This window comes from Azospirillum oleiclasticum (genome assembly GCF_013423485.1).
In the GTDB taxonomy this organism is placed as follows: Bacteria; Pseudomonadota; Alphaproteobacteria; order Azospirillales; family Azospirillaceae; genus Azospirillum; species Azospirillum oleiclasticum.
The window spans coordinates 1-377,514 of record NZ_JABFFR010000007.1 but is presented as its reverse complement, the minus strand read 5'-3'; the positions used below and the strand labels follow the sequence as shown (position 1 = coordinate 377,514).

The following is a 377,514-nucleotide window of genomic DNA, read 5'->3' as shown; positions in this document are numbered from 1 at the left end:
CCCCCGGCGGGAGAGGGAGGGACCCGCGAAGCGGGAGGGTGAGGGCCTTGGATTTTCCGAAGTCCCAGCCCTCACCCTTCCCACGCTTCGCGCGGGCCCCTTCCCTCTCCCGCCGGAGGCGGGCGAGGGAGGCCCACCGGAGGATCACACGATGCTGACCACCACATCCCGGAGCATCCCCGCGGCCTTGATCGAGGAGGTCGGGCAGGAGCTGATGCGCCGTGCCGCCATCGACATCCCGCAGGACTACCGCGACGGCATCCGCGTGATGCTGCAGGCGGAGGAGAACGAGCTGTCGCGCTTCGTGCTCCAGGCCATGCTGGAGAACTGGGAGGTGGCGGAGCAGGACCGCCGCGCCATGTGCGCCGACACCGGCCTGCCGCGCTATTACGTGAAGTGCGGCAACGAGGCGTCGGTCGAGGGCGGCTTCGTGGCGCTGGAGCGCGCGCTGCGCCGCGCCACCGCCAAGGCCACCCACGACATCCCGCTGCGCCCCAACCGCGTGCACCCGCTGACCCGCGTCGACCACAACAACAACGTCGGCATCCTGGCCCCGGAGATCGAGTACAGCTTCGAGCCCGGCGGTGACTGGATCGACATCACCACCGTGCACAAGGGCGGGCTGTTCGGCACCGATTACCGGATGCTGTTCCCCGGCGACGGGATCGACGGCATCAAGCGCTTCTTCCTGGACGCCATGATGCAGTTCGGCAAGCGCGGGCTGGCCTGCCAACCGGCCATCGTCGGCATCGGGCTGGGCGGGTCGAAGGACACCTGCATGGTGATCGGCAAGCAGGCGGCCTGCCTGCGCACCGTCGGCGACCGCAACCCCGACCCCAAGATCGCCGCGCTGGAGCTGGAGCTGAAGGACCTCGGCAACAACATCGGCATGGGGCCGATGGGCTTCGTCGGCAAGTCGATGGTGGTGGACTGCCACATCGAGGTGGCCTACGCCCACACCGGCGGCATGCCGGTGAGCGTCCACACCTTCTGCCTGTCGTCGCGGCGCGCCTGCGCCCGCCTGCATCCCGACGGCAAGGTGGAGTTCCGCACCGACCCCACCTGGTTCACCCCCCACCATCGCCGGGAGACCGTGGAATGAGCACGCTGAAGGAAGTGCGGCTGACGGTTCCCGTGCAGCCGGAGGATCTGGAAAAGCTGGAGCTGGGCACCGTCGTCTATCTGGACGGGGTGATCTACACGGGCCGCGAGGGCCTTTACAAACGCATCCTGGACGAGGGGCACGCCCCGCCGGTGGACCTCGCCTCCGTCTCCAACGTCAACTTCCACTGCTCGCCCGCCGCAAGCGTGAACGAGGACGGGACCTTCAACGTCGGCGCGGTGACGGCGACCGCCAGCTTCCGCTTCTCCCGCTGGCTCCCCCGCTGGTTCCCGCTGTCCGGCTGCAAGATCATCATCGGCAAGGGGGGCATGACGGAGGAGGATTACCGCACCCACTTCGTGCCGAACGGGGCCGTCTACCTGACCACCGTCGGCTACGGCACCGGCGCCCTGCTCGGCCGCGGCATCCGCCGCGTCGCCGCCTGCCACTGGCTGGAGGAGCTGGGCATCGCCCAGGCCATGTGGGTGTTCGAGGTGGAAAAGCTCGGCCCCTTCCTGGTGGAGAGCGACCTGAAGGGCAACGGCCTGTTCGACCAGTCCACCCGCGAGATCAACGAGCGGGTGGAGGGTCTCTACGCGGGGCTGAAACCACCGGCGCTGCGGCGTTACGGCGAGACGACCTCGCGGACGGACGACGTGATCTGATGTGAGGGGGGAATCCCCCCCTCCCTCACTCCCGCAGGTGATCCCCCCGCCCCAGCCGGAACCAGCGGTAGCCGTAGGGTTCCAGGGTCACATGGTGGCGTCCCGCCTCGTCCGGATCGCTGTGGTTGTCGGAGAGGACGTTGACGAGCTGGTCGGTGCAGTCCTTCTCGCCCGGTTCCAGGACCGCCTTCTTCTCCTCGCCGGCGAAGTTGTGGACGACCACCAGCGCGTTGTCGCGCCAGTCGTAGCGCAGCGCCAGCAGCGCCGGATCGCCGGTGTCGAGCAGGCGGTGGGTGCCGAGCCCGATCTCGGGGCATTCCTTGCGCATGCGCATGATGCGCTCCATCCAGTTCAGCAAGGATTCGGGATCGCGGCGCTGGCGGGCGACGTTGATCCGGCGGAAGCCGAAATCCCCGTCGTCGATGACCGGGTGCACCGGTTTCTCCGTTGTGGTGAAGCCGCCCTGCGGATCGCCCGACCACTGCATCGGCGTGCGACAGGCATCCCGTTCGGGCAGGTTTAGATCCTCGCCCATGCCGATCTCGTCGCCGTAATACAGCACCGGCGTGCCGGGCAGCGTGAACAGCAGGCTGTAGGCCAGCTCCAGCCGCCGCCGGTCGCCACCCAGCATGGGGGCAAGGCGACGGCGGATGCCGCGGCCGTAAAGCCGCATGGACGGGTCGGGGGCGAAGGCCTCGAACACCCGGTTGCGCTGCTCCTCCGACAGCCGGCCCAGATCCAGCTCGTCATGGTTGCGCAGGAAGATGCCCCATTGGGCGGTGTCGGGCACCACGTCGCGGGTGGCCTTCAGCATCGTCGCCACCGGACGCGCATCACCGGTGGCGAAGCCGTAGAACAGGCGCTGGTTGACCGCGAAGTTGAACATCATGTGCATGCGGTCACCGTCCCGGCCAAAGAACTCGGCCGATTCCTCCGGCGGGACATTGGCCTCCGCCAGCAGCACCACGTCGCCGCGCCGCCACTGGGCGAAGGCGCGGAAGTCGCGGAGCATGCCGAACTGCAGCTCCTGACCCGTCACGTTCGCGCCTTCCCGCATGATGATGAAGGGCACCGCGTCCATCCGGAAGCCCGACACGCCGAGCTGGATCCAGAAGCCCATGATCTTCAGGATCTCCTCCTGCACCGCCGGGTTCGCGGTGTTGAGGTCGGGCTGGAACTTGTAGAAGCGGTGGAAGTAGTAGGCCTGCGCCTGGTCGTCCCAGGTCCAGGTCGTTTCCTGCACGCCGGGGAAGACCATGCCCTCGTCGGCGTTCGCCGGCTTCTCCTTGGACCACAGGTACCAGTCGCGGTGGGAGCTGTCGGGCGAACTGCGGGCGCTCTGGAACCAGGGATGCTGGTCGGAGGTGTGGTTGATCACCAGGTCGATGATGATCCGCAATCCCCGCACCGCGGCGGCGTGCGTGAAGGCGACGAAGTCGCCCAGCGTGCCGTAGCAGCGGTCGATGCTGTAGTGGTCGACGATGTCGTAGCCATGGTCGCGCCGTGGCGAGCGCTGGAACGGCATCAGCCAGATGGTGGTGACGCCGAGCCCCTGGAGATAATCGAGCCGTTCCTCCAGCCCGTGGAAATCCCCGACCCCGTCGCCGTTGGAATCGAGGAACGAGCCAACGGAAAGGCTGTAGACGATCGCGTTCTTGTACCAGATGTCGCTGAACATGCGTGCCCTCCCCTGTCCCGACGGAGAACAGGCGAAGCGGCATTCCGCTCCGTCACGGCTGCGTTTCAGTCCGTGCTCTTGGCGCGCCCGAAGGTGGTGAGCAGCGCACTCTTGCCGCGGCGGCCGCGGCGGCGTGCCTTGGCCTTGGTGTAGGCGCGGTCGGCGATGTCCTCGCGCACGTCGCCTTCCAGCCGGTTGAACACCGCGCCCGCCTGCTTCAGGTCGGCGGCGCTGCGCGAGGAGATGGCCCGGTCCAGCGCGCCGCCGATGGTGCGGAATTCGAGGACACCCGGAACGGCTCCCTCACGCACGGCTTCGGCGAGGATGGTCGCCGCTTCGACCGTGAGGTCGTCCAAACCGCCGCTGTCGTCGCCGGATGGCTGAGCCATTCGCTTCCTTCCCCCACAATTTGGCCATCATACGGCCATTCCCGGCCGGGCGGAACCCGGGCATGGACCATGAGGCGCTCACGCTCCACGCGGCCCCCACAGGATCAGGGCCACGCCCGACAAACACAGGGTCGCCCCCACAAGGTCCCAGCGGTCGGGACGCATGCCCTCCACCGCCCACAGCCACAACAGGCTGGCGGCGATGTAGACGCCGCCATAGGCGGCAAAGGCGCGGCCCGCGAAATCCACATCCACCCGCGTCAGCAGCAGGGCGAACAGCGTCAGGCTGGCGATGCCGGGCAGCGCCCACCAGGGCGACGCCCCCAGCCTCAACCATGCCCAGAAGGCGAAACAGCCGGCTATCTCGCCGAGGGCGGCCAGCGCGTAGACCGCGATGGTCGTCGTCATGCGTGAACATCCTTTCTGCCATGCATCCTATCGGCGCAGAAGGAGGCTTCCGTCGTTGGATTGGCGGATGATAGGGATGAGAAACTGGTGTGATGAGATGACGATCGCTGAAAGGACCGCGCCGCATGAGCATGCCCGACCTTCTGCTGATCGCGGTAGCGGGAATCGTCGCCGGGGGCGTCAACGCCATTGCCGGCGGCGGCATCTTCTTCATCTTCCCCGCCATGCTGGCCGCCGGGCTGCCGCCCATCACCGCCACCGCATCCAGCGCCATCGCGGTGTGGCCGGGCCACGCCGCGGCCCTGCCGGCCTACGCCGACCGGCTGGCGGCGCTGAAGCCGGGGCTCGGCCGACGTCTGGCCGTGGCGATGGCCGGCGGGCTGGCGGGGGCGCTGCTGCTGCTGTGGACGGGGGACCGGGCCTTCGCCCGTCTCATCCCCTGGCTGCTGCTGCTGGCGACGCTGCTCTTCGCCTTCGGCCCGCGGCTGCGCGCGCTGATGCCGGGGGAGCTGGGGCGGACCGGCGCCGCGGCCATCGCTGTGGAGCTGGCCTTCGCGGTCTATGGCGGCTATTTCGGGGCCGGGCTGGGGGTGCTGCTGATGGCCTGCTACGCGCTGCTCGGGCACGACGACGTGCACGACGCCAACGCGCTGAAGAACCTCGTCGCCTCCGTCATCACCGCGGTGTCGATCGCCACCTTCGTGCTGTCCGGGGTGGTGGCGTGGCCGGCGGCCCTGGCCGGGCTGGTGGGGGCGGTGGCTGGCGGCTGGCTGGCCGCCCGCTGGGCGCGGCGCGTGCCGGCCGTCTGGCTGCGCCGCGGGGTGATCGCCACCGGCGCGCTGCTCACCGTCCATTTCTTCCTGCGCTTCTACGGCTGACGACGGGTGTCGGGAAGGCGACAGGACCAAGCGCCATTGTCGCCTATCGCACAGCCCGACACCGGACCGCTCTTCCATAGGAATCAATGCGTTGGCGTGCATGCCCCGGGTGGCACGTCCCGTGCATCGTCGTGTTCGGCGGGCCGTCCGCCATCGACGCTCACGCGGGAGACGGGCATGCTGCAGGACAAGGTGCAGGAAGTCTTCAACGAGCCCGGCTGCGCCAAGAACCAGGCGAAGTCGGAGAAGGAGCGCAAGAAGGGCTGCACCAAGGCGCTGAAGCCGGGGGCCGCCGCCGGCGGCTGCGCCTATGACGGGGCGATGATCGCGCTGCAGCCCATCGCCGACGTCGCCCACCTCGTCCACGGCCCCATCGCCTGCCTGGGCAACAGCTGGGACAACCGCGGCTCCAAGTCGTCGGGCCCGCAGACCTACCGGATGGGCTTCACCACCGACCTGTCGGAGCTGGACGTCATCCACGGCGGCGAGAAGAAGCTGTTCAAGGCGATCAAGGAGATCATCACCCAGTACGACCCGCCGGCCGTCTTCGTCTATCTCACCTGCGTCCCCTCCATGATCGGCGACGATGTGGAGGCGGTGTGCAAGCACGCCTCGCGGAAGTTCGGCAAGCCGGTGATCCCGATCAACGCGCCGGGTTTCGTCGGGTCCAAGAATCTCGGCAACAAGCTGGCCGGCGAGGCGCTGCTGGAGCATGTGATCGGCACCGAGGAGCCCGAAGTCAGCACCGACACCGACGTCTGCATCATCGGCGAATACAACCTCGCGGGCGAGCTGTGGCAGATCAAGCCGCTGTTCGACGAGATCGGCATCCGGCTGCTGTCCTGCATCTCCGGCGACGCCCGCTACCACGAGGTGGCGCGGGCCCACCGCGCCCGGCTGACCATGGTGGTCTGCTCCCAGGCGCTGGTGAATGTCGGCCGCAAGATGGAGGAGCGCTGGGGCATCCCCTATTTCGAGGGCTCCTTCTACGGCGTGTCGGACATGTCGGACACGCTGCGCACCATGACCCGCATGCTGGTGGAGCGCGGCGCGAAGAAGGAGCTGATCGACCGCGCCGAGGGTGTCATCGCGCGGGAGGAGAGCCGCGTCTGGCGCCGGCTCGAGCCCTACAGGGCGCGCTTCGACGGCAAGCGCGTGCTGCTCTTCACCGGCGGCGTCAAATCCTGGTCGATGGTGACCGCATTGGAGACCGCCGGCCTGACCATCGTCGGCACCTCCACCAAGAAGTCCACCAAGGAGGACAAGGAGCGCATCAAGAAGGCGAAGGGGAAGGAGTTCCACATGTGGGACGACCTGAAGCCCCGCGACATCTACAAGATGCTGCGCGACAGCGAAGCCGACATCATGCTGTCGGGCGGCCGGTCGCAGTTCATCTCGCTGAAGGCCAAGGTGCCCTGGCTCGACATCAACCAGGAGCGGCACCACGCCTACGCCGGCTACGACGGCATCGTGGCGCTGTGCGAGGAGATCGACAAGACGCTGTCCAGCCCCATCTGGCGCCAGGTGCGCCTGCCCGCCCCGTGGGAGTGAGCGCCATGAGCCACATCCAGCGTTTCCCCACCACCGCCAAGGCCTGCTCCGTCAACCCGCTGAAGATGAGCCAGCCGCTGGGCGGCGCGCTGGCCTTCCTCGGCATCGACAACTGCCTGCCGCTGTTCCACGGCAGCCAGGGCTGCACCGCCTTCGGCCTCGTTCTTCTGGTCCGCCATTTCCGCGAGGCGATCCCGCTCCAGACCACCGCCATGGATCAGGTGGCCACCATCCTCGGCGGCTACGAGAACCTGGAGGAGGCCATCCGCAACATCGACGAGCGGATGAAGCCCGCCCTGATCGGCGTCTGCACCACCGGGGTGACCGAGACCAAGGGCGAGGACATGGCGGGCGCCTACGCCACCTTCCGCCAGCGCAACCCCAAGCTCGACCCGCTGAACCTCGTCTTCGTCAACACGCCCGACTTCGCCGGCGGGTTCGAGGACGGCTTCGCCGCCGCGGTGACCGGGATCGTCGAGACGCTGGCCCAGCCGGTGCCGCTGACCGTCAAGGGGCAGGTCAACATCCTCGCCGGCTGCCACCTGACGCCGGGCGACGTGGAAGAGCTGCGCGAGATCGTCGAGAGCTTCGGGCTGAACCCGATCATCCTGCCCGACCTGTCCCTGTCCATGTGCGGCCGCCAGCCCACCGATTTCGCCCCCACCTCGCTCGGCGGCACGACCATCGAGCAGATCAAGGCGATGGGCGCGTCGGAGATCACGCTGGCCATCGGCGAGCACATGCGCGTCGCCGCGGCGGCACTGGAGCTGAAGACCGACGTGCCGACCGCCTTCTTCGACCGGCTGACCGGGCTTGAGGCGTCCGACCGCTTCATCCGCACCCTGTCGGAGATCTCCGGACGGCCGGTGCCGGCGCGGCTGCGCCGCCAGCGCGAGAGCCTGGTCGACGGCATGCTGGACGGACACTTCTTCTTCAGCCGCAAGCGCATCGCCGTGGCGCTGGAGCCGGACCTCCTCTACGCCGTCACAGGCTTCCTCAACGACATGGGCGCCGATGTGGTCGCCGCCGTGTCGCCAACCCAGGCCCCGGTGCTGGAGAAGATCCGCGCGCGCACCGTGCTGGTCGGCGACCATTCCGACGTGGAGGCGCTGGCGAGCGGCGCCGACCTCATCGTCTCCAACAGCCACGGGCGCCAGGGTGCGGCGCGGCTGGGGGTGCCGCTGCATCGGATGGGGCTGCCGATGTTCGACCGGCTGGGCGCCGGGCTGACCGTCAATGTCGGCTACCGCGGCACGCGGGAGACGCTGTTCGCCATCGGCAACCGCTTCCTCGCCGCCGAGATGGATCATGACGCGCACGGGCACGACCACACGGACGGCGACGAGCATCACCACCAGGACGGCGGCTGTGGAGGCGGGTCATGCGGATGCAGCGCCGGCTGAGGCTGGTCGACACCGACGACCAGCTGCGCAAAGGAGGCCCGCGCAAAGGAGGAATGATGAAGGTCGCTTTCTGCACCCAGGATCTGAAGACCCTGGACGCCCATTTCGGCTGGGCCAAGAACATCATGATCTACGAGGTCAACACCGACGGCTATGCACTGGTGGAGACCTGCCAGTTCGGCGGATCGATGTTCGAGGACGGCAACGAGGACAAGCTGGTCCCGAAGCTGGAGGCGATCCACGACTGCGCCATCGTCTATCTGTCGGCGATCGGCGCCTCGGCCGCAGCCCGCGTGGTCGCCAAGAAGATCCATCCGGTGAAGGTCGATACCCCCGAGCCCATCACCGCCCTGCTCGACCGTCTGGTCGAGACCATCAAGGGCAACCCGCCGCCCTGGCTGCGCAAGGCGCTGGCGAAGAACGAACCCAAGACCATCGATTTCGACGACGAGGAGTGACGCCCGTGGCCGACGTGACCGTGGCGGAAGATCTGGACCAGATCTTCCTGAAGAACCTGACCCTGCTCTACCGCGCCGAGGACACCTACGGCGCCTGGGAGGGCAAGAGCGACGAGACGGTGCTGGCCCCCTACATCCTCGACAAGGAGGCGCGCGCCGCCCTGCCCATCATCGGCGACCCGGACCCCGACGTGCTGTGGCGGCTGGAGCTGTTCTACAAGGCCGTCGGCATCACCATCGAGAAGCTGACCGGCCTGATGGCCTCCCCGATCATGAAGATGAGCCACGAGGGCTTCGGCCGCATGGTGCTGACCACCGGCCGTCTGGTGGTGGTGTCCAAGCATCTGCGCGACGTGCACCGCTACGGCTACCCGTCCATCGAGAAGCTGTCGTCGGAAGGGGCGAAGGTCGTGCGCGAAGCCGTGGCCCTGATCGAGAAGTTCCCCGAGCCCGCCAATCTCTGAGCACCCTTTTCGAGGACCGCCGCCATGGCCGACGCCGCCGCGATCAAGGACGAGATCAAGAAGCTGAACGCCCGCGCCACCGCGAAGAAGATGGACCTGCACGACCTGTCGGAGGAGCTGCCGCTGAAGTGGGAGTCCATCCTGGAGGTCGCGCAGGAGGCCTACGACGCCCACAAGGCGCTGGCCGAGAAGCGCGCCGAGCTGAAGGCGCTGGAGACGGCGTGACGCACGCCCCCTCCACCCCTCCCCGGTTAAAGCCCTCCCCCGTCGACGATGGGGGAGGGTTTGGGTGGGGGCTCACAACCGACACTTCCCCCACCCACCCGACGACAACCCGAGGAGCACCCCGATGAGCGAGTTCGTGAGCGGCACCACCCGCGGCGGCAAGGCCTGGACGCCCAAATTCGTGGACGACATCGACCAGAAGCAGTGCATCGGCTGCGGCCGCTGCTTCAAGGTCTGCGGGCGCGGCGTGCTGGAGCTGATCGGCATCACCGAGGACGGCGACATCGTCGATGCCTTCGACGACGAGGCCGAGAAGAAGGTCATGAGCGTCAAGGAAGGCGCCAACTGCATCGGCTGCGAGAGCTGCGCCAAGGTCTGCTCCAAGAGCTGCATCACCCACCGGCCTCTGGCCGCCTGATCCACCGGCCTCTGGCCGTTCCCGGCCAGGCCAAGCCGCCGGCGGAGGCGCGCCCATGGACATGCACATGCCCGCCCAGCCGCACGGCCCGGACGCCCTCTACCGCTGGCTGACGTCGCACCAGACCCGGTGCAACGTCGTGGACGCGCACCTGTTCGCCTGCATCCTTGCGCGCCGCTGGCCGGCCGGCCGGGATGCCGGCGAACCCGACCCGTTGGGGCTGGACACCGCGGGGCTGATCGCCCTGATGGGCCGCTATTTCCCGATGGCGCTGTGCGACCGGCGGCACACGCCGGGACCCACCCACCGCTCCCTGCCGGCCCTGCTGGCGGCGGAGGCCGCCGACCTCGCCGACATCCTGCTGGAGCACCGCTCCGTCGGCGTGGAGGAGGAGGCGTGGCTGGCCGCCATGGTCGCCCGCGCCTGCCTGGACGACGGGCCGCTGTGGCGCGACCTGGGCCTCACCGGCCGGCGCCAGCTCACCGCCATGTTCGAACGCCACTTCGAACCGCTGGCCGCGCGCAACCGTTCGGGGACCCGGTGGCGGACCATGCTCTACCGCCTGCTCTGCGCCCGCGACGGCCTTCTCGCCTGCCGCGTGGCCGACTGCGACGGGTGCGCGGCGGGAACGGTGTGCTTCGGCGCGGAGGGGTAGGCGCCGTCACGCCGCCCGCAGGCCACCGAGGAAGCGGGCGACCTCGCCGCTCAGCGCGTCGGCGTGGGTCGAGAGCTGCCGGACATAGGCCAGCACCTCGTTGGCGGCGATCCCGCTGGAGCCGACCGCGGCGCTCACCTCCGCGATGTTGGCGGAGACGCCCTGCGTTCCGGCGGCGGCCTGCTGGACGTTGCGGCTGATCTCCCGCGTCGCCGCCCCCTGCTCCTCCACCGCCGACGCGATCGACGCGGCGACCTCGTTGACGCGACCGATGATGCGCACGACGTCGCGGATTTCGGCCACGGCATCGCCGGTCACGGCCTGCACGTTCGCCACCTGGGCGGCGATGTCCCCAGTGGCCTTGGCCGTCTGGCTGGCCAGCTGCTTGACCTCACCGGCGACCACCGCGAAGCCCTTGCCCGCCTCGCCGGCGCGCGCCGCCTCGATGGTGGCGTTGAGCGCCAGCAGGTTGGTCTGGGACGCGATGGAGTTGATCAGCTCCACCACCGCCCCGATCCGCTCCACGGCGACCGCCAGCCCTTCCACCTTGCCGTTGGCGCGCTCGGCGATGCCGACGGCGTCACGGGCGATCTCCGACGACTGGCCGACCTGCCGGCTGATCTCGGCGATGGAGCTGGAGAGCTGGTCGGCGGCGGACGCCACGGTCTGCACGTTGACCGAGGTCTCCTCGGTGGCGGTCGCGACCGTGGCCGCCAGTTGCCCGGTGCGGTCGGACACCTGGACCATCCGCTGCGCGTGGGCCTCGATGCTGCCGGCCTCCTCGGCGACGACGCGGATGACCCCGCCCACCGTCTGTTCGAAGCTGCGGGCCAGCTCCGCCATGGCGGTGCGCTTGTCCTCCTCGGCCCGGCGGGCGAGCATCGCCTGCCGCTCCTCCAGCCGCGCCTTCTCCACGGCGTTCTCCTTGAACACCATCAGCGCCTTGCCCATGGCGCCCAGCTCGTCGCCGCGGTCCGCTTCCGGCACGGTGACGCCGAGGTCGCCGCCGGCCAGTGCGCGCATGCGCAGGGCGAGCGCGCTGATGGTCCGGCTGATGTTGCGCCCGGCGAGCGCCAGCAGCAGGACGACCGGCAGCGCCACCGCGGCGACCACGCCCACCAGCGTCCAGAGCTGGGTCATGAAGGCGGCGCGGATGTCGTCGATGAAGACGCCGGTGCCGATGAACACGCCCCACGGGTCGAATGCCTTGGCGTAGGCGAGCTTGGGCGCCAGATCGCTGCCGCCGACGGTGCGCGGCCAGTCGTAGACGTAAGTGCCCTCCCCCTGGCTCTTCACCATCGCCACCATCGCCGGGATGATCGGCGTGCCGTTCCCATCCTTGATGCCGTTGACGTCCTTGCCCATCAGCTTGTCGCTGGGATGGGCGAAGCCGATGCCGGTGTAGCTGTGGGCGAACAGATACTCCGCGCCGCTGTAGCGGATGGCGATCAGCGCCTCCTTGAACCGGGCCTGCGCCTCCTCCCGCGTCATCCGCCCCGCCGCCGCTTCGGCCTCGAACCGGACCGCCATGCTGTGCCCCGCCTCGACCATGAAGCGCAGGGCTTCCACGCGGTCATGATGCATGCGGCCGTAGTTCAGATGGAGGGCAGCGCCGGCAATGGCGACGCTTGCCAAGGCGGCGGCAACGACGAAGCCGAGCAGCTTCATGCGGATGGTCAGGGACGAGGGCATGGGGACGTCACTTTCGAAAAACGCTCGTCAATGAGCATACAGTAATATGCTCACCGGCCCCGGCCGGGACAGCGCCGTGTCAACCTGTCGCAGTCTCCCAGACGGGGGTGGAATGCCTCGTCAGACCGTTCGCACGGTGTGAGGCGTTCTCCGCCCTGCCACACAACGTGACGGGCAGGCGCAACTCATCAGGAACGGGCCAATGTCAGGCGGTTGGGGTATTCGGGCGTGATCGCAGCCTTACGCCCCTTCACCCTTCACCCTCCACCCCCCGCGCCATCGCGGCGATCACCCCGTGCCCGACCTGGTCGCCGGGGTCGATCTCGGCCAGCTTGGCGAGGATCGCCAAGGCGTCGGGCAGGCGGTCGCGGCGCAGGGTGATGAAGGCGAGCGCCTTCATGGTGAAGAGGAAGAAGCGTTGCGGTCCCTCCGCCGTCCAGTCGGCGCTGGCGGCGGTCAGTTGGCGCCAGTCGGCGGGGATGCCGATCTGCTGGGCGGCGACGTCGAGGGCGACGAGGGCGACGCGCTCGGCCTCGTCCAGCCGCTTGCGGTTGAAGTAGAACTTGTACAGCGCGTAGAAGACCGGCAGCACGCGGGGCGCCAGCCGGTGCGCCTCCCACAGCAGGGCCTCGCACTCCGCCGCATTCCCGCGGGCCTGCACGGCGGCCTGGAGCCGTTCGTCCACATGCTCCGGGACGTCGCCGAAGGCCATGCGGCCGTTGGAGATGCGCAGTTCGATGGGGCGTTCCATGTCCATCTCCTTCGGCGGGCCGCCGTCATGACCCTACATTTTCCATGGTTATGGCCGGCCCGCGCCAGCCGGCAAGGGGCCGCAGGGGCCTGCGTCGTTCCGCCGCAGATTGGCGGGGATCCACCCGTCCCGGCCTGTCGAGAATCCAACAATGTCGGAAACGCGCCAGTGTGTCGCACCCCGGCAGGATCCGACAATCCCAGCAATTCCAACTTGTTAGGAAACTGGCCCGCGCCTTGCTTATACCTCGGCAATCGTTCGGACCAGTGTGCGAGGAGCGTTGGACATGGTGATCTTGACCGATGCGGCGGTGACCACTCTGGAGCGGGTGCTGGCGAAGTCGGCCGCGGCCAAGGGGCTGCGCATCGCCGTGCTCGATGGCGGCTGCGCCGGCCACAAGTACCAGATGGGCCTGGAATCCGAAGCGGGCGAGGAGGACGCGGTGCTGTCCTTCGGCCCCGTGACCATCTTCGTCGATCCGGCGAGCCAGCCGCTGCTGACCGGCGTCGTCGTTGATTTCGTCGAGGGGATCGAGGGGGCGGGCTTCAAGTTCGACAACCCCAACGCCACCGGCTCCTGCGGCTGCGGCAAGTCCTTCTCGTCGGGGGCATCGCCCGCGGGTTCCTGCTCCAGCACGCCGTCGGCCGGCGGCTGCGGCACGACCCACTGAGCCGCCCCGCCCCCCCTTCCGTCCCACGCCCGGTCAACCCGGAAAGGCAAGCCGTCATGTGGAACTACACCGACAAGGTCAAGGAACACTTCTTCAACCCGAAGAACGCGGGCGTTCTTGAGAACGCCAACGCGGTGGGCGAGGTCGGCTCCATCACCTGCGGCGACGCGCTGAAGCTGATGATGACCGTCAACCCCGACACCGAGGTGATCGAGGACGCGCGCTTCCAGACCTTCGGCTGCGGCTCGGCCATCGCGTCCTCCTCGGCGCTGACCGAGATGATCATCGGCAAGACGGTGGACCAGGCCCTGGCGCTCACCAACCGCGACATCGCCGACTATCTGGGCGGCCTGCCGCCGGAGAAGATGCACTGTTCGGTGATGGGGGCGGAGGCGCTGCGCGCCGCCATCGCCGCCTACAAGGGCGAGGAGTGGGACGACGACCACGAGGAAGGCGAGCTGGTCTGCAAATGCTTCGGCATCGACGCGGCGATGATCGAGCGCGCGGTGACCGTCAACGGCCTGACCACGCTGGAGGAGGTCACCCACTACACCAAGGCCGGCGGCTCCTGCCAGACCTGCCACGAGAAGATCGAGGATGTGCTGGACACCGTGCTCGCCAAGACCGGTGCCTTGAAGCCCGCCAAGAGCCACGCCCCCGGCACAGTGGGGCTGGACGCCATCACGCCCTTGAAGCCGAAGGCGGCAGCCCCGGCCCCGGCATCGAAGATGACCAACGTGCAGCGCATGCAGGCCATCATGATGGCGATCGAGGAGATCCGCCCGCAGGTCCAGAAGGACGGCGGCGACGTGGAGCTGGTCGACATCGACGGCAAGGACATCTACGTGCGGCTGTCCGGCGCCTGCTCCGGCTGTTCGCAGTCGGCCGGCACCATGATGGGCGTGCAGATGAAGCTGGTGGAGAAGCTCGGCGAGTTCGTCCGGGTGAAGCCCGCCTCCCTCATGCCGGCGGGGGTGTGAGGCCATGACCGGGATCTATCTCGACAACAACGCCACCACCCGCGTCGATCCGGACGTGCTGGCGGAGATGCTGCCGCTCTTCACCGAGCATTTCGGCAATCCGTCCTCGATGCACGGCTTCGGGGCCGCGGTCGGCGGCAAGATCGAGTGGGCGCGCAAGCAGGTGCAGGCGCTGCTGGGTGCGGCCCACGACAGCGAGATCGTCTTCACCTCCGGCGGGACGGAGAGCGACAACACCGCCATCCTGTCGGCCATCGAGGCCTACCCGAAGAAGAAGGAGATCGTCACCAGCGTGGTCGAGCACCCGGCCATCCTGGCGCTGTGCGACTATCTGGAGAAGAAGCGCGGCTACACCATCCACCGCATCCCGGTGGACGCCAAGGGCGACCTCGACATGGACGCCTACAGGAAGGCGCTGTCGGAGAACGTCGCCATCGTCTCCATCATGTGGGCCAACAACGAGACCGGCACGATCTTCCCCATCGAGGAGCTGGCGGCGCTGGCCAAGGGCGTGGGCGCCGTGTTCCACACCGACGCGGTGCAGGCGGTCGGCAAGATCCCGATGAAGCTCGCCGACAGCGCGGTCGACATGCTGTCGCTGTCCGGCCACAAGCTGCACGCGCCCAAGGGCATCGGCGCGCTCTACGTCAAGCGTGGCCTGCGCTTCCGCCCGATGCTGCGCGGCGGCCACCAGGAGCGCTCGCGCCGCGCCGGCACCGAGAACGCGCCGGGCATCGTCGGGCTGGGGGCGGCGGCACAGCTCGCCCTCGTCCACATGACCGACGAGAACACGCGGGTGAAGGCGCTGCGCGACAAGCTGGAGACGGCGCTGCTGGCCGCGGTGCCCAACTGCTTCGTCACCGGCAACCCGGACCACCGGCTGCCCAACACCTGCAACATCGCCTTCGAGTACATCGAGGGCGAGGCGATCCTGCTGCTGCTGAACGAAGCCGGCATCGCCGCCTCCTCCGGCTCGGCCTGCACCTCGGGCTCGCTGGAGCCCAGCCATGTGATGCGGGCGATGGGCGTGCCCTACACCGCCGCCCACGGCGCCACCCGCTTCTCCCTGTCGCGCGACACGACGGAGGCGGAGATCGACGCCGTGATCAAGGTGGTGCCCGGCATCATCGACCGGCTGCGGGGCCTGTCGCCCTATTGGGCCAAGGACGCCGCCCGGCCGAAGGAGTTCGCGCCGGTCTATTCGTAAGGTTGCTGCACCCGGCCCCCACCCCGGCCCTCCCCCATCGTCGACGGGGGAGGGGGAAGAAAAGCCCTCCCCCGTGAGAGTGGGGGAGGGTCGGGTGGGGGCCCGATGAGGACACACCCCATGCGCCAGCCCGCCTTCGTCACCATCAACGACACCACGCTGCGCGACGGTGAGCAGACGGCCGGCGTGGCCTTCACCATCGACGAGAAGACCGCCATCGCCCGCGCGCTGGACGAGGCCGGCGTGCCGGAGCTGGAGATCGGCATCCCCGCCATGGGCGAGGAGGAGCGGGACGGCATCCGCGCGGTGGCGGCCCTTGGCCTGAAGGCGCGGTTGATGGTCTGGTGCCGCATGCACGACACCGATCTTGGCGCCGCCCTCGATTGCGGGGTGGATTTCGTCAATTTGTCCATGCCGGTGTCCGACATCCACATCACCCGCAAGCTGCGCCGCTCGCGCGACTGGGTGCTGGCGGAAATCGACCGCCGCATCCGCCAAGCCCGCGACCTCGGGCTCGACGTCAGCCTGGGCGGCGAGGACAGCAGCCGCGCCGACCAGGATTTCCTGATCCGTGCGGCGGAGACGGCGCAGAAGGCCGGCGCCCGCCGCTTCCGCTTCGCCGACACTCTCGGCGTGTTGGACCCATTCCAGACCCGCGCCTGCATCGAGCGGATCGCCGCGGCGACCGATCTGGAGATCGAGATCCACAGCCACGACGACCTCGGCCTTGCCACCGCCAACGCGCTGGCCGCGGTGCTGGGCGGTGCCACCCACGTCAACACCACGGTCAACGGGTTGGGTGAGCGTGCCGGCAACGCGCCGCTGGAGGAGGTGGTGATGGCGTTGAAGATGCTGCACCACCGCGAGACCGGAATCGCGCCGAAGGCGCTGGGCGCCATCTCCGCCCTGGTGGAGCTGGCGAGCAACCGGCCGGTGGCGGTCAACAAGAGCATCGTCGGCGACGCCGTCTTCACCCACGAGGCCGGCATCCATGTGGACGGGCTGCTGCGCGACCGCGCCACCTACCAGGGCTTCGACCCGGCCGAGTTGGGGCGCGAGCACCGCATCGTGCTGGGCAAGCATTCCGGCACCGCGGCGGTGAAGATGGCCTATGACCGACTGGGCGTGTCCGTGGACGACCGCGCCGCCGCCGCCATCCTGCCGCGGGTGCGCGCCCTCGCCACCCGCGCCAAGCGCCCGCCGACGGCGGACGAGCTTCTCGCCTTCCACCGCGACCTGACGGTCGACGCGTGAGGGCCCAACCTCCGGCCGGAGATGCACCGATGGCCCCGATGATGGATGTGGACAGCACCCCGATCCGGGACGCCGGCAAGCCCGGCATCTGGCAGCTCCTGCGCGAGGATGTGCTCTGCGTGTTCGATCGCGATCCGGCCGCGCGCAACACCGTCGATGTGCTGACCTGCTACCCCGGCATCCACGCGCTGATCGTCCACCGCATCGCGCACGAGGCGTGGCTGCGCGGCCTGCGCTGGCCGGCGCGCTTCCTGTCCTACCTCGCCCGCGCCATCACCAACATCGACATCCACCCCGGTGCGCGCATCGGCCGCCGCTTCTTCATCGACCACGGCGCCGGCGTCGTGATCGGCGAGACGGCGGAGGTGGGGGATGACGTCACCATCTATCACGGGGTCACGCTGGGCGGCACCTCCTGGAACAAGGGCAAGCGTCACCCGACGCTGATGGACGGGGTGCTGGTGGGGTCCGGGGCCAAGATCCTGGGGCCGATCACGGTGGGGCGCAACGGTCGGGTCGGCGCCAACTCGGTGGTCACCAAGGACGTGCCGGACGGCATGACGGTCGTGGGCATTCCCGGCCGCATCGTGCGGCGCGACAGCCGGCAGCGGCTGGCCGAGGTGGGCATCGACCTGGACCACCATCTGATGCCGGACCCGGTGGGCAAGGCCATCTCCTGCCTGATGGACCACATCAACCGCATCGAGACGAGGCTGGAGGCCCACACGGCCGAGGAGCGCGCCCGGCTGGAACCGCTCACCGGCGTGGTGTGCGAGACCTGCGGCAACGCCTGCGACAACGACCTGTGCGCTGCCGGAGACGGCCCGCGGCGCGCCAACTGACAGCTTCCCACGGATGAGAAGGACCGGGTCCATGAGCTTCAAGGACGATCTCGACGACCTCGACACCGCCGAGGACTTCCTGCGCTTCCTCGGCGTCGCCTACGAGCAGCGCATCGTGCACGTGAACCGGCTGCACATCCTGCAACGCTTCCACGACTATCTGTCGCGGGACGAGGGCATCGAGGATCTGAGCGACGACGAAGCGCTGGCCGCCCGCTACCGTGCCCATCTCGAACGGGCCTATACCGACTTCGTCGCCTCCAACGCGATCAAGGAGAAGGTCTTCAAGGTCCACCAGGAGGAAGCGCGCAAGATGGAGGACCGTTTCGTGTCGCTGGACAGCCTCGTCGGCTGAAGGTCCTCCGACACCGGGCCGGCGGAGTAAAGGCCCGGCGTCGGCGCGCCGTCACCGCGTCTCCGCCACGCGGCCGTCGTCGGAGATGACGATCTCGACCCGGCGGTTCTGCTGGCGGCCGGCGTCGGTGCTGTTGGACGCGACCGGCTGCGCCTCGCCGAAGCCGCGGGTGGTGACGCGGGTGGGGTTGACGCCCTGGGCCAGCAGCGCGGCGCGCACCGACTCCGCACGGCGTTCCGACAGGCGCAGGTTGGTTTCCGACGAGCCGGTCGCGTCCGTGTAGCCCTCGATCCGCACCGTGCGGCCCGGCTGCCCTTCGAGGAACCGGGCGAGCCGCTGGATGCGGGTCTCGGCTCCGGCCGTCAGGTCGGCGCTGCCGGTGGCGAACAGCACGTCGCCCAGCGTCATCACCAGCCCGCGCTCGGTGCGCCGGGCCTGGAGGTCGCGGAGCTGGCGCTCCAGCTCCTGGTTGCGGACGGCCAGCCGCACCTCGTTGGGGTTCGCGGCCACCGCCTGCGCCCGCTTCACCCCGGCCGTCTCCTCGGCGATCTGGGCGCGGCGGGTGGCGAGGTAGGACAGGTGGTTGACCGTCCGCTCGCTCTCCCCCTCGGCTGCGGCGGCCTGGGCGCGGCGCAGCGCCTCCTCCGCCCGGCGCACCTCGAGCGGCGCGTTGGCGGTGACCGCGGGGTCGGTCGACACGGCCTGGTAGGCGGCGGTGGCCTGCTGCAGGCCGGCGGTCTCGGTGGTGCCGGCGCAGGCGGCCAGCGTGCCGGCGGCGAGCGTCAGGGCACCAATTGTGCGGAGCATCGTCATCGTTTCCTCCCCTCGTTACTGGCCCGTGCCCCAGCCGGTGCCGCCGCGCGTCCCCGGCAGCGTGCTGCCGGCGCTGCCCGTGGCACCCCCGATGGCACCCGTATCGGGCGTGGGGGCGCTGCTGCCGGACAGGGAGCTGCGGATGGAGCTCTCGGCGCGCTGGGCGATGTCCCGCTGCGACCGCACGCCGGCGAACTCGGCGTCCACCCGGGCCTGTTCCGCCAGGATCTGGGCGCGACCCTCGTTGCCGTCCTGCAATTCACGCTCCGCCGCGGCCAGCTTGGTGCGCGCCGATTGCAGCTCCACCGGGGCATGCTCCATGGCCCCGGCGCGCTCGGCGGCGGCGATGGCCTCGCGGGAGGCGCCCAGCTCCGCCGCCGGCTGGACCGTGCCCGCGCAGGCGGCCAGCGCCAGCAGGGCCGCCCCGGCGAACCCTGCCCTGCTCAATGAACCCTGTGCGATCCGTGTCATGGCGAAGGCGTCCTTGAAGTCGATCGTGTTCCGTCGACTGCAAGAACCCGCCGATGGGGGCCGAGGTTCCGCCGCGCGTCAGGCAGGGTCGGGGGCGGGGTCACGCCAGCGCGCGACGCGGACGGCGTAGATCACCACCGGCACGGTGAACAGGATCAGCGAGCCGGGACCGATCCACTCGGCCAGCCACGGCCAGCCGCGCTTGGCCAGATAGCCGCAGCCCGCCAGCACCAGGATCCACAGGGTGGAGCCGATGATCGAATAGACCAGGAACTGCCAGACCCGCATGCCGCAGGCCCCGGCGGGGATGGAGATGAAGGTGCGGACGCCGGGCACCGGCTGGCAGATCATCACCGCCAGCCCGCCGCGCCGGGCGAACCAGTCCGTCGCCTTGCCCACCTGATCCGGGCGCAGCGCGATCCACCGCCCATGGCGGCGCAGGAAGGCGCGGAAGCGATCCGGCCCCAGATGCCGGCTGGGCAGATACCACAGGAACTCGCCGAGGGCGGAACCCACCCCGCCCGCCAGCCCGATCAGGATCAGGTTGAAATCGCCCTGGGCGGCGCCGATGCCGGCGAGCGGGATCACCGTCTCCGCCGGGACGGGCGGGATCACCCGCGCCACCACCAGCAGCAGGAAGATCCCCACATAGCCCAGGTTGTTGACGATCCCGGCGATCCACTCCGTCATGCTGCCCGATCCCGTTCCCGCCCCGCGCCCCCCGCTCTCGATGGTGGGGGCAGAGGGTAGCAACGTGCGGAGCCATGCCGGAGTTCCCGGGGCGGGTGTTCCCGGAGCGGCGTCGGCCGCCCCGGTCGTCCCGACCGTCAGCCGCCCCGGTCGTCCCGACCGTCAGCCGTTGTGCTGACGGATGAAGTCGCGCACGCGCGGCATGATGTGCTCGCGCCAGCGCCGGCCGTTGAAGATGCCGTAGTGACCGACGCCCTCCTGCAGGTGGTGCGTCTTCATCTCCGCCGGCAGGCTGGAGCAGAGCCGGTGCGCCGACACCGTCTGGCCGGGGGCCGAGATGTCGTCGAGCTGGCCTTCCACCGTCATCAGCGCCGTCTTGCGGATGGCCGAGGGTTCCACCGCGTGCCCGCGCGACTTCATGGTGCCGTTGGCGAGCGCGTGCTTCTGGAACACCGTCTCGATGGTCTCCAGGTAGAACTCCGCCGACAGGTCCATCACCGACAGATACTCGTCGTAGAAGCGCCGGTGCGCCTCGGCGGACTCGCCGTCGCCGCGGATCAGGTGGCGGAACAGCCCCAGATGCTCGCCGATGTGGCGGTCCAGATTCATCGACATGAAGCCGGAGAGCTGGATGAAGCCGGGATACACCCGCCGGAAGGCACCGGGGTAATAGACCGGCACGGTGGTGATCACCGTGCGCTCGAACCAGGACAGCGGGCGGGAGGCGCCCAGCTTCACCGGCACGGTCGGGTTCGCCATCGGGTCGATCGGGCCACCCATCAGCGTCATGCTGCGCGGCTGGATCGGGTCGTCCGCGGCCGCCATCAGCGAGGTCGCGGCCAGCACCGGCACCGCCGGCTGGCACACCGCGATGATGTGGGTGTTGGAGCCGAGGTGGTGGACGAAGTTGACGACGTGGTCGATGTACTCGTCCAGCCCGAAACGCCCCTTGGACGACGGAACGTGGCGGATGTCGATCCAGTCCGTCACATAGACGTTGTGGTCATGCACCAGTGCGGCGACCGTGCCGCGCAGCAGCGTGGCGTGGTGGCCGGACATCGGCGCCACCAGCAGCACGGTCGGCTGCTCGGCGTTGGCGTCCTTGTGGAAGTTGAGCAGCCGGCAGAAGGGGGTCTCCATCTCGACCCGCTCGGTGATCGCCACCTCGTCGCCGTTCACCCGCGCGGTCCTGATGCCGAAGGCGGGCTTGTCGAAACGGCGCGTCGTACGCTCCAGAAGCTCGGCGCCCGCCGCCATGGCGCGCCCGATACCGGTGTAGGACGCCGGCAGGAACGGGTTCTGGAAGGTGTGCTGGGCAGCCCCGGCGATCAGACGCACCGGCTGCAGGACGGCGTGTTGGAGGTCATACAGGTGGTACAGCAACGGCCCCTCGTCATGGTCTGGTCGCTCGTGCGCCGGAGCGGCGTGGCAACATTTTGTACGTACTACAAACTGTTCAAGCGGGCATTATCCAAACGGCTTGCTGCAATGCAACGCTGATCTTCGGAATCAACAACGCACCAGCCGCGGTGAAGGGTCCGACTACCCCCCGTCAGCCGTACCGGGCCTGCTACGAAATGCTTATGACGCAAGAGTTTCCGGCCTGCCGCCAGGGCCTGCGGGACGGTCTCCGGCAGCGAGGGGAGTGGCGATCTGTCGCGGCCCACCTGTCATACAAGTGAACGCCCGACGAACATTGGGGGACGGGCATCAGGGAACGGCGATCAGCGCCCGCACCGGAAGATGGTCGGACGCCCGGCGGGTCAGGGTGGTGCGCGCCACCTCGAAAGCGGGGATGCGCAGGCCGCCGCGGACATAGATGCGGTCCAGCCGCAGGGTGGGCATGCGGGCATGGAAGCTGCGCGGGCTTGCCCAGTCCTCGAAGCTGCCGGCCAGGGTGCGCAGGCGCGGGCTGTTGGGCGTCCACTCGTTCAGGTCGCCCATGAACAGGGTCGGCAGCTCGGGCCGCTGCTCGACCAGGGCGAGGATGCGGGCGACCTGCGTCGCGCGCTCCCACGGATCGAGGCCGAGATGGGCGGCGATCGCCCGCACCTCCCGGCCCTCCACCTCGACCACCAGATCGACGGCGCCGCGTGGCTCGCGCAGCCCGACGCTGAGGTCGATCACGGCCATGGAGCGCACCGGCAGCCGGGTGAGGATCGCGTTGCCGTAATGGGCGCGGCGGGTGTGCTTGGTGGGGCCGGCGTGCGCCTGCATGCCGGTCGCCTGGGCGAGGAAGGCGAACTGGTCCAGCCCGGCCTCCCCCCGGTGGTGCCAGCCGACCTCCTGCAGGCCGATCAGATCGACATCCAGGTCGCGGATCACCTCGGCGATGCGGTCGGGGGCGAAGCGGGCGTCCAGCCCGACGCAGGAATGGATGTTCCAGGTGGCGATGGTGAAACCGGCCATCCCCTCGGGCAGCGCGCCGCTGCGCCCATCGGTGCGGCGCGCGGCACGGGCGGCGCGCGCGGCGCGAAGGGCGGCGGCGATCTGCTGGACGCGGTCTCGGCTGAAACGGATCACGGGTCCTCCGGTCCTTCTGTCGTCGTGCTGGCTGCCGTCGTGCTGGCTGCCGTCGTGCTGGCTGCCGTCGTGTCCCCGGCCCGGCGGTGCCGCAGGCGGCCCATCAGCCAGCCGGCTCCCCACCCGAGGGCGATGGCGGCACCGGCCGCTGCCACCAGAAGTGCCACATCCGGCGCGGTCGGGTCCACCAGCGTGCGTTCAAGCTGGTGTCCGATCAGGCTGAAGGCCAGGGTTCCCGGCGCCAGACCCACGGCGGTGCCGGCCAGATAGTCGCCAAAGCGGATGCGCGAGGCGCCGGCCGCCAGATTGACCACGCTGAAGGGCGCCACCGGGACGGCGCGCGCCATCGCCACCGCGAAGGCCCCGCGGCGGGCGATGCCATGGCTGATCCGCCGGACCAGCCGGCCGCCCAGCCGCTCCGCCGGCGCGCGGCCGATGCCGCGGCCGATCCAGAACAGCACCGACGCCGACGCCAGCGCCCCCGCCATGGCCGTGAGGAAGCCTGTCACCGGGCCGAACAGCACGGCCGTCACCCCCACCAGGACCAGCAGCGGAAACATCACCAGCCCCCCGATCACATACAGGCCGATGAGCAGCAGGGGCCCGAGCGGGTGGTCGCGCAGGTGGCGCAGCGCGTCGGCCACCGGCTCCACCGCCGCCCACTCGCCGAGCCCGCCGTAGTGCCACAGGACGAGAATCCCGGCCAGAGCGACCAGCGTCGCCAGCAGCGCCTGCACACCGCGCCGCCGCGGGATCTGCGACGGCACCCCCACGGTGGCCCCCTCACGCCCGCCCGTCCGCTCCGGATCGAACAGGTCGACGTCCATCATCGTTGCGCCAAGGGGCGACGGTTCCGGATCGGTCAGCGGCAGGAGGCGGCGGCCGTCGGGCCGTTCGAGCCGTTCGATGGCCCGGATCATCGAGCCGCCGGTCGCCTCCAGCGTCGCCGCCACCTCCGCCACGCTGCTGCCCAGATGCTCGGCCAGCAGATCGTTGCGCACGCGGGCGATGGCGGCGCGCGCCTCCGGCTCGTGCCCGCCGGCCTCGACCGCCATGTCGCATTCCGTGTCCAGCCCCATGGAGCGGTTGGACAGATTGGCCGAGCCGATGCGCAGGATTCGGTCATCGACGATCATCACCTTGGCGTGGATGGTGATGCAGGCGCCGCCGTCGGTCACCGCGGCCAGGATGCGGAAGCGCCCGTGCCGGTCGGCGGCGCGCAGCGTCTCCGCCAGCCGGTGCCGCGCCGCGGTCATCACCTCGCTCTCCAGCCAGCTCGGCGTGCGGATGGGATTGACGACCACGATCTCCGGCCCGTCCGGCTCCTCCAGCCGCGCCTTCAACGCGTCGGCGATGGCGGCCGAGGTGAAGTACTGGCTTTCCATGTAGATGGTCCGACGCGCCGCGGCGATGGCGTCGCGATGGAGAGCCTCCACCTCGTTCACCGCCGGCCGGCCGTTCCATTCCGGCTCGGTGCGGGCGATGGCGACCGGCCGGTCGCGCAGCAGCGGCGTCAGCCCCGGCGGCCAGGGATCGCGGCGGGCCGGTGGTGGCGGGGCCAGGACCTCGCCGGTGGCGCGGCGCCAGCGTTCGCGGGCAAGCTCGCCGAGCGCGCGGGCGGCGTCGCCGTCCACCGCCATCATCAGGTCGTGGAACGGCTCGTAGGGCTTGCCGTCGGGCTGGCGCCGGTGCGGCTCGTGGGCGCGGTGGGCACGGGTGTCCCAGCGGTTGGCCGTCAGGTCGATGCCGCCGCAGAAGGCCAGGGCGTCGTCGATCACCAGGATCTTCTGGTGGTGGCAGGCGTCGGGCGGGTGGTCGCCGTCCAGCCGGTACTGGAGCCGCCGGCTGGTCAGCAGGTTGCGCAGCCACATCGGCGGCGTCTGGCGCATCACGTCGAACAGCTCGGCGTAGTCCCACTTCAGCACATGGATGCGCAGGCCCGGCCGGCGCGCCGCCAGCCAGGTCAGGAAGCGGTCGAGCTGGTCCGGACGACCGGGGTGGCGGTCCTGCGGGCGCAGCCGGATGCGGCCGTCCATGTCCCAGGCGGTCAGATAGATGCTGTGGCGCGCCCGGCGCATCGCCTCCTTGGCAAGCCGGAAGTAATCGGCGGCGTCGATCACCACCCCGATGCGGTGGGCATGCTCCATCCGCCAGCAGTTGCGGCCGGGCAGCAGAAGTCCGTCGGGCTTGGGGGCGGCGGCAAGGTCGGGCGCAGGGGCCAACAGGGTCATCGTCGGCTCGAAAGCAGCTTCGGTCGCCTGCATAACACCGCAACGGGGCGTCGCGCCCCATCGGAGCCGCCATGCTTCCGGCATCCCCCGATGTGGTCCTCCGACCGGAGTGCCGCAACGATCGCGCGGCCTATGCCCTTGATGGATTCCCATTGCCGCGGCCGGCGGCGCGCGCGTACCGTCCTGGATCGACCGTTTTCGACCGACCTTGCGCATGACCCGCCCCTGTCCGCCCTTCCCTTTCCGGATGTGCCCCTTCCCGCGATGCTGACCGACGCCCTGCGCCGGACGGGGGCCGTGCTTCCCCTCGCCATCATCCTGCTCGCCGCCGGTGCCGCCGTGGGCGTGCTGTCGGGCGGCGACGCGGCGGCCGGGCTGGCGCGGGCCGGTGCCGCCCTGCCGGTGACGCTGGCTCTGGCGCTGGGGGCGCTGTCCGGCGGCATGATGACGGGAACGGCGCTGGGGCTGGCGGCCGCACTCCACCCGCGCTCGCTGGAAGGGGCCGCGGCGGCGGGGCTGGCGGGGCTGGGGCCGGCGCTCCCCGGTTTCGTGCTGGCGGCCCTGCTCGCCACGACCTTCGGGAGCGGGACCGCCGACGCGGCGCTGGCGCTGGCGGCGCTGGCCCTGCCGGTCGCGGCGTCCGCCGCGCGGGAGGCGCGTGGCCGGCTGGCCGCGGCGCTCGCCGGTCCGGTGGTGCTGGCCGCCCGCGGACGCGGTGTGTCCGCCCGCGCGGCGCTGACCCGCCACGCCCTGCCGCCGGTGCTGGCAGCGCTCGTCCGCCAGACCGGCATGCTCGGGGGCGCCGTGCTGTGCGGTGCCGCGGCGGCGGAAGTGCTGTTCGGTCTGCCCGGCGCCGGCGCCCTGCTGGTTCAGGATCTTCGGCGGGGCGAGGCCGCCGGGGCGGCGGCCACACTGGCCACGCTGGCGGTCACCGCGCTGCTGATCGAAACGGCGGGCGCGGTGCTGGCCGACCGGCTGGCCCCGCCGGGGCGGCTGCGATGAGCGTCGCGTCACCCGATGCGCCGGCATCGCTGTCACCCGTGCGCGTGGCATGGCGGCGTTTCTCGTCGGAGCGGCCGGCCGCAGTGGGGCTGCTCGCGGTGCTGGGCCTGCTGGTGGCATCGCTGCTGCTGCCCGACGATCATCACAGCCCCGTGGTGACACCCCTGGTCACAGCGCCGCTGTCACTGGCGGCGGCCTTCGCTGCGGCGCTGATGGGGATCCTCGTGGCCAGCGCCATCGGGGTGCTCGCGGCCGGGGCCGGCGGGTGGTTCGAGCGCGCCGCGACCGGTCTCGCCGGCCGGCTGTCCATCCTGCCCTTGCCGCTGGTGGCGGTGGCCGGGGCCGTCGCCTTCGGCCGCGACCTGCCGGGGCTGCTGATCGCCATCGCCGCGGTGGTCGCCCTGCCGGCCGTGGGGCCGGCGCACGCCGTCATGCGCGGGCTGATGCGGCGCGAGCTGGTGACGGCGGCGCACGCCGCCGGCGTCCCGCCACGACGCATCCTGTGGAGGCACCTGCTGCCCAACGCCGCCGCCCGTCTGGCGGTCGCCGGCTGGCCGGCCCTGCCGCGCGCCCTGGTGATCGAGTGTTTCGCCGGGTTCCTCGGGTTCGGCGCCGTCGGGGGGGCCGGCACGCTGGGCACGGTGATGGGGAACGCCGCGGCGCATGGCGATCCGGTCATGCTGGCGTCGGCGGCGGCTGTCCTGGGCGGGTTGCTGCTGGCGCTGCACAGCATCGGCCGCGGACTGCTGGCGACGGTGGCGGAGGAGGAGCGGCCTTGACGGCGGGGCTGACGGTGACAGGCCTGACGGTCGGTTGCGGCACCCGCGCCCTGGTCGACCGCGTCGGGCTGGAGGTGGCGCCGGGCGAGGTGGTGGCGCTGCTCGGACCCGCGGGGTCGGGCAAGAGTCTGCTGCTGCGCGCGCTCGCCGGACTGCCGCCGCCGGGTGTGTGGGTGGAGGGTGCCGCGGCGCTGGACGGGCGGGCGCTGACCGGTGGTGGCGAAGCGCCGGAGAATCCCGGCCCCGGATTCGTTCTGATACCGGAGCGAGCCTCCGCAGCCCTTGTTCAGCACCGCAGTCTGGCCGATCTGTTCGCGGAAGCCCTGGCGATCGGCGGGCATGGGACAACTATTGTTCCGGTTCTGCAACAGGCTGCGTCGTTGTTGGAGCGGATGGGGATGACGGGGGCGTCGCGGCGGCTGGCCCTGCACCCGTCCGACCTGTCCGACGGCGCCCTCTGGCGCGCGGCGCTGGCGCTGGCGCTCGCCGCCGGCCCGCGTCTGGTCCTCGCCGACGCGCCGGCCGACGGGCTCGACCCCAGCGTGCGCGCCGCGATGCTCGACCGCCTCGCCGTCTGGGCGCGGGAGACAGGGGCGGCGCTCCTCATCGCTGGCCGACCCGATGCGGGGCTCGACGTGGCGGCCTGCCGCGTCCTTCACCTCGAGCATGGACGCCTCGTTCCCGAACCGCAGCCACGACCCCGGCCGGTTGCGGCCGATGCCGCGCCCGCCGGGCCGCCGGTGCTGTCGGTGCGTGACCTCGCCGTTTCCTTTCCGGTCGGCCCCACCCGCATGACGGTGCTGGAGGGGGCGGGGTTCGAGCTGGCGGAGGGCGACACGCTGGCCCTGCTGGGCGAATCCGGCAGCGGCAAGTCGATCTTCGCCCGTGCGCTGCTGCGCCTCGTTCCGGCGTCGGCCGGGCAGGTGACGTGGCGCGGACGCGACCTTCTGTCCTGCGACGACGCCACGATGCGCGGGCTGCGGCGCGAGATGCAGATGCTGTTCCCGGACGCGCGCAGCGCGTTCGACCCGCTGCGGACCATCGGCGACCACATCGCCGAATCACTGGCGGCGCTGCGCCCGGACATTCCGAAAGCGGAACGTTCCACATTCGTAACAAATGTGCTGCGGAAGGTGGGGCTTCCCTCGTCGGTGGCGGATTGCCGGATCGGCGCCCTGACCGCGGCGGAGGCGGCACGCGCCGCCCTTGCCCGCGCCCTGGCCCCGGAGCCGCGGCTGCTCGTCTGCGACGAGCCGCTGTCCCGCCTGGACGGCGATGACCGCGCGGCGTTTCTGGATCGGCTTCTGGAATTGCGTCGGGACGAGCATCTGACCCTGGTCTACGCCACCCAGGACGCGGATCAGGCGCTGCGCGTGGGCCGCCGCGTGCTGGTCATGATGACCGGGCGGCCGGTCGAGCTGGCCCCCGCCGGGACGCTCCCCCGCGACGCCCACCACCCCTACACCCGCGCCATGCTAGCCGCGGCGCGCGCATCCGGGCCGTTCCTGGATGGCGATCCGGTGCCGGCCGTGCTGGTGCGGGGCGGTTGCGGGCTGCGCGCGCGCTGCGCGAAGGCACGCCCCTTCTGCGCCTCCAGTGTCCCGACACTGGAGCCGGTGGGACCCGGCCACCGCGTGTCCTGCCATTACTGGGACCTGCCGGACGGGCACGGCGATCCGGGCTGAGACAAGGGTCCGGAACGACGAAGGGGGCGGCCGGTTTCCCGCGCCGCCCCCTTCGTCGATCTTGCGGACCAGCCCCCCGAAGATGGTCCCGGCGGCGGTCAGGCCGCCTTGCGAACCGACGCCGCCTCGCCAAAGGTCTTCACGACCTGCTCGACGAAGGCCGGAAGGTCGTCCAGCGTACGGGCGGTGACCATGCTGTTCACCTCCGACACCGGCTCATCCACCACGACAGCGCCGGCGGCTTCCAGGTCGGCCTTGAACGCCTCGTCGGCGCTGACTTGGCGTCCCTTCAGCTTGCCGGGAATGGCCAGCAGCGACACGCCATGGTCGATCGCCGCCAGCGGCTTGCCGGCATCCAGGAAATGGCCGACGATGCGGCGGGTGTGGGGCGACTGCTGGAGCTTGGCAACGCTGCGCTCGCCACCCGGCAGGAGCAGCATGTCGAAGTCGGACGCCAGCACGTCGCCGACCTGCTTGTCCACCGGGAAGTAATGGCCCCAGGCCTTGCCGTGCCAGCCGTTGACGAGACCCTGCTCGGGGGAGATGGTGCGCAGGGTGGCACCGGCCTTCAGGAGCGCGCGCTGCGCCTCGGTCATCTCGGTCTCCTCGAAGCCGTTGGCCACGAGGATGGCAATGGTTTTTCCTGCAAGGGGCTGATCCATACTGTCTGGTCCTTTCGCTGTTCGTCCTGATGGTGGCGTCACGCCCGGCGGCACCGGGTCCGCCGACGTTCCACCGCTCCTCTCGCGGGTCTTGGGCAACGCCCCGGCGCGCCGCGGCACCGTGCCCTGGCGCCACGGCAAAACGACTTCGGACGCCAAACCCTCAAGGGGAGCCGGCGGGTGAGCCGATAGGCCCTGTTCGAATCGTTTTGAGCATGGAACAGAAGTGGCCGCATCAAGGTCCCAAGTCAATGGGATATTCCGCGGTGCAGCGAAGGCCAGATCTGTGTTTCTCGCATCATGGGCGATGCATCAAATGGCCGGCCGTCGCGGCGGTTCAACCGGTCCTGCGGCACCGGTCGCTGCATGCCAGCCATGAAATCCGATCGAACCGCTCCCGGCGGCCGCTCATTCGGTGACTGTGACGTAGCCGCGTTCGATCAGCCGTTCCGTCGCGCCATAGGCGGCCTTGAGTTCCTCGAAGGCGCGCCGGCGAAGTTCCAGCTCCTCGATCTGCGCCACGGTCGGGTGCCTCTGTTCGGAGATGTGCAGCCCGCATTCGATGTAATCGGCGCGCAACTCGGCCACGCGCACCACCATGCGCAGGAGATCCTGGCGGTTCACCGCGGGGATCTGCCGGCGGCAGACGTCGCGGTTGGCCTCCAGGATCGCCCCGTCCATCGCCTCCTTGAAGCGCATGACGCGGTGGCGGGCGGCGGAGTCCATCTCCTCCGGGGCGAGCAGCCGGTCCACCTTGTCCTTCTTCAGGCTCCCGATGATCTTCCCGCCGAGCATGGCGACCTCCTCCGGCATCCGACGTATCACCATCAGTTTGCCATCGAAACGTTAGCAAACTCTTTTGTCGCCACCACACCGGGCACAAAAAAACGGCCGGGGAACGATCCCCGGCCGTGCAGTTTTGTCAGCCAAACAGTGGACAACAGCAAAGAAACTCAGATCAGTGGAACTGGTCGGCCTCGGTGGAGTCCTTGTAGGCGGTGGTGGACGACGTGCCGCCGGACACCGCGACCGACACGGCGTCGAAGTAGCCGGTGCCGACCTCGCGCTGATGCTTGGTGGCGGTGTAGCCCATCGCCTCGGCCTCGAACTCGGCCTGCTGGAGCTCGGAGTAGGCGGCCATGCCCCGCTCCTTGTAGCCCTTGGCGAGCATGAAGGAGGAGTAGTTGAGCGAGTGGAAGCCCGCCAGCGTCACGAACTGGAACTTGTAGCCCATGGCGCCGATTTCCTGCTGGAACTTGGCGATCGTGGTCTCGTCCAGGTTGGCCTTCCAGTTGAAGGAGGGCGAGCAGTTGTAGGCGAGCAGCTTGCCAGGGAACTCCTTGTGGATCGCCTCGGCGAAGCGGCGGGCCTCGTCCAGGTTCGGCTTGGAGGTCTCCCACCACAGCGCGTCGGCGTAGGGGGCGTAGGCGAGGCCGCGGGCGATGCAATGCTCCACGCCCGTGCCCTTCTTCAGACGGTAGAAGCCCTCCGAGGTACGGCCGCTGTCGAAGTCGATGAAGGGATGGTCGCGCTCATCGACGTCCGAGGTGATGAGCTGCGCGCTCTCCGCGTCGGTGCGGGCGAACACCAGGGTCGAGGTGCCGCAGGTGTCGGCGGCCAGACGGGCGGCGTTCAGCGTGCGGACGTGCTGCTGGGTGGGGATCAGCACCTTGCCGCCGAGATGGCCGCACTTCTTCTCCGACGCGAGCTGGTCCTCGTAGTGGACGCCCGCCGCACCGGCCCGGATCATCGCCTTCATCAGCTCGAAGGCGTTCAGCGGGCCGCCGAAGCCGGCCTCGGCGTCGGCCACGATCGGCAGGAACCAATCGATGTCGTTCTTGCCCTCGGCGTGGTGGATCTCGTCGCAGCGCTTGAAGGTGTTGTTGATGCGCTCCACCACCTGCGGCACCGAGTTCACCGGGTACAGGCTCTGGTCCGGGTACATCTGGCCGGCGTTGTTGGCGTCGCCCGCCACCTGCCAGCCCGACAGGTAGATGCCCTTCAGACCGGCCTTGGCCGCCTGCATGGCCTGGTTGCCCGTCAGGGCGCCCAGCGTGTTGATGTAGGGTTCGGTGTGCAGCAGCTCCCACAGCTTGCGGGCACCACGCTCGGCCAGCGTGTACTCGATCTTGACGGAGCCGCTCAGGCGCTTGACGTCCGCGTCGGTGTAGTCGCGACGCACGCCTTCCCAGCGCTTGGCGTGGAGGGCGGCCTTGGTGGTATCGTCGTTCGCCATCGGAGTGGTCCCCTTCGTTCGTTCCGTTGTCGCCCCGCGTTTGCCGCGGTGCAGCGCTGATGTGAAGGTAACGACGGGGATGCCCGGTCGGCAATAAGTGCTTGTTTGTAAAGTGGTCTGTTTGTAAAGTCTGACGAGCTGCCGTTTGTAAAGCGGTAAAGTTTGTAAATCCCGGCCGCGGGTGATGCGGATGGACAAGAAGGCGATGCTGGGGGCCAAGGTGCGGCGGCTGCGCCGCGACCATGGGCTGACCCAGGCGCAGATGGCCGACCAGCTCGGCATCTCGCCCAGCTACCTGAACCTGATCGAGCACAACCAGCGCCCGGTCACCGTGCCCCTGCTGCTGAAGCTGGGGCAAGGCTTCGGCGTCGACCTCCAGTCCTTCGCCGAGGACGAGGAGAGCCGGCTGGTCGCCGGGCTGCGCGAGGTCTTCGCCGACCCGCTGTTCGACGGCAACGACATCAAGAACCAGGACTTCAAGGAGCTGGCGGCCGTCGCCCCGACGCTTGGCCAGGCGGTGGTCGCCCTCTACCGCGCCTTCCGCGAACAGCGCGACGAGGTGCAGGCGGCGGCCGAACGCACCGACCGCGAAGGCCCCCACCTCGTCCACAACGCCGCCTTCCCGGTGGACGCGGTGCGCGAGCTGTTCCATGCCGGCAACAACCACTTCCCCGAGCTGGAAGAGGCGGCCGAGGCCTTGTGGGAGGAGGGCAAGCTGGAGCAGGGCGACCTTTACCGCGGCCTGACCGACTGGCTGCGCCACAACGCCGGGGTGCGGGTGCGGCTGCTGCCGTCGGACGTGATGGGCTATGCCGTGCGCCGCTTCGACCGCCACAGCAAGCGCATCCTGCTGTCGGAGATGCTGGCCCCCAGCGGCCGCAACTTCCAGCTCGCCGCCCAGATCGCGCTGGTGCGCCACCGCGACCTGCTGAACCGCGTCGTGGATTCCGCCAGCCTGACCGGCGACGAGGCGCGGCGCCTCGCCCGCATCGGGCTCGCCAACTATTTCGCCGGCGCGGTGATGATGCCGTATGGCCGCTTCCTGGATGCGGCGACCCAGGTCCGTTACGACATCGAGATCCTGCGGCGGCGCTTCGACGCCTCCTTCGAGCAGGTCTGCCACCGGCTGACCACGCTGCAGAGGCCGGGGACGCGCGGCGTGCCCTTCTTCCTGCTGCGGGTGGACAGCGCCGGCAACGTGTCCAAGCGCTTCTCCGGGGCCGGATTCCACTTCGCCCGCTTCGGCGGCGGTTGCCCGCGCTGGGTCGTCTACGAGGCCTTCCGCACGCCGGGCAAGGTGCACACCCAGCTCGCCCAGATGCCGGACGGCACCGCCTATTTCTGCCTCGCCCGCACGGTGGTGAAGGCCGGCGGCGGCTACCGCAGCCCGCCGCAGCTCTTCGCCATCGGGCTGGGCTGCGACGTGGACCACGCGTCCCAGGTCGTCTACGCCGACGGCACCGACCTGTCGGCCACCGACACCGCCACCCCCATCGGCGTCAACTGCCGCCTGTGCCCGCGGCTCGACTGCTCCCAGCGCGCCTTCCCGCCGCTCAGCCACCGGCTGATCGTGGACGAGAACCTGCGCGGCCTGTCGCCCTACCTGTTCGCGCCGCCGGGGTGAGGCGGCGCCGCCGTTCGGCGGGGCACCTCTAACGCCGTCCGCTCTCGCCGTTCTTCGCCGCGATGACGTAGTAGGGCGGCAGCACGAGGCTGGGTCTCAGGTCATCGCGCTCGCGGGTTTCACCGAAGCCTGCCTCCAGCAGCAATGCCGTCGTGTCCGCCTTCGAGTAAAAGATGAACTTCCGCGTGTTCAGGACGGAGTGGCCGATCTTCTTCAGACCGGCGTCGAAATAGCCGGAGACGGATTTCGGGTCGGGCTCGGCGACCAGCAGAATGCCGCCGCCGCGCAACCGCTGCCGCACATTGCGAAGCAGCGTCAGAAGGCTATCGCGTTCCATGTACATCATCACGCCGAAGATCATGGCGAGGTCGAAGTTGCCTTCCTTCGGCGGGATCAGGTGGACGTAATCGTAGTCGGCGCCGACGCCGACCTCTGGATTGGCGATGACGACCCGGCTCTTGGGTGGCAGGGTCGCGCGGCGGCGAAAACCCCGGTCGGTGCCGCCGACGTCCAGGATTCGGGCAGGCTGCCCGGGCCGCAAATACCCGGCGATTATCCGATCAACGCAGGACTTGTGGCTAGACGGCGACGCCCTGTTGAAAATGGCACCGCCCCCGAATCCGTCTCCCATGCGGCTGCCTCCCCGGGTGCCGGCCGTTGGCGATGGCCGGAACGCACCACGCCGTGCGGTTCATGCGACACACGCCTGAGTAAGCTGGCAATTCGGGTTTGACAACATCGCTGCGGCGGATGCGGCAACGGAACGCGCCGTCCGGAATAATCCCGCGGCCCCCGCGTTCATGCCTGTGGACGATGGCACGTTCCAACCTGCCCGTGAGGGACCTGAACGGGGCGTGCGCGGCGGTTCCCCGTGAACCACGCGCCGCCCCTTTCTTTTGCCCCGCGTTGGGGTAGGGTACGCGGCCTCCCTGTTTGCAGCGGATTTTCCGGGACCCATGCGCATTCTGACGATTCTTGCCGTGCTTCTCGTGGCCGGCCTCGCGAACCTTGCCGTGTGGTGGCTTCCCAACCGGCCGGTGCCGCTCGAAGCGCCGCCCGGCGGCAAGCTGACCAGCGTGTCCTTCGCCCCCTTCCGCGACGGGCAGAGCCCGCTGACCAAGAGCTTCCCCACGCCGGCGCAGATCGACGAGGATCTGGCGGCCATCGCGCCGCAGGTGGCGGGTGTCCGCACCTACACCTCCGGCGAGGGGCTGGAGGTGGTGCCGGAGCTTGCGCGCAAGCACGGGCTGAAGGTCACCATGGGCGCCTGGCTGTCCAGCGAGCTGGACCGCAACGAGCTGGAGGTCACCGCTCTCATCGATCTGGCGAACCGCTATCCGGACGTGATCACCCGCGTGATCGTCGGCAACGAGGTTCTGCTGCGGCGCGAGCTGACGGCCGACCAGGTCGCCGGCTACATCGACCGGGTGAAGGCGGCGGTCAAGCAGCCGGTGTCCTACGCCGACGTGTGGGAATGGTGGCTGAAGTACCCGCAGATCGCCGACCATGTCGATTACCTGACCATCCACCTGCTGCCCTATTGGGAGGATGTGCCGGCCAGCGTGGCGGGCGCGCAGGAGCGCATCCGCACATCCTACCGCATCATCGCCCAGCGTTTCCCCGGCAAGCCGATCCTGGTGGGGGAGACGGGGTGGCCAACCGCCGGGCGGTCGCGCGGGGCCGCCGTCACCGGGCTGGTCGAGAAGGCGACCTTCGTCAACGGCTTCGTCCGTTTGGCGCAGCAGGAGGGCTTCGACTACAACGTGATCGAGGCCTTCGACCAGAACTGGAAGCAGAAGCTGGAAGGCACGGTCGGTGGTCACTGGGGTCTCTACTCCGTGGACCGGCAGGCCAAATTCTCGCTGGCCGGGCCCGTCGTGGAAAACCCGCAATGGCCGACGCTGTTCGCCGCCGCCACCGGGCTGGGGCTCGCGCTGTTCGCCGTCGTGGGGCGTGCCGCGGCCGGCCTGTCCACCGGCGGCACCGCCCTTCTGGCGGCGCTGGGGCTGGGGCTCGGCAGCGCCTTCGTGCGCGCCCTCGACCGGGCTCTGCACTGGAACTACTACTGGCAGGACGTGACGCTCGGCTACGCCATGCTGGCGGCGGAGGCGGTGCTGGCGGTGGCGCTGACGGCGGCCGTGCACCGCACGCTCGCCGCGCGGGGGCCGGAGCGCGGCCCGCTGCTGCCGGTCGGCGCCTTCGCCGGGGCCGGCGGGCTTGAGCGGGCAGGCGCCGTGGCGGCGCTGGCGCTGGCCGGGCTGGCCGCGGTGTGGTCGATCCTGATCATCGTCGATGGCCGCTACCGCGACTTCCCCAACCCCGACATGGTGATCCCTGCGGTCGGGCTGCTAGTGCTGGGTGCGGCGCGCGCGGTGCGCCGGCCGGACGGGACGGCACCGGTGGCGGCCTTCGCCGCCGGGTCGCTGTTCACCGCCGCGGTGCCGGCGGGTACGCCCTCCGGACGCCTGCGGGTGGAGGCGGTGCTGGCGGCACTCCTGCTGGCCGGTGCCGCCGGCACCGTGATCGCCGAGGGCTTCGTGCCGCTGGAGTCGCTGATCTACGGGCAGCTTCCCTTCATGGAGGCATTGCATGAGGTGGACTGGAGCCAGCCGAACCTGGAGGCGCTGTCCTGGGCGGCGCTCCAGCTGCTGCTCGCCCTGCCCTTCGCCGCCGCGCTCGCGACCGCGCGCGGGCGGGTGCCGGCCGCGTCCGGGAAACCGGTGCACGCGGTCGGCAAGTAGACGGCCGGATCAGGCCGCGTTGCTGGCGGACCGCGTCGTGTGGTCCGCCGTCCAGCGCCGCGGGTCGGCCAGGAAGGCCTCGATCTCCGCCTGGGCGCGGGCGTCGAGGAAATGGCCGGCCGCCGCCGCGTCCAGTATGTCCCACCAGGTGCACAGCGCGTGCAGCGTGATGCCCAGCTTCGCCAGATGGTCGTGGATCGCGTCGAAGATGCCGTACTGGAACAGCACGAAGGCGTGCGCCACCCGGCAGCCGGCCTGTGTCAGGGGCTCGGCGAAGCGGGCCTTGCGGTGGCCGTCGGTGGCGAGCTGCTCGACCAGCAGCAGGTTCCAGCCGGGCTCGACCGGCCCTTCCAGCCGGTCCTTGTAGGAGCACGGCTCACGCCCTTCCTTGCGCACGAAGACCAGCGGCAGGCCCAGCCGGTCGGCGATCAGTGTGGCGAAGGGCACGCCGGCCCCCTCCGCGGCGGCGACCGCGTCCAGCCGCGCGTCGGTGACCTCCTCCTCGATCATCCGGAGCGCCAGGCGGATCACGCCGCCGCGCGTGCCGGGGTGCGACAGCAGGAGCCGACCCTCCACATGCAGCGGGCTGACCAGCCCCGATCCGTGCCGGCAGGGGTTCTGCGGGTCGTAGCGCACCGCCCCCGTCTCCAGCAGCCATTGCGCCGTCTGCATCGCGTTGCGCCGCGACTCGATGTCCCAAGGTTCGGGTATCATGCGGCGTCTCCTTCGCATGCGCCGTTGCCCGCCGGTCTGCCGGCGCCGGTCCGCGCGACGCGGCCCCATAACACGCCCCGTCCGTGACGACGGCAAGCCCTTCAAGGTTAAAACCGGAGGAACAGTCGGGGTGCCCATTTCGGGATGAGTTCCCGTGGGCGTTGTTGACATTTGTGCTAACGCACCGGACATTCGACCGCGCGCATCGAATGGAGCAGGGCCCCGATGGCCGAGCCCGATCACGGCGACGACGACGAGCTGTTGTTCGCGGAGGAGGAACCGGAACGGATCCCCGCGGCGGACGAGGTTTCGCTGTCGCCATGGAAGATCCTCATCGTCGATGATGATTCGGAAGTCCACGCGATCACGCGGGTCGTCATGGGCGACGTGCTGTTCGAGGGGCGGCCCATGGTCTTCCTCTCCGCCCATTCGGCGTCGGAGGCACGGGCGCTGCTGCGCGCCCACGACGACGTCGCCGCCATCCTGCTCGACGTGGTGATGGAGACCGACGACGCCGGCCTGAAGCTGGTCCGCTTCATCCGGGAGGAGCTGGGCGACCACCAGGTCCGCATCATCCTGCGCACCGGCCAGCCGGGGCAGGCGCCGGAGCGGCAGGTGATCGTCGATTACGACATCAACGACTACAAGGCCAAGAGCGAGCTGACGGCGCAGAAGCTGTTCACCGCCACGGTGGCGGCGCTGCGCTCCTACCAGCACATCTCCACCATCGAGCATGGCCGCCGCGGGCTGGAGCGCATCGTCGACGCCTCGCTCACCCTGTTCGAGCGGCGGACGCGCGACGCCTTCCTGGACGGCGTGATGACGCACGTCGCGGCGCTGTTCCAGCACGCCCAGGGAACGCTGCTGTGCACCGCCGGCCCGGACGGAGCGGGGGTGCCGCTGGCGGTGACCGGATCGGGCGTCTTTGCCGGCCTGGACGGCCGCCCGCTGGCCGACGCGCTGGATGCGGGGGCGCTGGATGCGGACGCGCTGGACGCCGTCGCGCAGGCCTTCGCCGAACGCGGCGGCCGGCACGGGCCGGACTGGTCGGTCCTGCTCTTCCGGGCGCGCAGCGGCGCGCCGGGCGCCCTGTACGTCCAGGGGCACAGGCCGCTGGACGAAACCGACCGCCGGCTGATCGCGCTGTTCTGCACGACGGTCGCCATCGGTTTCGACAACATCCACCTCTACGAGCGGCTCCAGGAGGCCCAGCGGGCGACCGTGCACGCCCTGGGCAAACTGGCGGAGTACAAGGACGAGGTCACCGGCGACCATGTCCGCCGCATCGGCCGCTGGGCCACGCTGGTCGCCCGCGAGTTGCAGGCGCGCGGCAGCTTCCCCGACGCCGCCGACGAGCAGTTCTGCGACCAGATCGGTCTCGCCAGCATGCTGCACGATGTTGGCAAGGTCGGCATTCCCGACAGCATCCTGCGCAAGCCCGGCGCCCTCGATCCGGACGAGTTGCGGGTGATGCGCGAGCACGCCGGCATGGGGGCCCGCATCCTGCGCGAGGCGGCCGGCATGGTGGGGGGACGCAACTACCTCTCGCTTGGCGCCGAGATCGCCGAATCCCATCACGAGAAGTTCGACGGCACCGGCTACCCGCAGGGGCTGAAGGGCGACGCCATCCCGCTGTCGGGCCGCATCGTGGCGGTGGCCGATGTGTACGACGCGCTGCTGCACCGCCGCCCCTACAAGCACGCCTGGGACCGCGGCGCCGTGCTGGATCTGATCCGCCGCGAGGCGGGCCGGCATTTCGACCCGCGGGTGGTCGACGCCTTCCTGGACGTGGTCGCCGCAGAGGAGGCACCGGCCGCCCCGTGAGGCGGCCGGTCCTTGCGGATCGCTTACGACCCCTGGCTCAGCGCCTCCCCCAGCGCCTTGTCGCCGCCACCGGCCATCACGAGCTGCATGTGCGGGTAGGGGATGGAGATGCCGACCTCGTCGAAGCGCTTTTTCATGCGCCGGTTGAACTCGCGCCCGATGCCCCACTGCTTGATCGGCCGTGTCTTGAATCGGGCCATGATGACGATCCCGGAGTCGGCCAGCTTGTCGAGCCCCATGACCTCCAGCGGGGCCAGGAGGTCGCGGGCGAAGGCGGGATCGGCCTGCATGCCGCTGCCGATCTCGCGCAGCACCTCGATCACCCGGTCCGGATCCTCCTTGTAGTCCACCGACACGTTGAAGACGGCGAAGGAGAAGTCCTTCGTCAGGTTCTTCACCGTGGTGACGGCGCTGAAGGGCACGGAATGCACGCTGCCGGCGGTGTCGCGCAGACGGATGGTGCGGATGGAGATGGCCTCCACCACGCCGGAATGCCCGCCGCCGACATCCACCACATCGCCGACGGAGATGGTGTCCTCGAACAGGATGAACAGGCCGGTGATCACGTCCTTGACCAGCGTCTGCGACCCGAAGCCGACGGCCAGACCGACGACGCCGGCACCGGCCAGCAGCGGGGCGATGTTCATGCCCAGCTCCGACAGGGTGATCAGCGCCACCACGGTCACCAGAACCACCAGGAAGGCGTTGCGCAGCAGGGGCAGCAGCGTGCGCACGCGCGCCGACCGCTCGATGCGCACCCCGTGCCGGTCGGTCTCCGACAGGAAGCGCTCGATCAGCGCGCTGACCAGCTCCCAGGCGATGACGGCCAGCACCAGCATCGACGCGATCGTCACGCCGCTGCCGATCACCCGGCGGCCGACCGGCGATTCCAGCCAATCCACCGTGTTGACGCCCCAGACATTGAGGATCGCCAGCAGCGCCACGATCCAGACGACCGCCTTCAGCACCCGGTGCAGCAGCGGCAGGTAGCGGTTGGCCCGCTCCTCCAGCTGCGGGAAAGACTCGCGGTATTCGGCGGAGATGCGGAAGCCGCGCCGCAGAACGCGCCCGATGCCGTTGACCAGCAACCGTGCCGCCGCCGCGATCAGGATCGTCAGCCCGGTGGCACGGGCCAGATACTCGAACCCGCCATACACGTTCAGCATCCACACGCCGAAGGTCACGACCACATAGAGGATGGCGATGACGTGCCAGACGTCGGCCAGCCGCGCACGGGCCGTGCGCAGCACGGCACCGCGCCCCTCCGCTTCCCGTTCCGCCGTGTCGGCCGGGTCGCCGTCGCCCGACAGGGGGGTGCCACGCATCCATTCCGCCACCGACACCCGGTTCTGCAGGATGAGGATGACCAGCATGGTGGCGATCAGCAGCCCCAGCAGCTTCATCATCGCCCCGTAGGCACCGAGCGGCAGACCCAGCACATAGGCGGCTTCCGTCAGGAAGTAGCCGTAGACCGCCGCGAAGGCGAGCCGGCGCGCCCAGACATAGGCGTAGGCCGCCGTCTCGTCCTCCATGCGGATCAGCCGGAGGCCTGGCGCCGACGGCGACAGCACGACGCGGGTGAGCAGGAGGAGCAGCTGCACGATGATCGAGGCGTTGACGACAGCCAGCGTGGCGAGCCGGACGCGCTGCGGCGGGTCGACCACCGACAGGACGCCGTAGCCGACCACCGCGAAGGCCGCGACCGGGGCCAGTTCGAGCACCGCGCGCAGCAGGAGGAACGGCAGCTTGGTGAGGACGGAGCGGAGCTGGCGGGCGCTGAGCGCGTTGCGCGGGCGCGCCAACAACCACCCGACGCCCCGCGCGATGGCCCAGCCGGCGACCAGGATGATGCCGAGCGTCTGCAGGAGTTGCACCCAGCGGTCGCGCGCCGAGGGATCCTTGGCCTGTCGCACCGCCCAGTCCGCGGCCCGCGGCAGGTCCGCGAAGACGTTGGCGACCTGGATGAGCTGGTGGCTCAGCCCCTCCACCCGCGCGGCGGCGTAGCCCAGCAGCCGACCACCCAGCGTGTCGCGCCGGTCGTCGGCGGCGGCACCGGGAGTTGCGGCCGGTGCGGCGGCCTGCTGGGCGGTGATGATCGCCTGGAGCTGCTCGATCAGCTTGGCCCGCGCCGCCTCGTCCTGAAGCGTCCGGACGACGCCCTGGAGCTGTTCGACCGTCGGTCCGGCCGTGGCCGTGGTGGCGGCCGGGGTGGTGGCGGGTGCGGAAGCGGGCGCAGCCGGGACCGTCTGGGCACCGGCGGGCCAGCCGGCCAGCGTGATCAGAAGAAGGAGGACGGCGGCAAACCCGCGTGTCCACCGGTGGCGTGTGCTCGGCATCGATGGGTGATCCGTCGGTCCTTGTCGGAAGGCAAGGACCTTAACCCGCGTTCCAACGGGATGCCAACCGTCACGCCCGTGGTCGTTCCGTGACGCGGCTCCGGTCGTCGAGGGGCCGGCGGTGGCGAGCGCGGATGTCCATCGCGCCGTCGCCGGCAAGCGGGGTGGACGCGGCGCCCTCATCCCTTACCGAAATCGTGACAGGATTTGCGAAGAAATCTACGAAATTCTCTGGGTTTCCACGAGAAGACCTACCACTTTTGTTTTGGGGAATACTGAGTAATCCATCGGTTCTTCATGATCCGAACGGACGCATTAACCGTGATTTAACTACGGTTGCGATAAACGACGAAAGCTGGCGACGGCTGAGGCGGAATCCCCCGCCCGATCCGTCGACACAGCCTGCGGATGGCCGGTTCGATGACGTTGCTGACGCGCCTGTTCCTGCTGGTGTTCCTGGCCGTGCTGCCGGCCATCGCGATCCAGGCGTTCAGCGTCCTCGATCGCCGCGACGAACGCCAGCGCGAGATCGCTGCCCAGGCCGAACGCCTGCTCCGCCTTGTGGAGGGTGAGCAGGTGCGCGTGCTCGACATCGTCCGCCACACCCTCGACACGGTGGCGGAGGCGCCGGCCGTGATGGCACCGGACTCCGGCGAGTGCCGGCCCTACCTGTCCCGTGTGGCGCGGCGCCTGCCCGGCGGGCAGCCGCTGGCGGTGATCGGTGCCGACGGGGCGATCCGGTGCAGCGCCGACCCCGAAGCGGTCGGCCGCAACGTCGGCACCATAGCCCGCGATGCCATGGAGCGCGACGGATTCGTGATCGGTACGGCCACCCGCTGGCCGGGAAGCGACGAGCCGGTGCTTCCCCTGGCGGTTCCGGTGCGTGGCGCCGACGGCCGGCCGACGGGGGCCGTGTCGATGGCCGTCAGCCTGTCCTGGCTGGCCGGGGCGCTCACCGGCCGCGGCCTGCCGGCCAACGCCAGTCTGACCGTCGCCGGTCCCGACGGCGCGGTGCTGGTCGGCGGACCCGCGGCGGGCCTGAGGGTCGGCGAGTCGCTTCCCGCATCCCTGCGGCGCCTGCTGGACTCCGGCTCGCGCAACACCGTCGACCAGATCGATTCGGACGGGGTCGAGCGAATCGTCGCCCACGCCCCCATTCCCAGCGACGGCGCCGGCCTGTTCCTGGCCATCGGCATCGACCGGCAGGCGGCCATGCGCGACGTGGCCCGCGCCACCCGCAACTCCCTGGCCCTCATCCTCGCCGGAATCACCGCGGCGCTGGTGGCGGCGTGGGTCGGCGGCATGATGTTCATCCGCCGGCCGGTGGAGACGCTGATCCGCTCCGCCCAGAGCTGGCGCGACGGCAATTCCGCCACGCGGGCGCGGCTGACCGACACCAATTCGGAGATCGGCCAGCTCGGCGCCGCCTTCGACGCCATGGCGGAGACGCTGGAGGCCCGCAGCGAGGCGCTGGCCCGCAGCGAGCGCCATCTGCGCGCCGTGCTCGATTCGCTGCCCGGCTTCGTCGGCGTGCTGACCCCCGACGGGGTGGTGCAGCGGATCAACCGGGCGGCGCTGGACGTGGCCGGCGGCGACGCGGCCAGCTTGGTGGGCCACCCCTTCGCGGACTGCGCCTGCTGGTCGGAGCCGCCGGGCCTGCGGGCTCGGCTGCGCGCGGCGCTCCGTGCCGCCGCCTTCGGCCAGACCTCGCGCTTCGACCTGCCGACGTCGGTGGATGGACGGGCGGTCGTGCTCGACTTCACCCTGACCCCGATGCTCGACCCGGACGGAGGCATCGCCAACATCGTCGCGTCTGGCATCGACGTGACCGAGCGCAAGCGGACGGAGGATGCGCTGCGCGTGGCCGAGGGACGCTTCCGCACGGCGCTGCGCACCAGCGGCGTGTCGGTGTTCAACCAGTCCCGCGACCTGCGCTACACCTGGGCCCATGATCCGGTGCTGGGCATCCAGCCGGACGAGCTCGTCGGCCGCACCGACGCCGAGTTCTTCGCCAAGCTTCCCGAGACCGTCGAACGGCTGACCAGCATCAAGCGGCGCGTGATCGAGACCGGCGAGGCCGCGCAGGAGGAGGTGCTGATTCCCTGGAACGGCACCGACCACTGGTTCGACCTGATCGTCGACCCGCAGCTCGACCGCGAGGGGCGGATCATCGGCGTGGTCTGCGCCACCATCGACGTCACCGAACGCCGCCGCGGCGAGGATACGATCCGCGCCGCGCGGGAGGAGGCGGAGCGTGCCAACCTCGCCAAGACCAAGTTCCTGGCCGCCGCCAGCCACGACCTGCGCCAGCCCGTGCAGTCACTCTACCTGTTCGCGGCGGCGCTGCGCGACCGGCTGGCCGATCACGCGGCACTGCCGCTGCTCGACACCATGAACCAGTCGCTGGACGCCCTGAAGCAGCTGCTCGACGGGCTTCTCGACATGTCGCGCCTGGAATCGGGGCGCATCGTGGCGGCGCCGGGGCCGGTCAAGCTGGCCGACGTGCTGGGGCGGCTGGCGGCGGAGTACAAGCCACGGGCGCTGGAACGCGGGCTGGAGCTGTCGGTCATGCCGTGCAGCGCCTGGGTGCTGACCGATCCGGCCCTGCTCGACCGCATCCTGCGCAACCTGATCGAGAACGCGCTCCGCTACACCCGCGAGGGCCGCATCCTGATCGGCGCCCGCCGCCGCCGCGGCCAGCTCCGGCTGGAGGTGTGGGACACCGGCATCGGCATCCCGGCCAACCGGCTGGACGAGATCTTCGAGGAGTTCACCCAACTCGACGACAGCGGGCGCGACCGCGGCCTCGGCCTCGGCCTCGCCATCGTGAAGCGCTTGTCCCGCCTGCTGCGCCACCGGGTGACCGTGCGCTCGGCGGTCGGGCGCGGCTCGGTCTTCGCCATCGAGCTGCCGGGGATCCCGGCACCGGTGATGCCGCGCCCCCGCGTCCCCGCCAACGACGGGCAGGCGCGCGGCGTCGTGCTGGTGATCGACGACGAGGCGATCATCCTGCTGGGGCTGAAGGCGATGCTGGAGGGCTGGGGCTACGACGTGCTGACCGCCCGGTCGCGCGAGCAGGCGCTGGACCGGCTGCGCATCGATGGCCGGCGCCCGCAGATCGTGCTGGCCGACTACCAGCTCAAAGGCGGGGAGACCGGGCCGGAAGCGCTGGTGGCGATCCAGGGGCTGCTCGGCAAGGACGTGCCTGGCGTCATCCTGACCGGCGACACCACGCCCGAACGCCTGAAGGAGGCGCAGAAAGGCGGCTTCCGCATCCTGCACAAGCCGGTCTTCCCGTCGGACCTGCGCAAGCTGATGGCCGGAGCGGCGTAACGGCGCGCCTTACGCGATGGTTTCGCGCAGCGCCGCCATCCGGTCGAGGTCGGCGCGGATGCGGGCGAGTTGTTCGGACACGCCGTCGGCGATTGCCGGCGGCAGCTCCTTCGCCAGCGCCTCCTCGTAGAGGCGCACGCATTCGCTCTCGGCGCGCTGCACCTCGGCCAGCAGGGTGGCGCGGTCGTTGCCCAGGACCGCCTCGCGCACACCCAGCAGCATGCGGTGGGCGCCGCCGATCACCGTGCCGCCGATGTCCGGCGCCCCGCCGACCTCCGCGACCGACCGCTGAAGCTCGCGGACGATGGCCCCGCGCTGGGCAGCCAAATCGTTGAACAGCGCCTTCAGGTCGTCGCTCTCCGCACGGCCGGCGGCGTGACGGTACCCCTCGTGGCTGTCCTCCACGGTGTGGATGAGGTCGTTCAACGTATCGACGATCGTGGTCTTGTCCAGTTCCCTGTCGGCCATGTCAGTCCTCCCCACCCGTGGGTGCACCCAGCGTCACCAAGCAACGGGCGGTCCCGCGGCGTGGTTCCGGCATGCGGCGGGGGTGGCCCCTTGGGAGACGCCACGCGACCAACGGCCGCTTTCCCTGTTGAAGGAGGGTACAACCGATTCAATCATGGAGCTGACGGTGACCGACAAGACCGAAGTGTTGAAGGACTGGCTGCGCGACGCCTACGCGATGGAGAGCCAGGCGGTTGAGATGCTGGAGCGCCAGGTCGGCCGCATCGAGAACTACCCCGAGCTTCTCGCCAAGGCGAAGGAGCATGTGGAGGTGTCGAAACGGCAGGCGGACCGGTTGAAGGATTGTTTGGCGCAGCTCGGCACCCAACCGTCCTCGATCAAGACCGGCATCCAGATGCTGATCGGCAACGCCCAGTCCCTGTCCGGCGTGGTGGCGCCCGACGAGATCGTGAAGGCGAGCGTCTTCAATTACGCCTTCGAGCATTTCGAGATCGCCAACTACCGCGCGCTGATCGCCGCGGCCGAATCGGCCGGCAAGCCCGAGATCGCCCGTATCCTGAAGCAAAGCCTGGATGAGGAGCTGGAGATGGCCGGCTGGCTGGAGCAGCGCATCCCGCAGGTGACCCAGACCTACCTGACCCGGCGCGAGACCATGTCGGCGAGCGAAGCCAAACGCTGACATCCGCGAACCGCCCCGCGGCCGGAGACGGCCGCGGGACTTCGCGTCCGCAACATTTCCGTGGCGCCGTCGCGGCACCCGGATACCTTGTCCGAAATTTGTCCCACAGAGAGTCGTACCGTTTTCCAGAACCCGGCAAGCCGTTGATTTTCAGCGGATCTTCGCACCGAAAACCGGATGATCCGCATCGGGTGGCATAGCCCTACGGCATAGACGAATGGCCGAGTTACACCCGACGTGACGTTGGTTCCGCAGCGCGGGATCGGCAATGTTGCTCCATTGACATAGAAGAACGCGAATAGGGGCAACAGCCGATGAACACCCAGCCGCCTGTGGACCGGCCAGGACGGGCACATCTGCGCAACCCGCGGCCGACCTGCTGCCGCTGCGGACGGATGCTGCGGATCGGCGAGCCCCATTGGGCCGGCGACCCGCAGGGCCGCATCTGGCACTACGCGTGCGCCGAGCAGGCGGGCGTCACCACGCCCTGGGTCCGCCCCCGCCGTCGGCACGCCCCCATTTCGGAGCCATCCTGAACTGGCAACACCCTGGATCGCGCTACGCCCCGCCCTGCTACCGGATGCCGCAGGATGGTTGTGACGACGGATGTTCCGCTACCACTGCCGCTGCTACACTATGCGTCCCCGCCGGTACCGTCGCCCACCGACGACGCGGCCGGATCCAACGACAAAGACACCAACGATAAGGATGGAGGACGCATGAAACGTTTTGCCGCCGCCGCTGCCGGCCTGTCGATGATGCTCGCCGCCGGTACCGCCTTCGCCCAGGCACAGTTCGGCTCCGCCGCCGAAGCCAAGGCCATGCTGGAAAAGGCCGTCACCGCCGTGAAGGCGGACAAGGCCGGGGCGCTGGCCGCCTTCGCCAAGGGGGAAGGCGGCTTCAAGGACCGCGACCTCTATCCCTTCTGCGGCGGGCCGGACGGTCTGTTCACCGCCCACCCCACCCTGACCGGCAAGAGCCTGCGCGATCTTCAGGACAAGACCGGCAAGCCGCTGGGGCTGGACATCTACGCCGCCGCGAAGGAAGGCGCCATCAGCGAGGTCAGCTACATGTGGCCGCGCCCCGGCAGCGCCGATCCGGTGCAGAAGATCAGCTACGTCACCAAGATCGGCGACCAGGTCTGCGCCGTCGGCTACTACAAGTGATGCGGTGAAGGGGGTCGGGCGCCGCACCGGCGTTCGCCCCCTGCCCGCAGCCATGGACGGCGCGGCGTCTCGCCGCCCGCTCGCGCATCGATCATAGGCACGACTTATCGGAACGATCGAAACAGCCGTCTTTACCCAATATGGGTCGCTGCATAAACATTGTCGGCAGAAGAAGCACAATCCCCTTGAGGAGGACGTGATGGACACGCTGCCCGACAAGAGCGCCGGAAAATGCCCATTCACCGGCGGAAGCAGCCGCCGCGGCAACCGTGATTGGTGGCCGGAAGCGCTCGACATCGAGATGCTGCACCGGAATTCGTCCCTGTCCGACCCGATGGGCAAGGATTTCGACTACGCCAAGGAGTTCCAGACCCTCGACCTCGACGCCGTGATCAAGGACCTGCACGCCCTGATGACGGATTCGAAGGACTGGTGGCCGGCGGACTTCGGTCATTACGGCGGGCTGATGATCCGCATGGCGTGGCACAGCGCCGGCACCTACCGCATCACCGACGGGCGCGGCGGCGCCGGGGCCGGGCAGCAGCGGTTCGCGCCGCTCAACTCCTGGCCGGACAACGCCAACCTCGACAAGGCGCGCCGCCTGTTGTGGCCGATCAAGCAGAAATACGGGCGCAAGATCTCCTGGGCCGACCTGATGATCCTGGCCGGCAACGTCGCGCTGGAGTCGATGGGCTTCAAGACCTTCGGCTTCGCCGGCGGCCGCGCCGACGTGTGGGAGCCGGAGGAACTGTTCTGGGGTCCGGAAGGCACCTGGCTGGGCGACGAGCGCTACAGCGGCGAGCGCCAGCTTTCCGAACCGCTGGGCGCGGTGCAGATGGGCCTCATCTACGTCAACCCGGAAGGGCCGAACGGCAACCCCGACCCGGTGGCGGCGGCCAAGGACATCCGCGAGACCTTCCGCCGCATGGCGATGAACGACGAGGAGACGGTGGCGCTGATCGCCGGCGGCCACACGCTGGGCAAGACGCACGGCGCCGGCGACCCGTCCTTCATGGGTCCGGAGCCGGAGGCGGGCGCGCTGGAGGACCAGGGACTGGGCTGGAAGAGCAAGCACGGCACCGGCTTCGGCGCCGACGCCATCACCGGCGGCCCGGAGGTGATCTGGTCGCAGACGCCGACGCGCTGGAGCAACCACTTCTTCGACAACCTGTTCGGGTTCGAGTGGGAGCTGACCACCAGCCCGGCCGGCGCCAAGCAGTGGCAGGCCAAGGGCGCGGAGCCGTCGATCCCCGACCCCTTCGACCCGTCGAAGAAGCGCCTGCCGACCATGCTGACGACCGACCTGTCGCTGCGCTTCGACCCGATCTACGAGAAGATCTCGCGCCGCTTCCACGAGAATCCCGACCAGTTCGCCGACGCCTTCGCCCGCGCCTGGTACAAGCTCACCCACCGCGACATGGGGCCGGTCGCCCGCTACCTTGGCCCGCTGGTGCCGAAGGAGACGCTGATCTGGCAGGATCCGGTCCCGCCGCTGGACCACCCGGTGGTCGATGACGCGGATGTGGCCGCGCTGAAGGCGAAAATTCTCACCTCCGGCCTCACGGTCCAGCAGCTCGTGTCGACCGCCTGGTCCTCCGCCTCGACCTTCCGCGGGTCCGACAAGCGCGGCGGCGCCAATGGTGCCCGCATCCGCCTCGCCCCGCAGAAGGATTGGGAGGTGAACGAGCCGGAGCAGCTCCGATCGGTCCTGATGACGCTCGAAGCCATCCAGCAGGCGTTCAACGCATCGGCCACCGGTGGCAAGAAGGTGTCGCTCGCCGACCTGATCGTGCTCGCCGGCGGTGCGGGAATCGAGAAGGCGGCGCAGGATGCCGGGCTGTCCATCCAGGTGCCTTTCACCCCCGGCCGCACCGACGCCTCGCAGGACCAGACGGACGTGGAGTCCTTCGCCGCGCTCGAACCGCGGCAGGACGGCTTCCGGAACTACGTCAACAGCGGCAAGACGCAGTTCATGAAGCCGGAGGAGGCTCTGGTGGACCGGGCGGCGTTGCTGCGGCTGACCGGGCCGGAGATGACGGTGCTGGTCGGCGGCCTGCGCGTGCTGGGCGCCAACACCGGCGGCTCGCCGCACGGCGTCTTCACCGACCGGCCGGGCACGCTGACGAACGACTTTTTCGTCAACCTGCTCGGCATGGACACGGAGTGGCAGGCGCCCGATGGGGCCGGGGTCTACGAGGGCCGCGACCGCGTCACCAAGGCACCGAAATGGACCGCCACGCGCGTCGACCTGATCTTCGGCTCGCACTCCCAGCTCCGCGCCTTCGCCGAGGTCTACGCCTGCGCCGACTCCAAGGAGAAGTTCGCCAAGGACTTCGTGGCCGCCTGGACCAAGGTGATGAACGCCGACCGCTACGATCTGGCGGCGCCGAGGCACTGACGGACGGCGCCGTGCCGGAGGGACCGATGTTCTTCCGGCACGGTGCCGCTTCACCAAACCCTGAAAACACGAAAGCCCGGCCAATGGCCGGGCTTTCGTATCGCTGTTCAGCGGAAGAAGAGTGGCGCGCCCGAGAAGATTCGAACTCCTAACCCTCAGATCCGTAGTCTGATGCTCTATCCAGTTGAGCTACGGGCGCATCCTTTTCGCCGGGGACCGTGACCGGTACCGCCGGTGAGGTCGAGAATCTACTCGATGACCGATGGGGACGCAAGAGGTTTTTTTCATCGAATCGCACCGCCGTGGACGGCCCGCCGGCGCTGGGCTATAAGCGGCGCCACGCAACGTTCCCGTCGCCGTCCGGAGTGTCGACCGTGGCCGAATCCACCCCCTTCAACCGCGCCTTTCCCGTGTCGTGGGAGGAGCTTCACCGCAACGCCAAGGCGCTGACCTGGCGCCTGATCGACAAGGGGCCGTGGAAGGGGATCGTGGCGATCACCCGCGGCGGCCTGGTTCCCGCCGCCATCATCGCGCGCGAGCTGGAGATCCGGTTGATCGACACGGTCTGCGTTTCCACCTACGACCACCAGAACGTCCGCGAATCGGTGGTGCTGAAGGGGGTCGAGGGTGACGGCGACGGCTGGCTGCTGATCGACGATCTGGTCGACACCGGCAAGACCGCGATGATCGTGCGCAAGATGCTGCCCAAGGCGCATTTTGCTACCATCTACGCCAAGCCCGCCGGCCGGCCACTGGTGGACACCTTCATCACCGAAGTCAGCCAGGACACCTGGATCTACTTCCCCTGGGACGTGGAACCACAATTCTCCCAGCCGGTGGCGCAACTCCACCGCAAGGGGTGATCACTCACCCCAGCGGCCCGGTGCGGTGGCGGGGGTCGAGCAGGTCGCGCAGGCCGTCGCCCAGCAGGTTCAGCCCCAGCACGCTGACCGCCACCGCCGCACCGGGAAACACCGCCTGGAGCGGTGCGGTGAACAGGAAGGTCTGGGCGTCGTTCAGCATCTTGCCCCAGGAGGGCGAGGGCGGCTGGATGCCGAGGCCGAGGTAGCTGAGCGCCGCCTCGTTCAGGATGGCGACGGCGTAGAGCACGGTGGCCTGCACCGCCACCACCCCCGCCACGTTGGGCAGCACATGCACCAGCGTCACCGACGCCGGGTCGCGGCCGAGCGCCAGGGCGGCGCGCACGAACTCCCGCCGCCAGACCTGCCGCGCGGCGCCGCGCGTCACCCGCGCCAGCACCGCGATGTTGAAGACGCCGAGCGCCACGATGGCATTGACGGCGCCCGGGCCGGCCAGCGCGGTCAGCAGGATCGCCGTCAGCACGGCGGGAAAGGCGAAGACCAGATCGGCGAAGCGCCCGACAGCCTCGTCCCCCCAACGGCCGACGGCGGCGGCCAGCAGACCCAACGGCACGCCAAGCGCCAGCCCGATCCCGACCGCCGCCGCCCCGACGGCGAGCGAGTTGCGGGCGCCGACCATGATCATCGACAGCACGTCGCGACCGAAATGGTCGGTGCCCAGCCAGTTCACCGGCCCCGGCGGACGCAGCCGGGCGATCACGCGCACCTGCTCCGCCGGAAAGGGCGTCCACAGCAGCGACAGCAGCGCCACCGCCAGCACCAGTCCGGTGAGTGCCGCGCCAAGGATCAGGCTGACCGGCAGAGGACGCCGCGGGGCGGTCATGCCTCCACCTTCGGCCGCGGGTCGATGACCGCGTAGGCCGCATCGACCAAGAAGTTGACCGCCACCACCATCACCGACAGCAGAACCACCACGTCGCGCACCACGATCAGGTCGCGCTGCCCGATGGCCTGATAGACCAGCCGGCCCAGCCCCGGCAGGGTGAAGACGGTCTCGATGACGATGGTGCCCGACACCAGGAAGGCGAACTGCAACCCCAGCACCGTCATCACCGGGATCAGCGCGTTCGGCAGGGCGTGGCGCCACAGCACCGCCGCCCGCCCCACCCCCTTGGCCCGCGCCGTGCGCACATAATCCTCCCGCAGCGTGTCGAGCACGGCGGAGCGGGTGACGCGGGCGAGGATGGCGGCCTCCGGTAGGGCCAGCGCCACGGCCGGCAACAGCAGCGCCTTCAGCCCCGGCCCCACCCCGTCCTGCCAGCCGGGAAAGCCGCCGGCCGAGAACCAGCGAAGCTGCACCGAAAAGGCCAGGATCAGCAGGATGCCGAACCAGAAGCCGGGAATGGCGATGCCGAGCTGGCCGAAGCCCATGACGCCCCAGTCCGCCGCCCGCCCCTGCCGCGCCGCCGCCCACAACCCCAGCGGAACGGCGATGGCGGTGGAAAGCGCCAGCGCCATCAGCGCCAGCGGCCCGGTGACCACCATCCGCTCCGCCACCAGCCCGGCCACCGGCCGGGCGTAGGTCAGGCTGGTGCCGAGCTCGCCGCTCAGCAGCCCGGCCAGGAAGCCGCCGTAGCGGACCAGCACCGGCCGGTCCAGCCCCATCTGGTCGCGCAGCGCCGCCAGCGTGTCCGGCCGCGCCTCCGTCCCCAGCATCAGCAGCGCCGGGTCGCCGGGCAGCACCTCCAGCACCACGAAGACGACGACCGTGGCCAGCCACGCCGTCAGCGCCAGCGACAGCAGCCGGCGGGCGAGAAAGCCGAGCACGGGGCGGGCCGCGACGCCGTTACTTCCAGCTCACGCCCGTCACGTCGGTGGATTGCAGGGGGCGGTTCTTCCACATCCCCTGCACGCCCGCCTTCTGCACGGTGATCTGCGGAATGACGAAGAGGAAGCCGTTCACCGCGTCTTCGGCGATGATGCGCTCCTGCTGGGCGTAGAGCTCGTTGCGCTTGCCCTCCTCCTGCACCGTCTCCAGCTGCTGGTCGATGGCCTTGAAGCGCGGGCTGTCGTAGTTGAAGTAATAGTTGTCGCGGCCGTAGATGCCGATGTCCAGCGGCTCGGTGTGGGCGACGATGGTCAGGTCGTAATCCTTGCCGCGGTAGACCTTCTCCAGCCACTGCGCCCATTCGACATTCTCGATCTTCAGCCGGATGCCGGCCTCGGCCAGCATGGCGGCAACCAGCTCGCCGGAGCGGCGGGCGTAGATCGGGGGCGGCAGGCGCAGCGTCGCCTCGAAGCCGTTGGGGTGGCCGGCCTCGGCCAGCAGCGCCTTGGCCTTCGCCACGTCGTAGGGGTAGAGGCCGGTGAGGTCCACATAGGCCGGGTGGTGCGGCGCGAAATGCGTGCCGATCGGCTTGGCGGTGCCGAACATGGCGCCCTCGATCAGCGTCTTGCGGTCGATGGCGTGCGCCATGGCCCGGCGCACCCGCACGTCGTCGAAGGGCTTGCGGGCGTTGTTGGTCGCCAGGATCGCCTCGCCCTCGCCGGTGCCCTCCATGACGGTGAAGCGCGGGTCGCTGCGGAACTGGCCGAGCTGCTCGTAGACGCCGAACTGCGGGATGGTGTCGACGTCGCCGGACAGCAGCGACGCCACCTGCACCGCCGGGTCGTTGATGAAGCGGAAGGTCACCCGCTCCAGTGCCGGCTTCGGCCCGTCATAGTCGGGGTTGCGCACCAGCACCACCCGGTCGCCGGCGGCCCAGCGGTCCAGCTTGAAGGGGCCGGTGCCGACCGGCTTCTGCTTGTTGGTGGCGGCACTCTCCGGCGCCACGATCACCGAGTCGCCCATGCCCATGTGGAACAGGAACAGGCCGTCCGGCCGCGACAGGGTCACCACCGCGGTGTGCGGGTCCGGCGTCTCCACATTGGCGATCGGCGTGAAGTAGGCCTTCTGGGCGTTGGTCGAATCGGCGGCGCGGGCGCGGTCCAGCGTGAACTTCACGTCGCCGGAATCGAGCGCCGTGCCGTCGTGGAATTTCGCCCCCCGGCGCAGCTCGAAGCGGTAGGTCAGCCCGTCCGGCGAGACGCTCCAGCGTTCGGCCAGCCCCGGCACGACGGCGCCGCTCTGATCGACGCGGACCAGCGGCTCGAACAGGTTGGCGTAGACGATCTCGTCGATGGCCGCGGCGGCGCTGCCCGTGGGATCGAGGTGCGGGGGTTCGAGCTGCATGCCGACGACCAGCTCGTTGCGCGGCTGGGCCGTGGCCGCAACCGGCAGCAGCGCCAGAGCCGCCGTGACCGCGCCCGCAAGGGCGCCCGCGATCCGCCATGTGGTGACCGGCATCGGTGTTCCTTCCCCTGGATCATTTGGCCCGCGCGCATTCCCGCGTTCAAAGGCGGGGGGATGATGCGGTGCAACCGCGTCGCGTTCAAGGGCGTCGGTGGGGTCAGTCCCCACCGCGCGACGCGAGCACCGCCCCGAACCGCTCGCGGTAGGACGGGTAGTTCCCAAGCGATTCGGCCTCGTACACGCCGCGGCCGATGGACCGGGCCACGCAGTCGGCGGCCATGGCGCCCAGCCGGGCGATGGCGGCGGGACGGTCCTGCCCCAGCGGATGGGTGCCGGTGGCGAGCACGAACAGCGTGTCTCCATCGAAGGGTGTGTGCGCCGGGCGCACCGCGCGGGCCAGACCGTCCTGCGCCATGATGGCGACCCGCATCGCCTCCGCCCGAGTCAGGTCGGCGTTGACCGCCACCACCCCGATGGTGGTGTTGGCGCCGGGCGCCTGCCGCGCCGGGGCGGGCGTCACCGGGTCGGGCGTGGCCGGGCCGGTGGGAAGCGGCTGGCCGCCCATCTCGCCGTCCAGCTCGAAGGCCCAGGCCCACAGGGTGGGCTGGCCCGGCATCACCACCGACCCCACCGGGTTGGCGGCGACCAGGGCGCCGACCTGCACCCCGTCATCGTCCACCAGCGAGGCGCTGCCGAGTCCCCCCTTGAGATCGCCGGCCTTGGCTCCCAGCCCGGCCCCGGCGTTGCCCAGCGCGACATCCGCCGACGCCGACTCGAGCGCCCGTTCCGCCAGGACGCGGTAGGGCGGGGTCGCCCCCCAGCCCTTGTCGCCACCGTTGGCAAGGTCGAACAGCACGGCCGCCGGCACGATGGGCACGCGGTGGCCCCGCACCTCGAACCCACGCCCGCGCGCCGCCAGCCAGCCCATGGCGCCCGACGCCGCGTCCAGCCCGAAGGCGGAGCCGCCGGTCAGCACCACCGCGTCAACCGCCTGCACCAGCCCCGTCGGTGACAGCGCGTCGGTTTCCCGCGTGCCCGGCCCGCCGCCGCGCACGTCCACCGCGGCCACCGCCGCCCGGTCGGGGAGGACCACCGTGGTGCCGGACCACGCGCGCGTGTCCTCCGCGTTGCCCACGCGGATGCCGTCGACATCGGTGATCAGGTTGCGCGGCCCCGGACGCGGCACGATGGTCAAGCCGCGGCCAGGACACCCGGAGGCGTCAACTGCCTTCCGCCATGTCGTAGATGACGTCCATGTCGGCGATCAGGATCTTGTTGCCCTCCTGAAGCGAAATCGCGCCGGAGGTCTTGAGCTGGGTGAAGGTCCGGCTGACGGTTTCGGTGGTCAGCCCCAGATAGTCGGCGATGTCGGCGCGGCTCATCGGCACGAAGACGGGGTTGTCCTTGTGGCCGCGGCGGGCGGCGCGCTGCGACAGCATCAGCAGGAAGGAACAGATCTTCTCCTTCGCCGTCTTGCGGCCGAGCAACAGCATCTGGTCCTGCGCCGCCGCCAGTTCGTTCGACGCCATGGAGAACAGGCGCCGCTGCATCTTCGGGAACTCGTCGAGCAGCGTTTCCATCTTGCGGCGCGGGAACCGGCAGAGCGTGGTGGTGGTCACCGTCTCCGCCGTGTAGGCGTAGCTCTCGTTGACGGCGAGGCCGAGGAAATCCCCGGTGACCAGGAAACCTGTGATCTGCCGCCGCCCGTCGGGCAACAACTTGTACAGCTTCACCGTCCCCGCTGTGACGTTGTAGAGCGCATCGGCGGCGTCACCTTCGGAGAACAGGGTCTGGCTGGAGTCGACGCGCATGGTCTGCAGGATGTCCGCAAGCCGCCGCAGTTCGTCCGGCTCCAGCGCGGCGCACACCGTCAGGCTGCGCACGGGACATGCGCCACACGGGTGCGATTCGGTCTGCGCACTCTTCTCGCGAGCGCGCCCCATATCGAACGGGGGCATGGGCGGCATCCAGCCTCTTACGGAACGATGCACCCATCATGGTCACAAATGCGAAATTTCGCAACTGGGCTGTGGAACCAATCGCTTTATTGCCACCGCCGCACCACTTCAACGTGTCGGTTGGATTCAATGTGTCGGTCGACTCCTGTCCGTATCACCCGATCCCGGTGGCGGGTCGTCATCGAACAGGATGCGGTGGGCGGCACCATCGAGGTCGTCAAACTGCCCGGACCTGAGTGCCCACAGGAACGCCACCAGACCCAGGAGCCCCAGGCTGAGGGCGGCCGCGATCAGATAGAGAAGCTCGGTCATGCGGGGGTTCCTTGACGACACGGCCGCGGCCCAGCCGCAGCGCATTGGCGATGACGATCAGCGAGGAGGAGGACATGGCCAGTGCCGCGAGCAGCGGCGTCAGCATGCCACCCATCGCCAGCGGCACCGCGAAGACGTTGTAGACGATGGCGATCCCGATGTTCTGGCGGACCAGCACGCCCGACCGCCGCGCCACCTCGATCGCCTCCAGGATCGGAACGAGGCGGCGGCCCTGGAACACGGCGTCCGCCGCGGTCTGGCTGACATCCACCGCGGTCGAGGGCGACATGGACACGGTGGCGGCGGCGAGCGCCGGGGCGTCGTTGAGCCCGTCGCCGACCATCAGCACCCGGCGGCCCTGCGCCACCAGGGCGGCCAGCGCCTCCACCTTGTCGGCGGGGGTGCGCTCGGCCTGCCAGTCGGTGATGCCCAGACGCTCCGCCATGGCGGTGACCGCCCCCCGGCGATCGCCGGACAGAAGCGCCACCCGGATGCCGCGGGCCGTCAACCCGGCGATCACAGCGGCGGCGTCGGTCCGCGGCGCGTCGTGGAAGGTGATGCGCACCGGGGAGGCGCCCGGACGGGCCAGCCACAGCTCGGGCCCGACGGCCTCCTCGGCGTCGTCCGGCGCGCCGGTGAAGCGGCGGCTGCCCAGCCGCACCGTGCCCTCCGCGGTGTCGAGGAGGAGACCGGCGCCGGCAACCTCACGCACCTCCGTCGCCACCGGCACGCCGGGAACGGCAGCGGCCAGCGCGCGGGCCAGCGGATGACGGCTGGCCCCGGCCATGGACGCCGCGAGCCGGCGGTCCTCCTCCGCCACCCCGTCCAGCAGCGGCTCGGGCCGCCCCTCGGTCAGGGTGCCCGTCTTGTCGAACACCACCGTGTCGATCTCGGCCAGCCGCTCCAGCGCGGTGGCGGATTTCAGCAGCACGCCGGCGCGCATCAGCCGGCCACTGGCGATCACCTGCACCACCGGCACCGCCAGCGCCAGCGCGCAGGGGCAGGTGATGATCAGCACGGCGACGGCGTTCATCAGCCCGTCCTGCCACGCCACCCCCCCCAGGAACACCCAGGCCAGGAAGGTGCCGAGTGCCGCCAGATGCACCACCGGGGCGTAGAGGCGGGACACGCGGTCGGCGAGCGCCACGAAGCGGGCGCGGCCCTGCTCCGCCACCTCCATCAACCGCACGATCTCGGCCAGGAGCGTGCCCTCCCCCACCGCGTCCACGGTGAGCCGCAGCGGGGCGGACAAGTTCAGCATGCCGGCGAAGACCCGGTCGCCGCGTTTGACGGCGTTGGGCACCGTTTCGCCGGTGATGAGCGCGGTGTCGAGATCCGACACGCCGTCGCTGACGGTGCCGTCCACCGGCACCCGCTCGCCGACCGCCACCAGCACCGTGTCGCCGGGCCGCACCTGTTCTGGCCGCACCGCCGCCGTGCGCCCGTCCGCCCCGATCACGGTCACCGCCTGGGCGCCGAGCCCAAGCATGTGCTCGGCCGCGGAGCGCGCACGGCCGCGGGCGCGCTGGTCGAGGTAACGGCCGATCAGCAGGAAGAACAGCAGCATCACCGCGCCATCGAAATAGGCGTGCGGGCCGCTGTCGATGGTCTCGAACAGGCTCATGCCGGTCGCCAGCAGGACGCCGATGGTGATCGGCACATCCATGTTGGTGCGGCGGTTGGCCAGCGCCTGGAGGGCGGAGCGGGCGAAGGGGCGGACGGCGAAGGCGATGGCCGGCAGGCAGATCAGCGCCGACAACCAATGCATGAGATCACGTGTGGCCGGTCCCATGCCCTGGCTGTGGCCCGCCCACACCGACACGCTGAGCAGCATCACGTTGCCGGCGGCGAAACCGGCGACCGCCATGCAGCGCAACAGCTCCGTCTCGCCGCGGCGCTGCACCTGGCCCAGTTTCTCCGGATCGAAGGGCATCGCGCGGTAGCCGAGGCGGGTGAGGGTGCCGACGACCGCGTTGGCATCGGTCTCCTCCGGCCGCCACTCCACGCTCAGGCGCCGCGTCGTCATGTTGAGCCGCGCGTGGACGACGCCATGCTGGCGGCGCAGCGCCGTCTCGATCAGCCACACGCAGGCGCCGCATTGCAGCCCGTCCACCATCAGGTTCAGGGCGTGCGTGCCCTTTCCCGTGGGTCTGGCGTGGGCGGTGCAGTCGATCGTCGCGGCTTCCTCGTCCGGCCGCAGGGGCCGGGCGTTGGGATCGACGCAGCGGCGCTCGTAATAACGCTCCAGCCCCAGCCCGCGGACAAGGTCGTAGGCGGCGGCGCAGCCGGTGCAGCAGAAGCCCTCGCCGACCCGCTCCGCCCCCAGGGGCTGGCCGCAGTGCAGGCAGTCGGCCATGCTACTTCACCCAGACGCGCTGCTGGTTCTGGTAGTCGCCGGTGGAGTGGTCGATGGTCAGCCGCAGGTCCCAGTTGCCGCTGAACGGCAGCTCCACATCGGTGCCGTAGCGGCCGTCGCCCAGATAGGGCAGCTCCAGCGCCACGTCATGGTTGGCGCTGGTCGGTCGGATGAAGGCGGCCTTGACCACGCTGCCGGTCAGCAGGTTGCCGTAGCGGTCACGCAGGGTGACGCTGACGATGCCCTTGCGCGGGGCCTGGGACTGGAAGGCCAGATCCACCTTCCAGCCACGCTCGGTCTGGGCGCGGGCCCCTTCCAGCGCGGCGTTGTAATGGAGACCTTTCAGGTAGTGGTTGTCGGTCTCCAGTCCCGTGTAGGTGGTCATGGCGACATAGACCATGATGCCGTTGGCGGCCACCACCACCCCGAAGAAGGCCACGAACAGCCAGGGAATGAACCAGCCCGGCTGGCGTTTCCGGCGACCGCTTCCCCGCGGCCCGCCGGTGGCGACCGCGGCGTCTGTGGTGATGCTCGTCATCGTCTCGTTCCCTGGTTTCGGGGCGGTGATGGTGGGAAGTGGCGGGGCCGGTCAGTTGGCCGGCCCCATGAAGACCGTCTTGTAGGAGTCGCCGTCGCCGCCGGCGGTGGTGAGCGTCAGCGTGAGCGGCACGGACGCCGCCGTCACCGAGGCGCGCGGCACCGTCACGAAGATGCGGTAGGTCGCCACCTGGTCGGGGGCCGCGCTGAGGCGGAGTCGCGCGGCGCTGTCCGACTGATGCTCGCCCGCCACCGACAGCTCGATGCCGGCCAGACCCGAGGCCGTCAGTGTGTAGTCGCGCGAGTCGCGGGTCATGTTGGAAATCTTGAAGGTGTAGGCGTTGCGAACCGACCCGTCGGCCAGCGCCACGAACAGCGGCGCCCGGTCGCGAAGCACGCTGATGTCCAGGCTGGGCTTCAGGACCAGCCCCGCCGCGATCATGCCGGACACCACGACCATCAGCAGCGAGTAGATGATCGTGCGCGGGCGGACCAGCTTGTAGACCGCCTTCTTGCCGGTGGTCGCCATGGAGACGAGGTTGTTCTGCGTGTCGAAGGCGATCAGCCCCTTGGGCCGGCCGATCTTCGTCATGATCTCGTCGCAGGCGTCGATGCACAGGCCGCAGCCGATGCAGGCGAGCTGGCTGCCCTCGCGGATGTCCACCCCCGTCGGGCAGGCATGGTAACAGGCGTTGCAGTCGATGCAGTCGCCGTGCCCGTCCGCCTTGCGCTCCTCCCAGCTCTGGGTCTTGCGCAGATGCGCCCGCCCCTCGCCGCGGTACTCGCGGTAGGTGACGACCAGGCTGTCCTCGTCGGTCATCGCCGACTGGAAGCGCGGCCACGGGCACATGTAGATGCAGACCTGCTCACGCGCGAATCCGGCCAGCAGGTAGGTGGTGCCGGTGAAGAGCAGGATGAACCACACCGCCGTGCTCGACGCATTCAGCGTCACGAGATCCCACGCCAGCGTCGGCGCGTCGGTGAAGTAGAAGATCCAGGCGCCGCCGGTGGCGAACGCGATCAGGATCCACGCGGCGTTCTTCGCCGCCTTCCGCCAGAGCTTGTTCAGGGTCCATTTGCCCTGGTCCATGCGGATGCGATCCCCGCGTTCGCCTTCGAACAGGCGCTCCACCCAGACATAAAGGTCGGTCCACACCGTCTGCGGGCAGGCGTAGCCGCACCAGACACGCCCGGCCAGCGACGTGGCGAGGAAGAGCCCCACCGAGGCGAGGATGAGCGCCCCGGTGAGGTAGTAGATTTGCTGCGGCCACAGTTCGATGAAGAAGAGATAGAATCGTCGGCCCTCCAGATCGAGCAGAACGGCTTGATCGGGTGCGTTCGGGCCGCGGTCCCAGCGGATCCAGGGCAGGATGTAGTAGATACCGAGCAGGGCGACGAGCACAGCCCATTTCAACCGGCGGAACGGGCCGGTCACCTTCTTGGGGTAGATCTTGGCGTGCTTCGCGTAGAGGGGGGCGGAAGCGCGCTTCGTGACCTCGGGCTGTGTGTCGGTCGCCGAACTCATGGGCTCGATGCCTTCGTCGTGTCGTACCCCTCGCGGGGCGGGGCGTGGTCGGCCGCACTGTGGACCACGCCGGCCCGCGCACTATGGCGGCGGTTTGTCGCAGGATCATTGCGATGGATCAAAAGCCGCGGCGCGCGGGCACAGGACAGGGCCGAAAAAACGAACGGCGCCGGGAAGCGCGAAGCCTCCCGGCGCCGGACGTCGTTCCCGAGGGGCTGCTTACTTGCCGCCGCCCAGATTGTGCACGTAGATCGCCAGCTGCTTGATCGTCACGTCGTCCAGACGCTTGGACCACGCCGGCATCTCGCCGGCCCGGCCGTTGGTGATCGTCTGCACCAGCGTGGCGCGGTCGCCGCCGTAGACCCAGGCCGCGGTGTTGAGCGGCGGAGCTCCGACGCCATCGACCCCGGCCGCGAGGCTGCCCTGGCCCTTGTCGCCATGGCAGGCCACGCAGTTCTCCTCGAACACGGTCTTGCCCTTGTCGGCCTTGGCCTTGTCCGTGGCGCGGTTGGTCAGCGACAGCACATACTCGGTCACCTGGTCGATCTGGGTCTTGTCCAGGATGCCGTCCCGGCCGAAGGCGGTCATGCCCACACCCGGCGCGCCGCGCGTCTCGACCACGTCGCCCTGGCGGACGCCGCCCTTGATCGTCTGGTACAGATCACCGGTGGTGCCGCCCCACAGCCACACGTCGTCGGCCAGCGTCGGGTAGCCCTTGGCCCCCTGGCCGCCGGCGCCGTGGCAGGCCGAGCAGTTCTCGTTGAACATCGTGCGGCCACCGGCCATCGCGAAGGACAGGAGATCCTTGTCCTTCTGGATGTCCTCCACCGACGCCTTGGCGATGCGGTCCAGGTACTTGGCCTGGGCCGCCTTCGCGTCGGCGAGCGACTTGGCGAGATCCTCGCGCTGCGAGTAGCCGAGCACGCCCTTGGTGTAGGTCGAGCCGAGCGGCCAGGCCGGATAGAGCACGTAGTAGACCAGAGACCACGCGATGCAGACGTAGAAGACGTACAACCACCATTTCGGCAGGGGGTTGTTCAGTTCCTTCAGACCGTCGAACGAGTGGCCGGTCGTCTCGACGCCCGACAGGGCGTCCTTTTCGACATTCTTCGCCATGGCCTAAAACTCCTGACCATCATCCTTGAGCGGGATCTGCGCGGCCCGTTCGAACTTGCCCCGGTTGCCCGGCCACATCGCGTAGACGAGGATGCCCGTGAACAACATCATCAGCCAGACCGTCCAGAAGGACCGGAGCATTGCGGCGATCGAATCCAAGTCCATCGACCCCTCCATTCCGCTCACTGCTGCAGCTGCTTGGGCGACTGGTACTTCGTAAAGTCGACCAGCGTGCCGAGCATCTGCAGGTAGGCAACGAGCGCGTCCATTTCGGTGACCTGCTTGTTGCCGGTGAAGTTGGCCACGACGGCCTTCGGGTAGCGCTTCTGGAACGCCGCGACGTCGCCGTCCGGATTCTTCTGCGCCTCGAGGTCGGCCTTGGCGTTGGCGATCTGCTCGTCGGTGTAGGGGCTGCCCAGCACCTTGAGCGTCTTCAGGTGGGTCTGGATGTCGTCGTACTTCAGCGGGCGGTCCTTCATCCAGGCATAGCCCGGCATGATCGACTCCGGCACCACCGCGCGCGGATCGACGAGGTGCGCCACCTGCCAGTCGTTGGAGTACTTGCCGCCAACGCGGGCCAGATCGGGACCCGTGCGCTTGGAGCTCCACTGGAAGGGACGGTCGTACATGCTTTCCGCGGCCAGCGAGTAATGGCCGTAACGCTCCACCTCGTCGCGGAACGGACGGATCTGCTGGCTGTGGCAGTTGTAGCAGCCTTCGCGGACGTAGATGTTGAAGCCGGCCAGTTCGAGGGGCGAATGGGGGCGCACCCCATCCACCTTCTCGATGGTCGATTCGATGGTGAAGAGCGGAACGATCTGCACGAGCCCGCCGATCGACACCGTGATCAGGATCAGAACGACGAGAAGAAGCGTGTTCCTCTCGATCGTATCGTGGCTAAAGCCTTTTTTTTCTTCGGCCATGGGTCAGGTCCTCTCCGGCGGCGTCAGGCGGCGCCGACCGCGGTCTTGTGCGGAGCGGTGGCGTAGGGAGTCTCGCTGCGGATGTCGCCGCGCGCCGTGCGCCACAGGTTGTAGACCATGATCAGGGAGCCGGCGACGAACAGGAGACCGCCAAGCGCACGGATCACGTAGAACGGGTGCATGGCCGCCACCGTCTCAACGAACGAGTACTGCAGGAAGCCGAGGTTGTCGTAGGCACGCCACATCAGGCCCTGCATGATGCCGGACACCCACATGGCGGTGATGTACAGCACGATGCCGATCGTCGCGGTCCAGAAGTGGTAGCTGACCAGGCGCAGGCTGTAGAGCTGCGCCCGCTTCCACAGGACCGGGACGAGGTAGTAGATGGCGCCGAAGGAGACGAAGGCGACCCAGCCCAGCGCGCCGGAGTGCACGTGGCCGACGGTCCAGTCGGTGTAGTGCGACAGCGCGTTGACCGGCTTCACCGACATCAGCGGACCCTCGAAGGTCGACATGCCGTAGAAGGCGACCGAGGTGACCAGGAAGCGCAGCACCGGGTCGGTGCGCAGCTTGTCCCAAGCGCCGGACAAGGTCATGATGCCGTTGATCATGCCGCCCCAGGAGGGCATCCACAGCATCACCGAGAAGGTCATGCCCAGCGTCTGCGCCCAGTCCGGCAGTGCCGTGTAGTGCAGGTGGTGCGGGCCGGCCCAGATGTACAGGAAGATCAGCGTCCAGAAGTGCACGATCGACAGCCGGTACGAGTAGACCGGCCGCTCCGCGCGCTTCGGCACGAAGTAGTACATGATGCCGAGGAAGCCCGCGGTCAGGAAGAAGCCGACGGCGTTGTGGCCATACCACCACTGGACCATCGCGCTCTGCACGCCGGTGACCCAGGTGTAGCTCTTCATGCCGAAGAGTGACACCGGCAGGTTCACGTTGTTGCCCAGGTGCAGGATGGCGACCGTCAGGATGAACGCCATGAAGAACCAGTTGGCAACGTAGATGTGCGACTCCTTGCGGGTCATCACCGTGCCGATGAACACCACCGCGTAGAGGACCCAGATGACCGTCAGGTAGAGGTCGAGGATCCACTCCGGCTCGGCGTATTCCTTGCCCTGCGAGAAGCCGAGCACGTAGCTGAGCGCCGCCAGGACGATGAAGATGTTGTAGTTCCAGAAGATGAACTTGGCGAGGCCTTCACCACCGAACAGGTGCTGGCGGCAGGTGCGCTGCACGCTGTAGAGCGAGGTGGCGAACAGGACGTTGCCGCCGAAGGCGAAGATCACGGCCGAGGTGTGCACCGGCCGCAGGCGGCCGAAGCTGGTCCACTCCAGACCGAGGTTGAGTGCCGGAAAGGCGAGCTGAAGGGCGATGAACACGCCGGCCGTGAAGCCGATGACGCCCCAGAACACCGCCGCGATGACGAACAGTCGGATAACGTCTTCGTAGTAACGCACGTCGTCCGACACCCGCTGGCTGCCCAGGGCGGCCCCTGAGGTCAGAGTCGCTGATGTCATACAATCTCTCCCGTTAGCCCCGGGCGGCTTGGGCCGCTCGCTGTCGAGGTTGCACCACCGCTTGGGATACGCTGTCGCTGAGTGTTTTGTCGCAGGGCGGCGGGGTACGACCGCCGGATGTGCACGGACACCCATCGGACCCGCTGCCGATAGTGACCCCACTATGTTTGGGGCCAGTCCCGGCAACATTGATCTACGTCAACGACCTGTCGAACCGTGGACAGCCATGCTCGGACATTGATCGATTGTGGCTGATGTGTATGGACGACGGTTTCATCGCCAAGCCCCTGGCGAAGCGGCAGATCGACCAGGCCTATCCCCTGGTGCGGGCGGTCGCGCCCGGGCTCGAGGTGGCACAGTGGCGGGCCTTCGCCGGCGCCCTCATCGGCAGGCCGGGGCCATCGGTCGCACCCAGCGGGATCATGACCGCCCAGAACGGTCACGGCTACATCCACGGGCTCTTCTCCTACACCCGCGACCAGCACCTTCACCACGGGCCGATCCTGTCGGTGGAGAATTTCATCGTGCTCGACCTGTTCGACCCCGCCGCCGCCGCCGCGACCCTGCTGCGCGCCATGGACGCGGTCGCCAAGGCGCTGGGCTGCTCGGCGATCCACACCAATCTGGCCGGCCCGCCGGTGGCTCCGCCGCAGCCAGGTGGCGGCATGCTCGACCGCTTCCGCGAGGAGGGCCATGCGCCGGAGGCGCTGCGGCTGTGCAAGCGGCTGGCGCGGGCCAACGACAACAACGCCCTGGACAGCGCGGTCCGGGCCGACTGACGCCCGCTGCCGGCGGTGAGGTGATGCGGCGGTGCCGAGCGCGCGGTTGCGTGGCGCCCGGCAATCGCTAGGATGCGGCATCATGACCGCCCCCCGATACCCCACGATCCGCCTCCACCCCGGCCGTCACAAGCGCCTGCTGCACGGCCATCCCTGGGTCTATTCCAACGAGGTCCAGATGGACGCCGCCGCCAAGGCGGTGCCGGCGGGCAGCCCGGTGCGACTCGTTGACGCCGGTGGCACCGCGCTGGGCGTGGCCACCTTCAGCCCGCACACGCTGATCGCGGCGCGTCTGCTGTCGGCCGACTCGGACACCGCCATCGACGGCGCCTTCCTGGCGGGGCGGCTGCGCCGGGCCGCCGACCTTCGCGCGCGCCTCTACGACCGACCCTACTACCGCGTGGTGCACGCGGAGGCGGACGGGCTGCCCGGCCTGATCGTCGACCGCTACGGTGACGTGGTGACGGTGCAGGCCAACTCCGTCTTCATGGACGCGCGGTTGCCGGACATCCTGGCGGCGCTGGACGAGACGCTGGCCCCCGCGGCCGTCATACTCCGCAACGACGGCTCCCAGCGCGCGCTGGAGGGGCTGGCGGAGGAGACGCGACTCGCCAAGGGCGCCATCGACGGCCCGATCCGGCTGGAGGAGAACGGCGGCGTCTTCTTCGCCGACCCGCTGGGCGGCCAGAAGACCGGCTGGTTCTACGACCAGCGCGACAACCGCGCCTTCATCGCGTCGCTGGCCAAAGGCCGGCGGGCGATCGATTTCTTCAGCTACAACGGCGGCTTCGCCGTGCAGTGCGCGCTGGCCGGTGCGGAGTCGGTGGTGGCGGTCGACCGCTCCCAGCCGGCGCTGGCGAACGCGGCGCGAGCGGCCGAAGCCAACGGAGTCGCCGCCCGCTTCGAAGCGCGCCGCGCCGACGCCTTCGACGAGCTGGAGCGGCTGGCCGCGGCCGGCGAGCGATTCGGCGTGGTTGTCGCCGACCCGCCGGCCTTCGTGAAGTCCAAGAAGGACTTGGCGGTCGGCTGCCGCGCCTATCGCAAGATGACGAAGCTGGCCGCCCGCATCACCGAGCCCGGCGGCTTCCTGCTGGCCGCCTCCTGCAGCCACAATGTGGACCCGCCGACCTTCGCCGAGCAGGTCGCCCGCGGCCTGACCGACGCCGGCCGCACCGGCCGGGTGCTGCGCGTGGCCGGTGCCGGCCCCGACCACCCGCTGCACCCGCATCTGCCGGAAAGCGCCTATCTGAAGGCGATGGTGATTCAGCTCGATTGAGTCAGCGTTCGAAAACCCCCACCAGTTCCACATGCGCCGACCACAGGAACTGGTCCACCGGGTGAACGCGCCGCAACGCGTAGCCACCATCGACCAGCGTGCGGGCGTCGCGGGCGAAGGTGGCTGGGTTGCAGGACACGGCGACCACCAGGGGTACCCGCGACCCGGCCAGCGCCACCGCCTGGGCCGCCGCCCCGGCACGCGGCGGGTCGAAGACGACGGCGTCGAACCGCGCCAGCTCCTTCGCCGTCAGCGGGTTGCCGAACAGGTCGCGGCGCTCCGTTGCGAGTCGCAGTCCGGCGGCGGCTTTGCCCAGGGCGGCCAGGGCCGGTGCATCACCCTCCACCGCCAGCACGGACCGCCCACCCCGCGCCAGCGGCAGAGCGAAGGTGCCGAGCCCGGCGAACAGGTCCGCCAGCTTTCCGGTGGGTCCGACCCCCGATCCATGGGCCGGGTCGATGGCCGACTCGACCGCCGCGACCAGCGCCGCCTCCCCCTGCGGGCTCGCCTGGAGGAAGGCGCCGGACGGCGGGGTGACGGGGATGCCGGCGAACCGGACAACGACGGGCGCGCGGTGCGCGACCGGCTCCGCTGTGGCCCGGTCATCCGGTTGCCAGGACAGCCGGGCGATCCCCGCCGCCTCGGCGAGTCGGACCAGCCCTTCCCGCGCGGCGCGGTCCAGCCGCTTCGGCCCGACCAGCAGCAGGTCGATGCCGCCCTCCAGATCGGCGGCCACGGCGTCACAGGCGCCGCCGTCGGGCAGGGCGTCGGCCAGCGCGGCGCGCAGCGGTGGCAGAAGCGCCTCCAGCCGCGGCGTCAGGATCGGGCAGGTGGCGAGATCGACGAGACGGTGGCTCGCCCGCTCGTTGAAGCCCAGCCACACCCGCCGCCCCCGGCGCAGCGCAGCAAAACGCGCGCGGCGACGGGCGCCTGGCGGTGTCCGGGACAGCGGCTCGAGGACGACGTCGCCCAACCCCACCCGGTCCAGGGCCGTACGGACGGTCCCGACCTTCCAGGCGGCGTACGTGTCGTCATCCATATGTTGGAGCGTACAGCCGCCGCAGACGCCGAAATGCCCGCAGGGTGGTGCGTCCGGCCGGCGTCCGGGACCGGGCTGAAGAAGCTCCAGCAGCTTGCCGCGCAGGCCGTCGCCCTTGGACTCATCCAGACGTACGCGCACGCGGTCGCCCGCCACGGTCAGGGGCACGAAGACCTTCGCGTCATCGTACAGCCCCACACCATCGCCGCGGGCGCCGACCTCGGCGATGGTCAGTTCGGCGATGGACGCTCCGGCGGGGCGGGCGGCGGGCACGGTGCGCCGGCTCACGCGAAGGCGGCGAGGCCGGCGCGCAAGCCCTCCGGCACCGGGGTGGGACGGCCGGTGGCTTTGTCCACCAGGACCATCACCGCCTCCTGGGTGGCAGCGCAGCGGTCGCCGTCGAACACGGCAAGGCCCATGGTCACCGACGTGTTGCCGACGCGCAGGATGCGCACGCCCACCCGGATGTCGGCGGGAAAGTTGATCTGAGCCCGGAAATCGACGACCAGCCGCGCCACCACCACGGTCCAGGGGGTGTCGCTGACGAAGCGGCCGAGCGCCTGCATGATGGCGACGCGCCCGGTCTCGAAATAGACGCCGATGGCGTTGTTGTTGGCGTGGCCCTGCACGTCGAGATCGGCGAAGCGCACCCGCTCCTCCGTCCAGAAACGGTAGGCGGCGGGATCGGTGGCCGCGGGATCGATGGCCGTCGGGGCGGTTGCCGTCTGGGCGGTGTCGGTCATGGGTGTCGCCGGTGGTGGGTCGGTCCCCGAATGTGGCGGGCGAGACGGAAACCGGCAAGCGCGGGCATGGCCGCCATACGGGCGGGGGTGAAAAACCGCGCGCCATGCGCCGGCCGGGGGTGTTATAGGTGGCGACACCACCTCCACAAGCCCCAAGGGCCTAGCCATGAGCAACGACACCAACCAGACCGCCGAAGCGATGTTCGACAAGGCGCTGAGCATCGCCGAGAAGCACCTCGACAAGGCGATCCAGGAGGGCGGCGCCCTCGGCCCCTATGTGGCCGTCGCGATGATCGAGGCCGCGGTGAACGCCGCCGTGGATGAGACCAGCCACGAGGATGTGGTGGACATGCTGCGCGACCTCGCCGCCCAGATCGAGGCGGACGCCGAGACCGAGGACGAGGACTGACCGTCCGTCAGCTGGTGGCGGGGGCGGGTTCCACCGGGGCGGCCAGGTCGCCGGCCCGCTCCGCCGCCACCCGTTTGCGCCGCTCGTCGCGCCGGCGCATCAGTTCGTACGCGATGGCGCCCAGGATCGTGAGCAGGATCAGCACCAGGGACAGCGCGTTCACCGCCGGGGTCAGCCCGGTGCGCACCTTCGAGGCGATGTAGACGGTCAGCGTCGTGTCCAGCCCGCGCACGAACAGCGTGGTGTTGTAGTTCTCGAAGCTCTGCAGGAAGGCGATGAAGGCGGCCGACAGCACCGCCGGCATCAGGTAGGGCAGCGTGATCCGCCGGAACACCTGGAGATGCGTGGCGCCGAGGTCGAGCGCCGCTTCCTCCAGCGTGCGGTCGAAGCGTTCCAGCCGCGCCTGGAACAGCAGCATGGCGTAGGCGGCGATGAAGCTGGTCTGCGCCACCACCGTCAGGAACACGCCCCCCGTCACCCCGAACCACTGGCGCCAGAAGATCAGGGTGGAGATGCCGACGATCACCCCCGGCGTCAGCAGCGGCGACACCATCACCGCATAGACCAGCGTGCGCGCCCGCGCGTGCAGCCGGTCGAGAAGCAGCGCCGCCGCCAGCCCGATCGGCACCGCCAGCGCGATCACACCGGCCGCCACGATCAGGCTGGTGCCCAGCGCGTCCCACATGCGCTGGTCCCGCCACAGCGCCGCGAACCAGTCGAGCGTGAAGCCGGTCCACGGCACCACGGTGGGAAAGCGGCTCTGGTTGAAGGTGGCCGCCGCCATGATCGCCAGCGGAACGAACAGATAGACGAAGAACAGCACGAGATAGCCGTTGACGAGCAGGCGGCGGAAACGCTCGGCGGTCATCCCCGCCCTCCTACTTGGCGATGTCGGCGAGGCCGACCCGGAACAGCCGCATCATCAGCAGGATGAAGCCGACGCACAGGACCAGCAGGATGAAGGCGTAGGCCGCTCCCTGGTTCCAGTTCCCGCCTTCGAAGAACCAGTTGTAGATGACCTCGGTGAACCAACGGCTCTGCGGCCCGCCCAGCAGCGCCGGCACCGCGTAGCTGCCGGCCGCCAGCATGAAGGTCATGATGCAGCCGACCGCGATGCCGGGCTTGGCGTGCGGCACCACGATGCGCCGGTGGATGCGCGCCCAGCCCGCCCCCAGGTCGCGCGCCGCCTCGATCTGGTTGCGGTCCAGCGATTCCATGGCGTTGTACATCGGGAACACCATGAACAGGATGTAGACGTAGACCATCCCGACGATCACTCCGACGTCGCCGCCGAGCAGCCGCTGCGGTTCCGTCCACACCCCCAGCCACACCAGCGCGAGGTTCAGCGGCCCGTTGTAGGCCAGGATGATGTACCACGCGAAGGTGCGCAGCAGCTCGTTGATCCAGAAGGGAACCACCAGCATCAGCACGAGCGTCGGCAACCGCCGCTTCGGCGCCACCTGGGCGAGGTAGTAGGCGACCGGGTAGCAGACCGCCAGCGTCACCAGCGTGACCAAGGCACTCGCCCACACGGTCTTCAGAAAGATCGACAGGTGGATGCGGTTGGTCCACAGGGTGGCGTAGTTGCCGAGCGTGTAGACGTCCTCCGGCCCGCCGGCCTTGGAGGGCGGTAGCATCGGGCGCAGGGAGAAATCGACCATCAGGAGCTGCGGCAGCACCACCAGCAGCACCAGCCACGTCGCCACCAGCAGCAGGATGACGCCGGTCAGAACCGGGCCGTAGCGTCGGACCAGTCCGGTCATGCGACCCGCCGGGCGGCGCGATTCGGATCGCCGGAAAACAGGACGCAGGGCATGTACGGTTCACCGTCCCCAAAGGCGGCTCTCGGCTCGACCCATGGCCGAAACCATGGGACCGCGATCCTATATCACCCTAGGGGAAAGCGCAACCGGATGTGGCCACGTTGCGGCTGACGACCGGCCTCAGGCAGGAAAGCGGGGCAGGACCTCGTCCATGGCCTTCTGGAAGACGCGGCTGCCTTCCGGGCCGATCTCCTCCATGCCGGTGCTGCCGGCTGCGGCGCGGAAATACTGGACGATCACGATGCGGATCGACGCGGTCAGGTTGGCGCCGCCGCGCCGCTGGTCGATGGCCGTGCAGAGCTGGTTGAGGGTCATGTCCTCGCGTTCGCAGATTTCCTTCAGGGAGTCCCACAGCAGGGGCTCCATCCGCAGGCTGGTCCGCCGTCCGCTCACCGTCACGTTGCGGCAGATCAGGACTGGCCGCTCGTTCGTCCCGTCTCTGCCTGCCATTGCCCGCACCAGCCCCCTTCTGCCGGATAGTCCACGCCCGATCGAGTGATAATACATCCACATGTATGAATCAAATGTAAGGTGCGTGTGGGGGTGCGGCAATGCACGACCGGGAGTCGCGCAGCCCCCCCCCCCCACGCCGAACGCGGCGTCCGGCGAAAGCGCTTCCCTTCGGCGGCCCGACACACTACGAGTGGGGCAACCCGAACGGCGAAAACACCCGAATCCGAAACACCCGAATCCGATGCCGGAGCTGCAGGTGACCCGCATGGCGCGACCAGCGGTCGCACGGTGTGCGGCGGCACTGGCCTGTTGTCTGATGATCCTGGGCTTCGGCTCCGTGCGCGCCGAGACCACGGGATCGGCCCTGTCCGCGATGACCGGGCGCATCCGTCAGGCGCTGGAACAGCGTGTTCCGTCCATCTGGCGGATCGAAGAGGTGGCGGTCGAGGAGGCCGGCGGTTCGTCATGGCAAATCACCGCCCGGCTGCGCCTGTCGCGGCCGACCTACGCCATCGACTCGCGGGACGGTCCCGTGACCTTCATCCGGCCGGTCGCCGGAGCCGGTTTGGAAAAGACGCTTCACGCGGTCGCCACCGGTGGGGAAGGTGCCGCAACGCCCGCGTTGGAGCTCGCCAACCCCGAGGTGCTGGACGGGGTGGGCCAGCCGCCGGAGGAGCTGCCCGGCCGCACCGTGGTCAGCGGCAGCGACGAGGCGCGCCGGCTGCGCGCCGGACTGGAGGCGGACGCGCGTCGACGCGTCGAGGAGGACGAGGCGGCGCGCCAGCGGGCGGAACAGCGGCTTGCCCACCAGACGGCGCTGGCACGGGCGGAGGCGCAGCGGGCCGAGGAGGAGCGCCGCGCGGTCGAAGCGCGCACCCGCCGCATCGAGGATCTGCAGCGGCGGCTGACCTCCGGTGCCCGCGCCGACCGCATCGCGGCCTTCGAGGCGGCGCTGGGCGGCAACGACGAGTCGCTGCGCCTGCTGGCCGCCGACGCGGCGCTGGCCAGCGGCGACCCGCTGCTCGCGGCGCTGGCCATCCGCGACTGGGTGGCCCGCCGGCGCAGCATCCCGGTGCAACTCTTCGCCACGCGCGAGGAGCCGGGCAGCGCCGCGGTGCTTCAGGCGATGGGGCCGCTGACCGTCGAGCTGGAGGGATTCAACCGGTTGACCGGCGATCTGGTCGGCCGGATGGGCGCGCCCGGCTATGGCGTCACCCGCCCGTCGGCCGCGGCCGGATCGCTGGCCGGAACCGGGCTGACGGTCAACGCCTTCGGCTGCACGCTGGCTCTGGGATTGACGGAGCACCGCACCATGGACGGGCTCTTCCGCTGCCAGACGCTGCCGGCGCTGATCGCCCGCGTGACGCTCGACTGAGGCCGGGGCGTGCGTCCGCGGCCCCCCTTGCTTTTGCTGGCGCTGACCATGCTCCTGCTGGCCCGGCTGGCGGCGGCCAACGAGGCGCGCTTCACCCCGCAACCACCACCCACAGCCAAACCCATCCACGCCACACCGGCGGCACCGCCGCCGGACGGGCCGCCCCTGCGACCGATGGCCGCGTTCGCGCCGCTGCCCGGTGATGGAACCCCATCCGACCCCGCGCCGGAACCGGTGCGGAGGACCGCGGCAGCGCCGCCCAAGGCCGAGCCACCGACGATCGAATCGCCCAAGGCCGAATCGCCCAAGGCCGAACCGGGACCCGCCCCGCCCCCCGTCACCGCCCCGATAACGGAACCGGTGCCCGCCCCCGTCCCGACTCCGGAACGGGCATCCGATCCGCCGACGGTGCCCGCACACGTCCCGCCACCGCCGCGCAAGCCCCCGGTTCGGTCCATGGCGGCGCGGGTCTGGGCGACGGAGTCGGTCTATGTGCGCGCCGCACCCGATCCCCGCGCGCGCATCGTCGATGGGCTGGTTGCCGGCGATGCGCTGGAGCGGTTGGGGGTGGCGGAGGACGGGTGGGTGCGGGTCGGGCGCGACGGGCGGGAGATCGGCTATGTCGCCGGCCGCTTCGTCGCCGCCACACCGCCGAAGCCCGACAACGGCGACGGCACCTGCGCCCTGCCCGAGGATCTTCCCGATCGGTCAGGGCCCGCGGCACCAGCCGGTACGGTGATGCGCGCGCTGGCCGCCGCCAACCTGCGGGCCGCCCCCGCCTGCGACGCCCGCGTGCTGGACGTGCTGGAGGCCGGTGCCGCCGTCACCGTCACCGGCCACGCCGACGGCTGGTACGAGGTGCGCGGCCCGGAGTTGCCGCGCGCCTTTGTCGGGGCGCGGCTTCTCCGCCGGGCCCAGCCGGGCGGACGGGCCGGCGAAACGACCGATTGACGGTGTCGCGGATCGTCACCTAGACTGACAATGACCGTGTGTCGTTGGGACGCCATGCCCGGTTCGGGCTGCGATCCGTCGGACGTCCCCGCAGGGGACGGTGCGATGGGGCCACATCCGCGACCGCCGGTCGATTCCCGCTTTTGAACGCCACTCTGCGCGCGCCGTTCGCGTGCGCGCGCTCGTCATCGTGTCCCGACACGGCGCCCCTTGCGGCGGCCGTGAACGGGGAGTTGTGGAGGCGCGTCTTGTCCAGAGAACCGGTCGCCGACGCGGAGTGGAACGCCGGGGATCTCGGCTGCGGCGAGCTTGTGCTGGCGCTGCGGGCGAAGCTCAAGGCCATGCCGGGCGGGGTGATGCGGCTGGTGGCGCTCGATCCGGGCGCGCCGGAGGACATCGCCGCCTGGTGCCGCGTCACCAACAACCCGCTGCTGCACCACGACCCGCAGCAGCGCGCCTACTGGATCCGCTCGCGCGACCATTGGGCCTGACACCCAAAACCGAACACCGAAGGGGAGGAGCACCGTATGCCTGGGAAGTTCGTCGTCAGCCTGACCCACGCCAAGAACGACACCGACAAGGCGACCGTCGCCTTCGTCGTCGCCAACGCCGCCGCCGCCTCGGACAAGGAAACCATCGTCTTCCTCTCGATCGAGGGCACGCGCCTGTCGCAGAAGGGCTACGCCGACGACATCCACGAGGAAGGCTTCGCCGCACTCCGCGACCTGATGGCCGGCTTCGTGGAGGCCGGCGGCAAGATCTACGTCTGCTCGCCCTGCTTCAAGAAGCGTGGGCTGGACGAGAACAATCTGGTGCCGGGAGCCATGATCGTCGGCGGCGCCAAGCTGGTGGAGTTCATGGGCGAGGCCTGCCCCAGCGTCAGCTACTGACCACCCCGCTTCCGACGGAGCCGTCCCGTGACACCGCACCGCGTTGCCGCTCTGGCCTTCCTTGCCGGGGCGTTGGGATACCTCGCGCTCAGTTTCGCGCTGTTCGAGATGCCCGCCACCCTCGCCGACGCCGAGCATTGCGGCTTCCTGCCGGAGGAGTTCGCGGCGGCGGCGGGCGGGCTGACCTATGAACGCACCGACGCGTGGTGGGTCAGCTTCCGCCGGATGGAAGAAGGCTTTTCGCTGCTGTCGGTGGCGCTGGCCGTCGGATTCGCCGGCTACGCGCTCGCCGTTGGCCGCGGCGCCGGCGGCGCCGGGGCGGCATTCGGCGGCGGGCTGCTGGCGCTGTCGGCGGTGTGCGTGAGCTGCCTGGCGCCGGTCCTGTCGGTGGTCGGGCTGGGGCTGGCCGGCAGCCTGCTCGCCGGGGTGCCGAAGAGCCTGATCCTCCTCAACACGGTCGTGCTGACCGGTTGGGGCGCCCTCCACCTCTCCCGCAAACGCGCGGCCGGCTGCCCGGTGCCCGGGCGGCGCGCGCAGGCCGCATGAGGAGACGTTCCATGACCCGCAACACCCTGGCGGTCGCGGCGCTGTTCGCCCTCGCCTGTCCCGCTTTCGCCGCCCCCGTCTTTGCCGCCGGTGACGACCGTCTGGTGCCGCTGGCCCCGGGCGTACCCCTGGCCCACCCCATCGCCGCGCAGGATCTGCCGGCCCCGCCCTTCTCCCTGCCGGCCGACCGGCCGGTCAACCCCGCCTATGTGCCGGGCCTGCCCGGCCTGAAGCAGGCGGTGCCGGTGAAGGACGATTTCGGCGCCAACCGGCCGCCGAAGTTCGACAGCGTGCTGATCCGCAAGAGCCGGGTGGAGAATGGCGAGGTCGTCATCCCGCCGGGCGGGCTGGCCTATCTGGAGGACACCTGGGGCGGCGAGGTGGCCTTGCGCGGCGAGCCGCTGCCGCTGCTGGGCCGCATGCCGACCTACATCGATTACGACATGTCGATCGTCATCAAGGAGAACGTGACGATCCCCGCCGGGCAGGGCGTTGTGGTGGGCGGGCAGGTCTACCACTACTACGCCACCGTGGGGCATGAACGGACGATGAGCCACGCGCTGCACGTCCGCACCATCGCCGGCCAGGACTGGGAATGGGCCTTCGGCGCCCCGATCCTGTCGACCAACCAGCCCGGCTGGTGGGCGGGCCAGGGGAGCAGCGGCTTCACCCAGCTCTACAACCAGGGCAAGCTGCGCGAGGCGAGCCCGCAGAAGCTCGTGTTCGACTGGATCTCCGGCGTGCGCACCGACCGCATGCTGGCCGGCGACAAACTGTTCGCCGGCATGGCCGGCCCCGGCGAGAGCTGGACCACCGGCGCGCGCACCATCCGCGTGGCAGCGGTGGACGAGGCCGCCGGCACGGTGCGGGTCGAGGTGCTGGAGGGCGGCACGGTGGTGCTCGACCGCACCCTCGGCCCCATCGACCCGCAGCGCCTAATCGAGGACACCGCGGCGCGCAAGGCGCTGGTCTTCGAGCATGGCGACCTCGCCGGCTTCCTGTCGCCCTGGCCGGAGGCGTTCAAGGACGGCAAGGCCCACCTCAAGCTCTACAGCAACACGGTGGCGCTCGCCTACGGCCAGCCCTACCCCTTCGACGGGCGCTTCACCGCCTACCCGGTGGGATGCCCGACCGGTCACAATTTCGGCTTCATGCTGGTGAACGCGGAGGAGATCCGGCTGGCACCGGGTGCGAAGGCCGAAGGGCCCGAAGGTTACTTCCGGGTCGCGGTCAACCGCGTCGAGAACGGCAAGGTTCTGGACTGGCACATCGAGGACAAGGCCGGCAACCGCTCGATCAACCTGGGTGGTGCGGCGGTCGACACCGTCGATCTGGTGCTGGGCCAGGGCCGCGTCGCCGGGCAGGCGATCCTGAAGGACGTCGGCAAGGCGCTGCTCAACCGCAGCTATCAGGCGGCCCAGACGGCGACGCAGGCGGCCGCCGTGACTCCGGCCGTGCATGCCGTGGCGGTGCCGGCGCCCGCCGCGCCGCCGGCGGTGCTCGCCGCCGCCACGGCCCCCGCATCCGGCGGCCTGTCCGGGGGGATGATCGGGGTGCTCGGCGTGACCGCGGTCGGGATCGGGGCCATCGGTTACGAGTTCGGCCGCCGACGGACGAGGGGGTGAGGATGGAACCGGTTCCCGCCCACGCCGAGACGCCCGACGTCAGCTTCGACGGCGGCGACCTGGATTGCGGCAACGGCCTGCTGCTGCTGATCCGCAAGCACATCGACCCGATGGCCCCCGGCCAGTTGCTGGAGATCCGCTCCACCGAAATCTCGGTCGATGAGGATCTCCCGGCCTGGTGCCGGCTGACCGGCAATGATCTGCTGTCCTGGACCAAGGTGGGCCGGCAGCGCTCCTTCCTGATCACCAAGGGCCGGCGCGGCGCCGACGCTCCGGCACGCGCACGCCCCGCACCGGCAATGGAACCACGCCCCGAGCCGGCTCCGGCTCCCCGCGTGCGTCGGGAGGTGCGGCCGGTTCCGCCCCTGGCGGTCACCGGGCTCGGCTCCTGGCCGCGCCCGCGCTGGATGCTCGACGCCATGCACGCCTTCGTCGAGGGGCGTCTGGACGAGGCGGCCTTCCAGGAGACGGCCAGCGACGCCGTGCGCCTCGCCATCGCGGCGCAGGAGCGGGCCGGGGTGACGGTGGTGACGGATGGCGAGCAGCGCCGCGACTCCTACGCCAGCTTCGTGGCGAGCCGGCTGGAAAACTGCCAGCTCATCCCGCTGACCGACGTGCTGCCCCTGGTCGATGACCCGGAGGAGTTCGCGGCGGAGCTGCGCGCGCTCGACGTGCCGGCGGCCGAGGTGCGGCACCCCGCGGTCTTCGGCCGGCTGCGCCGCGTCCGCCCGCTGGTGGCGCATGAGCTGGACTTCGCCGCCTCGGTGACGGAGCGGCCGGTGAAGGTCGCCCTGCCCGGCCCCTATCTGCTGACCCGCACGATGTGGATGGAGTGCCTGACCGAGAACGCCTACAGCAGCCGTGAGGAGATCGCCGCCGACATCGTGACCGTCCTGCGCGAGGAGATCGCCGATCTGCTGGACGGCGGTGCCGCGCTGGTCCAGCTCGACGAGCCCGTGCTGTCGGAGGTCGTCTTCTCCGGCCCCAAGAGCAAGCGCAGTTTCATGTGCGGGGCGCTGTCGGAATCGCAGGGTCCGGAGCATGAGCTGGGCTTCGCCCGCGATCTGGTCAACGCCGTGATCGCCGGCTTCCCGCGCGAGCGGATCGCGCTGCACATGTGCCGCGGCAACTGGACGCCGGACGAGAGCGTGGCGCTCGCCGGAAGCTACGCCCCGCTGGTGGAGACGCTGGCGGCGATGCGGGTCGGCGCCTATCTGCTCGAACTTTGCACGCCGCGGGCCGGCGAGATGGCGGTGCTGACGGCCCTGCCCGACGACGCGCGGATCGGCGTCGGCGTGTGCAACCAGAAACACCCGGTGGTCGAGACCTGCGACTGCGTGACAGCGCGCATCCGCGACGCGGTCGGGCTGTTCGGCCGTGACCGGCTGCTGCTGCACCCCGACTGCGGCTTCGCCACCTTCGCCGACAACCCGTTGGCCAGCGCCGCCGTGGCCGAGGCGAAGCTGCGCGTCATCGCGGAGGCCGCCGCGGCGTTTTGACGCTGGTCTCCGACGATCCCCGCAAACGGAAACGGCCCGCCATGAAGGCGGGCCGTTTCCATTCGAACGCAATAGAGTTGGTCAGCGCGGCGCCATGACCATGACCATCTGGCGGCCTTCCAGCTTGGGCATCTGCTCGACCTTCGCCAGCTCGTCGAGGTGGTCGCGCACCCGCATCAGCACGTTCATGCCGATGTCCTGGTGCGCCATCTCGCGCCCGCGGAACCGCATCGTGACCTTGACCTTGTCGCCCTCTTCGAGGAAGCGTCGTGCCGACCGCATCTTCACGTCGTAGTCGTTGTCATCGATGTTCGGCCGGAGCTTGATCTCCTTGACCTCGATGATCTTCTGCTTCTTGCGCGCCTCGTTCGCCTTCTTCTGCGCCTCGTACTTGAACTTGCCGTAGTCGAGGATCTTGCAGACGGGCGGCTCGGCCTGCGGTGCCACCTCGACCAAGTCGAGGCTCGCCTCTTCCGCGGCGATCAGAGCATCGCGCAACGAAACAACACCAACCATCTCCCCGTCGGCCCCGACGAGACGGACGGACCGCGCCGTTATTTCCCGGTTAACCCGCGGGCCTTCGCGGGACGGTGCGGCTTCTTGCGGTATCCTGGCTATGGATGAGCTCCATCGAATGGGACCGGCCCGGTCGGGGCCTTCCGTTGGGAAGGCCCGCCGGGCTCCGGCCGGTTAGAACGGCGTGTCGTTGGCGGGGTCTCCGGCGGGAGACCGAGCGTCGACACACAGTTTATTGAGCGCCGCGTCGAGGGCAAGCACTTCCTGATCCTTGCCGCCCATATAGCGCAACGCCACCGTGCGCTCCTCGGCCTCGCGCTTGCCGACCACCACCAGCACGGGGACCTTCTGAAGGCTGTGTTCGCGGACCTTCAGGTTGATCTTCTCGTTGCGGGTGTCGAGATCGGTGCGCAAGCCGCGGGCCTTGAAGGCTTTCTGCACCTCGGCGGCGTAGCCGTCGGCCTCGTTGGTGATGGTCGCCACCACCGCCTGGGTCGGGGCCAGCCACAGCGGGAACTTGCCGGCGTAATGCTCGATCAGCATGCCGATGAAGCGTTCCAGCGAGCCGAGGATGGCCCGGTGCAGCATGACCGGCCGGTGCTTCGCCCCGTCCTCGCCGATGTAGGTGGCGTCCAGCCGCTCCGGCAGCACGAAGTCGAGCTGCAGCGTGCCGCACTGCCAGGTGCGACCGATGGCGTCGGTCAGGTGGAACTCCACCTTGGGGCCGTAGAAGGCGCCTTCGCCCGGCAATTCCTCGAACTCCAGCCCCGCCGAGCGCAAGGCTTCGCGCAAACCCTCCTCCGCCCGGTCCCACACCGCGTCGGTGCCGGCCCGGACGTCGGGGCGCAGCGCCAGCTTCACCGCGATCTTGTCGAAGCCGAGGTCGCGGTAGACGCCGAGTTGGAGCTTGAAATACTCCGCCGACTCAGCAGGCACCTGATCCTCGGTGCAGAAGATGTGGGCGTCGTCCTGCGTGAAGGCGCGCACCCGCAGGATCCCGTGCAGCGCGCCGGACGGCTCGTTGCGGTGGCAGGCGCCGAACTCGGCCAGCCGCATCGGCAGGTCGCGGTAGGACTTCAGCCCCTGCTTGAAGACCTGGACATGGCCGGGGCAGTTCATCGGCTTGACGCCCAGCATCTTCTCGCCGTCGTCGGCCGACACCTTGAACATGTTGTCGCCGTACATGTCCCAGTGCCCCGACGCCTTGAACAGCGAGCTGTCGACGAGCTGCGGCGTCCGCACCTCCAGATAGCCGGCGCGGTCCAGCTTGGTGCGGATGTAGGTCTCCAGCGTGCGGTACAGCGTCCAGCCCCGGGGGTGCCAGAAGACCGAGCCGACCGCCTCCTCCTGCAGGTGGAACAGCCCCATCTCCTTGCCGATCCGGCGATGGTCGCGCTTCTCCGCCTCCTCCAGCATGTGGAGGTATTGCTTCAGCTCCTTCTCGTCGCGCCACGCCGTGCCGTAGATGCGCTGGAGCATGGCGTTGCGGTGGTCGCCGCGCCAATAGGCGCCGGCCACCTTCATCAGCTTGAAGGCGGTGCCGACCTTGCCGACCGACGGCGCGTGCGGGCCGCGGCAGAGATCCAGCCAGTCGCCCTGGCGGTAGACGGTGATCGTGTCCGTCTCCGGCAGGTCGCGGATGATTTCGGCCTTGTAGCGCTCGCCCTTCTCCTCGAAGAAGCGGATGGCGTCGTTGCGGTCCCACACCTCGCGCACCAGCGGGGCGTCGCGGGCGACGATCTCGCGCATCTTCGCCTCGATCTTTTCCAGATCCTCGGGCGTGAAGGGCGTGTCGCGGGCGAAGTCGTAATAGAAGCCGTTGGCGATCGACGGGCCGATCGTCACCTGCGTGCCGGGGTAGAGCGCCTGCACCGCCTCCGCCATCACATGGGCGGCATCGTGGCGGATGATGTCGAGCGCGTCCACGTGGTTGCGCGTGACGATCTCGATCCGGGTGTCGGTGGTGATGGTGGTGGTCAGGTCCTTCACCGTGCCGTCGATCTTGACGGCAAGCGCATCCTTGGCAAGTCTGGCCCCGATCGAGGCGGCGATCTCCGCCCCCGTCACGGGTCCGCCGAACTCCCGCACGCTGCCGTCGGGCAGCGTGATGGCGATGTTGGACGTCACCGGTATCACCGTTTCATAAAGTTGCAGCAACCCCGCCCGCGAGCCGCGCGCAGGGGAAACCGGACTTTAGAGGGGCGTGCGGCGGTGTCAAGCGCGCCAAACCAGCCGATGCGTCGCCCTTGCCGCGCAATCAGGGAATTTCGGTGACGGAAAGCAGGGTGAAGGACGTCAACCCATCCTGCTGGTATTGCTGCGCGTAGATGTGCCAGCCGTCGGCATCGCGGATCCCGACAACCTGAACCAGCATGTCGCTGGCACGGTCGCCATGGTGCACACCCCGGTAACTGGTCGGGTGCAGCTGGGACGCGGTCGGGCAACCGATCAGGGCGGCGGTCTGCCGCGCCACGTCCATTCCACCACCGGTGGCCTGGAAGTTGGCGTGGTAGACGCGCAGCGATCCGTTGGAGAACCTGCAGAAGCCCACCGAGCACCCGCTGAGCGTCGGCGTCAGCATGATGTCGGGATTGACCGAATTGCCGCCGCCGGCCGGTGGAAGCGTGATGGTGAACGACTGGTTGAATCCGAACGGAAGCCAGTGGGCGTAGAACCCGCCCCTGGCCGGGTTGTACTCGACGTTGAAGGTATCGATCACCTCGTCGTTCTGCATCGTCGTCAGGTCGCCACCCATATCGACGAGGCGGAAACGGTAGACGTTCGCGACGCCCGGTGCCGCCGTGCTCGTCGTCCGGATCAGGGCGTCGTCCAAAAGCCCGCGACTGATGAAGAACTCCGACGGCGTGGTCGGCGTCGCCTTCGAGAAGCTCAAGCCCATCATCACCTCCCCTGCCGGCCGCCGGACCGGTCCGCTACCGGCGTGTCCGCAGGACCTACGGTGGCGGGGATAACCGGAAAAAATCAACCCTGAGGAACGGCAACTGGCTGTCGATCAGCGAATTCCGGGCGTCAATAGCTCCTCATACACTCCCAGCGTGTCGGCGCACATCCGCTCGCGCGTGAAGCGGCCGTTGACGAAGTCGATGGCGCGGTCGCCCATGCCGGCGCGGCGCTCCTCGGTCAGGTTCAGCGCCTGCTCCACCGCGGCGGCGAGCGAGGTCGGGTCGTCCGGCGGCACCACCCAGGCCGTCTCCCCCTCCAGCACCGTCTCGCGGTAGGCACCGGTGCTGGTGACGATGACCGGGCGGCCCATGGCCTGCGCCTCGGCGATCACGCGGCCGAACGCCTCCGGCTCGCGCGAGGCGGAGACGACGACGGTGGACAGCAGATAGGCGGCGGCCATGTCGTCGCAGTGGTCGGTGATGCGCACCACCCCGCCCAGCCCGCGGGTGGTGATCATCCGCTCCAGCTCCTCGCGGTAGCCGGTGCGCCCCTGGTCGGACCCCACCAGCAGGCACAGCAGGTCGCGCCGGCCGAGCCGGGCCAACGCCTCGATCATCACCGACTGCCCCTTCCAGCGGGTCAGCCGCCCCGGCAGCAGGACCACCGGCCGCCCGTCGTCCAGCCGCCAGCGGTTGGCGAGCGTGGCGATGCGGGCCGGGCTGACGCGGTCGGGCGCGAAGACGGCGCTGTCGATGCCGCGGTGGATCACCCGGATGCGGGCCGGATCGGTGTCGTAGCTGGACAGGATGTGGTCGCGGATGAAGTCGGAGATGGCGATCACCCGCTCGCCCCGCGCCATCACGGAATTGTAGTGCCGTTTCAGCGGGTTGGAGAAGTTGTAGGGGGCGTGGAAGGTGGTCATGAAGCGGGCGCCGGTGGCACGGGCGGCCAGCCACCCGCTCCAGGCGGGCGCGCGGCTGCGGGCGTGGACGATGTCGACGCCGCGCTCGCGGATGATTCGCTCCAGCGCCTTGGCGTTGCGGTGCATGCGCCAGGGGTTCTTGCTCTTCAGCGGCAGCGTCAGATGGGTGATGCCGGCGCGGTCCAGCTCGCGCGCCATGGGGCCGCCCTGGGAGGCGACCAGCGGCACCGCACCGGCGGCGGCGAGCGCCAGCGCCACATCGATGCAGCCACGCTCCGCCCCGCCCGTCACCAGCTCCGGCAGCACCTGGAGCACGACCGGCGGCCGTGCGGATCCGCGCCAGTCCGGCCCCCCGGTGTTGCGTGCGTGCTCACCGGTGTTAAGGTGCCCGGTGCCAAGGTGCCCAAAGTTGGGGAAGAGGCCCGATTCCATGCCCGAACGCCTTGTTCTTCTTAGCCAGTGACGAGTGACCGACGATGACCGGACCCGATACCCCGCCGGACGGCGCGCACCATAGCCTGCCGCACGGCTCCGCCACCATAGCCTATCGCCACACGCCGGGCCGCGGCCCCGGCGTGGTCTTCTGTTCCGGCTTCATGTCGGACATGAGCGGGACCAAGGCGGTGGCGCTGGAGGATTGGGCCAAGGCCAGCGGCCACGCCTTCACCCGCTTCGACTACCAGGGCCACGGGCTGTCGAGCGGCCGCTTCATCGACGGCACCATCGGCCAATGGGCGGACGACGCGACCGCGGTGCTGGACCGGGTCACCGGCGGGCCGCAGATCCTCGTCGGCTCTTCCATGGGCGGCTGGATCGCGCTGCTGCTGGCGCTGCGCCGGCCGGAGCGGGTGGCCGGGCTGGTCGGCATCGCCCCGGCCCCGGACTTCACCGAGGATCTGATGTGGGACCTGTTCGACGAGCCCACGCGCCGCACCATCCTGGACGACGGCGTGTGGATGCGCCCCTCGGACTACGGGCCGGAGCCGCAGCCGATCACCCGCGCGCTGATCGAGGACGGGCGCAACCACCTGCTGCTGCGCGGACCGCTGGGCCTGACCATCCCGGTGCGGCTGCTGCACGGCATGCGGGACCCCGACGTGCCCTGGCGCACCAGCTTGACCATTGCGGACAAGCTGACCACCCCCGACGTGCGGATCACGCTGGTCAAGGACGGTGACCACCGCCTGTCGCGCCCGCAGGACATCGCCCTGCTCTGCCGGACCGTCGGCGAGCTGGCGGCGGAACTTACCGGCGGTTGACGGTTCAGCGCCGCCGCCCCGCCATCCCGACGGCCATCAGCGCCAGCCCGACCGCGCCCAGAACCAGGACGGCGGGCTGGAGCAGCACCCACACCGCCACCGGGTCCCACAGCGCCGGCCAGATGTAGCGCTCGGTCACCGCGCGGCTCAGATCCAGCGTGTAGGGCGACAGCCGGAACCACAGCTCGCCCAGGGCCGACAGCCGGAATCCGCCGGCCCCGCCGGCGACAAGGTCGTTCGTCAGCGCCGCCGCCGCGGCCAGAAGGAACAGGATTCCCAACACACGGAACACCACCATGCCGCCGCCCACCCGATGTTTCACATTCCCGGTGAAAGTGAGGGAGACGGGGCTTGCACGCCAGTCACAGGCTCGTTATAACCCCGGTCTCCGCGGAGGGGTGGCCGAGTGGTTGAAGGCGCTCGCCTGGAAAGCGGGTATACCGGAAACGGTATCGTGAGTTCGAATCTCATCCCCTCCGCCATGCTGCCTCGCGGCATGAGCCGAAGCGCGGGCTCGTCCCGTGTTTTGGCAAACCGGGCGAGTCCGGTATGCCGCTTGCTGTCCGCTCTTTGCCCCGAAGCGCAGCGGCCAAGCTGTTGCGGTTGGCTTGGGCGGTGTAGCGCTCCACGTCCTTCAATGCAAAGGCGGTGTCCCAAGCGGGTGGCCCGCCGATGCGCGGCGCCGAATCCGGTGGAGCGGAACGTCACCGCGGATCAGCCCGATCAGCTCTGGGTCGCGGACATCACCGGCCCGCCCACCTGAGCCGGATTCCTGTACTTGGCCGTGATCTCGACGCCCACAGCCGACGCATCGTCGGGTGCGCACTGGTCACTGGCGCAGGCGGGCCGGTTGTCCGCACCCGCCACGGCCGAGCGGCTTTTGTGAAGGACGGATGCGGTTTGGTTCTCCCGCAAGAACGCTCGATCCAACGGGCCGTGGGTCATTCACGCGGAGGCAATGTCGCGGATCTGTTTGGCTGCCGCGTCCAGGAAAGCGTGTGCCAGGTCGGAGTCGTTGACGGCACGTGAGAGCGCCAGCGCGCCCACCATCATCGAAAGAATAGCCATCGCCTTGCGTTCGAACTCCTCGCCCTGCGTTTCCGAGATCAGGCGGCCGAGGGTTTCGAGATGCGCCTTGATCCCGGCTTCGAATGGCGCCTTCACCTCGGCGCCGTGTCTGGCGACATCGGAACCAAGCGCCACAATCGGACAGCCGTCCGTCCTTTCCCGCCGATGCCCGTCGCTGAGGTAGAAGTCGAGCACCGCGCCGAGCGGGTCCTCGGGATGTTCTATCGCCGCAGCCGTCCATCGACACGAGGCGCTCTCCAATGCCCGCTTGGACGCCTGGATCGCCAGATCCTCCTTTGAGGTGAATTGCTTGTAGAATGCACCCTGGGTCAGCCCGGCTCCCTCCATCAGGTCCTTGAGACCGATGCCGTCAAAGCCGTGCTCCCGAAAAAGACGGCTTGCCACAGTGATCACGGTTTGCCGGTTTTCCTCAGCCTGAACGCGACTAACACGCATAGTCGGCCCCTTTGTTAGATTTCGACCATATTCTATAAGAAGCAGGGACGGTGAATGCAATCCGGATGGCATCGGCAATCAACGCGCGCAGCGCGCGACCGGTGAAGAACAGCGTGACGCGCCGGTTGGTGGCCGCCGCGGCACTCGCCGACCGTGGGATTGACCTGGACGGTGCCGATCGCCGACAGCAGGCCGACACCCAGGATGTCCCTGGACAAGCCCGTGCGCAGCGGAACGATCCTGAGTTTCAGAAGGCTCTTCGGGGATCGCAGATACAGCATCAGGGCAAGCGCGGCGAACATATGGTCGATCACCACCGCGGCCCCGCCGCCCGCAACGCCGAGGCGGGGAAAGGGCCCCCAGCCGAAGATCAGGGCCGGTGACAGGATGATGAGGAGGATGGTGCCGGACGTGATCACGAGCGCCGGAACATTCACGTTCCCGGCGCCGCGCAGGGCCGACGACAGCAAGGCGGTGACCCAGACCGGGATGGAGCCCGCGAACACGACACCGGAATATGTGAGCGCCGCGGTCAGGGTCGGTCCCGTTCCCCCCATCGCCCGGTAAAGCATCGGTCCGGCCAGGAAAGCCGCCGTCGTGAAGAGGATGCCGAATGCGCAGGCCAGGACGACCGCGTGCCAGATCAGCGCTTCGGCATCGTCGCGGCGTTTCGCTCCCAACGCCCGCGCGACGGACGAGGAGACACCCCCGCCGATCCCGCCGTTCGCCATCATCAAGGGTCGTCGGCGCGGCAAGGCAGAGCATGGTCGGTGCGATCGGCCCCGCGAGAACGCCGAGCGGCACTGTGTATACGGGCGCCGAGGACGCCGGATTTTCCCGGCGGGACAGGACGTTCATGAGATGGCCTTCTTGAAACCGGGGGGGACGTGATCGCCCCCCGCAAGGACCCCGTGGTCACGTCGCGGCTTGGTCAGACCGGCAGCCGAAGCATCTTGCGCAGGCTCCTGTCGAATGCGGAGGCGGGGACGAAGCGGCGCAGCACGCTGACCTGACGAGCCAGTTTCCCCGCCGGGTAGCGTGGTTTGGGATCTGTATCCGTCGCCGCCTTCACGATGGTCCCGGCCACGATCTCGGGCGTATCGCCTTTCCTGATCGCTTCCTCCACAGCCGCGGCCACGTCCGCGCGCGCAGACTCATAGGCATCGAGCAATCGATCCGGCTTGATGAGATTCGCGTCGAAGGGGGTTCGTGTGTAGGCCGGTTCGACCAGCACCACGCGAATGCCGAGCGTGCGCAGTTCGTGGTCAAGCGACTGGGAGTAGCCTTCGACGGCATGCTTTGTTGCCGAATACAGTGAAAAATAAGGGGCTGGAATAAATCCATGCGCCGAGCTCAGATTGATTATTCTGCCTTTTTCCTGACGGCGCATGATCGGCAGCACGGCGTTGGTCATACGGATGACACCGAACACGTTCACGTCGAACAACATCCGGGCCTGGTCGAGGGAGGACTCCTCCGCGCCACCGAAAAGACCGACTCCGGCGTTGTTGACCAGCAGGTCGATGCGGCCGGTCGCGTCCAGCACATCATTGACGAGGTTCGCCACCGATGCGTCGTCGGTCACATCGCAGGCCAGCATGGTGATGCCATCCGGCCCCTTTGCCGTCGCGTGGCGGCTGGTCCCGATCACGTCAAAGCCTGCGGCCCGCAGCGCCTTGGCCGTCGCGTATCCGATGCCGGACGAAGCCCCCGTGACCAGAGCGACGTTATGGCTTTGATTCTCCGATGGGCTCATTTCATTCATCTCGTCTTGTGATCACTTTGTTTATGTCCGATTGTCGCGTGTCGAGCGTTGGCGGTATTCGAAGGATTTCCGTCGCTTCCTGATCGCGGTCGGCCGGTTCATCTCCCACCGGGTGCGGCTGCCGGTCTTGGTCGGCCTCTCATTTAGATTGCGTTCGACATCTATAGCGGATATAGATGTCGAACGCAATCTAATTTACCTGAGGCGGCGGGCATGAAGAAGAGTCCCATGATCGTGCTGGGGGGTGTTCTGACGGCAGCGCTGGGCGCAGCCGCGTTCGTGACGCTCTCCCTGCGCACACAGGAAGCCTCGGCCGTGAGCGACCCCAGGCAGGAGCCACCGATCGTCCGGCATGTCACGGCAACCCCGGTGACCGGTTTCCAACGGGGCTTCACGGGCGTCATCGGGGCGAGGGTCCAGAGCAACCTCGGCTTCCGTGTGCCCGGCAAGATCCTGGAACGGTTCGTGGATGTCGGTCAGGAGGTCAAAGCCGGTCAGCCGCTGATGCGGATCGACGACAACGATCTGCAGCTTGCGCTCACGGCGAAGCGCAACGCCGTCGTGGCGGCGCGTGCGGTCCGGGTTCAGGTGAGTGCCGACGAAAAACGTTACGCAGCCCTTGTGACGAGCGGGTTGGCAGCGAGCCGACAGCGTTACGAGCAGGCGAAAGCCGCACTGGAGACAGCGACCGCACAGCTCGCCGTCGCCGAAGCCGAAACCCGTGTCGCCGAGAACGAGGCAACCTACGCGCTGCTGGTGGCGGACGCGGACGGTACGGTGGTCGAAACGCTCGGCGATCCGGGCCAGGTGGTCTCAGCCGGCCAGGTCGTGGTCCGGCTTGCCCAGGCCGGTCCGCGCGAAGCGGTGGTGGCGCTTCCCGAAACGGTCCGGCCGGCGATCGGCTCGATCGTCGAGGCCAGCGTGTACGGGGACGATGGACGTCGCTCCAAGGCACAGCTCCGGCAGTTGTCGAACGCGGCCGACGTCCAGACACGAACCTACGAGGCCCGCTATGTGCTTGACGGCGAGGCCGCGCAGGCACCGCTCGGCGCGACGGTGACGATCTGGATGGTGAACCGGACGAGCCGCCCACAGGTCCAGGTGCCGCTGGGGGCCATTCTCGACAACGGCGAGAAGACCGGTGTCTGGATCCTGGACCGCGCCACCTCGACCGTGCACTTCCGGCCCGTCGAACTGGTTCGGCTGAGCGGCGAAGCCGCCGTGGTTTCCGGTCTGAGCCCGGGTGATCCGATCGTTTCGCTCGGCGCCCATCTTCTGCAGGACGGCGCCCGCGTAAGAACCGCGTCCGAAATCGGGGCCGACCGATGAACCTCAATCTTTCCGCGATCGCCGTTCGCGAACGGGCCGTCACGTTGTTCTTCATCATCCTGCTGGTGGCCGCCGGAGTCTACGCCTTCGCCAAGCTCGGGCGGGCGGAGGACCCGAGCTTCACCATCAAGAACCTGACGGTCACGGCGGCATGGCCGGGCGCGACGGCGCGCGAGATGCAGGATCTCGTCGCCGAGCCGCTGGAGAAGCGGCTCCAGGAACTGGCCTGGTACGACCGGGTTGACACCACCACGCGGCCGGGCCTCGCGCTCATGACGTTGACGCTGAAGGACAGCACGCCGCCATCGGCGGTGCAGGAGGAGTTCTATCAGGCCCGCAAGAAGCTCGGGGACGAAACCCGCAACCTGCCGCCCGGCGTGTTCGGTCCCTTCATCAACGACGAATACGCGGACGTGAGCTTCGCCCTCTACGCGCTCAAGGCCAAAGCCATGCCGATGCGCGAGCTGGTCAGGCAGGCCGAGGTGATCCGCCAGGACCTTCTGCACGTTCCCGGCGTCAAGAAGATCAACATCCTCGGCGAACGTCCCGAGCAGATATTCGTCGAGTTCTCCTTCGCCAGACTGGCCACCCTCGGCGTATCGCCGCAGGATATCCTCGCCGCCTTGCAGCGGCAGAACACCGTCACCCCGGCGGGATCGATCGACGCCAGGGGACCCCAGGTCTTCATCCGGGTCGACGGCGCCTATGACAGCGTGCAGGCGATCGCCGACACCCCGATCGTCGCCGCCCGGCGGACGCTGAAGCTCTCCGACATCGCCGAGGTCCGCCGCGGCTATCAGGACCCTCCCACATTCCTCATCCGGCATCAGGGCGAACCCACCATCATGCTCGCGGCGGTGATGCAGGAGGGTTGGGACGGTCTCGCGCTCGGCCGGGCGCTGCAGGACCGGACCGCGGCCATCGCCGCGACGCTGCCGCTCGGGATGACGCTCGACAAGGTGACCGACCAGGCCGTCAACATCACCCACGCGGTCGACGAATTCATGATGAAGTTCGCGATGGCCCTGGGCGTGGTGCTGCTCGTCAGCCTCGTCAGCCTCGGCTGGCGCGTCGGCATCGTCGTTGCGGCCGCCGTCCCGCTGACGCTTGCCGCCGTGTTCCTCATCATGCTGGAGACCGGCCGGTTCTTCGACCGCATCACGCTCGGCGCCCTCATTCTGGCGCTCGGCCTTCTCGTGGACGACGCGATCATCGCCATCGAGGTGATGGTGGTGAAGATGGAAGAGGGTATGGACCGCATCAAGGCGGCGGCCTATGCGTGGAGCCACACCGCGGCGCCGATGCTGTCGGGCACTCTGGTGACGGTCGCCGGCTTCCTGCCGGTCGGCTTCGCGCCCTCGACGGCCGGTGAGTACGCCGGCAACATCTTCTGGGTGGTCGGTTTCGCCCTCATCGTCTCCTGGATCGTCGCCGTGGTCTTCACGCCCTATCTCGGCGTCAAGATGCTGCCCGCGATCAAGCCGGTCGAGGGCGGCCACCACGCCATCTACGACACCCCGAACTACCGGCGCCTGCGGCGGCTCATCGGCGTCGCCGTTCGCCACAAGTTCCTGACCTGCGGCATCGTCGGCATCGCCTTCGCGGTCTCGGTCGTCGGCATGGGTGGCGTCAAGCAGCAGTTCTTCCCGACTTCCGACCGCCCCGAAGTGCTCGTGGAGGTCCGCCTGCCGGAAGGCAGCAGCATCGAGACGACCACCGCCGCGGTCGGGACGATCGAGCGGTGGCTCAAGGAGCAGCCCGAGGCCGAGATCGTCACCAGCTATGTCGGCCAGGGGGCGCCGCGGTTCTATCTGGCGCTGGCGCCGGAACTGCCCGATCCCGCCTTCGCCAAGATCGTCGTGCTGACGCCGGACGCCGAAGCGCGCGAAGCGCTGAAGCACCGACTCCGTGCGGCGGTGGTCCAGGGGCTCGCGCCCGAGGCCTATGTGCGCGTCACACAGTTCGTCTTCGGTCCTCCCTCACCGTTTCCCGTCGAATTCCGGGTCATGGGACCCGACCCCGAGCAACTCTACCGCATCTCGCAAAAGGTTCTCGACATCATGCGGACGGTCCCCGACGTGCGGGAGGCGAACCGTGACTGGGGAAATCGTGCACCTGTGCTTCGCTTCATACCGGACCAGGATCGGCTGAACCTGATCGGGCTTTCGTCGGTGGACGTCAGCCAGCAGCTTCAGTTCCTCCTCACCGGCATTCCCGTGACCGAGGTCCGCGAGAACATCCGCAACGTCGCCGTCGTGGCGCGCAGCGCCGGGGCGGAGCGGCTGGACCCGGCGCGCCTCGTCGATTTCTCGCTGGTGAGCCGGAGCGGCCGGCAGATTCCGCTCGACCAGATCGGCCATTCGGAAGTCCGTCTGGAGGAGCCGGTCCTGAAGCGCCGTGATCGGGTCCCCGTCATCACGGTCCGCTCCGACATCGACCAGGCGACCCAGCCTCCGGAGGTTTCGAAACAGGTGATGACGGCCCTGCAGCCGCTGATCGCCTCCCTTCCGGCCGGCTATCGCATCGACATGGGGGGATCGATCGAGGAGGCCGCCAAGGCCAACGCCGCGCTGGTGACGATTTTCCCGGTCATGATCGCCGTCACGCTGATCGTCGTCATGCTGCAGGTTCGATCCTTCTCGACGATGGCCATGGTGATGCTGACGGCACCGCTTGGCCTCGCCGGTGTCGTTCCGGCGCTGCTCGTCTTCGACCAGCCCTTCGGATTCAACGCGATCCTGGGCCTGATCGGGCTGGCCGGCATCCTGATGCGCAACACGCTGATCCTCACCGAGCAGATCAAGGAGAACCGCGCGGCCGGTCTCGACGACTATCACGCCGTCATCGAGGCCACGGTGCAACGCACGCGGCCCGTGATCCTGACCGCCCTTGCCGCGGTGCTGGCCTTCATCCCGCTCACGCACTCCGTGTTCTGGGGATCGATGGCCTACACGCTGATCGGCGGCACCGCGGTCGGCACAGTGCTGATCCTGCTCTTCCTCCCCGCTCTCTATGCGGCCTGGTTCCGGATCAAGCCGACGGTTGTTGTCAGCAGCGTGTCAAGCCCTCATCCCCATCCCGGTGCAATCGGAGCGAAAGCCATGTAAAGGCGGGTTACAGGGCAACGTGCAACCACGGGGTTTGCGAGCCGGACAAGATGCGGGTTGAGGCCGGCCAGCGCTGTGGCACCATGCGGGTGGCCCTGGGCGTCGGTGCCCCGCGAGGCAGCGCCCGCAAGAGAATGGATCGGTGAATGGACAGGAAGGCGAACCGGTGGCTGTACCGGGTTGCGGCCGTGGTGGTAGCCGCCGCGGTTCTCTATGGGCTCTGGCACGTCCTGCAGCCCGAGGGGCTTCCGGCCGGACTGGCCAGCGGCAACGGCCGGATCGAGGCGGTCGAGATCGACATCGCCACGAAAACAGCGGGCCGGGTGAAGGACATCCTGGTCAATGAAGGCGACTTCGTCACCGCCGGCCAGGTGCTGGCCCAGATGGACACCGACGTGCTGCAGGCCCAGCTCAGGCAGGCCGAGGCGCAGAAGCGGCAGGCCGTCATCGGTGTCGACGCCGCCCGTCACCAAGTGCGTCAACGCCAGGCCGAGCGGCAGGCCGCGCTCGCCCTCGTGGCCCAGCGCGAGGCGGAAAGGGACGTCGCCCGCAAGCAACTGGCACGATCCGAGGAGCTCCAGGCGCGGGGCACGACCTCGCAGCAGGTCCTCGACACCGACCTGGCCCGGTTCGAGAGTGCCAACGCCGCCGTCAGCGCGGCAAACGCCCAGGTCGCGGCGGGCGATGCCGCGATCGCCACGGCCGAGGCCCAGATCATCAACGCCGAGGCGGCGGTCGACGCCGCCTCGGCCACCATCGAACTCATCCAGGCCGACATCCGCGACGGCACCCTCCGGTCGCCGCGGGACGGGCGTGTCCAGTTCCGGGTGGCGCAGCCGGGGGAGGTGCTCGGCGCCGGCGGCCGGGTGCTGAACATGGTCGATCTGAGCGACGTCCACATGACCTTCTTCCTGCCGACGGAAGCCGCCGGGCGGGTGAGGATCGGGACCGAGGTGCGGATCGTCCTCGACGCGCTGCCGCAATACGTGATTCCCGCCAAGGCAACCTTCGTGGCCGACGTCGCCCAGTTCACCCCCAAGACCGTGGAGACGGCGAGCGAACGCCAGAAGCTCATGTTCCGGATCAAGGCCCAGATACCGCCCGAATTGCTGAAGAAGCACATCCGCGACGTGAAGACCGGGTTGCCGGGCGTGGCCTATGTGAGGATCGCCCCGGACACCGGGTGGCCCGGCAACCTTCAGAACCTTCTGACATGACGGGCGCCGCGGAGGGTTCCGCCCTGCCCGCGGTCGCGCGTCTGCGCGACGTCGGCCTGGCCTACGGCAAGGTCCGGGCCATCGACCGGGTCAGCCTCGACCTTCCGGCCGGCCGCGTCGTCGGGCTGATCGGCCCGGACGGGGTCGGCAAGTCGAGCCTCCTGTCGCTGGTCGCCGGGGCTCGTGCCGTGCAGGACGGGACGGTCGAGGTGCTGGGCGGCAGCATGGCGCGCGCCGGCCACCGAAAGGAGGTCTGCCCCCGCATCGCCTACATGCCGCAGGGGCTCGGCAGGAACCTCTACCGGTCGCTCTCGATCGCCGAGAACCTGGACTTCTTCGGGCGCCTGTTCGGACAGGGCAAGGCCGAGCGCGAGCGGCGCATCGCTGACCTGACGGCGAGCACCGGGCTGGCCCCGTTCATCGACCGCCCAGCCGGCAAGCTGTCCGGCGGCATGAAGCAGAAGCTCGGCCTGTGCTGCGCGCTCATCCATGATCCGGATCTGCTGATCCTCGACGAGCCGACCACCGGCGTGGACCCGCTGTCGCGGCGGCAGTTCTGGGACCTGATCGACCGGATACGGGCGGGCCGGCCCGGCATGAGCGTGGTGGTTGCCACCGCCTACATGGAGGAGGCCGCGCGCTTCGACTGGCTCGTCGCCATGGACGAGGGGCGCGTGCTGGCCACCGGCAGCCCGCCGGAGCTGCTGGAGCGCACAGGCACGGCGACGCTGGAGGACGCCTTCATCGGGCTCATGCCCGAGGAGAAGCGCCGCGGTCGCCAGCCGGTCGAAATCGTGCCCCGGCCTGAGGAGGAGGGCGGGATCGTCATCGAAGCGACGGGTCTGACCATGCGGTTCGGCGACTTCGTCGCGGTCGACCATGTCAGCTTGCAGATACGGCGCGGCGAAATCTTCGGCTTCCTCGGCTCCAACGGCTGCGGCAAGACGACCACGATGAAGATGCTGACCGGCCTGTTGCAGCCCAGCGAGGGGGAAGCGCGGCTGTTCGGGCAGCCGGTGGACGCCCGCAACATCGCGACCCGCCGGCAGGTCGGCTACATGTCGCAGGCCTTCTCGCTCTACTCCGAGCTGACCATCCGGCAGAACCTGGAATTGCACGCCCGTCTGTTCCAGGTGGCCGAGGATGTCCTCCCCGGCCGGGTCGCCGAGGTGGCGGAGCGTTTCGGCCTCGCCGACGTGATGCACGCGTTGCCGGACACGCTGCCGCTCGGGCAGCGCCAGCGGCTGTCCCTCGCCGTCGCGATGGTCCACCGGCCGGCCATGCTGATCCTGGACGAGCCGACCTCCGGCGTCGATCCGATCGCGCGCGACGACTTCTGGCGGATCATGATCGGCCTGGCGCGCCGGGACCGGGTGACGATCTTCGTCTCGACGCATTTCATGAACGAGGCCGAACGCTGCGACCGGATCTCGCTGATGCACGCGGGCCGCGTGCTGGTCAGCGACACGCCCGCGGGACTCGTCCGGCAGCGCGGTGCCGATACGCTGGAAGACGCCTTCATCGGCTATCTGGAGGACGCGGTGGGCGGGCATGCGGAAAGCGCCGCCGCGGTGCGGGAAAACCCCGAACCGGCACCGTCCGCCAGCCTGTCCCCTGCCAGCCCGTCCCCTGCCAGCACGCCCGGCGAGCGCGCGGCCGAGCGCGTCTTCAACCCGCGGCGCATGCTCAGCTACACGCTCCTGGAGGCGCTGGAACTGCGCCGCGACCCCATCCGCGCGACCCTGGCCCTGGTCGGCAGCATCCTGCTGCTGTTCATCATGGGCTACGGCATCAGCATGGATGTCGAGGATCTGTCCTTCGCGGTGCTCGACCGCGATCAGACTTCGACGAGCCGCGATTACGAACTCGACCTCGCCGGGTCCCGCTACTTCGTCGAAAGGCCACCGATCGCCGACTACGAGGATCTGGACCGGCGCATGCGCGCGGGCGACCTGTCGCTTGCGATCGAGATCCCGCCGGGCTTCGGGCGCGACGTCGCCCGCGGGCGGGCGGTCCAGATCGGGGCCTGGATCGACGGCTCCATGCCACAGCGGGCCGAGACCGTCCGGGGCTATGTGCAGGGCATGCACAGCCAGTGGCTGGCCGCCAGGACCGGGGCGTCCGGTCTCGCGGCCATCGAGATCCGCTACCGCTACAACCCGGACGTCGAGAGCCTGAAGGCCATCGTGCCGGCGGTCATCCCGATCCTGCTGCTGCTGATCCCGGCGATGCTGGCCGCACTCAGCGTCGTGCGGGAGAAGGAACTGGGCTCGATCGTCAACCTCTACGTCACGCCGGTGACCCGGCTGGAGTTCCTGCTCGGCAAGCAACTGCCCTATGTCGGGCTCGCCCTGCTCAACTTCCTCCTGATGATCGCGCTGGCGGCCACCGTGTTCGGCGTGCCGCCGACCGGGAACGTCCTGGCGCTTTGCGCCGGCGCGGTGCTCTACACCATGGCCGCGACCGCCATGGGGCTGCTGATGTCCACCTTCATGCGCAGCCAGATCGCCGCCATCTTCGGCACCGCCATCGCCACGCTGATCCCGGCGACCCAATATTCCGGCATGATCGATCCGGTTTCGTCCCTGGAAGGCGTCGCCGCCTTCATCGGGCGCATCTACCCGACCACACATTTCCTGGCCATCTCGCGCGGCGTCTTCTCGAAATCCCTGGGGTTCGAGGATCTGCCTTGGTCGTTCCTGCCCCTGCTGATCGCCATACCGGTGCTGATCGGCCTGAGCGCGGTACTTCTGAAGAAGCAGGAATCCTGATCGATGCAGGTGTCCAACATCGTGAACCTCGGCATCAAGGAACTGCGCAGCCTCGCCCGCGATCCGATGCTGCTGGTCCTCATCGTCTATTCCTTCACCCTCGCGGTCTACACCGCCGCGACCGCCATTCCGGAGACGCTGAACAAGGCGCCGATCGCCATCGTGGACGAGGACCGTTCGCCCCTGTCGGCCCGCATCATCGGCGCCTTCTATCCGCCGCTCTTCATGCCACCGGTCCTGATCACGCCGGCCGAGATGGATGCCCGCATGGACGCAGGCCTCGAAACCTTCGCCCTCGACATTCCGCCCGGCTTCCAGCGCGACGTTCTCGCCGGCCGCCAGCCCGCCATCCAGCTCAACGTCGATGCGACCCGCATGACCCAGGCCTTCAGCGGAAGCGGGTACATCCAGCAGATCGTCACCGGCGAGGTCAACGCGTTCATCCAGCGCCACCGGGGCGACGCGACGCCCCCGGTCGATCTCGCCCTTCGCGTGCGGTTCAACGCGGAACTGAACAAGGGCTGGTTCGGATCAATCGTCCAGGTCATCAACCAGGTGACGATGCTGTCGATCATCCTGACCGGCGCCGCCCTGATCCGCGAGCGCGAGCATGGCACCATCGAGCATCTTCTCGTGATGCCGGTCACCCCGTTCGAGATCATGACGGCCAAGATCTGGTCGATGGCCCTGGTCGTGCTCGTCGCCTGCGCCTTCTCCCTCGTCTTCGTGGTCCAGGGGCTGCTGGCGGTGCCGATCCAGGGGTCCGTCGCCCTGTTCCTGGCCGGCGCCGCGCTGCACCTCTTCGCCACCACCTCGATGGGCATCTTCCTGGGAACGGTGGCCCGCAGCATGCCGCAGTTCGGCATGCTGCTGATCCTCGTGATGGTGCCGCTGCAGATGCTGTCCGGCGGCACGACGCCGCGCGAGAGCATGCCGGAGGTCGTCCAGGACGTGATGCTCGCCGCACCCACCACGCACTTCGTGGCGCTGGCGCAGGCGATCCTGTTCCGGGGTGCCGGTCTCGACGTGGTCTGGCCGCAATTCCTGGCGCTGGTCGTGATCGGCGTGATCCTGTTCGGCCTGTCGCTGGCGAGGTTCCGCCGGACCATCGCCCAAATGTCGTGAGGCGCCGGGTTCGGGCGCGTCACCCCGCAATCGAACACCGATCAAGGGTCTGTCGCTCGGCGCGTCCTGTGGCATAAGGGGCCCGCCACAGCAGGGACCCCCGGCCGCCCATGATCCGCTTCGAGACCATCAGCAAGCACAACAGCCACCGCATCCTGTTCCTGGAGGCGTCCGCGGCGCTGAACCGGGGCGAGAAGGTCGGGCTCGTCGGCCCCAACGGGGCCGGCAAGACGACGCTGTTCCGGATGATCACCGGCGAGGAACTGCCGGACACCGGGCAGGTGTCGGTCGAGAAGCAGGTCACGATCGGCTATTTCAACCAGGATGTCGGCGAGATGGCCGGCCGCAGCGCGGTCGCCGAGGTGATGGACGGCGCCGGGCCGGTCAGCAGCGTGGCGACGGAGCTGGCGAGCCTGGAAGCGGCCATGGCCGATCCCGATTGCCCGGACATGGACGCGGTGATCGAGCGCTACGGCGAGGTGCAGGCGCGCTTCGAAGAGCTGGGCGGCTACGAGCTGGAGGGCCGCGCGCGCGAGGTGCTGGCCGGGCTCGGCTTCAGCGAGGCGATGATGGACGGCGACGTCGGCGCGCTGTCCGGGGGCTGGAAGATGCGGGTGGCGCTCGCCCGCATCCTGCTGATGCGCCCCGACGCCATGCTGCTCGACGAGCCGAGCAACCATCTGGACATCGAAAGCCTGATCTGGCTGGAGAAATTCCTGAAGGAGTACGAAGGCGCGCTGATGATGACCTCGCACGACCGCGAGTTCATGAACCGCATCGTCACCAAGATCATCGAGATCGACGGCGGCTCGCTGAACAGCTATTCGGGCGACTACGTCTTCTACGAGCAGCAGCGGGTGCTGAACGAGAAGCAGCAGCAGGCGCAGTTCGAGCGGCAGCAGGCCATGCTGGCGAAGGAGCTGAAATTCATCGAGCGCTTCAAGGCCCGCGCCTCGCACGCCAGCCAGGTGCAGAGCCGGGTGAAGAAGCTGGACAAGATCGAGCGCGTCGAGCCGCCGAAGCGGCGCCAGACCGTGCTGTTCGATTTCCCGCCGGCTCCGCGCTCGGGCGAGGACGTCGCGGTCCTGAAGAACGTGCACAAGGGCTATGGCGACCGCGCCATCTACCAGGGGCTCGACCTCACCATCCGCCGCCGCGAGAGGTGGTGTGTCATGGGGGTCAACGGTGCCGGCAAATCGACGCTGCTGAAGCTGGTTGCCGGCGTCACCGAGCCGGACGACGGGCGCGTCACGGTCGGCGGCAGCGTGAAGATGGGCTATTTCTCCCAGCACGCAATGGAGCTGCTGGACGGCGAGGACACGGTGTTCGAGTCCCTGGAACGGGCCTTCCCGCTGGCGGGCCAGGGGCCGCTGCGGGCGCTGGCCGGCTGTTTCGGCTTTTCCGGCGACGATGTGGAGAAGCGCTGCCGCGTGCTGTCCGGGGGTGAGAAGGCCCGGCTGGTGATGGCGCGGATGCTGTTCGACCCGCCCAACTTCCTGGTGCTGGACGAGCCGACCAACCACCTCGATCTCGACACCAAGGAGATGCTGATCACGGCGCTGGCCGGCTACGAGGGGACCATGCTGTTCGTGTCGCACGACCGGCGCTTCCTGGCCGCCCTGTCGAACCGGGTGCTGGAGCTGACGCCCGACGGCGTCCACCAGTTTGGCGGCGGCTACACCGAGTATGTGGCGCGCACCGGGCAGGAGGCGCCGGGCCTGCGCGGTTGAGAGGTGCCCCAAGTTCCGCATTGCGAATCATTCGCATGATAACTATGGTGACGGTCGGGAAGCCACGGCTCCCTGCCCGTTCCACCATTCCACGAAGCGTGACCGCCATGCGGACCCAGCGACGCGCCCGGATCGCGATGGGATTTCCCGGCCTTGGCTGCCCCCGCCTTGTCTGCCCCCGCCTTGTCTGAGGGCGCGGTGCAGACGCTCGATGCCGTCTTCGTGGGGCACCGCGGCGCGCTGGTCCGGCTGCTGGCGCGGATCGTGGGCAGCGCGTCGACCGCCGAGGATCTGGCGCAGGAGGCGTATCTGCGGGTCTCGGCGGCGCTTCGCGAACGGCCGGTGGAGCAACTCGAGCCTTTCCTGTTCCAGACCGCCCGGAACCTGGCCTTCGACCATCTTCGCCAGGAGCAGCGGCGGCGCCTCGTCGTGGTGCCGGACATCGACAACGACGGGATGGAGGCCGTGCCGGCCGCCCGCCCGTCGCCGGAAACCGAGGTCGCCGACCGTCAGCTCCTGGCGCGGCTGGAGGAGGCGCTGGGACGGCTGACCGAGCGGCAGCGCCGCATCGTGCTGTTGAACCGCATGGAGGGGCTGTCCCACGCCGCCATCGCCGACCGGCTGGGCGTGTCGGTGAGCACCGTGCAGAAGGAGCTGAAGATCGCCCTGCTCGCCTGTCTGGAGATTTTCGCACGCCTGAACGGCCAGCGGCTGCGGAATCCCGGTCGCCCGGACGTCTACTAGGTGACGAGGCGACAGGCGGACCCCGATGGCTGACGAGATTGACCGCAACCGCTCCTCCACGGACGAGCCCCTCCCCCTGGAGGAGGCGCTGGACTGGTTCGTCCGTCTGCAGGCGGACGGGGCCGGGCCGGCGGAACGGGCGGCCTTCACCGCGTGGCATGGGGCCGACCCCCGTCACGCCCGCGCCTGGGCATTGACCGAGGCGATGTGGGCCTCCCCCACCTTCGCCCGCGCGCTGGAGGCGTCGGCGCCGGCCCCGCGCGCGACGACGGTGGGAAGGCGCGGGGTCGGCCGCCGGCTGGCGGCCTGCGCCGCCGCCCTGCTGGTCGCGGTCGGGGTGGGATGGGCGCTCGACCTGCCGCTGCGGCTCCAGGCCGACCACCGCACGGCGACCGGCGGACGGGCGAGCGTGGCGCTCGCCGACGGCTCCCGGGTCCTGCTCGACACGCGGACGGCCCTTGCCGACGATGTCGACGGGGTGGAACGGCACGCGCGGCTGCTGGAGGGGACCGCCTTCTTCGAGGTGGCGCCGGACAGCACCCGCCCCTTCCAGGTGGCCGCCGGGCCGGCAACGGTGACGGTGGTGGGCACCGCCTTCGCCGTCCGCTACGTCGATGGCCGCGTGACCGTCACCGTGCGCGAGGGCGTCGTCGAGGTGCATGGGACGCCGCCCGGCCCCGTGGTCCGCCTGCGCCCCGGCGAGCAGGTGGAGGTGACGGACGGCGGCATCGGCGAGAGCCGCAAGGTGGACCTCACCGCCTCGCTGGCCTGGATGGACGGGTGGCTGGTCTTCGAAGACCGCCCGCTCGGCGCCGTGCTGGCCGAGCTCGACCGCTATCACCCCGGCGTCATCGTCGTGCCCGCCGGGCTGGCGGGGGTGCGGGTCACCGGCAGTTACCGGCTCGACGATCCGGTCCGCACCACGGCGATGCTGGCCGGCCTCGTCCACGCCGAGGTCCGGCACTTCTCCGACGCGCTGCTGGTGCTGCGGCCGGGCAACCCGCCACCCTGAAAGTTTTTTTACGCGATCCCGCACGCGGATTCGTCCAGTCCTCGTGGAGTGTGTCAATGCGCCTCATTCTCAACAATGGCGCACCCGCTCCTCCGTGGCATGGTCGTTCAAGGGGTTTGCGGATTATGAACAAGGGTTTGTCCGCCAAGGCGGGAGGGTGCGGTCGGAAGAGCCTGCTGCGGGCGGTGCTGCTGTCGTCCGCGCTGCTGGGGGCCGGGACGGTCGCCACACTGCCGGCGACGGCGGCGGCGCAGACCGCCAGCCAGCCGTTCGACATCCGGCCGCAGGGGCTGCCGTCGGCGCTTACCGCCTTCAGCACCGCCAGCGGCTGGGAGGTCGGCGTCGCCGCGGAGGTGGCGCGGGACGTGACCTCCCCCGGCGTCAGCGGCACCATGCCGGCGGAGGAGGCGTTGCGGCGCCTGCTGTCCGGCACCGGCGTGACCTACCGGATGAGCGGCGCGCGCAGCGCGGTGCTGGTCCGCGCGCCGAGCGGCAGCCTGATGCTCGATCCGGTGACGGTGGAGGGCACCGGCGAGCGCGCGACCGGGCCGGTGATGGGCTACGTCGCCCGCCAGAGCGCCATGGCGACCAAGACCGACACGCCGCTCATCGAGACGCCGCAGTCGGTCAGCGTGGTCACCCGCGACCAGATGGACGCGCAGGCCGTGCGCAACCTCGCCGACGCGCTGAACTACACCTCGGGCGTGATGACGGCGCGCAACGGCGACGCTTCCTCCTTCGGCGGCGACGGCATCCAGGTGCGCGGCTTCGGCGGCGACGGCACCACCGGCGTGTCCTTCAACGAGTATCTCGACGGTCTGCGGCTGAAGGGCAGCGGCTATGTCACCTCCGGCCTCGACCCCTACCTGTTCGAGAGGGTGGAGGTGCTGAAGGGTCCGGCCTCGGTGCTGTTCGGCCAGACCAGCCCCGGCGGGCTGGTCAACATGGTGACCAAGCAGCCGTCGCCCAACGCGCGGCACGAGCTGGTGCTCCAGGCCGGCAGTGACGACCGCTACCAGGGCGCCATCGACATCGGCGGCGACGTGACGCCGGACAAGCGGCTGTCCTACCGCTTCGCCGGGGTGCTTCTCGACAGCGACGGGCAGACCGATTTCACCGAGCGGCGGCGGGTTGCGGCCGCCCCCACCCTGACATTCCGGCCGACCGACGACACCGAGCTGACGCTGATCGCGCTCTACCAGAACGACGACTTCTCCGGCTCGCCGCTCAACTTCCTGCCCAGCCAGGGGACGCTGACGGCCAACCCCAACGGCAAGCTGCCCATCAGCTTCTTCGCCGGCGATCCCAACTTCAACAGTTGGGACCGGACCACGGCCAGCATCGGCTACCGCTTCCAGCACCGCTTCGACGACACCTGGACGGTGCGGCAGAACGCCCGCTACCTGCACAACGACCTGAACTACCGCGGCCTCTACGCCGGGGCGCTGCTGGCCGATATGCGCACCCTGCGGCGCAACACCTTCTCGCTCGACGAGCGGTCCTGGGACGTGACCGTCGACAACCAGCTGCAGGCGAGTTTCGACACCGGGCCGGTGAAGCACACCGCCCTGTTCGGCGTGGACATCCAGCGCCTGCGCAGCGACACGCTGCGCGGTCTGGCGGCGGCGCCCAACCTGGACATCTTCGCCCCCGTCTACGGCCTCGCCATCCCCAACCCGCCGATCTACCAGAGCATCGCCACCAGCCTGTCGCAGACCGGCGTCTATCTCCAGGACCAGCTCAAGCTGGATCGCCTCGTGCTGGTTCTGGGCGGGCGCAAGGACTGGGCGGAGAGCAAGCAGCGCAACCGGCTGACCGGCGCCACATCCTCGCAGCAGGACGACGCCTTCACCGGGCGGGTCGGCGCGCTCTACCTGTTCGACAACGGCGTGGCGCCCTACGCCAGCTATTCGGAATCCTTCGAGCCGGTGACCGGCACCAGCTATTCCGGCAGCGCCTTCGAGCCGACGAGCGGCCAGCAGTACGAGGTCGGCGTGAAGGTCCAGCCGACCGGGATGAACAGCCTGTTCACCCTGTCCGCCTTCCACCTCACCCAGCAGAACGTCACCACCACCGATCCGGACCACGCCGGCTTCAGCGTTCAGACCGGCGAGGTCCGCTCCCGCGGCATCGAGGCGGAGGCCCGCGTCAGCCTGGCGGAGGGGCTGAACCTCGTGGCCGCCTACACCTGGCTCGACGCCGAGGTGACGGAGAGCAACGACGGCAACAAGGGAAACACTCCGGTGGCCGTGCCCTCGCACACCGCCTCCGCCTGGGTCGACCACACCGTGCAGGCGGGGCCGCTGACCGGCGTTGGCGGCGGCATCGGCGTCCGCTACGTCGGCTCGACCTGGGGCGACACCGCCAACACCCTGAAGGTGCCCAGCCACACGCTGGTCGATGCCGCGCTGCGCTACGACCTGTCGCAGCTCAACCCCAACCTCCAGGGCGTGCAGCTCGCCATCAACGCCAACAACCTGTTCGACAAGGAGTATGTCTCCGCCTGCACGCGCGCGACCTCCTGCTACTACGGCCAGGGCCGCACCGTGATCGGCTCGCTGCGCTACTCGTGGTGAAGCGGCCGGCCACCGGGCGGCGGGCGGAGATCGCGGTGCGGCTCGCCGCCGCGCTGCCCGGCGGCTACGCGCTGGCCGCCGGCTCGGCCGCCTTCCTGTCGCTCGCCCTGTCGCCGCTGCTGGGGCGGGCGGAGGCGGTGCTGGCCGCCACCATGCTGGCGCTGGTGGCCTGGACTGTCGCCGTGCCCCTGGTCTTCGCCACCGGCTCGGCGTGGCGCGCCGCGGCGTGGATCGGGGGGCTTGCGGCCGGGCTGTGGGCCGCGGCGACGCTGCTGGGGAGGGTGGGATGAGCGAGGCAAGCGGCGAGAGCTCGCTGCACACCGCCATGACCTGGCTGCACAATTGGGGCGGGCTGGTGGTCGGGTGGCTGCTGTTCGCGGTGTTCCTGACCGGCACCACCGCCTACGCCCGCCACGAGATCACCCGCTGGATGCAGCCGGAGCGGCTGGAGGCGCGGTCAAGCCCCGACGCCGCGGCGACGGCGTTCGCCACCCTGCAGCGGGAGGCGGCCGGCGCCCGGCGCTGGCTGATCCTGCTGCCCGGCGAGCGCGACCCGACCACCCACGTCTATGTCTACAACCCGCCGTCCATCCAGCCGGCCTTCCGCCGGCTGGCGCTGGAGCCGGCCGACGGAAGGCCGGTGACGGCGCGGGCGACCCATGGCGGGGACTTCCTCTATTACTTCCACTTCGACCTGCGGCTGCCGGGCGTGGTGGGGCGTTATCTGGTCGGTCTGGCGACGGTGGCGCTGCTGGTGGCCCTGATCACCGGTTTCATCGTCCGCCGCCGGGTCTTCTGGGACTTCTTCAAGTTCCGCCCCGGCCGCTCGCGGACCCGGGTGTGGTTGGACTGGCACAACGGCGTCGGGGTGATCGCCCTGCCCTACCACGCGCTGATCGCGCTGACCGGGCTGGTGCCGCTGATGTTCCTCTATGTGCCCTGGGGGCTGGACGCCGCCTACGGCGCCCGGCAGGAGGGCTTCCGTGCCGAGGTCTACGCCGACCCGCCGGCCGTGAAGGCGCAGGGCGTCGCCGCCCCGCTGACCGCGGTTGAGCCGCTGCTGGCGGAGACCGCGCGCCGCTGGAACGGCGGGCAGGCGGGGCGGATCGTGGTGGACAACCCCGGCGACGCCGCCGCCACCATCCTGATCAAGCGCGGCGACGACGACCGCGTCGTGCTGACCCCGGAGGCCGTGCTGTTCGACGGGGTGACCGGTGCGGTGCTGCGGGACTGGGACGGCGGCGGCGGCGGGGCGGCGGCGGTGCGGGGCGGGGCCTATGGCCTGCACATCCTGCGCTTCGCCGGCCCCGGGCTGCGCGTCGCCATGATCCTGTGCGGGCTTGCCGGAACTGCGATGATCGGCACCGGGCTGGTCTATTGGGTGGTCAAGCGGCGCAAGCGCGACGGCGCCACCCCGACCCGCGGCCAGCGTTTCGTGGACGGGGCCAATCTGGCCGTGCTGGTGGGATTGCCGGTCGCCATCGCCGCCTTCCTGTGGGCCAACCGGCTGATCCCCGCCGCCCTGCCCGGCCGCGCGGATCTGGAGGTCGGCGTCCTCCTCGCCGTCTGGCTGGCGACCGCGCTGCACCCCATGATCCGCGGCCCGCGGCGGGCGTGGGGCGAGCAGTTGGCGGTGGCGGCGGCGCTGTGGGGGGCGCTGCCCCTGCTGAACCTCGCGACCAGCCACGCCCATCTCGGCATCACGCTGGCGCGCGGCGACTGGGGCGTCGCCGGCATCGACCTCGCGGCGCTGGCGACCGGCGCGCTCTTCGCCGTCCTGACCCTGCGCCGCCGTTCCATCCCGCTGGGCCGCCCCGCCTGGCCCTGGTCCAGGGCCTGAGCCCGCCTATCCCGCCCCGCCCGACGCCACCGTCACCGCCAGCCCCGCCGCCCTGAACCGCTCCGCCAGCGGGGCGGGCGGCGGGGTGTCGGTGACGAGGCGGGCGAAGGCGGCGGGGGGGCCGATGCGCACGACCGCCGCGTGGGCGAATTTCAGCCCGTCGCCCACCGCCACGGCGCTGCGGGCGTTCGCCATGATCGCCTGCTTGACCGCCACCTTCTGGATGTCGAAGTCCATCAGCGACCCGTCCTCGCCGACGCCCGAGAAGCCGATCATAGCCACATCGACGTGCAGCTGCGCGATGGCCTGGGTCACGCTGTCGCCCACCAGCGATCCGTCGGCACCGCGCACCACCCCGCCGGTCACATAGACCTCCGTGCTGTCATGGCCCGCCAGCAGCATCGCCGCCGGCAGGCTGGAGGTGAAGACGCGCAGGCCCCGCTTGTCCCGCAGGGCGCGCGCCACCGCCTCCACCGTCGTGCCGACATCCAGGAAGACCGACGCGCCGTCGGGCACCAGAGCCGCCGCCGCCGCACCGATGCGGTCCTTGGCCGGCGCCGCCAGCGTCTGTTTGCGGGCGTAGCCCAACCGCACCGTCGGCCCCGGCAGCCCCGCCCCGCCGTGGAAGCGTTGCAGCAGACCGGCCCGGTCGAGCTGGATGATCTCGCGCCGGATCGTCTGGGGGGACACACCGAAACGTTCGGCCAACGCCTCGACGGTGGCGAAGCCCTGATCGGTCACGATCGCCAGGATCGCGCCCTGGCGCGGCGGCAGCGGTGCTGCGGGTGGGGTGGACGTGCGCGGCGCCCGCGGCATCGGCGCTCTCCTTCCTGGGTCGATGATCGAAAACTTACAGGGACCGGTGCCGCGAGCAAGCCTGAGATTCCGCCAGCGACCCGAACGACTGTCATGAAACCGTCGCGGAGCTGTGCTATGGAAGAAATCGACCACGCTTGACCAATTTCCGACGCTGGCCACCACTGGATGCCGATCGTTACCGCCCTCTATCTGGCCTACCTCGCGGCCCCCATCCTGCTGTTGGCGGTGGGGTCCTTCGGCGAGCTGTGGACCAACACCCTGCTGCCGACCGGCGCCACCACCCGCTGGTACGAGGAGGTGTGGTCGGACCCGAGCTTCCGCCGCGCCTTCGGCGTCAGCCTCACCGTCTGCGCCGCCACCTGCGCCGCGACCGCGCTGATCGGCGTGCCGCTGGCCTACGCCATCTATTCGGCGGCCGGCCGCGGCGTGCGGGTGGCGGCGCGGGTGCTGTACCTGCTGCCGGTGGCGGCCCCGCCGCTGGTGCTGGGCTTCGGCTTCATCCTGGTCTTCTCGTCGGACGCGCTGCCGTTCCTCGGCACCTCCTGGCTGCTGGTCGCCGGGCATGTGGTGCTGACGCTGCCCTATCTGATGCAGACGCTGGTCGCCGACATGCGGCACCTCGACCTCGCCACGCTGGAGCGTGCGGGCGAATCGCTGGGGGCCGGCTTCTTCGCGCGGCTGTTCGACATCGTGCTGCCCAGCCTGCGCCACAGCCTCGCGTCCGGCCTGATCATGGTGGCGGCGCTGTCGATCGGGGAATTCCAATTGTCCAATCTGATCGCCGGCTTCCTGTCGCGGCCTTATCCGGTGGTGCTGCTGCAGGCCTTCTACGGGGCGACGGGCTTCGCCTGCGCCGGCACCATGGTGTTGCTGCTTCTGGCCTTCACCGCGGCGCTGGGGTCGGCGGTGGCGGGGCGGGGTGTGAGCCTGCGTCAGGGGGGCGTGTGATGAGCGTTGCGGTCGAGTCCCTGTCCTTCGCCTACGCGCCCGCCGGTGCCGGGGTGAGCGGCATCACACTGTCCCTGGAGGCGGGCGAGTTCTGCGCGGTGATCGGCCCGTCCGGTTGCGGCAAATCCACCCTGCTCCGCCTGATCGCCGGCTTCCTGACGCCGGATTCCGGGGCCATCAGGATCGGCGGGCAGGACATGGCCCATGTGCCGGCACGCCGGCGCGACCTCGGTGTGGTGTTCCAGAGCTACGCCCTGTTCCCGCACATGAGTGCGGCCGAGAATGTCGCCTACCCGCTGAAGCTGCGCGGGGCGCCGCGCGCCGAGCGGCTGCGCCGGGCCGGCGAGGCGCTGGAGCGGGCGCGGCTGTCGGGGATGGCCGATCGCCTGCCCGGCCAGCTTTCGGGCGGCCAGCAGCAGCGGGTGGCGCTCGCCCGCGCGCTGGTCTTCCAGCCACGCGCGTTGCTGCTGGACGAGCCGCTGTCGGCGCTCGACGCCGCGCACCGCGCCGCCATGCGCGACGAGATCCGGGCGATCCAGCGCGAGCACGGCATCGCCACCCTGCACGTCACCCACGACCAGGAGGAGGCGCTGTCCATCGCCGACCGCGTGGCGGTGATGCGCGACGGGCGGCTGCTCCAGGTGGCCACACCGCGCACGCTGTACGACGAGCCGGCCGACGCCTTCGTCGCCGGCTTCGTCGGGCACGCCAACCTGCTGGACGGGGTGGTGCGGGCGCCGGGGCTGGTGGAGACCGCCATCGGCACGCTCGCCTGCGCCACCGGCGACCACACGGCCGGCAGCACCGTGACCGTTTTCTTCCGCCCGGAGGCGGTGCGCCCGGACCCGGAGGGGGCCGTCAACCGCTTCGAAGGCCGGGTGGTGCGCGACCGCTTCCTGGGCTCGCTGCGCCGATTCGATCTGGCGGTGGCCGGGGGCTGCATCCTCGGTGAAACCGCGTCCCGCCGGGACATCGCGGCCGTCGGGATCCCGCCGGAGGGCATCCGCCTGCTCCGGCGCTGACCGCGTAACAACAAACAGGGAATGGAGTCCGCCATGAAACGTCTGTTGCTCGCCGCCTCCCTGGCGCTCGCCGCCACCGCGGCCCCCGCCGTCACCCAAACCGCCGCCGCCCAAACCGCCGCGGATGGCCCCGAACTCTACCAGGGCGAACGCGCCCTCTACGAGGCGGCGGCCAAGGAGGGGATGGTCGTCTCCTTCGACACCGGGCCGACCTGGGCCAACTGGGCCGCCCAGTTCGCCGCCTTCAAGAAGCGCTACCCCAACGTCGAGATCACCTACAACGACCTGGGCTCGGCCGCCACGGTGGTCGCTCTGGACAAGGCGCGCAACCGGCCGCAGGCCGACACCGCCTATTACTTCGCAGCGTCCGCCATCGACGCCGTGGCCAAGGACGTGGTCGCCCCCTTCAAGCCGGTGAATTTCGACAAGCTGCCCGAGGTGTTCCGCGATCCCGACGGCAAGTGGTTCACCATCCACTCCCTCACCATCGCCTTCATGGTCAACAAGAAGCTGGTGAAGGAGACGCCCAAGGGCTGGGCCGACCTGCTGAAGCCGGAGTACAAGAACAGCGTCGTCTATCTCGACCCGCGCTCCACCGGTGTCGGGCAGGTGCTGTCCTTTGCGGCGAATTTCGCCAACGGCGGCGACATGAACAATCTGGCGCCGGGTGCGGATTACTTCGGGCGCCTGCACAAGGGCGGCAACGTGCTGCGCGTCGTCGGCACCACCCCCTACGCCCAGTTCGTCAAGGGCGAGATCCCCATCTGGATCTCCTACGAGAACGACGGGCTGAAGGCCAAGCATGTGGACGGCATGGGCGACGCGGTCGAGGTGGTCATCCCCGCCGAGGCGTCGGTCGCCGCCCCCTACGCCATCAGCCTCGTGAAGAACGCCCCCAACCCGAACGCCGGCAAGCTGTGGCTGAACTTCATCATGAGCGAGACCGGCCAGGGCATCTTCGCCCAGGGCTTCGTCCGCCCGTCGGTGCCCGGCGTCACGCTGCCGGCCAGCGTCGCCGACAAGCTGCCGGCCGCCCCGCAGGTCCGCCCGCTCGACGTCAAGGCCGCCGCCGCCAAGAAGGCCGAGGTCGACGCCTTGTGGGCCAAGGCGGCCCTGAACTGAGGACAAGGCCCATGAACAAGGCGCCGGCGCTCACCCTTGCCCTTGCCGCCCCCGGGCTGGCGGTGCTGGCGCTGTTCTTCCTGCTGCCGCTGGGGGTCGTCGTCGCGGAGGCCTTCCGCGGCGACGCGCTGGCCCGCTTCCTGGCGAACCGGGAGCTGGTGGCGTCGCTCCTGAACTCGCTGGTGCTGGGGGTGGAGGCGGCGGCGGTGGCGCTGGTGATCGGCATCGCGGTGGCCCTGCATCTGGCCCGTCTGCCGCCCGGCCGGCGCGCCCTGATCCAGGTCGTCATCGCCCTGCCCCTGACCTTCTCCGGGCTGATCATCGCCTACGGCTTCATCCTGGTGCTGGGCCGGGCCGGCTTCGTCACGATGCTGCTGGCCCGCCTCGGCGCCGACCCCGCGACGGTCGCCAGTTTCCTGTTCAGCGAGTGGGGGCTGGTGCTGGCCTACACCTACTATCTGACCCCGCGGGTCATCCTGATGCTGGTGCCGGTCTTCGCCAATTTCGACGAGCGGCAGCTCCAGGCCGCCGAGTCGATGGGCGCCAGCCGCCTGCGGGCGCTGGCCGACGTGATGGTCCCGCAGATCGCCCCGACCGTGGCCGCCGCCTTCGCGCTGGTCGCCGCGGTCGCCATCGGCGCCTACGGCACCGCGCTCGCGCTGGTCGGCACGCAGATCAACATCCTTCCCCTGCGGCTCTACAGCATGGTCGCCGACAGCGGCGCGGACTTCCCGCTCGCCGCGGCGGTGTCGGTGGTCCTGCTGGCGGTCTGCTCGCTGCTGATGGCGGCGGCCGAGATCGCCGCCGCAAGTTCCGAGGCACGCCATGCACAGCATTGACCGCGCCACCGGGCGCCTGCACCGCGACACCCTGGCCTTCGATCCCGCGGCCCGCCTGTGGACACCCGCCGCTGCGCCGGCCGAGCCGGAACCGGCGGGTCCGGAGGCGGCCCTGTCCTGGCTGCAACGACGCAGCGGTCATCCCGTGCGCCCGCCGGTCGGGGTGATCGGCCCCAACGAGGCCTCGGCCGAGGTGCTGGCGGCGGCGGAAGCGGTCGGGCGCGTCCTCGGGCGCTGCGGCCTCACCCTTCTCTGCGGCGGACGCCAAGGGGTGATGGAGGCGGCCAGCCGGGGCGCCTCGGCGGAAGGCGGGCTGACGGTGGCGCTGCTGCCGGGCGCCGATCCGGCCCAGGCCAACCCCTTCGTCGCCGTGCCCATCGCCACTGGCATCGGCGAGGCCCGCAACGCCCTGATCGCGCAGGCCAGCCTGTGCCTGGTGTCGGTCGGCGACAGCTACGGCACGCTGTCGGAGGTGGCGCTCGGGCTGCGGCTCGGCAAACGCGTCTTCGGGCTGGCCGGGGCGGCGCGCATCGACGGGGTGCGCCATCTGGACGGGGCCGACGCGCTTGCGGCGGAACTGGCGGACCTGATCCTGAACTGAACCCCGCCGCCGCCGCTCACTCCCCCACCCACCAGCTTTCCACCAGCGGGCCGTAGAGCGGCACCCCGTCCGGCCGGCGCAGCCGGGTGGAGCGGGCGAGGCGGTCGACCGGGCTGTGGAACAGCGGCACCATGTGGTGCCCCCACAGCAGCACGCGGTCGAGCGCCCGCACCCGTGCCACCAGATCCTCCCGCCGCCGTGTGTCGCCCAGCGACGCGGCCAGAGCATCGACCGCCGGGTCGCGGATACCGGCGATGTTGCGGCTGCCCGGCTGGTCGGCCGCTGCGGAGCCGTAATAATAAAGCTGCTCGTTCCCCGGCGACAGGGTGGAGGCCCAGAAGCGCAGCGTCACGTCGAAGTCATAGCTGTCGAGCCGCCCCTGGTACTGGGCGCTGTCCACCGTGCGCACCGTGGCGCGGATGCCAAGCCGCTCCAGGCTGCGGGCGAAGGCCAGCGTGACGCGCTCGTCGGCGGGGTCGCCCAGCAGGATCTCGAAGGTCATCGCCCGTCCGCCGGCGTCAACCAGCCGCCCGTCCCGCACCCGCCACCCCGCCCGCTCCAGCAGCGCCAGCGCCGTGCGCAGGTTGGCCCGCCCGCCCGCGGGGCCGCTGCCGTCCGTTTCCGGCAAGGTGAAGGGACGCTGGAACAGCGCCGGCGGCAATCGGTCGCGGAACGGCTCCAGCAGCGCCCGCTCCGCCGCGTCCGGCAGCCCGGTGGCAGCCAGTTCGGAGTTCGGGAAGTAGCTGGCGGTGCGCACCAGCGCGCCGTGGAAGAAACTGCGGTTGATCCAGGCGAAGTCGGTGACGAGGCCCAGCGCCTCCCGCACGCGGATGTCGTCGAAGGGCTTGCGCCGCTCGTTGACGATGAAGCCGCGCGCCGGTTCCGGCCGGGCGTGGCGGAACTGCTCCATGACGATGCGGCCATCGTTCAGGGCAGGGCCGTCGTAGCCGGTCGCCCATTTGGACGGGTCGGTTTCGCGCCGCACGTCGGCCTGCCCGGCCTTGAAGGCCTCCAGCGCCACCGTGTCGTCGCGGTAGAGGTCGAAGACCACCCGGTCCACGTTGTAGAGACCGCGCCGCACCGGCAGATCGCGCCCCCAATAGTCCGCCACCCGCTCGTAGACGATGCGCCGGCCGGCATCGACCTCCGCCACCAGCAAGGGGCCGCTGCCCATCGGCGGCTCCAGCGTGGTGCGGTCGAACTCCCGCCCCTGCCACCAAGCCTTCTGGTGGATGGGCATCAGCCCGAGGATCAACGGCAGCTCGCGGTCGGGCCGCCCGTCGGGGTTGGGGGTGAAGGTCAGCCGCACCGCGCGGTCGGACAGCCGTTCCGCCACCGCCACCCGGCCGTAATACTGGCGCCGGTTCGGCGTGCCCAGCCGGCGCTGGATGTCGAGGGAGAAGAGCAGGTCGTCCGCCGTCACCGGCGTCCCATCGTGCCAGCGTGCGCGGGGGTCGAGGTGGAAGGTGATGGCGGAGCGGTCCTCCGGCAGCTCGATCCGCTCGGCCAGCAGCCCGTAGAGCGAGAAGGGCTCGTCCCAGGAGCGGGCCAGCAGCGTTTCGAACACGGCCGACAGGCCGGGGGCCGGCACACCCTTCACCACATGCGGGTTCAGCGTGTCGAAGCTGCCCACGACCGCCTGGCGCAGGGTGCCGCCCTTCGGGGCGTCGGGGTTGACGTAGTCGAAATGGGGGAACCCGTCGGGGTATTTGGGATCGCCGTGCATGGCGACGGCGTGCGCCGTCTCCGCCCGCGCCGTCTCCGCCCGCGCCGGGACCGCCCACCCCAGGGCCCCCCACCCCAGCACCATGAGTACAATTGCCGCAGCGCACGCAACGATCTTGGCGGCACGCCCGCTTGCGCCTACACTCGCGCCAAGCGTCGCGGGGGACCGAACCCCCGGCGGCGCCGGTCTGCGTGCAACGATACGCCTGGCAAGGGGCATTTTCATGGATCTGAGCAAGGTTCCGGTGGGCAAGAACCCGCCGTGGGACGTCAACGTGGTCATCGAGATTCCGTTGCGCGGTGAGCCGGTCAAGTACGAGATCGACAAGGAATCGGGCGCCATGTTCGTCGACCGCTTCCTGCACACGGCCATGTACTACCCCTGCAACTACGGCTTTGTCCCGCACACCCTGTCGGGCGACGGCGATCCGGTCGACGTCTGCGTGGTGGGACGCCATTCCGTGATCCCCGGCGCCGTCCTGCGTTCGCGCCCGATCGGCGTCCTGTTCATGGAGGACGAGGCCGGCGAGGACGAGAAGCTGCTGGCCGTGCCGGTGGACAAGCTGCACCCCTTCTACACCGACGTGAACAGCTACAAGGATCTGCCGGAGACGCTGACCGAGCAGATCGCCCACTTCTTCCAGCACTACAAGGACCTGGAAAAGGGCAAGTGGGTGAAGATCCTGCGCTGGGGCGACGCCGACGAGGCGGCGCAGAAGATCGTCGAGGGCATGGAACGCGCCGCGGCGGCCACCAAGGGCAAGCCCGGCCTGATCATCTGAACGGCCGACAAGGGTAAAGACTACGGTGACGGCGGCGCGCATCCGGGTCGCCCAGGGCGACATCACGCGCGAGACGGTGGACGCCATCGTCAACGCCGCCAACCGCGCGCTGAAGGCGGGCGGCGGCGTGGACGGTGCCATCCACCGTGCCGCCGGCCCCGCCCTGCAGCGCGAGCTCGACCGTATCGGCGGCTGCCCGACCGGCGAAGCCCGTCTGACCGCCGGCCACGACCTGCCGGCCCGCCACATCATCCATTGCGTCGGCCCCGTCTGGCAGGGCGGCGGCCAGGACGAGGACCGGCTGCTGGAGAGCTGCTACCGCGCCGCTTTCACGCTGGCCCGCACCCACGCCATCCGCAGCCTCGCCTTCCCCGCCATCAGCACCGGCATCTACGGCTTCCCCAAGGACCGGGCCGCCCGCATCGCCGTGATGGCGGTGACCGAGGAGCTGGCGGTCGGCGGTGCCGTCGAACTGGTGCGCTTCGTGTGCTTCGACGCGGAGACGGCGGCGATCTACCGGGCGCTGTGCGGGGATTGACGCGGCGCGATTCGCCTCACGCGGCTGGAGGGTTCGCGACGCCGGACGTTTATCAACAGGGTTATCAACAGAAATCGAGGGGTTATCCACAGATTTGGCGCTGCTGTGGGTCACCCTGAAAGGAAGGGTTGCATAGTATATTCCGGAATTCCCCGGGGACTGGATATGAAGCACACGATCAAATCGATGGTGGCACGTGGCGCATCCGTCGCCATGGGCGGATCGGGAGCGGGACAGAAGGCCGTCGCTCCGGCATTGACGCCCGAGCAGCAGCGCAAGGCGAGCAAGCTGGTCGATCGCATTTCCCAGGACATCGCGCAAAAGGGCTGGGTCAATCTTTCGGGAAAGCCGTGACGGTGATGTCCACGTCCTTACCATTCCTCGCGCACATCCGCGGGCGCCGGGCGTCCTGCGAGTTCAAGGCGAGCCCGACCTTCGTCGATACCTTCGACGCGATGACGACGGGGGATCAAGGTCGCATCAAATCCATCGAAGCCTCCTTTGCAAAGAACTCCAGCACCAACCAGGACACCCTCTGGACCCATCAGGAGTCGATGGAGAGTTTCTGGTTGCGGCAGCGCCATGGGTTCTATGTGATGTACCGCAAGGTCGGGGGCTTGCAGCGCTTCCCAACGATCGAGCTCTGGCATTGCGGTCGCTATGCCGATGAACCCGCCGGCCGGCGGTTCGATTTCGAGGACGACGGCCTGGACGATTAGGCCCGGACGCCTCCGCTGACGCGCCCCCCCCAAGCGGCATTTCGCCGCTGCGATATCGGTTGCCACGCCCCACGTGATGGCACATTGGTTCGCGCGGCCGGCGCATCCGCCGGTCATACCAATCCGTGCCCAGCGTGATGCCCACTCCGCGCCGTCCAGACGGGAGACCCCGGCCATGACCGTCCGCAACCTCGACCACATGTTCAAACCGTCGTCCGTGGCGCTCATCGGCGCCAGCCGCAAGCCCGGCACGGTCGGTGCCGTGGTGGCGCGCAACCTGTTCCACTGCGGCTTCGACGGCCCGGTGATGCCGGTGAACCCGCAGGAGCGGGCGGTGGAGGGGGTGCTCACCTACAAGTCGGTGGACGACCTGCCCATCGCCCCCGACCTGGCGGTGATCTGCACGCCGGCCGACACGGTGGCGGCGACCATCGACCAGCTCGGCCGCAAGGGCACCAAGGCCGCCATCATCCTGTCAGGCGGCTTCACGCCGGAGACCCAGCAGACGGTGCTCGACGCCGCCAAGCCGCACCTGATGCGGCTGCTCGGCCCCAACAGCCTGGGCTGCATGGTGCCGGGGCGCGGGCTGAACGCCAGCGTCGGGCATGTGGCGCCGAAGAAGGGCGACGTGGCGCTGGTGGCGCAGTCGTCGATGGTGGTGACGTCCATCGTCGATTGGGCGACGGCGCGCAACATCGGCTTCTCGCACCTGATCTCGCTGGGCGAGAAGTCGGACGTGGATTTCGGCGACCTGCTGGACTATCTCGCCTCCGACCACACGGTGCGGGCGATCCTGCTCTATGTCGAGAGCATCAGCAACGCCCGCAAGTTCATGTCGGCGGCCCGCGTCGCCGCCCGCCAGAAGCCGGTCGTGCTGATCAAGGCCGGCCGCAGCGAGGAAGCGCAGGAGGCCGCGACCTCCCACACCGGAACGCTGGCGGTGGCCGACGCCGTCTACGACGCCGCCTTCCGCCGCGCCGGCATCCTGCGGGTGAGCGACCTGGACGAGCTGTTCGACGCGGTGGGCACGCTGGCGACCGGCGTGCCGATCACCGGCGACCGTCTGATGATCCTGACCAACGGCGGCGGCATGGGGGTGATGGCGACCGACAGCCTGATCCTCGGCGGCGGCCGGCTGGCCGCCCTGTCGGACGAGACGCGGGAGAAGCTGGCGAAGACCGTGCCGGCGGCCTGCACCCGGGGCAACCCGCTGCGCATCGGCGGCGACGCCCCGCCCAAGCGCTACGCCGACACGCTGTCGGCCCTGTTGGACGACGGCGGCAACGACGCCATCCTGGTGCTAAACTGCCCCAACGCGGTCAGCGACAGCCTCGCCGCGGCCGAGGCCGTGGTGGAGACGCTGAAGGCCCACAAGGGCCGCCGCCATCCGGTGCTGACGAGCTGGCTGGGCGACACCTCGGCCGTCGAGTCGCGCCGCCTGTTCGCCGCCAACCGCATCCCCACCTACGCCACGCCCAGCAAGGCGGTGCGCGCCTTCATGCACCTGGTGCAGTACCGCCGCAATCAGGAGCTGCTGATCGAGACGCCGCCCTCGGTGCCGGAGCGGTTCCAGACCAACGGCGACATGGTGCGCGCGGTGGTCGACCTTGCGCTGGCGGAGGGACGCGACTGGCTGACCGAGTATGAGGCCAAGCGCGTGCTGGCCGCCTACGGCATCCCGGTGGTGCAGACCCACCAGGTGCACACCCCGGCCGAGGCCGCCCTGGCGGCGGAGGAGATCGGCGGTCCGCTGGCGCTGAAGATCCTGTCGCCCGATATCACCCACAAGTCCGACGTGGGCGGTGTGGTGCTGCACCTGTCCGACCCCGACGAGGTGCGGGAGGAAGCGGAGGCGATGTTCGCCCGGGTGCGCGCGGCGGTGCCCAACGCCCGCATCGACGGCTTCACCGTGCAGCAGATGGCGGTGCGGCCCGACGCCTACGAGTTGATCGTCGGGATGACCGACAACCCGCTGTTCGGCCCGGTCCTGCTGTTCGGCGAGGGCGGCATCGGGGTGGAGGTGGTGGAGGACTACGCGCTGGCATTGCCGCCGCTCAACATGAAGCTGGCCGCCGACCTGATGGCGCGCACGCGCATCTGGCGCCAGCTCCAGGGCTACCGCTCGCGCAAGGCGGTTAAGCTCGACGCGGTGGCGCTGACGCTCAACCAGATCTCCCAGCTCGTGGTCGATTTCCCGGAGATCGCGGAGCTGGACATCAACCCGCTGCTGGCCGATCAGGACGGGGTGCTGGCGCTGGACGCCCGCATCAAGGTGGCGCCGCCCGCCTTGTCCGGCGCCCGGCGCCTCGCCATCCGTCCCTACCCCAAGGCGCTGGAGGACACGGTCGCCATCAAGGACGGGCGGCAGTTCCTGGTCCGCCCCATCCTGCCGGAGGACGAGCCGCTGGTGCACGAGATGTTCGCCCGCATGACGCCGGAGGACATCCGTCTGCGCTTCTTCGCGCCGATGAAGAAGCTGTCGCACCAAGCCGCCGCCCGCCTGACCCAGATCGATTACGACCGCGAGATGGGGCTGGTCGCCGTAGGTCCCGACCCGGAGACGGGGAACACCATCATGTTCGGCGTTGTCCGCATCGCCGCCGATCCGGACAACGTGCGCGCCGAATACGCGGTGATGGTGCGCTCCGACATGAAGGGCCAGGGTCTCGGTTTCATCCTGATGAACAAGATCCTGGACTACGCCCGCACCCGCGGCCTGCGCGAGGTCTATGGCGAGGTGCTGCGCGAGAACTCCAACATGCTGGCGATGTGCCGGACGCTGGGCTTCGTGCGCAAGGAGAACCTGGACGAGCCCGGCGTGGTCGAGGTGCGGGTCGAGCTGGGCGGCGGCGTCGACGCGGCGGCGGACTGACCGCCGCCCCTTGCAAGCGCCGGCCCGGCAAGGCAACACTCCGTTCGGATAGAGCCGGGGGGAGTGGGTGCCATGAGGTGGTTTGCGGCCGTACGTGCGTTCGGTGCCGCGCTGGCGCTCCTGTTCCTGGCCTCGGGGGGCACGTCGCCGGGCGCGGCCCAGACCGCCTCCACGGCCACTCCACCCGCCGATGCGGCCCCCGCCAAGGTGCAGGAGCTGGTGCGGCTGCTGGGCGACCCCGCCGTGCAGGCGTGGATCACCCGCGCCATGCCGCCGGCCGAAGCGCCCGCCACGGACCAGCCGATGATGCTGACCTGGCGAATCGATCGGGTGAAGGAGCGCATCGCCCGCCTGACCCGCGCGGTGGAGCGTTTCCCGGCCGAGCTGCGCGAAGCGGCCGAGATCATGTCCTTCGAACTGGACCTGCCCACCGGCCTGCACACCGCGGGTGCGGTGGCGACCTTCCTGGCGCTGGGGTTCGCCGCGGAAACGCTGTTCCGGCGCTGGACCCGCCACGCGCGCGAGCGGCTGGCGGAACCGCTGCGCGGGCGGCTGTCGGCACGGCTGGCGCGCACGGCGCTGCGGGTTCTGCTGGCGTTGCTGGGGGTCGGCATCTTCACGCTGGCGTCGGCGGGCACCTTCATGGCCTTGTCCTGGCCGCCGATCCTCGGGCTGCTGACCTTCACCACGCTTTTGTGGTTCATCGCCGTGAGGCTGGCCCGCGCGGTGTCGGAGCGGGTGCTGGCCCCGGATGCGCCGGCGCTGCGGCTGCTGCCGGTCGGCGACGAGGCCGCCCGCCGCCTGCACGCGGGTGTCGGCGTCCTGGCCTTCCTGGGGGCGGGCGGCGCGTTGCTGACGCAGGCCCTGCACGAGCTGGGGCTGATGCGCGACTCGCGTCTGGTCATCCCTTGCGCTGTCGGGCTGGCGGTGGCGGTCCTGGCGATCGCGCTGGTGTGGTGGACCAGCGGTGGCAACCGCCGCGCCGCGGAGGGCGAGGACGGGCTGGTCCGCCGGCTGGGCGGCGCCATGGCGGAGCTGTGGCCGGTGCTGGCCACGCTGCTGATCGCCGCCACCTGGGTCGCCTTCGTGGCCGACGCCATCCGCATCGCCTGGACGCTGGCCGTCATCGGCGGCACCGCGGGCGGCATCCTGCTGGCCCGCGGTTTCGTGGCGTCGGTGACCGCCGACGGCGACGAGCCCTCGCCCTGGCTGCCGACGCTGCGCCGCACGGTGGGGGTGACGCTGCTGCTGGCCGGGGTGGCGGCGCTGTCCGCGATCTGGGACGTCGGCGGGGTGATGGGCGGCGACGTACGCCCCGTCTGGCAGGCGGTGTTCCGCATCGTGGTGGCGCTGCTGATCGCCGATCTGGTGTGGACGGCAACGCGCACCGCCATCGATCACCGGCTGGGGCCGGCGGCGAGCGGCTCCCCCATGCCCGACGACAGCGAGGGCGGCGAGGCGTCGGGACCGGAGGCGCGGCTGAAGACGCTGCTGCCGCTGGTGCGCGCCGCCATCCTGGTGGCGCTGGTGGTGGTCATCGGGCTGGTGGTGCTGTCGGCGCTGGGCATCGACATCGCCCCGTTCCTGGCCGGCGCCGGCATCCTGGGTCTGGCGGTCGGCTTCGGCAGCCAGGCGCTGGTGCGCGACATCGTGTCGGGCTTCTTCTTCCTGGTGGAGGACGCCTTCCGGGTCGGCGAATATGTGGAGTTCGGCAACCTGCGCGGCACGGTGGAGGGCATCTCGCTGCGCTCCATGCGGCTGCGCCACCATCTGGGCGCCGTGCACACGGTGCCTTATGGCGAGATCAAGTCGCTGACCAACCACAGCCGCGACTGGACGATGGTGCGGCTGGAATTCCGCCTGCCCTTCGAGACCGACCTGACCCAGGTGAAGAAGATCGTCAAGCGCATCGGTGCCGAGATGGCGGTCGATCCCGAATACGCACCCGACTTCATCCAGCCGCTGAAATCCCAGGGCGTGCGCCGGTGGGAGGAATTCAACATGGTGGTGGGGGTGAAGTTCACCACCCGGCCCGGCAAGCAGTGGGTGATCCGCCGCGACGCCTACCAGCGCATCCGCGACGCCTTCGAAAAGGCCGGTATCCGATTCGCCAGCCGCGACGTGACGGTGCGGGTGGACTCCGCCGGGCAGCCGCTGTCTCCGGCCGAGGCCGCCGCGGCGCAGGCGGCCATCGACGCGGTGCCCCGCCCGCCGCAGCCGGCTACAGCAGAGTTTCGATGACGCGGTCCGGCGGGGTGTGGCCGTCGATGAAGGTGCGGACGTTGACAATCACCTTCTCACCCATGTCGATGCGCCCCTCCAGCGTGGCCGAGCCCATGTGCGGCAGCAGCACCACGTTGTCGAGTCGCAGCAGCTTCGGGTTGACCGCCGGCTCGTGCTCGAACACGTCGAGCCCGGCCCCGGCGATCTCGCCCTTGGACAGCATGCGGGTCAGCGCCGTCTCGTCGATCACCTCGCCACGCGAGGTGTTGACGATGAAGGCGCCGGGGCGCAGCAGCTTCAGCCGCCGCTCCGACAGCAGGTGGAAGGTGGCCGGCGTGTGCGGGCAGTTGATGGAGATGACGTCGGTCCGCGCCAGCATCTGGTCGAGGCTGGGCCAGTAGGTGGCGCCCAGCTCGGCCTCCACGTCGGGATGGACGCGGCGGCGGTTGTGGTAATGGATCGACATGCCGAACGCTCGGGCGCGCCGCGCCACCGCGCCGCCGATGCGGCCCATGCCCAGGATGCCCAGGCTCTTGCCCCAGATGCGGCTGCCCAGCATGGTGGTCGGGCCCCAGCCCTTCCACTGGCCGGAGCGCACGAGCCGCTCGCCCTCCGCCAGCCTGCGGGCCACACCCAGGATCAGCGCCATGGTCATGTCCGCCGTGTCCTCGGTGAGGACGCCCGGCGTGTTGGTCACGGTGATGTGGCGGTCGCGCGCCGCCTTCAGGTCGATGTGGTCGACACCGGTGCCGAAGGAGGCGATCAGGCGGAGCTGCGGCCCCGCGGCCTCGATCACCGTGCGGTCGATGCGGTCGGTGACGGTGGGCACCAGCACGTCGGCGGTGCGCACGGCCTCCACCAGCTCCGCCTGCGACATGGGCGTGTCGTCGGGGCTGAGCCGCGCGTCGAACAGCTCCATCATCCGCGTCTCGATCACGTCCGGCAGCTTGCGGGTGACGACGACCAGCGGCCTCTTGCTTTCCATGATCCGACCACGCTCCTCTCGGCCCACTGGTCATGCCATACCAAGCGGGGTCACGCCTTGTCCAGAGCCGCCCTGACGCGGCCATGCGCGCTTCCGCATCGTGGCAGCGGCCAAGGTGCCGGTTCAGGCGGCGACCGGGCGCAATTCGCCCGCGGCCTGCCGGACGATCCGCACCGCGCCGGACACCGAAAGCCCGGCGATGACCGCCGCCACGGCGATGTCCGGCCAGCCGGTGGCGGTGCCGAACACCCCGGCCGCGGCAGCCAGCACCGCGACGTTGGCGATGGCGTCGTTGCGCGAGCAGATCCACACCGACTGCCGGTTCGCGTCGCCATGGCGATGGGCGTAGAGCAACGCCGCCACCCCGAGGTTGGCGGCCAGCGCCATCAGCCCCACCACCCCCATCACCGGGGCTTCCGGCACCGTCTGGGCCAGCGCGTTCGACAGCGTCTGTCCGGCCACCCACAGCCCCAGCACGCCGAGCGACACCCCCTTGATCAGCGCGGCCCGCGCCCGCCAGCGCAAGGCCATGCCCAGCACCAGCAGCGAGATCACGTAATTGGCGGCGTCGCCCAGAAAGTCCAGCGCGTCGGCCTGCAGCGACACTGAACCGGCGGCGGTGCCCGCCACGATTTCGACCAGGAACATCCCGGCGTTGACCGCCAGGGCGACCAGAAGGACGCGGCGATAGACCGGGTCCACCACCGGTTTGGACGCGGAACAACCACCGCCGCAGCAGGATCCGGACACCCGGCACCCCCATCGTCTCGAACGCTCGGTCCGGCAAGCATGACCCTTCCCGCCGCTGGAAGGTCAAGGGGCCGCATGCCGCACCCCGCGTGACAAGCACCACGCCCGGGCGGTTTCGGCGCGCTCGGCCTTGCGGGGGGCGTTAGCCACTATTTATAGTCGGGCGCATCGCCTCACCCACCGTCCTTGGGGCCGTTCCGAATTCATCCGACACACCCTGGTGAAAAGCCGATGATCGTGCGCCTGTGCCGCCTGCTGCTCGCCGCCGCCCTTGCCGTGGCATCGGTGGCCGGTGCGCCGGCGGTCGCGTCCGAGGGGCACCGGCGCGACAAGAGCCTGCAGACCACCGGGCTGCCGCTGCCGCGATTCGTCACCCTGCGCTCCAACCAGGTGAACGTCCGCTCCGGCCCCGCCCCGCGCTACCCCATCGAATGGGTGTTCGTGCGCAAGGACATGCCGGTCGAGATCACGCAGGAGTTCGACACCTGGCGCCGCATCCGCGACTGGGAGGGCAGCGAGGGCTGGGTGCACCAGAGCATGCTGTCCGGCAAGCGCAGCGTGATCGTCACCGGCGAAACCCGCACGCTGCGCAGCGAACCCCGCACCGACGCCGGCACGGTCGCCCGCGCCCAGCCCGGTGTCATGGGCTGGCTTCTCAAATGCAACGGCCCCTGGTGCCAGGTCGACCTGAAAGGCCACAAAGGCTGGATCCAGCGCTCGGAGTTCTGGGGCGTCTATCCGGACGAGACGATTCAGTGACGGGGTGAACGGCTCCCGCTGCTGCCTACAAGCGGGAGCGCCCCTTTTCCCGCTCTTACGCGAAGTCCCCCGCCAGCGCCTGGCGCACCGCCTCCGGCACGATGGCGAGGTGGCCGTAGTTCTCGTGGGTGATGGCGACGATCACCTGGGTGCCGGGGGTGCGGAAGGCGGCGATCTGGTCGGGGGTGAAGTCGAAGTGCAGGAAGTGGACCGAGGAGGTCTTGCCGTCGTCCCGGCTGCGCTCCACGTCGGCCTCCGGCCGGCCTTTCACGGTGTGCCCGGCGAACTGGATGCTGACGGTGTCCTCCACCCCGCCGAGCCGGCCGAGCACGGCCGCGCGCCGCACCGGGTCGTCGATCTCGAACATCACCGTGGCGACCAGCTCGGCGCCCTTGGGGATCAGCGGGTTGTAGGCGCCGAGCTCGTCGGCGATCTGCTCCTCGCCGCCTTTTTCGATGAACAGCATCTCGTGGATCTGCTGCCACATCGTGTCGTAGTTTTCGAAATAGAAGGTGGCGTGGGGACCGACCGACAGGCGGCGGTTCTTCTTGATTTCCACCAGCGCCTTGCGGCGCGCCGCACGCTCCTTGCCGTATTCGGCCATGGGGACGATGTCGGCGCGGGTGATCTCGGTCTTGCGGACGGTCATGTCCTGTCTCCAGCCCTGATGTCCTGGCGGCGTGCGGGGAGGCTCCCCGTCACGGCTCGATGCCGTAGGCGCGCGCGAAAAGCTCGATGGGGTGCAGGTTCTCCGGCAGTTCGGCCGGCGCGTCCTTCAGCCGCTCGATGCCCTGCATGATGTGGGCGCCGGCGAGCGGGCATTCGGAGGCCAGGAAGCTCTTGCCGCTCTTGGCCGCCTGGGTGGCCACGGGTTTGCCGACCTTCAGCGCGATCTCGAAATTCTCCTTCATCACGCCCCAGGAGCCGCCATGGCCCGAGCAGCGCTCGATCACCTTCAGGTCGGCCTTGGGGATCAGGCGCAGCATCTCCGTCGCCTTCTGCCCCATGTTCTGGGCGCGGGCGTGGCAGGCGATGTGGACGGCGACACCGCCGGGAAGCGGCTGCAACCCGTCGGCCAGCCCATGGCGGCGGGCGATGTCCACCACGTATTCGGTGATGTCGAAACTCGCCTGGGACAGCTTCTCCACCGCGGCGCGGTGGGCGGCGCCCTTCGGCACGATCAGCGGCCATTCCAGCTTCAGCATCAAGGCGCAGCTCGGCACCAGCGCCACCACGTCGTAGCCCTTGTCGATCCAGGGCTCCAGCGCCGCGGCGACGGTGGCGGCACTCTTATCGACACGGGCGAGGTTGCCCTGTTCGAGCTGCGGCATGCCGCAGCAGCCGGGGTAGACCACCTCCGTCTCCACCCCGTTGCGGTGGAGCACGGCACGCGCCGCCAGCCCGATGGAGGGGTTGTTGTAGTTGACGGCGCAGGTGGCGTAGATCACCGCCTTGCGCTTGCCGTAGGCGGGGGCGGTGCGGCTGACCGGGGCCACCTGCCGCTTGGCCTGCATGGCGAAGGTGTCGCCGTTGAACTTCGGCAGGTAGGCGTCCTTGTGGACGCCCGCCACCTTTTCGAGCAGTCCGCGGGTGCGGTCGTTGTGCAGGTCCGACGCCCAGTTGGCGAGGCCGGCCACCGGCCGGGCCAACGTACCGTTGCGGTCGGTTTCCGTCAGTTCGCGCAGCTTGAAGGGGATGCCCGTCTTCTTCGCCTCCACCGCCCGGTAGCGCACCATCAGGTGCGGGAAATCCAGGTTGAACTCGTGCGGGGGGACATAGGGGCACTTGGTCATGTAGCACATGTCGCAGAGCGTGCAGGCGTCCACCACCGGCTTGAAGGCCGGGGACGGGACGGCGTGCAGCTCCTCGTCACCGGCCGCATCGACCAGATCGAACAGGCGCGGAAAACTGTCGCACAGGTTGAAGCAGCGCCGGCAGCCATGGCAGATGTCGAAGACGCGGCGCATCTCCGCGTCCAGCTTGGCCTCGTCGTAGAAATCGGGATCCTGCCAGTCCAGCGGATGGCGGACGGGCGGCTCCAGGCTGCCTTCACGCATGACGGTCGTTCCTCACCCGTGCACCGGTTCATGCCGGCGCTTGTTCGGTTCTTGATGGTGGGCTGGAAAAGGGGGGTGGACGCCATCGCAGGGCGTCCACCCCTGTGTCGCTCGGGCAGGGATCAGGCGAGCTGGTCGAGCGCCTTCTGGAAGCGGCCGGCGTGGCTCTTCTCGGCCTTGGCGAGCGTCTCGAACCAGTCGGCGATCTCGTCGAAGCCTTCGTCGCGGGCGGTGCGCGCCATGCCCGGGTACATGTCGGTGTACTCGTGCGTCTCGCCGGCGATGGCGGCCTTCAGGTTGTTGCCCGTCTCGCCGATCGGCAGGCCGGTGGCGGGGTCGCCGACCTCTTCCAGGAACTCCAGGTGGCCATGGGCGTGGCCGGTCTCGCCCTCGGCGGTGGAACGGAAGACGGCGGCCACGTCGTTGTAGCCTTCCACGTCGGCCTTCTGGGCGAAATACAGGTAGCGGCGGTTGGCCTGGCTCTCGCCGGCGAAGGCGGCCTTCAGATTGTCTTCGGTCTTCGTGCCCTTGAGCGACATGGTGATTTCCTCCGGTGGATTGCCGCCTTGGCGTGTCCGTTCGGGCCGTCCATGCGCCAAGCGCGTGGCTGGCTTATGCCACCATCCGGGGGTCGCGTCAACAATTTGGAACTGGTCTAATCCAGACTCTAAGGCCCTGTATTGAGAACGATTTTCAGTGTCACGACTGGTTGCCATCGGACAGGTCGGCGAGCCGCACGATCACATCCACACGGGCCACGCGGGTGCCCGCCGGCGGTGTCGGCAGGCTGGATAGCACCACGTCGCGGCCGGGGATGTCCTCCAGCCGGCCGGAGCCTTCCAGGAAGAAATGGTGATGGTCGCTGGTGTTGGTGTCGAAGTAGGACCTGCCGGCCTCCACCACCACCTCGCGCAGCAGCCCGGCATCGGTGAACTGGTTCAGCGTGTTGTAGACGGTCGCCAGCGACACGCGCATGTCGGCAGACAGCGCCTCGGCGTGGAGCTGCTCGGCCGTGACATGGCGGTCGCCACCGTCGAACAGCAGACGGGCCAAACCCAGGCGCTGGCGGGTCGGGCGGAGCCCAACGGCTTGCAGTCGGTCGAGCGCCGGCTTGAAGGGTCGTTGAACGGTCATGTCGCACCCGAACGTCGTGATGGCACCACGCGCGCCAAGCGCGCCCGCGACACGGGGTCGCAGCCTTCCACTTTAGAATGATTTGAGGGACGGATGCAAGATGGTGGCCCACGGCCACCATCCGCCCTGGAATCAGTATCCGGTCGCGATCCGCGATCAGTATCCGGTCGCGATCCGCTCCACGAGCTGCTTCACCGTCGGGATGAAGCCGTCCGCGTAGAAAGGATCCTTGGCGAACCGGTAGGCGTTGTGCCCAGCGAACATCAGCTGGTGCTCGCAGTCGTCGGAGTGGCTGATGGCCTGCAAGGTCTTCTGGATGCAGTAGGAGCGCGGGTCTGCCTTCTTGCCGGTGGTCCCCTGCTCGTTCTGCATCCAGTTCGAGAAGAGGCAGGCGCTGAGGCAGCCCATGCACTCGATCTGATCGTGCAGGATGGTCTCGGCGCTGTCCGGCGTGACGAAGACCAGCGTGCTGTCCGGCGTCTTCAACGCGGTGGTGTAACCCTGGGCCACCCAGCCCTCCGCCCGCTGGCGGTCGGTCTCGCTGAGATAGACGGGGCGGCCGCGCGGGCCCACCGGGAATTCCGCCGCGTGCTCGCCGACCGGCTTGGTCATGTAGGCGACCTGCCGCTCGGAGCGCGCCATCAGGTCCAGCATGAAGGGGTTCTTCACCGCCGACGAGTAGAAGCCGGTGGGTGAGAAGCGGTTCAGCAGCACGTCGCCTTCCTGCAGGGTCAGCAGCCGCTTCTTCCAGGCGTCGGAGATCGGGCTTTCCTGGGTCAGCAGGGGGCGCGTGCCGAACTGGAAGGCGATCGGCCCGAGATCGGGGTTGTCGATCCAGTCCTCCCAATCCGACAGCCACCAGACGCCGCCGGCCATGATGATCGGCGTGTCGTTCAGGCCGAAGCTGGCCATCATCTGGCGCAGCGCCAGAACGCGGGGGAACGGGTCCTCCGGCTTCGTCGGATCCTCGGAATTGGACAGCCCGTTGTGGCCGCCGGCCAGCCAGGGGTCCTCGTAGACCACGCCGCCCAGATTGTCCCGGAACTTGTGGTAGGCGCGCAGCCACAGGGCACGGAAGGCGCGGGCCGACGACACGATGGGGTAGTAATGGCAGCCGTAGCGCGCGGTGATCTCGGCGATCTTGTAGGGCATGCCGGCCCCGCAGGTGACGCCGTGGATCAGCCCCTGCGCGCCCTCCAGGACGCCGTGCAGGATGTGCTCCGACCCGCCCATCTCCCACAGCACGTTCATGTGGATGCGGCCCTGGCCGTTCGAGCGCTCGTGCGCCGCGCGGGCCTGATGGATGCCGCCGCGGATGGCGAAGGAGATCAGCTCCTCGTGCCGTTCGCGGCGCGTGCGCCCCTCGTAGATCTGGGGCTCCAGGTTGCCGGCCTCATCGTAGCTGTCCGCGTTGACGCCGGAGAAGGTGCCGATCCCGCCAGCTGCGGCCCAGGCTCCCGAGCTCTCGCCGTTGGACACCGAAACTCCCTTGCCGCCTTCGACGAGGGGCAGAACTTCCCGGCCGGACATCACCAGCGGCTTCAGCGCCTTCAACGATTCCTCCAAACACGGTCCATCGAACACGGTCCAGCGCACGCAGGAAAAAACGCACGCAAGGGACGAAGCAATGCCACGCCGGAAGCCCTGCTCCCCGCGGTTCGCCCGTCCCATCGCGACCTATATATGGTGAAATCGTCGGACCTTACAGCGGATTCGCGAGGGGCGAAAAAAATCCGTCATACTCCGTCCGGCTGGTGGACAGGGCGGCGGCCACGCGGCCGGGCGCGTCGGTGAAGATCGAGGTCACGCCCCAGCCGAACAGCTCGCGGGCGCGGGTCGGGTCGTTGACGGTGTAGACCAGCACCGGCCGGCCGGTGGCGCGATAGGCGGCCACGCTTTCGGCTGTCTGGCGCGACTGCTCGACGTTCAGCGTGGTTGCCCCCAGGCGGTCGGCGATGGTGGCCCAGTCGGACGGCGGCTCCCACATCAGGTAACCGCGCGGCCAGTCCGGGGCCTGGAGCTGCGCCACCTCCAGGCAGACCGTCTCGAAGCTGGACAGGAGCGGCGGCGGCAGGTCGGTGGGCCAGCGCCGGCGCAGGAGCGCGATGGCGGCCTCGGCGGTCGCCACCTCATGACCGGGATAGGGTTTGATCTCCATGTTCAGCCCCAGCCCCTCGCCGATCACGAAGTCCAGGCATTCATCCAGCGTCGGCACCGTTTCGCCGGCGAAACGGGGATCGAACCAGGAGCCGGCGTCGAGCCGGCGGAGGTCCGCCAGATCGAGGTCGGCCACGGCGCCGGTGCCGTCGGTGGTGCGGTCGAGTCGGTCGTCGTGGATCAGCACCGGCACGCGGTCGCGGGTGAGCATCACGTCGATCTCGATCCAGCGCACGCCCTGCCGCACCGCCTCGCGCAGCGAGGCCAGCGTGTTCTCCGGGGCGGACTCCTTGGCCCCGCGGTGACCGATGATGCGCGGAAGCATCGACATGCTGACCTTCGAGCGGTAAGAGCGTGGCCCCGTGATATGGCCCACGACGCACTTCAGGGGAAGAGGGGATGAAGCCCGCCCGCAGCCTGACCGACCTGGTGGCCGCCGGACTGATGACGGAGGCCGACGCCGCGGCGATGGCCGGGGTCGCCGACCGCTACGCGGTGGCCCTGACCCCGTACGTGCTCGACCGGCTGGCCGGCGCCGCCCCCGACGATCCCGTCGCCGTACAGTACATCCCCGCACCGGCCGAGGCGTACAGCACGGAGGACGAGCTGGCCGACCCCATCGGCGATCACAGCCACAGCCCGGTCAAGGGCATCGTCCACCGCTATCCGGACCGGGTGCTGCTGAAGCCGCTGCACGCCTGCGCGGTGTACTGCCGCTTCTGTTTCCGGCGGGAGATGGTGGGGCCTGGGGGCGACGCGCTGTCGGCCGGCGAACTCGACGCCGCGCTGGCGTACGTGCGGTCTCGCCCGGAGATCTGGGAGGTGATCGTCACCGGCGGTGATCCATTCCTGCTGGCGCCGCGCCGGCTGCGGGCCATCGTACAGGCCGTGGCGGCGATGGGGCATGTCGGGGTGATACGGTTCCACACGCGGATTCCCGTCGCCGATCCGGCACGGGTCACGCCGGAGCTGGTGGCGGCGCTGCGCGCCGACGGCATCGCCAGCTGGGTGGCCGTCCACGTCAACCACGCCGCCGAGATGACGCCCGAAGCAGCGGCGGCGGCGGCGCGGCTGGCCGACGCCGGCATCCCGCTGCTCGGCCAGAGCGTGCTTCTGAAGGGGGTGAACGACGAAGCGGCCGTGCTGGAAGCGCTGTTCCGCGCTTTGGTGCGGAACCGGATCAAACCCTACTACCTGCACCACCCCGACCTCGCCCCCGGAACGAGCCATTTCCGCCCGAGCGTGGAGCGCGGGCAGGATCTGGTGGACGCCTTGCGGGGACACGTCTCCGGCCTGTGCCAGCCGACCTACGTGCTGGATATCCCCGGTGGCCACGGCAAGGCTCCGATCGGCCGTTGCGCGATCGAAACGCACGGGGGCGATGGACACGGCATCCGCGACTACCAGGGACGGCGGCACCGCTACCCGGGATGAGGCGTGGACCCGGGGCGCCACACGGGTCCACACACCAATCTCAACGGACTACGCGGCGATCAGATTGCCCCCGCCGATCAAAGCGCTGGTCATGCTGGAGGAGCCGAGACTGGGCAGCAGGAGCGCGCTGCCGAAAAGCGGATCGTTCTCCACGCCGGTGGTCACGACGTCCATGGGCTGCCGGGTGTCGATGGTGACGTCGAGCGGCGCAGAGCCACCGCCGCCGTCCGCCATGGCCGACATGAAGCTGAAGGACAGGCCTCGCACCTCGATGACGATGTCCTGGTTGGAGGAGAGATCACCGTCGGTCACCGAAGACTGGAAGGTGAGGGTGAGGGCCGTGCCCGGTGCCAGATCGCCGAACTGCGACACGTCGAGGCTGAAGCTGGTTCCCGACCAGGAGAAGCTTGCACCGACGCCACCGGTCTGCTGCACATCCGTCACCGAAAGCGGGTCGCCCTCGTAGTCCGAAATCCCGGCCAGCAGATCGACGGCCACGACGCCGGAGAGTTCAGCCGCCTCGACACGTTGCGGTCCGGAAACGATAGGGGCGTTGTTCCGTCCATCCAGGAATATGGTTGCGTTGGAGAACTGCAGTTCCTCGATGCCGGTCAGCGTGTCGGTATAGGCCCACGACCAGGGGTCGGTCACCACATCGGTCACGGTCCAGCCGCCCGACACCGCCGTTACCACGTAGCGGTCATAGCTGTTCTCGTAGACCGCCCTGTCAGTCCCGGCCCCGCCGATCAGCATGTCGTTTCCGAGCCACCCTGTCAGCGTGTTGTCGCCGCCATCGCCGGTGATCACGTCATCGAAGTAGGAACCGCGCAGGTTCTCGATGCCGCTCAACTGGGCGGTCATCGAGGAGGACGTGCTGCCGATGACGGTCGCGGTGTTGGTCACCAGGCTGATGTTCAGCGGACCGTCCCACACATTGGTGAAGTCTGCGGTGTCGGAGCCGTCACCACCGACGAGGGTGTGGTTGCCGCTGCCAACGATCAGCAAGTCGTTGCCGCCGCCACCGAACAGCTGGTCGTTGCCGCTCCAGCCACCGTTGAGAACGTTGTCGGCATCATTTCCGGTCAGGACGTCGTCGCTCCCCGTGCCGACGACGTTTTCGATGCCGATCAGCCGCGTACCGTCCGCCTGCACCACGGTGTTCAAGTTGACGGTCACACCGGTGGACGAAGAAATGCTCATGTCGAGGGTATCGTCACCATCACCGCCGATCAGCGTGTCGATACCTTCACCGCCGTACAGCGTGTCGTTCCCGCTTCCGCCATCCAGACGATCGTTGCCGGTGCCACCGACCAGGGTGTCGTTGCCATCGCCGCCGATGATCCGGTCATCGCCGGCACCGCCGGCGATGTAGTCGTCGTCGGCATCGCCCCGCAGGACGTCGCCGTAGTCGCCTCCGCTGATGTAGTCATTGCCGGCACCGCCGGCGATGGTGACCGATTCGGTCGAGCCATAGCCGCCGAAGGTGTCCCATCCGGTGCCACCATAGGCGACCTCCACGCTGGCCCAGGCCATGGAAAGAACGAAGCCTGCCGTACCGCGGACATAGACCGTGTCACGGCCGTCACCGCCCTGCACCATGTCACCCACCGTCACGATGAGACGGTCATTGCCGGCACCGCCGTCGATCACATCGAAGCCGACGCCGCCATCGATCGTGTCGTCCCCCGATCCACCGTACAGCCAGTCGTGGCCGGCACCGCCGGAAATGGTGACGCCATTGGTCGTGCCACTGCCGTCGATGTAGTCGTTGCCGGAACCACCGGTGACCGCCTCGACATTCGACGCAGCCATCGCGATTCCGAAGTAGGAGCTGGTGCGGGCATACACATGGTCGAACCCGGCACCGCCATCGATGACGACGTCGGCCCCGTCCACGATCAGGCGATCATCGCCATCGCCCCCGTACAGGGAGTCGGCACCCGCGCCGCCGGTCAGCGTATCGTTGCCGGACCCGCCGATCAGCGTGTCGTCACCGGCACCGCCGGAGATGGTGACGGACGTCGTGAAGCCGCTTCCATCGATCAGATCCGCCCCGGACCCGCTGTTGACCACTTCGACACCCGCCGCCGCCATGGCGATGGCAAAGCTCGCGCTCGTGCGGACGGTGACCGTGTCGAAGCCGGCACCGCCATCGATCACAGTGTCAACATCATCCACGACCAGACGGTCGTTGCCCTCGCCGCCATAGAGTGCATCCGTGCCGGCACCGCCGACCAGCGTGTCGTTGCCCGCCCCGCCGGACAGCGTGTCGTTGCCGTTGCCGCCGCTGAGGTAATCGGCGAAATCGCTGCCGGTGATCTGGTCGTCGCCGTTGCCGCCGGTGACGGTGACGCCCTGCGCCATGCCGGCCGCCGTGATCACGTCGCCGCCGGCGCCGCCATAGACGCGCTCGACGTTCGCGGCGGCCATGTCGAGCGTCGCGCCCGTGGTGCCGCGGATGTAGACCGTGTCGAACCCGGCCCCGCCGTCCACCACGGTGTCGGCCGCGTCGATGTTCAGGCGGTCGTCGCCGTCGCCGCCGTACAGTTCATCCGCCCCGGCCCCGCCGGTCAGCGTATCGTTGCCCTCAAGTCCATACAGGATGTCGTTGCCACTGGTGCCGGTCAGCGTGTCGTCCCCGGCGGTCCCGGTGATGGTAGCCATGCCATGCCCTCGTCTTTATTCAAATGCGTGCATCTTTGTTACGGACATACGCATCAAGTGGTCGGCCAGGTCGCAACTCCATTGCGTGTTGTGAGGGATGCGCGGTCTGAAGGTCAAGAATGGTTTGCGTGACAAGCACGCAACCACTTTTCCGAGAAAAAGTAGTGGAGGCGCGGCTTTGCTTACAAGTTGAACATATGGCCGGATCCACATAGCATTTCAGCGTTGGATGAAATGGATGGTGGGTCATGGTTGCAGTCGATCGCGGCAGCCTCGCGCGCTCCCTCGCCAAGGCGGTGGTGGATCTGTGCGATCTGAAGGTCGCCAGCGCCATCAAGGGCGTGATCGACGCCACCGGCGCCTTCAAGCACGACAAGCCGGGCGAGCCGACGGCGGAGGAGGGGGCGCGGCTTCTGCTCCAGCGTGCCGCCTACGCCGCCGCCGTCCGCGTGATCCAGGCCCAGGCCCGCAAGGCCCCGGTGCTGGCCGCCGAGGCCGACCCGCGGGAGATCGAGGCCGCCCTGACCGGCGTCGCCACCGCGGCCGAGCTGGAGCTGACCGCCGCCGCCTTCGCCGATCCCGAATCCTGGCCGGCCTTCACCGCGCTGCTGGACCTGTTCGACCGGCTCACCAAGGCCGGCGGGGTGGACGAGCAGACCCGCCCGCTTCTGCGCCGCGCCTTTGCCGACGCCCTGCCGCTGGCCCTGGCGGGGGAGTGGACCGACCGGGAGCGGGCCGGCGATTACCGCGCGCTGAAGGCGGAGCTGGAGCGCCGCACCCCCTTCGACGACGCCGCGCAGCGCGCGCTGGACTGGCGCACCTACCGCGACCGTCTGATCCGCGCGGTGGACGCGCCGCTGCGCACCCTGGCCCCGGAGCTGATCCGCTGCTCCCTGACCGACCTCTATGTGCCGCTGCGCGCCATGGTCGGCGATCCCGACGGCCCGGAGGCGCGCGGCCGGCGTGGTGGCGATGGCGCCAAGCGCCGCATCCTGTGGCTGGACGAGGCGCTGTATGGCTGGGCCACCCGGCCGAACCCCGCCCCCACCGACGCCTTCCGCGTGCTGTCCGGGGAGCCCGGCGCCGGCAAGTCGAGCGCCTGCGCCATGCTGGCGGCCCGACTGGCTGGGGAAGGCCGGCGGGTGCTTCTGGTGCCGCTGGCCCGGTTGAGCATCGTCGGCGATTCCCGCATCGAACTGACCCGCCATCTGACCGCCGAGCTGGGCCACGACGCCCTGGAGCACGCCCGCCGCCACGACGGCGAACCGCTGGTGCTGATCCTCGACGGGCTGGACGAGCTGGCGAAGGCCGGACAGGGGGCGACCGCGCTGCTCGGGGGCTTCGTCGGTCAGTTGTCAGGCGAGATCGGCACCATCAACCGCGATGGGGTGCGGATCCGGCTGCTGCTGGCCGGTCGGCCGGGTGCGGCGACTGCTACAGACGCCATTGTACGGGGAGACGCTCGGCTGCATGTGCTGCGCTACACAATACCTCGCGATGACTATAGCCGTTTCGATGACAAAAGCCTCGCGGGGCTTGACCAGCGGAAGGACTGGTGGCGCCACTTCGACCCGGTAAACGGCATGCCGGTGTCACTGGAGCGAAATGATCCGCACATCGACTCATTGACCGAACAGCCCCTTCTTAACTGGCTGCTTGCCCAGATCCTTTCCCTGGAAAGCCCCAAGAAGGCGACAACGCTGGGTGGCGTTCATGACTTGTACAGCCGCCTGTTCGGCCATGTGCTCCGCCGGGCCCACCGACGAACGGATGGCGACGGGTCGAGCGAAGCCATCGATGCGGCAGGGCGCGACCGGTTGGAGCGGATGCTGGAGGAGGTGGCCGTGGCGGCGTGGCACGCTGGCGGCGACCGCGCTGTTCCTTTGCCCGCCGTGGAAAAGCGACTTCAAGAGGCAGGTTTGGGAGGCGAACTAGAGCGGGTGTCCAAGGACCGCGACCACGCCCTGACCGCGCTTCTGGACAGCTTCTTCTGCCGGGCTCACCAGGGAACGGACCACCGCGTTGTGGAATTCACCCACAAGAGCTTCGGCCAATTCCTTATCGCCCGACGGATCGTGCGGGAAGTGGAGGGCATTCATCGGCGGCTGGAGGGTGGTGGTGACGCCGACGATGCGTTGGGGTGCCTGAGCCGTTGGCTGAAGCTTTGCGGCCCAACATCCATGGACCACGCGGTGTTCGACTTCCTACGGCAGGAAGTGTTTGCTGCGTGGAATGCTGAACGCGATGTCGCGGCGTGGCGACTAACCCTGGCCCCGCTGTTCACCACGTGTATGACCGAGGGGATGCCCCTGCCAGCCAGCGAAACCCGCGCCCGCGCGGTTGAGCGCCAGACCCGCAATGCCGAGGTCAGCTTGCTCGCCATCCTGTCGGCCATCACCGCAGCGACGCCGGCGGACCTTCCCCGTGTGACATTGCCCCGAGCAGGCCTCAGCGCAACGTTGCATCGTCTACTCGGGACAGCGCCCGAGTTTTCCGTCCCTCGGCGGTCTTTGAACGCACTGGATCTAACGGGTGTCAACCTGCGGAGCGCCAATTTGGCAGGCGCCAACTTGAAGGACGCCAACTTGAAGGACGCCAACTTGACGGGCGCCGACCTGACGCGTGCCGACTTGATGGGCGTTTGGCTGACGGGCGCCGACCTGACGCGTGCCGACCTAATAGGCACTAATCTGACAAGCGCCACCCTATGGGGCGCGAATCTAACTGGCGCCGACCTAACGCGCACCGACCTTACTCACGCCAACCTGATGGGTGCCAACCTGACGCAGGCCAAACTAATAGGCGCCAACCTAGCGGGTGCCAACCTGATACACGCCAACTTGATGGGCGCTAAACTGATGGGAGCCGACATGATGGACGCTAACCCGATGGGCGCCGATATGATGAACGCCGACCTGACACGCGCCAACCTGAAGAACGCCAACTTGACGCACACCAATCTGATCGGCGTCAACTTGACCGGTGCTAACTTGGCGCATGCTAACCTGGTGGGCGCCGACCTGACACGCGCCAACTTGGCAGGCGCCAATTTGGTAGGCGCTATTGGTAAGTTTCCCCGTTCGCAACCTTAAGATTTCCCCGTCGCGATCTGCTGATTGGATATCTACGTGTTAACAAGTGGCGGAGAGAGAAACCATCGGCACTCCTAGACACACCCCCTGATGTAGCCCTTATTCACCTCCCACAGCTCGTCCAACAGCGCCACCGCCGCCGTCGTCGAGTTGACCACCGGGTCGATCAGCAGGGCCTGCAGGGCCAGTTCCTTGCTGGCGTGCACCGCGGCCTCGACGGCGAGTTGCTGGACGTTGGCCTGCATGGACATGAGCTTGGCGATGGGGTCGGGGAGTGGGCCCATGGAGACGGGGTGGATGCCGGCGGCGTCGGCCACCACGGGGACCTCGACGGCGAGGTCGGCCGGCAGGTTGGGGATGGCACCCTGGTTGTAGACGATGGCGGAGGGGATGACGCGGCGGCGGTTGTGCAGCATGCCGCCCATCAGGGCCGCCGCACTCTCGCCCGACGGGGTGAGCATCCAGTCGGGGAAGGGGCCGCCGGCCAGGATGCTGTCGATGTGGCCCTGGAGCTCGGCCCGGTTGCGCTCGTCCCAGTCGTAGTCGTAGCCATGCTCCCCGCCCTCGTAGCCGTAGGCGACGTATTCGCCCATATGGTCGTCGGAGCAGGTCAGCCAGCGGCCGAAGGCCTGGAACAGGCGCCGCGTCAGCGGGCGGAACGCCGGGTCGAAGCCGGGCTCGGCCTCGCGCAGCGCCGGGTAGAAATCGGCGCCGGTGACCGGATCGCGAACGTCGGTCACACACTGGAAATGGTTGAGGCCGGCCGCCCAGACGTCGAGCTCCTCCGGCTTGCGGCCCAGGATGTGGGCCATGTCCTCGCGCGCCATCAGGATGCCGTGGCACTGGCCGATGGCGCGCACCGGGCTGTATTTGCCCAGCGCCAGGACGATGCGGCTTTCCGGGTTGGAGAAGTTGATGAACAGCGCCTTGGGGCAGATCGCCTCCACATCGCGCACGATGTCGAAGACCAGCGGCAGAGTGCGCATGGTGAAGAACAGGCCGCCCGGCCCGCCATTCTCGCCCAGCGTGTGACGGATGCCGTGCTTCTTCGGGATCTCGAAATCCAGCCGCCAGAGGCGGTTGCGGTCGATGGCGACGGAGCTGAGCACGAAATCCGCCCCGTCCAGCGCGGCGCGGCGCTCGGTCGTGTGCTCGATGCGGACATGGCCGCCGTGATGGGCGTTCAGCCGGTGGGCGAGGCCCACCATGCGCTCCAGCGCCGCCGGGTTGGTGTCCACCAGCGTCAGGGTGGAGCCGCGCATCTCGTCCGCCGACAGGATGTCGCGGAACATGCTGAGGCCGAACCACTGGCTGCCGGCCCCGATGAAGACAATCTTGGCGGTGTTGGTGATCGTGGTGCTGGTCATGGCGCTTCCTCCCCGGAGGACCATTCCGGAAAGGCTACGCCGTTCGGGTGGGATGCACAAGAAGCGGGCAGGTAACCCTGCCCCCCGCCCGGCGCCTTGCGGCGCCACCCTCCCCCGCCCTCGGGCGGGAGAGGGTTTCCAAGCGCAAGCCGCGTTACTGGGCGGCTGGCTTGTCGCGCTTGGAGATGTCCTCGCCGGTCTCCTGGTCGACCTGCTTCATGGACAGCTTGACCTTGCCGCGGTCGTCGAAGCCGATGACCTTGACCTTCACCTCGTCGCCCTGCTTCACCACGTCCGACACCTTGCCGACGCGCTGCGGGGACAGCTCGGAGATGTGGACGAGGCCGTCGCGGGAGCCGAGGAAGTTCACGAAGGCGCCGAAATCCACCACCTTCACGACCTTGCCGATGTAGACGACGTTCATCTCCGGCTCGGCGACGATGCCCTTGATCCAGTCGATGGCGGCCTGCGCGGCCTTCTGGTCGACCGCGGCCACCTTGACCGTGCCGTCGTCCTCGATGTCGATCTTGGCGCCGGTCTGCTCGACGATCTCGCGGATCACCTTGCCGCCGGAGCCGATCACGTCGCGGATCTTCTCCTTCGGGATGTTGATCACGGTGATGCGCGGGGCGTTCTCGTTCACGCCTTCGCGGGCGTTGGTCAGCGCCTTCGCCATCTCGCCCAGGATGTGCAGACGCCCGTCCTTGGCCTGGTCGAGCGCGATGCGCATGATCTCCTCGGTGATCGAGGTGATCTTGATGTCCATCTGCAGGGCGGTGACGCCGGCCTCGGTGCCCGCCACCTTGAAGTCCATGTCGCCCAGATGGTCCTCGTCACCCAGGATGTCGGTGAGGACCGCGAAGCCCTCATCCTCCTTGATCAGGCCCATGGCGATGCCGGCGACCGGGCGCGGCATCGGCACGCCGGCGTCCATCATCGACAAGGACGAGCCGCAGACCGTGGCCATGGAGGAAGAGCCGTTGGACTCCGTGATCTCCGACACCACGCGCAGCGTGTAGGGGAACTGCTCCTTGGTCGGCAGCAGCGGGTGGATGGAGCGCCAGGCCAGCTTTCCGTGCCCGATCTCGCGCCGGCCGGGGGAGCCGACGCGGCCCGCCTCGCCCACCGAGTAGGGAGGGAAGTTGTAGTGCAGCATGAAGTGCTCGCGGTACTCGCCCTCGAGCGCGTCGATGATCTGCTCGTCCTGGCTGGTGCCCAGCGTGGTGACGACCAGCGCCTGGGTCTCGCCGCGGGTGAACAGCGCCGATCCATGGGCGCGCGGCAGCACGCCGACCTCCGCCACGATCGGGCGGACGGTCTTGGTGTCGCGGCCATCGATGCGGCGGCCGGTCTTGATCACCGCACCGCGCAGGATGTCGCTCTCCAGCTCCTTGAACTCGGTGGCGACGGCGCTGGCCTCGAAGCCTTCGGCCACCAGCGTCTCCAGGCCCTTGGCCTTGGCGGCGCCGATCTTCTCGTACCGGTTCTGCTTCACCGTCTCGGTGTAGGCGGCGGCCACGTCGTCGCCGACGACCGCCTTCAGACGGGCCTTCACCGCGGCGCGGTCATAGGCCGGGGGCGGCAGGTCCCACGGCTCCTTCGCGCATTCCTCGGCCAGCTCGATGATGGCCTGGATGACCGGCTGGAAGTTCTTGTGGCCGTACATGACGGCGCCGAGCATGACGTCCTCGGACAGCTCCTTCGCCTCGGACTCCACCATCAGCACGCCGTCGCCGGTACCGGCGACCACGAGGTCGAGGGCCGACTTGTCGATCTGGTCGGCGGTCGGGTTCAGCACATACTGGCCGTCGATGTAGGCCACGCGCGCAGCACCGATCGGACCCAGGAAGGGAATGCCGGAAATGGTGAGCGCCGCGGAGGTGCCGACCATCGCCACGATGTCCGGGTCGTTCTCCAGGTCATGGCTCAGCACGGTGCAGATGACCTGCGTCTCGTTGCGGAAGCCATCGACGAACAGCGGGCGGATCGGGCGGTCGATCAGGCGGCTGACCAGCGTCTCCTTCTCCGACGGGCGCCCCTCGCGCTTGAAGAAGCCGCCGGGGATCTTGCCGGCCGCGAAGCTCTTTTCCTGGTAGTTGACCGTCAGCGGGAAGAAGTCCACACCTGGCTTGGCCGCCTTCGCCGCCACCGCGGTGCACAGCACGGTCGTTTCGCCGTAGGTCGCCAGCACGGCGCCGTCCGCCTGCCGCGCGATCTTCCCCGTCTCCAGCGTCAGCTTGCGCCCGCCCCAGTCGATTTCTTTCCGGTGCACCTTGAACATACGCTCTTTCCTTCCATCCGACGCCCGCCCGACCCGGATTGGCCGAACGGGTTGGGATTGCGGCTCTTCCGCGATCCCTCGAATAAACGCAAAACAGCCGATCCTGGTTCGTCCACACCGACTTTGCGAAACGCATCTGAATAGCTGAATCCGCGATTGACGTCATCCTCTGAATGACGGCGAAGTCCCGCGCGGTACGGCGGGGCTTGTGCTTCCAGGACTTCGACACCATCCCTCTACGGGTAAGCACCCCCGCAGGAGACCCCAGATGAAGACACCCGGCACGGATCATCCGATCACCGTGGAGCCGCACCGCCGCCGCTTGCGGGTCCAGTTCAACGGGCGCACCGTCGCCGACACGCAGTCGGCGTTGATCCTGCGGGAGGCGAGCTATCCGCCCGTGTTCTACGTCCCGCGCGCGGATGCGGACATGGCTCTGTTCGAGCGCACGGCGCACAGCACGCGCTGCCCGTACAAGGGGCAGGCGGCCTATTACACGCTGGTCGTGGACGGCAGGCGGTCGGAGAATGCGGTCTGGAGCTATGAGGAGCCCTACGAGGCGGTCAAAGCCATCGCGGGGCATCTGGCGTTCTATCCGGACCGGGTGGACGCGTTCGGGGAGAGCGACGGCTGAGCGCCGTCCGCAGACGCGAAAACGCCCGCAAGCCGCATCGCACGGCTTGCGGGCGCTGTCATCCGAAGCTCAGCGGCGCAGGCCGAGACGTTCGATGAGGGTGCTGTAGCGCGACTGGTCCTTCTTCTTCAGATAGTCGAGAAGGCTGCGGCGCTGACCGACCATCACCAGGAGACCACGGCGGGAGTGGAAGTCCTTCTTGTGGGTCTGGAGGTGGTCGGTGAGGTTGCGGATGCGCTCCGACAGGATCGCGACCTGCACCTCGGGGGAACCCGTGTCGGCGTCGCCACGGGCGTATTCCTTGATCAGCTCCTGCTTGCGCTCGGCGGTGATCGACATCGTGCACTCCTGATGGTTCAAAGGTTGAGCACACGCACCGGGCGGACCTCCGCCCCCTCGACACGGGCCAGCGCCACCGGGGTTCCCCCGACATGCGCAAATACGGCGCCGCCCTCGCCTGCCGTCCCGTGAAGCCCCTTGAGGCGTTCGCGGTCCTGCCGGGTGAGGAGAGCCACCGATTGTCCGTGTCTCAGCCGGTGCGCCTCGGCCTCCGTCAGGGCCAACGCCGGGATGTCGTCCAGCGCGGTCTCGATCGGAAGCAGAAGATTTTCGGCGGCGGCACCTTGCTCCAACGCGGCCAGATCGTCCAGGGAAATCGCGCGGTCCAGCGTGAAGCGGCCGACGCGGGTGCGCCGCAGCGTCTGCACATGCCCGACGGTGCCCAGCGTTTCGGCCAGATCACGGGCGAGCGAGCGGATGTAGGTGCCCTTGCCGCAGTCGACCTCGAAGGTCGCATGATCCGCGTCGGGCATGCCGGTCAGCGCGATGCGGTCGATGCGCACGGTGCGCGGCTGCAGATCGACCGCGTCGCCCTCGCGCGCGATGGCGTAGGCGCGCTCCCCGTCCACCTTGATGGCGGAGAACTGCGGCGGCACCTGATCGATGAAGCCGTGGAAGGCGGGCAGCGCCGCCTCGATCTCCGCCGCGGTGGGACGGTGGTCGCTGCGCTCGATCACCTCGCCTTCGCGGTCGTCGGTGGTGCGGCGCTCGCCCCAGCGCAGGGTGAAGAGGTAGGTCTTCTCGCCGTCCATGACATAGGAGACGGTCTTCGTCGCCTCTCCCAGCGCGATCGGCAGGATGCCGGTCGCGATCGGGTCGAGCGTGCCGCCGTGACCGGCCTTCTCGGCGTTCAGCAGGCGCCGCACCCGCGACAGCGCCTGGGTGGAGGTCAGCCCGTCCGGCTTGTCGAGCACCAGCCAGCCATGGACCGGCTGCCCCTTCCGCTTACGCGCCACGGCCGCCCTTCCCGCGCGGACGCGCCGGTTCCCCGTCGTCCTCGTATTCGTTCTCCTCGGCCCCGCCGGCATCCTCGTCGTCGGAGTCGTCGTCCTCGTATTCGTTGTCGTCCTCGTCGGAGTCGTCATCCTCGTCGAGGTCGTCCTCCTCATACTCGGCGTCGTCGGAGTCCTCGTCCTCCTCGTCCCAACCGTCGTCCTCATCCTCGTCGTGGTCGCCGTCGCCGTTGACCCGCTCGGTCAGGTCGCGGGCCACGTCGGGGCTGTGCAGGATGGTGGCGATGTGGTTGGCGTAATCGAAGGAGGTGTCGGCCTCGAAGCTCAGCGTCGGCGCATGGCGCAGCTTCACCGCGCGCGCCACTTGCCCGCGCAGGAAGGCGGCGGCGCGGCGCAAAGCCGCCAGAGCCTCGTCCACATGCCCGCCGCCGAGCGGGGTGATGAAGGCGGTGGCGTTGGACAGGTCGGGGCTGACGCGCACCTCGGTCACCGTGATCCGCAGCTTCTGAAGCTCCGGATCATGAAAATCACCGCGCTGGAACAGCGCGGCAAGAGTGTGCCGCAGCTCCTCGCCGACGCGGAGCTGCCGCTGGGACGGTGCCTTGCCGGCGCGGAACGCGCCGTTGTGCCTGCTTGCCATGGGCGTAGCTTTCTCAGTTCGGGCCGGCTCTATCGCGGAAGCCGCCGATACCAGGGACTTTGCGCGCCATCCGCGCCGCGTCAACCCGCGAGCCGTATCGCAGGGACGGCACCGCGCCCCGCTGGCCGGAACCAGCGGGGCGCGGGACGAACCACCGTTACAGCGCCCGCGCCACCTCTTCCATCTCGAAGGCTTCGATGACGTCGCCGGCCAGGATGTTGTCGTAGTTCTCGAAGGCCATGCCGCATTCGTAGCCCTCGCGCACCTCGCGGACCTCGTCCTTGAAGCGCTTGAGGGTCTTCAGCGTGCCCTCGTGGATCACCACGTTGTCGCGCAGCAGGCGGACACCGGCGCCACGCTTGACCTGGCCCTGCGTCACCATGCAGCCGGCGACCTTGCCGACGCGGGTGATGTTGAAGACCTCGCGGATCTCCGCGTAGCCGATGAAACGCTCGCGCAGCGTCGGGGCGAGCATGCCCGTCAGCGCCTGGCGCACATCGTCGATCACGTTGTAGATGATCGAGTAGTAGCGGATTTCCACGCCGTCGCGCTTGGCGAGGTCGCGGGCCTGCGGGTTGGCACGGACGTTGAAGCCGATGATCATGGCGTTGGACGCGTTCGCCAGCGTCACGTCGGACTCGTTGATCGCGCCGACCGACGCGTGCAGGACGCGCACCTTGACCTCGGTGTTCTCCTCGGTGAGCTTCTCCAGGGCACCGGAGATCGCCTCGATGGAGCCCTGCACGTCGCCCTTGATGACGACGGGCAGTTCCTTGGCCTCGCCCGCCTGGATGCGGTTGAACATGTCCTGCAGCGAGCCGCGCGCGGTGGCCGCGTTGGCGACCTCGCGCTTCTTGCGCTGCCGGAACTCCGCGATCTCGCGGGCGCGCGCCTCGGTGTCCACCACCGAGAAGTCGTCGCCGGCCATCGGCGTGCCGTTCAGACCCAGCACCTCCACCGGGAAGGCGGGGCCCGCCTCGGTGATGCTCCGACCACGGTCGTCGATCAGCGCGCGCACCCGGCCCCACTCGGCGCCGGTCACGAACACGTCGCCGACCTTCAGCGTGCCGCGCTGGACCAGCACGGTGGCCACCGAACCGCGGCCGCGCTCCAGCTTGGCCTCGATGACCACACCCTCGGCGCTGCGCTTGGGGTTGGCGCGCAGCTCCAGGATTTCCGCCTGCAGGAGGATCGCCTCCTCCAGCTTGTCCAGGTTGAGCTTGGTCTTGGCGGAGACCACGACGTCGAGCACGTCGCCGCCCATGTCCTCGACCACCAGCTCGTGCTGCAGCAGCTCCTGGCGCACCCGGTCGGGCTTGGCGTCCGGCAGGTCGATCTTGTTGATCGCCACGATGATCGGCACTTTCGCCGCCTTGGCATGGCGGATGGCCTCGACCGTCTGCGGCATGACGCCGTCGTTGGCCGCCACCACCAGCACCACCACGTCGGTGACATTGGCGCCGCGGGCACGCATTTCGGTGAAGGCCGCGTGACCCGGCGTGTCGATGAAGGTGATCTTGGCGCCGGACGCCAGCGTCACCTGATAGGCACCGATGTGCTGGGTGATGCCGCCGGCCTCGCCCGACACCACGTCGGTCTGGCGCAGAGCGTCGAGCAGCGAGGTCTTGCCGTGATCGACGTGGCCCATGATGGTGACCACCGGGGGCCGGGGCAGGGTGTTTTCCGCCACGTCGTCGCCACCACGCAGGCCGATCTCGACATCCGCCTCCGACACGCGCCGCGCGCGGTGGCCGAACTCCGCCACCACCAGCTCGGCGGTGTCGGCGTCGATGGTCTGGTTGATGGTCGCCATGACGCCCATGCGCATCAGCGCCTTGATCACGTCGGCGCCGCGCTCGGCCATGCGGTTCGCCAGCTCCTGCACGGTGATGACTTCGGGCAGGATCACGTCGCGGGTCACCTTCTGGGTTTCCTGGCGCATCATCAGGCGCAGGCGTTCCCGCTCACGGGCGCGGCGGACCGAGGCGAGCGAACGCCCGCGCTGGCCGTCGTCGTCGCTGAGCGCCTGGGACACCGTCATCTTGCTGCCGGACCGGCGACGGTCGCCGCCGGGGCCGGGGCCGGTGCTGGGCTTGCGCGGGGCGGCGGCCGGAGCCTTGGCCGCGCCACCCTTGGTCTTGCCGCGGCTGCGGGAGTCGTCCTCCTCCTCTTCGCCGTGGCGGGGGGCCGGGACTCCGGCGGCCGGGCGGACGGCGGCGTCGCCGGCGGCCGGACGGGCCGGGGCTCCGGCGGCCGGGCGCGCGGTGGCACCGGCATGGGGCGGACGGCCGCTCCGGTTCTCCTCGGGGCGGCGCTTGGGCTGCTCCTCGGGCTTGCGGGCCTCCTCGGCCTCCTTGCGCTTGGCCTCCTCCTCGCGGCGGCGACGCTCGGCCTCCTCGGCGACCTTGCGCTCCTCCTCCTGGATGCGGCGGAGCTCGTCCATCTCGCGCTGTCGCAGGGATTCGGGGTCGAGGGCGACCGGCTCCTCCTCCACGACCATCTCGGCCGCGGCTGCGGCGGCCTCCGCCGCTTCGGCCTCGGCCTCGGCGGCGGCGATGGCGGCCTCCTCGGCCTCCTGGCGCCGGATCTCCTCTTCGAGCATGGCCCCGCGCAAGGCGCGCAGCCGCGCCTCGCGTTCGTCCTTGGTCAGCTGGCGCACGCCCGTGCCGCCGCCACCGCGGTTCGGGCGTCCGGGGACGCCGCGGATGGGGATGCCCTGGGCCGCCTGGCGCGCGGCGGCACCGCCGTCCGCCACGCCTGGCAGGGCGCCCTTGTCCACCGTACGCTTGCGCTTCACCTCGACCGCCACGGTCTTGGTGCGGCCATGGGAGAAGCTCTGCCGAACCGTCGTGTCGACCGGCTTCTTCAGCTCCAGCTTCCCTTTTCCGGAGCCGGAGAGGTGCAAGACTTTCTTATGATCCTGGTCGTTGCTGTCGGTCATCGGATCCGGACTGTTAAGCGTTATCACCACGGCCCGCCGGCCCCGCGCCGGCGGAAAGAATCTTGATGCCCCGGAGGCGTGCCGCATCCCGCAGCAACCCTTCGGAGAGCCGGCCCCGCGCCACGACCGCATGGACCGCGTGCTCGCGTCCCAGGGCCGCCGCAAGGCCGGCGGAATCGAAGGCGTCGATCACCGGAAGTCCCGGTGCCAGCGCCGTCAGCTTGCCCCGCTGGTCGGCGGAGCCATCGGCGGCCTCCACCAGCAAGGCCGGCGGCGGACCGCCATGGCCGACGCGACCGGACTTCAGCGCCTCGCGTACCTTTTCGTAACCCGCCAGCGCCTGCCCCGCCCGCCGGGCAAGACCGAGCCGATCGAGGCAGCGGCGTTCCAGCAGCCGGCCGACACGGTCGGGCAGGTCCGACGGCACCCGCACCGACCGCCGGGCCGCTTTGGAGAAGAGGTTCTTCCCCACCGCGCGCTCGAAGGCGGCGCGCTCGGCCGACAGCCACAGGCCGCGGCCGGGAAGCGTCTCCTCCAGGTCGGGCACGACCTCCGAGTCGGGGGCGACGACGAAGCGGACCATCCCCTCCTTGGGCTGGACCGTGCCCGTGGCGATGCAGCGCCGCAGGGGGCCGGTTTCCCGGTCCTCCGCCAGCTCCGGCTCGCCGCCGTTCCGGTCCAGGGTCGCTTCGTCCAAATCCGTCATCCCCGCTTCAGCACTCCGACCGTCAGCCCTGCGCCGCGTGGCCGGAGGCGGACGGGTCCGCCTGCGCGGCGGCACCCCCCTCGCCATCGAACCAGTGGGCACGGGCGGCCATGATGATCTCGTTCGCCTCGTCCTCGGAAGGACCGTCCTTGCCGAGGATCTCGCGCAGCTCGTCGGCGGCCAGATCGGCCAGATCGTCGAGCAGCTTCACCCCGTTCTCGCCGAGCTTGACGAGCTGCGCGGGGGTCAGCCCCGACAGCTCCGCCACGTCGTCCGCGACGCCGAGATGGCGCCGCCGCTCGGTCATGCGCACATCCTGCTCTTCCAGGAAGGCCAGCGCACGTTCTTTCAGCTCGTTCGCCACGTCCTCGTCGAAGCCCTCGATCTCGGCGAGCTCCTCGGTCTCGACGAAGGCGATCTCCTCCACCGACATGAAGCCCTCGGCAACCAGCAGGTGGGCGATCACGTCGTCCACGTCCAGCGCGTCGATGAAGAGCTGCGACCGGGTGCGGAACTCCTCCGAGCGGCGCTCGGATTCCTCCTGCTCGGTCATGATGTCGATGTCCCAGCCGGTCAGCAGGGTGGCGAGGCGGACATTCTGGCCGCGCCGGCCGATGGCGAGCGAGAGCTGGTCGTCGGGCACCACCACCTCGATGCGGCGGCCTTCCTCGTCCAGCACGACCTTGGCGACCTCGGCCGGGGCGAGCGCGTTGACCACGAAGGTGGCGGCGTCGTTGTTCCAGGGAATGATGTCGATCTTCTCGCCCTGGAGCTCGCCGACCACCGCCTGCACACGGCTGCCGCGCATGCCGACGCAGGCGCCGACCGGATCGATGGAGCTGTCCTTGGACACCACGGCGATCTTGGCGCGGCTGCCGGGGTCGCGGGCGACCGCCTTGATCTCGATGATGCCGTCGTAGATCTCCGGCACCTCCTGCTCGAACAGCTTCGCCATGAACTGCGGATGGGTGCGCGACAGGAAGATCTGCGGCCCGCGCGTCTCCTCGCGCACGTCGTAGATGTAGGCCCGCACGCGGTCGCCGTTCTTGAAATGCTCGCGCGGCAGCAGCTCGTCACGGCGCAGGATCGCCTCGGCCCGGCCGAGATCCACGGTGACGTTGCCGTATTCCACGCGCTTGACGAGGCCGTTGACGATCTCGCCCGTGCGGTCCTTGTACTCGTTGAACTGGCGCTTGCGCTCGGCGTCGCGGACCTTCTGGACGATCACCTGCTTGGCGGTCTGGGCGGCGATGCGGCCGAAATCGATGGGCGGAAGCGGATCGATGATGAACTCGCCGACCTTGATGCCCGGACGGCGGCGCTGGACGGCGGCGAGGCTGACCTGGGTCGCCTCGTTCTCCACCGTCTCCACCACCTCCAGATAGCGGGCCAGATGGATCTCGCCGGTCTTGCGGTCGATGCGCGCGCGGATGTCGTGGTCGTGCCCGTACTTCGAGCGGCCGGCCTTCTGAATAGCCTGCTCCATCGCTTCCAGGACCTCGTCCCGGTCGATGGTCTTTTCGCGGGCGACCGCGTCGGCGACTTGCAGCAGTTCCATCCGTCACACTTTCCGAATGCAGGCGTTCGTCTTGGTTGATGGTTCGATGCGATCGGTCCGTCGGCGCGGGTCGGCGAGCGGCCGGCCCCCGGCCGTCACCCCTGGCCGCCGCTGGCGCGGATCAACTCGTCCGTCAGCACCAGCTTGGCGCGCTGGATGGTTTCCATGGGCACGCGGGCCGGACCCTGTTCGGTGTCGATCAGCACGTCGTCGTCCTCCAGGCCCTTCAGCCGGCCCTTGAAGCGCTTGCGCCCGTCGATCGCCATCCGGGTCTCCAGCTTCGCCTCGAACCCGGCGAACCGTTCGAAATCCCGCCGCCGGGTCAGCGGCCGGTCGATGCCGGGCGAACTGACCTCCAGCGTGTAGGCGCTGGCGATCGGGTCCTCGACATCGAGCAGGGCGGAGACGGAACGGCTGATGTCGGCGCAATCCTCGACCGTCATGGGGCCGCCGTCGGTGCGTTCCGCCATGATCTGAAGGACGGGTCGCTGGGCACCCGTCATCTGCACACGCACGATCTCGTACCCCATGGATTCGATCGACGGTGCGATGATCTGTTCGATGCGACCGGTTGCGTCCATTCCACCTGACCTGCCCCGAGGCCCTCCCCGGGGATTCCAAACGCCGATAAAAAAATGAGTGGGCCACGGCCCACCCGCAAAGCGTCCTGCCGGCCCAGTTTCCCGGACCGTGCAAGTCGTATGGGTTCTCGTTGTCGGAATATAACCATTCCGTGGCCTGCCGCAAGGCTTTTCCAAGATGACGCCACGCGGCAGGATCCGAACCGCCCGACGCGCCGGGTCAGTCGGCGGCGTCCATCGGCTTCGGCTTCTTCACGGTGGCGGCCTTGTCGCGGGTCCGGGGACGGTGGAGCGCCGCGGCGCCCGCCCCTTCCGGGTCGGCCAGCGCGTGCAGAAGCCGCTCGCGCACCTGCGCCAATTTGGCCTCGTGGGTGACCTTCAGGCCGAACACGTCCTTCACGTAGAACACGTCGATGGCCTTCTCGCCGAAGGTGGCGATCTTGGCCGACGAGATCTGGAGCGTCAGATCGGACAGCGCCCGGGTCAGGCCGTAGAGCAGGCCGGGCCGGTCGCGGCCGTTCACCTCGATCACCGTGTGGGTGGTGGAGGCGTTGTTGTCGATCAGCACGCGCGGCGGCACGTGGAAGACGCGGGTGCGGCTGGACAGCACGGTCTTGCGGTTCGCCAGCTCCTGCAACGGCTTGAGCTGGCCGGACAGGACCCGCTCGATGGTGACGGACAGCCGTGCCAGCTTGTCGCCCTGCTCGAAGGCGCCGCCGCTGGCCGCGTCCTGCACCGAGAAGACGTCGAGGGCCGTGCCGTTGGTCAGCGTGAAGATCTTCGCATCGACGATGTCGGCGCCCGACGCGGCGAAGGCGCCGGCCAGCCGCGACACCAGCCCGTGATGGTCGGCGGTGAGGATGGTCACCTCGGTCACCGCGCGGGCGCGGTCGATGCGGGTGTCCACGGTCAGCGCCCGCCCCTCCACCTCGGCCATGCGGATCAGGCGGGCGTGGTGGGCCAGCGTGTCGGTGTCGAAGGACAGCCAGTAGGCGGGGTAATGCAGGTTCGCGGCGTGCTCGAACGCGGGATCGTCGAAATCGGGCAGGTCCTCGCGCAGCTTGCGCTGGGCGATGCGGATGCGGCGCTCCCGTCCCTCGGCCGTCATGCCGCCGGACATCAGCTCTTCCGACCGGTGGTAGAGCTCGCGCAGCAGCGTGGCCTTCCAGTTGTTCCAGCGGCCGGGTCCGACGGCGCGGATGTCGGCGGCGGTCAGGGTGACCAGGAGCTTGAGGCGCTCCGGCGACTGCACCAGCGCCACGAAGTCGCGCACGGTCTTGTCGTCCTCCAGGTCGCGCTTGAAGGCGGTGAAGGACATGGCGAGGTGCCAGCGCACCAGCCAGGCGACCGTCTCCGTCTCCTCCGCGGTGAGGCCCAGCCGCGGGCACAGCTTCTCCGCCACCCGCGCGCCCAGCACCGAATGGTCGCCGCCGCGGCCCTTGGCGATGTCGTGCAGCAGCACCGCCACATAGAGCGCGCGCCGCGACACCACCTTGTGGATCACCTCGCTGGTCAGCGGCAGCTCGTCCTTCAGCAGGCCCTGTTCGATCTTGTGCAGGATGCCGATGGCGAACAGCGTGTGCTCGTCCACCGTGAAGACGTGGTACATGTCGTACTGCATCTGCGCGACGACCCGCCCGAAATCGGGGATGAAGCGGGCCAGCACCCCCGCTTCGTTCATGCGGCGCAGCGTCACCTCCGGGTCCTTGCGGCCGGTCAGGATCTCCAGGAACAGGCGGTTGGCCTCCGCATCCTCGCGCAGGCGCGGGCCGATGGCGGAGAGCGAGCGCGTAATGGCGCGCAGCGCGTTCGGGTGGATGTCCACGTCATTCTGCTGCGCCACGTGGAACAGCCGGATCATGTCGATGGGACGGTCGCGGAACTGGCTGTCGCTGTGGATGTTCAGCCGCTCGCCGTCAACGACGAAGCCCTCGATGTCGCGCCGGCGCGTCAGCGCGGTCAGCCGCAGGATGTTGAACTTGGGCGGGCGCTTGGCGTCGGCCTCCAGGGCGGCGCAGAAGATGCGGGTCAGGTCGCCGACATCCTTCGCCACCAGGAAGTAGTGCTTCATGAAGCGCTCCACGCCCTTGGTCCCGGCGTGGTCGGTGTAGCCCATGCGGGCGCCGATCTGCGCCTGCACGTCGAAGGTCAGCCGGTCCTCCATGCGCCCGGTCAGGTAGTGGAGGTGGCAGCGCGCGGTCCACAGGAAGTTCTGCGCCTTGGCGAAGCGCTGCGCCTCCTCCGGCAGCAGCACGCGGGCGCCGACCAGATCGTCCACCGAATCGGCGCGATACAGGTATTTGGCGATCCAGAACAGGGTCTGGAGGTCGCGCAGGCCGCCCTTCCCGTCCTTCAGGTTGGGCTCCAGCACATAGCGGCTGTCGCCCAGCTTGCGGTGGCGGGTGTCGCGCTCGGCCAGCTTGGCGGCCACGAACTCCACGCCGGTGTTGGCCACCACGTCCTTGTCGAAGCGCTTCCTCAGGTCGGCGAACAGCCCGCCCTCGCCCCACAGGTAGCGGGATTCCAGTATGGCGGTGCGGATGGTGATGTCGGCCTTGCTCTGGCGGATGCACTCATCGACGCTGCGCACGGCGTGGCCGACCTTCAGCCCCAGATCCCACAGGATGTAGAGCATGTATTCGACCACCTGCTCGACCCGCGCCGTGCGCTTGTAGGGAAGCAGGAACAGCAGGTCGATGTCGGAGAAGGGGGCCAGCTCGCCGCGGCCGTAGCCGCCGGTGGCGGCGATGTCGAAAGTTTCGCCGAGAGTCGGGTTGGCGCTGGGGAACATGTGGGTGACGGTGAACTGCGCCAGCGTCTGGATGATGCGGTCGGCGAGGTAGCAGTTCTGCCGCACGCAGTCCTCGCCCAGCCCCCCGGCCTCGAACCGCGCCCGCACCTCGTCCCGGCCCGTGGCCAGCGCCGCGCGGACCGCCGCGATGACGGCGGGGCGCAGGGCGTCGCCGGTGCCGTGCTCCGCAACCAGCGCGTCCAGCTCGGCACCCAGCCGCGTGCCCGACACGATGGCCTGCCGGTCGGCGATGGGGGCGGCTGGTTCGGGCGTGCGGGATTTGGAGCGGGCGGCGCGGGTCGGCAGCATGGGGAGGAGGCCTTGGCGGGAACAACGGAGCGGGGTGATGGGGTTTGACCGGCCGACTATAGGAGCTTTCACCGCGATTCGCACGCCGGTCCGCGGACACCGCCCCCAGGGGATGCCGGAGTGTCGGCACCCCAGCCATGCGGCCGGTGCGGCTGGACGGGTGACACCCGGCCCCCGTACCATCCGTTCGCACATCAAACGATTCCCCACCGCCAGCGAAACCCCGCCAGCGAAACCCGGATGAAGCGCGCATCATGAGTGTCGAGACCATCGCGGTCGTGCTGTTCGGCAGCGCCGCCGCCGCTTTCGTGTGCGGGCTGTCCGGCTTCGCCTTCGGGATGGTGGCGCTCAGCGTCTGGGTGTGGGTGCTGGAGCCGGCGATGCTGGCCCCGCTCGTCATCTTCGGCTCGCTGGTGGCCCAGCTCATCACCATCCGCACAGCGTGGGCGGGGGCCGACCTGCGGCTGCTGGCGCCGATCCTGATCGGCGGCGTCTGCGGCGTGCCGCTGGGGGCGGCGGCGCTGACCACAATCGACCCGGCACAATTCCGCCTGGCGGTGGGCTGCGTGATGGTGGCCTATTCGACTTTCATGCTGCTGGTCCGCCGGCCGCCGCGCATCGACCGCTGGGGCGGCCGGGCCGCCGATCTGGTGTCGGGCTTCGTTGGCGGCGTCATGAGCGGTTTCGCCGGCCTGTCCGCCCCCGCCCCCACCATCTGGGGCGTGCTGCGCGGATGGGAGAAAGACCGGCTGCGCTGCACCCTGCAGGTCTTCAACCTCGCCATGCATGGCAGCACGACGACGGCCTATCTGCTGAACGGCACCATCACCACCGGTCACGCCGGGATCTTCGCCATGATGCTGCCGGTGCTGCTGGTGGCGGCACTGGTTGGCGCGCGGCTCTACCGGATGCTGAACGACGTCGCCTTCCGCCGCATCGTGCTGTGCCTGCTGTTCGTGGGCGGCCTCGCCATGCTGGGGTCGGCCGCGCGAGGGTGACGGCGCGGCGTCAGCCGCCCGCCGCGGGCAGGACGGGACGGGCGCCGAAGATGGCGGTGCCGACGCGGACATGGGTGGCGCCGAAGCGGATTGCGGTCGGATAGTCGCCGCTCATGCCCATGCTGACCACCGGCAACCCGTTGCGGCGGGCAAGGTCGGACAGCAGGGCGAAATGCATCGCCGGCTCCTCGTCCACCGGCGGGATGCACATCAGGCCGACCACATCCAGATCCAGCGCGCGGCAGGCGGCAAGGAAGGAGTCAACCTCGGTCGGGGCGATCCCGGCCTTCTGTGCCTCGCCGCCGGTGTTCACCTCGATCAGGCAGCGCGGGCGGCGGCCGGATTTCGCCTGCTCCGCCGCGATGGCCTCCGCCAGCTTCGGCCGGTCGAGCGTCTCGATGACGTCGAACAGCGCGACGGCGTCCTTGACCTTGTTGGTCTGCAACGGCCCGATCAGGTGCAGCTCGACTCCGGGGAAGCGCGCGCGCAGCTCCGGCCATTTGGCCTTCGCCTCCTGCACCCGGTTTTCGCCATAGATTCGCTGCCCGGCAGCCAGCGCCTCGGCCACGGATTCCGCGGGGTGGGTCTTGGAGACGGCGACCAGCGCCACCTGGGCGGCCGGTCGGCCGCAGTCGGCGCAGGCCTCCGCAATGGTGCGGCGGACCTCGTCCAGGCGGATGGTGATCGAGTCGCGGTCAGGGGATGCGGTGTGCTGCGCGGTCACGGAACGGCTCCCGGTGGTGGTCTCGGCCATGGTGTACAGCGGGCGGCCGGGCGTGGTAACGGACGGGGAACCGTAACGCAAGTGTCCCAGGAGTTCACGCCCATGCGCGCTCTGATGCTCGCCCTGCTCGTCTCGGCCGCGCTCGCCGGCCCGGCGCTCGCCCAGGGAACGGCCCAAGGGACGGCCAAGCCCGCGCCGAAACCCAGCGAGACCAAGGCGGCACGCTCCCCGCTGGCCGGTGTGGCCTTCCCGATCCAGCCCTACCCGCTGGAGGCCAGCGAGATGTACGGCGAATTCATCGGCAAGGCGGCCAAGGACAACGGCCGGCGTTGCCAGGGGCTGGAGGTCTATGGCTGGGAGTTCAAGAAGGGCGACCAGTCCCGGCTGAGCGAGATCGTCGACACCACCATGAACGCGGTCGAAAAGAGCGGCTACAAGCTGACCCAGGTGAAGGCGCCGTCGCTCGAAAGCCCCAATTCGGTGCCGATCGTCGGCGACAAGGCGAAGAAGCGGCTGATGATGGTGTGGGCGCCGGTGGCCGATGCCGTCATGCTGCTGATCTGCGACGCCAGCGCCGCCGCGAAGAAGTAACGCTGAAACACGAAGGGCGGCGGATCGCTCCGCCGCCCTCCGGTTGACAAGACCGGATCGAACCCGGATCAGAAGGTCAGCCAGGTCTGCAGGATCACGATGTTGCCGTCGCGATCCGGCGTGCCGCCGATCTCCTTGTTGTCCACGTCGTAGTGGGTGTACTCCAGACCGACGGTCAGGCCCGGCGACACCAGGTAGGTCAGGCCGGCCTGCCACAGGTCGAGATCACGCTTGCCGGTGATGAAGGTCGAGCCGGGATCCTGCGAGTAGGTGTAGGAACCGCCGACGGTGAAGGCGCCGAACTGGTACTGGGCGGCGGCGATCCAGGTGTAGGTGTCCTCGGTGCTGACGACGCCGAGGCTCTTCTCGTAACCGCTGTCGCCGGCCCAGGAGTAGGAGCCGCCGACCTTGAAGCCGGCGTAGCCGACCTGCAGGCCCGCCTGGACGGAAGACAGGTCCTCGAAGCCGACGCCGACGGCACCGTCACGCGCTTCACCGCCGCTGTAGAAGGCGCTGCCTTCCACGGTGGCGCCGCTGAACTCGCCCGAGTAGACCAGACCCACTTCGTAGACGTTCTTGAAGTTCAGGGTACGGTCGCTGTCGCCGGTGATCTCGGTGCGGGCAACCGACGCGCCGTTGTTGCCGACCACCGGGGTGAAGGAGGCCGCGAGCGACAGGCCGGCGAAGGTCGGGGACTGGTAGAGGACGCTGCTGCTGCGGGTCTGCGACGTGTAGGTGCGCAGGTCACCCTGGGCCTGGACCGGCAGGTCGTTGATGTCCGCCACGAAGTCCATCCAGAAACCGTCCGGACCACCGAAGGTGCCCCAGTCGCCGACCGGACCGATGATGCCCCACTCCGAGCTGGCGCCTTCCTGGGTGCCGAGACGGACTTGGCCGAAGCCGCCCTGGACGAAGATGTAGGCGCGGTCGTAATCCAGGGACCGGTTGCTGTTGGTGGCGCGGATGCGGATGCGGCCGCCATACTCCAGGCCGTTGTCGGCCTTCGCGGACGGGATGACGTTCAGGCGGAAGCGGTTGCTGAACTCGGTGTCGCGCAGGTTCTCGCCGGTGTTCTCGTCGTCCATGTAACCGGCCTGGAAGTAGGCGTCACCGCCGATCAGGACCTGGAACTTGGACTGGGCGGCGGCGGTGCCGGTGAGGGACGCGAAGGCGAGGGCGGCGCAGCCGGCGAGGAGGATGTGCTTCATGGCGGTCTAACCTTTCGGAGGAACGCCGGCGTGCTGCGCCGGGTTGTTCTTTGTCTCGCCACAAGCTGTATCCGGCTGCATCGGACGCGGCAAGACCACTCGTCATCGCACTGCAATGGATCCCCGGCACTGTGGCAGCGAAATCACGACCTGCTGCAACACTGCACCAACCGCCCAAATAACGGGCAAACCCGGACCAAAAAAAACAGCGGCGGCCCGAAGGCCGCCGCTGCACCCGAAAACCGGTGGAGACCGGTATCAGAAGGACAGAACCGAACGCAGGATGAAGACGTTCGACTCGACTTCGCGGTTGGCCGACGCCGTGCCGGCGTCGTTGACCTCGAAGTTCACGTAGGCGTACTCGGCCTGGACGCGCAGGCCCGGGGCGACGGTGTAGCTGGCGCCAACCGACAGGTAGTCCTGCGAACGATCGCCGGACAGCGCCGGGTTGCCGGCGTCCGAACCGGCCGTGTAGCCGACGCCGAGCTGGATCGGGCCGGTCGTGTACTGCAGGCCGATGTTCCAGACCTCGTAGTCGTCCTTGAAGCCCGCGGTCTTGACCTGGCCCGACTCGCCGTACCAGACGTAGCCGCCGCCCAGCACGAAGCCGGCGTAGCCGATCTGCGCGCCGACCTGGAAGCCGCTCAGGTCCTCGTAGCGGGTGGTGCCGAGATCCTCGTAGGAACCGCCGATGTAACCGGCCGAACCGGCCAGCGTGACGCCCGAGAACTCGCCCTTGTAGTTCAGGCCGATTTCGTAGACGTCCTGCAGGGTGCCGTCGTCCTCGGTGCGGAAGACGGTCGCACCGGAGTCGGAGCCGCCGACGCGCGGAGCGTAGGACGCGCCGAGCTGGAGGCCCGAGAAGCGCGGGGAGATGTAGACGATCTTCGACTCGACGTCATCCTGCGCATTGGTGGCGCCCGAGCCGCTGGTCGGCAGGTTGCCGAACGACAGGGTGGACAGCTTGGTGGTGCCAGCCGTCGAGTTGTTCGAGGTGGCCCAGGTCACGGCCGAGTCGTAGATGCCCAGGAACTGGTAGTCGATCGGACGGACGATGTACGCGTCGTCGTTGAAGCTGTTGCGCGTGCCGAGTTCGACGCGGCCGAAGCTGCCGGCCACGAAGATCAGGGCGCGGTCGGCGTCCATGCCGCGATCCGCGGAGTTGGCACGGATACGGATGCGACCGCCGTACTCGAGACCGTTGTCCGCCTTCGCCGACGGGACGATGTTCAGACGGAAGCGGTTGCGGAACTCGGTGTCCCGCAGGTTCTGATCATTGTCCTGATCGATGTAACCGGCTTCGAAATAGGCGTCGCCGCCGATGCGCACTTCGAACTTCGCCTGAGCCTGGGCCGCGCCGCTTCCCAACCCGAGAGCAACGGCGGCGCAGCCCGCCAGCAGATAACGATTCATGATGTTGCCTCCATCCTGGCAGCAGTAAATTCAGCCGGGTTAACGTCCTGGCTGGGAATGTCCTACGCACCTCCCTCCCCGCCAGCAAGCCAGAAACACCATTGCTGCTGCGTTGATGGAACAGTGTGTCGATGTGATCACAGTTTGTGCTGCGGCGCGGCGTGGCTGCACAGCCTTTCGGCAGCGCATGAGATGTTGCGTGGGGACGTTGTTTTATGGTCTTTTCAGCGGCGCGATGGTCGCCGCCGATGGCGTGGCCAATTCCTCCGTTTATCGAGCCGATCAACGATGCGCGCTTCCCGAATCTCTTGCCTTCGCCCCGCCCTGATCGCGGCGGTTCTTGCCCTTGCCGGCTGCTCGGGCTGGGGGGGCCAGACCGAGACGATGCAGGACCAGGTCTTCAAGGATCAGAAGAAGTACGGCAGCATCCTCGGCGCGGAGGGGGGCATCAACCTGTTCGGCGGCAACAAGAAGCAGGGCGCGCAGGACAACAGCGGCGGCGGAATCGGCGTCAACAGCTATCTGTGGCGGGCCTCGCTGGACACCCTGTCCTTCATGCCCATCGTCTCGGCCGATCCGTTCGGCGGGGTGATCCTGACCGACTGGTACTCCCCGCCAGATTCCCCGGGTGAGCGGTTCAAGGTGAACCTGTACATCCTCGACCGTCAGCTGCGGGCCGACGGGGTGCGCGTATCGGTGTTCCGCCAGCAGCGCGCCGGCAACGACTGGCGCGACGCCGGCGTGTCGGGCGAGACGGCGGGCACGCTGGAGGACGCGATCCTCACCCGCGCGCGCCAGCTCCGCGTGGCGCAGACGGCGTCACGCTGAGCGCCGTCGCAACCGCTCCCACCCGGAACGATCCAGAATTCACGGCCTCGCCATGTCGCGTTACAATGTCAAGGAAACCGAGGCGAAGTGGCAGACGGCCTGGGAGCAGCAGGGCTGCTTCACCGCCGTCGACGATGCCTCGCGTCCGAAATACTACGTCCTGGAGATGTTCCCGTACCCGTCCGGGCGCATCCACATGGGGCACGTGCGCAACTACACCATCGGTGACGTGATCGCCCGGCACAAGCGGGCCAAGGGCTTCAACGTGCTGCACCCGATGGGGTGGGACGCCTTCGGCCTGCCGGCGGAAAACGCGGCGCTGGAGAAGAAGGTGCACCCCGCCGTCTGGACGCGCGAGAACATCGCGACCATGCGCGGCCAGCTCAAGACGATGGGCCTGTCCATCGACTGGGGCCGCGAGCTGGCAACCTGCGACGTGGAGTATTACCGCCACGAGCAGAAGATGTTCCTGGACTTCCTGAGGGAGGGGCTCGCCTACCGCAAGGAATCCTGGGTCAACTGGGATCCGGTCGACAACACCGTCCTGGCGAACGAGCAGGTCATCGACGGCCGCGGCTGGCGTACCGGCGCGCTGGTGGAAAAGCGCAAGCTGTCGCAGTGGTTCCTGAAGATCACCGCCTTCGCCGACGAGCTGCTGGACGCCCTGAAGGGGCTGGACCGCTGGCCCGACCGCGTGCGGATCATGCAGGAGAACTGGATCGGCCGGTCGACCGGCTTGCGGTTCCGTTTCCGCCTGAGCGGCCGTGACGACGGGCTGGAGGTTTTCACCACCCGGCCGGACACGCTGTTCGGCGCCTCCTTCGCCGCCATCTCCCCCAACCACCCGCTGGCGCAGGAGTTGGCCGCCGGCAACCCGGTGCTCGCCGAGTTCATCGCGGAGTGCAGCCGCGTCGGCACCTCGGAAGAGGCGATCGAGACGCAGGAGAAGCGCGGCTACGACACCGGGCTGCGCGTCGTCCATCCCTTCGACGAGAGCTGGGCGCTGCCGGTCTACGTCGCGAACTTCGTGCTGATGGAGTACGGCACGGGCGCCATTTTCGGCTGCCCGGCGCACGACCAGCGCGACCTCGACTTCGCCAACAAGTACCGGCTTCCGGTGCGGCCCGTGGTGATCCCGGCCGACACCGATCCCGCCGCCTTCGTGGTGGAGGGGGAGGCCTACACCGGCCCCGGCGTGCTGCGCAATTCACGTTTCCTGGACGGACTCGACGCCGAGTCGGCCAAGGACGAGGTCGGCCGCCGCATGGAGGAGATGGGGCAGGGGGAGCGGACGACCGTCTACCGCCTGCGCGATTGGGGCGTGTCGCGGCAGCGCTATTGGGGCTGCCCGATCCCGGTGATCCATTGCCCGTCCTGCGGCGTGGTGCCGGTGCCCGAGTCGGATCTGCCCGTGGTGCTGCCGGAGGACGTGACCTTCGACAAGCCCGGCAACCCGCTCGACCATCACCCGACCTGGAAGCACACGCGCTGCCCGACCTGCGGCGGGGTGGCGACGCGCGAGACCGACACCTTCGATACCTTCATCGAGTCGTCCTGGTATTTCGCCCGCTTCTGCTCCCCGCGGGTGGAGGATCAGGCCTTCACGCGCTCGTCGGTGGATTATTGGCTGCCGGTCGACCAGTACATCGGCGGCATCGAGCACGCGGTGCTGCACCTGCTCTACTCGCGCTTCTGGACGCGGGCGCTCAGCCAGTGCGGCTATATGGAGCTGCCGGAGCCCTTCGCCGGCCTGTTCACCCAGGGGATGGTCAACCACGAGACCTACAAGGACGCGCGCACCGGCGGCTGGCTGTCGCCGGCCGACGTGGCGAAGTCCGAGTCGGGGGCTCTGCTGCGGGTCGATGACGGCGGTCCGGTGACGGTCGGCCGCGTCGAGAAGATGTCGAAGTCGAAGAAGAACGTGGTCGACCCGGCGGCGATCATCGGCACCTACGGCGCCGACGCTGCCCGTCTGTTCATGCTGTCCGACAGCCCGCCGGAGCGCGACCTGGAGTGGACCGAGGCCGGCATCGACGGTGCCTGGCGTTACATCAATCGCCTCTGGCGCATGGTGACCGAGCCGCCGGTGGCGCTGCCCGGTGCCGACGAGACGATGACCGGTCCGTTCTCCGATCGCGGCAACGCCACCCGCCGCCTGATCCACAAGACCATCGCCGGGATGTCCGACGATCTCGAGAAGTTCCGCTTCAACAAGGCGGTGGCGCGCATTCGCGAGCTGACCAACGCGCTCGGTGAGATCGACGGCAGCGGCGAGGGCGAGGGTTGGGTGCTGCGCGAGGGCTACGAGACGGCCGTCCGCCTGATCGGCCCGATGATGCCGCACCTGGCGGAGGAGCTGTGGCAGCGACTCGGCGGATCCGGCCTGCTCGCCGACCAGCCCTGGCCCGAGGCAGACCCGGCGCTGGCGGTGGACGACGAGATCACGGTCGCGGTGCAGGTCAACGGCAAGCTGCGGGCCACCATCGCCCTGCCGCGCGACGCCGCCAAGGACGTCGCCGAGGCCGCCGCGCTGGGTGATTCCAACGTCGTGAAGGCGCTGGACGGCAAGCCCGTGCGCAAGGTGATCGTCGTGCCGAACCGGGTGATCAATGTCGTTGTCTAGGCGGACCCTGCTGCGCCGGGCCGGGGGCTTCGGCGCCCTGGCCGTGGCGGCGGCACTGACAGCGGCCTGCGGCTTCCAGCCGCTTTACGGCAGCTCGTCGGCGCGCGCCGGTGTGTCGGAGAAGCTGGCGCAGGTCGAGATCACCAACATCCCCAACCGGTACGGGCAGCAGCTCCGCAACAACCTGATCGACCGCTTCTACCGCGACGGCCGTCCGACAATGTCGCCGTACCGGCTGGAGGTCGGGCTTTCCGCCACCGAACAAAAGTTGGCGCTGCGCAAGGATTCGACGGCCGAGCGGGCTCAGCTCGCTGTCGTCGCCCCCTTCCGGCTGATCGAATCCGCGACGGGACGCGCGCTGTTCACCGGCAGCAGCCGGGCGCTGATCAGCTACAACATCCTGGAAGAGCAGTACGCCAGCGTGGTGACGGTCGACAACGCCTATGACCGCGCGCTGGTCCAGATCGCCGACGACATCACGAACCGGGTCGCGATGACCCTCAACAACAGCGGCACCTGACCGGGCGCCCGACCGCGACGGAGCAGGGCGCCCGTGAAACTTTCCGGCAAGGCCATCGACGGTTTCCTCCGCAAGCCCGATCCGAAGGTCCGGGCGGTGTTGCTGTTCGGCCCAGACGCGGGTCTGGTGAAGGAGCGGGCGGAGCAGTTGGGGCGCCACGCCGTGCCCGACCTTGCCGATCCCTTCCGCGTGGTCGAGCTGTTCGGCCGCGCGGTCGCCGATGACCCTGCACGGCTGAGCGATGAGGTCGCCGCCATGTCCTTCACCGGCGGCCGGCGTCTGGTCCGCATCCGCGACGCCGAGGACAACACGACCGCCGCCTTCTCCAGCCTGTTCGAGTCGCTGCCGCCCGGTGACACGCTGGTCGTCGCGGAAGCCGGCGATCTGGCGGCCCGTTCCAAGCTGCGGGCTCTGTTCGAGGGCGCCGACGCCGCCGTCACGATCCCCTGCTATGTGGAGGAGGAGGCGTCTCTCGGCCGCGTGATCGCCGATCTGCTGCACGAGCATGGCTTGTCGGCCGATCCCGACGCCATCGGCTTTCTCGCCGGCAATCTGGTCGGCGATCGCAAGGTCGCACGGGGCGAGGTGGAAAAGCTGGCGCTCTACATGATGGGCGGCAAGCGCGTGACCCTGGACGACGCCCAGGCCTGCATCGGCGACAGCGCCTCGATGGAACCGGACGAGCCGGTGCTGGCGGCCGCCGACGGCGACTTTGCCGGGCTCGATCGCGCGCTCGGCCGTCTGTTCGCGGAGGGAACCAGTCCGGTGCCGATCCTGCGCGCCGCACAGCGGCATTTCCAGCGGCTGCAGCTCGCCGTCGCCCTGACCGCGGCCGGCAAGTCCGCCGAGGCCGCCACCGAGTCGCTGAAGCCGCCGGTCTTCTACAAACTGCGCGGACGATTCGTCGGGCAGGTGCGGCGCTGGTCGCCGCCTTTGGTTCGCCAGGCACTGGAGCGGCTGGTGGAGGCGGAGGCCGACGTGAAGCGCACCCACATGCCGGATGAGACCATCTGCGCCCGCGTGCTGTTCCAGATCGCCTCGATGATCCGGCGCTGACAGCGGGGCAGGGCAGCCCCCGCTATTCGTTTCCGCCCAGCCGCCGGATGACGTCGTCGAGTTGGTCCAGCGTCTGGTAATGGATGGTGATGGTCCCGCGCTTGCCGCCCTGCGGAGCGATGGCCACCCGCAACCCGATGCGGGCGGAGATCTCCTCCTCCAGATTCATCAGGTCGATGTCCTTCAGCGGCGCTTCCGCGGGCCGCCCACCGGAGCGCTTCGGCTTCGGATCGCCGGCACGCACGAGATCCTCGGTCTGCCGCACGTTCAGCCCGCGCTTCACCACCTCGCGCGCCACCGAAACCGGATCGTCGACAGTCAGCAGCGCCCGGGCGTGACCGGCGGTGAGCGAGCCGTCCTGCACCAGCCCCTTGATCGGGTCAGGCAGGGCCAGCAGCCGCATCATGTTGGCGACGTGGCTGCGGCTCTTGCCAACCACCTTCGCCAGATCCTCCTGGGTGTGCTGGAACTCCTCCATCAGGCGGCGGTAGCCCTCCGCCTCTTCCAGCGCGGTGAGATCCTGGCGCTGGATGTTCTCGATGAGCGCGATTTCGAGCGCTTCACGGTCCGACAGGTCGCGGATGACGACCGGCACCTCGTGCAGGCCGGCCATCTGTGCCGCGCGCCAGCGTCGTTCGCCGGCGATGATCTCATACTCGTTGGTGGAGTCGGGATCGCGGCGGACAAGCAGCGGCTGGAGGATGCCCTTCTCCCGCACCGACTCGACCAGACCCTGGATGGCCTCCTCGTCGAAGGTGCGACGGGGTTGGTAACGGCCGGGATGCAGGAACTCGATCGGCACCTGCTTGGACTGGCGCACCTTGTCCAGCGCGGTGTAGTCGTCCGTCGCCTCGCCGAACAGGGCGGACAGGCCGCGGCCAAGGCTCGCCCGACGGGCTGTCTCGCTGCGCTTGGGCTCGTCCATCACGCGGTCAGCCTCTTCTCGCGGCGCAGCACCTCACCGGCCAGATGGATGTAGGCCTGCGCACCGGACGAACGCATGTCGTAGAGCAGCACCGGTTTGCCGTGGGACGGTGCCTCGGACACCTTGACGTTGCGTGGAATCACCGTGTCGTACACCTTCTCACCGAAAAAGCCCCGGACGTCGGCCGCCACCATGTCGGACAGATTGTTGCGCTTGTCGAACATCGTCAGCACGACGCCGTGGATGTCCAACGCGGGGTTGAAGCTGCGCTTTACCCGCTCGATGGTGCGGACGAGGTGGCTCAATCCTTCCAGCGCGTAGAACTCGCACTGCAGGGGGACCATGACGGCGTGCGCCGCCACCAGTGCGTTGAGGGTCAGCAGACCCAGCGCCGGAGGGCAGTCGATGAGCACATAATCATACTCGATGGCGCTACGCTCGACCGCCTGCCGCAGCCGGTACTCACGGCTGGTGGCACCCACCAACTCGATCTCCGCGCCCGACAGATCGACGGACGAGGTGATGATCGACAGATTGGGGACGTCCGAAACAACGGCCGCGTCCTCCAGTGCCACATCGTCAAACAGCACGTCGTAGCTGCCGACACCCCGGCGGGTGCGGGGAATGCCCAGCCCGGTGGAGGCGTTGCCCTGCGGGTCCAGATCGATGATGAGGACGCGCTTGCCCACCGCGGCGAGCGCCGTGGCGAGGTTGATGGTGGTGGTGGTCTTGCCGACGCCGCCCTTCTGGTTGGCGACAGCGATCACACGGGCGGCGATCACACGGGCGGTGGTCATGCGGTTCTCCGGGCCAGCGGGGGAGCGCAGCGTGTTCGGAATCACGGAATCAGGCACGGGCGATACCACTCACTCGCAAGATGGCGCCGTTCGCATCGGTGCGGCTGGGGAAGCGATCGACCGACAAGCGCCAGCCATGGGCGGCCTCGGCCAGTTCGTGCTCCGCCTGCTGACCTTTCGGGAAGAGCGCCACGCCACTTGATCCCACAAAGCGATGCGCCCACGCAAGCAGTTCCGCCAACGGCGCCAGGGCCCGCGCGGTGACGACGTCGGCTGTGAGGTCGGGAACCGCGTCGATGCGTCGGGCGTGCACGGTCACATTGGTTCCCGACAACCGCGCCGCTTCCCGCAGGAAGGCCGCCTTGCGCGTGTCGCTTTCCACCAGATGGACGTCGGGAACGCCCATCACCGCGAGCACCAGACCAGGGAAACCGGCGCCGCTGCCGAGATCCACCAGGGTGCGCGTTCCAGCGGGCAGCAGCGGGAAGAGCTGGGCCGAATCGAGCATGTGACGATGCCAGAGATCGTCGAGTGTCGAGGGACCGACGAGGTTGATCTTCGGCTGCCAGCGGCGGACGATGTCGGCGTAGGCGGCGAGACGGTCCAGTGTTTCACGTGAAACACCGGTTTCCGCCTGGAAGGCCGCGGCGTCAAACCGCAACGCGGGCATCGCGGCGCTTCACGTGGCGGAGGAGGGCAACCAGCGCTGCCGGCGTCATGCCGGGTATCCGCGCCGCAGCCCCCAGCGTACTGGGACGAGCCTGCCGCAGCTTCTGACGGATCTCCGCCGAAAGGCTTCCGATCGACTCGACGTCGAGATCCGCCGGCAGGCCGAGCGCTTCATCTTTGCGGAAAGCGCGGATGTCCGCCTCCTGACGGTCGAGGTAACCGGCGTATTTTCCGTCGATCTCGACCTGTTCCGCAATGTCCGCCGCCACCTCGCCAAGCTCTGGCCATAGCTGGGTGAGGGCGGTGAAATCGATCTCCGGGTAGCGGAGGAGGTCCGCCGCGGAGCGACGGACGCCGTCCTGATTGACGGCCACACCGCGACGCGACAGTTCCGCCGGCGTCGCCTGAAGCGTGCGCACCAGCGCCCGAGCCGCGTCGAGCGCCATCGCCTTCCGCTCGAACGCCTCGGCACGCGCCGACCCCACGCAGCCGACCGACATGCCGCGTCGGGTCAGCCGCTGGTCCGCGTTGTCCGCCCGCAGCACGAGACGGTACTCGGCACGCGATGTGAACATGCGGTAGGGTTCGTTGGTGCCGCGCGTGATCAAATCGTCGATGAGGACACCGATGTAGGCCTCGGCGCGATCGAGCACGAAGCCCTCGCCACCGCCGCCCGCCGTGATCGCAGCGTTGATGCCGGCCATGAGGCCCTGCGCCGCCGCCTCCTCATAACCGGTGGTGCCATTGATCTGTCCGGCCAGGAACAGGCGGGGGACGCGGTGTGTCTCCAGTGTCGGACCCAGCTCCCGCGGATCGACGAAGTCATACTCGATGGCGTAGCCGGGGCGGAGCATGACGGCGCGCTCCAGGCCGGGCATGGACGCGATGACCGCGAGCTGGACGTCGCGGGGCAGGGAGGTGGAAATGCCGTTGGGATAGACGGTGTCGTCGTCCAGCCCCTCCGGCTCCAGGAAGATCTGGTGGCGCTCCTTGTCGGCGAAGCGCACCACCTTGTCCTCGATGGATGGGCAGTAGCGGGGGCCGGTGCCCTGGATCTGGCCGGAATACATCGGCGCCCGGTGCAGGTTCGCCCGGATCAGCGCGTGCGCCTCGGCCGTGGACCAGGTGATGGCGCAATCCACCTGCCGCGTGTCGATCCGCTCCGTGAGATAGGAGAAGGGCGGGGGTGGGTGATCGCCCGGCTGCTTTTCCAGCGCCGCCCAGTCGATGGTGCGCCCATCAAGCCGCGGCGGCGTGCCCGTCTTAAGCCGCCCGAGCGGAAAGCCAAGCCGCCCCAGTGTCTCCGACAGGCCGATGGACGGTGCCTCGCCAACCCGCCCGGCCGGTGTGCGCTCCTCGCCCACATGGATCAGGCCACGCAGGAAAGTGCCGGTGGTCAGCACCACGGCACCGGCCGCGATCGTCTCACCCGCCGCGGTGACCACCCCGGACAGGGTGCCGTCCGCACCGACCACAAGGTCTTCGACCCCAACGCCTTCGATGGTCAGGTTCACCTGCTCGGCCAGAACGGCCTGCATCGCCTGCCGGTAGAGCTTGCGGTCGGCCTGGGCGCGCGGGCCGCGGACGGCGGGTCCCTTGCTGCGGTTGAGGATGCGGAACTGAATGCCGGCGCGATCGATGACGCGCGCCATGACGCCATCGAGCGCGTCGATCTCCCGGACCAGATGCCCCTTCGCCAAGCCGCCGATGGCGGGGTTGCAGGACATCTCACCGATGGTGGAAAGCTTGTGGGTGAGCAGCAGCGTGTCGGCACCCATCCGCGCGGCGGCGGCGGCGGCCTCACAACCGGCGTGGCCGGCACCCACAATGATGACATCGAAGCGTCGCATGCGGTCCTTTTACCCGAGCCGGCCCAGCGGGCCAAGCCCGGACTTCCCGTCGTGTTTCACGTGAAACATCACTTGCCGATGCAGAAGTCACGGAAGATCACATCGAGCACATCCTCGACATCCACCCGCCCGGTGATCCGACCCAACGCCCGCGCTGCCATCCGGACATCCTCGGCGGCGAGCTCCGGCAGCACGGCGGACAGCGAGCGGAGCAGCGCGCCGTGACACTCCTCCAGCGCCGACCGGTGCCGTGCCCGGGTCAGGGCGGGCGTCCCGCTGCCGGCCAATCGCTCATCCGCGAATGTGGCCAGCCGCTCCTCAAGCGACCGCAGGCCAGCCCCGGTTCGTGCCGACACGGCAACGAGCGGCTGACCCGCCAGGATTCCGGACACCGGCCCGGACACATCGACCTTGTTCACCACCGCGATGGAATCCCGATCGATCAGCCGGAGCGTCGCTTCGTCCAAAGCCGGCCAGCTCGTCCCGTCGAACACCGCCAATTTCACATCGGCCCGGTCGGCACGGTCCAACGCCCGGCGGATCCCCTCCTCCTCGATCTCGTCGGTGGCTTCGCGCAGACCGGCGGTGTCGGCAAGGACCACCGGGAAGCCGCCGACATCCAGATGCACCTCGATCACGTCCCGCGTCGTGCCCGCACGGGCCGAGACGATGGCCGCCTCGCGGCCCGCCAGCGCGTTCAGCAGGCTCGATTTCCCGGCGTTCGGCGCGCCGACGATGGCGACGTGGATGCCGTCCCGCAACCGCTCGCCGCGCCCCCGATCGTCCAGATGGGCGGCCACCTCCGCCGCCAAAGCCTCGATCACCGGCCGCACCGCGTCCGGGACGCCGCCGGGCAGATCCTCGTCCGGGAAGTCGATGTCCGCCTCCAGGTGCGCGAGGGCGCGGAGGAGGCGCGACCGCCATCCCTCGTACACCGTCCCCAGCGCGCCCGCCATCTGCCGCAACGCCTGCCGCCGCTGCGCCGCCGTCTCGGCATGGACCAGATCGGCGACCGCCTCCGCGGCGGTCAGGTCAAATTTCCCGTTCTCGAATGCCCGGCGTGTGAATTCCCCCGGCTCGGCCGGGCGGAGGCCGGGCACAGACCCCAACGCCTCGATGACCCCGGCCACGACCGCCCTGCCACCGTGCAGATGCAGCTCGGCGACATCCTCTCCGGTGAAGCTCCGAGGCGCGGGGAACCACAGCACCAGCGCATCGTCCAGCGTCTCTCCGCCCACCGGATCGGCCAGGCGCACCAGCGTCGCCATACGCGGCCTGGGAAGCGGGCGACCGGTCAACGCCCGCAGCGCATCCCCTGCGGCCGGTCCCGAAACGCGAACCACCGCCACGCCGGCGCGGCCGGGGGCAGTGGCGAGGGCGAAGATGGTGACGCTCATGACGGGACTGGACGCCTCAGCCGACCTGCTCCGGACGAAGCTCCCGCTGGTCGTTGGTGAGCATCAAGCGTTCGACCGGACGGCCGCCGACCAGATGGGTCGTCAGGATCTCGTCCACGTCGGCGCGGGACCGGCAGCTGTACCAAACACCGTCGGGGTAGACGACGATGGTGGTCCCGAGCTCGCACCGATCCAGGCAGCCGGCGGAGTTGATGCGCGCACCGGCGATGCCCAGCTCCTTGGCGCGCGCCTTCATGTAATCCCGCAGCTTCTCCGAACCCTTGTCGGCACAGCTTCCGCGCGGGTGTCCCGCCGGTCGCTGGTTGGTGCACACGAACACGTGGGCTGAGAAAAAAGGCGTCTCGTCCGTCACTTCTTGCCGTCCTGTCCCATGGCTCCGGCCAACTGCGACCAGAACATCTTCTGAAGCTGCTCCATGCCCTGGATTCCGGCGGGAAGCCAGGTGTTCATGATCGATTCCGGATCCATCGCGTTGAGACTGGCGGTCATCCGCTGCTGGATTTCCCGCATCATCGCCTCCTGCATCGGCTTGACGTCCGGCAATCCGAGAAAGGTGCGCGCCTCGTCGGGCGTGCAGTCGATGTCGATGGTGATCTTCATGGGGCGATACCCCTTGCGGCCAGGTGGGAGCGGTGAATATAGGGATTGTGAGCCACCCCGGCCCATGTCCCACTATACAGATGGGCTGTCCGGGCGCAACGCCGGCACCCCCATGCGGTTATCCGGGCACCGCCGGCCGCCGCGGCGACCGGCCCGAACAAGGATCATCCCATGTCCGCCAACCTGCTGCACCGCGAGACCAGCCCCTACCTGCTCCAGCACAAGGACAACCCCGTCCACTGGATGCCCTGGGGCGACGAGGCGTTCGAGCGGGCGCGGCGGGAGGGCAAGCCGATCCTGCTGTCCGTCGGTTACGCCGCCTGCCACTGGTGCCACGTGATGGCGCATGAGAGCTTCGAGAATCCGGCCATCGCCGGGCTGATGAACGAGCTGTTCGTCAACATCAAGGTCGACCGGGAGGAGCGGCCCGACGTGGACCACATCTACCAGTCGGCCCTGGCGTTGCTGGGCCAGCCCGGCGGCTGGCCTCTGACCATGTTCCTGACCCCCGGTGGCGAGCCGTTCTGGGGCGGCACCTACTTCCCGCCCTCCAGCCGCTACGGCCGTCCCGGCTTTCCCGACGTCCTGCGCGGGGTGGCCGAAACCTACCGCGCCGACCCGGAGAAGATCGGCCGCAACGTCACCGCCCTGCGCGAGGCGCTGGAGTCGCTGGCGGAGAACCACGCGGCCGGGGCCGTCGACGTGGCGGTGCTCGATCAGGTGGCCGAGCGGCTGGTGCGCGAGGTCGACAGCTTCCGCGGCGGCATCGGCAGCGCGCCGAAATTCCCGCAGGTGCCCATCTTCGAGCTGTTCTGGCGGGCCTGGCTGCGCACCGGGCGCAACCCGTTCCGGCAGGCGGTGATCACCACCCTGACGCACATGGCGCAGGGCGGCATCTACGATCATCTCGGCGGCGGCTTCGCCCGCTATTCCGTCGATGACGAGTGGCTGGCCCCGCATTTCGAGAAGATGCTCTACGACAACGCCCAGCTCCTGGAGCTGATGACCACCGTCTGGCAGGAAACCAGGGAGCCACTGCTCGAGGCCCGCTGCCGGGAGACGGTCGGCTGGCTGCTGCGCGAGATGATCGCGGACGGCGGCGGCTTCGCCTCCACCCTCGACGCCGACAGCGAGGGGGAGGAGGGGCGCTTCTATGTCTGGACCGAGGCCGAGGTCGACCGGCTGCTGGGGCCCGACGCCCCGCTGTTCAAGCGTGTCTACGACGTCAGCGCCGGTGGAAACTGGGAACACCGCAACATCCTCAACCGCCTGCAGACCCTGGAGCTGGAAGACACGGCGACCGAGGAGCGGCTCGCCGCCCTGCGCGCGGTCCTGCTGGCGGCGCGGGAGGGGCGTGTGCGGCCGGGCTGGGACGACAAGGTGCTGGCCGACTGGAACGGGCTGATGATCGCGGCGCTCGCCAACGCTGGCGCGGTGTTCGGCGAGGACTCCTGGATCACGGCGGCGCAGCGCGCCTTCAACTTTGTGGTGGAGCGCATGCAGCGCGACGGGCGCCTGCACCACGCCTGGAGGGACGGGCAGCTCAAACACCTCGGCACGCTCGACGATCTGGCGCAGATGGCGCGGGCCGGGCTGTTCCTGTTCGAGGCGACCGGCGATGCGGCGCCGCTCGACCACGCGCGGGGCTGGGTGGCGGTGCTCGACCGGCATCATTGGGACACGGCGCGCGGCGGCTATTTCTACACCGCGGACGACGCGGCCAACCTGATCGTCCGCACCAAATCGGCCCACGACGCCGCGGTGCCGGCCGGCAACGGCACCATGGTCGGCGTGCTGGCCCGCCTCCACGCCCTCACCGGGGAGGAGGCCTACCGCGAGCGGGCCGACGCCCTCATCGCCGCCTTCTCCGGCGAACTGACGCGCAATTTCTTCCCGCTTTCCACCCTGCTGAACGGGGTGGAGCTGCTGACCAGGCCGGTGCAGGTGGTGATCGTCGGCGATCCCGCCGACCCCGCCGCCGCGGACCTGCGACGGGCAGCCCTCGGGCCCTCCGTGCCCAACCGCATCCTGATGCGCGTGACACCCGACCAAGCCTTGCCGGCCGGGCATCCGGCGGCGGGGAAGGGGCAGCGGGAGGGTCGGCCTACCGCCTATGTCTGCGTCGGGCCGACCTGTTCGCCGCCGGTCACCGATCCGGCGGACCTTGTGGCGGCCTTGCGGGGCCGGTGACGCCATGGGGCTGAAGACGATCGACAGCCCCTTGGGGCCGCTGGCGCTCACGTCCTTCGCGGGGGCGCTGGTGGCGCTGGATTGGGGGCGTGCCAGCCGGGAGGAGCCGGATCCCGTGCTGGACGATGCCGCCCGCCAGCTTGACGCCTATTTCGCCGGGCGCGGCATGGGCTTCACCGTGCCCTTGCGCCCAGCCGGCACCGCGTTCCGTCAACGGGTATGGGCGGCGATGCAGGCGATCCCCTACGCCCGCACCGCCACCTATGGCGACATCGCCCGCGCGCTCGTGTCGGCCCCACGGGCGGTCGGCGGCGCCTGCGGGGCAAACCCGCTTCCCATCGTTATTCCGTGCCACCGGGTGGTCGGCAGCGCCGGTCCCGGCGGCTATTCCGGGTCCGGCGGGCTGGACACCAAGGCGTGGCTGCTGGCCTTCGAGCGCCGGCACGACGGCCCGGCCCCGGATTGACCACACCCAACCGGCGGGGGCATGGTCGACACCGGTACCACAGAGCCGGCCTCGAAGCGCCGGTTCCACAGGGAGAGACAAGAGCCATGGTGCACGCCATCCGCATCCACGAAACGGGCGGACCCGAGGTCCTGCGCTGGGAGGAGGTCGAGGTCGGCGAGCCCGGCCCCGGTCAGGTCCGACTGCGCCACACCGCCGTCGGCTTGAACTACATCGACACCTATCACCGGACGGGCGCCTACAAGGTGCCATTGCCGTCCGGCCTTGGTCTGGAGGGTGCCGGGGTGGTCGAGGCCGTGGGCCCCGACGTGACGGAGTACAAAGCCGGCGACCGCGTCGCCTACTGCACCGGCCCAATCGGCGCCTACAGCGAGGTGCGGCTGATGCCGACCGACAAGCTGATCCCGCTGCCGAGCTGGATCGAGGACCGGCAAGCCGCGGCCATGATGCTGCAGGGCCTGACGGCGCAGTTCCTTCTGCGCCAGACCTACGTCGTGAAGCCTGGCGACACCATCCTGGTGCAGGCCGCCGCCGGCGGGGTGGGGCAGATCCTCTGCCAGTGGGCCAAGCACCTGGGCGCCACCGTCATCGGCACCGTCAGCACCGACGAGAAGGCCGAACTGGCCCGCGCCAACGGCTGCGACCATCCCATCGTCTACACCCGCGAATCCTTTCTGGAGCGGGTGAAGGACATCACCGCCGGGAAGGGCGTTCCCGTCGTCTATGACGGCGTCGGCAAGACCACCTTCATGGACGGCCTGGACTGCCTCGCGCCGCGTGGTCTGATGGCGCTGTTCGGCGCGGCGTCCGGCCCGGTGCCGCCGCTGGACCTCCAGCTGCTGGCGGCCAAGGGCTCGCTCTACGTCACGCGCCCGACGCTCTTCGTCTACATGCAGAAACGGGAGGACCTGATGGCCGCGGCCGCCGACCTGTTCGATGTGGTGAACAGCGGCGGCGTGACCATCCGCATCGGCCAGACCTTCCCGCTCAAGGACGCGGCCGACGCGCACCGGGCGTTGGAGTCGCGGGGAACGACGGGGTCGACCATCCTGGTGCCTTAACGGCAGGACGCAGCGGGGCGATGGAACCCACCGCCCCGACCCGCCTTACTCCTGCGCCCACATCGCGTTCTTGAGCGCCTTCACCAGCCCGTCATGGGCGGCCAGCTCCTCCGCCAGGGGCTGGTGGGGTCGCGCCGGGCGGAAGGGCCGATCGACCCGCGCCACCGCCGGGCCGCCCTTCGATGTGCCGGAGGCCGCAAGCGCCAGCCCGGCCTGCCGTCCGCCGAGCAGTTCCAGATACACATCGGCCAGGAGCTGCGCGTCGAGCAGCGCGCCGTGCAGCGTGCGGCCGGAATTGTCGACGCCGAAGCGCTTGCACAGCGCATCCAGAGTGGCGGGGGAGCCGGGGAACTTCTTGCGCGCCATGGCCAGCGTGTCGATGGCCCGATCCATCGGCATCGTCGGATAGCCGCACTCCTTGAGCTGCCAGTTCAGGAAGGTCATGTCGAAGGCGGCGTTGTGGATCACCAGCTTCGAGTCGCCGATGAACTCGACGAAGGCTTGCACGACATCGGTGAAGACCGGCTTGTCGGCCAGGAACTCGTCCGTCAAGCCATGCACGGCAGCCGCATCCGGTGGCACCGGCCGTTCCGGGTTGATGTAGACATGGTAGCGGTTGCCGGTGGACACGTGGTTCACCAGCTCGATGCAGCCGATCTCGACCAACCGGTGCCCCTCGTCCGGCTTGAAGCCCGTGGTCTCGGTGTCCAGCACCACTTCACGCATGGTTTCCCCGTCCCGGTTGATAGCCGCGCGGCGGCCATTGCCGGCCGCGCCGTCCCTTCACGTCCCTCAGCACCCGGCGCAGCCCCCGCCGCGTGACCGCACGGCCGAGGCCGGTCGCGATCACATGGTCGGCCCGCCGCCGCTTTTCACCGTCCGGCACCTGCTGCGCCAGGATGCCGGCGAACTTCTCCGCCGTCATTCCCGGCCGCGCCAGCACCCGCGCGCGCTGCACCGACGCCGGGGCGGAGACGACGACCGTGCGGTCGACCCGGCGGTCGCCACCGGATTCGAACAGCAGGGGGATGTCCAGCACCACCACCGACGTCCGCCGCCGCGCGGCGTTGCGCAGGAAACGCCCCTGAGCCGCACGGACGCGGGGATGGACGATGGCCTCCAGCCGTCGCAGGGCCGGTGGGTTCGCGAAGACCTGGGCGCCCAGCGCCCGCCGGTCGACCGCCCCATCCACGACGACGCCCGGAAACGCCGCTCCAATCGCGCTCACGGCCCCGCCGCCGCGTCCGAGCAACCGGTGCACGATCGCGTCGGAATCGCAGACCGGCACCCCCATCCGCCGAAGCATGGCCGCGGCGGTGCTTTTCCCCATGCCGATCGACCCGGTGAGGCCGAGGACGATCACCCCCGCCTAACCCCCGAGCACCGCGCGTTCCAGATCGGCGTCGACCGCGGGGTCGATGCCGAACCACGCGGCGAAGGCCGGACGCGCCTGATGCAACAGCATGCCGAGACCACCGACGGTCGGGTTGCCGCGAGCGCGGGCGTGCTCCAGCAGCGGCGTGACCAGCGGGTTGTAAACGATGTCGTAGACCACGGCGTCGCGGGGCAGGGCGGCGAGGTCGAGGTCGAGCGGCTCGTTCGTGCCCATGCCCAGCGTCGTGGTGTTCACCAGCAGCGCCGCACCATCCAGCAATGTTTCACGTGAAACCCACTCCCCCACCCGGATCGGCCCGCCGAACTCCTCCGCCAGACCCTCGGCACGCGCGCGGGAGCGGTTGAGCAGCCGGATCTCCGGCACGCCAGCGTCGAGCAGCGAGACCAGCACGGCGCGCGCCGCCCCCCCGGCTCCCAGCACAACCGCGGGTCCGGCCTCCGGCCGCCACCCCGGGATGGTGGCCTTCAGGTTCTCGATGAAGCCGAACCCATCGGTGTTGCGGCCCTCCAGAGAGCCGTCCTCGCCAACGATGATCAGGTTCACCGCACCCATGCGCTGCGCCGTGGAGTCGAGCCGGTCGACCGCGCGCGCCGCGGCCTCCTTGTGCGGGACCGTGACGTTGCAGCCCCGGATGCCCAGCGCCGCCAGAGCGCGCACCGCGGCCTCTCCCCGGCCGGGCGGAACCGGGAAGGGGACATAGACGCCGTCGACGCCGTACCGTTCGAACCAATGCCCATGCAGCGCCGGTGAGCGCGAATGCGCCACCGGCCAGCCAATCACGCCCGCCACCAACGTTCTACCGGTCTGCGTCATTCCACCAGCACTCCATGCGCGCGCAGGAAACCCAGAAGGGGCAGCAGCGGCATGCCGAGGATGGTGAACCAGTCGCCCTCCACCCGGCTGAAGAGCTGCGCCCCCAACCCCTCGATCTGGTAGCAGCCGACGGAGCCCAGCACCCGCTCGCCCGCACGGTCGATATAGTCGTCCAGGAAGGCTTCGGTGAAGGGCCTCACCGTCAGCCGGGCGCTCTGCACCTGGTGCCACAGCCGCTCGCCATCGCGCACCACCACCGCGCAGCTCACCAACCGGTGGGTCCGGCCGCGCAGCCGCAGGAGCTGGTCGCGCGCCGCCGCCCGGTCGGCCGGCTTGTCGAACCAGTCGCCCTCGCACTCCAGCATCTGGTCGGCGCCGATCACCAGCGCGCCGGGGTGACGGCGGGTGACGCGCATCGCCTTCAGCTCGGCCAGCGCCTCGGCCGCCGCTTCGACCGGCAGGCCCTCGGCCCTGCAGGAGAGCTTCACCTCCTCCTCATCGACCGCGGCCGGGTGGCAGCTCACCGTCACGCCCGCCTGCTCCAGCATCAGCGCCCGGGTGCGCGAGCCCGACGCCAGGACCACCGCCGTCATTTCGGCGGCTCCTTCCCGACCAGCCCGCCGGACTGGCGCCGCGCCAGCAGCATCATGATCTCGGCCGCCGTCTCCTCGATGGAGCGGCGGGACACGTCGATCACCGGCCAGCCACGGCGCGTGAACATGCGCCGGGCCTCCGTCACCTCGTTGCGGACGATCTCCGGGTCGACATAGCTCGACCCCTCGCCCTGGTTCAGCAGCTTCAACCGGTTGCGGCGGATCTGGATCAGCCGGTCGGCGTCCTTGGTCAGCCCGACGATCAGGGGCCGCGTGAGCTTGTCGAGCTCCGGTGGCAGAGGACAACCCGGCACGATGGGCACGTTGGCCGCCTTGATGCCGCGGTTGGCCAGATAGACGCAGGTCGGTGTCTTCGAGGTGCGCGAGACGCCCATCAGGATCACATCGGCCTCGTGCAGGTTCCAGCTCGACTGCCCGTCGTCGTGGGCCAGCGCGAACTCCATCGCGTCCATGCGGCCGAAATACTCGGCGTCCAGCGCGTGCTGGCGTCCCGGCTGACGCTGCGATTCCAACCCCAGATAGGCGGCCAGCGCGTTGATGAGCGGATCCAGCACCGGGATGCAGGGCACCTGCATCTCCCGGCAGAAATCCTGGAGCCGCCGGCGCAACGCCTCGTCCACCAGCGTGAACATGACGAGGCCGGGGTGGGACTCGATCCCCTCGAGGACCAGGTCGAGCTGCCGGTCGGTGCGCACGAGATTCCAGAAATGCTCGACCGGGCGCACCTGGTCGAACTGGATCACGCAGGCCCGCGCGACGCTGTTGATCGTCTCGCCCGTCGCGTCGGACACAAGATGTAGATGGAACTGCTTCATCATCCCCAACACCCTGTGGGTAAACCCTGGACGACCGGTGCACAACGCGGGGGTCCGTCAAACCATCCACCAAGCCGGTACCGCCCGTCCCGGATCCCGCCCCCCGACGAACAACCCGGCCGAACCCACCGCATCGCGTGGACAACGGCGCGGGGACGGACTCTTATCCCCACGACTCCCGCACGCCCAGCTATAGCATTCCCGCGGTGGACGGCGAAAGTGGGCCGGAGTCGTCCACAGAGCCGCCGGTCGGCCGGCCGCAGCCGCGGCGCGTTGTGGATGATTCCGGGGATTGCGAGGATTCCCGTCATCCACAGGCATCCTCTATCTCTTCCAATCAAACTCTAAAAAGAATAGTGAAACTGTGGTGTGAACCGATCGCCCAGCGCCAAGGAACAACCAGCCGTGACCGACCGCCAGAAACCCTTCCTCGACGCGCTTGCCGGCAACGCGCAGCAGCGTCCGCCCTTCTGGCTGATGCGACAGGCCGGGCGTTACCTGCCGGAGTACCGGGCGGTGCGTGCCCAGGCCGGCGGCTTCCTCGACCTCTGCTACAATCCGGAGCTGGCGACCGAGGTCACGCTGCAGCCGCTACGCCGCTACCGGATGGACGCCGCCATCCTGTTCTCCGACATCCTGGTGGTGCCGCACGCGCTGGGTCAGGCCCTGACCTTCCAGGAAGGGGAGGGGCCGAAGCTCGATCCGGTGCGCAGCGCGGCCGAGCTTTCCCGTCTCCGGCGCGATGGCTTCCACGAGCGCCTCCAGCCGGTCTACGAGGCGGTGCGGCGCATCCGCGGTGCCATCCCCGAGGACACGGCTCTGATCGGCTTCGCCGGCGCTCCCTGGACCGTGGCGTGCTATATGGTCGAGGGCGGAGGCTCCAAGGAGTTCGCGCAGGTCAAGGGCTGGGCCTACCGCGACCCGGCGGGCTTCGGCGCGCTGATCGATCTGCTGGTCGATGTCACCGCCGACTATCTCGCCGCGCAGGTGGACGCTGGGGCGGAGACGGTGCAGCTTTTCGACAGCTGGGCCGGGGTGCTGCCGCCCGGTCCCTTCCGGCGCTGGGTGCTGGAGCCGACACGGCGCATCGTCGCGCGCTTCAAGGCGCTGCACCCGACGGTGCCGGTCATCGGCTTCCCGCGTGGTGCCGGCCTGCAGTACGACATCTACGCCAGCGAGAGCGGGGTCGATGCCATCGGGCTGGACACCACGGTGCCGCCGGTCTGGGCCGCGCGGACGCTCCAGACGCGCCTGCCGGTGCAGGGCAACCTGGATCCGATCCACCTCGTCACCGGCGGCGAGGCGCTGCGCGACGCGGCGCTGGAGATCCTGGAAGTGTTCGGCGGCCGGCCCTTCATCTTCAACCTGGGCCATGGCGTGGTGCCGCAGACGCCGCCCGAGCATGTGGCCGAGCTTGCGCATCTGCTGCGCGCCTGGCCGGAAATCGTTTGAGGCGCATCAACCGCGAGGGACGACACCGTGCTGTATCTCTGGGTCAAGGCGTTGCACGTCATCAGCATCATCGCCTGGATGGCGGGCATGCTCTATCTGCCCCGGCTCTTCGTCTATCACTGTGCGGCACCGGTGGGTTCGCCGCAGTCGGAGACCTTCAAGGTCATGGAGCGGCGCCTGCTGAAGGCGATCATCAACCCGGCGATGATCGCCAGCTTCGTGTTCGGCATCTGGCTGCTGGTGCTGGAACCCGGCTGGTTCCAGCAGGGCTGGCTGCACGCCAAGCTGACCTTCGTGGTCGGCCTGCTCGCCGTGCATGGGATGCTGGCGAAAGCCCGCAAGACCTTCGAGGCCGACCGCAACACCCGCAGCGCCACCTACTACCGCGTCATCAACGAGGTGCCGACGGTGCTGATGATCGGCATCGTCATCTTCGTCATCGTCAAGCCGTTCTGACCGCGGCACGGCGGCGGGACAGCGCCTTCTCCGCCTCGACCGTGAGGAGGACCGCCGCCGCCACGCCCATCAGCACCAGCCAGTCGGCGGGGCCCAGCGCCTCCGTCCCGAACAGCGCCTGCATCGGCGGTGCGTGGGTGAAGGCCGCCTGGAGGGCGATGATCAGGGCGACGGAGATCCAGACGGGACGGCTGCCGAACAGTCCCTTCCGGTTCAGCACGCTCGCCATGATCGCCCTGGCGTTGAACAGGAAGGCGATCTCCCCCGCCACCAGGGCGTTGACCGCCAGGGTGCGCGACCGCTCCAGGCTGGAGCCGCGCCACTCCTCGTGCAGGAACAGCCCGAAGGAAGCGGCGACCAGCAGCGCCATCACCAGCAGCATGCGGCCGATCAGGAAGCGCGGCAGGATCGCTTCTCCCGGCGGGCGCGGCGGGCGGGCCATCACGCCGGTCTCCGGCGGCTCGAAGGCCAGCGCCAGGCCCAGCGTCACCGCGGTGACCATGTTCACCCACAGGATCTGCACCGGCGTGATCGGCAGGGTGTAGCCGGCCAGGATGGCCGCGATCAGCACCAGCGCCTGCGCGCCGTTGGTCGGCAGCATGAACAGGATGGTCTTGCGCAGATTGTCGTAGACGGTGCGTCCCTCCTCCACCGCGTGGGCGATGGAGGCGAAGTTGTCGTCCGCCAGCACCATCGCCGCGGCCTCCTTCGCCGCCTCGGTGCCGGCGCGGCCCATGGCGACGCCGACGTCGGCGCGCTTGAGGGCGGGCGCGTCGTTCACCCCGTCGCCGGTCATGGCGACCACGTGCCCGTCGGCCTGGAGCGCCGTGACGAGCCGCAATTTGTGCTCGGGTGTGGTGCGGGCGAAGATGTCGGCGCTGCGGGCCGCCTCGGCAAAGGCCGCCTCGTCCATCCGGTCGAGCTCCGGCCCGGTCACCACCGCGCCGTCGACGCCCAGCCCGAAGCGGCGGCCGATGGCACGTGCGGTGACGGCGTGGTCGCCGGTGATCATCTTGACCCGGATGCCGGCGGCCCGGCAGGCCGCGGCGGCGGTCACCGCCTCCTCCCGCGCCGGATCGATCAGACCGCACAGGCCGAGCAGGGTCAGCCCCTCCTCCACGTCGGCCAGGGACAGGTCCCGGTGGTCCGGCATCACCCCGCGGCGGGCGAGCGCGATCACCCGCTGCCCCTCCATCGCCATGGCGTCGGTGCGGGCCTGCCACCAGTCGGTGTCCAGCGGTTCCGGCCCGTCGGCGCCCAGCGCGTCGGCGCACATGGCGATCACGCGCTCCGGCGCGCCCTTCACCAGGATCACCCCGTGGCCGGCGTGGTCGTGGTGCAGGGTGGCCTGGAACTTCAGCTCGGAATCGAAGGGGATGGCGTCGGTGCGGGGCCGTTGCCGGTTCCGCTGCTGCGGGTCTACCCCCGCCTTCAGCGCCAGCGTCAGGAGGGCGCCGTCGGTGGGGTCGCCGGTCAGCGCCCAGGATCCGTCCTCCAGCCGCGCCAGCTCGGCGTCGTTGCACAGCGCCCCGGCCTCGGCCAGGGCGGCCAGCAGCGGGTCGCCGACCGCATCGACCGGCCGGCCCTCGCGGGTCACGGTGCCGTGCGGCTCGTAGCCGCTGCCGCCGACCGCGTAGGTCGTGACGGCGGTGCCGACGGTCTGCACCGTCAGCTCGTTGCGGGTCAGGGTGCCGGTCTTGTCGGAACAGACCACCCCGACCGAACCCAGCGTCTCCACCGCCGGCAGGCGGCGGATGATGGCGTTGCGCCGCGCCATGCGGGTGACGCCGATCGCCAGCGTGATGGTCATGACCGCCGGCAGCCCCTCCGGGATCGCCGCGACCGCCAGCCCCACCGCGGCCAGCGCCATCTCGCCCCAAGGCAGGTCGCGCACCAGCGTGCCGAACAGGAAGACCGCCCCCGCGAGCGCCAGGATCCCGACGGTGAGCCAACGCCCGAAGACCGCCATCTGCGCCAGCAGCGGGGTGGTCAGCGTCTCCACCCGCGCCAACAGGGCGCCGATGCGGCCGATCTCGGTGGCGTCGCCGGTGGCGACCACCACCCCCGACCCCTGGCCCTGGGTCACCAGCGTCCCGGAATAGGCCATGCCCGTGCGCTCGGCCAGCGGTGCGGCGGTCGCTACGGCATCGGCCGCCTTGGCGACCGGCATCGATTCGCCGGTCAGCGCCGCCTCCTGCACGCGCAGCGTCCTGGCGTGGAGGAGACGGAGGTCGGCCGGCACCCGGTCACCGGGGGCGAGGAGGACGAGATCGCCGGGGACCAGTTCCTCCGCCGCCACGGTGCGTTGCGCGCCGTCGCGCACCACCACCGCCTGCGGCGACAGCATGGCGCGGATGGCATCCAGCGCCTGCTCCGCCTTGCCCTCCTGCACATAGCCGATCAGCGCGTTGACCAGCACGACGGCGGCGATCACCGACGCGTCCGTGACCTCGCCCAGCGCCAGCGCCACCACGCCCGCGGCCAGCAGCACATGGATCAGGATGTTGTCGAACTGGGCCAGGAGGCGTTTCCAGGCCGGGCGGGGCGCCGGGGGGGTCATGCGGTTCGGTCCGAAACGCGCGCGGCGGCGCTCCACCTCCGTCGCGGACAGCCCGGCGTCGCTGCTTTCCAGCGCGGCCATGGCCTCGGCCACCGGCAGAGCGTGCCAGGAATGGTCGGCGGGGAGGGGGAGGTCGGTTCGGGGGGGCATGGCGGCCTTTCCAGATTGTTTGTGGGCCTACGCTTGCAGATCGGAGGAGGGGCCGGCGCCGTCCAGAGGGCTGCGGCAACGTGTAGCGCCGCTCGCGACATGCGGATTCCGCTTTCGTTTGACTTGCCGCCCGGCTTGGGCTAACCCATGTCAATCCGCAGGGCGCGAGTCTCGCGGAATTCGTTCGTGTATTCCAAGTACCCGATCAAGCACCCGATGCCCGGCCTCCCCACCGGGTGTCCGTCTGGCCCCCGCCTCATGATGCCGGGCGCGGCTGCGGATGAGCGCAACGCTCCCGCCCCCGCCGAACGCCTCCCGACACGACGCCCGCCGTCGCCACGGGAATCCGGCCAACTCCCCCGCTCCACCATAGGCCCCCCATGCATCTGCAAGAGTTGAAGTGCAAGAGCCCCGCCGAGCTTCTGGCGTTCGCGGAGGAGCTCCAGATCGAGAACGCCAGCACCCTGCGCAAGCAGGACATGATGTTCGCGATCCTGAAACAGCTCGCCGAGAACGACGTGCCGATCTACGGCGACGGCGTGCTGGAGGTGCTTCAGGACGGGTTCGGGTTCCTGCGCTCGCCGGAGGCCAACTATCTCGCGGGACCGGACGACATCTACGTCAGCCCCAGCCAGGTGCGCCGCTTCGGACTGCGCACCGGCGACACGGTGGAGGGGCAGATCCGGGCGCCCAAGGACGGGGAGCGGTACTTCGCCCTGCTCAAGGTCAACACGATCAACTACGACGCGCCGGAAAAGGTGCGGCACCGCATCAACTTCGACAACCTGACCCCGCTCTACCCGGAGGAGCGGCTGCGCATGGAGGTCGAGGATCCCACCAAGAAGAACCTGACCGGGCGCATCATCGATCTGGTCGCCCCGCTGGGCAAGGGGCAGCGCGCGCTGGTGGTGGCGCCGCCGCGCACCGGCAAGACGGTGATGCTCCAGAACATCGCCCACTCCATCGCCACCAACCACCCCGAGGTCTACCTGATCGTGCTGCTCATCGACGAGCGGCCCGAAGAGGTGACCGACATGGCGCGCTCCGTGCGGGGCGAGGTGATCAGCTCCACCTTCGACGAGCCGGCGACCCGCCACGTGCAGGTGGCCGAGATGGTCATCGAGAAGGCCAAGCGGCTGGTCGAGCACAAGCGCGATGTGGTGATCCTGCTGGACAGCATCACCCGCCTGGCGCGCGCCTACAACACGGTGGTGCCCAGCTCCGGCAAGGTGCTGACCGGCGGTGTCGACGCCAACGCGCTGCAGCGGCCGAAGCGCTTCTTCGGTGCCGCCCGCAACATCGAGGAGGGCGGCTCCCTCACCATCATCGCGACCGCGCTGATCGACACCGGCAGCCGCATGGACGAGGTGATCTTCGAGGAGTTCAAGGGCACCGGCAACTCCGAGCTCATCCTCGACCGCAAGCTGTCGGACAAGCGCACCTTCCCGGCGATCGACATCTCCAAATCCGGCACCCGCAAGGAGGAGCTGCTGGTCGACCGCGGCACCATCTCCAAGATGTGGATCCTGCGCCGTATCCTGATGCCAATGGGCGTGACCGACGCGGTCGACTTCCTGCTCGACAAGCTCAAGCACACCAAGTCGAACGGCGAGTTCTTCGAATCGATGAACCAGTAGCCCGTCGGGGTGGAGCCGGATGACCGGTTCCACCCCCTCTCGGTTGGCGGCGGTGTTACCAGCCGCGCGGGCAAGCGGCACTGAGATCGGTTTTGCCGTCGTTGGGGGTGCCCGGCACGATCGCCAGAGCGGAGGGTGTCGAGGTCTTCCCCACGGAACCGTAGATCACGGTAAGCTCGCCGGGCGATGCAACGGGACCGTTGCAGATCCAGCCGGCCTTGCCGTCCAGTGGGGTCGTCTTCATCATGAAATAGAAGGTGCTGCACCCGGCCGGCAGCGTGATCGTCTGCGGCAGACCGGAGGTCCAGTAGGAGCCGGCGCCGTTTTTGTAATAGTTGTTGGCCTTGAAGAGAGCGTTGCCGTTGGGATCGTTGATCACGACGGCGCTTTCGACACCGGTGAGGCCACTGACCAGCGCGACCTCGGAGACGGCCTTCTCGAAGCAGACGGTCACGTTCGCGGCCTGCGCCACACCGGTCATGCCGACGGTGAGGCCGATTGCGGACAGAAGCAGGGCGGCATTGAAGCGTGGGAGCATGGCTTATACCCTTCGTTTGTATGTCCGACCAACTATCGGAATATGAGGGTATAGGCCGATAACATGTGCCCCAACAACGCGCATTTTATGACGTTTTGCGCCGAATCCGCGAACAATATGCCACCGCCCCCTCCTCGCGCGCGTGCCCGGGAAGGGGGGCGGCGACGACGGCGTCAGAACGGGGGCTGTTGCCCGGTGGCCTGCTGCGCCTGAGCGGCGGCGGCGCGGCGGCGGAACAGGTCCACGAAGTCGATGGGGTTGACCATCAGCGGCGGGTAGCCGCCGTCACGCGTCGCTTCGGCCACGATGGCGCGGGCGAAGGGGAACAGCATCCGCGCACCCTCGATCATCAGCAGCGGGGCGTGATGCTCCTCCGGCACGCCGGGAAGCTGGAACAGGCCACCGTAGGACAGCTCGACGATGAAGGTGGTGGTCTCCGCCTGCTTGGCCTCGGCGCGCAGCTCCAGCACCACCTCGTAGATGTCGTCGGCGGCGAGGCGGGCCTGGACGTCGACGCTGATGTTCACCTGCGGCTGCGGCTGGCCGGCCATCAGGCTCTGCGGAGCGTTGGGGTTCTCGAAGGACAGATCCTTCACGTACTGGGCCAGCACGTGGAGCGGAAGGGCGGCCGGCCCGCCCTGGTCCTGGCCGTTGGTCGCCTGTTCGGACATCATGGAACTCCCGGCCGGGTTGCGGCCTTCTGATGACGGGTGTCGGAAGCCGCGTGGCTAGCACGGATCGCGTTGCGGCGACAACCGTGCGCCGTCGTCGCGGCGCGTGGATTCAGTGCGGCTCCGGCCCGCCGTCGCGAGGCCCCGGTCGCCAGCGCGACTGCCCGATTTCCGGCACGTCGTCGTCGGGCGTCCGCACCTCGCGGTACTCGGCGTCGATCACGCCGGGGGGCGGGCGGGGCGTGCCGCCGGGGCGGCCGGAGCCGTCACCCATGTCGCGGCCGTTCACCCACACGCGCATGCCGCCGCTCCGCCGCAACCGGTCCAACAGCCAGCGGCCGAGCGCGTTGCGCAGGAAGGGCACGAACAACGCCAGACCGACGATGTCGGTCAGGAAGCCGGGGATGATCAGCAGCACGCCGGCAACGACGATGCAGAACCCCTCGAACACCGCACCCACCGGCGCCTCGCCGCGGTCGGCCGCCGTCTGGGCGCGGCGCAGGACCGAAAGCCCCTGCCGACGGATCAGCGCGGTTCCCAGGAAGGCCGCCACGATCACCAGCAGTACCGTCGGCCAAAGCCCGATCCAGTCACCGACCTGGATGAACAGGGCGATTTCGAGCACCGGAAGAATCAGGAAGATCAGAAGCGGATTCATGCGCATCCTTGCTCTGGTGGGGCCGAGGGCCTATCTGTGTTCCGACGTTGTGTCCGGTGCGGCGTCGGGATTGTGCGTGCGGCTCGCAGTGCGGTGCGTTACACTTAATGCTCGCCCGTCGGAGGGTCCAGGGCAAACCCGAGAGGATTTGGGCGATGGACGGTGGTGGATTCGTGTTCATTGAGATTGTCATCTTCGCGATGATCGCGGCGTTCCTGGTCTACCGGTTGCGCAGCGTGCTCGGACGGCGCACCGGCGAGGAGCGTCAGCGGCCGAACCCCTACACGCCACCGGTCCGCCCGCAGCAGAACGGCCCCCAGCCGAACGGCCCGGACAACGTGGTGCCGCTGCCCGACCGCGTGCGCCCCATCGACGGTGCGCCGGCCGACGCGGGCGAGCCGCTGTCGCTGGCCGCCTCGCTGGCGCAGATCCGCAGCGCCGACCCTTCCTTCGACGAGAAGATCTTCATCCAGGGCGCCTCGGCCGCCTTCACCATGGTGGTGGAAGCCTTCGCCAAGGCCGATACGGCGACGCTGCGTCCGCTGCTGTCCGACGATGTCTACGACAACTTCGCCGGCGCGATCCGCGAGCGGCAGAACGCCGGGGAAACGCTGGAAACGCGCATCGATCGTATCCGTGACGCCGACGTGGTGGAGGCGCGGCTGGATGGCCGGACGGCCTTCCTGACGGTCAAGTTCGTGTCCGACCAGATGAACGTCACCCGCGACCGCAATGGCGCCGTGGCGGAGGGGGACGCCGACAAGGTGGTGGAGGTCACCGACATCTGGACCTTCGCCCGCAACATCCGCTCGCGCGATCCCAACTGGCTCCTGGTCGAAACCCGCGTCCCGTCCTGATCCCGGCCTATGACCACCCTGCGTCGAATGGCCGCACACGGTGCGGCCGCGCTGCTCGGCGTGGCCGCACTCGCGGTTGCCGGGTGCGAGCGCAAGCCGGCGGAGCCGGTTCCCGACCGGCTGACGCTGAAGCCCGGCGGCTTCGCCGATCTTCCCGGCTGGAACACGGATGCGGTGGCGCAGGCCGTTCCCGCCTTCAAGCGTTCCTGCGACCGTCTGAAGGGACAGCCGGACGACCGCAAGCTGGGGCCGGACGGTGTCGGCGGCACGGTGGCCGACTGGCGCCCGGTCTGCCGGCGCTTGGCCGCCCTTCCCGCCGGTGACGACGTCACCGCCCGCGCCTTCTTCGAGGAATGGTTCCGTCCCTACGCCGCCGCCAACGGCGACCGGCGGACCGGCCTTTTCACCGGCTATTACGAGGTGGAGCTGAAAGGCTCCCGCGGCCCCGACCCGGCCTTTCCCACACCGCTCTACCGCAAGCCCATCGACCTCGTGATGGTCGACCTCGGAGAATTCTCCGACAAGTGGAAGGGGGAGCGCACCGCCGGCCGGGTCATCGACGGCCGCCTGCGCCCCTACGAGGACCGCGCGGCGATCGAGGCCGGGTCGCTGACCGGCAAGGGGCTGGAGCTGCTGTGGGCGGCCGATCCCATCGCCGTCTTCTTCCTGCACATCCAGGGCTCCGGCCGGGTGACCTTCCCCGACGGGACCCAGATGCGGGTCGGCTACGCCGGCCAGAACGGCCACCGCTATGTCGCCATCGGCAAGGAGCTGATCGACCGCGGCGTGCTGAAGCGGGAGGAGGTGTCACTCCAGTCGATCCGCGCCTGGCTGAAGGCCAACCCCGCCGACGCGGCCGGGATGATGAACAAGAACCCTTCCTACGTTTTCTTCCAGGAGCTGAAGGGCGAGGGGCCGATGGGCGCCCAGGGCGTGGCGCTGACCGCCGGCCGCAGCCTCGCCGTCGACCGAGGTTTCATCCCCTACGGCGTCCCCGTCTGGCTCGACGCCGAGGACCCGCTGGACAACGCCAGGCGCCTGCAGCGGCTGATGGTCGCCCAGGACACCGGCGGCGCCATCCGCGGCCCCGTCCGCGGCGACGTCTTCTGGGGCTACGGCCCGGAGGCGGAGGAGCGCGCCGGCCGCATGAAGAGCAACGGGCAGTACTGGTTGCTGCTGCCGAAGGGCGTTGGGCCGTCGTCGTAGCGTTGGACATGGCGTTGCGGGTCACGGCCCGCTGCCGTCGGTCCGCACCGTGACCCCCATCCGCGACAGCAGCGGGCCAATGGGCGCGAAGGGAACCAGTCCGCTGCGCGCCGGTGTGGGCATGGCGGGGACGGGTAGGGTCACGCCGATCAGCCGGCCGGCCTCGTCCAGCACCGGATCGCCGGCCGTAACCCGCGCACCGGCCAGATCGGCGTAGCCGAGGTCCGACGCGTCGCCCGCACCGGCCCCCGGCTCCAGCCGGGCGACGATACCGGGGGTCAGCGCCGTACCCCCGGTCACCGCCACCCGCACCCGCTCGCTCACGGCCGGGGGATCGGTGCGCAGGGGCAGGGCGGTCAGCCGGGCGGGAACCCGCAGAAGGACCAGTTCCGCCAGCCCGTCCCGCCGCTCCACCGTGCCGTCCAGAATCACCCCGCGAGCCGGGTGCACGGACACCTGGTCGTCGCGTCCGGCCGCCGCCGTGGTGGCAAGGACGAGGGATCCGCCGTCCGCTGTTCCCACCACCACCCCGCGCCCATGGCCGACCTGAAGGATGGCCTCGGTCAGTGTCTCCCCGCGGGCGGCGACGCGCGTGCCCGACGGCGCCGGGGTGAGCAGGATGCCGGGGCCGTCGGGTGCCGCCGCGGGCACCAGCGGCATGGGTGCGGACGGATCCGCGGGCGGTGCGGCGGTACCAATGGCCGGAGTCGTGGCCGGGGCGGCGGCGGGCGCGGCAGGGGGTGCGGCGGACGGGTCCGCCGGCGGTCCGAACGCCGCTCCCGGCCGGGCCACGGCGTTGCGGAAGGCGGGATCGGCGGCCAGCTTCAGGGCGGCGTCCAGGAACGCCTCCTCCACCAGCAGCACGCGGCCCTGCGGCACGCCGTGGTCGAGGGCGGCGCTGCCAATGGTGGTCGCGCGATGGACCAGCCGTCCGTCCGAAACCCGGTGCACCGACCAGTCGACCCGCGCCGTGCCCTCACCGCTCTCGCCCTGGCTGGCTCCGGTCAGCCAGTGCACGCGCCGGCACAGCTCCATGCGCAGGTCGCGCAGCTCGCCCGACACGGTGAAGCGGGCGCGCTTGCGGTCGGTCCCGCGGTCGAGCGATCCACCGCCGGCCCCGGCCACGTCGAACCCCGCCCCGGTCAGCGCCTCGCGGAACCGTGCCTGGTAGGTGCCCTGTTCGTGCAGGTTGCGCCCGGTGGTCCAGAACAGCACGTCGTAGGGCGGCACGCAGTCGAGCCCGAAGACATAGCGCCCCACCTCCTCCCCCCGCCGCATCTCCACCAGCCGCAGGTCGTCGAAGCGGATCGGCTCGGTGGAGCCGGGCGGCACCGGTGCCACGGCCGCGGCAGGCTCCGGCCGGTCCATGCCGGCGCAGGCGGCCACGAGGACGGTCACGGGGAGCAGGCTGGCGAGGACGGGTCGCATAGCGGGATATGCTCGTATAAAGTGTATGGTATGCTAGCGTGTGCAGCGCCCGCGCGCAACGCACGGTGCCACGCGCCGCCGCGGACACGCCGCCATCCGCTGGCATGGCGCGCGGCTTCCTGCTAGGAATGGCGGATGGACCAGACAGCGGCCGGCGCGCGGCGCGCCACGATCGAACGCAACACCACCGAGACCCGCATCCGGGTGGCGGTGAACCTGGATGGAACCGGCGTCTACGACGTGAAGACGGGCGTCGGCTTCCTCGACCACATGCTGGAGCAGCTCTCCCGCCACAGCCTGGTGGACCTGACGGTCCTGGCGGAGGGCGACCTGCACATCGACTTCCACCACACGACCGAGGACAGCGGCATCGCCATCGGCATGGCGGTGGCGAAGGCGCTGGGCGACCGCAAGGGCATCCAGCGCTACGGCCATGCCTATGTGCCGATGGACGAGACGCTGACCCGCGTGGCGCTGGACTTCTCCAACCGCCCCTACCTGATCTGGAACGTCGCCTTCACCCGCGACAAGATCGGCGACATGGACACCGAGCTGTTCCGCGAGTGGTTCCAGGCCTTCGCGATGGCCGCCGGCGTGACGCTGCACGTCGAGACGCTGTACGGGCTGAACAACCACCACATCGTGGAAAGCTGCTACAAGGCGCTGGCCCGCGCGCTGCGCGCCGGAGTGGAGATCGACCCGCGCAAGCGCGACGCCGTGCCCTCCACCAAGGGCACGCTCGGCGGCTCGCTCTAGGGGAACGGCCATGGCGGTGATCGCGCTGATCGATTACGGCTCCGGCAACCTGCGCTCGGCCGCCAAGGCGGTGGAGCGGGCGGCGGCGGAGTCGGGCAAGAGTTTCGAGGTGCTGGTGACGGCCGACGCCGACGCGGTGCGCCACGCCGACCGTGTGGTGCTGCCCGGCGTCGGCGCCTTCGCCGACTGCATGCGCGGCCTGTCCGACGTGCCCGGCATGCGCGAGGCGCTGGAGGAGGCGGTCATCCGCGGTGGCCGGCCTTTCCTCGGCATCTGCGTCGGCATGCAGCTGATGGCGGAGCGGGGGCTGGAGTTCGGCGTGCACGCGGGGCTCGGCTGGATCCCCGGCGACGTGGGGCCCCTGGAACCGGCCGATCCGGCGCTGAAGATCCCTCACATGGGCTGGAACGAGCTGCGCATCGAGCACCCGCACCCGGTGCTGGCCGGTCTGGACCATGGCGAGCACGCCTATTTCGTGCACTCCTACCGCCTCGCCTGCGCCGATCCGGCGCACCGGCTGGCGAGTGCGGACTATGGCGGCGCCTTCGCCGCTGTGGTCGGGCGCGACAATCTGGTGGGCACCCAGTTCCACCCGGAGAAGAGCCAGGAAACCGGTCTGCGCCTGATCGCCAACTTCCTGTCCTGGCGGGTGTGAGCCATGGCCGGGACCAGCGTCGGCGTCGAGCGGGTGGACAAGCTGAAGACGGGCGACCTGCACGATCTGTGCGACGCCGCCGACGACGCCATCCGCAGCGGCGGCGGCTTCGGCTGGCTGGAGCCGCCGGCGCGCGAGGTGATGGAGCGCTACTGGAAGGGCGTGCTGGTGGTGCCGGAGCGCATCCTGTTCGTGGGCCGGCTGGACGGCGTGATCTGCGGGTCCGCCCAGCTCGTGAAGCCGCCCCGCAACAACGAGGCGCAGGCCCACGCCGCCACCCTGACCACCGGCTTCGTCGCCCCCTGGGCGCGCGGCCACGGGTTGGCCCGCAAGCTGACGCTGGCGGTGGAGGCGGCGGCGCGGGAGGAGGGCTTCGCCGTGCTGAACCTGGACGTGCGGGCGACGCAGGAGGCGGCGATCACGCTCTACGAGCATCTGGGCTTCCGCCGCTGGGGCACCCACCCGCGCTACGCCCGCGTCGACGGCCGTACGGTCGCCGGCCATTTCTACTTCAAGGACCTGATCCCGACGGAACCGGACGAAACGCCGCCATGATCCTCTACCCTGCCATCGACCTGAAGGACGGCGCCTGCGTGCGTCTGGTGCGCGGTGAGATGTCGCACGCCACCGTGTTCAACACCGACCCCGGGGAGCAGGCCGCCCGCTTCCAGGGCCAGGGCTTCCAGTGGCTGCATCTGGTGGACCTGAACGGCGCCTTCGCCGGCCGCCCGGTCAACGCCGAGGCCGTCGACCGCATCCTGGCGTCCGTCACCATCCCGGTGCAGCTCGGCGGCGGAATCCGCGACCTGAAGACCATCGGCATGTGGATCGAGAAGGGTGTGCGCCGCGTGATCCTCGGCACGATCGCGCTGCGCGACCCGGAGCTGGTCAAGCAGGCGTGCAAGGCCTTCCCCGGCCGCGTCGCCGTGGGCATCGACGCCCGTGAAGGCTACGTCGCGGTCGCCGGCTGGGCCGAGACCTCCAACATCAAGGCGCTCGATCTGGCGCTGAAGTTCGAGGATTCCGGCGTCGCCGCCATCATCTACACCGACATCAACCGCGACGGCGCCATGGGCGGGGTGAATGTGGAAGCCACCGCCGACCTCGCCTTCCACCTGACCACCCCGGTGATCGCGTCCGGCGGCGTCTCCTCCATGGACGATCTGGTGGCGCTCAAGAAGGAGGAGGACAGCGGCATCGAGGGCGTCATCTGCGGCCGCGCCCTCTACGACGGCCGCATCGAGCCGGCCGAGGCGCTGGCGCTGCTCGGCGCCCCGGCGCCGGGGGAGGTCGGGTGACATGCTGAAGATGCGCGTCATCCCCTGCCTGGACGTCAAGGACGGCCGGGTCGTGAAGGGGGTGAACTTCGTCGATCTGGTCGATGCCGGCGATCCGGTGGAGCAGGCCCGCGTCTATGACCGGGAGGGGGCGGACGAGCTGACCTTCCTCGACATCACCGCCAGCCACGAGAACCGCGACACCATCTACGACGTGGTGCGCCGCACCGCCGAGCAGGTGTTCATGCCGCTGACCGTCGGCGGCGGCGTGCGCGTGGTGGAGGACATCCGCAAGCTGCTGCTGGCCGGGGCCGACAAGGTGTCGATCAACAGCGCCGCGGTCGCCCGTCCGGAGTTCGTGCGCGAGGCGGCGGAGAAGTTCGGCTCGCAGTGCATCGTGGTCGCCATCGACGCCAAGCGGGTGGCCCCGGACCGTTGGGAGATCTTCACCCACGGCGGGCGCCGCGCCACCGGCATCGACGCGGTGGAGTGGGCGGCCCGCATGGAATCCTACGGCGCCGGCGAGATCCTGCTGACCAGCATGGACCGCGACGGCACCAAGAGCGGCTTCGACCTGGAGCTGACCCGCAAGGTCGCCGACAGCTTGCGCATCCCGGTCATCGCGTCCGGCGGCGTCGGCACGCTGGAGCACATGGTGGAGGGCATCCGCGAGGGGCACGCCACCGCGGTGCTGGCCGCCAGCATCTTCCATTTCGGCACTTACACGATCGGGCAGGTGAAGGCCGCCATGGCCGCCGCCGGCATCCCCGTGCGCCCGATCCGCGCCGCGGAGGCCGTGCATGGCTGAGGAGCGCGCCACCGCGGCGGTGCTCGACCGTCTCCACGCCACCGTGCTGGCGCGCAAGGGTGCCGACCCGTCCAGCTCCTACACCGCCAAGCTCTACAGCCGCGGCACGCCGAAGATCGCCCAGAAGCTGGGCGAGGAGGCGGTGGAGACGGTGATCGAGGCGGTCCGCGGCAACCGCGACGGCGTGGTGTCGGAGTCGGCCGACCTGCTCTACCACCTGATGGTGCTGTGGGCCGACGCGGGCGTGGCGCCGGAGGAGGTCTACGCCAAGCTCGCCGCGCGCGAGGGCACCAGCGGCATCGACGAGAAGAACGCCCGGCCCAAGGCCGGCTGACGCCAGCGGAGGACGCGATGACCCAGCCTTACGACCCCAACAACGTGTTCGCCCGCATCCTGCGCGGCGAGATCCCGTGCCGCAAGGTGCTGGAGACCGAGCATTCTCTGGCTTTCCACGACATCGGCCCGCAGGCGCCGACCCACATCCTGATCATCCCCAAGGGGGCCTACATCGGGATGGACGATTTCACGACCAAGGCCAGCGACGCCGAGGTCGCCGACTTCTTCCGGGCGGTGGGCGAGGTCGCGCGCATGGCCGAGCTGGTGGAAACCGGCTACCGCGTTCTGTCCAACTGCGGTCGAAACGCCCACCAGGAGGTCCAGCACCTGCATTACCACGTCGTCGGCGGGCGCGACCTCGGGCGGATGCTGGGCAAGCCCAGGGATTGAGCGAAACCCGCCGGATCGCTGGGATCCGGCCCGCGATGAAGCCGCCTTGCGGTGCCCGCCGTACCCGGCCACCGGTCGTTCCCGTATTGACCCCGTGCCTGCGTCTCCCACATTAGCCAACACGCACACCAGGGGGCCTTCGGGTCTTTTCCTTCCATTCCAACGGTCCCATGAACGCACACGACCCCATCCAATGGCACGGTACGACGATCATCAGCGTCCGCAAGGGCGGCTCGGTGGTGATCGCGGGCGACGGGCAGGTGTCCTTCGGCCAGACGGTCATGAAGTCCAACGCGCGCAAGGTGCGCCGGCTGGCCGGCGGTGCCGTGATGGCCGGTTTCGCCGGGGCCACGGCCGACGCCTTCACCCTGTTCGAGCGGCTGGAGGCGAAGCTGGAGCAGCATCCCGGCCAGCTCACCCGCGCCTGCGTGGAGATGGCGAAGGACTGGCGCACCGACCGCTACCTGCGCCGGCTGGAGGCGATGATGGCGGTGGCCGACGCCAGCGTCAGCTTGGTGCTGACCGGCAACGGCGACGTGCTGGAGCCGGAGGACGGGCTGATCGGCATCGGCTCCGGCGGCGCCTTCGCCCTGTCGGCGGCGCGCGCCCTGATCGATGTGCAGGACATGGACGCCGAGGCGATCGCCCGCAAGGCGATGCGGATCGCCGCCGGCATCTGCGTCTACACCAACGGGAACGTCACCCTCGAAAAGCTCTGATGACCAGCTTCGACCGCAGCACCAAGCCGCCTATCGACCAGCCTGCCGACCAGCCGGGGCCCGTGCCGACCATGACCTCCTTCAGCCCGCGCGAGATCGTCTCCGAACTCGACCGCTACATCGTCGGCCAGCACGAGGCCAAGCGCGCCGTCGCCATCGCGCTGCGCAACCGCTGGCGCCGCCAGCAGCTCCCCGAGGGGCTGCGGGAGGAGGTTCTGCCCAAGAACATCCTGATGATCGGCCCGACCGGCGTCGGCAAGACCGAGATCGCCCGTCGCCTCGCCAAGCTGGCGCAGGCCCCCTTCCTGAAGGTGGAGGCGACCAAGTTCACCGAGGTCGGCTATGTCGGCCGCGACGTCGAGCAGATCATCCGCGATCTGGTGGAGATCGCCATCTCCATGACCCGGGAACGGCTGCGCAAGGAGGTCGCCAGCAAGGCCGAGGTGCGGGCGGAGGAGCGCGTCATCGACGCGCTGTGCGGCGAGCACGCCAGCACCGAGACCCGGCAGAAGTTCCGCAAGATGCTGCGCGAGGGCACGCTGAACGAGCGCGAGATCGAGGTGCAGGTGGCCGACACCGGGTCCGGCATGCTGCCCACCTTCGACGTTCCCGGCATGCCCGGCGCCCAGATGGGCATGCTCAACCTGAACGACATTTTCGGCAAGACCTTCGGCAACCGCACCAAGACGCGGCGGATGTCGGTGGCCGAATCCTACGACGTGCTGATGCAGGAGGAGTCCGACAAGCTGCTGGACCAGGAGAAGGTGGTCTCGGAAGCCATCAACGCGGTCGAGCAGAACGGCATCGTCTTCCTGGACGAGATCGACAAGATCTCCGCCCGGTCGGAGACCAAGGGCGGGGCCGACGTCAGCCGCGAGGGCGTGCAGCGCGACCTGCTGCCGCTGATCGAGGGCACCACCGTCAACACCAAGCACGGGCCGGTGAAGACCGACCATGTGCTGTTCGTGGCGTCCGGCGCCTTCCACGTCGCCAAACCGTCCGACCTGCTGCCGGAGCTCCAGGGCCGCCTGCCCATCCGGGTCGAGCTGAAGCCGCTGACCCGCGACGATTTCAAGCGCATCCTGACCGAGCCGGAAGCCAGCCTGATCAAGCAGTACAAGGCCCTGCTCGCCACCGAGGAGGTGACGCTGGACTTCACCGACGATTCCATCGACGAGCTGGCCCGGCTGGCCGCCGAGATCAACTCGACGGTGGAGAACATCGGCGCGCGGCGTCTGCACACGGTGATGGAGCGGCTGCTGGAGGAGATCAGCTTCGCCGCCTCCGACCGCGCCGGTCAGACGGTGACGATCGACGCCGCCTACGTCAGCACCCACGTCGGCGATCTGGCGAAGAACACCGACCTCTCGAAGTTCATCCTGTAGCCCTCTCCCTCCCCCGTCGACGATGGGGGAGGGCCGGGGTGGGGACCGGCGCCGCCTTACCCCACATCCCCCCGTGGCTTTCCGAACCGCACCCCCGGCACCGTGAACAGCCCGGCCTTCAGGCTGGAGGCCGCGTGGTTCGCCGTCTTCATGGCTTTCCGGTGCGCATCGGGCGGCAGCAGCTCCGCCGCGGTCTGGTCGAACAGGGCCAGCCAGCGGTCGAAATGCGCGGGCTCTATGGGTAGCTGCGCGTGCGCCATGAACATTCGGCCGCCGCCGTGCGGCCCGCCGATCAGGTGCGCGGACCAGAAACGCCCGATGACCGCGAGGTGCCCGTCCCAATCCTCGATCGCCTGGTCGAACACCGGACCCAGCAGCGGGTCCCGCCGCGCGCGCTCGTAGAACACATCCACCAGCCGGGCGACGGTCTCTTCGGTGATGGGGGCGGTCATCGGCGCCATCCTCGGTCGGGGCGAAAGGGGAGAGAGGGCCACTACAACACCGTTGTGTCCCGGCGGGAATAGCGCCATTCTGTCGCAGGGCGGATCGTTGCGGTGCAGCGTATGCTCACCGTTATGTAGTACAGCTATACAGCGATAGGCGGAGGCAGCGGGGTGGTGGTCGAGGCGCGGCTTTCCTTCGGCGCGGACAACGCATCCCCGGTGGGGCGCGAGCGCATCCGCCTGCTGGAGGCGGTCGGGCGGGAGGGCAGCATCTCCGCAGCCGCGCGGGCGACCGGCATCACCTACAAGGCCGCCTGGGACGCCATCGACGCCATGAACAACCTGTTCGGCCGCCCCCTGGTTGCCGCGCAGACCGGCGGCCGGCGCGGCGGCGGCGCCACCCTGACGGAGGAGGGGCTGCGGCTGGTGCAGACCTTCCACCGGTTGGAGGCGGAGCTGGCGCGCGCGTTGCGGGTGCTGGAGCCGGAACTGGCCGGCACCGGCCTGTCGGCGTCCTATCTGATGTGGGGATTCCTCATGCGAACCAGCGCCCGCAACGCGCTGCGCGGCACCATAGCCGCCGTCACCGACGGCGCGGTCAACGCCGAGGTGGCGCTGACCCTGTCGGCGACCACGACGCTCACCGCCATCGTCACCCGCGACAGCGTGCGCGAGCTGGGGCTGATCCCCGGTCGCGAGGCGACAGCGCTGATCAAATCCTCCTTCGTCATCCTGGCCCCCATCGACGAGGCGCGCCGCACCTCCGTCCGCAACCGGGTGGAGGGGGTGGTGACGCGCTGCGAGCGTGGGGCCGTCAACAGCGAGGTCACGCTCGATATCGGCGGCGGCAAGACGCTGACCGCCATCATCACCCGGCCGAGCGCCGAGGCGCTGGGCTTCCGGCCCGGCATGCCCGCCTGCGCCCTGATCGACGCCGCCCACATCATCCTGGCCATCGACTGACGGCCGACAACCCAGGGAAAGGAGCCTTCGCGCATGAGGACGATCCTGCTCACCGCCGCGCTGCTGCTGTCCGGCACCACCGGTGTCCGCGCCGCCGAGACCAACGTCGCCGTCGCCGCCAACTTCACCGAGCCGGCGAAGGAGATCGTCAAGGCTTTCGAGACGAAGACCGGTCACAAGGCACTGCTCAGCTTCGGGTCGACCGGCCAGTTCTACAACCAGATCAAGCAGGACGCCCCCTTCACGGTGTTCCTGGCGGCCGACGACACCACCCCCGCCAAGGCGGTGGCCGAGGGGTTGGCGGTTCCCGAATCGCGCTTCACCTACGCCGTCGGACGATTGGTGCTGTGGAGCAAGGACCCCGCCAAGGTGACCGACGAGGGCACGCTGAAGCGCGCAGCCTTCGAGAAGATCGCCCTCGCCAACCCGGCACTCGCCCCCTACGGCGCCGCCGCCGTCCAGGCGATGACCAGGATGGGTGTCTATGAGGCGCTGAAGCCGAAGATCGTGCAGGGCAACAACATCGCCCAGACCTACCAGTTCGTCGAGACCGGCAACGCCGAGGTCGGCTTCGTCGCCCTGTCGCAGGTGATCGTGAAGGGCGAGGGCTCGCGCTGGCCGGTGCCGGAGACGCTGCACGACCCGATCCGCCAGGACGCCGTGCTGCTGAAGAAGGGCGAGGCCGACGAGGCCGCCAAGGCCTTCGTCGCCTTCCTCAAAGGACCGGAATCCGCCGCCGTGATCGCCAGATACGGCTATGGCACCGCGGCGATGAACTGAGCACAGCGGGACGGGACCGATGCTCGCGAGGGGCCGATGATCTGGCAGCCGATCCTGCTGACGCTGCAACTGGCGACGCTGACCACCCTGATCCTGCTGGTGATCGGCACGCCCTTGGCGTGGTGGCTGGCGCGCTCGCCCGCGCGCTGGAAGGAGGCGGTGGCGACGGTGGTCGCCCTGCCGCTGGTGCTTCCGCCGACGGTGATCGGCTTCTACCTGCTGATCCTGCTCGGGCCGGACGGCCCCGGCGGCTGGGTGGCCTCGCTGTGGGGCGCGCGCACGCTGGCCTTCACCTTTCCGGGGCTGGTGATCGGCTCCGTCCTCTACTCCATGCCCTTCGTGGTGCAGCCCATCCGCAACGCCTTCGAGGCGGCGGGCGACCGGCCGCTGGAGGCGGCGGCGACGCTGCGCGCCTCCCCCCTCGACCGCTTCTTCACGGTGGCGGTGCCGCTGGCGCGGCGCGGCTTCCTGACCGGGGCGGTGCTGGGCTTCGCCCACACGATGGGGGAGTTCGGGGTGATCCTGATGATCGGCGGCAACATCCCCGGCAAGACGCGGGTGCTGTCGGTCGCCATCTACGATTATGTCGAGACCTTGCAGTGGACGCAGGCGCACATCCTGGCCGGCGGGATGCTGGTCTTCTCCTTCACCGTGATCCTCACCATGATGATGCTGGAAAAGCGCATCGGGCGCGGTGGGCGATGAGAGGCGATCCCGTCAGCCGCATGGAGGTGCGGTTCCGCGGCGCGCTCGGCCGCTTCGCGCTGGACGTGGCGTTCGAGGTGCCGGCGCGCGGCATCACCGCGCTGTTCGGCCCGTCCGGTTGCGGCAAGACCAGCGTGCTGCGCTGCGTCGCCGGCTTGCAGAGGCTGGAGGGGCGTTTCGCGCTGGACGGGGACGTCTGGCAGGACGGCCGCCACTTCCGCCCCACCCACAAACGGCCCATCGGCTACGTCTTCCAGGAAGCCAACCTGTTCCCGCACCTGTCGGTGCGCGCCAACCTGCTCTACGGCCACCGCCGCACCGTCGGGCGCGGCGTGCCGGAAACCATCCGCGAGGCCGACGTCGTGGCGCTGCTGGGCATCGGCCATCTGCTCGACCGGGCGCCGCTGAACCTATCCGGCGGCGAGCGCCAGCGGGTGGCGGTGGGGCGCGCGCTGCTGTCGCAGCCGCGGCTGCTGCTGATGGACGAGCCGCTGGCCGCGCTGGACCGCATGAGCAAGGACGACATCCTGCCCTATCTGGAACGGCTGCACGAGGTGCTGTCGGTTCCCGTCCTCTACGTCAGCCACGACATCGCGGAGGTGGAGCGGCTGGCCGACCATCTGGTGCTGCTGCGCGCCGGCCGGGTCGTCGCCAACGGCCCGCTGGCCGAGCTCCAGTCCGACCCGTCGCTCCCCATCGCCCGCCTGCCGGAAGCCGGGGTGACCTTGCCCGCCGTGGTGGAGGGGTTCGAGGCGGCCTACGGCCTCACCACCCTGGCGCTCGACGGCGGCACGCTCCAGGTGCCGGGCGAGCTGGGGCCGCCGGGCAGCCGCCGCGGCATCCGCATCGCCGCGTCCGACGTCAGCCTCGCCCGCCGGCCGCCGGAGGGGAGCACCATCCTGAACGCCCTGCCGGCGCGCATCCTCAAGGCCGAGCCGCCGGACGGGGTGCAGATGACCGCCGTGGTGGCGCTGGGCCCCGCGGGAACCGGCGCCCGCCTGCTCGCCCGCGTCACCCGCAAGTCGTGGGACCTGCTGGGCCTCGCCCCCGGCGAGCCGGTCTTCGCCCAGATCAAGGGCGTGGCGCTCGTCCAGCCCGGAACCGGGACCGACGACCCGCCCGACTGATTGGGCGCGTCACTCCGCGGACACCTGCCGCGCCAGCGTGTCGAGGATCACCGCCCGCAGCTCCCGCTTGGCGTCGTCGGGGCCGACCTCGCCGGCGGCCGCGGCCGCGGACAGCGCCTCGGCCGCGCCCAGCAGCGCCCGCAGGGCGGGCAGGGCGACGCTGCCGGAGGGCGACACCGGGGCCAGCGCCTGCCGGCATTTCTCCAGAAACGCGCCCTCGCACTCCCGCCGCACCCGGTCAAGGTCGGGCGAGCCGGACAGGGCGGCGATGATGCCGGGGATCTCGGACCCCTGCGCGGCGACGCAGTCGACATAAGCGTCGGCGATCACCGCCGCGCGCGCCACCGCCGTCGCGGGGCTGCCGGCGACGGCGGCGTCGAAGCGCTCGTTCTGCCGGTCGTCGAACTCCCGGTAGAGGGCCGCCAGGAGCCCGTTGCGGTCGCCGAAATGGCTGTACACCACCGGCTTGGTGACGCCGGCCCGCTCCGCGAGATGCCCGAGCGACAGCGCTTCCGTGCCCTCCCGCTGCACGATGGTCCAGGCCACCGCGATGAGCTGGCGCTTGCGGTCGTCTCGGGTGAGGCGCTGGCGGCGCTGGTCCGCCGGTCGGTCGTCGAGGCTTGACATCACTATATACCAACAGTAACTTACTAACAGTATATAATCACGCCCCAACGCGGGGCAACGATCCTGTGGGAGCTGACCCCATGCACGCGCTCATCGTCGTCGCTCACCCCGATCCATCGTCCCTGACGCACGCCGTGGCGAAGCGGCTGGCCGCGGGGGTCGGGGGTCCCCACACCGCCGAGATCGCGGATCTGGCCGGGGAAGGCTTCGATCCCCGCTTCGCCGCCGCGGACCTGACCGCCTTCAACCAGCGCACGCCCCTCCCGGCGGATGTCGCAGCGGAGCAGGCGCGCATCGACCGGGCCGACGCGCTGGTCCTCGTCTACCCCGTCTATTGGTGGTCGTTTCCCGCCCTCATGAAGGGCTGGATCGACCGCGTGTTCACCAATGGCTGGGCCTACGACGACCCGTCCGAAAGCGGGGTGGTCAAGAAGCTGCAAAGGCTGCGGGTCCACCTCGTCGGCGTCGGCGGTGCCGACCTCAGGACCTACGCCCGGCACGGCTATCTGTGGGCCATGCGGACCCAGATCGACCATGGGATCTTCGGCTATTGCGGGGCTCCGGTGATCACGTCGGAGGTGCTGATGCCGCCGGAGGATGGCGATTGGGAACCCCGGCTGGCGACCGCGGGCACCATCGGCGCGAGCCTGTTCCGAAAAGAGCGGACCGCGGAGGCGGCCTGAGCGCCGCCCCCTCACCGACGCCGCGCCACGCGGCGCCCGCGGTCGCCCGGCCTTGCGGCCGCGGCCTCGTCCAGCACGGCCAGCAGCCGGTCCAGCGCCGCCTCGTCCAGCGTGTGGATGCGTTCGGCCAGCCGGTTGGCCAGCTCCGTCGCCTTGGGCGTCAGGCCGGCGGTGTCGACCGTCACGCGCGGGTGCGACAGGGCGGCCAGCCGTTCGAGATCCTCCGCCTCGTCCCAGATGATGCCGAAATAGGCGCAGATCTGGCGGATGAGCTGGGGAGAGGCCTGGCCGCGCTTGCCATGCTCCAGCGCCGACAGATAGGCCGACGAGATGGACAGGTCGGCTGCCATCTGTTTCAGCGTCACCCCCTTGGCGTCGCGCAGGGAGCGCACCTTCTCCCCGAACGGTGTCATCCGCGGCGCCGCTCCGCCTCGCGCCGCCGCTTCACCAGCACATAGAGCGCGCCGTCGCCGCCGTGCATGGGCTGGGCCGGCTGGATCGCCAGCACCATGCGGGCCAGCACCGGCTCGGCCAGCCAGCGCGGCACCGTCTGGCGCAGAACCCCGCCGGTCGGGCTGTAGGCGCCCTTGCCGGTGATCACCAGCACGCAGCGCCGCCCCTCGTTCCAGCAGCGGTGGATGTAGGAGGCGAGGGCGGTGTGCGCCTGCGCCTGGGTCATGCCGTGCAGGTCGATGCGCCCGTCGATCTCCAGCCGGCCGCGGCGCAGCCGGTCGGCGGTGCGCCCGTCGACCCCGTGGATCACGCCGGGGATGAGCGGCGGCGGCTGGGGGACGGGACGGGGGTTCGGGGCGCTGGTCGACAAGGGTCCCGGTGTGGCGGCCGGCGGCGGTACCGGGGGAGGTGGTGGGGCCGGCTCCTCCTCCCGGAAGCGGCGGCCGGGCATCGGATCGGCGTCGCGCATGGCGAAGCGCCACAGGCGCAGCTCGTCGTTGGTGGCGGAGCGGCGGCGCATCGCCTCAGCCCCCGACCAGCAGGATGTGCAGGCGGCGGGGGCCGTGGGCGCCCAGCTGGATCGTCTGCTCGATGTCGCCGGTGCGCGACGGGCCGGTGACGAAATTCACCGTGCGTGGCACGTCTCCAAGCTCGGCGCGCAGCCGGTCCCAGGCGTCCTCGTAGGTGCCGGTGACGCGGTCCCGGCGCAGCACGACGATGTGGGTGTCGGGCAGGAAGTTCAGCGTCGTCGGGTGGCCGGGGCCGGACGCCAGCATCAGCGTCCCCGTTTCCGCCACCCCGGCGAAGGCGCCGGTCACCGACACCGCGTCGGCGTCGCGGGCAGGGCCGCGGCTGACGGTCAGGGTGGGGCGGGCGTGCCAGGGGATGGCGTCCAGCCCCGGATCGGGGGCGACGCGCAGCTCCGCCGGCAGGTTCAGCCCGGCCAGGTAATCGGCCACGGCCGCCGGAACCTCCTCCAGCGCGGCCAGCGGCTGCACGGTGCAGGCGGCCTCCCGCGCCATCGTGGTGAACAGCTCGACCTGTTCGGCGGGCGGGATTTGCCCGCGGGCCGGCACCAGCCCGCGGGGGTGGCGGGTCAGCCGCTCCTCGACCGTCGCTCGGCGGGCCAGGTCGTCGGTCTTGCGACCGAGGGCGGCGCGGATGCCGCCGAGGATGGCGTCGCGTCCGCTCATCGTCCGTTCCTCTGCCGTTCGGCCCAGAGCTGCTGGAAGGTCCTTCCCTGCGGGGCCGGCAGGTCGCGGTGGGCGGTCCAGCCGTTGGCGAGCGGCAACCGGGCGAATCGTCCCTTGCCCCCACCCAGAAGCCGCAGCGCCCGCACCGCCAGCCCGGCGGCGTGGTGATAGAGCGCCGGCCGCCGGGCGAACCACGCCCACAGCGCCAGCCCCCGTCGCATCGCGGGCGGGGTCAGCCGCTCCGCGAACTCCGTCTCCCGCCAGTGGCGCATCATCTTGGGCAGCGGGATGCGCATCGGGCACACCGCCTCGCACCGGCCGCAGAAGGTGGAGGCGTTGGGCAGGTGCCGCGCCTCCGCCAGCCCCAGCAGCGCCGGCTGCATCACCGCGCCGATGGGGCCGGGATAGACCCAGCCATAGGCGTGGCCGCCCACCGCGCCATAGACCGGGCAATGGTTCATGCAGGCGCCGCAGCGGATGCAGCGCAGCACCTCCTGGAACTCGGTGCCGAGCAGGGCCGTGCGCCCGTTGTCGAGGATGACGACGTGGAACTGCTCCGGCCCGTCCGCATCCTCCGGCCGGCGCGGGCCGGTGGAGAAGGTGGTGTAGGCCGACGCCTCCTGCCCGGTCGCCGAGCGTGCCAGCAGCCGCAGCACCGTCTGCGCGTCCTCCAGCGTCGGCACGATCTTCTCGACGGTGGCGAGCACGATGTGGACGCGGGGCAGGGTCTGGGTCAGGTCGCCGTTGCCTTCGTTGGTGACGATGACGGTCGACCCGGTCTCCGCCACCATCAGGTTGGCCCCGGTGATGCCCACGTCCGCCTGCTGGAAACGGCGGCGCAGCACCCCGCGCGCCTCGGCGATCAGCACCGTCGGCTCCTCCAGCACCCGGTCGGGCGGAAGCTCGGTGTGCACGGCGCGGAAGGTGTCGGCCACGTCCTTCTTGGACAGGTGCATCGCCGGGGCGATGATGTGGCTCGGCGGCTCCTTGCGGAGCTGGATGATGTATTCGCCGAGGTCGGTTTCGACGGGGGTGAGGCCGGCGGCCTCCAGATGGTCGTTGATGCCGATCTCCTCGGCGATCATCGACTTGCCCTTGGTCACGGTCTTCGCGTCCACCGAGCGGCAGATGGACAGGATGGCGTCCCGCGCGTCGACCGCGGTAGCGCACCAGTGGACATGACCGCCCTGGCCAACGACGGCCTCCTCGAACCGCTCCAGATAGAGGTCGAGATTCTCCAGCACGTGGTTCTTGATGTCGCGGCCGCGGTCGCGCAGCTCCTCGAACTCCGGCAGCCGCTCGGCGGCCTTGCGGCGGCGCTCGATGAAGCCGATGCCGGCGGTGGCGAGCACCCGTTGCAGCCGTTCGTCGGACAGCGCCCGGCGGGCGTTTTCGGGAAAGGCGTGGGTCGTTGGGTGCACGGCTCAGCCCCCTTCGCCGGGGGATCGGCCAATGGGCGGAGCGTCGCCGGTCATCCCGGCCAGCACCTCGGCCACATGGCGCACGCGCACAGCACTTCCCTGGCGCGACAGCTTGCCGGCGATGTTCAGCAGGCAGCCCATGTCGCCGGCCAGCAGCGTGTCGGCCCCGGTCGCCGCCACCTCGGCGGCCTTGGCCTCCACCATGCGATTGGACACGTCGGGATACTTGACGCAGAAGGTGCCGCCGAAGCCGCAGCACACCTCGGCGGAGGGCAGCTCGGCGATGCGCACCCCATCGACGCCGCGCAGCAGCCGGCGCGGCTGCGCCTTGATGCCCAGTTCGCGCAGACCGGAGCAGGAATCATGGTAGGTGACGGTGCCCTCGTAGCGGGCGTCGACCCCGGCCACCCCCAACACGTCGGTCAGGAAGGAGACCAGCTCGTGCGTGCGGCCGGCCAGATCGCGTGCGCGCGGCTCCCACAGCGGGTCGCCGGCCAGAAGCTCCGGGTAATGGCGCTTGATCTGCCCGCCGCAGGACCCTGACGGCACCACCACATGGTCGAACCCCTCGAAGGCGGCGATGGTGCGCCGCGCGAGGTCGGTGGCGGTGGCGCGGTCGCCGGCGTTGAAGGCGGGCTGGCCGCAGCAGGTCTGCGCCGCCGGCACCTCCACCACGCAGCCGGCATCCTCCAGCAGCTTGACCGCGGCGAAGCCGACGGTCGGCCGGAACAGGTCGACCAGACAGGTGACGAACAGCCCCACCCTGGGCCGGGCTCTTGTCTCCACCATGGCGCTGTTTCCGGTCCCAGCCGATTTCCCGTTCCGCAACGGGACAATAAGTGCGGGTCCGCGGGGTGTCCAGGGCGGCGGGACGGACTATGTACCCGCCGTCACCGCGGAAGGACTCCACAGCATGGACGAAGCGCTGCGCTTCGTGGTCCCGGGGCCGATCACCCAGACCACCGGCGGCTACATCTACGACCGCCGGGTGGTGGAGGGGATGCGGGCGGCGGGCCACGCCGTCGATGTGGTCGAGCTGCCGGGCGTGCACCCGCGGGTCGACGACGCGACGCGGCGGGCCGCCGCCGCCACGCTCGCCGCCGTTCCCGACGGCGCCCCGGTGGTGGTCGACGGCCTCGCCCTGCCGGCGCTGGCCGACGCCGTGACGCGGGACGCGGGCCGGCTGCGGCTCAGCGCCATGATCCACCACCCCCTGTGGCTGGAGACCGGCCTTGCCGCGGGCGAGGCGGAGCGGCTGCGGGCGCTGGAGGCGGGGTGCCTGTCCGCCATGCGCCGCATCGTCGTGCCCAGCGCGCGCACGCTGGCCGATGTCGTCGCCATGGGCGTGCCGGCGGAGCGCGTCACCGTGGTGCCGCCGGGTACCGACCCGGCACCGTTCGCCGCCGGTTCCGGCGATGGGATGGTGCGGCTGCTGTCGGTGGCGACCCTGACCCCGCGCAAGGGTCACGCGACGCTGATCGAGGCGCTGCGGAGGCTGGAATCCGCCGCCTGGCGCCTGCTGGTCGTCGGCAGCGCGGAGCGGGACCCTGAGCACGCCGCGCGCCTGCGCGCCATCATCGCCGCGGCGGGGCTCGGCGAGCGCGTCACGCTGGCTGGGGAGCTGGATGGCGAGGCGCTGGCCGCCGCCTTCCACGGCGCCGACCTGTTCGTGCAGGCGTCCCACCACGAGGGGTTCGGCATGGCGCTGGCGGAGGCGCTGGCGCACGGGCTGCCGGTGGTGGCGACGGCGGTGGGGGCGGCGCCGGAGCTGGTGCCGGCGGGCGCCGGCCTTCTGGTGCCGCCCGGCGACGCGGCGGCGCTGGCCGCCGCACTCGGCCGCGTGATCGCCGACGCCGGGGAGCGGCGGCGGCTGGCTGCCGGTGCCCGGCGTGCCGCCGCGGCGCTGCCGGGGTGGGACGAGACCGCCCGCCGCTTCGCCGCCGGGCTCCGCTTGGAGTTGTGACAAAGCGCGACACCGGTGCTAAGGTCCGCCCGGTCGATGTGATCCCTTTCCGGCTGGCACTCATGACGACGGCGAAACGCATCCTTCTCGTGGACGACGACCAGCCGCTGCGCCAGTCCCTCGCCGAGCAGCTCCATCTGCACGAGGAGTTCGAGACCGCCGAGGCCGGTGACGCCGCCGGCGCGCTGGCGATCGTGCGGGAGGGGATCTTCGCCGCCGTCCTTCTGGATGTCGGGCTGCCCGACATGGACGGGCGCGACCTCTGCCGCCTCCTGCGCAAGGAGGGGGTGCGCTGTCCGATCATCATGCTGACCGCGGCCGGCACCGACGCCGACGCCATCCTCGGCCTGGACAGCGGGGCCAACGACTACATCGTGAAGCCGTTCCGGCTCGGGGTGCTGCTGGCCCGGCTGCGCGCCCAGCTCCGCCAGTTCGAGCAGAGCGAGGACGCCGTCTTCACGCTGGGCCCCTACACCTTCCGTCCCTCGGCCAAGCTGCTGCTGGACGAGACGGGCAAGCGCAAGGTCCGCCTGACCGAGAAGGAGACGGCGATCCTCAAATACCTCTACCGCTCCGGCGACCGGGTGGTCGGGCGTGACACGCTGCTGGGCGAGGTGTGGGGCTACAACGCCGGGGTCACCACCCACACGCTGGAAACCCACGTCTACCGCCTGCGCCAGAAGATCGAGCGCGACCCCTCCAACGCCGAGATCCTGGTGACGGAGAGCGGCGGCTACCGCCTGGTGCCGTAGCCGGCCCGGCCGGCGCCCGGTTCATAGCCGGCGCGGCCGGCGATCGTCGTCTGCGCCTGCCCCAGCCAGCGGCGGCGCGGCTCGTCCTGGGGTGCCGGGCGCCGCTTGAACGCGCCCCACAGGCCGCGTCCGCGCGGCTGCACCGGCAGGAGCCGCAGCTTGCGCCCGACGATGGCGAGCCGGCGGCGCCAGTGCGCCACCAGCGGAGCGGGGGCGCCGACGCGCCGCGCGATCTCGTGATCGGACAGCAGCGCGCTGTGCGGGTCCTGAAGATGGTCCAGGATGGCGCGGCGGCGGTCGGCGCTGGCGTGGCTGGTGTGGCGGCGCTCCAGCGCGCGGCCGAGATCCCACAGCTTGTCCGCCGTCTCGCGGGCCAGCGTCCGCCAGCGGTCGGCCTCGTCCTTCTGGCGGTCGGCCTCGCCGCTGGCGCGGTCGAGCTGGCGGCGCAGGCTCGCCACTTCCTTTTCCAGCTCCGTGACATGCCGTCGCAGGCCCTGCACCACATGGTCGGGCGGCGGGCTGGGGGCCGGCGGCTCGGGCTTCGCGGCCTCGGCCGGTGACGGGGACGGGGACGGCGGCGGGACGGGTCGCGCACCGGCGGCCAGATCCTTGAAGGTCATGCCGGCGCGCGACAGCATGATGCGCGCCGCCCGCAGCGCGGACAGCGCCTCGCCCTGGTGGTCCGACTCGGCCATGGCGAGCACTTTGGCGAGCTTGTCAGGATCCATCCGTCGCACGGTCCCTGCGGCCGGCGGCCGTCGTGGTCAAGGAAAGGTGGCTTCGACCGTAGCACATTCGATCGGGGCAACGCACCCCCACATGCGGGAGTGGCGGACGGCGCATCCGGACCATCTGGACGCGTAGCTTTTTACTCGACTTGGATGCATCCTCCGCGCACCATGCCACCCCATGATGGTCCGAACGGCCGAACATGATACCGCGACGCTCACCGACCGCCCGACCGTCCGGTTCTGGGGCGTCCGCGGCAGCATCGCCGCACCGGGGCCGCGCACCGTGCGCTACGGCGGCAACACCTCCTGCGTCGAGGTGCTCTGCGGTTCGGCCACCATCCTGTTCGACGCCGGCACGGGGCTGCGGGCGCTGGGCGAGGCGCTGGCGGCGCGCGGGCCGGTCGACCTCGACCTCTTCTTCAGCCACACCCATTACGACCACATCTGCGGGCTGCCTTTCTTCGCCCCGGCCTTCGACCGCCGCAACCGGCTGCGCTTCTGGGCCGGCCACCTGCCGGAGGGCGGCAGCCTGCGCGCGGTGGTGGAGGGGATGATGGCCGCCCCCTTCTACCCGATCGCCATCGACCGCTTCGAGGCCGACTGCCGCTTCACGGAGTTCGCCTGCGGCGCGGTGCTGGAGCCGCGGCCGGGTGTGCGCCTGCGCACCGTGCGGCTCAACCATCCCAACACCGCCGTCGGCTACCGGCTGGAGCATGGCGGGCGCAGCCTGTGCTACATCACCGACACCGAGCACCGGGCGGACGGGCACGACCCCGCGCTGCTGGAGCTGGTGCGCGGGGCCGACCTGATGATCTACGACAGCACCTACACCGACGAGGAGTACCCCCCGCGGGCGGGCTGGGGCCATTCCACCTGGCAGGAATGCCTGCGGCTGGCCGACGCCGCCGGGGTGGCCCGCGCCGTGCTGTTCCACCACGAGCCGTCGCGCGCGGACGAGGCGCTGGACGCCATCGCGGACGCCGCCGACCGCGCCCGTCCCGGCACCCTGGTGGCACGGGAAGGGATGGAGCTGCGGTTCTGACGGGGTGCAATCCCCGAGTCGCACGGTGAATCGGCGTCCACCCTCCGTGGTACTTCCGGCTGTGTCCTCGTGGTGACCGGAACATGTCGGAAACATGGCTCCTTTTCGAGCCCCATCGCAAGGTAGCGCTGTAAGTGCCTGACCCGCCTATGGTACCCAGACCTGTACGCAACCGCAGGGAAGCTGGGGGACCATGCGGATTTTCACGCGCGCCGCGGCGATCGCGGTACTGACCAGCGGCCTTCTGGCCGGCTGTGCCACACCGCCGCAGGCGCCGACCGCAGCCCTGGAACCCTCCGGGCCGCCGCGCTCGGTCGTCCTCCAGCACTCCGACACCGGGGAGATCCTGGCCGTCCGTCACTTCACCGGAACCGGCTACGACCCCCAGGCCATGCAGGCGATCTCCGGCCTGTTCCGCGACCGCCGCACCGGCGAACCGGCGCCGGTCGACCCGGCCCTGATCGACCTGATCGCCGATCTGCGCGACCGTCTCGGCCTGCCGCCCGAAACGCCGATCATGATCAATTCCGGCTACCGTTCGACCGCCACCAACGCGGCACTCGCCACCACCAACGCCAACGTGGCGGAGAACAGCTTCCACACCCGCGGCCAAGCCGCCGACATCCGCATCGCCGGGGTGCCGCTGTCACGCATCAACGAGGAAGCCGCCGCCATGCAGCGCGGCGGCTACGCGCTCTACGCGACGCATGTGCATGTGGACACCGGCCCCGTCCGCACCTGGTTCCCGCGCGGTCCCAGCCGCGACGCCGCCGACTGGCTGGTGGCGAACGCCAAGGCCAGGTCGGTGCTGGCGAAGGCCGCTGCGCGCGGCAAGGCTCCGGCCAAGGTCCAGCTCGCCAAGGCGCCGGGCCGTCCCGCGGCCAAGCCGGGCAAGACGCCGGTGCGCGTCGCCGAGGCGACCGTGGTGGTCAAGCCGGCCACCCGCAGCAGCGACAAGGCCGCCCCGCGCACGCTCAAGCTAACGCTGACCCAGGTCGCCTCCAAGGACAACCGCCTGCTCCGCACCGCCGAGAACCGGTAATACCGCCGCGCCTAAGGACTGACACATGGGAGCCACGGGTAACTGGGGAGGGAGCGTAGGCGCTCCGGTGTGGCGGTGAGGGCGTTCCAGGCATCGCAGCAGGCCTGGACGACGGCGTTGTAATCGTCCAGGAGCCGGTGGGACAGAAAGCGCTCGCGCAGATACAGCCAGACGCGCTCGACCGGGTTCAACTCGGGACTGTAGGGCGGCAGCGGCACCAGCGTGATGTTGTCCGGCACGACCAGCGCCCGCGCTCCATGCCAGCCGGCCTGGTCGAGCACGAGCACCGCGTGGACATCCGGTTCCAGGCTCCGGGAGAAGCCGTCCAGGAACAGGCTCATGGCGGTGGTGGAAACGGTCGGCATCACCAACGCGAAGTCGGCTCCGCTGGCCGGGCAGACGGCGGCGTAGAGATAGGCCGAGGTGAAGCGCTTGTCGCACAGCCCGGCCGGACGCTGCCCGCGCTCCCACCAGCGATGCGCGGTGCGGCCCTTCTGGCCGATGCGGGCTTCGTCCTGGAACCAGAGTTGGACGCGGCGCCCTGGGTGTGTAGCCGCCGCGGCCTTCAGCGTCTCGGGGAGCCCCTTTTTTGGAAGGCCGCCTGGGCCTTGGCGTCGGACTGTGGGTGACGGGGCCGTGTCTTCTGCTTCGACAGGTTCAGCCGCCGCACGATGCGCGACAGGCTGGCCGGATGCAGCGTCTTGGCGAAGCGTTCGGCGATCACCTCGCACAGGATCGGCAAGGTCCACTCCACGCAGCCATGCCGCTTGGGATCGGGGCCGGCGAGGATGATGGCCTTGAGCGTCGCCTGCTCGCCCTCGCTCAGCCATTCCGGCCGGCCGGGCAGAGGACGATCGTAGAGCCCGGCCACGCCTTCGGCGTTGTAGCGCACCACCGCATCGCGCAGGGCTTGGCGGTCCATGCCGCCCAACCGCGCCGCTTCCGCCCGGCTCACCCCGTCAAGAGCATGGGCGATGGCGAACATCCGCGCCGCCACCCGCCCTTTGCTCTCCCGCCGCGCCAGGGCACGCAATTCGCTGGCGCTCAGGTCTTCCCGGATCCGCAACGCCGCTGGCATTCGCTCCCCCTCCGTCGTGGATGGGGAATCGAATCACGCATCGCCTCCTTTGGGAATCCCCATCCGTGAGTCAGCGGTTCGGCTGGCCGGTATAAGACCTCGGCCGACCCCTACCGGTAGGGGTCCGCGGCGTCGCGCAGCCCGTCGCCCAGGAAGTTGAAGGCGAGCACGGTGATGATCACCGGGATCACCGGGATCAGCAGCCACGGGTAGAGCGCCACCACGTTGATGTTCTGCGCCTCGGTCAGCAGAACGCCCCAGCTGGTGATCGGCGGGCGCAGCCCCAGCCCCAGGAAGGACAGCGCCGTCTCCCCCAGGATCATGCCGGGGATGGACAGGGTGGCCGACGCGATCAGGTGGCTCATGAAGCTGGGCAGCAGATGCCGCCCGATGATGCGCGACGGCCTGGCCCCCATGAGCTGGGCGGCTGTCGTGAAATCCTCCTCGCGCAGGGCCAGCAGCTTGGACCGCACGGCGCGCGCCAGACCGGTCCAGTCCAGCAGCCCCAGGATCAGCGTGATCCCGAAATAGACGAAGATCGGATTCCAGGTCACCGGCAGCGCCGCCGACAGCGCCATCCACAGCGGCAGCTCGGGAAAGCTGCGGACGATCTCGATGAAGCGCTGGATGATGTTGTCGATCCAGCCGCCGTAATAGCCGGCGATGCCGCCGATGACGATGCCGAGCGTGAAGCTGACGATGATGCCGAGCAGACCGACCGTCAGCGAGATGCGCGTGCCGTAGACGATCCGGCTCAGCACGTCGCGCCCCAGCCGGTCGGTTCCAAGGAGGAACAGCGTTCCACCTTCGGACGGGCAGGCAAGGTGCAGGTCGGATTCCCACAACCCCCAGAACTCGTATCGGTCGCCGCGGCAGAAGAAGCGGATCGGCTGCACCTTGGCCGGGTCCGGCGTGTATTCCCGCTTCAGCGTGTCCATGTTCAGCGTGTAGCGGTAGCCGTAGACGAAGGGACCGACGAACTCCCCCTCGTGGAACAGGTGGACGGACTGCGGCGGGGCGAAGATGAAGCGGGATTGGCGGGTGTCCAGCGCGTAGGGGGCCAGCACCTCCGACACCAGGGTCGAGGCGTAGAGCAGCAGCAGGATCACCCCCGACAGCACGGCCAGCCGGTGGCGCTTGAGCTTCCACCACATCAGCCGCCACTGGGTGGCCATGTAGTAGCGTTCCTGCTCCGGCGTCAGCCGCTCGGTCGCCTCCGGGTCGAAGGGGGCGGTGGAGACGTAGTGGGGCAGGCTGTTCCGGCGATCCGTGGAGGGCGTCGTCGTGTCCGTCACCGCGTCGCCCCCCCGCTCAACCGGATGCGCGGGTCCAGCGCCGCCAGCGCCAGATCGGAGATGAAGACCCCGATCACCGTCAGCACGGCCAGGAACATCAGGAAGGAACCGGCCAGATACATGTCCTGGCTGCGCAAGCTGTCGAGCAGCATCGGCCCGGTGGTCGGCAGCGACATCACGACGGACACGATGGCCGCCCCCGACACCACCTGTGGCAGCAGGTTGCCGATGTCGGAGATGAAGGGATTGAGGGCCATGCGCAGCGGGTATTTCCACAGGGCGCGGCCGGGCGGCAGGCCCTTGGCGCGGGCGGTGACGACATAGGGCTTGTCCAGCTCGTCCAGCAGGTTGGCGCGCAGCCGGCGGATCATCGCGGCGGTTCCCGCCGTGCCGATCACCACCACCGGCACCCACAGATGCTCGATCACGCTGAGGATCTTGCCCAGGCTCCAGGGCGCATCGACGTATTTCGGGTCCATCAGCCCGCCGATGGAGGTGCCGAACCACACGTTGGCGAGGTAAAGTAGCACCAGCGCCAGCAGGAAGCTGGGCGTCGCCAGCCCCAGGAAGCCCAGCAGCGTCAGCGCGTAATCGCCGGCGCTGTACTGGTGGGTGGCCGAATAGATGCCGATGGGGAAGGACACCGCGTAGACGAAGATGATGGTGGCGAAGCTGACCACCGCCGTCAGCCACAGCCGGTCACCCACCACGTCGGCCACCGGCAGGTTGTATTCGAAGGAATAGCCGAAGTCGCCGCGCAGCATGCCGGCCAGCCAGATCAGATACTGCTCGTGCATCGGCCGGTCGAAGCCGTAGGTTTCGCGCAGCAGGGCCAGCCGGCCCTGGTCCACCGATTCGCCACGGCTCTGCATCTCCACCACCAGCGTCGTCAGATAGTCGCCGGGCGGAAGCTGGATGATGACGAAGGTGATGACGCTGATGGCGAGAAGCGTCGGGATCATGATCAGGACGCGGCGGATCAGGTAACCCAGCATGGCCGCTCACTTCTCCGCGAACCAGAAGCAGTCCGGCCGGTAGAGGCCGAAATGCGCGCCGGGGTCGTAGTTGTAGAGGCCGTCGGGCGGCACATTCTTCAGGGTGCTGCGGACCACCACCGGCTGCGGCACCGCCGCCACCGTGCCGATGGTCCAGACATGCTCCGCGTGGTTGGCAAGGATCGCGTGCCAGGCCGCCTTCTCCTTCTCCATGCCGACGGCGGCCTTCCAGATGTCGAAGGAGTCCAGCAGGGCCTTGGCCTCGGCCATGTCGACCGGCTCCCCGTCCTTCCCCTTGGTCTGATAGTACTGGCCCCACTTCGGCCACTGGTAGTTGATCTGGTTCAGCGGCACCAGCTCGCCGGGGCTCATGGCCGCGGTCGGCACGGCGTTGTCCAGCCCGCGTGACACCGCCATCACCGTCTCGCCCGCGAAGATGCGGTTCCTGAAGACCTCCAGTTGCGAGGGACGGGAGAAGACCTGGATCCCGACCTTGCGCCAGTTCTGCGCGATGAGCTGGATGACGTCCGTCTCCTCCGTGCTGTCGCCGGCCGTCTCGATCACCAGCTCCAGCGGGCGGCCGTCCGGCAACAGGCGGGTGCCGTTGCCGTCGCGCTTGTTCAGCCCGGCCTCGTCCAGCAGGCGGTTGGCCTGCTTCAGGTCGAACTTGGCGAAGCGGCTCTGGTAGTCCGGCTTCCACAGGGGGGTTTCGGGCAGCACCGTGTTGTTGGAAGGCGCTCCCAGACCGTAATAGATGGACTGGTTGATCTCCTCCCGGTCGATGGCGAGCGACAGGGCGCGGCGGTAGCGGACGTCGCGGTTGAGCGCGCGCCACACCGGATCGTTGACGTTCAGGTTGGGGAAGAAGGCGATCTGCGAGCCGATGCCGGTCTTCCACAACCGCACCTCCAGCCCGTTGCGCTTCGCCCCGTCCTTGAGGAAGGTGTAGTTGTCGAAGCGCAGGTAGCGCGCCTGCAGGTCGCTCTCGCCCGCCCCGACCTTGGCCGGAATGATCTTCGCGTCGGCCACCGTCATGATGAACCGATCGATGTAGGGAAGCTGCCGCCCCTCCCGATCGACGCGGTGGTAATAGGGGTTGCGGACGAAGACGAAGCGTTCCGACGGCATCTGGGTGGTGGGGACCCAGGGCTGGAGCGTCGGCAGGTCCGGGTTGTTGAACTCCGTCAGATCGTCCTTGCGGTTGTGGAGCTGCTGCCAGCTCTTCTGCTTGGCCTCCTCCACCCGCGCCTTCAGCGTGGCGGCGTCGGTGTAGCGGGGGTGGAACTGCTTCAGGTAATGGGCCGGGGCGTAGATCTCCACCGGCTTGGCCCCGGCCAGCATCGGCAGGAAGAAGGGGTTGGGCTTCGTCCATGCGTAGCGGACGGTGGTCTCGTCGATGATGGTGACGGCGGGGAACTCCCCGTCCACCGCCAGCTCGACCGGCGGGCCGACCGGGTAGCGCTTGTCGTTGCTGGCCATGTCCTCCCACCAGTAGCGGAAATCCTCCGCGGTGAAGGGATGGCCGTCGGACCAGCGGTGCCCCTTGCGCAGGCGCAGGGTGAAGACCTTCTCGTCCTCCACCTCCACCTTTTCCAGGATGTCCGGCTCGATCACGAGGTCGGGGGTCAGCGCCACCAGCCGGGCGTAGCTGTAGACGTAGATCACCCGCGTGTCGCGCACCCGCGCCATGATGGTGGTCAGGTCGCCGCCCGGCTTGCCGACCGATTGCCAGGGCCGGTTCATCCGCGCGACCGATGGGGTTTCGGGCAGGCGCTGTTCCACCGGCGGCAACGTGCCGGCGCTCACCTGCTGCTGGAAATAGGGCGTCTCCACCGGGCGGAAGGCCGACAGCGCGACCAGCGCCGCCATCAACCCCAGGGTTCTGCCGAACGGCACCAGCATCAGGCGACCTCCCGTGTCGTCATGTCCAAATCCGCCCGCACCCAGTGGCCCCCGCCACGATGGACGAGAGGCGGGTGGTGTTGGTCGTCGATGGTGAAGGGCTCCGGCCACGCCGCCGGGTTGGAGCTCCGCCCCTCCTCCAGCTCGGTCAGCGCCAGCGGGCGGGCGGGGTCCGGCTCCGGCACCGCGGACAGCAGGGCGCGGGTGTAGGGATGCAGCGGGTCGCGGAACAGCAGCTCGCGCGGTGCCGTCTCCACGATCCGGCCACGGCACATCACCATGATGCGGTCGGCCATGTAATCGACCACGGCGAGGTTGTGGCTGATGAACAGGTAGGTGAGGCCCAGCCGTTCCTTCAGGTCCTTCAGCAGGTTGAGCACCTGAGCCTGGATCGACACGTCCAGCGCCGACACCGGCTCGTCCAGGATCAGCAGGTCGGGGCGCAGCGCCAGCGCGCGGGCGATGCCGATGCGCTGGCGCTGCCCGCCGGAGAAGCTGTGCGGGTAGCGCTTGAGGTGGCGGACGTCGAGCCCGACCAGGGCCATCAACTCCTTCACCCGTTCCGCCCGCTCCGCCGCGTCGCCGATGCGGTGGATCACCAGCGGCTCGGCGATGATGTCGAACACCGTCATGCGCGGGTTCAACGAGCCGAACGGGTCCTGGAAGACGAACTGCATGCGCCGGCGGAAGGCTTCCAGCTCGCCGCCCGACAGCTTCAGCACATCCACGGGCGTGCCGTGGTCGTTGAAGGTGACGCTGCCGCTGTCGGCGGTCAGCGCCCTGAGGACGATCTTGCTGAGCGTGGTCTTGCCGCAGCCGGATTCGCCGACCAACCCCAGGCACTCCCCCCGCTTCACGGCAAAGCTGACATCGTCCACCGCCAGCGTCCCGGCCCCGGCCTTGGCGCCGAACCAGCCGCCCCCGCGGGCGCCGTAGCGCTTGGTGATCCCCTCCACCTTCAGCAGCGGCCCGGCGGCATCGGCCCCCGGCGGCCAAGGCGTGCGGGCCTGCTCCAGCAGCCGCCCGCCCTCAGACCGGACCGAGCGCAGCGGCACCAGCCGCTCCCCCGGCGCCATGTCGAAGCGCGGCACGGCGCGCAGCAGCGCCTTCAGATAGGGGTGGCCGGGGTTGGCGAAGATGTCCTCTCGGGTGCCGCTTTCCATCACCTCGCCCCGGTACATGACCACCACCTCCTCCGCGAGGTTGGCGACGACGCCCAGATCGTGGGTGATCAGCAGCACGGCCATCCCCAGCTCGGCCTGCAGATCCTTGATCAGCTTCAGGATCTGCGCCTGGATGGTGACGTCCAGCGCGGTCGTCGGCTCGTCGGCGATCAGCAGCGCCGGGCGGCAGACCAGCGCCATGGCGATCATCGCGCGCTGGCGCAGGCCACCCGACAGCTCGAACGGGTAGGTGTCGAGCGCGCGGGCCGGGTCCGGGAAGCGCACGCGGGCCAGCATGTCGCGGGCGAGATCCCGCGCCTCCTTCGGGCGCACGTCGCGGTGCAGCCGCACCGCCTCGACGATCTGGTTGCCGATGGTGTGGAGCGGCGACAGCGAGGTCATCGGCTCCTGGAAGATGATGGAGATGCGTCCGCCGCGCAGGTCCCGCATCGGCTGGCCGTCACGGTCCAGCGCCGCGATGTCGACCATGCGCCGGCTGGCCGGGTCGTCGAACAGGATGCGGCCACCGGCGATGCGGCCGTTGCGCGGGAGGATGCCCAGGATCGCCTGCGACACCACCGACTTGCCGGAGCCCGACTCGCCGACCAGCGCCACGGTGGAGCCGGGCCGCACCCGGAACGACACACCGCGCACGGCATGCACCAGCCCCTCCGGCGCCTGGAACTGCACCTTCAGATCCTCGACGGTCAGGAGATTGCCGCTCAAACCCCGTCCCCCTCCCGGTCCAGTTCAATTGGGCCCAGCCCACTGGGGACCACCGCGATGCTGTCCACGTCGATGCCCATGGCAAGCAGGTTGTCCACCGTAACCGGCGCCAGAGCCACGCCGTTGCGCACCGCCGCCGCGGCGGCGGCCTCGACCAGCCGGTCAAAGCCGTCGAGCGTCGAGTCGGCGCGCAGCCGCCGCCCATCGCCCCTGAGCGTGAGCTGCATCCAGCCGTCCGAACGGTCCCGCTTGGTGGAATAATAGCGAAGATCGATGCCGCGGAGATCCGTCCAGGCGAGCCTCGCACCCAAGGGTCCGTGCATGGTCGCACCGCGTCCGTCCAACTCCAGGCGGGATGCCTGCCGCTGCGCCGTGCGCAGGGCGAACAAGGCGAAGAGCAGCGCCGCCGCCGCCAGCGGCAGGGCGATCCAGCGGTTGACCTCAAGCAGCGTGAGCGGCAGGGCGGTGATCGCCAGCCCGGCGCCGGCCCGCGCGTAGTCGCCCAGAAGCGCTGTGCGCGGGTAGCGCAGCACCTCGCTCATCGCGGCACCCCGCCACGATGAGCAAAGACGGCGGGGGCCGCCAGCCAGCGCGCCGCCGAATGGCCGGCGGTCACGGCGAGGAGGCGGTCGACGAAGTCCCAGGTCGCCCCGTCCATCGCGAGGTGGTGGGTCAGCAGCCCGGTCGGCCGGTCGGGCACCGTCCCCAGCCGCCGCGCGCGCAGGTGGTCGATGGCGCCGGCCAGCGCCGCCGCCGTCCCCAGGAAGCCGCCGCCGTGGCGCCAGTCCACCGGGTCGAGGTGGGTGTTGACCTGCGCCAGCCCGGGCACCGCCGCGTCGTGCTCGCGGTCGGTGGACAGGGCGCGGAAGCCGAGGCCGGGCAGGGCGGCGGAGACAGCGGGCGCGATGCGGTTCCAGGGTGGCACCAGCACCGGCAGCAGGGCCGGGCCGACCAGCGCGGACAGGCGCCGCCATCCCTCCGCCAGCTCCGCCGTCACCGCCTCGACCGGCCGGTCGTCGCCCAGCTCGCATTTCTTGGCACCCAGTGGGGCGTGGTTGGCGTGGGACCAGCCGTGCTGGAGCACCGCGGCACCGCGCAACGCGTCCGCCAGCGCCGGTTGGGCCCGCGCCGGGATCACCGCCAGCGCCACCGGAACGTCGTGGCGCGCTCCCAATTCCAGCAGCCGGTCGAGCGCGGCACCGGGTGCCGTCGCGTCGTCGTCCCGCCACCACAGGGTGGCAGGGCGTCCGGCGGCGGCCCAAAGGTCCAGCTCGGCGGCCAGGGCGTCCCAGCCGTCGGGCGCGCGGTCGCCGTCGATTCGCGTCTCGGTCATGGTCACGGTCTGGTGGTAACCCTGGAAGCCCCGCATCATGCGCATCCCATGTTTCAAAATGACGCAGGCACGGCGGAATTTCCAAGGAATTCTGGACGTTTATGCGCCCATCGCGGCGGCCAGCAGGCGGGCCGTCCGCGCCGCGCCGTCGAGCTCCAGCCGGATGGGGGCGGGGGGCGGTGCGGCCAGCGTCCGCGCCACCCCGGCGGCCAAGGACTCCGGGGTCAGACCGGCTTCCTCCACCACCGTCAGCCGGCCGCGCGCCTCCAGCAGCCGGGCGCGCGTCGCCTGTTCGGTTTCGCTGCCGGCGGCGAAGGGCACCACCACGGCCCGGCAGCCGGCCTGGAGCAGATCCAGCACCGTGTTGTAGCCGGCCTGGCTGATCGACAGACGGCAGCGGGCGAGCAGGGCGGGGAAGTCGGGCCGCGCCCGCTCCACGATCACCCCGGCCGGTGCCGCCGCGCGCAACGGCCGCATCGCCTCCTCCGCCACGTCGGGGCCGGCCAGCAGGCGCCAGACGGCGTCGCGGGCAGGGGTCAGCGGCCGTGCCGCGAGTGCGGCGCGCAGCAGCGGCAGCCCGACCGCCCCGCCGCCCACCGACACCACGACCTCCCCCGCGCCATCCCCCTCCGCAATCACCGGGGCGGCGGGGGCGGCGACGTAGCCGGTGTAGCGGATGCGGTCCTCGATGCGGGCGGCCGCCGGGAAGGTGGCGCCGAAGGGGATCAGCGCCGGGTCGCCGTGCACGAGCACGGTGTCGACCAGCCGCTCGACCGTGCCCACGACCTCCTCGACCCGCGCCGGATCGGGTTTGGCGACCAGGATGTCGCGGACGGAGCAGGCGGTGGGCACGCCCGCGGCCTTCGCCGCTTCCAGAAGCGGGATCAGCTCGAAGCGGAAGGCGCGCCGTGCGAAGGGGAAGGATTCGACCAGAAGCAGGTCGGGCGCAACGTCGTTAAACGCCCTCAACGCGGCGTCCCGCCGGTGCCTGCGCCACGCCTCGTCGATGGGCTTGCCCTCCTCGTCCAGCAGCGTCTTGAAGCCCGCATCGGCGGCCCGCACCGGTGGAAGCTGGATCACCCGCGCCGGGCCGTAATCGACCCCCGGCACCGCGTGGCCGCCGCGCAGCAGCGTCACCGCCATGCCGGCCCCGGCCAGTCCGCGCGCCACCAGCGCCGCCCGCCGGTCGTGGCCGATGCCGAGCAGATGCTGGACGTGGAAGAGGATTTTCACGACACGTCCAACCGGATATTCACCTCCACCACCGACGGGGTACCGTCGGGGGCGAGGGCGAAGAGGTGGGCGCAGGCGTTCCGCAGCTTGTGCCGCGGCTCCCCCAGCATGTCCCAGCCGGTGGCGAGCGCGTAGACGGCGCGCAGCACGCCGTTGTGGGCGACGGCCCCGGTCGGGCGGCCGTCGGTGGCGAGGTCGGCCAGCCAGGGGCGCAGCCGGTCCTGGACGTCGCGTGGGCTCTCGCCGTTCGGCGGGCGGAAATCCAGCCCCATGGCCTCGATCTCCGCCGTCATGTCGCCGCAGGCGCGCATCTCGTCCAGCTGACGGCCTTCCCAGTCGCCCCAGCTCGTCTCGACGATGCGGGGTTCCGGCTCCGGCGTGAGGCCCAGCAGGCGGGCCGTCTCCCACGCGCGCACCTTGGGGCTGGCCACCCAGCGCCGCCCCGCCGCCACCGGTGGCAGCCGCCAAGACGACGCCTGGGCGCGGCCCACGTCCGACAGCGGCTGGTCGACGCTGCCCTGCACGCGGCGTTCGGCGTTCCAGGCGGTCATGGCGTGGCGGATGATCAGCAGGGTGGTCATGCTCTCTCCTCAGGGAAAGGCGCCGGCGTGGATGCGGCGCACGAGATCGTCCAGCGTGGCGGCGGCGGTGGCGAAGCCGTGCTCCGTCGCCGCGGTGCAGCGGGCGGCATCCCCCATCCTGCACCGCCGGGCCGGGTCGTCCAGCAGAGAGCGCACCGCCGCGGCGAAGGCCGCGTCGTCGTCCACCGGCACCAGAACCCCGGTTTCGCGGTCACGCACCACGTCCGGCACACCGCCGGTGCGGCCGGCGACGGCCGGCAGGCCAGCCGCCTGCGCCTCCAGCAGCGCCATCCCGTACGCCTCGTTCACCGCCGGCCACACCATCAGGTCGGCGGCGGCGTACAGCTCGGCGAGGCGATCGGGCGCCAGGGCGCCGGTGAAGCGTACACGGTCGCCGAAGCCATCGTACAGCCCCGCCACCGCCGCCCGCGCCGGCCCGTCCCCGACCGCCAGCAGCCGCCACGGGAGGTCCGTCAAACGTGCCAGGGCCCGAGCCAAAGCCTCGAAGGAGCGGCGCTTGTCACCCTCCCGCATCATGCCGACGGCAAGCAGCCAAGCCTCGTCGGCCGGCAGGCCGTACGATGACGCGAGCGCCGCCCTGTACGTTCCGCGCTCCGACGAGGCCGAGGCGAAGGGGGCGGTGTCGAGGAAGGGGCGCAGCGGCACCAGCCGTCGCGGATCGTCCAGCAACGGCAACACCGCCTCGGCGTCGTGGCTGGCGAGATTGACCACACCAGCCGCCCGCCGGATCGCCGCCGCCGCCGCGGCGTGGCCGGCCGCCCACGGGCCGGTGACGCGCTTGGGCGCGTGCGAGGCCTCCGCCACCACATAAGCGATGCCGAGCCGGTCGCAGACCGCCGGCCCGATCCAGTCCGGCGCCTTGTGGTAGAGGTGGTAGGTGAACCACAGGTCCGGCGGATCGTCGCGCCAGCGCCGCAGCAACCGGTCGGCGCAACGCCGTCCCAACGCCGCCAAACGCTCCGGCCGGCCGGGGCGGGTGCCGTCGTCCCAACTGCGCAGGGTGGAGGCCAGCCGGACCTCGTGCCCGCCGGCGGCGAGTGCGGCCATCAGCAGCCGCGCCACCCGGCGGTCGCCGGACGGCACCGGATGGGTTGGTGCCTTCAACGGGGCGTAGAAGGCGATGCGCAGACCCGTCATGCCCGACGCTCAGCGGGTGGTGGCGGCCAGCGACTCGGCAAAGCGCACCACCAGCCGGTCGATGCCCTGGTCGCAGCCGAATTCGTGCCGCACCCGCTCCGCCCCCGCCGCGGCCAAGGCCGCGCGCCGCGCCGGGTCGCGCAACAGCGACTCCAGCGCCACGGCGAGCGCCGGCGGGTCGTCGGGCGGCACCAGCACGCCGGTGGTCCCGTCCCCGATCAGCTCGGGGATGGCCGCCATCCGGGTGGCGAGGCAGGGCAGACCCATGGCCTGCGCCTCCATCAGCACGTTGGGCAGCCCGTCGCGGTCGCCGTCCTTCGCCTGCCGGCTGGGCAGGATGAACAGGTCGGACGCGGCGTAGGCGGCGATCACCGCGTCCTGCGCGCGGGCACCCTGCCACTCCACCCGGTCGGTCAGCCCCAGCCGCTCCGCCTGCGCCTTCAACGCCGGCAAACGCTCGCCGCCGCCGATGTGGGTCCAGCGCCAGGACAGCCCAGTCGGCAGCCGGGCGAGAGCGTCGAGCACGAGGTCGATGCCCTTCTTCTCCACCGCCCGCCCGACGGTCAGCAGCCGCACGGGATCGGTAGGGTCGCCGCCGTCGCGCGGCGGCCGTGCCGGCGGCGTGTCGGGAAAGCGGGCGAAGTCGAGCCCGTGGTACAGCAGCTCCACCCGCCCCGATTCGGGCGCCAGCGACTCCAGGTGACGGTGCCCCATGGCGGTGCAGGTCACACCCCAGGCGGCGGAGGCCAGCTTGCCGCGCAGCTCCCACTCCGGGCTTGTCCAGATGTCCTTGGCGTGGGCGGAGAAGCTCCAGCCGAGGCCGGCGATCAGCGCGGCGTAGCGGGTGACGGAGGCGGGGGTGTGCAGGAAATGGCTGTGCAGCCACGCCACGTCGGCCGGCAGCTCCGCCGCCAGAACGCAGGCCTGCCCGAAGCGACGGATGCGGTTGCGCGTCGGATCGCGGGTCAGGTCGGCCAGCCACGCTCCGAGCGCCCGCCAGAATCCTGGGCGCCCCAGCGTCCGCCAAACGCCGTTGAACACCCGCTTGGGGTCGTCGCGCAGATACTCCGGCAGGTAGAGGACCGGGGCCGTGACGGCCTTGTTCAGGTCGTGCACGGTCTTGTCGGTCGGGAGGCGCAGGGAGACGACAAGCTGTTTCAGGCCACGCCGCTCCAGCCCCAGCACCTCCTGCGCGATGAAGGTCTCCGACAGGCGCGGCCAGCCCTTGACGACCACCGCCACCCGCCGCACCGGTTCCCGCACGGCGGGCCCTCACAGACCCAGACGGCGCGCCAGGGAGCGCAGCCGCCGCTGCCGCGGCGCCGTCAGCCACCGCTCGGCCAGCCGGTTGACGTTCTCCAGCCCGTCCAGCAGGCCGGGGACGACGACGGAGGAAGGCGGCGCCTGCTGCGGCAGCTGGCGCAGCGCCGTCGCCATGGCGTGGGCGTCGCGCACCCCGTCATCCACCAGCATGGCGGACAGTCCCAGCTCCTGCGCGCGGGCGGCGCGGATGTACTGCTCGCGCCGCGGCACCTCGCGCGGGACGATCAGCGCCTTCTTGTCGAAGGACAGGATCTCGCAGAAGGTGTTGTAGCCGCCCATGGCGACCACGCCCTCCGCCCCCTGCATCAGGCTTTCCAGCCACGGCTCGAAGGTGGTGATCTCGACCTTGGGCAGGCGGGCGGCGCGGGCCTGGAAATCGGTCTGGAGATCCGGCTGCATGAAGGGACCGAGCACGAGGACGGCGCGGTAGGGGATGCCGGCGTCCGTCTCGTAGGCGCGCAGGACCCAGTCGATCAGCGCCTCCCCGTCGCCGCCGCCGCCGGCGGTGACCAGGATGTAGGGATCGGCCGGCGCATCGACGCCGCGGGCCTGCTGGGTGGGGGCGGAGCGCTGGAGATAGCCGGTGTAGACCATCTTGCGCCGGACCGACGGCGGGATGTCGATCCCTTCCAGCGGGTCGCAGATCTGCGGCAGGCCATAGACCCACAGCTCGTCGTACAGCTCCTCCAGCGCCGGGACGACCTTCTTGCGCTCCCATTCCGGGGCGAGCAGGGCCGGTTCGTCCATCACGTCGCGCAGGCCCAGCACCAGCGGCACGCCGCGGTCCTTCAGCCGGTGCAGCGTCTCCCGCACCTCGCCGCGCAGGCCCAGCGGCTCCTTGTCGACGATGAACAGGTCGGGCTGGAACACCTCCGCCGTGTGGCGGATCAGGGAGGCCCGCATCTCCAGGATTTCCTCAACCCCGATATGCAGGTTGAGCGCGGTGTATTCGCCGTTGCGCAGCTTGATCACGCCGGGAATGCGCACGAAATCGACGCGCGTGCGGAAATCGAAGCTGCCGATGATGGGGGAGCCCGACAGGATCAGGACCGACAGTTCCTTGTACCGCTCCACCAGCGCATGCGCGATGGCGCGGCAGCGGCGGAGATGGCCCAGCCCGAAGGTGTCGTGGCTGTAGATCAGCACGCGGCCGGAACACGGGCGGCCCGCTGTCGCTCGATCGGTCATACCCCCGTCTCCCGTGCTGCCCTGTTTGCCGGCCGAGTCTCCGCTCGGACGCTTTCTGCCTTCTACCAGAAACACCCTTACCCAACCACGCAAATTGCCGCCCTGCGGCAAAGCCGCTATCGTCCGTTCAACACGGTGCCCCGCAGCGCCGTCCGCAGCCGGCAACGGCGCGGCCATCGGGATCCCTCATGGAATCGAGCATCTTCCGGTTCATCCTTCGGCACAGCCGGCGCCAGCAGGTGCTTCTGCTGGTGATCACGCTCGCGTCCTTTCCCTTCCTCTATGCGTCGCTGGAACTGCCGAAGAAGATCGTCAACGAAGCGATCAGCGGTAAGAACATCCCGGCCGAGATGTTCGGCGTGCCGCTGGACCAGGTGCGCTACCTGCTCATCCTGTCCGGGCTGTTCCTGGCGCTCGTCGTGGTCAACGGCTGGTTCAAGTACCAGATCAACACGATGAAGGGCCGGCTGGGCGAGCGCATGCTGCGCCGCCTGCGCTACGAGCTGTATGTCCGCATCCTGCGCTTCCCGCTGCCGCGCTTCCGCAAGGTGTCATCGGGCGAGCTGATCCCGATGATCACCGCGGAGGTGGAGCCTCTCGGCGGCTTCATCGGCGACGCCATCGCGCTGCCGGTGTTCCAGGGCGGCACGCTGCTGGTCTATCTGGCCTTCATCTTCATGCAGGATCCGGTGCTGGGCGCCGCGGCGGTGTCGCTCTACCCCTTCCAGGGCTGGCTGATCCCGCGCCTGCAGCGCAAGGTGAACCAGCTCGGCAAGCAGCGCGTGCGCACCATGCGCCAGATCTCCGACCGCATCGGCGAGACGGTGGCCGGCATCGGCGAGGTGCACACCCACGACACCTCCGCCTGGCACAAGGCCGATCTGGCGCACCGGCTGGGTGACGTCTACGACATCCGTTTCGAGATCTACCAGCGCAAGTTCTTCATCAAGTTCCTGAACAATTTCATCAACCAGTTGACGCCCTTCTTCTTCTATGCCATCGGCGGCTATCTGGTGATCAAGGGCCAGCTGTCCTTCGGCGCGCTGGTGGCGGTGCTGGCCGCCTACAAGGACCTCGCCTCGCCCTGGAAGGAGCTGCTGGACTGGTACCAGCTCAAGGAGGACACCCGCATCAAGTACGAGCAGGTGGTCGAGCAGTTCCAGGTGCCGGACCTGCTGGACGACCGCCTGCTGGAGGAGGATCCGGCCGGGGACATCCGCATCACCGGCCGCCTGGCGCTGGACCATGTGCAGTTCGGGGAGGAGACGGGCGCCAAGCCTCTCGACGACGTCAGCGGCGAGATCGAACTGGACCGCCACACCGCGGTGGTGGCCGTGGGGGCCGGCGGCGAGGAGCTGGCGCAGATCGTCGCCCGCGTGCTGCTGCCGACGGCCGGCCGCATCCGCCTGAACGGCGAGGATTACCTGTGCCTGCCGGAAAGCGTCACCGGCCGCCGGGTCGCCTATGTCGGCAGCAGCCCCTACCTGTTCTCCGCCCCCCTCTTCGAGAACCTCGTCTACGGGCTGCGTCACCGGCCGTTGCGCCCTGATCCGGATGCCGATCCCGCCCGCCGCAAACGCCGCACCGCGGAAGCGCAGATGTCCGGCAACACCGACCGCGACATCCGGGCGGACTGGATCGATTACGAGGCGGCCGGCTGCACCGGGCCGGAGGATCTGGTGGAGCGCATCCGGGATGTGCTGCGGCTGGTGGATCTCGACGCCGACGTCTATTCCTTCGGCCTGAACCGAACGGTCGACCCGCAGCGCCGCCCCGACGTGGCCGCCCGCGTGCTGGCCGCGCGGGAGGCGGTGACCGACCTGCTGACCGACCCGAAGATGGGCCAGCTGGTCGAACGCTTCGACCCCGAGCGCTTCAACACCAATGCCACGGTGGCCGAGAACCTGCTGTTCGGCACGCCGGTCGGCAGCGCCTTCGCCACCGACACCCTGGCCGAAAACCCGTACATGCTGCATGTGCTGGACAAGACCGGCCTGTCCGAGCGGTTCCTGGACGCCGGGCGCCGGGTGGCGGAGACCATGCTGGAGCTGTTCTCCGGCCTGCCGCAGGGGCACGAGTTCTTCGAGCGCTTCTCCTTCATCGGCTTCGCCGAGCTGCCGGAGTATCAGGCGATCCTGGCGCACGCCGGCAAGGACGGGCTGGACCGGCTGCGGCCGGACGAGCGGACGCGGCTGATGTCGCTGCCCTTCAAGGTGATCCCGGCCCGCCACCGCCTGGGGCTGCTCGACGACAAGGCGATCGCCCGGCTGCTGGAGGCACGCCGCGTCTTCGCCCGGGATCTTCCCGCCGACCTGCGGGGTGCCGTGGAGTTCTTCGACCCCCGCGTCTACAACGCCGCGGCGACGATCCAGGACAACATCCTGTTCGGCAAGCTGGTCTATGGGCAGGCGCAGGTGCAGGTGCGCGTCGGCCGCATGATGGCGAAGCTGGTGGACGATCTGCAACTCCGCGAACTGATCGTCGAGGTCGGGCTGGACCACCCGGTGGGGGTCGGCGGCTCCCGCCTGACGTCGGCGCAGCGGCAGAAGGCGGCGCTGGCGCGCGCGCTGCTGAAGAACCCGGATCTGCTGGTGCTGGGGGACGCCACGTCGAGCCTCGACTCGGCGTCGGAAGCCCGCGTCCACGCTGCGATCCGCAAGCATCGGCAGGGGCGCGGGCTGCTGTGGGTGGTGCATCGCGCCGGCCATGCGCGCAGCTTCGACCGGGTCATCGTGCTGAACGGTGGACGTGTGGCCGAGGAAGGCCGATCTGTGGAACTGGACAAGCCCGGCACCCTTCTGCACGAATTGATGGGGGCCGATTAGCGCGACTGGCAGAGTGGAAGCCAGACAGAGTGGAAGTCCGACAGAGTGGGAGTCCGGCTGTGAGCATCAACGAGGAAGTGGCCTGCCTGCGGAAGATCCCGCTGTTCGCCAACATCGAGACGTCGAAGCTGAAGCTGCTGGCCTTCACCAGCGAGCGGGTCACCTTCGACCCCGGTGACACGCTGTTCGAACAGGACGAGATGGGCAACTGCGCCTACATCATCCTGTCCGGCGAGGCCGACGTGGTGGTGCGCACACCGACCGGGCCGGTCACGGTGGCGACGCTGGGGCCGAGCGAAGTGGTGGGCGAGATCGCCATCCTCTGCGACGTGCCGCGCACCGCCACGGTGATGGCGCACAGCCACCTGCATGTGCTGTGCATCTCCAAGGACCTGTTCTTCCGGATTATGACGGAATTTCCGCAGATCGCCGTGGAGATCATGCGGGTGCTCGCCAACCGCCTGGAAAAGACCACCAGCCGCCTGCGCGAGGTGCTCAGCGAGCGCGCGGCGTGACCGCGGCACGCCGTTCGGACGGTCGCCGCGCGAAGGTGGTGTGACCGGCGTCACCGTAGGACAAAGTTATCTGTCGCATCGTCCGCCCCGCAAATCGTTCCAATGGGGGGACTTCACCATGGCGTTCACCGACGCACGCGGCCTCGCCGCGACCGGTGCCGATCATGCAGCGCTCGATCGCTTCGAAACGGCGCTCGCTCAATTCCAATGCTACACCGGTGACCCGGTCGCCACGCTCGACGGCATCACCGCCGACCGTCCCGGCTTCGCCATGGCGCACCTGATGCGCGGCTGGCTGCTCGGTCTGGCCATGGAGGCGAAGCTGCTGCCGGAAGCGCGGCGCAGCCTGGGCGCCGCCGCGGCGCTGCCCATGAACGAGCGCGAGCGCGCCCATGCAGCGGCGCTGGCGGATCTGCTGGACGGGCGCTTCGCCGATGCCTTCCGCGCGCTCGACGGCATCCTGGCCGACCACCCGCGCGACGCCCTGGCGCTCCAGGTCGGGCATCTCGGCGACTATTACCTGGGCGACGCCCGCAACCTGCGCGACCGCGTGGCGCGGGTGCTGCCGTGCTGGACGGACGCGGACCCCGGGTTCCACGCGGTGCTGGGCATGCACGCCTTCGGCCTGGAGGAGATGGCCGCCTATGGCGCCGCCGAGGAAACCGGACGCCGGGCCGTGGCCCTCAACCCGCGCGACGGCTGGGCGCAGCACGCCGTCGCCCATGTGCTGGAGATGCAGGGTCGCACCGGGGATGGCATCGCCTGGATGCGCGGGAACCAGGAGCACTGGAGCACCGACAGCTTCTTCGCGGTCCACAACTGGTGGCACTTGGCCCTCTACCACTGGGACCAGCGCCAGCTCGACGCGGTGTTCGACCTGTACGACCGCCATGTCCGCGCCACCCCGTCCGAGGTGGTGCTGGACATGATCGACGCCTCCGCCCTGCTCTGGCGGCTGCATCTGGAGGGGGTGGAGGTCGGCGACCGCTGGCAGGAACTGGCCGACGGGTGGGAGCCGCTGGCCCGCGACGCCCACTACGCGTTCAATGACCTGCACGCCATGATGGCCTTCGTCGCCGCCGGCCGGCACGACAGCGCGGCCGCTCTGATCGACGCGCAGGCTGCCCGCATCGCCCGCGGCGGCGACAACGCGGAGATGACGGCCCGCGTCGGCCTGCCGCTGTGCCGCGCCATCCAGGCCTTCGGCCGCGGCGACTACGCCGGCACGGTGGCGCTGATGGCGCCGGTGCGTGGCATCGCCAACCGCTTCGGCGGCAGCCACGCCCAGCGCGACGTCATCGACCTGACGCTGATGGAAGCGGCACTGCGCGACGGCCGCAAGGGCATGGCCGTGGCGCTCTCCGCCGAGCGCCTGGCGCTGAAGCCCGACAGCCCACTGAACCGCCTGTTCCGCGCCCGCGCCAAGGCGGAGCCGGTGCTGGCGTGACGCGGGACGGGGAAAAGGCGTTGGGCCCCGGGGGGGAGCCCGACGCCGGCCACCTCACACCGCCAGATCGACGATCACCGGCACATGGTCGGACGGCTTCGGTTCCCAGCCGCGGGCGTCGCGCAGGACCTTGATGCCGGTCAGGGCGGGCTTCAGCGGCGGGGTCACCCAGATGTGGTCGAGGCGGCGGCCGCGGTCCGACGCGGCCCAGTCGCGGGCGCGGTAGCTCCACCAGGTGTAGAGCTTCTCCGTCTCCGGCACGAAGTGGCGCATGGCGTCGACCCAGCCGGCGGAACGCTGCATGGCGCCCAGCTTCTCCACCTCGATGGGGGTGTGGGAGACGACGGACAGCAGTTCCTTGTGGCTCCACACGTCGGCTTCCAGCGGCGCGATGTTGAGGTCGCCGACCAGCACCATCGGCCGGTCGGGGCTGCGGTGTTCCGCCAGCCACGCCGTCATGTCGTCCAGGAAGCGCAGCTTGTGGGCGAACTTGTCGTTGACCGCGGGGTCGGGGATGTCGCCGCCGGCGGGGATGTAGACGCAGTGCAGCTCGATGCCGCCGGGCAGCATGGCCAGGGCGTGGCGGCAATCCTCCCGGTCGCACCAGTGCTGCACCGCCGTCGCCTCCAGCGGCAGGCGCGACAGGATCGCGACGCCGTTGTAGCTCTTCATCCCGTGGATGTGGGCGTGGGCGTAGCCACGCTCCGCCAAGGGGGCGAGGGGGAAGTCGGCGTCGACCGTCTTCGTCTCCTGGAGGCAGACGACGTCCGGCGCCTCCTCCTCGATCAGCTTCAGCAGCAGGCCCAGCCGCATGCGGACCGAATTGATGTTCCAGGTGGCGATCCGCACCGCGGGGCTCCTTCGGTTCAAGCGTAGGTGACGGTCAGCGTGCCCACACCCTCGACCGAGCCGTCCAGCCGGTCGCCGGCCACCACCGCCGCCACGCCCTCCGGCGTGCCGGTGTAGATCAGGTCGCCGGGCTGCAGCTCCACGAGGCCGGACAGGTAGGAGACGGTTTCCGCCACCGACCAGATGAGGTCGGAAAGGTCACCGGTCTGGCGCAGCTCGCCGTTGACGGTCACTTGGATGGTGCCCTTGGACGGGTGGCCGATGTCGGCGGCGCGGCGGATGGCGGAGCAGGGGGCGGACTGGTCGAAGCCCTTGCCCATGTCCCAGGGCTTGCCCTCCTTCTTGGCGGCGTTCTGCAGGTCGCGCCGGGTCATGTCGAGCCCGACCGCGTAACCGAACACATGGTCCAGCGCCGACTCCACCGGGATGTCGCGACCGCCCTTGCCGATGGCGGCGACCAGCTCGATCTCGTGATGCAGGTTCTTGGTCTTGGGCGGGTAGGGGATGGTGGCGCCATCCGGCACGATGGCGTCGGCCGGCTTCATGAAGAAGAACGGCGGCTCGCGGTCGGGGTCGGAGCCCATCTCGCGCGCGTGGGCGGCGTAGTTGCGGCCGACGCAATAGATACGGCGCACCGGGAAAGGGTCACCGCCCTCCACCGGAACGACGGGCTGGGGCCACAAGGGGAACGCGTAGGCCATGGAACGGCTCCGGAGCGCGGATGGGACGAACGATCCGCTATGGGTATCCCGCCCGGCCCGCCTTTGCCAAGGGTCTGCGCCGCGGCCGTGCGGCTGATTCGCGACGCGGCGATCCTTTCGCCATGCCCGCTGTCCGCAGCCGGTGCGTTCGGTACCCCGGATGTCCGGCCGGCAACCCCGATTCACGGCGAAATGGTGGCAGAGACTGGCGCCACCAATGCGTTTGGGGTATACGTGATATGCCAATCGGCAGGGGATTACTCTTTTTGCTGACAAAGGCGGCACAGCCAAGCATTTTAAGTCGTCAATCAGAAACCTCGAAAAAAACCGCGTGGTCACACCGTTGACTGAGAATGATCCCACCGCCCAGGGCGAACGGCGCGCGCGCCAGCGCACGGGCAAGAATGGCCGGCTGGCCCTCGGGCCGCTGCCGGAACTGGTCGGCTACAACCTGCGCAAGGCGCAGGTGGCCCTGTTCCAGAACTTCCAGAGCGCCGTCGCTCCGCACGACATCACGCCCGGCCAGTTCGGCGTGCTGATCATGATCAAGGAGAACGAGGGCCTGAGCCAGTCGGACCTCGGCTCCGCCGTCGGTATCGACCGCTCGACCATGGTCGCCGTGATCGACCGGCTGGAGTCGCGCGGCCTCGTCGTGCGCGCGCCCTCGCCCAACGACCGGCGGTCCTACGCGCTGCGGCTCAGCCCGGAAGGCCAGCGCCTGATGGAAGAGCTGATCCCGCGCGTCAAGGCGCACGACCAGTCGATGGTCAAGGACCTCTCCAAGGAGGAGCAGGCCCAGCTCATCGACTTCCTGCGCCGGATGTCGAAGGCCGGCTGACCAGCGACCGACGGTTTGTGGCCACGGGCCGGGTCAACCCCGCCCGTGGCTTTCCGCGTGCACGCGCGCCGCGTCTCCGAAGGACGCGAAGAGTGCCGCCGACGGCGGGTCCTCCCAGAAGCGCCACTCCGGGTGCCACTGCACGGCCAGCGCGAAGGCCGGCACACCCTCGACCCGCACCGCCTCCACCAGCCCGTCGGGGGCGGTGGCCTCCACCAAGAGGCCGGGAGCCAGACGGTCGATGCCCTGCGCGTGGACCGAGTTGACCCGCAGCTCCTCCCGCCCGGTGATGCGGGCCAGCAGCCCGCCGGCGGCCAGCCGCACCGGGTGCGCCTTGGCGTACTGCACCTCCACCGGGGCGGTCTTGTCCTCCCGATGGTCCAGCATGCCGGGCACCTCCTGCACCCGCTGGTGCAGCGTGCCGCCCAGCGCCACGTTCAGCTCCTGGAACCCCCGGCAGATGCCGAGCAGCGGCACGCCGGCGTCCAGCGCCGCGCGGATCAGGGGCAGTGTGGTGGCGTCGCGCTCGGCGTCGTGCAGCGTGCCCTCGGCACTCGCCGGCCCGCCATAATGCCGCGGCTCCACATTGGAGGGGCTTCCGGTCAGCATCAGCCCGTCCAGCCGGGACAGCAGATCCACCGGGTCTATGGACCCGCCCAGAGCCGGCACCAGAAGCGGCAGGGCGCCGGCCCCGTCGGAGACGGCGCGGATGTATTTGTCCCCGGCGATGTGGAAGGGGTGGGCGCCGAGGGTGCGGGCGCAGCAGGGAATGCCGATCAGGGGTGGGCGGGCCATGGCGAGGGTCACCGCGGGTTGTTGAGCTGGTCGCGGTCGCGGCCCGGCTCGCGGAAATAGAACAGGTCACGGTCCAGCGGCACCCCGGCCCGCGGGTTGATCAGCCCGACCTCGGTCGTCAGCCCCTGCGCGTCGAGCACCCGCCACTTGCGCAGTTGCAGCGGCTTGTCCTGGAAGACCAGGGTCAGGCTGCCCTTGCCGGCGTCCTTGGTCTCGAAGAGCGTGATCTCCAGCACGCCGTCGGCGCGGTCGACCTCCTTCACCGTGACGTCGCCCGACAGCCGGATGTCCTTGCGCAGGATGAAATCGGCCAGGGTGGAACCGATCGGCGTGCTCGACTGCTGGCGCATGTCCGCGTCCCAATAGAAGAGGAACAGCCCGTCGGCGACGATGAAGTCGCGCACCGGCGCGTCGTACTCCAGCCGCATCCTTCCGGGCCGCGACAGGTAGAAGGTGCCGGTCGCCTGCCGCCCGTCGGGGGCCACCTGCACGAACTTCGACTGCAGCGTCTTCACCGCATTCAGATGCTCCTCCACCCGCGCGATGTCGCTGCGGTCCTGGGCGGAGAGGGCCGGGGGTGCCGCCGGGGTGGCGGCGTGGGCGGCGGGTGCGGTGAGCGACGCTGCGAGGGCGAGGGCGGTTGCGGTGAGGAAGCGGCGGATCACGGTCACACTCTCGAAACGGGACGCGAGCCCTGTAGATGGTGACGGCCCGGGGGATTCCCATCATCCGGGCGGTGGAGCGGCCTGGGCGTCAGCCGTCCAGCCTGTACTCCGCCACCGCCTCGTACACCGGCCCGGTGCGGCCGAGGTGGCTGCGGTAGAGGGTGAACTGGTCGATGGGAAAAGGGCCGGCGCGGAACAGGCCGCGCTCGGCGATGAAACGGCCGATGCGGTCCTGCGGCGCGTCCTTCAGCCGGGCGAGCGTCACGTGCGGGGTGAACTTGCGCTCCTCCGGCGCCAAGCCGGCGCGCACCAGAGCCGACTCGATCTTCGACTGGAGATGGATCAGCGGCTCGCTGCGCTCCACCCCCGCCCACAGCACGCGGGATGCCCGGCCGGCGCCGAAGACGCCCACCCCGTCCAGCGTCAGGTCGAAGGCGGGTGCCGTGACGCCGGCCAGTGCGGCGTCGATGTCGCCCGCCATGTCGTCCGGCACCTCGCCGATGAAGCGCAGGGTGAGGTGCAGGTTCTCCTCCTCCGTCCAGCGGGCGCCCGGCACCCCGCCGCCAAGGCCGGCGAGCCGCCGGCGGATGTCGTCCGGAAAGTCGAGCGCCACGAAGAGACGGAGCATGGGTCCTGTTCGGCTTACGGGCAGGGATCGGGGTTACGGGCGTGCACCGCCTCGATCTCCGTCAACACCGCGTCGGGCAGGGTGATCCCGGCCGCGTCGATGTGGGCGGTCAGATGCTCCAGGCCGGTCGCCCCGACGATGGCCGACGCCACGAAGGGCTGGCGCAGCACGAAGGCCACCGCCATCTGCGTCACCGACAGGCCGTGCCGGGCCGCGATGTCCATATAGGCGCGCACGGCGGCGTCGGCGTTCGGCTTGTCGTAGCGCGACCGCCGCGGGTCGATGGAGCGGCGGGAGCCGGCGGGCGCGGCGCCGTCCAGATATTTGCCGGACAGGGTTCCCGCCGCGATCGGCGCGTAGGCGAGCAGCCCCACATCCTCCCGCAGCCCCACCTCGGCCAGCCCGTTCTCGTAGGTGCGGTTCAGCAGGCTGTAGGCGTTCTGCACGCTGGCGACGCGCGGCAGGCCCTTGGTCTCCGCCAGCCGCAGGCAGGTCATGACGCCCCACGGCGTCTCGTTCGACAGGCCGACCGCCCGCACCTTGCCCGCCTTGACCAGCTCGTCCAGCGCCGACAGCGACTCCTCAAGGGTGGCGCCGTCCTGCTCGGGCTTGTGGTCGTAGCTGCGCTGGCCGAAGCGCACCGACACCCGGTCGGGCCAGTGGAGCTGGTAGAGGTCCAGGTAATCGGTGCGCAGCCGCGTCAGGCTGCCCTCCACCGCGGCCAGGATGTTGGCGCGGTCCAGCCGCGCCTTGCCGTCGCGGATCCAGGGGCTGCCGGGGCCGGCCACCTTGCTGGCCAGCAGGATCCGGTCGCGCCCGCCGCGCGAGGCCAGCCAGGAGCCGATCATCGCCTCGGTCCGGCCATAGGTCTCGGCCGTCGGCGGCACGGCGTAGATTTCCGCGGTGTCCCAGAAGGTGACGCCGCGGTCCAGCGCCAGATCCATCTGGGCATGGGCCTCGGCCTCGGTGTTCTGGGTGCCCCAGGTCATGGTGCCCAGGCCGATGGCGCTGACCGTCAGGCTGGTGCGGCCGAGCGGGCGCTGCTGCATGTTCCTTGTCCCCAACCGTTGCTTGGCTCAGCAGAAGAGCGTGAGGACACCCGTATAGCCGTAAAGCCGGCCGTGGGAAATCTCGCCGCTGGCGAAGAAGCCGGCCAGCGGCACGTCGCCGATCTCCTCGCGGATGATGGTCATCTCCTCGCTGGCGTTGCCGAACAGGTTGGGGCCGCGGGCGATGCAGCTCACATAGATCCCGCCCTTGGGCGGCCCGGACAGCCGGCGCTTCATGCCCTTCAGCATGCGGCGCAGGTCGGTCTCCGCGCTGTCGCGGTCGCGGCGGGTGAACAGCACGCGCTGGCCCGGCTGCACCCGCTCGGCGATGGCCAGCCAGCCGGTGCGCGGGTCGATCGCCATCAGGTCGCGGACCAGGTAATCCCCGGTGTCCGACCCGGCGATGGGCAGGCCGGCGAAGATGTAGCCGGCGACTCGGCGCAGGTCGCGGGCCAGCAGGTCGCCGATGTCCTCCTTGAAGGCGTCGAGCGCCGGGCGCCCGTCGATCTCCACCAGCACATTCTCCTCGCAGGCGGTGATGGTGCGCACCGGCCCGATGGGCGAGCAGCCCTGGCTCAGCCCCGTGGCGACCGCCACGCCGGGGGCAAAGAGCACACCCGACACGCCGCCGTCCGCCACCGGCCCGGCGGCCATGGTGGCGGTGTTGCCGGGGATGGTGAATTGCGGGAAGAGCTGGCCGCGGGCCGACGTCAGCCCGCCCACCACGAAGGCGCCGCTCGCCTCCTCCAGCGCGCCCAGGATGTCGGGGACATGCTGGTGGCGCGGGTCGGCGTGGACCAGGGCCAGCGACGCGCCATGCCGGTCGAGCCAGCCCCCGGCCATGCGCCGCATCGGCTCCAGGTCGCCGGACAGCACGGGGAACAGGCGGAACCCATCCTCCGGCAGGGTGGCGCAGAGCACGGATATGGCGGGCTGGTCGAACAGCTCCCGCCCGGTTCCGCAGACGCCGATTCCCGCCGTGCCCACCCAGTCGCGGATGCCGGTGACCCCGCGCAGCAGCGTGACGATGCTGGTGGCGTCGTCGGCCAGCGCGTCGGTGACGTACAGGAAGCCCAGGTTGCAGCCACCCACATCGCCCAACCGATCCAGGCAGTCCTTGGCGATGGCGCTCCATTCCGTGCCCGAGGCGGTGGCGGCCTTGAAGCGCGCGGAGTCGGTCATGGGCGATCAGCCTTTCGAGGAGGTGGCGGTTTCGATCAGACGGATGACGTGCGGCAGGATGCGCTCGACGATCACGGCCACGCCGGCGGCGTTGGGGTGGATGCCGTCGCCCTGGTTCAGCGCCGGGTCGGTGGCGACGCCGTCCAGGAAGAACGGGTACAATAGTACCGCGTACTTCTCCGCCAGCGCCGGATACATGGCGTTGAAGCTCTCCGCGTACGTGCGGCCGAGGCCGGGGGACGCGTACATTCCTGTGAGTAGTACAGGGATGCCACGGTCCTTCATCCGCTTGAGGATGGCGTCCAGATTGGCCCTGGCCGCCGCCGGGTCCAGCCCGCGCAGCATGTCGTTGGCGCCAAGCTCCACGATCGCCGCGTCCGGCTTGTCGGCCAGTGCCCAATCCAGCCGCGCCAGCCCGCCGGCGGTGGTGTCGCCGGAGACCCCGGCGTTGATGATCGTGACGGCGTGGCCGCGGTCGCGCAGCGCCTTCTGCAGCTGCTCGGTGAAGCCCGCCGATTGCGGCAGTCCGTAGCCGGCGGACAGGCTGTCGCCCAGCGCCAGGATGCGCACCGGTTCGCGCGCCAGGGCGCCGCCCGTGCTCATCGCCAGCACACCGGCCGCCACCACAAGAACCGCCGGCAGCGCCGCGTTGAAAAGCCGTCGCGCCAAGCCATATGCCGAGTCGCCTTTCCGCGTGCCGAAGAGACCCATGACCCAATCCCGTTCCAGTGACCCCGCCCTCCCGATCGTCGAGCTGGCCGGTGTCCACCTGACATTGGACAGCGGGGCCGGACCCGTCAACATCCTGCGAGGAATTGATCTTTCCGTCGCGCGTGGCGAGCGGATCGGTGTGGTCGGACCATCCGGCTCGGGCAAATCCACCATGATGATGGTCATGGCCGGGCTGGAACGTCCGTCCTCCGGCCGCATCACGGTGGCGGGGAAGGAGTTCGCCGGGCTGAACGAGGACGGGCTGGCGCGTTTCCGCCGCGACCATGTGGGAATCGTCTTCCAGGCCTTCCACCTCGTGCCGACCATGACGGCGCTGGAGAATGTCGCCATCCCGCTGGAGTTCGCCGGGGCGTCCGACGCCTTCGACCGTGCCCGCAAGGGGCTGGAGGCGGTGGGGCTGGGCCACCGGCTGACCCACTATCCGGGCCAGCTGTCCGGTGGCGAACAGCAGCGGGTGGCGTTGGCCCGCGCCTTCGTGGCGGAACCGTCGCTGCTGCTGGCCGACGAGCCGACCGGCAACCTCGACGCCGACACCGGCGCCCAGGTGGTGCGGCTGCTGTTCGAACTGGCCGAGCGCAACGGCACCACGCTGATCCTGATCACCCACGACAACGCGCTGGCGCGGAGCTGCGACCGCACGGTGCGCCTGTCCGACGGGCGCATCGTCGATGACGGGCTGGGACGTCCGGCGCAAGCCCCCGCCACCGTCGCCGCCCAGTAAAGCCCCCGTCCACCACCCACCTCCACCACCCACCTCCGCCGACCCAGGCCCCGCCTAATCAGGCCCCGCCTATTCAGGATCGTCCCGTGCCCGCTCCCACCGCCGTGTCCCGATTTCCTGCCGGCCTCGGCCTCGCCTTCCGACTCGCCCGGCGCGAGCTGCGCGGAGGGCTGAAGGGCTTCCGCATCTTCCTCGCCTGTCTGGCGCTGGGCGTGGCCGCCGTCGCCGCGGTGCAGTCGGTGTCCGACGGCATCCTGGACGGCCTGCGCAGCGACGGCCGCGCCATCCTCGGCGGCGATCTGGCTCTGCGGAAGATCTACAGCGGCTTCGCGCCGGAGGAGACGGCCCACCTGACGGCGTCCGGCCGCCTGTCGATGCAGGCGGAGCTGCGCGCCATGGCCCGCAAGCCGGACGAGACCGCCTCCTCCCTGGTCGAGCTGAAGGCGGTGGACGGCGTCTACCCGCTCTACGGCAGTGTGAGCCTGCGCGGCGGCGGCGACCTGCACGACGCCATCGCCCTGCGCGACGGCCAATGGGGCGCGGTGGTCGAGGACACGGTGCTCGACCGCACCGGCCTGAAGGTCGGTGACAGCATCCGGGTGGGGGAGGCCAGCTTCGCCATCCGCGGCGTCATCGAGCGGGAGCCGGACCGCGCCGCGTCCGGCACCTTCAGCCTCGGGCCGCGGCTGATGGTCAGCCTCGACTCGATGGCCGAGTCCGGCCTGTTCCAGCCCGGCAGCCTCGTCTATTGGAACGCCAAGCTGGCGCTGCCCGCCGGCACCGATCTCGACGCCTGGCAGAAGGCGTTGCACGACCGCTTCCCCGACGCCGGCTGGCGGGTGCGCGACTTCACCAACGCGTCGCCGCAGATCGCCCGCTTCATCGAGCGGATGACCCTGTTCCTGACGCTGGTCGGGCTGACGGCGCTGCTGGTCGGCGGGGTGGGGGTGGGCAATGCCGTGCGCAGCCACCTCGACCAGCGGGCCGGCACGGTGGCGACGCTGAAATGCCTGGGCGCGCCCGGCAATCTCGTCTTCCAGGTCTATCTGATCCAGATCCTGGCGCTGGCCGGGATCGGCATCGTGATCGGGCTGGCCGTGGGGGCGGCCGCACCGCTGCTGATCGGCCGTGCGCTGGAAGGGCTGCTGCCGGTGACCGCGCGCATCGGGGTCTATCCGGGCGCGCTGCTGATCGCCGCCGTCTTCGGGCTGTTGACCGCGCTCACCTTCTCGCTGTGGCCGCTGGGACGGGCGCGGGAGGTACCGGCCGCCGCCCTGTTCCGCGACGTGGTGGCCCCGGCCGCCGGGCGCCCGCGCGCCAGCTACATCGCGGCCATGGTTGCCGCCGCCCTGGCGCTCGCCGGGCTGGCGGTGCTGAGCGCCGATAACCGGGTCTTCGCGGCGGCCTTCGTCGGCGGCTCCATCGCCACCTTCGCCGCCTTCCGTGCGGCGGCGTGGCTGGTCACCCGCGGGGCCGCCCGGGTGGGGCGGCTGCGCGAGCCGGGGCTGCGGCTGGCGGTCGCCAACCTGCACCGGCCGGGCAACCCGACCGGCAGCGTGGTGCTGTCGCTGGGCCTCGGCCTCACCGTGCTGGTCGCCATCGCGCTGATCGAGGGCAACTTCTCCCGCCGGGTGACGGAGACGCTGCCGACCGACGCGCCCAGCTTCTTCTTCATCGACATCCAGCCCGACCAGCTCCAGCCCTTCCGCGACACGGTGCTGGCAATTCCCGGCGCCCACGACCTGCAGGCGGTGCCGTCGCTGCGCGGACGCATCGCCACCGTCAACGGGGTGGAGGCGGAGCAAGCGGTGGTGGACAAGGAGCACGCCTGGGTGCTGAACGGCGACCGCGGCATCACCTACGCCGCCGACGCGCCGGCGCGCTCCACCATCATCGCGGGTTCCTGGTGGGCGCCGGATTACCGGGGCAAACCGCTGGTCGCCATCGACGACAACATCGCCAAGGCCTTCGGCATCGGGCCGGGGGCGAAGCTCGGCATCAACATCCTCGGCCGCAACCTGGAGGCGGAGGTGGCGGTCGTGCGCGACATCGACTTCACCACCATGCGCCTGAACTTCACCATCGTCTTCTCACCCGGCCTGCTGGAGGGCGCGCCGCAGACCTGGCTCGCCACCGTGCAGTCGACCCCGGAGGCGGAGGCGGCGATCCAGCGCACCGTGCTGAACCGCTTCTCCAACGTCACGTCGATCCGGGTGAAGGACGCGCTGGACACGGTCGGCACCATGCTCGGCCACATCGGCACGGCGGTGCGGCTGACCGCCGCCATCACGCTGGTGGCCGGCACGCTGGTGCTGGCCGGTGCCGTCGCCGCCGGGCACCGGCGCCGCGTCTACGACGCCGTGGTGCTCAAGGTGCTGGGTGCCACACGGCGCGACGTGCTGCGCGCCTTCCTGCTGGAATACGGGCTGCTCGGCCTGATCACCGCGGCCATCGCCGGGGCGATCGGCACGCTGACCGCCTGGGCGGTGCTGACGCAGGTCATGAGCTGGGAGTGGACCTTCCTGCCGTCGGCGGTGCTGTCCACCGCGCTGCTCTGCACCACCATCACGCTGGCCTTCGGCTTCGCCGGGACGTGGCGGGCGCTGGGCCAGCCGGCCGCACCCCTGCTGCGCAACGATTAGTCCACGACGCAACCGCACCAACGGAAGGCGGATGACGGCTCCATGAAATGTTTGTCATGCGCCCGCGGTTACTGCGAATCCTGTTGAAGCCCCTGTCCGCTTCTCCAATATGAGCGTCAACAGGGGTTTCAACTGCTCTATCAGGGGACGACCATGGCTGACCCGATCTTCCAGCGATACGCCAGTGCGGGCCGCGCGATCGACCGGGGCTATTTCGACGAGGGCCTGCGCCAGCACATGCTGCGCGTGTTCAACTACATGGGCGGCGGCCTCGTGGTCACCGGCCTTGTGGCGATGCTGGTGGCGTCCAGCCCGGCGATGCTCCAGGCCATCTTCGGGCCCGGCATCCTGAAGTGGGTGGTGATGCTGGCCCCGTTGGGCTTCGTGATGGTGATGTCCTTCGGCATCCACCGCATGTCCTTCGCCACCGCCCAACTCGTCTGGTGGGCCTACTGCGCCGCGATGGGCCTGTCGATGTCGGCGATCTTCCTGGTGTTCACCGGGGCCTCGATCGCGCTGACCTTCTTCGTGACGGCCGCCACCTTCCTGGCAATGAGCCTGTACGGCTACACCACGAAGGCCGACCTGTCCAAGATGGGCAGCTTCCTGATCATGGGCGTGATCGGCATCGTGATCGCGGGCCTCGCCAACATCTTCTTCCAGTCGCCGGCCCTGCAGTTCGCCATCTCCGCCATCGGCGTGGTGATCTTCACCGGCCTGACCGCCTACGACACCCAGCGCATCAAGGAGGAGTATGCGGAGTTCTACGACCGCGAGACCTCCGGCAAGCTGGCCCTGATGGGCGCGCTGGCGCTGTACCTGAACTTCGTCAACCTGTTCCAGTTCCTGCTGTACTTCCTGGGTCAGCGCGAAGAGTAACCGGCAACGGTTTCGGGTGAGAGACGCGAAACCCCCGGCGGGAAACCGCCGGGGGTTTCTGTTTGAGCGCTACCGTGGATAATCCCAGCGCTCGAAGGCGAAGGCCCACCGTTCGGCGACGCGCCGGCGGGTGCCGGCGTCGAGGGTGTGGCGGTTCGGCCGGTGATCGCGGACCTCCCCAAGATACCGCTCGATCGCTGGCCGTGCCGCCGCGAAGGCGCCCAGCCCCAGCCGGTCGTAGAGTCGCGCCAGCTGCCCGAGCGGCTCGGCGACGAACTCCTCGTACCGGAGCTCCGCGATGCGGTTGCCGGCAAGCTCCGCCACGTCGGCGTCGTAGCGCGCCATCATCTCGGGAAACAGGTCCAGGACCAGCGCGTCGACCGCGGCCGGGTCGTACCCCTGCAAGGCGAACTCGCGAAGCAGGGTGCGCAGCATCCTGCGGGTCGATGCGAAGACCTCGTAAGGGTTGCGGTGGATGTGAACGAAGGCGGCGTCGGGCCACACCGCGCGCAGATGCCGGATCTTCGCGGTGTGCGCCGGATTCTTCAGGACGAGGCGGCGCCCGCCGTTCAGCCGCTGCAGCTTTCCCGCATAGTGGGTGAGGCTGTCGCGCCAGCGGGCGACCGCCCCGGGCGGGCAGTCCTCGAACAGGACACCGCGGCGGAAGGCGCCGCGGAGGTCGGCGGGAAAGAAGATGCCGTGGTAGTAGGACAGGGGCTGCATCAGGCCCAGCGCCAGCTCGTCCTCCTGCGGTGCGTCCGGCGTCACCGGCATGCTGTCGATGATGCGGTCGGGTGGAAGCCAGGATTCCAGCCGGGCCCGCCAGAAGCGGGAGAGCCCCAGGAAACCCCAGGGCAGGCCCACCGACAGCGGATCGGGCGCGGCGAAACGCGAATCCCGGCTCAGCAGGTTCAGCAGATGGGTGGTTCCGCTGCGCCAATGTCCGAGGATGAAGAGCGGCGGGGCGGCCCCGGCATCCTCAGCACGGCTGGACGCCGCGCGACGCTCGATCGCGTCGAGCGGTGCGCGCACCACGCCGGCCCCCAGCGCCGTGGCGACCCTGTGCAGATGGCGCGGGGACACCCCGCCGCCGGTCCGCAGGACCGTCGACAGTGTCACGAGGTCCGCTCCCGCCAGCGGATGGAAGATGCGGTGGGCGCGGCGGCGCAGCCAGGGCGTCATGAAGGAACCGGCGTGTTGCGGACAACCGCCTGTTCCAAGGCGCCAGTGCGGGGCAAGGTTCCCGCGGCCAGTCTTTCGGTCAGGCGTGGTGCGGTGCCCAGCGCTCAGGCCAGCGCCGCTTCCTTCTCCGCGATCACCCGTTCCATGGCGGCCCGCTCGGCCACCGACAGGCGCTGGCTTTCGCTCTTGAGCTGGCCGCAGGCGGCCATGATGTCGTCGCCGCGGGTGGTGCGGATGGGGCTGGCGTATCCGGCGGCGTTGACGAAGTCGCCGAAGGCGCGGATGGCCGCGTCGGTCGACCGCTCATAGGGCGCGCCGGGCCAGGGATTGAAGGGGATCAGGTTGATCTTGGCCGGAACCCCCTTCAGCAGCTTCACCAGCGCGCGGGCGTCGGCCAGGCTGTCGTTGATGCCTTTCAGCATCACGTATTCGAAGGTGATGCGCCGCGCGTTGGACAGGCCGGGGTAGGTGCGGCAGGCGTCCATCAGCTCGGCCAACGGGTATTTCCGATTGATCGGCATGATCAGGTCGCGCAGCTCGTCCGTCACCGCGTGCAGGCTGACCGCGAGGTTGACGTTCAGCTCCTCCCCGCAGCGCCGCATCATCGGCACGACGCCGGACGTGGACAGGGTGATGCGCCGCTTGGAGATGGCGATGCCCTCGCCGTCCATGACGATCCTGAGGGCGCGGGCCACGTTCTCGTAGTTAAAGAGCGGCTCGCCCATGCCCATCATGACGATGTTCGACAGCATCCGGCCGTCGGGCGGGGCCGGCCATTCGTCCAGCGCGTCGCGGGCCAGCATCACCTGGGCCACGATCTCCGCCGCCGACAGGTTGCGCACCAGCCGTTGGGTGCCGGTGTGGCAGAAGCGGCAGGTGAGGGTGCAGCCGACCTGCGAGGAGACGCAGAGCGTGCCGCGATCCTCCTCCGGGATGTGGACGGTCTCGATCTCCTGCCCGTCGGGCATGCGCAGCAACCATTTGCGGGTGCCGTCGACCGACTTCAGGTCGCGCACCGCGGTCGGCCGGGACACCACGTAGGCTTCCGCCAGCTTCTCCCGCACCGGCTTCGCCAGCGTGGTCATGACGGCGAAGTCGGTGGCGCCGCGGTGGTAGATCCAGTGCCAGAGCTGGCGGGCCCGGAACCGTTCCAGGCCGAAGGCGACCAGCTCGGCCTCCAGCTCTTCGTGGGTGAGGCCGACGAGATTCGTGCGCCCGTCCGCGTCGGACGCGGACGGCGCAAGGGTGGCGTGGTGCGGAGCGCTCATGGGCGCTTTACATAATGGCGAAGCGCCCGCCTGTCAAAACACCGGATGGCTTGGACGGTCAGCGCTTGACGTTGCAGGCCGTGCCCATCGCCTCGTAGGCGTCCGACACGCCGCTCAGGCTGTAGGTGTCGGTGGTGGTCGTGCCGCGCTGCGAGGTGCCCTTGATGGTCATGCTGCGCCCGGCCTTCATCGCCTGCACCAGCGCGCGGTCGGTTTCCGTGTCGCGGGCCCAGGCCGACTCCCCGTCGGTGAACAGCGAGTAGGCCTTGCCGTCGATGGTCACCGCGGCGTCCACACCCTTCTTCAGAGGGTAGCCCATCATGAAGCTGACCACGTCGAAGGTCTTCTCGGCGGGACGGTGCGTGATCAGCACATAGATGTCGCCGCGCTTGGCCGCCGCCGGTTCCTTCCTCTTGGGCTGGCTGGAGGCGTAGCAGACGGTGTTTCCGGATTCCTCGAAGGAGAAGGCGTTCCAGTCCTTGAAGGAACCCAGGACCTTCGGGTCGGCGGCCGCGGCCGCTCCAACCGAGACCGTGGCCGTAACGGCCGCGGCGACGGCAAGGCGGCGGATGGTGCTGTGGGGCATCATCGTTCCATTTTTTGTGCGCGGGATCGTGTGCGGGGACAGTAACCCATCACCAAAGGGGATTCCAACCCTGGTGCGCCCCGCCCTTGGCGATTGCCACAGCCGCGCCCGCCGCCGGGCCGGTGATCCGCCCAGCCCATGCTTGCGTAGGAACCAGGCATGAGACCAATCGAACGGGAAGCGACGCAGGCGCCGGACGCGCCCACCCTGCGTCAGGTCCGGCTTGTGCGCGGCGGCGTGTTCGCCTTCAATGCGGGCATGAGTGATCCCGCATCCCCGGCGGCCGATGCGGCGCCATCCATGGACGACCTGCTGGTGTCGGTCGGCCGCGACCGCGACCGCGTCGCCTTCGCCGCCCTGTTCGGCCATTTCGCCCCGCGGCTGAAGGCCTATCTGCGCCGTCTCGGCGCCGACCCGGTCGGCTGCGAGGAGCTGGTGCAGGAAGCCATGCTGATGGTGTGGCGCCGCGCGGACAGTTTCGACCCGCGTCAGGCCTCGGCCAGCACCTGGATCTTCACCATCGCCCGCAACAAGCGCGTCGATTCGCTGCGTCGCGAGCACCGGCCGGAGATCGACCCGGACGACCCCGCCCTCGTTCCCGATCCGGCGGAGGCCGCCGATCGGATGATCGAGGCGGCGCAGAGCACCGCGCGCCTGCGCGACGCGCTGCGCACCCTGCCGCCGGAGCAGGCGGAGCTTCTGCACCTCGCCTATTTCGAGGACAAGCCGCACAGCGTGATCGCGGTGGAGCGGGGCCTGCCGCTCGGCACCGTCAAGTCGCGGCTGCGTCTCGCCATGGACCGGCTGCGCAAGGCGTTGAGGGACGAGCAATGACCCTGCCGCGGCATCATCCGGGGGAGGCCCTGCTTCTCGACTACGCCAGCGGCCTGCTGGCCGAGCCGGTGGCGCTCGCCATCGCCACCCACCTCGCCTGCTGCCCCGCCTGCCGTCACGCCGTGGCGGAGATGGAGGCGGTCGGCGGCGCGCTGCTCGACGGGCTGGAGCCGGAGCCGGTGGCACCCGGCAGCCTGGAGGCGGTGATGGCCCGGCTGGACCGGGTGGACGCGCGATTCGCCGCCCCGCCCGCCCGGCCGTCCCGGCCGGCGGCGACCCCGCTGTTCCCGGAGCCGCTGCGCCGTTACGCCGGGGCGGACGGTCGCACGCTGCGCTGGACGCCGATGGTGCCGGGGATGAGCTGCGCCGTGGTGCCGGTCGGCGGTGCCGGCCGGTCGGGCGGGACGGCCGCCAAGGCGCGGCTGATGCGGATGCGCGGCAACCTGCCCATGCCCCGCCACACCCACGCCGGGGTGGAGATCACGGTCGTGCTCGACGGCGGCTTCCGCGACGAGCTGGGGGCCTTCGCGCGCGGCGACCTGTCCTTCGGCGACGCGTCCATCGACCACCAGCCGGTGGCGGATCCGGAGGGGTGCCTGTGTCTGTCCGTCACCGTCGGGCCGCTGCGGCTGACCGGGGCGGTCGGGCGCTTCCTCAACCCGTTCCTGAGCTTCTAGAGGCCGCGGCGGGTGACGCTGTTCGACAGCATCCGCGCTGCGGCGGCCGAGGTGGCGGCGGGGGCCCGGCACCTGCGGATCCGCCATGACCGCATCGCCGCCTTCGCCGCGTCCCTGCCGCTGACCAGCGCGCCCACCGGGCTCGACCCGGCGCTGCATTATGTGGAGCCGGAGCGCGATCCGGAGGGCACGGCGGCCTTCGTTCTGACCCTCGACAGCGTGAATTTCGGCTCCGGCTGGTTCCCGGCGGTGTTCGGGCCGCAGGCGTCCGGCTACGCGGAGGTGGCGGGCGCGCTCGCCGGCCACTTCCGCACCGGCGGCACGCCGACCGCCGCGGCGCTGGCGCGGCTGGACGGGACGGGGGCCGCGGCGCTGACCGGGCTCGATCCCCGCAACCCGGACGCCCGCGCGCTTGCGGACCTCTTCGCCCGCGCCCTGAACGACCTCGGCCGGCTGGTCGAGGCGGGGCATGGCGGGCGCTTCCTGGGGCTGGTGGAGGCCGCCGGCGGGTCGGCGGAGGCGCTGGTCCAGTCGCTGCGCCGCATGCCGCTGTTCGAGGATGTGGCGGACTGGCGCGGCCGGCGGGTGCCGTTTCTGAAGCGGGCGCAGATCGCCGTCGCCGATCTGGCGCTCGCCTTCGGCGGGCGGGGACCGGGGCGTTTCGCCGACGCCGGCCGGCTGACCATCTTCGCCGACAATCTGGTCCCCCATGTGCTGCGCCACGACGGGCTGCTCGACTACTCCCCGGATCTCGCCGCCCGCATCGACCGCGGCGAGCCGATTCCCGCCGGATCGGAGGAGGAGGTGGAGATCCGCGCCGCCGCCGTCCATGCGGTGGAACTGATGCGCGCGGCGCTGGGGGATGCCGTCACCTCCGTCCAGCTCGACCATATCCTGTGGAACCGTGGGGAAAGCGGCGGCTACCGCCGCTGGCCGCGGCACGCGACGCGGAGCGTCTTCTACTGACGCGGGCCCCGTTCTACCGACGCGGACTGTGTGCCGCATCCCCGGCCGGCGGCGGGAGTGCGCCTGCGTCCTCGACAACCATGCCGCGATGCGGGAAGAATGGCGGCGTGACGCGCAACCGGTCCGCCGCCCGCGCGCATCCGACCGGCCATCAGCAGGGGAACGATCATGGACCGTGATGCCTTGAACCGCCGCGACGCGCTGGCGCTCGCGGGTGCCGCCACCGCCGCCGCCACCGCCGTCGTGGGCCTGACCGGCAGCGCCGCCCTCGCGCAATCCGCCCGGATCACGCCGACGGCCACCGACGCGCTGATCGTGGTCGATGTGCAGAACGATTTCCTGCCGGGCGGCTCGCTCGCCGTGCCGCGCGGCGACGAGGTGATCGCGCCGATCAACGCGCTCTGCGAACGCTTCACCCACGTGGTGGTGACGCAGGACTGGCACCCCAAGGGGCACATGTCCTTCGCCTCCAGCCACCCCGGCAAGGCGCCGTTCGAAGTGATCACCGTCTCCTACGGCAACCAGGTCCTGTGGCCGGACCACTGCATCCAGGGGACGCGCGGGTCCGCGCTGTCCGACGCGCTGAAGGTGGACAAGGCCGAGCTGATCATCCGCAAGGGCTACAACCCGGCGATCGACAGCTATTCCGCCTTCGTCGAGGCCGACCGCAACACCAAGACGGGGCTCGCCTCCTACCTGCGGGAGCGCGGCATCCGCCGGGTCTTCGTGACCGGGCTGGCCACGGATTTCTGCGTCGGCTGGACCGCCATCGACGCCCGGCAGGCCGAGTTCGAGACGATCCTGATCGAGGATGCCTGCCGCGGGATCGACACCGGCGGCTCGATGGCGCGGGCGCTCGCGGGCATGCAGACCGCCGGTGTGGTGCGGATGACCAGCGCCGACATCGCCTGAGGACGTTGCCGCTACTCCGCCTCCGGCGCCACCGGATGCAGGCCGCCGGTGGCCCCTGTGTCGGGGTGGAGCCTCCGGCGCCGGCGGTCGCGGTTGCGGACCTTCTGCTTGCCGTGGATGTGGACGGGGGCGCTCTCGGTCGGGCCGCCGGTCCGCACCGGGCGTTCGGCGAAGCGGCCCAGGCAGATCATCCGGTCGTACATGACCAGGGCGCCGGCCACCCCGACGTTGACGCAGAAGCGGGTGGGGATCTTCACCACGAAGTCGCAGCGCTCGGCCAACGGCGCCGACAGGCTGCCGCGCTCCGGCCCCAGCACATAGGCGGCGCGCAGCGGGTGGCGGAAGCTGGGCAGCTCGATGGCGTCGTCGGTCAGCTCCACCCCCACCAGCGTGCAGTCGCGGGGCAGGGTGAAGGCGTCCAGGCTGTCGTGGACATAGACCGGCAGATGCACCCCGGCGTCGGAGGTGTCGACCAGATTCAGCTCGCGGAAATCCGGCTCCGGATCGATGGCGAAGAAGAAGGACGCCCCGAAGGCGTGCGCCGTGCGGACCAGGTTGCCGACGTTGCCGGGCTTGCTGATGCGTTCGACGCCGATGGCGAAGTAACCTCTCATGCGCGGAACCTTGCACAGCCCCGGCACTCCAGGCAAGGTTCCCGCCATGACGAACGATCATCACCACGACTGCTGCGGCGGTGACCATCATCATGGTCACGCCCATTCCCACCACCCCGCGGAGGGGCGCGCCGATCTGGACGGGCCGGCCGGCTCGCCGATCCTCATCGAGGTGACGCGCGGCGGCATGGTGGAATCCGTGCACCGCGGGCGCGCCGCGGTGGTCGATGCGCGCGGCGGCATCCTGGCGCAGTGGGGCGATGTGCGGGCCCCGGTCTACGCCCGCTCTTCGGTCAAGCCGCTGCAGGCGATCCCGCTGGTGGAGACGGGGGCGGCCGACGCCTTCGCCGTCAGCACGGAGGAGCTGGCGCTCGCCTGCGCCTCCCACAACGGGGAGGAGCGGCACACGCAGGTGGCCGGCCGCTGGCTGGCCCGCATGGGCCTATCCCCCGCCGACCTCGAATGCGGGGCGCAGATCCCCTACGACGTGGAGACGGGCAACGCCCTGCTGCTGCGCGGCGAGGCGCCGTCCACGCTGCACAACAACTGCTCGGGCAAGCACACGGGCTTCCTCGCCACGGCGCTGCACAAGGGGGAGCCGACCAAGGGCTATGTCCGCTACGACCACCCGGTGCAACAGCGCATCCTGGGCGTGACGGAGCAGATGACCGGGCAGGACCTGTCGCGCGCCCCCTGGGGCATCGACGGCTGCTCCATCCCGACCATCGGCATCCCGCTGGAGGCGGTGGCCTACGCCATGGCCCGCATCGCCGATCCGCGCGACCTGCCCGAGCGGCGGGCGCAGGCGGTGACCCGCATCCGCGAGGCGTGGACGGCGCACCCCTACCTGATCGCCGGCCGCGACACCTTCGACACCGCGATCATGGAGGCGGCCGGCGGTGCGGTGCTGGTCAAGCAGGGGGCGGAGGGGTTCGGCGTCGCGGTCCTGCCGCGGCTGGGTCTCGGCGTCGCCCTGAAGATCGACGATGGTGCGGCCCGCGCCCGCGACATCGCCATGGGTGCCCTGATCCGCTCGCTGCGCGCGGTCGATGACGCGCTGTGGACGACGGCGCCGGGGCTGCTCGCCACCCCCATCACCAGCCGGGCCGGTGCGGAGGTGGGCACGGTGCGGGCGGCACTCGCCTGGCCGCCCGCGGCAGCTTAGCAAGCGCGATCAAGCGGGGCCGGGATAGGGTTGGCTGGTCAACGGCTGTCATCCGAGGAACCCGATGCCCCGCTCCGGCACCCTGATCGCGTATGGACGGCGGATCGAGCGTGTGGTCGCCCATCTGGCCGCGCATCTCGACGAGCCGCTCGATCTCGACCGGCTGGCCGGGGTGGCCTGCTTCTCCCCCTACCATTTCCACCGCATCTACCGGGCCATGACCGGGGAGACGGCGGCCGACACGCTGCGGCGGCAACGCCTGATGCGCGCCGCGGCGGAGCTGGTCAGGGATGGGGCCGCCATGCCCGCCATCGCACGGCGGGCCGGCTACGGCAGCGTCGCCGCCTTCACCCGCGCTTTCGGGCAGGCCTACGGGATCGCGCCCGCGGCCTACCGGCGGCAGGGGCGGCTGGTTCCTCCGAGGACGGCTTCCAACGAACCGGAGGCATCCATGGACGACGTCATCATCCGCGAGCTGTCACCCGTGCGCGTGGCCGCCCTGGCCCACCGCGGCCCCTACACCGCCATCGGCTCCACCTTCGACCGGCTCGCCGCCTGGGCTGGCCCACGCGGTCTGATGGGGCCCGACGCCCGCTACTTCGGTGTCTATTACGACGATCCGGACAGCGTTCCGGCGGACCGCCTGCGTTCCGACGCCTGCGTCACGGTGGGGCCGGAGGTGACGGGCGACGGCGATGTGCGCATCATCGAGATCGCCGGCGGCACCCACGCGGTGCTGCGCCACCAGGGCCCCTACGCGGAGCTGGAGGGCGCCTACCGCCGCCTCTACCGCGGCTGGCTGCCGACCAGCGGTCGGGAACCGGCCGACCGTCCCTGCTTCGAGGAGTATCTGAACGACTGCAAGACCCTGCCGCCGGCGGAGTGGCTGACCGACATCTGCCTGCCGCTGGCGTGACGGGGGGCTGTTGACGCCGGCCCAACCGGTCCGGGGCCGGCGTCAACCTTCCGTCACGACCAGCGCGTCGCCCGGCGCGCAGTCCGCCAGCAGCCGCAGCAGGTCGGGCAGGGGCAGCGCCACGCAGCCGGCGGTGGGGGCGCCCGCCGGGTCGGCGACGTGCAGGAACACCGCACTTCCCATCCCCGGCACGACGGGATCGTCATTGTGGCCCAGCACGACGATCACGTCGTACAGCCCGTCCGCCCGCCACAGCTCCTCGTGGCTCGGCGCGAATGGCAGCCTGACCGGGCGGTTGTAGGCGGGATGGGCCGGGTCGTCGCACCAGCCGTCGTCGGTCGCGATTGCATCGCAGGGCAGGGCGGTCGCCGGGCGCGCCAGCCGGTCGGCCCGCCACAGCACGCGGCGCAGCGGGAAACGGCCGACCGGGGTCGCCCCGTCCCCCTCCCGCTTGTCGGCCCGCACACCGCCGCGGCCGAGCCGGCAGGGAAGGCTGCCACCGGGCCAGTCCAGCCGCCCGTCCGCGTAAACCCTGATCTCCATCGCCGCGCGATCCTTCCTACCCGTCGACCCGCGTGCCGGGGCCGGCCTTGGCCGCCGCGGCGCGTCGCGCGGCCTCGTACTTGGCGAGGTTGCGCATCATCACATCCGGCAGCATGGCGGGCGGCACGCCGTTGGGCGCGCTGGCGGCCTGTGCCGCAGCGGCCTGTGCGGCGGGAGCCGGCGTGGCCGAAGCCTCCGCCGCTTGCTGGGCCGCGGCCGGCGCGGTGCCGGCGGCAGGGGCGGCCTGCGGCGGTGCCACGGCGGCGGTCGGCTTCGCGGTGGCGGCAGCCGGTGTGCCCGGCGCATCGCCGAGACGGGCGAAGCGCTGCTGGTTCGCCATAGCCGCCGCCTGCTTGGCCTGCATGGTGTTGGCGGGGATCGTGTCGCGGGCCGGCATCTTGCTCGGCCGATGGTCGCCGGTCGGGCTCGCCAGCGCGTCGCGCAGGGGCAGCCCGTTGGCCGCAGCCTGCAGCCGGGCGGCAGCGTCGGTCGGCGGGACGGCCGACGCGGTGGGGCGCAACGCGGCGTTGGCGGCGGCGGCCAGGGTCTGGGGCGTCGCGGGTGGAACCGCGGTCGCGGCGGCAGCGGCGGTTCCGCCGGCGGCGCCCGGAGCGGCGGTCGGCGCACCCGGCGTCGGCGCCTTGCCCTGGGTCCCCGCCTCTGCGACGGCCGTTGCGCCTGCCGCCGCCGCCGGCTTGTCCTCGAAGCCGAGCGAGGCCAGCATGTGGCCGCCCAGGTCGTGGCCGGTCGACTGCTCCAGCACCGCGTTGGCGATGGCCGCGGCCCCGCCGATCACGCCGCCGAACAGGATGCCGCCCATCACGCGGGCCGGCGCGTTGATCTCGTCGCCGGTCACGGCGCGGTAGATGCTGTTGACGATCGGGATGTGCTGCAGCGGGTTGACCACGTCCAGCACGTCCCAGAAGGACATGTCGGCCTGCGCTTCCGGCATCCCGTCGGCGTTCCGGGGCATGGAGGCCGACGCGGCACGGTCGCGCTGGACCGGCCTTGCGGCGGCGGCGGCGTCGATGGTGGTGTCGGTGGTCATGCCTGGAACTCCCGGCTCGGTCATCCACCCCGATCCAGCAAGTGGCGTGCCAGCGGGGAGTCCAGGGATTCCGCGGGTTCCCCCGCAACCTCCGGTGCCCATCGGCAAAAGCTGCCGGTGCGGAACCGATTCCTGCCGGCCCGGTGTGACCCCGACGGCGTCAGAACATGTGACCGCTGCGTTCGGCCTTGGTGCGCAGGTAGCCTTCGTTGTGGCCGTTGGTGGGGAAGACGTGGGGCACCCGCTCCACCACCTCGATCCCGCAGCGGGCCAGCTCGCGCAGCTTGTCGGGGTTGTTGGTCATCAGCCGCACCCGCCCGAATCCCAACTGGCGCAGCATCTCCGCCGCCGGCAGATAGACGCGCTCGTCCGCCTCGAAGCCCAGCATCTCGTTGGCGTCGACCGTGTCGAAGCCGGCGTCCTGGATGCGGTAGGCGCGCAGCTTGTTGACCAGCCCGATGCCCCGCCCCTCCTGCGCCAGATAGAGCAGCACGCCGCTGCCGGCGCGCGCGATCTCCGCGATGGCGCCGCGGAGCTGGTCGCCGCAGTCGCAGCGCAGGCTGCCCAGCAGATCGCCGGTGAAGCATTCCGAATGCAGCCGCGCCAGCACCGGCTCCGCCGGATCGGGGCTGCCGATGACGATGGCCAGATGCTCCGGCCCTCCGTCGGCCGGGCGGAAGGCGACGATTTCCGTCGCCTCGGCCAGTTCCAGCGGCACCCGCGCCTGCGCCACCCGGCGCAGCGTGCGGGCGGCGTGGGTGCGGTAATCGGTGACGTCCAGCGCGCGCACATGCAGCAGGTCTCGGCGCTGCGCCCAGGCGATGCCGTCCCCGCGCAGCGTGACCGGCGCCACCACGGCGGCCGGCAGCAGCCGGCCGAGCCGCGCCAGCTCCACCGCCGCCGCCTCGCGCGTGCCGGGCTCGGACACCGCCGCGACCAGCCCGGCCGGCAGGGCCACGCCACGCCGCAACTCCGGGTCGGCGAGCGCGCGGGCGTCGTCGGCACACAGCCCGCCGGGGGCGGCGAAGGTGACGACGCCCGTCCCCTCCTGCATGGCGTTCAGCACCACCGCGCGGCGGCGGGTGACCGCCAGCACCGGCTCGCCGCCGGCCGTCCGCTTCAGCCGGGCCAGGCTGTCGGACGTCGCCATCTCCACCGACAGGGCGACGCAGAGGCTGCCGTCCGTTCCCTCCACCGCCACCGGTTCCCCCCGGCGCATGGCGGCGACGGCGCGGTCGACCGTCCGCAGCGCGGCTTCGTCCAGGGGATGGGGCGGGATGCTGTGCAAGTCGGCGTACATCGGGGGCGTCGGATCGGTCATGGGGCCGGCGGATCGGATTCGACAGATGGTGCGGTCGTCCGGCCGTTCCCAGTCGGCGACGGTCCCACTTCGGCGCGTGTCTGGCAAGCGAATCCGGAACGTCGGGGCATGGGGTCAGGCCCGCTGCGGCACGGCGACGCTGGCGACGAACAGGGCGAGTGCGGCCACCACCACGCCCGGTCCGGCCGGCAGGTCCCAGGCGAGCGAGGCCGACAGCCCCGCCCCCACCGCCACCGCACCCAGCAGGGAGGCGAGTGCCGCCATCCCCTCCGGCGTCGTGGCGAAGCGGCGGGCGGTCGCCGCGGGGATGATCAGCAGCGAGGTGATCAGCAGGATCCCTACGATCTTCATCGACACCGCGATGACCAGCGCGATCAGCAGCATGAAGGCCAGCCGCAGGGCGGTGACCGGAAGCCCCTCCACCCGCGCCAGATCCTCGTCCACCGTCACCGCCAGCAGCGGCCGCCACAGGACCGCCAGCCCGGTCATAGCCACCGCCCCGCCACCGGCGATCCAGACGAGGTCGCCCACCGTCACCGACAGGATGTCGCCGAACAGATAGGCGATCAGGTCGACCCGCAAGGTCTCCAGGAAGGCCAGCACCACCAGCCCCAGCGACAGGGCGGAGTGGGAGAGGATGCCGAGCAGCGTGTCGGTCGCCAGCGTCCGCCGCTCCTGCAGCCCCACCAGAGCGAGCGCCAGCGCCACGCACACCCCCACCACCCCGACCATCGGGCTGACGTCCAGCAGGAAGCCCAGCGTCACACCCAGCAGGGCGGAGTGTGCCAGCGTGTCGCCGAAATAGGCCATGCGCCGCCACACCACGAAGCTGCCCAGCGGCCCGGCCAGCAGCGCCACCCCGACCCCGGCCAGCAGCGCACGGACGAGGAAGTCATCCATGGTGGCAGCCTTCTCCATGGCCCTCTGGGTGGTGGTGGCCGTCGGGCAGCGGGACGACATGGCCGTCGCCGGCGTGCGCGTGGTCGTGCCGGTGGGTGTAGACGGCGACCTCCGCCGCAAAGCGGCCGAACAGGGCGTTGAACTCCGGATGCCGGCTCACGTCCTCCGGCGTGCCGGAGCAGCAGACATGCCGGTTGATGCAGACCACCCGGTGGGTGCGCGCCATCACCGTGTGCAGGTCGTGGCTGACCATCAGCACCCCGCAGCCGCGCGCCCTTCGGGCGGCGTCGATGCGGGCGAACAGCTCCGCCTGGCCCTGCACGTCGACCGCCTGGTCCGGCTCGTCCAGCACCAGCAGTTCCGGGTCGGACAGCAGGGCGCGGGCCAGCAGCACCCGCTGCATCTCCCCGCCCGAGATGGCCTGCACCGGGCTGTCGGCCACCCGGCCGACCCCCACCTCCTCCAGCGCCGCGGCGATGCGGGCAGGCTCCACCCGGCGCCACAGGCCGAGGAAGCGGCGCACCGTCAGCGGCAGGGTGGCGTCGATGGCGAGCTTCTGCGGCATGTAGCCGACGCGCAGCCACGGCCGCCGCCGCACCGTCCCGGCGGTCGGCCGCACCAGCCCCAGCACGGCGCGCACCAGCGTCGTCTTGCCCGCACCGTTGGGGCCGACCAGCGTGACGATCTCCCCCGCGGACACGGTGAGGTCGACACGCTCCAGCACCGGGCGCCCGCCCAGCGTGACGCCGAGGCCGATGGCCTGCACCAGGACGGGCGCCCGGTCGGGGGATGGGGCGGATGGATGGGTTGACATGATACGTTATAACGTGACAGATCAGGGTGTCGGGTCCACCCTATGCCCACGAATCAACCCGCTGTCCAGCCTCCTGTCCTGTCGCGGGGGGCTCGCCGCGTTGGAGTCTGCCATGCGCCGCATTTTCGTGTCCGCCGCCCTCCTCCTCGCCACCGCGCTGCCGGCCGCCGCCGAGGCGCCCAAAGTGGTCGCCTCGATCAAGCCGGTGCACTCCATCGTCGCCGCGGTGATGCAGGGGGTGGGGGAGCCGCAGCTCGTGGTGAAGGGCGCCGCCTCCCCCCACACCTACGCGCTGAAGCCGTCGGACGCGCGCGCCCTCCAGGACGCCAGGCTGGTCTTCTGGGTCGGGCCGGAGCTGGAGGGTTTCCTCGCCAAGCCGCTGAAGGTCAACGCCACGAAGGCCCGTGCCGTGTCTCTGATGGGCATCCCCGGCCTGCCGCTGCTGGAAACCCGCGAGGGCGGAGCGTGGGAGGAGGACGACCACGGCCACAGCCATGGGCACAGCCACGCCCACGAACACGGGCACGACGACCATGAGGAGCACAACGCCCACATCTGGCTCGACCCGCGCAACGTGCGCCTGATGGTCGGCGCGGTGGCCGAGACGCTTGCCAAGGCCGACCCGGCCAACGCCGCGGCCTACAGCGCCAACGCCACGGCCTACGCCGCCCGGATCGACGCGCTGGATGCGGAGCTGGAGCGCACGCTGGCGCCGCTGCGCGACCGGCCCTTCGTGGTGTTCCACGACGCCTACCCCTATCTGGAGAACCGCTACGACCTGAACGCGGTCGGCGCCATCACCGTCAACCCGGAACGCCGCCCCTCGGCCAAGCGGCTGAAGGAGATCCGCGCCAAGATCGCCGGGCTCGACGCCGCCTGCGTCTTCGCCGAGCCGCAGTTCGAGCCGGCGCTGGTCAACACCATCATCGAGGGAACCGGCGCCAGGAAGGGCGTGCTCGATCCGGAGGGGGCGGATATTCCCGACGGCCCCGACCTCTACCCCACGCTGATGCGCCGCAACGCCGCCGCACTCGTCGACTGCCTGAAGGGCTGAGGTTCCCGAAGCCGGCCCCCTGTGCTACCCAGGGCGTCCAATCGCGGAATGGACGGGGGGAGATCGCCATGAAGATCGGTGTGGTCGGCTGCGCGGGGCGCATGGGCCAGATGCTGGTGCGCGAGATCGCCGCCACCAAGGGTGCCACCCTCGCCGGCGGCACGGAGCGGGTGGGTGGCCCGGCGCTTGGCAAGGACATCGGCGCGCTGGCCGGGATCGACCCGGCCGGCGTCGTCGCCATCGATGATCCGGCCGTCCTGTTCGCCGAGGCCGACGCGGTCATCGACTTCACCAGCCCCGAGGCGGTGGAGCGGCACGCGGCGCTGGCCGCGCAAAGCCAGACCGTGCTGGTGATCGGCACCACCGGCCTGAACCCCCGCCAGACGGAGGCGGTGGCGCTCGCCGCCACCCACACGCCCATCGTGCACGCCGCCAACATGTCGGTGGGTGTGGTGCTCCTGAGCAAGCTGGTGGAGCAGGTCGCGCGGACCTTGGGCATCGACTACGACATCGAGGTGGTGGAGATGCACCACCGCCACAAGGTGGACGCCCCCTCCGGCACCGCGCTGACGCTGGGGCGCGCCGCCGCGGCCGGCCGCGGCGTGCCGCTGGAGGAGGTCTGGCAGAAGACCCGCGACGGCCACACCGGCCCGCGCAAGGCCGGCGACATCGGCTTCGCCACGCTGCGCGGCGGCGATGTGGTGGGCGACCACACCGTGGTCTTCGCCGGCGAGGGCGAGCGCATCGAGCTGACCCACAAGGCGTCCAGCCGCGTCATCTACGCCCGCGGCGCCGTCCGCGCGGCGCTTTGGGCGCGCGACAAGAAGCCGGGTCTCTACGGGATGGAGGACGTGCTGGGGTTGTAGGACACGGACGCATCGCCGCCCGCCTCGACGGGGCGGGCGGCAGCGCCTATTCCTTGCGGTCCGGCACGAGGGCGCGGAACCGGAAGTCGCAGTGCTCCGCACCGCCGGCCCGGGTCTGCGTCCGGTCGAGGTGGATGCCCTGCGCGGCGTAGGCGTCGAAATCGAGCCCGCAGATGCTCGGCAACAGCGCGTCGTCACCATGGCGTGCGGCGAATTTGCAGATGCCGCATCCCGTGTAATTGATGCCGAACGCGAACCCGTCACCTGGTCCCGGTTCGACGAACTCGTAGACGAAGTCTTCGGAAAACTCTTCCAGCCGGCTCCTGGCCGCCTGCTCGCGCAGATGGGCCCGGTTCTCCGGGGACAGGAACCGGCGCCCCGCGGCAAGACGCGCCTCCGCGGGCAGTGCCAGCCACTCCGCCTTGTAGGTTTCCCGCCCGATGTCGCCGATCACCGGCAGCGGCACGCCGTGCCGCCGGAGCACCCGGCCGATGGCGACGAAGCCCATCAGGCGCATGAAGAAATCGCTCATGCGGCTGGCGGTGCCGCCGACATAGGGCAGCTGGGTCAGCACCACGGCGAACTCGTCCATCACCTCCCGGCGGATCCGATCGCCGTCGTGGAGACCCGCGCGCTCGCGCAGCATCGGTTCGGCGAGGTCGAGGCGCTGGCGCATCGCGGCCTCCATGGCGTCGCGATGCGACTCGTAGAAGGGGTGGATGGTGCCGGTCATGCCGCGATCCCTTCCGACGACAGGCGCCGCGCCTGCTCCCAGGCCAGCAGGGCCTTCTTGCGGGGCACGCCGTAGCGGTAGTTGTGGATGACGCCGGATTTCTGGATCACCCGGTGGCAGGGGATCAGGATGCAGACCGGGTTGCGCCCGACCGCGCGGCCCACCGCGCGCAGCGCGGTCGGCTGGCCGATCGCCTTCGCCACATCCTCGTAGCTGACGATGGCGCCGGAGGGGATGCGCAGCAGCGCCTCCCACACCTTGACCTGGAAGTTGGTGCCGCGCAGCAGCAGGCGGGTCGGCTCCGCCGCCTTCGCCCAGCCCAGCGCCTGTGCGACCACCGGCTCCGTCGTGTGGGGGTCCTCCACCAGCCTGGCGGCCGGCCATTCGGCGGTGAACTCGGCCCAGGCGCCGGCCTCGTCCCCATCCTCGGCGAAGCTCAGCCAGCAGACGCCGCGCTCGGTGGTGCCGATCAGCACGCGGCCCAGCGGCGTGTCGTGGAAGCCCCAGCGGATGGTCAGCCCGTCGCCCAGCGCCTTGTACTCGCCCGGCGTGATCGCCTCGCAGGCGATGAACAGGTCGTGCAGCCGCGACGGGCCGGACAGCCCGACGTCCAGCGCCGCGTCCAGCACGCTGTGGTTCTCCGCCAGCAGGCGCTTGGCGTGGTCCAGCGTCAGGAACTGCACGAAGCGCTTGGGGCTGATGCCGGCCCAGCGGGTGAACAGGCGCTGGAAATGGAAGGGGCTGAAGCCCGCCACCGCGGCGAGCTCCTCCAGCGAGGGCTGCTCGCTCCAATTCTCGATCAGGTGATCGATGGCGGCGGCGAAGGCGCGGTAGTGGATGGCATCGGGATCGGCGGTCATGACCGGCCTCGCGTGGTGGTCGTCGTGGAACGCGAAGGGTAGCGGTTCCGCAGGGCCGTCCAACCCGATTCTTGCTCTGAGCAGATTGCCCAGATCGGGCCACAGGTGGCCCGGCCTGGGCAATCTGCGGACTCTATGGATTTGCAGGATTTCCGAGCCCGTCCATTCGTGGGCGGAGTTCGGAAATCCTGCTTAGCCGGCGGGGGCCGCCGAACAGGGGTTGCGGCGCCACGACTCGAGCGCGCCGTTCAGCGCCTTGGCGAACTCCAGCCGCTCGTCGGGCGACAGGAAGGAGCCCACCACCACCGAGGTGCCGTGCGAGGACAGGGTGACCTGGCTTTCATGCCGCGGCGGATCGTCCATGCTCACCCGCAGCCAGAAGGGCTGGAAGGTCCAGCTGCGCTCCGGCTTGCGGGCGTCCACCCGCTTCACCGTCAGGTCGGCGCTGGTCAGCCGCACCCGTTCGTAAAGCCGCGCCGCGCGGTAGTTGGCGCGGAAGGCCAGCCAGACGATCAGCACGTCCAGACCGAAGAAGCCGAAGACCGGCCATGCCCCCTTGGCCAGGAAGGCGCCGCCCACCACCAGGCTGACCGCCACCAGCGCCAGCATCAGGATGCGGAACCCCTTGGGTCCCAGGCTGCGGTGCGGGTGCAGGACCGCGTCGAAGAAGACGCGCGGCGCGGACGGGGCGGGGGTGTCGGCGGCGATGGTCATGGGACAAGGATATGGTGGATTCCCATTTTCCGTAAAGCCGGTGCGTTTGCGCTCCGCCATCCGGGCGGCTACAGTCGCGCCCCATGAAACGCGCCGACGTCCAGGAATTCTTCCGCCGCCTCAGCACCGCGATGCCCGAGCCGCGGAGCGAGTTGGAATACGTGAACCCCTACACCCTGCTGGTGGCCGTGGTGCTGTCGGCCCAGGCGACCGACGTCGGCGTCAACCGCGCCACCAGGGCGCTGTTCGAACGGGTGACGACTCCGGCACAGATGGTGGCTCTGGGCGAGGCCGCGCTGCGCGAGCACATCAAGACCATCGGCCTGTTCAACACCAAGGCGAAGAACGTCATCCGCCTGTCGGAGATCCTGGTCGAGCGGTATGGCGGGGAGGTGCCGCGCGACCGCGAGGCGCTGGAGACGCTGCCCGGCGTCGGCCGCAAGACCGCCAACGTGGTGCTCAACGTCGCCTTCGGCGAGGAGACGATCGCGGTGGACACCCACATCTTCCGGGTCGGCAACCGCACCGGCCTCGCTCCCGGCAAGACGCCCGACGCGGTGGAGGCGAAGCTGCTGAAGGCGGTGCCCAAGCCCTACCGGCTGCACGCTCACCACTGGCTGATCCTGCACGGGCGCTATGTCTGCAAGGCCCGCAAGCCGGACTGCCCGGTCTGCACGGTCGCCGACCTCTGCGCCTACAAGGACAAGACGAAGCCGGGTGCGGTTGTGCCGGCGCTGTAACCCTCTCCCCGCCGGGGAGAGGGCTGGCAGGTGCCGGTTACTCCGCGACGCTGCCCATGGCGGCCACCGGCAGCTCGACCGGGGCGGGGGTGGCGATGCGGGCGACGGTGGCGCCGGGCTCGACCACCTGGATGTCGCCGACCAGCCGGCCGCCGGCCTCGACCTCCAGCTCGCCGTATTTGATGGAGCCGGTGATCTTGCCGGTGCTGCGCACGCGCAGCCGGCCACGCACCACGATGTCGCCTTCGAACCGGCCGGCGATGTCTGCCTCGTCGATCTCCACCGAGCCCTTGAACAGGCCGGAGTCCGCGATCTCGATGTTGCGGCCGTCGCGCAGCTTGGCCTCGACCGTGCCTTCCACGACCAGCACGTCGCAGGAGGTGATCTCGCCCGACAGGGAGATGTCGCGGCCGACCGTCAGACGGCGCTGCTGGTCCTGCGGGGCGGCGGCGGCGGCGGCGGGCGGGGCGGCGGCGTCCGGCCGGCGCACCGGCGCGCCGGGGATGTCGACCACGCGGCGCGGGGTGTCGGTGCGCAGACCGGCGCCGGACATGGACGGGGCAATGGGCGGCTTCGGCGTGCTGGTGGTCATGTCGGGTCCCTTGTCGGCATAGGGAGAACGATAGGCGGCCGGTGCCGGGCTTGGCATCGGCGCGGACGGGGAAGCCGGCGCCGGGAAGACCGCGGCGCCCGGGGATGAGTGGGCTGCCGGACCCGAAGCCGTGGACAGCGGTGCGGTGGTGTCGGCGAAGCCCCGGTCTGGCGCGGCCGGAGCCGGTGACGGAGCCCCGGCCGGGTCGGCGCTCGCTGGCTTGGGAGTGCCGGTCGGCGAATTCTTTCGTCCAAACAGCATGAACGTCGGTCCCCCGGTCAGTCTGTACAGGTCAATCGAAACAGGTGGCGGCTACGGATGGCGGCGCCCTGGCTCGCGCAAAGGAACGTCCATGCGGCGTATCACGGTCATCCGACCGGCGGCAAGCGCCGAGTGAGTCCGTGAAAGATATGGACCATGAAGGCGCTGGCGACGACCGGCACCAGGAGGTTGACCAACGGTACGGTCGAGAGAAAAGCGATAATGACGCCGGCCAAAAAAGGTTTCAATGGAAAACTGCGACGCAAGATCCGTGCCCTTTCCGTTCCCAGGCGTCGGTTGGCGATCAATCCAAAGTAATCGCGCCCAAGGAGATAACCATTTATCGTATAATAGACGATAAGATTGATTCCGGGTGCGAAGATATACACGGGTAGAGCGACGAGGTTGACGGCAACCACGATGGCGAACAGGCTCGCCGCGTTCGCCAATTCCTCACCCATGGTCAGGCGGCGGGCGCGGGCGAGCTGCGGATAGTGCCGCGCCTCCACCCGGTCCACCACATCGTCGAGCAGGAAGCTCGACACCGTCGCCACCATGGCGGGGAACAGGAGCCACGCCACCACGAAGACCAGCAGCCCGCCGACCACGTCCAGCGTCGTGTCGATCCAGGCGACGTCGGTCAGGGCGGTATGGAACAGCGCGTACCACACCAGCGCGGCCAGCGCCGCGAAGCCCGCGATGGCGCCCAGCACCCCGATCGCCACCACGCGGCGCGAACCGGGATCGGTGAGCTGGCCGAAGGCGAGGAGGAGCGCGCGGATCATGCGGGTCGGGTCCCTTCAGCGGTTGGAACCGCCCCTATCTGGGGGCGGGTCTTTCCCGGACAAGGCCGCCCCGGACACACGCGGTGCCCGCGTCGCCACGCCGCTTGTGGCGGCCGGGGGCGCCGCTATACTCGCCGCCCGAACGCCCCCCGACCGATTCAAGGAGCATGCATGGACCGGGCTGAATTCGACGTTGTCGGCATCGGCAACGCCATCGTCGACGTCATCGCCCACGCCGACGACGCCTTCCTGGCCGACAACGCCATCGAAAAGGGGGCCATGACGCTGATCGACGCCGCCCGCGCCGAGGAGATCTACGGCCGTATGGGGCCGGGCGTGGAGGTGTCGGGCGGCTCGGCGGGCAACACCATGGCGGGCTTCGCCTCGCTGGGCGGGCGTGGCGCCTACATCGGCAAGGTCTGCGACGACCAGCTGGGCGCGGTCTTCCGGCACGACATCCGCGCCGCCGGCGTGCATTTCACCACGCCGCCCCTGCAGGGCCAGCCGCCGACCGCCCGCTGCCTGATCCTGGTGACGCCGGACGCCCAGCGCTCCATGAACACCTTCCTCGGCGCCTGCGTCGAGCTGGGGCCGGACGATGTGGACGAGGCCCTGATCGCCGCCAGCAGCGTCACCTACATGGAAGGCTATCTCTACGACCGGCCGGAGGCGAAGGCCGCCTTCCGCAAGGCGGCGGAGATCGCCCACCGCAACGGCCGCAAGGTGTCGCTGTCGCTGTCCGACAGCTTCTGCGTCCACCGCCACCACGCCGAGTTCCTGGATCTGGTCGAGAACCACGTCGACATCCTGTTCGCCAACGAGCACGAGATCGGCGCCCTCTACGGCACCGACGATTTCGAGACGGCGCTGGCCGCGGTGAAGCGGCTGGGCCGGACGGCGGCGCTGACCCGCAGCGAGAAGGGGGCGGTGATCGTGTCCGGCGGCACGGCGGTCGCGGTGGCGGCGGAACCGGTGGAGCGGGTGGTCGACACCACCGGGGCCGGCGACCTCTACGCCTCGGGTTTCCTCTTCGGCTTCACCCGCGGGCTGGAGCCGGCTTTGTGCGGGCGGCTCGGCGCCATCGCGGCGGCGGAGGTGATCAGCCACGTCGGCGCCCGCCCGGAGGTCCCGCTGGCCACGCTGCTGCGCAGCAAGGGCATTGCTGCCGCCCTCTGACGACGTGCCGGCGGGGTGAAAGCCCTTTGCCCCGCCAACAGTCCGTGGAGTAAGGTGCCGCTCTCGGCAGGATTTCCGAACTCCGCCCTCGGACGGGCGGCCCCGGAAATCCTGCGAAACTCTTGAGTCGGCGGCCTTGCCCGGGCCGGGCCACTGGTGGTCCGATCCGGGCAAGGCCGCTTTGCCCGCCGCCGGACCCTGATCCCATGCAAGTCTATCTGCCGATCGCCGAGATGTCGGTCAACGCCCTGTTGGTGCTCGGCATGGGGGGGCTCGTCGGGTTCCTGTCCGGCATGTTCGGGGTGGGCGGCGGCTTCCTGATGACGCCGCTGCTCATGTTCATCGGCGTGCCCGCGGCGGTGTCGGTGGGCACCCAGGCCAACCAGCTCGTGGGCGCCAGCATCTCCGGCGTGATGGCGCACTGGCGGCGCGGCAACGTCGACGTGAAGCTGGGCGCGGTGATGCTGATGGGCGGTGTCGTCGGCACCGCGGTCGGCGTGTGGATCTTCGGCATCCTCCAGCGCATGGGTCAGATCGACGTCGCCATCTCGCTGTCCTACGTGTTCCTGCTCGGCACCATCGGCGGGCTGATGCTGGTGGAGGCCACCCGCGCCATGATCCGCCGGCGCCAGCCCACCGCCGCCCGCGGCAAGCTGCACCGCCACGGCTTCCTGCACGGGCTGCCGCTGAAGATGCGCTTTCCCCGCTCGCGGCTCTACATCTCGGCGCTGCTGCCCTTCGGCATCGGCTTCGTGGGCGGCGTGCTGGTCGCCATCATGGGGGTCGGCGGCGGCTTCCTGCTGGTGCCGGCGATGATCTACATGCTGAACATGCCGACGGCGCTGGTGGCCGGGACCTCGCTGTTCCAGATCATCTTCACCACCGCCGCCGCCACCCTGCTCCAGGCCGCCACCAACCAGACGGTGGACGTGATGCTGGCGCTGCTGCTGCTGGTCGGCGGCGTGGTGGGCGCGCAGTTCGGCACCAAGGCCGGCGGGGCGCTGCGCGGCGACCAGGCGCGGCTGCTGCTCGGCCTGATCGTCGTCGGCGTGGCGCTCAAGCTGGCCTGGGATCTGGTGGCGGTGCCGGCCGACCTCTACAGCCTCGCGATCGGGAGCTGACGCGTGAAGCTTCCCGCCGCCCTCCTGGCGCTCTGCCTCATCGGGTTCGTCGCCCTGTCGGCGCGCGCCCAGCAGCTCGTCGCCGACCTGTCCAACCACCTGATCGCCATCACCACCGGCTTCACCGGGACCGAGGTGGTGCTGTTCGGCGCCACCGACGGGGCCGGCGACGTGGCGGTGGTGGTGACCGGCCCGCGCACCCCGATCACCGTGCGCCGCAAGGAGCGCACGGCCGGCATCTGGATCAACCGCCGCAGCGTGACCTTCCCGCAGGCGCCCAGCTTCTATGTGGTGGCGACCAGCCGGCCGCTGCAGCAGACGGTGTCGCCGCCGCAGCTCGAACGCCACCAGATCGGGCTGGACCATCTGCGGCTGGAGCCCGAGGCCGAGGTGTCGCCCGAGCGGCTGGCCGAGTTCCGCGAGGCGCTGATCCGCAACAAGCAGCGCGACGGGCTCTACGGCACAAGCACCGGGGCCGTCACCTTCCTGGGCGACCGGCTGTTCCGCACCAACATCTACTTCCCGGCCAATGTGCCGACCGGCCTCTACACCATCAATGTGCTGCTGATCCGCGACAACGAGGTGGTCAGCGCCCAGACGACCCCGCTGGTGGTTTCCAAGATCGGCTTCAGCGCCGATGTTTTCGAATTCGCGCGCGGCCAACCGATCGCGTACGGTGTTCTGGCGGTTGCCGGCGCCGTCGCCGCGGGCTGGCTGGCCGCTGCCGCATTCCGGAGGGTGTGAGATGACGGACGACTCCCAAACCCCCAACGGCCAGACCCCGGCCCCCACCGGCGAGCCAGCCCCGGCGGCGAAGCCCGTGCGCATCTTCCTGGTCGTCGTCGACGGCAGCCCCGAGCTGAAGGTCGCGCTGCGCTACGCCTGCCTGCGCGCCAAGCGCTCCGGCGGCCGTCTGGCGCTGCTCTACGTCATCGAGCCGCAGGAGATGACTGGCTTCATGGCCGTGGAGAACCTGATGCGCGAGGAGATGCGGGCGGAGGCGGAGCAGAAGGTGCAGAAGCTGGCCCGCGAGGTCACCCAGCTCACCGGCGCCATCCCCGCCCTGTTCCTGCGCGAGGGCAACCGCCGCGACGAGCTGTTGTCGCTGATCGACAGCGACCCCAGCATCTCCATCCTGGTGCTGGGTGCCGGCACCGGCAACGAGGGCCCCGGCCCGCTCGTCTCCTTCCTCACCGGCCGCGGCCTGTCGCGTCTGCGCATCCCCGTCACCATCGTGCCGGGGGCGATGTCCGACGAGCAGCTGGAAGCGATCACCTGACCCGCACTCTCCAGGGCCGTTCCCTCACCGCCCGTACAGCGCCCTGAGGCTGCGCAGGTCGATGTCGGTGCGGTCGTCGGTCAGCACCGGGAAGCCGTCGGTCCGTGCCGGCACCAGCGTGTCGGCGAGGTCGAGGGCGGCGGACTCCGCCGCCGGCGGGGCGGCGCGCAGGCGCTCCCGCAGCGCCTCCGCGGTGCGTGGTTCCTTCGCCGCCAGCAGGAAATGGTTGCCGTTGCCGGCGTCGGCCGCGAAGACCGCCGGGAAGGCGGCGGCCATGGTGGCGGCCAGCGGCCCGACCAGCGCGTCGCGGTCGGCCGGGGCCGCGACGTTCATGGCGACGATGCCGCCCGGCGCCAGCCGCCGCTCGACCGCCTGGAAGAACTCCCGCGTCGCCACGAAGAAGGGGATGCTGACGGTGTTGTAGAGGTCGATGACGATCACGTCGTGCGCAACGGTGGCGTGCGTCACGTAACGCCGCGCGTCCTCCACCAGCACCGGCACGGCGGGGTCGAGACCGAAGCGCTCGCGCGCCACCTCCACCACCGCGGCGTCCAGCTCCACCCCCAGCACCGCGGCGTCCGGCCAGGCGGCGCGGATGCCGGTGGCGGCGGCCCCGCCGGCCACGCCCAGCACCAGCACGCGCCGTCCCTGCGTCAGCAGGGGCAGGGCGGGGAACAGGTCGTAATAGAGGCCGGTCGGCCCGCCGTCCTTGCGCACCCGCGACTGCACCGCCCACGGCACGTTCAGGTGGAGCCGCAGCTCGCGCGCGTCCTCGGCGACGTAGATGGTGTTGTGCGGTGTCTCCCGCACCAGCGCGTAGCCGGCGGGCGTCCCCGGCCCGGCCAGCAGGGTCGCCAGGGCCGCCACCCCGGCGCCGGCGGCCGGCGCCACCCCGCGCGCCGCTGCCACCAGCCCGGCGGCCAGGACCAAGGCCGCCACGCCGTAGCCGGCCGTCACTCCGATGGCGGGGATCGCCCAGAAGGCGGCGGCGAAGGTGCCGGCGATGCTGCCCACCGTGCCCACGGCGTAGACACGGCCCGCCGCCGCGGCACCCGACAAGGCGGTCAGCCCGGCGCAGATCGGTGAGACCATGGCCAGCGCGAAGGAGGGAACGGCCAGCAGCACCGCCGCGGCGATCACCGACCCCTCCTGCGGCGGCAGGGCGAAGCCCATGCCGTCCAGCAGCGGCGGCGCCACCCAGGGGGTGCCGGCTCCCCACAGCGCGGCCAGCGTCAGCGCGCCGCGCAGCGCCGGCAGCGCCCGCGGGCCGTCGCCCAGCGTGCCGCCCACCCAATAGCCGGCGGCCATGAAGGCCATGACCACCCCGATCACCGCCCCCCACTGGTAGACGGAATAGCCGAACTGTGGCGCCATCAGCCGGCCGCCCAGGATCTCCAGCATCATCAGCGCGAAGCCGCCGCAGAAGGCGGCGGTTCCCAGCGCCCAGGGGGGGAGCGTCCGGCCGTGCGCCGCGGGCGCGCTCATGCCGCCACGGCCGTCAGGACCGCGGGCAGCCCGAACACCTCCACCGGGTCCTTCAGCCCGCGCACGGGGTGCCAGCCCGCGGCGTCCAGCGGATCCGGGCAGGCGGCGGCGAATTCGGCGGACGTGAGGAGGGTGCGATCGAGCCGCTTGCACAGACCCTCGATCCGGCTCACCAGATTGACCGCCGGGCCGATCACCGTGAAGTCCAGCCGGCTCGGCGCGCCGATGTTGCCGTACATGACGTTGCCGATGTGGAGCGCGATGCCGCAGCGCAGGGTCGGCTCGCCCCAGGCGGCGCGCTCGGCGTTGCGGGCGTCGATGCGCGCCAGCGCGTCGCGCGCGGCGGCCAGCGCCAGCCGGCAGGCTTGCCGCTCCTCCAGCGGGCCGGCGCCGTCGGGCAGCGGGAAGATGGCGAGCATGGCGTCGCCGATGAACTTGACGATTTCGCCCCCGCGCGCCTCCACAGCACCCCCCATGATCTCGAAATAGCCGTTCAGCAGGCTGATCAGCGTGTCGCGCGGCAGCCGGTCGGCCAGCGAGGTGAAGCCGCGCAGGTCGCAGTACCAGATGACCGCGCGCAGGTCGGCGCCGGTGCCGCGGCGGATGTCGCCGGACAGGATGCGGGAGCCCGTGCGGTGGCCGACATAGGTGTCGAGCACGGTGGCCGCCAGCCGCCGCAGAATCAGTGTCTCCAGCACCGCGGAGAAGGCCGGCAGCACGGCGTCGATCAGCGCCAGGTCGGCGGTGCTGAAGCCGCCCGGCCGCTCGGTCGCGAAACTCGACATGTTGCGCCGGCGGTCGGAGAAGTGGAGCGCCATCAGCGCATAGTCGGTGATGCCCTGGTCCTTCAGCTCCTCCAGGATCGGGTATTCCCAGGGCGGCGCCATCCGCTCCAGCGGGAAGCGCATGGCCTCCACCCCCTGTTCGGTGATGGTGTAGACGGGGCTCGTCAGATAGCTCTCGCTCAGCTCGGTGCCGTGCGCGCGCTCGATCACCTCCACGGCCGGCTCGTGGGCGCGCCAGTAATAGCTCATGAACTGGATCTGAGGGTGCAGCAGGCGCAGCCCCAGCGACAGACGCGCCAGCGGCACGCCGGACTCGGCGAGCCGCCGGGCGAAGGCGTCCACCACCGTGGGTATGTCCGTGCTCTGCCGTCCCTCGCGCATCAGCCATTCGATGACCGGTGCGGCGTCGCAACCGACGGGCGCGGGATGCGGGGGCGGGGGGGCTGCGGGTGTGGCCGTGGTCACCGGGATTCCGTCCTCTCCAGGGGGGCGGGCGGAGTCGTCCGCTTGATCTGGGCGTGGATTCTGCCCAAGTTTGCGGAACGGCGCCAGCATGGACCGGCGCAATGGAGGGTTCCCGACATGTTCATCCAGACCGAGCAGACACCCAACCCGGCGACGCTGAAGTTTCTGCCGGGTCGCGAGGTGCTCGGGCGCGGCACCGCCGACTTCACCGACGGGGCGTCGGCGGCGCGCTCGCCGCTTGCCCAGCGCCTGTTCGACATCGAGGGGGTCGAGGGCGTCTTCCTCGGCGCCGACTTCGTCACCATCACCAAATCGGGCGACCGCGACTGGTACCTCCTGAAGCCGTCGATCCTCGGCGTGATCATGGAGCATTTCACCGCCAACCGCCCGGTGCTGCTGGAGGATGCGGTCGACGACAACGCCGCCAGCGAGGATGACGACGAGATCGTCGTGCAGATCAAGGAGCTGCTGGACACCCGCGTGCGTCCGGCGGTGGCCCAGGACGGCGGCGACATCACCTTCCACGGCTTCGACCACGGTGTGGTCTATCTGACCATGAAGGGTTCCTGCGCCGGCTGCCCCAGCTCGACCGCCACGCTGAAGGCCGGCATCGAGAACATGCTGCGCCACTACATCCCGGAAGTGACCGAGGTGCGGGCGGTCCGCTGACCGCCAGTATACCACGTATCATCGATCATGATCGATGATCCCTCACACGGCGGGCGCGGCCATCCGGCCGCTTGCCTTCGCGGGCACGGGCCCGCGGGGCCTCAACGGCCCAACCAAGTCCCGATGAGTCGTTCTCATCGGGACTTGGAATTACTCCGGCACCACGAACTGCACGCCGTACCAGCGCCAGCGGCCGTCGGCCGTGGGCAGCGTGCAGTTGACGCGGGCGCGGCCGGGCGGGAAGGGGGCGGCGATGCGCACCTCCACCCGGTCGTCGGTCACCCGCTCCAGCGCCGTGCGCCCCTGGCCCGACGCGAAGCAGGCGAGGCGTGACAGCTCGCCGACCGACGTATCGACGGTGAAGCCCAGCGGCGGCGGGTTGACGGTGAGCAGCGTGTCCTCCGGCGTCACGTCGGAGACGGGCAGCGGCAGGGCCGAGGCGGCGATTCGGAAACGCTCGATGCCGCCGAAGGATTCGTTCATCACGAAGCGCGGCAGCGCCTTCAGGTCGGCCCCCGCGTGCACGGCCCCCGACTGCAGCCCGAAGGCGGCGGTGAAGCCCATCTCGGCCACCAGCTCGCGCACCGCGTCGGAATGGTCGCCGGCGGGGTAGGCGAACAGGGTGGGGCGCAGGTTCAATTCGGCCTTCAGCCGGTCGGCCATGCGCCGCAATTCGGATCGCACGTCGGCCAACGGCCGGGTGGCGAGCGGCATGGTCGACGCACCGAGTCCGCCGATGGTCACGCCAGCCGCTGCCATCTGGCGCAGCTCGTCCCAGGTCATGTGGCCGGGGGAGCCGCGGTCGATGGCATCCGTGCCGACGAACAGCGTGAAGGGCAGCCCGGCCGCGCGCAGCCGCGGCCACGCCTCGCGGTAGGCGGACTTGCTGGCCTCGTCGATGGTGATGGCGACCGTCCGGTCGGGCAGCGGGCGCCCCTGGCGCAGGGCCTCGACGATGCGCGGCAGCGGCAGCACGGTGTAACCGCCCGCCTGGAGATCCTCCAGGTGCGACTCGAGCTGGTCGATGCGGAGGCTGCTGACCGGCGTCTGGTCCTCGCCGAAGCGGTTGTAGGCGAAGACCACCGCCGACGGTCCGTCCCCCGCGCCGGCGGGCGTGGCGGACGCCACGGCGGCGGCGACGGCCAGGACAGCCGCGAACAGGGCGGAGGCGCATCGGACGAGCATGTCTGCGGTGTGGCACAGAGGCACGCCCCGTCACAAGTCCGCAACGGCCGCCGCGTGCAGGACCCGCCCGGCCGATGCACGCGCGCCACAGCCGGTTACGCCGAAAGCATCAGCCCGCCGACGGCGCGGTCGGTCAGAAGCGGGAAGCGGGCGGCATCCGGCAACTCGTAATGCCACCATTCCATGGCGTAATGCGCCCAGCCCGCCGCGCTCATCACCCCCAGCAGCAGAGCGCGGTTGCGCTGCATTTCGGCGGGCAGATCGGTGCGCGCGTGGTGCGAGCGCTCCGTCATGTCGTCGAACCCGGTGCCCATGTCGAGCGGCGTGCCGTCGGCGTCGGCCAGAGTCAGGTCGACCGCCACCCCGCGCGAATGGTTGGAGCCCTGGCGCGGGTCGGCGATGTAGGCGGGATCGGGCAGCGCCTCCCACAGGCGCCACTGCGCCTCCACCGGGCGGAAGGCGTCGTAGACGCACAGCCGGCAGCCGATGCCGCGGGCGAGCTCCGCCGCACGCCCCAGCGCGCTGGCCGCCTCCGGCGCCAGCAGGCAGACCGGCTTGCGGTAGATGGCGACACCCGCCAGATTGTCCGGCGTGGCGTAGCGCAGGTCGATATCGACGTCGAAGGACGGCGGCGCGATGGGAACGAGCATGGACGGGTGTACGAAAGGTTGGACGGGAGACGTGTCTAGCATGGTCCGGCAGCGGCGATGAAGGTGCTTGGTCTGGACACCGCGACATCCGGCTGCTCGGCGGCGCTGTGGGTCGACGGGCGGATCGCGGCGCGGCGCGCCACCCCCATGGCGCGCGGCCAGGCGGAGGCGCTGGTGCCGATGGCCGCCGCCGTGCTGGCCGACGCGGGCGCCGCCTTCGCCGAGCTCGACCGCATCGCCGTCACCGTCGGGCCCGGCGCCTTCACCGGCCTGCGCATCGCGTTGGCCGCGGCGCGCGGCTTCGCGCTCGGGATCGGCGTTCCGGTCGTCGGGGTGACCAGCTTCGCCGCCATCGCCCATGGGGTGCCGGCGGCGGAGCGGGCCGGCCGGCCGCTGCTGGTCGCCGTCGACTCGCGCCGCGCCGAGCCCTACCTGCAACGGTTCGATCCCGGCCTGGAGCCGGTGGGCGAGCCGGTGATGCTGCCCGTCGGTGCGGTGGCCGGCTGGCTGGCGGGTTGGCTCGACGGATCGACGGACGCGCCGTTGCTGGTTGCCGGCGATGGGGCGCCGCCGCTGCGCGACGCGCTGGCCGGGCGGCCGGGAACCGTCTTCGCCGGGGGTTCCGGCCTTCCCGACGCGGCGGTCGTCGCGGCACTCGGCGCCGTGGGCGACGTCGGCCCGGCGCCGCGGCCGCTCTACATCCGTCCGCCGGACGTCACCCTGCCGCGCGGCGTGGCGTGACCGCCCCGCCCGAACTGGTTCCGGCCGGGCCGCCGCACGCCGCCGTGCTGGCGGAACTCCAGGCCGCCTGTTTCCCGGACGAGCCGTGGTCGGCCGTCTCCATCGCCGGCATGGTCGAGCCGCCGGCCGCCTTCGCCGTGATTGCCATGGAGGGCGGGGAGCCGGCCGGTTTCGTCATGGTCCGCACCGCCGGGGAGGATGGCGAGATCCTCGCCATCGGCGTGCTCGACCATGCCCGCGGCCGAGGGACCGGGCGCCGGCTGGTGGACGCCGCCGTCGCCGGAGCCATGCGGCGCGGCGCCACCGCGGTGTTCCTGGAAGTCGCGGAGGACAACGCCGCGGCCCGCGCGCTGTATTCGCGCGCCGGTTTCGTGCCGGTCGGGCGCCGTCCCGGCTATTACCGGCGGCGGGACGGGCGCGTCGCGGCACTGGTCCTGCGCTTCCCGTCCCCGCCGATGGAACCCCCTGCCGGACGTTAATTTTTGGTCACGCGCAGCCGGTGAATTCCCAGCGGTTCCGCGGGGTTCTCGGGTCGCACCCAATGCACGGTGTGTCCGAGTTCGACCAAGGAACGAGGCACATTCTCCAAGGGTTCGCCCGCGTTCAGCCGGACTTCGAGGGTCTGCCCGCGGCTCAACCGCTCGACGCACAACTTTGTCCGCACAAAGGTTAACGGACATACCTCGGTCGTTATGTCGAGCAAGTAGACTTCCGATTTCTCATCCACAGCGGCTTCCTCTTTGAACGAAAAGAATGGATATTGCGCCTTCCCGAAAACCTCTTTATATGGTTGTGCAGGCCAAGCCTCGGAGCAAGCTTACATGAGCAATGGAACGCCATCCAACGAGCTGTTGTCTCTGACCACGGAGATCGTAGCGGCCCACGTCTCCAACAACACCGTTGCATTGGGTGATCTACCGACACTGATTGAGCAGGTCTACAGGTCTCTCGTCAACATCGGCACCGAACCCCCCCCCGCGGAAGAGCGGCTGCAGCCGGCCGTCCCCATCAAGAAGTCGGTGACGCCGGACCACATCGTCTGTCTGGAGGATGGCAAGAAGCTGAAGATGCTGAAGCGCCATCTGAAGACCGCCTACAACATGACTCCCGAGGAGTATCGGGAGCGCTGGGGCCTGCCGCCGGATTATCCGATGGTCGCGCCGAACTACGCCAAGCAGCGCAGCTCGCTGGCCAAGCAGATCGGCCTGGGCACCCGCGCGCGGCGCGGCGGCGACTGAAGGTCCGACGCGGCGGAGCTCCGGGCCGGGAGCTCGGCCGCATCGACGGGCCGACGGCGGCGCGGGACGGGTGCCCGCCACGCCGGACCGCCCGTCCACCGGTGACGCTTCGCCGTCCGGTCGGGCGCCGTCCGGTTCGGCGCCGTGTGTTCCGGTGCCGTGTGTTCCGGTGCCGACAGGGGCCGCGCCGACGAGTCGGTTGACCGGCGCATGGCGGATCGTGCTATCCCTGACGGCCGAAGCCCTCCGGCCCGTCCGTGGGGGCGTTGCGGCGGCACGCGACCCCAAGCCTTGGTGACCCGGAGCATGGTAGACACTTCCACCGACCAGGACGGTCCCTCCGATCTTCGGATGGGAAGCCTCGAGGTGCGGCTGGCGGCGAGCCTTGAGGAGATCGACTGGGCCCAGGCCCTGCGCTACCGCGTCTTCTACACCGAGATGTCCGCCCGACCGACCGCGGAGATGGAGGCGAGGGGCCGCGACTTCGACGATTTCGACGCGGTCGCCGACCATCTTCTGGTGATCGACCATGCGCGCGGCGACGGGCCGGAGCAGGTGGTCGGCACCTACCGCCTGATCCGCCGCCCCGCCGCCGCCCGGGTCGGCCGCTTCTATTCCAGCGACGAATACGACATCAGCCTGTTCGAGCGCTTCCCCGGTGAGGTGCTGGAGCTCGGCCGCTCCTGCGTCGACCTGTCGGCGCGCAACCGGCCGACCATGCAGCTCCTGTGGCGCGGCATCGCGGACTATGTGTTCCGCCATGACATCGCGGTGATGTTCGGCTGCGCCAGCCTGCCCGGAACCGATCCCGAGGCGCTGGCCCTGCCGCTGTCCTACCTGCACCATTTCCACCTCGCCCCGCCCGAGCTGCGTCCGTGCGCGCTTCCCGACCGCCGTGTCGGCATGGATCTCATGGCGCGCGACGCCATCGACCAGCGCCGCGCGCTGGCCGACCTGCCGCCGCTGATCAAGGGGTATCTCCGGCTCGGCGGCTTCGTGGGGGAGGGAGCCGTGATCGACCATGGCTTCAACACCACCGATGTCTGCATCGTGGTCAAGACCGAACTGATCACCGACAAATACTCCAAGCATTACGAGCGCCGCCGGCGCGACGCGCTGACCGACTGAACCTCCGGCGCCGGGTGCGCCGGTCCGCTGGGGACGTGCCATGGGATCGCCGATCATCGGGTCGTTGCGCATCGCTCTGTATCTTGCCTGGACCCTCGCGCTGGTTCCGCCGCAGCTCGTCGCCATGGCCGTGGGGTCGCCGCTGGCCCGGCGCATCCCGCAGCTCTACCACCGCGGCTGCGCCCGCCTGCTGGGCTTCCGGCTGGAGGTGCACGGCACCATGGCGACGGAGGCGCCGGTGCTGTTCGTATGCAACCACTCCTCCTACCTCGACATCACCGTGCTGGGGGCGCTCCTCAACGCCAGCTTCATCGCCAAGAGCGAAGTGGCGGGCTGGCCGCTCTTCGGCTTCCTGTCCAAGCTGCAGCGGACGGTGTTCGTCGAGCGCCGGGCGCGCAGCGACGTCGGGCGGCAGCGCGACGCGCTGACCGCCCGGCTCCAGGAAGGCGACAACCTGATCCTGTTCCCGGAGGGCACCTCGTCCGACGGCAACCGCACGCTTCCCTTCAAGAGCGCCCTGTTCACCGTGGCGTGGCAGAGCGTCGATGGCCGTCCGGTGCTGGTGCAGCCGGTCAGCGTGACGGCGACCAAGCTGGACGGCATCCCGCTCGGCATCAATTTCCGGCCCATCTACGCCTGGTACGGCGACATGGACCTGGCTCCGCACCTGTGGCGCGCCTTCACCATCGGCAAGGTGACGGTGGAGGTGGAGTTCCATCCCCCCGTCACGGTCGAGGGGTTCCCCAGCCGCAAGGCGCTGGCCGACCATTGCCAGACCGTCGTGGCCGCCGGTGTGGAACGGGCCATCACCGGCCGCCGCCCGCCGGTTCCAGCACCGGCCGCCCCGGCCACCAGGACCGCCACCGAGCCGGCCGCCGCCTGACGGCGCGCGCGGCGATTGAAAAACACCGTCACCGCTTCGGTTGACTCGATTCGCGGTCATCGTGCTACCATATGCGGCAAAGGGTTTCGCCGGGGTCCGGCGTATGACGTGACGGCGATCCGGCGTCGGCGCGCGTTCGGCGTTCCGGAAATGCCGGTGTCGGTCAGCGGGCCGGCCGGCGCAGGGGCGGAAGGAAAGGGGTTGAGCAAGAAGCTGTTCATCAAGACCTGGGGTTGCCAGATGAACGTGTACGATTCCGCGCGCATGGCGGACGTGCTGGCGCCCCTGGGATACCGCCCGGTGGAGGAACCGGACGGGGCCGACATGGTGATCCTCAACACCTGCCACATCCGCGAGAAGGCGTCGGAGAAGGTGTTCTCCGAGCTTGGCCGGCTGCGCACGCTGAAGGACCGCAAGGGATCTTCCGGCGACCGCATGATCCTGGCCGTCGCCGGCTGCGTCGCGCAGGCGGAGGGGGAGGAGATCGTCGCCCGCGCGCCCTATGTCGACCTGGTCTTCGGGCCGCAGTCCTACCACACCCTGCCCGAGATGGTGGCGCGCGCCGCCCGCGCGGCCGGCAGCCTGCTCAACACCGACTTCCCGGTGGAGAGCAAGTTCGACCATCTGCCGGACGATACGGGCGCGCAGCAGGGTATCAGCGCCTTCCTGGCGGTGCAGGAGGGCTGCGACAAGTTCTGCACCTTCTGCGTCGTGCCCTACACCCGTGGTGCCGAATTCTCGCGCCCCGTCGCCCAGGTGGTGGCGGAGGCGGAGCGGCTGGTCGCCGGCGGCGCGCTCGAGATCACGCTGCTCGGCCAGAACGTCAACGCCTTCCACGGCGAGGGGCCGGACGGGCGGAGCTGGGGGCTCGGCCGGCTGATCCGCCGGCTGGCGGAGATCGACGGCCTGGCGCGCATCCGCTACACCACCTCCCACCCACGCGACATGGAGGACGAGCTGATCCGCGCCCACGCCGAGGTGCCTCAGCTCATGCCCTATCTGCACCTGCCGGTGCAGGCCGGGTCCGACCGTGTGCTGGCGGCGATGAACCGCAAGCACACGGCCGACGACTACCGCCGCATCATCGACCGGCTGCGGGACATCTGCCCGGATCTGGCGCTGTCCGGCGATTTCATCGTCGGTTTTCCCGGCGAGACGGACACCGACTTCGCGGAGACGCTGCGTCTGGTGAACGACGTGCGCTACGCCCAGGCCTATTCCTTCAAGTACAGTCCGCGCCCCGGCACCCCGGCGGCGACCGAGGCGCGCCCGGTGCCGGAGGAGGTCAAGACCCAGCGCCTGACCGCGCTCCAGCAGCTTCTGGACGCGCACCAGTTCGCCTTCAACCAGGGCTTCATCGGCCGCACGGTGCCCGTGCTGTTCGACCGCAAGGGGCGGCGCGACGGGCAGCTCATGGGCCGCAGCCCGTGGATGCAGTCGGTGTTCGCCGAAGCGCCGGAGCGCCTGCTCGGCCGCATCGTGCCGGTGCGGATCGCGGCGGCCTATGGCAACAGCCTGTCCGGCAGCGTCGAGACGGGCGAGTTCGTGCTGTCCCCGCCGCGCGGTGCCGCGGCCGGCGAACCGGTGGAGGCCTTGGCTTGAACGGCGTGCCCGACCGGCGCATCGATCTCCGCTTCGACGACAACCGGCTGCTGCCGATGCTGTACGGCGAGCATGACCGGCATCTCGCCCGCATCGAGAACCAGCTCGGCGTGTCGCTGATCTCCCGCGGCAACCTGCTGACCATCGCCGGCCCGCCGGATTCGGCGGAAACCGCCCGCTCCGCGCTCGACGCCCTGTACGCGCGGCTGAAGCGCGGGCTCGACGTCGGGGCGGGGGAGGTCGACGCCGCCGTGCGCATGGCGGGCAGCGTCGGCGGCGAGGCGGCGCGCGACCAGGCGCTGGCCGCCATCAGCCGGCCCGACTTCCAGGTGCGCACCCGCCGCAAGGGCGCCATCACCCCGCGCTCGCCGACCCAGGCCGCCTATCTCCAGGCGCTGGCGGAGAACGAGCTGGTCTTCGGCCTCGGCCCCGCCGGCACCGGCAAGACCTATCTGGCGGTGGCGCAGGCGGTGGCGATGCTGACCAACGGGCAGGTCGACCGCATCGTGCTGTCGCGCCCGGCGGTGGAGGCGGGGGAGCGGCTGGGCTTCCTGCCCGGCGATCTGCGCGACAAGGTCGACCCCTATCTGCGCCCGCTCTACGACGCGCTGCACGACATGCTGCCGCCGGAGCAGGTGCAGAAGCGGATGGCGTCCGGCGAGATCGAGGTGGCCCCGCTCGCCTTCATGCGCGGCCGCACGCTGGCCAACGCCTTCGTCATCCTGGACGAGGCTCAGAACACCACGCCCATGCAGATGAAGATGTTCCTCACCCGGCTGGGCGAGGGTGGGCGGATGGCGATCACCGGCGACGTGTCGCAGATCGACCTGCCCCCCGGCACCAAGTCCGGCCTGAAGGAGGCCATCGAAATCCTGGCGGGGGAGGAGGGCATCAGCTTCGTCCGCTTCAACGACGCCGACGTGGTGCGCCACCCGCTGGTCGCCCGCATCGTGCGCGCCTACGATCGCAGCGACGTCGCCGCGGAGGCCGCCCGCGCGGCGCGGCGGGCGGCGGCCTCGGCCGCCACGGCGCGCGAGGACGGCCCGCCATGATCGGCGACCCCCCGCAACCCGGCCCCGCCACCACCCCCGCCATCGCGGTCGACGTGATCGTCACGCAGGAGGCGGGGGATTGGGGCGGGAACGCCGAATGGCTGGCCGAACGGGCGGCTATCGCGGCACTCGCCGCCGCCTATGACGACGACGGCGACGCGCCGGCGGAGCTGTCGGTCGTGTTGGCCGACGACGCCATGGTGCAGACCCTCAACCGTGATTACCGGGGCAAGGACAAGCCCACCAACGTGCTGTCCTTCGCCCTGACCGAAGCCGCCGGGCCCGAGCCCGAACCCGGCGCGCCGATCCTCCTGGGCGACGTGATCCTCGCGCGCGAGACCGTCGTCCGGGAAGCGGCCGAACAGGGCAAGCCGGAGGACGACCACCTCACCCATCTCGTGGTGCATGGCGTCCTCCATCTGCTCGGCTACGACCACGAACAGGACGACGAGGCGGAGGCGATGGAACGGCTGGAGACGCGGGTGCTCGCCGGGCTGGGCATCCCCGATCCCTACGCCGATCCGTCCGTCCGTCCAACGACGTCCGTCCCACCACGACAGCAAGGACCATGACCGACAACTCCGACAGTCGATTGCCTCGCGAGGACGGGGCCGAAGACCAACACACGTTGGGCCATCTGTTCCGCGGATGGCTGCGCACCGTCCTCGGGGGGCGAGGAGACAGCACGCTCCGCGACACCATCGAGGAGCTGATCGGCGAGCAGGACCAGTCGGACGACCCGCTGGGCGCCGGCGAACGGGTCCTGCTCGCCAACATCCTGAAGCTGGCCGACCGCACGGTCGCCGACGTGATGGTGCCACGGGCCGACATCGTCGCCATCGACGTCGAGACGCCGCTGCCCCGCCTCGTCCAGCGCATGGCCGACGAGGCGCATTCCCGGGTGCCGATCTTCCGCGACACGCTCGACGACGTGCTGGGGATGATCCACATCAAGGACGTGCTGGCGCTGGTCGCCGGCCAGCGCCAGGGCGGGCTGACGGACATCGTCCGCGACGTGATGATCGTCGCCCCCTCCATGCCGGTGCTCGACCTGCTGAAGCAGATGCGCCAGACGCGCCAGCACATGGCGCTGGTCGTGGACGAGTATGGCGGCATCGACGGTCTGGTCACCATCGAGGATCTGGTGGAGGAGATCGTCGGCGAGATCGAGGACGAGCACGACGACCTGCACGTCGCCCGCCTCGTGGAACGCGCCGACGGCACGCTGCTGGCCGACGCCCGCGTCGCGGTGGAGGAGTTCGAGGCCCGCGTCGGCCCGGTCCTGACCGAGGAGGAGCGGGAGGAGATCGACACGCTGGGCGGACTCGTCGTCTCCATCGCCGGCCGCGTTCCCGGCCGCGGCGAGACGCTGATCCACGGCCCCTCCGGCATCCAGTTCGAGGTGGTCGACGCCGACCGCCGCCGGATCAAGCGCCTGCGAGTCCGCAACATGCCCGCCAACGAGGGGGCGGCGCTGGCGGCCACGGGGTAAGGCGCACCCGCTCCCAGCCGTCAGCCCCCACCCGGCCGCTTCGCGGCCACCCTCCCCCGCATCGCGGGGGAGGGTCGGGTCGGGGGCGTCGTTCTACGGCCTCTCCTGGTTCAACTTTCCGCGTGCCGCCCGGCCATGCTCCCCCTATCTATCGGCGGGCATGGCGGCGGGAGTGTGTTTCGTGCATGTGACGGACAGCCTTTCCAACGAATCCGGGTTGCAGCGCATGGCCGGCCGCTTGGCCGGCCTCGCCGGCTGGCGGCGACTGGCCGTCGCGGCGGGGCTGGGCGGGGTGGCGGCGCTGGCGCTGCCGCCGGCCGATCTGCTGCCGGTCCTGCTGGTCGCCTTTCCCGGCCTGCTCTGGCTGCTCGACGGGGTGCGCAGCCGCCGGGGCGCCTTCGCGGTCGGCTGGTTCTTCGGCTTCGGGCATCATCTGCTGGGCCTCTACTGGATCTCCTTCGCGCTGTTCACCGACATCGGGCGCTTCTGGTGGGCGCTGCCGCTGTCGGCGGTCGGGTTGCCGGTGGTGCTGTCGATGTTCACCGGTCTCGCCACGCTCGCCTTCTGGTCGGTCGGCTGGCGCGGGCTGGGCCGGCCGCTGCTGTTCGCCGTCTGCTGGGCGGCGTTGGAATGGGTGCGCGGCCATGTCTTCACCGGCTTCCCCTGGAACCTGACCGGCTATGGCTGGGTCGGGGTGCTGCCGGTGCTGCAAGCGGTGTCGGTGACCGGCATCTACGGGCTGAGCCTGCTGACCGTGCTGGTGGCGGCGCTGCCCGCGGCGCTGGCCGACCCGCGGGTGCCGGGCCGCCGGGCCGCCGCGGCCTTCCTGGCGGGCCTCGCCCTGTTCGCCGCCGCCGGCGCCTGGGGCGCGTGGCGGCTGTCCGGGGCCGACACCGCGTCGGTGCCGGGCGTGCGGCTGCGGCTGGTGCAGCCGGCCATCGACCAGCGGCTGAAATGGGACCCGGCGGAACGCGACGCCAACTTCCAGCGCCATCTGGAGCTGTCGGCGCAGCCGGCATCCCGGCCGCCCACCCACGTGATCTGGGCCGAGACCGCGGTGCCCTTCTTCCTGGAGTACGACGCCGCCCGCCGCATGGCCGTCGCCGCGGTGACGCCGCCAGGCGGGCTGACCATCACCGGCATCCCGCGCACCACGCTCGCACCGTCCGGCGAGCGTCTCTACACCAATGGGATGATCGCCATCGACGGCAGCGGGGCGGTGACCGCCGCCTACGACAAGTTCCACCTCGTGCCCTTCGGCGAGTATGTGCCGTTCCGCCGCTACCTGCCCTTCGGCGCCATCGCCGGCAACGGGGCCGAGTTCTCCCCCGGCCCCGGTCCGGTCACCCTGCCGCTGAAGGGGCTGCCGCCGGTCAGCCCGCTGATCTGCTACGAGGTGATCTTTCCCGGTGCGGTGGTGGCCCGCGGCGAACCGCCACGGTGGTTGCTGAACCTGACCAACGATGCGTGGTACGGCCGTTCCGCCGGGCCGCACCAGCATTTCGCCATCGCCCGGGTGCGCGCGGTGGAGGAAGGGTTGCCGCTCGTCCGCGTCGCCAACACCGGCATTTCCGGTGTGGTCGACGCGGTCGGCCGTGTCACCGCGCGGCTCGGCCTCGGTGATCTGGGGATTCTCGATGCGGAGCTTCCGGTGGCACGCTCCGCCTCTACTGTATACGCCGCCTGGGGGGATTGGGTTTTCGGTCTATTGCTTTTGAGTTGTCTGGTCTGCGGTGCGCTCGCTCGACATCGATCCTAGGCGGCATCAGATTTTCATGCACCACGCGCAGCGGAACGCCTTCGCAGCCCCTTGACTGCATACGTGGATATGTGAAGAATGGGTTGCACACTTTAGTAGGGAAACAGCCATGCAGACAGCAGTACGCGGCCGTCGCGCCACGACGGGAAGGCCCAAGACCGGGAAGCCCAATCCGATTGACGTGCATGTCGGATCGCGCGTCCGTCTGCGCCGCACCCTCCTGGGGATGAGCCAGGAGAAGTTGGGCGAGGCCATCGGCCTGACCTTCCAGCAGGTGCAGAAATACGAGCGCGGCGCGAACCGCATCGGTGCTTCGCGCCTGTTCGACCTCAGCCGCGTGCTCGACGTGCCGGTGTCGTTCTTCTTCGACGACATGCCGCAGGAAGCGGCCATGGCCCAGGTCCAGGACGACGACGAGGACGGCACCTCCCTGGACGAGCGGCCGGCCGCCACCTACGAGCCGGATCCGATGGCCAAGCGCGAGACGCTGGAGCTGGTCCGCGCCTACTACCGCATCAACGATCCGTCGGTGCGCAAGCGGCTGTTCGAGCTGACCAAGGCCGTCGCCAACGCCGGCACCATCGCCGAAGCGGCGGAGTGACGGCCCGGGAGAGCGGGCGCGCCGCAGCCTGACGCGCTCCGCCACCGATTTACCCCCGCCGCGGCACCTCGATGCGGCGGGAGTCCGCTTGACCGCGGTTGTGGATGTTGTCAAATAGCGCCACGGAATCGGTCAGCCGCCTCCACCGTGCCGGCCGTTGCCGAAACCCCTGTGACAGAGCCGAGGTTCCCCGTGGCAAAGCTCAATTATCTGTTCACCAGCGAGTCCGTGTCCGAGGGGCATCCGGACAAGGTGTGCGACCGCATTTCCGACGCCATCGTCGACCTTTTCCTTTCGCACGACCCGTACGCCCGCGTCGCGGTGGAGACGATGGCGACCACGAACCAGGTCGTGCTTGCGGGTGAGGTGCGCGGGCCTGAGTCGATCACGCCGGACCAGCTCGTCAGCGTGGCCCGCCACGCGGTGAAGGACATCGGCTACGAGCAGGACGGCTTCCATTGGGAGAAGATGGACGTCAAGTGTCTCGTCCACGCCCAGTCCGCCGACATCGCTGTCGGCGTCGATGCCGCGGGGAACAAGGACGAGGGGGCCGGCGACCAGGGCATCATGTTCGGCTACGCCTGCCGCGAGACGCCGGCGCTGATGCCGGCGCCCATCTATTACGCCCACGCCATCCTGCGCTCGCTGGCCGAGGCGCGCCACTCCGGCGCCGCCCCGCTGCTCGGCCCCGACGCCAAGAGTCAGGTGACGCTGCGCTACGAGAACGGCAAGCCGGTGTGCGCCACTTCGGTGGTGCTGTCGACCCAGCACGACGCCTCCATCGACACCGACGCGGTGCGCGAGATCGTGCGTCCGCACGTCGTCAACTGCCTGCCGGACGGCTGGATGTGCGGCGAGCCCGACTTCTACGTCAACCCGACCGGCCGTTTCGTCATCGGCGGCCCGGACGGCGACGCCGGCCTGACCGGCCGCAAGATCATCGTGGACACCTACGGCGGTGCGGCCCCGCACGGCGGCGGCGCCTTCTCCGGCAAGGACCCGACGAAGGTCGACCGTTCCGCCGCCTACGCCGCCCGCTACCTCGCCAAGAACGTGGTCGCGGCCGAGCTGGCGGATCGTTGCACCATCCAGCTCTCCTACGCCATCGGCGTGTCGAAGCCGTTGTCGGTCTACATCGACACCCACGGCACCGGCCAGGTGGACGAGGACCGGCTGTCGGAGGTGCTGCAGCAGCTCGTCAACCTCACCCCGCGCGGCATCCGCACGCATCTCGGCCTCAACAAGCCGATCTACGCGCGCACCGCGTCCTACGGCCATTTCGGCCGCGACGCCGATGTGGACGGCGGCTTCTCGTGGGAGAAGACCGACCTCGTGCCGGATCTGCGCACCGCGTTCTTCTGAGCGTCGCACCCGACCGACGCAGCGCGGCAGGGGCCTTCGGGCCCCTGCCGTCGTTTCCGGGGCCTTTTGTCCTAGGCCGAGCCCATCCAAGGCCAAGATGACCACCGACTCCACCGATCCCTCCCTCCGGCTCTATGGCCGCCGCAAGGGCCGCCCGCTGCGCAAGCGCAAGGCGTCGCTGCTCGACACCGCCCTGCCGGCGCTGGAGATCGCGCCGCTGCAGCCGGGCGCCACGCTCGACCCCGGCGGCCTGTTTCCGCGTCCTGTGCGCGACGTGTGGCTGGAGGTCGGCTTCGGCAGCGGCCACCATCTGGCCGCCCAGGCCGCCGCCAACCCCGATGTCGGGCTGATCGGCTGCGAGCCCTTCGTGAACGGCGTCGCCGCCCTGCTGGCGCTGGTGGAGGAGGGGGGGCTGGACAATGTCCGCGTCCTGCCCGACGACGCCCGCCCGCTGCTCGACGCGCTGCCCGACGCCTCGATCGGCCGTGCCTTCATCCTGTTCGCCGACCCCTGGCCCAAGAAGCGCCATTGGGAACGCCGCTTCGTCGGGCCGGAGAATCTGCCGCGCCTGTCGCGCGTGCTGAAGGACGGGGCCGAGCTGCGGCTGGCCAGCGACGACATGGGGCTGGTCCGCTGGATGCTGGAGCACACCCGCAACCACCCGGATTTCGAGTGGACGGCCCGGCAGGCGAGCGACTGGCGCGAGCGCCCCGCCGACTGGCCCGCCACCCGCTACGAGCAGAAGGCCATCGCCGCCGGCCGCCAGCCGGTCTTCCTGCGCTTCGTCCGCCGGGCGCGGTAGGGGCGGGGCGGCGTCAGCCCGTCGGGTCCGGAACCGCCACCACTGGCGCCCCGTAATGCTCCACGGTGGGGAAGGGGTCGTAGAAATGGTGCAGCAGCGCCCGCCAGCGCTGGTAGCGCTCCGACCCGCGGAACCCCACCGTGTGGTCCTCCAGCCGCTCCCATCGCACCAGCAGCAGGTAACGGTCGGGCCGCTCCAGGCAGCGGCGCACCTCCATCCCGCGGAAGCCGGGGGTGGCGGCGATCAGGGGGCGCGCCTCGGCCATGGCGGCCTCGAAGGCGTCGGTCTGTCCGGGGCGGACGTCCAGCAGGGCGGTCTCGACGATCATGGGCGGAGCCTAGCCGGGCGGCGGTGCCGTGCCAACGCCGCCGTTGATCCGCGCAGGTAAGTGGGGGCCCGGCCGTATCAAGGGGTGATGGTGGTGCAACGCGGTCATGGCGGGTCGGCCATCTGGCCACTTGCCAAAACCGATAAATTGGATTTTAGTAAAATCCATGACAGGTGGGAAGTCCATAGGCGTTGGTCATCCCAGGCTGACCAACACGGCAAGGACCGCCAGCGTGGTGGACCTGCTCTTCCTGCTGACCCTGATCGGGCTGCCGCTGCTCTTCTTCACCTGATCCCTCCGGGCAGCCGCCTGTGAGAAATCGCGGTAGCCCGCCGCCGGCCCTGGACGCCCCGGGTGATTGGCATTTTATATAAATCCATGAGAACGATGAAGCCCGCCCTCCGCCCCACCGCGACCGGCCGTACCGCCAGCCTGCTGGACCTGGCCCTGCTCGCCGCCGTTCTGCTGCTGCCGCTGGTCATGCTGGGGTAGGCGGCGCCATTCTCGAAGCCTTCAGCGGTGAACTCGCCGCCGGCCGTTTTCCAAACGGCCCACCCCGGCTAGGCCTGATGCGCCCGACCGGGTGGGCTCGCGGGTGTGCCGGTCAGGGAAGCGGCGGCAGCGCGACCAGAGTGGCAGGCCCCACCACCCCGTCGGCCTTCAGCCCTTTGCTGGTCTGGAACGCCATGACCGCATCACGGGTGCCATTGCCGAAGACCCCGTCGGTCTTGAGAGACGCCCCGGACGCGTTGAGGCGCTTCTGCAGGGCGGTCACCTCCGGACCGCGATCGCCAACGCTCAGCACCTCGTCGGTAGCGCCCGGCGACCCGCCGCCGTTGCCACCGCTGCCGCCACCACCGTCAGACCCGCCGAGCAGCCCCTGTGCGGCCCAGGACCGGATCAGGTCCTCGCCGCACTCGAAATGCATGCCATCCTCGACGCGGAAGCTGGCGCCCCAATACCAACCGTACTTGTTGAAGTACGGGGCAATCTCGACCAGTCCCCGCTGAACCGTGCCGTCGCCGTAGGGATCCAGTATGCCGCTGATCTTCAGATCGATCGCTGTGCCCCAGGAGTGGTTGCTGATCGAGGTGGTCGAGTTGCGCACATAGCGCACGCACAGCATGCCCGCGGACTTCAGCGCGGCGTAGACCTCCGGCTTCCCCGTCTGGATCTCGCTGAAGACTTTGCGCAGCGACTCGACCGCCGGCTTCAGGCCGGTGGCCCGGAAGGGGCCCACCGCCTCCGTGACCATCAGGGCCTTCAGCGAGGGATTGGTGATCGGCTGGTCCTGGTCGCTGTAGGACGAGCGGGGCTGGCCCAGCAGCGTCAGCATGGTCTGCTGCTTGGCGGAACGCACGTTCACGTTGATGCCGGACGGGACGGGGACGAGGTCCGTGATGCTCATGCGGGTGCCCTCCATGATGGTTCCGGCCGGCTCTGCCGCGCTGGACGGCGCTGTCCAGCCGACGTGCAAATCAGACCGACCATACCGCCCTTAGAAGAGCAATCATCGATTTAAAACAACTTTCTTGGGAATTCGAAGTAGATTATTCTCGTTATCATGCGATCGCACGGAATTGCAAAGGCACCCCGGCGTTCTATAGGATGAAAGTCCTTCTGGCCGCCGACCCGGCGGGTGCGAACGGAGCGACAGCGGCATGGTCCTTCACGGAGTTTCCAAAAACCGTTGCGCCGACACCGGAGCCGGCCCGCCATGAGCTTCGCGCGAGCCGTCGCCACGGTTGGCGGGCTGACCATGGTCAGCCGGGTCGCGGGCTTTGCGCGCGACGTGCTGACGGCGGCGGTGCTGGGGGCGGGGCCGGTGGCCGACGCCTTCTTCGTGGCGCTGAAGCTGCCCAACCTGTTCCGCCGGCTGTTCGCGGAGGGGGCCTTCTCCGTTGCCTTCGTGCCGCTCTTCGCCCGCACCGTGACCATGGAGGGGCGCCCGGCCGCCGTGCGCTTCGCGGAGGAGGCGCTGGCGGTGCTGCTGGCGGTGCTGGTGCCCTTCACGCTGGCGGCGGTGGCGGCCATGCCCTGGCTGATGCACGCGCTGGCGCCGGGCTTTGCCGACGAGCCGGCCAAGTTCGACATGGCCGTCTCGCTGGCGCGGCTGACCTTCCCCTACCTGATGCTGGTGGCGCTGGTGGCGCTGCTGGGCGGGGTGCTGAACGCGCTCGACCGCTTCGGCCCCTTCGCCGCCGCCCCCATCGCCTTCAACCTGACGCTGATCGCGGCACTGGTGACGGCGCGGCCGCTGGGGCTCGACCCCGGCCCGGCCATGGCGGCGGCGGTCACCCTGTCGGGGGTGGTGCAGCTGGTGTGGATGGCCTGGGCCTGCCGGGGGGAGGGGATCGTGCTGCGGCTGCGTGCGCCCACCCTGACGCCGGGGGTGCGCCGGTTGCTGCGGTTGATCGGGCCGGGGGCGTTGGGGGCGGGGGTGGTGCAGGTGAACCTGTTCATCAACGTGGTCATCGCCTCCTTCCTGCCTTCGGGTGCCGTGTCCTTCCTCTATTACGCCGACCGGCTGAACCAGCTTCCGCTGGGGGTGATCGGCATCGCCATCGGCACCGCGCTGCTGCCGCTCCTGGCACGCCACGCCGCCGCCAACGACCAGGAGGGGCTGCGCGCCGGCCTCAGCCGAGCGCTGGAGTACGGGCTGCTGCTGGGGCTGCCGGCGGCGGTGGCGCTGGGGGTGGCGGGGCGGCCGATGGTCGCGGTGCTGTTCGAGCGCGGCGCCTTCGGCCCGGCGGAGACGGCGGCGACCGCGGCGGCGCTGGCCGCCTACGCGGTCGGGATCCCCGCCTTCGTCATCGTCAAGGCGCTGTCCGCCGCCTTCTTCGCCCGGCAGGACACGGCGACGCCGGTGCGCGCCGCCATCGTCGTCACCCTGGCGAACACGGCGCTGGGCATCGCCCTGCTGCCCTGGCTGGGGCATGTCGGGGTGGCGCTCGCCACCGGGCTGACCGGCTGGCTGAACATGGCGCTGCTGGCCGCGGCCCTGCACCGGCGCGGGCATCTGGCGCTCGACGAGCGGGTGCGGCGGCGGGCACCGCGCATCCTGCTGGCGGCCCTCGTCATGGGGCTGGGGCTGGCGGCGGGGGCGGCGGCGCTGGACCCTTGGCTGCACGCACCCGGCGGTGCGGTGCGCTTCGCGGCGCTGGCGCTGCTGGTGGGCGGGGGCCTCGTCCTCTTCGCCGGGATCGCGCAAGCGCTGGGTGCGGCGCGACTCGGCGAGGTGAAGGGCCTCCTGCGCAAGCCGCCGTCTTGACCCCGCCCCGCCCGACCGTCCATAACACCGGCCTTCACGGACCTCCGCGACCCAGGATCCCCCATGAACCGCATCTTCTCCGGCATGCAGCCGACCCGGCAGCTCCATCTCGGCAATTACCTGGGGGCGCTGCGGAACTGGGTGGCGCTCCAGAACAGCTACGAGTGCATCTTCTGCGTGGTGGATCTGCACGCGCTGACGCTGCCGCAGGAGCCGGACGTGCTCCGCAACAACATCCGCGAGGTCGCCGCCGCCTACATCGCGGCCGGCATCGACCCGGCGAAGAACATCCTGTTCAACCAATCCTTCGTGCCGCAACACGCCGAGCTGTCCTGGATCCTGTCCTGCCATGCGCCGATCGGCTGGCTGAACCGCATGACCCAGTTCAAGGAGAAGGCGGGCAAGCAGCGCGACATGGCCAACCTCGGCCTCTACGCCTACCCGGTGCTGATGGCCGCCGACATCCTGCTCTACAAGGCCACCCATGTGCCGGTGGGCGAGGACCAGAAGCAGCATCTGGAGCTGTCGCGCGACATCGCCGGCGCCTTCAACCGCGCCTACAACGTCGAGTTCTTCCCGCTGCCGGACCCGATGATCATGGGTGAGGCGACGCGGGTGATGAGCCTGCGCGACGGCACCAAGAAGATGAGCAAGTCGGACGAGTCCGAATACTCGCGCATCAACATGACCGACGACGCCGACACCATCGCCCAGAAGATCCGCCGGGCGAAGACCGACCCGGAGCCGCTGCCGGACAACGTGTCCGATCTCGAGAAGCGGCCGGAGGCCGACAACCTCGTCACCATCTTCGCCGCCCTGTCGGGCGAGACGCGGGAGCAGACCATCCAGCGCTTCGCCGGCGCCCAGTTCTCCGCCTTCAAAGCGGCGCTGGTCGAGGCGGCGGTGGAGCATCTGGCCCCGATCACCCGGCGGATGCAGGAGCTGCTGGACGACAAGGCGCAGATCGACGCCATCCTGCGCCAGGGCGGTGAGCGGGCGCTGGCGATCGCCGACGCCAACCTGCGCGAGGTGAAGGACATCATCGGCCTGCTGCGGCCGTAACGGGGCCCGCCCGGTGACCGCCCCCATCCTTCTGACCGGCTTCGGCCCCTTCGGGGACAACGCGGTCAACCCGACCATGCTGCTGATGGAGCGCATGGCCGCGCTGGAGGGGGTGGTCACCGGGGTTCTGCCGGTGGAATACGGCACCTGCGCCGACGCCTTCGCGGCGCTGGTGGAGCGGCACCAGCCGGCGGCGGCGCTGTGCTTCGGCCTGTCCGCCCGCACCGACTTCATCCTGATCGAGCGGATCGCCTGGAACCGCGACGAGAGCGACAAGCCCGACAACGCGGGTGTCGTGCGCGACGATGTGGCGATCGTGGAGGACGGCCCCACCGCTTACGGCGCCGGGGTGCCGATCCCGGCGCTGCTGCAGACGCTCGCCCGCGCCGGCCTGCCGGTCAGCTTCAGCGACCATGCCGGCGGCTATGTCTGCAACCACCTGTTCTACCGGGCGCGGCACCTGATCGAGACGCGGGGTCTGGATTTGCCGATGGCCTTCCTGCATGTGCCGCCGCTGCCCGAGCAGGTGGCGGACCAGCCGGGCCGGCGCGGCCTGCCGCTCGACAGCCTTGTCCTGGCGGCGCGCACGGCCGTGGCGATGCTGCGGCGGGGGATGATGGGGGTTCTGCTGGCGTAGCGCCGAATACCAAGCGCCGATGAGTTCCACTCATCGGCGCTTGGTTGGGCCGTTGAGGCCCCGCGGGCACATGCCCGCGAAGCCAAGGCCCGCGGATGCGGGCCGCCCGGCGTCTGAGGGCCCAATGATCGGCCACGATCATTGGGATTGATTTAAGCCCGGCGCGCGCGGCGGGGTGGTTCGGCCTGCGGCACGGTGATGATGCCGGCCAGCGTGTCGAGGAAGGCGCGGCCCTTGTCGGTCAGGGTCACGATCTTGCGGCGGCGCTCGCGCGGGTCCTCCTGCGACTGCACGAGATCCAGGCCGGCCTTCCCGAAGGAATGCCAGCGGCTCAGCGCGGCCACGTTGCGCGAGGCGGAGGACTGGGCGATGCCCAGATGGTCCGCAAGCTCCCCGATGGACAGACCCTCGTTCTGGGCGATGGTCAGGAAGGAGAGGGCGTACTGGATCGGCAGGTCGGGGTCCAGCGTGCGGAACGCCTCGAGCACACGGGCGACGGTCGCCACCGCCTCAGGACGGGTGGGGGCGTTCATCGGCGATCCCTCCCCTGCGGGCGGACCAGCGGGCCGGTGTGTAGATGATGTGAAGGCGTCCGAGCCATATCAGGGTTTCCCCCTTGTCCCGCCGGATGTCGAAGAAACGATCCGGGGATGCCCAACGGGCATGCTCAACAAAGACCCGACGGCCGCACAGACCCAGAAACACGTTCATTGGACCCTCTCGATATCCGGAATTCGCTGCTGCTTCCCGCTGGGCACGGCGCGTACCAGTGGGTTTGATGGGCTCGCATGGCCGGAATGGCGTCTCGGCGGTTTCGGGTCGCGGGTACGGTCAGTTTCATGACGACTCTCCAGGGTTGAGGAAGGGTGGCGCCGCGCACGGGCGGCAGTCCCGATTCGGGTATCGCCCGTCACCGGTAGCTTTGCAAGGCGTAAAAGGTCTGCGACGGAAAACAGTTCCGATCTGGGATGAAATCGGCAACAGCGGGGTGTTCCCGCACGTCGTCCAGTCCGACGTCGCGCCGCAGATGGCGGCACAGGGTCGCCGCGTCGGGCGCCGGCGGGTCCAGCCAGCGGCGCAGCAGGTTGCTCCACAAACTCATGATCCATCACTCCGCAAGACGCGGACGGTGGGTCCGCGGGCGCAACAAACACATCCGATTTCGGAAATGATGTCAATGTGGGGAAGCGCGTGGCAGCCGCGTGCCTGCGACCTCAGGCGGGGCTGGACAGCGCCCCGTGGTTGCGCCACACAGGGCGTGCTCCCAACCCCCGCCACCGGTCCGCCATCCGTGTCCGCCTGGGCCTGCCGACTTCTGGCCGCCGTCACGCTCGCCCTCGCCGCCCTTCCGGCGGCGGCGCAGGGGCGTTTCGTGCCCGGCCCCTGCATCGGCGAGGTGCCGCCCGGCGAGTTGGCGACCTGCGGCTGGGTCGAGCTTCCGGAGCGCCGGGGCGAGCCGGCGCGCCGGGTCCACCGGCTTCCCGTCATGGTCCTGCGCAGCCGGGCGCTTCCGCCGGCACCCGATCCCGTGCTCTATCTGGAAGGCGGCCCCGGCCTGTCGCCCTTCGGTCCGGCCGACGGGGTGGACGAGCGGATGGAGGCCTGGTGGTCCTCGACCGCCGCCTTCCGCCGGACCCGCGACGTCATCCTCTACGAGCCGCGCGGCGCCGTCCGCGCCGATCCCGCCGCGGACTGTCCGGAGCTCGACCGGCTTGCCGCCGGGCCGCCCCTGCACCCGCGCCGCCGCGACACGCTGGAGGCCGGGGCGGTCGCCGCCTGCGCCGACCGTCTGCGCCGCACCGGCCCCGATCCGGCCGGGCTGTCCACCCCGACGGCGGCGGAGGACGCGCTGGCGGTCGCCGACGCGCTGGGGGCCGGTGTCGTCAACCTCTACGCCCTGTCCTACGGCACCCATGTCGGGCTGGAGGTGATCCGCCGCGGCGGGCCGCGCGTGCGGTCGGCCGTGCTGGACGGCGTCTTTCCCCCCGACGTCAACGCGCGGGAGGAGCAGGCGGCGCTGGCGCACCGGGCCTTCCGCCGCCTGTTCGAGGATTGCGCCGCCAACCGCCGCTGCCGCGCCGCCTTTCCCGATCTGGAGACGCGCGTGGCCGAGCGGCTGCGGCGGCTCGAACGGGCGCCGGCCAAGCTGCTGTCCGGCCCCCTCGGCGCGGCGATGGCGGTGGACGCGGTGCTGTCTGCCATGGCGGACGGCGAACCGGTGCCCGAACTGCCGGAACTGCTCGATGCCATGGCGCGCGGCCGGTACGACCGGTTGCTGCCCTGGCTGCGGCCGTCCTGGACCGGCGATCCGGACGCGGCGGAGGGGCTGGCCCTGTCGGTGGAATGCCGGGAGACGGTGAACGCCGCCGACCCCGCCCGCGTCGCCGCCGGGCTGGCGCGCTGGGCGCCCTTCGTCCCGGCGGATGATCCGGGCCCGCGTCTGTGCGCCGGCTGGCCGGCGGGCGACCGCGACCCGGCGGAGCGGCTGCCGGTGGCCTCCCCGGTTCCGGTGCTGCTGCTGTCGGGCGCCTACGATCCGGTCACCCCGCCGGAATGGGGCGAACGGGCGGCCTCCACCCTGCCGCGCGGCCGGCATGTGGTGTTCCGCTCGGCCGGGCACGGCGTCACCCTGCTCGACGCCTGCGCCGCCGGCATGGCGGTGCGCTTCATCGAACGGCCCGACCCCGCCGCCCTCGTCCCCTGCCCGGCGGCGGCCCGGCCACCGGCCTTCCTGACGCGCTGATGCCGATGACCACGGCCAGCCAAGCAGGGGGCGTCGGCATCGCTCCGGTCTCGTAGCGGGAATCGATTCCCGTGGCGATCCGGGGGGCTTTCGTCACGGCCGCCTTGGGGAATGGCCGAATGTCCGCTTGTATGCATGGCCGAAGGCGCTCTGCGACGTGTAGCCGACCGCGGAGGCGATGCTCGCCACATCGGCGCGTTCCTCGCTGAGCAACCGGCGCGCCACGAGCATGCGCCAATGCGTCAGATAGTCCAGCGGCGGCCGGCCGACACGGCTGGAGAAGCGCGATGAGAAGGCGGAGCGCGACATGCCGACCCGCGCCGCCAACGACGCGACCGTCCACGGACGATCGATCTCGCCATGCATCAGTCGAAGGGCCTCGCCGATCTGGCGATCCCCCAGCGCCCCGATCCAGCCGACGCAGGATTCACCCTGATCCGCGACATAGGCGCGGATCGCTTCGACAAGCAGAACATCCGCCAGCCGCATCGTGACGACCGACGAGCCGGGTCGGCCATCGACGGTCTCCGCGTCCAGCAGTTCCAGCGTCCGGGAGACCGCGGTGGCCGATGGCGATGCCCGCCCGATCCGCAGGAAGACCGGAAGCGCGTCGAGCATGAAGCCGCCCCCGATGCCGGTGAACGCGATGCCGCCGCCCAGCAGGACCGTGTCGTCACCATTCAGCCTGGCGACATCATGGCCGGGTTCCCGATACAGGGGGGTGCCATCGATCGGCTCGATCCCCGGCTCGCTGGCCACCGTGTAGGCGGTATGACCGATCAGAAACACGTCGCCTTCCGCCATCCGCCGGGGCGGGTGGTCGGGCAGGAGGATGCAGCATCCTCCCCGCAGGAGTGCGACGAATTTCAGCCGCGCCTGTGCCGGAAAGCCGAGCGCCCAATCGCCGGACGCCTCCAGCCGCGTGAGGCGGACGCTTCTCCCGCCCAGGACGGTCACGACATCCGACAGGGGATCGGCCGCAACGTTGTACGATCTCGACAAAACCATGGCGGACCGAACATGGTGCATCCCGGCCGCGACGCCCACCTTTGCCTGAAAAGGGAGAGTGTCATGAGCATGGAAGACAAGGTCGTTGTCATCACCGGCGCCGGCAGCGGCATCGGCCGGGCCACAGCGCTTCATCTGGCGTCACGAGGAGGCCGGATCGTTCTGGGGGCGCGGCGCGAGGAGCGGATCGCCGCGGTTGCGGCCGAGATCGAGGCGGCGGGAGGCGAAGCGGTCTTTCGGCGGACCGATGTCACGCGGCGCGAGGATCTGGAGGGCCTCGTGCGGCTCGCCTGCGATCGCTACGGCCGCCTGGACGTTCTCGTCAACAACGCGGGAATCGGTCCCATTTCGCGCTTTGACGCGCTGCGCGTCGACGACTGGGACGCCATGATCGACGTCAACATCAAGGGTGTCCTCTATGGCATCGCCGCTGCCCTGCCTGTGTTCGCGCGCCAACGGGGCGGCCATATCGTCAACGTGATCTCGACGGCGGGCCTCAAGATCATCCCGACGATGGGTGTCTACGCGGCCACCAAGAACGCGGTGCGCACGATCACCGAGGCTCTTCGACAGGAGGCCGGACCGACGCTTCGCGTGACCGAGGTCTCACCCGGCATGACGGCGACCGACTTCGCGGATTCGATGACCGACGAGGCGGTGAAGACGGCGATGAGGGCGCGTTCGGAGGCGATCGCCATTCCCCCCGACGCGATCGCCCGAGCCATCGCCTTTGCGATCGAACAGCCGCCGGACGTCGATGTCGGCAGCGTCGTCATCCGCCCGACCGCGCAGGATTGATCGAATCCGGGGCCCGTCCTGCCGCCAACCGTTCACCGCCCCGGCGCCATCCGGCGGTAGCTCAGCGCCTCTGCGATGTGGAGGCGACGCACGGCGGTCGAGCCTTCCAGGTCGGCAAGCGAGCGGGCGACGCGCATCACCCGGTGGTAGCCGCGGGCCGACAGCTTCAGCCGTTCCGCCGCCTCGGTCAGCAGGGCGCGGCCCGGCGCGTCGGGGGCGGCCACCCGTTCCAGCAATTCGCCGTCGGCCTCGGCGTTGGTGCGCAGGGGGCGGGCGCCGGGCGGCACCTCCTCGCGCGCGTAGCGGTCGGCCTGGACGGCGCGGGCGCGGGCCACCCGCGCGGCGATCTCCGCGCTGCCCTCGGCCGGCGGCGGCAGGCTGAGGTCGGCGGGGCTGACGGCGGGCACGTCGATGTGCAGGTCGATGCGGTCGAACAGCGGGCCGCTGATCTTCGACTGGTACTCCGCCGCGCATTTGGGCGCGCGGGCGCAGGCCAGCGCCGGGTCGTCCAGATGGCCGCAGCGGCAGGGATTCATGGCGGCCACGAGCTGCACGCGGGCGGGGTAGGTGACGTGGTGGTTGGCGCGCGACACGGTGGCGCGCCCGGTCTCCAGCGGCTGGCGCAGCGCCTCCAGCGTGCCGCGGGGGAATTCCGGCAGCTCGTCCAGGAACAGCACGCCCATATGGGCCAGCGAGATCTCGCCGGGCTTGGCGCGGCTGCCGCCGCCGACGAGCGCCGGCAGGCTGGCGCTGTGGTGCGGGTCGCGGAACGGGCGGCGGCGCAGCAGCCGCCCGCCCTCCAGCAGCCCGGCCACCGAGTGGATCATCGACACCTCCAGCGCCTCCGCCGCGTCGAGCGGTGGCAGCAGCCCCGGCAGACGCGCCGCCATCATCGACTTGCCGGAGCCGGGCGGCCCGATCATCAGCAGGTTGTGCCCGCCGGCCGCCGCCACCTCAAGCGCCCGCTTGGCGGTCTCCTGCCCCTTGATGTCGCGCAGGTCGGGGACGCTGCCGGCGTCCTCCTGCAGACGCGGCTTGGGCGGCACCAGCACCTGCGTGCCCTTGAAGTGGTTGATCAGGGCCAGCAGGGTGGCGGGCGCCAGCACGTCGAGATCCTCGCCGGCCCAGGCCGCCTCGCCGCCGCAAGCGGCCGGGCAGATCAGCCCGCGCTCGCCGGCCAGCGCGTTGATGGCGGCCGGCAGCACGCCCGACACCGGGGTCAGCGTGCCGTCCAGCGCCAGCTCGCCCAGGGCCGAATAGCGGACGATCTCGTCCGGCGGCAGCACGCCCATCACCGTCAACAGGCCCAGCGCGATGGGAAGGTCGAAATGCGACCCCTCCTTCAGCACGTCGGCCGGGGCGAGGTTGACGGTGATGCGCTTGGCCGGCAACGACAGGCCCAGCGCGTGCAGCGCCGCCCGCACCCGCTCCCGGCTCTCCCCCACCGCCTTGTCGGGCAGCCCGACGATGGTGAAGGCGACGATGCCGCCGGACATCTGCACCTGGACGTCGATGTCCATGACCTCGATGCCCTGGAACGCCACCGTGTTCACCCGCGCAACCACGCCCGCCCGCCTGTGATGGGAAATGCACGCGATTGTATGGGTGGTTGGGGGTCGGGTCCAATAACAATATTGTCGGAGCGCCGGGACTCGCGCGGATCGCGCCACCATTCCGGTCCGGGAAGCGCCCCGCATCTTGGCCCCGCCCCGCGGCCGCCCTATGGTCTCTTCCCCGAACGTGAACGAGGGACAGCGACCGTGCTTCTCCAGCTCCAGACCTGGCCGGAGGTCGAGACCTATCTGAAGACCTCGACCGGCATCATCATCCCCATCGGCTCCACCGAGCAGCACGGCCCCAACGGGCTGATCGGCACCGACGCCATCTGCGCCGAGGTGATCGCGCGCGGGGTGGGCGAGGCCACGGGCGCGCTGGTGGCGCCGACCATCGGGGTGGGCATGGCGGTGCACCACATGGCCTTCCCCGGCTCGATGACGCTGAAGCCGTCGACCCTGATCGCGGTGATCCGCGACAATGTGCTGTCGCTGGCCGAGCACGGCTTCACCCGCGTCTTCTTCGTCAACGGCCACGGCGGCAACATCGCCACCATCCGCGCCGCCTTCTACGAGATCTACGCCGAGCTGCGGAACACCAAGGGCGCGGCCGCACCCGACCTGCGCTGCGGTCTGGTGAGCTGGTGGGAGAACGACGCGGTCTCCCGCCTGTCCAAGGAGATTTTCCCCGGCGTCGAAGGCTCGCACGCCACGCCGAGCGAGGTGTCGGTGACGCAGTACGCCTACCCCGACTCCATCAAAAAGGTGCCGCTCGACCCGGCGGTGGCGCCGTCCGGCGGCTTCCACGACGCCCGCGACTTCCGCCGCCGCTTCCCCGACGGCCGCATCGGCTCCAACCCCGGACTGGCGACTCCGGAGCATGGCAAGCGCTTCTACGACGCCGCGGTGACGGCGATCGCGGGGCAGTACACGCGGTTCCTGGCCGAAGCCTGACGGCCCGCGGGGTGGCCGCCACGGCCACCCCGCAGCCTCCTTGTCAGACCGACAGCTCCTTCGCGAAGGGCAGCGCCCGCACCCGGCGCCCGGTCAGTGCGAAGACGGCGTTGGCGACGGCCGGGCCGACCGGCGGCACGCCGGGCTCGCCGACGCCGGTGGGGGCCGCGGTGGACGGCACGATGTGGACCTCCACCGTCGGCATGCGGTCGATGCGCAGCGGCGTGTAGTCGTGGAAGTTCGACTGGTCCACGCGGCCCTCGGTCAGCGTCACCTGTTCGGCCATGATCGCGCCGAGGCCGAAGCCGATGCCGCCCTCCATCTGGGCGCGGATGACGTCGGGGTTGACCGGCACGCCGCAGTCCACGGCGCAGACCACGCGGTCGACCCGCACCCGCCCGTCCTTGTCCAGGCTCACCTCCGCCACCTGGGCGACGAAGCTGTGGAAGGACTCGTGCAGGGCGACGCCGCGGGCGCGGCCCTGGGGCAGCGGTGTGCCCCAGCCCGCCTTTTCCGCCACCAGGTCGAGCACGGCGCGGTGGCGCGGCTCCCCGGCCAGCATGGCGCGGCGGAACGCCACCGGGTCCTTGCCGGCGGCGTGTGCCAGCTCGTCCAGGAAGGTTTCCACCGCGAACGCGGTGTGGGTGCTGCCGACCGAGCGCCACCACAGCACGGGCACCGGGCTCTTGACCGTGTGCAGCTCGACCGAGCGGTTGGGGATGGCGTAGGGCAGGTTGTTGGCGCCCTCCACCGAGGTGGCGTCGACGCCGTCCTTCACCATCATCGCTTCGAACGGCGTGCCGGTCAGGATCGACTGGCCGACGATGCGGTGCCGCCAGCCCACCAGATTGCCGGCGGCGTCCAGCCCCGCCGACAGGGCGTGGTGGTACATCGGCCGGTAATAGCCGCCGCGGACATCGTCCTCGCGCGTCCAGATCAGTTTGACCGGTGCCTTGCCGCCGGTCGCCTTGGCGATGGCGACCGCCTCGACGATGAAGTCGGAGTTGGTGGTGGCCCGCCGGCCGAAGCTGCCGCCGGCGTAGAGCGTGTGGATGCGCACCTGCTCCGGCTTCAGCCCGGCGACGCGGGCGGCGTTGGCCTGGTCCACGGTCTGGAACTGGCAGCCGGTCCAGATCTCCATCCCGTCCGGCGCCAGCTTCACCGTGCAGTTCAACGGCTCCATCGGCGCGTGGGCGAGGTAGGGGAAGTCGAACTCGGCGGTCAGCACCTTGGCCGCCCCGGCCAGCGCCGCCGCCGCGTCGCCGGCCTTGTCGGCCACGGCACCCGGCGTCGCCGCCAGCTTGCGGTACTCGGCCAGGATGGCGTCGCTGCTCCGGGTCTCGGCCTTCGATTCGTCCCAGCGGACGGTCAGCGCCTCACGCCCGCGGGTCGCCGCCCACATGCCCTTGGCGAGCACCGCCACGCCCTGCGGGATGGCGACCACGTCGACCACGCCCGGCACCGCCTTGGCCGCGGTGGCGTCGAAGGAGGCGACGGTGGCCCCGAATCGGGTGGGGCGGGCGACCACCGCGACCAGCGCGTCGGGCAGGGCGACATCCATGCCGAACTGCGCGCGGCCGGTGGTCTTGGCGACGCTGTCCAGCCGCGGCAGGCGCTGGCCGATCAGGGTGAAGGCGCCCTGGTCCTTCAGCTTTAGGTCAGTCGGCGGGGTCTGTTTCGCCGCGGCCTCGGCCAGCTCGCCGAAGCGGGCGCTGCGGTTGCTGGCGGCGTGGGAGACGACGCCCTTGGACACCGTGATCTCGGACGCCGGGACCTTCCAACGCTCCGCCGCCGCGGCGACCAGCATGGCGCGGGCCGAGGCGCCGGCCTTGCGGAGCTGCTCCCAGCTGTTGGCGACGGCGGTGCTGCCGCCGGTGCCCTGGATGCCGAACAGCAGGTTGGCGTATTTGGCCGTGTCCACCGGGGCGTGCTCGGCGCGCATCTGCGCCCAGTCGGCGTCCAGCTCCTCCGCCAGGATGGTGGTCAGGCCGGTGGTGACGCCCTGGCCCATCTCCAGATGCTTGATCAGCACGGTGACGGTGTTGTCCGGGGCGATGCGGACGAAGGCGTTGGGCATCACGGCGTCGCCGGCCGCGGCGGTCGCCGCCACGGCGGGGGCGGGGCCGCGCGCGGGCAGGGTGAAGCCGATCAGCAGGCCGGCGCCGGCCAGAAGGCCGCCGCGCAGCACGTCGCGCCGGCTGGCCGCGGGAAGTTCGGTGCGGGGACGCTCGTTGCGGAAACCGGGAATCATGGCTCAGGCCTCCATCCGGCGGGCGGCGTCGTGGATCGCGGCGCGGATGCGCACATAGGTGGCGCAGCGGCAGAGATTGCCGCTCATCGCCTCGTCGATGTCGGCATCGGTCGGCCTGGGTTTGGCGCTCAGCAGCGCCGTGGCCGACATGATCTGGCCCGACTGGCAGTAGCCGCACTGCACGACGTCGAGCGCCTGCCACGCCGCCTGCACGGCCTTGGCCGCCTTGTTGCCGCCGGTCTCCAGACCCTCGACGGTGGTGACGCGCTGGCCGGCGACGGCGCCGACGGGGACGGAGCAGGAGCGCGTCGGCTCCCCGTCCACATGCACCGTGCAGGCGCCGCAGAGGGCGGCGCCGCAGCCGAACTTGGTGCCGGTCAGGCCGGCGGACTCGCGGATGGCCCACAGCAGCGGCATGTCGGGATCGACATCCAGCGACACGTTGCGGCCGTTCAATTCGAAAGTGACGGACATGATGCCTCCGGAACCCTGCGCCACCGTGGGCGGCCGGGCACGCGCCGACGGCGCGGGTGCCTTGGGGCCGGTGCCCGGTGGACATTCTTGGATGATGATGGGAGGTGGAGTGTTTCGCCCGTCCGGCAAGCGTCCCGCGCCCGCCGGTACCGCGCTGTTCATGACAGTGCCGTAATCCGGCCTGCGACGCTGTGACGCGCATCACACCCGTGTCGGAGCGTCCATCAGCGGTGTCTTCCGCCACAGCATGCGCCGCTGGCGCGAACGTCGCAACATCGCTACCATCCCGTTCCCAAAACGGGTCCGAGCATTGCTGTACGACCTGCTGTCTTGAAAGAAAAGAACTCCGAGGACACGAGCTCCATGGCCGATTCCGACACCAAACGCGTCACCGACGAGGAAGCCCTGCTGCTGCACGCCAGCGGGCGGCCCGGCAAGCTGGAGATCACGGCCACCAAGCCGCTGACCACCCAGCGCGACCTGTCGCTCGCCTATTCCCCCGGCGTCGCCGCCCCCTGCCTGCGCATCCACGAGGATCCGTCCACCGCCTACGACTACACGGCCAAGGGCAACCTGGTGGCCGTGGTGTCCAACGGCACGGCGGTGCTCGGGCTCGGCGACCTGGGGGCGCTGGCGGCCAAGCCGGTGATGGAAGGCAAGGCCGTGCTGTTCAAGCGCTTCGCCGACGTGGACGGCGTCGATCTGTGCGTCGACACCCGCGACGTGGACGCTCTCGTCAACTGCGTGCGCTACCTGGGGCCGAGCTTCGGCGGCATCAACCTGGAGGACATCAAGGCGCCCGACTGCTTCATCATCGAGGAGCGGCTGCGCGGGATGATGGACATCCCGGTCTTCCACGACGACCAGCACGGCACCGCCATCATCGCCGCCGCCGGTCTGATCAACGCCTGCGACATCACGGGCCGCGCGATCGGCGACGTGAAGCTGGTGGTCAACGGCGCCGGTGCCGCGGGCATCGCCTGCGCCGAGCTGTTCGCGGTGATGGGCGTCAAGCGCGAGAACATCGTGCTGTGCGACACCAAGGGTGTCGTCTACCGCGGCCGCACCGAGGGCATGAACCAGTGGAAATCCGCCTTCGCGGTGGAGACGGACGCGCGCACGCTGGCCGACGCGGTGGCGGGGTCCGACGTCTTCATCGGGCTGTCGGCCAAGGGCGCCATGACCCCGGCGATGGTCAAGTCGATGGCCGCCAAGCCGATCATCTTCGCGCTCGCCAACCCCGATCCGGAGATCACGCCGGAAGAGGTGCGCGCCGTGCGCAGCGACGCCATCATCGCCACCGGCCGCTCCGACTACCCCAACCAGGTCAACAACGTCCTGGGCTTCCCCTACATCTTCCGCGGCGCGCTCGATGTGCGGGCGACCACCATCAACGAGACGATGAAGGTGGCGGCGGCGAAGGCGCTGGCGGCGCTGGCGCGCGAGGATGTGCCGGACGAGGTGGACGCCGCCTATTCCGGCCGCCGTCTGCGCTACGGCCCGGAATACATCATCCCCGTGCCCTTCGACCCGCGGCTGATCGTGACCGTGCCGACGGCGGTGGCGCAGGCGGCCATGGAATCGGGCGTGGCGCGCAAGCCGATCGTCGATCTTGCGGGATACAAGCACAACCTTCGCATGCGGCTCGACCCCACGGCCGACAGCCTGGAGCTGATCCTGGAGAAGGTGCGCGCCAAACCGCGCCGCGTTGTCTTCGCCGAGGGCGAGGAGGAGCGCACGATCCGCGCGGCGCTGGCCTTCCGCAACGCCGGCTTCGGCACGCCGGTGCTGATCGGCCGCGAGGAGGTGGTGCGCGAACGTCTGGCCGCCATCGGCCAGCCGGGGGTGGGCGACCTGGAAATCCACAACGCCCGCCTGTCCGACGCCAACCGCCGCTACACCGACCATCTCTACCGCCGCCAGCAGCGGCGCGGCGCGCTCCACCGCGACTGCCAGCGCATGGTCAACCAGGACCGCAACGTCTTCGCCGCCTGCATGGTGGCGCAGGGCGACGCCCACGCCATGGTGACCGGCCTGACCCGCAGCTTCCCCGTCGCCTTCGAGGAGGTCAGCCGGGTCATCGACCCCAAGGTGGGGGAGCGGGTGTTCGGCCTGAACGTCTTCGTCACCCGGCACCGCACGGTGTTCATCGCCGACACCACGGTGCATGTGCGTCCCGATGCCGAGACGCTGGCCGACATCGCCGTGCTGTCGGCGGCCAAGGCGCGGCAGATGGGGCACGAGCCGCGGGTGGCGCTGCTGTCCTTCTCGAACTTCGGCCAGAACCAGCACAGCGTCGGCAACGCCACCCGCGAGGCGGTGGGCGTGCTCGATTCGCGGCGGGTGGATTTCGAGTATGACGGCGAGATGTCGGCCGACGTGGCGCTCGACCCGGCGCTGATGAAGCGCGTCTATCCGTTCTGCCGGCTGTCCGGTCCGGCCAACGTGCTGATCATGCCCGGCCTGCATTCGGCCAACATCTCGGCCAAGCTGCTCAGCAAGATGGCGGGCGGCCAGATGATCGGGCCGCTGCTGATCGGGCTGGACAAGCCGGTGCAGATCGTCCCGATGGGCGCCTCGGTCAACGACATCGTGACGCTGGCGGCCCTGGCGGCGCACGACTCGCTGCCCTGGTGAACGGAAGGGGGGAGCCGCCGGGCGTGAAGTCGTGTATGGATGGCGCCACCTTGCCGCCGCCACCACCCGACCTTGCGCGATGACACCCGGCGTCTCCCTTCCCAACCGGATCGCGGCCGCCGCCGCCCTGGCCGCACTGTCGCTCGGCATGTTCCTGGCCAAGGCGCCGGGGCTCGCCACGGTGGCCGGCACCACCGGTCTGCTGGTCCTGGCCGCGGCGCTGCGCGCGGCCTGGGCGCGCGAGCGCGATCTGGAGACGGTCGTCGCCTATGTCGAGGCGCTGGCGGGGCCGCGGCCCCAACCGCTCCCCGACACCGGACCCGGTGTGCAGCGGCGTCTGGCGGTGGCGGTGGCCGCCCTGCACCGCGGGCTGGCGGAGAGCGGCGCGCAGGCGCAGGTGCAGCGGGAGACCAGCGACTCGATCATCGAGGCGATGCACGACCCGCTGATGCTGGTCGCCGGCGACCGGCAGGTGGTCAGCGCCAACCGCGCGGCCCGCGGCCTGTTCGGCGAGAAGGCGGCGGGCCGCGATCTGGCGGCGTCGCTGCGAAACCCCGACGTGCTGGCGGCGGTCGATGCCGTGCTCGCCGGCGGCGCCTCGCGCAGCGTCGATTTCACAGTCCCGGTGCCGGTGGAGCGGGTGTTCGAGGTGCGGGTGAAGCCCTTCCAGAACAGCCGCTCCGCGCCGGCGGCGGCGCGCATGGTCATCCTGACGCTGCACGAGATCACGGCGCTGCGCCGGTCGGAGCAGATGCGCGCCGATTTCGTCGCCAACGCCAGCCACGAGCTGCGCACCCCGCTGTCCACCCTGCTCGGCTTCATCGAGACGCTGCGCGGCCCGGCCCGCGATGACGCGGACGCGCGCGACCGGTTCCTGTCGATCATGCACGAGCAGGCCAGCCGCATGACGCGGCTGGTCGGCGACCTGCTGTCGCTGTCGCGCATCGAGCTGGACGAGCACATGCCCCCCGACGGGCGCGTCGATGCGGTGGACAGCCTGCGCGGCGTCATCGCCGCCCACGAGCTGAAGGCCGCCGCACGGCGCATCCGCCTCACCCTGTCCGCCCCGCCAGGGGTGCCGCCGGTGGTCGGCGACGAGGACCAGCTGGCCCAGGTCTTCCAGAACCTCGTCAGCAACGCCATCAAATACACCCGCGAGCAGACGGAGGTGGCGGTCACCGTGTCGGTCACCGACGGCACGGCGGTGGGCGCCGGACGCATGGTGGCGGTGGCGGTGGCCGACCAGGGGGAGGGCATCGCCCGCACCCACCTGCCGCGGCTGACCGAACGCTTCTACCGGGTGGACGCCGCCCGCTCGCGCGCGCTGGGCGGCACCGGGCTGGGGCTGGCCATCGTCAAGCACATCCTGAACCGCCACCGCGGCCGTCTGACCATCGAAAGCAAGGTGGGGGAGGGCAGCACCTTCACCGTCTATCTGCCCGTCGCCGTGGAAGCGGCCGGGACCGACGGCCAAGTCCGCCCGCAACCCGGCGGTGCCGCCGCCTGAGTGCACCTGGCGTGGGTGTGGACGCACCGCGCCCGTCCATGTGACGGCAGCGGGTCCGCTGCGTCCATCGGCGTCTTGATTCCAGGTTGGTTCGGGTGTTTCTCGAAGCGGACCGGGCCGGAGGTGCGGTGTGTCGTCGAACGGTGTGTCATCAAAGTGTCATCCATCGGTAATCAATCGGACTCCGTCGGTGGCTAGTGTCCGGCTGCGCCCCGAACGGCCGTCGGCCGGGCGCGCGGGCTACCCCGCCCGGCCACCGAAACATGCCTGTTCCACACCGGAGGGATCACCGTGAAGACCACGACGCTCGCCCTGACCGCCGCCGCGGTCGCGGCACTCACCATCGGCGCCGCCGGCGTTGCCAACGCCCAGTCGCGTGATCAGATCCGTGCCGTCGGTTCCTCGACCGTGTTCCCCTTCACCACCGCGGTTGCCGAAGCCTTCGGCAAGACCGGCAAGTTCAAGACCCCGGTCGTCGAATCGACCGGCACCGGCGGCGGCCTGAAGCTGTTCTGCGGCGGCGTCGGCCCGCAGCACCCGGACATCGCCAACGCCTCGCGCCGCATCAAGAAGTCGGAAGTCGATCAGTGCGCCGCCAACGGCGTGGCCGAGATCACCGAGCTGAAGATCGGCTTCGACGGCATCGTGATGGCCAGCTCCAAGGCCGCCAAGCACTACGACTTCACCCGCGCCCAGGTCTGGAAGGCGCTGGCGAAGGAAGTTCCGGTCAACGGCAAGATGGTCGCCAACCCCTACAAGAAGTGGTCGGACGTCGACCCGAGCCTGCCGAACTATGACATCGAGGTTCTGGGCCCGCCCCCGACCTCCGGCACCCGCGACGCCTTCAACGAGCTGATGATGGAAGGCGGCTGCCACCAGGTGAAGGAGGTCGCCGCGATCCTGACCGACGAGAAGGCGCGTTCCAAGGCCTGCCTGTCGATCCGTGAGGACGGCGCCTATGTCGAGGCCGGCGAGAACGACAACCTGATCGTCCAGAAGCTGGGCGCCAACCCCGAGGCCTTCGGCGTGTTCGGCTACAGCTTCCTCGACCAGAACAAGGACAAGCTGCAGGCGGCGAAGGTCGACACCGTCGTTCCCAGCTACGAGCTCATCTCGTCGGGCAAGTACCCGGTGTCGCGCTCGCTCTACGTGTACGTCAAGAACGCGCATGTCGGCGTGATCCCCGGCATCCGCGAACTGATCGGCGAGTACACCTCCGAGCGCGCCATGGGCGAGGAAGGCTATCTGGCCGACAAGGGCCTGATCGCCCTGCCGAAGGCGGACCGCGACGCGGCCCGCGTGTCGGCGGTGAACCTCTCCCCGCTGAAGCTCTGATACCCGGATCGGCCGCACCGCCCCCGGCCACCCGGGGGCGGTGCGGCCGACCGCTTCTCCTTCCGACCGTTATCGTGGCGGGTGTGCATGCAGCTCACGGTTCTCCTGGTGGTGTTGGCGGTCCTCGCGGTGGTGGGCTACCACCTCGGCCGCTCCAGGGCGGCGAACGCGGTGGGCGGCCGCATCGTGCAGCTCCACTCCGTGCCGGCCTATTACGGCGCGTACGTCGCCCTGTGGGCGGGGCTTCCCGCCTTCCTCCTCTTCGTCGCCTGGGGCGTGTCCGAGGGCTGGCTGGTCATGCAGATGGTGCTGGCCGGACTTCCCGACCGCCTGACCTCCGTCGATGCCCAGGGCATCGCGTTGCTCAAGGCCGACCTTCTCAACCTCGCGCACGGCCTCAACACCGGCCGTCAGCCGGACCCGGCGGTCGTGGCCGGGGCCGAGCACTACAACGCCCTGCGCCAGCTCGGCGACTGGGCGGTGCTCGGGTTCGGCTCGGCCCTCGCGGTCGCCGGCCTGTGGTACGCCCGCGAACGGATTTCCCCGCGGATGCGGGCGCGCAACCAGGTCGAGCGGGTGATCAACATCGTTCTGATCGGCTGCTCCCTGGTCGCCATCCTCACCACCGTCGGCATCGTCCTGTCGCTGGTGTTCGAGGCGGCCCGCTTCTTCATGGCGGTCAACCCGCTGGAGTTCCTGTTCGGGCTGCACTGGAGCCCGCAGATGGCGATCCGGGCGGACCAGGTGGGCTCGTCCGGCTCCTTCGGTGCGGTGCCGCTGTTCGCCGGCACACTGCTGATCACGGTGATCGCCATGCTGGTGGCGGTCCCGGTCGGGCTGATGGCCGCCATCTTCATGTCCGAATACGCCACGCCCCGGATGCGCACGGCGCTGAAGCCGATCCTGGAGGTGTTGGCCGGCATCCCCACGGTCGTCTACGGCTTCTTCGCCGCGCTGACCATGGCGCCCTTCGTGCGCCGGATCGGCGACGCGGTCGGGCTCGACGTCTCGTCGGAATCGGCGCTCGCGGCCGGCGTGGTGATGGGGGTGATGATCATTCCCTTCGTCAGCTCGCTGTCGGACGACGTCATCAACGCCGTGCCGCAGTCACTGCGCGACGGCTCCTACGGGCTGGGCGCCACCAAGTCGGAGACCATCAAGCTGGTGGTCATGCCGGCGGCGCTGCCCGGCATCGTCGCCGCGGTGATGCTGGCGGTGTCGCGCGCCATCGGCGAGACGATGATCGTCACCATGGCGGCCGGCCTGTCCGCCAACCTCACCGCCAACCCGCTGGAGGCGGTCACCACGGTGACCACCCAGATCGCCACGCTGCTGGTCGGCGACCAGGAGTTCGACAGCCCCAAGACACTGTCGGCCTTCGGCCTCGGCCTGGTGCTCTTCATCGTGACGCTGACCCTCAACATGATCGCCCTGCGGGTGGTCCAGAAGTACCGAGAGAAATATGACTGAGCTCGCGGATCCCGACGTGCGTGCCGTTTCTCCGGCCCGGTCGCGCTATCAGAGCGACGAGTTCGTCGCCCGCCTGCGCCGCCGTTACGCCGCGGAGCAGCGCTTCAAGTATGCCGGCATGGCGGCCATCGGGCTCGCCTCGCTCATGCTCGTGGTGCTGCTCGGCTCCATCATCTCGCAAGGCTACACCGCCTTCCAGCAGACCAGCATCGCGCTGGACATCACCTTCGACGCGGCGGAGATCGACCCGCAGGGCACCCGCAACCCGGAGGTCCTGGCGCAGGCCAACTACGCCAAGCTGATCCGCGACTCGCTCGGTACCGTCTTCCCGGAGGCGACCAGCCGCGCCGACCGACGCACCCTGTCCGACCTGCTGTCGTCGGGCGCGCCGTTCGAGCTGGCGATGATGGTGCGCGACGACCCGTCGCTGGTCGGCACCACCAAGCGCGTGTGGCTGACCGCGTCGGACGACGTGGACCAGTTCATGAAGGGCTTCATCCCGCGCAACGTGGCGGAGACGGAGCGCCGGGTGAACGACGTGCAGGTGGCCGCCATCGACCGGCTGGCCTCGAAGGACAGCATCGAGAAGTCGTTCAACACCACGCTGTTCACCGCCGGCGACAGCCGCGAGCCGGAGCTGGCCGGCATCTGGGGCGCCATCGTCGGCTCCTTCATGACGCTGGCGATCACCATGGCGCTGGCTGTGCCGATCGGCGTCTCCGCCGCCATCTATCTGGAGGAGTTCGCGCCGAAGCGCTGGTGGACCGACCTGATCGAGGTGAACATCAACAACCTCGCCGCGGTGCCGTCCATCGTCTTCGGTCTGCTGGGTCTCGCGGTCTTCCTCAACTTCTTCGGCATGCCGCGCTCCGCCCCGGTGGTCGGCGGCGTGGTGCTGGCGCTGATGACCCTGCCGATCATCATCATCGCCACCCGCGCCGCGCTGAAGGCGGTGCCGCCCTCGATCCGCGAGGCCGCACTCGGCATCGGTGCCTCGCCGCTCCAGACGGTTCTGCACCATGTGCTGCCGCTGGCGATGCCGGGCATCCTGACCGGCACCATCATCGGCATGGCGCACGCGCTGGGTGAGACCGCGCCGCTGCTGATGATCGGCATGGTCGCCTTCATCGTGGACATTCCCGGTGGCTTCACCGACAGCGCCACGGTGCTTCCGGTGCAGATCTACATGTGGGCGGACAGCCCGGAGCGCGCCTTCACCGAGCGCACCTCGGCCGCCATCATGATCCTGCTGGGCTTCCTCGTTCTGATGAACGGCCTGGCCGTCTTCCTGCGCAAGAAATTCGAGAGGCGCTGGTAGTCATGACCACCCAAACCCAATCCCGCATGGGAGCGACCATGAACGCCCCGAGCGCCCTTCCCGCCGTGCCGGTGAAGATGCAGGCCCGCGACGTCAAGGTGTTCTACGGCGCCAAGCAGGCGTTGAAGGGCATCAACCTGGACATCCAGGAAAACCGGGTGATGGCGCTGATCGGCCCGTCCGGCTGCGGCAAGTCCACCTTCCTGCGCTGCCTGAACCGGATGAACGACACCATCGAGAACTGCCGTGTCGAAGGCCGGCTGACGATCGACGGCGACGACATCTACGGCCGCGACATCGACCCGGTGCAGCTGCGCGCCCGCGTCGGGATGGTGTTCCAGAAGCCGAACCCCTTCCCCAAGTCGATCTACGACAACATCGCCTACGGCCCGCGCATCCACGGCATGGCCTCCCACCGCGACGAGATGGACGAGGTCGTCCAGAAGTCGCTGCAGCGGGCCGGCCTGTGGAACGAGGTCAAGGACCGGCTGCGCGAGCCCGGCACCGGCCTGTCCGGCGGCCAGCAGCAGCGGCTGTGCATCGCCCGCGCCATCGCCGTCAGCCCCGACGTGATCCTGATGGACGAGCCCTGCTCGGCGCTCGACCCCATCGCGACCGCGCACATCGAGGAGCTGATCGACGAGCTGCGCGAGAACTACACGATCGTCATCGTCACCCACAACATGCAGCAGGCGGCGCGCGTGTCGCAGAAGACCGCGTTCTTCCACCTGGGCGACATGGTGGAATGCGACGACACCGAGGAAATCTTCACCAACCCGCGTGACGAGCGCACCCAGGGCTACATCACCGGCCGGTACGGCTGATCCGGGTCCGGCCGGTCCTGACCCGACATCCTCCGCGCAAGGAACCGATCCATGACCAACGAGCACATCGTCCGTTCCTTCGCCCAGGAACTGCAACGGCTCTCCAACCTGATCACCCAGATGGGCGGGGTGGCGGAGGCGCAGGTCGGCTCCGCCATCAAGGCGGTGGCCAGGCGCGACGTGGCGCTGGCCGCGCAGGTGATGCAGGCTGACACGCGGCTGGACGAGTACGAGCGCGAGATCGACACGGAGACCATCCGCCTGCTGGCGCTGCGCCAGCCGATGGCGCAGGACCTGCGCGAGATCGTCTCGGCCCTGAAGATCGCCTCCGATCTGGAACGGATCGGCGACTACGCCGCCAACGTGGCCAAGCGCTCGCTGGCGTTGGCGCAGGTGCCGGTGGTGCGCCCCACCGCCGGCATCCCGCGCATGGGCCGGTTGGTGGAGGAGATCCTGAAGGATGTCCTGGATGCTTTCATCGAGCGCGACGTGGAGAAGGCGATCGGCGCCTGGCGTCGCGACGAGGAGCTGGACGACCTCTACACCAGCTTGTTCCGCGAGGTCCTCACCTACATGATGGAGGATCCGCGCAACATCACGCCCTGCACCCACCTGCTGTTCATGGCGAAGAACCTGGAGCGGATCGGCGACCACGCGACCAACATCGCGGAAACCATCCATTTCCTGGTGGTCGGCGGCCCGCTGATCATGGACCGGCCGAAGGGCGACGACAGCAGCTTCGCCGTGGTCCAGCCCGACCAGACGGCCCCTTGAGGTGATTTACGCATGAATCCGGTGTTGAAGCCGCTCGTCCTGGTCGTCGAGGACGAAGCCGACATCGTCACGCTGCTGACCTACAATCTGGAGAAGGAAGGCTTCCGCGCCGTCGCCGCCGGCGATGGGGAGGAGGCGCTTCTGGTCGCCGCGGAACAGACGCCGCAGCTCGTCCTGCTCGATTGGATGCTGCCGCTGATGTCGGGGCTGGAGGTGTGCCGCCAGCTCCGCCGCAACCCCAAGACCCGCGACATCCCGATCATCATGCTGACCGCCCGCGGCGAGGAAGCCGACCGCGTGCGCGGCCTCAACTCCGGTGCCGACGACTACATCACCAAGCCCTTCTCGCCGACCGAGCTGGTGGCCCGCGTGCGCGCCGTGCTGCGCCGCTCCAGCCCCGGCCACACCGACGAGACGCTGCGCTTCGACGACGTGGTGATGGATCTGGCCGCGCACCGGGTGCGGCGCAACGGCCGCGACGTGCATCTGGGGCCGACGGAGTTCCGGCTGCTGCGCCACTTCATGCAGCACCCCGGCCGGGTCTTCTCGCGCGAGCAGCTTCTCGATCTCGTGTGGGGCCACGACGTGTATGTGGAGCCGCGGACGGTGGACGTGCACATCCGCCGCCTGCGCAAGGCCCTGAACGAGGAGACCGAGACCGACCTGATCCGCACCGTGCGGTCGGCCGGCTACGCGCTCGATTCCCGCAGCTCCTGAACCGCTTCGCGCAGGATGGCGGTCTTGCGCGCGAAGCGGCCGGCGGGATCGCCATCCTCGATCAGCCCGACCATGATGCCCACGGCACGGGCGACCTCGGCGGCCAGCCCAGGCCGCGGGTCGTCCTTCACCCGGCGCGCCAGCTCCTCCAGCGCCGGCCGGTAGGGGGCGCCCTCGAAACCGTCGGTGGCGATGGCCTCGAAGCGGTTGGCGAAGCGGATGACGGCCGCGGAGTCCATGGGCCTCAGACGAACAGCATGGGGCCGGCCTTTGCAGTCCCTTGGGGGCCGGCCTCGTTCAGGAAGGTGACGACGCCGCCGGTCTGCACCGTCACATCGTCGCGCAGGCGCCAGCCCTCGGGCAGATCCAGCGCCCGCAACCCCATCTCGCACACCATGATGGTGGCGCCGAGCAGCGCGCAGGCGGACAGCAGCTCCTCGAAGGTCGCCAGCCCGCGGGCGGCGAAGGTGGCGTCGCGCGCGGCCGGCGTGCTGCCGTCGTCGGCGGGGTCCAGCCCGTGCCAGCCCGGCGGATCGCCGGCCATCAGCGCCAGCAAGGCGCGACCGGTGAAGAACAGGGTGACGCGCCGGTTGGTGGCCGCCGCGGCACTCGCCATCACCAGCGCGTAATGCACCCGGTCGAAACCGCCGGAGAAGACCACCAGCGCCAGACCGCCGGGGCCGGAATCGTCGCTCATGCTCGAACCTTCAATGGGCGGACAGGTCGCGGATGGTGGGGTGGGTGCCGCAGAGCGGGCAGTCCGGGTCGCGCTTCACCGTGATCCGGTGGTAGGAGGCGTTCAGCGTGTCCATCAGCAGCAGGCTGCCCGACAGGCTCTCGCCGATGCCCAGAATCTCCTTCATCACCTCGGTCGCCTGCAGTGAACCGACGAGCCCCGCCAGGGCGCCGAGCACCCCCCCTTCGGAGCAGGAGGGCACCAGCCCGCGCGGCGGCGGCTCCGGGAAGACGCAGCGGTAGCAGGGATGGGGGGCGCCGAGATGCGCCTTGAAGGTGGCGATCTGCCCGTCGAAACGCAGGATCGCCGCGGAGACCAGCGGCTTGCCGGCGAAGTAGCAGGCGTCGTTCAGCAGGAAGCGGGTGGCGAAATTGTCGCTGCCGTCCGCCACGATGTCGTAGCGGCCGATCAGGTCCAGCGCGTTGTCGCGGGTCAGCCGCGTCTTGTGCGCCTCGACCGTCACATCCGGGTTGATGGCGCGGATGCGCGCGGCGGCGCTCTCCACCTTCGGCACGCCCAGCGTCGATTCGTCGTGGATGACCTGCCGCTGGAGGTTGGAGAGGTCGACCGCATCGTCGTCCACCACGCCGATGGTGCCCACCCCGGCGGCAGCCAGATAGAGCAGCAGCGGCGAGCCCAACCCGCCGGCCCCCACCACCAGAACCCTGGAGCGGAGCAGAGCTCCCTGTCCCGTGCCGCCCACCTCCGGCAGGACGATGTGACGGGCGTAGCGGTGGAGCTGGGTGTCGGTGAAATCTGGAATGTCCATGCGGCATCCTACCCCAGCCGGACCGGTCCGGCGCAAGGGGCACGCGCGGTGCGGGCGTCGGTCAGGCGGTCACGTTGGTGCCGGACCCGGTGGATTTGCTGGCGTCCTCGGCCGCCCATTGCTGCAGGCGGGCCTCCCGCTCGCGCAGGATCTTGTCCATGGGGCGCTCTTCGACCGTCTCGGGAACGGACGCCGTCTTCGGGACCAGCGTCATGTTCCAAGGCACTTCGCCCACCACCTTGCGGGGAAGCACCGCCACCACCTCGTACTGGCCGGGCTCCAGCTTGAAGCTCGACTTCTTCAGGAAGTCCTCACTCGCCTCGCCGGGTTTCATGGTGTCGCCGGCGGCGATCACCTTGCCGGCCTTGTCCATGATCGCCCAGCGGCTGTAGGGCATGCTGAAATTCGCCGTGAACTCCCCGCCCTGCACCACGTTCAGGCCGTGGCGTTGCACGCCGCTGTCCTTGCCCACCGCTTCGCGGGCCACGCCGTTCAGCACGCCGCCGCCGGCCGTGACCAGCGGATTCTGCCGCTCCGTCACCTCCAGCGAGTATTCGCGCATGTTGACGCCGCGGAACTGCTGCGAGACCACCGCGGTGTAGACGCCGGGGCCAAGCTTCGCCTGCGCGCTGGCGATGTCGTCCTGCGATTTCGCGGTGGCGACCACCTCGTTCCGCTGATTGACGATCTGGACGGTGGTGCGGGCGTTGTTGATCTTGAAATTGTATTCGCCGGGCTTGGTGACCACGAACTGCCGGCGGTCGACCGACATCCCGCCGGGCCCGAGCTCGCTCGTCAGCCCCTTGAACTCGGACCAGGACCGGCCCGTGATGCTGGGAAGAGACACGCCCATGACCGTCACCCCGATGCCTCGGCCCCGCCCGACTCGGCAGCGGCCATCACCGTCGCACTAATTTACTAAAATCCAATCTATCTGTCAAACGCCGACGCGCCCTGCGGGCGCCCGATTCAATGAATCAGGATACGCCCGCAGGGCCCGACGCGCAAGCCGGTGACGGCCGCGCCGTTACTCCAACCCCTCGAACAGGGCGGTGGACAGGTAGCGCTCGGCGAAGGAGGGCAGGATCGCCACGATCAGCTTGCCCTCGTTTTCCGGCCGGGCGCCGATCTCGAAGGCGGCGGCCAGGGCGGCACCGCTGGAGATGCCGACCGGGAAACCCTCGGTGCGGGCGGCCGCGCGGGCGGTTTCGAAGGCGCGCTGGTTGGACACGCGCACCACCTCGTCGATCAGGTCCTTCTTCAGGATGTCCGGCACAAAGCCGGCGCCGATGCCCTGAATCTTGTGCGGACCGGGCATGCCGCCGGACAGGACCGGGCTGTCCTCCGGCTCCACCGCGACCACCTTGAAGCCGGGCTTGCGGGCCTTGATCACCTCGCCCACGCCGGTCAGGGTGCCGCCGGTGCCGACGCCCGACACCAGGAAATCGACCTGTCCGGCGGTGTCGTTCCAGATCTCCTCCGCCGTGGTGACCCGGTGGATGGCGGGGTTGGCGGTGTTCTTGAACTGCTGCAGCATGTAGGCGTCGGGGTTCTCGGCCACCATCTCCTCCGCCCGGCGGATGGCACCCTTCATGCCTTCCGGAGCCGGTGTCAGCACCAGCTCGGCCCCCAGAAGCTTCAGCATCTTGCGGCGCTCGATGGACATGCTCTCGGGCATGGTCAGCACCAGCCGGTAACCCTTGGCCGCGGCGACGAAGGCCAGCGCGATGCCGGTGTTGCCGGAGGTCGGCTCGACCAGGGTGGTGCGGCCCGGCTCGATCTGCCCTTCGCGCTCCGCCGCCTCGATCATGGCGAGCCCGATGCGGTCCTTGACACTGGCCAGCGGGTTGAAGAACTCCGCCTTGCCGACGATCTGCGCCTTGACCCCGTATTCCGCCGGCAGGCGGGACAGGCGGACGAGCGGCGTGGCGCCGATGGTGTCGAGGATGCTGTCGTAGATCTTCCCGCGGAATTCCGGCCCGGCCATCGTTTCACTCCATTGTCTTGTAATATTCTGGCGATTCACAAGCTCTGTAGAATGTAGGCCCCTTGCCGGCGGCTTTCAAACGCAATCTGGTGGCGGTGCCTCGGCGCGCATGGGGCGAATGGGCGCGGTCAGATCGTGAAATCGATGCGGTCCTCGGTCTCGCTCTCGACCCCCGCGGAGCGGGCGCGCAGGCACAGATCCTCGATGGTGACCGAATCGAGCCGGCGGATGAACTCGTCCTGCAATTCCCCCCACAGCGGCCGCACCACCTTGTGTCCGAGGATGGAGCCGGCGGGATCCTCGATGGGATCGGCGGCCGTCTCCATGGAGCGCACGACCCGCACGATCTCACCCACGGTGATCCGCCGCCGCTCGCGGGCCAGCCGGTAGCCGCCGCGCGGGCCGCGCACTCCCGCCAGCACGCCGTCGCGCACGAGCTGCTGGAGCACCTGTTCCAGATAGCGCTTGGGGATGCCCTGGCGGCGGGTGATCTCGCCCGACTGCACCGGCTCGGTGCCGGCGTTGTAGGCGATGTCCAGCACCGCCTCGATCGCGAACATCAGCTTCTTGGATACCCTCAGCATCGCGTCCTCTATCCTCCCTGCGCGCCGCCGGCCCGCGTCCCTCCGGTCGAGCCGAAGCCCCCGGCCCCCCGCCCGCTCTCCGGCAGGGCCGCGGTCTCCTCCCATTCCACGCGCGCGAAGCGCGCCACCACGAGCTGGGCGATGCGGTCGCCGCGGGTGATGGTGAGGGGCCGGTCGCCGTGATTGATCAGGATGACGCCGACCTCCCCGCGGTAGTCGGCGTCGATGGTGCCGGGGCTGTTCAGCACGGTTACGCCATGCTTCAGCGCCAGCCCGGAGCGGGGCCGCACCTGCGCCTCGAAGCCCGGCGGCAGGGCGATGGCGATCCCCGTGGGGACCAGCGCCCGCCCGCCGGGCGGCAGCGCGAGATCGGCCGCGACCGCCGCGACGAGATCGAGCCCGGCCGCTCCCTCGGTGGCGTAGGCGGGCAGATCGATGCCCGCGGCGTGGGCGAGCCGGATGACGGGGATCGTCACGACGGTCATTGCGCGGTCCCCGCCGAAGGGGCCAGTGCCTCGGCGATGCGGTCGGCCAGCCGGGCGGCGACGCCGTCCTTGCCCATGCGTGGCCAGTCCTCCACCTTGTCCCCCATGATCAGGTGCACCGTGTTCTCGGCGCCGCCGAAGGTGCCGGTGGCGGGCGACACGTCGTTGGCGACGATCCAGTCGCAGCCCTTGCGGGCGCGCTTGGCCTGGGCGTAAGCGACCACGTCGCGGGTCTCGGCCGCGAACCCGATCACCAGCGCCGGGCGCAGCGCGCCGGCCCTCGCCACCGTCGCCAGGATGTCGGGGTTCTCCACCAGGGACAGGGTGGGTGGCCCGCCGCCGTCCTTCTTCATCTTCTGGTCCGCCTCGCCGGCGACGCGCCAGTCGGCCACCGCGGCGTTGAAGACCGCCACGTCCACCGGCAGCGACGCCTCGCAGGCGGCCAGCATCTCGCGCGCCGACTCGATCTGCACGACGGCGCAGCCGGGCGGGTCGGGCTGTTGCGTCGGGCCGGTGACCAGCGTGACGCGGGCGCCGCGCGCCGCCAGTGCTGCGGCGATGGCGTGGCCCTGGCGGCCGGAGGAGCGGTTGGCGATGTAGCGCACGGGGTCGATCGGCTCGTGGGTCGGGCCGGAGGTGACCAGCGCCGTGCGCCCGGCCAGCGGCCGCGGCCCGGCCTGTTCCGCCAGAAGCCCGGCGATGGCGGCCAGGATCTCCATCGGTTCGGCCATGCGGCCGGGGCCGTGCTCGCCGCAGGCCATGTCGCCCTCGTTCGGGCCCACCACCCGCACGCCGCGCGCCTTCAGCGTTTCCATGTTGGCCTGGGTCGCCGGGTGCAGCCACATGCGCACGTTCATGGCCGGCGCCACCAGCACCGGCTTGTCGGTGGCGAGCAGCGCGGTGGCGGCGAGATCGTCGGCCATGCCGGCGGTCATGCGGGCCAGCAGGTCGGCGGTGGCCGGGGCCACCACCACCAGATCGGCGGAGCGCGAGAGCTGGATGTGCCCCATCTCCGACTCGTCGGTCAGGTTCCACAGATCCTGATAGACCGTATCCTCGGTCAGCGCCTGGACCGACAGTGGCGTCACGAAGCGCGCCCCGGCGGCGGTCAGGATGGCCCGCACCGCACAGCCCCGCTCACGCAGGCGGCGGATCAGCTCCAGCGACTTGTAGGCGGCGATCCCGCCGGCGATGACCAGAAGGACACGTTTTCCCGCCAGCGTTCGAGGGTCGTTCATGGGAGGACGGCCGCAATCCGTCTGTTGATTGTGTGGAATTCAGATATTCCATCAGACGGTGATGCACAAGGGCCGACAAGGGCGCGGCCGGTCCTTGTGAATGGCTGTCCCTTATGCGCGGCTGGCTGCGGTGGTCGGGGTGGATACGCCCTGTGCCGACCGGGAAGAACCTGTGACCGCCGGTTCACTCCACCCGTGGGCCTTGGTTGTAGGCTTCCACGGCCCGGCGCCGGGCCTCCACATCGCGCTCCAGCGCCTCGATCTCCCGTCTCAGCTCCGCGGTGCCGGACGGGTTCGACCGGCTGATCTCCTGGAGCCGGGCATTGGCGGCGGCCAACGCCTCCTGCATCGCCTGCTGCCGGGCCCTTTCCGTCTCGTTGCGCGCCTGGAGCCCGGAAATCTCAAGCTGGAGCCGGTCGAGGTCGCGGCGCGCCTGTGCCGACCGCCGCTGCCATTGGTCCCGGTTCGTCACCAGCTGCTGCGACGTCTGCACGGCGGCGTTCGCGCGCTGCTGCTCCGCGATCTGCTGCGCCCGCAGCTGCTCCAGGTCCGCGCGCGCCTGCGCCAGGTTCGCCTTGAACCCGCCGAAGACCGAGCAGCCCATCGCCGTCGGAAGGTTGTTGACCTTGTTGGGGTCGCACTCCTCGGCCGAGGACGCGCACCCGGCCAGGGTCAGGGCGAGCAGGGCGCTCCACACACGCCACCCCGCCACCCGGCGTCCGGTGCCGGCTGTCCGCGAGACGGGGCGGGACGGATTGGTTCGGAGGGCGTCAGACACCCGCCACCCCCGCGGTGCCTTCCATGGCCCCGAGATACTCCTCAAGCTTGGCAAGTTCCTGGCGCAGCTGATCCCTGGCCCTGGTCAGCGCGACGCGATCGCTTTGGGGCATATTGCCGCGCGCGATGTCGGACTCGATCTCGCCGATCTTCGTGCGCATCCGGTCCGCGGCGGCCCGCGTGTTCTTGATGTCGCGGTTGAGGGTATCGACCCGAGCGGTGAGCTGCGCCTGCGACGCCTGCCCCGATGCCACCTGCCGCTTCAGCCGGTCGATGTCGGCCTTGGCATCGTTGGAAACGCGCTCGGCCGCCAGCCGGGTGTTCTGGGCCTTGGCGATCTCCTCGGTGAGCTTGCTGCGGTCGATCGCCACCTGCGCACCCGCCGCCGCGTATTGTTGCTGCGTCTGGGCGAAATGGTAGCCGGCCACACCGCCGGCGAGGCCACCGGCAACCGCGCCGCCGGCGCAGCCCGCGCCGCGGTTGTTGCTGATGAGCGCGCCGAGCACGCAGCCCAAAACGGCGCCACCGATCGCACCGGCGACGGCGTAATCCGTGGAGTAGTCCGCCAGCGCCTTCTGGTCGGCGTTCATGGACCCACCGCCGGAGCTGGTCGCGCATGATGCGGTGAAGAGGATCGTGGTCAAGACCGCAACGATCTTTAATGCACGCGATCCAATCATATCACCTCTCCAATTGTGGGTCGTGCTAAGCTTGACAAGCGAACCGGCTTGATCGTGCATGATCCAGTGATGTGCATGGTCCGGCATGCGGAGACTGTGTAAGATCCTTCGGCATGTCCGATCCTGACATGCGGAAAATATTCTACATTGATAATAATGCCCGATCAACCGGTCAATCGTGCGTGGAATTTCTGTTGAATTTTCCTCTGCGGCTTGTATACGGGACGAGGATGTCCGCCGGCCCGTCGGGTGCCGGTGGGGCGTCGGACGTGCCCGTTGCCTGATCACGCGATGGAGAAACGCGGTGGCCCAGCTCCGAGCCGGTACCCTGTTGGCGGGCGGGTTGTTCGCGGCGTTCGCCGTGCTGGCCGCGGTCATCGGCTGGCTCACCCTCGCGGCCTGCGGCGTGGCGATTCCGGGCGTCGGCGTGCTGGTGAACAGCTGCGAGGCGCCGTCGATGCCGCAGCAACCCGACCCCGGCGACGCCGAACGGCTGCGGGGCGAGGCGCTGGCGCGCGAACTGGCGCAGATGGAGCGCCGCCTGTCGCTGGCGCCGTCCTGCCCGCCGGTGGCTGCGGCCCCGCCGCCTCCCGCTCCGCCGCCGCCCGTTCCGCCACCGGTGCCGCCGGTCGCCGAAGCCCCGCCACCCCCACCTCCTCCCCCGGCGGAGCGGCCGGCCGCTCCGCCACCGCCCGCTCCGCCGCCACCGCCAGCCCAGGTCTGCGGCGTCAAGCGCTCGGACAGCGTGGTGCTGCTGCTCGACGTCTCCAAGAGCATGCAACTCTCCTACGACGTGCCGGCCGCGACGGAAAGCCGCTTCTACGAGCTCATGGAATCCATCAAGTCGGGTTCCTTCCTCGAGCGGCTGGCCGCGATGCCGATGGCGAGCGCCCTGGAGCGGGAGATGGAGGCCGTCCCCGGACCGCGGCGGATCACGCTCGCCAAGGACGCGCTGACATCCCTCGTGGATGCCGCCTCCCAAAACGTGGCGTTCGATTTCGTCACCTTCGCTCCCTGCGGTCCGCCGCAGCACCGCGGCCATTACCCGGCCGACCGCCGGGCGGAGTTGAAGCAGGCCATCCGGAACACCGCTCTGAACGATTCCACCTCCCTGGCCGAAGCGATCCGGGCGCTGCCGTCGCTGGTCGCCCGCCGGTCGGCGGGCCAGGGTCAGGCCATCAACGTGGTGCTGGTGTCCGACGGCTTCGATAGTTGCGGCGGCGACCCCTGCGCCGCCGCCGCCGCCGTGGAGCGGCAGAGGTCGGACATCGACATCAACGTCGTCGCGGTCAGCCGGGCCATCGAGGGGCTGAACTGCATATCCCGCAACACGGGCGGCAAGTTCTTCCAGCCCCGCGACACGTCGCAGGTCGCCCAGCTGCTCGCCCGGGCGGCGGGGCAGGCGTCGCCCGATTCGTGCCGCTGAACCGGTCGGCGATCCAGGAATGAAGACAGGCGCACAGGAAGGGATCGGATCATGACCGCGAACGGCTCCGGCGGCACTTCGGACACCGACAAGGGCGGCCCCGCGACGGGCGTGCCGCCGGTCGCCGGTGCGGACGGGCGTCTGCTGGTGGCCGTCGAGCCGGCACGGCCATGGCTGCCGGCGGCGGTGGTCACCCTGGTCGCCGTGGTCGTGCTCCTGATCCTCGTGATCCCCGGCGTGCTGCGCTACCCGGCGCCGGCCGAGCCGCCGCCCGCGCCGGACCGGACGGCGGTCGATGCCCAGCGCCAGAGCAACCGTGCGCTCGAGGACCGCATCGCCAGCCTGCGCCGGCTGCTCGATGCCGGCGTCTGCGTCGCTGACGGCAACTTCCAGCTTCCCCCCAACGCGCCGGGGGCGCAGTCGCTGGCCCCGGAGGACCGGGCCGCCATCCCGCCCCCGCCGCCGGAGCGCACCCCGGCCCCCACCGCACCGGCGGCGGACGGACAGCCGTTCAACGGCTCGCTGCTCGATCTCCTCGACCGCTCGACCGTCCTGGTGCTGCAGACCGACGCGCAGGGCAAGATGATCGGCTCCGGCACCGGCTTCATCGTCGCTCCCGGCAAGATCCTGACGAACCGCCACGTCGTCGAGGGGGAGACGGGCAACCGCCTCCATGTGGTGAACCGGGCGGTCGGCGCCGTGCAGGCCCGCGTGATCGCCGAAAGCCCGGCCGGCACCCCCGGATCGCCCGACTTCGCGCTTCTCGGCATCGAGCGCGCCGACCGCGGGGTGCCGCTGGGGTTCGCGCCGCCGGCCGAGCGGCTGGTGAACGTCGTCGCCGCCGGTTTCCCCGGCATGGTCCTGGCGACCGACGAGCGCTTCCGCAAGCTGCTGTCGGGAGAGGCCGACGAGGCGCCGACCGCGTCGGTGACCGAAGGCGTCATCACCGCGGTGCAGCAGGGCAACGGCACCAACATCGTGCTGCACACCGCCCAGATCACGCCCGGCAACAGCGGCGGCCCGCTGGTGGACCGCTGCGGACGGGTGGTCGGCATCAACACCTTCATCCTGGCGCGCGAGGAAGGGCGGCTGAACTACGCGCTGGCGTCCGCGGACCTCGTGCGGTTCCTGGCCGCGCAGAACGTGCCCGTCACAGCGTCGACCGCGCCGTGCTCGCCGCCGGCGCCGGGGACGCAAGGGCAGGCCACGGCCCCGACGGCCCCGGGCACGCCCGCGGCACCCCCGGCGGCGAATCCCCCGGCGACCAGCCCCCCGGCGACCAGCCCGCCCGCCGCCGCTCCGGCCAATCCCGCCGGCCGGCCGGCGCCGGCACCGCCGGCTCCCGCCCAGCGGCCGGGCGCCGCCAAGCCGGAGTAGCGGCATGACGCGCCGGCCGATCGCCGAAACCACCCTCACCGGATTGCGCCCCACCGGCGTGGCGGGGCGCCGGGTCCTGGAATGCTGGGACCAGATCGACGGCTATCTGCGCGGCGGTCCCGGCGACGAGCTGGCCGATCTGTTCGCCGAGCCGGTGATCCAGGGCGGCCGCATCGTCTGGTTCGCGCCGGAAGGCGGTGCCGTCCAACGCTTCGGCGAGCTCGACGCGGACGGTCAGGAGGCGCTGCGCACAGCACTCTCCGACCGGCTGTCCCGGCTGGCCGAGGAGACGTCCCGGCTCGTCCGCTCCTCCAGCGCCGCCGCCCGTCTCATCGGCGAGACGCTGGAGCGCGCCCAGCAGGTGCCCGACCCGGTCGAGGACAGCCTGTTCGCCGTCGATGGCCGGCCCGTCCTGATCAACTGGAGCATGGAGCCGGAGGGACGGCCGCCGCCGGTCGAGCCTCTGAAGGAGTTCGTGCGGCGCGCCCGCGACCCGGAGCCGGTGGTGCCGGCGGGTTCCGGGGGGGTGCAGCCCGCGGGACCGCAACCCGCCGATACGGCGCCGGTCCAGCCTGTGCTGGCGCAGCCGGTGGTGCTGGCCATCCGGCGGCCCCTGCCGTGGTGGTGGCTGCTGTGGCTGCTTGCCGCGATCACCTTCGCCGCCATCTACCACATCCTGCTGCTGGGCTGCGGGCTGTGGGGCGGCGGCGGGCTGGTCGATTACTGCCCGGCGCCCGTGTCCGCCGCACCGCCTTCGCCCCCGCCATCGCCGGAGGATACGACGACGCAGGCGTTGCTGGCCGAGATCGCGCAGCTCGAACAGCGTCTCAACCGAGCGCCGCGCTGCCCCGCACCGCCGGCCGCGACCCCGGCCCCGCCGCCCGCCACCCCGAAACCGCCCGACGAGTTCGAGCGCCGCATGGGGGAATCGGGTGCCGCGTCCGGGGAGCTGACCATCACCCTGATCTGGAACACCCCGTCCGATCTGGACCTGTTCGTCATCTGCCCGTCGGGGGCGGTGGTGGGCTTCAACAACACCCAGGCCTGCGGCGGCCGGCTCGACGTCGACGCCAACTACAACAACGTCGTGCCGAACCCGGTGGAGAACATATACTTCGCCGGTGCGAACCTGGAGCGGGGGACCTATCAGGTCGTGGTCAAGAACAACCTGCAGCGTGGCTCGCAGACAACCCCCTTCCAGGTCCGGGTGAAGAAGGGGACCAGCACCACCTATCACGACGGCGTGGCGCCGACCAACTCGCGGCAGATCAACGTCACCACCACGACCATGCCATGAGGACGCCGGAAGCGGCTCCGGGCAGTCGGCCGCCGGCGGCGGCCCCACCCCGGCCATGCGAGACGAGGGAGACGCGCGCATCATGCTGAAGGGCTTGTTCCGCTGGCAGAAGGGAAGCGTCGTCACCCTGATCCCCAACACGGGCATCCAGTTCCTGGATTTCGGGGTGACCCCGGCGTTGGCGGGATCGGTGCAGCAACCTTTCTTCTGCGAGCAGCGGCCCGCGGAGCGCGACGCCGACGGGCGGGTGGCCGAGGTGCTGCACCGGGTCCACCATGACGCGGAGCGCAACCCCCACTACCGCGACTCCGCCACGGGCCGGACCATGCCGGCATCGGAGGACGACGTCTTCACCGTTCGCGGCGACCGCGCGCTGGACACGCTGGCCGGGCGCTGGCTGCCCGCCCCGGTGCTGCGCATCCGCGAGGACGGCGCCTTCGCCGAGGGGCCCTGGAACTGGGCACGCCTGTTCGTGACGCGGCTGGCCGAGCCCGACGAGGACGGCAACCTCTGGCGCGTCACTCTGGCGCTGGACACGCTGCTGGCCGAACGGCCGGGCGACGGCCGCTACGTCATGCCCGAGCCGCGCGACGCCTCCGACATGGCGCTCTTCGGTCTGGCGACCGAGTTCGACGACGTGAATCCCTTCATGCGGACGGACTGGGTGCGTGGCTGGTTGCGCGATGTCTATCTGCAGGCAGAGAGCGCCCGGCGGGGCGGGCGCCGGGTGACGCAGGACGACCTGCCGCGCGCCGGCATCCATTGGGCGACCTTCTCGACGATCCTGCAGGTGATGGGCGCGCAGGAGCGTCAGGACCGCCCCGACGGCGCGCCCGCCGGCCCGCTGGTGCCGCGCCTGCGCCTGCTCGACGAGAGCCCCTATCTGCGCGACGCCAAGCCGGTCCCGGTCAACCTCGTCATCGACATCGGCAACAGCCGCACCTGCGGCATCCTGATCGAGGAGGCGGTGGAGGGCGCGCAGCGGCTGGACATCAGCCAAGCCTACCGGCTGGAGCTGCGCGACCTGTCCAACCCCGCCCACACCTGCAGCGACCCGTTCGAGAGCCGGGTGGAGTTCCACACCGCCAGCTTCAATTTCGGCGCCTATTCGCGGATTTCCGGGCGGCCGAAGCGGGATGCCTTCTGGTGGCCGACCCCGGTGCGAGTGGGGCCGGAGGCCGCGTGGCTGGGTTCGCTCACCGACGGCACCCAGGGCCGCAGTGGCCTGTCCAGTCCAAAACGTTATCTCTGGGACCGGCTGGAACGACCGACGCCGTGGGTGAACAACGGCGGGCTGCTGGCGCCGGGGGAGCGCGTGCCCCCGATCAAGGGGCCGATGCCCAGCCGGCTGACGCAGCGGGGCGAGCCGCTGCGGCCGGAGGATGTGCCGGCCATGAAGCCCAGCTACTCGCGCGGCTCGCTCTACATGCTGATGCTGGCCGAGATCGTCGCCCACGCGCTGATCCAGATGAACGCCCCGTCCGTCCGGGTCCACCGCCCGCGCAGCGACGAGCCGCGGCAGTTGCGGCGCATCATCCTGACCGTCCCCTCGGCGACGCCGGTGGCCGAGCAGAAGGCGCTGAAACGCTGGGCCAAGAACGCGCTCGACCTGCTCTGGCAGGTGATGGAGTGGGACCCGAAGCACCCGCTGCGCAGCCGGCCGGAGCTGAAGCTGGACTGGGACGAGGCGACGGCGACCCATCTGGTCTATCTCTACAACGAGATCGCCCAGAAGGCGCAGACGGCACCCAGCGACTTCTTCACCATGATGCGGCGGAACCGGCAGACCGCGACCCGGCATCCGATGCTGCGCATCGCCAGCATGGACATGGGCGGCGGCACCACCGACCTGATGATCATCCAGCACGAGGTGACCGACGGCGACCGCACCATCCTGCCCCGCCAGATCTTCCGGGAGGGCTTCCGGCTCGCCGGCGACGACGTGGTGAAGCAGGTGATCGAGAGCGAGGTGCTGCCCTGCCTGCGCCGCGCGCTGGCCGACGCGGGCGTCGTCAACCCCGACCATTTCCTGGCCGAACGCTTCGGCGGCGACCGCGAGGGCATGGCCCAGCAGGACCGCACCCTGCGCGCCCTGTTCGTCAACCAGGTGCTGCGCCCCGCCGCCCTGGCGCTGCTCGCCCGCTTTGAGTCGGCCGGGCGGCGCGACGACCAGCCGGTGGTGCTGCGGCTGGCCGATGTGCTTCCCGCCGACCGCCAGCCGCGCGAGGCGGTGCTGGGCTATGTGACGGAGGCGGCGCGGCGGGCCGGTGCCGCCGGCTTCGCGCTGGACCAGTTCGTGATCGAAACACGGTTCAGCAATCTGGCGCGCACCATCCTGGGCGTGGTGCGGCCGATGCTGACCGACCTCTGCGACGTGGTGCGCGCCTACGACTGCGACATCCTGCTGCTGGCCGGCCGGCCGTCCCGGCTGCCGGTGATCAAGGACGCCATCGTCGGGCAGGCGCCGGTGCCGCCGGGCCGGATCATCGCCATGGACACCTACGCCGTCGGCAACTGGTACCCCTTCAACTCGCCGACGGGCCGCATCGAGGACCCCAAGACCACCGCCGCCGTCGGGGCCATGCTCTGCCAGGTGTGCGAGGGGCAGGTCGAGGGCATCCTGGTGCGCACCAGCGAGCTGCGGATGCGCTCCACCGCCCGCTACATCGGGGTCATGGAACGCAACGACCAGATCCGGGCGCAGAAGCTGCTCTACACCGACATCGACCTCGATCGGCGCGGGGCGCCGCGCGGCCACTCCGTCACGGTGACCCCGCCGGCCTTCATCGGCTACCGCCAGCTGCCGCTCGAGCGGTGGAAGACGACCCCGCTGTATTTCCTGGATTTCCGCAACCTCCGCCGGGTGGCGTCGCTGCGCATGCCGCTGACGGTGACGCTGGAACGGGTGGACGCCGACGACGATGAAGGGGCCGCGGAGGATTTCACGCTGCGCGAGGCCAGGGACGCGGCCGTCGGGGACGTGGCCAGCGAGGACGTGACCCAGGATCTGCGGCTCGTCTTCCAGACGATCCGTGTCGACCGCGACCAGGAGGCCGGCTACTGGCTCGACAGCGGCGTCCTGAACACGAGCTGGCAGAGCTGAGGGGAGGCGTCGGTCGATGGTGCGGGAAAAGGACGAAGCCCTCGGCAAAGCCTGCCGGAGTGTGCTCGACGCCGCCGGCGAGGCGCTGGGCTGGGTGGCCGACAACGCCAAGCTGGTGGGACCGGCGCGCGCCGGGATCGAACGCGCCCTCAAGCGCAACATCGTGGAGGCGCGGCGGCTCGGGACCGCCGCGGTGCGCCCGATGTCGGCCGCCGTGTTCGGCCCCAGCCAGGCCGGCAAGTCGTTCCTGATCGGCAAGTTCATCACGCCGCCGCAGCAGCCGGCCATGGCGGTGTTCGGATCGGGGGCGGAGCAGGAGAAGCTCGACTTCCTCACCCAGGTCAACCCGCAGGGGGGGAAGGAGACCACCGGGCTGGTCACCCGCTTCACCCTGAAACCCGCGGCGACGCCGCCCGGTTTTCCGGTCGTGCTGCGCATGCTGCGCGAGGTCGATCTGGTGAAGATCCTGGCCAACACCTTCCTGTTCGACCTGTCCGGCACCTACGAGACGCGCGCGCCGCTCTCCGCCGCCTGGGTCGGCCGGCTGGTGGAGGAGATGGAGCGGTCCGCCGCTCCGGCTCCGACCGCAGCCAGGGGGCTGAGCACCGAGGACGTGCTGGAGCTGCGCGACTACATGGAGGTGTCGCTTGCCCCGCACCCCTATGTGCAGCTCGCCGACGTGTGCGAGGCCTATTGGCCGGCCATGGAATCGCTGCTGCCGCGCCTGTCCGGGGAGGCCAGGGTGCGCGCCCTGTCGCCGCTGTGGGGTGGGCTTCCGGAGTTCGACCAGCTCTACGCCGAGCTGAAGCAGGCGCTCGACCTGCTGGGCCATCCGGCGGAGGCCTTCGCGCCGATGGAGGCCATCCGCGACACCGCGGCGGGCATCCTGCATGTCGACCGCATCTACGAGCTGTCCCTGACCGACGGGCCGGGCGCGCAGCCGGTGCGGCTGGCCGTCGGCGGCGGGTCGCCGGTGACGCTGCGCAAATCGGTGGTGACGGCGCTGACCCTGGAGCTCCGGGTGACGCTGGACACCGCACCCTGGCCGTTCCTGAACCACACCGACCTGCTGGACTTTCCCGGCGCGCGCTCGCGCGAAGCCAGCACGGTGGAGCGGTACCTGCGGCGCCCCTACAAGGCCGGGGCGGAGAAGCCGCCGCGGGAATACTGCTTCCTGCGCGGCAAGGTGGCGACGCTGTTCGACAACTACGTCGCCGACCTCGATTTGAACACCATGATGCTGTGCATCCCCGACAGCAACCTCGAGGTCCGCAAGCTGCCGGAGCTGGTCGAGGGCTGGGTGGGCAAGACACACGGCGCATCGCCGGCCGATCGCGCCGGCCGCTCCACCAGCCTGCTCTTCTGCATGACCAAGTGCGACCGGATGTTCGACCTGTCGGCCGGCGCGTCCCTGGTGCAGCAGGTGGAGAACCGCTTCCGCACCAACTTCGACGACTTCCCGGGATGGACCCGGGAATGGCACCCCGGTCGCCCCTTCGACAACACCTTCCTGCTGCGCAACCCGAAGGCCGTCGAGCAGCCGAACGTCTTCGTCTACCACGGACCGCCCGCCGACCGGGTGGTGCGCGACGAGACCGCGCTGACCGCCGATTTCAAGGACCGGCTGCTGCCGGCCTTTCATCGGGCGCTGGACGAGAACCGGACGGTGCAGACCCATGTCGGCGACCTCGACCGCAAGGTGGAGGCGCTGCTGGCGCTCAACGACGGTGGCACCTCCTATCTGGCCCAGGCGCTGTCCCCGGTGTGCGACCCCGACCTGAAGCACGCGCAGATTCAGCCGCGCCTGCGCCTGCTGGCGTCGGAGACGGAGGCGATGCTGGCCGCCTATCACGACGACGACGACATCGAACAGCGCGTGACGCGGCGGATCGAGAGGGCCAAGACCGCGATCCGCGCCATGGTGGGCACGGTGAACCCGCCGCTCGGTCTGCTCATCGCCGAACTGTGCGTGGACGAGGCGGCGTTGCGGCAGGCCTATCTGGAGTTCGCACGGCGCGACCGCGCTTCGGCCGACGGACCGGCCGCACCCGTCACCGCCGATCCGGCGTCCGACGATTTCGGGATCGATCTCGACGCCCTCGATCTCGGGCCGCTGGATCTCGGGCCGCCCAAGGCCGCGAAGCCGGCCCAGCCCGCGCGACCGCGCGAATCCTATGGCCGCGCCGCGGTCGGGCGTTGGCTCGACGGTCTCCTCCGCAAGACCGCCGATCCCACCCTCACCAGCCGCTTCGGCCTGACGCCGGAACAGTTCCAGGTCTTCGTGGAGGAGCTGGAGGGTGGCGGTCGCCGGCTGCGTCTGGCGGAGCGCATCGACCGGCACACCGACCGCGTGATCGCCTACCGTCAGCCGCTGGCCTCGACCGCGGCGGCGGTGGCCTTGGGGGCGGGCGTCATCATCAACGACTTCATCGCCGACGCGGGCCGCCGCCTGATGGAGGAGGATCCCGACCCCGAGCTGGCGGCGCGCGCGCGGGCCGCCTTCACCCCGCCGCCGCAACTGGCCCCGGGCGACATGCCGGACCTGCCGGTGGACGAGGCGGGGGCGTCGGCCGCGCGCCGGACCTATCCGACGGAATGGGCGCGGGCCTTCCTGACCCTGACCCGCGAAAACGCGTCGTCCAGCGACGGTATCCTGGTCGATCCCGAGCAGAACGGCCGGCTCGGCCGCATCCTGACGGCCCTGCGCGTGTGAGGAACGGCCGATGCCGATGATGCCCTACGAGATCAAGGACGACCCCGCCTATCCCGGCGGCGGCGTCGCCGCCGTGGTCGTTCCCGCCGCCGCCGGCCGGGCTCGGGGTACGGTGGACGTGGTCATCGCGCAGGACGACCCGGAATGCCCCTTCCTGGGCCCGGCCGGCTGGCAGTCGATCGAGTACCGCTGGACGTCCGGGCCGGTACGGGCCGAGGGCTCGGACCTGATCGTCCCGCTGGGGGAACGGGTCACCGCCCAGATCGAGGACTTCACGCCGCTGCGCATCACGCTGCCGGGCCTGAAGCTCACCGGCCAAGTGGTCTGGCAGGGCATCACCCCGCCGTCCACGAGCGGCACCGCGCCCGTCAACACCGGGGGATCCTCCGGCTCGTCCTTCATCAACCCACCGACCGATCACGACGATCCGCCGCCCCCGCCGCCCCCGCCGCCACCACCACCTCCTCCTCCTCCTCCTCCTCCTCCTCCTCCTCCTCCTCCTCCTCCTCCTCCTCCTCCTCCTCCTCCTCCTCCTCCTCCTCCGCCGCCGCCGCCGCCTCCGCCGCCGCCTCCGCCACCCCCGCCGGGTGGGGACGATGACGAGGATGATGGGAAGGGGGGGCTTCCGTGGCGGCGCATCGGTTCGGTGCTGATGGCCGTGGTGGTGCTGGCGCTCGCGGTGCTCTGGTATGTGGGCGCCTTTGAACGGGATGACCCGACCGAGCAGCGTGTGGCGGATGAACCGGTCGTTCCGCCGCCGCCGCCAGCCCCCGAATCGGCTGCGCAGCGGTTCGCGCGCGCCAGCGAGGCGATCCGGGCCGGCAACCCGGACGCGGCTGCGGGTCTGCTCCACCAATTGGAGACGGAGGGGCATGGGCCGACGCTCCTGCTCCTGGCGGAGGCGATCGACTCCATCGATTTCACGCCGGGCCTGTACACGGCGCCGAACGACATCGCGGCGATCCAGTTCTACGCCCGCGCCTGCGCCGGGCCCGAGCGGCAGGCGGCGCTCTCCGGGTTGCAGCGGCTGGGAACGGCCCTGCGCGCCCGCGCGAACGAGGGCGACGCGGTGGCCGAGCAGCTCGTGACCATGCAGGTGCCGGATGCCATGGCGAAATGCCGTTGAGCGGGGAGGGGAAGCCGTGATCGCTGGAGTGTTGCGAACCGTCGCACTGGCCGTCCTGCTGGCCATGGCCGTCCCGTCCCAGGTGGGGGCGCAGACCGTCCGTCCATTGCAGTTGGAGGGCGTGCAGGGTCTGGACATGCGCGTGCTGACGCGGGCCGATGCGCGGCTCCTGCCGCAGGCCGGCGGAAGCGGCGGGACCTTGCAGCCCCCCTTCACGCATTTCTACGTGTTCGAGAAGGCCGCGGTGGCCGGCAAGGGATGGCTGCGCGTCGGCGCCAACCGCCTGCGCCCGCCGACCGGCTGGATCGCCGAGGATCAGACGGTGCCCTGGCGACAGGCCGTCTGTCTGTCCTTCAACCTGTCGACGACCCGACAGCCGGTCCTGTTCTTCGACCAGCGGCCCAAGCTCGACGCGCTCCTCACCGATCCGCAGCGGGCCGACCGCGCCACCGCGCTGGTCCGCGACGCGCAGGCGAACCGGACGGCGCCGGACAGCGGCGTGATCGCCCTGGAGCCGCGCCCCGTCCACGATATACGGACGCGTTTCTATCTGCTCCCGATCCTCGACGTCGCCGAGGTGCAGGTGCCGGGGGTGCGGCGGCGCGGCGGCAGCAAGGAGGTGAAGGTCGCCTCCCTGTCCCTGCCCCTTCCCAACGAAGCGCCGGAGGTGTCGCCGCAGCAAGCCCTCAACGAGTTCAAGATCGGGGTCGTCTTCGTCATCGACACCACGATCTCCATGCAGAAATACATCAACCGGACGCGCAAGACGGTGAACAACATCGTCGAACGCATCCGCCGTTCCGCCATCCGCGATCAGGTCACCTTCGGGCTGGTCGGCTTCCGCGACGGGCTGGACGGCAGGCCGGAGACGGCGGACGACTATGTCACCAGGGTCTTCCACCCCCTCAGGCCGAACTTCGACCCGACCACCTTCGCCGCCGCCCTCGACGGCATGAAGGAGGCGTCGACCAGCAATCCCGGCTTCGTGGAGGACGGCATGGCGGGTGTCCAGGCGGCCATGAAGATGGAGGGCTGGGACAACTACCAGGGGCGCTACATCGTCCTGATCACCGACGCCCCGCTGCGGGAGGCCGGCGACCCGCGCAGCTCCACCAAGGTCTCCGTCGAGGACGCGGTGGCCGCCGCGAACACGCCCGACCGGCCGACCGCGATCGTGCCCATCCTGTTGAAGACCCCGGAAGGCGCCGAGCACCACGCCGAGGCCGAGCGCCAATTCGGCCGGCTGTCGCTGTTCCGGCCCATCAACCGGCCGCTCATGGTCCCGATTCCCGGCGGCGAGCTGGACCGCTACGGCCAGAACATCGACCAGACGGTCGATGACATGGTGCGCATGATCGAAGCGGCGCGCCAGGGGCAGGCGGCGAACACCGTCCCACCGGCTCCGGGTGGTGCATCGGCGAACATCCTCGACGCCGGCTACGCGATGCAGCTCGCGTGGCTGGGCAACCGGCGCAACGTGGGAGTCCCCAGCATCGTGGAAGGGTGGGCGGCGGATTTCGATCCGGCCGATCCGGCGGCCCGCCCGTCCTTCAACATCCATGTGCTGCTGACGCGCAACCAGCTCAACGAGCTCTATCAGGCGCTGGACTCGATCTCGCGGGCCGCCACCGCGCGGGTCGACACGGCGGGTGGAAGCCGGTCCTTCGTGACCCAGCTCCGGCACATCCTGTCGACCGCGCAGACCGACCCGGCGACCCTGCAATCGCTCGACCCCAACCTCGCGACCCGCGTTCCCAGCCCCGACGAGATCCGCACGCTGGGCGACCTCGTGTCCGGCTACGTCACCCATCTGCCCTACCGCAGCGCCCTGCTGACGCAGCCGCCCCAGGCGCTGGATCAGGCCAGCAACCAGCAGATCTATGAGCTGCTGACCGACATCCGGTCGAAGCGGCAGATGTACCGCGACTTCTACCAGGACCGTAACCGCTGGACGCTGCTCAACCCCGCCGCCGGTTTCGAGGAGGCGGTCTACCCGGTTCCCCTGGAACTCATGCCGTGAGGCGGGCGTGGCCGCACCCTTCATCGACATCGACGGCCTGCGCGCCGTCCGCGTGGACAAGGACCGACGATTCCAGCTTTCGGTTCCACGCTTCCGCCTGTCGTCCGGCGACCGCGTCGCCATCATCGGACCGAGCGGCAGCGGGAAGAGCACCTTCGTGGAAACCGTCGCCTGCGCGCGGGCACCGGCCTCGGCGGTGCGGTTCCTGGTGCGTGGCCGCGGGCAGGGCGGGGAAGCGGGGGCGGCGATGGACGTGGCCGAGGCCTGGGCCAGGGGGCGCGAGGACGCGCTGACCCGCCTGCGGTCGCGGACCTTCGGCTACGTCCATCAGGCGGGCGGGCTTCTGGCCTTCCTGTCGGTGCGCGCCAACATCGCCCTGACCCAGCGCCTGTCCGGCCGGTCCGATCCGGGCCTCATCGAGGAGCTGGGTGCGGCGCTCGGCATCCGCGCCCTGTTCGCGAGTGCGCCCGCCCAACTGTCGGGCGGCCAGCGCCAGCGCGTGGCGATCGCCCGCGCGCTGGCCCACCGCCCCCTGGTCGTGGTCGCCGACGAGCCGACGGCGTCGCTCGACCGCAGGAACGCCGCGACCGTCATGCGGCTGCTGGCCGACGCGGCGGCGTCCGCCGGGGCGGCGCTGCTGGTGGCGACGCACGACGAGGCGCTGGCCGCGGAATTCGGGTTCACCATCATCGGAATGCACGACGATCCCGACCATGACGGCGGCCCGGATGGCAGCCCGGGGCGCGGTGACGACAGCGTGCAGGCGGTGGCCCTTACCCCGTTTCCGGCAGTCCGGGGCGACCGATGAGCGGCATGCGGACGGCCGTCTGGCTGGGCTTGCGCGATCTGCTGCACGATCGCGCCGGATTCGCCACGCAGGTGCTGGCGCTGGTCGCCGTGCTGGTGCCGCTGCTGGTGCTCTACAGCCTGCGCGTCGGGGTCATCGGCTCCCTGGTCGCGCAGTTGTCCGAGGATCCGCGCAACCGGCAGATCGCGGTCACCCGGCAGGGGCATTTCCCGCCCTCCTTCTTCGACGAGCTGCGCCGGGACGGGCGGGTCGGCTTCGTGGTCGGCCATGCCTCGCCCATCGCCCGCGAGGTGGCGTTCACCAAGGCGGTGCAGGGTGTGGCACCGCGGGCGGAGGGGATCGTGCTCGGCAGCGGTCCCGGCGACCCGCTCCTGGGGCGGCGCCTGACCGCCCCCGGCCGCTTCCAGGCCGTGCTGACGCGGGCGCTGGCGACGCGCCTCGACGCCGCGGTCGGCGACCGCGTCGTGCTGGGCGCCCTGCGGACGATCGACGGCCGGGACGAGGAGCTGGCCCTGCCGCTCACCGTCACCGGGATCATGGACCCGGCGCTGTGGGAGGGTGAAGGCGCGCTGCTGGCCGACGAGACCCTGGCGGCGGTGGAGCAGTGGCGGGACGGGACGGCGGTGCCGGCTTTCGGCTGGACGGGGGTGGAATCGGCCGTGCCCTTCGCCTACCGCAATTTCCGCCTGTACGCCCGCGACCTGCCGGCGCTGCGCTCGCTCCATCTGGAGCTGACGGCGGGCGGCCTGTCGGTGAGCGCCCCCCGCCTGAAGGAGTTCGAGAACATCATGGGCCTGAACAGCGCGCTCGGCCTGATCTTCGGGATCATCGCGACGGCGGGCGGCATCGGGTTCCTGCTGTCCTTCGGCGCCACGCTCTGGGGCAATGTGGAGCGCAAGCGGCAGGCGCTGTGCGTCCTGCGCCTGCACGGGTTGCTGCGCCGGGACGCCGCGCTGTTCCCGGTGGCGCAGGCGGTGGCGGTGGTCACGATCGGCTGGGGGCTGGCCTGGCTGCTGCTCGCCGTCGCCGCGGAAGCGTTGAACCGCAGCCTCGCCGGTTCGATCCGGGTCGATGGCGCCATCAGCCGGCTGGACCCGCATCAACTGGGAATCGCCTTCGCGGCGACCGTGGCCGTCGGCCTTCTGGCCTCGACGGCCGCCGCGTGGCGCGTCACCCGCATCGAACCGGGGGAGGGTATCCATGGTCTCTGAACGCTGGTCGATACCGGGCTTGGCCGTGCTGGTCCTGGCCCTCGGCTGGGCCGGTTCCGGCCAGCGCGCGGCGGCAGCCGATCCGCCGCCCCGGCCGCCGGAGGCGGCGAAGCCTACGGCCTGGCCACCGGAAGCGGCAAACCCGGAACCGGCTCCCGGCGATTACACCCTGCCGATGCCCTGCGGCGGCTCCATGGTGTTTCGGCGGATCGACACCTTCGTCGGCCCCGGCTGGATGGCCGACCAGCGCATCCGCATGGGCAGCACCGATCCGGTCTTCGCCGCGTCCGAGGATCTCCGCTTCGAGCGGCTGGTCGGCGGGTTCTCGGACCAGGGCGACCCGCGGCGGCGCTTCTACTACATCGGCAAGTACGAGGTGACCGTCGGCCAGTTCGCCACGCTGATGGGCGAGGGGTGCCGCCCCCCGAATGCCGACGACGCCGTGCCGAAGGACGGGATCACCTGGTTCGAGGGGCTGGAGTTCGGCCAGCGCTATTCGCACTGGCTGCTCACCAACGCCCGTGACCGGCTGCCGACGGAGGACAAGGTCCCCGGCTTCGTCCGCCTGCCGACCGAAGCCGAGTGGGAGTATGCCGCGCGCGGCGGGTCGCTGATCCAGCCGGCGCAGGAACTCGCCCGCCTCTTCCCCATGGAGGGGCCGGTGACCGACTACGCCTGGATCGCCGGGCAACAGTCCTGCAACGGACAGACCCAATACATCGGCGGCCGCAAGCCCAACCCGGTCGGGCTGCACGACGTGCTCGGCAACGTCGCGGAGATGACCATCGACCTCTACCGCGGGACGGCCCCGCAGCGGCTGCATGGCCAGCCCGGCGGCTTCGTGGTGCGTGGCGGTTCCTGCCTGACGCCGGAGCGGCTGGTCCGCGTGTCCGACCGCCACGAGGAACCGCTGCACGATCCGGCCACGGGGCAGGCCCGTCGCGCACCCTTCGTCGGTCTGCGGCTGGTGATCGGTGCGCCGGTGAACACCAGCGTTGCGAAGACCGAGCAGCTCCAGCGCTCCGCCGCGGAGCTGCGCTCGTCGCAGGCGGCACCCCAGGTCGCCGGCTCCGGCGATCCGGTCGCGGCGTTGCGCAAGCTCGCCGCCGACGCCGACCGCCCCGCCGACGCGGAGCGGCTGAGCCGGCTGGCTTCCGACATCGCCGCCGAGCTCGACCGCAAGCGCGAGGCGGAGGCCGACGGCGCGCGGATGGCGGTGATGAGCGGGGCCGTCCTGATGCGCGGTTACCGGTTCGAGATGGATGAGGTGAACCGCCGCCAGCGGGCGCTCCCCAACCTGCCGGAAAGCATGCGTCCGTCGGCCCAGGCGGGCATGGACGACTGGAAGCGGCGCGCCGACCGCAGCGCGCAAGCCTACCTGTCGCTGCTGGTGTCCGCCACCGACACCTACGGGCCGGCGCTGCTGCGCTCCCAGCTGCCACGCGTCTCCGACGCGCTGCGCCATGAGAGCGCCACCAAGCTGATCGAGATGGCCGGCCGGTTCGTGGCCCAGAGCGAGCGCTATGGCGCCCGCCGGATTTCCGACATCAACGAGCTGCTGGTCGAGGCCCTGCTGCCGCTGTGATCCCGGAACATCCGGGCGTGGTGCAACCATGGCCGATCGGTGACTGGAAAGCGGCTCTGCCGGACGGCTGAATCGGCCGCAGCCCTGCAAGCAAGGATGGTGATGTTTTTCATCCGGCTATCGGGTTAAGCTCTTCCGACGGGTTCTTATCCTCTCTACAATGGATTTGAGCCTAAATTTTTATAATCGGGCGATGCGGAGCATGGCTGCCGGTATTACCAACGTCCTCCTTGTTGAAGACACCCCTTCGCTATCCCGCGTCTATGCCGAGTACCTGAAGAAGGACCGGTACACGGTGCGGATCGTGGAGACGGGGGCGGAGGCGCTGACCGTGGTCAGCGACGGTGCGCCGCGCATCGTCCTGCTCGACCTCCAGCTCCCGGACATGCACGGGATGGAGGTGCTGAAGCGCATCGCCGCGGACGGGCTGCCCTGCGCCGTCGTCGTCATCACCGCCCATGGCTCCGTCAACCTGGCGGTGGAGGCCATGCGCTACGGCGCCTATGACTTCCTGGTCAAGCCCTTCTCCGCCGACCGGCTGGCCATCACGGTGCGCAACGCGGTGGAGCGGCTGCGCCTCGCCGAGATCGTGGACACCTTCCAGACCGACATCGCGCGCACGCGCTTCCACGGCTTCATCGGCTCGTCGCTGTCGATGCAGGCGGTCTACCGGATCATCGACAGCGCCGCCTCCTCCAGGGCCACGGTCTTCGTCACCGGCGAATCGGGCACCGGCAAGGAGGTCTGCGCCGAGGCGATCCACCGGCAGAGCCCGCGGCGCGAGCAGCCCTTCGTCGCCATCAACTGCGGGGCCATCCCCAAGGACCTGATGGAGAGCGAGATCTTCGGCCATGTGAAGGGGTCCTTCACCGGCGCCGTGGCCGACCGCGAGGGTGCGGCCACCCGTGCGGATGGTGGAACGCTGTTCCTGGACGAAATCTGCGAGCTGGAGGCCAACCTCCAGACCAAGCTGCTGCGCTTCATCCAGACCGGCACGCTGATGCGGGTCGGCGGCAACCGGCTGGAGAAGGTGGATCTGCGCATCATCTGCGCCACCAACCGCGACCCGCTGCGCGAAGTGGAGGAGGGGCGGTTCCGCGAGGATCTCTATTACCGCCTGCACGTCATCCCCGTGCACCTGCCGCCATTGCGCGAGCGCGAGGACGACGTGCTGGAGATCGGCGGCCACCTGCTCAAGGAGTTCGCCCGGGAGGAGAGCAAGGCCTTCGTCCGCTTCGCGCCCGACGTGGAGCAGATGCTCCGCCTCTACCATTGGCCGGGCAATGTGCGGCAGCTCCAGAACGTCATCCGCAACATCGTGGTGCTGCACGACGGCGACACGGTGACCGCGGCCATGCTGCCGCCACCGCTCGGCCAGTCGGGGGTTCCCGTCCTGCACCACGCCGCGGCACCGGCCAGCCTGCACGTGGCGCCCGGCAAGCGGGCGATCAAGCCGCTGTGGGAGGTGGAGAAGGACGCGATCGAGGAAGCCATCGCCGCCTGCGATGGCAACATCCCGCGCGCCGCCGCCCTGCTCGGCATCAGCGCCTCCACCATCTACCGCAAGCGCCTCTCCTGGCAGGCCGAAGGCAACCTGTAGGCGGACGGCCGCGCTGTCATGGAACCGCCGTCGGCGCCCGGTCGTCGGTTTCCGCCGGCGACACCGCCTCCGCCGGTGCCGCGGGAGACCAGTAGCCCGCCCGCGCCAGGGCGTTGGCCGCCGCCTGGGCGAGCGCCGGAATCCGGCTCTTCAGGGCGTCGATGTCCGGGCCGCTGCCAGCGCGGCAGGCGGCTTCCAGGTCGCGCGCGGCTTCCGCCAGGCGGCGCGCGCCAAAGGTGCCGGCGGTGCTCTTCAGCGTGTGCGCCTCCCGCCCCAGCGCCACCCGGTCGATACCATCCGCCTCCATGCGCGCGATCCGATCCATGGTCTCGCCGACGAACTGGCCGATGATGTCGGCCAGCAGACCGCTGGGAAGGTCGCGGGCGAGCTGGGTGAGCGCCTCGGTGTCCAGCGCCTCGGCGGTGTCGTCCGCCGCCTCCGGCGTGGTGTCGTCCGCGGCCGGCCTCACGGGCTGGAGGGGTAGCCAGCGGGCGACGGTGGCGAGCAGGGCGCCGCTGTTGATCGGCTTGGACACATGGTCGTTCATCCCGGCCTCGATGCAGCGTCGCCGATCCCCGTCCATGGCCCCGGCGGTGAGCGCGATGATCGGCAACGTGCCGACCGGTGGCGGCAGGAGCCGCAGCGCGCGTGTCGCGGCCAGCCCGTCCATCTCCGGCATGGCGACGTCCATGAGGATCAGGTCGTAGGGCAGGTTGCGCGCGGCGGCCACCGCCTCCAGCCCGTTGGCGGCGACATCGACCTGATAGCCGGCGTTGCGCAGGAAGGCGCCGGCGACGAGCTGGTTGGTGGCGCTGTCGTCCACCACCAGCAGCCGCCGGCCGCTGCCGACGGCCGCCCCGTCGGTGCCGGCGGCCCGCTCGGTGTTGCGGCTCGGCCGGGGCGCGGCGCCGAAGGCCGCCAGCAGACGTTCGCGCCGCGCCGGCTGCGGAACCAGGGTCACCCCCGCCGCCGGGGGCCGGCTGCGGTGACCGACCATTGCCAGCAGCAGCACATGCTCCGTTCCGGCCACGCGCAGGCTTGTGGCCAGCGCCATGTCGCCATCCGGATCACCGCCGACGGTGCCGCCCTGGATCACCACCGTGTCGAAGCTGGCTGCGGGTGCCGGCCGTGCCGCGGGATCGGCGCTTCCGACCGGGCTGACCTCGGCGCCCAGCGAGGCGAGTTGTCCGGCAAGCGCGGCGCAGGTCACCGCGCAGCCATCCACCAGCAGGACCCGGTGCCCCGCGAGCGAGCGCGACAGGGCGGGCAGCCCGGCCGCGGGGGTGGCCGCGCGGCCGAAGGGGATGGTGAACCAGAAGCGGCTGCCGGACCCGGACGCGCTGTCGAATCCGATGGTGCCGCCCATGAGCAGGACCAGACGCCGCGAGATGGCAAGGCCGAGGCCGGTGCCGCCGTGCCGGCGCGACAGTCGGGGGTCGGCCTGGGTGAACTCGCTGAACAGGGCGGGCTGGGCTTCCGGCGCGATGCCGACACCGGTGTCGGTGACCTCGAAGCGCAGCCGGACGGTGCCGGGGTTGTCGTCGGTTTCCAGCCGGATCGCGACCGACACGCCGCCGCGGTCGGTGAACTTGACGGCGTTGCCGACCAGATTCAGCAGCACCTGGCGGAGCCGGCCGGAATCGCCGATGACCGTCGCGGGGACGTCGGCCGGGGTGCAGATGGCCAGCGCGATCCGCTTGTCGGACGCGCGCGCCGCCAGCAGTTCCACCGCACTCTCCACCACCTCGACCGGGTCGAAATCATGCGGTTCCAGGGTGAGCTTGCCGGCCTCCATCTTCGACACGTCGAGGATGTCGTTGAGGATGCCCAGCAGCGCCTCGCCGGATTCGCGCGCGGTCATCGCGTAGGTCCGCTGCTCCGCCGACAGCCCGGTGTCGAGCAGCAGCCCCACCATGCCGAGCACGCCGTTGAGCGGCGTGCGGATCTCGTGGCTGATCATGCGCAGGAACTTGGACTTGGCTTCGTTCGCCAGCTCCGCCTGTTCCTTGGCCTCGCGCAGCGCGGTCTCGGCCCGGCGCTGTTCGGTGACGTCGCGGTACGACACCATGGACAGTGTGCGTCCGTTGCGCACCACGTAGCGGTTGGAACATTCCAGCAGCAGGCGCGCGCCGTTCCGGTGGATGGCGGTCAGTTCGAGCCGCGACTCCTCCCGCCGCGCGTGGCGTTCGGCGACGATGTGGCGCTGTTCTGGGGTCAGGAATTCCTGGACGCGGCGGCCGATCATCTCCGCCGGGGTCAACCCCAACAGGGTCGCGGCCGCGGGGTTGCAATCGACGATCAGGCCGGCCTCGTGGGCGAGCACACCTTCCAGCGCGGCCTCGGCCAGCTTGCGGAACCGGTCCTCGCTCTCCCGCAGTTCCTCCTCGCGCCGCTTCAGTTCGGTGATGTCCGTGCGGATGCCGACATAGCCGCCGTCGCTGGTGCGCCGCTCGTAGATGCGCAGCCAGCGGCCGTCGGCCAGCTTCTGCTCGATCGGACCGGCCGGGGCGCGGTGCCGGGCGAGCCGGTCGGTGATCCACGCCTCCACCGCGCCGGGGTCGCATTCCGCATACTGGCCGGCCAGCGCCCCCCGGCGCAGGATGTCCTCGAAGCGCTCGCCGGTGCCGAGCGGGCCGCTCAGCGGGTAGATCTCGCGGTAGCGGCTGTTGCACAGGATGAGCCGGTCCTCCGCGTCGAACAGCGCGAAGCCCTCGCTCATCGCCTCGATCCCTTCGCGCAGGCGGCGGTGGGCCATGCTGGCGTTGCGGCGGGCGGCGGCCACATCCGCCTTGGCGCGCTTCATCGTATCGCGGTCGTTGCGCAGGACGAGCATCAGCGCGATCGCCGACGCGAGCAGCCCGATCACCCCCCAGCCGATCTCCAGAATGTCGTGGGAGACCGGGATCTCGACCACGTCCTCCAGGACGCCGACCGCGATATCGCCCAGGCTGTAGATGAAGAAGGCGATCGATACGGCGATCAACCCCAGCCGGCAACGGGCGGAGGATGGCATCGGAAGCTCCGGAATGACGATGGTTGCGGCTGGCGGCGCAGCGGTCATATGACATTAAAACGTTCCACAGGTCGCGGCAATTCCGCCGCCGTGACCGGTCACGCGGGACGGTTCGCGTGCTATGGTCCGCGCATGATCGTGCTCTTCACCGATTTTGGGCTGTCCGGGCCCTACACCGGCCAGATGAAGGCCGTGCTGGCGGCGCAGGCCCCCGGCGTGGCGGTGATCGACCTGTTCGCCGACGCTCCCGCCTTCGATCCCCAACTGTCGGCCTATCTGCTTGCGGCCTACAGCGCTGGTTTCCCAACCGGAACGGTTTTCCTGTGCGTCGTCGATCCCGGCGTCGGGACGGTGCGCCGTCCCTTGGTGGCGGATGCTGGCGGACACGCCTTCGTGGGGCCGGACAACGGGCTGTTCGAGCTGGTGCTGAGGCGGGACGCGGGGGCGCGGGTGCGTGCCATCGACTGGCGACCCGAGCGGCTGTCCGATACCTTCCACGGCCGCGACCTGTTCGCGCCCGTGGCGGCAAGGCTCGCCACCGGACAGGCCGTCGAGTCGACACCACTGTCGCTGGGCGCCGTTGCGAAACCGGAATGGCCGGACGACCTGCCGCGCGTCGTCTATGTCGATGTGTACGGCAATGCAATGACCGGTATCCGGGCGAGCAGCCTGCCCGCATCGGCGGCGCTGCGGGTCGGTGGCGCCGAGGTCCGGCACGCGCGCACCTTCGGCGCCGTGCCGGAAGGGAGCACCTTCTGGTACGGCAATTCCAACGGTCTGGTGGAGATCGCCGTCAACCGCGGACGCGCCGACCGGCTGCCCGGCGTCTCGGTCGGGGCGGCGGTGCTGGTGGCGTGACCCGCCTCAGCGCGCGGCGGCGACGATTTCGCTCAGGCAACGATCCAGCATGGACAGGTCCACCGGGCGCTTCAGGACGAGGAACGGCCCGTCGTCATCGACGCCGTCCGGCGCCGACACCGTCAGGATGATCCGGGTGTGCGGGTAGAGCATGTTGGCCAGCGCCGCCGCCCGGACGCCGTCGTCGTCCGCGTCGCCGCGCGGGATCAGCGCGACCAGCGGCGCTTCGCTGCCGATCATCGACAGCGCCTCGTAACCGTCCGTCGCCTCCGACACCAGGAAGCCGCAGGCGGCGAGGTGCCCCGCGATGCGCGCGCGCTGGCCGTGGTCGCCGTCGGCGACCACGGCGCGGCGGGGTCCGCCGTCCGGCACCCTGACCTGGGCCTCGATGTCGAACATGGCCCCTCCCCGGTTGTGCATCATTGTCCGTACCACGAACAACCGCCGGCCGCAAAGCCCGCCGTCCGCTCAGCGCCGGATCCGCACCACGGTGCCGCGATCCAGCAGGGCCAGCATCGGCAGGTCGCAGGGGTGGTTGCCGTAGCCCCAGCTCTCCCCGAAAGGGCCGTTGGCCGCCAGCCAGGCCCGCACGCGGTGCGCCTTGTCCTGGCGGACGCAGTTGCCGGTGCACAGCCGCCCGGTGAGATGGCCGTCCCTCACCTCCAGCCCGGTGGCGAGCAGGTCGTCCACACCCTTGCCGCGCAGCAGCGCCGGCATGTAGAGGTCGAGCGCCCCGGTCGCGACGACCACGCGCCGCCCGGCCCGGCGGTGTTCCAGCATGGCCTCGACCATGGGCGCGTGCCAGCGGACGCGGCGGGCGAGCCGTTCGGCGGCCGCCAGCGCGTCCGCCAGCGCGACGCCCTGCAGCGTGCGCCGGATGAAGACGGCCTTGATGGTTCCGCGCAGGTCGATCCCACGGCCACGGCCCCGCAGATGCCGGTGGACGCCCGACCGGATGGCGTCGGCCAGCGCCAGATGCGCCCGGTGGCGGCCGATGACCTCGCCGACGAAGGCGGGCAGGCTGTCGCCTTCGATCAGGGTGCCGTCGAAATCGAAGAACGCCACGCCGGGATGCCGCATCGTCCGGGTCCCTCCAGTCCGGTTTATCGGCGGATCCATAGCAGACCCGTGCCGCCGGGGGGATGGGGAATCGTCGGCGCCGTGGTGCCGGCAAGGTCGGTTGAGGCACAGTCAGTTGAGGAAGTGGCCGGGCTGCGCGTCGTCGTCGGGCTCGTCGGCATCGTCCAGTGCGGCGACCTCCGCGGCGAGATCGCCAAGGGTGCCGTCGAGACCGGCCTTCAGCGCGATCAGCATCCCGATGATTTCCCCGTTGTCCCGGTCGAGGCCGTTCAGCCGCTCCTCGATGCGGTCGAAGCGGCGTGCCACAAGCTCGGTGAGCCGGGCGAGTTGGGCGCGCAGATCGTGGTCGTTGAGGTCGTTCATGGAGCGGGCCTGCGTTCCGTGTTCATGGCGATGCGATCGTGACGCTATCGCAACGGCTTGGGAATCGGCGAGCCCCGCACCCGGTGCACCCCGCAATGGAAAAACGCGCGACGGTCGCCCCCGGCGGGCACGGACGGCTATTCCATCGGAGACATCGGGGGCACCGCCCCCCTCTGTCCGATCTGGCCTGTTCGGATCCCCACCTATTCGGAGCCGGAGGCGTCCGGATCCAGCGGCACCCCGTACAGCTCCAGCCGGTGGCCGAGAAGATCGTAGCCCAGCTCGCGCGCGATCGTCTCCTTGATGCGCTCGAGCTCGCCGCTGCTGAATTCGACCACCGCCCCGCTTTCCAGATCGATCAGGTGGTGGTGGTGTTCGGCCCGGTTCTCCTCGTAGCGGGCCCGGCCGTCGCCGAAATCCAGCCGTTCGATCACCTGCGCCTCCTCGAACAGGCGCATGGTGCGGTAGACGGTGGCGATGGAGATCTTCGGGTCGATGGCCGACGCGCGCCGGAAGACCTGATCGACGTCGGGGTGATCCGTCGATTCCGACAGCACGCGGGATATCACCCGGCGCTGCTCGGTCATCTTCAACCCCTTGGCAACGCACAGCTCCTCCAGCCGCGTCGGCATGGATCGTCCCTTTCCCTGTTCCGCGAGCCCTGTGCACGAAGGATATCGCAATCGCGAGTAATTCGCAATTGGCCCGGGCCGTCTTCGGTGGCCCCTTTGCGGGTTGTCACACCGGCCTTATGGTGCGGCGATCGTTCCTCCATCAGCGGTTCCGCCCGTCCAATGAGCATCGACGACCTGCGCGCCCAGTACGAAGCCTATCCCTATCCGGCCCGCGACCCGGCGGATGAGCGCAAGCGGCTGGTCACCGGCTCGCCAAGCCATCTGGACGAGGTCAACCACTTCGTCTTCGGCGGCCGGCTGGACCACGCGCGGCCATTGCGGGCGCTGGTGGCGGGCGGCGGCACCGGGGACGGCACCATCATGCTGGCCCAGATGATGGCCGACGCCGGCAATCCCGGCACCGTCACCTATCTGGACCTGTCCGACGCCGCCCGCGCGGTGGCGGAGGCGCGGGCCGCCACCCGCGGCCTGACCAACATCGAATTCCGACGCGGCTCCCTGCTCGCGTTGGAAGGGCTGGGGCCGTTCGACTACATCGACTGCTGCGGGGTGCTGCACCATCTGGACGACCCGGCGGCCGGCCTGCGCTCGCTGACCGGCGCGCTGGCCCCCGGCGGCGGGATGGGGATCATGGTCTATGCCCCCTATGGCCGCACCGGCGTCTATCCGCTCCAGCAGGCCCTGCGCACCATGACCGAGGGGCTGCCGCCGGCGGAGCGGGTGGCGGTGGCGCGCCGGCTCATCGCGCATCTGCCCCGGACCAACTGGCTGCTTGCCAACCCCTTCATCACCGACCACCGGCAGGCCGACGCCAACCTCTACGACCTGCTGCTGCACTCCTGCGACCGGCCCTTCACGGTGCCGGAGCTGGCGGATCTGGCGGCGTCGGCCGGGCTGGCGGTGGCGGCGCTGGTGGAGCCGTCGCGTTACGAGCCGTCGATGTGGGTCAAGGACCCGCGGACGCTGAAGCGGCTGGAGGGGCTGTCCTGGCTGGAGCGCGCGGCCTGGAGCGAGCGGGTGTGCGGCAGCATGACCAAGCACATCGCCTACCTCGTCCGCCCCGCCGACCTGGACGGGGCGGTGGCGCGTCCCGACGGACCGGAGGTGGTGCCGGTGCTGCGCGATCTGGACGGTCCCGCCATCGGCCGGGCGCTGCCGCCGGGCGGCAGCCTGGACGCGGAGCTGATGGGGGCGATGGTAACGCTGCCGCTGCCGCGGCTGGCCGGCCCGATTCTGGCACGCATCGACGGCCGTCGCACCCTGGCGGAGCTGCACCGGGAGGTGGCCGCGGCCGTTGGCGGCGACCTTGCCTGGGAGACCTTCCGGACCCAGTTCGGCCAGCTCTTCGCCGCGTTGAACGGTGTGGGGAAGCTGCTGCTGCGGCGGGGAGTCCGGTAGCACAAACGGAAACCGCCGCCGGGTTGCCCCGGCGGCGGTTCCGCAAACCCCTAGGCTACGCCCGAGGTGCTGCTCAGTGGATGGTCTCGCCGTGCAGGGCGAGGTCCAGGCCGTCGCGCTCGACATCCTCGTCCACACGCAGGCCCATCACCACGTCGATCACCTTCAGGATGATGAAGCTGCCGATCGCGGAGTAGACGACGGTGGCGGCGATGCCGATGATCTGGGTGACCACCTGACCCGAGTTGCCCTCCAGCAGGCCGGCGGTGCCGCCGATGGCCTCCTGGGCGAACACACCGGTCAGGATGGCGCCGACGATGCCGCCCACGCCGTGCACGCCGAAAGCATCGAGCGAGTCGTCATAGCCCAGCGCGTGCTTCAGGCCGGTCGCACCCCAGTAGCAGACGACACCCGCCGCACCGCCGATCACCAGAGCGCCGACCGGGCCGACGAAGCCCGAGGCCGGGGTGATGGCGACCAGACCGGCAACCGCGCCGGAGATGATGCCGAGAACCGACGGCTTGCCCTTGGCGGCCCACTCGACCAGCATCCACACCAGCGCGGCGGAGGCGGCGGCGATCTGGGTGACCAGCATGGCCATGCCCGCACGGCCGTCGGCGGCCAGCGCCGAACCGGCGTTGAAGCCGAACCAGCCGACCCACAGCATGGACGCGCCGACGAGGCTCAGCACCAGGTTGTGCGGGGCGAAGTTCTCGTTCGGGTAGCCCTTGCGCTTGCCGAGCACCAGCGCGGCGACGAGGCCGGCCACACCGGCGTTGATGTGCACCACGGTGCCGCCGGCGTAGTCGAGCACGCCGTCACCCAGCAGGTAGCCGCCCGGACCCCACACCCAGTGGGTGATGGGCGCGTAGATCACCACCGACCAGATGCCCATGAACACCAGCATGGAGGAGAACTTCATGCGGTCGGCGAAGGCACCGGCGATCAGCGCCGGGGTGATGATGGCGAAGGTCATCTGGAAGACGATGAAGACCGTCTCCGGGATGACGCCCGACAGGCTGTCCTTGGTCACACCCGACAGGAAGGCCTTCGACAGGCTGCCGTAGAAGGGCGTGCCCTCGGTGAAGGCGATGGAATAGCCGACGGCGAACCACAGCACGGTAACCAGCGCGCAGATCGCGAAGCTCTGCATCACCGTGGCGAGCACGTTCATCTTGCGGACCATGCCGCCGTAGAACAGGGCGAGGCCGGGGATGGTCATGAACAGAACAAGCGCGGTCGCGGTCAGCATCCACGCCGTGTCGCCCGGGCTGAGCGTCGGCGTCGGGGCAGCAGCGGCCGCATCCTGGGCAAAGGCTTCGCCAGCCAGACCGGCCAAGCCCAGAGTCACCGCCATGATGGGTGCGGCAATGAGTGACAGACGGCTCATCGAGGCTCCTTTCTCTCCTTATTCGTCCCGGTCCGCACGCGCTTGTTCCGTCTCGGAGCGCTGAGGCGGGCGTTTTGATGTCGTCGGACCGCACGTCCTACCCCGCCCCTCCGCTCCCACCTCCCCGGATCGGGCGGAGGCGGCTGGCAGGGCCAAGGTTGCCCGTTGGCTTACAAATTCCGTGCCACTCCGAAAGGGCTATGATCCCTGGACCTTCGCGCAGCGCCTGCCGCGCCGGGCCGCGGAGTCCCCGAGTCGCACGACGTCGATGCTCAAAAAAAAGGCATGATTTCGTCACGACAATCGCGTGCAACTTGGACCGACTCGACTGTTATAGGGGTTGTGTCGACCGATAGGACGAACCGCAGCGGTCAAAGGGCGTGCTGTTGCTCAAATTTTATGCAGTCAACCGCCATGTTACCCGCTGCGATACCGAACATTGCGCATCGGCCCCTCGGCCCATGGCGGTCGGGGCGGAAGTGTGGCACCGTCTGCCGGTCGCAGCAGGGGCGTGCTCGGAACCGGCGGCGTCGCAGCGTGCCGCACCGGAGGAACCGGTGACGGTGGTCGGAAGGGGGGGAGGGTGAAAGCCATGTTCGACAAGCGTGATCTGCGTCTGGCGCCGCGGCGGGCGATCGCCCTGGTGCTCGCCGGCGGGCGCGGCAGCCGGCTGAAGCAGCTCACCGACCGCCGGGCCAAGCCGGCCACCTATTTCGGCGGCAAATTCCGCATCATCGACTTCGCGCTCTCCAACTGCATCAACTCCGGCTTCCGCCGCATCGGCGTGCTGACCCAGTACAAGTCGCACAGCCTGCTGCGCCACCTGCAGCGCGGCTGGGGCTTCTTCCGCGGCGAGATGAACGAGTTCTGCGACCTGCTGCCGGCGCAGCAGCGCATCAGCGAGACCGCCTGGTACCAGGGCACGGCCGACGCGATCTACCAGAACCTGGACATCCTGCGCGGGCACGACCCGGAATACATCCTGATCCTGGCCGGCGACCACATCTACAAGATGGATTACGGCGCGCTGCTGCTCGACCACATCGACAAGGGCGCCGACGTGACGGTTCCCTGCATCGAGGTCCCGCGCGAGCTGGCGACCGGCTTCGGCGTCATGCACATCGACGAGAGCCGCCGCGTCATCGACTTCGTGGAGAAGCCGGCCGACCCTCCCGCGATCCCCGGCAAGCCCGACAAGGCGCTGGCCAGCATGGGCATCTACGTCTTCAACGCACAGTTCCTCTACGAGCAGCTGGAGCGCGACGCCAACCTGCCGGGGTCCAGCCGCGACTTCGGCAAGGACATCATCCCCTATCTGGTGTCACGGGCGAAGGTGGTGGCGCATGATTTCCGCGACAGCGCCATCATCGATGGCCCCGGTCCCGAGCCCTACTGGCGCGACGTCGGCACCATCGACGCCTATTGGGAGGCCAACCTGGACCTCACCCACGTCACGCCGCAGCTCAACATGTACGACAAGGAATGGCCGATCTTCACCTACCAGGAGCAGCTTCCCCCGGCCAAGTTCGTGTTCGACGACGACCACCGGCGCGGCATGGCGGTGGACAGTCTGGTGTCGGGCGGCTGCATCGTGTCGGGTTCCACCGTGCGCCGGTCGCTGCTGTTCAGCTCCGTGCGCGTCAACTCCTACAGCCTGCTGGAGGAGGCGGTGGTGCTGCCGGATTGCGAGATCGGCCGCCGCTGCCGCCTGCGCAAGGTGGTGATCGACCGCGGCGTGGAAATCCCGGAAGGGCTGGTGGTCGGCGAGGATCCGGAGCTGGACGCCAAGCGCTTCCACCGCAGCGAAGGCGGCGTCTGCCTGATCACCCGCGACATGATCGACCGCTTGCAGGATTGATGAAGCTCTCCCTCTCCCGCCCCGGCGGGAGAGGGTGCTATGGCGCGGATCGGGCTTGATCCGGGCGTGCTCCGCCGTGCAGAAACATGGTCGCACCGCGCCGCCCTGATGCCGGAGTTCCGATGCGCGTCCTGTTCGTGACCCCCGAGGTTTTCCCGCTGATCAAGACGGGGGGGCTGGCCGACGTGTCGGCGGCGTTGCCGCCGGCGCTGGCCGCCGCCGGCGTCGATGTGCGGCTGCTGCTGCCGGGCTATCCCGCGGTCCTCGCCGGGCTGGGGGAGCTTCAGGATGTCGGCGGGCCGCTGATGGATTTGCCGGGAGACGCGGTCGGGCGGCTGAAGCTGGGGCGCCTGCCGGACGGGATCCTTGCCTATGTGCTGGACGCCCCCGCCTTCTTCGGCCGGCCGGGCAACCCCTACATCGGGCCGGACGGGCGCGACTGGCCGGACAACGCCGGGCGTTTCGCCGCACTCTGCTGGGTGGCGGCCGGCTTCGCGGCGGAGGCCGCGGCCGATCCCTGGTGGCGGCCGGACGTGATCCACGGCCACGACTGGCAGACCGGCCTGATTCCCGCCTATCTGGAGCTGCGCCCCGACCGCTTCGGCGGCGGCGGCGCCCGGCGGCCGGGCACGGTGCTGACCATCCACAACATCGCCTATCAGGGCCAGTTCGCCCCCTACATCCTGGGCGACCTGCGGCTGCCCTCGCGCGCCTACCAGATGGACGGGGTGGAGTATTTCGGCGGCATCGGCTACCTGAAGGCCGGCTGCTTCTACAGCGACCGGCTGACCACCGTCAGCCCCACCTACGCCCACGAGATCCAGACCGCCGAGCATGGCGAGGGGATGGAAGGGCTGCTGGCCACCCGCGCCGGCAGCCTGACCGGCATCCTCAACGGTGTGGACTACACGGTGTGGGATCCGGTCACCGACCCGCTTCTGCCGGCCAACTACGGCCCCGAGGACCTCGCCGGCAAGGCGCAGTGCAAGGAGGAGCTTCAGGTCGCCTTCGGGCTCGACCGCGTGCCCGACGCCCCGCTCGCCTGCATCATCAGCCGCCTGACCTGGCACAAGGGCCTCGACCTCGTGCTGGAGACGATCGGGGAGTGGGTGCGGGCCGGCGGGCAGCTCGTGGTGCTCGGCACCGGGGACGCCTGGACGGAGGCCGGCTTCCGCAACCTGCACGGCTGGTTTCCGCGCTCGGTCGGCGTACGCATCGGCTACGACGAGCCGCTGGCCCACCGCATCCAGGCCGGATCGGACGTGATCCTGGTGCCGTCGCGGGCGGAGCCCTGCGGCCTGACCCAGCTCTACGGGCTGAAATACGGCACGCTGCCGCTGGTGCGGCGCACAGGCGGGCTGGCCGACACGGTGGTGGATGCCAACCCCGCCGCCATGAAGGACGGCGTCGCCACCGGCTTCCAGTTCGTCAACGCCACCCCGCTGGAGCTTCTGTGGCAACTCCGCCGCGCCGCCGCGCTGTACCGGCAACCCGACCAGTGGACGGCTCTGCGCCGCCGCGCCATGACGCGCGATTTCGGCTGGTCGGGGCCGGCGCGGGAGTATGAGGCGCTCTACCGGTCGATCGCGCGCTAAGCAGGTTTGCCCAGATCGGGCCACATATGGCCCGGCCTGGGCAAACCTGCTGATTCTACGGTTTTGCAGGATTTCCGAGCCCGCCCGTCTGTGGGCGGAGTTCGGAAATCCTGCGACGGTGTGAGCCGTCGGGCTAACCACAAATCCGCCATGTCCAATCGTCCGGCGCGCGGTTAGCGTGCATGGGCCGGCGCTTCCACCGCCGGTCCCGCCTTCCGCTACCCGCCGCCGGTCATCCATGAACGTCGTCATCCTGTCCGATTACGGGCACCTGAACGGTGCGGCCACCAAGGTGGCCCTGCTCAGCGCCCGCGGCCTTGCCGAACTCGGCTGCACCGTCACCTACGTGCACGCGGTCGGGCGGGCGAGCCCGCTGCTCGACCATCCCAACATCCGCGTGCACGACCTCGCCATCGGCGACGTCTGGCGCGAGCCGAACCCGGTGAAGGCGGCGCTGCGCGGCATCTGGAACCCGCGGGCCGGGGCGGCGCTGGCCGACCTGCTGGCCGGCTTCTCCCCGCGCGACACGGTGGTGCACATCCACCAGTTCACCCGCGCGCTCAGCCCGTCCGTGCTGGCCGCCGCGGCGCGCAGCGGCATGCCCTGGGCGGTCACGCTGCACGACTATTTCCTGATGTGCCCGACCGGCATGTATTACGACGACGGTCGCGGCCATGTCTGCGACGTGCGCCCGCTGTCGGCCGCCTGCGCGCTCAGCGCCTGCGACAAGACCAGCGCGTTGCACAAGACAGTGCGGCTGCTGCGCCAGTTCGCCGCCGCCCGCGCGCTGGCCGCCGGCACGCCGATGACGCTGGTCAGCCCGTCCGGCTATGGGCGGGACATGGCGCGGCCCTTCCTGCCGGCGGACACCCGGTATGTGGTGGTCCCCAATGTGGTGGACATCGAGCGTGCGCCGCGGGCCGACGTGGCCCGCAACCGCCGCTTCGTCTTCCTCGGCCGGCTGACGCGGGACAAGGGCGTGCTGGTGCTGGCCGACGCCGCGCGGCGCGCGGGGGTCGAGCTTGCCTTCGTCGGCGCCGGGGCGGAGGAGGAGGCGCTGCGCGCGCACTGCCCGGACGCGGCCTTCTCCCCCTGGACTACGCGGGCCGAGGTGATCGGTCATATGGATTCCGCGCGCGCCGTCATCTTCGCCTCCCTCCTGCCGGAGCCCTTCGGCATGTCGGCGGTGGAGGCCATCGCCCGCGGCGTGCCGCTGGTCGCCACCGCCACCGGCGCCATGGCCGACACGGTGGTGCATGGCGAGAACGGGTTGCTGGTGGAGCCCGGCGACGTGGAGTCGCTGGCCCGCGCCCTGACCCTGCTGAAGGACCCGGCGGTCGCCGACCGAATCGGGCGGGAGGCGTGGGAGCGTTACTGGAGCGACCCTTCCACCCCGCAGCGCCACGCCGAGCGCATCGCCGCCGTCTACCGCTCCATGCTCGCCGCCCGCCCGTCGCAGGACATGGCGCACGCCTGGGTCCCCGTTTAGGGCACCGGTGCGGGGGCAGGGTCTCTGGCTGTCCTCCGGCTGTCGACGGCGCGCACGGAAAGGATGTATGGAAGGGTTCGCGGGGCATCCCGGCCCCGCGGAACCCGAAAGACGAGCGCGATGAACTGCCCCTGCGGCTCCGGCCGGGATTACGACGACTGCTGCGGCCCCATCATCGCCGGCGCTCCGGCCCCGACGCCGGAGGCGCTGATGCGGTCGCGCTACACGGCCTATGTGCGGGGGGGGCTCGATCACGTGGAACGCACCAACGCCCCGGAGGTGCGCGGCGACTTCAACCGTGCGGAGGCCGAGCGCAACGTCGCGGAGGTCGAGTGGCTGGGGCTTGAGGTGCGCCGGGCCGAGACGGCGGAGGACACCGGCACCGTCGAGTTCGCCCTGCGCTTCCGCCGCGACGGGCAGGAGCTTGTGCACCGCGAACGGTCACGTTTCCGGCGGGACGACGGCGTCTGGTACTACGTCGATGGCGACGTCAACCCCAAGGACCCGCCGCGCCGGGTGGAGAAGATCGGCCGCAACGATCCCTGTCCCTGCGGATCGGGCAAGAAACACAAGAAGTGCTGCGGCGCCTGACCCGCGGGCAAGGGGCGACGAAGGGGGGGCGACGGGGGCATGGACCGGCATTTCCACTGCACCGCCTGCGGCAAATGCTGCCACGGCGTGCTGCCGCTGACGCTGGAGGACGCGCTGGCCCACGCCGGGCGCTTTCCCCTGGCCATGCTGTGGATGCCGGTCATCAAGGGGCGACGGGCCTTCGAACTGGCGGAGCGGTGGGGCGTGACGGTGCGGCTGAAGGACCGCCGCACGGCGGCCGTCCACATCACCCCGGCCGCCTATCTGCCTCCCGCCTTCGCCTGCCCGGCGCTCGCCGCCGACGGGCTGTGCGGGGTGCAGGACAGCAAGCCGCTGCGCTGCCGCACCATGCCTTTCTACCCCTTCCGCGAGGAGAGGGATCAGGCCGATCTGCTGGTGCCGCGGGCCGGCTGGCTGTGCGACGTGTCGGCCGCGGCTCCCGTGGTCTACCGCGACCGCAAGCTGGTGGAGCGCGGCGATTTCGACGCCGAGCGCGCGGCGATCGAGCGGCAGGCGCCGGCGATGCGCGCCTACGCCGCCTACGTCTTCAAATACATGCCCTGGATTCTCGACGCGCTCACCAGCAGCGCGGCCAAGCCAGCCGGGGCCAACCTGTTCACCAGCCTGTCGTCCTTCCTGACGGCGAGCCGCCGGCCGGACGCGGCGGAGCTGGCGCGGCTCCAGCTTCCCGTCATGACCGGGCATGCCGCCCGCACGGCGGGCGATCCGGCGCTGGCCGAGCACCACCGCAACTACGCCGGCTGGGCGCGGGAGATGGAGCACCTCGCCGGCCGCGCCGGGGCGTGAGCCCGGCGCGGTGCCGGTGCCTCAGCGTCCGACCGCGTTCAGCGCGGCGATGATCAGGTCCGCCGCCGTGTTCGGGTCGGCGATGCGGTCGGTGTTGATCACCAGATCGAACAGGCGCGGGTCGTTCAGGTCGGAATCGAAGCATTGGCGGATGTAGCGGGCGCGGTCGGCGTTGGCGCTGCGCAGCTCGTCCAGCTTGGCCGCCACCTGGGTGACGTCGCCGCCGGCCAGCCGGCGGGCGCAGACCTCCTCCGACCCGACGATGCGGACGCGCAGGGCGCGCGGCGCGTGCACCAGCAGATGCGCGCCGCGCCCGACGATGACGCCGCCGCGGAAGGCGATGCCGTCCACCACCCGGTTCATCAGCCGGCGGTATTCGTGCAGCGGGTCCTTCAGCCCCATCAGGGCGGCGTAGAGCCCGGTGCCGGCGCGCGGCGGCAGCTCGTCGTCGAGCCGGCGCATCAGCCCCGGATCGGCCTCCGCCCCCCGCACCACAGCGTCCAGCAGCGGCTTGCCGAAGCAGCGGACGCCCAGCCGTTCGGCGACGATCTCGGCGATCGCCCGGCCGCCGGATCCGTGATCACGGGCGATGGTGACGACCGGCGGCGCGGCGGGCGCGCCGGCGGCGTGACGGGGCCTCTCGTCGGTCTGGATGTAGGACAGCAATGCCTCGATCGCGTCGCGGGCCATGGTTTCCTCCCCTGACGGCCGGAATCAGCGCTGGGTCATAAGGAGGATGTCGCGGCGCGGGCCGGGCGCTTCAAGGAGGCGCGACCGGACGCCGCGCCCCCGTTCCCTAAAGGCCGCGGACCACCAGCAGGACCAGCATCGCCGCGATGACCCACAGCGCGTAGACCATCGGCTTGCGGCTGCGGATCCATTGGTCCATCACCGCGCGGGCGGAGGTCGGGTGGATGCGGATGCCGCCGTCGGCGATCTGCAGCGCCACCCGCTCGGCGTCGCGGATCAGCGCCGGCAGGCGGCGCAGCGTGCGGCCGACGGCCTCCAGGTCGTCGAGGACCAGCGCCTCCGGCCCTCGGTTCTCGCGCATCCATTCCTCGATCAGCGGGCGCGCCAGCTCCCACATGTTGAGGTTGGGGTTGAGCGCGCGCCCGACCCCCTCCGCCGTCAGCATGCTCTTCTGGAGCAGCAGGAGCTGCGGCTGCGTCTCCATCTCGAACTGCTCGGTGACGGAGAAGAGCTGGGCCAGCAGCCGGCCCACCGAGATCTCGTTCAGCGGCTTGTTCTGCAACGGCTCGCCGATGGCGCGGCAGGCTTGGGTGAACATTTCGATGGACTGGTGCGGCGGCACGTAGCCCGCCTCGAAATGCACCAGCGCCACCCGTCGGTAATCGCCGGTCAGGAAGCCGATCAGCATGTCGGCGAGGTAGTAGCGGGTGGCCCGGTCCAGCCGGCCCATGATGCCGAAATCGACGACGGAGATGTTGCCGTCCTCGTTGACGAACAGATTGCCGGGGTGCAGATCGGCGTGGAAGAAGCCGTCGCGGAAGACCTGGTTGAAGAAGCTGGCGGACGCCTTGGCGAGAATGTCGTCGGGGTTGAAGCCGGCGGCGACGATCTTCGGCACCTCGTCCACCTTGACGCCACGGATGCGCTCCAGCGTCAGCACGCTCTTGGCGGTGCGGTTCCAGTCCACCCGCGGCACGTTGAAGGTGTCGTCGCCCTCGAAATTCTTGGCCAGCTCCGAGGCGGCGGACGCCTCCATCCGCAGATCCATCTCCAGACGCGAGGTGCGGGCGAAGGTCTCCACCACCTCGCGCGGTTTCAGCCGCCGCATCCCCGGCACCAGCCGTTCGGCCCAATAGGCCAGCCACTGGAACAGCGCGATGTCGCGCTCGAACTTGTGCTGGATGCCCGGCCGCAGGACCTTGACCGCCACCTCCTCGCCGTCGCCGGTCACGGCGAAATGCACCTGGGCGATGGAGGCGGCGGCGACCGGCACCACCTCGAAGCGGCGGAACAGCTCGCCCAGCGGACGGCCCAGCGCCTCCTCCACGATGCGGCGGGCGTCGGCGCCGGGGAAGGGGGGCAGCTTGTCCTGAAGCTCGGCGAGGTCGGCGGCCATCCGCTCGCCGATCAGGTCGGAGCGGGTGGACAGGAGCTGGCCCAGCTTGATGAAGGTCGGTCCCAGCTCGGCCAGCGCGCGCGCCAGCCGCTGTCCGTCGCGCCCCGGCACGTTGCGGCCGGCGACCCAGCCCCAGACCAGCGCGATGCCGGGCGCCACCATGGGCAGCGAGCGCGGCAGCGCGTCGTGTCGGGCCAGCGTGCGGGCGATGCCGGCCAGCCGGACGAGGTTGCGGACGGTGCGGATCACGACGCTGTCCCCGCGCTCAGACGCGCCAGCCGGAATGGATGGCGGCGATGCCGCCGGACAGGTTGCGCACCCGCACCGAAGCGAAGCCGGCCGCCTCGATCCGCTTCACCAGCGCGCCCTGGTCGGGGAAGCGGCGGATGCTCTCCACCAGATAGCGGTAGGAGTCCTCGTCCTTGGCGATCATGCGGCCCAGCCGCGGCAGCACCTGGAAGGAGTAGAGGTCGTACGCCTCGCGCAGGACCGGCAGCACCACCCGGCTGAACTCCAGGCAGAAGAAGCGCCCGCCCGGCTTCAGCACGCGCCGCGCCTCGGCCAGCGCGGCGTCGATCCGCGTCACGTTGCGCAGCCCGAAGGCGATGGTGTAGGCGTCCACCGAGCGGCTGGCGACGGGCAGCGACTCGGCGTTGCCGACCACCCAGTCCACGCCATCGAGGATGCCGCGGTCGACCGCCCGGTCGCGCCCCACCCGCACCATCGATTCGGTCAGGTCGCACACCACGGCCCGGCCGCCGCCGGCCTGGAGGAAGCGGAAGGCGACGTCGCCGGTGCCGCCGGCCACGTCGAGCAGCGCCATGCCCGGCTTCGGGGCGACCTGGGCGATCAGGCTGTCCTTCCACAGACGGTGGATGCCGCCCGACATCAGGTCGTTCATCAGGTCGTAGCGCCCGGCCACGCTGTCGAACACGGCGCGGACGAGCGCGGCCTTCGCCTCCGGGTCCACAGGGCGGAAGCCGAACCAGTTGGATTCGGATCCGGGCGGCGGGGGCGGGGGAGTCTTGGCGTCGGTCATGGCGGCGCACCATAGCGCGGGTGCGGCGGGCGCGCCAGCCGGGCCGAACGCCACGGGACCTCCGTGGCGTCCGGCATCGCCGCACACGCCCGCCATCGCGCGGCGCGGGGGCGGGTCAGTTCGCCGGCGAGGCCGGGGCGCGGTCGCCGTTGGACTGGGCACCGTTCGGCTGGATGGCGTCCGGCTGGGCGGGCGCCTCCGCGGTGGGTGTCTGGTCCGGGGCCGCGACGCGCCAGATCGTGTTCGACAGGTCGTCGGCGACGATCAGCGCACCGCGCGGATCGACGGTGACGCCGACCGGGCGGCCATAGGTCTTGCCGTCCTCACCCATGAAGCCGGTGACCACCTCGACCGGCGGACCGGCGGGGGCGCCGTCGCGGAAGGGGACGAAGATCACCTTGTAACCGCTGGGGACGCTGCGGTTCCAACTGCCGTGCTCGCCGACGAACACGCCATCGGCGAAGCGCTCGCCCATCGCCGGGCTGGAGAAGGCCACCCCGAGGGCCGCGACGTGCGATCCCAGGCTGTAGTCGGGCACCACCGCCGATGCCACCTTCTGCGGATCCTGCGGCTGGACGCGCGGGTCCACGTTCTGCCCCCAATAGCTGTAGGGCCACCCATAGAAGGCGCCCTCGCGCACGGAGGTGAGGTAGTCGGGAACCAGATTGGGGCCGAGCTCGTCGCGCTCGTTCACCACCGCCCACAGGGTGCCGGTTCCGGGCTGGACGGCCAGCGCGGTGGGGTTTCGCAGACCGGTGGCGTAGGGGCGGTGCGCGCCGGTCTGGGCGTCGATCTGCCACACCATGGCGCGGTCGAGCTCGGCCGGCATGCCGCGCTCCGTGATGTTGCTGTTGGAGCCGATGCCGACGTAGAGGAAACGCCCGTCCGCGCTGGCGGTCAGGGCTTTGGTCCAGTGGTGGTTGATGTAGGCGGGCAGGTCGGTGACCTTGGCCGGCGGCCCCTCGGCCTGGGTCTGCCCCTCGCGGTAGGGGAAGCGCACCAGCGCGTCCTGGTTGGCGACGTAGAGCTGGTCGCCGATGAGGGCCAGGCCGTAGGGCGCGTTGAGGTTGTCGGCGAAGACCGTGCGCAGCTCGTAGGCGCCATCGCCGTCGGCGTCCCGCAGCAGGGTCAGTCGGTTGCCGCTCTTCACCGACGTGGTACCCTTGGCCTTGATGACGCCGGCGATGATGTCCTTCGGCCGCAGCGCGGGGGCACCGCCGCCCCGCCCCTCGGCCACCAGGATGTCGCCGTTGGGCAGCACGAGGGTCTGGCGCGGGATGCCGAGATCGGTGGCGATGGCGGTGACCTCGTACCCCTCCGGCACGGACGGCCGCCGGTCGCCCCAGGAGGCGGGCTCGGCGATCTTCATGCTGGGGAGCAGGCCATGCTCTTGCTCGGGCAGTTGCGGGTTGGCGCCGTACTCCACCGGCGCCGGATCGCCCCCGTCGCAGGCGGCGAGCAGGGCGACGAGTGCGACGAGGGGGGCGGCGGCCGGCAGGCTGATGCGGGTCATGACACCCCTCCCATGCGCAGGCTGGAGAAGCCGAGCCAAGTCGCGACGAGGGCGGTCACGGAGACGACCGCCGACAGGACGAGCCCCTCCGGCATGGCCCCCCAGGCGTCGCGCGCGTGGACGAAGGAGTTGACCAGCCCCAGCGCGAAGGTGACGATCAGAAGGGCGAAGCAGGCGACGGCCCGCGCCCGGCGGCGTCCGGCTCGGAACAGGTCGATGAAGGCCCACAGCAGCGCGAAGCCGGTGAAGACCATGCCGCCCGCGATCAGCCAGGAGGCGAAGTTGGTCCACTGGATCTGGTAGGTCATGCTGTAGGCGATGTCGGCGATCAGACCGCCCAGGAACAGCGGAACGGTGGCGGCCAGAAGCACGGCGTGCACGGGATGGATCGCCGTTGCCGGTCTGTGGTCGTAGCGATCCACTCGGTGATCGTAGGTAACTGCCACGGCGTCGTCTCCTTGCCCCGCGGGACCATGCGCCGGTGCGCCGCCCCGGCGAGAGCCCGATTGCCAAACCCAGCGGAACCGGCGCGTTGGGACGCGCGCGGACCACAGTGTCCTTAATGCGGGTGCGGGATGTTGGTTCCGGCCGATACCGGGCTTTGCACGGATGGGACAGGCCCGGGTGCCCCCGGTTGACAGGGTTCCATCACGTTGATATCAACGTTATTGCCACTGGGCGATCCGTTCCGGCCGGCGTTCCGGCGGGATGCGTCCGTGATCAGAGGAGGAAACGACCATGAGCTATGTCGAAGGCTTCGTCGTGGCGGTGCCCAAGGCGAACAAGGAGGTCTACCGTGCCTTCGCCCTGAAGGCCGTGCCCCTGTTCAAGGAGATCGGCGTCACGCGTTTCGTCGAATGCTGGGAGGACGACGTGCCCGACGGGAAGGTCACCGACTTCCGTCGGGCAGTGCAGGCCAAGGAGGATGAGGCCGTGGTGTTCGCCTGGCTCGAGTACCCCTCCAAGGAGGTGCGCGACGCCGCCAACGCGATCATGCGCAGCGACCCCCGCTTCCACCCGGCCGCCGACATGCCGTTCGACGGCAAGCGCATGATCTTCGGCGGCTTCGCGCCGATCCTCGACGTCTGAGGAGCGGCACCGTGACCAAAGTGACCCAGGTCCTGTGGTTCGAGAAGGACATGGAGGCGGCCATCCGCCTCTACACCTCCCTCATCCCCGGCTCGTCGGTGCTGAGCACGACCGCGTTGCCGGCGGAGTCCCCGTCCGGGCCCGCGGACAGCGTGACGATCACCGGCTTCACGATCGGCGACCAGCGCTACATGGCCTTCCAGGCCGGCACGCGCGACGCGTTCAACCACCGCTTCTCCATTATGGTGGAGTGCGACGACCAGGCAGAGGTCGACCGGCTGTGGGACGCGCTGCTCGACGGCGGTGAGCCGCAGCAGTGCGGCTGGCTGCGCGACCGCTGGGGCCTGTGCTGGCAGATCGTGCCGAAACGGCTCGGCGAACTGATCAGTGATCCCGACCGCGCCAAGGCCGCGCGCGTCGCCGAGGCGATGATGGCCATGGTGAAGATCGACCTGGCCGGCCTGGAAGCGGCCGCCCGCGGGACGTGACCGGAGGGGGCGGGGGTGGGCATGCAGCCACCCCTTGCCTTCCGCCCGCAAACCGGTCACCACTCGGCCCATGCCCGAGCTTCCCGAGGTCGAGACCGTCTGTCGTGGTTTGGCGCCGCATCTGGAGGGGCGCGTGCTGGTGCGCGTGCTCCAGCGCCGGCCGAACCTGCGCTTTCCCTTCCCGCCGCGCTTCTGCGAGCGGCTGACCGGCCGGCGCGTGGAGGCGGTGCGGCGGCGGGCCAAATACATCCTGCTGCATCTGGACGACGGGGGCGTGCTGATCGCGCATCTCGGCATGTCCGGGCGCATGGTGATCCTCGACCGCCCGCCCGAGTCGTTCGGCGCGCACGACCATGTGGTGTTCGAGACGGACGCCGGGTCCACCGTGCTGTTCAACGACGCCCGCCGATTCGGGGTGATGGACCTCACGACGGCTGAGGCGCTGGCCGACCATCCCCTGATCCGCAGCCTGGGGCCGGAGCCGCTGGGCAACGCATTCTCCGGCCCCGTCCTGGCGGAGCGGTTGGCCGGGCGGATGTCGCCCATCAAGGCGGCGCTGCTCGACCAGACAGTGGTGGCCGGGCTCGGCAACATCTATGTGGCCGAGGCGCTGTTCCAGTCCCGGCTCAGCCCGCGGCGGATCGCCGCCACCGTGTCGGGGGCACGGGCCGAGCGGCTCGCCACCGCCATCCGCGAGGTGCTGGGCCGCGCCATCGCCGCCGGCGGCTCCACCCTGCGCGACTACGTCCAGGCGTCGGGCGAACTCGGCTATTTCCAGCACCAGTTCGCCGTCTACGACCGCGAGGGGCTGGCCTGCCCCGGCTGCGACTGCGATGTGTTGCGGACGGGCGGCATCCGGCGCATCGTTCAATCCGGTCGCTCGACTTTCTATTGTCCGCAGCGGCAACGGTGATGTAACCAGGGGCGTATGACGGCACCTCAAGTCACGGCGCGGGCGGTCTTCGCGCGGGCGGCGACCACCGCCATTCTCCTGGCCGGCCTCGCGGGAGCGGGCGGCACCGGGAGCGGCGTTCCGACCGCGGCGGCGGCCGAGTTCGTGCGCGGCCTCGGCGACGTGCCGGCCATGCCCGGCCTGGCACCGGTCGATGGCGGCGATCTCGTCTTCGACAAGCCGGGCGGGCGCATCGCCGAGACGGTGATGAGCGGTCGCGTCGGCCGCGCCGACGTGCTGTCCTTCTACGCCACCTCCATGCCCCAGCTCGGCTGGGAGCGCCTGTCCGGCGACCGTTACCGGCGCGAGGGCGAGGAACTCCGTCTGGAGTTCGTCGCACCGCAGCCGGCGGGCCTGACCACCGTCCGCTTCGTGCTCACGCCCCGCTAAAACCAAACAAGGGCCGCAGGGGAGGGGGACCCCCCGGCGCGCCGAACCCGGGAGAGTGCTGGAACCATGCCGTACGAAACCATCATCGTCGAACACCGCGGCCCCGTCGCCCTGATCACGCTGAACCGCCCGAAGGCGCTGAACGCGCTGTCGGACCAGCTCGTGACCGACCTGGGGAACGCCGTCGACGCGGCGGAGGCCGACGACAACGTCGGGGCCATCGTCATCACCGGTTCGGAGAAGGCCTTCGCCGCCGGCGCCGACATCAAGGAGATGGCCGGCTTCTCCTACATGGACGTCTACAAGGCCAACTTCATCACCGCCAAGTGGGAGCGGGTCGCCAAGTGCCGCAAGCCGGTGATCGCCGCGGTGGCCGGCTACGCGCTGGGCGGCGGCTGCGAGCTGGCGATGATGTGCGACTTCATCCTGGCCGGCGACAACGCCAAGTTCGGCCAGCCGGAGATCACCATCGGCACCATCCCCGGCGCCGGCGGCACCCAGCGCCTGACCCGCTTCGTCGGCAAGTCCAAGGCCATGGAGATGTGCCTGACCGGCCGCAACATGGACGCGGCCGAGGCCGAGCGCGCCGGGCTGGTCAGCCGCATCGTGCCGGTGGCCGAGCTGGTGGACGAGGCGGTGAAGGTGGCCGAGCGCATCGCCAAGCTGTCGCGCCCGATCGTCATGATGGCGAAGGAGTCGGTCAACAAGGCCTATGAGACCACCCTGACCGAGGGCGTGACCTTCGAGCGGCGGCTGTTCCACTCCACCTTCGCCACCGAAGACCAGAAGGAAGGGATGGCCGCCTTCGCCGAGAAGCGTCAGCCCGACTGGAAGAATCGCTGATCCAACGGGCAGGATCGGAAAAGCGGGCGCGGCCATATTGACTCGCCTTCGGGGGGAGCGTATAAGGCTCGCTCGCATTTGGGACTAGGTGTCGTCCGGAGTAGGTTCCTTCTATGGCCAATCACAAGTCTGCTGAAAAGCGTATCCGTCAAACCGAGCGGCGCACCGAAGTCAACCGCGCGCGTGTCAGCCGTATCCGTACCTTCGTGAAGAAGGTGGAACTGGCCATCGCGTCCGGCAACAAGGACGCCGCCGCCGAGGCCTTCAAGGCGGCGCAGCCCGAGATCATGCGCGGCGCCACCAAGGGCGTGTTGCACCGCAACACGGTGGCCCGCAAGCTCTCGCGTCTGTCGGCTCGAATCAAGTCGCTCTGACGTCAGTCGTCCTCAAGAAGCCGCGCTTCTCTGGAGCGCGGCTTTTTGCGTTGCCGCAGTAACGGGAAATTGTGCGCTGTGTTTATCTCGAAGGACTCATAGCTTTCGGGGTGATGCGACAAAGCGACAGCCCGGCATTTTCCCCCGTTCGCCTTCTGTGCCCGTTGCGGGGGTGTGCCCGCGGGATTAGACTTGTCCACAAGCATAGAGGCGTTGCGTGCATAAGGAAATGCAAGCAGCGCTGGCAAGTGACGGTGAGGCTGTTCCGGTGCTGCGTAGATATAAGCACGTGTAATACGCCTCCCGGCAAAACGTTCTATTTGTTGAAAACTCAAAGAATGACGGTGGAAACAGGTTTTTCGCCGACAGTGCAATGTTGTCACCGACAAGGCGCAGCGGAGTCGGGGGGCGTTGCTTGGAGTTTGGTTGGACCAGGGCGGCCATGGCCGCCTTGCGGCCGGGACGGTCGCGGGTCGCCGCCTCCAAGCGCTCGCCCCGTCCGCGCGCGGTGACGGACAGCGGGAGTGGGCCGGAATGACGGTGGGCGGAGCGTTGGACCAGCAATGGACCCGGATTCGGGGACGGCTCAAGGACGAGGTCGGCGAGACCGCGTTCAAGAGCTGGCTGCAGCCCATCGCCCTCGCCGGCATCGAGGAAGGCGAGGTGCGCATCGTCGTGCCGACGCGCTGGATGCGCGACTGGGTGATGCAGCATTACGCCGACCGCATCCGGATCCTGTGGACGGGGGAGAATCCCAACGTCCATTCCATCGATGTCCTGGTGGCCTCCACCGGTCCGGCCCCCACATCACTGCCGGCTCCGGTCGGAGCCGGGGCGCCGCCGGTCCGGACGCCTGAACCCGTGGCGGCCGTCCAGGCCCGGACCGCCCCCGTCTACGCCGCGCCGGTCTACGCCGCGCCGGCCATGGGGGCCTCGGACGAATCGCCGACCGCCGACAGCGGGGTGCTGGAGGTGCGGGACGATTTCTCCGCCCCGCTCGACCCGCGCTTCACCTTCGAGAACTTCATCGTCGGCAAGCCGAACGAACTGGCGCACGCCGCCGCCCGGCGCGTGGCCGACGCCACCTCGGTCACCTTCAACCCGCTGTTCCTCTATGGCGGGGTGGGGCTGGGCAAGACCCACCTGATGCACGCCATCGCTTGGCAGATCCGGCGCAACGACCCCAACCGCAAGGTCATCTACCTCAGCGCCGAAAAGTTCATGTACCAGTTCATCCGCGCGCTGCGCTTCAAGGACACCATGGCCTTCAAGCAGCAGTTCCGCTCGGTGGATGTGCTGATGATCGACGACGTGCAGTTCATCAGCGGCAAGGACTCCACACAGGAGGAGTTCTTCCACACCTTCAACGCGCTGGTGGACCAGAACCGGCAGGTGATCATCTCCGCCGACAAGAGCCCGTCGGACCTTGAGGGCATGGAGGAGCGGCTGCGCTCGCGCCTCGGCTGGGGCCTCGTCGCCGACATCCACCCCACCACCTACGAGCTGCGACTCGGCATCCTGGAGGCCAAGGCCGACGTGCTGGGGGTGAAGATCCCGCAGAAGGTGCTGGAGTTCCTGGCCCACAAGATCACCTCGAACGTGCGCGAGCTGGAAGGGGCGCTGAACCGCATCGTCGCCCATTCCGAGCTGGTCGGCCGCGCCATCACGCTTGAGGCGACCCAGGAGGTGCTGCACGACCTGCTGCGCGCCAACGACCGCCGCGTCACCATCGACGAGATCCAGAAGCGCGTCGCGGAACACTTCAACATCCGCGTCGCCGACATGCACTCCGCCCGCCGCGCCCGCGCCGTGGCCCGGCCGCGGCAGGTCGCCATGTACCTCGCCAAGCAGCTCACCGCCCGCTCCCTGCCGGAAATCGGCCGCAAGTTCGGCGGGCGCGACCACACCACGGTGATGCACGCCGTCCGCAAGGTGGAGGAGCTGCGTGCCACCGACCCCGCCTTCGCGGAGGATGTGGAGCTGTTGAAGCGGATGCTGGAGAGTTGAGCCGCAAATAATTTGCACACCTATTGATTATCGGAGCCGGCCGCACATGATGGCGCGATGCCACCGGTCGCGCTCCTCCTCAGCCTGATCACCGTCCTGCCGTCCCTGCCTGTCGCCCTGAACAGCGGCGGCGTGCCGGGTGCCGTGCTCTACGCCGCCCTGGTGCCGGCGTCCTTAGCGACGCTGGCGATCGTCGAAGGGATACCGGAACTGGCGGAGCGGGTCCGGCGGTTCGAGCGGGCGATCGTCGCGTTGGCGATCCTGGCCCTCGTGGCCGCCTTCGCTGTGCGCTACCCGATGTCGCAGGCGGGACTGCTGGGGCTGGGCACGGATCGGGACGAGGCGCTGGATCTCGGCGTTGGACTGATTCTCGAGGGCCGTTTCCCCTATCACGCGCGGACCTACATGGGGGTGCCGCTGACACCGCTGCCGGGCGCCCTGCTGTTGGCCTCGCCCTTCCATCTGATGGGGGCGGCGGCGTGGCAGAATCTGTTGTGGATGCCCGTCGGGCTGATCCTGCTTGTCGACGCCGCGCGCGGGCTGCGCGTGCGGGTGCCGCTGGCGGTTGTCGCCCTGTTCGGCAACCTGACGGTGCTCCAGGACCACATGCACGGCGGCGACCTGGGGGTGAACAGCGTCTATGCCGCCGCGGCCCTGTGGCTGGTGCACCGTGCAGGGTCGGCCGAGGCGCCGCGGCCTTGGATTCTGGTATCGACCGCGGCGGTGCTGGCGGTCGCCGTGGTGTCGCGACCGGTCTTCGCGGTGGTGGCGATCGCCGGGGCCGCTTTCGTGGTCGGGCGGCAGGGGCCGCGGGCCGGGGCTGTCTTCGCCGCCGTGCTGGCGGCGGTCGCCGCGGCGCTGCTGCTGCCTTTCCTTCTGTATGATCCGGCGGCGGTCCTGCCGCGGCATCTGCTGTCGAAGCTGCCGCCGGGCTGGCTCGGGCCAGCCTTCGCCATGGCCGCTGCCGGGCTGCTGGTGGCAGCACTCCCCGCCCTCCGCCCGGTGACGGGGATTCCGGCACTCTACGGCACGGTGGCGGCCGGGCTCGGGGTGATGCTGGCGGTGCCGGTCGGGGTCGGCTGGCTTGGCTGGGCACGGACGGTCGAATACGCGGCCCCCGCCTGCCAATTCGCGGCGCTGGCCCTGCTCCCCTCCTGCCGGGTCACGGAGAACCCGTTGAAGGCGATGTCGATCCGCGCCATGGTGACGGCATGCCGCCGCCGGTGATCCTCCTCATGGCCATCCTCGTGGTGGTTCCGTCCATCCCCTTTGCCTACAAGTTCGGCGGGGGTGTGCCCGGGCTGGTGCTCTACGGACTGCTGGCGTTCGGTGGTTACGCCCTGCTCTGGCGGATCGAGACCGACGCGGGGTGGGCGGCGCTGGCGCGGCGGCGCGAGTGGTTGCTGCTCGGTGCCGCGGTGCTGTTCATCCTGCTCTCCTTCGCGATCCTCTACCCGCTGGCGCAGTCCGGCCAGTTCGGGGCGGGCAGTGACCGTGACGACGCGCTGGCCGTCGGTGTGAAGCGGCTGCTGGCGGGGGAATTCCCCTATTACGGCGTCACCTATTTCGGCACGCCCCTGTCGCCGATGCCGGGGGCGCTGGTGCTCGCCATTCCGTTCCATCTGCTGGGGTCGGTGGCGTTGCAGAATCCGGTGTGGTTCACCGTCGGCCTGCTGCTGGGCATGGATTCGGGCTTGGATTTGCGCACCCGTGTGCTGTTCGCCGCCGCCCCGCTGATCGGCAGCGTGGCCACCATGCAGGATCTGGTGACGGGCGGCGATTTCGTCGCCGCGACTGTCTATGTCGCCGCCGGACTGTGGCTGGTGCACCGGGCGGCGGCGGGGGTGGAGCCGCCGCGGCCCTGGCCGCTCGCCCTGGCGGCCGCCTTCCTTGGAGTCGCCGTGCTGTCGAGGCCGGTCTTCGGCACGGCGGGGATCGTCGCCGGCGCCTTCATCCTGCAACGGCACGGGCTGCGCTCCGCCCTGGTCTACGCCGCCGGTGGGCTGACGACGCTGACCGCGCTGACCGTGCCCTTCCTCCTCTACGACGCGGCGGCTTTCTTTCCGCAGCATCTGGCGCGGCTGCTGCCGCCGGAGCTCGGCCTGCTGAACCATCTGCTGATCGCCGCGGGTTTCGTGGTGGCCGGTTGGCCGCTGCTGCGACCGGTCCGCACCGTCCAGGGGCTCTACGCCGTCATGGCGGCCAGCCTCTCCCTCATGCTCGTCATTCCCGTACTGGTCCGGACCTTCACGTTCGACCACTACATGATCGGCTATGTGAACGCGCCGGGCTTCTTCACCATTCTGGCGCTGCTGCCGTCACTGCGGCGCATGGCGGACGCCGCCGCCGGGGCAGCCGCTATGACCCGGTGATCATCCCACCCTCGCCAAGACGGATGTGGGTGAGGGTCCGCTCCTCGTTCTCCAGCCGCCAGGACAGCAGGGCCTGGGCGTGGTCGCGCATCAGGGCGGCGGTGCCGAGACCATCGCGCAGGGGGCGCAGCTCCCGCGGGTCCTCGGCGAGGTCGTAGAGCAGGGCGGGCAGGGCTGGGAAGTGCACGTATTTGTAGCGCTCGCCGCGCAGCACCGTCAGCGAGCACTGCTCCGGCCTCAGCCCCAGCGCCGTTTCCGGCGCGCCCCCCGCCACGTCGCGGAAATCGAAGGCGAAGACGGCGTGGCGGCGCCAGTCCGCCGGCGTCTCCCCCGTCAGCCATGGCCGCAGGCTGCGCCCGTCGCACTGGCGCGGCGGGGTGAGGCCAACCGTGTCGAGGATGGTGGGCATGAGGTCCACATGCTCGGTGAAGCCCTCCACCACCCGTCCCGCCACACCGCTCGCCTGAACGCCCGGTGCGCGGACGATGAGCGGCACGTGGAAGCAGGAGTCGAACCAGCCCTCCTTGCCGAACATCCAATGGTCGCCCATCAGCTCGCCATGGTCGGCGGTGACGATCACCAGCGTGTTCTCCGCCTCGCCGCTTCGCTCCAGCCAGTCGAGCAGCCGGCCGATGTGGTGGTCGACCTCGGCGATCAGCCCGTAATAGGTGGCCTGCACCCGCGCCAGCGCCGCCGGGTCCAGCGCCCGCGGGTCGAGCGGCCGGTCCTCCAACCAGTGGCCGGGGTCGGTGGGGAAGCTGCCGAGTCGCCAGCCCAACCAGGGATGCACGGCGCCCTCCACCTCCGGCTCCGACGCGCGGGCGGGCGGCGGGCAGTCGGCGGGATCGACGACGGCGTGCCAGGGGGCGGGGGCGATCCAGGGCGGGTGCGGGCGGACGTAGCTGACATGGGCGAACCAGGGCTTCCCGCCCCGCCCCTCCAGCCACGCCAGCGCGCGGTCGGTGAGGAAGGCGGTGTCGCTGTCCGCCGCCGCGTAGACGGCGGGGCCATGGGGGGTGTCGCCCGGCGCCGACCAGATGCCCTTGACCGGGTGCGGCACCGCATGGCCGCGGGCGCGCAGGTGCTCGCCCCAGGGTTCCAGCGATTCGGTCATCAGGCAGACCGGGTCGAAGCCGGGGCACACCCCCTCGTAGGTGGACAGCGCCGGGTCCAGCGGCGCCAGCCCGCGCGGGTCGGCGCTGGTGTCGGTGTAGCCGAACAGGGCCGGGGCATGGCCGGCGCGCCGCGCCTCCAGCGCCAGGGTGGTGAAGCGGCGGTCGAGCGGCGTGCCGTTACGGATGGAGCGGTGGTTGTGCGGGTACATCCCGGTCAGCAGGCTGGCGCGCGACGGGCCGCAGGGGCTGGCGTTGGAGAAATGGCGGGCGAATCGAACACCGGCCGCCGCCAGCCGGTCGAGGTTTGGGGTGCGCACCGCCGGATGCCCGGCGGCGGACAGGGCGTCGCCCCGCCATTGGTCGGCGGTGATGAACAGCACGTTGCGCGTTTGGCGATCGGTCATCCTCGCACGCTCCCTCGTGGTTCGCATCGGCGCCCTAGGAAAGAGTGCCGCCATGACAGTAGTATGAAGTTTGCCAGGGCGGAGGCGACCGCGAATTGCCGGGCCGGGGCGGTTTGGGCATAGTCGGCGCGCCGGGAAAACCGGCGGTGGATCAGGGAGAATCGGGAACCATGACGACGTCATCCGGACGCAACGACAGCGCGGCCACGCTGGCCGCGGCCAAGGCCTTCACCCGGCGCACCCTGTTGCGCTCCGCCGCCGCGGTGGGCGCGGTCGCCGCCACCGGCCCGTTCATCCTGCGCGAGGGGCGTGCGGCCAGCGGCACCGTGAAGGTGTTCTCCTGGTCCGGCTATATCAGCCCGGAGATGCTGGCCGATTTCGAGAAGGTTACCGGCATCAAGGCGGTGCTCACCGAGTACGGCACCAACGACGAGCTGCTGAACCAGCTCAAGGCCGCCGGCGGCTCCGGCTTCGACATCATCCACCCCACGGTGGACCGGGTTCCCAACTACGTCGAGTTCGAGCTGGTGCAGCCGATCGACGAGTCGAAGGTGAAGTGGGACGGCTGCCTGAAGTCGGCCTATGACGGCTCGGCCGCCATGGGCGGCGTGGTCGGCGGCAAGCGCTACTTCGCCCCGGCCGACTGGGGCACCGAGGCGCTGGCCTTCGACCGCAACCGCGCGCCGCTCGCCTACGGCACCGCCAGCTACGGCGATTTCTGGAAGCCGGAGTTCCAGGGCAAGGTCACGCTGCGCGGCCATTCCGGCCTGATCGGCATCGGCCTGTGGCTGGACAGCCAGGGCAAGCTGCCGCACCCCATCCGCGAGCAGTTCGCCGACGAGGCGAAGGCCCGCGCCAATTTCGAGGCGATCGTGAAGGTCGCGGTGGCCGGCAAGAAGAACATCGGCCAGTTCTGGAGCAACGAGAACGAGGCGCAGGGTGCCTTCCGCACCAACGGCTGCGTCATCGGCCAGACCTGGGATTCGAGCGCCGTGGCGCTGCGCAAGGAGAAGCTGCCCATCGGCTACATCGCGCCGAAGGAAGGCGCGCTCGCCTGGATGGAGGGCTTCGCCATCCCCAAGGGCGCGCAGAACCTGGAGCAGGCCTACGCCTGGATCAACTGGTTCTACACGCCGCAGGCCGGCGCCATGTACTCCAACAGCACCGGCATCAACTCCACCTCGGTGGGCGCCGAGCAGTATCTGTCGGACCTCAACAAGGTCTTCTTCGCCGAGGCCTATCCGGGCGACGCGCTGCAGAAGCTGTGGTGGTGGCCGATCCAGCCGAGCTGGTACGTCTCCATCCGCAACGAGTACCAGGACCGCTTCCTGGCGGCGTAAGGTTCCGCCGGCACGATCCTGCACCCGGCCCCCACCCGACCCTCCCCCAACTGCGACGGGGGAGGGCTACCTTCTCCCTCCCCCGCCTCCGGTGGGGGAGGGTCGGGGTGGGGGCGCAACGCGACAACGCTCCCCCCGGACCCCGATGAGCCAGGACGTCGAACTCGACCACGTCAGCATGCGGTTCGGTGCCGTCACCGCGGTGCGAGACGTCAGCCTCACCATCCGCGCGGGGGAGTTCTTCAGCTTCCTGGGGCCGTCCGGCTGCGGCAAGACGACGATCCTGCGCATGATCTCCGGCTTCACCGAGCCGACGGAGGGGCATGTGCGCATCGGCGGCCGCGACATGCGGGGCATCGGCCCCAACAAGCGGCCGACCGCCCTGATCTTCCAGAATCTGGCGCTCTTCCCGCTGATGACCGTGGCCGACAACATCGGATTCGGGCTGGAGGTGCGCGGCGTGCCGGCGGCGGAGCGGCGCCGGACCGTGCAGCGGCTGCTGGAGCTGGTGGCCCTGCCCGACGCCGCCGACAAGAAGGTCACCGAGCTGTCCGGCGGCCAGCGCCAGCGCATCGCCATCGCCCGCGCGCTCGCCGTCGAGCCGCATGTGCTGCTGCTGGACGAGCCGCTGTCGGCGCTGGACCTGAAGCTGCGCCAGCACATGCGCGCGGAACTGCGCGCCATCCAGCGGCGCACCGGCGTGACCTTCATCTACATCACCCACGACCAGGGCGAGGCACTGACCATGTCCGACCGGATCGGCGTGATGTCCGGCGGCGTGCTGGAGCAGGTGGGCGACGGCCCCACCGTCTACGATCACCCCGCCACCGCCTTCGTCGCCTCCTTCGTGGGGGAGGCCAACCGATTCCCCGGACGGGTGGTCCAGGCGGCCGACGGGCTGGCGGCGCTCGACACGCCCGTCGGCCGGCTGCTGGGCCGCAACCCGCGGGGGCTGAAGCCCGGCGACGGCGCCATCCTGTTCGTGCGACCGGAACGGCTGGCCCCCGCCGGGGATGGCACCGGCAACGCGCTGGACGGAACGGTGACCCACAGCGATTTCGAGGGCGCCTTCGTCAACGCCTTCCTCACCGTCGCCGGCGACCACCCGCTGATGGTGCAGGCGCCGCATCTCGGCAACGAGCCGCTGTTCATCCCCGGCCAGCCCGCCCGCGTCGCCTTCCGGCCGCAGGACGCGGTGGTGCTGCCGGAAGGCTGAGCGCGGTTCAGGCCGACTGCGTGCCGAGGGTCGGCAGCGGCAGCGGATCGCTGCCGGAACCGTCCAGGCTCTGGTCCATGGCGAGCGCCGGCACGGTGTCGCGGCACCAGCCGACGATGCGGGCGGGAACCCCGACCACCGTCGCGCAGGGCGGGACGCTGCGCAGCACGATGCTGCCGGCCCCCACCTTGGCGCTGCGCCCGATCTCGATGTTGCCCAGGATCTTCGCCCCGGCGGAGAGCAGCACGCCGTCGCGGATCTTGGGGTGGCGGTCGCCGACCTCCTTGCCGGTGCCGCCGAGCGTGACGTCCTGAAGGATCGACACGTCGTTGCCGACCACCGCCGTCTCGCCGATGACGACGCCGGTGCCATGGTCGATGAACACGCCCGAGCCGATGGGAACCGCCGGGTGGATGTCCACCGCGAACACCTCCGACCCGCGGCTTTGCAGGAACAGCGCCACGTCGCGTCGCCCCCGCCGCCACAGCCAGTGCGCGATCCGGTGCGTCTCCAGCGCGTGGAAGCCCTTGAAATGCAGGAAGGGGTGCAGCCGCGTGTGGGCCGCCGGGTCGCGCGTCCAGATCGCCCGCAGGTCGGACAGGATCTGCTCCAGCACCGCCGGCTCGTCGGCCAGCGCCTCCCCCACGATCGCCGCCAACGGCTCCGCCGCGACGTTCCGGTCGGCAATCTTGTCCGCCAGCAGCGCGGCCAGGGCGGATTCAAACCCGTCATGCTCCAGCACCACCCGGCCGAGCATGGCGGCCAGCATCGGCTCCCGCGCCGCGATCTCCCCCGCCTCGCGACACAGCCCCTGCCAGATGGCCCGGCTGTCGTCCACGGTCTGACGCGGTGCTGCGGCTGCGCTGAGTGCCATCGGTCACGTTCCTGCCAAGCCTGCCCGATGTCGGGGCGGTGCGGGAAACGTTACTCCGGAAATTGCGGACCGGACAAACCGAATCCCTGCGGGGCAGACGCCAGTTCCGCTACCAGACCAGCCGCGGGATGACGTAGGTCGGGGTCTGGCCGGCCGTGGCGGCGGCCATGGCGAGGCGTTCCGGGTCGGGGGTCTCGCCCCAGCGGATGCCCAGCTCCTCCCGGTGGATGCCGCCCGTTACGAAGGCGGAATCGATGCCGGCGGCGTTGGCGCCGGCCACGTCGGTGCGGAAGCTGTCGCCGATGGCGAGCACGCGTTGCCGGTCGGGACCGCCCATCAGTTCCAGGCAGCGGCGGTAGACCGGGGCGTGCGGCTTGCCGTGGTAGGCGACCTCCCGACCCAGCGTCTCGTAATGCTGGGCCAGCGTGCCGGCGCACAGCGCCATCTGGTCGCCGATCAGCACGACAAGATCGGGGTTGGCGCAGATCATGGGAAGGCCGGCGGCGGCGCAGGCCTCCAGCACCGGCACATAGACGTCCAGCGTGTCGTCGAAATCCAGCGTGCCGGTGTTCAGCACGAAATCCGCCGCGTCCGGCGATGCCGCCTCGACGCACCCCAGCGTCTCGAACACGTCGCGGTCGCGTTTCGGCCCGAGGTGGTAGAGCCGGTTGCCCAGTTTGGCGTGCCAGGGATCGTTGCGATCTCGCAATGCTTCGAAGGCGGCCTCGCCGGAGGTCATTACGTGTTGGTAACGATCCGGGCCGATGCCCATGCCGCTCAGCTTGGCCTCGACCCCGGCGGTGCGGCGCGGCGCGTTCGACAGCAGGCACACCGCCTTGCCCGCCGCGGCCAGCCGGTCCAGGCAGTCGGGCACCCCGTCATAGGGCTTGCCGCCATCGTGGATGACGCCCCACAGATCGAGGATTACGCCATCGTAACGGTCGATGACCTGGGACAGGCCGGTGATCGTCTGGAAATCGGGCATCGGATCGGCGGGGTGGTGGGCGGGCCGGTCTTTCTGGCACGCCCGGCCGATCGCGGCAAGGCGCGATGCGGCGCCGTCCAGCGGGTCAGCCTGGCTTGCGGCTCAGGCGCGGCTCGCCGAACAGGTAGCCCTGGCCGAAGTCGATGCCCATGTCGAGCAGCTCGATGAGCTGATTCTCGGTCTCGATCTTCTCGACGATCAGGTCGACCGGCTGCCCCTCGATGCGACGGCGCAGCGCCTCCGCCCGCGGGCGCATGGCGGGGTCGAGCAGCAGGGCGCGGTCCAGCTTCAGGTAGCGCACCTCCGCCCGCACCAGAGCGTCCACGTCGATGTTCAGGTCGGTCACCTGGTCCATGGAGAAGCGGAAGCCGATCCGCGCGAGCTGGCCCAGCAGGTTGATCGCGGCCGGGCCGCCCTCGCGCCAATGCTCCTGGCTCAGCTCGAACACCAGCTTGGGCACCAGCCCATCGTTCTGCCCCATGAATTGCAGGAACTGCCGCATGAAATCGGCGTCGCCGACGGTGGCGGCGGAGATGTTGGAGAAGAAGCCGATGTGGTGCTGACGCCGCTCCGTCTCGCGGATCAGCTGGATGCAGCGGACCAGCAGCAGATTGTCGATGGTGGCGATCAGCCCTTCGCGCTCGGCGATCTCCAGATAGCGGTCGGGCATGACCTGCGACCCGTCGGCCGCGCGCACCCGCGAGAACACCTCGTAGAAGCGGTGCTTGCGCTGCGGCAGGCTGACGATGGGCTGCAGGTAGATGTCGATGCGGTCGGCCTTCAGCGCGTCGCGCACCGTCTCCAGCACCGAGGCGTCGTTGAGACGGGGCGCGGGGTGGGCCGGATGCGGCGGGGCGGCGGGCGCTCCGACCAGCGGAACGCCGCTTTCCAGCGGCTTGCGGGGGGCGGCCGTGCGCGGCGTCTCGGGGGCCCTGGCCGTGGCGGGTGCCGCGGCCGGCCCGCGCTTGTCCTGGAGCCGCCCGACCAGCGATTGCAGCAGCTTCACCTCGTGCATCACGGTGTCGTAATCGACCAGCCCGCCGGTGCGGCGCGCCTCCTCCAGCCGGGCGGTCAGGCGATCGACCTCCTCCTGCTGGCGGGTCACCTCGGCGACCATGTTCTCCAGCGCCAGCTCCAGCTCATGGGCATGGGCGAACTGGCCGCGCCCGCGGTCGCGGCGGGTCAGCACCTCGTGCGCCAGCGCGCCGGCCAGGATGACGACGGCGCCCGTCAGCCAGCCGAGCAGCGGGTCCATCTCCGGCCGCATGTAGGGAAGCGCCGCCCCCAGCGACACGCCGGCGATGATGTAGGCCAGCCCGTAGGCGAGATGGGTCACGAAGGACATGGGGACCCTTGCGAAGCGCAGGGAGGGGCGGAACAACCCGCCGGACTGTCGCCGAGCCGGCTTTCCCGATGGTTAATGGTGGCCCCGGGGTTGCCGGCGGTGGCTCAGCGGTGGTCGGCGCCCACCGCGTCGGCCAGCGCGGCGAAGCCGTCGCGTTTCAGCAGGGCGGCCAGCCCGCTCTTGATGCCGGTGATCAGCGCCGGGCCGCCGTAGACGAGCGCGGTGTAGAGCTGCACCAACGACGCGCCGGCGCGGATCTTGGCGTAGGCGTCGGCCCCGCCGGCGATGCCGCCGACACCGACGATCGGCAGCGTGCCGCCGGTCAGCCGGAACATGTCGGCCAGCAGCGTGGTGGAGGGGCCGAGCAGCGGTCGGCCGGACAGGCCGCCGGCCTCGCCGCGGAAGCGCTCGGGCGTGCCGGGCGGGCGGGCGATGGTGGTGTTGGAGACGACCAGCCCGTCGATCCCGGTCTCCAGCGCCACCGCGGCGATGTCGGCCTTGTCCTCTTCCGTCAGGTCGGGGGCGATCTTCAGCAGCAGGGGCGGCGGGTTGTCGAGCCGGCAGGCCGCCCGTTCGTCCAGCACCCGGCGCAGCAGCACCCGCAGCGGCTCCCGCCCCTGGAGTGCCCGTAGCCCCGGTGTGTTCGGGGACGAGACGTTGACGACCAGGTAGTCGGCCAGCGGCGCCAGCCGCCGCACCCCCAGCGCGTAGTCGTCGGCGGCCTCCGCCGTGTCCTTGTTCTTGCCGAGGTTGGCCCCGACCAGGCCCGGCGCGCAGCGCGGGTCGGTGCGGCGCCGTTCCAGCCGGGCGGCGAAGGGCTCCAGCCCCTCGTTGTTGAAGCCCATGCGGTTGATCACGGCACCCTGCTCGGGCAGGCGGAACAGGCGGGGGCGGGGGTTGCCCGGCTGCGGCCGCGGGGTGACGCTGCCCGCCTCCACGAAGCCGAAGCCCAGCCGCAGCATGGCGTCCGGCACCTCGGCGTTCTTGTCGAAGCCGGCCGCGAGACCCAGCGGGTTGGCGAAGTCGCGCCCCCACAGGCGGATGCGCAGCACCGGGTCGTCGGCCGCGCGCGGCCCCGGCATCAGCCCGGTGGCGAGCGCACGGATGGTGATGGTGTGCGCCGTCTCCGGATCGAAACGTCGCAGGATCGGGCCGACGATGGGGAACAGGTCGATCACGGGCGCTCTCCGTCGTCACCCGCCGGATGCGCGTGCGCCGGGATGACGTGCAGCCCGTCGGCACCCAGCGGCAGCGGGTCCACGCGGGTCACCGCCACCACCGGCAGGGCGCCGTAGAGATGGGGGAAGAGCTGCCCGCCGCGCGCCGCTTCCCAGCGCAACGCGTCACCGAGCGCCGCCGCATCGGCGGTCAGCAGCAGAAGCCCGGTCTGGCCGGTGCGGTGCTTCGCCGCACTGCCGGCGAGCTGGGCGGCGGTGGAGAAATGGATGAAGCCGTCGGCCGCATCCTGCGACGAGCCGCGGTACGAACCGGCGGCGACGGCGCGCTCCCATTCCTCGGCGCGGCACATGTGGAAGATGATGGGGTCGGTCATGGCGCCGGGACGTTATCCCAAAGGGACGGTGGTGTGCCAGATCGAAGCGGAGGAATCGCATTTTGCAAAATGCGATTGTTCGAATCGATCCCTGATGGCGTTTTGCAATTACCGAACGGCCTCGCCAGTCCGCCCAGCGGGGGTGAAAACGAGGAAAGACAAGCATCTCGTCATGCACGCGGGGCGCGACGGAGTTTGGCACCACTCTTGCTGAATATGCGTGTATGTAAGCGGAGGTGCCACATGAACGCGATCTCGATTTCGATCCTCAAAGAGCGTGCTATGAACACCGGTGCGGCCATCATCGGTTCGGATGACAACCTCACCCCCATCGACCCGTGCCGCACCCCGGTGCCGCTGAAGCCGAGCGCCGCCATGCTGGCGGACGGCGCGCGCGCCGGGGGCGTCACGGTCGAAGTGGCCTGGCGCATCTACCAGGCGATGATCCGCGCGGCGTCCTGACGCCGGCGGGCCATCGCCCGCCGGATCAGTCCTCCCCGCCGTAGAACAGGCTGCCGCCGATCTCGGCGGTGGGGAACAGGCCCTCCGCCCAGTCCGGGCGGTCGCCGGCCCGGTGATACCGGGTGGCGCCGCCCGTCGGGTCGGGCAGGACACCGGCCACCGCGCGGCGCGCCACCCGCAGGCAGGTGGCGAAGACCGGGTCGGTGCCGTCGACCGCCAGCATCCGCGGCCGGTCGGGAAAATCCACAGCCCAGCAGGAATAGCGCAACGACTCGCGTCGAACGGCGGGAGCGCCCCTGGCGTCCGCCCGACGGAGACGGTTGACGATCACCGCGGCCACCGCCTCGATTCCACGAACCGGCTCGCCCTGCGCCTCGCCCCACAGGGTGCGGGCCAGCGTGTCGACCGCGTCCACCCCGTACGCCGCGGCGTCGGGCTGCACGGGTGGAGCCGCGGGCAGGGTTGTGATGTCCGTGGTCACCGGCATCAGCCGGCGCGCCGTCATCGCCGGATCTCCCCGGCGGGTGCGGCGCCTTCCAGCTTACGCTCGATGCGCAGCAGATGGTCGGTCAGCCGTGTCTCCACGTCCTTCAGGGTGCCGGTGGACACATAGGTCTTGGCCACCTCCAGCTTGTAGGCGGCGAGGCTCTCGCGCACCTGCGCCTGCGCGGCCTCGGCGCGGGCGCGCAGCGACTCCAGCGCGTCTTCCGACTCGCGCCGCTGCCGCAGGATCAGCCAGAACAGGCCGGCCAGCGCCGGCAGCTCGACCGCCGTGATCCACCAGGTCACGTCGATGGGCTCGGTCATGGGGAAACTCCCGTTGTCGATTGGAAGGGTTGCGGACGCTCCCTTGTCAGAGCGGCCAGTGTCAGAGCGGCCAGTCGTGGTCGGCCACCACGGGCTCCGGCTGCCAGCCGGCCCGGCGGGCGGCGGGGGGCGGGTGGTCGAAGCGCAGGGGTTCGCAGGACAGGGCGCCGGCCGCCGCGTCCAGCCCGTCGTCGTGCACGCGCGACCGGCCGCCGGGCCGCCATTCCCGCATCTCGCGCACGAAGGGCGTGTCCCACAGGCTGCGGTGGGCGTGGATGCGCCCGTCGGCCAGCGGCGCGTCGAACGCCTCGACGATCCGCTTCTCCTTGGGCGTGCGCGACGCGACCCCGATCACCGCGGCGGCCAGCCGCGCCTTGCCGAAGCTCTGCCGCAACAGGCCGGGCAGGAAGGTGCCGAGCCCGTTGGTCTCCACATGCACGCCCGGCAGATGCAGGGCGCGGACGAGATCCACCACCTGCCGGCACTGCTGCGCCGCTTCGGTTGCCGGGTCGTTCGGGTCGACGGTCAGATAGGCCACGCGGTGCAGGAACAGCCGCCCGTCCTCGCCGCCGAACACCGCGGCGACGACGCTGGAATCGCCGGTCCGCCCGTCCTCCGACGGCCGGGCGAAGGCCGGGTCCCACCAGCAGGAGGCGGAGACCAGCCGCGTGCCCTCCAGCATCAGCAGCGGCCGGCCATGCGCCTCCCGGTATTCCGGCTCGCCGTCGTAATAACGCATGCGGTCGGGGTCGAGCCGCCCGGCGCTGACGCTGACCGGCTGCAGCAGCATCTGGGTGGCGAACTTGGCCGGGCCGTGGCGGCGGCGGATGCGCTCGATGTGGGCGGTGTCGTAGCGCTCGGGCCAGGCGGGCTTGCGGTCGGCATCCCACACCGGCAGCACCATGCGGCGGAAGCCGTCCAGGAACGGCTCCGTCTCCCCCGCCTCCGGCCGCGGCTGGTCGGCGTAGATGGAGTAGTAGCTGTGCGGCGTGCCGATGTAGAGCTGGATGCCGCCCGGCACCAGCACATAGTCGATCTCGCTCAGCCGCTCGCGCAGGTCGCCGCGCTTGGGCGCGGTGTCGCAGGTGCGCGGCACCTCCACGTCGTCGCAGATCACCACGTCGGCGCGGCTGCCGGTGATGTTGCCGACCACGCTGCGCGCGATCATCGACGGCTCGCGCAGCTCGCGCGGGCGGGCGACCGTGAACTCCTCCGACGACCAGGTGACCCGGCCGGCCGGCTTCAGCCCCTCCAGATCCGGGTGCAGCTCGACGATGCGCATGACGTTGCGCACCATGCGCCGGGCCAGCTTGTGGTCCGCACCCACCACCATGACCCGGCGGTTGGGGTCGCGCAGCAGCAGCCATGCGGCGAACAGCCCGACCACGGTGGATTTGCCGGCCCCGCGGAAAGCCATCAGCAGCAGCGTCCGCTCGCCCTCCGTCATGGCGGTTTCCAGCCACTCGGCGATGGCACGGTGATGGGCGGGGGTGGACTGCTCCTGGAAGTCGTTCCAGTTTTCCAGGAAGCTCACGAAGCCGGGGGCGTCCGGCGGCGCCGGCTCACCACCCGTCATGGCACCACCCCTCATGGGTTCCGCCCGACGATGTGCCAGCCGGCGCCGTTCGACATGACGGTGATCGCGTGGCCGTAGCCGGACAGGTTGATCGCCTCGTTGTCCGGCCCGCCGCCGTCGGCGCGCGACACCACCACCGCCTGGGCCGAGGGGTCGGACTTCTTGATGGTGACGGTCCGCCCGACCGCGTGCGGCGCACTGGGGGTGGGAAGCCGCACGTCCACCGAGCCGGCGTAGGCGCTGACCAGATAGAGCGACTGGTTGAGGTCGGGGAAGAAGACGCCGGGGCCGTCGCGGAAACCGACGTTGCCCGGCATGGTGGTGCCGCCGGTGATCCACCAGCCCGCCCCGTTCGACACCGCGGTCACGAAGTCGAAGCGGTTGCCGAGGATGGCGGTGCGCCCGTCGGGGCCCTGTCCGCCCTGCTCCGTCACCGTCACCGGGTTGACCGACGCGTCGGTCTTCTTGATGGTCACCGCGTGGCCGTTGGCGGAACCGGCCGGGGGCAGCCGCGCCTCCACCGCCCCGCCATAGGCGCTGACCAGATAGACCGAGCTGGCGAGGTCGAGCGTCACCAGCCCGCCGGCCGGTGGCTCCAGATACTCGGTGTCGTAGCGCAGGGACTCCACCACCAGCTCCCGCACGCGGGTGCGGTCCAGCCGGTTCTTCTCCGGGTAGCCGGCGTTGACCGCCGTGTAGCGCCCGCCCGAGCGGTCGAGGATCGCCGGCCCGGCGGAGGCGGAGAACAGGTTGACGATGGCCGTCTCCACCGAGCCCTCGTCGAGCTGCACGTTGGGCACCCCTCCCAGCGACTCGGCGTAGACGTTGACCAGCAGAGTCTTGTCGGTGTCGGCGCCGATGCGGAAGCAGGCTTCGGCCTCCGGGTACAGGTTCGCCTCGCAATCGACGAAGGCGTTGTTGTAGCGCCCGTGCTCCACGAAGAAGCCGCTGCCCGTCATGGGGGCCGACAGCGAATAGACCCGCACGCAGTGGAAGCGGTTGGCGTTGGCGGTGTCGCCGTCGCCGCTGCGGGTCAGCCACACCCCGTTGCGGGCCGGGCGCGCCACCAGAACGCGGGCGATGTTGTTCCAGTAGCAGGGGCGGTCGGGCGAGGTGTGGCCGTCGAGCACGATGCCGTCGGTCTGGTCCCACAGCGTCAGGTCGGTCAGCGCGTTCTGCACGCAGGGTCCGTCGCGCCCGAACAGGCGGATGCCGGCCAGCCCGTTCTCCAGCCGCAGCCCGCTCACCGTGGCGTAGCCGTCCGGCAGGTGGATCAGGTCGACCTCGTTGGACGAGGCGCGGACCACCGACGCTTGCCCGTCGCCCAGCAGCGACTGCCCGTAGCCCACCGTGATGGTCCCGGTGACGCGGTAGGTGCCGGCCGGCACCCGCACCGTGCGCGCCGCGGTCAGCGCGGTCTGGAAGGCCAGCGTGTCGTCGACGGTGCCGTCCCCCGCGGCGCCGAAATCGCGAACCGACACGGCATCGCCCAGCTTGTCGCGGATCGGGCGGGGCACGCCGCCAATGGCGCTCGGCTGGTAGGTGGACAGCGCCTCCTCGTCCACCGGGGCCTGCGCCACCGGGTTGCCGGTCGAATCGAAGGCGAGCAGCCGCCCCGCCCGCACCGCGCGCAGCGGCAGGACGGAGGAGGCGGGCAGGTCGTTCTCCGGGTAGCGCAGCATCGTCTCCTGGTCGGCGGCGACCTGCTGCAGGCACGCGGTCAGCGCGTCGAACTCCCGGTTCAGCGACGTGGCGGGCAGCGGCCCGCTTTCCAGGAAATCGGTCATCCGCTCGATCGGCATGCGCCGGCGCAGCAGCACCACGGTGCCGGCCGGCGGTGCCGCGGCGAAGGTCACGGTGCCGCCGGCGGTCACCCCGGCCCCGGTGATGCTGTGGCCGGTGAGCTGGCGCGCCGCGTCCAGGAACACCTCCAGATCCTCCGACGCGAGGATGGGGAAGGGAAAGGTGAAGGCCGTCTGCGCGCCGTCGGCCACATACTGCGCGCGCGGGATGCCGCGCGGGATCTGAAGGCTGGTCATCCATGGCTCCGCGGGGAGGCGTCACGAGAAGCGGCTGAGGAACTCCAGCCGCTGGCGTTCGGCGAGCTGGGACTGTTCGAGCAGGTTGCGGCGGCGGCGGGTGTCCAGCGTCTCCTGCTCGGCCTGGCGGCGCAGCGCCTCGGCCTGCTGGGCGGCGCTGCTCTGCTGGTCGGTTTCCTTCACCTGGCCCAGCAGGATGGCCTCGCCCGACCCGTCGCGGGAGCTGACGCCGTTGGCGCCCAGCGTCGCGCGGGTGCGCGCCATGGCGCGGCGCAGCGCGTCGCGGCGTGCCTGCTCGTCGGCCGCGGCGGTGGCCGAATACTGGGCGAGGCGGGTGCGCGACGCCTCCTCCTCCGCCTGCAACTCGCCGCCCAGCCGGCTGCTGAGCTGGTCGCCCTCCTGCCGCTGCTGCTGGGTCAGCGCGTCCATGGCCTGCTGGCGCTGCTGGGCGGCAAGCGCGGCGGCGGCCTCCTGCTCCAGCCGGCGCACCTCGGCCTCGTGTGCCCAGGCGCGCTCCTGCTCCTGCTGGCGCCGCACCGCCTCCTGCTGGCGGGTCTCGGCGTCGATCTGGTACTGGCGCTCGCGCGCGGCGGCCTCGGCCGCGGCGCGGGCGGCGGCGTCCTGGCGCGCCAGCTCGTCCTGCTGGCGCTGGTATTCGGCCACCGCTGCCGCCTGCTGACGCTGGTACTCGTCCTGCTGGCGTTGGTATTCGGCCTGCTGGCGCTGGATTTCCGCCTGCGCGGCGACCTGCTGCCGGCGGTACTCCAGCTCGGCCTGGGACTGCTGGGTGGAGGCGCTGGTCTCGTTGCGCTTCTGCGTGTTGTTCATCACGGACGTGGCGACCGGCAGTGCGGCCGTGAGAAGGGGGGCGATGGAGGCCATCAGTCGTTCACCTTCAGCGATGTGGTCACGGAAAGCAGGGTGAAGGGCAGCGGCGCATCCTGCTCGATGCGCCAGAGCGGGCGGTCGATGTCGCGACGCCAGCCCAGGGCCCGCAGCCGGCGGTCGCCGCTGACCGGCGTCGGCGGCTCGCCCTCGGCCGGCTGCGGGCCGAAGCGGTGGAGCGGCAGGTCATAGGGCCCCTGGCCGAGATCGACGCGCAGCGCCGCCGTGTCCTCCAGGCGGAAACCGACCTCCACGAGCCGCAGCGTGTCGCCGGTGCCGCCGGCCTGCCCGACTTGGTTGGGGGGCAGCGGCTCGATGATGTGGGCGAAGCGCAGCCCGGCTTCCAGATGGCGGGCCGGCGGGTCGATGCTGATGCGCCCGGTCACCACCGTCGCGTCGGGGCGCACGACACCATCGGCCACCACCCCGACCGTGCGCCCCTCCAGATGGTCCAGCCCGGACCACAGGGCGGTGTCGGTCGCGGCGTCGCCCACCAGGGCGGCGTCGAGCCGGAGCGTGTCGTCGAACCGCTCGATGGTCCAGGTGCCGGCGCGCTCGGCCAGCAGATAGACGTCGTCGCCGACCACCGCGACCGAGCGCACCAGTCCGTCGGTCTCCAGCCGGGTCCAGGCCGTCACCTGCTCGGCCCGGTAGACGGTGAGGGTGCCGAGCGTGCCGTCCTCCATGACGACGAACAGCAGCCGACGGGTCTTGTCGAAATCCTGGTCGCGCGGCGCCCGGACGATGTGGCGGGCCAGCAGGGCGAGGTCGGTCGCCTGGTAGGCCTGCTCGGTGTCGGTGTAGAGGAACTCGCGGATCTCCTTGCCGTTGCGCGACACGAAGAGCGTGGCGCCGTCCACATCGCGCGGGGCGACGGTGCGGTCGATGGGGGAGCCGATGCGGGTCTGGCGGTTGACCTGGATGTTGGACGGGGTCAGCGGGTCGCCGGTCACCATGTATTCGGCCCCGGAGGTGAAGACCTGCAGGTGCCGGCCGGAGAAGACGGCGCGCACCGCGTTCACCTGGTCCGACAGGATGCCGAACTGGATCGATTCGTCGTCCAGCCCGGTGCCGAGGTCGAAGTTCCAGATGTCGGCGGATCGCGACATCCACAGCCGGTTGGGCAGATCGCGCGAGCCGCCGATCACCAGCCGGTCCTGGTGGAAGGCCGTCGACACCGGCCAGCCGCGCAGGGTCGAGAAGGCCTGCTCCTGCCAGTCGGTGCTCTGGGCGGTGTCGGGCAGGGGCTCCTGCAGCGTCACCGACAGCTGGGTGGGGGAGTTCACGGCGGTGATCAGGCCCTGCTTGCCGCGGATGCGCAGCCGCGTGTTCTCCTGCCGCTGGTCGAAGACGGCGGCGTTGGCGGTGACGAGGATGCTGCCGCTGGTGCCGGAGGGGGTCAGCGTCACATCCGCGGGTGCGAAGCGGTGGAAGGGCAGGTGGACGACGCCGCCATCGGACGCGTAGCTCCATTCCGACAGCACCCAGTCGGTGGGGGTGTTGCGGGTCAGCTTGCGGGGGGAGACGTCGGGGTGGGAGACGAGCAGCGTGTCGGCGCTCTGGGTCCAGGATATCCCGGCCAGCTGCGTGGCACTCCACGGGGCGTCCACCGTGGCGACCCGTTCGTCGTCGCGGTAGACGTCGATCTTCCCGGCGGAGAAGGCCAGCAGATAGGTCTGCTCGCTGTTGAACTCGAACGCCACCAGCCGCCCGGCCCCGCGCGCCGCATCCACGAAGGCGAGGCCGGAGCGGCGGCTGACGCCCCCCGTGGGGTGGATGAACACGTTGCGCAGCGTCAGCGCACCGTTGTCGTAGGCGCGCAGGTCGCCGCGGCCGAGCAGCCGGCGGCTGATCTCGCCCGCCGTGAAGTTGGTCTTGACCAGCCGGATGCGCGTCATGACCCGCGCGCCTCGATCAGGGTGAAGTCCTCGAAGCGCGGCTGCACGTCCTGCTGCGCGTCGATCAGCCGGGCGCGGCGGAACTCCGTCTCCGCCAGCTTCATCATGGTCTCGGCCCGGCTGCTGTTCTCGGTCAGCGGGATGCAGAACTCGGCCGACAGGCGGGCGATCAGCGCCTGGTCGAAGAAGGCGGGGAAATCCGCCTCGGCCGGCCGGAACAGGTAGGTCAGCACCACCGACTCCGCGTCGGCGTGCAGCCGGCGGCCGGCGATGCGGTATTCGAGCCCTCGCCCCCGCCCGCCGATGCCGGCCCCCAGCGCCCGCAGGAAATCGGCCGGAAGCTGGAAGGCGTTGGCGAAATCCGCCAGGGGCGGATCCGACAGGCGGGGCAGGGTCGCCTGGGCGGTGGCGAAGCTCCAGGCGTTGGCGGTGAGCAGCGCGTCACGCGCCGGCGCGTAGAGCGCGTCCGCCACCTGCGCCTCCGCCGTGCCGTCGTCGAAGGCGCTGATGGGCGTGGCGCCGATGCGCAGCAGCGCCCGGCTGCACAGCCCGATCGCGGTCAGTGCCATGAGGGTCCTCCCGGGGGTGGGCGGATGGGGGCGTCGTCGCATCGCGCCCCACTCCCGACCTCCCCCACGTCGCGGGGAGAGGAGAAAAAGCCCTCCCCCGTCGAAGATGGGGGAGGGTCGGGTGGGGGTTTCACGCGACCACTGTCCACCCGCCTCAGTCGCTGTCGGTCGCTCCGACCGGCGTCAGGTTGGCGACGTCCACCACATGGGCGGCGTTGGAGGCGACCAGCAGGATGCCGGCGGCCGGGGTGCCGTCGGTGTCGGTGTTGGCGAGGATCATGTCGCCCACCCGCAGCATGTCGGCGGCACCGTTGAAATAGCCGGTGGTGTCCACGTCGGTGGCGGCATCGGTGGTGGTGAAATGCCAGAGGGTGAAGCCGTTGGCGTAGGCCAGCACGCTCAGGTCCTTGGACTGGAAGGCCATGGGGATAGCTCCGGGGTTTCTTGGGTCCTGGGGCGCCCGCGGGTGGCGGCTTTGCCGCCGCCGTGCCGCGGGCGCCCGCCGTCGGTCAGCCCTGCGGTGCGGCGCCTCAGCTTTCGAGGCAGCGCAGGGTGACGACACCGGTGGTGTCGATGAGGCAGGAGCCCTGGCTCATCATGTTGTTGACGAAATGGGCGGCGCGGTCGCCGTGCCAGGTGATGTCGGTCTTCACGTCGGCCCCCGAGGCGTGGCCGACCGCGGTCTTGTGGAACCAGTGGCAGAGCCGCACGCCCGACGACAGCGACAGGCCGGAATGGGGCACCCACAGGGTGCCCAGCCAGCGCTTGGCCTGGGTGCCGCGCCAGGGCAGCTCGTCGGGGCCGACATACTCGGTGTTGGAGAACTCCTCGATGCCGAGCAGCTGGCTCCACTGCTTCCAGCCGACCACCGCGTAGCGCTGGCCGTCGTCCGGCACGTCGGCGGCCCCCAGCATCTCGAAGGCGGTCAGCACCTTGGCCTTGGTCAGCCCGTCGCTGCCGGCACCGGCGTAGTTGGTGGACTTGTCCAGCTCGGCGATGATCAGCTCGTCGGTCTTGCGGCCGAGCGCGTAGGCGCCGGCGTTGGCGATGATCTGGCGCTCGTCGATGTTGGTCTTCAGCTCGTCCAGCTTGTCCAGCCAGTCGCCGGCGTAGAAATCATACAGCGCGCATTCGACCGGGCTGTGGTCCAGGTTCATCACCGGCACCTGGCCGTGGCGCGCCTTGGTGGAGGCGGTGCCCTTGCCGACCTTCTGGAAGACGGTGGAAGCGCCCTGGACGTTGTTCTTGATGCGCACGGTGTTGCGCAGCTTGGAGCCCATGCGCTGGTAGGCTTCGTGCACCTCGCGCTCGAACTGTTTGACGAAGGACTGCGCGACCGAAGTGGCCATGTGACTTTGATCCTTTCTCGGATGTCGCCGGCCCGCGCGGAGCGGCGCGGAAAAGCATGAGGGCCGGCCGGTGCTCGCGGCACCAACCGGCCCTCATGAAGGCGGGGCTTGGGGAGGGAGGCATCCGCCCCGGCGCGCGGCGGGCGCGTTTCGGGCGTTGACGGTTCTGTTCTTACGCCAGCTTTTTATCCTTGTAAAGGAAAAAAATCACATATGAGTGATTCCGCGGATCAGGCCTACGCCACCGCCCTCCCGTCCGCCCGGCCGGCCCGTGCGACCAGGGCACGGATCAGCGGATCGCCGGCGCAAGCCGTCCGCAGGCTCAGACGCTTCCCGTCGCGCGCGACGATCGTCACAGCGGCCGTCGCCGCCTCACCACGGACCTGCAGGGTGCCCGACGCCACGGAATCCGGCACGCCATCGGCGTCGATCGAGACGCCGCCTTCGGAAACGTCCAGGAGCCGGCCGGTGTAGCCGACTCCGCCGGCGGTCAGCGCGGCCTGCGCGTCCAGCGGGAAGCGCGGCAGGCGTCGGCGGTCGACCTCCTTGGTGGCGCCGCGCACCACGCGGTTCAGGCTGCTGCGCAGGCCGTCCACATTCTTCGCCACGGCCGCCGCGGTGTCCTGCACGGTGGCCGCGTGACGGCCGGTTTCGTCGGCCTCCCGCGACACCTCGGTGATGCGGCGGGCCACCTCCTCGACCGCACCGGCCGATTCCTGGATGTTGCGGGCGATCTCGCCGGTGGCCGCGGCCTGCTCCTCCATGGCGGCGGCGACCGCGGCGGCGACCCCGTCCATCTCGGCGATGGTGCGCGTGATCCCGTCCACCGAGGTGGCGGCGGTGCCCGCCACGGCGTTGATCTGCGCGATCAGCCGGCTGATCTCCTCGGTGGCGCGGGCCGTCTGCCCGGCAAGATTCTTGACCTCCCCGGCGACCACGCTGAAGCCCTTGCCGGCTTCGCCGGCGCGCGCCGCTTCGATGGTGGCGTTCAGCGCCAGCAGGTTGGTCTGGCTGGCGATCCCCTGGATGAGGTCGGCCACCGACCCGATCTCCGCCACGATCCCTCCGAGGTTCTTCATCGCGCTGCCGGTTTCCGCCCCGCCGTCGAGCGCCCGTCGGGCGATCGTGCTGGTCTGGGCCACGCGGGTGGCGATTTCGCGGATGGAGGCGTTGAGCTGTTCCGCGGCGGATGCCACCGTCTGGGTGTTGCCCAGCGCCTGCTCGGCCGCGGCGGCCACGCCCTGCGCGTTGCCGCTGACCTTGCCGGCGGCGGCGGCCATGGAGCGGGCCGTGCGGTCCAGGCTCGTCGTCTCCTCGCCGATGCGGCGGACGACCTTGCCGGTCTCCTGTTCGACGGTCTCGGCCATGGCGACCAGCGCCCGGTTCTTGGTGTGTTCGGCCTCCTCGCGCTGGCGGTCCTGGTCGGTGCGCAGCCGCTCATTCTCGAGCATGCCCTGCCGGAACACCTCGACCGCGCGCGCCATCTCGCCGGGCTCGTCCCGCCGCTCGCCGCCGGGAACCGGAGTCGCAAGGTCGCCGTTGGCCATGCCCCCCATGCGCGCCGTCAGCCGGTGGAGCGGCCGGGTGATGCTGCGCGTGATGAGCTGGGCGCCGATGATCATCACGGCCAGCACGGCGGCAACCGCGCCGATCATCACGCCGTGCAGACGGTCCTGCTGGGTCGACACCTCCTCGCGCACGGCGGCGGCCTTGCCGGCGGCCTCCCGTGCCGCGGTTTCGATCAGCGCGCGCGCGGCGTCGAAACGGCGGTCGGCCTCCTGGAGCGCCGCGGATTGCGCCGACGCCGTGTCGGCGTAGCGGTTCAGGTCCGCCGTGTAGCGGTCGAGCAGACCGGTCAGTGTCTCGCGCATCGCCGGATCGAATGGGGAGCCGGCGAGAGCCGAGGCGAATTCCGTCCGGCGTCGGGCGATCAGCTCCATGTAGCGGTCGCGCCCGCCGCGCAGCATGAAATCCTTCTCGTGACGCCGCATCATGAGCAGCGTCACCAGCAGCCTATCGACCGCCGGCCGCTGCGCGTCCGGCAGGGTGGTGATGGCTTGGTCCAGCCGTTTCTCCACCGCCTGCACGGCGTGGCGCAACTCCTTCTGAAGGCCGAGATCCTCGGTCAGGCCCAGCTCGATGGCGGCGGCGGTCGCCTTGTCGGCAATGGCGCGGTAGGCGTCGATGGCCCCGCGCGACGCGTCGCCCACGGCGGGAGAGGCGGCCGCCAGATCATCGACGGCGCCGGTCAATGGTCCCTCCAACGCGCGCAGACCGGTCAGCGAGGCTTCGTCGTGCACGGCGAGGAACCGGTTCAGCCCCTGTTTGTGGCCCAGCAACGCGGTCAGGACGCTCTGCGCCCGTGTGACCTCGCGATCCGCCTGCTGCGAGACGGCGGCGCCGTCCGCCGCTGCGCCATGGGTCGACAGATAGACCCAGAGCAGCCCGAGGATGCCGAGACCGACAAGAAGCTGAAGGAGATGAAGCCGTTGCCCGATGCGGAACGATCCCGCCATGATCTGACACCCCCCTTTTTTTAAACATATTTTTCTTGTTGTATCATGGGCATATTCCTGTGGAATATGAACTTTTTATGACGCCCGTTGTTGAACTAGGCCGAAAGGGAGGGGGTGCGCGGAAGGGCGGCCGGTGGCCCCTGCGTCTTGTCAGGCACGCTCGCGGATGCGGTCGGCGAGCAGTTCCATGGCGGCGGATGCCGGCTGCGGACGGCCGGTCAGCCAGCCCTGCACCAGGGTGCAGTTGTGGTGGCGCAGGAAGGCGGCCTGCTCGGGCCGCTCCACCCCCTCCGCCACCACGGCCAGCCCCAGCATGTCGGCCATGGCGATGATGGTGGAGACGATGCCGGCGTCCTCGCGCGTGTGCGGCACGCCCTGCACGAAGGAGCGGTCGATCTTCAGCGTCGTCACCGGCAGCCGCTTCAGGTAGCTGAGCGAGGAGTGGCCGGTGCCGAAATCATCCACCGCCACCCGCACGCCCATGGCCTTCAGGTCGCCCAGCACCTGGAGCGCGTGGTCGAGGTCCTGCATCACGGCACCCTCGGTGATCTCCAGCTCGATCAGCTCCGGCGGCACGCCGTGGCGGTCGAGGATGCGCAGGAAATCGTCGGCGCTGCGCTGGCGCAGGTGCCGGGGGGAGATGTTCACGGCCACGGGCACCGAGGCCAGCCCGCGGTCGATCCATTCCCGCTGCTGGCGGCACACCTCGTCCAGCACCCAGTCGCCGAGCGGGACGATGAAGCCGGTCTCCTCCGCCACCGGGATGAACTCGCCGGGCGGGACCAGCCCGTGGTCGGGCCGCTCCCAGCGCAGCAGCGCCTCGAACCCTTCCAGCGAAAAGTCGATGAGCGATATCTTCGGCTGGTAATGGACGAGGAACTGGCGGCCGACCAGCGCCCGGCGCAGCGCGCGGTCGATGGCCAGATGGTGGCGTGCCTGTTCCCCCAGCTCCTGGCGGAAGAAGGCGACCCGGCGTCCACCCTGCTTCTTGGCCGCGTAGAGCGCGGTGTCGGCCGCGCGCATCAGCTCCGCCGCGTCGCCGGCATGCTGGGGGAACAGGGCGATCCCGACGGACGGGTGGACGAAATGCTCGGTGCCGAGAAGCTGCACCGGCTCGTCGAAGGCGGCGACGATGGATTTGCCCACCTGCGCCGCGGCGTCGGCATCGGCGGATTCGACGATGACGGCGAAGTCGTCCATGCCGACCCGCCCGACCGCGTTGCCGGCACCGACCACCGTCTGCACGCGGCGGGCGACCTCGATCAGCAGGATGTCGCCGGCCTGATGGCCCAGCGTGTCGGTGACCAGCTTGAAGCGCGACAGGTCCAGGCACAGCACCGCGAACCACTGCCCGTCCCGGCGCGCGCGCGCCGCGGCGGCGGTGATCAGCTGCTCCATCATCGCCCGGTTCGGCAGCCCGGTGAGCCGGTCGCGGGTGGCCAGCCGCAGCAGCTCGCGCTCGTGGCGCAGCCGCTCGGTCACGTCGGCCAGCACCGCGATGAAGCTGCGCCGCCCCTGCACGACCAGCCCGGACAGCGCCAGCGACACCTCGATCCCCGTCCCGTCGCGCAAGATGCCGAGCGCGTCGGCCTTGACCGCGTCGGCCGGGGCGCAACGGGCGCCGGACTGCTCCAGCAGCCCGGCCACCCGGTCCCGGTCTCCCTCGGCGAACAGATCGATGAAGCGCCGGCCGGCGGGGTCGGCGCCGAACAGCCGGACGGCGGCGGGGTTGCGCTCCTCCACGGTGCCGTCGGCGGAGACCAGCACGATCGATTCGCCGACGTTGGTCATGATTCCGAGCAGCCGCTCGTCGCGCTCCAGAACCGCCTGGGTGGAGCGGCGGAAATACTCCAGCGCGCGGGCCATGGCGCCGAACTCGTCGTCGCGGTCGCGGCCGGGGACGTCGATGTCGGTCCTGCCCTCCGTCAGGGTGCGCATGCCGTTGGACAGCCCTTCGATCGGCCCCACCACATGCTCCGACAGGAAGGAGGACAGCGGCCAGCTCACCACCAGCAGCACGCCGAAGAACAGCAGGAAGGCCAGCGACTCCTCCAGCAGGGCGCGGTCGATGTCGGACGCGCTGCCGGCGGCGGCGACGGTCCAGCCCCACGGCTCGAACGACAGGTGGGTGACCAGCGTGCGGCCGTCGTCGGGCCAGCCCGACGGCGGCGCGCCGTCGGTGAACAGCTCGATCCGGAAGCGGCCACCGTTCAGCGCATCGACGGCAAGGCGGGCGTGCGCCTGGGCGTCCTGGCGCTGCATCTCGCCCTTCACCACGGCCTCGTCCATGCGTTGCAGGACGGCGCGCGCGGACTGGGCCAACTCGCCCACCAACCGCTCGCGTTCGTGGACCAGACCGAAATGCAGAAGGTACAGCGCGGGAATCGCCGCCAAAAGGCAACCGGTCAGGCCGATCCAGGTCAACCAGCGGATCTTCTGCCTTACCCTCATCGTCCCGGTCGCATCCCCCCAAAAGGCCAGTCGGACTGGCCGAACGTCATCTTTGGGATGATAGCGTGCCATAAGGTTTCAGGACTGCAATCATCTTTTCGTACAGTGTCGCTAGCATGTGAAGTGTCCGGGTTTTGTA

General features: G+C 70.1%; 352 protein-coding genes, 2 tRNA genes and 1 pseudogene. 176 read left to right on the top strand and 179 right to left on the bottom strand.

Features of this window, described 5'->3' with window-relative positions; all coding sequences use genetic code 11:
• Nucleotides 1–151: 151 nt before the first annotated feature.
• Both HL658_RS11800 and HL658_RS11795 read left to right on the top strand, forming a co-directional pair.
• Entirely contained in the window at nt 152–1,102 is a 951-nt protein-coding gene (locus HL658_RS11800) for a fumarate hydratase (protein ID WP_180281864.1), read from the top strand.
• Nucleotides 1,099–1,767 carry a fumarate hydratase C-terminal domain-containing protein gene (locus tag HL658_RS11795; RefSeq protein ID WP_180281865.1) on the top strand — a complete coding sequence of 223 codons (669 nt, stop codon included), beginning with the start codon at nt 1,099–1,101 and terminating at the stop codon, nt 1,765–1,767. Before HL658_RS11800 ends, HL658_RS11795 begins: the two co-directional genes overlap by 4 nt.
• Before the next feature lie 25 nt (nt 1,768–1,792).
• Here HL658_RS11795 and HL658_RS11790 read toward each other — a convergent pair whose 3' ends face one another.
• The 3 genes from HL658_RS11790 to HL658_RS11780 all read right to left on the bottom strand — a co-directional run bounded on the left by HL658_RS11790 (nt 1,793) and on the right by HL658_RS11780 (nt 4,242).
• On the bottom strand, nt 1,793–3,445 hold the full coding sequence (locus tag HL658_RS11790) for an alpha-amylase family protein (RefSeq protein ID WP_180281866.1): 1,653 nt from the start codon (nt 3,443–3,445) through the stop codon (nt 1,793–1,795).
• Nucleotides 3,446–3,510: 65 nt separating this feature from the next.
• Nucleotides 3,511–3,834, bottom strand: coding sequence for a hypothetical protein (locus tag HL658_RS11785; protein WP_180281867.1), 324 nt, complete (start codon nt 3,832–3,834; stop codon nt 3,511–3,513).
• 78 nt (nt 3,835–3,912) lie between these two features.
• Nucleotides 3,913–4,242, bottom strand: a complete 330-nt coding sequence (locus HL658_RS11780) for a YnfA family protein (RefSeq protein WP_180281868.1) — start codon at nt 4,240–4,242, stop codon at nt 3,913–3,915.
• A 125-nt stretch (nt 4,243–4,367) separates the two neighbouring features.
• Here HL658_RS11780 and HL658_RS11775 point away from each other — a divergent pair, with 125 nt between their 5' ends.
• The 8 genes from HL658_RS11775 to HL658_RS11740 all read left to right on the top strand — a co-directional run bounded on the left by HL658_RS11775 (nt 4,368) and on the right by HL658_RS11740 (nt 10,294).
• Nucleotides 4,368–5,120, top strand: a complete 753-nt coding sequence (locus tag HL658_RS11775; RefSeq protein ID WP_180281869.1) for a sulfite exporter TauE/SafE family protein — start codon at nt 4,368–4,370, stop codon at nt 5,118–5,120.
• A gap of 177 nt (nt 5,121–5,297) precedes the next feature.
• The gene (gene nifE, locus HL658_RS11770; protein WP_180281870.1) at nt 5,298–6,671 is read left to right on the top strand and encodes a nitrogenase iron-molybdenum cofactor biosynthesis protein NifE; all 1,374 of its coding nucleotides are present in this window, start codon (nt 5,298–5,300) and stop codon (nt 6,669–6,671) included.
• A gap of 5 nt (nt 6,672–6,676) precedes the next feature.
• The gene (nifN, locus tag HL658_RS11765; RefSeq protein ID WP_180281871.1) at nt 6,677–8,074 is read left to right on the top strand and encodes a nitrogenase iron-molybdenum cofactor biosynthesis protein NifN; all 1,398 of its coding nucleotides are present in this window, start codon (nt 6,677–6,679) and stop codon (nt 8,072–8,074) included.
• Nucleotides 8,053–8,532, top strand: a complete 480-nt coding sequence (nifX, locus tag HL658_RS11760; protein ID WP_246337475.1) for a nitrogen fixation protein NifX — start codon at nt 8,053–8,055, stop codon at nt 8,530–8,532. The genes nifN and nifX overlap by 22 nt, the downstream gene beginning before the upstream one ends.
• The gene (locus HL658_RS11755; protein ID WP_180281872.1) at nt 8,529–8,996 is read left to right on the top strand and encodes a NifX-associated nitrogen fixation protein; all 468 of its coding nucleotides are present in this window, start codon (nt 8,529–8,531) and stop codon (nt 8,994–8,996) included. The genes nifX and HL658_RS11755 overlap by 4 nt, the downstream gene beginning before the upstream one ends.
• Nucleotides 8,997–9,020: 24 nt before the next feature.
• Nucleotides 9,021–9,221 carry a CCE_0567 family metalloprotein gene (locus HL658_RS11750; RefSeq protein WP_180281873.1) on the top strand — a complete coding sequence of 67 codons (201 nt, stop codon included), beginning with the start codon at nt 9,021–9,023 and terminating at the stop codon, nt 9,219–9,221.
• A gap of 124 nt (nt 9,222–9,345) precedes the next feature.
• A complete protein-coding gene (fdxB, locus tag HL658_RS11745) occupies nt 9,346–9,639 on the top strand; it encodes a ferredoxin III, nif-specific (RefSeq protein WP_180281874.1) in 294 nt (97 codons plus the stop codon).
• A gap of 55 nt (nt 9,640–9,694) precedes the next feature.
• Entirely contained in the window at nt 9,695–10,294 is a 600-nt protein-coding gene (locus tag HL658_RS11740; protein WP_180281875.1) for a nitrogen fixation protein NifQ, read from the top strand.
• Nucleotides 10,295–10,300: 6 nt separating this feature from the next.
• Here the strand turns inward: HL658_RS11740 and HL658_RS11735 are convergent, their stop codons facing one another.
• Nucleotides 10,301–11,986, bottom strand: coding sequence for a methyl-accepting chemotaxis protein (locus HL658_RS11735; RefSeq protein ID WP_180281876.1), 1,686 nt, complete (start codon nt 11,984–11,986; stop codon nt 10,301–10,303).
• Between the two features lie 250 nt (nt 11,987–12,236).
• Nucleotides 12,237–12,737 carry a hypothetical protein gene (locus tag HL658_RS11730; protein WP_180281877.1) on the bottom strand — a complete coding sequence of 167 codons (501 nt, stop codon included), beginning with the start codon at nt 12,735–12,737 and terminating at the stop codon, nt 12,237–12,239.
• Between the two features lie 286 nt (nt 12,738–13,023).
• Here HL658_RS11730 and HL658_RS11725 point away from each other — a divergent pair, with 286 nt between their 5' ends.
• From HL658_RS11725 to nifW, 6 genes are all read left to right on the top strand, one after another.
• The gene (locus HL658_RS11725; protein WP_180281878.1) at nt 13,024–13,407 is read left to right on the top strand and encodes a HesB/IscA family protein; all 384 of its coding nucleotides are present in this window, start codon (nt 13,024–13,026) and stop codon (nt 13,405–13,407) included.
• A 56-nt stretch (nt 13,408–13,463) separates the two neighbouring features.
• On the top strand, nt 13,464–14,387 hold the full coding sequence (gene nifU, locus HL658_RS11720; RefSeq protein ID WP_180281879.1) for a Fe-S cluster assembly protein NifU: 924 nt from the start codon (nt 13,464–13,466) through the stop codon (nt 14,385–14,387).
• Between the two features lie 4 nt (nt 14,388–14,391).
• A complete protein-coding gene (gene nifS / locus HL658_RS11715) occupies nt 14,392–15,594 on the top strand; it encodes a cysteine desulfurase NifS (RefSeq protein WP_180281880.1) in 1,203 nt (400 codons plus the stop codon).
• A 120-nt stretch (nt 15,595–15,714) separates the two neighbouring features.
• Nucleotides 15,715–16,848 (top strand): homocitrate synthase, encoded by a 1,134-nt coding sequence (nifV, locus tag HL658_RS11710; protein WP_180281881.1) that lies wholly within the window; start codon nt 15,715–15,717, stop codon nt 16,846–16,848.
• Between the two features lie 29 nt (nt 16,849–16,877).
• Nucleotides 16,878–17,690, top strand: a complete 813-nt coding sequence (gene cysE, locus HL658_RS11705) for a serine O-acetyltransferase (RefSeq protein WP_425485331.1) — start codon at nt 16,878–16,880, stop codon at nt 17,688–17,690.
• A gap of 31 nt (nt 17,691–17,721) precedes the next feature.
• Nucleotides 17,722–18,045: a nitrogenase-stabilizing/protective protein NifW gene (nifW, locus tag HL658_RS11700; RefSeq protein WP_180281882.1), complete on the top strand. Its 324-nt coding sequence runs from the start codon at nt 17,722–17,724 to the stop codon at nt 18,043–18,045.
• Between the two features lie 51 nt (nt 18,046–18,096).
• Here nifW and HL658_RS11695 read toward each other — a convergent pair whose 3' ends face one another.
• The 6 genes from HL658_RS11695 to HL658_RS11670 form a co-directional block, all read right to left on the bottom strand.
• Nucleotides 18,097–18,858: an OmpA family protein gene (locus HL658_RS11695; protein WP_180281883.1), complete on the bottom strand. Its 762-nt coding sequence runs from the start codon at nt 18,856–18,858 to the stop codon at nt 18,097–18,099.
• 15 nt (nt 18,859–18,873) lie between these two features.
• A complete protein-coding gene (locus HL658_RS11690; protein ID WP_180287633.1) occupies nt 18,874–19,329 on the bottom strand; it encodes a DUF4398 domain-containing protein in 456 nt (151 codons plus the stop codon).
• A 78-nt stretch (nt 19,330–19,407) separates the two neighbouring features.
• Entirely contained in the window at nt 19,408–20,019 is a 612-nt protein-coding gene (locus tag HL658_RS11685) for a DedA family protein (protein WP_180281884.1), read from the bottom strand.
• Between the two features lie 162 nt (nt 20,020–20,181).
• On the bottom strand, nt 20,182–21,402 hold the full coding sequence (locus HL658_RS11680; RefSeq protein ID WP_180281885.1) for a polyhydroxyalkanoate depolymerase: 1,221 nt from the start codon (nt 21,400–21,402) through the stop codon (nt 20,182–20,184).
• A 327-nt stretch (nt 21,403–21,729) separates the two neighbouring features.
• Nucleotides 21,730–22,542, bottom strand: a complete 813-nt coding sequence (locus HL658_RS11675) for an endonuclease/exonuclease/phosphatase family protein (protein WP_180281886.1) — start codon at nt 22,540–22,542, stop codon at nt 21,730–21,732.
• Nucleotides 22,539–24,773, bottom strand: coding sequence for a VTT domain-containing protein (locus tag HL658_RS11670; RefSeq protein ID WP_180281887.1), 2,235 nt, complete (start codon nt 24,771–24,773; stop codon nt 22,539–22,541). The genes HL658_RS11675 and HL658_RS11670 overlap by 4 nt, the downstream gene beginning before the upstream one ends.
• A gap of 264 nt (nt 24,774–25,037) precedes the next feature.
• Here HL658_RS11670 and HL658_RS11665 point away from each other — a divergent pair, with 264 nt between their 5' ends.
• The 3 genes from HL658_RS11665 to HL658_RS11655 are packed head-to-tail and all read left to right on the top strand — an operon-like array spanning nt 25,038 to nt 28,239.
• A complete protein-coding gene (locus tag HL658_RS11665) occupies nt 25,038–25,775 on the top strand; it encodes an ABC transporter permease subunit (protein ID WP_180281888.1) in 738 nt (245 codons plus the stop codon).
• On the top strand, nt 25,772–26,554 hold the full coding sequence (locus HL658_RS11660; protein WP_180281889.1) for an ABC transporter permease subunit: 783 nt from the start codon (nt 25,772–25,774) through the stop codon (nt 26,552–26,554). The genes HL658_RS11665 and HL658_RS11660 overlap by 4 nt, the downstream gene beginning before the upstream one ends.
• Complete coding sequence (locus tag HL658_RS11655) at nt 26,551–28,239, top strand: ABC transporter ATP-binding protein (RefSeq protein WP_180281890.1); 1,689 nt, start codon at nt 26,551–26,553, stop codon at nt 28,237–28,239. Before HL658_RS11660 ends, HL658_RS11655 begins: the two co-directional genes overlap by 4 nt.
• Nucleotides 28,240–28,337: 98 nt before the next feature.
• On the opposite strand, the gene HL658_RS11650 is transcribed toward HL658_RS11655, so the two are convergent.
• From HL658_RS11650 to aceA, 3 genes are all read right to left on the bottom strand, one after another.
• Nucleotides 28,338–28,901 (bottom strand): DJ-1/PfpI family protein, encoded by a 564-nt coding sequence (locus tag HL658_RS11650; protein ID WP_180281891.1) that lies wholly within the window; start codon nt 28,899–28,901, stop codon nt 28,338–28,340.
• Between the two features lie 408 nt (nt 28,902–29,309).
• Nucleotides 29,310–29,729 (bottom strand): hypothetical protein, encoded by a 420-nt coding sequence (locus tag HL658_RS11645; protein WP_246337474.1) that lies wholly within the window; start codon nt 29,727–29,729, stop codon nt 29,310–29,312.
• Between the two features lie 130 nt (nt 29,730–29,859).
• Nucleotides 29,860–31,137, bottom strand: a complete 1,278-nt coding sequence (gene aceA / locus HL658_RS11640) for an isocitrate lyase (RefSeq protein WP_180281892.1) — start codon at nt 31,135–31,137, stop codon at nt 29,860–29,862.
• Between the two features lie 190 nt (nt 31,138–31,327).
• On the opposite strand from aceA, the gene HL658_RS11635 reads away from it, so the two are divergent.
• Nucleotides 31,328–32,761 carry a helix-turn-helix domain-containing protein gene (locus HL658_RS11635; protein ID WP_180281893.1) on the top strand — a complete coding sequence of 478 codons (1,434 nt, stop codon included), beginning with the start codon at nt 31,328–31,330 and terminating at the stop codon, nt 32,759–32,761.
• A 28-nt stretch (nt 32,762–32,789) separates the two neighbouring features.
• Here the strand turns inward: HL658_RS11635 and HL658_RS11630 are convergent, their stop codons facing one another.
• A complete protein-coding gene (locus HL658_RS11630) occupies nt 32,790–33,392 on the bottom strand; it encodes a class I SAM-dependent methyltransferase (protein WP_180281894.1) in 603 nt (200 codons plus the stop codon).
• 325 nt (nt 33,393–33,717) lie between these two features.
• Between HL658_RS11630 and HL658_RS11625 the strand changes: the two genes are divergently transcribed.
• Complete coding sequence (locus HL658_RS11625) at nt 33,718–35,502, top strand: glycoside hydrolase family 17 protein (protein WP_180281895.1); 1,785 nt, start codon at nt 33,718–33,720, stop codon at nt 35,500–35,502.
• 9 nt (nt 35,503–35,511) lie between these two features.
• On the opposite strand, the gene HL658_RS11620 is transcribed toward HL658_RS11625, so the two are convergent.
• Entirely contained in the window at nt 35,512–36,216 is a 705-nt protein-coding gene (locus HL658_RS11620) for an orotate phosphoribosyltransferase (RefSeq protein ID WP_180281896.1), read from the bottom strand.
• Between the two features lie 225 nt (nt 36,217–36,441).
• On the opposite strand from HL658_RS11620, the gene HL658_RS11615 reads away from it, so the two are divergent.
• Nucleotides 36,442–38,040: a response regulator gene (locus tag HL658_RS11615; protein ID WP_180281897.1), complete on the top strand. Its 1,599-nt coding sequence runs from the start codon at nt 36,442–36,444 to the stop codon at nt 38,038–38,040.
• 23 nt (nt 38,041–38,063) lie between these two features.
• On the opposite strand, the gene HL658_RS11610 is transcribed toward HL658_RS11615, so the two are convergent.
• Nucleotides 38,064–40,376 carry a mechanosensitive ion channel domain-containing protein gene (locus HL658_RS11610; RefSeq protein WP_180281898.1) on the bottom strand — a complete coding sequence of 771 codons (2,313 nt, stop codon included), beginning with the start codon at nt 40,374–40,376 and terminating at the stop codon, nt 38,064–38,066.
• A gap of 420 nt (nt 40,377–40,796) precedes the next feature.
• On the opposite strand from HL658_RS11610, the gene HL658_RS11605 reads away from it, so the two are divergent.
• A complete protein-coding gene (locus HL658_RS11605) occupies nt 40,797–43,709 on the top strand; it encodes a PAS domain-containing protein (RefSeq protein WP_180281899.1) in 2,913 nt (970 codons plus the stop codon).
• A gap of 9 nt (nt 43,710–43,718) precedes the next feature.
• Here the strand turns inward: HL658_RS11605 and HL658_RS11600 are convergent, their stop codons facing one another.
• The gene (locus HL658_RS11600) at nt 43,719–44,177 is read right to left on the bottom strand and encodes a ferritin-like domain-containing protein (RefSeq protein WP_180281900.1); all 459 of its coding nucleotides are present in this window, start codon (nt 44,175–44,177) and stop codon (nt 43,719–43,721) included.
• A 166-nt stretch (nt 44,178–44,343) separates the two neighbouring features.
• Here HL658_RS11600 and HL658_RS11595 point away from each other — a divergent pair, with 166 nt between their 5' ends.
• From HL658_RS11595 to katG, 3 genes are all read left to right on the top strand, one after another.
• On the top strand, nt 44,344–44,856 hold the full coding sequence (locus tag HL658_RS11595) for a ferritin-like domain-containing protein (RefSeq protein WP_343055067.1): 513 nt from the start codon (nt 44,344–44,346) through the stop codon (nt 44,854–44,856).
• Nucleotides 44,857–45,575: 719 nt separating this feature from the next.
• Nucleotides 45,576–46,022 (top strand): cache domain-containing protein, encoded by a 447-nt coding sequence (locus HL658_RS11590; protein WP_180281902.1) that lies wholly within the window; start codon nt 45,576–45,578, stop codon nt 46,020–46,022.
• Nucleotides 46,023–46,221: 199 nt separating this feature from the next.
• Nucleotides 46,222–48,420, top strand: a complete 2,199-nt coding sequence (gene katG / locus HL658_RS11585; RefSeq protein WP_180281903.1) for a catalase/peroxidase HPI — start codon at nt 46,222–46,224, stop codon at nt 48,418–48,420.
• Between the two features lie 122 nt (nt 48,421–48,542).
• On the opposite strand, the gene HL658_RS11580 is transcribed toward katG, so the two are convergent.
• Nucleotides 48,543–48,619 (bottom strand) — tRNA-Arg (locus HL658_RS11580).
• A 175-nt stretch (nt 48,620–48,794) separates the two neighbouring features.
• Between HL658_RS11580 and gpt the strand changes: the two genes are divergently transcribed.
• Nucleotides 48,795–49,283 (top strand): xanthine phosphoribosyltransferase, encoded by a 489-nt coding sequence (gene gpt / locus HL658_RS11575; RefSeq protein WP_180281904.1) that lies wholly within the window; start codon nt 48,795–48,797, stop codon nt 49,281–49,283.
• Nucleotides 49,284–49,287: 4 nt separating this feature from the next.
• Here the strand turns inward: gpt and HL658_RS11570 are convergent, their stop codons facing one another.
• From HL658_RS11570 to ccoN, 13 genes are all read right to left on the bottom strand, one after another.
• Nucleotides 49,288–50,124, bottom strand: a complete 837-nt coding sequence (locus tag HL658_RS11570) for an ABC transporter permease (protein WP_180281905.1) — start codon at nt 50,122–50,124, stop codon at nt 49,288–49,290.
• Nucleotides 50,121–51,068, bottom strand: coding sequence for an ABC transporter permease subunit (locus HL658_RS37985; protein ID WP_180281906.1), 948 nt, complete (start codon nt 51,066–51,068; stop codon nt 50,121–50,123). The genes HL658_RS11570 and HL658_RS37985 overlap by 4 nt, the downstream gene beginning before the upstream one ends.
• 19 nt (nt 51,069–51,087) lie before the next feature.
• The gene (locus tag HL658_RS11560; RefSeq protein ID WP_180281907.1) at nt 51,088–52,587 is read right to left on the bottom strand and encodes an ABC transporter substrate-binding protein; all 1,500 of its coding nucleotides are present in this window, start codon (nt 52,585–52,587) and stop codon (nt 51,088–51,090) included.
• 103 nt (nt 52,588–52,690) lie between these two features.
• Nucleotides 52,691–53,719, bottom strand: a complete 1,029-nt coding sequence (locus HL658_RS11555; RefSeq protein WP_180282192.1) for a P1 family peptidase — start codon at nt 53,717–53,719, stop codon at nt 52,691–52,693.
• A 34-nt stretch (nt 53,720–53,753) separates the two neighbouring features.
• Nucleotides 53,754–54,416 carry a cyclic nucleotide-binding domain-containing protein gene (locus HL658_RS11550; protein WP_343055066.1) on the bottom strand — a complete coding sequence of 221 codons (663 nt, stop codon included), beginning with the start codon at nt 54,414–54,416 and terminating at the stop codon, nt 53,754–53,756.
• 201 nt (nt 54,417–54,617) lie between these two features.
• Entirely contained in the window at nt 54,618–54,749 is a 132-nt protein-coding gene (gene ccoS, locus HL658_RS37060; protein WP_246337518.1) for a cbb3-type cytochrome oxidase assembly protein CcoS, read from the bottom strand.
• Nucleotides 54,709–57,159, bottom strand: coding sequence for a heavy metal translocating P-type ATPase (locus HL658_RS11545; RefSeq protein WP_180281909.1), 2,451 nt, complete (start codon nt 57,157–57,159; stop codon nt 54,709–54,711). The genes ccoS and HL658_RS11545 overlap by 41 nt, the downstream gene beginning before the upstream one ends.
• A 1-nt stretch (nt 57,160) precedes the next feature.
• Nucleotides 57,161–57,697, bottom strand: coding sequence for a FixH family protein (locus tag HL658_RS11540; protein WP_180281910.1), 537 nt, complete (start codon nt 57,695–57,697; stop codon nt 57,161–57,163).
• Between the two features lie 51 nt (nt 57,698–57,748).
• A complete protein-coding gene (ccoG, locus tag HL658_RS11535) occupies nt 57,749–59,221 on the bottom strand; it encodes a cytochrome c oxidase accessory protein CcoG (protein ID WP_180281911.1) in 1,473 nt (490 codons plus the stop codon).
• A 219-nt stretch (nt 59,222–59,440) separates the two neighbouring features.
• Entirely contained in the window at nt 59,441–60,337 is an 897-nt protein-coding gene (gene ccoP / locus HL658_RS11530; RefSeq protein WP_180281912.1) for a cytochrome-c oxidase, cbb3-type subunit III, read from the bottom strand.
• Nucleotides 60,338–60,340: 3 nt separating this feature from the next.
• Complete coding sequence (locus HL658_RS11525) at nt 60,341–60,502, bottom strand: cbb3-type cytochrome c oxidase subunit 3 (protein WP_180281913.1); 162 nt, start codon at nt 60,500–60,502, stop codon at nt 60,341–60,343.
• A gap of 17 nt (nt 60,503–60,519) precedes the next feature.
• Nucleotides 60,520–61,260, bottom strand: coding sequence for a cytochrome-c oxidase, cbb3-type subunit II (gene ccoO, locus HL658_RS11520; RefSeq protein WP_180281914.1), 741 nt, complete (start codon nt 61,258–61,260; stop codon nt 60,520–60,522).
• Between the two features lie 23 nt (nt 61,261–61,283).
• Nucleotides 61,284–62,780 carry a cytochrome-c oxidase, cbb3-type subunit I gene (ccoN, locus tag HL658_RS11515; protein WP_180281915.1) on the bottom strand — a complete coding sequence of 499 codons (1,497 nt, stop codon included), beginning with the start codon at nt 62,778–62,780 and terminating at the stop codon, nt 61,284–61,286.
• Between the two features lie 260 nt (nt 62,781–63,040).
• On the opposite strand from ccoN, the gene HL658_RS11510 reads away from it, so the two are divergent.
• Nucleotides 63,041–63,559 (top strand): hypothetical protein, encoded by a 519-nt coding sequence (locus tag HL658_RS11510; protein ID WP_180281916.1) that lies wholly within the window; start codon nt 63,041–63,043, stop codon nt 63,557–63,559.
• 82 nt (nt 63,560–63,641) lie between these two features.
• Nucleotides 63,642–64,835, top strand: coding sequence for a class I SAM-dependent rRNA methyltransferase (locus HL658_RS11505; RefSeq protein ID WP_180281917.1), 1,194 nt, complete (start codon nt 63,642–63,644; stop codon nt 64,833–64,835).
• A gap of 1 nt (nt 64,836) precedes the next feature.
• Here the strand turns inward: HL658_RS11505 and HL658_RS11500 are convergent, their stop codons facing one another.
• Both HL658_RS11500 and HL658_RS11495 read right to left on the bottom strand, forming a co-directional pair.
• Nucleotides 64,837–66,162, bottom strand: coding sequence for a class I SAM-dependent RNA methyltransferase (locus tag HL658_RS11500; protein WP_180281918.1), 1,326 nt, complete (start codon nt 66,160–66,162; stop codon nt 64,837–64,839).
• On the bottom strand, nt 66,159–66,617 hold the full coding sequence (locus HL658_RS11495; protein ID WP_180281919.1) for an acyl-CoA thioesterase: 459 nt from the start codon (nt 66,615–66,617) through the stop codon (nt 66,159–66,161). The genes HL658_RS11500 and HL658_RS11495 overlap by 4 nt, the downstream gene beginning before the upstream one ends.
• 166 nt (nt 66,618–66,783) lie before the next feature.
• Here HL658_RS11495 and HL658_RS11490 point away from each other — a divergent pair, with 166 nt between their 5' ends.
• The gene (locus tag HL658_RS11490; RefSeq protein WP_180281920.1) at nt 66,784–67,026 is read left to right on the top strand and encodes a hypothetical protein; all 243 of its coding nucleotides are present in this window, start codon (nt 66,784–66,786) and stop codon (nt 67,024–67,026) included.
• A 7-nt stretch (nt 67,027–67,033) separates the two neighbouring features.
• Here HL658_RS11490 and HL658_RS11485 read toward each other — a convergent pair whose 3' ends face one another.
• The 3 genes from HL658_RS11485 to HL658_RS11475 all read right to left on the bottom strand — a co-directional run bounded on the left by HL658_RS11485 (nt 67,034) and on the right by HL658_RS11475 (nt 69,299).
• Nucleotides 67,034–67,894, bottom strand: coding sequence for an ABC transporter permease (locus HL658_RS11485; RefSeq protein ID WP_180281921.1), 861 nt, complete (start codon nt 67,892–67,894; stop codon nt 67,034–67,036).
• Nucleotides 67,895–67,904: 10 nt separating this feature from the next.
• Nucleotides 67,905–68,789 (bottom strand): ABC transporter permease, encoded by an 885-nt coding sequence (locus HL658_RS11480; protein WP_180281922.1) that lies wholly within the window; start codon nt 68,787–68,789, stop codon nt 67,905–67,907.
• 180 nt (nt 68,790–68,969) lie between these two features.
• A complete protein-coding gene (locus HL658_RS11475) occupies nt 68,970–69,299 on the bottom strand; it encodes a ribbon-helix-helix domain-containing protein (protein ID WP_180281923.1) in 330 nt (109 codons plus the stop codon).
• 268 nt (nt 69,300–69,567) lie between these two features.
• Here HL658_RS11475 and HL658_RS11470 point away from each other — a divergent pair, with 268 nt between their 5' ends.
• The 7 genes from HL658_RS11470 to HL658_RS11445 all read left to right on the top strand — a co-directional run bounded on the left by HL658_RS11470 (nt 69,568) and on the right by HL658_RS11445 (nt 76,188).
• On the top strand, nt 69,568–70,677 hold the full coding sequence (locus HL658_RS11470) for a hypothetical protein (protein ID WP_180281924.1): 1,110 nt from the start codon (nt 69,568–69,570) through the stop codon (nt 70,675–70,677).
• Between the two features lie 9 nt (nt 70,678–70,686).
• A complete protein-coding gene (locus HL658_RS37980; RefSeq protein WP_180281925.1) occupies nt 70,687–71,628 on the top strand; it encodes an SH3 domain-containing protein in 942 nt (313 codons plus the stop codon).
• 248 nt (nt 71,629–71,876) lie between these two features.
• Nucleotides 71,877–72,119, top strand: a complete 243-nt coding sequence (locus HL658_RS11460) for a sulfurtransferase TusA family protein (RefSeq protein WP_180281926.1) — start codon at nt 71,877–71,879, stop codon at nt 72,117–72,119.
• Between the two features lie 36 nt (nt 72,120–72,155).
• A complete protein-coding gene (locus tag HL658_RS11455) occupies nt 72,156–72,518 on the top strand; it encodes a DsrE family protein (RefSeq protein WP_180281927.1) in 363 nt (120 codons plus the stop codon).
• A 27-nt stretch (nt 72,519–72,545) separates the two neighbouring features.
• Nucleotides 72,546–73,064, top strand: coding sequence for a hypothetical protein (locus tag HL658_RS36610; RefSeq protein WP_211109712.1), 519 nt, complete (start codon nt 72,546–72,548; stop codon nt 73,062–73,064).
• 11 nt (nt 73,065–73,075) lie between these two features.
• On the top strand, nt 73,076–74,689 hold the full coding sequence (locus HL658_RS11450) for a hypothetical protein (RefSeq protein WP_211109711.1): 1,614 nt from the start codon (nt 73,076–73,078) through the stop codon (nt 74,687–74,689).
• Nucleotides 74,690–74,691: 2 nt separating this feature from the next.
• Nucleotides 74,692–76,188: a 5-methyltetrahydropteroyltriglutamate--homocysteine methyltransferase gene (locus HL658_RS11445; protein ID WP_180281928.1), complete on the top strand. Its 1,497-nt coding sequence runs from the start codon at nt 74,692–74,694 to the stop codon at nt 76,186–76,188.
• 81 nt (nt 76,189–76,269) lie between these two features.
• On the opposite strand, the gene infC is transcribed toward HL658_RS11445, so the two are convergent.
• The 4 genes from infC to HL658_RS11425 all read right to left on the bottom strand — a co-directional run bounded on the left by infC (nt 76,270) and on the right by HL658_RS11425 (nt 80,845).
• The gene (gene infC / locus HL658_RS11440; protein ID WP_180282193.1) at nt 76,270–76,797 is read right to left on the bottom strand and encodes a translation initiation factor IF-3; all 528 of its coding nucleotides are present in this window, start codon (nt 76,795–76,797) and stop codon (nt 76,270–76,272) included.
• 81 nt (nt 76,798–76,878) lie between these two features.
• Nucleotides 76,879–78,831 (bottom strand): threonine--tRNA ligase, encoded by a 1,953-nt coding sequence (gene thrS / locus HL658_RS11435; RefSeq protein ID WP_180281929.1) that lies wholly within the window; start codon nt 78,829–78,831, stop codon nt 76,879–76,881.
• A gap of 130 nt (nt 78,832–78,961) precedes the next feature.
• Nucleotides 78,962–79,606: a hypothetical protein gene (locus tag HL658_RS11430; RefSeq protein WP_180287632.1), complete on the bottom strand. Its 645-nt coding sequence runs from the start codon at nt 79,604–79,606 to the stop codon at nt 78,962–78,964.
• A gap of 111 nt (nt 79,607–79,717) precedes the next feature.
• The gene (locus tag HL658_RS11425) at nt 79,718–80,845 is read right to left on the bottom strand and encodes a glycosyltransferase family 4 protein (RefSeq protein WP_343055065.1); all 1,128 of its coding nucleotides are present in this window, start codon (nt 80,843–80,845) and stop codon (nt 79,718–79,720) included.
• A gap of 161 nt (nt 80,846–81,006) precedes the next feature.
• Here HL658_RS11425 and HL658_RS11420 point away from each other — a divergent pair, with 161 nt between their 5' ends.
• Nucleotides 81,007–81,789, top strand: a complete 783-nt coding sequence (locus HL658_RS11420; RefSeq protein ID WP_180281932.1) for an alpha/beta fold hydrolase — start codon at nt 81,007–81,009, stop codon at nt 81,787–81,789.
• A 4-nt stretch (nt 81,790–81,793) separates the two neighbouring features.
• On the opposite strand, the gene HL658_RS11415 is transcribed toward HL658_RS11420, so the two are convergent.
• Nucleotides 81,794–82,087 carry a hypothetical protein gene (locus HL658_RS11415; protein ID WP_180281933.1) on the bottom strand — a complete coding sequence of 98 codons (294 nt, stop codon included), beginning with the start codon at nt 82,085–82,087 and terminating at the stop codon, nt 81,794–81,796.
• A gap of 94 nt (nt 82,088–82,181) precedes the next feature.
• Between HL658_RS11415 and HL658_RS11410 the strand changes: the two genes are divergently transcribed.
• Nucleotides 82,182–82,271: transfer RNA gene (locus HL658_RS11410), tRNA-Ser, on the top strand.
• Between the two features lie 463 nt (nt 82,272–82,734).
• On the opposite strand, the gene HL658_RS11405 is transcribed toward HL658_RS11410, so the two are convergent.
• The 3 genes from HL658_RS11405 to HL658_RS11395 form a co-directional block, all read right to left on the bottom strand.
• Complete coding sequence (locus HL658_RS11405; RefSeq protein WP_343055064.1) at nt 82,735–83,271, bottom strand: TetR/AcrR family transcriptional regulator; 537 nt, start codon at nt 83,269–83,271, stop codon at nt 82,735–82,737.
• A gap of 74 nt (nt 83,272–83,345) precedes the next feature.
• Nucleotides 83,346–84,047, bottom strand: a complete 702-nt coding sequence (locus HL658_RS11400; RefSeq protein ID WP_246337473.1) for an MATE family efflux transporter — start codon at nt 84,045–84,047, stop codon at nt 83,346–83,348.
• Nucleotides 84,048–84,244: 197 nt separating this feature from the next.
• Nucleotides 84,245–85,078, bottom strand: coding sequence for an oxidoreductase (locus HL658_RS11395; protein ID WP_180281935.1), 834 nt, complete (start codon nt 85,076–85,078; stop codon nt 84,245–84,247).
• Between the two features lie 228 nt (nt 85,079–85,306).
• On the opposite strand from HL658_RS11395, the gene HL658_RS11390 reads away from it, so the two are divergent.
• From HL658_RS11390 to HL658_RS11340, 11 genes are all read left to right on the top strand, one after another.
• Nucleotides 85,307–86,407: an efflux RND transporter periplasmic adaptor subunit gene (locus HL658_RS11390; protein WP_211109710.1), complete on the top strand. Its 1,101-nt coding sequence runs from the start codon at nt 85,307–85,309 to the stop codon at nt 86,405–86,407.
• Nucleotides 86,404–89,514 carry an efflux RND transporter permease subunit gene (locus HL658_RS11385; protein ID WP_180281937.1) on the top strand — a complete coding sequence of 1,037 codons (3,111 nt, stop codon included), beginning with the start codon at nt 86,404–86,406 and terminating at the stop codon, nt 89,512–89,514. The genes HL658_RS11390 and HL658_RS11385 overlap by 4 nt, the downstream gene beginning before the upstream one ends.
• Before the next feature lie 146 nt (nt 89,515–89,660).
• Nucleotides 89,661–90,731 carry an HlyD family secretion protein gene (locus HL658_RS11380; protein ID WP_180281938.1) on the top strand — a complete coding sequence of 357 codons (1,071 nt, stop codon included), beginning with the start codon at nt 89,661–89,663 and terminating at the stop codon, nt 90,729–90,731.
• The gene (gene rbbA / locus HL658_RS11375; RefSeq protein WP_180281939.1) at nt 90,728–93,502 is read left to right on the top strand and encodes a ribosome-associated ATPase/putative transporter RbbA; all 2,775 of its coding nucleotides are present in this window, start codon (nt 90,728–90,730) and stop codon (nt 93,500–93,502) included. The genes HL658_RS11380 and rbbA overlap by 4 nt, the downstream gene beginning before the upstream one ends.
• Nucleotides 93,503–93,505: 3 nt before the next feature.
• Complete coding sequence (locus HL658_RS11370; protein WP_180281940.1) at nt 93,506–94,627, top strand: ABC transporter permease; 1,122 nt, start codon at nt 93,506–93,508, stop codon at nt 94,625–94,627.
• Nucleotides 94,628–94,737: 110 nt separating this feature from the next.
• Nucleotides 94,738–96,357 carry an ABC-F family ATP-binding cassette domain-containing protein gene (locus tag HL658_RS11365; RefSeq protein ID WP_180281941.1) on the top strand — a complete coding sequence of 540 codons (1,620 nt, stop codon included), beginning with the start codon at nt 94,738–94,740 and terminating at the stop codon, nt 96,355–96,357.
• A 198-nt stretch (nt 96,358–96,555) separates the two neighbouring features.
• The gene (locus tag HL658_RS11360) at nt 96,556–97,101 is read left to right on the top strand and encodes an RNA polymerase sigma factor (RefSeq protein ID WP_343055063.1); all 546 of its coding nucleotides are present in this window, start codon (nt 96,556–96,558) and stop codon (nt 97,099–97,101) included.
• A 25-nt stretch (nt 97,102–97,126) separates the two neighbouring features.
• On the top strand, nt 97,127–98,113 hold the full coding sequence (locus HL658_RS11355) for a FecR family protein (RefSeq protein WP_180281942.1): 987 nt from the start codon (nt 97,127–97,129) through the stop codon (nt 98,111–98,113).
• 125 nt (nt 98,114–98,238) lie between these two features.
• Complete coding sequence (locus tag HL658_RS11350) at nt 98,239–100,689, top strand: TonB-dependent siderophore receptor (RefSeq protein WP_180281943.1); 2,451 nt, start codon at nt 98,239–98,241, stop codon at nt 100,687–100,689.
• Nucleotides 100,683–100,979, top strand: coding sequence for a hypothetical protein (locus HL658_RS11345; RefSeq protein WP_343055062.1), 297 nt, complete (start codon nt 100,683–100,685; stop codon nt 100,977–100,979). Before HL658_RS11350 ends, HL658_RS11345 begins: the two co-directional genes overlap by 7 nt.
• Nucleotides 100,976–102,529 carry a PepSY-associated TM helix domain-containing protein gene (locus HL658_RS11340; protein ID WP_180281944.1) on the top strand — a complete coding sequence of 518 codons (1,554 nt, stop codon included), beginning with the start codon at nt 100,976–100,978 and terminating at the stop codon, nt 102,527–102,529. The genes HL658_RS11345 and HL658_RS11340 overlap by 4 nt, the downstream gene beginning before the upstream one ends.
• A 6-nt stretch (nt 102,530–102,535) precedes the next feature.
• Here the strand turns inward: HL658_RS11340 and HL658_RS11335 are convergent, their stop codons facing one another.
• Complete coding sequence (locus HL658_RS11335) at nt 102,536–103,345, bottom strand: DeoR/GlpR family DNA-binding transcription regulator (protein WP_180281945.1); 810 nt, start codon at nt 103,343–103,345, stop codon at nt 102,536–102,538.
• Nucleotides 103,346–103,513: 168 nt separating this feature from the next.
• On the opposite strand from HL658_RS11335, the gene HL658_RS11330 reads away from it, so the two are divergent.
• The 5 genes from HL658_RS11330 to HL658_RS11310 are packed head-to-tail and all read left to right on the top strand — an operon-like array spanning nt 103,514 to nt 107,880.
• Entirely contained in the window at nt 103,514–104,296 is a 783-nt protein-coding gene (locus HL658_RS11330) for an ABC transporter permease (protein WP_180281946.1), read from the top strand.
• Entirely contained in the window at nt 104,296–105,318 is a 1,023-nt protein-coding gene (locus tag HL658_RS11325; RefSeq protein ID WP_180281947.1) for an ABC transporter ATP-binding protein, read from the top strand. Before HL658_RS11330 ends, HL658_RS11325 begins: the two co-directional genes overlap by 1 nt.
• A 33-nt stretch (nt 105,319–105,351) precedes the next feature.
• Nucleotides 105,352–106,440 (top strand): extracellular solute-binding protein, encoded by a 1,089-nt coding sequence (locus HL658_RS11320; RefSeq protein WP_180281948.1) that lies wholly within the window; start codon nt 105,352–105,354, stop codon nt 106,438–106,440.
• Nucleotides 106,441–106,451: 11 nt separating this feature from the next.
• Nucleotides 106,452–107,279, top strand: a complete 828-nt coding sequence (locus tag HL658_RS11315; protein ID WP_180281949.1) for an ABC transporter permease — start codon at nt 106,452–106,454, stop codon at nt 107,277–107,279.
• The gene (locus HL658_RS11310; RefSeq protein ID WP_180281950.1) at nt 107,266–107,880 is read left to right on the top strand and encodes an SLOG cluster 4 domain-containing protein; all 615 of its coding nucleotides are present in this window, start codon (nt 107,266–107,268) and stop codon (nt 107,878–107,880) included. The genes HL658_RS11315 and HL658_RS11310 overlap by 14 nt, the downstream gene beginning before the upstream one ends.
• A gap of 16 nt (nt 107,881–107,896) precedes the next feature.
• Here HL658_RS11310 and HL658_RS11305 read toward each other — a convergent pair whose 3' ends face one another.
• Complete coding sequence (locus HL658_RS11305; protein WP_180281951.1) at nt 107,897–109,690, bottom strand: extracellular solute-binding protein; 1,794 nt, start codon at nt 109,688–109,690, stop codon at nt 107,897–107,899.
• Nucleotides 109,691–109,829: 139 nt separating this feature from the next.
• Between HL658_RS11305 and ppa the strand changes: the two genes are divergently transcribed.
• The 6 genes from ppa (at nt 109,830) to HL658_RS11275 (ending at nt 116,757) form a co-directional block, all read left to right on the top strand.
• On the top strand, nt 109,830–110,387 hold the full coding sequence (gene ppa, locus HL658_RS11300; protein WP_180281952.1) for an inorganic diphosphatase: 558 nt from the start codon (nt 109,830–109,832) through the stop codon (nt 110,385–110,387).
• A gap of 25 nt (nt 110,388–110,412) precedes the next feature.
• A complete protein-coding gene (locus HL658_RS11295) occupies nt 110,413–110,925 on the top strand; it encodes an O-acetyl-ADP-ribose deacetylase (RefSeq protein WP_180281953.1) in 513 nt (170 codons plus the stop codon).
• Between the two features lie 165 nt (nt 110,926–111,090).
• Nucleotides 111,091–111,279: a hypothetical protein gene (locus HL658_RS11290; protein WP_180281954.1), complete on the top strand. Its 189-nt coding sequence runs from the start codon at nt 111,091–111,093 to the stop codon at nt 111,277–111,279.
• On the top strand, nt 111,276–111,644 hold the full coding sequence (locus tag HL658_RS11285; protein ID WP_180281955.1) for a hypothetical protein: 369 nt from the start codon (nt 111,276–111,278) through the stop codon (nt 111,642–111,644). Before HL658_RS11290 ends, HL658_RS11285 begins: the two co-directional genes overlap by 4 nt.
• Nucleotides 111,645–111,819: 175 nt before the next feature.
• A complete protein-coding gene (locus HL658_RS11280; RefSeq protein WP_180281956.1) occupies nt 111,820–114,516 on the top strand; it encodes a bifunctional acetate--CoA ligase family protein/GNAT family N-acetyltransferase in 2,697 nt (898 codons plus the stop codon).
• A 72-nt stretch (nt 114,517–114,588) separates the two neighbouring features.
• On the top strand, nt 114,589–116,757 hold the full coding sequence (locus HL658_RS11275; protein ID WP_180281957.1) for a mechanosensitive ion channel family protein: 2,169 nt from the start codon (nt 114,589–114,591) through the stop codon (nt 116,755–116,757).
• Here the strand turns inward: HL658_RS11275 and HL658_RS11270 are convergent.
• Complete coding sequence (locus tag HL658_RS11270) at nt 116,738–117,724, bottom strand: 2-hydroxyacid dehydrogenase (protein ID WP_180281958.1); 987 nt, start codon at nt 117,722–117,724, stop codon at nt 116,738–116,740. The genes HL658_RS11275 and HL658_RS11270 overlap by 20 nt on opposite strands.
• Before the next feature lie 123 nt (nt 117,725–117,847).
• Nucleotides 117,848–118,426, bottom strand: a complete 579-nt coding sequence (locus HL658_RS11265) for a cation efflux transmembrane domain-containing protein (RefSeq protein WP_425485330.1) — start codon at nt 118,424–118,426, stop codon at nt 117,848–117,850.
• A 279-nt stretch (nt 118,427–118,705) separates the two neighbouring features.
• Here HL658_RS11265 and HL658_RS11260 point away from each other — a divergent pair, with 279 nt between their 5' ends.
• A complete protein-coding gene (locus tag HL658_RS11260) occupies nt 118,706–119,233 on the top strand; it encodes an SH3 domain-containing protein (RefSeq protein WP_180281960.1) in 528 nt (175 codons plus the stop codon).
• A gap of 55 nt (nt 119,234–119,288) precedes the next feature.
• Here HL658_RS11260 and HL658_RS11255 read toward each other — a convergent pair whose 3' ends face one another.
• The 6 genes from HL658_RS11255 to HL658_RS11230 form a co-directional block, all read right to left on the bottom strand.
• On the bottom strand, nt 119,289–119,882 hold the full coding sequence (locus HL658_RS11255; RefSeq protein WP_180281961.1) for a DUF3501 family protein: 594 nt from the start codon (nt 119,880–119,882) through the stop codon (nt 119,289–119,291).
• 49 nt (nt 119,883–119,931) lie between these two features.
• The gene (locus tag HL658_RS11250; protein ID WP_180281962.1) at nt 119,932–121,290 is read right to left on the bottom strand and encodes a heterodisulfide reductase-related iron-sulfur binding cluster; all 1,359 of its coding nucleotides are present in this window, start codon (nt 121,288–121,290) and stop codon (nt 119,932–119,934) included.
• A 122-nt stretch (nt 121,291–121,412) separates the two neighbouring features.
• The gene (locus tag HL658_RS11245; protein WP_180281963.1) at nt 121,413–121,829 is read right to left on the bottom strand and encodes a rubrerythrin family protein; all 417 of its coding nucleotides are present in this window, start codon (nt 121,827–121,829) and stop codon (nt 121,413–121,415) included.
• Nucleotides 121,830–121,989: 160 nt separating this feature from the next.
• A complete protein-coding gene (gene irrA, locus HL658_RS11240) occupies nt 121,990–122,424 on the bottom strand; it encodes an iron response transcriptional regulator IrrA (RefSeq protein ID WP_180281964.1) in 435 nt (144 codons plus the stop codon).
• A gap of 156 nt (nt 122,425–122,580) precedes the next feature.
• On the bottom strand, nt 122,581–123,978 hold the full coding sequence (locus HL658_RS11235; protein ID WP_180281965.1) for an NAD(P)H-dependent flavin oxidoreductase: 1,398 nt from the start codon (nt 123,976–123,978) through the stop codon (nt 122,581–122,583).
• A 148-nt stretch (nt 123,979–124,126) separates the two neighbouring features.
• On the bottom strand, nt 124,127–124,912 hold the full coding sequence (locus tag HL658_RS11230; protein WP_180281966.1) for a glycerophosphoryl diester phosphodiesterase: 786 nt from the start codon (nt 124,910–124,912) through the stop codon (nt 124,127–124,129).
• A 68-nt stretch (nt 124,913–124,980) separates the two neighbouring features.
• On the opposite strand from HL658_RS11230, the gene HL658_RS11225 reads away from it, so the two are divergent.
• Nucleotides 124,981–126,015: a lysine-2,3-aminomutase-like protein gene (locus tag HL658_RS11225; RefSeq protein WP_180281967.1), complete on the top strand. Its 1,035-nt coding sequence runs from the start codon at nt 124,981–124,983 to the stop codon at nt 126,013–126,015.
• 48 nt (nt 126,016–126,063) lie between these two features.
• Here the strand turns inward: HL658_RS11225 and HL658_RS37690 are convergent, their stop codons facing one another.
• Nucleotides 126,064–128,679: a calcium-binding protein gene (locus tag HL658_RS37690; protein WP_180281968.1), complete on the bottom strand. Its 2,616-nt coding sequence runs from the start codon at nt 128,677–128,679 to the stop codon at nt 126,064–126,066.
• 248 nt (nt 128,680–128,927) lie between these two features.
• Here HL658_RS37690 and HL658_RS11215 point away from each other — a divergent pair, with 248 nt between their 5' ends.
• Complete coding sequence (locus tag HL658_RS11215; protein WP_180281969.1) at nt 128,928–131,771, top strand: pentapeptide repeat-containing protein; 2,844 nt, start codon at nt 128,928–128,930, stop codon at nt 131,769–131,771.
• A 74-nt stretch (nt 131,772–131,845) separates the two neighbouring features.
• On the opposite strand, the gene HL658_RS11210 is transcribed toward HL658_RS11215, so the two are convergent.
• Both HL658_RS11210 and pnp read right to left on the bottom strand, forming a co-directional pair.
• Complete coding sequence (locus HL658_RS11210; protein ID WP_196242161.1) at nt 131,846–133,138, bottom strand: family 4 glycosyl hydrolase; 1,293 nt, start codon at nt 133,136–133,138, stop codon at nt 131,846–131,848.
• A gap of 154 nt (nt 133,139–133,292) precedes the next feature.
• Nucleotides 133,293–135,419 carry a polyribonucleotide nucleotidyltransferase gene (gene pnp, locus HL658_RS11205; RefSeq protein WP_180281970.1) on the bottom strand — a complete coding sequence of 709 codons (2,127 nt, stop codon included), beginning with the start codon at nt 135,417–135,419 and terminating at the stop codon, nt 133,293–133,295.
• Between the two features lie 268 nt (nt 135,420–135,687).
• Between pnp and HL658_RS11200 the strand changes: the two genes are divergently transcribed.
• Entirely contained in the window at nt 135,688–136,053 is a 366-nt protein-coding gene (locus HL658_RS11200; RefSeq protein WP_180281971.1) for a DUF427 domain-containing protein, read from the top strand.
• 69 nt (nt 136,054–136,122) lie between these two features.
• Here HL658_RS11200 and rpsO read toward each other — a convergent pair whose 3' ends face one another.
• From rpsO to HL658_RS11160, 8 genes and pseudogenes are all read right to left on the bottom strand, one after another.
• A complete protein-coding gene (rpsO, locus tag HL658_RS11195; protein WP_180281972.1) occupies nt 136,123–136,392 on the bottom strand; it encodes a 30S ribosomal protein S15 in 270 nt (89 codons plus the stop codon).
• 17 nt (nt 136,393–136,409) lie between these two features.
• Nucleotides 136,410–137,348 (bottom strand): tRNA pseudouridine(55) synthase TruB, encoded by a 939-nt coding sequence (gene truB, locus HL658_RS11190; RefSeq protein ID WP_180281973.1) that lies wholly within the window; start codon nt 137,346–137,348, stop codon nt 136,410–136,412.
• A gap of 157 nt (nt 137,349–137,505) precedes the next feature.
• Nucleotides 137,506–137,985 (bottom strand): annotated as a pseudogene (gene rbfA, locus HL658_RS11185) (30S ribosome-binding factor RbfA); the annotation flags it as partial.
• Nucleotides 137,986–138,142: 157 nt separating this feature from the next.
• Nucleotides 138,143–140,926, bottom strand: a complete 2,784-nt coding sequence (gene infB / locus HL658_RS11180; protein WP_180281975.1) for a translation initiation factor IF-2 — start codon at nt 140,924–140,926, stop codon at nt 138,143–138,145.
• A gap of 13 nt (nt 140,927–140,939) precedes the next feature.
• On the bottom strand, nt 140,940–141,632 hold the full coding sequence (locus HL658_RS11175; RefSeq protein WP_180281976.1) for an RNA-binding protein: 693 nt from the start codon (nt 141,630–141,632) through the stop codon (nt 140,940–140,942).
• Nucleotides 141,633–141,654: 22 nt separating this feature from the next.
• Complete coding sequence (nusA, locus tag HL658_RS11170) at nt 141,655–143,190, bottom strand: transcription termination factor NusA (protein WP_180281977.1); 1,536 nt, start codon at nt 143,188–143,190, stop codon at nt 141,655–141,657.
• A 95-nt stretch (nt 143,191–143,285) separates the two neighbouring features.
• On the bottom strand, nt 143,286–143,771 hold the full coding sequence (gene rimP / locus HL658_RS11165) for a ribosome maturation factor RimP (protein ID WP_180281978.1): 486 nt from the start codon (nt 143,769–143,771) through the stop codon (nt 143,286–143,288).
• A gap of 220 nt (nt 143,772–143,991) precedes the next feature.
• Nucleotides 143,992–146,871: a [protein-PII] uridylyltransferase gene (locus HL658_RS11160; protein WP_180281979.1), complete on the bottom strand. Its 2,880-nt coding sequence runs from the start codon at nt 146,869–146,871 to the stop codon at nt 143,992–143,994.
• A gap of 254 nt (nt 146,872–147,125) precedes the next feature.
• Between HL658_RS11160 and HL658_RS11155 the strand changes: the two genes are divergently transcribed.
• Nucleotides 147,126–147,869 carry a sulfite exporter TauE/SafE family protein gene (locus HL658_RS11155; RefSeq protein WP_180281980.1) on the top strand — a complete coding sequence of 248 codons (744 nt, stop codon included), beginning with the start codon at nt 147,126–147,128 and terminating at the stop codon, nt 147,867–147,869.
• Between the two features lie 10 nt (nt 147,870–147,879).
• Here HL658_RS11155 and HL658_RS11150 read toward each other — a convergent pair whose 3' ends face one another.
• Entirely contained in the window at nt 147,880–148,593 is a 714-nt protein-coding gene (locus HL658_RS11150) for a YggS family pyridoxal phosphate-dependent enzyme (RefSeq protein WP_343055060.1), read from the bottom strand.
• A 102-nt stretch (nt 148,594–148,695) separates the two neighbouring features.
• On the opposite strand from HL658_RS11150, the gene HL658_RS11145 reads away from it, so the two are divergent.
• On the top strand, nt 148,696–149,184 hold the full coding sequence (locus tag HL658_RS11145; protein WP_180281981.1) for a hypothetical protein: 489 nt from the start codon (nt 148,696–148,698) through the stop codon (nt 149,182–149,184).
• A 68-nt stretch (nt 149,185–149,252) separates the two neighbouring features.
• Here the strand turns inward: HL658_RS11145 and HL658_RS11140 are convergent, their stop codons facing one another.
• The gene (locus HL658_RS11140) at nt 149,253–150,392 is read right to left on the bottom strand and encodes a porin (protein ID WP_180281982.1); all 1,140 of its coding nucleotides are present in this window, start codon (nt 150,390–150,392) and stop codon (nt 149,253–149,255) included.
• Between the two features lie 258 nt (nt 150,393–150,650).
• Nucleotides 150,651–151,805 carry a porin gene (locus tag HL658_RS11135; RefSeq protein WP_180281983.1) on the bottom strand — a complete coding sequence of 385 codons (1,155 nt, stop codon included), beginning with the start codon at nt 151,803–151,805 and terminating at the stop codon, nt 150,651–150,653.
• Between the two features lie 288 nt (nt 151,806–152,093).
• On the opposite strand from HL658_RS11135, the gene HL658_RS11130 reads away from it, so the two are divergent.
• From HL658_RS11130 to holA, 4 genes are read left to right on the top strand one after another with little or no spacing between them, the layout of a single operon-like run.
• Nucleotides 152,094–152,633 (top strand): DUF3576 domain-containing protein, encoded by a 540-nt coding sequence (locus HL658_RS11130; protein ID WP_180281984.1) that lies wholly within the window; start codon nt 152,094–152,096, stop codon nt 152,631–152,633.
• 52 nt (nt 152,634–152,685) lie between these two features.
• A complete protein-coding gene (leuS, locus tag HL658_RS11125) occupies nt 152,686–155,256 on the top strand; it encodes a leucine--tRNA ligase (RefSeq protein WP_180281985.1) in 2,571 nt (856 codons plus the stop codon).
• Complete coding sequence (gene lptE / locus HL658_RS11120) at nt 155,249–155,776, top strand: LPS assembly lipoprotein LptE (protein WP_246337471.1); 528 nt, start codon at nt 155,249–155,251, stop codon at nt 155,774–155,776. The genes leuS and lptE overlap by 8 nt, the downstream gene beginning before the upstream one ends.
• Nucleotides 155,777–155,809: 33 nt before the next feature.
• Nucleotides 155,810–156,832, top strand: coding sequence for a DNA polymerase III subunit delta (gene holA / locus HL658_RS11115; RefSeq protein WP_180281987.1), 1,023 nt, complete (start codon nt 155,810–155,812; stop codon nt 156,830–156,832).
• 22 nt (nt 156,833–156,854) lie between these two features.
• On the opposite strand, the gene HL658_RS11110 is transcribed toward holA, so the two are convergent.
• The 7 genes from HL658_RS11110 to HL658_RS11080 all read right to left on the bottom strand — a co-directional run bounded on the left by HL658_RS11110 (nt 156,855) and on the right by HL658_RS11080 (nt 163,091).
• Entirely contained in the window at nt 156,855–157,757 is a 903-nt protein-coding gene (locus tag HL658_RS11110) for a ParB/RepB/Spo0J family partition protein (protein ID WP_180281988.1), read from the bottom strand.
• Nucleotides 157,757–158,554, bottom strand: coding sequence for a ParA family protein (locus HL658_RS11105; RefSeq protein WP_180281989.1), 798 nt, complete (start codon nt 158,552–158,554; stop codon nt 157,757–157,759). The genes HL658_RS11110 and HL658_RS11105 overlap by 1 nt, the downstream gene beginning before the upstream one ends.
• 49 nt (nt 158,555–158,603) lie before the next feature.
• Complete coding sequence (rsmG, locus tag HL658_RS11100) at nt 158,604–159,224, bottom strand: 16S rRNA (guanine(527)-N(7))-methyltransferase RsmG (RefSeq protein ID WP_180281990.1); 621 nt, start codon at nt 159,222–159,224, stop codon at nt 158,604–158,606.
• Complete coding sequence (gene mnmG / locus HL658_RS11095) at nt 159,205–161,073, bottom strand: tRNA uridine-5-carboxymethylaminomethyl(34) synthesis enzyme MnmG (protein WP_180281991.1); 1,869 nt, start codon at nt 161,071–161,073, stop codon at nt 159,205–159,207. The genes rsmG and mnmG overlap by 20 nt, the downstream gene beginning before the upstream one ends.
• A 68-nt stretch (nt 161,074–161,141) precedes the next feature.
• Entirely contained in the window at nt 161,142–162,470 is a 1,329-nt protein-coding gene (mnmE, locus tag HL658_RS11090) for a tRNA uridine-5-carboxymethylaminomethyl(34) synthesis GTPase MnmE (RefSeq protein ID WP_180281992.1), read from the bottom strand.
• 16 nt (nt 162,471–162,486) lie between these two features.
• Complete coding sequence (locus HL658_RS11085; protein ID WP_425485329.1) at nt 162,487–162,726, bottom strand: (2Fe-2S) ferredoxin domain-containing protein; 240 nt, start codon at nt 162,724–162,726, stop codon at nt 162,487–162,489.
• Nucleotides 162,727–162,839: 113 nt separating this feature from the next.
• Nucleotides 162,840–163,091, bottom strand: a complete 252-nt coding sequence (locus HL658_RS11080; RefSeq protein WP_180281994.1) for a DUF6489 family protein — start codon at nt 163,089–163,091, stop codon at nt 162,840–162,842.
• A gap of 171 nt (nt 163,092–163,262) precedes the next feature.
• On the opposite strand from HL658_RS11080, the gene HL658_RS11075 reads away from it, so the two are divergent.
• From HL658_RS11075 to HL658_RS11065, 3 genes are all read left to right on the top strand, one after another.
• Nucleotides 163,263–165,281 (top strand): thioredoxin domain-containing protein, encoded by a 2,019-nt coding sequence (locus HL658_RS11075; protein ID WP_180281995.1) that lies wholly within the window; start codon nt 163,263–163,265, stop codon nt 165,279–165,281.
• Nucleotides 165,282–165,285: 4 nt separating this feature from the next.
• Nucleotides 165,286–165,747 (top strand): methylated-DNA--[protein]-cysteine S-methyltransferase, encoded by a 462-nt coding sequence (locus HL658_RS11070; protein ID WP_180281996.1) that lies wholly within the window; start codon nt 165,286–165,288, stop codon nt 165,745–165,747.
• Between the two features lie 86 nt (nt 165,748–165,833).
• A complete protein-coding gene (locus HL658_RS11065; protein WP_180281997.1) occupies nt 165,834–166,808 on the top strand; it encodes a quinone oxidoreductase family protein in 975 nt (324 codons plus the stop codon).
• Between the two features lie 45 nt (nt 166,809–166,853).
• Here the strand turns inward: HL658_RS11065 and dnaQ are convergent, their stop codons facing one another.
• Genes dnaQ through HL658_RS11040 form a run of 5 tightly spaced genes read right to left on the bottom strand, consistent with a single transcriptional unit; the run spans nt 166,854 to nt 170,446 of the window.
• Nucleotides 166,854–167,534, bottom strand: coding sequence for a DNA polymerase III subunit epsilon (dnaQ, locus tag HL658_RS11060; protein WP_180281998.1), 681 nt, complete (start codon nt 167,532–167,534; stop codon nt 166,854–166,856).
• On the bottom strand, nt 167,527–168,171 hold the full coding sequence (gene coaE, locus HL658_RS11055) for a dephospho-CoA kinase (protein WP_180281999.1): 645 nt from the start codon (nt 168,169–168,171) through the stop codon (nt 167,527–167,529). The genes dnaQ and coaE overlap by 8 nt, the downstream gene beginning before the upstream one ends.
• A gap of 6 nt (nt 168,172–168,177) precedes the next feature.
• The gene (locus HL658_RS11050) at nt 168,178–169,017 is read right to left on the bottom strand and encodes a shikimate dehydrogenase (RefSeq protein WP_180282000.1); all 840 of its coding nucleotides are present in this window, start codon (nt 169,015–169,017) and stop codon (nt 168,178–168,180) included.
• Nucleotides 169,014–169,610 (bottom strand): Maf family protein, encoded by a 597-nt coding sequence (locus HL658_RS11045; RefSeq protein ID WP_180282001.1) that lies wholly within the window; start codon nt 169,608–169,610, stop codon nt 169,014–169,016. The genes HL658_RS11050 and HL658_RS11045 overlap by 4 nt, the downstream gene beginning before the upstream one ends.
• Nucleotides 169,607–170,446 (bottom strand): pyruvate, water dikinase regulatory protein, encoded by an 840-nt coding sequence (locus HL658_RS11040; RefSeq protein ID WP_180282198.1) that lies wholly within the window; start codon nt 170,444–170,446, stop codon nt 169,607–169,609. Before HL658_RS11040 ends, HL658_RS11045 begins: the two co-directional genes overlap by 4 nt.
• 405 nt (nt 170,447–170,851) lie before the next feature.
• On the opposite strand from HL658_RS11040, the gene hemE reads away from it, so the two are divergent.
• Nucleotides 170,852–171,898, top strand: a complete 1,047-nt coding sequence (gene hemE, locus HL658_RS11035) for a uroporphyrinogen decarboxylase (RefSeq protein ID WP_180282002.1) — start codon at nt 170,852–170,854, stop codon at nt 171,896–171,898.
• 27 nt (nt 171,899–171,925) lie between these two features.
• A complete protein-coding gene (gene hemJ, locus HL658_RS11030; protein ID WP_180282003.1) occupies nt 171,926–172,354 on the top strand; it encodes a protoporphyrinogen oxidase HemJ in 429 nt (142 codons plus the stop codon).
• On the opposite strand, the gene HL658_RS11025 is transcribed toward hemJ, so the two are convergent.
• Nucleotides 172,341–175,064, bottom strand: coding sequence for an HAD-IC family P-type ATPase (locus HL658_RS11025; protein WP_180282004.1), 2,724 nt, complete (start codon nt 175,062–175,064; stop codon nt 172,341–172,343). The two genes, hemJ and HL658_RS11025, sit on opposite strands and share 14 nt — an antisense overlap.
• 380 nt (nt 175,065–175,444) lie before the next feature.
• Between HL658_RS11025 and rho the strand changes: the two genes are divergently transcribed.
• On the top strand, nt 175,445–176,701 hold the full coding sequence (rho, locus tag HL658_RS11020; RefSeq protein WP_180282005.1) for a transcription termination factor Rho: 1,257 nt from the start codon (nt 175,445–175,447) through the stop codon (nt 176,699–176,701).
• A 55-nt stretch (nt 176,702–176,756) separates the two neighbouring features.
• On the opposite strand, the gene HL658_RS11015 is transcribed toward rho, so the two are convergent.
• The 3 genes from HL658_RS11015 to HL658_RS11005 form a co-directional block, all read right to left on the bottom strand.
• On the bottom strand, nt 176,757–177,239 hold the full coding sequence (locus HL658_RS11015; RefSeq protein ID WP_180282006.1) for a hypothetical protein: 483 nt from the start codon (nt 177,237–177,239) through the stop codon (nt 176,757–176,759).
• Between the two features lie 173 nt (nt 177,240–177,412).
• Complete coding sequence (gene secB / locus HL658_RS11010; protein WP_343055059.1) at nt 177,413–177,913, bottom strand: protein-export chaperone SecB; 501 nt, start codon at nt 177,911–177,913, stop codon at nt 177,413–177,415.
• A 109-nt stretch (nt 177,914–178,022) separates the two neighbouring features.
• Nucleotides 178,023–178,568: an FxsA family protein gene (locus tag HL658_RS11005; protein ID WP_180282008.1), complete on the bottom strand. Its 546-nt coding sequence runs from the start codon at nt 178,566–178,568 to the stop codon at nt 178,023–178,025.
• A gap of 173 nt (nt 178,569–178,741) precedes the next feature.
• Here HL658_RS11005 and HL658_RS11000 point away from each other — a divergent pair, with 173 nt between their 5' ends.
• A complete protein-coding gene (locus HL658_RS11000) occupies nt 178,742–179,425 on the top strand; it encodes a Tim44/TimA family putative adaptor protein (RefSeq protein ID WP_343055058.1) in 684 nt (227 codons plus the stop codon).
• A gap of 9 nt (nt 179,426–179,434) precedes the next feature.
• The gene (gene mltA, locus HL658_RS10995) at nt 179,435–180,631 is read left to right on the top strand and encodes a murein transglycosylase A (RefSeq protein WP_180282010.1); all 1,197 of its coding nucleotides are present in this window, start codon (nt 179,435–179,437) and stop codon (nt 180,629–180,631) included.
• 21 nt (nt 180,632–180,652) lie between these two features.
• Here mltA and HL658_RS10990 read toward each other — a convergent pair whose 3' ends face one another.
• The gene (locus tag HL658_RS10990) at nt 180,653–182,059 is read right to left on the bottom strand and encodes a trypsin-like peptidase domain-containing protein (protein WP_180282011.1); all 1,407 of its coding nucleotides are present in this window, start codon (nt 182,057–182,059) and stop codon (nt 180,653–180,655) included.
• Between the two features lie 135 nt (nt 182,060–182,194).
• Here HL658_RS10990 and hisB point away from each other — a divergent pair, with 135 nt between their 5' ends.
• The 9 genes from hisB to hslU all read left to right on the top strand — a co-directional run bounded on the left by hisB (nt 182,195) and on the right by hslU (nt 188,385).
• Entirely contained in the window at nt 182,195–182,815 is a 621-nt protein-coding gene (gene hisB / locus HL658_RS10985; protein ID WP_180282012.1) for an imidazoleglycerol-phosphate dehydratase HisB, read from the top strand.
• A 10-nt stretch (nt 182,816–182,825) separates the two neighbouring features.
• Nucleotides 182,826–183,470, top strand: coding sequence for an imidazole glycerol phosphate synthase subunit HisH (hisH, locus tag HL658_RS10980; RefSeq protein WP_180282013.1), 645 nt, complete (start codon nt 182,826–182,828; stop codon nt 183,468–183,470).
• A 3-nt stretch (nt 183,471–183,473) separates the two neighbouring features.
• Nucleotides 183,474–184,025, top strand: a complete 552-nt coding sequence (locus HL658_RS10975; protein WP_180282014.1) for a GNAT family N-acetyltransferase — start codon at nt 183,474–183,476, stop codon at nt 184,023–184,025.
• Entirely contained in the window at nt 184,022–184,768 is a 747-nt protein-coding gene (gene hisA / locus HL658_RS10970) for a 1-(5-phosphoribosyl)-5-[(5-phosphoribosylamino)methylideneamino]imidazole-4-carboxamide isomerase (protein WP_180282015.1), read from the top strand. Before HL658_RS10975 ends, hisA begins: the two co-directional genes overlap by 4 nt.
• 1 nt (nt 184,769) lies before the next feature.
• Nucleotides 184,770–185,555, top strand: a complete 786-nt coding sequence (gene hisF, locus HL658_RS10965; RefSeq protein ID WP_180282016.1) for an imidazole glycerol phosphate synthase subunit HisF — start codon at nt 184,770–184,772, stop codon at nt 185,553–185,555.
• Nucleotides 185,548–185,889, top strand: coding sequence for a phosphoribosyl-ATP diphosphatase (locus tag HL658_RS10960; protein ID WP_180282017.1), 342 nt, complete (start codon nt 185,548–185,550; stop codon nt 185,887–185,889). The genes hisF and HL658_RS10960 overlap by 8 nt, the downstream gene beginning before the upstream one ends.
• A 17-nt stretch (nt 185,890–185,906) precedes the next feature.
• Nucleotides 185,907–186,281 carry a histidine triad nucleotide-binding protein gene (locus HL658_RS10955; RefSeq protein WP_180282018.1) on the top strand — a complete coding sequence of 125 codons (375 nt, stop codon included), beginning with the start codon at nt 185,907–185,909 and terminating at the stop codon, nt 186,279–186,281.
• 170 nt (nt 186,282–186,451) lie between these two features.
• Nucleotides 186,452–187,000, top strand: a complete 549-nt coding sequence (gene hslV / locus HL658_RS10950) for an ATP-dependent protease subunit HslV (protein WP_180282019.1) — start codon at nt 186,452–186,454, stop codon at nt 186,998–187,000.
• Nucleotides 187,001–187,071: 71 nt separating this feature from the next.
• Complete coding sequence (gene hslU / locus HL658_RS10945; protein WP_180282199.1) at nt 187,072–188,385, top strand: ATP-dependent protease ATPase subunit HslU; 1,314 nt, start codon at nt 187,072–187,074, stop codon at nt 188,383–188,385.
• A gap of 56 nt (nt 188,386–188,441) precedes the next feature.
• Here hslU and HL658_RS10940 read toward each other — a convergent pair whose 3' ends face one another.
• Nucleotides 188,442–188,837, bottom strand: a complete 396-nt coding sequence (locus tag HL658_RS10940; RefSeq protein WP_180282020.1) for a group III truncated hemoglobin — start codon at nt 188,835–188,837, stop codon at nt 188,442–188,444.
• 162 nt (nt 188,838–188,999) lie between these two features.
• On the opposite strand from HL658_RS10940, the gene HL658_RS10935 reads away from it, so the two are divergent.
• From HL658_RS10935 to modC, 4 genes are read left to right on the top strand one after another with little or no spacing between them, the layout of a single operon-like run.
• Nucleotides 189,000–189,791 carry a TOBE domain-containing protein gene (locus tag HL658_RS10935; protein WP_180282021.1) on the top strand — a complete coding sequence of 264 codons (792 nt, stop codon included), beginning with the start codon at nt 189,000–189,002 and terminating at the stop codon, nt 189,789–189,791.
• 33 nt (nt 189,792–189,824) lie between these two features.
• The gene (gene modA / locus HL658_RS10930) at nt 189,825–190,571 is read left to right on the top strand and encodes a molybdate ABC transporter substrate-binding protein (RefSeq protein ID WP_180282022.1); all 747 of its coding nucleotides are present in this window, start codon (nt 189,825–189,827) and stop codon (nt 190,569–190,571) included.
• Between the two features lie 36 nt (nt 190,572–190,607).
• On the top strand, nt 190,608–191,276 hold the full coding sequence (modB, locus tag HL658_RS10925; RefSeq protein WP_180282023.1) for a molybdate ABC transporter permease subunit: 669 nt from the start codon (nt 190,608–190,610) through the stop codon (nt 191,274–191,276).
• Nucleotides 191,273–192,403, top strand: a complete 1,131-nt coding sequence (modC, locus tag HL658_RS10920; protein ID WP_180282024.1) for a molybdenum ABC transporter ATP-binding protein — start codon at nt 191,273–191,275, stop codon at nt 192,401–192,403. Before modB ends, modC begins: the two co-directional genes overlap by 4 nt.
• 9 nt (nt 192,404–192,412) lie before the next feature.
• On the opposite strand, the gene HL658_RS10915 is transcribed toward modC, so the two are convergent.
• Entirely contained in the window at nt 192,413–193,030 is a 618-nt protein-coding gene (locus tag HL658_RS10915; protein WP_180282025.1) for a TetR/AcrR family transcriptional regulator, read from the bottom strand.
• Between the two features lie 80 nt (nt 193,031–193,110).
• On the opposite strand from HL658_RS10915, the gene HL658_RS10910 reads away from it, so the two are divergent.
• On the top strand, nt 193,111–193,713 hold the full coding sequence (locus HL658_RS10910) for an NAD(P)H-dependent oxidoreductase (RefSeq protein WP_180282026.1): 603 nt from the start codon (nt 193,111–193,113) through the stop codon (nt 193,711–193,713).
• 11 nt (nt 193,714–193,724) lie between these two features.
• Here the strand turns inward: HL658_RS10910 and HL658_RS10905 are convergent, their stop codons facing one another.
• From HL658_RS10905 to HL658_RS10885, 5 genes are read right to left on the bottom strand one after another with little or no spacing between them, the layout of a single operon-like run.
• A complete protein-coding gene (locus tag HL658_RS10905) occupies nt 193,725–194,126 on the bottom strand; it encodes a helix-turn-helix domain-containing protein (RefSeq protein ID WP_180282027.1) in 402 nt (133 codons plus the stop codon).
• Nucleotides 194,123–194,686, bottom strand: coding sequence for a Smr/MutS family protein (locus tag HL658_RS10900; protein WP_180282028.1), 564 nt, complete (start codon nt 194,684–194,686; stop codon nt 194,123–194,125). Before HL658_RS10900 ends, HL658_RS10905 begins: the two co-directional genes overlap by 4 nt.
• Nucleotides 194,687–194,690: 4 nt before the next feature.
• The gene (locus tag HL658_RS10895) at nt 194,691–195,359 is read right to left on the bottom strand and encodes a LutC/YkgG family protein (RefSeq protein ID WP_180282029.1); all 669 of its coding nucleotides are present in this window, start codon (nt 195,357–195,359) and stop codon (nt 194,691–194,693) included.
• Nucleotides 195,356–196,780 carry a LutB/LldF family L-lactate oxidation iron-sulfur protein gene (locus HL658_RS10890; RefSeq protein ID WP_180282030.1) on the bottom strand — a complete coding sequence of 475 codons (1,425 nt, stop codon included), beginning with the start codon at nt 196,778–196,780 and terminating at the stop codon, nt 195,356–195,358. Before HL658_RS10890 ends, HL658_RS10895 begins: the two co-directional genes overlap by 4 nt.
• A 3-nt stretch (nt 196,781–196,783) precedes the next feature.
• Nucleotides 196,784–197,569, bottom strand: a complete 786-nt coding sequence (locus tag HL658_RS10885) for a (Fe-S)-binding protein (RefSeq protein WP_180282031.1) — start codon at nt 197,567–197,569, stop codon at nt 196,784–196,786.
• Nucleotides 197,570–197,693: 124 nt separating this feature from the next.
• Here HL658_RS10885 and HL658_RS10880 point away from each other — a divergent pair, with 124 nt between their 5' ends.
• Nucleotides 197,694–198,743, top strand: a complete 1,050-nt coding sequence (locus HL658_RS10880; protein ID WP_180282032.1) for a glycosyltransferase family 4 protein — start codon at nt 197,694–197,696, stop codon at nt 198,741–198,743.
• Nucleotides 198,744–198,805: 62 nt separating this feature from the next.
• A complete protein-coding gene (locus HL658_RS10875) occupies nt 198,806–199,495 on the top strand; it encodes a response regulator transcription factor (RefSeq protein WP_180282033.1) in 690 nt (229 codons plus the stop codon).
• Here the strand turns inward: HL658_RS10875 and HL658_RS10870 are convergent.
• On the bottom strand, nt 199,477–200,223 hold the full coding sequence (locus tag HL658_RS10870; RefSeq protein ID WP_180282034.1) for a hypothetical protein: 747 nt from the start codon (nt 200,221–200,223) through the stop codon (nt 199,477–199,479). The two genes, HL658_RS10875 and HL658_RS10870, sit on opposite strands and share 19 nt — an antisense overlap.
• A 181-nt stretch (nt 200,224–200,404) precedes the next feature.
• Here HL658_RS10870 and HL658_RS10865 point away from each other — a divergent pair, with 181 nt between their 5' ends.
• Nucleotides 200,405–201,268: an MBL fold metallo-hydrolase gene (locus HL658_RS10865; protein WP_211109709.1), complete on the top strand. Its 864-nt coding sequence runs from the start codon at nt 200,405–200,407 to the stop codon at nt 201,266–201,268.
• Between the two features lie 193 nt (nt 201,269–201,461).
• Nucleotides 201,462–202,310 (top strand): YcbK family protein, encoded by an 849-nt coding sequence (locus tag HL658_RS10860; RefSeq protein ID WP_180282035.1) that lies wholly within the window; start codon nt 201,462–201,464, stop codon nt 202,308–202,310.
• An 11-nt stretch (nt 202,311–202,321) separates the two neighbouring features.
• Here HL658_RS10860 and HL658_RS10855 read toward each other — a convergent pair.
• The 12 genes from HL658_RS10855 to HL658_RS10800 all read right to left on the bottom strand — a co-directional run bounded on the left by HL658_RS10855 (nt 202,322) and on the right by HL658_RS10800 (nt 216,285).
• A protein-coding gene (locus HL658_RS10855; protein ID WP_180282036.1) for an IS630 family transposase occupies nt 202,322–203,388 on the bottom strand; the annotation gives its coding sequence in 2 pieces (ribosomal slippage) (nt 202,322–202,900 and nt 202,903–203,388; 1,065 coding nt in all).
• Nucleotides 203,389–203,498: 110 nt separating this feature from the next.
• Nucleotides 203,499–204,683, bottom strand: coding sequence for an ABC transporter permease (locus HL658_RS10850; protein WP_343055057.1), 1,185 nt, complete (start codon nt 204,681–204,683; stop codon nt 203,499–203,501).
• Nucleotides 204,680–205,678, bottom strand: coding sequence for an ABC transporter permease (locus tag HL658_RS10845; protein ID WP_180282037.1), 999 nt, complete (start codon nt 205,676–205,678; stop codon nt 204,680–204,682). Before HL658_RS10845 ends, HL658_RS10850 begins: the two co-directional genes overlap by 4 nt.
• 6 nt (nt 205,679–205,684) lie before the next feature.
• Nucleotides 205,685–207,580: an ABC transporter substrate-binding protein gene (locus tag HL658_RS10840; RefSeq protein ID WP_180282038.1), complete on the bottom strand. Its 1,896-nt coding sequence runs from the start codon at nt 207,578–207,580 to the stop codon at nt 205,685–205,687.
• Entirely contained in the window at nt 207,580–209,469 is a 1,890-nt protein-coding gene (locus tag HL658_RS37685) for an ABC transporter ATP-binding protein (protein WP_180282039.1), read from the bottom strand. The genes HL658_RS10840 and HL658_RS37685 overlap by 1 nt, the downstream gene beginning before the upstream one ends.
• Nucleotides 209,466–210,011 carry a hypothetical protein gene (locus tag HL658_RS10830; protein WP_180282040.1) on the bottom strand — a complete coding sequence of 182 codons (546 nt, stop codon included), beginning with the start codon at nt 210,009–210,011 and terminating at the stop codon, nt 209,466–209,468. Before HL658_RS10830 ends, HL658_RS37685 begins: the two co-directional genes overlap by 4 nt.
• Complete coding sequence (locus tag HL658_RS10825) at nt 210,008–210,847, bottom strand: polysaccharide deacetylase family protein (protein ID WP_246337470.1); 840 nt, start codon at nt 210,845–210,847, stop codon at nt 210,008–210,010. The genes HL658_RS10830 and HL658_RS10825 overlap by 4 nt, the downstream gene beginning before the upstream one ends.
• Nucleotides 210,848–210,901: 54 nt before the next feature.
• Nucleotides 210,902–212,035 (bottom strand): glycosyltransferase, encoded by a 1,134-nt coding sequence (locus HL658_RS37975; RefSeq protein ID WP_180282041.1) that lies wholly within the window; start codon nt 212,033–212,035, stop codon nt 210,902–210,904.
• Nucleotides 212,032–212,616 (bottom strand): histidine phosphatase family protein, encoded by a 585-nt coding sequence (locus tag HL658_RS10815; protein ID WP_180282042.1) that lies wholly within the window; start codon nt 212,614–212,616, stop codon nt 212,032–212,034. Before HL658_RS10815 ends, HL658_RS37975 begins: the two co-directional genes overlap by 4 nt.
• Before the next feature lie 9 nt (nt 212,617–212,625).
• The gene (locus tag HL658_RS10810; RefSeq protein WP_180282043.1) at nt 212,626–213,774 is read right to left on the bottom strand and encodes a glycosyltransferase family 4 protein; all 1,149 of its coding nucleotides are present in this window, start codon (nt 213,772–213,774) and stop codon (nt 212,626–212,628) included.
• 9 nt (nt 213,775–213,783) lie between these two features.
• Nucleotides 213,784–215,037: a glycosyltransferase family 4 protein gene (locus HL658_RS10805; protein WP_343055056.1), complete on the bottom strand. Its 1,254-nt coding sequence runs from the start codon at nt 215,035–215,037 to the stop codon at nt 213,784–213,786.
• 9 nt (nt 215,038–215,046) lie between these two features.
• On the bottom strand, nt 215,047–216,285 hold the full coding sequence (locus HL658_RS10800) for a glycosyltransferase family protein (protein WP_180282044.1): 1,239 nt from the start codon (nt 216,283–216,285) through the stop codon (nt 215,047–215,049).
• A 188-nt stretch (nt 216,286–216,473) separates the two neighbouring features.
• On the opposite strand from HL658_RS10800, the gene HL658_RS10795 reads away from it, so the two are divergent.
• The 3 genes from HL658_RS10795 (at nt 216,474) to HL658_RS10785 (ending at nt 221,072) form a co-directional block, all read left to right on the top strand.
• Nucleotides 216,474–219,110: an ABC transporter transmembrane domain-containing protein gene (locus tag HL658_RS10795; RefSeq protein WP_180282045.1), complete on the top strand. Its 2,637-nt coding sequence runs from the start codon at nt 216,474–216,476 to the stop codon at nt 219,108–219,110.
• A 59-nt stretch (nt 219,111–219,169) separates the two neighbouring features.
• Entirely contained in the window at nt 219,170–219,625 is a 456-nt protein-coding gene (locus HL658_RS10790) for a cyclic nucleotide-binding domain-containing protein (RefSeq protein ID WP_180282046.1), read from the top strand.
• Nucleotides 219,626–219,743: 118 nt separating this feature from the next.
• The gene (locus tag HL658_RS10785; RefSeq protein WP_180282047.1) at nt 219,744–221,072 is read left to right on the top strand and encodes a tetratricopeptide repeat protein; all 1,329 of its coding nucleotides are present in this window, start codon (nt 219,744–219,746) and stop codon (nt 221,070–221,072) included.
• A 54-nt stretch (nt 221,073–221,126) separates the two neighbouring features.
• Here HL658_RS10785 and xth read toward each other — a convergent pair whose 3' ends face one another.
• Both xth and HL658_RS10775 read right to left on the bottom strand, forming a co-directional pair.
• Complete coding sequence (gene xth / locus HL658_RS10780) at nt 221,127–221,921, bottom strand: exodeoxyribonuclease III (RefSeq protein ID WP_180282048.1); 795 nt, start codon at nt 221,919–221,921, stop codon at nt 221,127–221,129.
• Between the two features lie 17 nt (nt 221,922–221,938).
• Nucleotides 221,939–222,622, bottom strand: a complete 684-nt coding sequence (locus HL658_RS10775) for a fumarylacetoacetate hydrolase family protein (protein WP_180282049.1) — start codon at nt 222,620–222,622, stop codon at nt 221,939–221,941.
• A 343-nt stretch (nt 222,623–222,965) separates the two neighbouring features.
• Between HL658_RS10775 and HL658_RS10770 the strand changes: the two genes are divergently transcribed.
• Nucleotides 222,966–223,460 (top strand): MarR family winged helix-turn-helix transcriptional regulator, encoded by a 495-nt coding sequence (locus tag HL658_RS10770; protein WP_196242163.1) that lies wholly within the window; start codon nt 222,966–222,968, stop codon nt 223,458–223,460.
• A 33-nt stretch (nt 223,461–223,493) separates the two neighbouring features.
• Here HL658_RS10770 and HL658_RS10765 read toward each other — a convergent pair whose 3' ends face one another.
• The 6 genes from HL658_RS10765 to HL658_RS10740 form a co-directional block, all read right to left on the bottom strand.
• Nucleotides 223,494–224,255: a gamma-glutamyl-gamma-aminobutyrate hydrolase family protein gene (locus HL658_RS10765; RefSeq protein ID WP_180282051.1), complete on the bottom strand. Its 762-nt coding sequence runs from the start codon at nt 224,253–224,255 to the stop codon at nt 223,494–223,496.
• Between the two features lie 8 nt (nt 224,256–224,263).
• Nucleotides 224,264–224,920: a LolA family protein gene (locus HL658_RS10760; RefSeq protein ID WP_343055055.1), complete on the bottom strand. Its 657-nt coding sequence runs from the start codon at nt 224,918–224,920 to the stop codon at nt 224,264–224,266.
• Nucleotides 224,921–225,008: 88 nt separating this feature from the next.
• Nucleotides 225,009–225,548 carry an RNA 2',3'-cyclic phosphodiesterase gene (gene thpR, locus HL658_RS10755; RefSeq protein WP_180282053.1) on the bottom strand — a complete coding sequence of 180 codons (540 nt, stop codon included), beginning with the start codon at nt 225,546–225,548 and terminating at the stop codon, nt 225,009–225,011.
• Nucleotides 225,549–225,562: 14 nt separating this feature from the next.
• The gene (locus tag HL658_RS10750; RefSeq protein ID WP_180282054.1) at nt 225,563–226,597 is read right to left on the bottom strand and encodes an aldo/keto reductase; all 1,035 of its coding nucleotides are present in this window, start codon (nt 226,595–226,597) and stop codon (nt 225,563–225,565) included.
• A 27-nt stretch (nt 226,598–226,624) separates the two neighbouring features.
• Nucleotides 226,625–227,779: an FIST signal transduction protein gene (locus HL658_RS10745; protein ID WP_180282055.1), complete on the bottom strand. Its 1,155-nt coding sequence runs from the start codon at nt 227,777–227,779 to the stop codon at nt 226,625–226,627.
• A 6-nt stretch (nt 227,780–227,785) separates the two neighbouring features.
• The gene (locus HL658_RS10740) at nt 227,786–228,448 is read right to left on the bottom strand and encodes an arylesterase (protein WP_425485328.1); all 663 of its coding nucleotides are present in this window, start codon (nt 228,446–228,448) and stop codon (nt 227,786–227,788) included.
• 40 nt (nt 228,449–228,488) lie between these two features.
• Between HL658_RS10740 and HL658_RS10735 the strand changes: the two genes are divergently transcribed.
• From HL658_RS10735 to HL658_RS10725, 3 genes are all read left to right on the top strand, one after another.
• The gene (locus tag HL658_RS10735; protein ID WP_180282057.1) at nt 228,489–229,232 is read left to right on the top strand and encodes an ABC transporter ATP-binding protein; all 744 of its coding nucleotides are present in this window, start codon (nt 228,489–228,491) and stop codon (nt 229,230–229,232) included.
• Nucleotides 229,233–229,318: 86 nt separating this feature from the next.
• Nucleotides 229,319–231,874: an ABC transporter permease gene (locus tag HL658_RS10730; protein WP_343055054.1), complete on the top strand. Its 2,556-nt coding sequence runs from the start codon at nt 229,319–229,321 to the stop codon at nt 231,872–231,874.
• A gap of 153 nt (nt 231,875–232,027) precedes the next feature.
• Nucleotides 232,028–232,753 carry a Bax inhibitor-1/YccA family protein gene (locus HL658_RS10725; protein ID WP_180282058.1) on the top strand — a complete coding sequence of 242 codons (726 nt, stop codon included), beginning with the start codon at nt 232,028–232,030 and terminating at the stop codon, nt 232,751–232,753.
• A 69-nt stretch (nt 232,754–232,822) separates the two neighbouring features.
• Here the strand turns inward: HL658_RS10725 and HL658_RS10720 are convergent, their stop codons facing one another.
• The 3 genes from HL658_RS10720 to HL658_RS10710 form a co-directional block, all read right to left on the bottom strand.
• Entirely contained in the window at nt 232,823–233,935 is a 1,113-nt protein-coding gene (locus tag HL658_RS10720; protein ID WP_180282059.1) for a sulfotransferase family protein, read from the bottom strand.
• Between the two features lie 104 nt (nt 233,936–234,039).
• On the bottom strand, nt 234,040–235,203 hold the full coding sequence (rlmN, locus tag HL658_RS10715; protein WP_180282060.1) for a dual-specificity RNA methyltransferase RlmN: 1,164 nt from the start codon (nt 235,201–235,203) through the stop codon (nt 234,040–234,042).
• Between the two features lie 58 nt (nt 235,204–235,261).
• Nucleotides 235,262–235,789, bottom strand: a complete 528-nt coding sequence (locus HL658_RS10710) for an invasion associated locus B family protein (RefSeq protein WP_246337469.1) — start codon at nt 235,787–235,789, stop codon at nt 235,262–235,264.
• Between the two features lie 258 nt (nt 235,790–236,047).
• Between HL658_RS10710 and HL658_RS10705 the strand changes: the two genes are divergently transcribed.
• The 4 genes from HL658_RS10705 (at nt 236,048) to pncA (ending at nt 239,178) form a co-directional block, all read left to right on the top strand.
• Complete coding sequence (locus HL658_RS10705; protein WP_180282205.1) at nt 236,048–236,623, top strand: sigma-70 family RNA polymerase sigma factor; 576 nt, start codon at nt 236,048–236,050, stop codon at nt 236,621–236,623.
• Complete coding sequence (locus HL658_RS10700; RefSeq protein WP_180282062.1) at nt 236,620–237,300, top strand: ChrR family anti-sigma-E factor; 681 nt, start codon at nt 236,620–236,622, stop codon at nt 237,298–237,300. Before HL658_RS10705 ends, HL658_RS10700 begins: the two co-directional genes overlap by 4 nt.
• Before the next feature lie 12 nt (nt 237,301–237,312).
• The gene (locus tag HL658_RS10695; protein ID WP_211109708.1) at nt 237,313–238,266 is read left to right on the top strand and encodes a queuosine salvage family protein; all 954 of its coding nucleotides are present in this window, start codon (nt 237,313–237,315) and stop codon (nt 238,264–238,266) included.
• A 168-nt stretch (nt 238,267–238,434) separates the two neighbouring features.
• Nucleotides 238,435–239,178: a bifunctional nicotinamidase/pyrazinamidase gene (pncA, locus tag HL658_RS10690; protein WP_180282063.1), complete on the top strand. Its 744-nt coding sequence runs from the start codon at nt 238,435–238,437 to the stop codon at nt 239,176–239,178.
• Between the two features lie 11 nt (nt 239,179–239,189).
• On the opposite strand, the gene HL658_RS10685 is transcribed toward pncA, so the two are convergent.
• Entirely contained in the window at nt 239,190–239,792 is a 603-nt protein-coding gene (locus HL658_RS10685; RefSeq protein ID WP_180282064.1) for an RNA methyltransferase, read from the bottom strand.
• A gap of 46 nt (nt 239,793–239,838) precedes the next feature.
• Here HL658_RS10685 and HL658_RS10680 point away from each other — a divergent pair, with 46 nt between their 5' ends.
• A complete protein-coding gene (locus HL658_RS10680) occupies nt 239,839–240,957 on the top strand; it encodes an asparaginase (protein ID WP_180282065.1) in 1,119 nt (372 codons plus the stop codon).
• A gap of 64 nt (nt 240,958–241,021) precedes the next feature.
• Entirely contained in the window at nt 241,022–241,873 is an 852-nt protein-coding gene (locus HL658_RS10675) for an AraC family transcriptional regulator (RefSeq protein WP_180282066.1), read from the top strand.
• 42 nt (nt 241,874–241,915) lie between these two features.
• On the opposite strand, the gene HL658_RS10670 is transcribed toward HL658_RS10675, so the two are convergent.
• From HL658_RS10670 to znuC, 5 genes are all read right to left on the bottom strand, one after another.
• Nucleotides 241,916–242,416 (bottom strand): L,D-transpeptidase family protein, encoded by a 501-nt coding sequence (locus HL658_RS10670; RefSeq protein ID WP_180282067.1) that lies wholly within the window; start codon nt 242,414–242,416, stop codon nt 241,916–241,918.
• Between the two features lie 16 nt (nt 242,417–242,432).
• On the bottom strand, nt 242,433–243,464 hold the full coding sequence (locus tag HL658_RS10665; RefSeq protein ID WP_180282068.1) for a hypothetical protein: 1,032 nt from the start codon (nt 243,462–243,464) through the stop codon (nt 242,433–242,435).
• Between the two features lie 160 nt (nt 243,465–243,624).
• Nucleotides 243,625–244,785: a GTP cyclohydrolase II gene (gene ribA / locus HL658_RS10660; RefSeq protein ID WP_246337468.1), complete on the bottom strand. Its 1,161-nt coding sequence runs from the start codon at nt 244,783–244,785 to the stop codon at nt 243,625–243,627.
• 114 nt (nt 244,786–244,899) lie between these two features.
• Nucleotides 244,900–245,685 (bottom strand): zinc ABC transporter permease subunit ZnuB, encoded by a 786-nt coding sequence (gene znuB / locus HL658_RS10655; protein WP_180282069.1) that lies wholly within the window; start codon nt 245,683–245,685, stop codon nt 244,900–244,902.
• Complete coding sequence (gene znuC, locus HL658_RS10650; RefSeq protein ID WP_180282070.1) at nt 245,678–246,499, bottom strand: zinc ABC transporter ATP-binding protein ZnuC; 822 nt, start codon at nt 246,497–246,499, stop codon at nt 245,678–245,680. Before znuC ends, znuB begins: the two co-directional genes overlap by 8 nt.
• A 112-nt stretch (nt 246,500–246,611) precedes the next feature.
• Here znuC and znuA point away from each other — a divergent pair, with 112 nt between their 5' ends.
• Both znuA and dapB read left to right on the top strand, forming a co-directional pair.
• Nucleotides 246,612–247,553 carry a zinc ABC transporter substrate-binding protein ZnuA gene (gene znuA, locus HL658_RS10645; protein ID WP_180282071.1) on the top strand — a complete coding sequence of 314 codons (942 nt, stop codon included), beginning with the start codon at nt 246,612–246,614 and terminating at the stop codon, nt 247,551–247,553.
• A 68-nt stretch (nt 247,554–247,621) separates the two neighbouring features.
• Nucleotides 247,622–248,419, top strand: a complete 798-nt coding sequence (dapB, locus tag HL658_RS10640; protein WP_180282072.1) for a 4-hydroxy-tetrahydrodipicolinate reductase — start codon at nt 247,622–247,624, stop codon at nt 248,417–248,419.
• 46 nt (nt 248,420–248,465) lie between these two features.
• Here the strand turns inward: dapB and HL658_RS10635 are convergent, their stop codons facing one another.
• From HL658_RS10635 to HL658_RS10625, 3 genes are all read right to left on the bottom strand, one after another.
• Nucleotides 248,466–249,152, bottom strand: coding sequence for an L-2-amino-thiazoline-4-carboxylic acid hydrolase (locus HL658_RS10635; protein ID WP_180282073.1), 687 nt, complete (start codon nt 249,150–249,152; stop codon nt 248,466–248,468).
• Nucleotides 249,149–250,012, bottom strand: a complete 864-nt coding sequence (locus tag HL658_RS10630; RefSeq protein WP_180282074.1) for a methylated-DNA--[protein]-cysteine S-methyltransferase — start codon at nt 250,010–250,012, stop codon at nt 249,149–249,151. Before HL658_RS10630 ends, HL658_RS10635 begins: the two co-directional genes overlap by 4 nt.
• Before the next feature lie 192 nt (nt 250,013–250,204).
• Nucleotides 250,205–250,726: a DUF2244 domain-containing protein gene (locus HL658_RS10625; protein ID WP_180282075.1), complete on the bottom strand. Its 522-nt coding sequence runs from the start codon at nt 250,724–250,726 to the stop codon at nt 250,205–250,207.
• Between the two features lie 83 nt (nt 250,727–250,809).
• Here HL658_RS10625 and nth point away from each other — a divergent pair, with 83 nt between their 5' ends.
• Nucleotides 250,810–251,466: an endonuclease III gene (gene nth, locus HL658_RS10620; protein ID WP_180282076.1), complete on the top strand. Its 657-nt coding sequence runs from the start codon at nt 250,810–250,812 to the stop codon at nt 251,464–251,466.
• 37 nt (nt 251,467–251,503) lie between these two features.
• Here nth and HL658_RS10615 read toward each other — a convergent pair whose 3' ends face one another.
• Nucleotides 251,504–252,058, bottom strand: a complete 555-nt coding sequence (locus HL658_RS10615) for a bactofilin family protein (protein ID WP_246337467.1) — start codon at nt 252,056–252,058, stop codon at nt 251,504–251,506.
• Between the two features lie 368 nt (nt 252,059–252,426).
• Nucleotides 252,427–253,104 (bottom strand): EI24 domain-containing protein, encoded by a 678-nt coding sequence (locus HL658_RS10610; RefSeq protein ID WP_180282078.1) that lies wholly within the window; start codon nt 253,102–253,104, stop codon nt 252,427–252,429.
• Nucleotides 253,105–253,275: 171 nt separating this feature from the next.
• On the opposite strand from HL658_RS10610, the gene HL658_RS10605 reads away from it, so the two are divergent.
• From HL658_RS10605 to HL658_RS10590, 4 genes are all read left to right on the top strand, one after another.
• Nucleotides 253,276–254,280: an adenosine kinase gene (locus HL658_RS10605; protein ID WP_180282079.1), complete on the top strand. Its 1,005-nt coding sequence runs from the start codon at nt 253,276–253,278 to the stop codon at nt 254,278–254,280.
• A 206-nt stretch (nt 254,281–254,486) separates the two neighbouring features.
• Nucleotides 254,487–255,401, top strand: coding sequence for a sulfite exporter TauE/SafE family protein (locus HL658_RS10600; protein WP_180282080.1), 915 nt, complete (start codon nt 254,487–254,489; stop codon nt 255,399–255,401).
• A gap of 3 nt (nt 255,402–255,404) precedes the next feature.
• On the top strand, nt 255,405–256,145 hold the full coding sequence (locus HL658_RS10595; RefSeq protein WP_180282081.1) for a TIGR02186 family protein: 741 nt from the start codon (nt 255,405–255,407) through the stop codon (nt 256,143–256,145).
• 1 nt (nt 256,146) lies between these two features.
• Nucleotides 256,147–256,680, top strand: coding sequence for a universal stress protein (locus HL658_RS10590; protein WP_180282082.1), 534 nt, complete (start codon nt 256,147–256,149; stop codon nt 256,678–256,680).
• Between the two features lie 24 nt (nt 256,681–256,704).
• Here the strand turns inward: HL658_RS10590 and HL658_RS10585 are convergent, their stop codons facing one another.
• Together HL658_RS10585 and HL658_RS37970 are read right to left on the bottom strand one after the other, a co-directional pair.
• Nucleotides 256,705–258,165, bottom strand: coding sequence for a fused MFS/spermidine synthase (locus HL658_RS10585; RefSeq protein WP_180282083.1), 1,461 nt, complete (start codon nt 258,163–258,165; stop codon nt 256,705–256,707).
• Entirely contained in the window at nt 258,162–259,415 is a 1,254-nt protein-coding gene (locus HL658_RS37970; RefSeq protein WP_343055052.1) for an adenylate/guanylate cyclase domain-containing protein, read from the bottom strand. The genes HL658_RS10585 and HL658_RS37970 overlap by 4 nt, the downstream gene beginning before the upstream one ends.
• Nucleotides 259,416–259,532: 117 nt before the next feature.
• Between HL658_RS37970 and HL658_RS10575 the strand changes: the two genes are divergently transcribed.
• Nucleotides 259,533–260,084, top strand: coding sequence for a NifU family protein (locus HL658_RS10575; protein ID WP_180282084.1), 552 nt, complete (start codon nt 259,533–259,535; stop codon nt 260,082–260,084).
• Nucleotides 260,085–260,234: 150 nt separating this feature from the next.
• Here HL658_RS10575 and HL658_RS10570 read toward each other — a convergent pair whose 3' ends face one another.
• Nucleotides 260,235–261,269, bottom strand: coding sequence for a polysaccharide deacetylase family protein (locus HL658_RS10570; RefSeq protein WP_180282085.1), 1,035 nt, complete (start codon nt 261,267–261,269; stop codon nt 260,235–260,237).
• Nucleotides 261,270–261,364: 95 nt separating this feature from the next.
• Entirely contained in the window at nt 261,365–261,919 is a 555-nt protein-coding gene (ddpX, locus tag HL658_RS10565; protein WP_180282086.1) for a D-alanyl-D-alanine dipeptidase, read from the bottom strand.
• 57 nt (nt 261,920–261,976) lie between these two features.
• Here ddpX and tsaB point away from each other — a divergent pair, with 57 nt between their 5' ends.
• A complete protein-coding gene (tsaB, locus tag HL658_RS10560) occupies nt 261,977–262,660 on the top strand; it encodes a tRNA (adenosine(37)-N6)-threonylcarbamoyltransferase complex dimerization subunit type 1 TsaB (RefSeq protein ID WP_180282087.1) in 684 nt (227 codons plus the stop codon).
• Nucleotides 262,657–263,139, top strand: coding sequence for a GNAT family N-acetyltransferase (locus tag HL658_RS10555; protein ID WP_180282088.1), 483 nt, complete (start codon nt 262,657–262,659; stop codon nt 263,137–263,139). The genes tsaB and HL658_RS10555 overlap by 4 nt, the downstream gene beginning before the upstream one ends.
• Here the strand turns inward: HL658_RS10555 and HL658_RS10550 are convergent.
• A complete protein-coding gene (locus HL658_RS10550) occupies nt 263,136–263,387 on the bottom strand; it encodes a sulfurtransferase TusA family protein (protein ID WP_180282089.1) in 252 nt (83 codons plus the stop codon). The genes HL658_RS10555 and HL658_RS10550 overlap by 4 nt on opposite strands.
• Nucleotides 263,388–263,481: 94 nt before the next feature.
• Between HL658_RS10550 and HL658_RS10545 the strand changes: the two genes are divergently transcribed.
• The 11 genes from HL658_RS10545 to trmB all read left to right on the top strand — a co-directional run bounded on the left by HL658_RS10545 (nt 263,482) and on the right by trmB (nt 274,579).
• Entirely contained in the window at nt 263,482–263,898 is a 417-nt protein-coding gene (locus HL658_RS10545; RefSeq protein ID WP_180282090.1) for a Ros/MucR family transcriptional regulator, read from the top strand.
• Nucleotides 263,899–264,204: 306 nt separating this feature from the next.
• Nucleotides 264,205–265,026 carry a GNAT family N-acetyltransferase gene (locus HL658_RS10540; protein WP_180282091.1) on the top strand — a complete coding sequence of 274 codons (822 nt, stop codon included), beginning with the start codon at nt 264,205–264,207 and terminating at the stop codon, nt 265,024–265,026.
• 40 nt (nt 265,027–265,066) lie between these two features.
• Nucleotides 265,067–265,909 (top strand): lysophospholipid acyltransferase family protein, encoded by an 843-nt coding sequence (locus HL658_RS10535; RefSeq protein WP_180282092.1) that lies wholly within the window; start codon nt 265,067–265,069, stop codon nt 265,907–265,909.
• A gap of 201 nt (nt 265,910–266,110) precedes the next feature.
• Complete coding sequence (gene miaB / locus HL658_RS10530) at nt 266,111–267,511, top strand: tRNA (N6-isopentenyl adenosine(37)-C2)-methylthiotransferase MiaB (RefSeq protein ID WP_281378731.1); 1,401 nt, start codon at nt 266,111–266,113, stop codon at nt 267,509–267,511.
• Nucleotides 267,508–268,563 (top strand): PhoH family protein, encoded by a 1,056-nt coding sequence (locus HL658_RS10525; RefSeq protein ID WP_425485327.1) that lies wholly within the window; start codon nt 267,508–267,510, stop codon nt 268,561–268,563. The genes miaB and HL658_RS10525 overlap by 4 nt, the downstream gene beginning before the upstream one ends.
• On the top strand, nt 268,560–269,135 hold the full coding sequence (gene ybeY, locus HL658_RS10520; protein ID WP_180282093.1) for an rRNA maturation RNase YbeY: 576 nt from the start codon (nt 268,560–268,562) through the stop codon (nt 269,133–269,135). The genes HL658_RS10525 and ybeY overlap by 4 nt, the downstream gene beginning before the upstream one ends.
• Entirely contained in the window at nt 269,132–270,055 is a 924-nt protein-coding gene (locus HL658_RS10515; protein WP_180282094.1) for a hemolysin family protein, read from the top strand. Before ybeY ends, HL658_RS10515 begins: the two co-directional genes overlap by 4 nt.
• 187 nt (nt 270,056–270,242) lie before the next feature.
• Nucleotides 270,243–271,814: an apolipoprotein N-acyltransferase gene (lnt, locus tag HL658_RS10510; protein WP_343055051.1), complete on the top strand. Its 1,572-nt coding sequence runs from the start codon at nt 270,243–270,245 to the stop codon at nt 271,812–271,814.
• 109 nt (nt 271,815–271,923) lie between these two features.
• A complete protein-coding gene (locus HL658_RS10505; protein WP_180282096.1) occupies nt 271,924–272,415 on the top strand; it encodes a helix-turn-helix domain-containing protein in 492 nt (163 codons plus the stop codon).
• A 192-nt stretch (nt 272,416–272,607) separates the two neighbouring features.
• Nucleotides 272,608–273,777 carry a methionine adenosyltransferase gene (metK, locus tag HL658_RS10500; RefSeq protein ID WP_180282097.1) on the top strand — a complete coding sequence of 390 codons (1,170 nt, stop codon included), beginning with the start codon at nt 272,608–272,610 and terminating at the stop codon, nt 273,775–273,777.
• Between the two features lie 97 nt (nt 273,778–273,874).
• On the top strand, nt 273,875–274,579 hold the full coding sequence (gene trmB / locus HL658_RS10495; RefSeq protein ID WP_180282098.1) for a tRNA (guanosine(46)-N7)-methyltransferase TrmB: 705 nt from the start codon (nt 273,875–273,877) through the stop codon (nt 274,577–274,579).
• Nucleotides 274,580–274,592: 13 nt separating this feature from the next.
• On the opposite strand, the gene HL658_RS10490 is transcribed toward trmB, so the two are convergent.
• Complete coding sequence (locus tag HL658_RS10490) at nt 274,593–274,907, bottom strand: antibiotic biosynthesis monooxygenase family protein (protein WP_180282099.1); 315 nt, start codon at nt 274,905–274,907, stop codon at nt 274,593–274,595.
• A gap of 166 nt (nt 274,908–275,073) precedes the next feature.
• Here HL658_RS10490 and HL658_RS37680 point away from each other — a divergent pair, with 166 nt between their 5' ends.
• Entirely contained in the window at nt 275,074–275,199 is a 126-nt protein-coding gene (locus HL658_RS37680) for a hypothetical protein (RefSeq protein ID WP_281378730.1), read from the top strand.
• Between the two features lie 312 nt (nt 275,200–275,511).
• Here the strand turns inward: HL658_RS37680 and HL658_RS10485 are convergent, their stop codons facing one another.
• Nucleotides 275,512–276,315, bottom strand: a complete 804-nt coding sequence (locus HL658_RS10485; protein ID WP_211109707.1) for a peptidoglycan-binding protein — start codon at nt 276,313–276,315, stop codon at nt 275,512–275,514.
• 309 nt (nt 276,316–276,624) lie between these two features.
• Between HL658_RS10485 and murJ the strand changes: the two genes are divergently transcribed.
• From murJ to HL658_RS10470, 3 genes are all read left to right on the top strand, one after another.
• Complete coding sequence (murJ, locus tag HL658_RS10480; protein ID WP_180282101.1) at nt 276,625–278,178, top strand: murein biosynthesis integral membrane protein MurJ; 1,554 nt, start codon at nt 276,625–276,627, stop codon at nt 278,176–278,178.
• Between the two features lie 63 nt (nt 278,179–278,241).
• The gene (gene trpS, locus HL658_RS10475; RefSeq protein ID WP_180282102.1) at nt 278,242–279,240 is read left to right on the top strand and encodes a tryptophan--tRNA ligase; all 999 of its coding nucleotides are present in this window, start codon (nt 278,242–278,244) and stop codon (nt 279,238–279,240) included.
• 13 nt (nt 279,241–279,253) lie between these two features.
• Nucleotides 279,254–279,877: a pyroglutamyl-peptidase I family protein gene (locus HL658_RS10470; RefSeq protein WP_180282103.1), complete on the top strand. Its 624-nt coding sequence runs from the start codon at nt 279,254–279,256 to the stop codon at nt 279,875–279,877.
• 152 nt (nt 279,878–280,029) lie between these two features.
• Here the strand turns inward: HL658_RS10470 and HL658_RS10465 are convergent, their stop codons facing one another.
• Entirely contained in the window at nt 280,030–280,410 is a 381-nt protein-coding gene (locus HL658_RS10465) for a MarR family winged helix-turn-helix transcriptional regulator (RefSeq protein ID WP_180282104.1), read from the bottom strand.
• Between the two features lie 377 nt (nt 280,411–280,787).
• Complete coding sequence (locus tag HL658_RS10460; protein WP_180282105.1) at nt 280,788–280,979, bottom strand: hypothetical protein; 192 nt, start codon at nt 280,977–280,979, stop codon at nt 280,788–280,790.
• A 189-nt stretch (nt 280,980–281,168) separates the two neighbouring features.
• Between HL658_RS10460 and HL658_RS10455 the strand changes: the two genes are divergently transcribed.
• Nucleotides 281,169–282,620 carry an alpha/beta hydrolase gene (locus tag HL658_RS10455; RefSeq protein ID WP_343055050.1) on the top strand — a complete coding sequence of 484 codons (1,452 nt, stop codon included), beginning with the start codon at nt 281,169–281,171 and terminating at the stop codon, nt 282,618–282,620.
• Between the two features lie 93 nt (nt 282,621–282,713).
• Here HL658_RS10455 and HL658_RS10450 read toward each other — a convergent pair whose 3' ends face one another.
• Entirely contained in the window at nt 282,714–283,763 is a 1,050-nt protein-coding gene (locus HL658_RS10450; protein ID WP_211109706.1) for an AraC family transcriptional regulator, read from the bottom strand.
• Here HL658_RS10450 and HL658_RS10445 point away from each other — a divergent pair.
• Nucleotides 283,692–284,426, top strand: a complete 735-nt coding sequence (locus HL658_RS10445) for an SDR family oxidoreductase (protein ID WP_180282107.1) — start codon at nt 283,692–283,694, stop codon at nt 284,424–284,426. The genes HL658_RS10450 and HL658_RS10445 overlap by 72 nt on opposite strands.
• Before the next feature lie 32 nt (nt 284,427–284,458).
• Here the strand turns inward: HL658_RS10445 and HL658_RS10440 are convergent, their stop codons facing one another.
• Nucleotides 284,459–285,991, bottom strand: a complete 1,533-nt coding sequence (locus HL658_RS10440; RefSeq protein WP_180282108.1) for a YifB family Mg chelatase-like AAA ATPase — start codon at nt 285,989–285,991, stop codon at nt 284,459–284,461.
• A gap of 195 nt (nt 285,992–286,186) precedes the next feature.
• Between HL658_RS10440 and HL658_RS10435 the strand changes: the two genes are divergently transcribed.
• Nucleotides 286,187–286,933: a creatininase family protein gene (locus HL658_RS10435; RefSeq protein WP_180282109.1), complete on the top strand. Its 747-nt coding sequence runs from the start codon at nt 286,187–286,189 to the stop codon at nt 286,931–286,933.
• A gap of 43 nt (nt 286,934–286,976) precedes the next feature.
• On the opposite strand, the gene HL658_RS10430 is transcribed toward HL658_RS10435, so the two are convergent.
• Both HL658_RS10430 and HL658_RS10425 read right to left on the bottom strand, forming a co-directional pair.
• Entirely contained in the window at nt 286,977–289,184 is a 2,208-nt protein-coding gene (locus tag HL658_RS10430) for a xanthine dehydrogenase family protein molybdopterin-binding subunit (protein ID WP_180282110.1), read from the bottom strand.
• Nucleotides 289,185–289,187: 3 nt separating this feature from the next.
• A complete protein-coding gene (locus tag HL658_RS10425; RefSeq protein WP_180282111.1) occupies nt 289,188–289,658 on the bottom strand; it encodes a (2Fe-2S)-binding protein in 471 nt (156 codons plus the stop codon).
• Between the two features lie 363 nt (nt 289,659–290,021).
• Here HL658_RS10425 and HL658_RS10420 point away from each other — a divergent pair, with 363 nt between their 5' ends.
• The 8 genes from HL658_RS10420 to phoB all read left to right on the top strand — a co-directional run bounded on the left by HL658_RS10420 (nt 290,022) and on the right by phoB (nt 300,240).
• Nucleotides 290,022–292,295 carry an NADP-dependent malic enzyme gene (locus tag HL658_RS10420; RefSeq protein ID WP_180282112.1) on the top strand — a complete coding sequence of 758 codons (2,274 nt, stop codon included), beginning with the start codon at nt 290,022–290,024 and terminating at the stop codon, nt 292,293–292,295.
• Nucleotides 292,296–292,374: 79 nt separating this feature from the next.
• Nucleotides 292,375–293,802, top strand: a complete 1,428-nt coding sequence (locus HL658_RS10415; RefSeq protein ID WP_180282113.1) for an ATP-binding protein — start codon at nt 292,375–292,377, stop codon at nt 293,800–293,802.
• Between the two features lie 291 nt (nt 293,803–294,093).
• Nucleotides 294,094–295,137 carry a substrate-binding domain-containing protein gene (locus tag HL658_RS10410; protein WP_180282114.1) on the top strand — a complete coding sequence of 348 codons (1,044 nt, stop codon included), beginning with the start codon at nt 294,094–294,096 and terminating at the stop codon, nt 295,135–295,137.
• Between the two features lie 87 nt (nt 295,138–295,224).
• The gene (gene pstC, locus HL658_RS10405; protein ID WP_180282115.1) at nt 295,225–296,607 is read left to right on the top strand and encodes a phosphate ABC transporter permease subunit PstC; all 1,383 of its coding nucleotides are present in this window, start codon (nt 295,225–295,227) and stop codon (nt 296,605–296,607) included.
• Nucleotides 296,600–297,925 carry a phosphate ABC transporter permease PstA gene (gene pstA, locus HL658_RS10400; protein WP_180282116.1) on the top strand — a complete coding sequence of 442 codons (1,326 nt, stop codon included), beginning with the start codon at nt 296,600–296,602 and terminating at the stop codon, nt 297,923–297,925. Before pstC ends, pstA begins: the two co-directional genes overlap by 8 nt.
• Nucleotides 297,926–297,963: 38 nt before the next feature.
• The gene (gene pstB / locus HL658_RS10395) at nt 297,964–298,749 is read left to right on the top strand and encodes a phosphate ABC transporter ATP-binding protein PstB (RefSeq protein ID WP_246337465.1); all 786 of its coding nucleotides are present in this window, start codon (nt 297,964–297,966) and stop codon (nt 298,747–298,749) included.
• A 51-nt stretch (nt 298,750–298,800) separates the two neighbouring features.
• On the top strand, nt 298,801–299,523 hold the full coding sequence (gene phoU, locus HL658_RS10390) for a phosphate signaling complex protein PhoU (protein ID WP_180282117.1): 723 nt from the start codon (nt 298,801–298,803) through the stop codon (nt 299,521–299,523).
• Between the two features lie 12 nt (nt 299,524–299,535).
• Complete coding sequence (phoB, locus tag HL658_RS10385) at nt 299,536–300,240, top strand: phosphate regulon transcriptional regulator PhoB (RefSeq protein ID WP_180282118.1); 705 nt, start codon at nt 299,536–299,538, stop codon at nt 300,238–300,240.
• Here phoB and HL658_RS10380 read toward each other — a convergent pair.
• The 10 genes from HL658_RS10380 to HL658_RS10335 all read right to left on the bottom strand — a co-directional run bounded on the left by HL658_RS10380 (nt 300,213) and on the right by HL658_RS10335 (nt 307,406).
• Nucleotides 300,213–300,479, bottom strand: coding sequence for a hypothetical protein (locus tag HL658_RS10380; RefSeq protein ID WP_180282119.1), 267 nt, complete (start codon nt 300,477–300,479; stop codon nt 300,213–300,215). The two genes, phoB and HL658_RS10380, sit on opposite strands and share 28 nt — an antisense overlap.
• A gap of 5 nt (nt 300,480–300,484) precedes the next feature.
• On the bottom strand, nt 300,485–300,937 hold the full coding sequence (locus HL658_RS10375; protein WP_180282120.1) for a DsrE family protein: 453 nt from the start codon (nt 300,935–300,937) through the stop codon (nt 300,485–300,487).
• Nucleotides 300,938–300,947: 10 nt separating this feature from the next.
• Nucleotides 300,948–301,745, bottom strand: coding sequence for a HesA/MoeB/ThiF family protein (locus HL658_RS10370; RefSeq protein WP_180282121.1), 798 nt, complete (start codon nt 301,743–301,745; stop codon nt 300,948–300,950).
• 61 nt (nt 301,746–301,806) lie between these two features.
• Nucleotides 301,807–302,598 (bottom strand): hypothetical protein, encoded by a 792-nt coding sequence (locus HL658_RS10365; protein WP_180282122.1) that lies wholly within the window; start codon nt 302,596–302,598, stop codon nt 301,807–301,809.
• Nucleotides 302,599–302,772: 174 nt separating this feature from the next.
• Nucleotides 302,773–303,732 carry a cysteine synthase A gene (gene cysK, locus HL658_RS10360; RefSeq protein ID WP_180282123.1) on the bottom strand — a complete coding sequence of 320 codons (960 nt, stop codon included), beginning with the start codon at nt 303,730–303,732 and terminating at the stop codon, nt 302,773–302,775.
• Between the two features lie 128 nt (nt 303,733–303,860).
• Nucleotides 303,861–304,316, bottom strand: a complete 456-nt coding sequence (locus HL658_RS10355; RefSeq protein WP_180282124.1) for an RrF2 family transcriptional regulator — start codon at nt 304,314–304,316, stop codon at nt 303,861–303,863.
• A gap of 8 nt (nt 304,317–304,324) precedes the next feature.
• Nucleotides 304,325–304,801 carry a dUTP diphosphatase gene (dut, locus tag HL658_RS10350; RefSeq protein ID WP_180282125.1) on the bottom strand — a complete coding sequence of 159 codons (477 nt, stop codon included), beginning with the start codon at nt 304,799–304,801 and terminating at the stop codon, nt 304,325–304,327.
• Nucleotides 304,798–306,039, bottom strand: a complete 1,242-nt coding sequence (gene coaBC, locus HL658_RS10345; RefSeq protein WP_180282126.1) for a bifunctional phosphopantothenoylcysteine decarboxylase/phosphopantothenate--cysteine ligase CoaBC — start codon at nt 306,037–306,039, stop codon at nt 304,798–304,800. Before coaBC ends, dut begins: the two co-directional genes overlap by 4 nt.
• A gap of 184 nt (nt 306,040–306,223) precedes the next feature.
• Complete coding sequence (locus HL658_RS10340; RefSeq protein ID WP_180282127.1) at nt 306,224–306,751, bottom strand: hypothetical protein; 528 nt, start codon at nt 306,749–306,751, stop codon at nt 306,224–306,226.
• A 58-nt stretch (nt 306,752–306,809) separates the two neighbouring features.
• Nucleotides 306,810–307,406 (bottom strand): glycine zipper domain-containing protein, encoded by a 597-nt coding sequence (locus HL658_RS10335; RefSeq protein ID WP_180282128.1) that lies wholly within the window; start codon nt 307,404–307,406, stop codon nt 306,810–306,812.
• 394 nt (nt 307,407–307,800) lie between these two features.
• Between HL658_RS10335 and HL658_RS37965 the strand changes: the two genes are divergently transcribed.
• From HL658_RS37965 to HL658_RS10280, 11 genes are all read left to right on the top strand, one after another.
• Nucleotides 307,801–308,922, top strand: a complete 1,122-nt coding sequence (locus tag HL658_RS37965; protein WP_180282129.1) for a VWA domain-containing protein — start codon at nt 307,801–307,803, stop codon at nt 308,920–308,922.
• Between the two features lie 51 nt (nt 308,923–308,973).
• Nucleotides 308,974–310,299, top strand: a complete 1,326-nt coding sequence (locus HL658_RS10325; RefSeq protein WP_180282130.1) for a S1 family peptidase — start codon at nt 308,974–308,976, stop codon at nt 310,297–310,299.
• A 4-nt stretch (nt 310,300–310,303) separates the two neighbouring features.
• Complete coding sequence (locus HL658_RS10320; RefSeq protein ID WP_180282131.1) at nt 310,304–311,596, top strand: hypothetical protein; 1,293 nt, start codon at nt 310,304–310,306, stop codon at nt 311,594–311,596.
• Nucleotides 311,597–311,678: 82 nt separating this feature from the next.
• Nucleotides 311,679–314,699: a virulence factor SrfB gene (locus tag HL658_RS10315; RefSeq protein WP_180282132.1), complete on the top strand. Its 3,021-nt coding sequence runs from the start codon at nt 311,679–311,681 to the stop codon at nt 314,697–314,699.
• 16 nt (nt 314,700–314,715) lie between these two features.
• On the top strand, nt 314,716–317,412 hold the full coding sequence (locus HL658_RS10310; RefSeq protein WP_180282133.1) for a virulence factor SrfC family protein: 2,697 nt from the start codon (nt 314,716–314,718) through the stop codon (nt 317,410–317,412).
• Nucleotides 317,413–317,422: 10 nt separating this feature from the next.
• Complete coding sequence (locus tag HL658_RS10305; protein WP_180287630.1) at nt 317,423–318,538, top strand: hypothetical protein; 1,116 nt, start codon at nt 317,423–317,425, stop codon at nt 318,536–318,538.
• A 16-nt stretch (nt 318,539–318,554) separates the two neighbouring features.
• Nucleotides 318,555–320,558: a vWA domain-containing protein gene (locus tag HL658_RS10300; protein WP_180282135.1), complete on the top strand. Its 2,004-nt coding sequence runs from the start codon at nt 318,555–318,557 to the stop codon at nt 320,556–320,558.
• A 7-nt stretch (nt 320,559–320,565) separates the two neighbouring features.
• Nucleotides 320,566–321,366 (top strand): ATP-binding cassette domain-containing protein, encoded by an 801-nt coding sequence (locus HL658_RS10295; protein WP_180282136.1) that lies wholly within the window; start codon nt 320,566–320,568, stop codon nt 321,364–321,366.
• A gap of 5 nt (nt 321,367–321,371) precedes the next feature.
• Nucleotides 321,372–322,577 carry an FtsX-like permease family protein gene (locus HL658_RS10290; RefSeq protein WP_180282137.1) on the top strand — a complete coding sequence of 402 codons (1,206 nt, stop codon included), beginning with the start codon at nt 321,372–321,374 and terminating at the stop codon, nt 322,575–322,577.
• Nucleotides 322,567–324,162: a formylglycine-generating enzyme family protein gene (locus HL658_RS10285; protein WP_180282138.1), complete on the top strand. Its 1,596-nt coding sequence runs from the start codon at nt 322,567–322,569 to the stop codon at nt 324,160–324,162. The genes HL658_RS10290 and HL658_RS10285 overlap by 11 nt, the downstream gene beginning before the upstream one ends.
• Nucleotides 324,163–324,364: 202 nt before the next feature.
• Nucleotides 324,365–325,762, top strand: a complete 1,398-nt coding sequence (locus HL658_RS10280) for a sigma-54-dependent transcriptional regulator (protein ID WP_180282139.1) — start codon at nt 324,365–324,367, stop codon at nt 325,760–325,762.
• 16 nt (nt 325,763–325,778) lie between these two features.
• On the opposite strand, the gene HL658_RS10275 is transcribed toward HL658_RS10280, so the two are convergent.
• Nucleotides 325,779–328,775 carry a hybrid sensor histidine kinase/response regulator gene (locus HL658_RS10275; RefSeq protein WP_180282140.1) on the bottom strand — a complete coding sequence of 999 codons (2,997 nt, stop codon included), beginning with the start codon at nt 328,773–328,775 and terminating at the stop codon, nt 325,779–325,781.
• Between the two features lie 132 nt (nt 328,776–328,907).
• Between HL658_RS10275 and HL658_RS10270 the strand changes: the two genes are divergently transcribed.
• Nucleotides 328,908–329,633, top strand: a complete 726-nt coding sequence (locus tag HL658_RS10270; RefSeq protein ID WP_180282141.1) for an SAM hydrolase/SAM-dependent halogenase family protein — start codon at nt 328,908–328,910, stop codon at nt 329,631–329,633.
• A gap of 6 nt (nt 329,634–329,639) precedes the next feature.
• Here HL658_RS10270 and HL658_RS10265 read toward each other — a convergent pair whose 3' ends face one another.
• The 4 genes from HL658_RS10265 to HL658_RS10250 form a co-directional block, all read right to left on the bottom strand.
• Nucleotides 329,640–330,032, bottom strand: a complete 393-nt coding sequence (locus HL658_RS10265; protein ID WP_180282142.1) for a response regulator — start codon at nt 330,030–330,032, stop codon at nt 329,640–329,642.
• A 69-nt stretch (nt 330,033–330,101) separates the two neighbouring features.
• Nucleotides 330,102–330,713 carry an HAD-IB family hydrolase gene (locus HL658_RS10260; RefSeq protein ID WP_246337463.1) on the bottom strand — a complete coding sequence of 204 codons (612 nt, stop codon included), beginning with the start codon at nt 330,711–330,713 and terminating at the stop codon, nt 330,102–330,104.
• Between the two features lie 111 nt (nt 330,714–330,824).
• Complete coding sequence (locus HL658_RS10255) at nt 330,825–331,076, bottom strand: hypothetical protein (protein ID WP_180282144.1); 252 nt, start codon at nt 331,074–331,076, stop codon at nt 330,825–330,827.
• A gap of 203 nt (nt 331,077–331,279) precedes the next feature.
• Entirely contained in the window at nt 331,280–331,708 is a 429-nt protein-coding gene (locus tag HL658_RS10250) for a Fur family transcriptional regulator (RefSeq protein WP_180282145.1), read from the bottom strand.
• Between the two features lie 162 nt (nt 331,709–331,870).
• Between HL658_RS10250 and HL658_RS10245 the strand changes: the two genes are divergently transcribed.
• The gene (locus tag HL658_RS10245) at nt 331,871–333,109 is read left to right on the top strand and encodes a class I SAM-dependent methyltransferase (RefSeq protein ID WP_180282146.1); all 1,239 of its coding nucleotides are present in this window, start codon (nt 331,871–331,873) and stop codon (nt 333,107–333,109) included.
• 73 nt (nt 333,110–333,182) lie between these two features.
• On the opposite strand, the gene HL658_RS10240 is transcribed toward HL658_RS10245, so the two are convergent.
• Complete coding sequence (locus HL658_RS10240; RefSeq protein WP_180282147.1) at nt 333,183–334,499, bottom strand: ammonium transporter; 1,317 nt, start codon at nt 334,497–334,499, stop codon at nt 333,183–333,185.
• A 592-nt stretch (nt 334,500–335,091) separates the two neighbouring features.
• Here HL658_RS10240 and glgC point away from each other — a divergent pair.
• The 5 genes from glgC to HL658_RS10215 all read left to right on the top strand — a co-directional run bounded on the left by glgC (nt 335,092) and on the right by HL658_RS10215 (nt 340,839).
• A complete protein-coding gene (glgC, locus tag HL658_RS10235; protein WP_180282148.1) occupies nt 335,092–336,357 on the top strand; it encodes a glucose-1-phosphate adenylyltransferase in 1,266 nt (421 codons plus the stop codon).
• 122 nt (nt 336,358–336,479) lie between these two features.
• Nucleotides 336,480–337,952 carry a glycogen synthase GlgA gene (gene glgA / locus HL658_RS10230; protein ID WP_180282149.1) on the top strand — a complete coding sequence of 491 codons (1,473 nt, stop codon included), beginning with the start codon at nt 336,480–336,482 and terminating at the stop codon, nt 337,950–337,952.
• 238 nt (nt 337,953–338,190) lie between these two features.
• The gene (locus HL658_RS10225; RefSeq protein ID WP_180282150.1) at nt 338,191–339,441 is read left to right on the top strand and encodes a glycosyltransferase; all 1,251 of its coding nucleotides are present in this window, start codon (nt 338,191–338,193) and stop codon (nt 339,439–339,441) included.
• A gap of 120 nt (nt 339,442–339,561) precedes the next feature.
• Complete coding sequence (locus tag HL658_RS10220; RefSeq protein ID WP_180282151.1) at nt 339,562–340,032, top strand: YchJ family protein; 471 nt, start codon at nt 339,562–339,564, stop codon at nt 340,030–340,032.
• A gap of 39 nt (nt 340,033–340,071) precedes the next feature.
• Nucleotides 340,072–340,839, top strand: coding sequence for a YkgJ family cysteine cluster protein (locus tag HL658_RS10215; RefSeq protein ID WP_180282152.1), 768 nt, complete (start codon nt 340,072–340,074; stop codon nt 340,837–340,839).
• A gap of 21 nt (nt 340,840–340,860) precedes the next feature.
• Here HL658_RS10215 and HL658_RS10210 read toward each other — a convergent pair whose 3' ends face one another.
• The 5 genes from HL658_RS10210 to HL658_RS10190 form a co-directional block, all read right to left on the bottom strand.
• Entirely contained in the window at nt 340,861–341,529 is a 669-nt protein-coding gene (locus HL658_RS10210) for a cytidylate kinase-like family protein (protein WP_180282153.1), read from the bottom strand.
• Between the two features lie 106 nt (nt 341,530–341,635).
• Complete coding sequence (gene ubiB / locus HL658_RS10205; protein WP_180282154.1) at nt 341,636–343,174, bottom strand: 2-polyprenylphenol 6-hydroxylase; 1,539 nt, start codon at nt 343,172–343,174, stop codon at nt 341,636–341,638.
• 16 nt (nt 343,175–343,190) lie between these two features.
• Nucleotides 343,191–343,964 carry a class I SAM-dependent methyltransferase gene (locus HL658_RS10200; protein ID WP_180282155.1) on the bottom strand — a complete coding sequence of 258 codons (774 nt, stop codon included), beginning with the start codon at nt 343,962–343,964 and terminating at the stop codon, nt 343,191–343,193.
• A gap of 115 nt (nt 343,965–344,079) precedes the next feature.
• Complete coding sequence (locus HL658_RS10195) at nt 344,080–345,477, bottom strand: PQQ-dependent sugar dehydrogenase (protein WP_180282156.1); 1,398 nt, start codon at nt 345,475–345,477, stop codon at nt 344,080–344,082.
• Nucleotides 345,474–345,923 (bottom strand): DUF2231 domain-containing protein, encoded by a 450-nt coding sequence (locus tag HL658_RS10190; protein WP_343055049.1) that lies wholly within the window; start codon nt 345,921–345,923, stop codon nt 345,474–345,476. The genes HL658_RS10195 and HL658_RS10190 overlap by 4 nt, the downstream gene beginning before the upstream one ends.
• 292 nt (nt 345,924–346,215) lie before the next feature.
• On the opposite strand from HL658_RS10190, the gene HL658_RS10185 reads away from it, so the two are divergent.
• From HL658_RS10185 to HL658_RS10145, 9 genes are all read left to right on the top strand, one after another.
• Nucleotides 346,216–346,566 (top strand): DUF1428 domain-containing protein, encoded by a 351-nt coding sequence (locus HL658_RS10185; RefSeq protein WP_180282157.1) that lies wholly within the window; start codon nt 346,216–346,218, stop codon nt 346,564–346,566.
• 11 nt (nt 346,567–346,577) lie between these two features.
• Nucleotides 346,578–347,054, top strand: coding sequence for a VOC family protein (locus HL658_RS10180; RefSeq protein ID WP_180282158.1), 477 nt, complete (start codon nt 346,578–346,580; stop codon nt 347,052–347,054).
• A gap of 70 nt (nt 347,055–347,124) precedes the next feature.
• A complete protein-coding gene (mutM, locus tag HL658_RS10175) occupies nt 347,125–347,967 on the top strand; it encodes a bifunctional DNA-formamidopyrimidine glycosylase/DNA-(apurinic or apyrimidinic site) lyase (protein WP_180282159.1) in 843 nt (280 codons plus the stop codon).
• A gap of 15 nt (nt 347,968–347,982) precedes the next feature.
• Complete coding sequence (locus tag HL658_RS10170) at nt 347,983–348,396, top strand: hypothetical protein (RefSeq protein ID WP_180282160.1); 414 nt, start codon at nt 347,983–347,985, stop codon at nt 348,394–348,396.
• Nucleotides 348,397–348,462: 66 nt separating this feature from the next.
• A complete protein-coding gene (locus HL658_RS10165; protein ID WP_180282161.1) occupies nt 348,463–349,239 on the top strand; it encodes an enoyl-CoA hydratase in 777 nt (258 codons plus the stop codon).
• 113 nt (nt 349,240–349,352) lie between these two features.
• Entirely contained in the window at nt 349,353–349,613 is a 261-nt protein-coding gene (gene rpsT / locus HL658_RS10160; protein WP_180282162.1) for a 30S ribosomal protein S20, read from the top strand.
• A gap of 534 nt (nt 349,614–350,147) precedes the next feature.
• A complete protein-coding gene (gene dnaA / locus HL658_RS10155) occupies nt 350,148–351,620 on the top strand; it encodes a chromosomal replication initiator protein DnaA (RefSeq protein WP_180282163.1) in 1,473 nt (490 codons plus the stop codon).
• Between the two features lie 57 nt (nt 351,621–351,677).
• Nucleotides 351,678–352,847: a hypothetical protein gene (locus HL658_RS10150; RefSeq protein WP_180282164.1), complete on the top strand. Its 1,170-nt coding sequence runs from the start codon at nt 351,678–351,680 to the stop codon at nt 352,845–352,847.
• 8 nt (nt 352,848–352,855) lie between these two features.
• Entirely contained in the window at nt 352,856–353,992 is a 1,137-nt protein-coding gene (locus HL658_RS10145) for a hypothetical protein (protein WP_180282165.1), read from the top strand.
• On the opposite strand, the gene HL658_RS10140 is transcribed toward HL658_RS10145, so the two are convergent.
• Complete coding sequence (locus HL658_RS10140; RefSeq protein ID WP_180282166.1) at nt 353,979–355,511, bottom strand: alkaline phosphatase family protein; 1,533 nt, start codon at nt 355,509–355,511, stop codon at nt 353,979–353,981. The two genes, HL658_RS10145 and HL658_RS10140, sit on opposite strands and share 14 nt — an antisense overlap.
• A gap of 170 nt (nt 355,512–355,681) precedes the next feature.
• Here HL658_RS10140 and HL658_RS10135 point away from each other — a divergent pair, with 170 nt between their 5' ends.
• On the top strand, nt 355,682–356,851 hold the full coding sequence (locus tag HL658_RS10135) for an extracellular solute-binding protein (RefSeq protein WP_180282167.1): 1,170 nt from the start codon (nt 355,682–355,684) through the stop codon (nt 356,849–356,851).
• 145 nt (nt 356,852–356,996) lie between these two features.
• Complete coding sequence (locus HL658_RS10130; RefSeq protein ID WP_180282168.1) at nt 356,997–358,067, top strand: ABC transporter ATP-binding protein; 1,071 nt, start codon at nt 356,997–356,999, stop codon at nt 358,065–358,067.
• 7 nt (nt 358,068–358,074) lie between these two features.
• On the opposite strand, the gene cysE (HL658_RS10125) is transcribed toward HL658_RS10130, so the two are convergent.
• The 5 genes from cysE (HL658_RS10125) to HL658_RS10105 form a co-directional block, all read right to left on the bottom strand.
• Nucleotides 358,075–358,941: a serine O-acetyltransferase gene (gene cysE / locus HL658_RS10125; protein ID WP_180282169.1), complete on the bottom strand. Its 867-nt coding sequence runs from the start codon at nt 358,939–358,941 to the stop codon at nt 358,075–358,077.
• A 109-nt stretch (nt 358,942–359,050) separates the two neighbouring features.
• Nucleotides 359,051–359,926: a TIGR01459 family HAD-type hydrolase gene (locus HL658_RS10120; protein ID WP_180282170.1), complete on the bottom strand. Its 876-nt coding sequence runs from the start codon at nt 359,924–359,926 to the stop codon at nt 359,051–359,053.
• An 85-nt stretch (nt 359,927–360,011) separates the two neighbouring features.
• Entirely contained in the window at nt 360,012–361,271 is a 1,260-nt protein-coding gene (locus tag HL658_RS10115; protein ID WP_180282171.1) for an EAL domain-containing protein, read from the bottom strand.
• A 104-nt stretch (nt 361,272–361,375) separates the two neighbouring features.
• On the bottom strand, nt 361,376–362,449 hold the full coding sequence (locus HL658_RS10110; RefSeq protein WP_180282172.1) for a quinone-dependent dihydroorotate dehydrogenase: 1,074 nt from the start codon (nt 362,447–362,449) through the stop codon (nt 361,376–361,378).
• Entirely contained in the window at nt 362,446–362,823 is a 378-nt protein-coding gene (locus HL658_RS10105; RefSeq protein WP_180282173.1) for a DUF952 domain-containing protein, read from the bottom strand. Before HL658_RS10105 ends, HL658_RS10110 begins: the two co-directional genes overlap by 4 nt.
• A gap of 243 nt (nt 362,824–363,066) precedes the next feature.
• On the opposite strand from HL658_RS10105, the gene HL658_RS10100 reads away from it, so the two are divergent.
• Nucleotides 363,067–363,285, top strand: coding sequence for a hypothetical protein (locus tag HL658_RS10100; protein WP_180282174.1), 219 nt, complete (start codon nt 363,067–363,069; stop codon nt 363,283–363,285).
• 25 nt (nt 363,286–363,310) lie between these two features.
• Here HL658_RS10100 and HL658_RS10095 read toward each other — a convergent pair whose 3' ends face one another.
• The 11 genes from HL658_RS10095 to HL658_RS10045 form a co-directional block, all read right to left on the bottom strand.
• A complete protein-coding gene (locus HL658_RS10095; protein ID WP_180282175.1) occupies nt 363,311–363,790 on the bottom strand; it encodes a cell wall hydrolase in 480 nt (159 codons plus the stop codon).
• A complete protein-coding gene (locus HL658_RS10090) occupies nt 363,787–364,092 on the bottom strand; it encodes a hypothetical protein (RefSeq protein ID WP_180282176.1) in 306 nt (101 codons plus the stop codon). The genes HL658_RS10095 and HL658_RS10090 overlap by 4 nt, the downstream gene beginning before the upstream one ends.
• A 61-nt stretch (nt 364,093–364,153) precedes the next feature.
• Nucleotides 364,154–365,683 carry a phage terminase large subunit gene (terL, locus tag HL658_RS10085; protein WP_246337461.1) on the bottom strand — a complete coding sequence of 510 codons (1,530 nt, stop codon included), beginning with the start codon at nt 365,681–365,683 and terminating at the stop codon, nt 364,154–364,156.
• Entirely contained in the window at nt 365,680–367,707 is a 2,028-nt protein-coding gene (locus HL658_RS10080) for a phage tail fiber domain-containing protein (RefSeq protein WP_180282178.1), read from the bottom strand. The genes terL and HL658_RS10080 overlap by 4 nt, the downstream gene beginning before the upstream one ends.
• A 21-nt stretch (nt 367,708–367,728) precedes the next feature.
• On the bottom strand, nt 367,729–368,589 hold the full coding sequence (locus HL658_RS10075) for a coiled-coil domain-containing protein (RefSeq protein ID WP_180282179.1): 861 nt from the start codon (nt 368,587–368,589) through the stop codon (nt 367,729–367,731).
• Nucleotides 368,589–370,490 carry a phage tail protein gene (locus tag HL658_RS10070; protein ID WP_180282180.1) on the bottom strand — a complete coding sequence of 634 codons (1,902 nt, stop codon included), beginning with the start codon at nt 370,488–370,490 and terminating at the stop codon, nt 368,589–368,591. The genes HL658_RS10075 and HL658_RS10070 overlap by 1 nt, the downstream gene beginning before the upstream one ends.
• Entirely contained in the window at nt 370,487–371,059 is a 573-nt protein-coding gene (locus tag HL658_RS10065; RefSeq protein WP_180282181.1) for a phage connector family protein, read from the bottom strand. Before HL658_RS10065 ends, HL658_RS10070 begins: the two co-directional genes overlap by 4 nt.
• Before the next feature lie 154 nt (nt 371,060–371,213).
• On the bottom strand, nt 371,214–371,483 hold the full coding sequence (locus HL658_RS10060; protein ID WP_180282182.1) for a hypothetical protein: 270 nt from the start codon (nt 371,481–371,483) through the stop codon (nt 371,214–371,216).
• Nucleotides 371,484–371,589: 106 nt separating this feature from the next.
• Nucleotides 371,590–372,408 carry a phage capsid protein gene (locus HL658_RS10055; RefSeq protein ID WP_180282183.1) on the bottom strand — a complete coding sequence of 273 codons (819 nt, stop codon included), beginning with the start codon at nt 372,406–372,408 and terminating at the stop codon, nt 371,590–371,592.
• Between the two features lie 236 nt (nt 372,409–372,644).
• On the bottom strand, nt 372,645–374,924 hold the full coding sequence (locus HL658_RS10050) for a methyl-accepting chemotaxis protein (RefSeq protein ID WP_180287631.1): 2,280 nt from the start codon (nt 374,922–374,924) through the stop codon (nt 372,645–372,647).
• Nucleotides 374,925–375,074: 150 nt separating this feature from the next.
• Nucleotides 375,075–377,375 (bottom strand): putative bifunctional diguanylate cyclase/phosphodiesterase, encoded by a 2,301-nt coding sequence (locus HL658_RS10045; protein WP_180282215.1) that lies wholly within the window; start codon nt 377,373–377,375, stop codon nt 375,075–375,077.
• Nucleotides 377,376–377,514 lie beyond the last annotated feature (139 nt).

Excerpts from the sequence above, each read along its gene's own strand:
- HL658_RS10250 (WP_180282145.1), bottom strand. The coding sequence starts at position 331,708 with ATGCCGACGCGGCTGGAGGAGCTGTGCGTTGCCAAGGGGTTGAAGATG.
- HL658_RS10220 (WP_180282151.1), top strand. The coding sequence starts at position 339,562 with ATGAACTGCCCCTGCGGCTCCGGCCGGGATTACGACGACTGCTGCGGC.
- HL658_RS11455 (WP_180281927.1), top strand. The coding sequence starts at position 72,156 with ATGCCTGGGAAGTTCGTCGTCAGCCTGACCCACGCCAAGAACGACACC.
- HL658_RS10815 (WP_180282042.1), bottom strand. The coding sequence starts at position 212,616 with ATGACCACCCTGCTGATCATCCGCCACGCCATGACCGCCTGGAACGCC.
- HL658_RS11330 (WP_180281946.1), top strand. The coding sequence starts at position 103,514 with ATGCCGATCGTTACCGCCCTCTATCTGGCCTACCTCGCGGCCCCCATC.
- HL658_RS10750 (WP_180282054.1), bottom strand. The coding sequence starts at position 226,597 with ATGCAGCAGCGCCCGCTCGGCCGCACCAGCCTGACGGTCAGCGCCATC.
- glgA (WP_180282149.1), top strand. The coding sequence starts at position 336,480 with ATGCGCGTCCTGTTCGTGACCCCCGAGGTTTTCCCGCTGATCAAGACG.
- infB (WP_180281975.1), bottom strand. The coding sequence starts at position 140,926 with ATGACCGACAGCAACGACCAGGATCATAAGAAAGTCTTGCACCTCTCC.
- nifU (WP_180281879.1), top strand. The coding sequence starts at position 13,464 with ATGTGGAACTACACCGACAAGGTCAAGGAACACTTCTTCAACCCGAAG.
- HL658_RS11275 (WP_180281957.1), top strand. The coding sequence starts at position 114,589 with ATGAGGTGGTTTGCGGCCGTACGTGCGTTCGGTGCCGCGCTGGCGCTC.
- HL658_RS11260 (WP_180281960.1), top strand. The coding sequence starts at position 118,706 with ATGATCGTGCGCCTGTGCCGCCTGCTGCTCGCCGCCGCCCTTGCCGTG.
- HL658_RS10275 (WP_180282140.1), bottom strand. The coding sequence starts at position 328,775 with ATGCCATCCTCCGCCCGTTGCCGGCTGGGGTTGATCGCCGTATCGATC.
- HL658_RS10885 (WP_180282031.1), bottom strand. The coding sequence starts at position 197,569 with ATGGTGGAGACAAGAGCCCGGCCCAGGGTGGGGCTGTTCGTCACCTGT.
- HL658_RS10270 (WP_180282141.1), top strand. The coding sequence starts at position 328,908 with ATGATCGTGCTCTTCACCGATTTTGGGCTGTCCGGGCCCTACACCGGC.
- HL658_RS10075 (WP_180282179.1), bottom strand. The coding sequence starts at position 368,589 with ATGGCCTCCATCGCCCCCCTTCTCACGGCCGCACTGCCGGTCGCCACG.
- ccoP (WP_180281912.1), bottom strand. The coding sequence starts at position 60,337 with ATGGCGAAGAATGTCGAAAAGGACGCCCTGTCGGGCGTCGAGACGACC.
- ddpX (WP_180282086.1), bottom strand. The coding sequence starts at position 261,919 with ATGCTCGTTCCCATCGCGCCGCCGTCCTTCGACGTCGATATCGACCTG.
- HL658_RS11395 (WP_180281935.1), bottom strand. The coding sequence starts at position 85,078 with ATGAATGAAATGAGCCCATCGGAGAATCAAAGCCATAACGTCGCTCTG.
- HL658_RS10535 (WP_180282092.1), top strand. The coding sequence starts at position 265,067 with ATGGGATCGCCGATCATCGGGTCGTTGCGCATCGCTCTGTATCTTGCC.
- HL658_RS11485 (WP_180281921.1), bottom strand. The coding sequence starts at position 67,894 with ATGACCGCCGAGCGTTTCCGCCGCCTGCTCGTCAACGGCTATCTCGTG.
- HL658_RS11685 (WP_180281884.1), bottom strand. The coding sequence starts at position 20,019 with ATGACGGAGTGGATCGCCGGGATCGTCAACAACCTGGGCTATGTGGGG.
- HL658_RS11140 (WP_180281982.1), bottom strand. The coding sequence starts at position 150,392 with ATGAAGCACATCCTCCTCGCCGGCTGCGCCGCCCTCGCCTTCGCGTCC.
- HL658_RS10670 (WP_180282067.1), bottom strand. The coding sequence starts at position 242,416 with ATGGAGATCAGGGTTTACGCGGACGGGCGGCTGGACTGGCCCGGTGGC.
- cysK (WP_180282123.1), bottom strand. The coding sequence starts at position 303,732 with ATGGCCGGGCCGGAATTCCGCGGGAAGATCTACGACAGCATCCTCGAC.
- HL658_RS11390 (WP_211109710.1), top strand. The coding sequence starts at position 85,307 with ATGATCGTGCTGGGGGGTGTTCTGACGGCAGCGCTGGGCGCAGCCGCG.
- HL658_RS11255 (WP_180281961.1), bottom strand. The coding sequence starts at position 119,882 with ATGACCGTCCGCAAGACCGAGATCACCCGCGCCGACATCGTCCCCATG.
- HL658_RS10675 (WP_180282066.1), top strand. The coding sequence starts at position 241,022 with ATGCCCCGCTCCGGCACCCTGATCGCGTATGGACGGCGGATCGAGCGT.
- HL658_RS11365 (WP_180281941.1), top strand. The coding sequence starts at position 94,738 with ATGATCCGCTTCGAGACCATCAGCAAGCACAACAGCCACCGCATCCTG.
- HL658_RS10735 (WP_180282057.1), top strand. The coding sequence starts at position 228,489 with ATGACCCAATCCCGTTCCAGTGACCCCGCCCTCCCGATCGTCGAGCTG.
- HL658_RS10210 (WP_180282153.1), bottom strand. The coding sequence starts at position 341,529 with ATGGCCCGCGACGCGATCGAGGCATTGCTGTCCTACATCCAGACCGAC.
- HL658_RS10120 (WP_180282170.1), bottom strand. The coding sequence starts at position 359,926 with ATGCCCGATTTCCAGACGATCACCGGCCTGTCCCAGGTCATCGACCGT.
- rpsO (WP_180281972.1), bottom strand. The coding sequence starts at position 136,392 with ATGTCGATCACCGCCGAGCGCAAGCAGGAGCTGATCAAGGAATACGCC.
- phoU (WP_180282117.1), top strand. The coding sequence starts at position 298,801 with ATGACCAACGAGCACATCGTCCGTTCCTTCGCCCAGGAACTGCAACGG.
- ybeY (WP_180282093.1), top strand. The coding sequence starts at position 268,560 with ATGATCGGCGACCCCCCGCAACCCGGCCCCGCCACCACCCCCGCCATC.
- HL658_RS11800 (WP_180281864.1), top strand. The coding sequence starts at position 152 with ATGCTGACCACCACATCCCGGAGCATCCCCGCGGCCTTGATCGAGGAG.
- HL658_RS10765 (WP_180282051.1), bottom strand. The coding sequence starts at position 224,255 with ATGGCCCGCCCACCCCTGATCGGCATTCCCTGCTGCGCCCGCACCCTC.
- rho (WP_180282005.1), top strand. The coding sequence starts at position 175,445 with ATGCATCTGCAAGAGTTGAAGTGCAAGAGCCCCGCCGAGCTTCTGGCG.
- HL658_RS10255 (WP_180282144.1), bottom strand. The coding sequence starts at position 331,076 with ATGAACGACCTCAACGACCACGATCTGCGCGCCCAACTCGCCCGGCTC.
- HL658_RS10545 (WP_180282090.1), top strand. The coding sequence starts at position 263,482 with ATGAGCAATGGAACGCCATCCAACGAGCTGTTGTCTCTGACCACGGAG.
- HL658_RS10635 (WP_180282073.1), bottom strand. The coding sequence starts at position 249,152 with ATGACCGGCACCATCCACCCCTTCTACGAGTCGCATCGCGACGCCATG.
- HL658_RS11210 (WP_196242161.1), bottom strand. The coding sequence starts at position 133,138 with ATGACCAGCACCACGATCACCAACACCGCCAAGATTGTCTTCATCGGG.
- HL658_RS11305 (WP_180281951.1), bottom strand. The coding sequence starts at position 109,690 with ATGGTGCTGGGGTGGGGGGCCCTGGGGTGGGCGGTCCCGGCGCGGGCG.
- nifN (WP_180281871.1), top strand. The coding sequence starts at position 6,677 with ATGAGCCACATCCAGCGTTTCCCCACCACCGCCAAGGCCTGCTCCGTC.
- HL658_RS11475 (WP_180281923.1), bottom strand. The coding sequence starts at position 69,299 with ATGGCAGGCAGAGACGGGACGAACGAGCGGCCAGTCCTGATCTGCCGC.
- HL658_RS10170 (WP_180282160.1), top strand. The coding sequence starts at position 347,983 with ATGACGGCACCTCAAGTCACGGCGCGGGCGGTCTTCGCGCGGGCGGCG.
- pnp (WP_180281970.1), bottom strand. The coding sequence starts at position 135,419 with ATGTTCAAGGTGCACCGGAAAGAAATCGACTGGGGCGGGCGCAAGCTG.
- HL658_RS11040 (WP_180282198.1), bottom strand. The coding sequence starts at position 170,446 with ATGAAGCAGTTCCATCTACATCTTGTGTCCGACGCGACGGGCGAGACG.
- HL658_RS11670 (WP_180281887.1), bottom strand. The coding sequence starts at position 24,773 with ATGACCCTGTTGGCCCCTGCGCCCGACCTTGCCGCCGCCCCCAAGCCC.
- HL658_RS10415 (WP_180282113.1), top strand. The coding sequence starts at position 292,375 with ATGACACCCGGCGTCTCCCTTCCCAACCGGATCGCGGCCGCCGCCGCC.
- HL658_RS11785 (WP_180281867.1), bottom strand. The coding sequence starts at position 3,834 with ATGGCTCAGCCATCCGGCGACGACAGCGGCGGTTTGGACGACCTCACG.
- HL658_RS10325 (WP_180282130.1), top strand. The coding sequence starts at position 308,974 with ATGACCGCGAACGGCTCCGGCGGCACTTCGGACACCGACAAGGGCGGC.
- HL658_RS11725 (WP_180281878.1), top strand. The coding sequence starts at position 13,024 with ATGGTGATCTTGACCGATGCGGCGGTGACCACTCTGGAGCGGGTGCTG.
- HL658_RS10570 (WP_180282085.1), bottom strand. The coding sequence starts at position 261,269 with ATGCTCGTCCGATGCGCCTCCGCCCTGTTCGCGGCTGTCCTGGCCGTC.
- HL658_RS10070 (WP_180282180.1), bottom strand. The coding sequence starts at position 370,490 with ATGACGCGCATCCGGCTGGTCAAGACCAACTTCACGGCGGGCGAGATC.
- hisA (WP_180282015.1), top strand. The coding sequence starts at position 184,022 with ATGATCCTCTACCCTGCCATCGACCTGAAGGACGGCGCCTGCGTGCGT.
- HL658_RS11075 (WP_180281995.1), top strand. The coding sequence starts at position 163,263 with ATGTCCGCCAACCTGCTGCACCGCGAGACCAGCCCCTACCTGCTCCAG.
- HL658_RS11665 (WP_180281888.1), top strand. The coding sequence starts at position 25,038 with ATGCTGACCGACGCCCTGCGCCGGACGGGGGCCGTGCTTCCCCTCGCC.
- HL658_RS10310 (WP_180282133.1), top strand. The coding sequence starts at position 314,716 with ATGGTGCGGGAAAAGGACGAAGCCCTCGGCAAAGCCTGCCGGAGTGTG.
- HL658_RS11015 (WP_180282006.1), bottom strand. The coding sequence starts at position 177,239 with ATGCTCCCACGCTTCAATGCCGCCCTGCTTCTGTCCGCAATCGGCCTC.
- HL658_RS10875 (WP_180282033.1), top strand. The coding sequence starts at position 198,806 with ATGACGACGGCGAAACGCATCCTTCTCGTGGACGACGACCAGCCGCTG.
- HL658_RS11590 (WP_180281902.1), top strand. The coding sequence starts at position 45,576 with ATGAAACGTTTTGCCGCCGCCGCTGCCGGCCTGTCGATGATGCTCGCC.
- katG (WP_180281903.1), top strand. The coding sequence starts at position 46,222 with ATGGACACGCTGCCCGACAAGAGCGCCGGAAAATGCCCATTCACCGGC.
- HL658_RS10615 (WP_246337467.1), bottom strand. The coding sequence starts at position 252,058 with ATGACCACCAGCACGCCGAAGCCGCCCATTGCCCCGTCCATGTCCGGC.
- glgC (WP_180282148.1), top strand. The coding sequence starts at position 335,092 with ATGTTCGACAAGCGTGATCTGCGTCTGGCGCCGCGGCGGGCGATCGCC.
- HL658_RS10365 (WP_180282122.1), bottom strand. The coding sequence starts at position 302,598 with ATGGGCGTGTCTCTTCCCAGCATCACGGGCCGGTCCTGGTCCGAGTTC.
- HL658_RS11230 (WP_180281966.1), bottom strand. The coding sequence starts at position 124,912 with ATGTCGATGCTTCCGCGCATCATCGGTCACCGCGGGGCCAAGGAGTCC.
- HL658_RS10055 (WP_180282183.1), bottom strand. The coding sequence starts at position 372,408 with ATGGCCACTTCGGTCGCGCAGTCCTTCGTCAAACAGTTCGAGCGCGAG.
- HL658_RS11215 (WP_180281969.1), top strand. The coding sequence starts at position 128,928 with ATGGTTGCAGTCGATCGCGGCAGCCTCGCGCGCTCCCTCGCCAAGGCG.
- HL658_RS11540 (WP_180281910.1), bottom strand. The coding sequence starts at position 57,697 with ATGACGAGCATCACCACAGACGCCGCGGTCGCCACCGGCGGGCCGCGG.
- rpsT (WP_180282162.1), top strand. The coding sequence starts at position 349,353 with ATGGCCAATCACAAGTCTGCTGAAAAGCGTATCCGTCAAACCGAGCGG.
- trmB (WP_180282098.1), top strand. The coding sequence starts at position 273,875 with ATGACCACCGACTCCACCGATCCCTCCCTCCGGCTCTATGGCCGCCGC.
- HL658_RS10290 (WP_180282137.1), top strand. The coding sequence starts at position 321,372 with ATGCGGACGGCCGTCTGGCTGGGCTTGCGCGATCTGCTGCACGATCGC.
- HL658_RS10590 (WP_180282082.1), top strand. The coding sequence starts at position 256,147 with ATGACGGACGACTCCCAAACCCCCAACGGCCAGACCCCGGCCCCCACC.
- HL658_RS11630 (WP_180281894.1), bottom strand. The coding sequence starts at position 33,392 with ATGGGAGACGGATTCGGGGGCGGTGCCATTTTCAACAGGGCGTCGCCG.
- HL658_RS11160 (WP_180281979.1), bottom strand. The coding sequence starts at position 146,871 with ATGCTGCCGACCCGCGCCGCCCGCTCCAAATCCCGCACGCCCGAACCA.
- HL658_RS10265 (WP_180282142.1), bottom strand. The coding sequence starts at position 330,032 with ATGTTCGACATCGAGGCCCAGGTCAGGGTGCCGGACGGCGGACCCCGC.
- HL658_RS10515 (WP_180282094.1), top strand. The coding sequence starts at position 269,132 with ATGACCGACAACTCCGACAGTCGATTGCCTCGCGAGGACGGGGCCGAA.
- HL658_RS10870 (WP_180282034.1), bottom strand. The coding sequence starts at position 200,223 with ATGGATCCTGACAAGCTCGCCAAAGTGCTCGCCATGGCCGAGTCGGAC.
- HL658_RS10050 (WP_180287631.1), bottom strand. The coding sequence starts at position 374,924 with ATGGCGGGATCGTTCCGCATCGGGCAACGGCTTCATCTCCTTCAGCTT.
- HL658_RS10705 (WP_180282205.1), top strand. The coding sequence starts at position 236,048 with ATGAGTGATCCCGCATCCCCGGCGGCCGATGCGGCGCCATCCATGGAC.
- HL658_RS11385 (WP_180281937.1), top strand. The coding sequence starts at position 86,404 with ATGAACCTCAATCTTTCCGCGATCGCCGTTCGCGAACGGGCCGTCACG.
- HL658_RS10425 (WP_180282111.1), bottom strand. The coding sequence starts at position 289,658 with ATGTCCGTCACTTTCGAATTGAACGGCCGCAACGTGTCGCTGGATGTC.
- znuB (WP_180282069.1), bottom strand. The coding sequence starts at position 245,685 with ATGGATGACTTCCTCGTCCGTGCGCTGCTGGCCGGGGTCGGGGTGGCG.
- mutM (WP_180282159.1), top strand. The coding sequence starts at position 347,125 with ATGCCCGAGCTTCCCGAGGTCGAGACCGTCTGTCGTGGTTTGGCGCCG.
- HL658_RS11135 (WP_180281983.1), bottom strand. The coding sequence starts at position 151,805 with ATGAATCGTTATCTGCTGGCGGGCTGCGCCGCCGTTGCTCTCGGGTTG.
- HL658_RS11480 (WP_180281922.1), bottom strand. The coding sequence starts at position 68,789 with ATGACCGGACTGGTCCGACGCTACGGCCCGGTTCTGACCGGCGTCATC.
- ccoO (WP_180281914.1), bottom strand. The coding sequence starts at position 61,260 with ATGGCCGAAGAAAAAAAAGGCTTTAGCCACGATACGATCGAGAGGAAC.
- HL658_RS11200 (WP_180281971.1), top strand. The coding sequence starts at position 135,688 with ATGAAGACACCCGGCACGGATCATCCGATCACCGTGGAGCCGCACCGC.
- HL658_RS10445 (WP_180282107.1), top strand. The coding sequence starts at position 283,692 with ATGAGCATGGAAGACAAGGTCGTTGTCATCACCGGCGCCGGCAGCGGC.
- dapB (WP_180282072.1), top strand. The coding sequence starts at position 247,622 with ATGAAGATCGGTGTGGTCGGCTGCGCGGGGCGCATGGGCCAGATGCTG.
- HL658_RS11080 (WP_180281994.1), bottom strand. The coding sequence starts at position 163,091 with ATGAAGATCACCATCGACATCGACTGCACGCCCGACGAGGCGCGCACC.
- HL658_RS11450 (WP_211109711.1), top strand. The coding sequence starts at position 73,076 with ATGACCCGCAACACCCTGGCGGTCGCGGCGCTGTTCGCCCTCGCCTGT.
- HL658_RS11660 (WP_180281889.1), top strand. The coding sequence starts at position 25,772 with ATGAGCGTCGCGTCACCCGATGCGCCGGCATCGCTGTCACCCGTGCGC.
- HL658_RS11495 (WP_180281919.1), bottom strand. The coding sequence starts at position 66,617 with ATGACCGACACCGCCCAGACGGCAACCGCCCCGACGGCCATCGATCCC.
- HL658_RS10960 (WP_180282017.1), top strand. The coding sequence starts at position 185,548 with ATGGCTGAGGAGCGCGCCACCGCGGCGGTGCTCGACCGTCTCCACGCC.
- HL658_RS10105 (WP_180282173.1), bottom strand. The coding sequence starts at position 362,823 with ATGACCGACCCCATCATCTTCCACATGTGCCGCGCCGAGGAATGGGAG.
- HL658_RS10150 (WP_180282164.1), top strand. The coding sequence starts at position 351,678 with ATGCCACCGGTCGCGCTCCTCCTCAGCCTGATCACCGTCCTGCCGTCC.
- HL658_RS11370 (WP_180281940.1), top strand. The coding sequence starts at position 93,506 with ATGCAGGTGTCCAACATCGTGAACCTCGGCATCAAGGAACTGCGCAGC.
- HL658_RS10990 (WP_180282011.1), bottom strand. The coding sequence starts at position 182,059 with ATGCGACCCGTCCTCGCCAGCCTGCTCCCCGTGACCGTCCTCGTGGCC.
- HL658_RS11790 (WP_180281866.1), bottom strand. The coding sequence starts at position 3,445 with ATGTTCAGCGACATCTGGTACAAGAACGCGATCGTCTACAGCCTTTCC.
- HL658_RS10975 (WP_180282014.1), top strand. The coding sequence starts at position 183,474 with ATGGCCGGGACCAGCGTCGGCGTCGAGCGGGTGGACAAGCTGAAGACG.
- HL658_RS11045 (WP_180282001.1), bottom strand. The coding sequence starts at position 169,610 with ATGACGGCGGTGGTCCTGGCGTCGGGCTCGCGCACCCGGGCGCTGATG.
- dnaQ (WP_180281998.1), bottom strand. The coding sequence starts at position 167,534 with ATGCGTGAAGTGGTGCTGGACACCGAGACCACGGGCTTCAAGCCGGAC.
- HL658_RS11105 (WP_180281989.1), bottom strand. The coding sequence starts at position 158,554 with ATGACCACCGCCCGTGTGATCGCCGCCCGTGTGATCGCTGTCGCCAAC.
- HL658_RS10305 (WP_180287630.1), top strand. The coding sequence starts at position 317,423 with ATGCCGATGATGCCCTACGAGATCAAGGACGACCCCGCCTATCCCGGC.
- HL658_RS11310 (WP_180281950.1), top strand. The coding sequence starts at position 107,266 with ATGCACAGCATTGACCGCGCCACCGGGCGCCTGCACCGCGACACCCTG.
- HL658_RS10490 (WP_180282099.1), bottom strand. The coding sequence starts at position 274,907 with ATGATCGTCGAGACCGCCCTGCTGGACGTCCGCCCCGGACAGACCGAC.
- HL658_RS10540 (WP_180282091.1), top strand. The coding sequence starts at position 264,205 with ATGGTAGACACTTCCACCGACCAGGACGGTCCCTCCGATCTTCGGATG.
- HL658_RS10840 (WP_180282038.1), bottom strand. The coding sequence starts at position 207,580 with ATGCTGGTGCCGTTCGGCAGAACCCTGGGGTTGATGGCGGCGCTGGTC.
- HL658_RS10225 (WP_180282150.1), top strand. The coding sequence starts at position 338,191 with ATGAACGTCGTCATCCTGTCCGATTACGGGCACCTGAACGGTGCGGCC.
- HL658_RS11145 (WP_180281981.1), top strand. The coding sequence starts at position 148,696 with ATGCGCGCTCTGATGCTCGCCCTGCTCGTCTCGGCCGCGCTCGCCGGC.
- HL658_RS11470 (WP_180281924.1), top strand. The coding sequence starts at position 69,568 with ATGGCGCGACCAGCGGTCGCACGGTGTGCGGCGGCACTGGCCTGTTGT.
- HL658_RS11130 (WP_180281984.1), top strand. The coding sequence starts at position 152,094 with ATGCGCGCTTCCCGAATCTCTTGCCTTCGCCCCGCCCTGATCGCGGCG.
- HL658_RS10280 (WP_180282139.1), top strand. The coding sequence starts at position 324,365 with ATGGCTGCCGGTATTACCAACGTCCTCCTTGTTGAAGACACCCCTTCG.
- HL658_RS11430 (WP_180287632.1), bottom strand. The coding sequence starts at position 79,606 with ATGATGGGCTTGAGCTTCTCGAAGGCGACGCCGACCACGCCGTCGGAG.
- HL658_RS10140 (WP_180282166.1), bottom strand. The coding sequence starts at position 355,511 with ATGACCGATCGCCAAACGCGCAACGTGCTGTTCATCACCGCCGACCAA.
- pstA (WP_180282116.1), top strand. The coding sequence starts at position 296,600 with ATGACTGAGCTCGCGGATCCCGACGTGCGTGCCGTTTCTCCGGCCCGG.
- HL658_RS11780 (WP_180281868.1), bottom strand. The coding sequence starts at position 4,242 with ATGACGACGACCATCGCGGTCTACGCGCTGGCCGCCCTCGGCGAGATA.
- hslV (WP_180282019.1), top strand. The coding sequence starts at position 186,452 with ATGAACGCACACGACCCCATCCAATGGCACGGTACGACGATCATCAGC.
- dnaA (WP_180282163.1), top strand. The coding sequence starts at position 350,148 with ATGACGGTGGGCGGAGCGTTGGACCAGCAATGGACCCGGATTCGGGGA.
- phoB (WP_180282118.1), top strand. The coding sequence starts at position 299,536 with ATGAATCCGGTGTTGAAGCCGCTCGTCCTGGTCGTCGAGGACGAAGCC.
- HL658_RS11400 (WP_246337473.1), bottom strand. The coding sequence starts at position 84,047 with ATGATGGCGAACGGCGGGATCGGCGGGGGTGTCTCCTCGTCCGTCGCG.
- HL658_RS10575 (WP_180282084.1), top strand. The coding sequence starts at position 259,533 with ATGTTCATCCAGACCGAGCAGACACCCAACCCGGCGACGCTGAAGTTT.
- HL658_RS10845 (WP_180282037.1), bottom strand. The coding sequence starts at position 205,678 with ATGCTGGGTTACCTGATCCGCCGCGTCCTGATCATGATCCCGACGCTT.
- HL658_RS11610 (WP_180281898.1), bottom strand. The coding sequence starts at position 40,376 with ATGCCGAGCACACGCCACCGGTGGACACGCGGGTTTGCCGCCGTCCTC.
- HL658_RS10370 (WP_180282121.1), bottom strand. The coding sequence starts at position 301,745 with ATGGACATTCCAGATTTCACCGACACCCAGCTCCACCGCTACGCCCGT.
- HL658_RS10860 (WP_180282035.1), top strand. The coding sequence starts at position 201,462 with ATGCGGATTTTCACGCGCGCCGCGGCGATCGCGGTACTGACCAGCGGC.
- HL658_RS10115 (WP_180282171.1), bottom strand. The coding sequence starts at position 361,271 with ATGTCCTTCGTGACCCATCTCGCCTACGGGCTGGCCTACATCATCGCC.
- pncA (WP_180282063.1), top strand. The coding sequence starts at position 238,435 with ATGGACCGTGATGCCTTGAACCGCCGCGACGCGCTGGCGCTCGCGGGT.
- HL658_RS11280 (WP_180281956.1), top strand. The coding sequence starts at position 111,820 with ATGACCGTCCGCAACCTCGACCACATGTTCAAACCGTCGTCCGTGGCG.
- modA (WP_180282022.1), top strand. The coding sequence starts at position 189,825 with ATGAGGACGATCCTGCTCACCGCCGCGCTGCTGCTGTCCGGCACCACC.
- HL658_RS10775 (WP_180282049.1), bottom strand. The coding sequence starts at position 222,622 with ATGGCCTACGCGTTCCCCTTGTGGCCCCAGCCCGTCGTTCCGGTGGAG.
- mnmG (WP_180281991.1), bottom strand. The coding sequence starts at position 161,073 with ATGCGACGCTTCGATGTCATCATTGTGGGTGCCGGCCACGCCGGTTGT.
- HL658_RS10460 (WP_180282105.1), bottom strand. The coding sequence starts at position 280,979 with ATGAGTTTGTGGAGCAACCTGCTGCGCCGCTGGCTGGACCCGCCGGCG.
- znuA (WP_180282071.1), top strand. The coding sequence starts at position 246,612 with ATGCGCCGCATTTTCGTGTCCGCCGCCCTCCTCCTCGCCACCGCGCTG.
- rbbA (WP_180281939.1), top strand. The coding sequence starts at position 90,728 with ATGACGGGCGCCGCGGAGGGTTCCGCCCTGCCCGCGGTCGCGCGTCTG.
- nifV (WP_180281881.1), top strand. The coding sequence starts at position 15,715 with ATGCGCCAGCCCGCCTTCGTCACCATCAACGACACCACGCTGCGCGAC.
- HL658_RS11335 (WP_180281945.1), bottom strand. The coding sequence starts at position 103,345 with ATGCCGCGGGCGCCGCGCACGTCCACCCCACCCGCAGCACCGCTGCCG.
- HL658_RS11775 (WP_180281869.1), top strand. The coding sequence starts at position 4,368 with ATGAGCATGCCCGACCTTCTGCTGATCGCGGTAGCGGGAATCGTCGCC.
- nusA (WP_180281977.1), bottom strand. The coding sequence starts at position 143,190 with ATGGAACTGCTGCAAGTCGCCGACGCGGTCGCCCGCGAAAAGACCATC.
- HL658_RS11740 (WP_180281875.1), top strand. The coding sequence starts at position 9,695 with ATGGACATGCACATGCCCGCCCAGCCGCACGGCCCGGACGCCCTCTAC.
- HL658_RS11175 (WP_180281976.1), bottom strand. The coding sequence starts at position 141,632 with ATGACGGATTTGGACGAAGCGACCCTGGACCGGAACGGCGGCGAGCCG.
- HL658_RS10725 (WP_180282058.1), top strand. The coding sequence starts at position 232,028 with ATGGCTGACCCGATCTTCCAGCGATACGCCAGTGCGGGCCGCGCGATC.
- HL658_RS10080 (WP_180282178.1), bottom strand. The coding sequence starts at position 367,707 with ATGACCAGCCTTCAGATCCCGCGCGGCATCCCGCGCGCGCAGTATGTG.
- HL658_RS11545 (WP_180281909.1), bottom strand. The coding sequence starts at position 57,159 with ATGGCCGACTGCCTGCACTGCGGCCAGCCCCTGGGGGCGGAGCGGGTC.
- HL658_RS10130 (WP_180282168.1), top strand. The coding sequence starts at position 356,997 with ATGAGCCAGGACGTCGAACTCGACCACGTCAGCATGCGGTTCGGTGCC.
- HL658_RS11730 (WP_180281877.1), bottom strand. The coding sequence starts at position 12,737 with ATGGAACGCCCCATCGAACTGCGCATCTCCAACGGCCGCATGGCCTTC.
- dut (WP_180282125.1), bottom strand. The coding sequence starts at position 304,801 with ATGACCGTCGTGACGATCCCCGTCATCCGGCTCGCCCACGCCGCGGGC.
- HL658_RS10685 (WP_180282064.1), bottom strand. The coding sequence starts at position 239,792 with ATGAGAGGTTACTTCGCCATCGGCGTCGAACGCATCAGCAAGCCCGGC.
- HL658_RS11340 (WP_180281944.1), top strand. The coding sequence starts at position 100,976 with ATGAGCGAGGCAAGCGGCGAGAGCTCGCTGCACACCGCCATGACCTGG.
- HL658_RS11750 (WP_180281873.1), top strand. The coding sequence starts at position 9,021 with ATGGCCGACGCCGCCGCGATCAAGGACGAGATCAAGAAGCTGAACGCC.
- HL658_RS11225 (WP_180281967.1), top strand. The coding sequence starts at position 124,981 with ATGAAGCCCGCCCGCAGCCTGACCGACCTGGTGGCCGCCGGACTGATG.
- HL658_RS10825 (WP_246337470.1), bottom strand. The coding sequence starts at position 210,847 with ATGCGCATGATGCGGGGCTTCCAGGGTTACCACCAGACCGTGACCATG.
- HL658_RS10200 (WP_180282155.1), bottom strand. The coding sequence starts at position 343,964 with ATGACCGACGCCAAGACTCCCCCGCCCCCGCCGCCCGGATCCGAATCC.
- mltA (WP_180282010.1), top strand. The coding sequence starts at position 179,435 with ATGACCACCCTGCGTCGAATGGCCGCACACGGTGCGGCCGCGCTGCTC.
- nifE (WP_180281870.1), top strand. The coding sequence starts at position 5,298 with ATGCTGCAGGACAAGGTGCAGGAAGTCTTCAACGAGCCCGGCTGCGCC.
- HL658_RS10880 (WP_180282032.1), top strand. The coding sequence starts at position 197,694 with ATGGACGAAGCGCTGCGCTTCGTGGTCCCGGGGCCGATCACCCAGACC.
- hisH (WP_180282013.1), top strand. The coding sequence starts at position 182,826 with ATGGCGGTGATCGCGCTGATCGATTACGGCTCCGGCAACCTGCGCTCG.
- HL658_RS10185 (WP_180282157.1), top strand. The coding sequence starts at position 346,216 with ATGAGCTATGTCGAAGGCTTCGTCGTGGCGGTGCCCAAGGCGAACAAG.
- HL658_RS10785 (WP_180282047.1), top strand. The coding sequence starts at position 219,744 with ATGGCGTTCACCGACGCACGCGGCCTCGCCGCGACCGGTGCCGATCAT.
- mnmE (WP_180281992.1), bottom strand. The coding sequence starts at position 162,470 with ATGAGCGTCACCATCTTCGCCCTCGCCACTGCCCCCGGCCGCGCCGGC.
- HL658_RS11025 (WP_180282004.1), bottom strand. The coding sequence starts at position 175,064 with ATGCCCCCCCGAACCGACCTCCCCCTCCCCGCCGACCATTCCTGGCAC.
- HL658_RS10700 (WP_180282062.1), top strand. The coding sequence starts at position 236,620 with ATGACCCTGCCGCGGCATCATCCGGGGGAGGCCCTGCTTCTCGACTAC.
- HL658_RS10145 (WP_180282165.1), top strand. The coding sequence starts at position 352,856 with ATGGCCATCCTCGTGGTGGTTCCGTCCATCCCCTTTGCCTACAAGTTC.
- HL658_RS10905 (WP_180282027.1), bottom strand. The coding sequence starts at position 194,126 with ATGACACCGTTCGGGGAGAAGGTGCGCTCCCTGCGCGACGCCAAGGGG.
- terL (WP_246337461.1), bottom strand. The coding sequence starts at position 365,683 with ATGAGGGGTGGTGCCATGACGGGTGGTGAGCCGGCGCCGCCGGACGCC.
- HL658_RS10215 (WP_180282152.1), top strand. The coding sequence starts at position 340,072 with ATGGACCGGCATTTCCACTGCACCGCCTGCGGCAAATGCTGCCACGGC.
- ccoN (WP_180281915.1), bottom strand. The coding sequence starts at position 62,780 with ATGACATCAGCGACTCTGACCTCAGGGGCCGCCCTGGGCAGCCAGCGG.
- irrA (WP_180281964.1), bottom strand. The coding sequence starts at position 122,424 with ATGACCGTTCAACGACCCTTCAAGCCGGCGCTCGACCGACTGCAAGCC.
- HL658_RS10800 (WP_180282044.1), bottom strand. The coding sequence starts at position 216,285 with ATGACCGATCGAGCGACAGCGGGCCGCCCGTGTTCCGGCCGCGTGCTG.
- HL658_RS10810 (WP_180282043.1), bottom strand. The coding sequence starts at position 213,774 with ATGACGGGTCTGCGCATCGCCTTCTACGCCCCGTTGAAGGCACCAACC.
- HL658_RS10165 (WP_180282161.1), top strand. The coding sequence starts at position 348,463 with ATGCCGTACGAAACCATCATCGTCGAACACCGCGGCCCCGTCGCCCTG.
- HL658_RS11795 (WP_180281865.1), top strand. The coding sequence starts at position 1,099 with ATGAGCACGCTGAAGGAAGTGCGGCTGACGGTTCCCGTGCAGCCGGAG.
- HL658_RS11005 (WP_180282008.1), bottom strand. The coding sequence starts at position 178,568 with ATGAATCCGCTTCTGATCTTCCTGATTCTTCCGGTGCTCGAAATCGCC.
- HL658_RS10195 (WP_180282156.1), bottom strand. The coding sequence starts at position 345,477 with ATGACCCGCATCAGCCTGCCGGCCGCCGCCCCCCTCGTCGCACTCGTC.
- HL658_RS10665 (WP_180282068.1), bottom strand. The coding sequence starts at position 243,464 with ATGACCACCGACACCACCATCGACGCCGCCGCCGCCGCAAGGCCGGTC.
- HL658_RS10625 (WP_180282075.1), bottom strand. The coding sequence starts at position 250,726 with ATGACCATCGCCGCCGACACCCCCGCCCCGTCCGCGCCGCGCGTCTTC.
- HL658_RS11325 (WP_180281947.1), top strand. The coding sequence starts at position 104,296 with ATGAGCGTTGCGGTCGAGTCCCTGTCCTTCGCCTACGCGCCCGCCGGT.
- HL658_RS11415 (WP_180281933.1), bottom strand. The coding sequence starts at position 82,087 with ATGGTGGTGTTCCGTGTGTTGGGAATCCTGTTCCTTCTGGCCGCGGCG.
- trpS (WP_180282102.1), top strand. The coding sequence starts at position 278,242 with ATGAACCGCATCTTCTCCGGCATGCAGCCGACCCGGCAGCTCCATCTC.
- HL658_RS10710 (WP_246337469.1), bottom strand. The coding sequence starts at position 235,789 with ATGCCCCACAGCACCATCCGCCGCCTTGCCGTCGCCGCGGCCGTTACG.
- HL658_RS10630 (WP_180282074.1), bottom strand. The coding sequence starts at position 250,012 with ATGACCGCCGATCCCGATGCCATCCACTACCGCGCCTTCGCCGCCGCC.
- HL658_RS11570 (WP_180281905.1), bottom strand. The coding sequence starts at position 50,124 with ATGACCGCCCCGCGGCGTCCTCTGCCGGTCAGCCTGATCCTTGGCGCG.
- HL658_RS11735 (WP_180281876.1), bottom strand. The coding sequence starts at position 11,986 with ATGCCCTCGTCCCTGACCATCCGCATGAAGCTGCTCGGCTTCGTCGTT.
- HL658_RS10680 (WP_180282065.1), top strand. The coding sequence starts at position 239,839 with ATGACGAACGATCATCACCACGACTGCTGCGGCGGTGACCATCATCAT.
- tsaB (WP_180282087.1), top strand. The coding sequence starts at position 261,977 with ATGAAGGTGCTTGGTCTGGACACCGCGACATCCGGCTGCTCGGCGGCG.
- murJ (WP_180282101.1), top strand. The coding sequence starts at position 276,625 with ATGAGCTTCGCGCGAGCCGTCGCCACGGTTGGCGGGCTGACCATGGTC.
- hslU (WP_180282199.1), top strand. The coding sequence starts at position 187,072 with ATGACCTCCTTCAGCCCGCGCGAGATCGTCTCCGAACTCGACCGCTAC.
- HL658_RS11065 (WP_180281997.1), top strand. The coding sequence starts at position 165,834 with ATGGTGCACGCCATCCGCATCCACGAAACGGGCGGACCCGAGGTCCTG.
- ccoG (WP_180281911.1), bottom strand. The coding sequence starts at position 59,221 with ATGAGTTCGGCGACCGACACACAGCCCGAGGTCACGAAGCGCGCTTCC.
- HL658_RS10910 (WP_180282026.1), top strand. The coding sequence starts at position 193,111 with ATGCACGCGCTCATCGTCGTCGCTCACCCCGATCCATCGTCCCTGACG.
- rimP (WP_180281978.1), bottom strand. The coding sequence starts at position 143,771 with ATGGACGCAACCGGTCGCATCGAACAGATCATCGCACCGTCGATCGAA.
- HL658_RS10095 (WP_180282175.1), bottom strand. The coding sequence starts at position 363,790 with ATGACGGCGCGCCGGCTGATGCCGGTGACCACGGACATCACAACCCTG.
- HL658_RS11490 (WP_180281920.1), top strand. The coding sequence starts at position 66,784 with ATGAGCAACGACACCAACCAGACCGCCGAAGCGATGTTCGACAAGGCG.
- HL658_RS10505 (WP_180282096.1), top strand. The coding sequence starts at position 271,924 with ATGCAGACAGCAGTACGCGGCCGTCGCGCCACGACGGGAAGGCCCAAG.
- HL658_RS11445 (WP_180281928.1), top strand. The coding sequence starts at position 74,692 with ATGGAACCGGTTCCCGCCCACGCCGAGACGCCCGACGTCAGCTTCGAC.
- HL658_RS10135 (WP_180282167.1), top strand. The coding sequence starts at position 355,682 with ATGACGACGTCATCCGGACGCAACGACAGCGCGGCCACGCTGGCCGCG.
- nth (WP_180282076.1), top strand. The coding sequence starts at position 250,810 with ATGAAACGCGCCGACGTCCAGGAATTCTTCCGCCGCCTCAGCACCGCG.
- HL658_RS10745 (WP_180282055.1), bottom strand. The coding sequence starts at position 227,779 with ATGACCGACTCCGCGCGCTTCAAGGCCGCCACCGCCTCGGGCACGGAA.
- HL658_RS11525 (WP_180281913.1), bottom strand. The coding sequence starts at position 60,502 with ATGGACTTGGATTCGATCGCCGCAATGCTCCGGTCCTTCTGGACGGTC.
- HL658_RS11625 (WP_180281895.1), top strand. The coding sequence starts at position 33,718 with ATGCGCATTCTGACGATTCTTGCCGTGCTTCTCGTGGCCGGCCTCGCG.
- HL658_RS11380 (WP_180281938.1), top strand. The coding sequence starts at position 89,661 with ATGGACAGGAAGGCGAACCGGTGGCTGTACCGGGTTGCGGCCGTGGTG.
- HL658_RS10450 (WP_211109706.1), bottom strand. The coding sequence starts at position 283,763 with ATGAAGCGCTGTGGCCCGGCCGATGCCGCTGCCGGCGCCGGTGATGAC.
- HL658_RS10090 (WP_180282176.1), bottom strand. The coding sequence starts at position 364,092 with ATGACCGAGCCCATCGACGTGACCTGGTGGATCACGGCGGTCGAGCTG.
- HL658_RS10060 (WP_180282182.1), bottom strand. The coding sequence starts at position 371,483 with ATGGCCTTCCAGTCCAAGGACCTGAGCGTGCTGGCCTACGCCAACGGC.
- secB (WP_343055059.1), bottom strand. The coding sequence starts at position 177,913 with ATGATGTCCGAACAGGCGACCAACGGCCAGGACCAGGGCGGGCCGGCC.
- HL658_RS10260 (WP_246337463.1), bottom strand. The coding sequence starts at position 330,713 with ATGCGGCATCCCGGCGTGGCGTTCTTCGATTTCGACGGCACCCTGATC.
- HL658_RS11620 (WP_180281896.1), bottom strand. The coding sequence starts at position 36,216 with ATGATACCCGAACCTTGGGACATCGAGTCGCGGCGCAACGCGATGCAG.
- HL658_RS10585 (WP_180282083.1), bottom strand. The coding sequence starts at position 258,165 with ATGAGCGCGCCCGCGGCGCACGGCCGGACGCTCCCCCCCTGGGCGCTG.
- HL658_RS10380 (WP_180282119.1), bottom strand. The coding sequence starts at position 300,479 with ATGGACTCCGCGGCCGTCATCCGCTTCGCCAACCGCTTCGAGGCCATC.
- HL658_RS11350 (WP_180281943.1), top strand. The coding sequence starts at position 98,239 with ATGAACAAGGGTTTGTCCGCCAAGGCGGGAGGGTGCGGTCGGAAGAGC.
- HL658_RS10610 (WP_180282078.1), bottom strand. The coding sequence starts at position 253,104 with ATGATCCGCGCGCTCCTCCTCGCCTTCGGCCAGCTCACCGATCCCGGT.
- HL658_RS11070 (WP_180281996.1), top strand. The coding sequence starts at position 165,286 with ATGGGGCTGAAGACGATCGACAGCCCCTTGGGGCCGCTGGCGCTCACG.
- nifS (WP_180281880.1), top strand. The coding sequence starts at position 14,392 with ATGACCGGGATCTATCTCGACAACAACGCCACCACCCGCGTCGATCCG.
- hisF (WP_180282016.1), top strand. The coding sequence starts at position 184,770 with ATGCTGAAGATGCGCGTCATCCCCTGCCTGGACGTCAAGGACGGCCGG.
- HL658_RS10795 (WP_180282045.1), top strand. The coding sequence starts at position 216,474 with ATGGAATCGAGCATCTTCCGGTTCATCCTTCGGCACAGCCGGCGCCAG.
- HL658_RS11560 (WP_180281907.1), bottom strand. The coding sequence starts at position 52,587 with ATGCCGGTCACCACATGGCGGATCGCGGGCGCCCTTGCGGGCGCGGTC.
- HL658_RS11355 (WP_180281942.1), top strand. The coding sequence starts at position 97,127 with ATGGCTGACGAGATTGACCGCAACCGCTCCTCCACGGACGAGCCCCTC.
- HL658_RS11635 (WP_180281893.1), top strand. The coding sequence starts at position 31,328 with ATGGACAAGAAGGCGATGCTGGGGGCCAAGGTGCGGCGGCTGCGCCGC.
- cysE (WP_180282169.1), bottom strand. The coding sequence starts at position 358,941 with ATGGCACTCAGCGCAGCCGCAGCACCGCGTCAGACCGTGGACGACAGC.
- modB (WP_180282023.1), top strand. The coding sequence starts at position 190,608 with ATGATCTGGCAGCCGATCCTGCTGACGCTGCAACTGGCGACGCTGACC.
- HL658_RS11155 (WP_180281980.1), top strand. The coding sequence starts at position 147,126 with ATGAGTGTCGAGACCATCGCGGTCGTGCTGTTCGGCAGCGCCGCCGCC.
- HL658_RS11650 (WP_180281891.1), bottom strand. The coding sequence starts at position 28,901 with ATGGATCAGCCCCTTGCAGGAAAAACCATTGCCATCCTCGTGGCCAAC.
- HL658_RS37690 (WP_180281968.1), bottom strand. The coding sequence starts at position 128,679 with ATGGCTACCATCACCGGGACCGCCGGGGACGACACGCTGACCGGCACC.
- HL658_RS11645 (WP_246337474.1), bottom strand. The coding sequence starts at position 29,729 with ATGGTGATACGTCGGATGCCGGAGGAGGTCGCCATGCTCGGCGGGAAG.
- HL658_RS10895 (WP_180282029.1), bottom strand. The coding sequence starts at position 195,359 with ATGAGCGGACGCGACGCCATCCTCGGCGGCATCCGCGCCGCCCTCGGT.
- HL658_RS10430 (WP_180282110.1), bottom strand. The coding sequence starts at position 289,184 with ATGATTCCCGGTTTCCGCAACGAGCGTCCCCGCACCGAACTTCCCGCG.
- HL658_RS10315 (WP_180282132.1), top strand. The coding sequence starts at position 311,679 with ATGCTGAAGGGCTTGTTCCGCTGGCAGAAGGGAAGCGTCGTCACCCTG.
- HL658_RS10375 (WP_180282120.1), bottom strand. The coding sequence starts at position 300,937 with ATGAGCGACGATTCCGGCCCCGGCGGTCTGGCGCTGGTGGTCTTCTCC.
- HL658_RS10420 (WP_180282112.1), top strand. The coding sequence starts at position 290,022 with ATGGCCGATTCCGACACCAAACGCGTCACCGACGAGGAAGCCCTGCTG.
- HL658_RS10355 (WP_180282124.1), bottom strand. The coding sequence starts at position 304,316 with ATGCTGAGGGTATCCAAGAAGCTGATGTTCGCGATCGAGGCGGTGCTG.
- aceA (WP_180281892.1), bottom strand. The coding sequence starts at position 31,137 with ATGGCGAACGACGATACCACCAAGGCCGCCCTCCACGCCAAGCGCTGG.
- HL658_RS10865 (WP_211109709.1), top strand. The coding sequence starts at position 200,405 with ATGATGGTCCGAACGGCCGAACATGATACCGCGACGCTCACCGACCGC.
- HL658_RS10245 (WP_180282146.1), top strand. The coding sequence starts at position 331,871 with ATGAGCATCGACGACCTGCGCGCCCAGTACGAAGCCTATCCCTATCCG.
- ribA (WP_246337468.1), bottom strand. The coding sequence starts at position 244,785 with ATGACCGATCCGACGCCCCCGATGTACGCCGACTTGCACAGCATCCCG.
- HL658_RS11270 (WP_180281958.1), bottom strand. The coding sequence starts at position 117,724 with ATGGAAAGCAAGAGGCCGCTGGTCGTCGTCACCCGCAAGCTGCCGGAC.
- thpR (WP_180282053.1), bottom strand. The coding sequence starts at position 225,548 with ATGCTCCGTCTCTTCGTGGCGCTCGACTTTCCGGACGACATCCGCCGG.
- HL658_RS10285 (WP_180282138.1), top strand. The coding sequence starts at position 322,567 with ATGGTCTCTGAACGCTGGTCGATACCGGGCTTGGCCGTGCTGGTCCTG.
- HL658_RS10240 (WP_180282147.1), bottom strand. The coding sequence starts at position 334,499 with ATGAGCCGTCTGTCACTCATTGCCGCACCCATCATGGCGGTGACTCTG.
- HL658_RS11505 (WP_180281917.1), top strand. The coding sequence starts at position 63,642 with ATGACCGCCCCCCGATACCCCACGATCCGCCTCCACCCCGGCCGTCAC.
- HL658_RS10955 (WP_180282018.1), top strand. The coding sequence starts at position 185,907 with ATGACCCAGCCTTACGACCCCAACAACGTGTTCGCCCGCATCCTGCGC.
- coaBC (WP_180282126.1), bottom strand. The coding sequence starts at position 306,039 with ATGAACGACCCTCGAACGCTGGCGGGAAAACGTGTCCTTCTGGTCATC.
- ppa (WP_180281952.1), top strand. The coding sequence starts at position 109,830 with ATGGATCTGAGCAAGGTTCCGGTGGGCAAGAACCCGCCGTGGGACGTC.
- pstB (WP_246337465.1), top strand. The coding sequence starts at position 297,964 with ATGAACGCCCCGAGCGCCCTTCCCGCCGTGCCGGTGAAGATGCAGGCC.
- HL658_RS11110 (WP_180281988.1), bottom strand. The coding sequence starts at position 157,757 with ATGGACGAGCCCAAGCGCAGCGAGACAGCCCGTCGGGCGAGCCTTGGC.
- HL658_RS11320 (WP_180281948.1), top strand. The coding sequence starts at position 105,352 with ATGAAACGTCTGTTGCTCGCCGCCTCCCTGGCGCTCGCCGCCACCGCG.
- HL658_RS11510 (WP_180281916.1), top strand. The coding sequence starts at position 63,041 with ATGGACGACGGTTTCATCGCCAAGCCCCTGGCGAAGCGGCAGATCGAC.
- HL658_RS10100 (WP_180282174.1), top strand. The coding sequence starts at position 363,067 with ATGAACGCGATCTCGATTTCGATCCTCAAAGAGCGTGCTATGAACACC.
- HL658_RS10335 (WP_180282128.1), bottom strand. The coding sequence starts at position 307,406 with ATGAACGCCGACCAGAAGGCGCTGGCGGACTACTCCACGGATTACGCC.
- HL658_RS11085 (WP_425485329.1), bottom strand. The coding sequence starts at position 162,726 with ATGAAGGCGCGCGCCAAGGAGCTGGGCATCGCCGGTGCGCGCATCAAC.
- HL658_RS11315 (WP_180281949.1), top strand. The coding sequence starts at position 106,452 with ATGAACAAGGCGCCGGCGCTCACCCTTGCCCTTGCCGCCCCCGGGCTG.
- HL658_RS11050 (WP_180282000.1), bottom strand. The coding sequence starts at position 169,017 with ATGACGCAGACCGGTAGAACGTTGGTGGCGGGCGTGATTGGCTGGCCG.
- nifX (WP_246337475.1), top strand. The coding sequence starts at position 8,053 with ATGCGGATGCAGCGCCGGCTGAGGCTGGTCGACACCGACGACCAGCTG.
- HL658_RS10320 (WP_180282131.1), top strand. The coding sequence starts at position 310,304 with ATGACGCGCCGGCCGATCGCCGAAACCACCCTCACCGGATTGCGCCCC.
- HL658_RS11290 (WP_180281954.1), top strand. The coding sequence starts at position 111,091 with ATGAAGCACACGATCAAATCGATGGTGGCACGTGGCGCATCCGTCGCC.
- HL658_RS10465 (WP_180282104.1), bottom strand. The coding sequence starts at position 280,410 with ATGAACGCCCCCACCCGTCCTGAGGCGGTGGCGACCGTCGCCCGTGTG.
- rsmG (WP_180281990.1), bottom strand. The coding sequence starts at position 159,224 with ATGCCCGCGTTGCGGTTTGACGCCGCGGCCTTCCAGGCGGAAACCGGT.
- HL658_RS10915 (WP_180282025.1), bottom strand. The coding sequence starts at position 193,030 with ATGTCAAGCCTCGACGACCGACCGGCGGACCAGCGCCGCCAGCGCCTC.
- cysE (WP_425485331.1), top strand. The coding sequence starts at position 16,878 with ATGGCCCCGATGATGGATGTGGACAGCACCCCGATCCGGGACGCCGGC.
- HL658_RS10065 (WP_180282181.1), bottom strand. The coding sequence starts at position 371,059 with ATGGCACTGACCGCGATCGGGCTGTGCAGCCGGGCGCTGCTGCGCATC.
- rlmN (WP_180282060.1), bottom strand. The coding sequence starts at position 235,203 with ATGAGCGCTCCGCACCACGCCACCCTTGCGCCGTCCGCGTCCGACGCG.
- hisB (WP_180282012.1), top strand. The coding sequence starts at position 182,195 with ATGGACCAGACAGCGGCCGGCGCGCGGCGCGCCACGATCGAACGCAAC.
- HL658_RS10720 (WP_180282059.1), bottom strand. The coding sequence starts at position 233,935 with ATGACGCCCTGGCTGCGCCGCCGCGCCCACCGCATCTTCCATCCGCTG.
- HL658_RS11695 (WP_180281883.1), bottom strand. The coding sequence starts at position 18,858 with ATGACGATGCTCCGCACAATTGGTGCCCTGACGCTCGCCGCCGGCACG.
- HL658_RS11690 (WP_180287633.1), bottom strand. The coding sequence starts at position 19,329 with ATGACACGGATCGCACAGGGTTCATTGAGCAGGGCAGGGTTCGCCGGG.
- HL658_RS11615 (WP_180281897.1), top strand. The coding sequence starts at position 36,442 with ATGGCCGAGCCCGATCACGGCGACGACGACGAGCTGTTGTTCGCGGAG.
- HL658_RS10600 (WP_180282080.1), top strand. The coding sequence starts at position 254,487 with ATGCAAGTCTATCTGCCGATCGCCGAGATGTCGGTCAACGCCCTGTTG.
- HL658_RS10605 (WP_180282079.1), top strand. The coding sequence starts at position 253,276 with ATGGACCGGGCTGAATTCGACGTTGTCGGCATCGGCAACGCCATCGTC.
- fdxB (WP_180281874.1), top strand. The coding sequence starts at position 9,346 with ATGAGCGAGTTCGTGAGCGGCACCACCCGCGGCGGCAAGGCCTGGACG.
- HL658_RS10830 (WP_180282040.1), bottom strand. The coding sequence starts at position 210,011 with ATGAGCGAGGTGCTGCGCTACCCGCGCACAGCGCTTCTGGGCGACTAC.
- nifW (WP_180281882.1), top strand. The coding sequence starts at position 17,722 with ATGAGCTTCAAGGACGATCTCGACGACCTCGACACCGCCGAGGACTTC.
- HL658_RS11420 (WP_180281932.1), top strand. The coding sequence starts at position 81,007 with ATGACCGGACCCGATACCCCGCCGGACGGCGCGCACCATAGCCTGCCG.
- HL658_RS11245 (WP_180281963.1), bottom strand. The coding sequence starts at position 121,829 with ATGTCGCTCAAGGGCACGAAGACCGAAGACAATCTGAAGGCCGCCTTC.
- HL658_RS11605 (WP_180281899.1), top strand. The coding sequence starts at position 40,797 with ATGACGTTGCTGACGCGCCTGTTCCTGCTGGTGTTCCTGGCCGTGCTG.
- znuC (WP_180282070.1), bottom strand. The coding sequence starts at position 246,499 with ATGTCAACCCATCCATCCGCCCCATCCCCCGACCGGGCGCCCGTCCTG.
- HL658_RS10485 (WP_211109707.1), bottom strand. The coding sequence starts at position 276,315 with ATGAGCATCACGGACCTCGTCCCCGTCCCGTCCGGCATCAACGTGAAC.
- pstC (WP_180282115.1), top strand. The coding sequence starts at position 295,225 with ATGCAGCTCACGGTTCTCCTGGTGGTGTTGGCGGTCCTCGCGGTGGTG.
- leuS (WP_180281985.1), top strand. The coding sequence starts at position 152,686 with ATGTCGCGTTACAATGTCAAGGAAACCGAGGCGAAGTGGCAGACGGCC.
- HL658_RS11600 (WP_180281900.1), bottom strand. The coding sequence starts at position 44,177 with ATGGCCGACAGGGAACTGGACAAGACCACGATCGTCGATACGTTGAAC.
- HL658_RS10045 (WP_180282215.1), bottom strand. The coding sequence starts at position 377,375 with ATGAGGGTAAGGCAGAAGATCCGCTGGTTGACCTGGATCGGCCTGACC.
- modC (WP_180282024.1), top strand. The coding sequence starts at position 191,273 with ATGAGAGGCGATCCCGTCAGCCGCATGGAGGTGCGGTTCCGCGGCGCG.
- HL658_RS10900 (WP_180282028.1), bottom strand. The coding sequence starts at position 194,686 with ATGCGCCGCCGCTCCGCCACCAACGACGAGCTGCGCCTGTGGCGCTTC.
- HL658_RS37680 (WP_281378730.1), top strand. The coding sequence starts at position 275,074 with ATGACAGGTGGGAAGTCCATAGGCGTTGGTCATCCCAGGCTGACCAAC.
- HL658_RS10940 (WP_180282020.1), bottom strand. The coding sequence starts at position 188,837 with ATGACCGCCCCCATCACCGAAGAGACCGTCGCCCGGCTGGTGGATGTG.
- HL658_RS11250 (WP_180281962.1), bottom strand. The coding sequence starts at position 121,290 with ATGCGTGAAGGCAGCCTGGAGCCGCCCGTCCGCCATCCGCTGGACTGG.